This is a genomic window from Bradyrhizobium sp. 190 (genome assembly GCF_023073415.1).
In the GTDB taxonomy this organism is placed as follows: Bacteria; Pseudomonadota; Alphaproteobacteria; order Rhizobiales; family Xanthobacteraceae; genus Bradyrhizobium.
Genome location: NZ_JADPJL010000012.1, coordinates 491451 through 942584 on the forward strand (window position 1 = coordinate 491451; position 451134 = coordinate 942584).

At 62.3% G+C, this 451134-nt stretch carries 438 protein-coding genes, 1 tRNA gene, 14 pseudogenes and 1 riboswitch (2 of these 454 running past the window's edge); of the genes and pseudogenes, 244 read left to right on the forward strand and 209 right to left on the reverse strand.

Annotated elements, in window-relative coordinates:
- Positions 1-236, forward strand: the 3' portion of a protein-coding gene (gene pcaD / locus IVB22_RS11430; protein ID WP_247517418.1) for a 3-oxoadipate enol-lactonase. The gene continues 583 nt to the left of window position 1, outside the view; the window shows 236 of its 819 coding nt (coding positions 584-819); its start codon lies beyond the left edge, outside the window; it ends in the stop codon at positions 234-236.
- A gap of 268 nt (positions 237-504) precedes the next feature.
- A pseudogene (locus IVB22_RS11435) lies at positions 505-642 on the forward strand (branched-chain amino acid ABC transporter permease); the annotation flags it as partial.
- Positions 643-984: 342 nt separating this feature from the next.
- On the opposite strand, the gene IVB22_RS11440 reads toward IVB22_RS11435, so the two are convergent.
- The 10 genes from IVB22_RS11440 to IVB22_RS11485 all read right to left on the reverse strand — a co-directional run bounded on the left by IVB22_RS11440 (position 985) and on the right by IVB22_RS11485 (position 9009).
- The gene (locus IVB22_RS11440) at positions 985-1335 is read right to left on the reverse strand and encodes a TfoX/Sxy family protein (protein WP_247517419.1); all 351 of its coding nucleotides are present in this window, start codon (positions 1333-1335) and stop codon (positions 985-987) included.
- A gap of 40 nt (positions 1336-1375) precedes the next feature.
- A complete protein-coding gene (locus IVB22_RS11445; RefSeq protein ID WP_247517420.1) occupies positions 1376-2368 on the reverse strand; it encodes a zinc-binding dehydrogenase in 993 nt (330 codons plus the stop codon).
- A gap of 239 nt (positions 2369-2607) precedes the next feature.
- Positions 2608-3171: a hypothetical protein gene (locus IVB22_RS11450; RefSeq protein WP_247517421.1), complete on the reverse strand. Its 564-nt coding sequence runs from the start codon at positions 3169-3171 to the stop codon at positions 2608-2610.
- 360 nt (positions 3172-3531) lie between these two features.
- A complete protein-coding gene (locus tag IVB22_RS11455; RefSeq protein ID WP_247517422.1) occupies positions 3532-4095 on the reverse strand; it encodes a MarR family winged helix-turn-helix transcriptional regulator in 564 nt (187 codons plus the stop codon).
- Positions 4096-4214: 119 nt separating this feature from the next.
- Complete coding sequence (locus IVB22_RS11460) at positions 4215-5531, reverse strand: amidase (RefSeq protein WP_247517423.1); 1317 nt, start codon at positions 5529-5531, stop codon at positions 4215-4217.
- Positions 5532-5588: 57 nt separating this feature from the next.
- Positions 5589-6122, reverse strand: a complete 534-nt coding sequence (locus tag IVB22_RS11465) for a flavin reductase family protein (RefSeq protein ID WP_247517424.1) — start codon at positions 6120-6122, stop codon at positions 5589-5591.
- Positions 6123-6130: 8 nt separating this feature from the next.
- The gene (locus tag IVB22_RS11470; protein ID WP_247517425.1) at positions 6131-7063 is read right to left on the reverse strand and encodes an ABC transporter substrate-binding protein; all 933 of its coding nucleotides are present in this window, start codon (positions 7061-7063) and stop codon (positions 6131-6133) included.
- Positions 7063-7911 carry an SDR family NAD(P)-dependent oxidoreductase gene (locus tag IVB22_RS11475; protein ID WP_247517426.1) on the reverse strand — a complete coding sequence of 283 codons (849 nt, stop codon included), beginning with the start codon at positions 7909-7911 and terminating at the stop codon, positions 7063-7065. The genes IVB22_RS11470 and IVB22_RS11475 overlap by 1 nt, the downstream gene beginning before the upstream one ends.
- 18 nt (positions 7912-7929) lie before the next feature.
- The gene (locus IVB22_RS11480; RefSeq protein WP_247517427.1) at positions 7930-8310 is read right to left on the reverse strand and encodes a cupin domain-containing protein; all 381 of its coding nucleotides are present in this window, start codon (positions 8308-8310) and stop codon (positions 7930-7932) included.
- A gap of 6 nt (positions 8311-8316) precedes the next feature.
- Positions 8317-9009: a DUF2848 domain-containing protein gene (locus IVB22_RS11485; protein WP_308200381.1), complete on the reverse strand. Its 693-nt coding sequence runs from the start codon at positions 9007-9009 to the stop codon at positions 8317-8319.
- A gap of 158 nt (positions 9010-9167) precedes the next feature.
- Between IVB22_RS11485 and IVB22_RS11490 the strand changes: the two genes are divergently transcribed.
- Entirely contained in the window at positions 9168-10655 is a 1488-nt protein-coding gene (locus tag IVB22_RS11490) for a 4-hydroxyphenylacetate 3-hydroxylase family protein (RefSeq protein WP_247517428.1), read from the forward strand.
- A gap of 52 nt (positions 10656-10707) precedes the next feature.
- On the opposite strand, the gene IVB22_RS11495 is transcribed toward IVB22_RS11490, so the two are convergent.
- Positions 10708-11478, reverse strand: a complete 771-nt coding sequence (locus tag IVB22_RS11495) for a dienelactone hydrolase family protein (RefSeq protein ID WP_247517429.1) — start codon at positions 11476-11478, stop codon at positions 10708-10710.
- Positions 11479-11545: 67 nt separating this feature from the next.
- Between IVB22_RS11495 and IVB22_RS11500 the strand changes: the two genes are divergently transcribed.
- The 18 genes and pseudogenes from IVB22_RS11500 (at position 11546) to IVB22_RS11580 (ending at position 28075) form a co-directional block, all read left to right on the forward strand.
- The gene (locus IVB22_RS11500) at positions 11546-12727 is read left to right on the forward strand and encodes a CaiB/BaiF CoA-transferase family protein (RefSeq protein WP_247517430.1); all 1182 of its coding nucleotides are present in this window, start codon (positions 11546-11548) and stop codon (positions 12725-12727) included.
- A 5-nt stretch (positions 12728-12732) separates the two neighbouring features.
- Complete coding sequence (locus tag IVB22_RS11505) at positions 12733-13530, forward strand: citryl-CoA lyase (protein ID WP_249805177.1); 798 nt, start codon at positions 12733-12735, stop codon at positions 13528-13530.
- A gap of 161 nt (positions 13531-13691) precedes the next feature.
- Positions 13692-14873: an ABC transporter substrate-binding protein gene (locus tag IVB22_RS11510; RefSeq protein WP_247517431.1), complete on the forward strand. Its 1182-nt coding sequence runs from the start codon at positions 13692-13694 to the stop codon at positions 14871-14873.
- 50 nt (positions 14874-14923) lie between these two features.
- Positions 14924-15793, forward strand: coding sequence for a branched-chain amino acid ABC transporter permease (locus IVB22_RS11515; RefSeq protein WP_247517432.1), 870 nt, complete (start codon positions 14924-14926; stop codon positions 15791-15793).
- Positions 15793-16758 carry a branched-chain amino acid ABC transporter permease gene (locus tag IVB22_RS11520; protein WP_247517433.1) on the forward strand — a complete coding sequence of 322 codons (966 nt, stop codon included), beginning with the start codon at positions 15793-15795 and terminating at the stop codon, positions 16756-16758. The genes IVB22_RS11515 and IVB22_RS11520 overlap by 1 nt, the downstream gene beginning before the upstream one ends.
- The gene (locus IVB22_RS11525; protein WP_247517434.1) at positions 16745-17503 is read left to right on the forward strand and encodes an ABC transporter ATP-binding protein; all 759 of its coding nucleotides are present in this window, start codon (positions 16745-16747) and stop codon (positions 17501-17503) included. Before IVB22_RS11520 ends, IVB22_RS11525 begins: the two co-directional genes overlap by 14 nt.
- A complete protein-coding gene (locus IVB22_RS11530) occupies positions 17490-18185 on the forward strand; it encodes an ABC transporter ATP-binding protein (protein ID WP_247517435.1) in 696 nt (231 codons plus the stop codon). Before IVB22_RS11525 ends, IVB22_RS11530 begins: the two co-directional genes overlap by 14 nt.
- 37 nt (positions 18186-18222) lie before the next feature.
- Positions 18223-18993: an SDR family NAD(P)-dependent oxidoreductase gene (locus tag IVB22_RS11535; RefSeq protein WP_247517436.1), complete on the forward strand. Its 771-nt coding sequence runs from the start codon at positions 18223-18225 to the stop codon at positions 18991-18993.
- A gap of 23 nt (positions 18994-19016) precedes the next feature.
- Positions 19017-20330 carry a Rieske 2Fe-2S domain-containing protein gene (locus IVB22_RS11540; protein WP_247517437.1) on the forward strand — a complete coding sequence of 438 codons (1314 nt, stop codon included), beginning with the start codon at positions 19017-19019 and terminating at the stop codon, positions 20328-20330.
- 39 nt (positions 20331-20369) lie between these two features.
- The gene (locus IVB22_RS11545; RefSeq protein WP_247517438.1) at positions 20370-20675 is read left to right on the forward strand and encodes a non-heme iron oxygenase ferredoxin subunit; all 306 of its coding nucleotides are present in this window, start codon (positions 20370-20372) and stop codon (positions 20673-20675) included.
- 10 nt (positions 20676-20685) lie between these two features.
- Positions 20686-21897 carry an NAD(P)/FAD-dependent oxidoreductase gene (locus IVB22_RS11550; protein WP_247517439.1) on the forward strand — a complete coding sequence of 404 codons (1212 nt, stop codon included), beginning with the start codon at positions 20686-20688 and terminating at the stop codon, positions 21895-21897.
- A gap of 245 nt (positions 21898-22142) precedes the next feature.
- Entirely contained in the window at positions 22143-23243 is a 1101-nt protein-coding gene (locus IVB22_RS11555) for a zinc-binding dehydrogenase (RefSeq protein ID WP_247517440.1), read from the forward strand.
- A gap of 276 nt (positions 23244-23519) precedes the next feature.
- Entirely contained in the window at positions 23520-24497 is a 978-nt protein-coding gene (locus tag IVB22_RS11560; protein WP_247517441.1) for a tripartite tricarboxylate transporter substrate binding protein, read from the forward strand.
- 287 nt (positions 24498-24784) lie between these two features.
- Positions 24785-25132: pseudogene (locus IVB22_RS41355) on the forward strand (PAS domain-containing protein); the annotation flags it as partial.
- 24 nt (positions 25133-25156) lie between these two features.
- Positions 25157-26221: an ATP-binding protein gene (locus IVB22_RS11565; RefSeq protein WP_256467412.1), complete on the forward strand. Its 1065-nt coding sequence runs from the start codon at positions 25157-25159 to the stop codon at positions 26219-26221.
- Between the two features lie 270 nt (positions 26222-26491).
- Positions 26492-26689 (forward strand): hypothetical protein, encoded by a 198-nt coding sequence (locus IVB22_RS11570; RefSeq protein ID WP_247517443.1) that lies wholly within the window; start codon positions 26492-26494, stop codon positions 26687-26689.
- 113 nt (positions 26690-26802) lie between these two features.
- On the forward strand, positions 26803-27315 hold the full coding sequence (locus IVB22_RS11575) for a MarR family transcriptional regulator (RefSeq protein WP_247517444.1): 513 nt from the start codon (positions 26803-26805) through the stop codon (positions 27313-27315).
- Between the two features lie 571 nt (positions 27316-27886).
- On the forward strand, positions 27887-28075 hold the full coding sequence (locus tag IVB22_RS11580; RefSeq protein WP_247517445.1) for a DUF3606 domain-containing protein: 189 nt from the start codon (positions 27887-27889) through the stop codon (positions 28073-28075).
- 131 nt (positions 28076-28206) lie between these two features.
- On the opposite strand, the gene IVB22_RS41880 is transcribed toward IVB22_RS11580, so the two are convergent.
- Positions 28207-28659: a P63C domain-containing protein gene (locus IVB22_RS41880; RefSeq protein WP_374207522.1), complete on the reverse strand. Its 453-nt coding sequence runs from the start codon at positions 28657-28659 to the stop codon at positions 28207-28209.
- 735 nt (positions 28660-29394) lie between these two features.
- On the opposite strand from IVB22_RS41880, the gene IVB22_RS41885 reads away from it, so the two are divergent.
- The 13 genes and pseudogenes from IVB22_RS41885 (at position 29395) to IVB22_RS11635 (ending at position 42111) form a co-directional block, all read left to right on the forward strand.
- Positions 29395-29562 (forward strand): hypothetical protein, encoded by a 168-nt coding sequence (locus tag IVB22_RS41885; RefSeq protein WP_374207523.1) that lies wholly within the window; start codon positions 29395-29397, stop codon positions 29560-29562.
- The gene (locus tag IVB22_RS41360; protein ID WP_374207524.1) at positions 29511-29672 is read left to right on the forward strand and encodes a hypothetical protein; all 162 of its coding nucleotides are present in this window, start codon (positions 29511-29513) and stop codon (positions 29670-29672) included. Before IVB22_RS41885 ends, IVB22_RS41360 begins: the two co-directional genes overlap by 52 nt.
- Positions 29673-29986: 314 nt before the next feature.
- Positions 29987-30697 carry an enoyl-CoA hydratase-related protein gene (locus tag IVB22_RS11585; RefSeq protein ID WP_247517446.1) on the forward strand — a complete coding sequence of 237 codons (711 nt, stop codon included), beginning with the start codon at positions 29987-29989 and terminating at the stop codon, positions 30695-30697.
- 227 nt (positions 30698-30924) lie between these two features.
- Positions 30925-31116: pseudogene (locus IVB22_RS11590) on the forward strand (ectoine/hydroxyectoine ABC transporter ATP-binding protein EhuA); the annotation flags it as partial.
- Between the two features lie 407 nt (positions 31117-31523).
- A complete protein-coding gene (locus IVB22_RS11595) occupies positions 31524-32432 on the forward strand; it encodes a branched-chain amino acid ABC transporter permease (RefSeq protein ID WP_247517447.1) in 909 nt (302 codons plus the stop codon).
- 13 nt (positions 32433-32445) lie between these two features.
- The gene (locus IVB22_RS11600; protein ID WP_247517448.1) at positions 32446-34344 is read left to right on the forward strand and encodes an ATP-binding cassette domain-containing protein; all 1899 of its coding nucleotides are present in this window, start codon (positions 32446-32448) and stop codon (positions 34342-34344) included.
- A complete protein-coding gene (locus IVB22_RS11605; protein WP_247517449.1) occupies positions 34341-35057 on the forward strand; it encodes an ABC transporter ATP-binding protein in 717 nt (238 codons plus the stop codon). Before IVB22_RS11600 ends, IVB22_RS11605 begins: the two co-directional genes overlap by 4 nt.
- Before the next feature lie 20 nt (positions 35058-35077).
- Positions 35078-36301 carry an ABC transporter substrate-binding protein gene (locus IVB22_RS11610; protein WP_247517450.1) on the forward strand — a complete coding sequence of 408 codons (1224 nt, stop codon included), beginning with the start codon at positions 35078-35080 and terminating at the stop codon, positions 36299-36301.
- Positions 36302-36316: 15 nt separating this feature from the next.
- The gene (locus IVB22_RS11615; protein WP_247517451.1) at positions 36317-37309 is read left to right on the forward strand and encodes a phosphotriesterase; all 993 of its coding nucleotides are present in this window, start codon (positions 36317-36319) and stop codon (positions 37307-37309) included.
- A 180-nt stretch (positions 37310-37489) separates the two neighbouring features.
- Positions 37490-38260: a TetR/AcrR family transcriptional regulator gene (locus IVB22_RS11620; RefSeq protein ID WP_247517452.1), complete on the forward strand. Its 771-nt coding sequence runs from the start codon at positions 37490-37492 to the stop codon at positions 38258-38260.
- 181 nt (positions 38261-38441) lie between these two features.
- Entirely contained in the window at positions 38442-39590 is a 1149-nt protein-coding gene (locus tag IVB22_RS11625) for an acyl-CoA dehydrogenase family protein (protein WP_247517453.1), read from the forward strand.
- Between the two features lie 129 nt (positions 39591-39719).
- Positions 39720-40493, forward strand: a complete 774-nt coding sequence (locus tag IVB22_RS11630) for an enoyl-CoA hydratase/isomerase family protein (protein ID WP_247517454.1) — start codon at positions 39720-39722, stop codon at positions 40491-40493.
- Between the two features lie 418 nt (positions 40494-40911).
- Positions 40912-42111: a CaiB/BaiF CoA-transferase family protein gene (locus tag IVB22_RS11635; RefSeq protein WP_247517455.1), complete on the forward strand. Its 1200-nt coding sequence runs from the start codon at positions 40912-40914 to the stop codon at positions 42109-42111.
- A gap of 703 nt (positions 42112-42814) precedes the next feature.
- Here the strand turns inward: IVB22_RS11635 and IVB22_RS11640 are convergent.
- Positions 42815-43954 (reverse strand): acyl-CoA dehydrogenase family protein, encoded by a 1140-nt coding sequence (locus tag IVB22_RS11640; RefSeq protein ID WP_247517456.1) that lies wholly within the window; start codon positions 43952-43954, stop codon positions 42815-42817.
- Positions 43955-44156: 202 nt separating this feature from the next.
- Between IVB22_RS11640 and IVB22_RS11645 the strand changes: the two genes are divergently transcribed.
- The 17 genes from IVB22_RS11645 to IVB22_RS41890 all read left to right on the forward strand — a co-directional run bounded on the left by IVB22_RS11645 (position 44157) and on the right by IVB22_RS41890 (position 58629).
- The gene (locus IVB22_RS11645; RefSeq protein ID WP_247517457.1) at positions 44157-45287 is read left to right on the forward strand and encodes a CaiB/BaiF CoA-transferase family protein; all 1131 of its coding nucleotides are present in this window, start codon (positions 44157-44159) and stop codon (positions 45285-45287) included.
- Positions 45288-45332: 45 nt separating this feature from the next.
- Entirely contained in the window at positions 45333-45605 is a 273-nt protein-coding gene (locus IVB22_RS11650; RefSeq protein WP_247517458.1) for a tripartite tricarboxylate transporter substrate-binding protein, read from the forward strand.
- A 182-nt stretch (positions 45606-45787) separates the two neighbouring features.
- The gene (locus IVB22_RS11655; protein WP_247517459.1) at positions 45788-46015 is read left to right on the forward strand and encodes a hypothetical protein; all 228 of its coding nucleotides are present in this window, start codon (positions 45788-45790) and stop codon (positions 46013-46015) included.
- Positions 46016-46105: 90 nt separating this feature from the next.
- Positions 46106-46900, forward strand: a complete 795-nt coding sequence (locus IVB22_RS11660; RefSeq protein ID WP_247517460.1) for a citryl-CoA lyase — start codon at positions 46106-46108, stop codon at positions 46898-46900.
- 75 nt (positions 46901-46975) lie between these two features.
- Complete coding sequence (locus tag IVB22_RS11665) at positions 46976-48154, forward strand: thiolase family protein (protein WP_247517461.1); 1179 nt, start codon at positions 46976-46978, stop codon at positions 48152-48154.
- 52 nt (positions 48155-48206) lie between these two features.
- Positions 48207-49121, forward strand: coding sequence for an SDR family NAD(P)-dependent oxidoreductase (locus tag IVB22_RS11670; protein WP_247517462.1), 915 nt, complete (start codon positions 48207-48209; stop codon positions 49119-49121).
- A gap of 108 nt (positions 49122-49229) precedes the next feature.
- The gene (locus IVB22_RS11675) at positions 49230-50303 is read left to right on the forward strand and encodes an acyl-CoA dehydrogenase family protein (protein WP_247517463.1); all 1074 of its coding nucleotides are present in this window, start codon (positions 49230-49232) and stop codon (positions 50301-50303) included.
- Positions 50300-51439, forward strand: coding sequence for an acyl-CoA dehydrogenase family protein (locus IVB22_RS11680; RefSeq protein ID WP_247517464.1), 1140 nt, complete (start codon positions 50300-50302; stop codon positions 51437-51439). Before IVB22_RS11675 ends, IVB22_RS11680 begins: the two co-directional genes overlap by 4 nt.
- Positions 51440-51503: 64 nt before the next feature.
- Positions 51504-52277 (forward strand): enoyl-CoA hydratase/isomerase family protein, encoded by a 774-nt coding sequence (locus IVB22_RS11685; RefSeq protein WP_247517465.1) that lies wholly within the window; start codon positions 51504-51506, stop codon positions 52275-52277.
- A gap of 39 nt (positions 52278-52316) precedes the next feature.
- Positions 52317-53324 (forward strand): tripartite tricarboxylate transporter substrate binding protein, encoded by a 1008-nt coding sequence (locus tag IVB22_RS11690; protein ID WP_247517466.1) that lies wholly within the window; start codon positions 52317-52319, stop codon positions 53322-53324.
- An 18-nt stretch (positions 53325-53342) separates the two neighbouring features.
- Complete coding sequence (locus tag IVB22_RS11695) at positions 53343-54593, forward strand: CaiB/BaiF CoA-transferase family protein (RefSeq protein ID WP_247517867.1); 1251 nt, start codon at positions 53343-53345, stop codon at positions 54591-54593.
- A gap of 8 nt (positions 54594-54601) precedes the next feature.
- Positions 54602-55321 (forward strand): nitroreductase, encoded by a 720-nt coding sequence (locus IVB22_RS11700; protein ID WP_247517467.1) that lies wholly within the window; start codon positions 54602-54604, stop codon positions 55319-55321.
- An 82-nt stretch (positions 55322-55403) separates the two neighbouring features.
- Positions 55404-55901 (forward strand): enoyl-CoA hydratase/isomerase family protein, encoded by a 498-nt coding sequence (locus tag IVB22_RS41365; RefSeq protein WP_256467403.1) that lies wholly within the window; start codon positions 55404-55406, stop codon positions 55899-55901.
- Positions 55835-56353: an enoyl-CoA hydratase/isomerase family protein gene (locus IVB22_RS41370; protein WP_256467404.1), complete on the forward strand. Its 519-nt coding sequence runs from the start codon at positions 55835-55837 to the stop codon at positions 56351-56353. Before IVB22_RS41365 ends, IVB22_RS41370 begins: the two co-directional genes overlap by 67 nt.
- On the forward strand, positions 56323-57261 hold the full coding sequence (locus IVB22_RS11710) for a nitronate monooxygenase family protein (RefSeq protein WP_247517468.1): 939 nt from the start codon (positions 56323-56325) through the stop codon (positions 57259-57261). The genes IVB22_RS41370 and IVB22_RS11710 overlap by 31 nt, the downstream gene beginning before the upstream one ends.
- 1 nt (position 57262) lies before the next feature.
- Complete coding sequence (locus IVB22_RS11715; RefSeq protein WP_247517469.1) at positions 57263-58402, forward strand: acyl-CoA dehydrogenase family protein; 1140 nt, start codon at positions 57263-57265, stop codon at positions 58400-58402.
- A 98-nt stretch (positions 58403-58500) separates the two neighbouring features.
- Complete coding sequence (locus IVB22_RS41890) at positions 58501-58629, forward strand: twin-arginine translocation signal domain-containing protein (protein ID WP_374207504.1); 129 nt, start codon at positions 58501-58503, stop codon at positions 58627-58629.
- On the opposite strand, the gene IVB22_RS11720 is transcribed toward IVB22_RS41890, so the two are convergent.
- Positions 58623-59483, reverse strand: a complete 861-nt coding sequence (locus tag IVB22_RS11720; RefSeq protein ID WP_247517470.1) for an amidohydrolase — start codon at positions 59481-59483, stop codon at positions 58623-58625. The genes IVB22_RS41890 and IVB22_RS11720 overlap by 7 nt on opposite strands.
- Positions 59484-59793: 310 nt before the next feature.
- Between IVB22_RS11720 and IVB22_RS11725 the strand changes: the two genes are divergently transcribed.
- The 7 genes and pseudogenes from IVB22_RS11725 (at position 59794) to IVB22_RS11750 (ending at position 66640) form a co-directional block, all read left to right on the forward strand.
- Positions 59794-60807 carry a TRAP transporter substrate-binding protein gene (locus IVB22_RS11725; RefSeq protein WP_247517471.1) on the forward strand — a complete coding sequence of 338 codons (1014 nt, stop codon included), beginning with the start codon at positions 59794-59796 and terminating at the stop codon, positions 60805-60807.
- A gap of 271 nt (positions 60808-61078) precedes the next feature.
- Positions 61079-61456, forward strand: coding sequence for a TRAP transporter small permease subunit (locus IVB22_RS41895; protein ID WP_374207525.1), 378 nt, complete (start codon positions 61079-61081; stop codon positions 61454-61456).
- A 68-nt stretch (positions 61457-61524) separates the two neighbouring features.
- Positions 61525-61913: pseudogene (locus tag IVB22_RS11730) on the forward strand (TRAP transporter large permease subunit); the annotation flags it as partial.
- 350 nt (positions 61914-62263) lie between these two features.
- On the forward strand, positions 62264-63061 hold the full coding sequence (locus tag IVB22_RS11735; RefSeq protein ID WP_247517473.1) for a TetR/AcrR family transcriptional regulator: 798 nt from the start codon (positions 62264-62266) through the stop codon (positions 63059-63061).
- Positions 63058-63432, forward strand: a complete 375-nt coding sequence (locus IVB22_RS11740; RefSeq protein ID WP_247517474.1) for a hypothetical protein — start codon at positions 63058-63060, stop codon at positions 63430-63432. Before IVB22_RS11735 ends, IVB22_RS11740 begins: the two co-directional genes overlap by 4 nt.
- A 1418-nt stretch (positions 63433-64850) precedes the next feature.
- The gene (locus IVB22_RS11745; protein ID WP_247517475.1) at positions 64851-65447 is read left to right on the forward strand and encodes an ATP-binding cassette domain-containing protein; all 597 of its coding nucleotides are present in this window, start codon (positions 64851-64853) and stop codon (positions 65445-65447) included.
- Complete coding sequence (locus IVB22_RS11750; protein ID WP_247517476.1) at positions 65444-66640, forward strand: S9 family peptidase; 1197 nt, start codon at positions 65444-65446, stop codon at positions 66638-66640. The genes IVB22_RS11745 and IVB22_RS11750 overlap by 4 nt, the downstream gene beginning before the upstream one ends.
- A gap of 865 nt (positions 66641-67505) precedes the next feature.
- Here IVB22_RS11750 and IVB22_RS11755 read toward each other — a convergent pair.
- Positions 67506-68060, reverse strand: a complete 555-nt coding sequence (locus IVB22_RS11755) for a MarR family winged helix-turn-helix transcriptional regulator (RefSeq protein ID WP_247517477.1) — start codon at positions 68058-68060, stop codon at positions 67506-67508.
- A gap of 619 nt (positions 68061-68679) precedes the next feature.
- Between IVB22_RS11755 and IVB22_RS11760 the strand changes: the two genes are divergently transcribed.
- On the forward strand, positions 68680-70314 hold the full coding sequence (locus IVB22_RS11760) for a porin (protein ID WP_247517478.1): 1635 nt from the start codon (positions 68680-68682) through the stop codon (positions 70312-70314).
- An 832-nt stretch (positions 70315-71146) separates the two neighbouring features.
- Here IVB22_RS11760 and IVB22_RS41515 read toward each other — a convergent pair.
- From IVB22_RS41515 to IVB22_RS11785, 6 genes are all read right to left on the reverse strand, one after another.
- Positions 71147-71236, reverse strand: a complete 90-nt coding sequence (locus tag IVB22_RS41515) for a limonene-1,2-epoxide hydrolase family protein (RefSeq protein WP_276576911.1) — start codon at positions 71234-71236, stop codon at positions 71147-71149.
- Positions 71237-71356: 120 nt separating this feature from the next.
- Positions 71357-71746, reverse strand: a complete 390-nt coding sequence (locus IVB22_RS11765) for a limonene-1,2-epoxide hydrolase (protein ID WP_247517479.1) — start codon at positions 71744-71746, stop codon at positions 71357-71359.
- A 136-nt stretch (positions 71747-71882) separates the two neighbouring features.
- The gene (locus IVB22_RS11770) at positions 71883-72308 is read right to left on the reverse strand and encodes a limonene-1,2-epoxide hydrolase family protein (RefSeq protein WP_247517480.1); all 426 of its coding nucleotides are present in this window, start codon (positions 72306-72308) and stop codon (positions 71883-71885) included.
- A 43-nt stretch (positions 72309-72351) separates the two neighbouring features.
- Positions 72352-73026, reverse strand: a complete 675-nt coding sequence (locus IVB22_RS11775) for a glutathione S-transferase family protein (protein WP_247517481.1) — start codon at positions 73024-73026, stop codon at positions 72352-72354.
- A 119-nt stretch (positions 73027-73145) separates the two neighbouring features.
- Positions 73146-73526: a limonene-1,2-epoxide hydrolase family protein gene (locus IVB22_RS11780; RefSeq protein ID WP_247517482.1), complete on the reverse strand. Its 381-nt coding sequence runs from the start codon at positions 73524-73526 to the stop codon at positions 73146-73148.
- Between the two features lie 139 nt (positions 73527-73665).
- The gene (locus IVB22_RS11785) at positions 73666-74424 is read right to left on the reverse strand and encodes an SDR family NAD(P)-dependent oxidoreductase (protein ID WP_247517483.1); all 759 of its coding nucleotides are present in this window, start codon (positions 74422-74424) and stop codon (positions 73666-73668) included.
- A 169-nt stretch (positions 74425-74593) separates the two neighbouring features.
- On the opposite strand from IVB22_RS11785, the gene IVB22_RS11790 reads away from it, so the two are divergent.
- On the forward strand, positions 74594-75493 hold the full coding sequence (locus IVB22_RS11790; protein WP_247517484.1) for an AraC family transcriptional regulator: 900 nt from the start codon (positions 74594-74596) through the stop codon (positions 75491-75493).
- A gap of 85 nt (positions 75494-75578) precedes the next feature.
- Here IVB22_RS11790 and IVB22_RS11795 read toward each other — a convergent pair.
- From IVB22_RS11795 to IVB22_RS11825, 7 genes and pseudogenes are all read right to left on the reverse strand, one after another.
- Positions 75579-75748, reverse strand: a pseudogene (locus IVB22_RS11795) (IS3 family transposase); the annotation flags it as partial.
- A gap of 123 nt (positions 75749-75871) precedes the next feature.
- Positions 75872-77296, reverse strand: coding sequence for a carboxylesterase family protein (locus tag IVB22_RS11800; RefSeq protein WP_247517485.1), 1425 nt, complete (start codon positions 77294-77296; stop codon positions 75872-75874).
- Positions 77297-77805: 509 nt separating this feature from the next.
- Entirely contained in the window at positions 77806-79686 is a 1881-nt protein-coding gene (locus IVB22_RS11805; RefSeq protein WP_247517486.1) for a TRAP transporter large permease subunit, read from the reverse strand.
- Positions 79687-79725: 39 nt separating this feature from the next.
- Positions 79726-80745, reverse strand: a complete 1020-nt coding sequence (locus IVB22_RS11810) for a TRAP transporter substrate-binding protein (protein WP_247517487.1) — start codon at positions 80743-80745, stop codon at positions 79726-79728.
- Positions 80746-81088: 343 nt separating this feature from the next.
- The gene (locus IVB22_RS11815) at positions 81089-82249 is read right to left on the reverse strand and encodes an alpha/beta fold hydrolase (RefSeq protein WP_247517488.1); all 1161 of its coding nucleotides are present in this window, start codon (positions 82247-82249) and stop codon (positions 81089-81091) included.
- A 303-nt stretch (positions 82250-82552) separates the two neighbouring features.
- Complete coding sequence (locus IVB22_RS11820; protein WP_247517489.1) at positions 82553-83797, reverse strand: site-specific integrase; 1245 nt, start codon at positions 83795-83797, stop codon at positions 82553-82555.
- 549 nt (positions 83798-84346) lie between these two features.
- Positions 84347-84745 carry a RidA family protein gene (locus IVB22_RS11825; protein ID WP_247517490.1) on the reverse strand — a complete coding sequence of 133 codons (399 nt, stop codon included), beginning with the start codon at positions 84743-84745 and terminating at the stop codon, positions 84347-84349.
- Positions 84746-84908: 163 nt separating this feature from the next.
- Between IVB22_RS11825 and IVB22_RS11830 the strand changes: the two genes are divergently transcribed.
- Positions 84909-85523, forward strand: a complete 615-nt coding sequence (locus IVB22_RS11830; RefSeq protein WP_247517491.1) for a TetR/AcrR family transcriptional regulator — start codon at positions 84909-84911, stop codon at positions 85521-85523.
- Positions 85524-85953: 430 nt separating this feature from the next.
- Entirely contained in the window at positions 85954-86085 is a 132-nt protein-coding gene (locus tag IVB22_RS11835; RefSeq protein WP_374207505.1) for a hypothetical protein, read from the forward strand.
- A gap of 60 nt (positions 86086-86145) precedes the next feature.
- On the opposite strand, the gene IVB22_RS11840 is transcribed toward IVB22_RS11835, so the two are convergent.
- Both IVB22_RS11840 and IVB22_RS11845 read right to left on the reverse strand, forming a co-directional pair.
- Positions 86146-86853 (reverse strand): LysR substrate-binding domain-containing protein, encoded by a 708-nt coding sequence (locus IVB22_RS11840; RefSeq protein ID WP_247517868.1) that lies wholly within the window; start codon positions 86851-86853, stop codon positions 86146-86148.
- A gap of 60 nt (positions 86854-86913) precedes the next feature.
- A pseudogene (locus tag IVB22_RS11845) lies at positions 86914-87045 on the reverse strand (LysR family transcriptional regulator); the annotation flags it as partial.
- Between the two features lie 344 nt (positions 87046-87389).
- Here IVB22_RS11845 and IVB22_RS11850 point away from each other — a divergent pair.
- The 4 genes from IVB22_RS11850 to IVB22_RS11865 all read left to right on the forward strand — a co-directional run bounded on the left by IVB22_RS11850 (position 87390) and on the right by IVB22_RS11865 (position 90813).
- The gene (locus IVB22_RS11850; protein ID WP_247517869.1) at positions 87390-88259 is read left to right on the forward strand and encodes a tripartite tricarboxylate transporter substrate binding protein; all 870 of its coding nucleotides are present in this window, start codon (positions 87390-87392) and stop codon (positions 88257-88259) included.
- A 73-nt stretch (positions 88260-88332) separates the two neighbouring features.
- Complete coding sequence (locus IVB22_RS11855) at positions 88333-89433, forward strand: amidohydrolase family protein (protein ID WP_247517492.1); 1101 nt, start codon at positions 88333-88335, stop codon at positions 89431-89433.
- Positions 89434-89460: 27 nt separating this feature from the next.
- Positions 89461-89823 carry a Rieske (2Fe-2S) protein gene (locus IVB22_RS11860; protein ID WP_247517493.1) on the forward strand — a complete coding sequence of 121 codons (363 nt, stop codon included), beginning with the start codon at positions 89461-89463 and terminating at the stop codon, positions 89821-89823.
- A 75-nt stretch (positions 89824-89898) separates the two neighbouring features.
- Positions 89899-90813, forward strand: a complete 915-nt coding sequence (locus IVB22_RS11865; protein ID WP_247517494.1) for an NAD(P)-dependent oxidoreductase — start codon at positions 89899-89901, stop codon at positions 90811-90813.
- A 77-nt stretch (positions 90814-90890) separates the two neighbouring features.
- On the opposite strand, the gene IVB22_RS11870 is transcribed toward IVB22_RS11865, so the two are convergent.
- The gene (locus IVB22_RS11870; protein WP_256467405.1) at positions 90891-91952 is read right to left on the reverse strand and encodes an AraC family transcriptional regulator; all 1062 of its coding nucleotides are present in this window, start codon (positions 91950-91952) and stop codon (positions 90891-90893) included.
- Between the two features lie 112 nt (positions 91953-92064).
- On the opposite strand from IVB22_RS11870, the gene IVB22_RS11875 reads away from it, so the two are divergent.
- The 4 genes from IVB22_RS11875 (at position 92065) to IVB22_RS11890 (ending at position 98154) form a co-directional block, all read left to right on the forward strand.
- Positions 92065-93135 carry a PAS domain-containing protein gene (locus IVB22_RS11875; RefSeq protein WP_247517496.1) on the forward strand — a complete coding sequence of 357 codons (1071 nt, stop codon included), beginning with the start codon at positions 92065-92067 and terminating at the stop codon, positions 93133-93135.
- A 316-nt stretch (positions 93136-93451) separates the two neighbouring features.
- A complete protein-coding gene (locus IVB22_RS11880; RefSeq protein ID WP_247517497.1) occupies positions 93452-95119 on the forward strand; it encodes a PAS domain-containing methyl-accepting chemotaxis protein in 1668 nt (555 codons plus the stop codon).
- A gap of 41 nt (positions 95120-95160) precedes the next feature.
- The gene (locus IVB22_RS11885) at positions 95161-96885 is read left to right on the forward strand and encodes an EAL domain-containing protein (RefSeq protein ID WP_247517498.1); all 1725 of its coding nucleotides are present in this window, start codon (positions 95161-95163) and stop codon (positions 96883-96885) included.
- A 447-nt stretch (positions 96886-97332) separates the two neighbouring features.
- A complete protein-coding gene (locus IVB22_RS11890) occupies positions 97333-98154 on the forward strand; it encodes a class I SAM-dependent methyltransferase (protein WP_247517499.1) in 822 nt (273 codons plus the stop codon).
- A gap of 25 nt (positions 98155-98179) precedes the next feature.
- On the opposite strand, the gene IVB22_RS11895 is transcribed toward IVB22_RS11890, so the two are convergent.
- The 4 genes from IVB22_RS11895 to IVB22_RS11910 are packed head-to-tail and all read right to left on the reverse strand — an operon-like array spanning position 98180 to position 101850.
- A complete protein-coding gene (locus IVB22_RS11895) occupies positions 98180-98593 on the reverse strand; it encodes a hypothetical protein (protein ID WP_247517500.1) in 414 nt (137 codons plus the stop codon).
- A complete protein-coding gene (locus IVB22_RS11900; RefSeq protein ID WP_247517501.1) occupies positions 98590-99819 on the reverse strand; it encodes a glycosyltransferase family 4 protein in 1230 nt (409 codons plus the stop codon). Before IVB22_RS11900 ends, IVB22_RS11895 begins: the two co-directional genes overlap by 4 nt.
- Positions 99782-101059, reverse strand: a complete 1278-nt coding sequence (locus tag IVB22_RS11905; RefSeq protein ID WP_247517502.1) for a glycosyltransferase family 4 protein — start codon at positions 101057-101059, stop codon at positions 99782-99784. Before IVB22_RS11905 ends, IVB22_RS11900 begins: the two co-directional genes overlap by 38 nt.
- On the reverse strand, positions 101056-101850 hold the full coding sequence (locus IVB22_RS11910; RefSeq protein WP_247517503.1) for a WecB/TagA/CpsF family glycosyltransferase: 795 nt from the start codon (positions 101848-101850) through the stop codon (positions 101056-101058). The genes IVB22_RS11905 and IVB22_RS11910 overlap by 4 nt, the downstream gene beginning before the upstream one ends.
- A gap of 204 nt (positions 101851-102054) precedes the next feature.
- On the opposite strand from IVB22_RS11910, the gene IVB22_RS11915 reads away from it, so the two are divergent.
- Positions 102055-103155 carry an endo-1,4-beta-xylanase gene (locus IVB22_RS11915; RefSeq protein ID WP_247517504.1) on the forward strand — a complete coding sequence of 367 codons (1101 nt, stop codon included), beginning with the start codon at positions 102055-102057 and terminating at the stop codon, positions 103153-103155.
- Positions 103156-103171: 16 nt separating this feature from the next.
- On the opposite strand, the gene IVB22_RS11920 is transcribed toward IVB22_RS11915, so the two are convergent.
- The 10 genes from IVB22_RS11920 to IVB22_RS11965 form a co-directional block, all read right to left on the reverse strand.
- Positions 103172-104611 (reverse strand): lipopolysaccharide biosynthesis protein, encoded by a 1440-nt coding sequence (locus IVB22_RS11920; protein ID WP_247517505.1) that lies wholly within the window; start codon positions 104609-104611, stop codon positions 103172-103174.
- A 4-nt stretch (positions 104612-104615) separates the two neighbouring features.
- Positions 104616-105671: an acyltransferase gene (locus IVB22_RS11925; RefSeq protein ID WP_247517506.1), complete on the reverse strand. Its 1056-nt coding sequence runs from the start codon at positions 105669-105671 to the stop codon at positions 104616-104618.
- On the reverse strand, positions 105668-106774 hold the full coding sequence (locus tag IVB22_RS11930; protein WP_247517507.1) for an acyltransferase: 1107 nt from the start codon (positions 106772-106774) through the stop codon (positions 105668-105670). Before IVB22_RS11930 ends, IVB22_RS11925 begins: the two co-directional genes overlap by 4 nt.
- A 41-nt stretch (positions 106775-106815) precedes the next feature.
- The gene (locus IVB22_RS11935) at positions 106816-107850 is read right to left on the reverse strand and encodes a glycosyltransferase family 4 protein (protein WP_247517508.1); all 1035 of its coding nucleotides are present in this window, start codon (positions 107848-107850) and stop codon (positions 106816-106818) included.
- An 18-nt stretch (positions 107851-107868) separates the two neighbouring features.
- Positions 107869-109263, reverse strand: coding sequence for a VpsF family polysaccharide biosynthesis protein (locus IVB22_RS11940; RefSeq protein ID WP_247517509.1), 1395 nt, complete (start codon positions 109261-109263; stop codon positions 107869-107871).
- Between the two features lie 2 nt (positions 109264-109265).
- A complete protein-coding gene (locus IVB22_RS11945; RefSeq protein WP_247517510.1) occupies positions 109266-111584 on the reverse strand; it encodes an AAA family ATPase in 2319 nt (772 codons plus the stop codon).
- A complete protein-coding gene (locus tag IVB22_RS11950; protein ID WP_247517511.1) occupies positions 111565-112992 on the reverse strand; it encodes an outer membrane beta-barrel protein in 1428 nt (475 codons plus the stop codon). The genes IVB22_RS11945 and IVB22_RS11950 overlap by 20 nt, the downstream gene beginning before the upstream one ends.
- Positions 112993-113287: 295 nt before the next feature.
- On the reverse strand, positions 113288-113875 hold the full coding sequence (locus tag IVB22_RS11955; protein WP_247517512.1) for a polysaccharide biosynthesis/export family protein: 588 nt from the start codon (positions 113873-113875) through the stop codon (positions 113288-113290).
- 126 nt (positions 113876-114001) lie between these two features.
- The gene (locus IVB22_RS11960) at positions 114002-114736 is read right to left on the reverse strand and encodes a metallophosphoesterase family protein (RefSeq protein WP_308200382.1); all 735 of its coding nucleotides are present in this window, start codon (positions 114734-114736) and stop codon (positions 114002-114004) included.
- 68 nt (positions 114737-114804) lie between these two features.
- Entirely contained in the window at positions 114805-115059 is a 255-nt protein-coding gene (locus IVB22_RS11965) for a hypothetical protein (protein WP_247517514.1), read from the reverse strand.
- Positions 115060-115493: 434 nt separating this feature from the next.
- Between IVB22_RS11965 and IVB22_RS11970 the strand changes: the two genes are divergently transcribed.
- The 5 genes from IVB22_RS11970 to IVB22_RS11990 all read left to right on the forward strand — a co-directional run bounded on the left by IVB22_RS11970 (position 115494) and on the right by IVB22_RS11990 (position 121051).
- The gene (locus tag IVB22_RS11970) at positions 115494-116258 is read left to right on the forward strand and encodes a sugar transferase (RefSeq protein ID WP_247517515.1); all 765 of its coding nucleotides are present in this window, start codon (positions 115494-115496) and stop codon (positions 116256-116258) included.
- Positions 116259-116293: 35 nt separating this feature from the next.
- Positions 116294-117727: a mannose-1-phosphate guanylyltransferase/mannose-6-phosphate isomerase gene (locus IVB22_RS11975; RefSeq protein WP_247517870.1), complete on the forward strand. Its 1434-nt coding sequence runs from the start codon at positions 116294-116296 to the stop codon at positions 117725-117727.
- 78 nt (positions 117728-117805) lie between these two features.
- Entirely contained in the window at positions 117806-118594 is a 789-nt protein-coding gene (locus tag IVB22_RS11980) for an FkbM family methyltransferase (protein ID WP_247517516.1), read from the forward strand.
- Between the two features lie 71 nt (positions 118595-118665).
- Positions 118666-119985 carry a UDP-glucose/GDP-mannose dehydrogenase family protein gene (locus tag IVB22_RS11985; RefSeq protein ID WP_247517517.1) on the forward strand — a complete coding sequence of 440 codons (1320 nt, stop codon included), beginning with the start codon at positions 118666-118668 and terminating at the stop codon, positions 119983-119985.
- Positions 119986-120034: 49 nt separating this feature from the next.
- Positions 120035-121051 carry an NAD-dependent epimerase gene (locus IVB22_RS11990; protein WP_247517518.1) on the forward strand — a complete coding sequence of 339 codons (1017 nt, stop codon included), beginning with the start codon at positions 120035-120037 and terminating at the stop codon, positions 121049-121051.
- Positions 121052-121073: 22 nt separating this feature from the next.
- On the opposite strand, the gene IVB22_RS11995 is transcribed toward IVB22_RS11990, so the two are convergent.
- Both IVB22_RS11995 and IVB22_RS12000 read right to left on the reverse strand, forming a co-directional pair.
- Positions 121074-121739: a GntR family transcriptional regulator gene (locus IVB22_RS11995; protein ID WP_247517519.1), complete on the reverse strand. Its 666-nt coding sequence runs from the start codon at positions 121737-121739 to the stop codon at positions 121074-121076.
- A gap of 48 nt (positions 121740-121787) precedes the next feature.
- Positions 121788-123197: an FAD-binding oxidoreductase gene (locus IVB22_RS12000; RefSeq protein WP_247517520.1), complete on the reverse strand. Its 1410-nt coding sequence runs from the start codon at positions 123195-123197 to the stop codon at positions 121788-121790.
- Positions 123198-123364: 167 nt separating this feature from the next.
- On the opposite strand from IVB22_RS12000, the pseudogene IVB22_RS41215 reads away from it, so the two are divergent.
- A pseudogene (locus IVB22_RS41215) lies at positions 123365-124242 on the forward strand (dihydrodipicolinate synthase family protein).
- 15 nt (positions 124243-124257) lie between these two features.
- On the opposite strand, the gene IVB22_RS12010 reads toward IVB22_RS41215, so the two are convergent.
- Positions 124258-125193 (reverse strand): helix-turn-helix domain-containing protein, encoded by a 936-nt coding sequence (locus tag IVB22_RS12010; protein WP_247517521.1) that lies wholly within the window; start codon positions 125191-125193, stop codon positions 124258-124260.
- 158 nt (positions 125194-125351) lie between these two features.
- Here IVB22_RS12010 and IVB22_RS12015 point away from each other — a divergent pair, with 158 nt between their 5' ends.
- Together IVB22_RS12015 and ggt are read left to right on the forward strand one after the other, a co-directional pair.
- Positions 125352-127328, forward strand: coding sequence for a primary-amine oxidase (locus IVB22_RS12015; protein ID WP_247517522.1), 1977 nt, complete (start codon positions 125352-125354; stop codon positions 127326-127328).
- A 323-nt stretch (positions 127329-127651) separates the two neighbouring features.
- Positions 127652-129274, forward strand: coding sequence for a gamma-glutamyltransferase (gene ggt, locus IVB22_RS12020; RefSeq protein ID WP_247517523.1), 1623 nt, complete (start codon positions 127652-127654; stop codon positions 129272-129274).
- A gap of 46 nt (positions 129275-129320) precedes the next feature.
- Here ggt and IVB22_RS12025 read toward each other — a convergent pair.
- A pseudogene (locus tag IVB22_RS12025) lies at positions 129321-129623 on the reverse strand (adenylate/guanylate cyclase domain-containing protein); the annotation flags it as partial.
- 288 nt (positions 129624-129911) lie between these two features.
- On the opposite strand from IVB22_RS12025, the gene IVB22_RS12030 reads away from it, so the two are divergent.
- Together IVB22_RS12030 and IVB22_RS12035 are read left to right on the forward strand one after the other, a co-directional pair.
- Positions 129912-130718: an MBL fold metallo-hydrolase gene (locus IVB22_RS12030; protein ID WP_247517524.1), complete on the forward strand. Its 807-nt coding sequence runs from the start codon at positions 129912-129914 to the stop codon at positions 130716-130718.
- 22 nt (positions 130719-130740) lie between these two features.
- A complete protein-coding gene (locus IVB22_RS12035; protein WP_247517525.1) occupies positions 130741-131205 on the forward strand; it encodes a glutathione S-transferase N-terminal domain-containing protein in 465 nt (154 codons plus the stop codon).
- Positions 131206-131210: 5 nt separating this feature from the next.
- Here IVB22_RS12035 and IVB22_RS12040 read toward each other — a convergent pair whose 3' ends face one another.
- The 3 genes from IVB22_RS12040 to IVB22_RS12050 all read right to left on the reverse strand — a co-directional run bounded on the left by IVB22_RS12040 (position 131211) and on the right by IVB22_RS12050 (position 135525).
- Positions 131211-132299 (reverse strand): 2Fe-2S iron-sulfur cluster-binding protein, encoded by a 1089-nt coding sequence (locus tag IVB22_RS12040; protein ID WP_247517526.1) that lies wholly within the window; start codon positions 132297-132299, stop codon positions 131211-131213.
- On the reverse strand, positions 132300-134183 hold the full coding sequence (locus IVB22_RS41585) for an ethylbenzene dehydrogenase-related protein (protein WP_247517527.1): 1884 nt from the start codon (positions 134181-134183) through the stop codon (positions 132300-132302). It lies immediately after the preceding gene.
- Positions 134184-134445: 262 nt separating this feature from the next.
- Positions 134446-135525, reverse strand: a complete 1080-nt coding sequence (locus tag IVB22_RS12050; RefSeq protein ID WP_247517528.1) for a hypothetical protein — start codon at positions 135523-135525, stop codon at positions 134446-134448.
- A gap of 584 nt (positions 135526-136109) precedes the next feature.
- On the opposite strand from IVB22_RS12050, the gene IVB22_RS12055 reads away from it, so the two are divergent.
- From IVB22_RS12055 to IVB22_RS12070, 4 genes are all read left to right on the forward strand, one after another.
- Entirely contained in the window at positions 136110-137825 is a 1716-nt protein-coding gene (locus IVB22_RS12055) for a type I secretion system permease/ATPase (protein WP_247517871.1), read from the forward strand.
- Positions 137822-139834 carry an HlyD family type I secretion periplasmic adaptor subunit gene (locus IVB22_RS12060; protein ID WP_247517529.1) on the forward strand — a complete coding sequence of 671 codons (2013 nt, stop codon included), beginning with the start codon at positions 137822-137824 and terminating at the stop codon, positions 139832-139834. The genes IVB22_RS12055 and IVB22_RS12060 overlap by 4 nt, the downstream gene beginning before the upstream one ends.
- Positions 139835-139933: 99 nt before the next feature.
- Positions 139934-141814 carry a molecular chaperone HtpG gene (gene htpG / locus IVB22_RS12065; RefSeq protein ID WP_247517530.1) on the forward strand — a complete coding sequence of 627 codons (1881 nt, stop codon included), beginning with the start codon at positions 139934-139936 and terminating at the stop codon, positions 141812-141814.
- Between the two features lie 78 nt (positions 141815-141892).
- The gene (locus tag IVB22_RS12070) at positions 141893-143047 is read left to right on the forward strand and encodes a DUF3095 domain-containing protein (protein ID WP_247517531.1); all 1155 of its coding nucleotides are present in this window, start codon (positions 141893-141895) and stop codon (positions 143045-143047) included.
- Positions 143048-143157: 110 nt separating this feature from the next.
- Here the strand turns inward: IVB22_RS12070 and IVB22_RS12075 are convergent, their stop codons facing one another.
- The 3 genes from IVB22_RS12075 to IVB22_RS12085 all read right to left on the reverse strand — a co-directional run bounded on the left by IVB22_RS12075 (position 143158) and on the right by IVB22_RS12085 (position 145687).
- Positions 143158-143601, reverse strand: a complete 444-nt coding sequence (locus IVB22_RS12075; RefSeq protein ID WP_247517532.1) for a DUF2147 domain-containing protein — start codon at positions 143599-143601, stop codon at positions 143158-143160.
- Positions 143602-143676: 75 nt separating this feature from the next.
- The gene (locus IVB22_RS12080) at positions 143677-145062 is read right to left on the reverse strand and encodes an MATE family efflux transporter (protein ID WP_247517533.1); all 1386 of its coding nucleotides are present in this window, start codon (positions 145060-145062) and stop codon (positions 143677-143679) included.
- An 85-nt stretch (positions 145063-145147) separates the two neighbouring features.
- Positions 145148-145687, reverse strand: a complete 540-nt coding sequence (locus tag IVB22_RS12085) for a GNAT family N-acetyltransferase (RefSeq protein ID WP_247517534.1) — start codon at positions 145685-145687, stop codon at positions 145148-145150.
- A 180-nt stretch (positions 145688-145867) separates the two neighbouring features.
- Between IVB22_RS12085 and IVB22_RS12090 the strand changes: the two genes are divergently transcribed.
- The 23 genes from IVB22_RS12090 (at position 145868) to IVB22_RS12200 (ending at position 163667) form a co-directional block, all read left to right on the forward strand.
- Positions 145868-146467 (forward strand): superoxide dismutase, encoded by a 600-nt coding sequence (locus IVB22_RS12090; RefSeq protein ID WP_247517535.1) that lies wholly within the window; start codon positions 145868-145870, stop codon positions 146465-146467.
- A gap of 194 nt (positions 146468-146661) precedes the next feature.
- Positions 146662-147036: a fluoride efflux transporter CrcB gene (gene crcB / locus IVB22_RS12095; protein ID WP_247517536.1), complete on the forward strand. Its 375-nt coding sequence runs from the start codon at positions 146662-146664 to the stop codon at positions 147034-147036.
- A 137-nt stretch (positions 147037-147173) separates the two neighbouring features.
- Complete coding sequence (locus IVB22_RS12100; RefSeq protein WP_247517537.1) at positions 147174-147776, forward strand: permease; 603 nt, start codon at positions 147174-147176, stop codon at positions 147774-147776.
- Positions 147773-148276 carry a permease gene (locus IVB22_RS12105; protein WP_247517538.1) on the forward strand — a complete coding sequence of 168 codons (504 nt, stop codon included), beginning with the start codon at positions 147773-147775 and terminating at the stop codon, positions 148274-148276. Before IVB22_RS12100 ends, IVB22_RS12105 begins: the two co-directional genes overlap by 4 nt.
- A 58-nt stretch (positions 148277-148334) precedes the next feature.
- Complete coding sequence (locus IVB22_RS12110; protein ID WP_108520958.1) at positions 148335-148562, forward strand: hypothetical protein; 228 nt, start codon at positions 148335-148337, stop codon at positions 148560-148562.
- Positions 148559-148828 (forward strand): type II toxin-antitoxin system RelE/ParE family toxin, encoded by a 270-nt coding sequence (locus IVB22_RS12115; RefSeq protein ID WP_247517539.1) that lies wholly within the window; start codon positions 148559-148561, stop codon positions 148826-148828. The genes IVB22_RS12110 and IVB22_RS12115 overlap by 4 nt, the downstream gene beginning before the upstream one ends.
- 162 nt (positions 148829-148990) lie before the next feature.
- Complete coding sequence (locus IVB22_RS12120) at positions 148991-149200, forward strand: GDCCVxC domain-containing (seleno)protein (protein WP_247517540.1); 210 nt, start codon at positions 148991-148993, stop codon at positions 149198-149200.
- Between the two features lie 36 nt (positions 149201-149236).
- Positions 149237-149875: a cation transporter gene (locus IVB22_RS12125; protein ID WP_247517872.1), complete on the forward strand. Its 639-nt coding sequence runs from the start codon at positions 149237-149239 to the stop codon at positions 149873-149875.
- A 161-nt stretch (positions 149876-150036) separates the two neighbouring features.
- Positions 150037-150375, forward strand: a complete 339-nt coding sequence (locus IVB22_RS12130; RefSeq protein WP_247517541.1) for a hypothetical protein — start codon at positions 150037-150039, stop codon at positions 150373-150375.
- Between the two features lie 1338 nt (positions 150376-151713).
- Positions 151714-151905: a hypothetical protein gene (locus IVB22_RS12135; RefSeq protein ID WP_247517542.1), complete on the forward strand. Its 192-nt coding sequence runs from the start codon at positions 151714-151716 to the stop codon at positions 151903-151905.
- 2 nt (positions 151906-151907) lie between these two features.
- Complete coding sequence (locus IVB22_RS12140; protein ID WP_247517543.1) at positions 151908-152663, forward strand: metal ABC transporter ATP-binding protein; 756 nt, start codon at positions 151908-151910, stop codon at positions 152661-152663.
- Positions 152663-153532, forward strand: coding sequence for a metal ABC transporter permease (locus tag IVB22_RS12145; protein ID WP_247517544.1), 870 nt, complete (start codon positions 152663-152665; stop codon positions 153530-153532). Before IVB22_RS12140 ends, IVB22_RS12145 begins: the two co-directional genes overlap by 1 nt.
- Before the next feature lies 1 nt (position 153533).
- Entirely contained in the window at positions 153534-154421 is an 888-nt protein-coding gene (locus IVB22_RS12150; RefSeq protein ID WP_247517545.1) for a metal ABC transporter substrate-binding protein, read from the forward strand.
- A gap of 17 nt (positions 154422-154438) precedes the next feature.
- Positions 154439-155497, forward strand: coding sequence for a GTP-binding protein (locus tag IVB22_RS12155; RefSeq protein WP_247517546.1), 1059 nt, complete (start codon positions 154439-154441; stop codon positions 155495-155497).
- Positions 155497-156513: a WD40 repeat domain-containing protein gene (locus IVB22_RS12160; RefSeq protein WP_247517547.1), complete on the forward strand. Its 1017-nt coding sequence runs from the start codon at positions 155497-155499 to the stop codon at positions 156511-156513. The genes IVB22_RS12155 and IVB22_RS12160 overlap by 1 nt, the downstream gene beginning before the upstream one ends.
- An 86-nt stretch (positions 156514-156599) precedes the next feature.
- The gene (locus tag IVB22_RS12165) at positions 156600-156935 is read left to right on the forward strand and encodes a hypothetical protein (protein ID WP_247517548.1); all 336 of its coding nucleotides are present in this window, start codon (positions 156600-156602) and stop codon (positions 156933-156935) included.
- A 238-nt stretch (positions 156936-157173) separates the two neighbouring features.
- Positions 157174-158115, forward strand: coding sequence for a dioxygenase (locus IVB22_RS12170; RefSeq protein WP_247517549.1), 942 nt, complete (start codon positions 157174-157176; stop codon positions 158113-158115).
- Positions 158116-158204: 89 nt separating this feature from the next.
- The gene (locus IVB22_RS12175) at positions 158205-159449 is read left to right on the forward strand and encodes an amino acid ABC transporter substrate-binding protein (RefSeq protein WP_247517550.1); all 1245 of its coding nucleotides are present in this window, start codon (positions 158205-158207) and stop codon (positions 159447-159449) included.
- Positions 159450-159500: 51 nt separating this feature from the next.
- The gene (locus IVB22_RS12180; protein WP_247517873.1) at positions 159501-160367 is read left to right on the forward strand and encodes a branched-chain amino acid ABC transporter permease; all 867 of its coding nucleotides are present in this window, start codon (positions 159501-159503) and stop codon (positions 160365-160367) included.
- Positions 160364-161329 (forward strand): branched-chain amino acid ABC transporter permease, encoded by a 966-nt coding sequence (locus IVB22_RS12185; RefSeq protein WP_247517551.1) that lies wholly within the window; start codon positions 160364-160366, stop codon positions 161327-161329. The genes IVB22_RS12180 and IVB22_RS12185 overlap by 4 nt, the downstream gene beginning before the upstream one ends.
- Positions 161326-162063: an ABC transporter ATP-binding protein gene (locus IVB22_RS12190; RefSeq protein WP_247517552.1), complete on the forward strand. Its 738-nt coding sequence runs from the start codon at positions 161326-161328 to the stop codon at positions 162061-162063. The genes IVB22_RS12185 and IVB22_RS12190 overlap by 4 nt, the downstream gene beginning before the upstream one ends.
- Entirely contained in the window at positions 162053-162790 is a 738-nt protein-coding gene (locus IVB22_RS12195) for an ABC transporter ATP-binding protein (RefSeq protein WP_247517553.1), read from the forward strand. Before IVB22_RS12190 ends, IVB22_RS12195 begins: the two co-directional genes overlap by 11 nt.
- A 136-nt stretch (positions 162791-162926) precedes the next feature.
- Positions 162927-163667, forward strand: coding sequence for an acetoacetate decarboxylase (locus IVB22_RS12200; protein WP_247517554.1), 741 nt, complete (start codon positions 162927-162929; stop codon positions 163665-163667).
- Positions 163668-163674: 7 nt separating this feature from the next.
- Here the strand turns inward: IVB22_RS12200 and IVB22_RS12205 are convergent, their stop codons facing one another.
- The 7 genes from IVB22_RS12205 to IVB22_RS12235 form a co-directional block, all read right to left on the reverse strand.
- Positions 163675-163896 (reverse strand): hypothetical protein, encoded by a 222-nt coding sequence (locus IVB22_RS12205; RefSeq protein ID WP_247517555.1) that lies wholly within the window; start codon positions 163894-163896, stop codon positions 163675-163677.
- A gap of 280 nt (positions 163897-164176) precedes the next feature.
- A complete protein-coding gene (locus IVB22_RS12210; RefSeq protein ID WP_247517556.1) occupies positions 164177-165619 on the reverse strand; it encodes a homospermidine synthase in 1443 nt (480 codons plus the stop codon).
- A 46-nt stretch (positions 165620-165665) separates the two neighbouring features.
- Complete coding sequence (locus tag IVB22_RS12215) at positions 165666-166055, reverse strand: RidA family protein (protein ID WP_247517557.1); 390 nt, start codon at positions 166053-166055, stop codon at positions 165666-165668.
- A 91-nt stretch (positions 166056-166146) separates the two neighbouring features.
- A complete protein-coding gene (locus IVB22_RS12220) occupies positions 166147-166317 on the reverse strand; it encodes a hypothetical protein (RefSeq protein WP_247517558.1) in 171 nt (56 codons plus the stop codon).
- Positions 166318-166321: 4 nt separating this feature from the next.
- Complete coding sequence (locus IVB22_RS12225) at positions 166322-166921, reverse strand: GNAT family N-acetyltransferase (RefSeq protein WP_247517559.1); 600 nt, start codon at positions 166919-166921, stop codon at positions 166322-166324.
- Positions 166922-167041: 120 nt separating this feature from the next.
- The gene (locus tag IVB22_RS12230; protein ID WP_247517560.1) at positions 167042-168184 is read right to left on the reverse strand and encodes a type III PLP-dependent enzyme; all 1143 of its coding nucleotides are present in this window, start codon (positions 168182-168184) and stop codon (positions 167042-167044) included.
- Between the two features lie 653 nt (positions 168185-168837).
- The gene (locus IVB22_RS12235; protein ID WP_247517561.1) at positions 168838-169098 is read right to left on the reverse strand and encodes a hypothetical protein; all 261 of its coding nucleotides are present in this window, start codon (positions 169096-169098) and stop codon (positions 168838-168840) included.
- A 129-nt stretch (positions 169099-169227) separates the two neighbouring features.
- Here IVB22_RS12235 and IVB22_RS12240 point away from each other — a divergent pair, with 129 nt between their 5' ends.
- The 4 genes from IVB22_RS12240 (at position 169228) to IVB22_RS12255 (ending at position 173651) form a co-directional block, all read left to right on the forward strand.
- The gene (locus IVB22_RS12240) at positions 169228-171318 is read left to right on the forward strand and encodes a M3 family metallopeptidase (protein WP_247517562.1); all 2091 of its coding nucleotides are present in this window, start codon (positions 169228-169230) and stop codon (positions 171316-171318) included.
- 13 nt (positions 171319-171331) lie between these two features.
- The gene (locus tag IVB22_RS12245; RefSeq protein WP_247517563.1) at positions 171332-171967 is read left to right on the forward strand and encodes a DUF1007 family protein; all 636 of its coding nucleotides are present in this window, start codon (positions 171332-171334) and stop codon (positions 171965-171967) included.
- Between the two features lie 32 nt (positions 171968-171999).
- Positions 172000-173043 (forward strand): nickel/cobalt transporter, encoded by a 1044-nt coding sequence (locus tag IVB22_RS12250; protein WP_247517564.1) that lies wholly within the window; start codon positions 172000-172002, stop codon positions 173041-173043.
- 170 nt (positions 173044-173213) lie between these two features.
- A complete protein-coding gene (locus IVB22_RS12255; protein ID WP_247517565.1) occupies positions 173214-173651 on the forward strand; it encodes a thioesterase family protein in 438 nt (145 codons plus the stop codon).
- Positions 173652-173676: 25 nt separating this feature from the next.
- Here the strand turns inward: IVB22_RS12255 and IVB22_RS12260 are convergent, their stop codons facing one another.
- The 4 genes from IVB22_RS12260 to IVB22_RS12275 all read right to left on the reverse strand — a co-directional run bounded on the left by IVB22_RS12260 (position 173677) and on the right by IVB22_RS12275 (position 179869).
- Complete coding sequence (locus tag IVB22_RS12260) at positions 173677-174042, reverse strand: hypothetical protein (protein ID WP_247517566.1); 366 nt, start codon at positions 174040-174042, stop codon at positions 173677-173679.
- Positions 174043-174071: 29 nt separating this feature from the next.
- Complete coding sequence (locus IVB22_RS12265) at positions 174072-177200, reverse strand: efflux RND transporter permease subunit (RefSeq protein ID WP_247517567.1); 3129 nt, start codon at positions 177198-177200, stop codon at positions 174072-174074.
- A 12-nt stretch (positions 177201-177212) separates the two neighbouring features.
- Positions 177213-178874 (reverse strand): efflux RND transporter periplasmic adaptor subunit, encoded by a 1662-nt coding sequence (locus IVB22_RS12270; protein ID WP_247517568.1) that lies wholly within the window; start codon positions 178872-178874, stop codon positions 177213-177215.
- A gap of 596 nt (positions 178875-179470) precedes the next feature.
- On the reverse strand, positions 179471-179869 hold the full coding sequence (locus IVB22_RS12275) for an MAPEG family protein (RefSeq protein WP_247517569.1): 399 nt from the start codon (positions 179867-179869) through the stop codon (positions 179471-179473).
- Between the two features lie 89 nt (positions 179870-179958).
- Between IVB22_RS12275 and hemH the strand changes: the two genes are divergently transcribed.
- The 3 genes from hemH to IVB22_RS12290 all read left to right on the forward strand — a co-directional run bounded on the left by hemH (position 179959) and on the right by IVB22_RS12290 (position 182664).
- Positions 179959-180996, forward strand: a complete 1038-nt coding sequence (hemH, locus tag IVB22_RS12280; RefSeq protein WP_247517570.1) for a ferrochelatase — start codon at positions 179959-179961, stop codon at positions 180994-180996.
- 175 nt (positions 180997-181171) lie between these two features.
- Entirely contained in the window at positions 181172-182173 is a 1002-nt protein-coding gene (locus IVB22_RS12285; protein ID WP_247517571.1) for an SPFH domain-containing protein, read from the forward strand.
- Between the two features lie 44 nt (positions 182174-182217).
- Positions 182218-182664, forward strand: a complete 447-nt coding sequence (locus IVB22_RS12290; protein WP_247517572.1) for an NfeD family protein — start codon at positions 182218-182220, stop codon at positions 182662-182664.
- Here IVB22_RS12290 and IVB22_RS12295 read toward each other — a convergent pair.
- Positions 182661-183002: a helix-turn-helix domain-containing protein gene (locus tag IVB22_RS12295; RefSeq protein ID WP_247517573.1), complete on the reverse strand. Its 342-nt coding sequence runs from the start codon at positions 183000-183002 to the stop codon at positions 182661-182663. The two genes, IVB22_RS12290 and IVB22_RS12295, sit on opposite strands and share 4 nt — an antisense overlap.
- Before the next feature lie 73 nt (positions 183003-183075).
- Between IVB22_RS12295 and IVB22_RS12300 the strand changes: the two genes are divergently transcribed.
- Positions 183076-183627: a carboxymuconolactone decarboxylase family protein gene (locus tag IVB22_RS12300; protein ID WP_247517574.1), complete on the forward strand. Its 552-nt coding sequence runs from the start codon at positions 183076-183078 to the stop codon at positions 183625-183627.
- A gap of 114 nt (positions 183628-183741) precedes the next feature.
- Here IVB22_RS12300 and IVB22_RS12305 read toward each other — a convergent pair whose 3' ends face one another.
- A complete protein-coding gene (locus tag IVB22_RS12305) occupies positions 183742-184755 on the reverse strand; it encodes an SIS domain-containing protein (RefSeq protein ID WP_247517575.1) in 1014 nt (337 codons plus the stop codon).
- Between the two features lie 145 nt (positions 184756-184900).
- Here IVB22_RS12305 and IVB22_RS12310 point away from each other — a divergent pair, with 145 nt between their 5' ends.
- Positions 184901-186652, forward strand: coding sequence for an outer membrane beta-barrel protein (locus IVB22_RS12310; protein ID WP_247517576.1), 1752 nt, complete (start codon positions 184901-184903; stop codon positions 186650-186652).
- Between the two features lie 115 nt (positions 186653-186767).
- Here IVB22_RS12310 and IVB22_RS12315 read toward each other — a convergent pair whose 3' ends face one another.
- The 3 genes from IVB22_RS12315 to gltB all read right to left on the reverse strand — a co-directional run bounded on the left by IVB22_RS12315 (position 186768) and on the right by gltB (position 193726).
- Positions 186768-187154, reverse strand: a complete 387-nt coding sequence (locus tag IVB22_RS12315; protein WP_247517577.1) for a BA14K family protein — start codon at positions 187152-187154, stop codon at positions 186768-186770.
- Positions 187155-187371: 217 nt separating this feature from the next.
- The gene (locus IVB22_RS12320) at positions 187372-188829 is read right to left on the reverse strand and encodes a glutamate synthase subunit beta (protein ID WP_247517578.1); all 1458 of its coding nucleotides are present in this window, start codon (positions 188827-188829) and stop codon (positions 187372-187374) included.
- A 148-nt stretch (positions 188830-188977) separates the two neighbouring features.
- Positions 188978-193726 (reverse strand): glutamate synthase large subunit, encoded by a 4749-nt coding sequence (gene gltB / locus IVB22_RS12325; protein WP_247517579.1) that lies wholly within the window; start codon positions 193724-193726, stop codon positions 188978-188980.
- Between the two features lie 491 nt (positions 193727-194217).
- Between gltB and IVB22_RS12330 the strand changes: the two genes are divergently transcribed.
- A complete protein-coding gene (locus IVB22_RS12330) occupies positions 194218-194931 on the forward strand; it encodes a hypothetical protein (RefSeq protein WP_247517580.1) in 714 nt (237 codons plus the stop codon).
- Between the two features lie 174 nt (positions 194932-195105).
- Here IVB22_RS12330 and IVB22_RS12335 read toward each other — a convergent pair whose 3' ends face one another.
- A complete protein-coding gene (locus IVB22_RS12335; RefSeq protein ID WP_247517581.1) occupies positions 195106-195879 on the reverse strand; it encodes an alpha/beta fold hydrolase in 774 nt (257 codons plus the stop codon).
- Positions 195880-196189: 310 nt separating this feature from the next.
- Entirely contained in the window at positions 196190-196657 is a 468-nt protein-coding gene (locus tag IVB22_RS12340) for an Hsp20 family protein (RefSeq protein ID WP_247517582.1), read from the reverse strand.
- A 220-nt stretch (positions 196658-196877) separates the two neighbouring features.
- Here IVB22_RS12340 and IVB22_RS12345 point away from each other — a divergent pair, with 220 nt between their 5' ends.
- Positions 196878-197825 (forward strand): alpha/beta fold hydrolase, encoded by a 948-nt coding sequence (locus tag IVB22_RS12345; RefSeq protein WP_247517583.1) that lies wholly within the window; start codon positions 196878-196880, stop codon positions 197823-197825.
- A gap of 75 nt (positions 197826-197900) precedes the next feature.
- Positions 197901-198311: a GFA family protein gene (locus IVB22_RS12350; RefSeq protein WP_247517584.1), complete on the forward strand. Its 411-nt coding sequence runs from the start codon at positions 197901-197903 to the stop codon at positions 198309-198311.
- A gap of 46 nt (positions 198312-198357) precedes the next feature.
- Here the strand turns inward: IVB22_RS12350 and IVB22_RS12355 are convergent.
- Together IVB22_RS12355 and IVB22_RS12360 are read right to left on the reverse strand one after the other, a co-directional pair.
- A pseudogene (locus IVB22_RS12355) lies at positions 198358-199017 on the reverse strand (cytochrome C); the annotation flags it as partial.
- Positions 199018-199173: 156 nt separating this feature from the next.
- Positions 199174-200988: an adenylate/guanylate cyclase domain-containing protein gene (locus IVB22_RS12360; RefSeq protein WP_247517586.1), complete on the reverse strand. Its 1815-nt coding sequence runs from the start codon at positions 200986-200988 to the stop codon at positions 199174-199176.
- Positions 200989-201180: 192 nt separating this feature from the next.
- Between IVB22_RS12360 and IVB22_RS12365 the strand changes: the two genes are divergently transcribed.
- Positions 201181-201822 carry a LysE family translocator gene (locus IVB22_RS12365; RefSeq protein ID WP_247517587.1) on the forward strand — a complete coding sequence of 214 codons (642 nt, stop codon included), beginning with the start codon at positions 201181-201183 and terminating at the stop codon, positions 201820-201822.
- A 3-nt stretch (positions 201823-201825) separates the two neighbouring features.
- Here IVB22_RS12365 and IVB22_RS12370 read toward each other — a convergent pair whose 3' ends face one another.
- On the reverse strand, positions 201826-202575 hold the full coding sequence (locus IVB22_RS12370) for a sulfite exporter TauE/SafE family protein (RefSeq protein ID WP_247517588.1): 750 nt from the start codon (positions 202573-202575) through the stop codon (positions 201826-201828).
- A 97-nt stretch (positions 202576-202672) separates the two neighbouring features.
- On the opposite strand from IVB22_RS12370, the gene IVB22_RS12375 reads away from it, so the two are divergent.
- Positions 202673-203566 carry a LysR substrate-binding domain-containing protein gene (locus IVB22_RS12375; RefSeq protein ID WP_247517874.1) on the forward strand — a complete coding sequence of 298 codons (894 nt, stop codon included), beginning with the start codon at positions 202673-202675 and terminating at the stop codon, positions 203564-203566.
- An 83-nt stretch (positions 203567-203649) separates the two neighbouring features.
- On the opposite strand, the gene IVB22_RS12380 is transcribed toward IVB22_RS12375, so the two are convergent.
- The 4 genes from IVB22_RS12380 to IVB22_RS12400 all read right to left on the reverse strand — a co-directional run bounded on the left by IVB22_RS12380 (position 203650) and on the right by IVB22_RS12400 (position 207762).
- Complete coding sequence (locus IVB22_RS12380) at positions 203650-204120, reverse strand: VOC family protein (RefSeq protein WP_247517875.1); 471 nt, start codon at positions 204118-204120, stop codon at positions 203650-203652.
- Between the two features lie 194 nt (positions 204121-204314).
- Positions 204315-205310 carry a tripartite tricarboxylate transporter substrate binding protein gene (locus tag IVB22_RS12390; RefSeq protein WP_247517589.1) on the reverse strand — a complete coding sequence of 332 codons (996 nt, stop codon included), beginning with the start codon at positions 205308-205310 and terminating at the stop codon, positions 204315-204317.
- Positions 205311-205542: 232 nt separating this feature from the next.
- A complete protein-coding gene (gene hisN / locus IVB22_RS12395) occupies positions 205543-206322 on the reverse strand; it encodes a histidinol-phosphatase (RefSeq protein WP_247517590.1) in 780 nt (259 codons plus the stop codon).
- A gap of 552 nt (positions 206323-206874) precedes the next feature.
- Positions 206875-207762, reverse strand: a complete 888-nt coding sequence (locus tag IVB22_RS12400) for an N-formylglutamate amidohydrolase (protein WP_247517591.1) — start codon at positions 207760-207762, stop codon at positions 206875-206877.
- A 322-nt stretch (positions 207763-208084) separates the two neighbouring features.
- Between IVB22_RS12400 and cpdR the strand changes: the two genes are divergently transcribed.
- Positions 208085-208444: a cell cycle two-component system response regulator CpdR gene (cpdR, locus tag IVB22_RS12405; protein ID WP_027539837.1), complete on the forward strand. Its 360-nt coding sequence runs from the start codon at positions 208085-208087 to the stop codon at positions 208442-208444.
- A gap of 135 nt (positions 208445-208579) precedes the next feature.
- Positions 208580-208654: transfer RNA gene (locus tag IVB22_RS12410), tRNA-Val, on the forward strand.
- A gap of 132 nt (positions 208655-208786) precedes the next feature.
- Here the strand turns inward: IVB22_RS12410 and IVB22_RS12415 are convergent.
- The 5 genes from IVB22_RS12415 to IVB22_RS12435 form a co-directional block, all read right to left on the reverse strand.
- Positions 208787-210439 carry an FAD-dependent oxidoreductase gene (locus tag IVB22_RS12415; protein WP_247517592.1) on the reverse strand — a complete coding sequence of 551 codons (1653 nt, stop codon included), beginning with the start codon at positions 210437-210439 and terminating at the stop codon, positions 208787-208789.
- A gap of 15 nt (positions 210440-210454) precedes the next feature.
- Positions 210455-211426, reverse strand: a complete 972-nt coding sequence (locus IVB22_RS12420) for a tripartite tricarboxylate transporter substrate binding protein (RefSeq protein ID WP_247517593.1) — start codon at positions 211424-211426, stop codon at positions 210455-210457.
- A 66-nt stretch (positions 211427-211492) separates the two neighbouring features.
- Positions 211493-213226 (reverse strand): thiamine pyrophosphate-requiring protein, encoded by a 1734-nt coding sequence (locus tag IVB22_RS12425; protein WP_247517594.1) that lies wholly within the window; start codon positions 213224-213226, stop codon positions 211493-211495.
- A 71-nt stretch (positions 213227-213297) separates the two neighbouring features.
- On the reverse strand, positions 213298-214899 hold the full coding sequence (locus tag IVB22_RS12430) for an FAD-dependent monooxygenase (RefSeq protein WP_247517595.1): 1602 nt from the start codon (positions 214897-214899) through the stop codon (positions 213298-213300).
- A 98-nt stretch (positions 214900-214997) separates the two neighbouring features.
- Positions 214998-215756, reverse strand: a complete 759-nt coding sequence (locus tag IVB22_RS12435) for an IclR family transcriptional regulator (protein ID WP_247517596.1) — start codon at positions 215754-215756, stop codon at positions 214998-215000.
- 208 nt (positions 215757-215964) lie between these two features.
- On the opposite strand from IVB22_RS12435, the gene IVB22_RS12440 reads away from it, so the two are divergent.
- Entirely contained in the window at positions 215965-216957 is a 993-nt protein-coding gene (locus IVB22_RS12440) for a tripartite tricarboxylate transporter substrate binding protein (RefSeq protein ID WP_247517597.1), read from the forward strand.
- 113 nt (positions 216958-217070) lie between these two features.
- Here IVB22_RS12440 and IVB22_RS12445 read toward each other — a convergent pair whose 3' ends face one another.
- From IVB22_RS12445 to IVB22_RS12470, 7 genes are all read right to left on the reverse strand, one after another.
- The gene (locus IVB22_RS12445) at positions 217071-218837 is read right to left on the reverse strand and encodes an adenylate/guanylate cyclase domain-containing protein (protein WP_247517598.1); all 1767 of its coding nucleotides are present in this window, start codon (positions 218835-218837) and stop codon (positions 217071-217073) included.
- A 131-nt stretch (positions 218838-218968) separates the two neighbouring features.
- Positions 218969-221110, reverse strand: coding sequence for a glucans biosynthesis glucosyltransferase MdoH (gene mdoH / locus IVB22_RS12450; protein ID WP_256467406.1), 2142 nt, complete (start codon positions 221108-221110; stop codon positions 218969-218971).
- On the reverse strand, positions 221098-222606 hold the full coding sequence (locus IVB22_RS12455; protein ID WP_247517599.1) for a glucan biosynthesis protein G: 1509 nt from the start codon (positions 222604-222606) through the stop codon (positions 221098-221100). Before IVB22_RS12455 ends, mdoH begins: the two co-directional genes overlap by 13 nt.
- 122 nt (positions 222607-222728) lie before the next feature.
- Positions 222729-223196, reverse strand: a complete 468-nt coding sequence (locus IVB22_RS12460) for a hypothetical protein (protein ID WP_247517600.1) — start codon at positions 223194-223196, stop codon at positions 222729-222731.
- 66 nt (positions 223197-223262) lie between these two features.
- Positions 223263-224975: an FAD-dependent oxidoreductase gene (locus tag IVB22_RS12465; RefSeq protein WP_308200388.1), complete on the reverse strand. Its 1713-nt coding sequence runs from the start codon at positions 224973-224975 to the stop codon at positions 223263-223265.
- A 227-nt stretch (positions 224976-225202) separates the two neighbouring features.
- Entirely contained in the window at positions 225203-225340 is a 138-nt protein-coding gene (locus tag IVB22_RS41590) for a hypothetical protein (RefSeq protein WP_308200389.1), read from the reverse strand.
- Positions 225341-225367: 27 nt separating this feature from the next.
- Positions 225368-225694 carry a hypothetical protein gene (locus IVB22_RS12470; protein WP_308200390.1) on the reverse strand — a complete coding sequence of 109 codons (327 nt, stop codon included), beginning with the start codon at positions 225692-225694 and terminating at the stop codon, positions 225368-225370.
- A 342-nt stretch (positions 225695-226036) separates the two neighbouring features.
- On the opposite strand from IVB22_RS12470, the gene IVB22_RS12475 reads away from it, so the two are divergent.
- From IVB22_RS12475 to IVB22_RS12485, 3 genes are read left to right on the forward strand one after another with little or no spacing between them, the layout of a single operon-like run.
- On the forward strand, positions 226037-227098 hold the full coding sequence (locus IVB22_RS12475; protein ID WP_247517601.1) for an amidohydrolase family protein: 1062 nt from the start codon (positions 226037-226039) through the stop codon (positions 227096-227098).
- A 25-nt stretch (positions 227099-227123) separates the two neighbouring features.
- The gene (locus tag IVB22_RS12480; protein WP_247517602.1) at positions 227124-228236 is read left to right on the forward strand and encodes an amidohydrolase family protein; all 1113 of its coding nucleotides are present in this window, start codon (positions 227124-227126) and stop codon (positions 228234-228236) included.
- Positions 228237-228253: 17 nt separating this feature from the next.
- Complete coding sequence (locus IVB22_RS12485) at positions 228254-228667, forward strand: Rieske (2Fe-2S) protein (RefSeq protein WP_247517603.1); 414 nt, start codon at positions 228254-228256, stop codon at positions 228665-228667.
- Between the two features lie 95 nt (positions 228668-228762).
- Here the strand turns inward: IVB22_RS12485 and IVB22_RS12490 are convergent, their stop codons facing one another.
- The gene (locus tag IVB22_RS12490; protein WP_247517604.1) at positions 228763-229383 is read right to left on the reverse strand and encodes a TetR/AcrR family transcriptional regulator; all 621 of its coding nucleotides are present in this window, start codon (positions 229381-229383) and stop codon (positions 228763-228765) included.
- A 104-nt stretch (positions 229384-229487) separates the two neighbouring features.
- Here IVB22_RS12490 and IVB22_RS12495 point away from each other — a divergent pair, with 104 nt between their 5' ends.
- From IVB22_RS12495 to IVB22_RS12520, 6 genes are all read left to right on the forward strand, one after another.
- Complete coding sequence (locus tag IVB22_RS12495; RefSeq protein ID WP_247517605.1) at positions 229488-230183, forward strand: PspA/IM30 family protein; 696 nt, start codon at positions 229488-229490, stop codon at positions 230181-230183.
- 44 nt (positions 230184-230227) lie between these two features.
- Entirely contained in the window at positions 230228-230503 is a 276-nt protein-coding gene (locus IVB22_RS12500; RefSeq protein ID WP_247517606.1) for a YiaA/YiaB family inner membrane protein, read from the forward strand.
- 103 nt (positions 230504-230606) lie between these two features.
- Entirely contained in the window at positions 230607-231089 is a 483-nt protein-coding gene (locus IVB22_RS12505) for a hypothetical protein (protein WP_247517607.1), read from the forward strand.
- 497 nt (positions 231090-231586) lie between these two features.
- Positions 231587-232636, forward strand: a complete 1050-nt coding sequence (locus IVB22_RS12510; RefSeq protein ID WP_247517608.1) for a hypothetical protein — start codon at positions 231587-231589, stop codon at positions 232634-232636.
- Positions 232633-233832 (forward strand): hypothetical protein, encoded by a 1200-nt coding sequence (locus IVB22_RS12515; protein ID WP_247517609.1) that lies wholly within the window; start codon positions 232633-232635, stop codon positions 233830-233832. Before IVB22_RS12510 ends, IVB22_RS12515 begins: the two co-directional genes overlap by 4 nt.
- 93 nt (positions 233833-233925) lie before the next feature.
- Complete coding sequence (locus IVB22_RS12520; protein WP_108519872.1) at positions 233926-234132, forward strand: hypothetical protein; 207 nt, start codon at positions 233926-233928, stop codon at positions 234130-234132.
- A 104-nt stretch (positions 234133-234236) separates the two neighbouring features.
- On the opposite strand, the gene IVB22_RS12525 is transcribed toward IVB22_RS12520, so the two are convergent.
- Together IVB22_RS12525 and IVB22_RS12530 are read right to left on the reverse strand one after the other, a co-directional pair.
- Complete coding sequence (locus tag IVB22_RS12525) at positions 234237-235088, reverse strand: SDR family oxidoreductase (RefSeq protein ID WP_247517610.1); 852 nt, start codon at positions 235086-235088, stop codon at positions 234237-234239.
- Between the two features lie 64 nt (positions 235089-235152).
- Positions 235153-235533, reverse strand: a complete 381-nt coding sequence (locus IVB22_RS12530; RefSeq protein ID WP_247517611.1) for a winged helix-turn-helix domain-containing protein — start codon at positions 235531-235533, stop codon at positions 235153-235155.
- Between the two features lie 106 nt (positions 235534-235639).
- On the opposite strand from IVB22_RS12530, the gene IVB22_RS12535 reads away from it, so the two are divergent.
- The 4 genes from IVB22_RS12535 (at position 235640) to IVB22_RS12550 (ending at position 240469) form a co-directional block, all read left to right on the forward strand.
- The gene (locus IVB22_RS12535; RefSeq protein WP_247517612.1) at positions 235640-236764 is read left to right on the forward strand and encodes an alkene reductase; all 1125 of its coding nucleotides are present in this window, start codon (positions 235640-235642) and stop codon (positions 236762-236764) included.
- Between the two features lie 107 nt (positions 236765-236871).
- The gene (locus IVB22_RS12540; RefSeq protein ID WP_247517613.1) at positions 236872-237384 is read left to right on the forward strand and encodes a GFA family protein; all 513 of its coding nucleotides are present in this window, start codon (positions 236872-236874) and stop codon (positions 237382-237384) included.
- 274 nt (positions 237385-237658) lie between these two features.
- Positions 237659-239323 carry a thiamine pyrophosphate-binding protein gene (locus IVB22_RS12545; protein ID WP_247517614.1) on the forward strand — a complete coding sequence of 555 codons (1665 nt, stop codon included), beginning with the start codon at positions 237659-237661 and terminating at the stop codon, positions 239321-239323.
- A gap of 12 nt (positions 239324-239335) precedes the next feature.
- On the forward strand, positions 239336-240469 hold the full coding sequence (locus tag IVB22_RS12550) for a mandelate racemase/muconate lactonizing enzyme family protein (RefSeq protein WP_247517615.1): 1134 nt from the start codon (positions 239336-239338) through the stop codon (positions 240467-240469).
- A 97-nt stretch (positions 240470-240566) separates the two neighbouring features.
- Here IVB22_RS12550 and IVB22_RS12555 read toward each other — a convergent pair whose 3' ends face one another.
- On the reverse strand, positions 240567-241955 hold the full coding sequence (locus IVB22_RS12555) for an LLM class flavin-dependent oxidoreductase (protein ID WP_247517616.1): 1389 nt from the start codon (positions 241953-241955) through the stop codon (positions 240567-240569).
- 185 nt (positions 241956-242140) lie between these two features.
- Between IVB22_RS12555 and IVB22_RS12560 the strand changes: the two genes are divergently transcribed.
- Entirely contained in the window at positions 242141-243526 is a 1386-nt protein-coding gene (locus IVB22_RS12560) for a M20 family metallopeptidase (RefSeq protein WP_247517617.1), read from the forward strand.
- A gap of 7 nt (positions 243527-243533) precedes the next feature.
- Here the strand turns inward: IVB22_RS12560 and IVB22_RS12565 are convergent, their stop codons facing one another.
- The 4 genes from IVB22_RS12565 to IVB22_RS41900 form a co-directional block, all read right to left on the reverse strand.
- A complete protein-coding gene (locus IVB22_RS12565; RefSeq protein ID WP_247517618.1) occupies positions 243534-245042 on the reverse strand; it encodes a tripartite tricarboxylate transporter permease in 1509 nt (502 codons plus the stop codon).
- A gap of 7 nt (positions 245043-245049) precedes the next feature.
- Complete coding sequence (locus IVB22_RS12570) at positions 245050-245535, reverse strand: tripartite tricarboxylate transporter TctB family protein (RefSeq protein WP_247517619.1); 486 nt, start codon at positions 245533-245535, stop codon at positions 245050-245052.
- A gap of 143 nt (positions 245536-245678) precedes the next feature.
- Complete coding sequence (locus IVB22_RS12575; protein ID WP_247517620.1) at positions 245679-246650, reverse strand: tripartite tricarboxylate transporter substrate binding protein; 972 nt, start codon at positions 246648-246650, stop codon at positions 245679-245681.
- A gap of 263 nt (positions 246651-246913) precedes the next feature.
- Positions 246914-247222: an FAD-dependent oxidoreductase gene (locus IVB22_RS41900; protein WP_374207506.1), complete on the reverse strand. Its 309-nt coding sequence runs from the start codon at positions 247220-247222 to the stop codon at positions 246914-246916.
- A gap of 670 nt (positions 247223-247892) precedes the next feature.
- On the opposite strand from IVB22_RS41900, the gene IVB22_RS12585 reads away from it, so the two are divergent.
- From IVB22_RS12585 to IVB22_RS12605, 5 genes are all read left to right on the forward strand, one after another.
- Complete coding sequence (locus tag IVB22_RS12585) at positions 247893-248777, forward strand: amino acid ABC transporter substrate-binding protein (protein WP_247517878.1); 885 nt, start codon at positions 247893-247895, stop codon at positions 248775-248777.
- A gap of 78 nt (positions 248778-248855) precedes the next feature.
- Positions 248856-249587: an amino acid ABC transporter permease gene (locus IVB22_RS12590; protein WP_247517621.1), complete on the forward strand. Its 732-nt coding sequence runs from the start codon at positions 248856-248858 to the stop codon at positions 249585-249587.
- Positions 249588-249589: 2 nt separating this feature from the next.
- Positions 249590-250282 (forward strand): amino acid ABC transporter permease, encoded by a 693-nt coding sequence (locus IVB22_RS12595; RefSeq protein WP_247517622.1) that lies wholly within the window; start codon positions 249590-249592, stop codon positions 250280-250282.
- Positions 250283-250288: 6 nt separating this feature from the next.
- A complete protein-coding gene (locus IVB22_RS12600) occupies positions 250289-251020 on the forward strand; it encodes an amino acid ABC transporter ATP-binding protein (RefSeq protein ID WP_247517623.1) in 732 nt (243 codons plus the stop codon).
- A gap of 57 nt (positions 251021-251077) precedes the next feature.
- Positions 251078-251935 (forward strand): D-amino-acid transaminase, encoded by an 858-nt coding sequence (locus tag IVB22_RS12605; protein ID WP_247517624.1) that lies wholly within the window; start codon positions 251078-251080, stop codon positions 251933-251935.
- A gap of 154 nt (positions 251936-252089) precedes the next feature.
- On the opposite strand, the gene IVB22_RS12610 is transcribed toward IVB22_RS12605, so the two are convergent.
- Positions 252090-252503, reverse strand: a complete 414-nt coding sequence (locus tag IVB22_RS12610) for a cupin domain-containing protein (protein ID WP_247517625.1) — start codon at positions 252501-252503, stop codon at positions 252090-252092.
- Positions 252504-252518: 15 nt separating this feature from the next.
- Complete coding sequence (locus IVB22_RS12615) at positions 252519-252977, reverse strand: carboxymuconolactone decarboxylase family protein (RefSeq protein WP_247517626.1); 459 nt, start codon at positions 252975-252977, stop codon at positions 252519-252521.
- 186 nt (positions 252978-253163) lie between these two features.
- Between IVB22_RS12615 and IVB22_RS12620 the strand changes: the two genes are divergently transcribed.
- Both IVB22_RS12620 and IVB22_RS41595 read left to right on the forward strand, forming a co-directional pair.
- Entirely contained in the window at positions 253164-254144 is a 981-nt protein-coding gene (locus IVB22_RS12620) for a tripartite tricarboxylate transporter substrate binding protein (protein WP_247517627.1), read from the forward strand.
- A gap of 64 nt (positions 254145-254208) precedes the next feature.
- Positions 254209-254937, forward strand: a complete 729-nt coding sequence (locus tag IVB22_RS41595) for a LuxR C-terminal-related transcriptional regulator (RefSeq protein ID WP_247517628.1) — start codon at positions 254209-254211, stop codon at positions 254935-254937.
- A gap of 9 nt (positions 254938-254946) precedes the next feature.
- On the opposite strand, the pseudogene iaaH reads toward IVB22_RS41595, so the two are convergent.
- The 4 genes and pseudogenes from iaaH to IVB22_RS12650 all read right to left on the reverse strand — a co-directional run bounded on the left by iaaH (position 254947) and on the right by IVB22_RS12650 (position 259783).
- A pseudogene (iaaH, locus tag IVB22_RS12630) lies at positions 254947-256369 on the reverse strand (indoleacetamide hydrolase).
- Positions 256370-256537: 168 nt separating this feature from the next.
- On the reverse strand, positions 256538-257323 hold the full coding sequence (locus tag IVB22_RS12640) for a fumarylacetoacetate hydrolase family protein (RefSeq protein ID WP_247517631.1): 786 nt from the start codon (positions 257321-257323) through the stop codon (positions 256538-256540).
- Positions 257324-257337: 14 nt separating this feature from the next.
- On the reverse strand, positions 257338-258705 hold the full coding sequence (locus IVB22_RS12645) for an LLM class flavin-dependent oxidoreductase (protein ID WP_247517632.1): 1368 nt from the start codon (positions 258703-258705) through the stop codon (positions 257338-257340).
- Between the two features lie 25 nt (positions 258706-258730).
- On the reverse strand, positions 258731-259783 hold the full coding sequence (locus IVB22_RS12650) for an Ldh family oxidoreductase (RefSeq protein WP_247517633.1): 1053 nt from the start codon (positions 259781-259783) through the stop codon (positions 258731-258733).
- A gap of 386 nt (positions 259784-260169) precedes the next feature.
- Between IVB22_RS12650 and IVB22_RS12655 the strand changes: the two genes are divergently transcribed.
- Complete coding sequence (locus IVB22_RS12655; RefSeq protein ID WP_247517634.1) at positions 260170-264258, forward strand: GAF domain-containing protein; 4089 nt, start codon at positions 260170-260172, stop codon at positions 264256-264258.
- Here the strand turns inward: IVB22_RS12655 and IVB22_RS12660 are convergent.
- The 3 genes from IVB22_RS12660 to IVB22_RS12670 all read right to left on the reverse strand — a co-directional run bounded on the left by IVB22_RS12660 (position 264232) and on the right by IVB22_RS12670 (position 265436).
- Positions 264232-264573, reverse strand: coding sequence for a hypothetical protein (locus IVB22_RS12660; protein ID WP_247517635.1), 342 nt, complete (start codon positions 264571-264573; stop codon positions 264232-264234). The two genes, IVB22_RS12655 and IVB22_RS12660, sit on opposite strands and share 27 nt — an antisense overlap.
- Positions 264574-264632: 59 nt before the next feature.
- Positions 264633-264872, reverse strand: coding sequence for a DUF2171 domain-containing protein (locus IVB22_RS12665; RefSeq protein ID WP_247517636.1), 240 nt, complete (start codon positions 264870-264872; stop codon positions 264633-264635).
- 96 nt (positions 264873-264968) lie between these two features.
- Complete coding sequence (locus IVB22_RS12670) at positions 264969-265436, reverse strand: cupin domain-containing protein (protein ID WP_247517637.1); 468 nt, start codon at positions 265434-265436, stop codon at positions 264969-264971.
- A gap of 226 nt (positions 265437-265662) precedes the next feature.
- Here IVB22_RS12670 and IVB22_RS12675 point away from each other — a divergent pair, with 226 nt between their 5' ends.
- Positions 265663-266265, forward strand: a complete 603-nt coding sequence (locus IVB22_RS12675; protein WP_247517638.1) for a DUF1080 domain-containing protein — start codon at positions 265663-265665, stop codon at positions 266263-266265.
- A 32-nt stretch (positions 266266-266297) separates the two neighbouring features.
- Here IVB22_RS12675 and galE read toward each other — a convergent pair whose 3' ends face one another.
- The 7 genes from galE to IVB22_RS12710 form a co-directional block, all read right to left on the reverse strand.
- Entirely contained in the window at positions 266298-267308 is a 1011-nt protein-coding gene (galE, locus tag IVB22_RS12680; RefSeq protein ID WP_247517639.1) for a UDP-glucose 4-epimerase GalE, read from the reverse strand.
- Complete coding sequence (locus IVB22_RS12685; protein WP_247517640.1) at positions 267305-268129, reverse strand: WecB/TagA/CpsF family glycosyltransferase; 825 nt, start codon at positions 268127-268129, stop codon at positions 267305-267307. The genes galE and IVB22_RS12685 overlap by 4 nt, the downstream gene beginning before the upstream one ends.
- Positions 268111-270417, reverse strand: a complete 2307-nt coding sequence (locus tag IVB22_RS12690; protein ID WP_247517641.1) for an exopolysaccharide transport family protein — start codon at positions 270415-270417, stop codon at positions 268111-268113. Before IVB22_RS12690 ends, IVB22_RS12685 begins: the two co-directional genes overlap by 19 nt.
- A 156-nt stretch (positions 270418-270573) precedes the next feature.
- Positions 270574-270756, reverse strand: a complete 183-nt coding sequence (locus IVB22_RS12695) for a hypothetical protein (RefSeq protein ID WP_247517642.1) — start codon at positions 270754-270756, stop codon at positions 270574-270576.
- Between the two features lie 49 nt (positions 270757-270805).
- Positions 270806-271630 (reverse strand): bifunctional 2-polyprenyl-6-hydroxyphenol methylase/3-demethylubiquinol 3-O-methyltransferase UbiG, encoded by an 825-nt coding sequence (locus tag IVB22_RS12700; RefSeq protein ID WP_247517643.1) that lies wholly within the window; start codon positions 271628-271630, stop codon positions 270806-270808.
- A gap of 1 nt (position 271631) precedes the next feature.
- Positions 271632-272843: a hypothetical protein gene (locus tag IVB22_RS12705; RefSeq protein WP_247517644.1), complete on the reverse strand. Its 1212-nt coding sequence runs from the start codon at positions 272841-272843 to the stop codon at positions 271632-271634.
- Entirely contained in the window at positions 272843-274318 is a 1476-nt protein-coding gene (locus IVB22_RS12710; RefSeq protein ID WP_247517645.1) for a lipopolysaccharide biosynthesis protein, read from the reverse strand. The genes IVB22_RS12705 and IVB22_RS12710 overlap by 1 nt, the downstream gene beginning before the upstream one ends.
- 545 nt (positions 274319-274863) lie before the next feature.
- Here IVB22_RS12710 and IVB22_RS12715 point away from each other — a divergent pair.
- The 3 genes from IVB22_RS12715 (at position 274864) to IVB22_RS12725 (ending at position 278424) form a co-directional block, all read left to right on the forward strand.
- Entirely contained in the window at positions 274864-275850 is a 987-nt protein-coding gene (locus IVB22_RS12715; RefSeq protein WP_247517646.1) for a glycoside hydrolase family 26 protein, read from the forward strand.
- Positions 275851-276112: 262 nt separating this feature from the next.
- A complete protein-coding gene (locus IVB22_RS12720; protein ID WP_247517879.1) occupies positions 276113-277114 on the forward strand; it encodes a glycosyltransferase family 2 protein in 1002 nt (333 codons plus the stop codon).
- Entirely contained in the window at positions 277111-278424 is a 1314-nt protein-coding gene (locus IVB22_RS12725) for an O-antigen ligase (RefSeq protein WP_247517647.1), read from the forward strand. Before IVB22_RS12720 ends, IVB22_RS12725 begins: the two co-directional genes overlap by 4 nt.
- A 3-nt stretch (positions 278425-278427) precedes the next feature.
- On the opposite strand, the gene IVB22_RS12730 is transcribed toward IVB22_RS12725, so the two are convergent.
- Positions 278428-279519 (reverse strand): hypothetical protein, encoded by a 1092-nt coding sequence (locus IVB22_RS12730; protein ID WP_247517648.1) that lies wholly within the window; start codon positions 279517-279519, stop codon positions 278428-278430.
- Between the two features lie 224 nt (positions 279520-279743).
- On the opposite strand from IVB22_RS12730, the gene IVB22_RS12735 reads away from it, so the two are divergent.
- From IVB22_RS12735 to IVB22_RS12745, 3 genes are all read left to right on the forward strand, one after another.
- Complete coding sequence (locus IVB22_RS12735) at positions 279744-280676, forward strand: cupin-like domain-containing protein (RefSeq protein WP_247517649.1); 933 nt, start codon at positions 279744-279746, stop codon at positions 280674-280676.
- Positions 280677-280689: 13 nt separating this feature from the next.
- The gene (locus tag IVB22_RS12740; RefSeq protein WP_247517650.1) at positions 280690-281877 is read left to right on the forward strand and encodes a GNAT family N-acetyltransferase; all 1188 of its coding nucleotides are present in this window, start codon (positions 280690-280692) and stop codon (positions 281875-281877) included.
- Between the two features lie 178 nt (positions 281878-282055).
- Positions 282056-282247: a hypothetical protein gene (locus IVB22_RS12745; protein WP_247517651.1), complete on the forward strand. Its 192-nt coding sequence runs from the start codon at positions 282056-282058 to the stop codon at positions 282245-282247.
- 110 nt (positions 282248-282357) lie between these two features.
- On the opposite strand, the gene IVB22_RS12750 is transcribed toward IVB22_RS12745, so the two are convergent.
- The 3 genes from IVB22_RS12750 to IVB22_RS12760 all read right to left on the reverse strand — a co-directional run bounded on the left by IVB22_RS12750 (position 282358) and on the right by IVB22_RS12760 (position 285041).
- Entirely contained in the window at positions 282358-283305 is a 948-nt protein-coding gene (locus tag IVB22_RS12750; RefSeq protein WP_247517652.1) for a DUF5996 family protein, read from the reverse strand.
- A gap of 278 nt (positions 283306-283583) precedes the next feature.
- Positions 283584-284183, reverse strand: a complete 600-nt coding sequence (gene wrbA, locus IVB22_RS12755) for an NAD(P)H:quinone oxidoreductase (RefSeq protein ID WP_247517653.1) — start codon at positions 284181-284183, stop codon at positions 283584-283586.
- Positions 284184-284342: 159 nt separating this feature from the next.
- Positions 284343-285041 (reverse strand): pirin family protein, encoded by a 699-nt coding sequence (locus IVB22_RS12760; RefSeq protein WP_247517654.1) that lies wholly within the window; start codon positions 285039-285041, stop codon positions 284343-284345.
- A gap of 116 nt (positions 285042-285157) precedes the next feature.
- Between IVB22_RS12760 and IVB22_RS12765 the strand changes: the two genes are divergently transcribed.
- From IVB22_RS12765 to IVB22_RS12775, 3 genes are all read left to right on the forward strand, one after another.
- Positions 285158-286069, forward strand: a complete 912-nt coding sequence (locus IVB22_RS12765) for a LysR family transcriptional regulator (RefSeq protein ID WP_247517655.1) — start codon at positions 285158-285160, stop codon at positions 286067-286069.
- Between the two features lie 260 nt (positions 286070-286329).
- Positions 286330-287319, forward strand: a complete 990-nt coding sequence (locus IVB22_RS12770) for a tripartite tricarboxylate transporter substrate binding protein (protein WP_247517656.1) — start codon at positions 286330-286332, stop codon at positions 287317-287319.
- Between the two features lie 124 nt (positions 287320-287443).
- Positions 287444-287824 (forward strand): hypothetical protein, encoded by a 381-nt coding sequence (locus IVB22_RS12775; RefSeq protein WP_247517657.1) that lies wholly within the window; start codon positions 287444-287446, stop codon positions 287822-287824.
- Here IVB22_RS12775 and IVB22_RS12780 read toward each other — a convergent pair.
- From IVB22_RS12780 to IVB22_RS12795, 4 genes are read right to left on the reverse strand one after another with little or no spacing between them, the layout of a single operon-like run.
- Positions 287821-288306 (reverse strand): YbaK/EbsC family protein, encoded by a 486-nt coding sequence (locus IVB22_RS12780; protein WP_247517658.1) that lies wholly within the window; start codon positions 288304-288306, stop codon positions 287821-287823. The two genes, IVB22_RS12775 and IVB22_RS12780, sit on opposite strands and share 4 nt — an antisense overlap.
- 1 nt (position 288307) lies before the next feature.
- Positions 288308-289054, reverse strand: coding sequence for a haloacid dehalogenase type II (locus IVB22_RS12785; protein WP_247517659.1), 747 nt, complete (start codon positions 289052-289054; stop codon positions 288308-288310).
- Positions 289051-289893 (reverse strand): dienelactone hydrolase family protein, encoded by an 843-nt coding sequence (locus IVB22_RS12790; protein WP_247517660.1) that lies wholly within the window; start codon positions 289891-289893, stop codon positions 289051-289053. The genes IVB22_RS12785 and IVB22_RS12790 overlap by 4 nt, the downstream gene beginning before the upstream one ends.
- 36 nt (positions 289894-289929) lie before the next feature.
- Positions 289930-290814: an amidohydrolase family protein gene (locus IVB22_RS12795; protein WP_247517661.1), complete on the reverse strand. Its 885-nt coding sequence runs from the start codon at positions 290812-290814 to the stop codon at positions 289930-289932.
- Between the two features lie 106 nt (positions 290815-290920).
- Between IVB22_RS12795 and IVB22_RS12800 the strand changes: the two genes are divergently transcribed.
- The 5 genes from IVB22_RS12800 to IVB22_RS12820 all read left to right on the forward strand — a co-directional run bounded on the left by IVB22_RS12800 (position 290921) and on the right by IVB22_RS12820 (position 293410).
- The gene (locus tag IVB22_RS12800; protein ID WP_247517662.1) at positions 290921-291397 is read left to right on the forward strand and encodes a MaoC family dehydratase N-terminal domain-containing protein; all 477 of its coding nucleotides are present in this window, start codon (positions 290921-290923) and stop codon (positions 291395-291397) included.
- A 14-nt stretch (positions 291398-291411) separates the two neighbouring features.
- Positions 291412-291861 (forward strand): MaoC family dehydratase, encoded by a 450-nt coding sequence (locus tag IVB22_RS12805; RefSeq protein ID WP_247517663.1) that lies wholly within the window; start codon positions 291412-291414, stop codon positions 291859-291861.
- A gap of 233 nt (positions 291862-292094) precedes the next feature.
- Positions 292095-292220 (forward strand): type B 50S ribosomal protein L36, encoded by a 126-nt coding sequence (ykgO, locus tag IVB22_RS12810; RefSeq protein WP_002718645.1) that lies wholly within the window; start codon positions 292095-292097, stop codon positions 292218-292220.
- A gap of 150 nt (positions 292221-292370) precedes the next feature.
- Positions 292371-292970 (forward strand): tetratricopeptide repeat protein, encoded by a 600-nt coding sequence (locus IVB22_RS12815; protein ID WP_374207507.1) that lies wholly within the window; start codon positions 292371-292373, stop codon positions 292968-292970.
- Between the two features lie 158 nt (positions 292971-293128).
- A complete protein-coding gene (locus IVB22_RS12820; protein WP_247517665.1) occupies positions 293129-293410 on the forward strand; it encodes a hypothetical protein in 282 nt (93 codons plus the stop codon).
- Positions 293411-293461: 51 nt separating this feature from the next.
- Here IVB22_RS12820 and IVB22_RS12825 read toward each other — a convergent pair whose 3' ends face one another.
- Positions 293462-293641, reverse strand: a complete 180-nt coding sequence (locus tag IVB22_RS12825) for a hypothetical protein (RefSeq protein WP_212417885.1) — start codon at positions 293639-293641, stop codon at positions 293462-293464.
- Between the two features lie 264 nt (positions 293642-293905).
- On the opposite strand from IVB22_RS12825, the gene IVB22_RS12830 reads away from it, so the two are divergent.
- Complete coding sequence (locus IVB22_RS12830; RefSeq protein ID WP_247517880.1) at positions 293906-294871, forward strand: alpha/beta fold hydrolase; 966 nt, start codon at positions 293906-293908, stop codon at positions 294869-294871.
- A gap of 273 nt (positions 294872-295144) precedes the next feature.
- Entirely contained in the window at positions 295145-295438 is a 294-nt protein-coding gene (locus IVB22_RS12835; protein WP_247517666.1) for an antibiotic biosynthesis monooxygenase, read from the forward strand.
- Between the two features lie 238 nt (positions 295439-295676).
- Here the strand turns inward: IVB22_RS12835 and cycA are convergent, their stop codons facing one another.
- Positions 295677-296069 carry a cytochrome c-550 CycA gene (gene cycA / locus IVB22_RS12840; protein ID WP_247517667.1) on the reverse strand — a complete coding sequence of 131 codons (393 nt, stop codon included), beginning with the start codon at positions 296067-296069 and terminating at the stop codon, positions 295677-295679.
- A gap of 228 nt (positions 296070-296297) precedes the next feature.
- Here cycA and IVB22_RS12845 point away from each other — a divergent pair, with 228 nt between their 5' ends.
- From IVB22_RS12845 to IVB22_RS12870, 6 genes are all read left to right on the forward strand, one after another.
- Positions 296298-297791 carry an FAD-linked oxidase C-terminal domain-containing protein gene (locus IVB22_RS12845; protein ID WP_247517668.1) on the forward strand — a complete coding sequence of 498 codons (1494 nt, stop codon included), beginning with the start codon at positions 296298-296300 and terminating at the stop codon, positions 297789-297791.
- A gap of 166 nt (positions 297792-297957) precedes the next feature.
- Positions 297958-299196: an FAD-binding protein gene (locus IVB22_RS12850; RefSeq protein ID WP_247517669.1), complete on the forward strand. Its 1239-nt coding sequence runs from the start codon at positions 297958-297960 to the stop codon at positions 299194-299196.
- Positions 299193-300518, forward strand: a complete 1326-nt coding sequence (gene glcF, locus IVB22_RS12855) for a glycolate oxidase subunit GlcF (RefSeq protein WP_247517670.1) — start codon at positions 299193-299195, stop codon at positions 300516-300518. Before IVB22_RS12850 ends, glcF begins: the two co-directional genes overlap by 4 nt.
- A gap of 218 nt (positions 300519-300736) precedes the next feature.
- Positions 300737-301114: a histone gene (locus IVB22_RS12860; protein ID WP_247517671.1), complete on the forward strand. Its 378-nt coding sequence runs from the start codon at positions 300737-300739 to the stop codon at positions 301112-301114.
- A 416-nt stretch (positions 301115-301530) separates the two neighbouring features.
- Positions 301531-302544, forward strand: coding sequence for a TorF family putative porin (locus IVB22_RS12865; RefSeq protein WP_247517672.1), 1014 nt, complete (start codon positions 301531-301533; stop codon positions 302542-302544).
- A gap of 67 nt (positions 302545-302611) precedes the next feature.
- The gene (locus IVB22_RS12870; RefSeq protein ID WP_247517673.1) at positions 302612-303124 is read left to right on the forward strand and encodes an HPP family protein; all 513 of its coding nucleotides are present in this window, start codon (positions 302612-302614) and stop codon (positions 303122-303124) included.
- A 100-nt stretch (positions 303125-303224) separates the two neighbouring features.
- Here the strand turns inward: IVB22_RS12870 and IVB22_RS12875 are convergent, their stop codons facing one another.
- Complete coding sequence (locus IVB22_RS12875) at positions 303225-304970, reverse strand: ABC transporter ATP-binding protein/permease (RefSeq protein ID WP_247517674.1); 1746 nt, start codon at positions 304968-304970, stop codon at positions 303225-303227.
- A gap of 295 nt (positions 304971-305265) precedes the next feature.
- Between IVB22_RS12875 and IVB22_RS12880 the strand changes: the two genes are divergently transcribed.
- On the forward strand, positions 305266-306930 hold the full coding sequence (locus IVB22_RS12880) for an L-lactate permease (protein WP_247517675.1): 1665 nt from the start codon (positions 305266-305268) through the stop codon (positions 306928-306930).
- Positions 306931-307101: 171 nt separating this feature from the next.
- On the opposite strand, the gene IVB22_RS12885 is transcribed toward IVB22_RS12880, so the two are convergent.
- Both IVB22_RS12885 and IVB22_RS12890 read right to left on the reverse strand, forming a co-directional pair.
- On the reverse strand, positions 307102-308556 hold the full coding sequence (locus IVB22_RS12885; RefSeq protein ID WP_247517676.1) for an acetamidase/formamidase family protein: 1455 nt from the start codon (positions 308554-308556) through the stop codon (positions 307102-307104).
- A 206-nt stretch (positions 308557-308762) separates the two neighbouring features.
- Complete coding sequence (locus IVB22_RS12890; protein WP_247517677.1) at positions 308763-309272, reverse strand: hypothetical protein; 510 nt, start codon at positions 309270-309272, stop codon at positions 308763-308765.
- A gap of 196 nt (positions 309273-309468) precedes the next feature.
- Here IVB22_RS12890 and IVB22_RS12895 point away from each other — a divergent pair, with 196 nt between their 5' ends.
- Both IVB22_RS12895 and IVB22_RS12900 read left to right on the forward strand, forming a co-directional pair.
- Positions 309469-309885, forward strand: coding sequence for an META domain-containing protein (locus IVB22_RS12895; protein ID WP_247517678.1), 417 nt, complete (start codon positions 309469-309471; stop codon positions 309883-309885).
- Positions 309886-309913: 28 nt separating this feature from the next.
- Positions 309914-310383: pseudogene (locus IVB22_RS12900) on the forward strand (GNAT family N-acetyltransferase).
- Positions 310384-310413: 30 nt separating this feature from the next.
- Here the strand turns inward: IVB22_RS12900 and IVB22_RS12905 are convergent.
- The 4 genes from IVB22_RS12905 to groES all read right to left on the reverse strand — a co-directional run bounded on the left by IVB22_RS12905 (position 310414) and on the right by groES (position 314748).
- Positions 310414-311106 (reverse strand): hypothetical protein, encoded by a 693-nt coding sequence (locus IVB22_RS12905; RefSeq protein WP_247517679.1) that lies wholly within the window; start codon positions 311104-311106, stop codon positions 310414-310416.
- Positions 311107-311265: 159 nt separating this feature from the next.
- Positions 311266-312465: a hypothetical protein gene (locus IVB22_RS12910; RefSeq protein ID WP_247517680.1), complete on the reverse strand. Its 1200-nt coding sequence runs from the start codon at positions 312463-312465 to the stop codon at positions 311266-311268.
- Positions 312466-312637: 172 nt separating this feature from the next.
- Positions 312638-314284: a chaperonin GroEL gene (groL, locus tag IVB22_RS12915; RefSeq protein ID WP_247517681.1), complete on the reverse strand. Its 1647-nt coding sequence runs from the start codon at positions 314282-314284 to the stop codon at positions 312638-312640.
- 167 nt (positions 314285-314451) lie between these two features.
- Positions 314452-314748, reverse strand: a complete 297-nt coding sequence (gene groES, locus IVB22_RS12920) for a co-chaperone GroES (protein ID WP_247517682.1) — start codon at positions 314746-314748, stop codon at positions 314452-314454.
- A 336-nt stretch (positions 314749-315084) separates the two neighbouring features.
- Here groES and IVB22_RS12925 point away from each other — a divergent pair, with 336 nt between their 5' ends.
- A complete protein-coding gene (locus IVB22_RS12925) occupies positions 315085-315600 on the forward strand; it encodes a hypothetical protein (protein ID WP_247517683.1) in 516 nt (171 codons plus the stop codon).
- A 240-nt stretch (positions 315601-315840) separates the two neighbouring features.
- On the opposite strand, the gene IVB22_RS12930 is transcribed toward IVB22_RS12925, so the two are convergent.
- Positions 315841-316617: a protein phosphatase CheZ gene (locus tag IVB22_RS12930; RefSeq protein WP_247517684.1), complete on the reverse strand. Its 777-nt coding sequence runs from the start codon at positions 316615-316617 to the stop codon at positions 315841-315843.
- A gap of 302 nt (positions 316618-316919) precedes the next feature.
- Between IVB22_RS12930 and IVB22_RS12935 the strand changes: the two genes are divergently transcribed.
- Positions 316920-317717, forward strand: coding sequence for a L,D-transpeptidase (locus IVB22_RS12935; protein WP_247517685.1), 798 nt, complete (start codon positions 316920-316922; stop codon positions 317715-317717).
- Positions 317718-317929: 212 nt separating this feature from the next.
- Here the strand turns inward: IVB22_RS12935 and IVB22_RS12940 are convergent, their stop codons facing one another.
- The 6 genes from IVB22_RS12940 to IVB22_RS12965 all read right to left on the reverse strand — a co-directional run bounded on the left by IVB22_RS12940 (position 317930) and on the right by IVB22_RS12965 (position 323951).
- Complete coding sequence (locus tag IVB22_RS12940; RefSeq protein ID WP_247517686.1) at positions 317930-318769, reverse strand: DUF2076 domain-containing protein; 840 nt, start codon at positions 318767-318769, stop codon at positions 317930-317932.
- 129 nt (positions 318770-318898) lie between these two features.
- Complete coding sequence (locus tag IVB22_RS12945; RefSeq protein ID WP_247517687.1) at positions 318899-319741, reverse strand: ChbG/HpnK family deacetylase; 843 nt, start codon at positions 319739-319741, stop codon at positions 318899-318901.
- Positions 319738-320784, reverse strand: coding sequence for a glycosyltransferase family 2 protein (locus tag IVB22_RS12950; protein WP_247517688.1), 1047 nt, complete (start codon positions 320782-320784; stop codon positions 319738-319740). The genes IVB22_RS12945 and IVB22_RS12950 overlap by 4 nt, the downstream gene beginning before the upstream one ends.
- A gap of 75 nt (positions 320785-320859) precedes the next feature.
- Positions 320860-321837 carry an ATP phosphoribosyltransferase gene (gene hisG / locus IVB22_RS12955; RefSeq protein ID WP_247517689.1) on the reverse strand — a complete coding sequence of 326 codons (978 nt, stop codon included), beginning with the start codon at positions 321835-321837 and terminating at the stop codon, positions 320860-320862.
- Entirely contained in the window at positions 321834-323018 is a 1185-nt protein-coding gene (locus IVB22_RS12960) for an ATP phosphoribosyltransferase regulatory subunit (protein WP_247517690.1), read from the reverse strand. Before IVB22_RS12960 ends, hisG begins: the two co-directional genes overlap by 4 nt.
- 180 nt (positions 323019-323198) lie before the next feature.
- The gene (locus IVB22_RS12965; RefSeq protein ID WP_247517691.1) at positions 323199-323951 is read right to left on the reverse strand and encodes a 16S rRNA (uracil(1498)-N(3))-methyltransferase; all 753 of its coding nucleotides are present in this window, start codon (positions 323949-323951) and stop codon (positions 323199-323201) included.
- Between the two features lie 204 nt (positions 323952-324155).
- On the opposite strand from IVB22_RS12965, the gene IVB22_RS12970 reads away from it, so the two are divergent.
- Complete coding sequence (locus tag IVB22_RS12970; protein ID WP_247517692.1) at positions 324156-324809, forward strand: hypothetical protein; 654 nt, start codon at positions 324156-324158, stop codon at positions 324807-324809.
- Between the two features lie 10 nt (positions 324810-324819).
- Positions 324820-325746 carry a 4-hydroxybenzoate octaprenyltransferase gene (ubiA, locus tag IVB22_RS12975; RefSeq protein ID WP_247517693.1) on the forward strand — a complete coding sequence of 309 codons (927 nt, stop codon included), beginning with the start codon at positions 324820-324822 and terminating at the stop codon, positions 325744-325746.
- Between the two features lie 747 nt (positions 325747-326493).
- On the opposite strand, the gene IVB22_RS12980 is transcribed toward ubiA, so the two are convergent.
- A complete protein-coding gene (locus IVB22_RS12980) occupies positions 326494-327018 on the reverse strand; it encodes a DUF6101 family protein (RefSeq protein WP_247517694.1) in 525 nt (174 codons plus the stop codon).
- A 286-nt stretch (positions 327019-327304) separates the two neighbouring features.
- Here IVB22_RS12980 and IVB22_RS12985 point away from each other — a divergent pair, with 286 nt between their 5' ends.
- From IVB22_RS12985 to lpxK, 6 genes are all read left to right on the forward strand, one after another.
- On the forward strand, positions 327305-328705 hold the full coding sequence (locus IVB22_RS12985; RefSeq protein WP_247517695.1) for a TldD/PmbA family protein: 1401 nt from the start codon (positions 327305-327307) through the stop codon (positions 328703-328705).
- Positions 328692-329501, forward strand: a complete 810-nt coding sequence (locus IVB22_RS12990; protein WP_247517696.1) for a 3'(2'),5'-bisphosphate nucleotidase CysQ — start codon at positions 328692-328694, stop codon at positions 329499-329501. Before IVB22_RS12985 ends, IVB22_RS12990 begins: the two co-directional genes overlap by 14 nt.
- Before the next feature lie 93 nt (positions 329502-329594).
- Entirely contained in the window at positions 329595-329843 is a 249-nt protein-coding gene (locus tag IVB22_RS12995) for a DUF4170 domain-containing protein (RefSeq protein WP_247517697.1), read from the forward strand.
- Positions 329844-329855: 12 nt separating this feature from the next.
- On the forward strand, positions 329856-330569 hold the full coding sequence (locus tag IVB22_RS13000; protein WP_247517698.1) for a lysophospholipid acyltransferase family protein: 714 nt from the start codon (positions 329856-329858) through the stop codon (positions 330567-330569).
- Positions 330532-331866, forward strand: a complete 1335-nt coding sequence (locus IVB22_RS13005) for a 3-deoxy-D-manno-octulosonic acid transferase (RefSeq protein ID WP_247517699.1) — start codon at positions 330532-330534, stop codon at positions 331864-331866. The genes IVB22_RS13000 and IVB22_RS13005 overlap by 38 nt, the downstream gene beginning before the upstream one ends.
- Positions 331859-332860, forward strand: coding sequence for a tetraacyldisaccharide 4'-kinase (lpxK, locus tag IVB22_RS13010; RefSeq protein WP_247517700.1), 1002 nt, complete (start codon positions 331859-331861; stop codon positions 332858-332860). Before IVB22_RS13005 ends, lpxK begins: the two co-directional genes overlap by 8 nt.
- Before the next feature lie 97 nt (positions 332861-332957).
- Here lpxK and IVB22_RS13015 read toward each other — a convergent pair whose 3' ends face one another.
- A complete protein-coding gene (locus IVB22_RS13015) occupies positions 332958-333185 on the reverse strand; it encodes a DUF2093 domain-containing protein (protein WP_057850006.1) in 228 nt (75 codons plus the stop codon).
- A gap of 185 nt (positions 333186-333370) precedes the next feature.
- On the opposite strand from IVB22_RS13015, the gene IVB22_RS13020 reads away from it, so the two are divergent.
- Positions 333371-334204, forward strand: a complete 834-nt coding sequence (locus IVB22_RS13020; RefSeq protein WP_247517701.1) for a dienelactone hydrolase family protein — start codon at positions 333371-333373, stop codon at positions 334202-334204.
- Here IVB22_RS13020 and xseA read toward each other — a convergent pair.
- On the reverse strand, positions 334201-335820 hold the full coding sequence (gene xseA / locus IVB22_RS13025; RefSeq protein WP_247517702.1) for an exodeoxyribonuclease VII large subunit: 1620 nt from the start codon (positions 335818-335820) through the stop codon (positions 334201-334203). The genes IVB22_RS13020 and xseA overlap by 4 nt on opposite strands.
- Positions 335821-335988: 168 nt before the next feature.
- Here xseA and purD point away from each other — a divergent pair, with 168 nt between their 5' ends.
- On the forward strand, positions 335989-337272 hold the full coding sequence (gene purD, locus IVB22_RS13030; RefSeq protein WP_247517703.1) for a phosphoribosylamine--glycine ligase: 1284 nt from the start codon (positions 335989-335991) through the stop codon (positions 337270-337272).
- Positions 337273-337375: 103 nt separating this feature from the next.
- Here purD and IVB22_RS13035 read toward each other — a convergent pair whose 3' ends face one another.
- Entirely contained in the window at positions 337376-338608 is a 1233-nt protein-coding gene (locus IVB22_RS13035; RefSeq protein WP_247517704.1) for an acyl-CoA dehydrogenase family protein, read from the reverse strand.
- 126 nt (positions 338609-338734) lie between these two features.
- Between IVB22_RS13035 and IVB22_RS13040 the strand changes: the two genes are divergently transcribed.
- Positions 338735-339640 carry an alpha/beta fold hydrolase gene (locus IVB22_RS13040; RefSeq protein WP_247517705.1) on the forward strand — a complete coding sequence of 302 codons (906 nt, stop codon included), beginning with the start codon at positions 338735-338737 and terminating at the stop codon, positions 339638-339640.
- Between the two features lie 91 nt (positions 339641-339731).
- On the opposite strand, the gene IVB22_RS13045 is transcribed toward IVB22_RS13040, so the two are convergent.
- Positions 339732-340178 (reverse strand): nucleoside deaminase, encoded by a 447-nt coding sequence (locus IVB22_RS13045; protein ID WP_247517706.1) that lies wholly within the window; start codon positions 340176-340178, stop codon positions 339732-339734.
- 165 nt (positions 340179-340343) lie between these two features.
- Between IVB22_RS13045 and IVB22_RS13050 the strand changes: the two genes are divergently transcribed.
- Positions 340344-342431, forward strand: coding sequence for a pseudouridine synthase (locus IVB22_RS13050; protein ID WP_247517707.1), 2088 nt, complete (start codon positions 340344-340346; stop codon positions 342429-342431).
- 7 nt (positions 342432-342438) lie between these two features.
- Positions 342439-342993, forward strand: a complete 555-nt coding sequence (gene rsmD, locus IVB22_RS13055; RefSeq protein WP_247517708.1) for a 16S rRNA (guanine(966)-N(2))-methyltransferase RsmD — start codon at positions 342439-342441, stop codon at positions 342991-342993.
- A 96-nt stretch (positions 342994-343089) separates the two neighbouring features.
- Here rsmD and mutL read toward each other — a convergent pair whose 3' ends face one another.
- A complete protein-coding gene (gene mutL, locus IVB22_RS13060; protein WP_247517709.1) occupies positions 343090-344895 on the reverse strand; it encodes a DNA mismatch repair endonuclease MutL in 1806 nt (601 codons plus the stop codon).
- A 228-nt stretch (positions 344896-345123) separates the two neighbouring features.
- Here mutL and IVB22_RS13065 point away from each other — a divergent pair, with 228 nt between their 5' ends.
- Positions 345124-345441: a ribbon-helix-helix domain-containing protein gene (locus IVB22_RS13065; RefSeq protein ID WP_247517710.1), complete on the forward strand. Its 318-nt coding sequence runs from the start codon at positions 345124-345126 to the stop codon at positions 345439-345441.
- A gap of 67 nt (positions 345442-345508) precedes the next feature.
- Here the strand turns inward: IVB22_RS13065 and IVB22_RS13070 are convergent, their stop codons facing one another.
- Genes IVB22_RS13070 through IVB22_RS13085 form a run of 4 tightly spaced genes read right to left on the reverse strand, consistent with a single transcriptional unit; the run spans position 345509 to position 348429 of the window.
- Entirely contained in the window at positions 345509-347077 is a 1569-nt protein-coding gene (locus IVB22_RS13070) for a GMC family oxidoreductase (RefSeq protein ID WP_247517711.1), read from the reverse strand.
- A 38-nt stretch (positions 347078-347115) separates the two neighbouring features.
- Positions 347116-347664, reverse strand: a complete 549-nt coding sequence (locus IVB22_RS13075; protein WP_247517712.1) for a gluconate 2-dehydrogenase subunit 3 family protein — start codon at positions 347662-347664, stop codon at positions 347116-347118.
- A 33-nt stretch (positions 347665-347697) separates the two neighbouring features.
- Complete coding sequence (locus IVB22_RS13080) at positions 347698-348093, reverse strand: VOC family protein (protein ID WP_247517713.1); 396 nt, start codon at positions 348091-348093, stop codon at positions 347698-347700.
- Positions 348094-348429, reverse strand: a complete 336-nt coding sequence (locus tag IVB22_RS13085) for a cytochrome c family protein (RefSeq protein ID WP_374207526.1) — start codon at positions 348427-348429, stop codon at positions 348094-348096.
- Between the two features lie 460 nt (positions 348430-348889).
- Between IVB22_RS13085 and IVB22_RS13090 the strand changes: the two genes are divergently transcribed.
- The 3 genes from IVB22_RS13090 to IVB22_RS13100 all read left to right on the forward strand — a co-directional run bounded on the left by IVB22_RS13090 (position 348890) and on the right by IVB22_RS13100 (position 350112).
- Positions 348890-349174 carry a hypothetical protein gene (locus IVB22_RS13090; protein ID WP_247517715.1) on the forward strand — a complete coding sequence of 95 codons (285 nt, stop codon included), beginning with the start codon at positions 348890-348892 and terminating at the stop codon, positions 349172-349174.
- Positions 349175-349360: 186 nt separating this feature from the next.
- Positions 349361-349585, forward strand: a complete 225-nt coding sequence (locus IVB22_RS13095; RefSeq protein ID WP_247517716.1) for a DUF2892 domain-containing protein — start codon at positions 349361-349363, stop codon at positions 349583-349585.
- A complete protein-coding gene (locus IVB22_RS13100) occupies positions 349582-350112 on the forward strand; it encodes an RNA polymerase sigma factor (protein WP_247517717.1) in 531 nt (176 codons plus the stop codon). The genes IVB22_RS13095 and IVB22_RS13100 overlap by 4 nt, the downstream gene beginning before the upstream one ends.
- Positions 350113-350176: 64 nt before the next feature.
- Here the strand turns inward: IVB22_RS13100 and arfB are convergent, their stop codons facing one another.
- Both arfB and IVB22_RS13110 read right to left on the reverse strand, forming a co-directional pair.
- Positions 350177-350596: an alternative ribosome rescue aminoacyl-tRNA hydrolase ArfB gene (gene arfB, locus IVB22_RS13105; protein ID WP_214487842.1), complete on the reverse strand. Its 420-nt coding sequence runs from the start codon at positions 350594-350596 to the stop codon at positions 350177-350179.
- Positions 350597-350650: 54 nt separating this feature from the next.
- A complete protein-coding gene (locus IVB22_RS13110; RefSeq protein WP_247517718.1) occupies positions 350651-351172 on the reverse strand; it encodes a MarR family winged helix-turn-helix transcriptional regulator in 522 nt (173 codons plus the stop codon).
- 140 nt (positions 351173-351312) lie between these two features.
- On the opposite strand from IVB22_RS13110, the gene IVB22_RS13115 reads away from it, so the two are divergent.
- Together IVB22_RS13115 and IVB22_RS13120 are read left to right on the forward strand one after the other, a co-directional pair.
- Positions 351313-352230, forward strand: coding sequence for an alpha/beta fold hydrolase (locus tag IVB22_RS13115; protein WP_247517719.1), 918 nt, complete (start codon positions 351313-351315; stop codon positions 352228-352230).
- A gap of 40 nt (positions 352231-352270) precedes the next feature.
- The gene (locus IVB22_RS13120; protein ID WP_247517720.1) at positions 352271-353485 is read left to right on the forward strand and encodes an ABC transporter substrate-binding protein; all 1215 of its coding nucleotides are present in this window, start codon (positions 352271-352273) and stop codon (positions 353483-353485) included.
- Between the two features lie 14 nt (positions 353486-353499).
- Here the strand turns inward: IVB22_RS13120 and IVB22_RS13125 are convergent, their stop codons facing one another.
- From IVB22_RS13125 to IVB22_RS13155, 7 genes and pseudogenes are all read right to left on the reverse strand, one after another.
- Entirely contained in the window at positions 353500-354870 is a 1371-nt protein-coding gene (locus IVB22_RS13125) for a M16 family metallopeptidase (RefSeq protein ID WP_374207508.1), read from the reverse strand.
- Positions 354867-356258 carry a M16 family metallopeptidase gene (locus IVB22_RS13130; RefSeq protein WP_374207509.1) on the reverse strand — a complete coding sequence of 464 codons (1392 nt, stop codon included), beginning with the start codon at positions 356256-356258 and terminating at the stop codon, positions 354867-354869. Before IVB22_RS13130 ends, IVB22_RS13125 begins: the two co-directional genes overlap by 4 nt.
- A gap of 178 nt (positions 356259-356436) precedes the next feature.
- Positions 356437-357150: a hypothetical protein gene (locus IVB22_RS13135; RefSeq protein WP_247517722.1), complete on the reverse strand. Its 714-nt coding sequence runs from the start codon at positions 357148-357150 to the stop codon at positions 356437-356439.
- 81 nt (positions 357151-357231) lie between these two features.
- Positions 357232-357729, reverse strand: a complete 498-nt coding sequence (gene lspA, locus IVB22_RS13140) for a signal peptidase II (RefSeq protein ID WP_247517723.1) — start codon at positions 357727-357729, stop codon at positions 357232-357234.
- Positions 357730-358293: 564 nt separating this feature from the next.
- Positions 358294-361278, reverse strand: a pseudogene (gene ileS, locus IVB22_RS13145) (isoleucine--tRNA ligase); the annotation flags it as partial.
- Between the two features lie 193 nt (positions 361279-361471).
- Positions 361472-362026, reverse strand: coding sequence for a sugar O-acetyltransferase (locus tag IVB22_RS13150; RefSeq protein WP_247517724.1), 555 nt, complete (start codon positions 362024-362026; stop codon positions 361472-361474).
- Positions 362023-363006 (reverse strand): bifunctional riboflavin kinase/FAD synthetase, encoded by a 984-nt coding sequence (locus IVB22_RS13155; protein WP_247517725.1) that lies wholly within the window; start codon positions 363004-363006, stop codon positions 362023-362025. Before IVB22_RS13155 ends, IVB22_RS13150 begins: the two co-directional genes overlap by 4 nt.
- A 231-nt stretch (positions 363007-363237) precedes the next feature.
- On the opposite strand from IVB22_RS13155, the gene IVB22_RS13160 reads away from it, so the two are divergent.
- Complete coding sequence (locus tag IVB22_RS13160) at positions 363238-363633, forward strand: response regulator (protein WP_057835874.1); 396 nt, start codon at positions 363238-363240, stop codon at positions 363631-363633.
- Between the two features lie 167 nt (positions 363634-363800).
- Here the strand turns inward: IVB22_RS13160 and IVB22_RS13165 are convergent, their stop codons facing one another.
- From IVB22_RS13165 to uvrC, 10 genes are all read right to left on the reverse strand, one after another.
- Positions 363801-364655, reverse strand: coding sequence for a TIGR01459 family HAD-type hydrolase (locus IVB22_RS13165; RefSeq protein WP_247517726.1), 855 nt, complete (start codon positions 364653-364655; stop codon positions 363801-363803).
- Between the two features lie 15 nt (positions 364656-364670).
- Positions 364671-366137: an EAL domain-containing protein gene (locus IVB22_RS13170; protein ID WP_247517727.1), complete on the reverse strand. Its 1467-nt coding sequence runs from the start codon at positions 366135-366137 to the stop codon at positions 364671-364673.
- A 282-nt stretch (positions 366138-366419) separates the two neighbouring features.
- On the reverse strand, positions 366420-367499 hold the full coding sequence (locus tag IVB22_RS13175; protein WP_247517728.1) for a YihY/virulence factor BrkB family protein: 1080 nt from the start codon (positions 367497-367499) through the stop codon (positions 366420-366422).
- Positions 367499-368083 (reverse strand): phage holin family protein, encoded by a 585-nt coding sequence (locus IVB22_RS13180; RefSeq protein WP_247517729.1) that lies wholly within the window; start codon positions 368081-368083, stop codon positions 367499-367501. Before IVB22_RS13180 ends, IVB22_RS13175 begins: the two co-directional genes overlap by 1 nt.
- A gap of 84 nt (positions 368084-368167) precedes the next feature.
- Positions 368168-369514 (reverse strand): aspartate aminotransferase family protein, encoded by a 1347-nt coding sequence (locus IVB22_RS13185; protein WP_247517730.1) that lies wholly within the window; start codon positions 369512-369514, stop codon positions 368168-368170.
- A gap of 109 nt (positions 369515-369623) precedes the next feature.
- The gene (gene prmB / locus IVB22_RS13190; RefSeq protein WP_247517731.1) at positions 369624-370589 is read right to left on the reverse strand and encodes a 50S ribosomal protein L3 N(5)-glutamine methyltransferase; all 966 of its coding nucleotides are present in this window, start codon (positions 370587-370589) and stop codon (positions 369624-369626) included.
- Positions 370589-371056, reverse strand: coding sequence for a molybdenum cofactor biosynthesis protein MoaE (locus IVB22_RS13195; protein WP_247517732.1), 468 nt, complete (start codon positions 371054-371056; stop codon positions 370589-370591). The genes prmB and IVB22_RS13195 overlap by 1 nt, the downstream gene beginning before the upstream one ends.
- Before the next feature lie 8 nt (positions 371057-371064).
- Positions 371065-371316, reverse strand: coding sequence for a molybdopterin converting factor subunit 1 (gene moaD, locus IVB22_RS13200; RefSeq protein ID WP_247517733.1), 252 nt, complete (start codon positions 371314-371316; stop codon positions 371065-371067).
- Positions 371313-371927, reverse strand: coding sequence for a CDP-diacylglycerol--glycerol-3-phosphate 3-phosphatidyltransferase (gene pgsA / locus IVB22_RS13205; protein WP_247517734.1), 615 nt, complete (start codon positions 371925-371927; stop codon positions 371313-371315). Before pgsA ends, moaD begins: the two co-directional genes overlap by 4 nt.
- A gap of 101 nt (positions 371928-372028) precedes the next feature.
- Positions 372029-374095, reverse strand: coding sequence for an excinuclease ABC subunit UvrC (gene uvrC, locus IVB22_RS13210; protein WP_247517735.1), 2067 nt, complete (start codon positions 374093-374095; stop codon positions 372029-372031).
- A gap of 227 nt (positions 374096-374322) precedes the next feature.
- Here uvrC and IVB22_RS13215 point away from each other — a divergent pair, with 227 nt between their 5' ends.
- Positions 374323-374940 carry an outer membrane protein gene (locus IVB22_RS13215; protein WP_247517736.1) on the forward strand — a complete coding sequence of 206 codons (618 nt, stop codon included), beginning with the start codon at positions 374323-374325 and terminating at the stop codon, positions 374938-374940.
- A 177-nt stretch (positions 374941-375117) separates the two neighbouring features.
- On the opposite strand, the gene IVB22_RS13220 is transcribed toward IVB22_RS13215, so the two are convergent.
- The 5 genes from IVB22_RS13220 to IVB22_RS13240 all read right to left on the reverse strand — a co-directional run bounded on the left by IVB22_RS13220 (position 375118) and on the right by IVB22_RS13240 (position 378556).
- The gene (locus IVB22_RS13220) at positions 375118-375333 is read right to left on the reverse strand and encodes a cold-shock protein (protein WP_028350729.1); all 216 of its coding nucleotides are present in this window, start codon (positions 375331-375333) and stop codon (positions 375118-375120) included.
- Positions 375334-375595: 262 nt separating this feature from the next.
- A complete protein-coding gene (locus IVB22_RS13225) occupies positions 375596-376456 on the reverse strand; it encodes a 23S rRNA (adenine(2030)-N(6))-methyltransferase RlmJ (RefSeq protein ID WP_247517737.1) in 861 nt (286 codons plus the stop codon).
- A 271-nt stretch (positions 376457-376727) separates the two neighbouring features.
- A complete protein-coding gene (locus IVB22_RS13230) occupies positions 376728-377066 on the reverse strand; it encodes a hypothetical protein (protein ID WP_247517738.1) in 339 nt (112 codons plus the stop codon).
- Between the two features lie 215 nt (positions 377067-377281).
- Complete coding sequence (locus IVB22_RS13235) at positions 377282-377962, reverse strand: ribonuclease T2 (protein ID WP_247517739.1); 681 nt, start codon at positions 377960-377962, stop codon at positions 377282-377284.
- Between the two features lie 120 nt (positions 377963-378082).
- A complete protein-coding gene (locus IVB22_RS13240) occupies positions 378083-378556 on the reverse strand; it encodes a hypothetical protein (protein WP_247517740.1) in 474 nt (157 codons plus the stop codon).
- Between the two features lie 166 nt (positions 378557-378722).
- Here IVB22_RS13240 and IVB22_RS13245 point away from each other — a divergent pair, with 166 nt between their 5' ends.
- Together IVB22_RS13245 and IVB22_RS13250 are read left to right on the forward strand one after the other, a co-directional pair.
- A complete protein-coding gene (locus IVB22_RS13245) occupies positions 378723-379028 on the forward strand; it encodes a hypothetical protein (RefSeq protein ID WP_247517741.1) in 306 nt (101 codons plus the stop codon).
- 98 nt (positions 379029-379126) lie between these two features.
- Entirely contained in the window at positions 379127-379669 is a 543-nt protein-coding gene (locus IVB22_RS13250) for a DUF3617 family protein (protein ID WP_247517742.1), read from the forward strand.
- 259 nt (positions 379670-379928) lie between these two features.
- Here IVB22_RS13250 and IVB22_RS13255 read toward each other — a convergent pair whose 3' ends face one another.
- Genes IVB22_RS13255 through IVB22_RS13265 form a run of 3 tightly spaced genes read right to left on the reverse strand, consistent with a single transcriptional unit; the run spans position 379929 to position 382614 of the window.
- Positions 379929-381314 carry an ATP-binding protein gene (locus IVB22_RS13255; protein ID WP_247517743.1) on the reverse strand — a complete coding sequence of 462 codons (1386 nt, stop codon included), beginning with the start codon at positions 381312-381314 and terminating at the stop codon, positions 379929-379931.
- An 8-nt stretch (positions 381315-381322) separates the two neighbouring features.
- Positions 381323-382006, reverse strand: a complete 684-nt coding sequence (locus tag IVB22_RS13260; RefSeq protein WP_247517882.1) for a response regulator — start codon at positions 382004-382006, stop codon at positions 381323-381325.
- A 53-nt stretch (positions 382007-382059) separates the two neighbouring features.
- The gene (locus IVB22_RS13265; protein ID WP_247517744.1) at positions 382060-382614 is read right to left on the reverse strand and encodes a MarR family winged helix-turn-helix transcriptional regulator; all 555 of its coding nucleotides are present in this window, start codon (positions 382612-382614) and stop codon (positions 382060-382062) included.
- A gap of 287 nt (positions 382615-382901) precedes the next feature.
- Between IVB22_RS13265 and IVB22_RS13270 the strand changes: the two genes are divergently transcribed.
- The 3 genes from IVB22_RS13270 (at position 382902) to IVB22_RS13280 (ending at position 385511) form a co-directional block, all read left to right on the forward strand.
- A complete protein-coding gene (locus IVB22_RS13270) occupies positions 382902-383978 on the forward strand; it encodes a branched-chain amino acid aminotransferase (protein WP_247517745.1) in 1077 nt (358 codons plus the stop codon).
- Between the two features lie 128 nt (positions 383979-384106).
- Complete coding sequence (locus tag IVB22_RS13275; protein WP_247517746.1) at positions 384107-384994, forward strand: branched-chain amino acid aminotransferase; 888 nt, start codon at positions 384107-384109, stop codon at positions 384992-384994.
- Between the two features lie 328 nt (positions 384995-385322).
- Positions 385323-385511, forward strand: coding sequence for a hypothetical protein (locus IVB22_RS13280; protein WP_247517747.1), 189 nt, complete (start codon positions 385323-385325; stop codon positions 385509-385511).
- A gap of 25 nt (positions 385512-385536) precedes the next feature.
- Here the strand turns inward: IVB22_RS13280 and IVB22_RS13285 are convergent, their stop codons facing one another.
- Positions 385537-385755 (reverse strand): hypothetical protein, encoded by a 219-nt coding sequence (locus tag IVB22_RS13285; protein ID WP_247517748.1) that lies wholly within the window; start codon positions 385753-385755, stop codon positions 385537-385539.
- 239 nt (positions 385756-385994) lie between these two features.
- Here IVB22_RS13285 and IVB22_RS13290 point away from each other — a divergent pair, with 239 nt between their 5' ends.
- The 4 genes from IVB22_RS13290 (at position 385995) to IVB22_RS13305 (ending at position 389076) form a co-directional block, all read left to right on the forward strand.
- Positions 385995-386513: a YegJ family protein gene (locus IVB22_RS13290; protein WP_374207510.1), complete on the forward strand. Its 519-nt coding sequence runs from the start codon at positions 385995-385997 to the stop codon at positions 386511-386513.
- A 140-nt stretch (positions 386514-386653) separates the two neighbouring features.
- Positions 386654-388162, forward strand: a complete 1509-nt coding sequence (gene hisS, locus IVB22_RS13295) for a histidine--tRNA ligase (protein ID WP_247517750.1) — start codon at positions 386654-386656, stop codon at positions 388160-388162.
- Between the two features lie 124 nt (positions 388163-388286).
- Complete coding sequence (locus IVB22_RS13300) at positions 388287-388490, forward strand: tautomerase family protein (protein WP_025590867.1); 204 nt, start codon at positions 388287-388289, stop codon at positions 388488-388490.
- A gap of 190 nt (positions 388491-388680) precedes the next feature.
- Entirely contained in the window at positions 388681-389076 is a 396-nt protein-coding gene (locus IVB22_RS13305) for a thioesterase family protein (protein ID WP_247517751.1), read from the forward strand.
- A 117-nt stretch (positions 389077-389193) separates the two neighbouring features.
- Here the strand turns inward: IVB22_RS13305 and proC are convergent, their stop codons facing one another.
- The 3 genes from proC to IVB22_RS13320 all read right to left on the reverse strand — a co-directional run bounded on the left by proC (position 389194) and on the right by IVB22_RS13320 (position 392285).
- Positions 389194-390060: a pyrroline-5-carboxylate reductase gene (gene proC, locus IVB22_RS13310; protein ID WP_247517883.1), complete on the reverse strand. Its 867-nt coding sequence runs from the start codon at positions 390058-390060 to the stop codon at positions 389194-389196.
- A gap of 123 nt (positions 390061-390183) precedes the next feature.
- The gene (locus tag IVB22_RS13315; RefSeq protein ID WP_247517752.1) at positions 390184-390684 is read right to left on the reverse strand and encodes a YbjN domain-containing protein; all 501 of its coding nucleotides are present in this window, start codon (positions 390682-390684) and stop codon (positions 390184-390186) included.
- A 620-nt stretch (positions 390685-391304) separates the two neighbouring features.
- Positions 391305-392285 carry a tripartite tricarboxylate transporter substrate binding protein gene (locus tag IVB22_RS13320; RefSeq protein WP_247517753.1) on the reverse strand — a complete coding sequence of 327 codons (981 nt, stop codon included), beginning with the start codon at positions 392283-392285 and terminating at the stop codon, positions 391305-391307.
- A gap of 187 nt (positions 392286-392472) precedes the next feature.
- A riboswitch (FMN riboswitch) is annotated at positions 392473-392626 on the forward strand.
- Positions 392627-392704: 78 nt separating this feature from the next.
- Here IVB22_RS13320 and IVB22_RS13325 point away from each other — a divergent pair.
- The 10 genes from IVB22_RS13325 to IVB22_RS13370 all read left to right on the forward strand — a co-directional run bounded on the left by IVB22_RS13325 (position 392705) and on the right by IVB22_RS13370 (position 402845).
- The gene (locus tag IVB22_RS13325) at positions 392705-393289 is read left to right on the forward strand and encodes a 6,7-dimethyl-8-ribityllumazine synthase (protein ID WP_247517754.1); all 585 of its coding nucleotides are present in this window, start codon (positions 392705-392707) and stop codon (positions 393287-393289) included.
- Between the two features lie 97 nt (positions 393290-393386).
- Positions 393387-394616 (forward strand): MHYT domain-containing protein, encoded by a 1230-nt coding sequence (locus tag IVB22_RS13330; protein WP_247517755.1) that lies wholly within the window; start codon positions 393387-393389, stop codon positions 394614-394616.
- A gap of 160 nt (positions 394617-394776) precedes the next feature.
- Positions 394777-395640 carry a xanthine dehydrogenase family protein subunit M gene (locus tag IVB22_RS13335; RefSeq protein ID WP_247517756.1) on the forward strand — a complete coding sequence of 288 codons (864 nt, stop codon included), beginning with the start codon at positions 394777-394779 and terminating at the stop codon, positions 395638-395640.
- 14 nt (positions 395641-395654) lie between these two features.
- Positions 395655-396155, forward strand: a complete 501-nt coding sequence (locus tag IVB22_RS13340) for a (2Fe-2S)-binding protein (protein ID WP_247517757.1) — start codon at positions 395655-395657, stop codon at positions 396153-396155.
- On the forward strand, positions 396152-398572 hold the full coding sequence (locus IVB22_RS13345; protein WP_247517758.1) for an aerobic carbon-monoxide dehydrogenase large subunit: 2421 nt from the start codon (positions 396152-396154) through the stop codon (positions 398570-398572). Before IVB22_RS13340 ends, IVB22_RS13345 begins: the two co-directional genes overlap by 4 nt.
- 3 nt (positions 398573-398575) lie before the next feature.
- Positions 398576-399448, forward strand: a complete 873-nt coding sequence (locus IVB22_RS13350) for a MoxR family ATPase (protein ID WP_247517759.1) — start codon at positions 398576-398578, stop codon at positions 399446-399448.
- Positions 399445-400647 (forward strand): VWA domain-containing protein, encoded by a 1203-nt coding sequence (locus IVB22_RS13355; RefSeq protein ID WP_247517760.1) that lies wholly within the window; start codon positions 399445-399447, stop codon positions 400645-400647. The genes IVB22_RS13350 and IVB22_RS13355 overlap by 4 nt, the downstream gene beginning before the upstream one ends.
- An 11-nt stretch (positions 400648-400658) precedes the next feature.
- Positions 400659-401498 (forward strand): XdhC family protein, encoded by an 840-nt coding sequence (locus tag IVB22_RS13360; protein WP_247517761.1) that lies wholly within the window; start codon positions 400659-400661, stop codon positions 401496-401498.
- Between the two features lie 2 nt (positions 401499-401500).
- The gene (locus tag IVB22_RS13365) at positions 401501-401962 is read left to right on the forward strand and encodes a carbon monoxide dehydrogenase subunit G (RefSeq protein WP_247517762.1); all 462 of its coding nucleotides are present in this window, start codon (positions 401501-401503) and stop codon (positions 401960-401962) included.
- Positions 401963-402044: 82 nt separating this feature from the next.
- Positions 402045-402845: an SDR family NAD(P)-dependent oxidoreductase gene (locus IVB22_RS13370; RefSeq protein ID WP_247517763.1), complete on the forward strand. Its 801-nt coding sequence runs from the start codon at positions 402045-402047 to the stop codon at positions 402843-402845.
- A 109-nt stretch (positions 402846-402954) separates the two neighbouring features.
- Here the strand turns inward: IVB22_RS13370 and IVB22_RS13375 are convergent, their stop codons facing one another.
- The 7 genes from IVB22_RS13375 to IVB22_RS13405 form a co-directional block, all read right to left on the reverse strand.
- Positions 402955-403908, reverse strand: coding sequence for a ribose-phosphate pyrophosphokinase (locus tag IVB22_RS13375; RefSeq protein WP_247517764.1), 954 nt, complete (start codon positions 403906-403908; stop codon positions 402955-402957).
- 171 nt (positions 403909-404079) lie between these two features.
- Positions 404080-404703, reverse strand: a complete 624-nt coding sequence (locus IVB22_RS13380; RefSeq protein WP_247517765.1) for a hypothetical protein — start codon at positions 404701-404703, stop codon at positions 404080-404082.
- Positions 404704-404993: 290 nt separating this feature from the next.
- Positions 404994-405758 (reverse strand): peptidoglycan editing factor PgeF, encoded by a 765-nt coding sequence (gene pgeF / locus IVB22_RS13385; protein ID WP_247517766.1) that lies wholly within the window; start codon positions 405756-405758, stop codon positions 404994-404996.
- Positions 405755-406882 carry a class I SAM-dependent methyltransferase gene (locus tag IVB22_RS13390; protein WP_374207511.1) on the reverse strand — a complete coding sequence of 376 codons (1128 nt, stop codon included), beginning with the start codon at positions 406880-406882 and terminating at the stop codon, positions 405755-405757. The genes pgeF and IVB22_RS13390 overlap by 4 nt, the downstream gene beginning before the upstream one ends.
- Positions 406883-406890: 8 nt before the next feature.
- On the reverse strand, positions 406891-407733 hold the full coding sequence (gene lgt, locus IVB22_RS13395) for a prolipoprotein diacylglyceryl transferase (protein WP_247517767.1): 843 nt from the start codon (positions 407731-407733) through the stop codon (positions 406891-406893).
- Positions 407734-407738: 5 nt separating this feature from the next.
- Positions 407739-408230, reverse strand: a complete 492-nt coding sequence (locus IVB22_RS13400; RefSeq protein ID WP_247517768.1) for a GNAT family N-acetyltransferase — start codon at positions 408228-408230, stop codon at positions 407739-407741.
- Positions 408231-408249: 19 nt separating this feature from the next.
- Positions 408250-408981 (reverse strand): dienelactone hydrolase family protein, encoded by a 732-nt coding sequence (locus tag IVB22_RS13405; protein ID WP_247517769.1) that lies wholly within the window; start codon positions 408979-408981, stop codon positions 408250-408252.
- Between the two features lie 185 nt (positions 408982-409166).
- Between IVB22_RS13405 and IVB22_RS13410 the strand changes: the two genes are divergently transcribed.
- The 4 genes from IVB22_RS13410 (at position 409167) to ychF (ending at position 412330) form a co-directional block, all read left to right on the forward strand.
- Positions 409167-409448 (forward strand): accessory factor UbiK family protein, encoded by a 282-nt coding sequence (locus tag IVB22_RS13410; protein WP_247517770.1) that lies wholly within the window; start codon positions 409167-409169, stop codon positions 409446-409448.
- Positions 409449-409713: 265 nt separating this feature from the next.
- On the forward strand, positions 409714-410436 hold the full coding sequence (locus IVB22_RS13415) for a 50S ribosomal protein L25/general stress protein Ctc (RefSeq protein ID WP_247517771.1): 723 nt from the start codon (positions 409714-409716) through the stop codon (positions 410434-410436).
- Positions 410437-410457: 21 nt separating this feature from the next.
- Positions 410458-411069, forward strand: coding sequence for an aminoacyl-tRNA hydrolase (gene pth / locus IVB22_RS13420; RefSeq protein WP_247517772.1), 612 nt, complete (start codon positions 410458-410460; stop codon positions 411067-411069).
- A 163-nt stretch (positions 411070-411232) separates the two neighbouring features.
- The gene (ychF, locus tag IVB22_RS13425) at positions 411233-412330 is read left to right on the forward strand and encodes a redox-regulated ATPase YchF (protein ID WP_247517773.1); all 1098 of its coding nucleotides are present in this window, start codon (positions 411233-411235) and stop codon (positions 412328-412330) included.
- A gap of 132 nt (positions 412331-412462) precedes the next feature.
- Here ychF and IVB22_RS13430 read toward each other — a convergent pair whose 3' ends face one another.
- Positions 412463-412756, reverse strand: a complete 294-nt coding sequence (locus IVB22_RS13430; protein WP_025590606.1) for a DUF4282 domain-containing protein — start codon at positions 412754-412756, stop codon at positions 412463-412465.
- A gap of 205 nt (positions 412757-412961) precedes the next feature.
- Between IVB22_RS13430 and IVB22_RS13435 the strand changes: the two genes are divergently transcribed.
- The 3 genes from IVB22_RS13435 to IVB22_RS13445 all read left to right on the forward strand — a co-directional run bounded on the left by IVB22_RS13435 (position 412962) and on the right by IVB22_RS13445 (position 414304).
- On the forward strand, positions 412962-413423 hold the full coding sequence (locus tag IVB22_RS13435) for a MaoC family dehydratase (RefSeq protein ID WP_247517774.1): 462 nt from the start codon (positions 412962-412964) through the stop codon (positions 413421-413423).
- Positions 413424-413425: 2 nt separating this feature from the next.
- Positions 413426-413905, forward strand: a complete 480-nt coding sequence (locus IVB22_RS13440) for a MaoC family dehydratase (RefSeq protein ID WP_247517775.1) — start codon at positions 413426-413428, stop codon at positions 413903-413905.
- A gap of 255 nt (positions 413906-414160) precedes the next feature.
- Complete coding sequence (locus IVB22_RS13445) at positions 414161-414304, forward strand: hypothetical protein (protein ID WP_212420990.1); 144 nt, start codon at positions 414161-414163, stop codon at positions 414302-414304.
- 49 nt (positions 414305-414353) lie between these two features.
- Here the strand turns inward: IVB22_RS13445 and IVB22_RS13450 are convergent, their stop codons facing one another.
- The 6 genes from IVB22_RS13450 to IVB22_RS13475 form a co-directional block, all read right to left on the reverse strand.
- Positions 414354-414491 (reverse strand): hypothetical protein, encoded by a 138-nt coding sequence (locus tag IVB22_RS13450; RefSeq protein WP_247517776.1) that lies wholly within the window; start codon positions 414489-414491, stop codon positions 414354-414356.
- A gap of 150 nt (positions 414492-414641) precedes the next feature.
- Positions 414642-415058 (reverse strand): hypothetical protein, encoded by a 417-nt coding sequence (locus IVB22_RS13455; protein ID WP_247517777.1) that lies wholly within the window; start codon positions 415056-415058, stop codon positions 414642-414644.
- A 181-nt stretch (positions 415059-415239) separates the two neighbouring features.
- Positions 415240-416139 carry a hypothetical protein gene (locus tag IVB22_RS13460; protein ID WP_247517778.1) on the reverse strand — a complete coding sequence of 300 codons (900 nt, stop codon included), beginning with the start codon at positions 416137-416139 and terminating at the stop codon, positions 415240-415242.
- Positions 416140-416229: 90 nt separating this feature from the next.
- Positions 416230-416664: a nuclear transport factor 2 family protein gene (locus IVB22_RS13465; RefSeq protein ID WP_247517885.1), complete on the reverse strand. Its 435-nt coding sequence runs from the start codon at positions 416662-416664 to the stop codon at positions 416230-416232.
- Between the two features lie 173 nt (positions 416665-416837).
- Positions 416838-417104 carry a hypothetical protein gene (locus tag IVB22_RS13470; protein WP_247517779.1) on the reverse strand — a complete coding sequence of 89 codons (267 nt, stop codon included), beginning with the start codon at positions 417102-417104 and terminating at the stop codon, positions 416838-416840.
- Positions 417105-417259: 155 nt separating this feature from the next.
- Positions 417260-417709: a nuclear transport factor 2 family protein gene (locus IVB22_RS13475; protein WP_247517780.1), complete on the reverse strand. Its 450-nt coding sequence runs from the start codon at positions 417707-417709 to the stop codon at positions 417260-417262.
- Positions 417710-418127: 418 nt separating this feature from the next.
- Here IVB22_RS13475 and IVB22_RS13480 point away from each other — a divergent pair, with 418 nt between their 5' ends.
- The 4 genes and pseudogenes from IVB22_RS13480 (at position 418128) to IVB22_RS13495 (ending at position 420484) form a co-directional block, all read left to right on the forward strand.
- Positions 418128-418307 carry a hypothetical protein gene (locus IVB22_RS13480; protein WP_247517781.1) on the forward strand — a complete coding sequence of 60 codons (180 nt, stop codon included), beginning with the start codon at positions 418128-418130 and terminating at the stop codon, positions 418305-418307.
- Between the two features lie 1086 nt (positions 418308-419393).
- Positions 419394-419768, forward strand: a complete 375-nt coding sequence (locus tag IVB22_RS13485; RefSeq protein ID WP_247517782.1) for a hypothetical protein — start codon at positions 419394-419396, stop codon at positions 419766-419768.
- 122 nt (positions 419769-419890) lie between these two features.
- Positions 419891-420186, forward strand: a pseudogene (locus IVB22_RS13490) (type II toxin-antitoxin system RelE/ParE family toxin).
- Position 420187: 1 nt separating this feature from the next.
- Complete coding sequence (locus IVB22_RS13495; RefSeq protein WP_214487775.1) at positions 420188-420484, forward strand: addiction module antidote protein; 297 nt, start codon at positions 420188-420190, stop codon at positions 420482-420484.
- A gap of 191 nt (positions 420485-420675) precedes the next feature.
- Here IVB22_RS13495 and uvrB read toward each other — a convergent pair whose 3' ends face one another.
- The 5 genes from uvrB to IVB22_RS13520 form a co-directional block, all read right to left on the reverse strand.
- The gene (gene uvrB / locus IVB22_RS13500) at positions 420676-423651 is read right to left on the reverse strand and encodes an excinuclease ABC subunit UvrB (protein ID WP_247517783.1); all 2976 of its coding nucleotides are present in this window, start codon (positions 423649-423651) and stop codon (positions 420676-420678) included.
- Between the two features lie 113 nt (positions 423652-423764).
- Positions 423765-423917 (reverse strand): hypothetical protein, encoded by a 153-nt coding sequence (locus IVB22_RS13505; RefSeq protein WP_374207512.1) that lies wholly within the window; start codon positions 423915-423917, stop codon positions 423765-423767.
- Between the two features lie 50 nt (positions 423918-423967).
- Positions 423968-424213: a hypothetical protein gene (locus IVB22_RS13510; protein ID WP_247517784.1), complete on the reverse strand. Its 246-nt coding sequence runs from the start codon at positions 424211-424213 to the stop codon at positions 423968-423970.
- Positions 424214-424451: 238 nt separating this feature from the next.
- Positions 424452-425672, reverse strand: coding sequence for an NAD(P)-binding domain-containing protein (locus tag IVB22_RS13515; RefSeq protein WP_247517785.1), 1221 nt, complete (start codon positions 425670-425672; stop codon positions 424452-424454).
- Positions 425662-426567 carry a LysR substrate-binding domain-containing protein gene (locus tag IVB22_RS13520; protein WP_247517786.1) on the reverse strand — a complete coding sequence of 302 codons (906 nt, stop codon included), beginning with the start codon at positions 426565-426567 and terminating at the stop codon, positions 425662-425664. The genes IVB22_RS13515 and IVB22_RS13520 overlap by 11 nt, the downstream gene beginning before the upstream one ends.
- Before the next feature lie 88 nt (positions 426568-426655).
- On the opposite strand from IVB22_RS13520, the gene IVB22_RS13525 reads away from it, so the two are divergent.
- Together IVB22_RS13525 and IVB22_RS13530 are read left to right on the forward strand one after the other, a co-directional pair.
- Entirely contained in the window at positions 426656-427417 is a 762-nt protein-coding gene (locus IVB22_RS13525) for a sulfite exporter TauE/SafE family protein (protein WP_247517787.1), read from the forward strand.
- A gap of 28 nt (positions 427418-427445) precedes the next feature.
- Positions 427446-427670 (forward strand): annotated as a pseudogene (locus IVB22_RS13530) (hypothetical protein); the annotation flags it as partial.
- 8 nt (positions 427671-427678) lie between these two features.
- On the opposite strand, the gene IVB22_RS13535 reads toward IVB22_RS13530, so the two are convergent.
- Positions 427679-428299, reverse strand: a complete 621-nt coding sequence (locus IVB22_RS13535) for an SCO family protein (protein WP_374207513.1) — start codon at positions 428297-428299, stop codon at positions 427679-427681.
- Positions 428296-429411: an MBL fold metallo-hydrolase gene (locus IVB22_RS13540; protein WP_247517788.1), complete on the reverse strand. Its 1116-nt coding sequence runs from the start codon at positions 429409-429411 to the stop codon at positions 428296-428298. Before IVB22_RS13540 ends, IVB22_RS13535 begins: the two co-directional genes overlap by 4 nt.
- A gap of 214 nt (positions 429412-429625) precedes the next feature.
- On the opposite strand from IVB22_RS13540, the gene IVB22_RS13545 reads away from it, so the two are divergent.
- The 13 genes from IVB22_RS13545 to IVB22_RS13605 all read left to right on the forward strand — a co-directional run bounded on the left by IVB22_RS13545 (position 429626) and on the right by IVB22_RS13605 (position 442080).
- Positions 429626-430333, forward strand: a complete 708-nt coding sequence (locus tag IVB22_RS13545) for a glutathione binding-like protein (RefSeq protein ID WP_247517789.1) — start codon at positions 429626-429628, stop codon at positions 430331-430333.
- Between the two features lie 888 nt (positions 430334-431221).
- Positions 431222-432883, forward strand: a complete 1662-nt coding sequence (gene ccoN / locus IVB22_RS13550; RefSeq protein ID WP_247517790.1) for a cytochrome-c oxidase, cbb3-type subunit I — start codon at positions 431222-431224, stop codon at positions 432881-432883.
- 6 nt (positions 432884-432889) lie between these two features.
- Positions 432890-433615, forward strand: coding sequence for a cytochrome-c oxidase, cbb3-type subunit II (gene ccoO / locus IVB22_RS13555; protein ID WP_247517791.1), 726 nt, complete (start codon positions 432890-432892; stop codon positions 433613-433615).
- Positions 433616-433617: 2 nt separating this feature from the next.
- The gene (locus IVB22_RS13560; protein WP_374207514.1) at positions 433618-433827 is read left to right on the forward strand and encodes a cbb3-type cytochrome oxidase subunit 3; all 210 of its coding nucleotides are present in this window, start codon (positions 433618-433620) and stop codon (positions 433825-433827) included.
- Complete coding sequence (ccoP, locus tag IVB22_RS13565) at positions 433818-434699, forward strand: cytochrome-c oxidase, cbb3-type subunit III (protein WP_247517793.1); 882 nt, start codon at positions 433818-433820, stop codon at positions 434697-434699. Before IVB22_RS13560 ends, ccoP begins: the two co-directional genes overlap by 10 nt.
- Positions 434696-434914 carry a hypothetical protein gene (locus IVB22_RS13570; protein WP_247517794.1) on the forward strand — a complete coding sequence of 73 codons (219 nt, stop codon included), beginning with the start codon at positions 434696-434698 and terminating at the stop codon, positions 434912-434914. The genes ccoP and IVB22_RS13570 overlap by 4 nt, the downstream gene beginning before the upstream one ends.
- Positions 434915-434933: 19 nt before the next feature.
- The gene (locus IVB22_RS13575) at positions 434934-435725 is read left to right on the forward strand and encodes a DUF2189 domain-containing protein (protein ID WP_247517795.1); all 792 of its coding nucleotides are present in this window, start codon (positions 434934-434936) and stop codon (positions 435723-435725) included.
- Positions 435726-435750: 25 nt separating this feature from the next.
- The gene (locus IVB22_RS13580; RefSeq protein WP_374207515.1) at positions 435751-438018 is read left to right on the forward strand and encodes a cation-translocating P-type ATPase; all 2268 of its coding nucleotides are present in this window, start codon (positions 435751-435753) and stop codon (positions 438016-438018) included.
- Positions 438015-438188 (forward strand): cbb3-type cytochrome oxidase assembly protein CcoS, encoded by a 174-nt coding sequence (ccoS, locus tag IVB22_RS13585; protein ID WP_247517797.1) that lies wholly within the window; start codon positions 438015-438017, stop codon positions 438186-438188. Before IVB22_RS13580 ends, ccoS begins: the two co-directional genes overlap by 4 nt.
- Before the next feature lie 266 nt (positions 438189-438454).
- Positions 438455-438733, forward strand: coding sequence for a hypothetical protein (locus IVB22_RS13590; protein ID WP_247517798.1), 279 nt, complete (start codon positions 438455-438457; stop codon positions 438731-438733).
- 312 nt (positions 438734-439045) lie between these two features.
- Complete coding sequence (locus IVB22_RS13595) at positions 439046-440590, forward strand: heme peroxidase family protein (RefSeq protein WP_247517799.1); 1545 nt, start codon at positions 439046-439048, stop codon at positions 440588-440590.
- A gap of 406 nt (positions 440591-440996) precedes the next feature.
- Positions 440997-441173 (forward strand): hypothetical protein, encoded by a 177-nt coding sequence (locus IVB22_RS13600; protein ID WP_247517800.1) that lies wholly within the window; start codon positions 440997-440999, stop codon positions 441171-441173.
- A 259-nt stretch (positions 441174-441432) separates the two neighbouring features.
- On the forward strand, positions 441433-442080 hold the full coding sequence (locus IVB22_RS13605; RefSeq protein ID WP_247517888.1) for a VOC family protein: 648 nt from the start codon (positions 441433-441435) through the stop codon (positions 442078-442080).
- On the opposite strand, the gene IVB22_RS13610 is transcribed toward IVB22_RS13605, so the two are convergent.
- Positions 442057-442749, reverse strand: coding sequence for an HAD family phosphatase (locus tag IVB22_RS13610; RefSeq protein ID WP_247517801.1), 693 nt, complete (start codon positions 442747-442749; stop codon positions 442057-442059). The two genes, IVB22_RS13605 and IVB22_RS13610, sit on opposite strands and share 24 nt — an antisense overlap.
- Before the next feature lie 302 nt (positions 442750-443051).
- On the opposite strand from IVB22_RS13610, the gene IVB22_RS13620 reads away from it, so the two are divergent.
- Both IVB22_RS13620 and IVB22_RS13625 read left to right on the forward strand, forming a co-directional pair.
- Positions 443052-444599, forward strand: a complete 1548-nt coding sequence (locus IVB22_RS13620) for a DUF1800 domain-containing protein (RefSeq protein ID WP_247517803.1) — start codon at positions 443052-443054, stop codon at positions 444597-444599.
- Between the two features lie 5 nt (positions 444600-444604).
- A complete protein-coding gene (locus IVB22_RS13625; RefSeq protein ID WP_374207516.1) occupies positions 444605-445840 on the forward strand; it encodes a DUF1501 domain-containing protein in 1236 nt (411 codons plus the stop codon).
- A 195-nt stretch (positions 445841-446035) separates the two neighbouring features.
- Here the strand turns inward: IVB22_RS13625 and IVB22_RS13630 are convergent, their stop codons facing one another.
- From IVB22_RS13630 to IVB22_RS13640, 3 genes are all read right to left on the reverse strand, one after another.
- Entirely contained in the window at positions 446036-446974 is a 939-nt protein-coding gene (locus tag IVB22_RS13630; protein ID WP_247517805.1) for an aldo/keto reductase, read from the reverse strand.
- Positions 446975-447263: 289 nt separating this feature from the next.
- Complete coding sequence (locus IVB22_RS13635; protein ID WP_247517806.1) at positions 447264-447725, reverse strand: GNAT family N-acetyltransferase; 462 nt, start codon at positions 447723-447725, stop codon at positions 447264-447266.
- Between the two features lie 113 nt (positions 447726-447838).
- On the reverse strand, positions 447839-448651 hold the full coding sequence (locus IVB22_RS13640; RefSeq protein ID WP_247517807.1) for a PAS-domain containing protein: 813 nt from the start codon (positions 448649-448651) through the stop codon (positions 447839-447841).
- Positions 448652-448851: 200 nt separating this feature from the next.
- Here IVB22_RS13640 and IVB22_RS13645 point away from each other — a divergent pair, with 200 nt between their 5' ends.
- On the forward strand, positions 448852-449205 hold the full coding sequence (locus tag IVB22_RS13645) for a DMT family protein (RefSeq protein ID WP_247517808.1): 354 nt from the start codon (positions 448852-448854) through the stop codon (positions 449203-449205).
- Between the two features lie 26 nt (positions 449206-449231).
- Here IVB22_RS13645 and IVB22_RS13650 read toward each other — a convergent pair whose 3' ends face one another.
- The 3 genes from IVB22_RS13650 to IVB22_RS13660 all read right to left on the reverse strand — a co-directional run.
- On the reverse strand, positions 449232-450392 hold the full coding sequence (locus tag IVB22_RS13650) for a PQQ-dependent sugar dehydrogenase (RefSeq protein WP_247517809.1): 1161 nt from the start codon (positions 450390-450392) through the stop codon (positions 449232-449234).
- Positions 450393-450461: 69 nt separating this feature from the next.
- On the reverse strand, positions 450462-450635 hold the full coding sequence (locus tag IVB22_RS13655) for a hypothetical protein (RefSeq protein WP_247517810.1): 174 nt from the start codon (positions 450633-450635) through the stop codon (positions 450462-450464).
- 205 nt (positions 450636-450840) lie between these two features.
- Positions 450841-451134: the 3' end of a glutathione S-transferase family protein gene (locus tag IVB22_RS13660; RefSeq protein WP_247517811.1), read on the reverse strand. The gene runs 360 nt beyond the window's last position; 294 of the gene's 654 nt are visible here — the last part of the coding sequence; its start codon lies beyond the right edge, outside the window; its stop codon occupies positions 450841-450843.

Genomic DNA, 451134 nt, shown 5'->3' on the forward strand with positions numbered 1-451134 from the left:
TGGGCTGCTGTGCGGCCATTGCCGCGATGGATTTTCGCAAGAGCAATGAGTCGATAACCGCTCCGACAATGGTTATTGTCGGTCTCAGGGACATTGCGACGCCTCCGGAGCAGGGACATGAGATCGCGACATCCATCCGCGGTGCTACCGTTACAGAGATCAATAGCGGTCACGTCGCAAATATCGAGCAGCCGAAGCAATATACGGATGCTGTATCGAGCTTTCTCCTGTCATGAACGCCGCAAGGCTACACGCGTCTTTATAGCTGCGGACCACGACGCAAGCGGCCGGCCGCAACGGCCCGCCGGGGACAATCTTGTGCGTCATTCCATTTTATGCATGACCGCCGTCGCGGCAGCGCAAGCCGTTGCGCTACGCGTGTTCGTGCACGAATGCGATCTCAGACGACGCAGCTTACTAGCGTAATGCGCAAGAGCGAAGCCGATGCAGACGTTGTTTGGCATCGTGACGGCGTGGCCTGGGTCTGGAATAGGAATCGACGCGATGCTCTACCTTTTCGAACAGGCTCTCAACGGAATCCAACTCGGCATGCTGCTATTCTTGCTTGCAGGTCTCACTTTGATCTTCGGCACAATGGGTCTCGTCAACTTGGCGCACGGTTCGCCCTATATGCTGGGCGCGTAATTCGCGGCGACGTTCGTGGGCTACACCGGAAACTTCTATTGCGGGATGGCGGGCGACCGAAGCGGATCGAAGCTCCCCCTAAGTCAGCATTGTTCTTTAGATGCATACAAAGGCTGGTTAGGCTTGGTCGGAATGGAATCGGTTCGAGGACTGATAAGGAAATTACACAAAGTGTATCAGTCGACCGGCGCGTTCCATAACGTTCGATGGACGATCGCTTTAGAGGAAAAGCCGATCATTGCATCGCTTTGATGCCCTCCACGAGGTAGATCCTATGCGCGGTCCGAAAATCGATCGAGCGCGGTGATCTTCAGTTGCGCCAGGACCGTTGCCCTGCGATCAAGTCTTTGTATTCTTCAGCGCCGCCTCGTAGGCCTTTTCGGCCCATTCATGCAGCTTCTCACGATTCTCGACGACATCAGCCGGGACTTCCCAGTAGGACTTAAGCGCGTGGTCCTCGCCCCTGCTCACATAGCCGAGCGCACTGGAGCCAGCGGCTTCGTATTTCCCTCTCGAGTGGTTATCGACCTTGAAGTAAAGCGCGCCATGCCAAGCCATGGCGAAGACATGGCCATTTCGATAGAGCGCCACGGCGCCGAACAGGGGCCGTGTTGTGATCTTCGCCCAGTCCGACAGTTGATCGACGTAATGATCGGCAAGGTGCTGGGTTTGTTTGGATTGTTCCGGCATCTGTTGTCTTTTCCAAATGATAAGTAATGCTGATGGTTCGTCAGTCGAGCACAACCACATGCTTGCCCGGCGTGGCCCGGACCTCGAGGTCGGTCTGCGCGTTCCGGACCTGTTCGAGCCCGTGGTAAACCTTCGCAATAGAGACCTTGAGACGGCCTGCTGCGATTGCGTTAAGCTGTCGGTTGAAAACGTCGGCAGGCAGATCGGTAGCTTGGCCGCCGTAGGCCGTCAGCCTTACGCCAAACGGGATGTAGCCTAGCGGGCTGAAATCGGGGATCACCCAATCGTCCGACAGACCGCCCGTGAAGCAAACGGTCCCGTGGGCCCGGGTCGCCTGGAGCGTATCCTGCAGTGTCTTGCCCCCCACCAGTTCCAGCGCGGCATCGATCCCACCGGGGAAAAGGCGCCGGACGGTCTTCGCGATCTTGCCATCGTCGATAATCGGTTGATCGACACCGAGATCGCGCAATAGCTTCAGTCGTTCGGAGCGCCGCGTGGTGGAGATCACCACCGCACCTATCTCCTTGGCCAGTGTCGCCGCTGAGAGGCCAACGGTCGAGGTACCTCCGCGGATCAGGAGAGACTGGCCACGGCGCAGATCAAGCCCTTTGGTCAGCGAGCCATAGGCCGTCTGGAACATCTCGGGAAGTGCGCCGACGACCTCCCAGGGCAAGCTCGTTTCAAACGGAATAACTTGGGACATTGGAACAACGGTGTATTCGGCATAGGAGCCGTCGATTGAACGCCCCATTCCGCCCATCATGGTAGCCACCTTCTGGCCAGGCCTCAAACTACTATCCGTCGGTGCTTCGTCGATGACGCCAACACATTCAATGCCGAGCACGCGGGGCACTGTGAAATCCGGACTGGACCGGCCCTTGCGGCTCGTGATTTCGGATTCGTTGACCCCGAACGCCTTCACGCGAATGCGTACCCAGTCCGGCTGCAGCTTGGGCAACGGCACATCCTTGATGACGAGCTTGTCGACGCCACCGAATTGCGAGAGCACGACGGCTCGCATAGTCTTGGTCATATGATACTCCAATAATCGTGCACTGGTAATCGATCTTTATGCTTCGCTGGACATCGAAGTCAGCCACTCGCGCTCGGCCAGATCGGTCGTGCGTCGCAGTTTCTGTCCTTCGGTTCGACCGGGCCGATCGATCGGATAAGCACGCCGCGGCCAAGGCATGCGCACTCGTTCGACCTCGTCAAGCGGGTCCATTCTCTGAATGCCATCCAAAATCAGGCCCCAGTAAGCGTCGGTTGCATTTAGAACGTGGTTATCCGCGAGCACTCGGAAAAAGGCGCGGGTCGAAAAGATTTCGATGTCGGGCTCTTCCGCAAGCGCCCGGCGCGCATTGCGCTCGTCGACCAGAATAACGGCTTTTCGATTATCCCCTCGTCTTCCTTCGAGTGACGTGACAAGGTCCAATACCGCGGCCTCTCCCAGATGAATGCTGTGTGGTCGTCTACCGGGTCGATCCCGCCAGCCACCCAAGCGGCGAACTGCTGCCGACGGTCGTAGTCCGGATCGGTGCGGACGATCGACACCGATCCCGAGACCACATTGCGCTCGATCCAATCGCTGATCGCGCGCGCCCCCGGCAGGTCCGGCCTCTGCCTGGTCTCTTCGGCCGCACGGTCGGGGATCTGCACCGGAATGCCGGCAAGCAAGAGCCAGTCAAGACCTTGGACCACTGACAGGGCTGATAGCGTCCCCACATCGGGCAACAGCAACGCGAGTTTCTGATCATGTGCCAAACGGAGACGTAGCACCGCGGTCTCCCGCTCCACCGCAGCACCATTTAAACCTGCGAGATCATCCTTCGCCATTGCGCGGAGACGCTCGAGCACACTCCTCGATATCCAAGCAGGGCAGTTGAGCGCCGGAATATCCCGAACACGACTTTGTCTCCTCTGCACGCGTTCTCTCGCAGAAGATACGCATGACCCAACGAAAGACTGCTTTATCGTCCCACGTTATTCGGAAAGTGAGAGAGTCTTCGACTTCGGCTGGCAAGGGGAAGCGCCCTCATTGGCACCGAAGGGAGAGCGACTTCACCAGTATGAGGCTGGATGCTCGGAGTCACTTCGGGCGGGCAGCTGCCGAATTATCTGCGGGCTCCTTGGGATTAGGGTCGACGCATTGCGATGGGAACCCTCAGTAGTAGGCGGCTTACTCCACCATCCCAGCTAAAACTTTGCGCCAACATAGAACATAAGAATCGAAAGCGCACTTTCACGTTCGCTCGACGTTAGCTGGCTCGCAAAGTAGTCGACGTGGAACTGCACCTTCTCGTCTATTGCATGCAGTAGTTCTCTTCCGGAATCCGTGACCGCGACATACGTGACTCTCTGATCTTGATCGTCGCGTCTTCGCTCGGCCAAGCCTTTCTCAACCAGCGTGCGGGCCAGAGTGGACGCGAATGCCGCGGGGATATCCAGCCGGTTGGCAATCTGATTTACCTGCAGCTGCATTTCAGAGCTCCCGTAGATCTGAATGAGGGCTTGATGGGCCAGGGGGTCGATTCCATAGGCCTTCGCCTGATCCTCCACGATCCTAAAGGCCTTGCGCAGTACATACCGTGCCTCAGCTACTCCGATGAAGTAGGTGTGCTTGTTATCGGCCTCACGCGACTTCTTGGCGGCATTTCGCTTGCGCCTCAAGCTCTGCAGATCCAGCGTCTGCGGAGCGAACGTGGCCGAAGGTCCCACTTCTCGGACACTCTCCTCAGCGCGTTTGGTCTTGATAGCCATGATGCCCGATCCGTTCAACTTGCTGTTTGTTTTAGCGACTCAGCCGCCTTTCTAGACAACTAACATACTTGACTAATGTGACAAAGCTAATCTGCGTACATATTGTGCATGGCGCCATGTCAATTGACATGCCGTCTGAGGCGCCCGGTGAGGCTCTCGGCCAGGGCGAGCAACTGCCAATCCCGGCCGTGGGCACCGACCAACATGAGACCCACAGGGGCGGTGCCGGGTTCGTGACAGGGCAGGGTGACCGCACAACCATCGAGCGCGTTAACAGTGGTCGGATTGCGAAGCAGGAGCAGATTCGCTTGCGAGTATGCCTCATCGCTACTCTCAAGATCTTGAATAGGCGGTGCGGCAATAGGCACGGTCGGCATAATGACCGCGTCAACATCGTCTATCTCGGTCTCCCAGTCGACGATGAGCCTGGATCTGACAAGCCCGCGACGGATATGGTCCACAGCTCGTTGTTGAGATCCGCGCAGGATTCTAGATCGCACGCGGGGGTCGTAAAAAGAGCTCTTCCTCTGCAAGAGTCCTTCGTGCCAGCCAAATGCTTCGGCCGCGACTATTCCTCCATCTTCAAGTATTGCGGGTAATTCGGAGATGGTTTTGCTGTGGCTCTCGATCAGTTCGCATCCGAGTTCAGAGAGACGAGCTTTAACGGCTTCATAGGTTTGTCCTACGTGCGCATCCAGTCCTTCCAACACGTAGTTTTTAAGAGCCATGAGCCGCGGCTGTCGCGATCGTTGCCAGGGTGGGAACTCCGGTTGGCCCGATAAAGCCGCGTAGAGTTTGATGCATTGCCGAACGTCGTTCGCAATCGGACCTATCGAATCGAACGCAGGAGAAAGCGGCAGGGTCCCTTGTAGCGGCACGCTCCCGGCGGTCGGTTTGAAGCCTACCAACCCGCAAAGAGCCGCTGGGATTCTGACGGACCCTCCCGTGTCCGTCCCTATGGCTCCGTCGGCCATCCGGTCGGTAACGGAAATTGCAGCTCCGGAGGAGGACCCCCCGGGTATGCGCCGCTCCTCACGACGCCAAGGGTTGGCGGGGGTTCCGTAGTGGGGATTGAGACCAAGGCCGCTGAAGGCGAATTCGGTCATGTTGGTCCGTCCGATTATGATCGCGCCCGCACTCCGAAGACGTCGGACAACCTCGGCGTCCCGGACCGCCGGGGCTTCGGTTTCCATGACGCGGGATCCTGCTGTCGTCACTTCGCCGCGAACGTCGAAGAGATCTTTGATGGAAACGACGGTGCCCGCCAGAGGCGCTGCCTCAATTCCCAGCGCTCGGCTCCTCTCGAAATGGTTGGCTGCGCTGATGGCCGCTTCTGTATATGCGCGCGTAAACGTGCGGGAGCCTTCGCCTTCTGGATTTCTAATGTTGTGAACGTATTCCTCCACTTTGGCGGGAACGGAATTCGGTGTCGCCATGTAGGAGCTCCAATGTCTAGAGGAGTTAGTCGTCGAGAACGGCTATTGTTTAGGCCGTCACCAGCCGTGCAAGGCGAAGTCGATCTCGGGCGAGGTCGGTACCGATGAGCCGCGGTCGAGGGCAGCGTATCGACCGCGGAAGAACACGAGCGGTCCTTCAGCGCCTTTCCGAGTTTCGAATCGCGACACACGACAGACGAAGATGTCATGGTCGCCGCCATCGTAGTTGGCGTAGGGCTCACATTCGAAATACGCGAGCCAATCGGGGAGCAGGGGAGATCCGTTATTCATGCGCTGGACGGGCAGGTCCGACCACTTGTCGCCTCCGGATCGCGCGAATTTGTTCGACATGTCACTCTGGTCGTCCGGCAAGATCACGACCCCGTAGTGGGCCGCTGCTCTCCAGTGCGTGATCCCGAATGCGCTCCGGGCCAAGCTAAAAAGAATGAGAGGTGGATCTAGTGAAACCGAATTGAAGGAGCTTACGGTGGCGCCTATGCGGCCCTGAGCGGTTTCCGAGGTGATGATCGCGACGCCGGTTGCGAATGATCCGAGAGCGTCACGAAAGGCTCGCGAGTCGAAACCTGCCATGCTGCGGCCTATCTGTCGCTCGAGTGCCAGAGGGATGTGAAGTGCGGATCTACGACGTCGCTATAGGAGGGGGTCCCGACGAGAATACCTACGTCACGGCAGAAGGCATTCATCCCTTGGACCGAAGCTTCCGAGATTCGGGCATTGAAATAGGGCGTGTCACGCCGAATTAGTTCGGCAATCAACGCTGCCTCTGACGTGGGGAAAACCTTTGAGCCAACCTCGCTCGCTTTTCTCGGGTCCCGCTTCAACATCTCCTGGGTGCGAACGATCGCTCGTACCGCTGCTTCCACGGCTTTGATATCGCTTTTGATCTTTTGGTCAGTGGTAGCGATGGATGCCATTGTGTAGTCAAAACATCCTGGCGGACCATCGCCTCTGCGGACATCTACTACGACTGAACCTGCTCCGGAACGCACCGCGATTTCCGTACCCATTCCGTTTGCCCAGAAACCGTCGATAACGCCCTTTTCAAGCGCTTGCGCCGCGGTAAGGCCGAAATTCACGGTTGATCCAACGGCGCCCGGGACCGGAGCAATTTGGACTTCGTCCCGCACGAGATCGATTCCGGCGGCGGCGAGCAGCCGCTTAAGTCCCAGATCGACCCACGGTGCCGCTCCGATTTTGCGCCCCTTCACGATTGAAAGGTCGTTTCGTTGCGGATTGAGATCGCGGCGCATGACAAGGAACCAATACATTCCCTGTCCCTGCGCGCAGAGCAGTTTTGCCCCGTTCCACTCGGGAAACGCGCTGAGAGCTGAATGGGCAGAGCCTGCGACAAAGTCGACCTCTCCGCTGCGTAAAGCCGCATAGGCGCGATCTACTGGGAAAATGAGCTCGATCTCTGCCTTCAATCCTTCGTCCTTGAAGACACCAAGCTCCACTGCCGCCACTGCAGGGAAGTAGGAATTGGAGATCAGATCTGGGACCGCTATTTTCATCACGCTACCGGATTATCGGGTTTGGGAAAGACCGATTGGGAACCTAGCTGGGGCCACGCTGTTGGCGCGCTTGCCATTGCGAGACGGCGCTCCGATGGTAGGGTAGGATCCCATCGTTGAGCGATCATCCGCAAACCATTGACACCATCGGAATCGTTGGAGCAGAGCCAAATCAGAGGTGCGCGCATTTGCTCTGGCTGAATTAGCTTGTCTGCAGGAAGCCCGCTCTCGGCAGGCACCATTCGGGTATTCACGGGCCCACCAGGCACCAGGACATTTGCCGTTACGCCCGTACCCTCGAGATCGATCGCCATTATCCTTGATGCGGCCTCCAGAGCGGCCTTGCAGGGTCCGTAACCGCCCACACCCGGTCGGTACATAGTGTCCAGGCTTGTGGTGATGTTTACGATACGCCCCCATTTTTTTTCCAGCATCCCCGGCACAAAGGTGCGAGACATCAGCTGAGCTCCGAATACATTGACGCGAAGCATCGCAAGCCACAGTTCGTCGCTGACTTCCCAGAATTTCGCTTTTTCAGCGAGGTAGCGTGGAGATATCTTTTCGGGGCCGATGGCCGCATTGTTCACGAGGGCGTCGACACATCCAAATTCCAGCTTCGCTTGTGCTTGCAGAGCTTCAGCCGCGCCTGCATCCGTGACGTCCATGACCCTCGATAGGACGCGGCCACCATGCACGTTGATCTGCAAGGCGGTTTCGCGCAAGGCTTCGCCGTCGATATCGACGACAATCAGATTGGCGCCCGCTTCGGCGAGTCCTATCGCCAGCGACTGGCCAATTCCTTGCCCAGCCCCTGTGATCAGTATTGTTTTACCCGACAGCGAAGTCATTTCAAAAATTAGCCCCGGTCATTTTTCGGCGAAATAGTGGAGCTCGAACAGCATGCATCCTTCCTTCGACTTGAAAGGGCCGTGATAGGCACCAGGAGGACGACAGGCGTAGGTACCGGGGCCGTACGACGTTCCGCCGTTGCCAGAACGGTCGTTTCCGACGGTCAAATCGCCGGAGAGCAGGTACACTTCCTCCCAATACTCGTGCACGAACGGATCCGTCGTGTAGACGCCTGGATCGAAACGAAGTAGGCGGCTCCTGCCACCCACCTTGCCTGGCTCGTCGAAATCGCTTGCCAGAATTTTCTGCTTTATGCCCTGCGGATAGCCCGGCGGAGTTTCCCAGCCTGACAGAAGGTCGAGTGTGTGAAATTCGAGATGAGGTTTACCGGTTGACATGGCTGATCACTCCGTTGGCAAGGTTTTCACTGAGTACTGATGGTGGATCTTTCGCCCGAGGACGGGGTCGAGTATTTCGAGCTCGTAATGATCAGCATGCTCGATCTCTCCATGCACGGGCAGGGTGCCGCAGAACATGGCTGAGCCAACCGGAAGTTCGCGCTTCTCATCGAAGCACAGCGCCATCAGCTCCGTCGGATGCCGCATGACTTTAAGGAACCCGCTCTGATAGAGGCGCCGCACGCCTTTCCGCACTGCGAATGAGCGAATCTCGAGTTCATCCCAATGGCCCTCGACCTCCGAGAAGGGCCACCAACTCCGACCGATCGGTTTCGGGCACAGCTGCTTGGAGACCGTGATTCCGATCGCCTCGACTTTGCGATCAGTATGATCGGAGCCAACTCCAAGGCAAAGTCCATCCGGCATCCGGATAAGGACAGGCTCGACTTCCCCGCTGGAATTCCCGCCCACCACTTCGACTTCCGATTCGACCGTCAGCAACGAAGAGGCGACCCGATAGAAAACCGGGGTCGTCTTCGGCGGAGGAACGCCAAGCTTCTCGAGTTCGACGATATGCGCGCGCAGGGCTGCAGCGTCGCGGCCGGTCCAACCCGCGATGATCAGATTGTCAACGGTCGTCTTTGCGTTGGCGGACGAGCCCGTCCGGCCCGACACGATCGTTGCGTCGAAGTTTACCACTTTTGCACCTCCGCAAAGCCTCAGGCCCTTGTCGCCCCGGGGAGAAATGTCGTTTTCACGGCATTTCTCTTTTTCCGTTGAAATCGAACGCTAAGTAGAATACCTATGTTGAGTGACCTATGTCAAAACATTTCTACAGATACCAAATGGAGCAGCCCGTGAAAGTTCAACCTGCAAGCGTTCCTGCCGTCGATGGCCTGCGTACAGGTCGCGACTATTTGCAATCGCTGAATGATGGACGTCAGGTCTTCCTGGACGGGGAACTCGTCAAGGACGTCACGAAGCATCCCGCGCTGTCGCGTGCAGCGGATTCGATTGCGCACCTCTTCGATCTTGCAGCTGAACCGTCGCTGCGCGACCGAATGACCTTTGCGAGCCCGAAGACCGGCCAGCCTGTCCTCCGCGCCTATCAAATTCCGGAAACGGCGCAGGATCTGAAGGCTCGTCGCTTGTTCTCGGAGGTGTGGGCCGAGGCGACCTTCGGTCTCATGGGCCGCACGCCGGATCACGTGGCCGGCTTCTTTTGCGGTTTTGCGGCTGCACCGGAAGTGTTCGCAGCGGGCGGCGCGCAATTCGCGAAGAACGTCGTCGATTTCTACGAAAAGATGCGCGACAATCACCTCTACGCCAGTTATGCGATTGTTCCACCGCAAATTGACCGCAGCAAGCCGGCCCACAAGCAGGCCGACCCGACGCTCTATGCGGGGATCGTTGCGGAGAAGGATAGCGGCATCATTTTGAAGGGAGCCCAGCAGCTCGCCACAGGGGGGCTGTATTCCGACTACATCTATCTTAGCTGCATTCATCCCCTGCAGCCCGGGGATGAGAATTACGCAAATGGAGTGGTGATCCCCGCCAATGCGCCTGGTCTGAAGCTCTATCCTCGTCGTCCGTTTGGCGCCGTCGCATCGAACTCGTTCGATTATCCCTTGTCGGGTCGGTTCGACGAACTCGACTGTTTCGTTGTCCTGGACAACGTATTCGTGCCGTGGGAACAGGTTTTCATTCACCGAAATACCAACGTTTGCCGCGATCAATGGTGGAAGACTCCGGCACATGCTTACGGAAACTGCCAAGCTCAAACTCGATACGCCGTGAAGTTGCGCTTCATGATTGGTCTTGCGAAGCGGATCAACGAGTTGTCCGGCAACGACAGCAATCCGGCCGTGCAGGTGCAGATGGGCGAACTGGCATCGTTAGTCTCGATCATCGAGAACATGCTTCTGGCTCAGGAGGCGGTCGCCGCAAAGGATTCTGACGGTGTGCTTTGGCCGTCGAAGACAGCGCTTTACTCGGTTATGGCTCTGCAGTCCGAACTCAATTCCCGCATGTTGGAGATCATTCGGGAGTTGAGCGGAGCTGCAATGATCACTTTGCCGTCGTCTGCCGCGGATTTCGACAATCCCGACATGATGGCCGACATCAATCGATACATGCAGTCTGGCTCCTCGGATGCGAAGACGCGTATCGCCGTTATGCGCATGGCCTGGGACTTCATCGGATCGGAGTTCGGCAGCCGCCAGCAGCAATACGAGAAATTCTACGGAGGCGCTTCATTCCTCGTGAAGCACAACATGTACCGCAATTTCGATTTCGCAGGAGCGACCAGCCTCGTGGACAGGGCGCTCAAACTCCCGGCGTTCTGACGTTACGGCAGGGGATGAGCCCGATTGCGGCCTCGGTCCTCATCCCCTCCGCCTAGCCTGCTGTCGCAGCAAGATTACGAAGCAGGAAGTCCAAGACACGCGATCTGGCTAGTTTATGTGCCTTTTCGTCGAACCGATCGGTCCGAAACCTATTGTAGAATGCGTGCTCTGCTTCGGGATAGGTGAAAAACTCATCGACAGATAATCTTCTCTTGTCGACCATCTCCCTAACCTTGTTGATGGTGGACATGGGATTATGATTGTCGTTCTCGCCGAAGTGGAATTGCATCGGACATTTCGCTCGCCTGATTTGCTCGCCCATCGTTTCGAGCTTCACTCCGTACATTGAAACCATGCAGGCGGGATTTGCCGCCGACGCCACTCGGACTGCGAGGCGACCGCCGAGACAGAAGCCGATGATGCCGGGCTTTCCTTTCAAGCTTGAGCAATCGGCTAGCCAGTCCAGACTTGCGACAAGATCGTTCGTCCCGAGCCCTTCGTCGAAGCGATTAGAGAATTCGACGGCGAGCTGCCTCTGCGTGGGATCCTCACCGTTGCCAAGGTCGAGGTCGCGCTGCATTCGCCAGTAAATATCCGGCACCAGGGCGACAAAGCCCTCAGCGGCAAAATCGTCGGCGATCGCGCGCATAGCGGGCGTCACGCCGAAAATCTCCTGCATGACGATCAGCCCGCCCCGGGGCTTTTCCGAAGGAACGGCGAGGTATCCGCCCATGTAGGAGTTGCCGATTTCGATTCTTGCAAGCTGAGGTCGGATTTGCATTTCATCTCCCGCTGTTTCACCCAAAAGAATATATGTAGACAAAGGTAGTTTTCCAATATAATGTTTCAGCTGCAAACCCCCAAGAGTGAAATGGGCAGGCGAGCCGATCATGGACAAGAAAGTGCGAAGCCCTCTTACAGGTATTAGGATCGTCGAGCTGACCGCTATGATTACCGGCCCCCTTGCGGGGACGATGCTTGCGGATCTCGGAGCGGAAGTCGTTAAGGTCGAGAACCCACCCGAGGGAGATCCTTTTCGATCATTCAGGGGTGGCAACTACAGTCCCTATTTCTGCACTTACAATCGTAACAAAAAGAGCGTTGCCCTCAATCTGAAGAGCGAAGGGGGGCGGGCCGCCTTCCTGAAACTCGTCGCGACGGCCGACGTTCTCATCGAAAACTTCCGAGCGGGCGTGATGGATCGACTAGGCCTTGGCGTAAGCCGGCTTAAAGAGGCGAATCCCAATCTCATCATATGTTCGATAACAGGCTTCGGCGAAACAGGCCCGTACGCAGAACGGCCATCCTATGATGCGGTCGGTCAGGCGCTCAGTGGGATCTCCGGCTTGATGCTTGGACCGGAAGCGCAGATCACCGGGCCGTCGGTCGTCGACAATCTGACCGGGATGTATGCGAGCTACGCAATCCTGGGCGCGCTGTTCGACCGCGAAAGGACCGGCGAGGCCCGAACCATACAACTGAATATGCTCGAATCGGCTATCGCGTTCATTAGCGATCCCTTCGCAAACTACACCATGGCGGGAGTGGCCCCCGACCCGCTGATGCGCGTAAGAGCATCGCAATCCTATGCGTTGCGATGTGCCGATGGAGCACTGTTGGCGATCCACATGTCTTCTCCGACAAAGTTCTGGATTGGAGTTCAGAAAGCTTTTGACAGGCCGGATTTGGGCTCTGACCCGAGGTTCGAAGATCGCACCGGGCGCTTGAACAATTACGAAGAGCTTGCGCAGGAACTGAGTAAGACGGCGAAGACCCGGGACCGACCCTTTTGGATGGATCGTCTGGTCGAGAACGATGTTCCGCATGCGCCGATATTGACTTTGCAGGAGGTGATGGACGATCCGCAAGTGCGCTATCTCGAGACATTTGCCGAGATTGAGCACCCCGTACATGGACGACAGATTACGATCCGGCGCCCCGTCCGATATGACGGAGCGCGGGCCGATCAACCGTTGAATGCGGCGCCGGATCTCGGCGAGCACTCCAAAGAAGTTTTCGGTCCGCTCGGATACACGGACGCGGCGATAGCCGCTCTGCGGCGCGGCGTATAGCCGGCCTGCCTTTAACAATCTCGCGATTCCAGCGCTCACAGAGGAAAGCAACGATGGCGACCACGAGGATCGGCACCCACATGAACGATACGAGCCGGCTCCGGATGAGAGGACGAGACACGTTGTCTGAGGTCGTCGGGGAGATGACCTTCACGGAGGGTTTCTACTTCATTGTGACGGGTCGTCGTCCGACCGATGTTCAAACCAGGATACTCGATGCTGCATTGCTGATCCTGATGGATCACGGGTTGACGCCGGGCGCGCTGGTTGCCCGTCTGGTGTCGGACTCCAATCCCGATGACGTTCAGATTCCGTTGGCCGCGGGCATACTGATGGTAGGCAATCGTTTCGCCGGCACTATGAGCGGTGCGGGCCGTGTACTGCGCGATGGAATGGCCTTTCAGGGCGACAAGCGGGTTTGGGCCGAACATCTCGTCAAGGACTTCAAAGCCTCGAAGCGGCGCATTCCTGGCTTTGGCCATCAGCAATATACCGTGGAAGATCCGCGCGCCGAACGGCTCTTCAGCATCGCTCGCGATGCGGGCGTCAAAGGAGATTACATTGGCCTCATCAAGATCTTGAGTTCTGCTATCGATGACGACGCCAAGCGGCATGTTACGCTAAACGTTACGGGAGCTCTCGGTGCGGTTCTTCACGAGATCGACTTTCCGGTCGACGCGATGCGCGCGGTGGCCGCGGTCGGTCGTTGCGCGGGTTTGGTCGGCCATATCCAGGAAGAGCGTGAGAACCCGATCACACCTGCGCTCATGGCCGTAGGCGAAACCGTTTCCTACCAGGAATAGCCGGCTGTCGTTCGATGGTAACTACAACGACATTGCGGTTTCTTTTTTGACTACTTGAATAGGTGTGTTGACTAATATACTGGACGAACCTATAATGCCGCTACGTGCGGGGAATGCATCTTAGGGGAGGTTTGCCAATGTCAGTTACTCGAAGATCTCTTTTGACCAACGCCGCAATGATTTCTGCCGGTGCGGTGCTTCCGTCGCTGGCGAACCCCGCGAAGGCTCAGGCCAATGCGATCCGGATCGGCGTGCCGACGGGTATTACGGGAAACTGGGCGGCCCTGGGCCAGCAAATACAGCGTGCCTGTCGTCTTTACGCCAAGACGATAAATGCCAAGGGCGGCATCGATGGGCATTCCGTCGAATTCGTTTACGAGGATACGCAAGGGGATCCCGCCGCTTGCATGCGCAAGACAACCGATCTGATCGAGCGCGGAGGCATCAACCTGATCACGGGCATCATTTCCAGTCCCGAATCGCTGGCCGTCATGCCGCGCCTCAATGATTGGAATGCCCTCTACCTGGCCACCATCAGCGGCGCCGGATCGCTGACCGCGGCCAATTTCGTGCCTAATGTGTTCCGCACATGCACTTCCGGACCTATGCGAGCCAAAACCATTGCCGATTGGATTGCCGACTCTTCCAAGAAACGCTTCTTTTCGATCGCGCAGGACTACGCTTGGGGGAAGAGCAGCGTCGCAACTTTCGAGAAGTTGATCACCGATCTGAAGAAGGAGCCTGTGGGCCAGGTCCTTTCTCCGCTCGGCACCAAGGACTATTCCAGCTACATCGCGCGCATTCGAGAGACCAATCCGGAGGTTCTCTACATCGCGATGGCCGGCGATGATGCTACGGCGTTCCTCAAGCAGGCCGCCCAGTATCGGCTCGCGGACCGAATGCAGTTGGTGACCGAAGTGTTGGATATAGTGAACATTAAGCCGCTCGCGGATGCCTCGGTCGGACTTTATGGCGTAAGCCAATACAACTTCGCCTACGATGCGCCGGGCAACGCCGAGTTCGTTCGTCTGTTCAAGGCTGAGTACAACGAGATACCCGACACCTTCGAGGGCGAGCAATGGCAGGCTCTCGAATTTCTCGCCGAGGCAATTCGTCGGGCCAAGTCCACCGATACGGCGGCGGTCCGTGGGGCTCTGGAAGGTATGGAAATCGACAGCGTCAAGGGCAGGGTGAAGATGCGCGCTTGCGATCACCAGGCCGAGCAGCAGGTCTTTGTTGCGCAGGTGGGAAAGACCGAAGGTGTGCCATACCCGGTGCCCAAGATCATCAAGGCCTATCCAGCCGAGGCGGTCGTCCCGGGATGTCGCAAAGACTCTTACTGAGGCGCGGAGTCCGTCACCGTAGACGGGCGGGGTTTTCCAAGGATGCGTAGATGGGCTCCTCACAGGTCTGGCTAAATCTTACCTTGAACACCCTCGCCCTGGCATCGCTACTCGCGATGCTCACGATCGGGCTCACTCTCATTTTCGGCATCATGCGCATCATGAACTTCGCGCACGGTGCGCTCTACATGCTTGGAGCATATTCGGGCATTGCGGCCGCGCAACTGCTTGGTAATTTCTGGATTGGACTGCTGGCGGCGCCATTGGCTGCGGCCGCTTTCGGCAGCATCTTCGAGTATACGCTGTTACGGCGCCTGTACCGTCGTGACGGCGGCAGTTTTTTGTTGGTTACGTTCGGCCTGAGCCTGGTTCTTACCGAGGCGATTCGGCTTATCTTCGGGCCCAACACCCGGGACGTGGACCTTCCATCCGTTCTGTCCGGGGTGGTGTGGTTCGGCGATGAGCCGTATCCGGCGTACCGTATTTTCCTGATTGCGCTCGGTATCGTCGTCCTGGCGTCTCTGGCCTTCGTGTTCTTGCGCACACGACTGGGCCTGTTGATCCGGGCAATCGCGCAAAATGCGGAAATGACGCACGCATTGGGAATCGACGTGCAGCTCATCCGGTCGTTGACTTTTGCTGTCGGCTGCGCATTCGCCGGGTTGGGGGGGTACCTCGCGGTGCCTCTGATCACCGGCTACATCGGGATGGGTGGCGCGGCGATTATCGACGCCTTTGTCATCGTCATGATCGGCGGCATGGGCAGCTTCTTCGGGTCCGCCGCGGGTAGTCTGCTGGTCGCGCTGACGCAGACATTCGGCAACTACTACCTGCCGGATTTTGCTCTCGTCGCAACCTATCTGTTGATGATCTGCGTCCTACTATGCCGGCCTGGCGGTCTATTCGGGGAGCAAGAGTGATGAAGTATGCGTTCCCGCTTTTCTCGGTTTTGGCCTTGGCGCCGCTAGTCCTGCCGGGCTTTCACGTCACGCTACTAACAGAGATATTGATCTTCGCTCTGTTTGCGATGAGCCTTGATGTTCAGGTAGGCTATGCCCGCATGTTCTCGTTCGGGCACGCGGCGCCCTACGGGGTCGGGGCATACGTAGCTGCGTTCGCTCTCTCGAGCGGAAACTTGCCCCTGCCGGGCGCCGTGCTGGTAGCTGTCATTGCCGTTTTCATCCTGGCCATCCCGATCGGTTGGCTATGCACACGAGCGAGCGGTGTTGCGTTCGCGATGCTTACGCTCGCTTTTGCTCAGCTGGCGCACGCAGTCATCTTCAAATGGAACGGTCTGACCGGTGGGTCCGATGGCATATCGGGTCTGCTTAGGAATCATGGTCCTTGGGGTTTTGCGGGACTTGAATCTCGCCAAGGCTATTATTGGTTCACCCTAGCCATCGTCGTCGGGTCGGCCTTTTTGGCAAGCAAGTTTGTTCGGTCCCCGATGGGAACTGCCATCGTTGCCGTCCGGGAAAATGAGAAGCGCGCAGTGGCCATCGGCTATGAGCCGAGAAGGCTTCGGCTGGCGGCTTTCGTGATCTCGAACACTTGGGCGGGCTTGGCAGGCGCGCTGCACGCCGGGTTTCTGCTGTTTGTCTCACCGGAACTTCTGCATTGGACGTTGTCCGGCTACGTGATTGTCGCGGTGGTCCTGGGCGGCGCTGGGACTCTCATCGGACCGATGATCGGCGCGACCCTGATGGTGGTGGGCGGCCATCAATTGAGCGCCGTAGCAGACAGTTGGCCGCTGTTTATGGGCTTGTTGTTCATTGTCGTGGTTGTTGCCGCTCCAAACGGATTGTGGGGGATCAAGTCATCGATCGCGAATGCCATTGCCGTGCGAAAAGCCGGTCGCTTGGAGGTGGACCATGTCGCTTCTTGAATGCCGAGGATTGACCAAGAAGTGGGGCGCTCTGGTTGCCGTAAGCAAGGTTGATATTGCCGTTAGTGCTGGAGAAGTCGTCGCACTGATCGGACCAAACGGAGCAGGCAAGTCGACTGTATTCGACCTGATTGCCGGCACCACGCAGAAGACTTCTGGCACCGTTGCTTTCCGCAACGAACATGTGGAGGGCTTGTCCGCTGCTGCATTAACGCGGCGCGGGATGGGTCGAACGTATCAGATCACGTCGCTCTTTCCCAGCCTGACGGTTCTCGAAAATGTCCGACTGGCGGTGCAGTCTTGCGAGCCCCGCCGCGCCTACCCGTTGTTTTCCCGTCTTCTTTTGGAGCGCACGACCGAGGAAGCATTGAAGTGGCTCCATCGCGTGAGATTGCGAGAGCACGCCAACACTTTGGCTGGCCTACTTTCGCATGGAGATCAAAGGCTCACCGAGATCGCCGTGGCACTCGCAATGAACCCGAAGCTGCTCCTTCTGGATGAGCCCACGCAAGGAATGTCAGTAGAGGAAACCCGAGGTACGGTCGAATTGCTCAAATCGCTGCTGAAGGACACCGACATGGCGGTGCTCTTGGTTGAGCACGATCTGGAGGTGGTGTTTGGGTTGGCCCATCGCATCGTGGTGCTCGATAGGGGAAGAAAGATCGCGGACGGGCTTCCCGCGGCCGTAAGGGCTGATCCCGGGGTGCAGCAAGCATATCTTGGAGCGGGACATGTTGCACATTGACGGCGTCGAGGCCGGTTATGGGACCGGCAAAGTCCTTTTGGGTGTCAATTTGGAAGCTCCGAGCGGGCAGGTGACCGCTGTCATCGGGCGCAACGGTGTGGGCAAGACCACCACCTTGAAGGCCATTTTGGGAATTCTGCCCTTGGCGGCGGGCAAGGTTTCGCTGGACAATATGGATCTGAGCCACAAGCAGGTGCATGAAATCGTTCGCTCCGGAATCGGCTACGTTCCCGAGGGTCGTCAGATATTTCCTACCTTGACGGTGCTGGAAAATTTGCGCGTCGGCCAACGGCGCCCTCCGCGGATCTGGACTGAAGATCGTCTGCTCGAATTGTTTCCAAATCTACGTGAGCGCGCCAGCAATCTTGGTCGGGCGTTGTCCGGTGGCGAACAACAGATGCTCGCCATTGCCCGCGCATTGGTAACGGACGTCAAGGTCTTGATGCTCGACGAGCCGACCCAGGGACTCGCTCCGAAAGTGGTAGATCAAATTGGAGATGTTATCCGACGTTTGAAGGCCGAGGGCGTCGCGGTATTGCTAGTCGAACAAAATCTGAACCTTACGGAGAACGTGGCTGATCGAGTGCTTGTGATGTCCAAGGGAAAAATTGTCGAGACTGTCGGCATCGAGAGCTTCCGGAGCAACGGAGAAGAGATTCGCCATCGGTGGCTGACGATCTGAACCGTACTCATCACTCAAGCTAGGGACGGGACGAACGATGCATTTGGACGGTAAACCACTCTTGAGCGGACAGACGGCCGTGGTCACCGGCGCCGGTCAGGGCATGGGCAAGGAAATTGCGTTTGCGCTGGCGAAAGCCGGCGCGCGCGTCATCGTTGCCGACATCAATGCCGAGACGATCGCGGCGACTGCCGATGAGATCCAAGCACGCGGAGGCATAGCCTGGTCCGTCGTATGGGATGTCTCCAATGAAGCGGAAGCCGCACGGGTGGCGTCAAGGGTAAAGGAGCTAGCCGGCGACATATCCATTCTGGTTAATAATGCCGGAATACATCGGAGAGGCCTCGTAGGAGCGCCCAACCACGTTCAAACTTGGCGAGACATCATGTCGGTCAATCTGGACGGTGTCTTGTACGGCATTACCGCGTTTCTGGATCAACTGAAGCAGACCCGTGGTTGCATAATCAATCTTGGATCGATTCAATCCTTCACAGCGGCGCCGAACGACACAACTGCGTATACGACCAGCAAAGGCGCGGTTCTTATGCTGACCAAGGCCTTGGCCGTTGAGTTCGCCCGTTACGGAATTCGGGTCAACGGAGTGGCCCCTGGCTTCATCGAAACGCCTCAGACGGAGGCATCCCGCGCCAACCCCGATCGCGTAGCGTTTGTTCTGGCCCATACACCGATGAACAGGATTGGACGAGCCGAGGAAATCGCCGGCCCGGTCGTTTTCCTGGCCTCGCCGTTAGCAAGCTTTGTGAACGGTGCGATGCTGCCAGTCGACGGTGGCTTCCTCACACTTTGATAGCCTCGAGAGGAGACTTAACAATGGCACGTACGAACCAACTGGATACTCTTTCCCAGGTCGGGCCTGGCACCAAGATCGGAGCGCTCTTCCGCTCGGTGTGGTTGCCGGGTTTGCTGTCGGCTCAGCTTCCCCGCCCGGGGTGTGCGCCCGTACGCCTGAAGCTTCTGGGGGAGGAACTGGTCGCCTTCCGCAACGGAAAGGGTGAACTCGGAGTTGTCCAGGCGAACTGCGCCCATCGGCTGGCACCGCTCTTTTACGGACGCGTCGAGGATAGCGGAATCCGTTGCGCATACCATGGATGGCTGTACGACAAGACCGGTCAATGCCTCGAAATGCAAAACGAGCCGGACAAGTCGGTCTGCGCGAAGGTCAAGATAAAGGCCTACAAGGCCGTCGAGAAGGCGGATATCGTTTGGGTTTATATGGGAGAGGGCGAGCCGCCGGCGTTGCCGAAATTTCCATGGATGGGTCTCCCAAAGTCCCAACGGAATGCGACGGTCTGGATCCAGGAATCGAGTTGGCTTCAGGGAATGGAGGGCGAGCTCGATAGTTCGCATGTTTCCATCCTCCACACGAATCCTGCGACAATGGCGACGTCGCCGGTCCATCAGCAATATTCCGCGACTGACCTTTCGCCGAAGCTTTATGCCAGGAATACTCCGATCGGCATTCTTGCGATCGCTCGGCGCAACGCGGAGCAGAGCTTTTACTGGCGGGTTTCGCAGTTCATGGTTCCGGCGTTCAGCTCCATTCCGAGCGCGAACTTCCCGGTCGGCGGACGCGCCTACGTCCCGATAGACGATTACAACGCCTACACCTGGGACTTTAACTATTACACGAAGGGTGATCTGCCGCAGGCGTTCCTGGACTACGTGGGCAAAGGCTTGGCCTTTCCACCCGAAAGTACTTACCAATCCTACAAGCTGAATACCGGCTCGATCATCGACACATATGTTCCCGTTCGCACGGCCGAGAACAACTATCTGATAGATCGAGAGGGGCAAAGCCTTTCAAGTCCGACCGGGATTCATGGTCTCAACGATCAGGACCGAGCGATGCAGGAAGGCATGCAATCCGTTCAGGACAGCCAAGGCCGCATAGTCGATCGCAACAAGGAATTTCTTGTTGCGGCGGATATTGCGATCGTGCGAGCGCGCCGTCGATTGCTTGAAATCGTAAAGGATGATGCGAGTCTCGCAGAATTTCAGCGGACTATCAAAGATGGCACCGCCTATGCAGTCAAGCCACTCGACGTCGTCTCCGAATTCGGTGAGCTCGACGATTTCGTGACGGAGCACGCGGAGCAACTTTCACCTCAGCGCGAATTCGCCTGAAACGAAATGCAACGCAGCATTATCAGCGGAACACAATAGATGGCTTGGCAGCGTGTGACGACCTGCGACAAGGTTTCGCCCAGTACGCCGTTTGCTTTCACGATCGGCGAAAGGAACCTTGCTATCTTTCAGGTGGATCAGTCCTACTACGCGCTGGACAACATTTGCCCACACGCGTTCGCGTTGATGTCGGACGGATTTGTCGAGGGCGAAGAAGTCGAGTGTCCCTTGCACGGAGCGATCTTTCACATACCGACCGGCCGATGTCTTGCACCTCCAGCGGATGCCGATTTGAAATCCTATCCGGTTCGGGTGGAAGACGAACATATCTTCGTCGAAGTGTGAGCGCGGGCCGATGCAGACTGCAAGACGTCAATTCGTTATCGTAGGCGGTGGGCAGGCGGGCGGATGGGCTGCGAGGACGCTGCGAGAGAGAGGCTTTTCTGGCCGGATCGTCCTGGTCGGGCAAGAGGCCCACCCTCCCTACGAGCGTCCGCCGCTTTCGAAGGAACTTCTAGTTTCGGGGAAGCCCTCTTCAAGTAGCTACCTTTGGTCGTCTGAAAAGCTGAAGGACCTCGAAATAGACTTCCACTGCGCGTCCTCTGCCGCAGCGATAGACCGGTCGAGACATGAGCTCCGCCTTCAGGATGGCCGTAGGATCCCATATGACCGGCTGCTCCTTGCTACAGGCGCGCGGCCGCGAAGACTGGCTCTTCCCGGCACCGATCTCCCTGGCATTCACTATCTCCGTACCATTGAGGATTGTCTGACCATCCGCCAGGCCCTGGCGTCGGCGGAGCGCTTGCTGGTGGTGGGCGGCGGCTGGATCGGACTTGAGGTGGCGGCTGCCGCGGTCACCTTAGGTGTACCGGTCACTCTCGTCGAGGCCACTGATCAGTTGTGTGGTCGGTCGTTGCCCAAGCAGTCCGCGACGTATTTCCTGGACTTGCATACGGCTCGCGGCGTGGATGTGAGGCTTGGTGCGAAGCTTGTTTCTCTGAAGGGTCCCGAGGTCGTCGAACGCGCTGTCTTTGCTGACGGCAGCTCTCTTCGGGTTTCGAACGTTGTAGTAGGAATAGGCGTAGAACCGAACGTAGAGTTGGCCGTGGAATGCGGGCTAAGTGTGGACAACGGCATTGTTGTCGACGAAACTACGCGCACTTCTGATCCGGATATTTTTGCGGCGGGAGATGTAGCTAGCCAGCCGGTGGATGTGGTCGGTCCGCGACACCGTCTCGAATCTTGGCAAAACGCCCAGAATCAGGGAATTGCCGCTGCCAAGGCAATGCTCGACGAAGAGTCGAGGCATCGCGAGCTTCCATGGTTTTGGTCCGATCAGTTCGATCTCAATTTTCAGCTCTTGGGAATTCCTGACAGATCGGACAGGATCTTCGTCAAGGGCGACCCTTGCACAGGCCGCTTTGTTCAGTTTTTCGTCGCGAACCAGCGCATCAACGCGGTCGCAGCTTTCAACAGTCCTCGAGAGTTACGCGAGGCAAAGCGACTCATGCTTGGAAAGCTACCTTTCGACGCATCGTCGCTCTCAACTTCGGCGGTTGTGCAATGAACCGACCCAAAGCGAGCTGGTGCATAGAGACGTGGTACTACGATAGCGTCGGCGAGGGCTGCTGGGTTCCATGCGGATGCTCCGTCGGAGAAGGGAGCCCCGTGATCTTGACCTGGTTCGTTCTCGTATGGGGGTGGTTGAGGAACGCTTTGCTCGCCACGAGTGAAAACACCTGAGACGCGTTCGTCCGGCTCCGCGGCGCGGGTTCTGTTGATCTGCAACTCCTATCTAGTCCGAGGTTATCAATGGCAGAAGCGCTCGCGGCGGTACTCGAAGCTCCGAAAAACTTTCAGTTCCGTGCATTTCCAATTCCCGACGTCGGCGAAGATGATGCGGTGCTGCGCGTAGAGGCGTGCGGCCTCTGCGGTACCGACTACGACCAATGGCTCGGACATCTGAAAGATTGGGGCGGCGGTATGCCCATTATTCCTGGACACGAGGTGATGGGGCTCATCGATCGGATTGGCCCCAAAGCGTCCAAGCTCTGGAATGTGAAGGAAGGCGATCGCGTCGCCATCGAACCGATCATCCCATGTGGACATTGTGAAGATTGCGTTAGCGGTGCCTACACCCGCTGCCAATCCGACTTGGGCTATGGCCTCTATCAGAGCACGGACGTTGCGCCGTCGTTGTGGGGTGGTTACGCGACGCATGTTTATCTCCATCCGCGCACGATGGTGCATAAGCTACCGTCAACCATTCCGACGGACCTCATGACCCTCGTCAATCCTCTATCGAATGCCATTCGCTGGATCTACGAAGTTGGCGGAGTTGGCTTGGGATCCACGGTGGTGATCGAAGGGCCCGGACAGCGGGGATTGCTCGCCGTTGCTACTGCAAAGAGGGTCGGGGCCGCCAACATCATCGTCACTGGCACGCGCGCCGATGCCGCTCGCCTGGAGCTCGCTTCACGCCTCGGAGCAACGGCAACGATAAACGTCGACGAGCAAGATCCGGTGGCCAGCGTAGTTGAGCTGACCAAGGGCAAACTGGCGGATGTCGTGCTCGATGTGTCGTCTGGCGCCATGGCGCCCATACTGCAAGCGATCGATATGGTGAAGCGCGGTGGTCGCGTCGTACTTGCCGGCCTCAAGAGCAATAACAAGTTGAACGGTCTGCCGATCGATAATGTCGTACTTCGCGAGATTGAACTCGTCGGCGTGCTGAGCGCCGGGTGGCAATCGACGGAAATGGCGATCGACATGATTGAGAAAGAGGGTAATTCCCTTCAAATGCTCTGTTCGCATTCTTTCTCGCTCGAAAATGTGACCGACGCTGTGCGAACACTTGGTCGAGAAAATCCCGACAGCGGAGACGCGGTGCACGTTACCCTAACTCCATCGTAGAAAGACACCACCTACTATGTGCAGCATATGTCTCATGCGCGCATCAGGCCAGGCTCGCGCCAAGTCGAATGTCTTTGAAGGCAGATGTCTCGTGAGCGTTAGCGAGGCGGAGTTCGTCGAAGTCTTAAGAATTTCTGCGCCGCCTGATGCACCCTTTCCAAAATCTGGACATCCTCCGTCGGATGGCGGACATCATCTTCAGCTGAGGGGATGCAGCAGCCATCACGGGCTGGAGCCACAGACAAAATGTGCTATCGGACTTGGTAAGGGTTTACGATGACGAAGGTGATTGCTGCGGTAGTGGGTCTGTTCGCCATCGGGATTACCTACAATACGTCGGCCCCTGCTGCAGAATACCCGACTGCACCGATAAAGTTGCTGGTGCCATTTCCAGCCGGCGGCCTGGTCGATACGGTCATGCGGATTGTGGTGGGGCGTCTTACGAATGAGCTGCACCAGCCTATCGTAATCGAAAACAGAGCTGGAGCGGCTGGCTCCATCGCGACCGCAGTCGCAGCTCGCTCGCCGGCCGATGGTTATACAATAGTAGCTGTAACCGACAGTCACGCAACTAACCCGCTGGCTATAAAAAACCTTTCGTATGACGCTGTCTTAGACTTCTCGCCAATTGCGTTGATCGGCAGTACTCCCCTTATCCTAACCGTGGGCAAGGACATCCCAGTGAACTCGGTATCGGAGTTCGTTGCGCTCGCAAAGACAAGAAAATCCGATCCTCTTTCGTGCGGCTCCCTCGGTTCCGGAAGCGCCGCACACCTGGCGAGCGAACTATTCAAGTCCCTGACTGGAACAGAGCTGAACCATATTCCGTATAAAGGGGGCGCACCGGCTATCAACGATCTCCTTGCCGGCCACATAGACTCGATGTTTCTGAGCGTTACGGTTTCGAAACAACACTACGATGTGGGGGCGCTTAAACCTCTTGCGATCGCCGCAACGTCGCGAATTCAAATGTTGCCGAATGTGCCTACAATGAAAGAGGTTGGTATCCCGATGAAAGCGGGATATTGGATCGGACTCCTGGCTCCGGCCAAGACTCCGTCTAACATCATCGAAGCCCTGAGTCGCGCCCTGGAGAAAACTATCTCAGATCCTACAACTCATAGACGTCTCGCCGACTTGGGCTTCGTAATAGATTTTAAGAACCCGCTCGAGTTTCAGGAGTTTATGCGCGACGAGATCAAGTTCTGGGAAACGTTCGTCAAAGATAACAACATTCATTTGGGCGTCCAATGAAAGCCAGTCGGCCACACCGATTAGCCGAGGTGCTCCTCGGCAGGCGTTCTTCTGACTTCGTCGTCTGGGCAGACGTGCTTGAATCAACCGCCCGGCGGGTCCCTGTGACTACTCCAAGCCGGTTGCTACGATTCCGGAAGGGCCGTATGATCGACTACCTATAAGAAACCCTCTTCTTAATCCGCGATGGTGTGGAGGGTACACTCATGTTGTGGCACCGACTAATCCGTCCAGCTGCTGCGCGCCGCCTCAAAGAGGTACCGCATGAGCTACGGCGGAGGGTAGGGATGCTCGAAGAAGCGCAACGTGTTGCCCATGTCGGCCATTGGGAGCGCGACCTCAGAACAAAACGGATCATCTTTTCAGACGAAGCGTGTCGCATTTTTAGCCTCGCGCCGCGAGAAGGCGCCGTAGCGATTGAGGAAGTCGCCGAGCGGATTCACCCCGAGGATCGGGCAATGTGGGGCTCGGCGGTAGCGGAGGCGCTACGCGGCGGTGCCCGCTACGACGTAAATTACCGCATAGTGAGGCCGGACGGTGAGGTGCGCTTTGTCCGCAGTCAAGGTGAACTCATGAGGGACGCGTCTGGTCGACCTCTCAGCGTGTTCGGTGCGGTCCAGGATATTACTGATCTCAGACGGGCCGAGCATTTAACGCAGCTGGTTTTTGAGCGTTCACCGGACGGAATCTGCATCATCGGGCGCGACTACCGATACCAACGCGTTAATCCGGGCTTCGAACGTATCTCAGGGAGATCGGCGAAGGAGCTTGTTGGAATGCACGTGGCTGAAGCCTTAGGAGCCGAGGTCTTTGAGCAGACGATCAAGCCGAAACACGACCGATGTTTCGAGGGGGAAGAAGTCTCGTATGTCGGCTGGTTTACGTACCCTGACACCCGACGGTATATTTCGGTAAGCCATTCGCCTTTGCGCTCCAAGTCGGACCAAGTAGAAGCGATCCTAACGACTTTTCGCGACCTTACGGACTATGCATTGGCATCGGAAGCTTTGCGATCGGCCCAGGCGGAGCTCGCGCACGCCAATCGCGTCGCAACTATGGGGCAACTCACGGCCTCGATTGCCCACGAGGTCAACCAGCCAATTTCTGCGGCGGTAACGAATGCGCAGGCGGCTTTGCGCTGGCTCAGCGCGGACCCGCCCAATCTTCAGGAGGTCCGTCAGTCCCTAGGTCTGATCGTTGACGATGCAGCACGGGCAGGAGAGGTCATTGGGCGAATTCGTGGTCTTGTGAACAAGGCACCGCTTCGCAGAGAGAGCATCGACATCAACAACGCTGTCCTTGATGTCATCGCCCTGATCCGGAGCGAAGTGCTAAAGCACGGTCTCTCCCTGCAGACAGACCTCGCGACGTGTTTACCGCTCGTCGAAGGCGATCGCGTGCAGCTGCAACAGGTGCTTCTGAACCTTATCATGAACGCCCGGGACGCGATGAGTTGTCTGGTCGAGGAGACGGGGGAGCTCTCTATTAGCACTTCGAGTGAAGTCTCTGACTGCGTGCTCGTATCTGTGCGGGATACGGGAGCGGGCGTGCACCCGAACATGGTGGATCGCCTCTTCGAGGCTTTTTACACCACCAAGCCCGAGGGAATGGGAATGGGCTTGGCCATCTGTCGTTCGATTATCGAGGCGCATGGAGGGCGGCTATGGGTCACCGCGAATAAGCCGCGGGGGGCCGCGTTCCAGTTTAGCCTGCCGGCAAAATAGGACGATGTTTCAAGCGATGTCCTCGGCCGATGATGGGAGGTTGGCGTCGGGTGGGGTGCCGCACAACCAAGAGCGTTCGGCGTGGCGGAGCGGAGCTTCATTGGTTCAACTAAAAACAAAGACGTAATGCCGACGGGCTTTATCCGATCGAGCCTCCGGGGATGTTTAGAACATATATTAGTTTAGTGACCTTGTCAGAAAACTATGTTAGTTAAGTGACATCGCAATTACTCCCGAAGATCGGAGGGAAGGTTGGAGAGGTATCTGAAGATGATAGAACAACCAGATTCGAACGAACTCAGTGCTCAGGCGCTTTTTGCATTTGGCATATCCGAGGTGTCGCTTGCGACCAAGCCATCCGACAGAATCGCCCTTGCAATCGATGCCGAACATTACACGGCCGCCGGGATCATTATTTCCTCCGCTGCCGTGTTGGTATTGCTGTTTACTGGTTTGCTCTCTTCGTAGGCGCAGTTTTGCCGCACGTCGGGCGCGAAGACTTGCCCGAACAATCGTCTTCACCGCAAAGGCAACGACAATCAGGAACAGTGAAGCTGCTAACGGCGTGAGGAAGGGAAGCTGTGTCAGCGATGAGGAAGAACAAGATACGACAACGCGAGATCGAAAATTTGGACATCATCAAGCGCTTCACGTTACAGATTTCCTCCATTAACTGTCGCCTTGGGGAGGTCCGCCAGATCTGGGCCAAGACCCTTGGCATCAGCGGTCCGCAATGGATGATCCTGATTGCCATCTCCGATCTCGAAAAGGACGGCGGCGTGCCGGTCAAGGTGGTGTCGAAGCTGCTTCACGTCGATCCGTCGTTCGTCACCACCCAGTCCAAGCGTCTGGAGCAGAAAGGCCTGCTACGCCGCCTGTCATCGCCTATCGATGGCAGGGTGGTTCAGATGTCGCTGACCGAAAAGACGCGGAAGAATCTCGCAAGCCTTGACGCACAGTACGGCGCGATCAAAGAATTCGTTTTTAAAGAGTTCGACGAGAAGGAACTGATCGTGTTCAGTACGAAACTCGCCACGCTTGACAATCGTCTTGAGAAGGCTTGCCTGAAACTCGCGTCGGATTTCGATTTTTGAGAAAGGCCCGATCAGACGTTGCGGATCGCCAACGGACTGCAGGCGACAAAAAGCAAATGCGGCGATTAGGTTCGCGTCGTCGTGACGGAGCCAGGATGCGTACCGAGGCGCCGAGCGGCGGGATACAAATATCCTCAGAAAGGTGTGGATGCCGCGGAAGTTGTCGCCGACAGCGGAGCGTGTGATGTTGACGGCATCGCCGGCGCGGCCTTTGAGGTAGCAGTGATCGAGGCGGTCTTCTACAGGCCATAAACGAGCTTAAGCAACAACAACCCGATCATCCGGGTCTCGATCGAAGAGCTGAAATCGGTGCTCACTCTACTGCCAGAGTTCTTACAGCGTAGCTGGGTAGAGGCTTCTGCGGAGGATCAGATCTTTCAACTCAAGTTCGTTAATGCGGTATTATGACGCAAACGCCACAAGACAATTGAGCGAAGCGGCCCCACTTTTCGGTACTGGCCTGTACCCCTAGTGGCCTAGTTTAAGATAGACAGTGGCCTAGTTTGATTTGGGAACCGCAGGAACGGTTTACCGAACAGGGTTAGATATCCTTCAAGAGAAGGAACAGCCAGTGCCAACCAGCTTAGGTAATAAGGGCGAAGCGATCCCCGCTCGCGACGAACCGGTAGATACGGAGAAGCCGGATCGGGTCCAATATTGGACGGATCGCTTTGGCTGCACCGAGGAGCAATTGAAGGCGGCTATCGCCGCAGTTGGTCCGATGGCGAGCAAGGTTGAGGTTTACGTGAAAGGGCAGTGAACGAGGCTGCCTCAGTTGGCGGCCTCTTTCATTTTAAAGACCGCTTCATTTTAAAGACCGCGCCGTTGTCTTTTTCCGGTTCGTCGTCGAATGGCAATTGATACTGCTCACCATAGCGGGGCGAAGCTGAGCTAGCTTCCTAATACAATCGAGTAGTCACTGCTTGCAGACATGTAGGCTACGATCGCACCAAGGTGTTCTCCAAGTTTCTGATAGCCGATATTATGCGTCAGCCCTTGTGACAAAGCCCCTTTACATCGGCCACTCTCCGTTTTGAGAGTAACCTCCTTTAATTCATTCAAAACGCCGGGAGCTAGCCGCTTGTATGCGATGTCGTTTGTGAGCGTGCCAAAGTATTGAGGCCGCTTGACGGATTCGGCCGAATAATCGAGGCCGCGCAACCGGAACAATCCAGCGTAGTAATTGTCAGGAAAAGCCTTCAACCAAGGCTGCAATTCTTTAGCAACGAACGCTTCTAGAATTCGAGCGAGAGAATTTCGTGTTCGGTCGTATTGATATCCGGAAGATCGGCCGGCACAAAGTAGGCGGTTACCCGCGCACGTTCGGCGGATGCTGCTAAGCAGTCAACGTTCCAGTCAATCTGATAGATATGTTAGGTGAACTATTTAGATAAGCATTACTTGCAACGTAACTGGGGATTTGATAAAGATCATTGGGCGGTAGCAGGCGTGTCGTTCGCTTCAACGCTTTCTTGTTTCTCCTCCCGGAGACGGCGATGACGAGCATTGTCGCTGATGCTGGGCCGGCACCTCGGTGCCGGCCCCTTTTCTTGGAATGAGGACAGGGTGGCTGCCGCCCGGATCATCGGATACGTCAATTCGGCCGAATTCTCTTACTGCAAGGTGCAGGCGTTGCTCTCACATATTCCCTCTTGCGAGAGTGACGGACGCGTCCGAACGCTTCAACGAGAACTCAACGGGCCATTCAAGTGTGCGTGATCCCGCAATCCATGGTGAGTGTCAGATGTGCAACTTATGTTTGACGCGCCTCAGGCGTCGCGTGGGAATTGACGCGAACCTATCGTCTGGATCGGCTCGGACAGAAGGATCGGAAAGTGATTCGGAAACGGCTCCTATTGTGGCTCCAAGGTCGGCGCCGCCTGCTCGCCATACGCGTACGCGTGATCTTGCGCACAGTTCGAAAATTCGATGATGCAATGGAACGTGTGTGGGATCTGAAGTGACTTCGGTACCTTGCAGTTCGAGGACCGCAAGCGAGCCGGGCGCAGCGGCTTGGCCTGCTACGATATCGTTGTAATGATACGAGTATCCGCTGAAGTCGAAGCGGTGATCGACGAGATGCCGTCTGTTCGGGAGACCGTCGTCGTGCGCAGACCACATGCCGACTTCGGCGAGTGCGTCGTCGCCTTCGTCATCCCGGCTGACACGAACCGGCCGCCCGCCGTCAAGACGTCATTCAAAGGGTCAAGAGCAGCCTTGCGAACTACAAGGTTCCCAAACAGGTGATCGTGGTCGACGATCTGCCCCGCAACACCATGGGCAAGGTGCTGAAGAATGAAATGCTGGCGTCGCTGCCGGCCGCGTCGAGCCGCACCTACGCGACGCGTGGGAACTGATGACGAAGTCAGAACCGCGGCCACTCGCACCGGCATCCCGACTAATCGCGCGGCACTGCCAAAGCTGCTCTTAAATTACTTGATTGGTGACCCGCAAAATTGCTAGATAGCCGACCAGCAAGTGCTTATCGCGGAGCGTGGATAAATGACGCAGTATCACTTGTTGGAGTTGCCTCTCCAGCTGCCTCGTACCTGACCAGATACCGCTGGAAAACTGCACTCACTTATCCGCAGCACGCGAGGAATGCCTTCGATTGATCAAGTCGTGTTCGGAGCGATTTAACTCGAGCCGAACAGCGTTTGCAGGAGGTCACATGGGTAGCGGCCGGGTCATCATTTATACTGTTGAGGAGCGGGTCGCGACGATCGTGTTGAATCGGCCCGAAAGGCTGAATGCGTGGACGCCCATCATGGCTCGTGAGTTGAGAGAGACTTTATACGATGCCGGTGAGCGTGAGGACGTCAGTGTCATCGTCCTGACAGGGGCAGGGCGCAGCTTCTGCGCCGGCGCCGATTTGAGGCTGCTCGATGGCACTCTTGAGGCGCCAGGCCACACTTCGAGCGCATTGAACGATCCTCTAGGCGAATGCTCATTCATTCGCTCAGTGGCCAAACCCATCATCGGAGCTATCAACGGATCAGCCGCGGGGCTCGGCCTGGCTCTGGCGTTATACTGCGACATAAGATTTGCCGCGGAAAATGCCGTCTTCATTACCTCCTTCGGCCCACGAGGCCAAATTGCAGAGCATGGGATAGCCCGGCTACTTCGCCGCCTGATGGGATCTGCGTGTGCGTCTGGTGCTTCGTTCTCGTCGCCTTGCATCTCCGCCGCTCAAGCGCTTCAATGCGGTTTGGTCACTCGTGTTTGCGAGCCCGACAAGCTGCTTCAAGAGGCGAAGTCATTCGCGTTGAGTTTGGCCCAAAATGCATCTCCCAGGTCGCTGGAGGCCATAAAGAGGCAAATCTACGTTAGCGCGGATCAATCGTTGGAAGAAGCTCTCGGGATAGCGGATATGAGGGAATGAGAATGTTCACTACCGACGATTTCCAAGAGAGGTGCCCCAATTCAAGGAACTGACTACCGCGACTTACGGGCGATAAGTTGGCAATTTGGTAGTCAAGACGGATAGCAGCCTGCTTCAAGGCATCATTAGAGACTGGAGGGGGGCGCGTTAGGAAGCCCCGTTTTTGGAAGACCGATTCCATGTTCGACAGACATCGAACGCCCAGTAGCGCTCGGTCCCGAAAGTAGGTGCTGGCCACGATGCGCGATCTGGCTGGTCAGGGGCTGACCATGATCGTGGTCACGTACGAAATTGGCTTTGCGCGGGCAACTGCCGACCGGGTTGTGTTCGTGGACGAGGGGATCGTGGTCGAGCAAGGCCCGCCCGATGAGATGCTGGTCAATCCAAAGCACGCCCGTACCCAGGCGTTCCTTGGCCGAATATGTTCGGGTCAAGACTTGACCGCTAAATGCAGCACGCTGTGCAGATCGCAGCCGCCATGCCGAAGATTTCAGCGGTAGGCCAGCTCCTAATATAGAGCGGCAGATATTTGCGGGTGACGAGGTGCCATTGGCCAATCAGGGTGCGCCGGATGACTCGCGAGCTTGAAAAGGCGCGCTGTCCCGCGCTCAGGTTCCTGAACGGTCTTGATTAAAAAACTTGACATACGACCAACAAGTGACAGAATTGGGGGAAGAGAGCCCTGATCATGGGCCAAAGGAGACAATGTGACAGGGAGAGACAACTGGAGGCGGAGACTGCCATTTGCATTGACCCGCCTTGGGGCGCGCGCTCATGCGGTCCGGCCATGCGCATTCGCTGTCACTCTTTGGATGCGGGGGCGTGCATGACGTTTACCGCACTGATGCTCGGCGTCGTCACTGGGTTGGCTTTCGCCAGCATGTTCGTCCTCATCTCGACCAGTCTGACCCTCGTAGTTGCGGCGAGCGGAGTGTTCAACTTCGCGCAGGGCACTCTGGTGATGGCTGGCGCCGTCCTGGCTTACCTGCTTGGCGTGAACCTTGGCTGGCCGATCCTCGCCGTTGTCGCCGCACTTGTGGGCATCGGGGTATTGGGCGGCCTGATCACGTACTTCGTAGCCGTCTGGCCTGCGATGGGCCGGTCACGCTCATTCGCACACACGGCGATCCTGACGACGATTGGTCTGGGGACGGCTGCGAATGCGCTGGTTGCACTCGTATTCGGCGGCGAAGCCTGGGTGGTGCCTTCGTATGTGACGGACACGCCCGTCCATGCGGGTTCCGTGCCGATCAGGCCCATTTACATCGTGATGATCGTTGCAGGTGCTGGCCTGACGATCCTGGTGGACCGCATCATTCGGCGCACTGCGTTGGGCAACATATTTCGGGCGACGCTAGAGGATCCCGAAGGTGCATTGCTGATGGGAATTGACACCCGGAAGGTGGTCACATTGTCATTCGCGGTAGCCGGCGGGTTGTCAGCGTTGGCCGGATTCCTGATGGCGCCCGTGATTAATGCCTCCGCGTACTCCGCTCAAGAACTCGGCTTTCTCGGATTTGCCGGAATGGCTATTGGCGGCTTTGGGAGCTTTCCGGGTGCGCTGGCCGGCGGGGTGATCGTCGGGCTCTTCTACGGCATAGTTCCGGTATTCCTGGATCCGCATCTGGCAGTCCCGATTCTTTGGGCGGTGGTCATCGCGGTTCTTATGTTGCGACCCATGGGCCTCCTTGGGACGGCGGGCCTGTTCGGATCCGCTCGATCGCGCGAGATCTGATGACGGATAGAACATGAACTTGCAGAGCCAAGAAGCTTCATCCGCCCTCGATTTCGACGTGCCTTTAAGCAGTGCTTCGGGCAGGCTGGCGGGCTTGCGCATGAGCGTAGCCAATTCTCGTCGCCTGGGGACTATTCTCGCAGTGTGTCTCCTTTGCGCGCTCGCGACCGCACCACTGCTGACTAGCAGCTCGTTTGGACTGGCCCGCTTCGTCGTGGTCGTCGCCTACCTCCTTGCAGCTATCGCCCTCAACTTGGTGATGGGATATGCGGGGGAGTTCGTCCTGGCCCACCCTGTGATTATGGGCGTGGCGGCCTACGCCGCAGGCATCCTTGATACGGTCTTCGGCTGGCCGGCGGCATTCGCCCTTCCGTCCGCGGTGTTGGTGGGAACTGCTGCAGGTCTCTTGGTGATGTTGCCAGGATTGCGCGTGCGAGGCTGGTACTACGCATTGATCACGATGTTCGCCGTTCTTGTGCTGCCGCCGATCGTGGTGATAGGCGCGGCTTGGACCGGGGGAGAAGACGGTTTAAGTGGGATCCGGCCGCTAACCCTATTTGGTACCGCCCTACCTGATTGGGCGCTGTTCGAGATGGCTCTAGGGATGTTAGCCCTCGTATGGTGGAGTCTGGATAACTTCACGCGTTCCGGATGGGGGTATCGGCTGCGCGCCTTGCGCGACGCACGTCAAGCCGCGGAGGCTACAGGAATCAACCTGACGGAAACCCGTTTGGTCGTCTATGTGCTGACAGCCATCCCGGCTGCAATGGCTGGCGTGATTCTGACCTACAGTAGCCGCTTCGTAGGGATCGACGCGTTCGGTATCAACCTGATGCTCATGCTGTTGACCGGCGTGGTCTTGGGTGGCCCGGGGACGCGCTGGGGCCCTGTCGTAGGCATGGCGCCTCTGCTGGCGCTAAGTTTCTGGGTGGGTCCCTTCAGTCCGTACAACGCCGTTGGCCTGGGCGTGGGCCTTTTAGTAGGAGCGATAGTTTTTCCGGACGGCATCATGGCAGCTCTCCAGCGCCGCCTTCTCCGGCCAAATGTAGCTCCGATCGAGAGCAGGCCAGACTTACTGGAGCTGTCGGAGGTGGCCGATGGTCTGCGCGCCGCCAGCGACTCTGCCACGTCCCCTCACATCCTGCGCGTTTCAGGCGTGAGCAAGCAGTTTGGCGGCCATCACGTGCTGAAGGGCGTTGAGTTCGAAATGCGGCGGGGCGCCGTGGTCGGTCTTGTTGGTCCGAACGGGTCGGGCAAGTCGACGCTGCTGAATGTGTTGTCCAGCTTCCTGCGTCCGGACGCAGGTTTCGTCGAGATTAACGGTGCGGATACCCGCGGCCTGCCGGTATTCAAGCTGGCACGCACGGGAGTCGGCCGTACCTTCCAGGTACCGCAATTGGTCGAGGAGTTCAGCACGATCGAAAATATCGAACTCGGACTGGTTGCCGCAGAGCCGCGCGCCATCCTTTCGGCGCTGGCTTCAGGCAAGGGCGAGCGGCGGCGGGCTCGCCGGCGGCACAAGCAGGCGCTGTCGACATTCCGTCTGATCGGACTGCCTGAGTCCGTGCGTAACTTGCCTGTTGAAACGCTGTCGCTTGGCCTGAAGCGAGTGGTAGAGGTCGGGCGTGCCATCGTTGGCAACCCCCACCTGATTCTTCTCGATGAACCGTGTGCTGGTCTTAACGACGAAGAACGGCATCGATTGGGCAAATTGCTTAAGACATTGCAGGGCATGGGCATCTCGGTCCTGGTCGTTGAGCACAACATGTCGTTCCTGCTCAGCATCTGTGAGGAGCTTGTGCTGCTGGAGTCCGGCAAGGTCACGTGCACGGCGCGCGTCGACGAGCCAATGCCCGAACCACTCGTCGCGTACCTGAACTTGCGCGCGCCGAACGAGGAGGCGCGGCCATGAGTCTTAACGTCGCGAACCTATCGGCGTACTACGGGCAATCGCGCGTACTTTGGGATCTGTCGCTGACGGCCCCTAGGGGCGGCGTCGTCGGAGTGCTCGGACGCAATGGTGCCGGAAAGACTACGCTGCTTCGCTCTATCGCCGGACTTCACCGGCATGTCACCGGAAGCGTCATCGCAAATGACGTCCAAATCTGCGGCTGGCGGGCAGATCAAGTCGCGCGGCAAGGCGTCACGCTCTCGCGCGAAGGCGGCCGCTTGCCCGGTTCACTGACCGTGTACGACAACCTCATGTTGGGTCGCCGCCTTGCATTGGGCCGGGGCAAGCCGCCGCGCGACCTCGCGGACGTGTGGAAGTGGTTTCCGCTGCTTGAGCCCTTGGCAGGCCGCGCGGCCGCGCTGCTGAGCGGCGGGCAGCGACAGGCACTGGTCCTCGCCGTCGCCTTCATCTCGAATCCCACGGTGTTGTTGCTTGATGAGCCGTCGGCGGGGCTGGCACCGCCTGTGGCGCGCGATCTCTTCAGCACGATCCGCGAACTCGCGAACCACGGTCTTACGGTGCTCGTGGTGGAACAGGCTCCTGCTTGGCTCGTCGGTGTCGCGGACGATTGCTATCTGCTCGAAGTGGGAAAAGTTGTTGATCACGGGTCACTGGAGCGGCTGATGCACGGCATCGAGCACGATATCAACAAGGCTCGTCCTGTCGTTAGTTGAACCTTCAAAAGGAGAAGCGGATGAAATTCTCACGTAGCAGGCGGCTGATCACCTTGGGTGTGATGCTGGGCGCAAACGCACTTCTTCATCAGACCGCTCAAGCGCAAGGCAATCCCCTCGTTTTTGGGGTGATCTTGCCCCAATCTGGCGCCGCTTCCCAGTACGCCGGTCCGATCCAAACCGGCTTGGAGGTCGCACAGAAGCAGATCAATGATGCAGGCGGAATTGCTGGTCGGAAGCTTGAAATCGTCTATCGCGACAGCGGCTCGACCGCGCAACGCGCTTTGCTCGCTGCACGCGAGTTGGTTGAGGAGCGGAAGGTCGACATCCTCTATCCAGAGGCCATAAGTGGCCTGACACTCGCCGTCTTGCCATACACCAGCGAAAAAAAGATCCTGACGATTACACAGGGCACGGCTCCGAAGATTGGCGATGCCAAGGAGTTCCCTTACAGCTTTCAGATGGGGGACGTCGCCTTGAAGCGTGCCCCGGCCATCGCCGCCGGGCTCCGGAAGGTGGGAGGCAAAAAGGTCGGTATCCTAGTCTCGACCAATCCGAGCAACCTCGCAAACGGCGAGCAACTAAAAAGTGAAATTCCAGCGAAGGGGATGGAAGTTGTCGGCATGAAGACTTTCTCGCCGGACGCAAAGGACCTCGGTGCGAATCTGCAATCGTTGCGCGACGCCGGCGCAGACAGCATCGCCTTCGATTCGACGTCGCGCGAAAGCATCCGGGCCTTGATGGTCGGCCTCCAGACACTCAGTTGGAAAGCGCCCGTGGTGAGCGGCAACGCCGCCCTGTCCGGCGATCTCACGAGCGTCGTGCCTACGCCGGTGAGCGGCCAGTTCCACGCCATCTTCTACCGCGCCGGCACCCGGATGGGTGGTTCGCCGAATCCTGATCTACAGATTTTCGTGTCCGAACTGCGCAAGCTTGGACCTATCCCCAACTTCGGCTTCAGCCTAGGCGCCCGGGACTTGGTGTATACGATCAAGTGGGGCGTCGAAAAAGCGGCCAAGATGCCGGGCGGTATCAACTCGGACAACATCAAGGCCGCCTTCGAGTCGATCGGAACCGCAACCGATTATTCTGCGACAAACTCGCTTGCTCTGGGCAATCCGGCCTGGACGAAAGCAGATCACACTTCGTCAAACGCCGACTACTCAAAATTCTGGGGACTGGTTCGCACGAGCGCGGCAGTGGACGGAATGTACGAAGGCGAAGAGCTGAACTTCAAGGATTGAAAGGACGTAAAGTTCATGATGATTCAAACCGTCACGGGGCCCGTCGACGTTAACGATTTGGGGCGTACCCTTGTGCATGAGCACCTCTATGTTTCCTTTCCCGGCGCGGAACTTGACCCGAAGGCGACATTCGATCGACCGGCCTTTGTCGCGGAAGCAGTAAGACGGCTGACGCAATTGCGCGTCGAGCACGGTGTCCGCACATTCGTCGATCCATGCCCGATGGAAATGGGTCGCGATGTTCGGCTCATGGCCGAAGTTTCCGAGAAGGCACAGATGAACATCGTCTGTTGCACAGGGTTCTATACGGAAGCGCGAGGGTTACCGTCGTACTGGCGAAATTCGACGGTCGAGCAGATCGCCGAGCTGTACATCCACGAGCTTGAGCGAGGTGTGGGCGACACGGGCATTCGCGCGGGGGCCATCAAGTGTGCTAGTGAGGGGCAGCCGACCATGACTGAAGGAGAGGCGAAGTGCTTCGCCGCGGCATCCATAGCGCAGCAGGCTACCGGCGTTTCCATCATCACCCACACGCATGCAGGGCTTGGCGGGCCGGAGCAGCAGGATGTATTTGAGCGGCATGGCGTGCCGCTGCATCGCGCGCTCATCGGTCATTGTTGCGGGAGCTCCGATCGTGCATATCATCGAAGCATCGCCGGGCGGGGCTCGTACGTTGGATTTGATCGTATCGGGCTCACCCACTTTCAGAAAGATGAGGTCCGCGCGGACTGCCTTGTTGACTTGTTTCGCGCTGGGCACTCGCATCGAATTCTAATGAGTCAGGACCATTGGTGCGCCTTGCGTGGCCGCCATGGAAGTCCATCGGATGAGGCGGCAATCAAGGCTGCCGCGACACAAGCCAACAACCCTTGGGGGCCTGGTTTCACGCACCTCTTTACCACCTTTGTTCCAATGTTGCTGGAGCGAGGCTTAAAGCAGGAGGAGATCTTTGCGCTGCTGGACGAAAACCCCCGCCGCTTTTTCGCGGGGGGGCCATCTGGTGCGTAAGCGGACCTTGCCGCAACTGATCAGCACGCAGCTCGTCCATTAGGCTCAGCAGCATCGGAATGATGACGCCGTTTCGGTTGGCGAGTCTCAGGTATGGCGACTCCAACACCTACTTGACGGGCAACTCGCACAAAACATGCATTGCCGAAGGGATGATTGAGCAACCTAAGGAGTTCGACCGTGGGAAAAGGGCGAGCGGCGCAAGACGCCGCGCAGGCAGCGCTGCGCGAAATTGGCGAAGATAACACTGTCTCTCTCGCGAAATTAGTTTCCGAGGCGCGCGTACGCGCCGCACCGAAGAAATCAAGTGCACCGCGGCGGCGGCGGACCCAGGAAGAGCGTCGATCCGAATCGGAAGAGCGACTTCTCGCCGCGGCAATCGACTTACTCTCGCGCAAAGGTTGGGTGGGAATGACGCTGGCGGAGATCGGCGAGGCAGCCGGGTACAGCCGCGGCCAGGCGACGCATCAGTTCGGCAATAAGGGTGCCTTACTGCGCGCTTTGGTGTCACGCATGTATCAATCGTTCACGGAAAAAATACAAGAGGCGCCGCCATCGACTAGGGGACTGCATGCGGTGTTGAGCTACGTACGCGTGTACTTCGGACGCACCGACGCGGAGTGGGTAAATACCCGCGCAAATCTGCTGTTGCTCGCTGAGACATTGCTGGATGACTCCGAGACCCTCGATATTGTTCACGAAAGCAGCCGTCCGATTGTTGCTTGGCTGGAGGATAACTTGCGCATAGGCCTTGCGAAGGGCGAGGTGCGACCGGATGTGGATATCAAGCTAGGCGCCGAATTCGTAGTTGGTGTCACACGTGGTCTGGCTCAAATGCGCCTTGCGCAAGGTCGCATGACCGACTTACGCAAAAACAAAGAGCAGGTGGTTTCAGTGGTCGAACAAGCATTCGCGACACCAAGCGGCCGCGATGGAGCTAGGAGTTCGTGATGAGCGACGGCATGAGAGACATACTCCACGATGCTGCACGTCGCAACTTTGAAGATCAACCGTCTTACTTGTGGGCAGTTCTGCAAGAAGCTGGGTTCGATGGAGCACTGCTGCCAGAGGGCAAGAGCGGAGCCGGCTCGAGCTGGGCAGTCGCATACAGCCTGGTCACGGGGGTGGAGCGATGAACAATGTGTCTTTCCCTCGCCCACGGCAATCCGACGTCGGCGAGAAGCTGCGAGTTGAGGTTCGCGAGTTCCTCAATGACTGGCGCGGCGCACGACACGACCAGCACGCGGCCACCATCTTCGGCGGCTTCGATCCACAGTTCAGCGAAGCGCTGGGTGCGCGAGGCTGGATCGGCATGGGCTTCCCCAAGCGCTACGGCGGTGGCGGGTACGGACTCGTGGAACGCTATGTTGTCCTCGAGGAATTGCTGGGGGCCCGGGCTCCGATCACCGCGCATGCGGTGGCCGACCGGCAGAGTGGCCCTTTGCTGCTGAGATACGGCAGCGAACGGCAACGCGAGGAAATCCTGCCACGGATCGCGGCGGGCAAATGCACTTTCAGCATCGGGATGAGTGAGCCGGATTCCGGGTCGGACCTGGCCTCGGTGCGCACACGCGCCACGAAAGTGGATGGAGGTTGGCTCGTAAACGGCGCGAAGATCTGGACGACGAATGCGCACCGCAGCCACTACATGATCCTGCTGTGTCGCACGTCGCCAGCGAGTCAAACGCGTCATGAGGGACTAAGTCAGTTCCTGGTAGACATGAAGAAGTCCGGGATTGTCTGTCGCCCCATTGTCAACATTGCCGGTGACCAGGACTTCAACGAAGTGCACTTCCAAGACGTCTTGCTCCCAGCCGACGCCCTTATTGGTGCTGAAGGCGACGGCTGGCGACAGGTCACGAGCGAACTGGCGTTCGAGCGAAGCGGACCGGAACGTTTCCTTTCACACCTGGGTGTGCTGGAAGAGCTTGCTACCGCTCTGAAGCGACAACGATCGCCTGAGGGCGTTAAAGCGCTCGGGCGGCTGGTAGCCCACCTCGCGACGCTGCGGCGCATGTCGCGATCTGTAGCTACATTGATCGCGGACGAGCAGGATCCCGCGCTACATGCCGCCCTGGTAAAGGATCTCGGCACAGTCTTCGAGCAAGAGATCCCAGAGGTGGCCCGACTGGTGCTGCGGACTGAGCCCGATCCCACTGCCTCTGACAGCTATAGCGTGGCTCTGGCCCATGTCATTCTCAATGCGCCGTCCTCCACGATCCGCGGCGGTACCAAGGAAGTCTTGCGCGGCATCGTCGCAAAGTCGCTCGGTCTACGTTGAGGCGTATGACCGTAGGACAGGGCTGGCGTCCGATAACATGCTTGTTATTCAACAATCAAATTATTAGAAGATGAAGCACTCGCCTATCCCGATCGCGCAGAAAGGCATCACATGCAACCAGGAGCGAACATGGAAGAACTCCTACTAGAGCAGAGCGAGGGTGTGTTGTGGCTCAAGCTGAATCGGCCGCAGGCCCTGAATGCGCTCACGGCCTCGCTCGTTGACGCCCTGACAGCGGCAATTGAAGGTGCTCAGAGGGATCCGGAGGTGCGAGTAATCGTGCTGACCGGCGAAGGCCGAGCATTTTGCGCCGGTGCTGATCTGAAGGACAGCGCAAAGCGCGGGCCCGACGCCGGCTTTGCCTTCGTCAAAGCCATCGGCGCATTGACCGAACTGATGGAGGCTTGCACCAAGCCGGTCGTCGCGGCCATCAACGGCATCGCCGTCGCCGGCGGACTGGAGCTTGTACTCGCATGTGATCTTGTCTTCGCAGCAGAGTCTTCTGTTCTTGGGGATGCACACTCGAACTACGCCCTATTCCCGGGTGGCGGCGCGACGGTGCGTCTTCCGAGAAAAATCGGCGTCAACAACGCAAAGCATGTCATGTTCAGCGGGGAATCGCTTCCCGCCAGTGAATGGAAGGCTCTAGGCCTGGTGAGCCGGGTCGTTCCTAATGCAGGTTTCATCGACGCCGTCGCTATGTCGGCTAAGAAGCTTGCTACCAAGAGTCCCTTGGTACTGGCCAGAATGAAGCAAGCACTCAATGACTCAATTGATCAGCCGGCGCCCATTGCCCTGCGTTATGAACGTGTGCTGAGCAACTTGCACAATTTTTCTGCTGACCGTGCAGAGGGGCTGGCCGCCTTTAAGGAAAAGCGCGCTCCACAGTTCCAAGGGAAATAGTTGCGGAAGCTCTTGGAATGTCGCTGACAAAATAGTTCGTCGGCGCCTTGTTATCAACTGCTCTGCGTCCTGCAGCACTTTTGAGGAGACTTTAGTGAAGGTTCACCGCAGGAATGACTGGTGCGGCGCCTCGAAAGCGTTCTGTAACCGGGTCATCGTCGAGAACCGGCCGCCGGGGAGCGAACGGGCGGTTGAACTGATGGACGCTCTGACAAGACGCCGCCTCGCACCGAACATCGCTGCGCTGCCCTCACCTCTGCGTCTGCCCGGCGGTAAGGGATACGCCTCTGCCCCCGGAACTGCGCTCCCAAACATTGCAGGCGCGGAGCGGCGATAGGGACCAAAAATTTTTGGCAGACGGCCGGCGTCAAAACCTGCCATTCAACTCAGAAAATTGGCCAACCAAGGGACGGAAACCATGGAACAAAGAGACAAAGGGCCGCTTTCTGGTGTGCGGGTGATCGACCTCGGAACGATGGTGGCGGGGCCCGTCGCCGCGACATTACTTTCGGACTTCGGCGCGGAGGTCATCAAGGTTGAACAGCCAGGCCGGGGAGACACGCTACGCCACATCGGCCCGTACGCAGATGGCGAGAGTCTCTGGTGGAATGTCGAGGGGCGAAACAAGAAGTCCATCACGCTCGACTTGCACCATCCGGAAGCACAGCGGATCCTCAAGGAATTGGTGAAACATGCCGACGTTGTTGTTGAAAATTTTCGTCCGGGCACTTTGGAGAAGTGGAATCTGTCGTGGCAGGAACTGGAGAAGATCAATCCACGGCTTGTGATGCTCAGCGTCTCCGGCTACGGCCAGACCGGGCCCTACGCATCGCGCGCGGGCTACGACCGCATGGGCCTGGCCATGGGCGGGGTGCTGAACATCACGGGATATCCCGACCGTGCGCCGGTGCGGCCCGGCACGGCTATGGCCGATTATCAAACAGCGCTTTTTGGCGCGTTCGGGACGATGGTGGCGCTGTACAACCGCGACGCGCGAGGCGGAAAGGGTCAGCAAGTCGATCTCTCGCTGTTTGAAGCGGTATTTCGCTTCACCGATGTCATGGTGACCGCGTATGAGAAGCTTGGCCTCAAGCGCGAACGTACTGGAAACGTGCACTTCGCCGCTGCTCCCGGCGATCATTTCCAAACGATCGATGGCCGCTACATCGTGCTCACCGTATCGTCGGACCGTATGTTCGCGCGCTTGTGCGAAATTATTCCGGAATTCATCGGCGACGAGCGGTTCCAAACGCACGCCAAGCGCCTCGCCAATGTGGAAGCGGCCAATCGGATGGTGGCCGCGTGGATGAAGTCACTACCTGTGCCGGAAGTCTGCCGCGTTCTTGACGCGAAGGGCCTTGCCTACTCGCTCATCTATTCCGTCGAGGACATTGTTGCGGACCCTCAGTACGACGCGCGCGAGGCCATCGTCACTGTCGAGCACCCGAGGCTCGGAGCGTTAAAGATGCCAGCGGTGCAGCCGAGGTTCAGCCAGACGCCGGCACCCAAAGTGCACGCGGCCCCCGACTTGGGTGCGCACACGGAGGAAGTCCTGCAGGAACTCGCAGGTGTCTCGGTTGAGAAGCTGGCCGAGCTGAGGAAGGCCGGAATCGTCTAGCCGCGCAATGGGCACAGTGCGACGGCGGGTCGAAAACGATTAGCGGGGGAAAAATGAGAATAAAGCAGTCGATGCGATTTCGAAGACCCCTGCATAACCGACGAATGCCTTCGGCGCGCCTCCCGGACAATCTCGGGATTGTGCTGGTGGCAATGCGATGACTACGTCCCCGGTCAAGACCGAACCCCTCGGGAAACCGTGGAGAGTTTCACCCGGTGGGTCTGACCGACGTAGATTTCGCCGGCTCGATCGTTGTCTTTGACTGAACAGCATCGTTTAGCCGCGGGCTCTACTCAAGGTGGGACGGCTGGCCGCTTACGGTAGTGCTGCCGCTCATAGGCTGCGCTGCGCCGCGCGCGCCATTCCACCCGCCAGGTAGTGCGAGCCGAAGCAACTCTCGGTACCGATACGTGCCCCCGGAGTACCACGACAAAGCACCTTGCCGGTTGTTTTCAGTGGCTCGTTCAAACCCAGCTACCGCTCTCCGCGGCACTCACGCAGGTTGGTTTGCAGCGAGCATTCCTCCTTGCCTCGCCGTAGCGTCGGGTGCTGACGTGGCAAAACCTTGCTCGCGCCGACGACGCTGAACGCCGTGGAGACATACTCGCTGCGATCCTCATTCGGGCTGACGCCCACGGGCGGCGTCGTTTTGCATCCGGACCGCGCGCCACCTGTGCGCACTCGTGGCATCGGCGCCGTCTTGCTAACCGTTCAGCAACTGCTTCGCGATCATGTTCCGCTGGATCTCGTTGGCGCCCTCGAAGATCCTGGTAACACGCAGATCGCGGTACACCCGCTCCACTATCATGCCCCTGATGTAGCCCGCGCCGCCAAAAATCTGCAACGCCTTATCAGCGACACGACTGGCAGCCTCTGTGCAGAATACCTTGGCGTAGGAGCACTTCAGGCGCACGTCATCGCCGTTTTGCAGGCCCGATGCCGCATCCAGCAACAGCAAGCGGGCGGCATGCTGATCCATGGCCATGTCGGCCAGCATATGTTGCACCGCCTGGTGACTGGACAGAGGCTCGCCGAAGGTCAGGCGGTCTTTCGAGTATTGAAGCGCGTGTTCGAACGCGATCTGGCTGCTTCCCAGCGCTTGACAGGCCACATTGATGCGACCTTCATTCAGCCCCTCCAGTGCATAGTAGAACCCGCGGTTCTCCTCGCCGAGCAGATTCTCGGCTGGCACCTCGCAATTTTCGAACGTGAGTCCAAAAACGCCGTCGTTCATCCACCCCATGGTGGGAATCGGCTTGCTGATGCCGAATCCGGGATTTTGAGGCTCCACGAGGAAGCAGGAAACGCCGTCGCGGCCTTTGCTCTTGTCCGTCCTGGCAAACACCAGGATCACACCGGCCTTGTTTGCGTTAGAAATGAGCATCTTTGACCCGTTGAGAACCCACTTGTCGCCCTTTCTTACGGCAGTGGTCTTCATTGCGGCAACGTCGGATCCGGCGTCCGGTTCGGTCAGTGCAAAGGAGCCCGCCTTCGTACCCGCCGCAATCTGAGGGAGCCATTGTTCCTTCTGCTTTGCCGTGCCGTGGCGGAGGAGAGCGTGGGGGATCGGCCCCATGGAGGGGCGAACCAGCGGCCAGAACTGAGGCGGCATGCGCGCGAGCTCCAGCGAGATCAGAGCCAAAGTCACTTTGTCGACATTGGTCCCGCCGAATTCCTCGGGGATGGCAAGCCCGTAGTAGCCCGCCTTGCGCAAGGTCGCGTCCACCACGTCGGGCACCTCGTTTGTTTCGTGGAAGTGCGCCTCGTGCTTGAGCAGGTCGTTGACCATCTTGTGCGTCATTTCCTGCATCGCGCGCGCATCGTCGGAAAGCTTGAAGTCCATGGGGGACCCTTGGGTATCTCGGAATGAATGCCTCCATTATTTCGAGGAGCCACCGTGTGGTCAATAAAAACTTGTTGGTCGACACACAATAATCGCTTTACAATCAGCCCGGGGTGCATGGGTTTCGAACAACGCTGACCCTGGAAGATTGGCCACGTGGCGTGCGACAGGACCCGCGCTGACAAGAAAGGTGAGTAATCCTATGGGCCCTCTGGAAGGCATCAAGGTCGTCGAACTTGCCGGCATCGGACCAGGCCCGTTCGCCGCAACGCTGCTTGCGGATCTCGGCGCTACGGTGCTTCGCATTGACCGCACCGAGCCTGCCGACATCGGCATCAAGCGACCCGCCCGCTACGACCTGTTGCTGCGCAACCGGCCGAGGCTGGCGCTGGATCTGAAGCAGCCGGAGGCGGTGGAACAGGTGCTTCGCCTGGTCGACAGCGCAGACGTCCTGATCGAAGGCTTTCGGCCTGGTGTCACGGAGCGCATGGGTTTGGGGCCGGATGTTTGCTTTGCGCGTAATCCTCGTCTGGTGTACGGGCGCATCACGGGGTGGGGCCAGAGCGGCCCGCTCGCGCACGCCGCGGGGCACGATGTGAACTACATCGCATTGACCGGAGTTTTGGCAGCCATAGGGCGCAAAGGCGGAGCTCCGGCGATCCCCTTGGCCCTGGCAGGAGACTTCTCCGGCGGAGCGCTGTACTTGGTGATCGGCGTTCTCTCGGCATTGCTGGAGGCGCGGCAATCGGGGCGTGGACAGGTGATCGACGCCGCGATCGTGGACGGGACGGCATCAATGGCAATGCCATTTTACGGTCAGCACGCGGGTGGGCTTTGGCAGCCCGAGCGCGGCAGCAACGTGCTGGATTCAGGCGCGCCGTTCTACGACGTTTACGAGTGCCAAGACGGGCTCTGGATCTCAATTGGGCCGGTGGAGGCGCGCTTTTACGCGCAATTGCTGGATCGTCTAGGCATGCACGCTGCGCAGCTGGGTGAACAGTACGATCGTGCCAATTGGGCGGCCGCGAAGGTGACGCTCGCGGGGATTTTCCGCAGCCGCACCCGCCAAGCTTGGTGCGATCTCCTGGAAGGAACCGACGTCTGCTTTGCGCCGGTGCTGTCCTTTGACGAGGCGCCGCGGCATCCGCATCTCCAGGCCCGCGGCACTTTCATCGACATCGACGGTGTGGTCCAACCCGCTCCGGCTCCTCGCTTCAGCCGCAGCGTGCCCGACACCCCGAAGCCACCTCAGGCCGAGCCCGGCCGGGACTTCGAGGCGGCGCTTTCGGCTTGGGAGTCGGTGCCCCGATTTGCGCATGGAGAGCGCAAATGACACAAAGCGCGCGGAGCAGGAAGAGCGCTGTCATTCGATGGAGCGATGCGGCGCTGGCGCTCGCCATCACATATTCGTCTCATCGTACCGTTCACGTCGGGCGGCCCAACTGACCAAGTCGCACGCCGACTTGCCGAATCGCTGGCTGTCGAGCTTGGTCAGCCGGTGGTCGTTGAGAACCTAGCCGGTGCCTCTGGCGCGATTGGAGTAGCCCGCGTCGCGCGGGCACCAACCGATGGCTATGGGCTGACGGCCAGTCGGCTTGGCGATGACCTTAACCGAGAACGAGTTTTGAAATACATCGTTAAAAAAACTTGACATACAACCAACAAGTGACAAAATTGGGACGAGAGCCCTGACCATGGGCCAAACGAGACAAATGTGACAGGGAGAGACAATTGGGGGCGGAGACTGCCGTTTGCATTGATACCCCTGTGGGCACGCGCTCACGCGGTCCGGCCATGCGCATTCGCTGGCACTCTTGCGATGCGGGGGCGTGCATGACGTTTACCGCCCCGATGCTCGGCGTGGTCACTGGGCTGGCATTTGCAAACATGTTCGTCCTCATCTCGACCAGTCTGCCCCTCTTAGTTGCCACGAGCGAAGCGTTCAAGTTCGCGCAGGGCACTCTGGTGATGGCCGGCGCCGTTCTGGGTTACCTGCTTGGTGTGAACCTTGGTTGGCCTACCTCGCCGTTGTCGCCGTACTTGTGGGCATCGGGGTGTTAGGCGGCCTGATCACTTATTTCGTAGCTGTCTGGCCTGCGATGGGCCGGTCGCGCTCATGGGCTATTAACCACTGACCTCCGGAGAATCATGATGACGAAGACTTCTGATCGAAAGTATTGGCGCACCTCTATCGCTGATGTGACTGACGAGGGAACGGTGGTCAGAGGATACGACGTGCTCAAAGACCTTGTCGGAAAAATCGATTTCGGAGCCCTGGTGTACCTGCTCTACAAGGGTGAGCTGCCCAAGGGCAACGAGTCCAAGATCATCAATGCGATGTTCATCTCAGTAGCCGACCATGGCATCTCGCCCTCCTCGACGGTAACCCGATTTGTGCAAGCTGCGGGCGTACCGATTCAATGCTCAGTCGCGGCAGGCGCCATGATGTTTGGCGACGTGCACGGGGGCGCAGGCGAAGAGTTCGCGCGCTACATCCAGGAGCTTGTGTCGGAGGCAGCTTCCAGCGGTCGTAGCTATGAGGACTTGGCGACTGAATATGTCAGCAACCACAAGCGGCTGGATGGCTTCGGGCACCCACAACATCCGGAAGGCGATCCTCGGGGAAAGGTGCTCTTCGCCCTCGCCGAAGAGTACGGGCTCGCAGGCAACCATATCAGGATGACCCGCGAACTGGAAAAGGCGCTGATCAAGAAGAAGAACCGGCCTCTGTTGGCGAACATCGACGCCGCGGTCGGAGCAATCATCTCGGATCTCGGCATCGACTGGCGTCTGGCTCGCGCCTTCATCGTCGTGCCGCGCACAGCGGGCTTGTTCGCCCACGCATTCGAAGAGTCGGTGCGTGAGCCCGGCTGGCGCCAGATCACTCTGGACCAAGTCGAGTACGACGGGCCCGCCCGCCGGACCTATGATAGCTCTGCGATCTGACCGATCGCTTTGCCGAAGGCTGCCGCGACCTAGCTGCGGCGTTCCTACTTAAATGATCATGAACTGGAGAGACTGATGACCGGCCGCGTTGCAATCGTTGGAATCGGAATGACATCCTTTGGCAAGTTTCTGGACCGCTCGGTCAGAAGTCTTTCGGAAGAAGCCGTACGGACTGCACTGGAAGATGCCGGCATTACAAGCGAGCGCATCGAACGGATCTACTTCGGCAACGCTGCGTCCGGCATCATCACAGGGCAGGAGATGGTGCGTGCCCAAGCGGCGCTGAGAAACACCGGGCTCATGGGCAAACCGATGATCAACATCGAGAACGCTTGTGCTACAGGTAGCACCGCGTTTCATCTGGCTTGGCAGTGCGTGGAAGCCGGGCAGGCTGACGTTGTACTGGTCGTTGGGTCTGAAAAGCTGACTCACGCCGACAAAGCGGTTTCCTTCGGGGCGTTCGGAGGAGCGGTAGACAAGGAAGAAAAGCTGCCAGAGCACGTTGGGACGGGGAGCGGCTCCATTTTCATGGACATCTACGCCGAGAGAACCCGTCGGTACATGGAGGCAACGGGAACGACGTCTGCTGACATAGCCCAGGTGGTTGTCAAAAGCCGACGGGCGGCGTCTCTCAATCCCTTTGCCCAATTCCGTAAGAAGACAACGGTAGAGGAAGTGTTGGCCGCTCGGATGATCAGCAACCCGTTGACGCTTCCCATGTGCTCTTCGATCGGTGACGGTGCTGCGGCAATCGTTCTGTGCTCTAGTCGAGTTGCGGCGCAATTGACTGGAGCCAGACCGGTATGGGTGGCCACATCAGCTCTTGTTTCCGGCTTAGCGGATCCGACAGGGCCGAACGCTACAGCGAGGGCTGCGAAGGCGGCTTATGAAGCGGCGTCCATCGATCCGAGCGAAGTGCATGTTGTCGAAGTCCACGATGCGTCTGCGCCAGGCGAACTGATCAATTGCGAGACGCTGCGCCTTTGCGCACCCGGAGAGGCCGTCCAGATGTTGCGAAGCGGTGCCACAGATCTCGGCGGAAGGATCTCGGTCAATCCGAGTGGCGGATTGCTTAGCCGGGGCCACCCCATTGGGGCTACTGGAACGGCTCAGATATTCGAGCTGGTTCAGCAGTTGCGCGGGGAAGCAGGCGAGCGTCAACGCAAGGCGGCAAAGGTCGGCTTGGCGCAAAACTCCGGCGGGCAAGTTGGTGGTGACTCTGCAGCAGCGGTGGTCTCCATTCTCGTGGCATGACGGACTTTGCCGTTCACCTCCGCACAAGTGATCGAAATATCTGGAGCACGAGATGACCGAGAGACTGCAGGGAAAAGTGATCGTGGTGACCGGCGCGGGCGCCGGCGTTGGGAAAGAGATTGCGCTTGAAGCCGCGCGCCAAGGCGCCCGTGTCATCGTGAACGACTTGGGCGTGAGCATGGACGGCGCGGGCGGCAGTGCCGGGCCGGCACAGGAAACCGTCGAAAAGATCCGCGCCGCCGGCGGCGATGCCTGCGCCAACACCGATAGCGTGGCTGAGTGGAGCTCGGCACAGCGCATCGTGCAGCAAGCGCTCGACGTCTACGGGCGAATCGACGGACTGGTCAACAACGCCGGCAACCTGCGTGACGGCATCTTCCACAAGATGCCCGAGGAAGACTTCGACGCGGTCGTAAAGGTTCACCTCAAGGGCTGCTTCAACACGGCGCGAGCGGTCGCCCCTCATTTCAAGAGCCAGGCGTCCGGCGTCATGGTGCACATGACATCGACCTCGGGTTTGATCGGCAACGTCGCGCAAGCCAACTATGCGTCGGCCAAGATGGGTATCGTCGGCCTGTCGAAATCGATTGCGCTCGACATGGAGCGCTTCGGCGTGCGATCGAATTGCATCGCGCCATTTGCATTCACCCGCATGGTGAGCTCGATCCCTACCAACACCGCGGAAGGGCTGGCCCGCACCAAGGTCAACGAGCGGATGCAGGTTGCGAAGATCGCGCCGTTCACCTGCGCGCTGCTCACCGACGAAGCCCGTGACGTAACCGGCCAGATCTTCGGTGTTCGCAGCAACGAAATCTACCTGTTCTCCCAACCTCGCCCGATTCGCACCGCGCACCGTGGCGAGGGATGGACGGTCGATGCCTGTCTCGAAGTTGCACTCCCCATGATGAAGCCGTCGTTCTTCCCGCTCGACAAGTCGCGCGACATCTTCACGTGGGACCCGGTCTGAGGCCGCAAAGGCCTACTTAAGTCATCACCCGAATCAAGGAGCAGATCGTGAGCGATCGAACAAGGGTTGCAGTCCCAGCGGCCGCGGACCGAACGCAAAGAGACCGCGATGAGTGACGACATGCGGGACATGCTGCACGAATCGGCCCTTCGCATCTTTGCGGACAACCCACCCGACCTTTGGGCCGTCCTGCAAGGCGCGGGTTTCGACAAAGCCCTCTTGGCCGAAAGCAAGGGCGGCGCTGGCGTGAGCTGGGCAGACGCGTGTGGGCTCCTGGGGCTTGCCGGCGAGCACGCAGCGGCCGTTCCACTGGCGGAAGCGATGGTCGGACATTGGCTTGCGGAGCGCGCTGGCGTGGAGGACGCCACATTGCCCACGATCGCGTTCTCGACGCATCCGGAGCAGATACGACTCGCCCGCGCCCGCGACGGCTGGCGCGTGGACGGAACGCTCCCGCGTGTGCCATGGGGCCGCACATGCACGCATGTGGCGTTCATCCTCGGGCCTGGCACCACTGCCCAACTGGTCGTCCTCGCACGTGATGCGGCGGGCGTCTCGGTCACACCGGGCCACAATCTCGCCGGCGAGCCGCGCGATACGCTGCTGCTCGATGGAGTCGTCCCGCAGGCAGTGGTGCCAGCCCCGTTTGATGCGGGCGCGCTGCTCGCCGTGGGGGCGATCGTTCGCAGCGCCCTCATGGCGGGGGCGATCGAGCGAGCCCTCGGCCTGGCCGTGGAGTACGCCAACTTGCGCGTGCAGTTCGGCCGGCCGATTGGCAAGTTCCAAGCCGTCCAACAGAACATCGCCGTCCTTGCGACGCAGGCCGCAGCCGCGCGTGTTGCCGCCGAAGCTGGCACCGAAGCGATCGATGACTGGTTGGCCGGAAAAGGCGAGCCCCTGACGCAAAGCATTGCTGCGGCCAGCGCAAAGATCCGGACTGGCGAAGCGGCGGGTCAAGCCTGCGCCATCTCGCACCAGGTCTTCGGGGCGATCGGCTTCACCGAGGAGCACGACCTCCATCGCTTCACCAAGCGCCTATGGTCCTGGCGGGACGAGTGCGGCAACGAGGCGTACTGGTCTCTCGCGCTTGGAGAACGCATCTTGGCCGGTGATACCAAGCAGACCCTCTGGCGCACGCTGGCGCCGGCGGCAAGTGGCGCAGCCACGGGAGTGGCGAAATGAACAACTTCGTCTTTCCTCGTCCGCGCCAGTCCGAACTCGGAGAACAGCTGCGCGCCGAGGTGCGCGAGTTCCTCGACGGTTGGCACGGCGATCGGCATGCGGCCGCCGCGTTCGGTGGTTTTGATCCGGAGTTCAGCAAGGCGCTTGGTGCACGTGGCTGGATCGGCATGGGCTTCCCGAAGCGCTACGGCGGGGGCGGGTACGGGCTTCTAGAACGTTATGTCGTGCTGGAGGAACTGCTCGCAGCGCGCGCACCGATCTTTGCGCACTCCGTGGCTGACCGCCAGAGCGGCCCGCTGCTGTTGAAGTTCGGCAACGAACGGCAACGAGACGACATCCTGCCGCGCATCGCCGCAGGCGAGTGCTACTTCTGCATCGGGATGAGCGAGCCAGACTCCGGGTCCGACCTGGCGTCCGTCCGCACCCGCGCCACGAAAGTGGATGGAGGCTGGCTCGTCAACGGCGCGAAGATCTGGACGTCAAGCGCACACCGCAGCCACTACATGATCTTGCTGTGTCGCACCGCGCCTGTTGCTGAAGCGCGACATGCAGGCTTGAGCCAGTTCCTGGTTGACATGAAGACGCGGGGCATCACGTGCCGGCCTATCGTGAATATCGCCGGCGATCATGACTTCAATGAAGTGCACCTGCAAGACGTCTTCCTCCCGGCCGATGCACTCATTGGGGTGGAAGGCGAAGGTTGGCAACAGGTCACAAGCGAGCTGGCGCTCGAACGCAGCGGGCCCGAACGCTTCATGTCCCACCAGGGAGCCGTGGAGGAATTCGCCGTGGCCCTCAAGCAGCAGCGATCGGCTGAGGGCGCCAGGACGCTGGGGCGGCTCGTTGCCCATCTCTCGATCCTGCGGCGCATGTCGCGCTCGATCGCCACGATGATCGCCGACGGTCAGGAGCCCGCGTTGCATGCCGCCCTGGTCAAGGATCTCGGTACCTGTTTCGAGCAGGACATCCCCGAGACCCTCAGGCTCGTACTGCAAACCGAGCCGGAGGCGGGCGCTTCCGAGGCGTATAGCGCGGCGCTCGCCAACGTCATCCTGCACGCACCGTCCTGCACGATCCGGGGCGGGACGAAGGAAGTGCTGCGCGGCATCGTCGCGAAGTCCCTCGGTCTTCGCTAGGCAATCTCTCATTCAACTCGCAAACAGAGTCCCCGAAAGGCCACAAGTGGAAACAGCAACGAACATGGAAGAACTTCACCAGCAGCAGCGCGACGCCGTGTTGTGGCTCAAATTGAATCGACCGCAGGCGCTCAATGCGTTGACGGCATCGCTCGTTGATGCATTGACGCGTGCGATCGAGAATGCACAGCGCGACTCCGGCGTGCGCGTCATTGTTCTGACGGGCGAGGGCCGAGCGTTTTGCGCTGGCGCCGATTTGAAGGACCCCGCCAGGGGCAGCCCCGAAGCGGGCGCCGATTTCGTGAAGGCGATCGGGGCGCTGACGGAGGTGATCGAAGCTTCCGCCAAGCCCGTCATCGCCGCGATCAACGGCATTGCGGTCGCCGGCGGATTGGAGCTTGTGCTTGCCTGTGACCTCGTCATTGCCGCCGAGTCGGCTCGCCTTGGCGATGCCCATTCGAACTATGCCTTGTTCCCGGGTGCTGGCGCCACAGTGCGCCTGCCGAGAAAGGTCGGGCTGAACAACGCAAAGCATCTCATGTTCACGGGTGACATGCGACCGGCCAGCGCGTGGATGGCTCTCGGACTGGTGAGCGAGGTGGTGGCCGATGACGGGTTCATTGACGCGGTTTCGGCGCTCGCCGCAAAACTGGCGGCCAAGAGCCCGCTCGTGCTGGCGAGGATGAAGCAGGCCCTTAATGACGCGCTGGACCAGCCTGCACCGATAGCGCTGCGCTATGAGCGGGCCCTGAGCAACCTGCACCACTTCTCTGCGGATCGTGTCGAAGGGCTTTCCGCTTTCAAGGAAAAACGCGCTCCCAAGTTCCAGGGCAAATAGCTCCTGCCATCTCATGCATTCAACATAGAAGGAGCAACCTTGGACAAATACTCGAGGAACGGCCGGCGCGGCGCGATGAATTTGATGGCGCTCGTTCTGTGCGCGATGACTTTCGTGCCGACGCCTGCAAGCGCGCAGAACAAGGATGCCTATCCAACCAGGCTCATCACTCTTGTCGTTCCGTCCGAGGCGGGGGGGGCTGTGGACATCACGGCACGCTCGCTCGCGCAGCATCTGTCCAAGACGCTCGGCAAGTCGGTCATCGTCGAGAACCGGTCTGGAGCGAGTGGTGCCATTGGTGCGACCTACGTTGCCAGGTCGGCACCCGATGGCTACACGCTACTTGTAGGTCCCGGGACCGTCATGGTCGTGAACCCGATGGTCTCGAAGACGCAATACGACGCAACGCGCGATTTCCGCGCGGCGGGGCTCCTCGTCAGTGCCGAACTGGTCTTCGTTACCAGCCCGGCGACGGGCTTCAAGACCTTGGACGACGTCATCCAGTATGCCAAGAAAAATCCGGGAAAGCTCACTTACGCGTCTAACGGGCCAGGCAGTTCCTTCCATCTCGCGACCGAGCTTCTGCTGAATATGGTGGGAATCGACCTCCTGCACGTCCCTTACAGGGGTGGCGCGTCGACGGCGACGGCCATGCTCGCGGGCGATATCGGGATCATGCTTGCCAACACCGCTTACGTTCTTCCTTACATTCGTTCCGGGAGCATGGTTGCGCTGGCGATTGCAAGTCCCGGGCAGTCCAGTGAGCTCCCCGACGTTCCCGCAGCGTCCAAGACTGTGCCCGGCTATGAGGCCAACACATGGATCGGCCTCTATGCGCCGGCGGGGACCAGCGATGAAGTCATCGCCAAACTCAATGCGGAGATGAACACATACCTGCGCGACCCGAAGGGGGCGGCGGAGATGCGTGCCAAAGGACTCGAGCCACTCTCGGGCTCCCCAGAGGACGCGGTCCGTTTCCAAAGCCAGGAGCAAGAAAAGTGGGGCCGGGTTGTCTCCCTGGTGCGGGCGAAAGGCCAGCTGAATTGAGGAACGAGTTTGGTGACCATGCCGGTTTCCGGCCAATCGCCCGATACCAACGATAAAGGAATTCAAACTATGGAACACAAGAATAAAGGGGCGTTGGCCGGCATCCGGGTGATCGACATCGGCACGATGGTTGCAGGCCCGGTCGCCGCAACCTTGCTTGCAGACTACGGCGCAGAGGTGATCAAGATCGAGCAGCCTGGCCGCGGAGATGCTTTGCGTCATATCGGGCCGTCGTTGGAAGGCGAGAGCCTTTGGTGGAACGTTGAAGGCCGAAACAAGAAATCCGTAACGCTCGATTTGCACCATCCCGAAGGGCAGCGGGTACTGAAGGAGCTATTGAAAAGCGCCGATGTGCTCGTAGAGAACTTCCGCCCTGGCATCCTGGATAAATGGAATCTCTCTTGGAAATACCTGCAAAAGGTGAATCCGAGGCTTGTCATGCTCAGTGTTTCGGGATACGGCCAGACAGGGCCGTACTCAAGTCGTGCAGGATACGACCGTATTGCGCTTGCGATGGGCGGAACCTTGAATGCGACGGGCTATGCGGATCGCGCTCCAGTAAAGCTCGGCACCGCAATGGCCGACTACTCGACGGCGGTGCTTGGTGCGCTCGGGACGATGGTGGCACTCCACCATCGTGATGCGAACGGCGGTACCGGTCAGCAGATCGATCTCTCTCTTTACGAAACAGTGTTTCGCTTCACCGACGTGATGGTCACCGCTTACGAGAAGCTGGGTATCACACGGGAGCGGACGGGCAACATTCACTTCGCAGCCGCGCCCGGCGATCATTTCGAAACCTGCGATGGACGTTACATAGTTCTGACGGTGTCCAACGACCGCATGTTTGGGCGACTATGCGAAGCTATTCCGGTGCTTGCGGGCGACGAGCGCTTTTCTACCCACGCGAAACGCATCACAGGCATTGAGGCAGTCAACAAGATTGTCGCCGATTGGATCAAGTCACTACCTGTCCTGGAGGTCTGCAAAATCTTCGAAGAAAAGGGCTTGGCCTATTCGTTGATCTACTCGATCGAGGACATTGTTGCCGATCCCCACTACCAGGCTCGGGGCAGCATAGCTACCGTCGAGCATCCGCAAATCGGCGCGCTGAAGATGTCCGCCGTGCAGCCTCAATTCAGCGGGACGCCATCACCGCAGATCAGGCCTGCGCCCGCGCTTGGCGCACACACTGACGAGGTCCTTCGCGGAATCGCAGGGCTCTCAGTCGGACAAATTGCAGAACTTCGTAAGGCTGGCACGGTCTGAGGTGCTGAATGTCGCAATCCAATTCACCCATCCCGGATCCGGCGAGTGTGGTGGCTGCCATAGAAAGCCGCTTTTCGTGCCGTGCGTTCAACCATAGCAAGCCAGTCGCACGCCACCAAGTCGAGGACATTTTGCGAATAGCTAGTTGCTCGGCGTCGAGCACGAACACTCAGCCATGGAAGGTGTATGTGCTGCAAGGGGAACGCCGCGATGCACTCGTTGCGGAAGTATGTGCTGCGCACGACGCAGCCGCAGCAGAACCTTCACTTGCCGCCAAGTACGCCGAAGTCGACGGCTACTACCCATCAAGGTGGATCTCACCCTATATCGACAGGCGGCGTCATAACGGTTGGAGCCTATACGGTCTTCTCGGAATTGGAAAAGGTGAGAAAGACAAGATGCACGCACAGGTACAGCGGAATTACCGGTTCTTCGACGCTCCGGTCGGTCTCATGTTCACCATCGATCGCGTTATGGGCCGCGGTTCACTGATCGACTACGGAATGTTCCTGCAGACCGTGATGTTGGCCGCGCGCGCGCTTGATCTGCACACCTGCCCCCAGGCGGCCTGGAACAACTTCGCAAAAATTGTGATGCCATTTGTCGGCGCGGGCTCCGATGAGATGCTGGTTTGCGGCATGTCGCTTGGTTACGCGGAGGAATCGGCACCAGTGAATGCCTACAGGACGCCGCGAGAGACGGTGGAGAGTTTTACGCGTTGGGTATGATATGACTGGCATGCATTCGCCCACATCGCACCATTGCCTGTGCGACGCCTGTGGAGTTTTTAGTCACACCCTGGGTATGTGAATGATCTATGAAGCAATCGATTTTGCTGTCGACGACGGCGTTGCCTTTCTCCACTTGAACCGTCCGGAGGCCAAGAATGCGCTCGACGACGCCATGCGGGTGGAGATCGCTGACGTCATCAGGCGCTTGCGCATGGGCATCGACCATAAGGAACTCGACGTAAGAGCGCTGGTGATTGGCGGGCGGAGCGGCGCCTTCTGCGGCGGTGGTGACGTAAAGGGAATGGTCACCAAGAAGACCGGCCTAATGATGCACAGCCGAATGACGGACATCCAGGACTGGTTCCGCGACCTCCTCAAGCTCGAGATGCCCGTCATCGCGGCGGTTGACGGGCCTGCTTTCGGGGCTGGATTCAGCATTGCGCTGGCGGCCGACTTCATCATCGCGACGCCAAAGTCGAGTTTTGCGCAGCTTTCGGCCGCATGGGGTTGGTGCCGGACACGTCCATCCTCTTCATGCTGCCTCGCATCGTGGGGTTGCAGCGCGCCAAGGAGTTAATTTTCTCGGCGCGGGTGCTGGGTGCCGAAGAGGCCAAAGCCATGGGCATCGTCTACGACTTGGTGCCCGAAGGCGAAGCTATCGAAGCGGCCACCGAACTCGCACACAAGATGAGGCTGGCCTCCGTTGCCGCAGTGGGACTCACAAAGCAGTTGCTCAACCAGACCTCTGAGTCGAGCCAGGCCGCGATGGCGCAGGCGGAGGCACTCGCCCAGGCCATCGCCATTGGCACCGAATACCACGCTGATGCTGTCCAACGTTTCGTCGGGAAGTCCGCTGTTGTTCAAAGGTTTCAGCGGGCAGAACTGGCGCAAGCCGAAGGCGTCGCCATAGCCAACTGCCCTGAAGTTCCTACTTGCTCAAAGCTAGATCAGCCATGTTTAACCGCTCCGAGCTCTCACTTCCCGTTATCTGCGCACCCATGTTCCTCGTCACCGGCCCTGAACTGGTAACGGAGGCTTGTCTCGCGGGGCTCGTGGGCGTGCTGCCGCGACACAATGCCAGAACTCTCGAGCAGTTCGACGGCTGGCTTGAGACTATCCATTCCGCTCGCAAGGAAGCGCTGGCCCGTTCCATCAAGGTGGGCCCGCTTGTAGTGAACGTTTCCGCAAAGTTGCCAGCGGCTGACCTTGAAGACACTTTGCAGCTTGCAGCCGGTTACGGCGTGGATACTGTCATCAGTGTCGGCGGCGGGCCGCGCGAAATCGTGCGCGTCGCGCATTCGAAGAGCATGGGGGTGCTCCACGACGTCATTAGCTTGGAATTTGCCAAGAAGGCGATTGGCCAAGGGGTCGACGGCCTTATCGCAATCGGTTCGGGAGGCGGCGGCCACTCCGGACGTTTGTCGCATCTGACGTTGATCGAGAAAATTCGGGCGACATTTCAGGGCCCCCTGGTGATGGCGGGGGGGATCTCGACGGGCGCAGGTGTACGGGCCGCAGAAGTTTTGGGCGCTAACTATGCGTACATGGGAACTCGTTTCATTGCCACTACAGAGGCGAATGCTCCTGCCGAATACAAGCAGATGCTTGTTGAATCGACCTCGGAGGACCTGGTGTACACGCCCAACATCACCGGTGTGTCTGCGAACTGGCTGAAGCCATCGCTAAAGCGCTGCGGTATCAACATCGAGACGCTCCAGAGGCCCGGCGCCGGACGCTTCGACCATCTGCCGACCGACATCCGGCCGTGGCGGGACATCTGGAGTGGTGGGCAAGGTATCGATCTCATTGAGGACATCCCCGACGTCGCCGTGCTGGCTGCGCGGCTCGTCTGCGAATACCAGGCTGCTTGCGCACGCCGAGAGATTCAAGTGCCGGGTGCTTACCTTTCGCTAATTACGACACACGCAAAGGACTAACATGGACTTCAAGATTTCGGACGACTCGCTCGCCTTGCAGGCGTCTACCCGGGAAGTGGTCGACGACATCCTCAAGCATGAGCCGCACTTTCACGAGACCAATGTGGTGCCGCAAGAGGTGGACGCGACGCTGCGGGCGCTGGGGTACTACGGGCTGTCGATCCCTGAGGAATTCGGTGGCACCAAAGTCGACAAGGTCAGTTTGGCGCTGATTCAACTGGAGCTCGGGCGCATGCCTCCCCAGTTCTGGCCCTCGATTCGTCAGGCATTGGGGCCCATCCCCCAATTGCTGCTCCTGCACGGCACCCCGAAGCAAAGGAACCAGTGGCTGCCGCGGATCGTGGCCGGCGCGACGGTCTGCTTCGCACTCACCGAACCCGACGCCGGATCGGACGTGGCAGCGATGAGGACGACTGCCGTGAAGAAAGGCGACCGATGGGTGCTGAACGGCTTCAAGACATACATCTCGAATGCCGAACGCGGCGATGTGTTCCTGGTGTTGGCCAAGACCGACAAGAGCAAGGGGCGCGACGGTGTATCGGCCTTTCTCGTAGAGCCGCAAACTCCCGGATTCAGCATGAGCAAGCCCATTCGCACGATGGGCTTCATGACCAATGGCGTTTACGGGCTCACGTTCGACAACTGCGAAATCCCTGCGGAAAACCTGCTCGGCGAAGAGAATCGCGGCTTTTATTACGCAGTTTCGGGGCTGAATGAAGCCCGCGTCAATGTCGGCTGCCAAGCCCTGGGGGGCAGCCAGATTGCCTACGAGCACGCGCTGCAGTATTCTAAGGATCGCGTGACCTTTGGCCAGCCGCTGTCAAGCCATCAAGTTCTGCAGCACATGCTGGCGGATATGGCCATGGAGCAGCATGCGGCGCGGCTGCTGTTGCTGGAAGCCGCTTGGTGCCTGGAAAACGGTGTGGACGTGCGCTTGAAGTCCTCCTTTGCCAAGGTGTTCTGCACGGAAGCTGCCAATCGCATTGCGGACAAGGCCCTGCAAATCTTCGGGGGCGCCGGCTATATCAGGGGCATGGTGGTTGAACGCGTGTACCGCGACTTGAGGGTCATGCGGATTTTCGAGGGTGCGAACGAAATCCAGCGCAACATGATTGCGAAGCAGTTGCTGCCGAAGGCCTAGTTCTCACAACGGCCGAATGCAGGCACATCGCAATTTGGCGTAGTGCCTGCCCCAGATGTTCTTACTGTTCTATTCGATCTGGAGACTAAAGTGAAAAAGTGACTACTCGCCGTACGTTTCTCAAGCATTCACTCGTTTTCGCGGCCGCAGCGTCCGCATTCGGTCCTGCGTTCGGGCAGCCAGGGAGGACGATCAAGTTCGTCATTCGTCTGCAGGATACCTACTGATCCTTTGTCGGCGACCAGCCATAGACCTTGGAGCACGCACCGCCCATCAACATCGCCCGCTCGCTCTCGCTCAGGCGCGCTGTCTGGCGGAAGGGGACGACGGCCTGTTCATAGTTGACCACCGCGAAGGCACGCGTCCAGTCGGTGCCCCATAGGCAACGGTCGAAACCCCACGCCTCGAAGATCCGGGCGAGCGGATCCCAGATGTCCGGGAAAGGATATGGTTGACTGGACAGTGTGCAGGCACCGGTCACCTTGATCACCGCATTGGGGCGCTTGGCGAGCTCCAGCACCTTGAGCAGGTCGGCCCAAGGCTCAGGTGGGGCGGGGGGTGTAAGCGGCTGTGGAATTCCCAAATGGTCGATAACGAATCGCGTGTTGGGATGACGATCGATCAGTTCCACAGCTGCATCCAGGTTACGCCAGCAGAAGAAATTAACCGGCAGGTCCTGCCGGGCTGCTTCGCGCAGAATTCGGTCTATCCCGGCGGGGTTCGGAACACCTGCGGGTTCGATTCCCATCAGGACGCGGATCCCGACCGCCCCCGGCGTCTTCTTCCAGTCGGCGATGGCATCGGCCACGGTCGGGTCGTGCGAATCGACCGGCTTGACCAACGCAAACCGGCCAGGATGGGCTCTTTGCACCTCGACCGCATAGCTGGCGTCGTATTGGTACAGGGATATCGGAGAGACGATCACGGCGCCGTCGACGCCGACCTTGTCCATCGCAGCCACCATCTCGTCGCCCGTAACGTGATCGTGCCAATTGAACGTGGGCGCGTTAGGCGTGCGGTGCCAAGGCCGTCTCGGCGTGTTCGCCTCATAGGTATGGACCTGGGAATCGATGATCGGCATCTAACAAGCTCCCTGAAAGTGGAGTTAAACGACATGGCCAGGCCGGTCATCGGCGCCTGGAAGGGGAGGGGCCAGCGCATTTCGTCCCGGTCTCGCCCGTGTGTGAACCATACCTAGATCAACTAACGTCAAGCGCAGGTCTACCACAACCTTGACATTCTCTGGCTGATTACTCGTTGCGGTCTTTGTTAAAAATTTGACATACAACCAACAAGTGACAGAATTGGATCTGTTTTGACCTGGTGCATCTATTTTGCACTGGTGATTTCGGCCGTCGCTAACTGAAAAAATCAGCTGGGAGGAGACAGACATGAACGACGTCAGCCGCCGGACGGTGGTGAGGGGCATTGCCGCGACGGCGGGCTCAACCTTGGGCTTCCCCGCACTGGCGCAACGTGAGGGGATCAAGTTCAAGTTAGGCACGGACGTGCCGGAAACCTTCCCTACCGTCGTATACGCGCGCAAGGCGGCGGAGAAGATCGCCAGCGAAAGCAATGGGCGTCTGCGCATTGAGATATTTCCCGCGAACCAGCTTGGCTCCAGTACCGATCTGCTGTCGCAAGTCCGCTCCGGCGCAGTGGAGATGGTCGCTCTGCAGGGTACGACCTTGTCCACGTTGGCCCCGGTTGCGGGAATCAATACCGTGACATTTGCTTTCAAGGAATACGCGACCGTATGGGATGCAATGGATGGCGATGTGGGAACCCTCGTTCGCAAGTCCCTGGCACCCTTAGGCCTGCATGTGGCTACGAAGATGTGGGACGGTGGCTTTCGACAGGTCTTCACCGCATCCAAGCGGATCTCTTCCCCCGACGACTTGAAGGGTCTCAAGATTCGGGTTCCGGTCAGTCCCATCTTTGTGTCGACGTTCCGCGCATTGGGCAGCTCACCGGCGGCGATCAACGTCGCCGAGCTGTACTCGGCGCTGCAGGCAGGCATCGCAGACGGATGCGAGCTACCGTTGACTGGCATCGACTCGCTGAAGCTCTATGAGGTTCAGAAGCAGTGCTCGATGACCAATCACCTCTGGGATGGACCGTGGCAGGTCGTCAACGCCAAGGTATGGAGCCGCCTGCCATCGGATTTGCAGGACATCTTCATCCGCAATTTCGATGCCGTCGCTGAGGAGCAGCGCAGGTTCACCCAGCAGCAAGCGACGGACCTGGTGCCGGAACTCGAAAAGAAGGGGATGGTCTTCACCCGGCCGGACCCTGCACCGTTCCGCAAGGTACTGGCTGCATCCGGCTTCTATGGTGAATGGCAGAGTAAATTTGGTTCGGAAGCATGGGCGGTTCTCGAACGGTACACGGGAAAACTGAGCTGATGGAGGGCCCGGGTGATGATGCAGTCCGCGCCAAAGACCAGTCTGTTCAATCCTTCGTGTAGCCCGCGACGGCAGGCGGCCACATCACAGCTTTGCCAACCACTGCGGAGCCGACGCGCCCGTCGCCTGCGAGCTAGCGCCGCATGGCTTGCGGCGAGGCGCTGGCAGTCATCGAGTTCGCATCCGCGCGATCATCGTCGGTCAAACCGGCCTGCTCTTGCTGAGTGTGCTGTCGCGTTATGTCGACGAGGTTGCCATAGTGTCCTGGCTCGTGATTGGCTCGAGCATGGCCCCGGCGCGCGACGGACACATGCGGCTCTCCACCGTCGTGGACCGCTTCCCCGCGTCTGTCCGGTGGATGCTCAGAGCCTTCGCCATCTTGATTCCCCTAATCTTCCTGCTCATAGTTGCGCACCTCGCACTCGAGTACGCGCGTGACGAGAGAGCCATCACGACCCCAGCACTGGGAATTTCCAATTTTTGGCGAGCCGTGGCGATGTTTTCGGGGTTTCGTCCTCATGATTCCGATTGCTGCCTAGCAGTTGCTCTCACGATGCAGGCTCCGGGACGTCGTCGCGGCGTCATTGGTGCTTTGCGCCTTCACCGGCCTCATCTGCTGAATACAATCAAAGATTGTTTCGACTGGTAATTACAGCGTTCTACTCTTCACCTGATCGTGGGTTGCTGACGGCGTCCGCGATGGGATTGGGCGCCTAGCAATCCGGCCTGTCGCGAGACCTGGTGTCCATCATTCGATCCCTGCCAGGCAGAGCGCCGGTCTCCATGTTGGCGTCGATCGTCGCCTTCATCATTCTGGGGAGCCTGCTTGAGGGATTCCAGCGATGGTGCTTTTCGGACCCATGCTGTTCCCCGTCGCCCGCGCACTTGGTGTTCATGAAGTGCAGTACGCGATAGTCGCGATCCTCGCGATGGGCTTCGGCCTGTTCTCGCCCTCGTTCGGTATCGGCTTCCACAGCGCTTGCGCGATCGGAAAGGTGGATCCCGCGGACGCCTCGAAGGTGATATGGCCGCATATGGCTGCGCTCGGTGCTGGACTTCTCATTGTCGCCGGAGTCCCGTGGATATCGACAGTCTTCGTCAAGTAGGCCAGCGCGATGCGGGGAATCAGGGCGCGATGTCCCAATGGCGGCGCATCGGCAGCGCGGACAGTATCAATACCGGAGATTAGCTGTGAATATTCTGGTCCCCGTCAAGCGGGCTTCCAGTTCTCGCAATGGTGTTTGTCGACGTACTTCTCTCATTGCCATCGGGCCGCAAGCGGAAAAGGGGGCCGAAGATCAGGCGCTGGGGCGCTCCCGAGGCGGACCGACCACCAAAACTCTTGACCGCCACGCTCGCGATGTCAGCTGCCGTCGATTCAGTCGATTCCGTGTAGCGACTTGAGGGGCAACTCGCAAAAAAAGCATGCATTGCCGAAGGGTTGAGCATAAAATGATTGAGCAACTTAAGGAGTTTGACGGTGGGAAAAGGGCGAGCGGCGCAAGACGCAGCGCAGGCAGTGCTGCGCGAAATTGGCGAAGATAAAACTGTCTCTTTCGCGAAATTAGGTTCTGGGGCACGCGTACGCGCCGCACCGAAGAAATCAAGCGCACCGCTGCGGCGACGGACCCAGGAAGAGCGTCGATCCGAATCGGAAGAGCGGCTTCTCGCCGCGGCAATCGACTTACTCTCGCGGAAAGGCTGGGTGGGAATGACGCTGGCGGAGATCGGCGAGGCAGCCGGGTACAGCCGGGGCCAGGCGACGCATCAATTCGGCAATAAGGCCGGCTTACTGCGCGCTTTGGTATTGCGCTTACATCAATCGTTCACAGAAAAAATACAAGAGGCGCCGCCCTCGACTCCGGGACTACAGGCGGTGTTGGGCTACGTACGCGTGTACTTCGGACGCACCGACGCGGAGTGGGTAAATACCCGCGCAAATCTGCTGTTGTTAGCTGAGACATTGCTTGAGGAGTCCGAGACCCTCGATATTGTTCACGAAAGCAGCCGTCCGATCGTTGCTTGGCTAGAGGAAAATTTGCGCATAGGCATTGCGAAGGGCGAGGTGCGACCAGATGTGGATATCAAGCTAGGCGTCGAATTCGTAGTTGGTGTCCTACGTGGTCTGGCTCAACAGCGCCTAGCGCAAGGTCGCATTACCAACTTGCGCAAAAACAAGGAGCAGGTGGTTTCAATGGTCGAACAAGCATTTGCGGCACGAAGCAGTCGCGATGGAGGTAGGAGCTCGCGATGAGCGATGGCATGAGAGACATAATCTACGTTGCTGCACTTCGCATCTTTGAAGATCAACCGTCCAGTACGACGCGTGGCGAGGCCATCGTCACTGTGGAGCACCCGAGGCTCGCGGCGTTGCAGATGCCAGCGGAGCAGCCGAGGTTCAGCCGGACGCCGGCACCCAAGGTGCACGCGGGCCCCGACTTGGGTGCGCACACGAAGGAAGTCCTGCGGGAACTCGCAGGTGTCTCGGCTGAGAAGCTGGCCGAGCTGAGGAAGACCGGAACCGTCCAGCCGCCCGATGGGCAGTGCGCCGGCCGGGTCTCGAAACGATTTGCAGGGGAAAGTGAGAATAATGCAGCCGAAGCGATTTCGAGGCCGCCTGCATAACCGACGGATGCCTTCGGCGCGCCTCCCGGACAATCTCGGGACTGTGCTGGTGGCAATGCGATGACTGCGTCCCCAGTCAAGACCGTCGTGCAAGACCCCGCAAGTGTGCATGTCGCAATCGAGAGCAGCTTCTCATGCCGCGCGTTCTTTCGTGACAAGCCCGTTGCGCGCAGCGACATCGAAGAGATCCTGCGGGTCTCGAACCGGGCCGCGTCCGGCACGAATACGCAACCCTGAAAGGTGTATGTGCTGCAAGACGATCGGCGCGACCCTCGTCGCTCAGGTTTGCTCCGTGCACGACGCCGTCTATGCCGATCCGACTCGGGCCGCAGAGTACCGGTACGACTACTACCCGAAAGACTGGGTCTCGCCTTACATCGACCGACGGCGTCATGACGGCTGGAGCCTGTATGGCCTTCTCGGCATCCGTAAGGCGAGAAGGACAAGATGCACGCGCAGGCACAACGCAATTACCGCTTCTTTGACGCGCCCGTGCCGACGAGATGCTGGTTTGCGGAATGTCGCTCGGCTATGCGGACGAATCCGCGCTGGTGAACACCCTCGATACCGCGCGGGAAACCGTGGAGGGTTTCACCTGGTGGGTCTGACCAAAGGGATTTCTGGGTGTCTCGGTGGAATGAAGCCTCCATTATTTCGAAGGGCCACCTTGCGGTCAATCAAAAACTTGTTGGTTAACACACAATAGAAAGTTTACAATCAGCCCGGGTGCGTGGGTTCGAACAATGCTGACCCGGAAGCACCGCCCGCGTGGCGTGTGACACGATCCACGCTGACAAGAAAGGTGAGTAATCTCATCGGCCCTCTGGAAGGCATCAAGGTCGTTGGCATCGGACCAGGCCCGTTCGCGGCAACGCAATCGGCCGAAGCTTGAAATCGAATTTAAGTAGACTACCTGTGTTGACTAAGCTATATAAAAACATTTCTTGCTCGAACGAACGGAGTCGTTTGTGGACATTCAGCTGTCAGAATTCCAAATTCATCGGCGGAGTGCTCGCTTTCCGAGCCATGATATGGACCCCGCGGAAGCGCGCCGGAAATCACCAAGGAGGTGACCCGTGTTCCTGTCCCATCGCGCCCTCGTCTCAGGAGTGTCCATCGCGATTGCAGCAGGCGCTGTCGATACGACCGTTGTTGCCCGCGGACCTCAGCCGAATTCTCCTACAGCGACAACCTCCCGGGTACCGCAGCCTCGTGCGGTTCGATATCGGAGCATCCATAATCTGTAGCGCAGCTTTGGTCAGACCAGAATACCGAGGCTAGACTGCAAATATCGAGGCTAGACCGCAACAGTGCGGAGACTAGTCCCGATAGCTGTGGCGACATCAGACGAAGCCTCGAAGATACGGGGCACACATCAAGAAGACAATTGGAGGATGATCTAACTGGAGGAGGGGAAGATGCTTGCGCAGATCGGCAGAGGACTATCTGAAAAGACAATAGGAATTCAAACCGATGTGATTTTCCAACGCCGTTGTCACCGACCAGTGCAACAATCTCGTCGCGCCCCGCGTCGCGGCCCTCATCTTAATACCCCGGACGGCATCAGCTACGTACCGGAAGATCGGCGCATCTTCTCCGGCGTGACCCTCTGGGAAGATCTTGACGTCGCCTACTTGCCGCTGCGCATGGGCGGACGAGGCTTGGACAAAGAGTGGGCCTACGAACTCGTTCCGGATCTTGCGTGGTTCAGCGAACGAAAGGGCGGCTTGCTCAGCGCCGGCCAACAACTGAACTTGACCATCGCGCGGACGCTAACATCGAGCGCTGATTTATTGCTATTGGATGAGCCATCCAAAGATTTCGCTCCGCTCATCGTCGTAAATATATTCGAAAAACATCCGAACGTTGAAAGAAGTTGGACTGTCCGTCGTGCTGGCGGAACGGAGTCTGCAATTGGTTCTGTCTCTCAGAGACCGGTGCTACATCCTGGAAAAAAGAGACGTCGTCTATTGCGGAACAGCGGCAGAGCTTTGAGACAATGGCGCCGTCCATGACAAATGTCTCCGCTTTTGATTGCGCTCTGACAGGAAAGTGCGTCGCTATGTATAAGTGTCAGTGCGGGACATCCACGGCACGATATGAACCCGCTGGCTGGACGCACTGGCCAGGTCATGAGGATTATAGCTTCCAGTTCATGCGGCTGCTTGGAAGCGCCCAGGAAGGTGCCAGCACCATTTCCGAGTGCTTCTCGACGGCAGCGCGCATCAATGTCGGCGATGGCGAAAGCTGGTATCGAGAATGGAGAAGAATCGGCGAGGTCAACAAGAAACGCGGCGACGAAGCGCTTCGGCAAGGTTTTATCGAAACTGCCAGGAGCAACTGGCTGCGGGCGTCGAACTATTACCGGTCGGCGCAATATTTTTTAAGGCCCCAGGACGAAAGGTATCTGGCCATCTTTGATCAGATCGAGATGTGCTCCCGCTTGTATCTGAAGCACCTCACGCCACCAGGCGAGATTGTGCAAATCCCCTTCGAGGGCGATCAATTTCTGCCCGGGTACCTTCTGCGAGCGCCGAATGCACCGGCCAAAGCACCGGCGGTCCTATGCTTTGGAGGACCGGACGCATGTAAAGACGAGCAACTCTATAAGATTCCGCGTCATGCGTTTGCGAGGAGTTTGTCCCTTCTCGTGGTTGACCTTCCCGGGCAAGGAGCAGCGGTCAGGCAGAATAAGCTAACCGGACGTCATGATCAGGAAGTAGCGATCAGCCGTTGCGTGGACTATTTGCTGACCCGAGACGATGTCGATCACAAGCGGCTTGTTTTATATGGGGATGGTATTGGCGGATCATACGCGTCTCGCGCCGCCAGTTCTGACGATCGATTCGTGGCCGCGGTATGTGATGGCGGTTTGTGGGACCAAAACGAACGCATCTTCTTGTCAAATTGGCTGTTCGGCGCAGACGATGACGATCAGCCTGGCAACAGCGCCAAAATAATGGATTGTGGCTTTGCCGGCAATATTAACTGTCCGTACCTGGTCACGGTGGGAGAACATGACTTTATCGACGCGAAAACAGCGACCGATCTGTATAAGCGTCGACGGACGGGCGGTGCTAACATCGACTTGAGGGTCTTTTCTGCCGAAGACACCGGCGCTTCCCATGGTCAAGCCGACAACCCAACCCTCGGCAAAGAATTCATTTTTGACTGGATAGTGTCGAAGATTGGCATCGTTCGTCCCTAGAGCCCTTCGTGATTGGTCATGGTATTCGGAATGGGCGCGAGAGCTTGTCTAAGCTCTGCAAGAATGTCAGCACAAGTTTGTCAGGTTCAACATGCCGGTAGTCCTGCGGCTGGTTGATGCGCTGGTCGGCATCATTCGCGCGTCCTTGTCCGTATGTTGTTCGATGGGGCTTCGCCGTTCAAACGACCCTTCGCGGGACCATCACCGCTAACTCATCGAGGACATTCAGAAACGGCCGCAAGACCGACGGGCGAAGAACGGAAGTTTCCTCCTCACAACTAAATCAGTGCTCGGAATTTTGTTGGCTTTTGGGCGTCTTCGCGCTGTACGGGAGCGTGAATGGACTGTGGACAAAAGTGACCCGGCCTGAAGCCGACGAAATTTGAGTCGAGGCCGTGCCGAACTCAAACACGCATTGCAGCGCCTGTGCAGACGCTTCTATCAATCGAGAACTGGTGCTTAATAGTGGAGTGTAGGCGAGAAAACCACCCGCGCCAACACAACGAGGGGACCACGGTTATCGTGTACTTCGCACTTTGCATGGAATGCCTGTCGCCGCTCGCGAATGTGGGGTGTTGGTGGCATGATCTGCCGATAGCGGTCGCACCGCACTTCTATACGGAGCACGTCAGCGCCAATATGGTTGGGATCTAATTTATCGGGCGAGCCACGCGATAGCCGAACGGTCCGCGTAGAGATCTTGCGACCCGAGCGGGGGACTTCACCCGTAGTGGCCAGTCATAGGTCAGCGAAAGTGCAGCAGACGGCCGGCCCCAATCACCATGAAAGATAGCCATATCACACTTGCGGTACGCACTTCCGAACGGCAGCTCGAGCGACCAGGAAATCTCTTGCGTGTCTAACGCTAGATTCTTGCGTTATCGAGATCGAGCTGAAGCGCGGCCTTTTCGATTCGACGCCTCATCAGCGTCATCGTTTCGGTCATTTCTTTCAAAGTGCGATCAGTCATATCTGCAAAAATATTGTCTCTGAGGTTAGTCCGCAGAAGGGAGAGCTTCGCGATCTCTGTGCGAGATTTTTCGGTGAGAGACATGAGGACCACGCGCGCATCGTTCGGAGAAACTGCACGAGCCAAAAATCCGGAATTCTCGAGACTCTTCGATTGCATGGCGACGAATGTCGAAGAAGCATGAATTTTCGTGGATACTTGACCAACCGAGATGCCTGCGCCGGTATCCAAATCGCTAATCGCCATCAAGATGAGCCACTGCGGCCCACTCACGCCCAACGCGCTCGCCCATATTCGGCGAATGTCTTCGAGGTAGACGTTTATCGCAACTAGATTCCACGTGAATTCGCTTAGAAGCTTATCTTTTTGGTCCATATCGGGTTGTTTTGCTTTGCTCGAAACCGGAGAGTCCTTTGATGATGAGAGGCGCGGCCTCTTTCGGGTTGCCATCCGCGAGCTCCAATCTTCTGAATTGAATCGTCCGCCCGGGCATATAACTGGGTCGTCCCCCCGAATACAAGCAACAGAAGCGCACACCCCGCACCGCCAGTGGGCCGGTCACTTTTCCGTGCGCGGAGTGGCTCAACCCCATCCGGCGCCCTGAGAGACAGGAACGATCAAACGAGATTCCAACCCGTGCCATAGCGCTTGGGAATGAAGCCCCGCAGGCCGGTGCTCACTCGCCAGTTCTGAAGCTTCTGCTGGAAGTCTGAAGGTTCCGCTGAAGACAGTGGCGGTCGCGGCCGTTGCGTAGCAGCCGAAAGCTAGATCCATCGAGGTGCAGGTCAGCCGAAGCGATGTTGCTAAAGGGCAACATGTTGACGAAGAATATTGACGAACTAAGTTCGCATCTTTAGTTTGCGAATTAAGTTCTGTACCTTGCTCTGGTGACGAAGGGGGTCCTCTCAGTCGTCCCGTTCCAGACGGTTTGCTCAGGTCCCTCGCGTTCACGCGGGAGTGTCTGAAGGCGGAAATGGCTGGGCGTTTTCAAGGGACAAGGAAACGAACCTCAGGGTGCATCACCCAGCGGCTCCGGAACCTTCCCTCAGAGCAACTTGGAGGTTTAGACATGAAGACAATTAAGAGCCTTATCCTTGGCTCAGCGGCGGGTCTGCTTGCCGTCAGTGGGGCACAGGCTGCCGATCTCCCCGTCAAGGCCAAAGCGGTCGAGTACGTGAGGATCTGCTCCCTGTACGGCGCTGGTTTCTGGTACATTCCCGGCACCGACACCTGCATAAAGCTGGGCGGTTATCTGCGCGCTGAGACTAATTTCAACGCCGGCGGCTCCACAGTAGCCCCCGCTTGGTCAGGCGATCCCGGTCAGGGTAATCGCTATCGCGACTACTTTGCGACCCGCTCGCGTATGGCGCTCACTGTTGATACCCGCACCGCCACCGAATATGGCGTTGTCCGCACTTTCGGTCAGGCTGACTTTACCTTTGACACGCTGGGTGGCGCGACGTTCAGTCCGAACTCGATCAACGCGACCTTGCCTGTGGCCGGCACTTCCGGCTTGCTCCACACCCCGGGCGGCGGCTATGTCGCGGTTGAGTACCTGTTCATCCAGTTCGCTGGCTTCACCTTCGGCAAGTCAGCGTCGGCCTACGCGACGCCCTGGCATGGTTTTCCGGGCAACAACACCGCGTTCTTGCTCGGCGGTCATGACACCGTTACTGGTGTCAACAATATTCAGTACACCGCCCAGTTCGGAAATGGCGTCTCCGCCACTATCGGTCTCGATGACCCGACGGTCTACAACCGCACTTCGGTTTACAATTTGGCCTACGGCCTTGGCTTTGCGGGCACAGCCGGCAACGCCTACGCTGGCGTGCGTGCCCCCGACGTCGTCGGCAACATCCGCGTCGATCAGGCATGGGGCCTGTTCCAGATTTCCGCGGCAGCGCATGAGGTCAGCGGTTCCTACGACTTCCTGAACGGTGTGGCGGCTCCCGCCGGCGCAGTTGGTCTCCCACCAGCAGCTCCGACGAATCTATCGGAAATCGGCGGTCACCCAGATACCAAATGGGGCGGAGCCGTAATGGCAGCCTTGCAGATCAAGAACATTCCGACCGGTGCTAACGATGATTTCAAGATCGACGTGAGCTACTCAAAGGGTAATACCAAGAACGTGATCTCTTCGGCCGCAGCCTCGCCGAGTTTTGCGATGTTCGGTGGCACTAGCCGAGCAGGTGCGTATCAGAGCATCGGATTCGGCGCGACGACGGACGCTGTTTGGCTTCCGAACCGCGCCACCACTGGCGCTGTTGGGTTCTTGGGTGACGGTCAGTTGAAGCTGACGGAAGCGTACGGAATCCGAGGTGCGTTCAATCATAACTGGGATCCCTTCTGGTCATCGAGCTTGTTTGGCAGCTATTCGGCCGTCCGCTACGGAGGCAATGTTGGCGATCTGACCACTGCGAAGGGCGCGTATTGTGCAGCCTACGGAGTCGGAAAGGCGTTCTCTGCCGACTACGCCTGCAACCCGGATTTCAATGTCGGGCAGCTCGGCATGGTTACTCGTTGGACCCCCGTCAAGAACTTGACGTTCTCGGCGGAAGCCATCTGGTCCCATCTCGATCAGAAGTACGTCGGTACTGTAACGACGGCCGCCGGACCCGGCGCTCCGAAGCCCGGTGGCGTGGCCTACGAGTTCAAGGACCAAGACACGTACACGCTTACCCTTCGCGCTCAACGTAACTTCTAATCAGTCACGACGAGAGGAGCAAACAAGCCACATCTTCATTACCTCCGAAGCCTCCGGCATGCCCGCCGGAGGCTTTTCGGTGTTTGTGGCTCAACAAAACCGTTCCGCCGCCTCGTTTTACGGCACCGCTGCAGGTCTGGAATGTCCTGCACCTGCACGCGCGCCTTGGATTGGCTTTTGAAAGGACCTGTTGTCGACCTCGAAGGTCTGTCCGAAGATGAGGTGAAAGGGCCTGGACCCTGAGCTACATCTATCCCAGGCCATCCCGCCGGCGCGACGGTCCGGCCGCAAGAAGAACGAGCCCCTGCATGAACGACACGCGTGACGATCATCAGGACTTCAATCTCGAACGGCATCGTCGCACGGGGCGCGATTTCCAATAGATACAAGTCGTCCTCCGCGGCGATGCTAGACAATGCCTTCCGGATCGCATCCGCCGCAATTACTATGTGCTCTCTGGCGTCATCGCGAATGCAGTAGCGCGCTCATCAAATCCACGGAGGTGAGCCAAGCCAGCGAATTCGCGCCAAGGCGCGCGAGGTCCAAGAATTTATTGACACTCTAAATGACGTTATAGCGACTCACGATCGTTGCTCCCGCCATGACGATAGCGCCGACACCGCCATCCCCATACCCTCGGCCGTCAGTGAGAAAAATTCATAGAATTCCTTGTGGGCTTCATCTATCCGGCTCGGGCAGCCTCAGGAGGCGGGGGATTAGGCGCAGGAAAACGCCAAATTTCGACACGCTAATGCGGCTCGACCCGCGGCGAGATCAGATCACGGACGCGATTGGCCTAACTCGGCCTTGAGCGCAGTCGGGGCGATTGCGCTCAACCGTTGGCGATTTTCCGGATGAGGCTGACGTCGAAGTAATCAGGCCACGCGACGATGCGATCGCCGTCCAGCTCAAGGATGCCCATCACCTTCGCCGCTCCGATCTCGCTGCCGTCCAGCGCGCTCGAACCGATCCAGTCGTTCGGTAAGCACGGGGTTCCGCCTTTGGGTTTCTACCTGGTGTATTTAAGCCGCTACGGAGCCTATCACTTATCTTTCGATATTTTTTTGGCGAAGTTGACGTCGAAGTAGTCACGCCACGCGACGATGCAATCGCCTTCTACCTCAAAGATGCCCATCAACTTCACCGCCGCGACCTCGCTCCCATCAGCGCGTACAAAACGGTCCAGTCGCTCAGTCAACACACGATTTCCGTGCGCAGCAATAGCAAGCATGTCAAAATGTACTGCCGCGATGTCCGGAGATCTGCCAGGCCGCTCAAGAAAAGCTATCGCCTCTTCGATGCCAGTGGTAGTCGACACGCCTTCATTGACCCAGACCGTCTTGGGGGTAAACCATCGCCGAATTGCGGCTTTCCCATTATCCTCAGGGATAGCAGCGCAAAAGGCGGTGACGATTTCGATTGGTGTTGGCATCTTACTATCTCTCCTGTTGCTGAGCGTGTCGCACGTCTGAGACCAGGCGCCCGTCGAAAACATTATGGCGGCTATTGCTACAAGCGCATGTTTCATCTGAACAATCTTTGTGTAGTCTTGAATTGAAATCCTGACCCTAGCTGATCGCCCATTTCTCGGCGTTCCTGACGTCGTAGTAATCACGCCACGCTATGATGCGGTTGCCTTCGACCTCGAAAATGCCCATCACCATTGCCGCACCGATCTCGCTACCGTCGGCACGCTTGAGCCGATCCAGTCGTTCGGTAAGTACGCGGTTCCCGTCAGCTGCGATTGCAAGCATCTCGAAATGGGCATCCTTGATCCCGACCGCCTTTTCCACCGCTTCAAGCGCTACGAGCGCTTCATCGATGCCGGTCGTGACCGAGATACCTTCATTCACCCAGATGGTGTCCGGTGTGAACCATTGGCGGACGGCACTCTTGCCGTGATCCTTGGAAAACGCTGCGCAGAAGGCAGTTGCTGTCTCGATTGGGGTAGGCATTACGAAGTTTTCTATTCGAATAATCGGTTTGTGGTGCATGGGTAGACAGACTAGCAAATTTTTAGAGTTTCTTGATCAGCTTTCAGTCCGCGAGAAGCGCCTGATGCTGACGGAGGTGCTGCCGGAATCGCTCGGCATAGTCTCCTGCCACTGCGGCAATGACGCTCTGCCGTGCCGCCAGCGCCGCCCGCCACGCTGAGACGCGGGGAAGGTTCTCGAAGATTGGCTGCGACACCGTCGGATCGAGGATGTCGAAATAGCGGAAGAGGGGCGCGAACACTGCATCGACCATGCCGAAGGCGGCACCGCCGAAATAAGGTCCTGCCGCGAGCACCGCCTCCAGTCGCTGGAGCCTGTCCCGGAACGCCGCCTGCTTGGCGTCAGCGGTCGCGCGATCCTTGGCGTTGAGAAACTGCCAGGCATCGGCAAGCGTCGCCGTGCCAAACTCAATCCAGGCCCGCTGTTGCGCGCGGGATAGCGCGTCGGCGGGATAGAGGCTGGCACCGTCCTGCGTTTCGTCGAGATATTCGCAGATCACCATGCTCTCGAAAAGGATCGCGTCCGTCCCATCCGTCTGCCCCACCTTGAGCAATGGCACCTTGCCTGTTGGCGAAAGGGCCAGGAACCAGCCGGGCTTGGTTGCGAGATCGACGTCGATCCTGTCGAAGGACACGCCTTTTTCGAGAAGGACGATCGCCGCCCGTTGCACGAATGGGCAAAGGGCATGGCTGATTAGCGTGAAGCTGGTAGCGGGCATAACGGTCTCTCGAGCAGGCGGCAAGAAAGGGGCAAAGGGGTGTGTTCGCCCAACCTATGTCGTCGGACAGGATGGCGGCGACGTTACAGCCGACATAGTCGGGGAGGCGCCCAAGCGGCCTATTGCTGATTTTTAGATATTCTTTTGGCGAAGTTGACGTCGAAGTAGTCGCGCCACGCAACGATGCAATCGCCTTCTACTTCGAAGATGCCCATCACCATCAATGCAGCGATCTCGCTCCCATCAGCGCGAACAAAGCGGTCCAGTCGCTCGGTGAGCACGCGATTTCCGTCCGCAGCGATCGTGAGCATGTCAAAATGGACCGCCGCAACGTCCGGCGATCTGGGCCGCCTTATCGCCTCTTCTATACCAGTGGTGATCGACAATCCTTCATTGACCCATACTGTTTTGGAGGTAAACCATCGCCGGATCGCGGTTTCCCCGTGATTTTCAGCGAAAGCAGCGCTGAAGGCACTGACCGTTTCAATTGGTGTTGGCATCTTACTATTTCCTATCTTGCTGGACGTGTCACGTCTGAGACCACGCCCCCGTGGAGAACATTAAGGCGGCCATTGCTACGAGCGCATACTTCATCTGAAACCACCTTGGTGGATTGCACCGAAATGCCAATGCTTGGAGCTATAACAACTGTCCGCCTGAGATGTCGAAGGTCGTACCGTTCGCCCAACCCATATCATCGGACAGGATAGCGGCGACCGCACCGCCGATATCGTCCGGTAAGCCCACGCGACCCAGCGCGATGCCCTGCGCCACGTACGCGTTCACATCCCCGTTGTCGCGCACCGCGCCGCCCCCAAAGTCGGTCGCAATGGCTCCGGGGGCGATCGCATTCACCCGAATCTTGCGTGGACCAAACTCCACCGCCATAAAACGGGTCAGGACCTCGACTGCGGCCTTCATCGCCGCATAGATGCTGTACCCCGGCAAAGTGAAACGCACGAAGCCGGACGAAACGTTCAGGATACGACCACCGTCCTCGATCAGCGGCAGCAGCTTCTGGGTGAGGAAGATCGGTCCGCGAAGGTGCGTGGTGACCAGCGAGTCAAACTGGTCTTCGGTCGCATCGACGAAGTTCGCAGCGATGCCGTTGCCGGCATTGTTGACGAGGAAGTCGAACCGTTCGCGGCCGAAGCCGGCCTTCAGCGTATCAGTTACCGCGCTGGCAAAAGCTTGGAAGCTCTTGGTATTTGTGACGTCGAGCGCCAGCATCGTAGCCTTTCCGCCCTGCGCTTCGATCTCCTGCTTCAACGCCTCGGCTTCTGCGGCGCCGCTGCGATAGGTGCCGATGATGTGCACACCGCGTTTGGTGAGATGCAGCGCCATATTGCGGCCAAGGCCGCGGCTGGCGCCGGTGATGAGTGCGATCTGGTTGGTCATGGTCTGCCTTTGTCGGAGAGTCTGTGCCGGGGAAGGGGGCCTTCCGGCGCTTCCTTGGTATCCCCGAGATAGGCGATACCGGGATCGCAAACCCGCCCGATACGCTCAATTTTTTGCCCAATCGTCTCAACCTCTTTGCTTGCCGACGCGGTGGTGCCATACTCTGCCCATGACCGACGATCTTGCACCGCATCTCGACATTGCCCTGCGCCATGCGCCGCGGGGGTTGACCGTCCAGCCGATCCCGCGCCTCGAACTGTGCGTGGGGCAGGCCTCTATAGGCAACTCGCCATGCCTGTATCGCTCGATGATCTGTTTCATCCTGCAAGGATCAAAGCGTGTCACGATTAACGACAATCTTCTTAGCTATGATAGCGCACAATATCTCATTAGCGCCCTCGATCTGCCGCTAATCGGCCAGATCCTGGATGCTGGTGCTGGGCAACCCTATGTTGCGGTATCGCTGGTCTTGGAACCCGCCTTGCTGGCGGAACTGGCGGCTACCATGCCTCCGGAACGCGAGAGCGATCCCAAGGGCATTGGCATCGCGATCAATCCGATGACGGGTCCGCTTCGCGACACATTGCTTCGCCTATTGTCGTTGCTGGACAACCCCGCCGATATCCCCGTTCTTGCCCCCATGGTCGAACGGGAATTGCTCTATCGTCTCCTGCAAGGTCCGCAGGGACGGCTGTTGCGCCAGATCGCCCAGCCCGAGGGCCCGCTGGGTCGCATCCGACGGGCCGTTGGGTGGATCAGGGACAATCACAACACTCAATTGCGCATCGAGGCTTTATGCGATGCAAGCGGCATGAGCCGGGCAAGCCTGCATCGCCACTTCCTGGCTATGACCGGCCTCAGCCCCCTCCAATATCAAAAACAACTCCGGTTGCAGGAGGCGCGCCAACTTTTGCTTGCCGGCGAGCATAGCGCGTCCGACGTAGCGTTCGCGGTCGGCTATGAAAGCGCGTCACAATTTAGCCGAGAGTACCTTCGGCAATTCGGCGCACCGCCGGCGCGCGACGCTCGCCAGATACGGCAGGCGATCGCCGTTCCAGCGATGACGTAAAGTGCCTTAAGGCACTGAACTTGTCGGCAGAAGCAGGTAACGGCCTTGAACTGCCAAGAGTTCGCCGGACGCCATTTGGTTTAAGTTATGCTGCCATGGTCGGCCGTTCCAGCATGGCTAGTAGCGTTGCTCGGCTTCGGATGGCGGTATGTTGCCGATGGGCTCCAAGAGCCGGCGGTTGTTGAACCAGTCGGCCCATTCCAGCGTGGCGAACTCGACGGCATCGAAGTTGCGCCATGGGCAGCGCCGATGGACGCGCCAAGCGCCTTTTACGCTGATTGAGCAGAAACGCAGCCTGGCAGACGAGACCTCGCTCGCCGCCGCGCGGAAGGAATCTGCCGCCGCCGCCTCGCACGCTTTGTGTCCCTTTCGAGTAGGTTAGGTCCGTTCGATGCCTGCGAAGGTGCGCAGGACTTCCGCCGCATGAGCCGTGGGGTCGGTATGGTGGGTGCCGATGCCGTGTGAGGTGGGTTCCGTGGTCACGGCTTTCCAAAGCCGGTTATGATTGCCCCCAGCGAAGTCTAAGAGGGTGTCGCGGACGAAGGTGTCTCGGCTGGTTTGCGCGCCGCTTTGTCCGGGGCGTTGCTGGCCGACGATGCCGTACATCTCAGTGCCGTGCACGGCTGGCGCACCCTCGACAGGGCCCACGGTGAGCAGGTGGGCATTACCACCTGCTGCGGCGTGTGCGAGTGCTGCACGCGCGGCGGGTAGGGTGAAGAAGTAGTCGGTGAAGAGCGCCCCGCGGACCTCGACCGGAGCGCGTCCGTTGACGTCGTAGGCGGCGACGACGCTCCGGGCACGGCTTCGGGGGATGCGCGACTTCACTACGAGCTCATTAACTAGGTTGTCGATGCTGCCCGGGTCGAACTTCTTGGTCGCGTTGATGACCCACCAGTCCGCCTCGTTCGTCGCCGTGCTGAAGAGAATATCGATGTCGCGGTGAGACCCGGCTGTGAGGACACGCAGCGGCGTGTCTGCGAGGACGGCCCCTGGCTGAGAGTGGTCGTCCACAATCCCGATAGTCGTGTTATCGATGCCATGTCGATCGCCGATGTCACGCGGACTGACCTTGATGAGCACCTCAGCGAGGAGCTTCGCATCCAAAGTGAGCAGTCGTTCGGGATGGTCCGCGATGCCGAGTGCGGCAAGAAACTTAATCGCGAGTTCTTCGGCCCACCACGCCGGAACAATCCGGGATGCGCCCCCGGAAAATGCAGCGAGGCGCCGGTAGAGGCCGGTCGCGGCCGGGGCGGCGAGGAGCCCGATTGTGGAGTACGCCCCGGCGCTGTGGCCGGTGACAGTGACGTTCTTAGGGTCGCCGCCGAAGCGGGCGATGTTCTCCTGCACCCATTTGAGCCCGGTGATGATGTCCTGCAGACCAAGGTTTGTGGCTTCCGCGAACACGCCCTCGTACTGAGAAAGTGAGAGCCAGCCGAACGGGCCGAGCCGGTAATTCAGGGACACCCCGATGGCGCGGCCGGTCCCGGCAAGACCTGATGCGTTCGAGGTGGTCTGGGTGTTCGCGCCGACTTCGAACCCGCCGCCGAAGATATAGACGATTACGGGAAGCGCTTCTTCGCCGGCGTCTTTGGGGGCCCAGACGTTTAGGTTCAGGCAGTCCTCACTAAGTCCGCTGTCGGCTTCGAGCCAGTTGGTGTCGCCGGCTTGCAGCGGCGCGGGTCCCTTCTGGTCGTAGGGCTGATCCGGGTTGAACGGCAGCAAGACCGACCGGCGGAAGCGTTCTGCGGTGGCGTAAGGGATGCCCAGCCAGGAGCGGATCGAGTGGGCAGCGGCATCAGTCATTTGTTCGGTCCTTCTGTTGACGGCGGGGCGTAGCGCCACGGCAGGCGGCGGGGTTCCGCGGTGGAGCTGCGGGTGAAGCACCGCACCGCCTGAAATTGCAGCCGCACTGACCAAAAGGGATCTTCTGCTTATCGACACCGAAACTCTGCCCTAAAGAACACGAGCGATCGCACCGGTACCGTCTTTTACATTATTAAACTAGGATTGTTTGGTATGTTAGTCAACGAACCTATCGTAGTAAGGAATATCCTTAACCTCAATCTTCGACATATGCGACCGTCTCGCCAAAACCGATGGCGGTGCGATTGCCGCGTCTTGGCTGTGTCGGCCGGCAGGATTGCCGAATTGGGTCTTCAGGGTATCGCCACGCCGTCAATATCGACGAAGGTGCCGGTCGCGCGGAACCGCAGGCGTCAGCGGCGCGAAATTGGCCGGCGTCTTGTCCAGCCCGACGCTGTATTGATTCTGGTTGCCACCCATCGGCGACCTCGTTGTTCGCAAAACCGGGACTACAGGAACCCGATCGATATCCACGGGAATAAAGCGACGATGATCAGGCCCGCCAGCAGGGCCAGCATGTAGCCCCAGATCGGCCGGACACCCTCGGACGGATCGACCCGGCCGATCGCGCAGGCCGCATAATAGCCGACGCCGAACGGCGGCGCGAACAGGCCGATGCCCATCGCGAGGATAACGATCATGGCGTAGTGGACCTCGTGCACGCCGACCTGCTTGGCGATCGGAAACAGCAAAGGACCGAACAGCACGATCGCCGGAATCCCCTCGAGCACGCTGCCGAGCACCATGAAGGCCACGATCGATACCGCGATGAAGGTTGCCGCCCCACCGGGCAGGCCGGTCATCGCCGTCGCCAGCCCGCGTGAGAAGCCGGACTGGGTCAATCCCCAGGCCATCCCGGTCGCCGTGCCGATGATCAGCAGGATCGCGCCCGACAGGCATGCGGTGTCGATCAGCATCGGCGTCAGCCGCCGCCAGTCGAACTGACGATAGATCAACAGGCCGACCACAATGCTGTAGAAAATGCCGATCGTGGACACTTCGGTCGCGGTGGCGATACCCTCGACCACGGCGGCGCGGATCACGAATGGCAGCGCCAGCGCGGGCAGGGCGATCACAAAGGTCCTGGCAATCTCACCGCCGCCGGCTTTCTTGACGTGGCTGAGATCCTCGGCCCGGTAGCGCCACCACACCAGCGTCGCCAGCGTAATCGCGCACACCACGCCTGGCAGCAGGCCGCCGGTGAACAGCGCCGCGATCGACACGCCCGTCACCGAGCCGATGGTAATCAGCACGAGGCTCGGCGGGATGGTTTCGGTCTGCGCGCCTGTGGCCGCGAGCAGCGCCACCAGATCGCCGGGCTTGGCGCCCCGCGCTTTCATTTCAGGAAACAGCACCGGCGCCACCGCGGCCATGTCGGCGGCCTTCGAACCTGAAATGCCCGACACCAGATACATCGCGCCGAGCAGCACGTAGTGCAGGCCGCCACGGACATGACCGAGCAGGCTGGCCAGGAACGCGACCATCACGCGCGCCATGCCGGTCATTTCGATCAGCAGGCCCAAAAACACGAACAGCGGCACCGCCAGCAGGATGAGGTGGCTCATGCCCTCGTCCATGCGGTTAACCAGCACGATCAGCGGCGTATGTGTCGTCAGCGCCAGATGGCCGAATACCGCGAGCCCGAATCCGAACGCGATGGGCACACCGGCAAACACACAGAAGCCGGCCACGCCGACAAAGAAGATGATCAGATTGAGATTGCCGAGCGGACGCAGCCAGGGTTGCGCCAGCCAGAAAATTCCGATCACGGCCACGACCGAAATGATTGCCGCCAGCGTGGTCCGCAGATCGCCGGAACGCAGCAGCCGCAGCACCGCAAACATGGCCATCAGGCAAATGCCGACCGGCAGCGCCGCGGCGCGCCAGGTATTGGAAATTTGCAGGGCCGGCGTGGTGATGAAGCTTTCTTCGTAAGCGTAGTCGCATGCGGGCCAGACGATCAGCAGCAGAAACGCCAGCGCAGCGGAGGTCGCGACCACGTCGAGATAGGCCCACATCCGCGGGCCCGCGCTGGCGACCACGGCGGTCATTCGCATATGTTCGGCGCGGCGAAACGCCACCACTGAGCCCAGCATCGCCAGCCACAGGAACAGGATCGACGCCAATTCATCCGTCCAGATCAATGGCTGGTGCATGACGTAGCGCGAGATCACGCCGGCGAACAGGATCACGATCTCGGCGACAACCAGCATGGCCGCCGGGATCTCGACCAGCATGCCCAGCACAGCTTCGATCGATCCGGCGATGGAACGGCGGCGAGGGGACGTCGCCTCGCCGGCCGTCGTTGACGTGAATTCAATCTGAACCATCCCGGGTTCCCTCAGGTGATGTTGTTTAAGGCAGCGTGTTTAAGACAGCTTGCCGACGGCTTTTTCCAACAGCTCCCAGGCGTGCTCGCCGTATTTGCCCTTCCACTCGGCATAGAAGCCGGCCGAGCGGAGTTTTTCCCGGAACGGCGCAGCGTCGGGCTGATTGAAGATCAGGCCCTTGCCCTCGAGTTCCTGCATCACGCTGTCATTGAGCTTTTCGGTGTCCTCACGGTCCTTGACCGCCGCGGCGTTGGCGTTCCTGCTGACGATGGCCTTGACGTCGTCAGGCAGAGCGGCCCATGCGCGGCGGTTCATCGTGATCCAGATGCCATCCCACATGTGATTGGTCATCGAGCAATATTTCTGCACCTCGTACAGCTTTGCCGCAGAGATCAATGCCAGCGCATTTTCCTGACCTACGACGATCTTGGTCTGCAACGCCGAATAGAGCTCGCTGAAATTGATCGAGGTGGGCGAGGCATCGAGCGCCTTGAACATTGAAGTCCACAGCGGAGATACCGGTACGCGGATTTTGAACCCTTTAAAATCGTCCGGCCCGTTGATCAGCTTGGTGGATGACGTGGTCTGGCGGAAGCCGTTGTCCCAGATCTTGTCCATCACCTCGAGACCGGCCTTGTTGATTTCACCACGGACGAAAGTGCCGAGATCTCCGTCCATGGCTTTCCAGACTGTCGGGTAATCCGGGAACGCGTAGCCGACACCGGAGATCGAGGCCGCCGGCACCAGGATCGCCAAGATCACGGGGGACTGCGCCATAAACTCGACGCCGCCGGAACGGAGCTGGCTCAGCACGTCGGTAGTAGAACCAAGCTGGCTGTTCGGGAAAACCTGCATATCGAACCGACCATTGGTCTCGGTCTTGATCGCCGCCGCCATTTCGCGGGTGCGTGTCACGGACGGGTGCAACTCTGGCAGAGAGGTGGAGAATTTGTAGGTCCATTCAGCAGCTTGCGCGCGTGCGATATAGGGCGCGCCGACGCCGCCAGTGACCGCCGATGCCGCGGTCGCCTTGAGCAGTGTGCGTCGTGAAAAGCTCATCTGGTTTTCTCCCTTACCATGTCACATTGTCTCCTTTGGCCCATGGTCAGGGCTCTTGTCCCAATTGTGTCACTTGTTGGTTGTATGTCAAGTTTTCTTAGCGAAGCCATTCAGCTCGGTGTCATTGGTGGCGCGGGGGGCGTGTTTAATCTGGTCTAGCAGTCTGCTGAAAAATCACAGCTTGTGCATCCACGCATCTACACACTTCGATACCCGTGAGGAATCCGCCATCCGTTTGTGACTAAACCATGGGGATACCTCCCATCGGATAGGCACGACGTGATCTATAGAATGACGGGCGAGCTGCTGCTCGTAAACCCTGCCCAGGAAACACTTTGGCTGCCTACCCTGGGCAACGATCCGCGCGGGTCCAGTGGCGCGGGAAGCGAGGTCCGCTAAATCCCGGACGCTTGTCAACGATCCGCTTCAGAAGGTCTTTAACCTCTGCCGCAATCAACGCGATGCTGGCCGGTTCGGCATAACCCGAGTGCCCGCTGATGTGGTCGAGATCGACAATTTTGGCATTGGGTGCATGGGCCGCGACCTCCATGGCTCCGCTCTCACCGGGTGGGTGGAGCTGGTCGTAGCAGTTCGGCATCAGCAGGAGACGTGCCTTGATGGAGCGAGCGGCTGCACGCAGATCGCCGTTGAAGGGCGGCATCTTGGCAATGTCGTGGTCAGTGATGGCCCAGGTACGGTAGACCCAGTCGCGCGCCTCAGTCGCAGCCCCAATTTGCTCTGTGGTAGAGGCGAAAAAGTTATCGACCTCGGCGCGGTCCTTGAACTTTTCCCCGAATATCTCGGCCGAGTAGGCGAACGCACCCTGGATATTCAGGCCGATGCCGGTGCCGCGCCGCGGTCGATCGTCGGCCGAATATTCTCCGCCGCGCCACTTGGGATCGAGCATGATTGCTTGCCGTGATGCTTCATAGATGAAGTTCCCCTGCCTAGTGGCGTGGGCCTGCGGCACGATAGGGATAACCGCATCCATGAAATCGGGGAAACTCACCGCCCACTGCATTGCGCCGATGCCGCCCATCGAGATACCGGTCACTGCAATGAGATGCTGGATGCCGAGGCACTCTGTGAGCATCCGATGCTCGGCTTTGACCATGTCGCGGATGGTGAAGCGAGGGAACTTCATGTTCATGCCCGACCGGCTCGGTGAGGTCGTAGCGTTCGGATCCAATGAGGCGACGCCGAGCGTGTCAGGCTGGACGACGAAGTAGGTGCTTGTGTCGAACGCTTTGCCCGGACCAGCTAGTAAGCTCTGCGAGTCGCGAGTGCCCCGCAGTCCATGGAGCGAGAGGATCGCATTGCCCTTGTCGGCTCCTAGCGTGCCGTGTGTGATATACGTCATCCGGAAGTTCGGAACGACAGCGCCACTTTCGAGCGCCAGGTCCCCGAGCTGGCAAGTCTGCACAGGTGGTGACTGGGCAGCGGCACCCACGCTGGCGAATGCCAGCCCAGCGACGACGCCGAGCATCAGTGCGGTAAACGTCATGCACGCCCCCCGCATCCAAAGAGTGCCAGCGAATGCGCATGGCCGGACCGCGTGAGCGCGCGCCCGTAGGCGTGTCAATGCAAATGGCAGTCTTCGCCTCCAGCTGTCTCTCCCTGTCACATTGTCACCTTTGGCCTATGGTCAGAGATCTCGTCACAATTTTTTGAGACTTGTTGGTGGTATGTCAAGTTTTTTATGTTAAGGCTACATCGAGAGTGTTTGCCACCCAACGGAGGATGATGTTTCGATCCGGCAAGCGGAGCTGCGAAATAGAATCTTCCAAAGGGCGCGGAGCGCGACGAGTCAAGCTGCTTCAGCATCGCCTCCGTCATTGCCAACTAATGGGTGAGGGTGCTGCGTTTTCCTGTTTGGCTGGTCAACCGCACCAAACAATGCCGACGCAAGACGATCTGAAATCTTTGTCGCTGCTTGCTTGACCGGATCAGACGCAAGATGCGCATACCTCGCTGTTGTCTGAACCTGTGTGTGTCCAAGCAATTTGCCGATCATCGCCAGCCCTTCGCCGACGAGCAATCCGCCAGACGCGAACGTGTGGCGGAGATCATGAATGCGTACATCGCTCAGGCCCGCTGCTTTCCGGATGCGACGCCACGGATGCTGAAGATCGGTTAGGTGCGCTTTCTCCTTCTTACCCACAATAACGTACGGATTGCTCTTTACGCGAGGCATCGCCTTTAACAGTGCGACTGCGGCCTCGCCAAGATGGACGGTCTTTGCGCCGGTTTTGCTGTCGGGCAATCGCAGTTCTTTCTGCTCTAGATCCACGTAGCGCCATTCAAGGCGTTGAATTTCGGACAGACGGCACCCTGTCAGGAGCAGAATGCGGAAAGCAGCAACGGCATATTTGGTTTCCGTCTCATTTACCTCCGCAGCCGTCAACGCCTGTCCAAGACGTTGCAGTTCCTTTGGAGACAAAAACCTCTCGCGCTTGCGTTCTGGATAGCGTTCGACGTCCTCGCAGGGGTTGCTGTGCTTGTGCCGTATCCCCCAAGTCTCAGCAAGGTTCATCATTTTCGACAGGACGCCGAGAGTACGGTTCGCCTGATAGGGGATGTGGGACAAGGAGCCGTGCAATTCTGCGACGTCAGCCGTGGTCACAGAGCGAACGTGCTGCTTGGCGAAAAACGGATCGAGGAATAGGTCGACCGAGCGCCGATATTCTGCCTGCGTTGAGGGCTTGCAGCGAACGGGGACATACTGGTCAAGAAAACGTCGTCCAAGTTCTTTCATCGTTGTTGACTGTCGGTCCGCATCGCGCAACGCCGCTGGATCGCCATCGGCGCCCCGTACGCTGCCGAGTTTGATCGTTGCTTCGCGTCGGGCCAACTCCGCAGTGACGATCCCAAATTGCCCAATCATCACCCGTCGCGTCCGCCCGTGACGCCGGTATTGCACCAGGAAGAATCGCTTGCCGCTCGGCATCACGCGAACGCCGAAGCCGGGAAGGTCGGTATCGAAGGCGATGTAGTCTTTGGCCGCGACCTTGAGCGCCTCGACCGTCCTCTTGGTGATCTTGATCTTCGCCATGCCATACCCGTTCGCGTAACGTTCCGACCCTCAGGTTTCTGGCCGGCTTATGTTTCGTGGAAGCGTCGTGGAAGCGGCGCGACGAAAGTCGTGGCGTAACGCTTCGCAGATAAGGTAGGAGCGACCGCGAGAATAAATCAAGCCTGCTCAATGAGTTGTCGTGGAGTGGCGTGGACAGTGCGGCGCACTCGTAGAGTGGCGAAAACCGCTTTTATAAAACTCATAACCTGAAGGTCATAGGTTCAAATCCTATCCCCGCAACCAAACTACAATGCAAAACCCCAGCCTTGCGGCTGGGGTTTTCGTTTTGAGAGAGACTGCCAGGATTGCAGCCAGATCGCTTCGGACGTCGATCTCAGTTCGCCGTCCCCGGGTGTGAGGATGGATCTCCTTCACGAGAGAACGCAGGACCTCTCAGCTTTCAGCCGGGTTGCTTCAGGGGACCGCGCTCGAAGCCTTCAGCGAACTGCAAGGTCGCCTGCATCGGATGCGGGAGCCGATCGACGCGAGCGGCCGGCGTCCGTCGAAGGCCGTCTCTGCCGCGGCAGGCTACGCAAGGTCAGGAATGCGGGCGATGACTTTGATTTCGAAGTCGAAGCCGGCAAGCCAATTTACACCGATCGCGGTCCAGTTCGGATAAGGCGCTCGCGGAAATACTTCGGTCTTCACCGCCATGATGGTCCTAAACTGATTTTCGGGATCAGTGTGGAAAGTGGTCACATCGACGATGTCATCGAAGGTGCATCCGCCAGCCGCGAGGGTTGCTTTGAGATTGTCGAAGGCCAGCCGGACCTGACCAGCAAAGTCCGGTTCCGGCGAGCCGTCGGGCCGGCTGCCCACCTGACCGGAAACAAATAGCAGATCGCCGGAGCGAATAGCGGCTGAATAGCCATGTGCCTCATAGAGAGCATGGCGGTTTGCGGGGAAGACAGCATCGCGCTGCGTCATGTCATGATCCTTTCGATTGTCCCATACCGAGCTGGTCTCGGCCATCCGCGGCTGGGACTTCACAAGCCGCGATTGAATTTATATACGTCGCGTATGTGAGATAATTCATAAACGCCCCGTATGTCAAATCAGATACGCGCCGTATCCGAGATGGAGGTAGCCTATGGCCGCGAAGCGCCGCGCCGAAACGATGGAGGAGAACCGTACCAAGCTGATCTCGGCGGCGCGTAAGGCCTTTGCAGAAAAGGGGTTTTCAGAAGCCTCAATGGACGAACTGACCGCCGATGTCGGTCTTACACGCGGGGCGCTCTATCACAACTTCGGCGACAAGAAGGGGTTGCTGGCGGCCGTGGTAGCTCAGATTGATGGCGAGATGGCAAAGCGTGCTCAGGATGCCGGGGCCAGAAAACGGAGCGTTTGGGAGGGGCTACTTGCCGAGGGGACGGCCTATATCGAGATGGCGCTCGACCCCGAGGTACGGCGGATCGTCTTGTTGGACGGGCCTGCGTTCCTTGGCGATCCATCGCAATGGCCAAGCCAGAATACTTGTCTGCAAGTGACAAAGAAGGCGATCACAAGGCTGATCTCGGAAGGTATCCTCCAGCCCGTTGACGTCGAAGCTGCAGCCCGTCTTCTCAACGGTGCTGCGCTGAATGCAGCCTTGTGGGTCGCGGCGAGCGAAGAACCGCAAAGGGTTTTGCCAAAAGCCATTGAGGTGTTTCAACTCCTGGCGACAGGCTTGCTGGCGAAGCCAATCAAACGCGCCAAGGCTCATTGAATCATCGTGAACAAACCGCGGCGGAAACCCCTGCCACTGCTAGAAGTATCAATGATTTAGGCGTTGGGGACGCAGGAGCCGTCCACTTCAGACGGCCGCCACCAGCCAATGTCGGTATCGGTGGTTGCGCCTCCGCGCAACCAACTACAACGCAAAACCCCAGCCTCGCGGCTGGGGTTTTCGTTTTGCGGCAACCCGTCAAATCGCTAGCGCGTGATGCCGACGGGCGTCAGCGAGCGTCGTGCAGCAAACGTCGGCGACTTCCGGGATCGGAAGGTCATCCGAGTTTGTTCGTAGCGACGTTATATCGCTTGGGACACAACCGCTTCACCACAGCGCCTCATCCTCACCATCATTCACATCAATGTCGTTCGGCCGCGCGTCATTCAAATGAACACTGCATTCCGACATTCTGTGGGTGGGTCGCATCATGATGGACGGCCCGGCCAAGGCCCTGGCTGATAACAAGGACGTCAAGGAGTTCTATCTTGGAATGTCGTCGGAGGGGCGCAAGAGCTTCCGTGACATGAAGTCGTATCGTCGCCGCAAGCGCTGGGTTTGACGGGGCTTGCCGTTCGACCACAACGATATGGCTTGGTTTGCCGGTTTGAATCACTCCCATCTACGTTTGCCGTTTGAGACATTTCCGGATTGCGTCTGTCAGCGCGCGGCCGGCAGGCGATAGGGACTGGCCGTTCAAGGTCACGATGGACACGGTACGGATCAATGCCGGGTTGGCGATGGGGGCCGCGCGCAAATCCTTCGTGAGCGGCGTCGGTAAAGCGATCTTCGGCAAGATGCCCACACCCATACCCGCCGCCGCTAGCGCGATCAGGGTATGCGTGTGAACCACCTCGAACTTGATATCCATGTGCAGATCGCGGACCGCCAGGGCCCGGTCAATCATGATGCGCAAGGCCGCTGACCTGGAGTTGAGCAGTACCGGATAGGCGCAGAGGTCGGCCAGGTTGACCGACGCGCGCCGGCGAAACCGAAAGGCTTCTGTCGCGATCGCATAGATCGGATCGTCGAATAGCCCGTCAAACCGGAATTCAGTCGAGCGCTCCATCTCGATTCCAATTCCAAAGTCGACCTCCCTGCGGCGAATGCATTCGAGCAGGTCCGCCGCGGCAAGTTCGCGGAGCCGAATGCTTATTCCGGGATAATTCGCCTGGAAGGCCCGGAGTGCGCGCGGCAATATCGTCGCTGCAATGGTGGGGATGCACGCGAACGTCAGCGTTCCCCGCTGGATGTCGACGGCTTCCCGAATTTCCCGAAGGCCATTCTCCCATTCACCCAATGCGCGCCGCGCGAACGTCAGCAGCTTCAACCCCTCGGCGGTGAGTTCGACCCGGCGCGTTGTTCGGTGAAACAGCGCCGCACCGATCTGGTCCTCGAGTTGCTTGATCTGCATGCTGACCGCGGATTGAGATCGGTTCAGCTTTTCCGACGCCTGCCGAAAGCTCCTGTTGTCGGCGATGGCGATAAAGATATGAAGAAGTTTGAAATTGATGTCCGGCATTTACGCTGTTCCCCGATGCCTGAGACATAAATCACAAATATTGAATAATCCATCAGATAATCGCGCTAGGCTGATCACCCGCCCGTCTCTATGATTTCGCGAGGTCGCATTTTCGCCGCCGTCGCACGCAGTCATGTATTCCGTGCAGCCGGCAGATGGACGATCCTTTCCGGAAGACGAGAAACATCGTGCTCCGGCAATAAAGCGGGCGGCTCGATCCGACCGCAACTGGAGGAAACGTGAGCATCGTTCGGTCGCTTATCGCAGGACTTGTCGCCACATTGGCCGCCTGGCCGTCATGCGTTCAGGCGGAAGACTACCCAGCAAGAGCAGTCCGCATCATCGTGCCGCAATCCGCCGGAGGTGCAACGGACACCTTTGCACGCGCGATCGGACAGAAGCTCAGCGAGCGCTGGAAGCATCCGGTCGTCATCGAGAATCGCGCCGGCGCAGCGGGCGTGATCGGCACCGAGGCGGTCGCGAAGGCTCCAGCGGATGGATACACCTTGCTGGTCACCTACGAAGGTTCTCAGGCAATCAACCCCAGTCTTTACGAGAAGCTGCCGTTCGATTCCGTCAGGGATTTCGAGCCGATCGCCACCATTGCGGTGACGCCGTTTCTATTGATTGTCGGCCCGCAAACAAAAGCCAATACACTTGCCGAATTTCTTGCGCTGGCGCGGGCCAATCCCGACAAGCTGAACTACGGCTCGGCGGGAAACGGTTCTGTGAATCACCTGCTGGGCGAGATGCTGAAAGTCGAGGCCGAAATCCGCATCACGCATGTGCCCTACAAGGGGGCTCCGCAAGCCATTTCCGATGTGATCGGCGGTCACCTGGATTCGGCATTTGCAAGTGCTCCATCGGTCATCGCCTCGGTTCAACAGGGACTAGTGCGTGCACTGGCCGTCAGCAGTGGTCAACGCGTTGCGATTGCTCCGGATACGCCGACAATCGCCGAGGGCGGGGTCAAGAATTTCGACGTCAATCCCTGGTGGGGAATCTTCGCCCCGGCGGGGCTCAGTCCGTCGATCGTCAGCAAGATAAATTCAGACGTTGCCGAGATTCTGCAGGAGCCAGACTTCCAGGAATTGCTCGCTAAACAGGGAGCGGCGCCGCTTGCCAGCTCGCCGGTGCAATTTCGTGCGTTGCTCGCGAAGGATATCGCGAAATGGGCAAAGGCGGTCAAGGCGGCAGGAATCAAGATGAACTAGCCCCCTCACGGCGTCGCTGCACGCGCCTGCGCGCGGTCGGACGCAAGTGAGCGCGATCTGATGGAGATTTCAAATGTCCGAAACGCTTACAAGAGCGGACGTCCGCGCGCGCGCGAAAATCATCGACGCCGACGTGCATCCCTGGATCAACGGCGACATCAAGGGATTGAAGAAGTATCTGTCGCGCGACTGGTGGGCGCATTTTGACGGCCGGTATGTCTTGCCAAACCACTGGCTGCGTCCGCCGCTCGCAAGGGCTTCATCCAACCGCATCGACGCCATGACGCCCTCGGGAGGAGAGCCCGGTTCTGATCCGGTGTTCATGAAGGAGGAGCACCTCGACAAGCACAATATCAGTCATGCGATCCTGTCATCGATTCAGGCAGGCAAGCTTGCGGCTATTCCTACCGCGAACGAAGCCGTAGCTCTTGCGACCGCCTTCAACGAATATTTTCTCAACGAGTTCATCACGGTCGATGACCGTTACAAGCTCGCAATGGTCGTCGCCGCGCATGATCCGCGCGCTGCTGCCGCGGAAATCCGCCGTATCGGCCATCTGCCGAACGTGGTCGCGGTGTTTATGCCGCTGCTCAACATCCTGATGGGGCAGAGGCATTACTATCCGATCTATGAGGCGGCCGAGAGCCTTGGCCTTCCGATCCTGATCCATCCGACCGGGACCGAGGGCGGTTTTCCAACCGCGGTGGCCTTCGCAGGAGGAACGCCAACCACCTATATCGAGCGGCACACGAACTTCCCGGAAATCGGGATGTCCAGCATCAACAGCATGATCTTCGAAGGTGTGTTCTATCGATTTCCAGGTCTGAAGCTGCTGGCAGCGGAGTTTGGCTTCAGTTGGCTCCCTCACTTCCTTTGGCGGATGGATCAGAACTGGCAGCAGTTTCGCAAAGAGGTGCCGTGGGTGAAGGTGAAGCCGAGTGAAACGGTGCTGAACCACGTGCGGTTCACGTCGCAACCGATGGAGGAGCCGGAGAAGCCGGAATACCTCGCCAGCATTCTCGAGATGATCCATGCCGATCGCACGCTGCTGTTCAGTACCGACTACCCTCATTGGGATAATGATTTTCCCAATCTCACCTTGCCGGGAATTCCAGCGGCGCTGCGGCAGAGGATATTTTTCCAGAACGCCGCTGACCTCTTCAATCTGGCTTGAGACGAAGGCTCGTCGACGGAGGGTATCGTGAGTTTACATCTGGTGGCGCAGCTGGATCAGTTGGAGGACGCAACTCCAAAAGTCTTCTCGGTGGCTGGACGGTCGATCGGCCTCATCAAGTCCAACGGCAGGGTTCATGCGGTGCGCAATGTCTGCCCTCACAAGGGCGCGCCGGTATGCAGAGGCACGTTCAGGGGAACGATGCTGCCGAGCGAACCGGATAATTTCGTCTTCGGCATGGATGATAGGATTCTGCAGTGTCCATGGCACGGATGGGAGTTTGATCTGAACACCGGCCGGACGTTGTGCGGTCACGGCAACAAGAAGCTCATCCTGTATCCGGTCACGGTCAAGGAGGGCGCGGTCTACGTCGATCTGGGACGTGACTGAGCGCTGGCTCGATATTCCACCGGGCGCTCCCTGCCATCCGCAGGCGGTGCGCCGAAACGCAAATCAGGAGCGATGATGACCGAGTTGAGATTGGGCTTTGCCGGTGTCGGCAAGATGGGCGGGCTTATGGCCGCGCGTTTGATCAAGGCCGGTCATCCCCTGACCGTGTTCGATGCGAATGATCTGGCCGCGGAGCCCCTGGTCAAGGCCGGCGCCAAGCGCGCCAATACCTTGCGTGATCTTGCCGGGCATGCGGAAATTATATTCGCCAGCCTGCCGACGCCTGACGTGGTGCGAGAAGTTGCGCTCGGGACAGGCGGCATTGCGGAGAGCGGCACCACGAAACTGTTTGTCGATCTGTCCACGACCGGACCCAGGGTCGCCCGGATGGTAGCCGAAGGCCTCGCAGCCAAAGGTATTACGGCCGTGGATTGCCCGGTGAGCGGTGGCTTGGCCGGCGCTCGCAACGGCACGCTCGCACTGATGGTGTCCTGCCCGGCTGCTGCTTACGACCAGCTGCAGGAAGTGCTTGAGGTGTTCGGCAAGCCAATCTTCGTCAGCGAAATCCCGGGTGCCGCGCAAACGATGAAGCTTGCCAACAACCTGCTCGCAGCGTGTGCGATTGCGATTTCATCGGAAGCATTTGTATTCGGCGTCAAAGGCGGGCTGGATCCAGCGACGATGTGCGAAGTGTTCAACGCGAGCAGCGGCAGAAATACCGCAACACTGGACAAGTTCCCGCGGTCCGTGCTGCCAGGCACGTTCGATTTCGGCTTTTCGACGGCCCTGGCTTTCAAGGATGTGAAACTGTGCCTGGATGAAGCGGAAGCGCTTGGAGTGCCGACGCCTGTCGGCAATGCCGTTCGGCAGATTCTTGGGCTCACGCAGGCGATGTTCGGTCCTGAATCCGATTTCACCAGCATGGTGCGTCCGTTCGAACAATGGGCCGGCGTGGAGGTACGCTCTCCGCCGAAGTCTGAACGGGCTTGAAGTCCTCAGCGCGGAATAGACAGCCTTGTAGGCACGGCGCGCCAGCGCTTTCGACGAAAGCGCAAATCTGCAGGGCCTCACGCTTGCCGCACTGCGCGCGAATCGGACGGCTTGCCGGCGCGGAATTCCCGCGGAGTTGTTCCTGCCCAGCGCTTGAAAGCGTGTGTGAATGTGCTGACTTCCCGGTACCCCAGCAGCCATGCGATCTGTGAAATCGCCAGGTCGCCGTGCGCTAGATATGCCTTGGCGAGCTCCGCGCGATATTGATCCAACAGGACCGAGAAGGTCAGTCCCTCGGCTGCAAGCGCACGCGCAAGTGTGCGCCGGCTCATGCCAAGTTCTCGGGCAATTGCCGCGATACGTGCCTTGCCGTGAGGAACGCGCGGTGCAATTGCTTTCTGGACCCTTGAACGCACAGTCGCCCGATCTGGCGTTTTGGTGGCGAGTGCTTGCTCCGCGTATTTCACGAGGAGCTCGTGAAGATGACAATCGGCGCTCACGATCGGAAGCGAGCTCACGAATCCCGGGAAAATGATCTCGTTGGAATCCGACGCAAACTCGACCTCGCATCCCAGGAAGGTTCGGAATTCGGGAGGCGCCGCGTGGCGAAAGTGCCTGACCTTCAGTTGGCGCGGTGCCAATCGGGTGTCGGTGAGCTGCCGGCACATGCGAACCAGCGCAAACAGCCAAAACTCCATTTGATGCCGGTCCGATTCCGGTTCAACCCCAATGTAGTCGAGCGCGATTGCAGTTGCGCGGTTCAGATCGATGCGGAGCTTGATGCCGTCGTTGACGATCCGCGTATACCTTTCGGCATCGCTCAGGGCGTCGGCAAGAGTGTTGGAAGATGACGGTATGTAATAGGGCAGACCAATTTGTCGAAGTTCGAAATCCTGCGCCATTCGAAATCCGAAAAGATCATCCTTGAGTTGTTCGGCGGCGATTTCGAGAAGCTGGACCTGAGCCCTGACCTCAATGCGAGCCGTTGGATCATCAATCTGTTCGGCCTTCAGTCCTGCTTTCGACAACAGAGGAGCGAGTGGAAGCCCGGCTGCAAGCAGCCTCGCGCAAGCAAGTCTTGCGACCGCTCCAGTCGTACTCGGAATCGAATGTAATGGCGAAAGCCCGGGCGCGCCCATAGGAGGATACCTCGTAATGCCATCCGCGGATGGCGGTTTGTCGAGGCCGTCTGGCACCAAATCGCAAATCGTTGGCACAACATAGCAAGATATTGCGGGCGCTGTCCCCTAAATGCTCCCGAAGCCGCGTCAATTTCTCTCCCCGACCCGAAGGCCGGGCGTCAACAGCAGGACCGTCGTCACCAAGGTGGCTGAGCAATTTATCGATCATCTCCGCTTTCTGGAGCAGAACTTGCACATCGGCCTCTGTCGGGTGGATCTTTCCGACAAGCGGATGGTCTGGTCTGACGGCATCTACGACCTGTTTGATCATGACCGCAACGTTCAGCCTTCGCGCGACGCCTTTCATCAAAGGATGCACCTCGCAGATCGGCGGGATCGGGAGCTGGTCAATGTTGCATTGCAGAGACGGACATCTTTCGACGACAAGTTTCGTATCATTCTCAGGGATCGACGCATCCGCTGGATGCGTGCCCGCGGCGAATTCCTGTTCAATGAGAACGGTCATCCCGATGTGCTTCTCGTTCTGATGGCGGATATAACGGCTGAACAAACCCACCGGGACCTGCTGCATACCAAAACGAAGCATCTGGAAGCCGTTGCAAAGCTGTCCGGGGCTACCGTAACAACGGCTGCGCCCAGCGGCAGGGTTACCAATGTGATCTACCGGCAGCCGTTCAGCAAAGATGCGAAAATGCTCGGAACGCGCTGGATAGAATGGGCGCAACCGGAAGATCGGGCTGAGCTTCTGAATCGCTGGCGGGAGAATTCCCAGCGGGGCGAAGAGTTCGAGTCCGACGTAAGGGTCTGCTTTCCTGATGGTTCACGGAGCTGGCGGAAAGCCAAAGCGGCGCCCATACGTTCTCTGGAGGGCGAGATCGTGGAATGGCTCGCGTTGAGCTTTGACATAGACGACGATCGAACCAGTCGGACACTGCTGGATCTGGATCGGCCGGCGACGGGAGCGCAGTTTCGGGCGGCGCGTGGCCTCTTAAGAATATCGGTGCAGAGACTGAGCGAGTTAACGGGTGTATCGATCGCCGTAATCCGCAGGCTCGAAGAACTTGACGGGGTATGCATGAACGGAATTGAAGAGCGTCGGCGTCTGCGTGCCGAACTTGAAAAGCAGGGCGTTGCGTTCCTCTTTCCAAGGGGGCTGAAGCCCACGGTCACGCTCCGATAGTATTATTTTCTCCTCCCGTTGTTTCCGAAATCTCTGCGAGATGGTGGCCAGCGGCAAATTCTGTGCGCGGAACGAAATATTCCCCGGCAGGGGCGCAAATTTTGCGGCGGTGATGGCGCCGCGCACAGCGCGAGCAGCGAATTTTGCGGATCAATCCGCAATTGGATGAAGATTTCAAGCAAAAGCGCTTAATTCTTTACAGAGTTTGCCGCGATCTAATCATCTGCAAGTCGGCATTCGAAATTTCCTTGTTCGGCGTGACAGTCAACCGACGACGTTCTGGTGACTTCATATCGCTTTGAGCGGGGAAAATTTCATGTTTGGACGCAATAGCAAGAATCTTTTTGAAAATGCCTTGGCTCAGGCGCAGGCGATCCGCAGGTCGCAGGCCGTCATCGAGTTCAATCTCGATGGCACGATCATAACCGCCAACGAAAACTTTCTGAAAGCGCTTGGTTACTCGCTGGATGAAGTTCAGGGCAAGCATCACAGCCTGTTTCTGCCGTCGGGTGAGCGGAATCTCGCTCCGTATCGGGAGTTCTGGGCGGCGTTGAACCGAGGCGAGTTTCAAGCCGCTCAGTACAAGCGAATCCGAAAAGACGGCACCCCGATCTGGATTCAGGCCTCCTACAACCCTGTGCTGGATCGTGCTGGCAAGCCCAGCAAGGTGATCAAATTTGCCACCGACATTACCTCCCAGAAGGCGACGGCCCTGGAGGATGCGGGCAAGATAGCGGCGATCGACCGGGCGCAGGCGGTCATTGAGTTCAACCTGGATGGCACGATCGTCACAGCGAACGATAACTTTCTGAAGACAATGGGATACTCGCTGGAGGAGATCAAAGGCAGGCATCACAGCATGTTCGTTGAAGCTGAAGTCCGAGGCAGCCCTGCCTATCAGGACTCGTGGGCAAGGCTCAACCGGGGCGAACTGCTTTCCGGAGAGTTCAAGCGTCTCGGCAAGAACGGCAAGGAAATCTGGATACTGGCATCCTATAACCCGATCCTGGACGACACTGGACGGCCGTTCAAGGTCGTCAAGTTTGCGTCCGATGTCACGGAACGGAAGCTGCTGGCTGCCGATACCAAGGGCCAGATCGACGCGATCAAGAAATCGCAGGCGGTGATCGAGTTCCAGATGGACGGAACGATCAAGTGGGCCAATCCCAACTTCCTGGGCGCGGTTGGCTACACGCTTGGCGAGATAGAAGGCAAGCACCACAGTATGTTCGTCGAAGCGCTCGAGCGTGCGTCGCCCCAATACGTTCAGTTCTGGCAAGCTCTCAACCGCGGCGAATATCAGGCCGGTGAGTACAAGCGGCTGGCAAAGGGCAGTCGCGAGATCTGGATAGAAGCATCCTACAACCCGATCCTCGACCCGAACGGGAAGCCATTCAAGGTCGTCAAGTACGCGGCCGACGTCACGGCGAAAGCCGTCGCCAGGATGAAAGCCGAAGAGGCCCGGGCGCTAATTGAGTCAGTCGCCGCTGGTAGCGAAGAGATGAGCGCTTCGATTCGCGAGATTTCGCAAACGATGGTCAAGTCCCGGGAGGTCGTCGTTGCCGCCGTGGACCAGGTCGGGTCCGCCGGCGCGCAGGCCACCCGCCTCAGCGCTGCAGCGGATTCGATGAGCGGAATCATCGAGCTGATAGGCAACATCACGAGTCAGATCAATCTGCTCGCCCTCAACGCGACGATCGAATCGGCCAGAGCGGGAGAGGCCGGCAGAGGATTTGCGGTCGTGGCGTCCGAGGTGAAGAGCCTGGCCAACCAGGCGAAGCAAGCAACCGACAGGATTACATCGGAGATCGACGCGCTCAACGGCGTGTCTGCGGATGTGGTGGGTGCGCTCGGAGCAATCAGATCGGCGATCAGCCATGTCAGCGAGTACGTCACGAGTACCGCGGCTGCCGTCGACGAACAGAGCACCGTGACGAACGACATGTCCACCAATATGCAGCGTGCGGCAGCCGCCTTGGCTTGATAGCGCGAGGTCGGCATAGCACGCTTGATTGAGTATGTCAGATGCGTTGGTTAAAGCAGTATTTCCACTATCGATTGTTAAGGCTCGTTTCTCCGTTCATAGCGGTCGTTTTGCTTCAAGCGTTTGTTGCTGGACTTAGTCTTGATGTTCTATCGGCGGTCAGAGGGTATGTTGCGGGAGAGGCGCACTGGTCCAGGGCTCAAAAGAACGCCGTCTATTTCCTGAATCTTTATTTGCATTCGGGCAAGCAGCCGTTCTTCGAGCAATACCAGGCTGCCCTGGCTGTTCCGCTCGGGGATCAAGCTGCGCGGCTGGCGTTGGAGCAAGATCAGCCTGTCGTCGAAATTGCAGAGGCCGGGTTTCTTCAGGGAAAGAATCATCCCGACGACATCCCGGGCATGATATGGCTGTTTCGCCATTTCAGGCAGATCAAGTATCTGGACGTCGCCATACAGCAATGGGCGGCGACCGACGCGATGCTGCTGGAGCTGGCAATATTCGGAGAAGCGATAAAGTCCGAAATGGAGCGGGATCTCCCGGCGGACAAGGCTCGCATTCAATTCCTTTCGTCGCGGCTCTACGAATTGAACGGCCAGCTCACCGAGCGTGCCAATACGTTCTCGGAGGTTCTTGGCGAAGGAGCCAGAGCTGTTAAGAACCTCCTGACTATCGTCAATCTGACCACCGCGACCGTTCTGGTATTGCTTATCGTATGGCATACGCGTCGGTTGGTGCTTCAGCGCGAGTCGTTTGAAGCGGCATTGCACGACGAGAAGCGGTGGCTTGCCTGGCAAGCCGCGCATGATCCCCTGACCGAGCTCGCGAACAGGCGGGAGTTTGAAGCCAGGCTTGAGGAGGCACTCCGATGTTTCAAGGTCGACGATGCACCTCACGCGCTCATCTTTCTGGATCTTGACCAGTTCAAGATTGTCAACGACACCTGCGGTCATCTCGCCGGTGACCGGCTGTTGCGGGAGATATCAAGCATTCTAAGTCGGGAGATTCGCCCGGGCGATGTGCTTGCCCGACTGGGTGGCGACGAGTTTGGCCTCTTGCTACCCGGTCGCCATTTCGAACTATTGGTCCGGCTCAAGGAAGCCTCCGGAAATGTCATCCTGCCGGCTGAGTTCATTCCGCCTGCCGAGCGATATGGCCTGATGCCCTTGATTGATCGTTGGGTCGTGCGCCGCGCCTTCAAGGAGCTTGCGGTACAACTGGCCAGGCCTGACGCCATTCCGATTGCGCGATGCTGTATCAACCTCTGCGGCCAGACATTCAGCGACGACGCCTTTATCGAATTCGTGAGGACGCAACTGGATCTCCACAAGATTCCGGGAGCCATGATCTGCTTCGAGATAACGGAGACGAGCGCGATTTCCAATCTGCAAGGCGCGCGACATTTCATTATGGCGTTGCGGGAGTCCGGTTGTCGATTTGCATTGGATGACTTTGGGAGCGGCATGTCCTCGTTCAACTATCTCAAGAATCTACCGGTCGATTACCTCAAGATAGACGGTTCTTTCGTGAAAGATATGCTCGCGAACCCGGTCGATCGCGCCATCGTGGAAATGATCAACCGGATCGGCAAGGTCATGAAAATGAGAACGGTTGCCGAATTCGTCGGGAGCCCGGCGCTCATCGAGGCGGTGCGCGAAATCGGCATCGACTACGCGCAGGGCTACGCGGTCAGCGAGCCAAGACCATTCCATTCCACTCATTCGTATCGGTCGCCACACAGTGTCCTGGCCGTGGGGGCGGCCGAATAAGCCTCGCTTTCTGAGGCCGAGGTCACGAGCCGGCTCGCTACGCGAGGCAGGCGGGCAAAGCGCTTCGAGAAATCCTAAATTTTGTTCGAAACAACGGGGCGGGTTCGTGCGTTGCCTTCCAACATGCCCTCCCGGTAACACCGGGCCGCAGCTTCCCGCGACATCCAGATTGCGACCATCCGAATTGTTCCCGGTCCCCGCATTGTTGCGCTGTCTGTGCATTCGAAATAGCATCGATCGCGAACCAGGTGCGGGCAGGGCAGAAGAAATGACATACGAGGCCCCTCTTTGCAGCTTTCTGCCGTCGACCGCTCGGTAGCGAATACGGAACCTACGCACTGGAAAAAGCGTCTTCGCTGCCCTCGCTGTTCGTCGGCGCTGCGGAACACGTGGTCACAGCCGTCCTGTTCGAATCGGACCTGCGATTATAGCAGGACGGGGTTTCCCATGGTCGGCGCGCAACCGGTGCTGATCGATTTTGCCGCCAGCATCTTTGAGCGCCGAATGTACGACGCCGAGAACGGCTCGGTGCTGCGGCGGGACGTCAGCCGCCGTTCCATCGGCTCGCGACTGCATCGTCTTACCTTCGGGGGTAACCCGGTGGCGGTCTCCAACAGCACGAAATTCATCGATCTGTTGAAGCAGGAGTCGCGACGACCGGTTGTGTTGGTGGTCGGTGGCGGGACGATCGGTTTGGGCGCCGACGAACTTTATCGGGATGATTCCATCGAACTCGTCGGCACCGATGTCTACGCCTCGCCGCACACCGTGCTGGTGGCCGACGCCCACAGACTGCCGTTCGAAGACGGCGTGTTCGACGGTGTCTGGGTGCAGGCCGTGCTGGAACACGTGTTGGAACCCGCAACCGTCGTTGCCGAGCTGCATCGCGTGCTTCGACAGGAAGGCCTGGTCTATGCCGAGACGCCGTTCATGCAGCAGGTGCACGAGCGGGCCTATGACTTCTCGCGCTTTACGCAGAGCGGTCACCGCTGGCTGTTCAGGCGATTTTCCGAGATCAGCGCCGGGCCGGTCGGCGGCGCCGGCGTGGCGCTGGCATGGTCGATCCGCTATTTCTCGCGCGCGCTCGGTGCGGGCGACAAGCTGTCACGCCTGATCGTGCTGCCGTTCTTCTGGATCAGGTATCTCGATGCCTTCGGCCGCGGCCGGGCCGCAGCAGACGCCGCCAGCGGCTTCTTCTTTCTCGGCCGCAGGGCCGAACAGGCGATGGATCCGCACGCCATGCCGGAATACTACAACCGGCAAAAGTGAGGTTTCGACACGCGGCGCGCGGGCCTTAAGAAAGGCCCTTGATCTTCTTGCATGGCGTCGACGAGGTCGACGACATCCGGGCGACGTCGGTTACGGAGCGGATGGAAAGTTTTTCCTTAGCCGTGATGAAGCGCAGCACGCCATGCGGATGAGCGTCGCAGAACTGCGCCAGCGTGGCGGCCGTTGCCGGAATGCTGTCCTGTTTGGGGATGACGGCGATGCCGCCATCCCTCAGCATGTACGCATCCTTCACGTTGGGCATGGATGATGTCGCGATGCAGACCTTGAACAGGTCGTTATAGGCCTGCGGTGTCAGGGCCAGATCGCCGCCGGGAGTGCCCAGGAGATATTCGCGACTCCTGCGGCAGTTCTCGCTATCCGCCCGCGCCGCACCGGTCGCGAGCGCCAGCAGCATCGCAGTCGCGACCAACAGCTTCATGCCACTGTTCCGATAGCGCGGGCCGCGGATGTACGCTTGCCGGCATAGGCCAGGCCATAGGTGGTCGCCGCGCAGCGTTCCCATGAAAGGGCGCGGGCATGGGCGGAGGCGCCGGCTGCGAGAATGGCGCGCAGGCCGCGATCTGCGGCGAGCTCTGCGATCGCCTGCGAGATGCTCTCCACCGACGGCGGCACGAGAATTCCGGTCTCATCGGCGAGCACGGCGTCAGGCACGCCGCCGACCTCGGTCGCGACGCTCGGCAGGCCGGCGGCTCCAGCCTCAAGATAGACCAGTCCAAATCCCTCCACCCGGCCGGTCGTGTCAGGCAGTCCGGTCAGGCAGAAGAAATCCGAAGCCGCGTAGAGATCGCGGATTGCCTCGTTCGGCTGCGGGCCGAGGAAGCGAATGTCGCAGGCCACCTGACCGGCAGCCTTTCGGAGTTCGCCGACATAATCGGCTTCCCCATCCGGTCCGATCACGAGCCATGCGATGCGACGGCGCAGATCGTCCGGAAGCCGCGACAATGCGGCGAGCGTCAGATGATGCCCCTTGCGGCGCGTGATACGCGCGACCGTGATCATCACCAGCCGGTCTTCCGGCAGACGATAGGCCAGGCGAATCTCGCGGCGTTTCCGTTGCGCGCCGAACCAGAATTCCGATACGCCGAGATTGATCGCGCTGATCCTGCGCGGGTCGACGGCAAACCGCTCGCGAAACAGCGTCTCGGTGAAACGGCTGTTGGCGACGACCTCCGTGCGCGGCCCGAACACGCCGGCGCCGCGGATCGCCATGCGTTTCAGCCGCGTCTGCGTTTCGTTGATCTCGGTGCCATGCACCGTCATCAATACCCGCGCCGGCGTTCGCCATCTGGAAAGCGCGAGCGGAATGAAGAACGGCCAATCGGCGGCATGGACCACATCGTATCGATCGCCGCGGACGCCGCGGCGCGCCAGCATGATCTTGGCCGGCATGTCGCGCATCGAATGGAGACCGCCGTGAAACCGAACGACTTCGAAGGGCAGGGCCCGGTCGTCGTCATCCGTCTGCCGCGCGTAATCGGGCGCCACCACCGTGACCTTTGCGCCGAGCCGGCTGGCGGCCGCCGCGATTTCGCGGGCGTAGGTCCCAATTCCTCCCATCGCGGGAGCGAACTCACTGGTCAACAGAAGGATGTTCAACCCGGCGCCCTCAATAGGTCGGCGCCGCGGCGGCAAGTCCGCGCGCATCCTGAATTTCCTGATGATAGCGGAACACCCGCGCGAGCTGGGTGCCCGGGGTGAACGACCTGATGCTGTCGGCGATCTGTACCGGATTCACCACGCCCGCCTCGATGGCAGTTTTGATATCGACGAACCGTTGGACGAGCGCATCCGCCATGTCGTCCGGACTGCCGTCCCGTGCTACCAGGTAGCCGCTGACGCCGGGGCGGATCACGGGTTCGAGCTGCGGCAGGTGCATGGCGACGACAGGACGGCCGACCGCCAGGGTCTCGAGCACGCAACGCGGCATGCCTTCGAACTCGGAGGTCAGGATGCCGGCATGTGCGCTTGCCAGCGTCTCCGCCATGCCAGCGGCATCCTTGAAGCCGTGGCGCACGGTGATGTCCTCTATGGCGGCGAATTCCTCGAACCGGTGTGGGTCGCTGGTGCCGATGTAGTGAAACCTGACATCGCCGTTCAATCGCCGCCGCAGGCGATCGATGGTGCGAAACATCAGCGGCGGATCCTTGAACTCGTCGAGCCGACCTGCGAACACGATCTGGAATGGTGACGAGTTCAGCGGCCAGAGCTGCGGTTTGAAGATATCCGTATTGACCCATGTCCAGAGCGTGTCGATCTTGTCCTTGCGGCGCGGATAGGTCTGTTGCAGCCGCTCGGTGATGAACGGATTGACGCAAAGAAACTTCTCGCTCATGGCGACGGCAAACCGCTCGCCGGTGTTGTGGACGAAGGCGTATTTCCGCAGCAGCGAATCCATCTGCAATTTCGGCGCGCCCTCGCCGTGAAGCATCTGCACGAATGGAAGCCGCAGGATCGCCGGCAGCCACGAAAATTCAACCCGCCGCAGATCGACCGAGCATCGCCTGGCGCGGATCAGCCTTGCGATCGGGCCGAAGTGGCGGAGCAACGCCATGAAGAATTGGCCGGTGAGAGATGAGCGGATCGTGCGGGCCGCTTCGCGCGCCTGCTGGTCCGAATAATGCAGGATGGGCAGGAAGTCGAAGCCGCGGCCGCGGAATGTCTGCCGGTGAAGCTTTCCCAGCTCCAGCTCACCCGTCGAGTCCACGCCGATGAAGAGGATATCGGTGTCGGTCGGATGGAAGGTAATGAAGTCGCGGATGTAGGTTTCGAGGCCGCCGACCTTCTCGCCGCGCGGGTCGAACGGATGAATCAGGCAGATCTGATAGCGCGGCTTGATACGGCTGGTGTTTCGCGCCCGTAGCGCCAAGGTCAATGTTGAAGTCATGCCGCTTTCCTCATGCGTGCCTGGACAATTTGCGGAATGGTTCGCGCAACAAGGCGCGGAACCACACTCATGCATCTGACATAGCGGGGGCCGAGCCGCCGCGGCTCGCGCAGCATGCGCCACGCCCATTCCAGCCCGGTTCTGCGCGCGATGGATGGCGCGCGACTCTGCGTGCCGGCAATGAAATCGAGCGCGGCTCCGATGCATAACACGCCGGTACCGTTCAGCTCGTCGAGGCATCGCGCCGCGAACAGTTCCTGCCGTGGTGCGCCCAGCGCGACGAAGCAGAGCCTGGCGCCCGAGGCACGAATGCTTTCGATCGCCGCATCAGCTTCACTGGAATAAGGATCGAACCCCGGTCCCGGTGCAAGGCATCCCGCGATCTGCAATCCCTTGAATCGTTCCGACAAACGCCGCGCCGTCGCGTTCAGCGTGAGCTCGTTCGCGCCCAGCAAAAAGACCGAGAGGCCTTTCTTTCGCGCCTCCGCGCACACCGGTTCAACGAGATCGGCGCCGGCCGTCCGCTCGATTCGCGTCCCCATGAGACGGCTCAGCACAACGATCGGGAACCCGTCGGCTGTGACAAATCGGGCACGGCGATAGGCGGCGCGAAAGCCGGCGTGTTGCTGCAGCTGAACAACGTGATCGAGATTGAGTGTGCAGACGCTGAAGTTGTCGCCGCGTTGCGCAGCCGACACGATCGACGACACCGCTTCCGGAAGCGATGGAACATTGATGGTGATGCCATCGACACTGAGGCTGGGCTGCAACGATATCGGCGGTTCCGCCATGTCGACCTCCTGACGATGATTTGATTGAGAGACGCGTTCACGCTGGACGATCGACATGCCCGTTGCTTCGCAGTGGGAACTGCCAGCCGAAAAATTCTCGATCGGCATCGTCACGAAATCGAACTAATGCGACGCAACGATGGCGATGTCGCAGCGTGAACGACAACATGCGGCGACGAATCATTCACATGATGGAGATCAGCTATGCAGGAGTGGTCGAGGCGAAATGCGCTCGCTCTCATCGCAGGTGCAAGCGTTGCGTCGTACGGGAAGAAGGCGTTCGCCGCGCAGCCTGCGCAGAGTCTGGGTGCCATCGCGGCACGCAACGGGATTGTGTTTGGCGCGGCCGCAGGTCCTGTCATCGACAAGGACCGTGCCTATCGCGAGCTCTATCAGACGCAGACGCGGATCGTTACGACAGACATTGCGATGAAGATGGGAACCATCGCGCCGCAGCCGGGGCCGAAGCGATTCGAGAGCGCGGACCGTCTGCTGCAATTCTGTGCAAGCAACAACATTCCGATGCGGGGCCATTGCCTGATCTGGAACGAATGGGTTCCGCAATGGGTCAGGAACATGAGCGGCGCCGAGCGCGAAAAATTCTTCGATTCCTATATCGAGGAAGTAGCTGCCCGCTATGTAGGCAAGCTGCACTCTTGGGATGTCGTCAACGAGCCGTTCTGGCCCGGGCACAAGGCGCCCGGCGGTTACAGGCTCGGTCCATGGTACGACACGTTCGGCACGGGGTATGTTCGCCGCGCCTTCGAGCGTGTGGCGATGGTCGACCGCAAGACCAAACTGGTTCTCAACGAAGCACAGAGCGAACGCGACGATGACGTCGGCCTCGCGGTTCGCCGCGGCTTGCTGCAACTGGTTGATGAATTGAAGCAGGCCGGTGTGCCGCTGCATGCCGTCGGATTACAAAGTCACCTGCAGCCGCGGTATCCGCACGACCCCGGACGTTTTTCCGAGTTCCTTCACGCGCTCGCCGGACGTGGCGTCGATATCTATCTGACCGAGTTCGACGTGCGCGACGATACGTTTCCGGATGACATCGCGGCCCGCGATGCCATGATCGCCGAGACGGCCGAGAAGTATCTGAAAAACGCGCTGCGCGTTCCTGCGGTCAAGATGGTGATTGCCTGGGAACTTGCCGATAACTACTCGTTCTATACCGATGCGGCAAAAAAGAAGGATCCTCTCGCGCAACGGCTGCCCCGGCCGCTGCCGTTCGATTCGTCGATGCAGAAGAAGCCGCTCTGGTTTGCGATGGCGCGCGCCTTCGAGAACGCCAGAAAGTCTTAGGCACGAATCGTATCGCTCATGCCCCCGAATGCTGGGGGCGTGGGCGGAGCATCCGCACCAGCGTTGGCGCGTAGAGCAGGGCGAGCGCTCCGAAATAGACGGCGGCGCCTGCCGCGACATGTGCCGCCAGCACAGCAATGGTGCGGGCTTCCGGGAAGATCCGCAACAGTGCCGCCATCGCAATCGTGGCCAGCGCGATGCGCACGAGATGGCCGACCGGAAGGCGCAGGCCAAACCGTGTAATCCCGATCGAGAAACTGACGCTTGCCGCGGCCAGCGCCGCCAGCACGGTGGCGCCGGCAACGCCGGTGAGGCCCCAACGCGGCAGGAACAGGGCGCTCAGCACCACGGTCGTCAATGCGTCGATCGCTGCAATGGCCATCATCCAGCGCGTGCGGTTCTGCAGCAGAAATACCTGGTCGCCGAAATGGGCGCGCAGATTGCGGATCGCGCCGGCGAGGGTGGAGAGCGGCAGGACCGCGAGCGTTACCGCTTGAAACGGCGCTGCGATCAAGAGGTGGACGATCTCCGTTCTCAGCATGAATATGCCGGCGAGGCTCGGCGCCAGTATCGCGACCAGGAGCGCGCTGTTGGCGGCAAGCTGGCGCATGCCGGCCTGGCTGCCCTCCTGTTCCATGCTCTTGACCGCAAGCGGGAACGCGGCGGCGGTCACCAGCATGGCCGCGACCGCCGCGGCGCGTTGGCCGAGGCCGTAACCGACCGCGAACAGTCCGGCTGCCGCAACGCCGGACATTTCGTTGACGATGAAGCGCGACGCATTGAGGCCGACCCAGCCGAGCGCGCCGCCAACGATCAGTGGAATGCCGTAGCGCAGCGCCTGCACGACGATCTCGCGGTCGATTGGCCAGAGCCGGTAGCCGTTGCGGAGTGTGGGCATCACGATCAGCGCCGCGGTCAGTTGCGCCGCGGCGTACCCCGCAAGCGGCCACTCCGCCGATTGGCCGAACAATCTGATCAACAGCAGGCCGGCGACAAATCCGACCGACGGCCCGAATACCTGCTGGATCGTGTAGACCCTGATCTGCTGCTGCGCGCGGGCGCGCTCGCCGATGTAGAGGTTGAGGGACCGGGTCATCACATAGGCGATGGCGGCAAGGAGAAGGCCCGTTCTGGCGTCGGGCGCAATGACCAGAAGCAGGATTCCGACGACGGCCGCGCTCTGCAACGCAATAGATACCAGCAACACCGCGTTTTCGGTGCGATAGAAGCGCGGCGCGTCGTTGGCGTCTTGATACCGTCCGAGGAAGCGCAGCGCATATTGCGACCACCATGCGAGAAAGCCGATTTGCAGCAGTTCGTGCGTGGCGGTGATCAGCGTGATGACGCCGAGCGTGTGTTCGTCGACGACATGCGTCCATACAATCATCGCCAGAAGCTGGAACAGCGGTCCGACGAATTGCGCGGGCAGATAGAGCAGGGTGTGTTTCAGGAGCATCTGTTCAGGCCCCCAGCCAGCGGCAGAGTCGGGGAGAGGCCAGTTGCCGGACGGCCAGCAGCGCGGCGGTAGAGAGGAGGGCGGTCAAGCCGCAGCAAACGGCAAAGCTGGCGACGTCGCCGAGCTGGCGCAGCGGGGTGTGATCGCGCAGCGCCATGACGATGAAGATGTGCCAGAGATAGATGAAATAGCTACCCGAGCCGAACCATCCAAGCAGCGGCGAGTTTGGCTCGATGGCGAACAGCGCAACGCAGAACAGAGCTGCATAGAGAAAGAATGCCATCGAATCGTAGGTGGCGGCATCGCCAAGGCCGAGAATGCGCACGGAGGCATAGAGCATGTAGGCCGCCAGCATGGCGCCAAGCAGCGCGCGGCGCATGCCCTGGTCGCTCAGGTCCGCGAACATCGCGGTCAGCGCGCCGAGCGCGACAAAGGAGAACCAGAACGGAATGTCGCGCGTGCGGACTTCGTCGAGCAATGCGTCCGAGGCGCCGAGTCGGGATATAGCCGGGTCGAGATAACTGCCGGCAAGCAAGCCGCAGCCGATCGAGAGGATCAGCAGAGACGCGATCCGCTTTCTTGAATCCGGCTGTCCGGCACCGCCAACCGCAAAAACGAACCATAGGCCGAGCGTGCAGCAGACATAGACGAAGACGTAATAGTAGACGAAGACGTATCCGAGAGCGAACCGGGCGAACGCCGTGCCAATGCGATGATCCATCGCCGGGTTGTGCAGCGCCATGTAGGCATAGGCAGCGGCGAACGCGATTGCGTAGGGAATCAAGGCTGCCTTCAACCGCTTCGCGAGCGGTACGCGGCCGGAAAGCGCCGTCAGATATCCTGATACGAACAGGAATACCGGCACGCAGGGCCGCAGTGCCGCGTCGAGGGACTTCGCCCAGACAGCATCGAGCGGCTGCGGCAGCGAGTGGATTCCGATCACCATCAGGATGGCGATGCCGCGCATGGCGTCGATGACGCCATCGCGGCTTCTCGCCGACGCCTGCGCGACGCTCAGGGATCGCGGATGTTCCGATATGCGCTCCACGACCGTCATCATGTGCTCTCCTGCCGCGAGATGACGGGAGACGGTGCGGGCCTGATGGCGCGACGATCGTAAGCCTCGGTCAGATAGCGCCGCAGCGGCGTTTCGAACGTGCGCAGCGAGACGACGCTCGCGAATGCAAGAACGATGATCGCCACCGGCGCAAGGATCAGCCGTTCATTGGGCGACAGGGAAAGGAGGCGGGATCCAAAGGTGATGATGACGGTCGCCACCGGAATATGCAGCATGTAACAGGAGTAGGTCAGCGGCGACCATCGATCGAAGCGGAACCGCGACAGCAGTGTCTCGCGTTCCGCGCAATCCACCTGAACGGCAAGCATTGCGATGGCGTAGATCGCGATCAGGGCAGTCATCGTCGGCAGCCACGAGCCGAGCACGATGAACGCCACGAGCGATGCGGCCAGTGCGCCGGGAATTACGGGCCAACGCGCGATCCGGTCGCGAAACAGATAGCAGGCCATGCCGAGGTGGAAGGCAGGCAGCGCCCTGAAGGCGCCGCCCTGGTTGATCCAGTCGGCCCACGGCGTCGTTCCTGCCGCCCATGCCCAAAGCGAGTTGGCGAGCGCGGCGACGACCACGACCGCAATGACCGCCTCCTTGCGGCGCTGCGCGATCAGCGCGACAGCAGGGAAAAGCAGATAGCAGAACATCTCCGCCGATAGCGACCAGCTCGGGAAGTTGAACGTCAGGCGCTCGCCGATGAAGGCGTGAAGCAGCAAAAACTGCGCGGGCAGGTCCGAAAGCGGGTAGCGGGCGGGATTATCGGTTCGGGCGGCGCCGAAATGAAGCGCGCCGGCAAGCGCCACATAAAAAGCCAGCGTGGCGAGATGCAGCGGATAGATGCGGGCGAGGCGACGCCAGAGGAAGCGGCCGATCGATGCGGCATCGTTGACGCGGCCGAAATATTGACGGGCGATGACAAAGCCGGAGACCACAAAGAACAGATCGACGAACAGATTGAAATGCCAGGTGCGAGCGACCATGAAACGGCCGGTGGGTACGTCCTTGAAGTAATCGGAATAGTGAAGGATCACCACGGCACCGGCCGCAATGATCCGCAACCCATCCTGATGCCTTGTGGTGCTGGTGTCATGCAAGGCTGCGGTACTCCGGACTCGGATTTCCTGGAACGTGCTTGTCAGTTGGCAAGACGGGCGATCAGGCTGATGACCGCTTCGCGGTCGCCGCTTGCCAGATCGTTCCAACGCTCCAGATTTTGCTCCGCCAGCATCACGTATTGGGTGCGCCAGTTCGCGTTCGATAGCGCAGCCGCGATCCGTGCGGCCGCGCGGGCGGGATCGGCGGCATCGATATGGATGCCGGACTCACCGAGCACCTCGCGGAAGATGGCGGCATCGGGGGCGATGATCGGCAGGCCGGCGTATTGCGCCTCCAGCAGCGGCAATCCCAGGCCTTCGTCATGCGAGGTGCAGATGAACAGGTCGGCGGCGTCAAGCAATTGATTGACCCGCTCAGTGGACTGATATCCGTGCAGCGTAACGCCCGGTTGGCACTCAAGCGCTTGCCAGTCGTCGCCCCATCCCGGTCTGCCGACGATGTCCAACGTCGCTTCCGGAAATCCCTTCATGCGCAACGCGTCGAGGATTTTCGCCGCCGCTATGAAATTCTTGCGCGGCTCCACCGTACCCAGCGCGATCAACCGAAGCGGTTTGGGCTGCCCGCTGCGTTCGCCGCGTTGTCCGGGGTCGAGGCCAAACACGTTGCGGACCGAAGGCCGATAGAGCGTCACCTCCGCGTCGGGCCGGCAATGCGCGGCAAGCTTGCGCCTTGTATCGCCGGAATTTGCAAGAAAACGCGGATAGTGGCGCAACGCGAGCTTGAAGGGCCCGGCCATGTAAAGTCGCGCCCGCATATTGAGCTCGGCGCGCCGCGTGATCAGAAAGTCATCGTGGATATAGGGCAGCACCCGCGATGCGAACGGCCGCAACAGCGGGCTTGGCGGAAAGCCCGGACACAGCAGGATCGAGGACGACGCCGCAAGCCGCATCGGCAAACCCAGGGTCTGCGTTGTCAGCATCTGGCGAAGACCCTGCGCCTTCACCGGCACGACATCGAGCGGCGCAAGCGCGGCCTCGGAGAACAGCTCCAGCGTGATGCGTTCGAGGCCGGTGACGTGACGTCCGAGATGGGTGTTGTCGACATAGATGGTCATGCGAAAGGGAATCCCGAGTTAAGCCGGAACGTGCCGGTAGCTGATAGGCATGCGGACTTGCTGGGGCGCGGCAACGCGCCGCGGCTCGCGCGGCAGCAAGACCGAAATGAGGATCACGAACTGCGCGAGCTGAATGTTCTTCGACGAGAAGCTCACCGAACTGGCGGCGATGATGACGATCAGCACCACGATGGCCCACGCCGCCCCGTTTGAGCGGCGCAGCAATTCGATGAAGAAGCAGACCAGCCCGACCGTCAGCACGATGGTGTGGACGAGGCCGAACTGAACGACGGAGGCAATCCAGAAGTTCTCGATGCCGTAGTTGAGGCCGAGTTGGGACTGCAGCGCATTCACCCGAGCCGGGTTGGGGCCGAGGATCAGTTCATGCCAATCGAAGTGCGAGAGCAGGCTGAAGGTGGCGTAACGCGCCAGCGTGCTGCCCTTGTCGGACGAGAAGCGCAGCAGCATCTTGTCGAAAATGCCGAGGTCGAGCGCGGCGAATACGATGGCGCCTGCTGCAAACAGCACGCAGATGGCGAGAATTGCCGCGGGAAGCGGCATTCGTCTTCCCCGCATCAGGCGGAACGCCTCGAACAGCCCGACCAGTCCGATCATCGCCAGCACCGTGACCAGCGACGTTCGGCCGCCGAAGGCCATCAGCGATCCCAGGGAGAATGCGATCAGCGGCAACCGCACCAGCAGCGGCGGACAAATCGCCGGACGGAGCACCAGCGCCAGCACATAGGCGCCCACGATGCCCGATGCCGTGAGCGGGTGGCCCAGCAGCGCCGCGGAACGCCATTCTCCCATCACCACGACGTCCCCGAGCGTCAACGGGATCAGCCGATGGCCGGAGAAGTACTCATAGTATCCGATCACCACGTTCAGCAGGATCGTGAAATGAATGGCCCAGGCCAGCGGGCGTTTTTGCGACGGTGACAACTGCCACATCACCATTGCAATCAGGATCGGCAGTAGGAACGTGTCGATGATGACCGTGAACGGGCGTTCGAGCACGACCACCTGGATCAAGAGAAACAGCCAGCAGAGCAGATAGGCCAGCAGCAGCTTCGATTCGGAGAACATCCGGTTGATCTCGCCGACCGGGCCGCGGCTGCGTATCAACAGAAGAGAGAATGCGAGCAACGTGAAATAGGTCGCCGGGTGCAGCTTTTCGTAGAAATTTCCGCCCGCCGTCATGTAATGGATTTTGAAGTTGGTCAGCACGGACGATGAAGCCGTGAACGTTGCCATCACGGCCAGCAGCATCAAGCCGGCCGCGATCCGTTTGATGAAGGCGTCGGCATTCGCAGCGCGCCCATGCACATAGGAAGCTGGCCGCGGCGCGGGCGATGCAAGAGGGAGACGATGCACCCGTGCCACGCCGGCTGGTCCGTTCAACGGTCCGCGCATTCTCACCGCGCCGCTCCGGCATGCAGGCGCGCGGCGCCGTACGGCTTGAGATAGGCCGAGCTGCGGTAATAGTCATAGAACTGCAGGCGGCTGAGATCGACGCGGGTCAACACCGTGCCCATGACCCGGTCGCGTACCGGGGACAGCAGGTCCATGGCATGGGACAACACCTCACCCGGAGTCTGGTCCCAGGCCAGCGCCAGAATGATGCGATCGGCCAGTTCAGCGAGCGCGCGGCCATCGACCAGCGGCACCAGCGGCGGCGAGTCGATCACGATCAATTCGTAGCGGTGGCGGAAGTAATCGAGCACGTCGACGATCCGGTCGGAGAACATCAGCTCCGTGATGAATTCGACCTCCTTGATGGGGGTGGACGGCAGAATCGAAAGCCCGGTGCTGGGATCCACCAGAATGGCGCGCTCCGGCGCGACGTGGCCGATCGCGACTTCCAGCAGCCCGGCATCGGCGCGCGGACAGAGCGCGCGGGTCACTTGCGGGTTACGAAGATCGCCGTCGATGAGGAGGGTTCGGATGCCGAGCATGGCCAGCGACTGCGCCAGGTTGATCGCGAGCGTAGTCTTACCCTCGCTGTCGAGCGCGGAGGTAACCTGCACGACCTTAACAGGCTGCGATCGCATCGTCCGTTGCAGCGAAAGGCGAACGGCGCGGATGGCCTCGGCGAAAAACGTGCCGGGCTCGTCGATCGCGTAGCGCGTCAGGGGCGGCTGCAGCGCCGGTGGCAACAGCCCTGTCGCCTTCGGATCATAGCGGCCGAGTTCGCTGCGTCCACGCCGCGCGAGACGAGCCAACTCGCGCGCGCCAATCAACGGAACCGCGGCAAGGGCGGGCACGCCCGCAATGGCTTCGGCCTGTTCGATCGTCTTGACGCGGCCGTCGAGATAGTCGGTGAGGAACGCCAGCACGCAACCGGCGCCAAGGCCGAGCATCACGGCAAGGCCCAGGATCAGCATCGACTTCGGCGATGACGGCCTGATCGGAATGCTGGCCTTGGTCACGATCCGGGAATCCGGCATCTCCAGGCTCTCTTGCGCCGTCGTTTCCTTGGAGCGTGCCAGATAGGATTCATACTGCGTGCGGTTGGCCTCGGCCTCGCGCTGCAGTTCGCGCAAGCGCACCTGCGCCTGGCCGGAGGACGTGGACACGCCCTGGAGCTGATCGAGGCTTTGCTGCAGCGACGTCTCGCGGGAGCGGGCCACGTCGTAATCGTGCTTCGTGCTCTCCAGGATTCGCCGGATTTCCTCGTTGATCAGCCTCTGGGTATCGCGCCGCTGCGCGCGGACATTGGCGACGAGGGGGTGACGCGCGCCGTATTTGCTCGACAGGTCGGCTTCATTCTTGGCGATGTCGGCATACTGGGTGCGCAGTTTCGTGATCATTTCCGAGGAAATGGCCGCGTTGATGCCGCCGGGATCGCCGCCCGATTTCGCGATGTCCTGGACCTGCTCGTACTTGGCCCGCGCCTCCGCCGTTTGCACGCGCGCGGCGATCAGCTTGTTGTTGAGATCGGTGAGCTGTTGGTCGTTCAGCGTTACGCCCTGCGACACCATCAGATTATTGGCGGAACGATAATCCTCGACCGCCTTTTCGGAGGCGACGACCCTCGACTTCAATTCGTCGATCTGGCCGTTGAGCCAATTGGCGGCAATGCGCGTGGCGTCGTATTTGGCGCGAACCTGTTCGTCGAAATACGCGTCCGCAACCGCGTTGGCGATGGTCGCGGCTTTCTGCGGCGATTCCGAATTGACGGCGATGTCGACCAGGAAAGTGGTGCCCTGCCGCGTCACCTTCATCCGTCTCTGCAGGATCTCAACCGATCGCGCCCTCGCGGCGTCTTCGGGGCTCGCCCTGTCGCTCGGCCCGCTGCTGCTGCTGCTGAACAGCCGCTTGATCGGATCGAGAAGGCCGGGCTTTGGCTTGAATTCCGCATCTTCCGTCAGCTTCAGCTTGCCGACGACGCGTACCAGTATCGCAACCGACTGGATCAGAAGCGCCTGGCTTTCGATGGTCGCATCGTCGGTGCCGAAATTCGACAGTACCGACTGGTTGGTCTCGACGACATTGGCGCGGCGCGGATCGACCAGCACGGTCGACGTCGCCGTATAGAGGGTGGTGGCGAACAGCAGGTGGGTCACCGCGAGCCCGAGCAGGACCAGGGCCGGCAGCACCGCCATCTTGTAGCGGCGGCGCAGAATGCGGCCCATCTCGCGCAAATCGACGGTCGGATACTGCCAGCTTTCGGCCGGCCGGCCCGGAGACTCGTCGGGTATCACATAGGGCAGGTCAGAATTGCGCTGTAACATTCATTCCTACCAGGTGTTTGTCGTAGCTGTAGACGGGAATGTCGCTGTCGCGCTTGGTGTAGCGGTAGTAGGCGGAAACGGCGGAGAAGCGATTGACGAGGTATTTGACGCGCGTGTCCGATGTGAGCACGTTGTCCTTGCGGAGCTGACCGAAGAACTTGTCGTTCTCGTAGCCGCCCCCGAGCGACACGATGACGTTGCGCCGCAGTTCGTAGTCGAGCCCGAGCTGCACTGCGTTGGCGAGCACGCCGGTGGCACTGGTGTCCGTGGTCTGCGTGATGAGCTGCTCGGCATTGAAGTGCACGTCGAGCAGGCGCGTTGGCCGCCATGTCAGCCGCGCACGGTAGGAGGGGCCTTCGATGGTGCCGATCGACGGATCGTCAAAACGCTGCTGGACATAGCCGGCCCCGAATTCGCCGGTCACCAGATTGCTTAAGCCGACCGTGATGCCGGACAGTGCGCGATAACCTTGCGAGTCCAGGGTATGGCCCGGCGTTCCCCTGATGTCGCGCTGATTGCCTTCCACGCCGCCGAACCAGCCGAGGGTGGACGAGATCGCATAGTCGATCCGGCTATGAAGCGCGTAGATCTGCCCGTCGCGGGCGTCCTGGTTGATGACGCTGCCGTCCTGCGCGCGCGTCGACCCGAAATCGTAGGAATCCGTGCGGAAGCCAACCGATGTCGTCAGTTTGTTGAACTCCTTGCGCAGCGTGACGTCGCCGGACATCAGATTATAGGGCGTCGGCGATATGGCGTTGGCGGGGGAATTGAGCGTGCCGACGCCTTCGTTCAGATGCGCGATCTGAAAGCTGCCGAGCAGCATCGTGTCTTTCGTGATGTCCAGCCAGCCATTGCCCTTCAGGCTGGCATTGTTCTGGTTCAGGCTCGAATTCTGGTTATAGACCGTCGACTGCGCATCGAGCTTCAGATCGACGCCATGCCGTCCCCATAACGAGTGCGCGCGCAGCGTCGGCTCAATCACGGCCGCGATATCGGAACGTTTCGTGCTGTTCGACGCAAAGACGTTGCTGTCGTAAAAAGTGCCGGCGGTCAGTGACGGGTTGAACATCCAGGAGCCGGAGCGAATCCCGACGGGTTCATAGCCAGGCTGTTGTCGCTTCTTCACCGGCATATCCTCGGGCGGTATCTCTTCGCGGTTTTCGGGATCGGTCCGATCCGGCAGCGATGATGGTTCAAAGATCTTCTGTGCGTTCCAGGGCGATGCGAATTCTCCGCTGGTCCATGGAATGGCCTGTGCGTTCGCCGACGAGCCAAGACCGAGCAGGATTGCAGCCGCCGGCGCGGGCAAGAGGTTGAAACGGCATCGGGCGGGCACGCGTATGAAGCGGTATCGCTCTCCGCTTCGTCCAGACGCGTTCCACCATGCAAGTGCAAACTCGAATCCCATCACCCATCCCTTGCGGGAACTCGAAGGCGACGAACACTTAACGGGCGAAGCCCATCGCTCAGAAAATGATCGTCGACTGCGCATAAGAAAGGCATGCCTCATACTCGGTACGCGGGCGCAAGATTTTGAGTTGTGTGATTGAAGTGATGCGCTCGCCTGCAACGCGCCTTGCCGGAAAAAGTTTTCCTCGCGTCGCAAAATATTTCGCATCGCAAAACGATTGATGTGACGACAACGCAACACACGCCGTCATCCGCTCGCGCGCGGCATGCACCTCATCTGCGGTTCCGCGGCGCTAGAAGTAGCGCTCCGGAATCCGAATGTTGTCTCCGGGAAAAACGGGAACAGGAGCATTGAGAGGCAGGATCTCTTCTGCACCGGCGCCTGCCCGGCGCAGATAGACCTTGTTCTCGTTGGCGCGATACGTGAATCCGCCGGCGCTTGCGACCGCGTCCAGGACCGTCAACCCATTGCGGTACGGGTATTCGCCGCTCTTCTTGACTTCGCCGAGGATGTAATACGGACGATACTGCGCGATCTCGACGTTCACGCGCGGATCGCGCACGATTCCCTTTGCTAGCGCGGACGCGATCGATTTTTCGAGCTGCCGCGTCGTAGTGCCGGCAGCCTTTATATGGCCCGCGAGTGGAATCGATACCTGACCGCCGTTGTCGATTTCATACTCGCCGGTGATGTCGGCCTCGCCGTAGACCTTCAGCCTGATTCGGTCGTTCGGGCCAAGGATGTAACTTTCCGCAGACGATGCGGATGGAGGCGTTTGTGCTGAAGCTTGAAACGAAAGACCGGCACTGATGCCGGCGATCGCAAGGACGAAAAGAAGAAAGTGAAGCGTCAGGCCGGCGCTGGTCGACCGTTGCTGCATGGCTGCATCTCCATGAATGCACGTACAGCCGCCGATCATAGCGAAGAAAAAACGGCGAAAGAATGTGATGCGCGAGTTCCATCTGCTCAAGATGCGCGCACGCAGTCACAAGTCGTTGCATGCGTGTCACAAGAAGAGAACCGTCGATCCTTCAATCGCAATGCAGGTGAGGGCTCCCGTTCGCCACGCACAAGTGTCGATGTTGATTCGGTTGTGACGAATATCCGGATGCGGCACCGGCGTATGACCATGCACGATGAATCTTTCGTGATCGCGCGTGGAGTCGAGGAACTCGTTCCGAATCCAGATCAGATCGTTAACATCCTGTTGCGCGATCGGGATGTCGGGGCGAATGCCGGCGTGCACGAACAAGAAATCGCCGCAACTGAACTGATTGCGCAAGCACTGCAGGAACAATTCGTGTGCACGTGGAAACGTGTCGAGAAAGCGGCGGTGCAGATCGAGAGCCGTCTCATTGTCGGCGTGCAGCTCAATGCCATAGGATGCAAGCGTCTGCATGCCGCCCAATGGCAGCCAGTACTGAAGAATTGCAGGATCCTGAAAGAACCCTTCCATCACAGCTTCGTGGTTGCCACGCAGACACACCGCGCGATTGGCGACGAGCCGGACTGTGAGCAAATCGATCACCTTCCTGGAGTGCGGTCCGCGATCGATGTAGTCGCCAAGATAGACTTCGACCGCATGTGCGATCGGTCGGCGCCGGATGTCGTCGTCGATGCGCGCAGTGATCTCACTCAGCAGGTCGGCCCGGCCGTGGATGTCACCGACCGCATAGATGCGTGTATCGGCTGGCGCTGAAGCGTTAACGGAGCGCGAAGGTGCCGCGGACATTTGTTGCATGGTGCGCGATGTCGATCATGGAACCATGTGGCGGTCAATCCATCACGCAACACGCCGACGTGAAGTGTCTAGAAAAAGAGCAGATCGATCAGGATAACGATCGCCACCCACGCCACCACGTTTCCAATGATGATTCGGTTCCTGAGCCTGCGGTCTGGCAGCAATCTGCTGTGTTGCACCAGCGCGCGGCTGTGCAGACGTTCGGCCATCATGAGCGCCTCCCCGGAATTGTTCCGTGAAGTGGACGGCTCGCGAATCGCTGCCGTCTCTGTTTTCGTTCCGAAGCCAAGCGACAACAGCATCAGCTCGAGCGCGTTAACCACTGTCCGTCATCAAGTCGTGGCGTATCGCTTGGCGTTCGATGAGCAATCTCGTTCGAAACAACGCTGTGACGGCCATTTGTTGCCCGTGCAGCGACGCTGAGTGTCTCAGTTGAACGCTGAGAATCGAACAATGGATTTTGTTCCGCGGTTTTCGAATATGCATAGCAGCGTCGAGTCACACGCAGCCCGTTAACCGGGCAAATCGAAACTAAGCGCCTCCGAACAAACCAGAATATCGCGTCGCACAATCGCGTGCGCGATTCAGTTCCGGCGTTACGCGAGACCTATTTCACTTTCGCGCCAAATTTCGCTCAAGATTTTGGAAATCTTTGCGACCGAGAAAGTGCTGACATTCGCTGCTGCGAAATCGTCACGCGCGTGCCGGGCAATTCGACGTGCTCGGTGACAGTCCGGTTCCAGCAGAGAGGAGAGTCATGGCCTCGATCGTGACAGCCAACTTCGATCGGAACAACGTCACGCCGATTCGGAGAGAGCGGACCCAGATATCGGTCCGTCCTGTCGAGTTTGCCGGCGGCGGTACGCATCGTGCGTATCGAGGCCGCCGGCGTTCGCGTCGTGTTGCGCGGACTGAGCCGTCGTCGTCGATCGCAAAGCGCATCTTCGACATCACCGCAGCAAGCGCCGCGTTGCTGTTTTTTGCTCCTCTGCTGATCGGAATTGCAATCGCGATAAAGGCGACATCGCCGGGCCCGGTGCTGTTCTTTCAATACCGCTATGGCTATCGAAACCGCCGCTTCAAGATCTACAAGTTCCGCACCATGCGTAACGATGCCGGCGATGTGCGCGGCGTAAGGCAGACGGTGCAGGGCGACGCCCGCGTGACGCCGGTGGGGCGAATTCTGCGAAAGACCAGCCTCGACGAAATTCCGCAACTTTTCAACGTGATCAAGGGCGACATGTCGCTGGTCGGGCCGAGGCCGCACGTTCCTGGAATGCTGGCGGCGGATCTGCCCTACGAGGACCTCGTGCCATACTATTTTCAGCGCCATACGGCGCGGCCGGGCATCACCGGGCTCGCGCAGGTCAGCGGCTGCAGGGGAAGCACCGCCGAGTCCGAGCCGGCGATTTCGCGGATCGATTACGATCTCGATTACATCGAGAGGTGGTCGCTGCGCATGGACGTCATGATCATCATCCGCACGATCCGCAAGGAATTCCTGTCGGGAAGCGGATTCTGACCAACGTCAATACATCGAAGGACCATGCCATGGCGATGATCGAGCCGCACGGCCGTATCGTACCCGTTCTCCTGTCGGGCGGGGCCGGCTCGCGGCTGTGGCCGCTGTCGCGCGAAACCTACCCCAAGCAGCTGCTCTCGCTGCTGGGTGAAAGCACCCTGCTGCAGCAGACGGCGCTACGGGTCGACGATCGCACGCTGTTTACCGAGCCGATGGTGATCGCCAACGCCGAGCACCGCTTCGCGATCGGCGAGCAGTTGCGAGCCGTCGGCGTCGATCGCCCGACCATCGTGCTCGAACCGTTTGGAAGAAATACCGCGCCTGCGGTTGCGGTTGCAGCGCTGCTCGCCAGCGAGAACGATCCCGACGCCGTGATACTGGCGATGCCGGTGGATCACTGGGTGCACGATCACGCCGCGTTTCGCGTCGCCATATCGATGGGCGTCACCGCGGCGCGATACGGTCGATTCGTCCTGTTCGGCGTTCGGCCTTCATCGGCGGCGACCGGGTTCGGCTATATCCGGATGGGCGACGAATTGGAGGCCGCGTCGCCCATTCGCAGCGTTGCCAGCTTCGTCGAGAAGCCGGATCTGGTGACGGTGGAGCGCCTGCTGGCGTGCGACCAGCATGTCTGGAACAGCGGGATATTTCTGCTGCCGGCGCGCCAGTTCATCGACGAACTGGCGCAACGGGCGCCGGAGGTTCTGGCCGCGTGCCGCAAGGCATTGACCGGCGCAACCCGCGATCTGGATTTCCTTCGCTTGGAGGAACGCGCGTTCGAAGGATGTCCGTCGATCTCGATGGACTACGCCATCATGGAGAAGACCGACAATGCCGTGGTCGTTCCCGCCACGTTCGACTGGAGCGATGTCGGAAGCTGGTCGGCCTTGTGGTCGATGGCGGAAAAGGATCCGTCAGGCAATGTGGTGATTGGCGATGCGGTAATGGAAGACACCTCGGGCTGCTATGTCCGCGGTGACGGGCAACTGGTCGCGGCGCTCGGGGTCGAGGATCTCGTCATCGCGACGTCGCCCGATGTGGTGCTGGTCACCAGCCGCAAGCGCGACCAGGATGTCGGAAAGCTGGTCGAGCGTCTGAAGGCAAGCGGGCATCGGTCGGCGACCCAAACCCACAGCGTCCATCGCCCCTGGGGCTACTATCAGTCGATCCATGCCGGCGAGCGGTTTCAGGTCAAGCGGATTACCGTCAATCCCGGCGCCAAGCTGTCTTTGCAGAAACATTATCACCGCGCCGAACATTGGGTGGTGGTGAACGGCACGGCGATCGTCACGCGCGACGACGAAGAAATCCTGCTGCGCGAAAACGAGTCGATCTTCGTACCCTTGGGATGCATGCATCGCCTGGAGAATCCCGGGAAGGTCCCGCTCAATCTGATCGAGGTCCAGTCGGGCTCCTATCTCGGGGAAGACGATATCGTTCGCGTGCAGGATATCTATGACCGCGTCTGAGGCGCGGCCGGGTGGGAGGCAGCATCCGCATCGAGGGCGACGCAGCGACACTTGCGTGCGACACGAAGGGAGGCGGCAATGAGTGCAAAGCAACAGGTCAAGGAATTAGTGAAGGATGCGTTTCCCTCGATATGGCTGCAATGGCATTTCATGAAGCGCCCCAAATCGGCGGAGCGGGAACTGTCCTATCTCGAGAAGGTGATACCCGATGACGCGGTGACGGTCGACGTCGGCGCCAATTGCGGCCTGTACACGCGGCGGCTGGCGCGCCTTTCCAGGCAGGTTCATGCCTTCGAGCCCTCGCAGCAGATGGCAAGGCTGCTGCGCCGAACCTCGGCGCGGAATGTGAGCATCCACGAGATAGCGCTGTCGGATCATGACGGCGATGCCGAGCTGTTCATCCCGCAGGGCGATGACGGCCTGGTCTATGGACTTGCCTCGCTGGAGGCGCGAAACGATTCATCGGCCAAGATAGTCTCGGCCCATGTGCCGATCGCTCGGCTCGACGCTGTCATCGACCAGGACGTGGCGTTCGTGAAAATCGACGTCGAAGGCCACGAGTTGAATGTCCTGAACGGTGCGGTCGAGCTTCTGGAGCGTTGCCAGCCGGTGTTTCTGGTGGAGGCGGAAGACCGCCATCGCGCTGAAGCGACACGCCTGGTGTTCGAGTTCTTCCGGGATAAATCCTATCGGGGCTTCTTCCTGAAAGACAACGAGGTGATCGGCGTGGAGCAGTTCGATTCCCGCAGGCTCCAGGATGCCGGCGCGCTGCGGCCGGATGGTGGCCGCAAGGACGGACGGTTCTACGTCAACAACTTCTTTTTCTTTCCGCGTCATCTCGACGGTGAATCGATATTGAGCAGCTAGCTCATCGTCTCACCGCCATCTTTTTGTCGGCGCGGCCAACGCCGCGCGCGGCTTTTCAGACAGGAATCGTAATGCATATAGCGATGATTGGCGCCGGCTATGTCGGGCTGGTGTCAGGGGCGTGTTTTTCCGATTTCGGGCATCAGGTCGTCTGTATCGATAGCAACGCGGAGAAGGTTGCAAGCCTCAACAACGGAGAGATGCCGATTCACGAGCCTGGATTGGCCGAACTGGTGGCGCGAAATGTCGGCCAAGGCCGTCTGTCATTTGCGAGCGATCTGAAATCGGCAGTAAGCGAAGCGGAAGTGGTGTTCATCGCGGTCGGCACGCCGTCGCGCCGCGGTGACGGCCATGCCGATCTGTCCTATGTCTATGCGGCGGCGCGCGAGATCGCTACCGTGCTTCCGGAGCGGGCGGTGGTGGTCACCAAGTCGACAGTTCCGGTCGGCACCGGCGACGAGGTAGAGCGCATCATCCGCGAAGAGAATCCGAGCGCCACGGCTGCCGTCGTCTCGAATCCCGAGTTCCTGCGCGAAGGCGCCGCGATCCGCGACTTCAAGCATCCGGATCGGATCGTGATCGGAACGGATGACGCGCGCGCCCGCGGCGTGATGGCCGAGGTGTACCGGCCGCTTCACCTCAATGCATCGCCGATCCTCTATACCGACCGCCGCACCGCGGAGCTGACGAAATACGCCGCCAACTCCTTCCTTGCCACCAAGATCGCCTTCATCAACGAGATCGCGGACCTAGCCGAAAAGGTCGGCGCCAATGTGCAGCAAGTCGCGCGCGGGATCGGCCTCGACAACCGGATCGGCCAGAAATTCCTGCACGCAGGGCCGGGCTTTGGCGGCTCCTGCTTTCCGAAGGATGCGATGGCGCTGATCAAGACCGGTCAGGACCATGAATCGCCGGTGCGAATCGTGGAAACGGTGGTTGCCGTCAACGACCAGCGCAAGCGGGCGATGGCGCGCAAAGTCGCGAATGCGTTCGGCGGCAATATCCGCGGAAAATGGATTGCGGTGCTCGGCGTAACCTTCAAGCCCGATACCGACGATATGCGCGACGCGCCGTCCATTCCGCTGATCACTGCGCTGCAGGACATGGGCGCCGAGGTTCGCGTTTTCGATCCCGTCGGCATGGAGCAGGCGAAGAAGGTGTTCGAGAACGTCACCTTCTGCGAGAACGCCTACCGTTGCGCCAAAGGATGCCACGCGCTCGTCATCGTCACCGAATGGGAGCAGTTTCGCGCGCTCGATCTGAAGGAATTGTCCGGCATCATGGCCTGCCCGGTCATCGTCGATCTGCGCAACATCTACTCTCCGGAGGAGGTGGAGCGGAACGGCTTTCTGTACTGCGGCGTTGGTCGACCGAAATCGGTGGCGTACTGACACACATGCGCCGCCGTGACATCGGCAGGTTAAGGATGCACGGATGATAATGTCGGATCAGCCAATTCTGGTAACGGGGGCCGCAGGCTTCATCGGATTCCACGTGGTGCAGCGCTTGCTGCAGTCCGGCCATCGCGTCGTCGGGATCGATAATCTCAATACATATTATGATCCGCGGCTGAAGGCGGCCCGGCTCGATATCCTGCGCAACGACCCGCGCTTTCAGTTCGAAGAATTGGACGTGGCGGATCGCGTGGCGATGCCGGCGCTGTTCGCGCGCTATCGGTTTCCGGTCGTCATCCATCTGGCCGCGCAGGCGGGCGTGCGATATTCGCTCAGAGATCCGCATGCCTATGTCGACGCCAATCTGGTCGGCTTCACCAATATTCTGGAGGGATGTCGGCACAATGGCTGCCGTCATCTGTTGTTCGCGTCCTCGTCGTCCGTTTACGGGGCCAACCGGAAGCTGCCGTTCTCGGTGCATGACAACGTGGACCATCCGATCAGCCTCTATGCCGCGAGCAAGAAGGCCAACGAGTTGATGGCCCATTCGTACAGCCATCTCTACGGGATACCCTGCACCGGCTTGCGGTTCTTCACGGTGTACGGCCCGTGGTATCGGCCCGACATGGCGCTGTTCGTGTTCGCGGACGCGATCGTCCGCGGCGATCCGGTCAAGTTGTTCAACGGCGGCCGGATGCTTCGCGATTTCACCTATGTTGACGATGTGACCGAAGCGCTGGTCCGCCTGATCGATCGTGCGCCGCAAGGCGGGCAGCCCGCGCTGGGCGGAGCTCCAGACCCGGGATCGAGCACCGCCCCCTGGCGGATCTACAATGTCGGCAACAACAAGCCGCAGGAATTGCTGCTTGTGCTCGATATCCTCGAGCAGGAGCTGGGGCGCAAGGCGAACAAGGAAATGCTGCCGATGCAGCCGGGAGACGTGCCGACAACCTATGCCGATGTCGATGACCTCGTGCGTGACGTAGGCTTCCGCCCGGCAACCCCGATCGAGGACGGCATCCACAAGTTCGCGAGCTGGTATCGCGGCTACTGTGAGGCTTAGCCGGGAAGGCGGCGGGTGCGGATCACGCCACTTCCAGCGCACGCGCATAGGCGTGGCCGGAATTGGTGATGTGCAGGGTCATCAGTTTCGTAAAGCCTTCGAACTTCCCGCGCTCGAAAAGATCAAGCAACTCGCGGTGCTGATCGAATGACGCCGGCGTCCGGACGTCGATCGGCGAACTCAAATTGGTGCGCAGCGCGGCGATCCGCCCAGCGATGAGCTGATAGGACTGCATCAAATAATGATTGCCGCAATGGACAAACAGGGCGTCGTGGAACGCGGTGTCCGCCGCACCATAGGCGAGCGTGTCCTTTGCCGCCACCGCCTGCTTCATGTCCGCGACCGCCACCGTCAGCACTTTCAGCGTGCCGTCGCGGTCATGGCCATAAGCGAGTTCGGCTGCGTTGGGCTCGATCAGGATACGGAAGTTGCAGAGTTCGACAATGTCGGCGGCGCTGGGTGTGAAGACGAAGCTGCCGACCTGGGGCTTCACCACGACCAGCCCCTGCGCCTGCAGCAAGCTCATGGCCTCGCGAACCGGCGTGCGGCTGACGCCGAAGGACTGCGCCAGCATTTCCTCGGCAATGACGGCACCGAGTTTCAGTTCGCCTTCGATAATCGCCTGGCGCAGCCGGAGCATCACCTTCTGTGACAGCGATTTGGGCGTATCGAGCTTGAACGACTTCATTGCGTAATCGCTCTCATTCCCTCATTGCACGCTGGCAGCGCCGGCAGATCAGATCACCTTACCTGGATTCAGCAGGCCGTCGGGATCGAGCGCGGCCTTCAGGGTGCGCATCAGCGCGATCTCGGCTTCACTGCGGGCATGCCCGAGCCACTTCTTCTTTAGCGTTCCGATGCCGTGCTCGGCCGAGACGCTGCCGCCCATCTCGCGGACCAGGCCGTAGACGATCCGGTCCATTTCTTCTTTCGGCTGTTGATCGACGGAGAGCCCCGGCACCCACGAAACCAGGTGCAGATTGCCGTCGCCGATATGCCCGTAATAGACGCTGTCGCAACCGGGAATCCCGGATGCCAGCGCAGCCTTGCATCGCCGGACGAACTCGTCCATGCCGGCGACGGCGAGGCCTAAATCGTAGGGAATGTGCGGACCGAGCACCTTGCTGAATTCCGAGCAGATGTCGCGCACCGCCCAGAAGGCCCGGGTCTGCGCGAGCGATTGTGACACCGCCGCGTCGCTCAGCATCCCGCGTTCCATGAGATCCGCTAGCCAGGCTTCGAACCGCGGCGGGTCGGTTGCCTCGTCGGTGCCCTGCGCCTCGACCAGCACATAGAGGCCATGACCGGTGCCGACCGGCGAGCGGACGCCCGCTCGCGTCGTGATCACATCCCAGTAGTCGGGCCACATCACTTCGAAAGCGGATAGCAGCGGACCGAGCCCGCTGCGCGCTTCGTTCAGGAGCGCAAGCACCGCCGCATAATCCGGAACGGCGCAGAGTGCGGCCATCGTCGAGCGCGGCTTTGGAAACAGCTTGAGCACCACGCGGGTGATGATGCCGAGCGTGCCCTCCGACCCGATGAAGAGATGCTTCAGATCGTAACCGGCGTTGTTCTTGATGAGCTTGTTGAGGCTGGTCATGATGGTGCCGTCGGGCAATACCACTTCGAGACCGAGCACGAGTTCGCGCGTCATGCCGTATCGAATGACGCGATTGCCGCCGGCATTGGTGGAAAGATTGCCGCCGATCGCGCAAGATCCTCGCGAACCCAAATCGAGCGGAAAAAACATGCCGCGTTCGTCGGCCGCCTTCTGAATGGTCTCGAGCGACGTCCCTGCGCGCACCGTCATGGTGGCGCTCGCCGGATCGATTTCCTCGATGCCAACCATACGCTCCAGCGATATCGCAACCCAGGCGGCCTCCGGCGCAGCGCCGCGGCACAGACCAGTCAGTCCACCCTGTGGCACGTAACACAGTCCGGCCTTTCGGCAGGCGAGAACCGCGTCAGATACGCCGGCGGCATCGACCGGCCGCACGACGGCGAGCGGGGTCTGCGGCAGGCTTGCGCTCCAGTCGTTGCCATTGCGTGCCGGGACCTCGTTGCCGAGCAGAACGGCCTGGGCGCCGAGCTTTCGCTGCAACTGGCTGAGCGCTTCCCGGCTTTCGTCGCGTTTCATGGCGTGCATGGCGTGCCCGTTCTCCCGGGGTCAGTTGTGTAGCGCGGCGGAGCCGGAAAGCGGCATTTCGGCCGCGCAAATCCCTTGATGCCATCTTGTATGTAAGATACAACATAAGTCAACAGAGTGGCGGACGCGGGGCCGGGGAACCGATGGCGACCACGAGGGAGCAACTGATGGCCGATCCGATCCGCGGGTTTTGGGTAGCAACGCCGACACCGCTGTCGGCGGACGGCTCGGTGGATCATGTCCGGCTTACGCACCATGTGCTCCAGCTGTTTGCCAAGAGCGTCGACGGCGTGGTGCTGTTTGGGACTACCGGCGAGGGGACTTCGTTCAGTGCGTCCGAGCGGCTTGCAACCGTCGAAGCCCTCCTGAAAGCAGGCATTGCCGAGTCGCGCATAGGCTTGGGCAGCGGTTTTCCGGCCGTGACCGCAGCATCGCGCTGACCCGTTCGGCGCTGGCGCTGGGGCTGCGACACGTGTTGCTGTTGCCGCCCTGTTTCTATCGGGACGTGACGGCAGAAGGAATTGAGGACGCATTCGCCGCAATTTTGGATGGCGTCGCCGACGATCGGCTGCGGGCCACGCTCTACCATATCCCGCAGACCTCAGGCGTTGGCGTGCCTGCACCGGTGGCGGCCCGTCTGCGCGCGCGCTATGGCGCGGTTGTCGCCGGCCTCAAGGATAGCAGCGCTGACTTCAAACAGTTTCGGGCGTTCCGTGCCGCTGCGCCGGATCTGGCGATCACCGTAGGCAACGAAGTAGATATCGCCCGTGCGGTGGCCCAAGGCGGCGTCGGCACGATCTGCGGCCTTGGCAATATCGTCCCCCATCTGATCCGGGCCATGCTCGACATCGGCGCCGAACCGCAGATGCGCGCGGTCCAGTCTGTTTTCGCCGATGAACCATTTACGCCGGCGCTGAAGGCCGTCCTTGCCGCACGAACCGGCCATGCCGGCTGGCTGCGGGTGCGTGCGCCGCTGCGTGCAGCATCCAACGGTGCCGCGCTCGCGGCAAAGCTGGATTCGCTGTTGCGGCCTGTCGCCGCCTGATCCAGAGGCAAGGCGCTACGCCCCGCGCGCGCGGAAGTCCCGTGGCGTGGCGCCAAATCGGTTCTTGAATGTGCGGGTCGCGTGAGCGGCATCGGCGAAGCCGCATTGATGCGCAAGTCTCGCGATCGGAACGGTTGCCAGCGAAGGCTGCCGCAACAGGTCTTTGAACAATTCGACGCGCAGATGCAGGACATGGCGTTCGAACGTGGTCGCGCGGTCGGCGAAGATGCGATGAAAGGTCCGTTCGGAGACGCCGAATTCGGCGGCAAGCGCCGGCGCAGGTCGGGCACTGGTGATATCTGCCCTTAGATGGATGTCGATCAGACCAAACAGGCCGGGACGGGTGAGTTGATGGTCACCGCCGACTGCAAGGCGCAGCAGGGCCGATAGATAGGCCGCAATATCAGGCTCGTCCTGTTTTGCCGGCGCGGATGAACTGGAGATTACGTCGCGGACCAGGGCGGCAATCGAGCGGGCCACCGTTCCGGACAAGGGGATGGGTTTTGCACAAAGCCGCTCCGCCTCGGGAACGGATTGCAACAGGGACGCAGCGGGCACGGTTGCGATCAGCACTTCGGCGCGTTGTTCGGGGCCGAACAGCCGGTCCTCGAACGGACGCCGCGCGTCATAGAGCACGCCGTATCCCGGACCGATCGTGCCTTCGTTGCCGGCTTGCGCCATTGCGCTTCGCCCACGGCGCTGGAAATCGAACATGAATTCGTCGGAGCCGGCCCGGCTCACGAGCCTGGCGTCACGGGTGTAGCATTGCGGGCTGCTGTCGAAGCGGACAAGCTTGGCGTTGCCGATCTCGACGAACTCGAAGTGGCCACTGACGATCGCAGAGCCGAGCGGCCTGGTCTCGACATTGGCGAATGACCGGCAGATGGCCTCGGTCCAATAGGCGGTCCGCTCGGTCGGGCGGATCGGGTCGGTGGAGACGCTGATGGGCATCGTGCGAACAAGATCCGGTTTGTGGTCCTCCAGCGTCGCCCAGGATTGGTGGCTCTGGCAAGGGCTGAACCGGCCGGATGTGGCAGGTTCATTCAAGACGCGGCGCCTCGGGCCGCCGTAGGCTGTGGCCAGAAACCCCCTAAGGAATTCGGTCCGATATGGTACGTACAAAGCCATCCGCCGGCGTAGATACCGGTCATCCGCTCGACCCGCTCAGCGAGACCGAAGTCGCGCTGGCGTCCGAAATACTGAGGGCAGAAAAGAGGCTCGGCCCGCATGCGCGATTTACGCATGTGCAACTGGAAGAGCCGGCCAAATCCGACGTGCTCGAATGGAAGCCGGCTGCCGCACTTCCACGGCGGGCAGCCGTCACCCTGTTCGACAGCAAGACCGGTGCAACGCATGTCGCAACGGTAGATCTCGATTCGAGGCGCGTGACGGAATGGCTGGAGTATTCGACCAAGGCCCATCCTTACGGCCAGCCGCCGATCACGATCGAGGAAGTCTTCAAGGTCGGCGACATCGTCAAGGCCGACGCGGACTGGCGGCGTGCGATGAAGCGGCGCGGCCTTGATGACAAGGAAATCGAACTGGTCCAGGTCGACCCGTTTTCAGCCGGCTATTTCGACCGCGAGGTGGAGAAGGGCCGCAGGCTGGTCAGTGCCGTGTCCTACTGGCGCAAGGATCTCAAGGACAATGGCTACGCGCACCCGATCGAAGGCGTGGTGGCGCTCGTTGACCTGATCGAGGACAGGATCGTCCACCTCGTTGACGAGCCCGAAATCATTCCGATCCCGAAGCAATCGCGCAACTACGACCGCGCCTCGATCCCGCAAACGCGCAAGGACGTGAAGCCGCTGGATGTCGTGCAGAAGGACGGCCCGAGCTTTACGGTCGAGGGATGGAAGGTCGGTTGGCAGAACTGGTCATTCCGCGTCGGGTGGACGGCGCGCGAGGGCCTGGTCCTGCACCAGATCTCCTTTCGCGATGGTGCGCGCGAGCGGCCGATCATCTACCGGGCCAGTGTCACCGACATGATCGTTCCCTACGCCGATCCGACCGCCAACCATTTCTGGAAATGCGCGTTTGACGCCGGGGAGTATGGACTGGGCAAGCTCGCCAACGCGCTCGAACTCGGCTGCGACTGCCTCGGCCATATCCACTATTTCGACGTGCCGGTCGCCGACGATTACGGCAAGCCGGCCATCATGAAGAATGCGATCTGCCTGCACGAGGAGGATTACGGGATCCTCTGGAAGCATTACGAATTCCGCAACGAGACCTTCGAGGTGCGGCGGTCACGCCGCCTCGTCATCTCCTTCTTCACGACGGTTGGAAATTACGACTACGGCTTCTTCTGGTACTTCTACCAGGACGGCACCATTCAGCTCGAAGTCAAGCTGACCGGCATCATCCAGACGGCGGCGATCGCGCCGGGCAAGCCGTATCCGTGGGGCGGCATGGTCGCTGAAGACCTCGGCGGTCCGACCCACCAGCACTTCTTCAATGCCCGCCTGCACATGATGCTGGACGGCGAGGGCAATACCGTCACCGAGCACGAGTTTCGGGCGCGGCCGTGGGGGACAGACAATCCCTACGGCAACGTGTTCGACACCACGACGCGTGTGCTGTCGCGTGAGCGCGACGCGGTCCGCGAGGCCGACGGGCGGACGGGACGCTACTGGAAGATCACCAATCCCAATCGAAAGAACAGCGTCGGCGGCCCGACGGCCTACAAGCTACTGGCGCACAGCGCGCCGGTGATGCTCGCGCAGCAGGGCTGCTACATGACCGAGCGTGGCGGCTTTGCGACCAAGCACATCTGGGTGACGCGCTATGCGCCCGACGAGCGATATGCGAGCGGCGAGTTTCCGAACCAGCATGCCGGCGGCGACGGCCTGCCGAAATACGTTGCGAAAAACCGACCAATCGAAAACCAGGATATCGTCGTCTGGCACAGTTTCGGCGCGACGCATGTCTGCCGTCCCGAAGACTTTCCGGTGATGCCGGTCGAATATGTCGGCTTCGCGCTGAAGCCGAACGGATTCTTTGCCGAGAATCCGGCGATGGACCTGCCGCCCGACCGAAACAGTGCGAGCCGTGACAACCGCGACGACAATTCATGCTGCGGCTGACGGCGTGCGGCCGTTCTTTTTCCGGGACCGAACAAGGAGACTGGCCATGAACCGCAGAAAACTCCTCAAGGCAGCCGGTGCTGCTGTCGCCTCTACCGCCGTTGCCGCGCCCGCCATCGCGCAATGACCGACATGCTGGATGCGTCGTTCAAGGCGACGAACGAGCTCTTCTGAGGTCTCAGCAAAGAACGCAAAATTCAAGGCGCTGTATGAATCGACCATCGCGTTCCGGAACGAGCAGTACCAATGGCATCAGGTCTGCGAGGCCACCTACGACAATTACATGATCAGGCGGATCCGCGCCTGAGAGTTGGAGGCTTGAATTGGACATTCGAACCGGCCGGCCCGTCACGCTTGCCTCAAGCGGCATGGTGACGTCGCCGCATTCGCTCGCATCCGCGGCTGGAGTGGATGTGCTTCGTGCCGGCGGCTCTGCCGTCGATGCCGCGATTGCGACCAGCGCGGTGCTGTCGGTCGTCTATCCGCACATGACCGGTCTCGGCGGCGACGCGTTCTGGCTCATTCATGACAGCGCGAGCGGGGAAGTGCGTTACCTCAATGGCGGTGGCAAGGCTGCGGCCGGCGCCACGCTATCGTCCTTCGAGAAGAGGGGACTGAACGAAATCCCGCTTCGGGGCATCGTGCCGGCGACCCTGACGGTGCCGGGCGCGGTGGCGAGCTGGATCGAGGCGCACGACAGATATGGGCGGCTGCATCTCCGTCGCGTGCTGGAAAGCGCCATCGACTACGCCAGCGACGGATTTCCGGTCACCGGCCGCCTTGCAAGCTTCATCGAGATGACGCGCGACGATCTGGTGCGGGATCAAGAGGCCGCAGCGCTTCTCTTTCCCGATGGGGCGGCAGCGCAGCCTGGCACGAAGCTTGCCAACTCAAATCTAGCGCGCACGCTGCAATCGATCGCGAATGACGGGTGGTCCGGCTTTTATGAAGGGCCGGTCGCCGCCGCGATGGCGCGCTTCTCGGAAGCCGCGGGCGGCCTGTTTCGCCTTGCCGATTTCGGCAGGCAAAGGGCCGTCTGGGGTGAGCCCCTTGTCGGCTGCTACCGCGACGTCACGGTCTTCAACACGCCGCCGCCGACGCAGGGTTTTACCGTGCTCGAAATGCTCAACCTCGTCGAGCCTCACGAACTGCACCGAAAGGATTTCCTCGGACTCGACCATGTCCATCTGCTGGTGCAGGCCAAGCAGATCGCCTACCACGACCGCGACCAGGTGCTCGCCGATCCCGCGTTTGCAGATGTGCCGGTCGAGCGGCTGATATCGAAGCAATACGCGGCCGAGCGGGGTCGGCTGATCGACGGAAGGTCGGCGTTGAAATGGGACATGGTGCCGTCCTTCGGCAGCCTGTCCGGCGATACCGTCTATATCGCCGCCGTCGATCGCGACGGCAATGCGGCGTCGCTGATTCAAAGCCTGTATGGTGCCTTCGGCTCCTGCGTGGTTGCGGGAAAGACCGGCGTCATCCTGCAAAACCGCGGTGCGTATTTCTCGCTGGATCGCAACCATTCCAATCGGCTCGAACCGGGCAAGATCCCGCTGCATACGCTGATCGCCTCGATGGCCAAACGGGACGGCAAGCTCTGGAGCGTGCTCGGCTGCATGGGCGCGGATGGCCAGCCGCAAATCCAGATGCAGCTCTATTGCGCGATGATCGATTTCGGCCTCGACATCCAGGAAGCGATCGAGACGCCGCGGTTCCTGTCTGGCCGCTTCGCCCTCGGCGAGGCACGCGACACGCTGCATATCGAGAGCCGCTTTCCCGAAGCTGCGATCGACGCGCTCGCGCAACGCGGCCACGCGATCAACCGCTGGGGCGCATGGAACGAAATGGCCGGCCACGCGCACGGCATCACGATCGACCGGCGGAGCGGCATGTTGAGCGGTGGGTCCGACCCGCGCAGCGATGGGGCGGCGATCGGGTACTAGTCACTGCTCGGTCGCGGTCGAAGTCGGGCACCGGAGTGGCGGTCGCCTGGGGCGCCCCATAAGCGCGGCCATCGTCCCACGTCGCCACGATATAGGCATGAACTGGCGCCGGAATATTCTTCACCTTCCGCGCGCCGATGTCGATAAATCGCGCGGATAGCTTGCCGGTCACCTGCTCATGCACCGCGCGTGAAATACAGATGCCGCCAACTTCGGCCAGGCCTTCGAGGCGCGCGGCGATATTGACGCCATCGCCGAGCAGATCGCCCTCGCGCTCGACCACGTCGCCGATGCCAATGCCGATGCGGTAGCTCATCTGCCGGCTGGCCGGATAAGCGAGGTTCCGCGTGCAGAATTGCGGCGATCTTGCGCCTCATGAAGATGGTATCCCGCACAAATCGGTCGCAGCAAAATGCTCCCAGGTTAGGACAACCAGGACGATCACGGCGGGGCTATCCGCGCAACTTCGCGGAACCCGTCCATCCGGTCGGCGTCAAGCGAAGCCTATCCGCCGTCCCTCCAGGCCGCCATACCCAAACTTCCCGTAACGTGCCAGAATCCTTGGCGTTTGGACCGATTGGTTGTGCGGCGGCGAGTTCGGTCGCAGCCCCACCATGCCTCGAACAGGAGCAACGCCATGCCGGTGTGGACCTGCGAACAATGCGGTGCCCAGTTTCCCGAAAGCGCCGAGCCGCCACAGGCCTGCCCGGTCTGCGAAGACGAGCGGCAATATGTGAACTGGAAGGGCCAGGCATGGCTCACGCGTGAGGAATTGGCGAAACGTTACAGGCTCATCTGGCGCGACGATCTCGACATTCCCGGCATCAGCATGCAGCCGGGTTTCGCGATCGGGCAGCGCGCGCTCTTGGTGCCGGAGGCCGATGGCTGCGTGATGTGGGATTGCGTGCCGCTGGCCACCCGCGAAGCCATCGACTACGTCCGCTCTCTCGGCGGCCTGAAGGCGATTGCCGTCTCGCATCCGCATTACTATGGCGCAGTCGCCGACTGGAGCGAGGCGTTCGGCGGCGTGCCGGTCTATCTGCACGGCGACGATCGCGCCTTCGTCACGCGGCCGCATCCCGCCATCGTGCCGTGGACTGGCGACAGCCACAGGCTCTCCGACGACATCCTTCTGATGCGGGCCGGCGGTCATTTCGCCGGCGGCACGGTGATGCACTGGCGCGTGGGCGCGCAAGGGCGGGGCGCATTGCTCACCGGCGATGTCGCGATGGTGGCGATGGATCGCCGTTCGCTCAGCTTCATGTACAGTTTTCCGAACTACATTCCGCTCAACGCTGCTGCGGTGCGCCGGATCTGGGCTGCGGTCGAGCCGCTGGCGTTCGATCGCATCTACGGCGCATGGTGGGGCCGCAACATCGCCGACAATGCCAAGGCGGCGTTCGAAACGTCCGTCCGCCGGTATATCGCAGCGATCTCCGACTGAAACAATAGCGTTTTCGAGCGAAGTGGGTACCGGTTCGCGTGAAGAAAACGCGTCAAACAAGAATCTAGAGCTTCGTTTTGATTCAATCAGAATCGAAGCTCTAATCGCCCCCATCTTTATGGGGCTTCTCCATCCGTCTCATTGTGGGCAATATATGATTGCCAAACAAGAAACGGGGGAAGCATCATGTCGTCGTCGCCTTATTCTATTGGGGGCGTCCGGTTCGCCCTATACGCGCAAGATGCTCGCGGCGTTGCGCTACCGCCGCATTCCCTACCGTCTGCTGGTCGGCTCGCACCGCACGCCGACTGATCTGCCCAAGCCGAAGCCGCAACTGCTTCCAACCTTCTATTTCACCAAACAAGTGGATCGGCGAGGAATACGCCAAGCTCGACGGCGCCGCGCGGCAAGCGGTGTCGTCGGTCATCGCTGGCACCGGATGCGAGAGGTTGCTGGCTCCCGCAGCATGACCACGGATAACCTGTAGCCGGCTTAGCGGTTGCCGGCGCCAACCGCGGCTACGCCTCGCGGCATCGGCGCCGGCTTTCGCGCCGGCTGCTGTGGGATAGTCCCGCTTTTGGGCTCGTTGAGCCAGCCGGTGAGGCGCGACATCAACCCTGATTGTTCGGCCGTCCGCGGTTCCTGCACGAAGGGGTCGGTGTAGCATCGCGCGCCCGCGGCCTTTGCAATCCGCGCCACGGCGTCCGTCATCGCCGGCGCGCCCGCGGTATAGACCACGTCGTCCGGCGACAGCTTTGGCAGATGATCGGTCGGCCTGCCGCTCTGAATCGCGTGCGAGATTTGCTGCGGCTCCGACACCATCGGGATCAGCGTGACGTTGGGAAACAGCGCCAGCCGGCACAGCGCGGCATGCATGTAGAGCGAGCGGATGCTGCGGGCCTGCACGATGAAGACCATTTCGCGCTGCGGCTGCTCCATGATCGCGGCGACCGCGACCGACCACATCGGGGCGAAACCGGTGCCGCTGGCGACGAGAACGATGCGGCCGGCATGGCCTTTCCTGAAAAAGGCGCGGCCGTACGGTCCCGTCAGCTTGACGCGGTGTCCGGCGCGAACTTCGTGGCCGAGCGCCGAGGATACCAGCCCGTCCGTAACCTTTCGGATGTGAAAGTGCAGCACGCGATCGTCGGGAGCGCCTTCCAGCGGAAAGGTCGGGCTATAGGGTCTTGCCGGGAATCCCTGAAACTGCAGCTTGCAATACTGGCCGGGAAGATAGTTAAGCGGTTTCGGCAACTCGATGTCGACGCCCATCACGTCGGGCGCGAGCTGAACGGTCTGCGCCACTTCCGCCGACAGCGCCACCGGCTCGGGAGCGGCCTCGATCGCAATCTCCAGATCGGAGACGATTCGGGCCTGGCAGGCATGGATCATGTCGTCGCCCCGGCTGTGGCCGCCGAACACCGTGCCGTCGACGAGCCGCACGCGGCAGGCGCCGCAGATTCCGGAGCGGCAATCGTGCGGAAGATCGACGCCGTTCATCAACGCCCAGTCAAGCAGAAGCTCGCCGCGATTCGCCAGAAACGGCTCGTCGTTGATCGTGACTTTGCAAATCTTTGACATTTATTCCACCTCGATACGAATCGGCCGAACGTGCCGTGTATGTCTGATCTGGCTGTGGTCGAAAGCGGCGACCCGCATGAAGACGCCGGTCTTGATCGGCACGTCGAATTGGCTTGTTGTGTCGAGCCGGCGTTTCACCTCGAGCGCCCAAAGGCCGGAGGCCCAGCGGGCCGCACTTCGAACGTCGGCGCGGTCGCCTGAAAATTCGCCGCCCACGATGACGCCCGGGATCACGGTCCCCGTCGGGATGCGGGCGTCGGCATCGGTCGAATAGGGAGCCGAATCCTTCTCGGTCATGAACCAGCGCGCGCCGTCGCTCTCGCCGTGGTTGGGATCGAGGTCGATATCGCCAAGCGCGTCCGTCGTGGCGGCGACGACTTTGGGCAGGCGCAGCGGGGCGACCAGGCGGCTGCGACGCGGACCGCCCGACGTGTCGGCCTCGACGGTGAAATTGTCCCGGTAGTTTGCCGCTCCCGGGTCAGGCGCGAAGCCGCCTTTGTACGGAACGACGTTGGCCGCCTGCATCGGGGTCGGATTCAACGGAGGCCCGAAATGGGCGTCGTCCATCCATCCGGTCGCGCCGCTCGTCGCCTTCCACTGCCAGACATCGGCATAGCCGGAGTCCGTGTAATGCAGTCCGCGGCCGCTCATGGTGGCAGGCGCGCCGGCGACCGGCTGCGGCCCCGGATGAAAGGTTCGGCCGCCGGCCAGCGTGACATCGGAGGTGGTCAGCAGCACCGAAAACTTGTCTTCGTTGTATCGATGCTCGTCGCCGAGCTGAAAGCCGGAATGAAGCAGATGCCATCCATCGGCTTCCTTGACGAGCGGCAGGTGCTTCAGCGAGCGCGTCGAATCCTGCCAGGTGAAGAGGAAGTACGCATAGGTGCCGTCGTGCACCGCGCGGACCTCGATTCTGGCTTCCCCTTTGCCGTCGAAATTTCCGCCTTCTCCGGTCAGCAGTGAAAACGGCTTGACGCCACGCCAGGCCCGATCGGACGTGTCGCCGTCGAGGATCGGTGCGTCGGCGGCGTTGATGCGGCGAATCTGCACACTGTCCACCGCCAGCCGGTCGGTAGCTACGATGAGCGAGGCGCCAGTGATCGCGGCGGCGACCGCGACCACGAACGCATTGGCCTGCAGGGTCGGGTTTCGCGATCGCGCAGGCCCGGCCGGGGGGTGGGGCGCCGGATCCGGCTCAGCCGTTCGATCGCGGCGCATCTCGGCGCGCGGCTGCAGCGGGTGGGACGAGGCATCGGGCGGCGCGTCCAGGTTTTCGGATCCTTGCGAACGCGCCGACTGCTCAGCCAGGAGGCCCAATAGTTCGACAGCATCCAGCCGCGGTGGCGGCGCCGGCAGCGGAGCGGGACGAAAGATGCGCAGCAGTTGCGCAGCGCCGCCGCTTTTGAATTGGGTCAAGACATGCAGGACGACGAAAGCAAGGATCACCCAGGTCCCGACCCAGTGCAGCATCGCGACGTCATAGCCGGAGTAGAAGCCGAAATAGAGTGCGCCGCCGCTGACCAGCAGCCCGAACATCGTGACAAAGAAAATCCAGTACATCAAGGCGATCACGGCGCTCAACCTCGACTGCCCGCGGCCGAACAACCCGCGCAGGCGAACCCTGTCGAGCTGGACGCGGCGTCCGAGACCGGAGCGGAGCATGTAGACGATGTAGCCGATCGCGACTGCGACCAGGATGATCGCGGCCTGCATATGGGCGATCCATACGCCGTCGCGCGGCAATACGGCATCGAACCAGTTGATCCAGGTTCGGTCGGGTGTTTCAGTCGCAATGCGTAAACCAGTGACGAGCGCAACGGCGAATGCCGCGACGAACGTCCAGTGTAGAATGATGGTCCCATAGTCCGTCTTACGCTGCCTCACGCATACGCCCCGCTACTTCACTTCCGAGGCAGTAACCGCGCCGATTTCCCCCAACCGCCGATGTCGCTGCCGTACCAATGATGGTCCCCAAAGCCGTCGTTGAGGCCATCGTCTAAAGAGAGTCCTTTGCGGCGCAGGCCGGCTAAAACCTGTTCTCTGCGCCCGCTGCGTGAGCCGGATCGGCGAACGCGTTCTTTGCTCGATGTATCGGCCTCCAGCATCCCCGGGACATGGAGACGGCTGGAGGCCGCGCCGCGCGCCGCTATCCCCAAGTGTGATGTAAATGATGTGTCAATTCGGGCATGCCCGAATCGCTGTGATCGACGACGACCGTGGAGGCTTCCGTCGTAACCATCGTGACCGGCACATCGCCGGTCGCGACGGTGGAAACTGGCGGCGAGGCCTGGGTTTCGCTGGCGCCGACGATGTTGACGGCCTGCTCTCCAGGCGAGTTCGGCGGGCCTTGCGCAGTCATGCTTGCCAGATCGATATCGCCCGTAACAATATCGGTGATATCGCCACTGCTGTCTTGTGCCGCACCAGGAGGGACCTCCCCCTTGTTGATATGGCTGAGTTCGAGCTGGATCTGCTGCACGATCTCGTCGGCATCGTCGACGGTCAACCCAACGAACAGGTCAGGGTTTGCAGCTATCAACGCTTCCATCTCTGCTATCGCAGCATCGAGGTTCTCGTCGATCTGCGCCGTATTCTCGGCGTTGCCGGCCCCCGCCAGATCGGTGGTCTCCGCCGAATGGGCATCCGGCTCGGTGGCCGCCGTCTTGTCAGCAGGGACAGCCTCGCGCGTCGCGATTGGTTCGGTTACCCCGTTCTGCGCCGCCGGATTCGCCAGCACGGGATCGGTATTGACGGCGTTGAGAATACTGAGATGGCTGGCGCGGAGCGCTTGTTCTGCGCCGGGCATGCCTCCACCACTCACCGAGGCGTTGGCTGCCGAGATGGCGGTGGTGATGTCGGACAAGATCGCCTGAACATGGCCGAGCGCGGCGCCGGAAAACTGCCCCGCATTGATCCCGGCCAACAATCCGCTGTGTGCCGCCGCGAGATCGTTCGCATGGGGCGTCACGCTTCCGGATACCTTGCCGCCCTCCTCAGGGCCGTTCTGCCAGACGTCGCCGACCAGCGACCGCGTCGAGCCGTTGAAGGTCGTGCCGAGGTCGAGAAGGTTCGGAGGGGTTGAGGAGCCGGGCGCATGCCTGGCAGGCGGCGTTTCGTCGGGAGGGGGCACGGCGGACGGCGATTCCGGGGCGGCATGCGGACTCGCGACCTCATCGATCGGCAGATCGACGTCTCGAAGATACTCCTTGTCAGCGAAGCCCGCCATCATTCGTCCCCTGCTATTCACTCTGTTACATGACGTATGGGCGCAATCCTCCGCGAGGGAGCAGGATGTGCGCACGATGAAGAATCACGGAGCTTCGTGGCGTCATTCGGCCGACACAGCGACCATTGAGCGCCGAAGCAAGGTTATAGACGGACGAATCCATGACGCGCGCCGCGCCGAAAAACGGCGAATTAGATGCGCTCGAAAGAGGGATATCGCAGCCCGTGTCGGCGCCCGTCGCGCGAATCCGAGACGCTGTCCCTCCCGTGCCGAAATTTTGCTCGGCCGCGCGCACACCGGATAAGCGACAACGAAGCCTTTGCCACCGTTCTACCCACGAGCGAACTTGAACAATCGGCATTCGTCGCATTCTTGCCGAAAATTGGTCTGCATCGCGCGTCAAGGAGACTTGCAGGGAGACCCGACGCTCGATCGGGTCGAAGGGCAGTTCAATGAGTATCGCTCAGGGTCAGGCACACGGCCGAGCGCGGGCAGCACCGACGCCCCGCGCAATTTCCGGCCTGATGTCGACGCTGGGCGCCGACGATCCCGTCGCGACCGCGATGCGCGCGAGCGCGCGCCGCATGATCGGCGTTGCCGTCTTCAGCGGCGTCATCAACATCCTGATGCTGTCGGGGTCCCTTTATATGTTGCAGGTGTACGATCGGGTGATTCCGAGCCGTAACCTCGCGACCCTGTTCGGCCTGTCCTTGATGGTGCTGATCGCCTACCTGGTGCAGGGATATTTCGATGCGATGCGGTCGCGGATGCTTTGCCGGATCGCAACGCTGTTCGACGGCGCGCTCCAGGGGTCGATCCATTCGGCGCTCGCCACCTTGCCGCTGCGCGGGGTGAAGCCGGTCTTGATGCAGCAGCCGCTGCGCGATCTCGATCAGGTGCGCACCTTCATGTCGGGCATGGGACCGACGGCGTTCCTGGACATGCCGTGGATTCCGGTCTTTCTGATCGGGCTGTTTCTGTTTCATCCGCTGATCGGCTTCACGGCGCTGCTTGGCACCGCGGCGATCATTGCCATGACATTGGTGACCGAGCGGATCTCGCGCGGCGCGACCAAGGCGGCGATGGACTTGAACGCGCAGCGGCAGGTGCTGGCGGATGCGACCCAGCGCAATGCGGAAATCGTGCGCGCCCTCGGCATGACGGACCGGTTGACGGCGCGCTGGTCGCAAGCAAACGAGCGGTACCTGCAGGAAAACATCCGCGCGACCGACGTCTATGCCAATCTCGGCTCAGCCGCGAAGGTGCTGCGCTACATCCTGCAATCGGGAATGCTGGGCATAGGCGCCTATCTCGTCATCGCCGACAAGGCGTCGGGCGGCATCATGATCGCGTCCTCGATCCTGATGGGCCGCGCGCTCGCGCCCGTCGAAATCGCGCTTGGCACCTGGAAGCAACTGGCCGCCGCCCGCCAGGGCCTCACGCGCTTGCGCGACATCTGCAAGGCGACCGCGCCGCCGCCAGCGCCGCCGGTCATGTTGCCGCGCCCCTGCCACGAACTGTCCGTGCAGAATCTCGCGGTGGCAGCACCAGGTTTCGACATGCCGATCGTGTCGGGTGTCACGTTTTCGCTCAAGGCCGGCTCGGGGCTGGCGCTATTGGGCGCGAGCGCGTCGGGCAAGACCTCGCTTTCGAAGGCGCTGGTTGGAATCTGGCCGGCGCATCGGGGCGCCGTACGGCTCGACGGCGCGGCGCTCGATCAATGGCGCAACGAAGATCTCGGCCGGCATATCGGCTATCTCCCGCAGGATGTCGGCCTGTTCGACGGCACCGTGGCGGAGAACATCTGCCGCTTCGACGAACACGCGACCTCCGACGCCATCCTGAAGGCCGCGCAGATCGCAGGTGTCCACGACATCATCCTGCGCCTGCCGGAGGGCTACGCGACACGAATAGGGCAGGGCGGCATGTCGCTGTCGGCTGGCCAGAAGCAGCGGGTTGGCCTGGCGCGGGCGGTGTTCGGCGACCCGTTCCTGCTCGTGCTCGATGAGCCTAACGCTAATCTGGATGCCGACGGCGAGAACGCCTTGACGCGCGCCATCGGGATCATGCGCCAGAACAAATCCATCGTCGTCGTCATCTCGCATCGGCCGAGCGCGCTCTCCGCGCTTGATATGACGATGGTGCTCTACGAAGGCAAGGCGATCGCGTTCGGCCCGAGCGCAGAAGTGTTCGCGCGCGTCCGCAACGCTGGCGGCAAGGGGCCGCCGGGGTCGCCGCAGCCCCCGCCGCAGGCCAAGGCAGAACAGCGCGCATCACTTGCCGAGAGTGTTTCATCATGAAGAGTTTTGATCACGTGCATGCCGATGAAAGAGTTGCGCGCCACCGGATCGGCGGGACGGATGAGGACGTCGCGGCACCGCAAGGCCAGGCGCTGATCCTCGAACTGCAGCGACTGCGGCAGGCTTTCGAGCACGACAATCTGCAGGACCAGCGGCCGCCGCTTCGCCGCCCGGCGAATGACGAGTCAGGTCCGGGCGCGCGGCGTTCGCGCCAGGCCCGGCCGAAGCGGTCGAAAAAGAAAGGCAAGATGGGTCGGGTGCTGGATTGGCTCGGCCCCTTCGGATCCCAGTCCGACGGCTTCGAGGCCGAGCCTCCGGCGCCGCGCCGCGGACGCAGTGCGCGTGAGCCGCAGTTCATGGCCCCGCCACCGGCGGGCAGCGCGCGTGGCCTGGCAGGCAATGCTCCGGCAAACAACGCTCCCTCAAGCAATTCTTGGCGGAATGAACGGCAGGCACGCGGTCCGATCATCGCGCCCGACGATCCGTCGCTCATGAACATGCCGAGGTCGCGGCCGGAGGTCTTGTCGATCGACGACACACGGCTGCCGCCTCGCATCGAGGCTCCCCAATTGGCGCCGCCGAGCCCGGCGGGACCGGTGCCGCGCGAGCGCTCCGTGACGGGAGTCGTCCGCAACGGCCTGACCGCTGGCGTCGCATTCCTTGCCAACCGTGATGCATCGGCGGATGTGGCGGGAGCGCCCGGCGAAAGCATCGTGCTGCGGGCGGCGCGCGCCTTTGAGGGCGAATTGCGCACCGGGCTGCGGGCGCTGCTCCTTGTCGGCGGGTTGGCAGGCGGCTGGATGGCGCTGGTGCCGTTGTCGGGCGCCGTCGTGGTGCCGGGCAATCTGGTGGTGCAGTCCAACGTCAAGGCCATCCAGCATCCGACCGGCGGCGTAGTCGCGCAGATCCCTGTCCATAACGGCTTGCGGGTCAACGCCGGCGACCTGCTGCTGCGGCTGGACTCGACGCAGGCGCAGGCCAGCCTTCAGGTGGTCAGCAAGCAACTCGACGAAGTGCGGGCGAAGATCGCGCGGCTGGTCGCCGAGCGCGACGGTCTGCCCCGGCCGACGATCCCGCCGGAAATGTCGGCTCGGCTGGAGGACAACAATGTTAAGACGCTGCTTGCTTCGGAGGCGTCGCTGTTCAGGGCGCGGGTGACGGCACGCGAGAGTCAGAAAGAGCTGCTCAAGAGCAAGGTATCGCAGCTTGGCGAGGAGATCGTGGGCCTGGAGGCGCAGGTCGCCTCCAAGGCCAAGCAACTGGAATTGATCACCGGCGAGCTCACGGGCGTGCAGGAGCTCTTCGACAAGCGTCTCGTGCCGATCGCGCGGCTCACGGCCTTGCAGCGCGAGAGCGCCAGGATAGAAGGTGAACGCGGCCAGTTGATCTCCACCATCGCCGAGACCAAAACCAAGGTCGACGAGGCGAAGCTTCAGATCGTCAGGCTCGACCAGGATGTACGGACGGAAGTCGTCAAGGAGCTCGGCGAGGCGCAGGGCAAGGAAGCCGAACTCAGCGAACGAAGCGTCGCGGCGCGCGACGTCCTCGAGCGCATCGAGATGCGCTCGCCGGCGTCGGGTGTGATCCATCAGTTGAACGCACACACCATCGGCGGCGTCATTCGCGCCGGCGACACCGTCATGGAGGTGGTGCCGGATTCCGACGATCTGCAGATCGAGGCCAAGTTGCAGCCGAACGACATCGACCAGGTGCGCAAAGGCCAGCAGGCTTTTGTCCGATTCTCGGCCTTCAACCAGCGCGTGACGCCGCAGTTGATCGGCCAGGTGTCGTATGTCTCGCCCGACACCACCAGCGACAAGCAGACCAACATGTCCTATTTCACGGTCCGGATCATGCTGCCGGAAGAAGAGCGCCGGCGGCTGGCCGGGCTGCAGCTCTCCTCGGGCATGCCCGCGGAAGTGTTCATGCAGACCGGCAGCCGGACCATGCTCAGCTATCTGTTCAAGCCGATCCTGGATCAGTTCCAGCGCGCTTTTGTCGAGCGGTGAGGGGCGCGATAGCGGGTTGCAGCGAGGCTAAAACTTGCCACTCCAGATGGTATCGCTATATCAGGGCTTTGTTTTGGCCCTGTTCCCTGCGAGCCCCGTATGACCACTACGACTGCCCCCGAATCCCAGCCGTTTCAGGCCGAGGTCGCCGAACTTCTGAATCTGATGGTGCACTCGGTCTATTCGGAGACCGACATCTTCCTGCGCGAGCTGATTTCGAACGCATCGGATGCCTGCGACAAGCTGCGCTATGAGGCGATATCGGCGCCCGAACTGATCGCCGACGGCGCGCCGCCCAGGATCCGCATCGTGCCGAACAAGGCGGCCGATACGCTTGCCGTCGTCGACAGCGGCATCGGCATGGACCGGCAGGAGCTGATCGACAATCTCGGCACCGTCGCACGCTCCGGCACGAAATCCTTTCTCTCCCGCCTCACCGAGGCCAAGGACGGCACCAATCTGATCGGCCAGTTCGGGGTCGGCTTCTATGCCGCGTTCATGGTTGCCGATCGCATCGTGGTCACCAGCCGCCGCGCCGGTTCGGATGAGGTGTTTGTCTGGTCGTCCTCGGGCGGCAGCGGATTTGAAATTGCGCCCGCCAGCGAGGAGGACGCGGCCCGCGTCACGCGCGGCACCGAGATCGTCCTGCACCTGAAGAAGGACGCCGCGAAATATCTCGAAGCTCACGAGATCGAGCGCATCGTCCGCGCCTGGTCCGACAACATCCAGTTCCCGATCGAGCTGGTGCCGGAGGAGGGCGAGCCGCGCCAGATCAATTCGGCCAGCGCGCTATGGCAGCGGCCGAAATCGGAGCTCTCGGGCGAGGACTACAAGCAGGCCTACCAGCAGATTGCCGGCGCGTTCGACGAGCCTGCGATGACGCTGCATTATCGCGCCGAGGGCCGGCAGTCCTATGCGGTGCTGCTGTTCGCGCCGTCGACCAAGCCGTTCGACCTGTTCGACCAGGCGCGCAAGGGCAAGGTCAAGCTCTATGTCCGCCGCGTCTTCATCGCCGACGACGCAGATGTCCTGCCGGCCTACTTGCGCTTTATCCGCGGCGTGATCGACAGCGAGGATTTGCCGCTCAACATCTCCAGAGAGATGCTGCAGAACAATCCGCAGCTCGTGCAGATTCGCAAAGCCGTGACCGGCCGCGTGATCTCCGAGCTGGAAAGCCTCGGCGAGAAGGAGCCGGAGGCGTTCGCAAAAATCTGGGACGCGTTCGGCCCGGTGATCAAGGAAGGCATCTGGGAGGACTTTGAGCGCCGCGAGAAATTGTTGGGCTTGTCGCGCTTCACCACGACCAAGGGCGAGAAGCGCTCGCTCAAGCAATATGTCGACGATCTCAAGCCGAACCAGACCGACATCTATTACCTGACCGGCGACAGCATCGAGCGGCTGAAGGCGAACCCGAAGCTGGAATCCGCAACTGCACGCGGCATCGAGGTGCTGCTGCTCACCGATCCGGTCGATGCGTTCTGGACTTCGGCGCCGCTCGATTTCGGCGGCAAGCCGCTGAAGTCGCTGAGCCAGGGCGATATCGATTTCGCCCTGATCCCGCCGCTGGAGGACAAGGCCGAGGACAAAAAGGACGAGGCCGGCGCCGACGAGGCCACGACGATCGCGCTGATCAAGGACGCGCTCGGCGAGCGCGTCTCCGACGTGCGCGCCTCGCAGCGGCTGACCTCGAGCGCGTCATGCCTGGTCGCCGGCGGCGACGCGCATGACCGCATGCTCGAGCGGCTCCTGGCGATGCAGAACAAGGCGCCCACCACCAAGCCGATCCTGGAGATCAACATGCGCCATCCCCTGGTCGCGGCGATTGCCGGCGACAAGGATGCGGCCAAGGACCTGTCAAGGGACCTGTCGTTCCTGCTGCTGGAGCAGGCGCAGATTCTCGACGGCGAGTTGCCGGAAGATCCGGCCGCGTTTGCCAACCGGCTCAATCAGCTGGTGTTGCGCGGGATCGCGAAGGGGTAGGACGTTTAGCCGCGCCAACCGATTTCAGATTTGGCCGTATCTGCTAGAGAGGTTTGAGAACCGGGGGCCCTCATCGCCATGACGACGCCTGACGGCACCGACATTTTCTACGGCTCGATCCCGGTCTTTCGCGGCTTTGGCAGCCTGATGGACCCGGCGATGTATTCGCCGTTGCCTGATGATTGGACCGTCGGCGTCGCCGACATCGTGGAATCGACCAAGGCGATCGCGAACCAGCGCTACAAGGCGGTCAACATGGCGGGTGCGGCCGTGATCGCCGCCGTCACCAACGCGCTTGACGGGCGCGAATTTCCGTTCGTGTTCGGCGGCGATGGCGCGAGCTTTGCGGTGTCGCCCGGCGATCTCGCGCGTGCCCGCGACGCGCTGGCGGCGACGGCGGCATGGGTCAGCCAAGATCTCGATCTGGTGATGCGGGTGGCGCTGGTGCCGGTCAGGGACATCCGCGCGCAGGGCCTCGATATCAAGGTTGCCCGCTTCGGCCCGTCGGCCAATCTGTCCTACGCGATGTTTTCCGGCGGGGGCGTGGGGTGGGCGGATGCTGCGATGAAGCGGGGCGAATTCGCGGTGCCGGCGGCAGCGCCGGGCACGCAGCCCGATCTGTCCGGCCTATCATGCCGGTTCGAGGAAATTCCCTCTGCCCGCGGGATCATTTTGTCTGTGCTCGTGGTGCCTGCAAAAGGCGCCGATCCGCTTGCCTTCCGCAAGGTGATTGAGGACATCATCAGGCTGGTCGAACAGTCACCGGACGCCGGGCGGCCGGTGCCGCCGGGCGGGCCGCCGCTGCGCTGGCCGCCGGCCGGCGTGGAGTTTGAAGCGCGCGCGGCGCGCGGCGGGCCGCTGTTGAGGCGGCGCACCGTCGTGCTCGCGGTGACGCTGTGGGCCTATGTCGTGATGCGCTTCGGCATCAAGGTCGGCAATTTCGTGCCGAAGAATTACGTGCAGCAGGTGGTGGAGAATTCCGACTTCCGCAAATATGACGACGGCCTGCGGATGATCCTCGATTGCAAGGAGGAACTGGAGCAAGCGCTGGCGCAGCTTCTGGCGAAGGCGGCTTCAGAGCGGATCGTGCGCTATGGCCTGCACCGGCAGGACGCGGCGATGATGACCTGCTTCACGCCGTCGGTGATGCGCAGCGATCACGTCCACTTCATCGACGGCGCCCGCGGCGGGTATGCCTCGGCGGCATCAGCGCTGAAGGCGATGGCGGCGTAGTGCGGTGCCGTAGGGTGGGCAAAGCGTAGCGTGCCCACCGTCTCTCCGGACCATTGCTTGAAATGGTGGGCACGCTACGCTTTGCCCACCCTACGCAGCCCGCGAAATCGCTACCGCCCCACGCGCGTCCAATTTTCGCCGCCGCAGAGCGCGCCGACGCAGCCTTCGACCTTGAGCGTATCCGTCCCCGCCACCGAGACACTGCTCGCATAAGTACCGCCGTCATCGGCGTTGTAGATCTGGCCCGACCATTTGTTGGGACCCACAGCCTGCATGCCGCTGAACAGCGGCAGGCCGATCATCGGCCGCGTCTTCAGCGCCGGATTGGGATTCTTGTCATCGACTTGAGGCTTGCCGGTTGATGGATCGACCGGGTCTTTCAACCCAACGATCACGCCGCAGATGCCGCCACCACATTTGCTGACTTTCACCCGCGCGTCGCCGGCCTGGGTCTGCCAGACGCCGGTCGGCTCGCCGGCGCCTTGCGCGCGGGCGGATGGCGCAGCCAGCAATGCCGCCGAGATCGCGATGATGAAAGTCGTTCTGCAAGCCATGAATCATTTCCCCAAAAAAGCAGGCCTGCATAGCAACAAATCAGATTTGTGCAACGTCGGATTGCGCGAAGGCGATCATTTGCTCCAGCGGGTGAGGCGAATCGACAACGCCGTCCCGAGCCCGTACACGACCATCGCCGCGCCGACCAGTGCGAACAGTGTCCACGCCGGCGCGCCTGCCGAGGCCAGCCACCAGCCGCCGCCGCCGACGATCAGCAACCTTGCGGTGCCGGCTATCACGGGGCCCCCGACCTTCGCTGCCCCCTGCGAAGAGAAATAGAGGCAGACGCCCATCCCGAAAAAGGCGAACGCCGGTCCTGCCCAGACGAGATAGGAAGAAGCCGCGGCGGTGACGCCGGGATCGCTGGTGAACAGCGAAACCCAGAGCGTCGGCATCACTGCAACGATCAGTCCGATGGCGCCCACCGTGATGCCGGCCGCGATGCCCGCGGTCCACGCCACCTGCCGCGCGCGCGTCACCAGCCCTGCGCCCATGGCCATGCCGACCATCGGCACCGAGGCGACGCCGAAGGCGAATGCGATCGGCGTCAGCAAGAATTCCAGCCGCGAGCCCATGCCATAGCCGGCCAGCGTCTCGGTGCCATAGCCGGCCAGGATTTTGGTGAAGATCAGCACCGTCAGCACGGTCTGCAGCGGCGACAGGCAGGCCACCGCACCGACCCTGAGAATGTCGAAAAACATGTCGCGCTGGAATTTGAAGCCTGCGAAATTCAACGCCAGCCGGCTGCGGCCGCTGACGAGGTACCAGGCCAGGAACACCGCCCCCAGCGTGAAGGCCACAAGCTGGCCCGCGGCGACGCCGCTCATGCCGAATTTCGGCAGGCCGAACAGCCCAAAGCCGAGCGCGCCGCCAACCGCGATCTGCACCAGCGCGGTGCCAATCAGGGTCACCGATGGAATCCGCATGTCGCCGGTGCCACGCACCACCGAGGCCAGCGTGTTGACCAGCCAGATCGCGATCGCGCCGGAGAACAGCACGTGCGAATATTGCATGGCCTGATCGAGCACGCCGCCGCGCCCGCCGAGCAGCGTGTAGAACGCGCGGCCGAAAATCAGCATCATCGCGGTGAAAAAAATTCCGGCGCAGGCGCCGATCAACGCGGCATGCAGCGCCAGATCAGCCGCGCGGTCGCGATCATTGGCGCCGATCGCCCGGCTGATCGCAGAGGACACGCCGCCGCCCATCGCGCCGGCCGACATCATCTGCGTCAGCATGACGAAGGGAAACACCAGCGCGATACCGGCGAGTGGCTCGGTGCCGAGCCGGCCGATATAGGAGGTCTCGGCGACGGCAACCAGCGTCGTGCCGGCCATGGCGATCGCATTGGGCAGCGTGAGCTTCAACAGCGTCGGCAGGATCGGCGAGGTGAGCAGGCCGTTGGCCGGCGCTGATGGAACCGCGGCAGTGGGGCGCATGTCGAGCGGGGCGTCCATGGTCATGCGTCACCGGTCATCCAAATGAATAGATTATGGATGACATATTATCCGGCCGGGCGAACACAAGCCACCGCGCCCGGTGCAGGGGTCACCACGGCAGGCCGCATAGGTCGATGACGCCGTCGCGCGGCTTGCGGGTAAAATCGAATACGAACGGCGCCATCGCCTCGAAGCGAACCCGTCCCTCCGGCTGTTCGGCATAGACCTCGCCCTGGAAGCGATGCCAGCCGCGCGCTTCATAGAATGGTTCATTGTGCGGCTCGCAGAACAGCATCGCGAACCGCACGGCCTCGTGGTCGCGCATGGTCCTGATCGCGGCGTTCAGCGCCAGCGAGGCATAACCGCGTCCCCGGCAATCCGCCCGCGTCGAAACGCCGCCAATGCCGCCGATATGAACCTTGCGTCCATCCCAAATGGCATCACGGAAGTAGATGCCGACATGGCAGGCGAGACCCGGTGGGGCCACCTCCTCGGGGGCGTCGATGAGCACGCGCAGATCGGCGTGCGCCCATTTGACGTGACCCCATGAAAGCTTTTCCACCACATGCGCCGGCCAGACCGCCTGCATCAGCGGTTCGGCCCGTGGCCATGATGCGTCCCCGTTCAGGACGTCGATCTCGATGCTCATTTCGTTCCCTCATCGCGCCAAAACCGCGTCGGCGTCATATCCGTCATACGCTGGACGCGGAGGGGCGTTACCCAGAACCTAGCGCGTTCTTGCCAAATTGCGGTGTTTATGCGCAATGGAACCTTCTATAACGGTTCCCGTTAGACCAGATCACGTCTCCCATCAGTTCGGACATCACCCATGACCTTCACGCTGCCCAATCTCCCCTATTCCCACGACGCCCTTGCACCCCACATGTCCAAGGAAACGCTGGAATACCACCACGACAAGCATCACCAGGCTTACGTGACCAACGGAAACAACGCGATCAAGGGGACCGAATTCGAAGGCAAGTCCCTGGAGGAAATCGTCAAGGGTTCGTTCGGCAAGAATCCGGCCGTTTTCAACAATGCCGGCCAGCACTACAACCATCTGCATTTCTGGAACTGGATGAAGCCGAATGGCGGCGGCAGCAAGCTGCCCGGCCGTCTGGAAAAGAAGATCACCGAGGACCTCGGCGGTCTCGACAAGTTCAAGACCGATTTCGCCGCCGCCGGCGTCGGTCAGTTCGGCTCCGGCTGGTGCTGGCTGTCGGTCAAAAACGGCAAGCTCGAAATCTCCAAGACCGCGAACGGCGAGAGCCCGCTGGTCCATGGCGCCACGCCCATTCTCGGCTGCGACGTCTGGGAGCACTCCTACTACATCGACTATCGCAACCGCCGTCCCGACTATCTGAAGGCGTTTTGCGATAATCTGATCAACTGGGACTATGTCGACGAGCTGTTCGGCAAGGCTTCCTGACGATTCCGTCATTCCCCGATGCACAATTGCGCATCGTAGTTCGCCCCGGAATGACAGCGGAGCAAAGTTCGAAAGGGCGGTAGCTGCGGCTGCCGCCCTTTTTCGTTGTGGCGCCGTCCCGATCCTTGCGGGGACCGCGCCGGTGCGGCACAAGCGGCATGCCGGGTGCTTTTGCTGACGTGGAAAATGCTGCGATGAGCTATTTGCTGGTCTTTGTCGGTGGCGGCCTTGGCGCGACGCTGCGCCATCTGATCAACGTGACCTGCGCCCGCTGCCTTGGCAGCGGATTTCCCTGGGGCACCTTCATCATCAACATCACGGGCTCGACCGTGATGGGGCTGATCGCGGGCTATCTCGCCTTCAAGGGCGAGGCATCGCAGCCCTGGCGGCTGTTTTTGATGACGGGCATCCTCGGCGGCTACACCACGTTCTCGGCCTACTCGCTCGATGCGGCGCTGCTCTACGAGCGCGGCGAGCTTGGGCTGGCGGCGCTTTATGTGGTCGGCTCGGTCGTGCTCTCGATTGCCGGGCTGTTCGGCGGCCTTGCGCTGGTCCGCCAGTTCACCTGAACGAATGGCCCGCGGCGGGCAGGGCCGTGTGACGTCCTCGCATGGGCATGCCTGAGATGCGCATGGCTATCGTTGCGTCGCCACCATGGCGGGACTAAGCAGGGACGGAATAGCATCACCCTCCAAACCCATCGCCCTTGTCAGAACATCAGATAAAAGACCCGGCGCCTGCCGATGACGCCGAGCCGAAGCCCCGGCGCGCCCGCAAGCCGGTGGGCTGGTCGATGATCGTGATCGGCGCGCTGGTCGCAGTTTGCGCAGGCCTGGTCTGGCGGCGCGACGGCATCGATGGCGTGCTCAGGATCCTCACGCATGATCTGTGGCTGTTCGGAGAAATCATGCCGCGCGTGCTGGCCGGCTGCCTGCTCGGCGGCTTCATCGCGGAAATCCTGCCGCACGACAAAGTATCGCGAGCGTTGGGGCCGAACTCGGGCCTGAAGGGACTTTTGATCGGAACGGCGTTCGGCGCGATCCTGCCCGGCGGTCCCTTCACCGCCTATCCGGTGGCGGCGGCGCTGCTCACGGTCGGTGCCGATTTCGGCGCCACCATCGCCATGGTGGTGAGCTGGACGCTGATCGGCTACGGCCGCGCGGTCGCCTGGGAGCTGCCGATCCTCGGCACGGAATTCACGCTGTGGCGGATTGTGATCTCGCTGCCGATCCCGGTTCTGGCAGGCGCACTCGGCCGCTTCGTCTTTGTGCGGATGTATCCGAAGGGCGAGCCGGAGCCGCCGGCATGACCCTTTCCGCGCTGATCATCGACATCACTCTGTGGGGCTCGGTCGCCGTGCTCGGCTTCATGGCCTGGCAGCGCGGGCGCGTCGTGCTGGTGTCGTCGGTGCGCGAAGGCAGCATGGACTTCATCAACATCGTGCCGCGCATTGCGCTCGGCGTGATCGGCTCGGGCTACATCGCCGCCGTCATCCCGCCGGAAGTCATCACCGGCTGGCTCGGCCCTGATAGCGGATGGTTCGGCGTCTTGACCGCGGTCATCGCGGGCGCGGCGACCCCCGGCGGCCCGGTGGTCGGTTTCTCGATCGGCGCGGTAGCGCTGAAAGTCGGCGGCGGCACGCCGCAGGTGATCGCCTATGTCGTCGCCTGGGCGCTGTTCGCCTTCCAGCGCATGATCCTGTGGGAGATCCCGTTCATGCCGGCCCGGTTCGTCTGGTTTCGTGCGGCAATGTCGCTGCCGTTTCCGTTCCTGGCGGCAGCGATCGCGATGGTGATCGGGAAGCCGTGAGCCGAGAGACCGTCCACAGAGGCTTCCTAAGAGATGCTGGAACCACTATATTTGCGCCATGACCCGCTTGCTCGAACAGGCCGTGGAAGCCGTCTCCGCTTTGCCCGATGAGGCGCAGGACGATCTCGCGCGAATTCTGCTGCAGCTCGCAGGCGTGGACCAACCGCCCTATGAGCTCACGCCTGAGGAAGCCGCCGACCTCGATGCTTCGCTGGCCGAAGCCGCGAAAGGTGAGTTCGCGACGGACGAAGAGGTCCGCGCCGTCTGGGCGAAGCATGGGCTGTGAAGGTCCGCTACACACGTCGGGCGCTCCGGCAGTTGGCCGCAATCCTCGACTACATTGATGCTCGTTCGCCGCAGGGTGACAACGTCAAGCAGCGACTCCAAGCCGTGATTAGCCTGCTCGCAGATCATCCGAATTCCGGGCGGCTTACCAACAAGGGGTATATCCCGCCGCGCTGTGGTGCGGCCATATCCCTATGTGATTTTCTACCGACCGGACGCGACGGGAATATCCTCGGGGTTCGGCACGCCGCACGCCGGCCACTTTAGAGCTAGCGGTTTGTAGACTCCCGTTTTGGCGTTTTGACCGCCTTGATCGCAACTCCGCGCCCCCGGGGGCGAGGCTAATCATGCCAGAGGTTGGTACGGCGTCCTCATAAAAATCAGCACTGTCCGCATTGAATTTGGGCGTGCCCTCATTCAGTCTAGGCCATGCAGCTTGAATCAACACTGACCTGTCCCTCGTGCGGGCATCAAGCCACCGAGACGATGCCGACAGACGCCTGCCAGTTCTTCTACGACTGCCAGCGCTGCAGGGCCCGGCTCAAGCCGAAGCCGGGCGATTGCTGCGTTTACTGCTCGTACGGAACCATGCCGTGCCCGCCTATCCAGACAGACGGCAAGGGAATGTGTTGCACGTGATTGTGTAACGTTACCGCCCGCGACTATCTTCCAGTCATGGCGGATCACTGCTGCGCACCACCACCCCTAAACCTCGGCCCGCGCCAGGACGTGAGCACATTCCGGCGCGTCTTGTGGGCCGTGCTCGGCATCAATGCTGCGATGTTCCTGGTTGAAATCGGCGCGGGCTTGGCTGCGGGCTCTGCCGCGCTTCAAGCCGACGCGCTCGACTTTCTCGGCGATGCCGCGAACTACGCGATCAGCCTGTTCGTGGTCGGCATGGCCTTGCGCTATCGGGCCAGCGCCGCGCTTGCCAAGGGCGTCACGATGGGCGTTTTCGGACTATGGGTTGTCGGCATCACCGGCTGGCATGCCCTGCACGGTACGCTGCCGCATTCTATCACCATGGGCAGCGTCGGCTTTGCCGCCCTGGTCGCCAACGCGCTATCCTTTTATCTGCTGTGGCGGCACCGCACGGGTGACGCCAACATGCGGTCGGCCTGGATTTGCACGCGCAATGACGTGTTAGGCAATCTGGCCGTGTTGCTGGCTGCGCTTGGCGTGTTCGGTACCGGCACCGGCTGGCCCGACATTATCGTCGCAGCGATTATGGCAGTGCTCGCGCTGCAAGGCTCGGTGACCGTCGTGCGGCACGCCCTGGCCGAATTGAAGCAGCCGGCCGCAGCAACGGCTTAGGCCGCGGCTTCGCATCGTGCCGCGAATTGCGCAACGCTACCTCCCAGCACCCGCAGCCATAGCCCAAAACCGAACGACCAGGGCGCTTGATCTAGGTCAAAGGGTACTCCACCGGGCAAAAGCACGATTTGAGCCGCGGGAACCTACCAATGGAGGACTGCATGAAAATGACCTTGAGAACGGTGGCAGTTGCTGCAGCGACGTTCGCATGTGCGGCATTGCTTTCGCCTGGCTGGTCCGAGCAAGGCGGCGTATCGCTGTCCGTCAATAAAGCTGAGGCGCAGCAGCGGGTCTTTATCACACGTGGTTACGCCGCGAGGGCGGCCTATGTCGAGCCGGGCTCCTGGTACGCCGTGAGGGCCTACTACTTCGGTGGCCCCTGGAGTGGTCTTGGGTACAGCTACACCGGCTGGCCTGACTACGCAGCGCGCAATGGCATTGGCTGTACGCCTGGTACTGCGATCAAGGGCGGCGACAGCATAATGTACGTCTGTCAGTAGGAATTATTTTATTGAAAACGTGGGGCCAGGTCGCGGCTATTGGCGAGCTGGCCCAACACCCATGTTGTTCAGCCGTCGCCAAAGCGCCGGTGACCGCGGCCATGTCTGTTGCAAGGCCAACCCGCACGACTGATCCGTCTCACTGCCTCATCTCGACCTATCGGTACCCGGCCCGTCCCGGTGACAACCACGTTATCGCAACGCAGGACGAGGATCGTGAGAAGCCTATCGACGATTGCCGCATTATTGCTTTTGGTGGGATGTTCTCGTTTCGACGAGGCAACAGAACGTGAGGCATGCCAGAAAGCACACCCGAACGACCAGGTCGCGGCGGATAAATGTCTCGACACCTCTGCGCTTGAATGGGAAAAAGCCCATGCGTGGCATGCTCGGATCACTCATCGGCGATCCCCGACGCCCTAGGGGGCCGGCGGCACCGCAGGGGCGATCGCGGCCCCGGAACGTTTGCCGTATCCTCATCGTTAATAATTTATGAAAACCGTTGCCGCCGCCTTTGTTGCTGTGTTCGTTTTGTGGGTCGTTGACGTCAACTTCAACGGCGGCCGTTACACCGACGCTGCCTTGCGGATGATCCGATCTGCGGCCTCATCGATTGGCGCTCGAATTTAAGGCCGCCTTAATAGGCGGCCCCGTTCAAGCGGCGCGCGTCAGGCTGTCGCCCACCGACCCTACCAGTGCGTGTATTGCCTGTCAGGCAAATCACCCCAGCGGTTGGTCCAGTATCAGTAGCGAAGATATTCCCCTTTTGTTCTCACGCAAATCAGTTCATCCCTGTGCCGTCCCACCCGGCAAGAGGGGCGGCTCGCGATCGTCACGAACGTGCGGTGGGATGCGGTGGACGCGAATGGCGCGCATGACGTACGCGCCTGACGCGTACGGCGAAGTCGTGTGGTTCTGGCGCCGCGGTGCTGGCGTCAAGTTCTCGAGAAGCGAGCTTCTTGAGGGCGACGGTGGCAAGAGAGCCGTTCACCGGGAAGAGCACGAAGTAAGCCGTAAAGCCATTGCGCAGGGAAGGCCGGATGCCTCCGCTGGACCTGTATGCTCGTGTGCATTTTCTTAGCGCAAATCGCACGCGAGACCGCGGGTGCAGCGTGCACCCGGTCTTCCCTGCGCCCTCTCAGTTTCAGGGGGTGAAATCGAAGCAAACCTCGGGCGAACGCGTCGCGAGAACGCGAAGGCGTGTCTATCGTAGGATGGGTAGAGCGGAGCGAAACCCATCGTCACGCGCACCGGCTTTGATGGGTTCGCTCCGCTCTACCCATCCTACGGACAGCCACCGCGTGGACTCCCGTAATGTTATAATATAACGTCCGCCCTATGCCTCACGCCCGTTCCCACGACCACGCGCATCATCACCACGGCCACGCCCATTCCCACGGCCCGGCGACGCCGCATCCGGCGCAGGCCGCTCCCTGGTCGATCCTGCGGATGACCGTGGCAGCCCGCCTTGCTGCGGCGCTCGTGGTCAGCGCTGGCCTGTGGGCGGTTGTGCTGGTGGCGATGAGGTGAGCATGGCGGCGCAGCTCAAATTCCACAACGTCACGCTCGGCTACGATCGCCATCCGGCGGTGCACCACCTCAACGGCGAGGTTGCCGCTGGCGCGCTGGTGGCCGTGATCGGGCCGAACGGCGCCGGCAAGTCGACGCTGTTTCGCGGGCTCGCCGGTATCCTCAAGCCGCTCTCGGGATCGATCGATCTCGGCGGGCTCGACATCCGCGACATCGCCTATCTGCCGCAGACCGTCGACATCGACCGCAGCTTTCCGATTTCGGTATTCGATCTGGTCGGCACCGGCCTGTGGCGTTCGACCGGATTTTTCGGCGGGATGGGCAAGGCGGAGCGGGACAAGATCACCAAGGCGCTCGCCGCCGTCGGCCTCAACGGATTTGAGAACCGCAGCATAGGCACGCTGTCCGGCGGCCAGATGCAGCGCATGCTGTTCGCGCGCGTGCTGCTGCAGGATGCGCGCCTGATCGTGCTCGACGAGCCGTTCAACGCCATCGACACCAAAACCTCGGCCGACCTGCTGGCGCTGGTCAAGCGCTGGCACAGCGAGGGACGCACCGTGCTGGCGGCCCTGCACGACATGGAATTGGTGCGCGATCATTTCCCGGAAACCTTGCTGCTGGCGCGCGGGCCCGTGGCCTGGGGGGCGACCGCAGAGGTGCTGACCGCGGAAAACCTGATGGTCGCCTTGCGGATGTGCGAGGCGTTCGACGACACCGCCGCCGCCTGCGCGGACGACATGCCATCGCGGGCCGCCTGATGCTGTACGACGCGCTGATCGCGCCCTTCACTGAATTCGAGTTCATGCGCCGCGCATTGGCCGCCGTGATCGCGCTCGCGCTCGGCGCCGCGCCGATCGGCGTGTTCCTGATGCTGCGGCGGATGAGCCTCGTCGGCGATGCCATGGCGCATGCGATCCTGCCGGGCGCGGCGATAGGCTTCCTCGTCTCCGGGTTAAATTTGTTCGCGATGACGACCGGCGGATTGATCGCGGGCTTTACGGTCGCGCTGCTCGCCGGCCTCGTCGCGCGCAATACCGAGCTGAAGGAGGACGCGTCGCTTGCGACCTTCTATCTGGTGTCGCTTGCGCTCGGCGTCACCATCGTTTCCGTCAAGGGCACCAATATCGATCTCTTGCATGTGCTGTTCGGCAACATCCTGGCGATGGACGACCAGACGCTGCTCGTGATCGCGTTCAACGCCACCGTCACGCTTTTGGTAATGGCGATCATCTACCGGCCGCTGGTGATCGAATGCGTCGATCCGGTGTTCCTGCGTACCGTCTCTCGCGCCGGCGCACCCGCGCATCTGGCATTCCTGGCGCTGGTCGTGATCAACCTCGTCAACGGCTTTCACGCGCTCGGCACGCTGCTCGGCGTCGGCCTGATGATCCTGCCCGCCGGCATCGCGCGGTTCTGGTCGCGCGATATCACCGGCATGATCTGTATCGCGGTCGCCAGCGCCATCGTATCGGGCTATGCCGGGCTGGTGCTGTCGTTCCAGACTCGGATTCCCTCGGGGCCGGCGATCATACTCATCGCGGCGGGGCTGTATATCGTCTCGCTGTTGTTCGGCCCTGTCAGCGGCCTGGTCCGGCAGATGTTTCCCGGCCGTCACCTCGAGGCATAGTATGATCCGGCTCTGGCTTATCGCCCTCACTTTGATAGCGGCTGTTGGCCCGGCCTGCGCCGCGGATCGGCTCAACGTCGTCGCCAGTTTCTCGATCCTCGGCGATTTCGTCCGCAATGTCGGCGGCGACCGCGTCAATGTCACCACCCTGGTCGGCCCTAACAGCGATGCGCATGTCTATGTGCCGACGCCGGCGGATGCGAAAAAGGTGGCGGATGCGAAGCTCGTCTTCGTCAACGGCCTCGGGTTCGAGGGCTGGATGCAGCGGCTGGTGCAATCATCCGGCAGCAAGGCAACGGTTGTTGTGGCAAGCACCAACATTACACCGCTCAAGCTCGGCTCCAGTACCGACCCGCATGCCTGGCAAACAGTCACCAATGCCAAAACATACGTCTACAATATTCGTAATGCGCTCAGCGCGGCAGCTCCGGCAGATGCCGCGCTTTTCGAGGCCAATGCCGAAGCCTATCGGGTGAAGCTCGAGGCCCTTGAGGGCGAGATAAGCCCGTGGGTCGGGTCAATTCCGCCGGAGCATCGCAAGGTGATCTCGACCCATACTGCCTTTGGCTATTTCGCCAAAGCCTACGGTATCGAGTTCATCGCACCACGCGGCGTCTCAACCGAGTCCGAGCCGAGTGCCCGGGATATTGCCGGGATCATCACCCAAATCAAAACCAAGAAAATTCCGGCGGTTTTTCTGGAAAATATCAGCGATCCGCGCCTGATCGAGCGGATCTCCGCGGAGACCGGCGCCAGGATTGGTGGCACCCTTTACTCGGACAGTTTGACTGACGAAAAGGGCGACGCCCCCACTTACATTGATATGGTAAGGCACAATATAAGGACCCTGAGGAACGGGATTGGGTATAGTCCTGGCCCAATACGTTGAATATCTCCGGAGCCGTTATGTCTGAACCTTCGTCCCAGAAAATTCCAGTGACCGTGCTGACGGGCTATCTCGGCGCCGGCAAGACCACGCTGCTCAACCGTATCCTGTCGGAAAATCACGGCAAGAAGTACGCCGTCATCGTCAACGAATTCGGCGAGATCGGCATCGACAACGACCTCATCATCGGCGCCGATGAAGAAGTGTTCGAGATGAACAATGGCTGCGTCTGCTGCACCGTGCGCGGCGACCTCGTCCGCATCATGGACGGGTTGATAAAGCGCAAGGGCAAGTTCGACGCCATCATCGTCGAGACGACGGGTTTGGCCGATCCAGCTCCGGTGGCGCAGACCTTCTTCGTCGACGAGGACGTCCAGAAGAACGCGCGGCTCGACGCGGTGGTGACGGTCGCCGACGCGAAGTGGCTGAGCGACCGTCTCAAGGACGCGCCCGAAGCCAAGAACCAGATCGCGTTCGCCGACGTCATCGTGCTGAACAAGACCGATCTCGTCTCCAAGCCGGAGCTGGCCGAAGTCGAGGCGCGCATCCGCGGCATCAATCCGTATGCAAAACTGCACCGCACCGAGCGCTGCAAGGTGGCGCTGTCTGACGTGCTGGAGCGCGGGGCGTTCGATCTGGATCGCATCCTCGAGATCGAGCCGGAATTCCTCGACGCTGGCGACGGTCACGATCATCACCATGACCACGATCATCATCACGGCCATGGCCATCACCACGATCACGGCCACAGCCATGGCGGGTTGAAGCATTACCACGACGAGGAGATGCAATCGCTGTCGCTGCGGTCGGACAAACCGCTCGACCCGACCCTATTCATGCCGTGGCTGCAGAACCTCGTCGCCACCGAGGGTCAGAAGATCCTCCGTTCGAAAGGCATCCTCTCCTTCACCGACGACGACGATCGCTACGTGTTCCAGGGCGTGCACATGATGCTGGAAGGCGATCACCAGCGGAAGTGGAAGGAAGGCGAGCCGCGCGAAAGCCGCGTCGTCTTCATCGGCCGCGAATTGCCGGAGCAAATGATCCGCGACGGCTTTGAAAGCTGTATCGTCACGTGATGACACAGTTCGATCCGGGCGAAACGCCCTCCATCGCTTCCGTCACCGACCAGGTGCGGGCGCTGCCGGTCAGCATGCCCGCAACCTCGCTGTATTTTCTCGGCGATATCGCCGTGTTCGTCGGCGCCGAGGAAAACGCTGTCATGGTGAACGAGGCCGGTGAAGTCTCGACCGCAGCCATCCACGGCGGCGCTGTGCTGTGCGCGGCGTCCGACGGCAAGCGTATCGTCACCGGCGGCGACGATGGCAAGCTCGTCGCGCTGAACGCAAAGGGCGAGACGTCGGTACTGGCGACCGATGCAAAACGGCGCTGGATCGACAATGTCGCGCTGCATCCCGATGGCGCGGTGGCGTGGTCGGCGGGCAAGACGGCGTTCGTCCGCAGCGGCAAGGGCGATGAGAAAAGCTTCGATGCGCCGTCGACCGTCGGCGGGCTGGCGTTCGCGCCAAAGGGCCTGCGCGTGGCGGTCGCCCATTACAACGGCGTGACGCTGTGGTTTCCCAACATGGCGGCGAAGCCGGAGTTTCTGGAATGGGCCGGCTCGCATCTCGCCGTCACCTTCAGCCCCGACAACAAATTCCTGGTCACCGCCATGCACGAGCCGGCGCTGCACGGCTGGCGGCTTGCCGACAACAGGCACATGCGGATGAGCGGCTATCCCGGCCGCGTCCGCTCGATGTCGTGGAGCACGGGCGGCAAGGGGCTCGCCACCTCGGGCGCCGACACTGTGATCATCTGGCCGTTCACCAGCAAGGATGGTCCGATGGGCAAGGAGCCGGCGATGCTGGCGCCGCTGCAGGCGCGCGTCTCCATGGTCGCCTGTCATCCGAAGCAGGACATCATGGCGACAGGCTATAGCAACGGCACCGTACTGATCGTGCGGCTCGAGGACGGCGCGGAAATTCTAGTGCGCCGCAATGGCGGCGAGCCGGTCTCGGCGCTGGCCTGGAACGCCAAGGGCACATTGCTGGCTTTCGGCACCGAGGACGGCGACGCCGGGATCCTCGAATTTTAGGTGTTTCGGACAGGCACTGGTTCCCCGCGGAACCATGCGCCCCGCCGGCCGTTGATCTCGCGAACAATTTCGTGGGGTTGAACGACATGCCTGCCGATGACCGCCAACGCGAATACCGACGGGAAATGCTGCTCGCGTCCACGCTGATCGCGGCCGGGCTGGCCATCTCAGCGATTGCGCTGACCGCGCTCACCGCGCGCGATCCTCAGCAAATCGCGCAGGCGACGCCGCCTACGCAATCGACGCCGGGTGCGGAAACGAAGCCGCCCGCGCCGTCTGAGCCGGCCACGACCGGCCAAAGGCCCTCAGACGTACCGCCGCAGCCGGCCCGTCCCGACGCGGACGCGCAGAAGGCGGGCGCTCAGCCCGCGCTGCCGCCGGCGCCGGCCGAGAAGGTTGCGCCGCCGATCCGCGAGAAATGATCCCACTTTCGCCGCTTCGATTGTGCAATCGCAAAATTCGTGGGCTGCAGAAGCCTGCGGTGCGCGCTCTGACGCGCCATTGTGCAGCCATGCGAGCCACGTCCGCTCGTATCAATTCGTAGAAGGGGGCGCAGGTGTCGCCTCCGAACGCCTTGTGTTGGTCCCCAACAAGCGGTTAGGCTTGCTGCAATAACAGCCGGCAGGTCGAATAACGGCCGCCAGGTTCAGGGAGTGATGCATGCGTGAGTTAACGCCTGAAACGATCACGGACGCCGTGCTCGACCAGATGGCGACAACGCCGGACCCGCGCCTGAAGACGATCATGGCATCGGCGGTCAAGCACCTCCATGCCTTCGCCCGCGAGGTCAATCTGACGCCGGCGGAATGGATCAAGGGCATCGAATTCATGACCGCCGCCGGCAAGATGTGTTCGCCGGAACGGCAGGAGTTCATCCTGCTGTCCGACACCCTCGGCCTCTCCGCGCTCGTCAACGGCCTGCACGACGCCACCGCCCTCGAGGAAGCCACCCATACCAGCCTGCTCGGCCCATTTTACCGCGAGGCCACGCCGACGCTGGCCGCCGGCAGCTCGATCGCCAAAAATCCGAAGCCGGAGAGCGAATGCGTGCTTTATGGCCGCGTCACCGATGCCACCGGCAAGCCGGTCGCCAACGCCACCGTCTCGATCTGGCAGACCGGCGCCGACGGCCTCTATGACATTCAGGCCAGCGCGACATCGGTCGATTATCGCGGCGTGTTCGCAACCGATGCCGATGGCCGCTATGTGCTTCGCACCGTGAAACCACTCGGATATTCGATCCCGATGGATGGGCCGGTCGGCGCCATGGTGAAGGCGCAGGCACGGCATGGCATGCGGCCAGCGCATATTCATTTCCTGGTCGGTGCGCCCGGGTATCGTGAACTGGTCACCGCGCTCTATCTGCGCGACGATCCGCATCTGGCTGACGATGTCGTATTCGGCTCGTCGGGCGATCTCGCCGTCGACGTGGCGGCAAACGATCCGGACTGCCCGATCAAGGGGATGCCGAGCATCCGCTTCGACATGCGGGTTTCGCGCGAAAGCGAGGCCGACAAGACCAGCGGGCGCGTCGGCGCCGATCCGTCGGCGATCATGAAAAAATCGGCCAAAAATGAACCCGCGCCGGTGGGAGCCAAATAGTCTCGGTCTGACCTAACCATTCGCAGCGACCGGACGTAGATCCGGCGGAATCGAAATGACTGATAACAACGACAAATGAGGGGGATTCAATGAAGCGCAGGACGTTCCTTGGCGGCGCGATGGCCGTCGCGGTGGTTGGGCAGGGCTCGCGCGCGCTGGCGCAGCAGTCGCCCATCAAGATCGGCATGTCGATGCCGCAAACCGGCGGTCTCGCCGGCGGCGGCAAGGCTTCGCTGCTCGGCATCGAGATCTGGCGCGACGACATCAATGCGAAGGGCGGCCTGCTCGGCCGCAAGGTCGAACTGGTCGTCTATGACGACAAGTCGAGCGCATCAGAGACGCCGGCGATCTACGCCAAGCTGGTCGACGTCGACAAGGTCGATCTCCTGTTCGCGCCCTATGCAACGGTGCCTACCGCGCCAATCATGCCGTTCGTCAAGCAGCGCGGCTTGCTGCTGATGGGGAATTTCTCGTTCCAGGTGAACAGCAAGGTCGGCCACGACATGTGGTTCAACAATGCGCCCTGGGGGCCGGCCGATAGCTGGGCGGCCTCGTTCCTCGATCTGGCGCAGAAGGCCGGCGGCAAGAGCATGGCGCTGCTCACGGCGGATCAGGAATTCGCCCAGAACCTCGCGTTGACCGCACGCGACGTCGCCAAGAAGCGCAACATCCCGGTTGTCTTCGACCAATCCTATCCGCCGAACACGGTGGAATTCGCTTCCATCATCCGCGCGCTCAAGGCCGCCAAGCCCGATATCGTCTATGTCGCGTCATATCCGCCCGACTCGGCCGGCATCCTGCGCGCCGTGAACGAGATCGGGATCGGCGACGACGTCAAGATTTTCGGCGGCGGCATGGTCGGCCTGCAGTTCGCAGCCGTGATGTCCAATCTGGGTTCGCTGCTCAACGGCGTCGTCAACTACAACACCTGGCTGCCGGAACCGAGCATGTATTTCGACGGCACCAAGGCGTTTTTCGACACCTATACCAAGCGCGCCATCGAGGCCAAGGTCGACCCGCTCGGCTATTATCTGGCGCCGTTCGGCTATGCGATGGGCCAGATGATCGACGCGGCGGTCGGTGCGACCAAGTCGCTCGACCAGAAGGGCATCGCCAAATATCTGCGCGAGAACGAGCACAAGACCATCGTCGGGCCGATCGCGTTTTCGGCGGATGGCGAGCGCAAGGAAACGGCGACGCTACAGGCGCAATTCCGGGGCGTGAAGGACAAGGACATCGAACAGTTCCGCTCCTCCGGCAGGCAGGTGATCCTGTTCCCGGACAAACTGAAGACTGGAAATCTCATCAGTCCCTTCGAGGCGGCCCGAAAATAAGCCTCGTGGCTTTTCCGGCTCGGAGCCAAGGGGGAACCTGACGTGTTTTCGATGGACCTGCTGCTTGGAGCAGTGGTGCTTGGGGTGCTGCTCGGCTGCTTCTATGCAGCCGTCAGTGTCGGGCTATCCGTCTCGTTCGGATTGCTCGACGTTCCTCATGTTGCGCATCCGGCATTCCTGGTGCTCGCGTCCTACGGCGTGTACCAGCTAAACGAAAGCTACGACATCGATCCGCTGGTGGCCGGGCTCGCGATCACACCGCTGTTTTTCCTGTTCGGCCTGCTCGCCTACCGCGTCTATTACGAGACCTTCGAGAAGCGCGGCAGCGACGCAGGCGTCCGCGGCATCGCGTTTTTCTTCGGCATCGCCTTCATCATCGAGGTGTTGATCATCCTGCAATTCGGCGTCGACCAGCGCTCGGTCTCGGCGACCTATATCGGCAAGTCCTGGCGGTTCGGCGAGTTTCGGATACCGATCCGGCAGCTCGTCGCGTTCGCGGTGGCGCTGGGGCTGACGGTGCTGCTGGCTGTGTATCTGTCGAAAACCTTCATGGGGCGTGCGATCCGAGCGGTTGCGCAGGACGAAGAAGCGCTGCGGCTGATGGGCGCTAATCCGGTCCGCATCAAGCAGTTTGCCTTCGGCATTGCCACCGCCGTGCTCGGAATCGCCGGCGCGCTCCTGATCATCGTGGCTCCGATCGAGCCGACGCTCGACCGGGCCTATATCGGCCGGACATTCTGTGTCGTGGTCATGGCCGGACTCGGGAGCATCAGCGGCACGCTGATCGCAGCCATCATCCTCGGCGTCGCCGAAACCATCGTGCTGACCATGTTTGGCGCCTCCTGGGCGCCGGCGATCTCGTTCGCGATGCTGCTCGCCGTGCTTGCCGTCCGGCCACAAGGTTTGCTTGGCCGATGACGAAGCATCGCAACAGCATCGCATTCTGGGCCGGCGTGGCCATCTTCCTCGTCGCCGTACTGTCGATGACGCAAATCGTGCGCAACGAATATCCGTTTTTCGCCGGTTACGTCATCCTGCAATTCATCGCGCTCGCGGTCGCCTGGAGCATCCTCGGCGGCTATGCCGGCTACGTCAATTTCGGCACCAACGCCTTTTTCGGCGTCGGCGTCTACACGGCGGTCGCCTTGTTCAAGGCGACGGGGGCGCCGCTGGTGGTGCAGATCGCCGCCGCCGCCGCCGTCGGCATGACGCTCGGCTTTGGCGTTGGCCTGTTGACCTTACGGATGCGCGGCATCTTCTTCTCGATCGCGACGATTGCGCTTGCGATCATCATCGAGACCTTCGTGATGAACTGGCGGTTCGTCGGCGGGGCGGCCGGCATCCAGCTACAGCGGCCGCCGGTGATGGCGCCGTTCGATAGTTACGTGAAGATGCTGTTTTTTGTGCAGGCTGTGCTGGTCGTCATCGCGGTCGGGATCGCGCGCTACATCCAGAACTCCCGGATCGGCCGCGGCCTGCAGGCGCTCAGGGACGACGAACTCGCCGCCGAATGCACGGGTGTGCCGACATTGAAGCTCAAGCTGGTGGCCTGCATGATCTCGGGCGCACTGATGTCGGCCGTCGGAGCGCCGGCCGCAATGTACCTGCAGTACGCCGACCCGTCCTCCGCATTCAATCTCACTTATTCCGTCTCGGCGCTCGCCATGTCGCTGATCGGCGGCACCGCGCACTGGATCGGCCCGGTGCTCGGCGCCATCCTGCTAGGCTCGACGCAGCAGTTCCTTGCGGTGACCATCTCCTCGGAAATCAATGTGCTGGTGCTCGGCATCATGCTGGTGCTGTTCGTGGTCGCCGCACCCAAGGGCATCATCGGGCTGCTGCGGCCGCGCTATCGTCTGCGCGCGGGAGGCAAGCCATGACGGTAACGACCGCTCCGGATGCGCCCCTGCTGCAGGTCGGGACCCTTACCAAGACCTTCGGCGGCTTCACCGCGCTCGACAATATCAGCGTTGACATCCGGAAAGGCGAACGGTTCGGCCTGATCGGCCCGAACGGCTCGGGCAAGACGACGCTGATCAACTGCATTTCGGGCGCGCTGCGTCCGCAGACCGGCAGCGTGGTGTTCTGCGGCGAGGACATCACCCAATTGCCGCCGCATCTGCGGGCGCGCCGCGGCATCGCCCGCAGCTTCCAGATTCCACGGCCGTTCAAGAGCATGACGGTGCTCGAGAATCTCATGGTCGGGCTCGACTTTGCTACCGTCGGCTCGAGCCTTCCGGAGGAAGACGTCGCGATGTCGATCCTGACGCGGATGGGCCTGGCCGCCAAGGCTGGCGCGCCGACCGATACGCTGAGCCAGGTAGAATTGCGCAAGATGGAGCTTGCGCGCGCGATGGCGGTGCGGCCGAAACTCTTGATTTCGGACGAGGCCATGGCCGGGCTTTCCTCTTCCGAGGTCGACGAGGTGCTGGATCTCCTGATCAGCCTCGGCGAGGAGGACATCACCATCATCATGATCGAGCACATCATGCAGGCGGTGATGCGCTTTTCCGAACGGGTGATGTGCCTCGACGCGGGAAAAATCATTGCGATCGGCGCGCCGGCCGAGGTGATGGCCAACAAGCGGGTGCAGGAGGCCTATCTTGGCACTTAGCCTTGCCATCGAGGGCCTCGATGCCGGCTACGGCGCCGTCAAGGCGCTGCGCGGCGTGGCGCTCCATGTCGAGGCCGGCGAGACCGTTGCCTTGCTCGGCACCAACGGCAACGGCAAGAGCACGCTGATGAAGTGCATCATGGGCCTGGTCCGCCCGGACCGTGGCCGTCTGTCGCTGACGATCGACGGGCAGGTGCACGATCTGACCAAACTCTCGCCCGAGATGATCGTCGATCTCGGCGTGGCGCTGGTGCCGGAGGGACGGCGGCTGTTTCCCAAGCTGACGGTGACGGAAAACCTGATGCTAGGCGCTTTCCGCAAATTGGCTCGCGGCGCCATCCGGCAAAATCTCGCGCTGGCGTTCGAGACTTTTCCGGCCCTGAAGGAGCGCCGCAACCAGCTCGCCGGCACCATGTCCGGCGGACAGCAGCAGATGCTCGCGATTGCGCGCGCGCTGATGTCGTCGCCGCGGCTGCTATTGATCGACGAGCCGTCGGTCGGGCTGTCGCCGCTTCTGGTGTCGCAGACCATCGCCAAGATCGGTGAACTCAAAGAGCGCGTCGGCCTCACGGTCTTGATGGCCGAGCAGAACTTCAACCAGGCGATCCGGATCGCTGACCGCGGCTACATCATCGTCCATGGCGAGATCGCGGTCGCCGCGCAGTCGGTCGACGAGTTGAAGGCCAACGACATCGTCAAGCGGCTCTATCTCGGCGGCGTTGCCTGACGGATGTGACGGCCATCGCGCTCCTTGTCTGAAGCCTTGCCGATGTTTTGATCGCCTGCCGATTTTACGGTCTCGCTTGTCATTGTCTGCTGTCCCATAATCCCTCAATCGTGCGCAACGACACATGAGGGCAGTCATGAAAATCGACGACGTCAGGCGAACCGCCTATTCGATGCCGCTGACCAACCCGTCGTTTCCGCCGGGACCGTATCGTTTCTTCAACCGCGAATATTTCATCATCACCTATCGCACCGATCCCGACGCGCTTGCCGCCGTGGTGCCCGAGCCGCTCGAAGTCACTGAGGCGGTCGTCAAATACGAATTCATCCGCATGCCCGATTCAACTGGCTTTGGCGATTACACCGAGACAGGCCAGGTGATTCCGGTCCGCTTCAAGGGCGAGGAGGGCGTCTACGTTCATTCGATGTATCTGGACGACGAGGGACCGATCGCCGGTGGCCGCGAACTCTGGGGCTTTCCGAAGAAACTGGCTTCGCCGAAAATCGCCGTCGAGAGCGACGTGCTGGTCGGCACGCTGCACTACGGTTCGGTGCTGTGCGTTTCCGCCACCATGGGCTACAAACACCGCCCGGTCGACCACGACGCGGTGCTGAAGGCAATGAAGGCGCCGAACTTCATGCTCAAGATCATCCCGCATGTCGACGGCAGCCCGCGGATCTGCGAACTGGTGCGCTATTATCTCGAAGACATCGCGCTGAAAGAGGCGTGGACCGGCCCGGCGGCGCTCGGGCTGTTCCCGCACGCGCTCGCCGACGTGGCGCGCCTGCCGGTGCGCGAGGTGGTCTCCGCGCTGCACTTCAAGGCGGACCTGACGCTGGGGCTCGGGACGGTGGCGTTCGATTACAAGGCGAAGTGAAGCGGGATTACTGCGCGCCCCTCAGCGTGCAGGCGGTCGAGCAGGTCGTGGTCACGCCGCGCTCGCAGGCGATGCAGACCGCGACGCACTGTTTTTTGTCCTTGGGATTGTACTGGCTGTAAAGCTTGCGCGCGCAAGTGTCGACCGAACCGGTGACGTCGTTGTTGCTCTCGGGCGTGCACGCAGCCAGTGCCGCGGCCGCCAGGACGATGGCAAGAATGACGCGCATGTTGGTCGCTCCAACCGGGAGCCCTCGCTCAAAGGCTGGGCGAAGGCCTTCGGCCCTCGCAGAAAATTACCCCTCAGGGTCGCGCGATTGAATTAATCGAGTGTTACGAGAGGGCCGGGTTCCCGTGCGTAGTTCTGCCGGGAATCGAGCCGCACACTGTGCATTGCAGCGGGAACCGCCCGCGCGGCCACCGCTTCACGCGGCGGCGCGTATCAGCCTCACCTCGATTTCGACAAATGGCCGGCGCATCGCCGCTCCGGCCTGTGCCGTGCCGGCGCTCCTACCGCACCAGCACATTCCTGAACTGCCAGGGATCCGACGTGTCGATGTCTTCCGGAAACAGGCCCGGCCGGTCGGTGAGCGGCGTCCAGTCGGTGTAATAGCCTTTCACCGGGCCGAGATAGGGCATCTGGATTTCCAGCAGACGATCGAAATCCATCTCGTCGGCTTCGACGATGCCTTCGTTCGGGTTTTCCAGCGCCCATACCATGCCGCCGAGCACGGCGGAGGTCACTTGCAGGCCGGTGGCGTTCTGATAGGGCGCGAGTTTGCGGGTCTCTTCGATCGAGAGCTGCGAGCCGTACCAGTAGGCATTGTTGTCATGGCCGAACAGCAGCACGCCGAGTTCGTCGATGCCATCGACGATTTCGTTCTCATCGAGGATGTGGTGCTTTTCCTGCATCTTCGCTGCGCGGCCGAACATTTCATGCAGCGATAGCACGGCGGCGTCAGCCGGATGATAGGCATAGTGGCAGGTCGGCCGATAGATCGCCGTGCCCGATGCGTCGCGCACCGTGAAGTAATCGGAGATCGAGATCGACTCGTTGTGGGTGACCAGGAAGCCATACTGCGCGCCGCGGGTCGGGCACCAGGTGCGCACGCGCGTGTTGGCGCCGGGCTGCATCAGATAGATGGCGGCGCCGCAGCCGGCTTCGTGGGTATGCGCATTCTCGGGCATCCATTTTTCATGGGTACCCCAACCGAGTTCGGACGGCTGCACGCCTTCCGACAGGAAACCTTCCACCGACCAGGTGTTGACGAAGACATCCGGCTCTTTCGGCGTCTTGGAGCGCTGGGTGTCGCGTTCGGCGATGTGGATGCCCTTGACACCGGCCTGCCGCATCAAGTCCGCCCATTCGGCTTTGGTCTTCGGCTTGGGGGCATTGAGCTTCAGGTCGGCGGCGACATTGAGTAGCGCCTGCTTGACGAAAAAGGAGACCATGCCGGGATTGGCGCCACAGCAGGAGACGGCCGTCGTCGAGCCCGCGGGGCGCGCCTTCTTGGCGGCCAGCGTCGCTTCGCGAAGTGCGTAGTTGGAGCGCGCTTCCGGGCCCTTCGAAGAATCGAAATAGAAGCCGAGCCAGGGCTCGTTGACGGTGTCGATATAAAGAGCGCCAAGTTCGTTGCAGAGCTCCATGATGTCGGTAGAGCCGGTATCGACCGAGAGATTGACGCAAAAACCCTGGCCGCCGCCTTCAGTGAGCAGCGGGGTCAGCAATTCGCGATAATTGTCCCTGGTCACGCCCTGCTGGATGAATCTGACATTGTGCTTCTCGCAATGTGCCTTGCGGCCCTCGTCCTTGGGATCGATCACGGTGATGCGCGACTTGTCGTAGTCGAGATGCCGCTCGATCATCGGCAACGTGCCTTTGCCGATGGAGCCGAAGCCGACCATGACGATGGGGCCAGTAATCTTCGCGTAAATCTGCGAGGCGGGGCTCATGGGATGGTTTCTCCGGGAAGTGCTGGCGGACAAATGATGAGGGGAATCAGGGGGTGCGGCGCTTCGCGGTCACTTCGATCTCGATCTTCATCTCGGGCTTGTAGAGCCCTGCGACGACGAGGAGTGTTGTAGCCGGGCGGATCTCGCCGAACGTTTCGCCGCAGACCGCGAAGAAAGCGTCCGCATCCGCGAGGTCGGTGATGTAATAGGTCGCGCGGACGATATCGGCCATCGCGAAGCCGCCTTCCTTCAGCGCAGCCTCGATGCTCTTAAAGCAATTACGTGCCTGGCTTGTGACATCTGCTGGTATGACCATGGTCGTGTAGTCGTAGCCGGTGGTGCCGGCGACGAAGGCGAAATCGCCGTCGATGACGGCGCGGCTGTAGCCGGCGATCTTTTCGAAAGGCGAGCCGGTGGAGATCAGGCGACGGGGCATCGGAACCTCGATCGTGGAAGGAATGGGCATGATCCGGGGCGGGTTTGGCGCGGTTTAAGGGCTTTTAGGCTGTACGCGCAACCCCTCACGGCTACCGGGATGGCCGGACAACGTCGGAGGCTGGGAGCGCGGAGCCGCCCCAGCGGCGCACGAGGATGTCCCGCACGATCATGACCGAGATCATGATCAGGAGCACCGTGGTGACGGCGCTGCGGAAGCGCGGGCGCACGCCGGCGCCCGGCTCGGGAAGGTTCTCCGGCATGGCATCAAGCCGCACGCGGCACGAGCAGCGGCTTCCTGGCGCGGCTTGCCTTGGATTTAGGCATCGGCGCGCCGGTCGGCGCGATCATGCCCCAGGCGCCGTCGAGCGCGCCTTCGCTAAGTTCGAGGCCCAGCAGCCGGTCGCGCTCGAACGCAGCCGGCAGCGACAGTTCGCGGGTCTTGGCGGCCGAGAAGCCGAAGCGGGCGTAATAGGGCGCATCGCCCAGCAGGATTACCGCGCGGTGGCCACGCGCCTTCGCCGCCGCGAGCGCGTGGTCCATCAGCGCAGCCCCGACGCCAAGCTGGCGGGAGGATGCCTCCACCGCCAGCGGGCCGAGCATGAGCGCCGGGATGCCCCCGGCGCTGACGTGCCACAACCGCACGGACCCGACCAGGCGGCCTTGGCGCACGGCCGACAAGGCAAGGCCTTCGGCGGGCGCGCGTCCGTCGCGCAGGCGCTGGCAGGTGCGCGTATGGCGGTTGTCGCCAAAGCAGGCATCCAGTAGCGCTTCACGCGCAACGACGTCCGAGGCCCGCTCCGCACGGATCGCGAACGGAGCGGCATCGGAGATGAGGGCAGCAGTGGTCTTCCGCAAAGCAGTCATGGCACGTCAGTCCCCGCTCGCAACGGCAAGCAGCCGCGCAAAGCGTTGTCTTGAATTTGCATAGGAAGGGGGAGGGAGCCGGCGCACCGGCTCCCGATTTATCGAGCCTCTAACGAGGCGTCAGATGTGGTAGGTCCGCAGCGGCGGGATGCCGTTGAACGCCACCGACGAATAGGTCGACGTATAGGCCCCGGTGCCTTCGATCAGCAGCTTGTCGCCGATCTCGAGCGTCACCGGAAGCGGATACGGCAGCTTCTCGTACAGCACGTCGGCGCTATCGCAGGTAGGACCTGCGAGCACGCACGGCGTCATGTCCGCGCCGTCATGCGGCGTGCGGATGGCGTAGCGGATCGACTCGTCCATCGTCTCGGCGAGACCGCCGAACTTGCCGATGTCGAGATACACCCAGCGCACCTCGTCCTCGTCGCTCTTCTTCGAGATCAGAACGACTTCGGTCTCGATGATGCCGGCATTGCCGACCATGCCGCGTCCCGGCTCGATGATGGTCTCCGGGATCTGGTTGCCGAAATGCTTGCGCAGCGCACGGAAGATCGACCGGCCGTATTGCACGACCGGAGGAACGTCCTTGAGGTACCTGGTCGGGAAGCCGCCGCCCATGTTGACCATGGACAGGCTGATCCCGCGCTCCGCGCAGTCACGGAACACCGTCGAGGCCATCGCCAGCGCGCGGTCCCACGCCTTCACCTTGCGCTGCTGCGAGCCGACATGGAACGAGATGCCGCACGGCTCCAGGCCCAGGCGCTTGGCGAGGTCGAGCACCTCGACCGCCATCTCCGGATCGCAGCCGAACTTGCGCGACAGCGGCCACTCGGCGCCTGCGCAGTCATAGAGAATGCGGCAGAACACTTTTGCGCCGGGGGCGGCACGAGCGATCTTTTCGACCTCTGCAGCGCAGTCGACCGCGAACAGGCGAATGCCGAGCGCGAAGGCGCGCGCGATGTCGCGCTCCTTCTTGATCGTATTGCCATAGGAGATGCGGTCCGGGGTCGCACCGGCAGCCAGCGCCATTTCGATCTCGGCGACGGTGGCCGTGTCGAAGCACGAGCCCATCGAGGCCAAAAGCGACAGCACTTCCGGCGCAGGATTAGCCTTCACCGCGTAGAACACGCGGCTGTCCGGCAAGGCCTTCGCGAAGGTCTGATAGTTGTCGCGCACGACTTCGAGGTCGACCACGAGGCACGGCTCGGTGTCCTGGCCCTCGCTGCGACGGTTGCGCAGGAATTCCTGAATACGTTCGGTCATAGCACCCTCCAAACGGCCCAGCGACGGGACCCGTTCAAATGTGATCTCGGACATGGGTGCTTTGGCGTTGCCGCACGATGGAGACGCGACAAAGCCTCGAACTCAAGCCGAATAGTGCTGCCGTGGATTGGTTGGGAATGCTCCCGCCCGCACACCTGGCAATGAAGGACAAGCCTTTTCAGTAGCCCGCGCCGGCGTTGGAATGCCGGTAGAGACCAAAAAAGCCCGATCCGTCGTTGCTTTAAGTCGCGTCCCCCGTTGAGAGCGGGGTGCGCCGGTTCGCCTCCGGCTGCCAGTCACGGTTGCAAAGGATGGAGAGACCTTCAACGGCATCTCTTGAGAGAGATGCTGGCCGCTTGTGGAGCGACCCTCGGTTCTTCCACCCCTTGGCGGCTGTCCGGCCTCTTGTCCGGATACCTACCGACTGACACACGACCACAGGCACGTGCGAAATTGGGCAAGGCTGGAAATAAGACTTTTGATTTCGCTTCGCAACAATTTTTTTTTGCTGGGGAGAAATTTCTCCGACGTGTGCTTACAAATTGGTTCTCGGTGCGCGCGGCCGATGACCAAACATGAACGAGCGTTAAGATTTCTGCCAGATGCGTGAGCGCTTCAGCGCCTGTGCCGCAGCGCTTTCTCGAACGCGCGCGTCAGGCGCGCTTGAAGAACGGCTCGATGCGTTGCGCTGCGCGGATGAACGCCACCATGATCAGCACGCCGATCCCGAACAGCACCGCCTGGAGGATATGTGCGGAGGTGTCGTCGAGGCCGAACAGGATCGCGAGCGCCCAGCCGCCGGCAAACGCGGCGCCAAACACTTCTGCGCCGATCAGGATCGCCGCCGAGATGACGGTGACGACGCTCGGCCAGACGATCGCGCGGGAGGAGGTGGAAGCGGGCTGTGGGCTCATGGAAAAGATCCTGTTCAAGGGGCGCAATCTCTCCGAAAAGGGCCCATCTATCAAGCGTAAAAGGCCCAAAAATGCCGCATCGCGTGATATAGATTGCCGCATGTTTTCAAGGAAAAGACGGGAATTGTGATGTCAGAAACCCTGCAGACGGCGGCCGCTCCGGAAGCTGGAGCAAATCCGCTGCTCAAGCCGTGGCAGGCGCCGTTCGAGACGCCGCCTTTCGCCGAGATCGAGCCGGAGCACTTCCTGCCCGCCTTCGAGCAGGCCTTTGCCGACCATGCCGGCGAGATCGCGGCGATCACCCATGATCCCACCCTCCCGGACTTCGCCAACACCATCACGGCGCTGGAGCGCTCCGGCAAGCTGCTCTCCAAGGTCGCAGCCGTGTTCTACGACCTGGTCTCGGCGCACTCCAATCCGGCGATTCTCGAGATCGACAAGGAAGTCTCCTTGCGGATGGCGCGGCACTGGAACCCGATCATGATGAACGCGGTGCTGTTCGGCCGCATCGCGATGCTGCACGAGAAGCGCGCCATGCTCGGCCTGACGGCTGAGCAGACGCGGCTGCTGGAGCGCACCTACACCAACTTCTACCGCGCCGGCGCGGGCCTCGACGAGGTCGCCAAGAAGCGCCGGGCCGAGATCAACGAGCGGCTGGCGCAGCTCGGCACCTCGTTCAGCCACCATCTGCTCGGCGACGAGCAGGACTGGTTCATGGAGCTCGGCGAGGACGACACCGCCGGCCTTCCCGAGGCCTTCGTCGCCGCGGCCAGGGCGACTGCGGAAGAGCGGGGCATGTCCGGCAAGGCGATCGTGACGCTGTCGCGCTCCTCGGTCGAGCCGTTCCTGAAGAGCTCCTCCCGCCGCGACCTGCGCGAGAAGGTCTTCAAGGCCTTCACCGCGCGCGGCGACAATGGCAACGCCAACGACAACAACGCCACCATCGTGGAGATCCTTGCCCTCCGCGAGGAGGCCGCCAAGATCATGGGCTTTCCGACCTACGCCGCCTACCGGCTGGAGGACTCCATGGCCAAGACGCCAGAGGCGGTGCGCAGTCTGCTGGAGCGGGTCTGGAAGCCGGCCCGGGCGCGGGCGCTCGCCGACCGCGACGCCCTGCAGGAGCTGATCACAGAGGAGGGTGGCAATTTCAGCCTCGCCCCTTGGGACTGGCGCTACTACGCCGAGAAGCTCCGCCAGCGCCGCGCCGATTTCGACGACGCCGCCATAAAACCCTATCTCGTCCTCGACCACATGATCGAGGCTGCCTTCGACTGTGCCACCCGCCTGTTCGGGATCACCTTCTCGGAGCGGAAGGACATCCCGGTCTGGCATCCGGACGTCCGGGTCTGGGAGGTCAAGGATGCCGACGGTAAGCACAAGGCGCTGTTCTATGGCGATTACTTCGCCAGGCCCTCGAAGCGCTCTGGCGCCTGGATGACCTCGCTGCGCGACCAGCAGAAGCTCGACGGCGAGATCGCCCCGCTCGTCATCAATGTCTGCAACTTCGCCAAGGGCGCCAATGGCGAGCCGTCGCTGCTGTCGCCGGACGATGCCCGTACCCTGTTTCATGAATTCGGCCACGGCCTGCACGGCATGCTGTCCAACGTGACCTATCCCTCGCTGTCGGGGACCTCAGTTTTTACCGACTTCGTCGAGCTGCCTTCGCAGCTTTACGAGCACTGGCAGGAACAGCCGCAGGTGCTGCGGCAGTTCGCAAAACACTACCAGACCGGCGAGCCACTGCCGGACGACCTGCTGGCCCGCTTCCTCGCCGCCCGCAAGTTCAACCAGGGCTTTGCCACCGTCGAGTTCGTCTCCTCGGCGCTGATCGACCTCGAATTCCACACCCAGCCGGCCGAGGCCAGCCGGGATGTCGGCGCGTTCGAGAAGGCGGAGCTGGAAAAAATCGGCATGCCCGCGGAAATCGCGCTGCGGCACCGGCCCACGCAGTTCGGCCATATCTTTTCCGGCGATCATTATGCGTCCGGCTACTACAGCTACATGTGGTCCGAAGTAATGGACGCCGACGCGTTCGGCGCCTTCGAGGAGGCCGGCGACATCTTCGATCCCGCCACCGCCAAGCGCCTGCATGACGACATCTATTCGTCGGGCGGCTCGCGCGAGCCGGAGGAGGCCTATGTCGCGTTCCGCGGCCGCGAGCCGGAGGCGGACGCGCTGTTGCGGCGTCGGGGCCTGCTCGAAACAACGCCGGCGGCCTGAGATGATATCAACGATGCACCGATTACTCGGTTTGCTCCTCCTTGCGGCCGGCATCGTGCTCGGCACGGCCGCCGCCGAGGCGCATCCGCACGTCTGGATCACGGCCAAGAGCGAGGTGGTCTACGCGCCCGATGGCTCGATCACGGGCGTCCGCCACGCCTGGACCTTTGACGAAATGTTCACCACCTACGCGCTGCAGGGTCTCGCGACCAAGACCAAGGGGGTCTACACCCGCGAAGAGCTGGCGCCGCTGGCGCAGACCAATGTCGAGTCGCTGAAGGAGTTTAACTTCTTCACCTTCGCCAAGGCCGATGGCAAGAAGGAGAAGTTTGTCGAGCCGGTGGATTATTTCCTCGAATACAAGGACAACGAGCTGACGCTGCATTTCACGCTGCCGGTCAAGGCGCCGTTCAAGGCGAAGCAGACGGCGCTTGAAGTCTTCGACCCGTCCTACTTCATCGACTTCAAGTTCGACGACAAGGATCCGATCAAGCTCAACGGCGCACCCGCCGCCTGCAAGATGCAATTCCAGCGGCCGAATGACGGCACCGCCAATGCCCAACGCCTCAACGAAAACAATTTCATGAACGGCGACAATTCCAACTATGGCGCGATGTTCGCCAACAAGATCATGGTTGATTGCCCGTGAGACGGTCGCCGGCACGCCTTGCGCAAGGCATAATGGTAGCACTTGCCGCGTTTGCGGCTGTCATGGTGTTTGATGCGGCGGTGCACGCCTTGATGGCGCAAAATCCGTTCGGCGGCCCGCGGCCGCCAGCCGAGCCGCAGGCCGGCGGCATCATCGGATGGATCCTCGCCAAGCAATCCGAATTCTATCGCGAGATGTCGGCGACGATACGCGCCGCGAAATCGGACGGCAGCGCGGTCTGGACGCTGCTTGGGATTTCCTTTGCCTACGGCATCTTTCACGCCGCCGGCCCCGGCCACGGCAAGGCAGTGATCTCGTCTTATTTGGTCGCCAATGAGGAAACCGCGCGGCGCGGCATCGTGCTGTCGTTCGCCTCGGCGCTGTTGCAGGCGCTGGTGGCGGTGGCGCTGGTGGCGGTACTCGCCTGGCTGCTCTCCTCTACCGCCAAGACGATGTGCTCCGCAGAGAAAGCGATCGAGATCGCAAGCTATGCCCTGATTGCGGCCTTCGGCGCCCGGCTGGTCTGGACCAAGGGCGGCGGTTTTATTCGCGCGCTGCAGGCGAAGCCAGCCCCGGCGGTGGCGCATCATGATCACCGCCACGATCATGGCCATGACCATGGTCATCACCACCATGAACATCATCACGGTCATGATCATTCTCATGACCACAAGCACGTTCATGATGAGCACTGCGGCCATTCGCACGGGCCGACGCCGGATCAACTTGCCGGCCCCGGCGGCTGGCGGCGCGGCTTGGGCACGATCTTCGCCGTCGGCATGCGGCCCTGTTCGGGCGCTATCCTGGTGCTGGTGTTTTCGCTGGCGCAGGGCCTGTTCCTGGCCGGCATCGCCGCGACCTTCGTGATGGGGCTAGGGACCGCGATCACGGTCGCGACCATCGCCGTGATCGCCGTATCGGCAAAGGGCCTGGCCCGGCGGCTCAGCGCAGGAAGCGAGGGCCGCGGCGCGCTCATCATGCGGGGCATCGAATTCGGCGCGGCAGGTCTGGTGCTGCTGTTCGGCCTTGGCCTCCTGTTCGGCTATCTCGCCGCCGAACGCGCGACGTGTTTGTAAGTGCATAGCCGTAGCCCGGGTGGAGCCAACGGGTCGCGCGAATGCGCGCCCGATGACAGGCTCCGCGCAACCCGGGGCCGTAGAGCCCGCGAACCCACCAGTCCCGGATGGCGCTGCGCTCCATCCGGGCTACGGAAATTCAAACACGCCGAGGCGCAATCGGGAATCCCATGTCACGCGAACAATTCTGGTTCTTCCATCCCTTTCGAGTGCGCTATTCCGAGATCGACGGTCAGGGCGTCGTCTTCAACGCGCACTACCTGACCTATTTCGACACCACCATCACCGAATATTTTCGCGCGCTCGGCTACGACCAATATGCCGACGCCAAGCAGACGGGCGAGGATTTCCACGTCGTCAAATCGGTCATTGAATACAAGGCGCCGGTCCGGTTCGACTGGGAGCTGGACGTCGGTGCGCGCGTGGCGCGGATCGGCAACTCAAGCCTCACCTTCGAACTCGCGATCTTCTTGAAAGGCGGCAACGAGGCGCTCGTGACTGGCGAGATCGTCTGGGTCAATACCAACCAGCAAACGCACCGTCCGGTCCCGATCCCGAAATCGATCCGGGAGCGGATCGCGGCGCGGGAACATCATCTCGGAGCATGATCCTGCGGTTGATTCGCCGGCAGCGCTAGTCAAATCGCGCCGTTGCCGTCTTGCCATCCGGCGCTGTGAGTTGAACCGCCCCTTTGAGCTTGGCCGGCAGGGCCGTGGGCGCTGTTCCGTTCAGTGTGTTCTTTTCCGAAGGAGCGAGCATTATGCGTTCGGCCTTTCCTCCCAGATTGAAGATAGCGACGCCCTTGAAGCCCTTCGGATCGAGCGGCTTGTCGTTTTCGTCGATGAGGAAGATTTCTATCGCGGTGTCTTTCGCGACGAGTTCCACATGGTAAGGACCGGCGTCGGCGAGAAGCCCGCCATGGGAAGCTTTCGGCTCGTGTGCGTAGGCGGGCAGGGTGGCCAGCAGGGCAACACCGAGCGTGAGGTATCCGAGCTTCATGCGTAGTCTCCTTTGGAAGATGTGAACGATTAATAGGAATGCGAGGCGGCATGATCCTCGAGACGCTCCTCGGATTGCCGTTGCATCAGTCGCATCAGCGGCTTCCTGCCGAACGTGAGGAACAGCACAGGCGTGATCAGGGCATCGAGCAATGTCGCGCTGACAAGTCCGCCGAAGATCGTCACGGCGACCGGGTGCAATATCTCCTTGCCCGGCTCGTCGGCCGCGATCAGCAGCGGCAGCAGTGCCAGCCCCGCGGACAGCGCGGTCATCAGGACGGGTGTCATGCGCTCGAGGCTTCCGCGGATGACAAGCTCCCGCCCGAACTCCATCTGCTCGCGCAGAGCGAGATTGATGTAGTGGCTTATCTTGAGAATGCCGTTGCGGGTCGCGATCCCCGCCAGCGTGATGAAGCCAACCATGCTGGCGACGGACAGCGGCTGACCGGTTAGCGCCAGCGCCGCGACCGAGCCGATCAGCGCCAGCGGCACTCCGCCCATGATGATCAAGGCCAGCACGGCGGAGCGGTAGCGGCTGTAGAGGATCGCAAAGATCAGCGCGAGCGAAACGACCGAAAGGATACCTATCCTGCGGCTGGCTTCCTCCTGGGCCTGGAATGTGCCTTCAAGGCTCGCGGTGACGCCCTGCGGCAGGCTCGCCGCATCCAGTTCTGCGCGAATGCGGCGCACGATCTCCGCCATGTCGGTCCTGCCGTCCGAGTTCGCGAGTATGACGATGCGCCTGCGGCCGTTCTCTCTCAGGATCTGGTTTGGCCCATCGGTCTCCTTCACGTCAGCGATCTGACGCGCCGGGATCCATCCCGATGGGGTCTTGATCAGGAGGTCGCCGAGCTTCTCGGTCGTGCGAAGCCGGTCGGGCAGCCTCATGACGACGTCGTAGCGCTTGTAGCCGTCGACCACGCGCGAGATGACGCGTCCGCTCGACAGGCGCGATAACTGATCGGTCACGGCGCCCGGCTGCACGCCGTACAATGCGGCTCGCGTATAATCGACGCGGATTTCGAGTTGCGGGATACGAACCTGCTTTTCGACCTGCAGGTCCTGGATACCTTCGATCTTCGAAAGCCGCTGACGGAGTTCTTCCGCACTGTTTCGCAGCGTGTCGAGGTCGTCGCCGAACAGTTTTAGGGCGAGCTCGGCTCGGACGCCCGAGAGCAGATGATCGAGCCGGTGCGAGATCGGCTGCCCGAGATTGACCGAGAGCGGCAGCACCGAAAGCCGGGAGCGTATGTCCGCGACGATCTCGGGCTTCGGCCGCTGCGAGGGCTTGAGATCGACTTCGAGGTCGGACGAATGGATGCCTTCCGCGTGCTCGTCCAGTTCCGCGCGCCCCGTGCGCCTTCCGACGCTGATCACCTCAGGCACATCGAGCAGAAGGCGTTCGGCGATCGAGCCCACTCGCGTGGATTCGGAAAGCGAAACGCCGGGGTTGAACGCAATATTGATCGTGAACGTACCTTCGTTGAAGGCTGGAAGAAACGCGCGTTTCAGGCCGAGCGCGCCGGCCCCAGCGCCCAGCACCGCCAGCGCCGTCACGCCGAGCAGCAATCCTCTGTGAGCGAAAGCAAACCCGAGCGCCGCATGGTTCGCAGACTTGAGCTTGCGGACCAGCCAGCTCTCCCGCTCCGCGAGGCGTTTCATCCCCGGCAGCAGGTAATAGGCCATCACGGGGGTAAGCGTGATCGAAACGAACAGGCTTGCGAGGATCGAGATGATGTAGGCGTGACCGAGCGGTGCGAACAGCCGTCCCTCGATGCCCGACAGCGCAAACAGCGGCACGAATACGAGGACGATGATCATCGTGGCGTAGACGATGCCCGATCGCACTTCGTTGGATGCCGAAACCACCACGTCGAACACGGACCGGGGATTGCCTTGCTCCCTGTTCTCGCGCAGCCGGCGGAAGATGTTCTCGACATCGACGACGGCGTCGTCGACCAGCTCGCCGATGGCGATCGCGAGGCCGCCCAGCGTCATCGTATTGATCGATAGACCAAGCAGCTTGAAGATGATGGCCGTGGTCAGGATCGAGACCGGGATCGCGGTGAGCGAAATGGCCGTCGTGCGCCAGTTGAGAAGAAACGCGAACAGGATGACGGCCACGACAAGGGCTGCTTCGAACAGCACCCGCTCGACGTTCTGGATCGAGTTTTCGATGAAACTCGCCTGCCTGAATATGATCTCGTTGGCCTTTACGCCGGACGGCAGGCTGGGCTCCAGCTCTGCGAGCACCTGGGTGATCTGTTGCGTCAGTTTCACCGTGTCGACATTGGGCTGCTTCTCGACCGAGACGATCACGGCGGGCTTGCTCATATAGCCGGCGTCGCCGCGCTTGACCTTGGGCGCAAAGTCGACGTTCGCTACCTGCCGCAGCAGGATGGGGCGTCCCTCGATGGTGGTAACGACGATGTTGCGCAGGTCTTCCAGGCTCGTCGTGCGTCCGATATTCCGGATCAGGAATTCGCGGGCATTCTGATCGGTGAAGCCGCCGCCGGTGTTGGTGCCGAACTGCCTTAGCGCCAGTTCCATCTGCTCATAGCTTACGCCGAGCGCGCGCAAGGCGGATGGCAGCGGGGCAATCCGGTACTGACGGACCTCGCCGCCAATCGGGATCACTTGCGCGACACCCGGCACCGCGAGTAGCCGGGGCCTGATGGTGAAGTCGGCGATCTCGCGGACCTCCATCGGCGATGCCGTCTTCGACGTCACCGCGATCAGGAGAATCTGGCCCATGATCGAACTGATGGGGCCGATTTGAGGTGTGACGTTCAGAGGCAGCTGGCTCTGCACTTGCGCGAGACGTTCCGCGACCAGCTGACGGTTGCGGAAGATATCGGTCCCCCAATCGAACTCCACGTAGACGATCGAGAGCCCGATGCCCGAGACCGATCGCACCCGGCTGACGCCGGGCACGCCGTTCATCTGGGTTTCGATCGGGAAGCTGACGAGCTGCTCGACTTCCGGCGGGGCATAGCCTTCGGATTCCGTCATGATGGTAACGGTCGGACGGTTGAGGTCCGGGAACACATCGACGGGCAACTGGCGCGCGGTATAGGCGCCCAGAAGAACGAGGATGCCCGCTATCGCAAGTACAAAGAGGCGATTGCGGAGCGAGGCGCTGACCAGGAATGTGAACATGAGCGTGGCTCCTCAGCGTACGTGATCGAGAAGGTCCGCGCCTTGCGACACGATCCGCTTGCCGGGAGTGAAGCCGGACACGATCAGCACACGATCGCCGTCGAGCGGCTCGGTGCGCACGCTCCTTGCCATGAACCGCTCGGGGGCTGTGTGCTCGTACACGAAATCCTGGCCGTTTGAGCCGCGAACGACGCTGCTGCGCGGCACCGCAAGGCCTTCCTTCGTATCGTCGGTCGTGACGAGCACGGTCAGGAACTGGCCGGCCCTGAGGCCTGCCGTGTCGCCCGTCACGGCAAAATGCACCGGCACCGATTGGCTGCGATCGGCGAAGCCGGTGCCTTGATAGGTGAGGTCGTAATTCCTGCCCGTATATGTCGACGCTCGCGCGCCGCGGGACGGTTCGAGGCTCTCGAAGCTCAGCGCCTCGACCCACAGCCGCGAAGGATCGATGATGTTGAAGACGATGGAGCTCGGCTGAACGATCTGGCCCGCCACGGCGCTGCCCTCGGCGATCACGCCAGCAACCGGCGCGATCAGGGCTTCAGGCTCACGACGTGATTTATCGATCGATGCGCGCCGCTCGCGCAGCCCTTCCAGCTCCAGCCGTGTGTCCTCGAGTTGGGTCCGCGATATCGCGCCCGACGGCGCGAGCTGCTCGTAGCGGGCGAACCTGCGTTCGACGATCGAGATCTGCTGATCCAGTTCGCCCTGGCGCTGCCGCATGTCGGAAACATCGATCGCCGCAATGGGTGGCGTGACATAGCCCAGGATGTCGCCTTGCTTCACCCGTGTGCCCAATCGCGGAAAGCCGCCCGGCGGCGCTGAAAGACGGCCGCCGACGGCGGATTGCACATAGCCGCTGGCGTTGGGATCGGGGATGATCCTCCCCGGAAGTTCAGTGATCTTCTTGTGCTCGGCGTTTTCGGTGACCAGCGTGCGCACCGCAAATATCCGCTGCACCGTCTTGGGTACAAAAACCGCGCCATCCGGAAGGCGCTGGGCGCGCTCGCCTGAGACGGTGCTGATGGCGATTTGCGCCTTTTCCTCCTCATGGCCATGGCCTTCATGCATTGCCGGCTCGCGCGCGCCCATGAGTAGAGGAAGGATCGCAACAAGGGCTGCCGCCCTGCGCCGACCGCGTAGTGCGATGGCAGAGAGCAGCGCCCCCATGAGCGCGCCGCCCAGGACGAGAAGAACCGAACCCTTGCTGATGTACCCGCCGGCAGCCGCTTCCTGTTGTGCTACGCTTTGCGCTGCCCCGGGCGCTGACTGAATCGTCAGCGGCAAGATCTCGGTGGTGTCTCCGACTGTAACCGTGAAAATCAGGTCCGCACGTCCGTTCTTTGCGAGCCACGGCGCGGCCACCCGGTATGTGCCGTCGGCAGCCGCCGCAGCTTTTACGGGACCACCAGGAGATTCGACTTCAAGCGTTGCGCCGGTTACCGGCTCATTCGTGGCGAACCGGTCGAGGTAAATCTCGAGATTTTCGCCGCGGACAATCGCAACGATCTCGAACGCGTCGGAATCGGCCTCGCCGCGTGGCAGCGCGCCTGCCGACACCGGCGGCTGTTCGCCGTGGTCATGGCCCTCGTGGGCGGAAGCCGGTGCGATCGCAGCGCATAGAGCCGCGGTCACCGCGAGAGCACGCAGGGCACGCCCGAAATGGGAAAGCATACTGCTAGTCCTTCAATCTGAATTGCCGTCGCTTGCGGGCGGCACACGGCATGCCTCGCAAACTCACTGTTCGGTTGGATTCAGATGAAGTATTTTGGAGGGCGCCTGAGTGACTCAGGCTCGAGGTCTGGCCACATCTGCGACGGGGCAAACGCAACACGCGTCATCGCACGGGGAAACGCGACGAACTCCACGGGGCTCGGCAACCCGGCCGCGCAGCAGGCGGCACATGCGGACAAGCAGCAGTCGCCGGTGCAATTCCGGTCCGAAGCCGGGGGCATCCCGGTCTGCTTCCACTGAGCCTGCTGCAACGATTCGGGCGTGGCCGGCCGTTCGGATTCATGAGATGCGACTTGAGAGGCCGCCTGGCCCCGGCCGTCATGAACGGACGCCGGGTGCTGATGGCTGATATGGGCCTGGGCAACTGACGGCGCGAACGAAAGCACGATCAGGACGATCGCCGCTCCCAGAATTCGCATGATCTGTTGCTTTGGCATGACGGCTCTATTGTAGCACAAGTATCCCATAGATATCGCGGGGGAACCGGGAATTCAAGGTCCCCGAGAGCGCCCGATCCGCGCCGTCATATGACAATCTTACGCCGGCAGATAAGCTCTGATCGCCGGCAGGAAGAAAATCGCGATGTTGATCGCGAACCCGATGCTCCAGAGAATCGAGCGCAGCGTCGGGCGGTTGCCGAGATAGGTGAAGACATAGGCGATCCGCACAATGAGAAATAGAACCGCGAGCTCGTCGATCAGGTGCTGTGGCCCCAGACGGAATTCCGCCAGCAGGACGGCGACCGCAAAGAACGGAAACGCCTCGATGCCGTTCTGGTGGGCGCCGAGCGCGCGGGCGCGGATCGCGTCCTCGTAGAACGCGGGATCGCGCGGTCTGGCATTGTCGAAATGGCGATGCCCGGCCCATTTGACCGAGGCGATCGTCAGCAGATAGAGCATCAGCGTTCCGAAAACGCACCATTCGGCGATCGTCATGGTTCCTCCCGCCCGGAGCAATATGCGAACCGTATCGAACCGGCCATTATCTTGACAAGGATGGTGCAACGCGCGAAGCCATCGAAATCATGACCGCGGTCGCCCCCCTTGGACATCCAAAGCCGGCATCGGCAGCCGAGCCGCAACGCGTCGGCGTGCTGCTGGTCAATCTCGGCACCCCCGATACATCAGATGCCCGGGGCGTGCGGGTTTACCTCAAGGAATTTCTCTCCGACCCGCGCGTGATCGAAGATCAGGGGCTGCGCTGGAAGCTGATCCTCAACGGCATCATTCTGCGCGTGCGTCCTGGCCGCAAGGCGCGCGACTACCGGAAGATCTGGAACACCGAGAGAGACGAATCCCCGCTCAAGACGATCACCCGCGGGCAGGCCGAGAAGCTCGCCGACGCCATCGCCGATCACGACCACGTCGTGGTCGATTGGGCGATGCGCTACGGCAACCCGTCGATCCGCTCGCGGATCGACGCGCTGACCGCGCAGGGCTGCGACCGCCTGCTGGTGGTGCCGCTCTATCCGCAATATTCCGCGGCGACCTCGGCGACGGTCAGCGACGAAGTGTTTCGGGTGCTGGCCGGGATGCGCGCGCAGCCGACGCTGCGGGTGACGCCGCCTTACTACGACGATCCTGATTATATCGAGGCGCTCGCCGTCTCGATCAATGCGCATCTCGCGACGTTGCCATTTCAGCCCGAACTGATCGTGGCGTCATTTCACGGCATGCCGCAGAAATATGTCGACAAGGGCGATCCCTATTACGCTCAGTGCGTTGCAACAACCGACGCGCTGCGCCAGCGCATGGGCCTTGATGCCTCCAAGCTGATCCTTACATTTCAATCGCGCTTCGGCTTCGACGAGTGGCTGCAGCCCTATACGGACAAGACCATCGAAAAACTTGCGAAAGATGGTGTGAAACGCATTGCCGTCGTGACCCCCGGCTTCTCCGCCGATTGCCTGGAGACGCTGGAAGAGATCGCGCAGGAGAATGCGGAGATATTCAAGCACAATGGTGGCGAGCAATTTTCCGCCATTCCCTGCCTCAACGACAGCGATCCCGGCATGGACGTCATCCGCCAGCTCGTTTTGCGCGAGCTCCAAGGCTGGATTTAACCACCCTGCAGAACAAGGCGGCCATTCGGATCGAATTCATCTGGTGGTCGCCAAACAATTCCCCAGCTATATAACCATAACTTGAGAACGGCCGGGCCGAACCGGCGCCGCGGCGTTGCTGACAAAATGAGAGACCGCGCCCGGCAGCGCACCTTGCCGGCTTTGGAGGAATTTTATGAGTGGCTTCGACATTTTCGCGATCGCGTTTGTTCTGCTTGTCATTGTCACGCTGTTTGCGGGCGTCAAGACGGTGCCGCAGGGATATGACTGGACCATCGAGCGGTTCGGCAAATACACCCGCACGTTGTCGCCGGGGCTCAACATCATCGTACCCTATTTCGACCGCGTCGGCCGCAAGATGAACATGATGGAGCAGGTGATCAACATTCCCGAGCAGGAAGTGATCACCAAGGACAACGCCACCGTAACGGTGGACGGGGTCGCGTTCTTCCAGGTGTTCGACGCGGCGAAAGCAAGCTACGAGGTCGCCCATCTCGAACAGGCAATCATCGTCCTGACCATGACCAACATCCGCTCGGTGATGGGTGCGATGGACCTCGACCAGGTGCTGTCGCATCGCGACGAGATCAACGAGCGGTTGCTGCGCGTGGTCGACGCAGCGGTGTCGCCGTGGGGGCTGAAGGTCAACCGCATCGAGATCAAGGACATCGTGCCGCCGGCCGATCTGGTGGAGGCGATGGGCCGGCAGATGAAGGCCGAACGCGTCAAGCGCGCCGACATTCTGCAGGCGGAAGGCCAGCGCCAGTCGGAAATCCTGCGCGCGGAAGGCGCCAAGCAGGGCCAGATTTTGCAGGCCGAAGGTCGCAAGGAAGCCGCGTTCCGCGACGCCGAGGCGCGCGAGCGCTCCGCCGAAGCCGAGGCCAAGGCGACCCAGATGGTCTCCGAGGCCATCGCCAAGGGCGACGTCGCCGCCTTGAACTACTTTATTGCCGACAAGTACATCAAGGCGTTCGGGCAGCTTGCGGATTCGCCGAACCAGAAGATCGTCATGCTGCCGATCGAAGCAATGAGCATTTTGGGATCGCTTGCCGGCATCGGCGAGATCGCCAAGGCCACCTTCGGCGAAAGTGCGGCCTCCGCGGCAGCCGCCGCACGGCGGACGTCCTCGGTGCCGAACACCGGTCCCACCCCGCCACCGGTCGCGCCGCAGCGGTGAGTATCGATCCGGAAGACCATTCTTGTTGATTAAAGGTTCGTGTCATGGCCGAGATTTTTACTACCCTGGGCACCTGGAACTGGCTGATCTTGGGCTTCATCCTGATGGCTCTGGAGCTGCTCGCGCCGGGCATTTTCTTGTTCTGGCTCGGGCTCGCCGCGCTCCTGGTCGGGCTGTTGTCGTTTGCGATCAACCCGTCCTGGCAGACGCAGCTCCTGATGTTTGCCGTGCTCGCGGTCGCCGCCGTGCCGGCGTGGCGGCACTTTGCGCGCAGCGAGGGCAGCCGCAGCCAGAGCAACCCGTTTCTCAACAAGCGGACCGAGGCGTTGATCGGCCGCGAATTCACCCTGGAAAAGCCGATCGTCGACGGCACTGGCACGGTGCGGATCGACGACACGATCTGGCGCGTCGCCGGCCCCGATGCGCCGGCCGGCAGCCGCGTCAAGGTCGTGCAGGCCGATGGCGCAAGCCTGACGGTGGCGGCGGCTTAGCTTGCCATTCGCTTGCTCCACCGCTCGGCAAAGTGATGCAGCGGCAGGAAGCTTTCCATTAGCTCCCTGCCCAGTGGTGTGAGGCGATAACCGTCGCCGGGCAGGAGCTCGACGAGGCCAGCCTCGCGCAGCTCCGACAGCCGCGCCTGCATCACGGTCGGCGAGGCGTCGTCGCAGGCAGTGCGTAGCGCGCGCGAGGTCAGCGGGCCGTCGCGCAGTTCCCAGACGATCCGCAAGGTCCAGCGGCGGCCCAATAGATCGAGCAGGGCCATGACCGGCCGGCCGGTTCTGGAGCCGCGAACAACAGTTTTTTTTGTGACGGCGGCCGGTTTCGGCATCGAAAGCCCTCTTGCATACCGCTACAGATAATGTAGCGTATCGCTACGTTATTTGTAGCACGGGAGCTCGCCGATGTCACAGACCGCGCCACGCATCGCGCCGCTGCAGCCGCCTTATGCACCGGACATTGCCGAGCAGTTCGACCGCATCATGCGCGGCGCGCCGCCGTTGGTGCTGTTTCGCGTCATGGCCGGCAACACCCGCGCCTGGGAGAAATTCCGCGCCGGCAGCCTCCTGGATCGCGGGCCGCTCTCCTTGCGAGAGCGCGAGATCGTCATCGACCGTACCTGCGCCCGAACAGGGTGCGAGTACGAATGGGGCGTACATGTCACGGCGTTCGCCGCTGCCGCCCACCTGACGGAAGAACAGGTCCGCGCCACCGTGCACGGCGCTGTCGCCGAGGCCTGCTGGTCGGAGGCCGAGCAGGCGCTGATCGCCGCCGTCGATGCCCTGCACGATCGCGCGACGCTCGGCGACGCCGAATTCGCGGCGCTGTCGGCGCATTATGACGAGGCGAAGATATTCGAGATCATCCTGCTGTGCGGGTTCTATCGCACGGTGTCGTATCTCGCGAATGGACTGGCGCTGCCGCTGGAGGAGAAGGCGGCGAGATTTCCGAAGTGACGGAATTGTAGGGACCGTAGGGTGGGCAAAGCGAAGCGTGCCCACCATTCTAGCGTGGATAGATGGTGGGCACGGCGCTATCGCGCCTTTGCCCACCCTACGAGGCCTACGAACCTACGCCACGCCCGCGCGCAGGAAATCGTGCAGATGCACGATGCCGACCGGCTTGCCGGCGTCGGTGACGATCAGCGTCGTGATCTTCGAGGAATTGAGGATCTCCAGTGCCTCGCCGGCCAGCACATCGCCATCGATCGTCTTCGGATTCCTCGTCATCACCTCGTCGACGGTGGCCGTCATCAGATCGGGCCCCATGTGGCGGCGCAAATCGCCATCGGTGACGATGCCGGCGAGGTGTCCGCGCGCATCGACGATGCCGACGCAGCCAAAACCTTTCGACGTCATCTCGACCAGCGCATCGGACATCTTGGTGCCGAGCGGCTTCAGCGGCACTGCGTCGCCGGAATGCATGAGGTCGCGGGTATATTTCAGCAGCGCGCCGAGCTTGCCGCCCGGATGCAGCACGCTGAAATCGACCGACGTAAAGCCGCGGCCTTCCAGCAGCGCGATCGCGAGCGCATCGCCGAGCGCCAGCATCATCAGCGAGGAGGTAGTGGGCGCGAGGTTGTGCGGACAGGCCTCGCGCGCTTTTGGGAGCGTCAGCGCGACATCGGCGGCCTTGGCCAGTGTGGATTCCCGCTCCGCGGTCATCGCGATCACCGGAATGCGGAAGCGCTTGGCATAGGTGACGAGGTTCTTCATCTCCGGCTGCTCGCCGGACCAGGACAGCGCCAGGATGACGTCCTCGCCCGTGATCATGCCGAGGTCGCCATGGCTCGCTTCGGCCGCATGAACGAAGAACGCCGGCGTGCCGGTGGAGGCAAAGGTCGCGGCGATCTTGCGGCCGATATGGCCTGACTTGCCGAGCCCGGTGACGATCAGGCGTCCCTTGGCATTCCGGATCAGGTCAGTGGCGGCAACAAACGGCGCCCGCAGATCGGATTGCAGTGCTGCTGACAGCGCGGCGATCCCGCCGCCCTCTGCATCGAGCGTGCGCAGGGCCGATTGGACGGCGGCGTCAGCGGTATCGGTGCCGGATGATTTTGCCATCAGCGGGTTCGGATTGGCCATGTATGTTCCAGGAGGAGGGCGCTACGCGCCAAAGCCGTCCATAGCATGGCCGGTCCGGCGATGCGACGTGCGCGACGCGGCCCTCAACGCCTCATTAACCATATTTGTTTTAACTCCATTAACGACGTGCTCTCGCGAGCGCTCGATGCGTATCAAGCAAGTATCTGTTTTTGTTGGGGTATTTCTTTTCGTGAGGGTGGGGCCAGCAACCGGCCGGAACAGCCGCGCGCGCGTCTTTCGCGCGGCCTTGCCGTGCCTTGCGCTGATCGCCCTGACGGGAACTGCAGCGCAAGCGCAAACCGTCACGCCGGACCTGTTCAGCTCGAGGCGCACCAGCCAGATGACGTCGCCGGATTCGCCGCTGCGCCGGACCGCGGCCGAGGCGAACGATCCGCTCAACAGTCCGAAGCTGCAGGAGCGTGACACGCCCGCGCCGTCGCGGATTGGGCAGATCCCGCAGTACGGCCTGCCGGCCGCGAACGGCGCCGCCGATACGGGATACGACTCGCTCAACCGCAAGCGCAAGAAACCGAAATACTATCCGGGGCAGGCGAAGCCGAAGCCGCCGGTCGGTCCCGGCAGTCCACCGCCGCCGATTGCGGCGAACACGCGGCTGCGGCTTTCGATCCCGCCTTCGGAATCCGCCAACAAGACGCGCATCCCGCCCGCCATGGCGGGCACGGTGGTGGGACAGCCGCCGCGCAAACGCCTCAGGATCGACGACGATCCGTTCGGTGCGGTCGGCGACTACGCCGGCAGTTTCCTGATCAAATCCGCCGTCGAATTCTCCGGCGGCTACGATACCAATCCCGGCCGGCTCGCAGCAGCACAAGCCAAGCCGTTCTACGTGATCGCGCCGGAATTCTTGGCGGTGTCCGACTGGGAGCGCCACGCGCTGGTCGCTGATCTGCGCGGCTCCTTCACCGGCTACGGCAGCAACCTCACGCCGAACCCCGACGGCACGCCGCTGTCGGCGCCGCTCGATATCGATCGTCCCAGCTTCATCGGCCATGTCGACGGCCGGCTCGATGTCAGCCGCGACACGAGGCTGACCGGGCAAGGGCGGCTGTTCGTCTCGACCGACAATCCCGGCAGCCCGAACGTGCAGGCGGGTCTTGCCAGATATCCGATCTACACCACGGTAGGTACTACCGTCGGCGTCGACCAGAATTTCAACCGGCTGCAGGTTTCCGCCGGCGCCACCGTCGATCGCACCGACTACACCAATTCAAAACTTACCGACGGCACGTCGACCACCAACGACGATCGCAACTTCACCCAGTACGGCGGCGTCGGCCGCGCCAGCTATGATTTGAGGCCCGGCCTGAAGCCGTTCGTGGAAATGCAGGGCGACAGCCGCGTGCATGACGTCAAGCTCGACCGCGCCGGCTATGCGCGCGATTCCGCGGGCGGTTACGTCAAGGGCGGCACCAGCTTTGAATTCTCGCGGCTGTTGACCGGCGAAATCGGCGTCGGCTACGCCGCGCGCGATTATGTTGATCCCAGGCTAGATCGGCTGGAAGGCCTGCTGGTCTCGTCCTCGCTGGTCTGGACCGCGACGCCGCTGACCACGGCGAAGTTCTATTCGGACACCACGATCACGGAGACCACGCTGCCCGGTACGTCGGGCGTGCTGACGCACATCTACACCGTCGAAGTCGACCACGACTTCCGCCGCTGGCTGACCGCGATCGGCAAGTTCACCTGGGGCACGCTCGACTATCAGGGCAATCCCAGGCGCGACAAGATCTACACGGTGTCGGGTGAGGCCATCTACAAGATGAACCGCAACGTCTGGCTCAGGGGCACGCTGCGGCGCGACTGGCTGGATTCGAACCTACCGGGGAATAGCACGGCGTCGACGGTCGTGATGCTGGGGGTGAGGCTGCAGAATTGAGGACGCATGATCCCCGCCGATTGCGGGAAAGGCGATTCTTTGGCCCGCGGCGATACAAACAAAAACCCCGGCACTTCGGCCGGGGTCCTGAAATATTGTGACAGGCAGTCGTTCTCTACGGGCAGGAACGGCGGAGGCCGTCGCGGCCGAGATAGGTCTGGCTATTGGGATCGTACGAACGATAGCGCTGCATGCAATAGCTGACGGCGTCCCGCCGCTGCTGCTCGGCGGCGCTCGCCGCAATCGCGCCGCCGATGATGGCCGCGCCGACCCCGATGCCGATTGCCGCGCCGACACCGTCACCCCGACCCCGACCTCGGCCCCAACCGCCGCCCCGGCCTCGACCCCGGCCGCGCTGTGCGAAGGCCGGAGAGACGCCCGCTGCAACAAAGGCGCCGGTCGTGGCAACCATGCCGAACGCGTACATGAATAGCAGGGCACCGGCCGCCAATACGCGTGTAATGCGCTGGCGCAGGGAATTGCTCGTTCCTTGAGTTTTCATATTGCCGCCTTTCTCTATGATTCCAGATAGTGATGCCCACCTGAGGAGAGGTGGACGTTGATCCGGATCCAGCGAGGTTGCGGGCAATCCGATGAGGTGTCCAGACATATCGCCGCATATGTGGGCTGACCACATCCATCAACCTTCGCGGGATTCCCGTTCGAGGTTCGTGCGAAGAAGGCCATCACTGCCGGGCTGAGCCCGGCGATGCCGGCCGTTACCGTGGCAGCGTCGTCGACCCCATCAGATACTGGTCGATCGCCCGCGCGCACAACCGGCCCTCGCGGATCGCCCACACCACCAGCGACTGCCCGCGCCGCATATCCCCCGCGGAGAACACGTTCGGCAGCGACGTCTTGTAGTCGGACATATTGGCGCGGACGTTGCCGCGCTGGTCGAGGTCGACGCCGAGCGTCTTCAGCATCCCCTCGTGCACCGGATGCACGAAGCCCATAGCGAGCAGCACCAGCTGCGCGTCGAGTTCGAATTCGGTGCCTGCGATCGGTTTGAACTTGTCGTCGACCTGGACGCAGTGCAGCTTTTGCACCTTGCCGTCGACGCCCGAGAATTTCTGCGTCAGCACCGCGAATTCGCGCTTGGCGCCTTCGGCCTGGCTCGACGAGGTCCGCATCTTCAGGGGCCAGTTCGGCCAGGTCACGCCCTTGTTCTCGTGCTCAGGCGGCGCCGGCATGATTTCGAGCTGGGTGACGGATTTTGCACCCTGCCGGAACGAGGTGCCGATGCAGTCCGAACCGGTGTCGCCACCGCCGATCACGACGACATGCCTGCCCTCGGCGAGAATGTCCTTGGTGTCGCCGAGCGGCTCGGAGGAGACGCGGCGATTTTGTTGCGGCAGGAAATCCATCGCAAAGTGGATGCCGTCGAGGTCACGGCCGGGGATCGGCAGATCACGGCCGGCTTCGGCGCCGCCGGTTAGCGCCACTGCGTCATACAGGTTGAGCAGTTCGCGCGGATCGATCGCGCCTTGCGAGGTGCCGCCGACATGGACGCCGTAATGGAACGTCACGCCCTCGGCTTCCATCTGCGCCACGCGGCGGTCGATGATGTGTTTTTCCATCTTGAAGTCGGGGATGCCGTACCGGAGCAAGCCGCCGGCCTTGGCGAATTTCTCGTAGACATGGACGTCGTGGCCGGCGCGCGCGAGCTGCTGCGCCGCCGCCAGTCCCGCCGGTCCGGAACCGATGATCGCGACCTTCTTGCCGGTTTTGGCGGGCGCAATCTCCGGCTTCAGCCAGCCATTGTCCCAGGCGCGATCCACAATGGCGCATTCGATGGTCTTGATGGTGACCGGGTTGTCGTCGATGTTGAGCGTGCAGGACGCCTCGCACGGCGCGGGGCAGATGCGGCCGGTGAACTCGGGGAAATTGTTGGTCGAGTGCAGGTTGCGCGAGGCTTCTTCCCAGTTGCTCTGGTAGACGAGGTCATTGAAATCGGGGATCTGGTTGTTGACCGGGCAGCCCGGCGTGCCCGGCGCCACCGAGCCGGTGCCGTGGCAATAGGGGATGCCGCAATTCATGCAGCGCGCGGCTTGGTCGCGGGTGTCCTTCTCGCTCAGGGGAATGACGAATTCGCGATAATGCTTCAAACGCTCGGCGACCGGCGCATACTTGCGTTCGTTGCGGTCGATCTCGAGAAAACCTGTGATCTTGCCCATAAACCTGATGCCCCTGCATCTCTCGTTCGTATCTGTCTGTCTCAGTCGCCCTCCGTCATTGCGAGGAGCGTGACCCGCGAAGCAATCCATGGTCGGCTTGTGGCGCGATGGATTGCTTCGCTGCGCTCGCAATGACGGGCTTTTGTAACTAAGCCCCGATCGCGATTTTCGGCTCGGCGTCGGCGTTCGCCTTCATTTCCTTCAGGGCGCGGCGGTATTCCACCGGCATCACCTTGCGGAATTTCAGGAGCCACGTCTTCCAATCGGCGAGGATCTCGGCCGCTTTCTTCGAGCCGGTCAGCTTGGCATGGCGCGTGATCAGGATGTGCAGCCGCTCGATATCGGACTCCAGCAGATTGGCGAACACGTCGACCCGGCCATGCGCCTCGAGATCGCCGGAGTGATTGTAGGTGCCGGCGTTGATCAGCTCTTCCGACAAAACCGGCTCGAGCTCGACCATCGAAAGGTTGCAGAGCTTTTCGAAGTCGCCAGCCTCGTCCAGCACATAGGCGATGCCGCCCGACATGCCGGCCGCGAAGTTGCGCCCGGTCTTGCCCAGCACCACGACGATGCCGCCGGTCATGTACTCGCAGCAGTGATCGCCGGCGCCTTCGACGACCGCGATCGCGCCGGAGTTACGCACCGCAAAGCGCTCGCCGGCGATGCCGCGGAAATAGCATTCGCCTTCGATCGCACCGTACATCACCGTGTTGCCGACGATGATGGATTCTTCCGGCACGATGCCGGAATTCCGCGGCGGCTTGACGATGATGCGGCCGCCCGACAGGCCCTTGCCGACATAGTCGTTGCCTTCACCTTCGAGATCGAAGGTGACGCCGCGCGCCAGCCACGCACCGAACGCCTGGCCCGCGGTGCCCTTCAGGCTGACCTGAATGGTGTCATGCGGCAGTCCGGCATGGCCGTAGATCTTCGCAACGGCTCCGGACAGCATCGCGCCGGCGGAACGGTCGGTGTTGTTGATCTCTTCGTCGATCTTGATGGGCGCGCCGCGGTCGAGCGCAGCCTGCGCCTTCTCGATCAGGCGGCGGTCGAGCACCTTCTCCAGATGATGGTTCTGGGCCTCGGCGTGATAGATCTTCTGGCCGGGCAGTTCCTTCTGGCGCACGAACAGCTTTGAGAAGTCGAGCCCCTTGGCCTTCCAGTGTGCCACGAGGGTCGACTGGTCGAGCATCTGGGTCTGGCCGACCATTTCGTCGAACTTCTTGTAGCCGAGCTGCGCCATGATCTCGCGCACTTCCTCGGCGACGAAGAAGAAATAGTTGATGACGTGCTCGGGCTGGCCGGTGAAACGCTTGCGCAGCACGGGATCCTGCGTTGCGACGCCGACCGGGCAGGTGTTGAGATGGCACTTGCGCATCATGATGCAGCCGGCCGCGATCAGGGGCGCGGTGGCGAAGCCGAATTCATCGGCGCCGAGCAGCGCGCCGATCACGACGTCGCGTCCGGTGCGGAAGCCGCCGTCGACCTGGACCACGATGCGGCTGCGCAGCCGCTCGCGCACCAGCGTCTGGTGGGTTTCGGCAAGGCCGATTTCCCACGGGGAGCCTGCGTGCTTGATCGAGGTGAGGGGGGACGCGCCGGTGCCGCCCTCGAAACCTGCGATGGTGACGTGGTCGGCGCGCGCTTTCGCGACGCCCGCGGCCACCGTGCCGACGCCGATTTCGGAAACCAGCTTGACCGAGACCTGGCCGTCCGGATTGACGTTCTTGAGGTCGTAGATCAGCTGCGCCAGATCCTCGATCGAATAGATGTCGTGATGCGGCGGCGGCGAAATGAGACCGACGCCGGGCGTCGAGTGCCGCACGCGCGCAATCGTCGCGTCGACCTTGTGGCCGGGCAACTGGCCGCCTTCGCCGGGCTTGGCGCCCTGTGCCATCTTGATCTGCATCATGTCGGAGTTGACGAGATACTCCGTCGTCACGCCGAAACGGCCCGAGGCGACCTGCTTGATCGCCGAGCGCATGCTGTCGCCGTTCGGCAGCGGCTTGAAGCGATCGGCCTCTTCGCCGCCTTCACCGGTGTTCGACTTGCCGCCGATCCGGTTCATCGCGATCGCGAGCGTGGTGTGCGCCTCGCGCGAGATCGAGCCGAAGCTCATCGCCCCCGTGGCGAAGCGCTTGACGATTTCGCTGGCAGGCTCGACCTGGTCGAGCTTCACGGGCTTGCGCTTCTCGTCGTCGGCGGTCTTGATCCGGAACAGGCCGCGCAGCGTCAACAGCCGCTCGGACTGCTCGTTGAGGATCTTTGCGAAGGCCCGGTAGCGTTCGTGCGAGTTGCCGCGCACAGCGTGCTGCAGCGTCGATACGGATTCGGCCGTCCAGGCATGATCCTCGCCGCGGGTGCGGTAGGCATATTCGCCGCCGACATCGAGCGCGGTCTTGTAGACCTGCGCGTCGCCGAAAGCGTCCGTGTGGCGGCGGGCGGTTTCCTCGGCAATTTCGCCCAGCCCTACGCCCTCGATTCGGGTGTGGGTGCCGGCGAAATACTTCGCGACAAAGTCGGCCTTCAACCCGACGGCATCAAAAATCTGCGCGCCGCAATAGGATTGATAAGTCGAGATGCCCATCTTGGACATCACCTTCAACAGGCCCTTGCCGATCGACTTGATGTAGCGCTTGACGATCTCGTAGTCGTCGAGCGCGCCGGGCAGGCGGTCCTTCATCGCGATGATGGTTTCGAACGCCAGATAGGGATTGATCGCTTCGGCGCCGTAGCCGGCGAGACAGGCGAAATGGTGCACCTCGCGCGGTTCGCCCGACTCGACGACGATGCCGACCGAGGTGCGCAATCCCGTGCGGATCAGATGATGATGCACGGCGGCGCAGGCCAGCAGCGAGGGAATCGGAATCCGGTCCGAGCCGGCCATGCGGTCGGACAGGATGATGATGTTGACGCCTTCGCGCACGGCGCCTTCGGCACGCGCGCAGAGTTCATCGAGCACCTGCTCCATCCCCGCCGCGCCGAAGCCGGCATGGAAGGTGGTGTCGAGCGTGCGCGACTTGAAATGGGTGTCCGCGACATCGGAGATCGAGCGGATCTTTTCCAGATCCGCGTCGGTCAGGATCGGCTGGCGCACTTCGAGCCGCTTGGTCGAGGCCATGCCCTGCAGGTCGAACAGGTTTGGGCGCGGTCCGATGATCGAGACGAGGCTCATCACCAGCTCCTCGCGGATCGGATCGATCGGCGGGTTGGTGACCTGCGCAAAATTCTGCTTGAAGTAGGTGAAGAGCGGCTTCGGACGATCCGACAGCGCCGAGATCGGCGTGTCGTTGCCCATCGAGCCCGCGGCTTCTTCGCCGGTGGCCGCCATCGGCGTCATCAGGATGCTGATGTCTTCCTGGCTGTAGCCGAACGCCTGCTGCCGGTCGAGCAGCGGCAGGTTCGAGCGCATGCCCTTGACGGGCGCGTCAGGCAATTCCTCCAGCACGAGCTGGGTGCGATGCAGCCAGTCGCTGTAGGGATGGCTCTTGGCCAGCGTCGCCTTGATCTCGTCGTCGGGAATCAGGCGTCCCTGTTCGAGGTCGACCAGCAGCATCTTGCCGGGCTGCAGCCGCCACTTGGTGACGATCTGGTCCTCGGGTATCTTCAGCACGCCCATTTCGGACGCCATCACGATGCGGTCGTCCTTGGTGACGAGATAGCGCGCCGGACGAAGCCCGTTGCGGTCGAGCGTGGCGCCGATCTGTCGGCCGTCGGTAAAGGCGATCGCGGCGGGGCCGTCCCACGGCTCCATCAGGGCTGCGTGATATTCGTAGAAGGCGCGGCGTTGCTCATCCATCAGGGGATTGCCGGCCCACGCTTCCGGAATCATCATCATCACCGCGTGCGGCAGCGAGTAGCCACCCTGCACCAGGAATTCGAGCGCGTTGTCGAAGCAGGCGGTGTCGCTCTGGCCTTCATAGGAGATCGGCCACAGCCGGCTAATGTCCTTGCCATAGAGCGCCGAATGCACGGAGGCCTGGCGCGCGGCCATCCAGTTGACGTTGCCGCGCAGCGTGTTGATTTCGCCGTTGTGGGCGATCATCCGGTACGGATGCGCCAGCGACCAGGTCGGGAAGGTGTTGGTCGAGAAGCGCTGATGCACCAGCGCCAGCGCGCTCTCGAAATCCGCTTCGTGCAAATCGGGATAGTACTTGCCAAGCTGGTCGGCGAGGAACATGCCCTTGTAGATCACGGTGCGGCACGACAGCGAGACCGGGTAGTAGCCGGCCAGACCGCGATCACGGCGCTGATAGATCGCCTGCGATATCGACTTGCGCAGGATGTAGAGCCTGCGCTCGAACTCGTCCTCGGTCTTCGCCGTGCCGTTGCGGCCGATGAACACCTGCATGTGGTAGGGCTCGGTCGGCTTGACGGTTTCGCCGAGCGAGGAGTTGTCGGACGGCACGTCGCGCCAGCCGAGCAGCACGAGGCCCTCTTCCTTGATCTGTTCGGCGATGATGCTCTGGATCACCTTTCGCCACGCCGTCTCCTTTGGCATGAACAGTGAGCCGATGGCGTATTGGCCGGGCGCCGGCAGCTTGAAGCCGAGTGCCGCTGCCTTGCGCGCGAAGAAGGCGTGCGGGATCTGCACCAGAATGCCGGCGCCGTCGCCGGCGCGCGGATCGGCGCCGACCGCGCCGCGATGTTCGAGGTTGCAGAGAATGCTGATCGCGTCGGAGACGATCTGATGCGACTTCTTGCCCTTGATGTTGGCGATGAAGCCGACGCCGCAGGAATCCTTCTCCATGCTGAGGTCGTACATACCCTCGGCCGGCGGGCGCCAGCTGTGCTCGCGCGCAGGATCTTCAAGCAGAGTGTCGACCGGTTTCGAAGCCGCGGTCGTGGACAGTGTTTCTGCCACGATGTTTTCGCGCTCGAATTCCGACCCGCTCATCTCATTCCTCTCAAAAAAGGCTAAGGGCCTCACCGCATCGTCGGCGCACCTTGGACGCTTGCGGCACCCACCGGGCCACCGCTCGTCCTCCGCGAGCCGCAATTTCTTAAATTCAGGCCTGGGCGTTCAACGTCCCTGAGGAACGGCCTTGCCTGCACTGCCCTGGAGCTCGTGGCGCCACGGTTTCGTTGCAATCCCTGTGCCGGGACCGCCCCGCAATTGAGACAGTGATACTGTCCTAACTCCGACCATGCCAAATTTTTGTCTATCACACAAGCGCGTGAAAGTCCTCGCCCGCATGCTCATCCGCGCATTCTGGCGGGGAAAAACCGCCAGCCAAGGGCAAGCCGGGGTTTGCGGCAATCTGCGCCCCGATCCGGCCCAAGGACCGCCGGATTTCGCAATGAAATATTGGCCCGGGCCGGCAGGCGAGGGCGCGAAAATGCTCCCGCTCGGGCCGGCGGCTGTGGGGCTTACAGGAGCTTTCGGTGATGAAGTTTTTCACGGGATCTTTGGCGGCGGGACTGGTCCTTCTGGCGGGCGGCGCGCAGGCGCAGGTGCCCGGGCCATACACGGCGGCATCGGATTTCGACGCCCCCTATGCAGTGGCGCCGCGCATGGTTCCCGGGCCGCAGTACGTACCCGGTCCACACTACGCACCCGGGCCACAGCACGGATACGGCCCCGGCCCCAGCTTGTTGCCGTCGACGGAAGTCTACTCCGTGCTGCGCGACAATGGATTCTCGCCGCTTGGCATCCCCAGGCTGCGCGGCTTCGTGTACACGATTGCGGTGATCGACCGCGGCGGCGAGGATGGCCGGCTGGTGATCGACGCGCGCAACGGCCGGATTATCCGTTTCATGCCGGCCCGCGGGATGGGCGACAATTACTACGAGGATCAGAGCGCCCTCGGTGGACCCTCTGCGGCTCCACCGCCGCAGGCCCGTGCGCCGACCCATGTCGAGGCCGCGCCGCGGCCGTCACAGCCAGCCCCTCAAGTTGCGAGCCGCACCGTGCCGGTGCCGAAGGCAAAGCCGCTTGCGGCCAAACCCGTGCCAGCGCCGATTCAGCAGGCGGCAGCGCCTGCTCCGAAGCCGGCCGAGGTGCAGGCGGCCGCCCCGGTGACAACCGGTTCGGTCCCAGCCAAGCCCGCGCCGCAGATTGCACCTACCCAGGACATGCCCACGATGCAGGGGCTGGAGTAATCTCTGCCGTCGTCCCTGCGAAAGCAGGGACCCATAGCCACCGGCGGCTATTGGGTGAAAGGCATCTGCCATCGTGCCATGATCGATGGATCACGCGGTATGGGTCCCTGCTTTCGCAGGGACGACAACCAAAAAAACGCCCCGGTCTTCCCGGGGCGTTTCCATTGGGGCGAGCTATTCGCGCTGGCCTGCGGCGGCCAGAATCAGGTCGGCGACCTTGTCGGGCTGCGAGACCAGCGACAGGTGGCCGGCCTCCAGTTCGACCGTTGTCGCGTTCATGCGCTTGGCCAGAAACCGCTCGAGGTCGGGATTGATGGTGTAGTCCTGCTTCGACACCGCGTACCAGCTCGGCTTGCTGCGCCAGGCGGCCGCGGTGGTGCGGCCGGCGAAGATTGAAGCCGCGGTCGGCCACTGCACGGCATAGAGGACTTTCGCGGTCGTCGTATCGACGCCGTTGGCGAAATATTTCAGGAACGCGTCCTCGGATAATTTGGTGAAGCCGTCATGTTCCTGGACGCCGGCTCGCGCGGGGCCTGCCGGAAACTTCTGCGAAAGCGCCACGAAATCCTCGCCCGCGTCAGGCGCGCGCGCCGCCACATAGACCAGCCCTGTGACCTTCGGGTCGGTGCCGACTTCGCTGATGACGGTGCCGCCCCAGGAATGCGCAACCAGCACCGTCGGGCCGTCTTGTTGTGCCAAAACGCGGCGTGTCTCGGCAGCGGAATCTTCCAGCGAGGTGAGTGGATTCTGTACGGCAGTTACATGAAGGCCCGCCGCTTGAAGTTTTGGAATGACCTTCGCCCAGCTTGATCCGTCGGCCCACGCGCCGTGCACCAGTACGACATTCTTCGCCTTGACGGGGCCAGCGGCCAGCGCCGGCGCGGCTTGCACGCCGAGCGATCCCGCAAGGACGCCGGCAACGATTGTCAGTGTTCGTAAGATGCTCATCGGTCTGCTCCATGATCGGCCTGATAGCGGCTCGCCCGCTTCAGTTCGAAATTCGAGGGGAGCGGCGGCATCGTTACGGGCGTCACGACGACGTGATTGTTGCGAGAGCAGCGTAGCCCGGATGGAGCGTAGCGAAATCCGGGGGTCCCTCGCGAGCGGACAAAGTCGTCCCGGATTGCGCGGAGCCTGTCATCGGGCGCGCATTCGCGCGACCCGTTGGCTCCATCCGGGCTACGAACCCACAAAAAAACGCCCCGGTTTCCCGGGGCGTTTCGCATTCAGCCAATATCGGCCGAAGACTTGATCTGCGTTACGCAGCGACCGAGGCGTCGACCACCTGCGGGGCCTTCGCACCGGAGTTGATCGGAATGCTGCGGGGCTTCTTGGCCTCGGGAATCTCGCGGACGAGATCGACGTGGAGCAGGCCGTTCTCGAGCGAGGCGTCCTTCACCTGCACGAAATCGGCAAGCTGGAAGATGCGCTCGAAGGCACGCGCGGCGATGCCGCGGTAGAGCACTTCGGCATTGTCCTTGCCGTTCTCGTTGGCTGACTTCTCACCCTTGATCGTCAGCGTGTTCTCCTTCGCGACGATCGAAAGCTCGCCTTGCGAGAAGCCGGAGACCGCAACGCTGATGCGGTAGGCGTTCTCGCCGGTGCGCTCGATATTGTAGGGGGGATAACCGGGGCTGCCGTCTGACGTCGCCTGGTCGAGCAGGTTGAAGAAGCGGTCGAAGCCGACGGTGGAACGATAAAACGGAGTGAGATCGTAGGTACGCATAGGGTAGTCCTCCATTGAGCGACTGTTTCAGTAACCCGCCCGCCATCGGGCCGGGCTGTAGTCCCGTGCAGCCTCAGGGTTTCGGTTCCGAAACGCTGGTAGCGGCCTGCACAGAAATGATATGGGAGGGGTGAAACGACGTTCAAGAGGGACGAAACCAGCCCCTTTTTGGCGTCCCCGCCTTGATTTCAAGCCCTTTTCACCTAGCCGGTTCCTCCTCATGACGCTTGTCTCGATCCCTGCCAACCCGGTTCCGGAGGACGTCGTCTCAGGTACCATCAAGACGCCCGACGGCGCGGAATTGCGGTTCGCGCGCTGGGCGCCGCCGGCGGGGCGCAAGGGCACGGTCTGCGTCTTCACCGGGCGCAGCGAGCAGATCGAAAAATATTTCGAGACGGTGCGGGACTTGCGCGATCGCGGATTTGCGGTGGCGATGATCGACTGGCGCGGCCAGGGGCATTCCTCACGCCGCCTGCGCGATCCGCGCAAGGGCTATGTCCGCGATTTCTCCGATTTCGAGGTCGACGTCGAAACTTTCGTGCAGCAGGTGGTGCTGCCGGATTGCCCGCCGCCCTTTTTCGCGCTGGCGCATTCGATGGGCGGGGCGGTCATGCTGCGGGTGGCGCGTGCGGGAAAACGCTGGTTCGACCGCATGGTGCTGTCGGCGCCGATGATCGACCTGCCGGGGCGCAGGACCGCGCTTCCGTCGCGGGCGTTGCTGCGGGTCATGCGGCTGATGGGGCAGGGCGGCCGCTACGTGCCCGGCGGCAGCGACGCGCTGACCGGAACGGAATCCTTCATCAACAACCCCTTCACCAGCGATCCCGTGCGCTACGCCCGCAACGCCGCGATCCTGGAAGAAGATCCGACGCTGGGCATCGGCTCGCCGACGGTCGCCTGGGCCGATACCGCGTTCAGGGCGATGCATACCTTTCGTGGCGTGAACTACCCGTCCGAAATCCGCCAGCCGATCCTGATGCTGGCCGCCAGCAACGACACTATTGTTTCCACGGCCGCGATCGAGGAATTCGCCTATCATCTGCGCGCCGGCTCGCATCTGGTAATCGCGGGCTCCAGGCACGAGATCCTGCAGGAGCAGGACCGCTACCGCTCGCAATTCTGGGCGGCGTTCGATGCTTTCGTGCCGGGCACGCCGCTGTTTAAATAGTTGCTTGCCGGGTTTGAGCCGGTTGATTCGGACGCGGGCCGCGCCGGCGATACCTCGGGCCTGGGGAGTGCAACTATGATTCGTGGAAGCTGCCTGTGCGGCGCGGTCCGGTTTGAAGTCGACAAGATCCGATCGCTTACACACTGCCATTGTGCCAATTGCCGCAAGCTTACCGGTGCAGCATTCGCAACATACGCTCACGTCGAAGTTGACAAGTTCCGATTTTCGGCAGGCGAGGACATGACCGTGCGCTATGAATCTGCATCCGGCAGTTTCCGCTATCGTTGCAAGATCTGCGGCTGTCTGACTCCAGGCAAGGCAAGTTATCTGGAGACGGTCAGCATCCCCGCCGGTTTGTTCGACGACGATCCAAAGGTTCGGCCGCGCCTGCACGTATTTACGTCGTCGCGCGCGCCCTGGTGGACGATTCAGGATGATTTGCCCCAGCATGAAAAATGGGTTCCGGGCTACGAGCCGAAGCCGTAGCGAATGCGTGGCCGGACGCACCAGCCTTCGGCAGTTATCTTCCAGCCGAAGGCTTCGGCAGCCGCGCCGTAATCCGCTCGGGCAGTCGCTTCTCGACGAACAGCCTCCTGACTTCGGCGACGCTGAGGTACCGCTCGTCGCCTTCGCCCTTGCCGAGGATCTTCAGCAGCACAGGCCATTCGCCCTTCATCAGGAGAGGGTAGTACCAGTGCGCCGCATCGCCGTCGCGCTTGATATTGGCCTTCATGAACGCGTCGATCTCTTTCGCCGTCAGGCCGCGCTCGATGCCCCCTGAAGGATCCTTGTAGTCCTTGCCGAACCCGGCGAGCCGGGCAATTTCGTCTTCATGGACCTTCGCATCGACGTCGAGAATGCGCGAGCCGCCGCCGTGCTTGTCGAGAGGGCCATCGCGCAGTTCGTCGAGCACCGCGCCGGAGGTTGCGCTCTTCAACACGCGCAGCGGCCCGAGACCGTTCGCAATGACGGCGACCAGCCAGGTTGCCAGCCGCACCTTTTTCTTGCCGGGACCGGTTTGCCCGCTCGCGTCCCCAACGATTTCGGACAGTTTCGAAAGCGGTACGACGTGGCCGCCGACATAACCATTGGCGACCAGCGCGCGCAAAAACGGGCAGGGATTGTTGGGTGAAACGGAGATCTGCCCGGCAGCTGTGGCGCCCGGAGCGATACCGACGCGGTCGTCAGGCATGGGTTAAATCCTCAAAGGCATCGAATATGAAAAAAGCATCCGCTCCCACCGGAAGCGAAAACGGGTCAAAAAGGAATTCAGGGGCGCGCTACTTCAGCGTGTAGGGCAAGTTTTGGCGGAATTCAACGCCGTGTCAACCGACCGGCTCACACACGCTCAGGAATCTGCGGCGAGTTTCGGCGAGGATTCGACGAGGGTCAATTTACCGAAGGGGAGGCCGGCCTTCACAAGGCCGTCGCGGAAATGGGCAATGTCGGCCGGGAGCCTCCAATGAAAATTCCGCAAGTACCGTTCGACGGTCAGGGTTGGGTAGTTGCTCAACACAACGCCGGCCGCATTTGCCGCCTCGTCGGCTCGTCCCAATTGGGCGAGCGCTGCGGTCCGTATCGTGAGCGCCTGCAGATGATTGGGATTGGCGTACAGAGCCTCGCGCGCCCATGACAGCGAGGCGTCATATTGGCCGAGGAGGTAATGGCTGAACGCATTGAACGCTGCAAATTGGTATCGGGGATCGCTGTTGCCGCGCTGCGCAGCCATCGTAAACAATTCGACGGCGGGACGGTGCTCGCCGTTATAGAGATGACACGCGCCAAGCACGCCGCGGGCGCCCATGTCGTAGGGGTTGAGCGCGACCGCCCGTTTGGCGGCATCCATCGCCGCCTCGTAATGTCCTTCCAGCGCGTGCAGATAGGCCAGAATCTGAAACGCAAAGGACGAACGGGGATCGAGCCGGACGCTGCTCTCCGCGAGACTCATCGCGGTATCCCACTCTTCGCGCGTGCCCTGGATCCACCCGAAATGAATGGCCTGGGTCACGATGGTGGCGAGATAGGCACGCGCGATCGACAGCGTCGGATCGAGCGCGATGGCTTCCTTGAACAGGCCGATCGCGGTTTCGAAATCCGCCTTGGTCTGCAGGTAATAGTAGGACAGCCCTTTCAGGAACCGATCCCATGCGGTGATGTCGTTCGACGAGGAGCGAGGCGGGGCGGACGCTTCCGCTCGGTAGATCTCGGCAGCGATCGCCGCGGACAGGCTGGTGGTGAGTTCGTCCTGCATCGCGAACAGGTCGCCGATGTCGCGGTCGAACCGGCCGGTCCACAACTGCTCGCCGGTCTCGGGCGCGATCAGCTCGGCGGTGACGCGAATCTTGGTCGCGGCGCGCCGAACCGAGCCCTGGATCAGGTAGCTCGCATCGATCTCGCGCGCGATCAGGCGCGTGCTCACATTCCTGCCTTTGAAGGAGAATGTCGAGTTGCGGCTCAGCACCCGATAGAAGGATTGCAGTGAAAGCGCGTGGATCAGGTCCTCGGTCAGCCCGTCGGAAAAATACTCGTCCGCGCTTTCGCTCAGATTCGCAAACGGCAGCACGCCGACGATCGCCGTTCGATACTGGGCCGGAAGATTGGCGACCGATGTTTCGGTCGAGGCTTTGGGCGCAGGGCCGCTGGCGTCGGAGCCAGCGGGCTGCCAGGTCCAGACGTGGATCGGCTCGTCGATGTTCTTGAATCGGTGGGGGCCAGCATCGGCCAGCGGGACGCTGAGACGCTTGCCCGCTTCATGACAAGCCTTGCCCGAAACCGCCACGCCGCCGGGGGCGGCGACCGATTCGAGGCGGACGGCGATGTTGACGTCGTCGCCGAACACCTCGTCCTCGTCGGCCATCACATCGCCCATGTGGATGCCCATGCGGAACTGCATGGATCGATCGGCAGGGAGGTGCTCGTTGCGCTCGGCCATCACCATCTGCATCGCGGTCGCGGCCTCGATGGCGCCGACGATAGAGGGAAATTCAAGGAGAAAGCCGTCGCCGGTGTTCTTCACCAGGCGGCCGCCATGATTGAGGATGATAGGGTAGATCGCGGTGCGATGGGCCTTGAACGTGGCGTGCGTCCCCGCCTCGTCGGCCCCCATCATGCGGGAATAGCCGGCGACGTCAGCACAGACGATGGCTGCCAAGCGTCTTTCCATGTCCCCCACTATATCCCCAATGGCGCCGGAATGGGCGGGATAACCACTACGTGGTCGGCCGACCGATTCCAATGTTTATAAAATATGCGCAATCTGGTGGAAGCCCGATTTGCTCATGATAGTACTGCATCCCTCAGGGATTAGCATGCGCGCAAATTAGGCTGAGGGCCGCCAAGGGAACCGGACAAAACGATGACAGAGGCGCTCGGCATTCACGAACTCTGGCTCTTTATCCTCTCTGGGCTCCTGCTCAACATCACCCCGGGGCCGGATACGGCCTATATTATCGGCCGCAGCATCCAGTTGGGCTGGCGCGGCGGTGCGGCGGCGGCGATCGGCATCTGCTGCGGCTGTCTTGTCCATGTATTCGGCGCCGCCATCGGCCTGTCGGCGCTGTTGATGGCGTCATCTACCGCCTTCACGGTCCTGAAATGGGCCGGCGCGGCCTATCTCCTGTTCACGGGCATCCAAATGCTGTTGTCGCGCCCGCGTCCGCCGGCGGAGGCGACGGCAAGCGCCGAAACCTCGCTCTCCCGCGTGTTCTGGCAGGGCGCCCTGACCAACGTGCTCAATCCGAAGGTGGCGCTGTTCTTCCTGGCCTTCCTGCCGCAATTCGTGGCGGCGGACTCAGGCCACAAGACGCTGGCCTTTCTGGCGCTGGGCATGATCTTCATCTTCAACGGCACGCTCTGGTGCCTCGGGGTTGCTGCTTTCGCGGCAAGGGCGGCCCGTCGCATCAGGCAATCGGCTGACGTGATGGCCTGGATCAACCGCGTACTCGGTGGGCTGTTCGTCTATCTCGGCATCCGCGTCGCGATGCTGGAGGCGCGATAAACGCTAAACCAGCTTCGCGAGCGCATTGCCGGCAAGATAGAGGCCCAGGGCAATCATGCCGATTTGGAACCAGTAGCGGAACGTTTCCGGTTGCAATCGCGAGCGTGCCGCCTGCCCGACGAACATGCCGATGAACGAGCATGCCAGCGCAACCGCGCCCGGCAGCGCGCTTGCCGCCGTCAGCAGCCCGGCACTGGTGACATTGAAGCCAAGCGCCAGGGTCGCGACCGTGAAGAACACGCCCAGCGCCTGAATCAACTCGTCCTTCTCCATGCCGATCGCCTGCAGGAATGGCACCGAGGGAATCACCTGCACGCCGGTAGCGGCGGAAACCATGCCGGTGATAACGCCGACAATGCCGCCCACCCATTTTTCGTTCTGGCGATCGATGCTGAGATTCAATTTGTTCAGGCCAATGACGGCATTGAGAACCAGCAGCAGGCCGAGCGCGATTGTGGTGTAGCGTGCATAGGGGCCGGTCAGCGAACCGGCGTTCAGCCAGATGCCAGCGGCGGTCCCGATCAGCAACGGCCATAGCCGCCGGATGATGTCGCGCAAATAAGGTCCGCCGAAAGTCTGCCAGACGTTGGTGACGATCGCGGGGACGATGACGATGGCAATCGCCTGGGCCGGCGGCATCGATACCGCGAGCAGGCCCATCGCCACCGTGGGCAGGCCCAGTCCCAGGGCACCCTTGACGAAGCCGGCCAGCAGCAGAGCGGTGGCGATGAAAGGCAGCGTGGAATCGAACATGCTGAACACATTGACCGATCGTGATTATCGGCACAATCTGGAGATTACGGAGATAGCCTTCGTTCATGCCGAAGGCTGGGAGACATTCGGAATGTCCATGCGCTTCGATCTGGTCGATCTTCAGCTCTTCATCGCGGTAGCCGAGACGCGCAGCATCACTAACGGCGCTGAGCGGATTCATCTGGCTTTGGCCTCGGCGAGCGCACGGATCAAGGGACTGGAAGAGGCGCTTGGCGTTTCGCTGCTGACGCGCGGCCGTCGCGGCGTCGAACTGACGCCGGCCGGCGAAAGCCTGCTCGATCATGCGAGAATCGTGCTCCACAACGTCGAGGCGATGCGTGGCGATCTGGCCGCCTTTGCCCGTGGCGCGAAGGCCACCGTCCGCTTCCTCGCCAACACGTCGGGGCTTTCGGAATATCTGCCGAAGGCCCTGGCTGCCTTCCTGGCCGCACATCCTAACATTTCGATCGACGTCGAGGAGCGCGAAAGCGCCGAAATCGCGCGCGCCATCGTAACTGGCGCTGCGGACCTCGGGCTCGCCGCCGAGCATGCGCTTGCAGAAAATATCGAACGGAGCCCGTTCAGCAAAGACCGTCTGGTGCTGGTCGCCGCGCGGGATGACGAACTGGCGAACCGGCGGCAGGTCGATTTCAGCGAAGTTGTGGAACGCGAATTCGTCGGCCTGATCGGTTCGATCGCGCTGCATGCCCATATTAGCGGACATGCGGCCCGTCTCGGCGCGCGCCTGCGCTTTCGTGCGCGGCTGAACAGTTTCGATGCGATCGGCCAGATGGTCGCCGCCGGCATCGGGATTGGCGTGATGCCTGAGGTCGCTGCAAAACGATGCGCGCGATCGATGAAGATCAATGTCGTCAGGATCAGGGATAGCTGGGCCAACCGCCGGCTCGTGATCTGCGCGCGGAGCTTTCGGGCGCTACCCAAGCCCGCGCAGCAATTGGCGGAGCACTTGCGCAAATCTGCGCCACGTTGAACGCAAGCTCAGATCACACTCCCCACGCAGTGGCGTACATTAGCCCGATGCGGACCTTCGCGTCTGGATGCTCTGACCGGTTGTTAATCTGGCCAAATCTCCCGCTTGCGTTCATCAAAGCGGAGCACGCGTTTGCTATCGGTCCACCGCGCGACCTCGCCCTCCATTCCATCCGGATCCCTGAAGGTAACGAGACGGATGGCGCCGAAATCCGTGATGGTCCCATCCGACGCGCCAGCCTTCACCAGACGTCGTCTGATTTCTTGTAAGCGCACTTCATCGTCTACCTTCAGCGCGAGATGATCTATGTGACCTCTCTTCCCCATCTGCATCGAGCCGTCTTCATACCCCGTTGGATCTGGCATTTGGAACGGATGGAGGGCGAAGCCTCCTCCAAGGTCGATAAGCGAGTGACGAAAAGTGCCGCCACCGGGACCGGGCTCGGAGAGATCGAACTTGGTCTCTGCATCGAAGACTTCTTCGTAGAAGCGAATGAAACGGTCCATGTTGCGTGTGAACACCGTGAGATGGTGTGCACCGGCGGTTACAGGCATACCGGGCCTCCCTTGCCGAAACGCAGAGCATAGCAAATCGCACTGAACCGGGCGACCTCGCCTCGCTCTTGGCGCGCTCCGGTTGGCGGTGGTCGGCACGTCAGGTGAGGTGGGCGTGCGTTTGGGGGCGCCGAGCGCAATCGGGCGCAGGGTGCCGGCCTTGATATGTGGCAGCAGCACCGGCGCCGTGATGCTCACTTCGTCGTCACGACCCCCGCGTCCTTGATCACCTTTGCCCATTTCTTGATTTCGCTGTCGATGAAGCCGCGGAAATGTTCCGGCGTGTCGCCGACCAGCGTCGCGCCCTGGGCTGCGAGCTTTTCCTTCACGGTCGGATCGGCCATCGCTTCGGTCGTGATCTTGTGCAAGGCCGCGACGATCGCCGACGGGGTGGCGGCGGGTGCCACCATGCCGTACCAGTTCTCGATGATCATGCCGGGCATTCCAGCCTCGGCTGTGGTCGGCACCTCCATCGCGGTCGGCGCCCGCTCAGGCGCGCCGACTGCGATCGGCCGCAGGGTGCCGGCCTTGATCTGCGGCAACAGCACCGGCAGATCGAGAAACGTCATCTGCACCTGCTGGCCAATCAAATCGTTCACCGCCGGCGCGGCGCCGCGGTAGGGGACGTGCACGATGTCGATATTGGCCGTCAGCTTGAGCAGTTCGCCCGCCAGATGCGGCAGGCTGCCGGGACCGGACGAAGCGAAATTCAGTTTCCCCGGCTGCGCCTTGGCGAGCGCGATCAGTTCTTTCATGTCCTTGGCGGGGACGTTGGTCGCAACCACCAGCATCTCGGGCACGGTTGCGACCAGCGTCACCGGCGCGAAATCCTTGAGCGTATCGTAGGCGACCCTTTCCATGCTCGGGCTGATGGCGAGGGCGCCCGCGCTCGAGATCGCGATGGTGTAGCCGTCGGGGGTGGCCTTTGCGACCGCGTCGGTGCCGAGCACGCCGCCCTGGCCGCCGCGATTGTCGATCAGCACCGGCTGCTTCGTAATCTCGGACATGCGCTGGCCGATCACGCGCGCGATGATGTCATTGGGGCCGCCGGCCGGGAACGGCACGACCAGCCTGATCGGTTTTACGGGGAAATCCTGCGCCGAGGCCAAGGCTGGCAACAATATGGCTGGCAACAATACAGGCAATGACAGCAGCGTCAGTCCAGCAAGCAGCTTGCTCAGCAGTCTCATGAATGCTCCCCAATCCCGCATCTATCGTGCGTTGGTGGGCATCGTACGCGATGAACTGCTCGATGCAAGGTCCCGCCGGTTGCGGCGGGAGCTAGGCCTCGTCAAAGCAGGAGTTCGTCCGCACGCGCGAGCCTGACCGATCGCTGCGTGATCAGATTGCTCCAGACCCAGTTGTGGTGACACTGACCGCGATGACGATCAATGCATCCATCGGGTTCTGCGAGGCTGTGCCCTAGCTGTTCAGCAATTTCATCGCCGCTTCGTGCACCCGTGGATCGCCCGCGGCGATGATACGGCCGCCGCTCTGGGCGGGCTTGCCTTCCCAGTTGGTGACGATGCCGCCGGCGCCGGTGACGATCGGGATCAATGCCGCGATGTCATAGGCCTTGAGTTCGGTCTCGACCACGAGGTCGAGATGGCCGGCCGCCAGCATGCAGTAGGAATAGCAGTCGCCGCCATAGCGCGACAGCTTTACCGCACTTTCGACCCGGCCGAAGATCTCGCGGTCGGCGGCATTCATCAACAGCGGACTGGTGGTGAACGAAGTCGCTTCCTTCAGCGACGCGCAGCGCCGTACGGTGAGCCGCCGCTCGCCGGATGGCCCGGAATACTGCGCCGAGCCGCTATCGCCGGAAAAGCGCTCGCCGATATAAGGCTGATGCATCATGCCGAACACCGGAGTGCCCTTGTGCAACAGCGCGATCAGCGTGCCCCAGATCGGAAATCCCGCGATGAAGGATTTGGTGCCGTCGATCGGATCCAGCACCCAGACATATTCGGCGTCCTCGCGCTCGTTGCCGAACTCCTCGCCGACGATGCCGTGCTGCGGAAAGTTGGCCTTGATCAGGCGGCGCATCACCGCTTCGGCGGCGCGGTCGGCCTCGGTGACCGGATCGAAATCGCTCGCGCTCTTGTTGTCGATCGAGAGCGAGGTCCGGAAGAACGGTAGAATGGTTTCGCCGGACGCGGTCGCGAGGCGGCCGATGAAGGCTGTGAAATCGATGACCGTCACGGCTGTCCCTTACCGGAATTGAAATGTCGCCTCTTGCCTAGCCCAATCTGCATCGCCGCGCACCGCCAACGGCGCGTTATTCCCATTCGTATTGCGAACCCGCTTTCGAATCGGCTTTCGAACATGCTTCGTTTAGGCGTGGATTTTTGGTTAGCTCTGCCATCACGAAGTTGCGAGTTTTGGCATACCAGCACTGCAGTGAACACGGAACTGATCGGGCCTTGACCTTAAGAGATTGATATTATTGGAATAAATTCCAGCTTTTGGCTGTGTTGCCGATTCGCCAGCCTGTTCCACTTTGGGCGGGAACCGAGCCAAAAACCCTTGCGTTTTGTGCAGCGCGGCCGCATATTGTTGCGGTGCGGTAGGGCCTGGCCCTATCGCTGCCCTCCTTGGGCGTTTCCTCCCTAGACTTGGGCCGCTTGTTCATTCAAGCGGCCCTTTTTTCTTTTGGGCCGTCTTTGATTTTGACGCGCCATCCGAGGCACACGTCTTCGCATGAACTTTCGAGATTCCGGATCGCCGCAGCGCGACGTCCGGAATGACGAAAAGCTACTCCGCCGCTGCCTGGAACGGCCCGAGATCCCCGAGCGGGACCTGCGCCAGCGCTTCGGCCAGCGCGGCGAAATCGGCGGCCACCTGGGCAAAGCGGGGCCCGCGCTCGCGCTGCCGCTCATCCATATAGACCGCGCGGTTGAGCTCGAGCTGCACGGTGTGCAATCCGCTGGCCGGGTTGCCGTAATGCTCGGTAATGAAGCCGCCGGCATAGGGTTTGTTGCGACCGATCGAATAGCCGAGCCCGCTCATGATTTCCTCGACGACATCGGGCAGCAGGCTGGCGCAACTGGTGCCGTAGCGGTCGCCGATCACGATATCGGGTCGCCGCGGCTCGTCGCGCGACACCCCGACCGACGGCATCGAATGGCAATCCACCAGGATCACGGTTCCGAACGCCTGATGGGCCTTGTTGATCAGCCGCCGCAGCGCCCGGTGATACGGCTTGTAGAGCGCCTCGATCCGCCCCAGCGCGTCGTCCACGGAAAGCCGCTCGCGATAGATTTCCTGCCCGTCGCCAACCACGCGCGGGATGGTGCCGAGGCCGCCGGCAACCCGCATCGAACGGGTATTGGCGAAGCTCGGCAGGCGTCCGGTGAACATCCGCGGATCGAGCTCATAAGGCTCGCGGTTCACGTCGACATAAGAGCGGGGGAAATTGACCCGGACCGTCGGAAAGCCCCGTTCGCTCAGGTCTGCGATCAATTCGTCCATGAACGAATCCTCGGAGCGGCGCAGCGCGGCGAGGTCGATCCGGGACGCGTTGAGAAATTCGAGCGGATAGACCGAGCCGGAATGGGGCGAGTTGAAGATGATCGGAGCCCGCCAATGCGCCGGCTCCACGATCTCGAACGGGGGCGACAGCTCGCCATCAAACTGGGTCATCGTGGGGCGTCGTCCCTTGAATGTCCGCATTCCCTTCTGCAGCGATCGATCATGCGACCGATTCTGCCGGCGAAGGGCAGGGCTTGTAAGGATGTATTGTCCGTAATCGTAATCATTCTGCCAAGGGAAAAAAGCCGCCGTCCTTCCTGGAAGTTGTCGCAAACGCCTGAAAAGCGCCGCCTTGATCGATCTTGGTACATTCCGCTGCGGAAATAGCACCGCTCGCCGCTGCCAAGAAGCCGTTACCTTTCACCCGAAATTTACCCTCTGGGGCGCTTAGTGTGCCAATGATCCTCCAAGCCGGATGCGACGACTGACCGCCATGCACAAGATCCTCCTCGCCGAAGACGACAACGACATGCGCCGCTTCCTGGTTAAGGCGCTGGAAAACGCGGGGTTTCAGGTTTCGCCCCACGACAATGGCATGTCGGCCTATCAGCGGCTGCGCGAGGAGCCGTTCGAGATGCTGCTGACCGATATCGTGATGCCCGAAATGGACGGCATCGAGCTGGCACGCCGCGCCTCGGAACTCGACCCCGACATCAAGATCATGTTCATCACCGGCTTTGCTGCGGTCGCGCTGAATTCCGATTCGGAAGCGCCCAAGAACGCCAAGGTGCTCGCCAAGCCGGTTCACCTCCGCGAACTGGTCAGCGAAGTGAACAAGATGCTGGCGGCCTGATTCGGCGTCAATTTCGCTCGAAATCACTCCAGAAATTACGTCCAAGCATCCTTGCCGGGGCGCTTTGGAGCCGATATACGGACCCCACCCAATACGAATAAAGCTGGAGCGGGACGATCGGTCGTCCCATTTCCAGGGCGCGTAGCTCAGCGGGAGAGCACTACCTTGACATGGTAGGGGTCACAGGTTCGATCCCTGTCGCGCCCACCAGCCTTCGCTTGCTTCGCAAGCTACGGCTCGGCAAGCCAAACTCAGTTCTATCGTAGCGAAGCAAGCGAAGGCTGCCGCGGCGTAGCCGCTAGGCGAAGGCGGGCTCGGCAAGCGATTCCCCCGGCAGCGCATTCAGCTCGCACGGCGCCCGGAAATCAAATCGAGCAGTTCCCGCGGATCCTTTGGAGGGAGATTGCCTCGCCAGGCTACGTGCTGATCAGGTCGTGCCAAGACCAGCGAACGATCGTAGATGCTGGCACTTTCGTTGGATGTGACATCCAGCAGCTTGATTGGCACCCGCGCGCGAGCCGCTTCCGACATCAAGTCCGAAACATCGACCGCGGTATCGAAGCGCAGGAGCGTGTAATCCGGACCAAGCGCGTCATAGAGCGAGCGTCCATCGTTCAACCAGATGTGCGGGACGCGACAACCCGGCACTGTAGAGGGAGTGAAGTCCGCCATGCCGTAGGTCGGCGGCTTTCCTTCGTCATACGCGATGATCGGCGATTTGTCGTAATAGTATCCAAAATTCAGCCCGCCGCAGCAGTACTGCTGAACATTCAGATCATAAGCCCTTTTGCCCAGCGCAATCCTTGCCTGCTCACCTGCCTCATCGTCGGCATCGATATTGTCAGAGACTTCGCTTCTCTGACGCGAAAGCGACAGGGCGTGGTTCATTGCAAACACGGATACCTGCTCGGTAATGGGCAAGCGTTCCGCCTCATGCGCGTCGAGGATGCCTGTCGGAGCCCAGCCCGACAGATGAGCTGCCAACAGCCAGGCCAGGTTGGCCGCATCGGCGATGCCGGCATTCATGCCGTATCCCGCCATCGGCACCCACAGATGGGCTGCGTCCCCGCAAATGAACGCCCGGCCTTCACGAAATTTATCCGCAACCAGTCGGCGGCCGATCCAGTCTTCCTTGCGAATAATCTCGTATGAAAAATCCGCGCCGACACCAAGGATCTTCCGCAGAGCCCAATCCCGGTCTACCGAATCAAACTCGTGCTCACCTGGCTTCAGATAGTTATGCACGAGCCATGTTTCGCGGCCGTCGATTGCATAGACGTTCCCGGAACGGACGGGGTTGAGAGAAAACGTGGCCCAGGCCGGCTTAAGATTGCTCATGGAGAGAAGCGAGGGAGCGCGGATATAGGTCGATTGAACGCGCTGAACCTCGGCTGTGCCGGATAGCGTGGCACCTATCGTCCTGCGAATGGCCGATCGTCCGCCATCGCACCCGACAAGGAAGTCGGCGCGTATCGTGATCGGCTGACTGCTATCAAGTTGGGTGCCTTGCGCGGTCACGCCCTCAGGCGTTTGTTCAAAGGAATTGATCTCAACGCGATTGAGCAGTGTGAGGCCGGCGATCGTCTCGGCGTGCGCGGATAGCGTCGGTTCGAGGTAGATTTGGTTGACCCGATGCGGGGGCTCGGCTGTCGGCCACCAGGTGTCTGGACCTCCATGAGCCGTATACCGTTCGCGTCGGCACGGAATAGGGATGCGTGACAGCTCCCTGCCAGCAAAGCTGACCCGATACGAAACGTCATTGGGGTAGTCGGCAGGCAGGCCGGCCTCCCGGATCGCCTTTGCGACGCCGAGACGCCTGAAAATTTCCATGGACCTCGCCGAGACGTGATTGCATTTCACGCTTGGAGGCTCGCCCTTGTGCCGCAGCTCGGCAACGACTGTTCGGATTCCGCGGCTGGCAAGATCCATCGCGAGGGTCAGTCCGACCGGACCTCCGCCAACGACAAGAACTTGAGTCTCAACCGGATCAGTCATGAGGCGCACCCCTCACTACTGGGCTATCTTGATGTTGCCGTCGCGTGCGACTGCCTTCCAGCGTTCAAGATCGGCCGCGATGATGCGCGAAAACGCTTCCGAGGAATTGCCGACCGAATCGATGTTGAGCAATTTGAGGCGGGAGACAACGTCTGGCAGCCGCGCAATGCGGATGAATTCGGCCTCCAGCTTGGCGACGATTTCGGGCGGTGTCGCAGCCGGCACGAAAATGCCGCTCCACAGCACCGCTTCGACGTCGGCGCCGGCTTCCTTCATGGTCGGCACATCCGGCAGACTCTCCACCCGCTTCGGCGCAGCAACCGCGAGCGCGCGGGCAAGGCCGCCGTTGACCTGGCTGGTCACCGGCCCGGCATCGGCGATGGTCGCGGTCACTTCTCCCGAGATGACAGCGGTAACGGAATCGTTGGCCCCCTTGTAGGGGATCATCTGCATCGGCACGCCGGTCTTCTGCTTGAACAGCTCGGTCGCGAGCTGGAAGGCCGCGGAGGAGCTTGAGTAGTTCGCCTTGTCGGGATTGGCTTTGGCGTAGGCGACAAGATCGGCCAGTGATTTAAACGTAGATTTCGCATTGACGATCAGGATCAGCGGAAACGATCCGAGCTCGGACACTGGCTTGAAATCCCGCATCGTGTCGTAGTTCAGCTTCTCGTAGACGGCGGGATTGATCACCATGGCGCCGCTGGCGCCGACCAGCAGCGTGTAGCCGTCGGGCGCCGATCGCGCGACGTATTCGGTGGCCAGGATCGCACCTGCGCCGGGCTTGTTCTCGATGATGACCGGCTGGCCGAGACTTTCCGACAGTTTTTGCCCGAAGACACGCGCGATGATGTCGTTGCCGCCGCCCGGCGTGAAACCGACGACGATATGAATTGCCCGCGTCGGGTATTGGGCCTGGGCGAGAGCAGGCACGCGACCGAAGAAGCTCAAACAGAGGGTGGCGAGCGCCACGCGGCAAAGGGTCTTCATTTTGTTTCCTCCTGGGCAATTATTTCGTTAGTGCTCTTGGCGGCACCGCGGACAAAATTTGGGCCGCTACAGCGGCGTGATCTGGACATGCAGGACGGCAGCGATTCCGCCGTCGACAGCGGCGAGGCAGCGATCGACGGCCGCGGCGAGGTCATCCGGCTCGTTGACGAATTCAGCGTGCGCGCCGAACGCGCGGCCAATATCGGAGAAGTTTCGCTGCTCGCCCTGCCGGCCCGAGCGCAGTTGCGATTGAAACGAATTGGTCTCGGCGGCGATGCCCTTCGGATAGACCCGCTGCACCGACGACTTGACCGCCTGCCAGCCGCCATTGTCGAGGACGACCGTCAGAATCGGAATCTGATATTGCTGGGCGACGGCGAATACCGAATCCGGCGAGGAAAAATGAAAGCCGCCGTCACCGATGATCTGCACGATGCGTCGCTCCGGCTGCGCCAGCTTCAGGCCCAGCGCCATGCCGCCGCTGAAGCCAAGCCCTCCGCCGGCGAGGCCGACATAGCTGTGCGGCCGCGTGCGGCGGATATGCTCCTGCACCAGCGGTGCATTGCGGATCGCTTCGTTGACGACGATATCGTCCTGCGAGATCGCACGGTTCAAGGTCGCGAACAGGTAGGCCGCGCTGATCGCTCCAGGCGCGCCCTTGTTCGTTGCGGCGGCTACCCGCCGCTTGTCCGCTGCCTCGCGGGCACCGCTCCAGCCAGCAATGCGGTCGACGACGCGCTTGCGATAGCCGTCATCCGCGCGCGCCGCGACCACCTCGAGCACCTGCCGCAGCACCGTCGCGCAATCGCCCTGCACCCTGATGTCGGTCGGGAATCCCCACATCGGGAAATCCGACTTCAACGGATCGATGTCGATCTGGATCCAGTCGATCTCTTCGACGCGCTTGGCGTATTGCGGCACAAAGGGCACGTCGGTATCGAGCAGCAGTCCGACATCGGCCTGTTCCAACAGCGGCGACGGATCGAAACCGGCGAAGCACGGCGAATCCTGCGAAACATTGAGGTCGATCGAATTGAACTCCGCGATCCGGATGCCGCAGGCAAGCGCGAGGCGCTCCAGCGCCGCGACCGCGTCGGCATTCCGCCCGAGATAGGCCGTCAGCGCGATTGGATTTTCCGCCGTCATCAATCGTGTGGCGATGGCATCGACGCGAGCAGGATCGATGCCACCGGCGACCACGCCGCCATAGCGGGCGGAGTTGTACGCCGGCATCTGCGTTTCGTCCCATTCCTCGGCCAGCGTCTCGCGCGGCAGCATCATGTAGACCGGCCCGGGTGGATCGCTGTGCATGAAGGCGCCGGCGCGGGCGAGCGCTTCCTTCACGACGACGCCGGAGGGCAGCGAATACTCCCATTTGACATAGGGCCGCACGATGCTGGCGATGTCGAAGGGTTCCTGCACGAAGTGTACATAGGTGTCGCGCGATCCCGTCAATTCGCCATGCAGCGTGAAGGGTGCGCGTCCAGCAAACAGCATCACCGGCAGCCGGTACCGAAACAGGTTCTGTATAGCCATGCAGGCATTGGCAGTCCCGGCGTCGACATGCACGAACACCGCCTGTCCCTTGCCGGTCGCCAGCGCGTAGCCGCCGGCCATGTGAACGGCGACGATCTCGTGCGGGCAGAGGATGACTTCCGGATGCTTGCGGCCTTCGCGGTCCCAGCGCGCGATCTCCTCGATCAGCGAGACATGATCGGTGCCGAGATTGGCGAAGATATAGTCGACGCCGAGGTCGACGAGACCTTCGAGGAAATAATGCGCGGCACTGTGGCGGCTCATGGCCTTTTCCTTGTGTTCCCTTGTCGGCCTTCGGCCTGTTCTTGGTTCGACGACGGATCTGGCGTGATCTGTCAGGGGTGGCCGCCGACCACGCGACGGATGATGCCAGCGGCGTCGGTAACATCGCCATCCGAATCCCAGGCGACAAACTGATCGGGCCGGACCAGTACGAGCGCCGCCTCGTAGAATTCCCGCGCTTCCACGGTGTCGTCCCTGACCAGCTTCAGTGGTACGCCGCTGGTCTGGGCGGCGCGCCTGATCGAGGCGGTGGCGGCTTCCGGCGCGCCAAAATCGAGCAGCGTAAATCCTTCGCCCAGTTCCTCGAAGACATTGCGGCCTGACGTGAGCTGGCGCGGCGTCAGATGATGGCCGGCGCGCGCCGCGAATTGATGTGACCCGATCGCACTGCAGGCGGCGCCAGGCGTACCTGCGACGACCGAGGAGCCCTCGTAATTCGGCTCGAACGAATTCACTTCCGAATGCGCACCGGACGAGCGCGCCTGCCATTCGGCTTCGAACGCATCCTTGTCGGCCGCAGGATCGAACTTGGCTAAGAATTTCCGGTCGCTTTCGATCGCCTTCTCGATGAAATCCTGCGCGGTGGACGCGAATACCGGGCGCCGTTCCTCGCCGTAGGAATCCAGCAGGTGCGCTCCGGCCCAACCTTGCAGCGCCGCCGCAAGTTTCCAGCCGAGATTGGCGGCGTCTTCGAGGCCGGTGTTGATGCCGTAACCGCCATAGGGCGGATGACTGTGCGCGGCATCGCCGGCAATGAAAACTCGCTCCATGCGATATTGATCCGCGATCGCGACGCGCAGGTCCCAAAAGCCGATGTGCTCGAACTCGACGTCGAACTCATCGCCGACCGCTCCATGCAGGAGGCCGCGGAAATCGAAATTGTCTTTTGTCGTACCGAGCGGCACCGGCGCATGAAAGAACCAGGTGGTGCCGAGATCGACGCGGCCGAAGAACTTCCAGTAGCCCTTCAGGTCGGGATGCAGCACATTATAGAAAGACTTGTTGGGAAAGCGCTCCAGCAATCTGTGCAGGCCAGTCGAGCGGAACACCAGCAGCACCATCAGCCGGTCGTGGTCGGTCAGAGTCTGGGTGATGCCGGCAGCCTGGCGCACCAGCGAGCGGCTGCCGTCACAGCCGACCACATAGTCTGCCCGCAGCGTGCGTTGCCGATCGCTGTTGCGCTCGGCAATCGTCACCTGCCCGCCCTCGGCGTCCTGCGTGATGCCGGAAGCGCTCCAGCCGTAAATTGTTTCGACGTTCTGCAACTGACTCAAGCGGTGCCGCAGCACGGCCTCGGTGGCGTATTGCGGCAGCCGTTCGTTATCCGTGAAGTAATAGGGCCGCACCAACTCGCGCTGGAGCCAGTCATACCGGTATCCGCTCAGCAGCGTGCCATAGGACGTCATGCCGCCGATGCCGTAGTTGGGCGGGATCGTCCGCGCCGCCCGAAGCTCCGCCTCCGCGCCCCAGAAGTAAAAGTGCTCAAGGGTGCGCTGGGTCAGGTTTTGCCCCTTCGGGATCGGCTGCGGGCTGACGTAGCGCTCGACCAGAACGCAGCTGACGCCGCGCTGGCCGAGGTCGATCGCAAGACCCAGACCAACCGGTCCGCCTCCGACAATGACGACTTGCGTGGTTGATTCGGTGGGCTTGCTCATTTTTGCTTCTTGCGATCGGCGTGACTGGCGCGCAGGCGGCGGAAAATGAGAGCAGGTTAGGCCCAAGTCAAGCATAATCTCATAATATAAGATTTTGCTTAGGGTTTCCCGCTCGCCTGATCGGCTGAAATCTGGGACGCCACGCGCCGGACCTCGGCCCCGATTTGATCGATCTGCGCGCCTGTTACGAGATTGCCGGCAATGGTGACGCAGACGCTGGCAACCGGATAATCGCGATCGTCGACAACAGGCGCGGCGATGCCTACGGCGCCGGGCGTAACCTCGCCATAGGCGACGCAAAAGCCGGCTTTGCGGACCTTCCTCAGGCTTTTCAGGACATCATCGGCGGTGTCGCCGAGACCAACCGCGCGCAGATCGGCGAGATTGCGCTCGATCAGCGGCACCAAACGCGGCCGCGGCAGCAGCGCCAGGATCGAGCGCGCGATCGCGCCGCGCCCGAGCGGCATCGGCCGGCCGCGTGGATAGGAACTGATCGGGTTCCTGGTGGAGGATTCAGAGGCAACGCAAAGAATCTTGCTGCCGTACCAGCGCAAGACCATGGCGGTGCAGGAATAGGCAGCCGTTAGCTGCTTCAGGTAAGGCACGCCGAGCAGCACCAGCGGGTCGGAGCGGCGCGTCAGATAATCCATCTCGACGACCTTCGGTCCCAGCGTGACGCCGGAGTTGCGGGTCGACATCAGGAAGCCGGCGTCTTTCAGGGTCTTCAGATAGCGGTAGAGCGTCGGCCGGCTGTAGCCGAGCTCGCGCATCAAGTCCTCGGGCGTCCATTCCAGCCGCTCCTCGGAAAACACCTCGAGTACCGCAAGCACCCGTTCCAGGCTGTTCTTCGGCTTCATGCTTCAAGCCGCATGGTCTGACTTCGCTCCAGTTTCGGCGTGCGGCCCGCGTTGGTCCTGCTTTGGACCAGATACTTTTTCCGATCCGGCAGAATCAATCTTGAACTGGCGCCGATAGGCGCATATACATCATAATCTCATATTAAGAGATTTTTATAAAGAAAGGTCCGCGGGGCGATCAGCAGCGGGCAAAGTATGGGAGGATATTGTGGCGATCGATTCCGCAAGCGGCCTGCATTCGCGCCGTACGGTGCTGGGGATTCTCGTCGCGGCCTTTGCCCCTCTGATGCCCGGCCTGGTTTACGGGCAGTCGCAGCAACCAATCCGGCTCAACGTCCCCTTCTCGCCGGGCACAGGGCCAGACCTGCTCGCGCGCATCCTCAGCGAGGAACTGCGGCAGCGCTGGAATCACCCCGTGATCGTTGAGAACAAACCCGGCGCCAGCGGCAACATCGGCACGCAGGCCGCAGCGCGCACTGCGCCTGATGGCCAGAACCTGCTGGTGACCGTCAATACGTTCGTGATGAATGCGAGCCTTTATCCGACAATGCCCTACGATCCTGAGAAGGATTTCGTACCGATCGCCGAGATCGCAACGGGTGCTTTGGCGCTCGTTGTTCATCCTTCGCTCAACGTCAACACACTTGCGGAACTGATCGCACTCGCCCGCAGCAAACCGGGCGAGATCAACTATGCTTCTCCCGGCCGCGGCACACCACAACATCTCGCCATGGAGCTGTTCAAGCTCACGGCGCAGATCAACCTGACGCACATTCCTTATTCAGGGTCGGCCGGCGCGGTGAAGGATCTTGCGGGCGGACACGTCTCGGCCATGTTCCTGCCGGTCCATACCGCGCTTCCACTCGCAGAAACCGGACAAATCCGTATCCTCGCTGTGGGCAGCCAAAAACGGACGCCGCAGGCGGCGAACGTGCCAACGCTCGCAGAACTAGGTGTCACCGACTTCGATGTCGATTTGTGGTACGGCGTTCTTGCTCCAGCCAATACGCCGAAAGAGATCGTCGACCGCTACAATGCGGTGTTCAACGAGATACTCGCGGAGCCGAACGTTCGAGCGCTTCTCGGCAAGCAAGGCTTGATCGCGCAGGGCGGCCCGCCTCAACGCCTGGCAGAACTGATCGCCAAGGATCGCCCGCGCTGGGCCAAAGTCGTCAAGGACGCGCAGATCACTGCAGAGTAGCGTGAAAGAGTCCAACAAGGCGCGCGTCGAAGAGCGCGTCAGGCGAAAGGTTTCCGGCGTCGATTGAATGATGCGAAAGCGTAGACGGACTGTCTCTCAAGAATGACGCAACCTCACGCCGGTAACCCGGCCTTTAGAAGGCCGGTCTCATGGCGCCGGCGATCGGCCTCCTGCTTGTAGTGCTGGGTGGCGAGATAGGTGGCCACCGAGAAACCCGGCTCGAGCTTCACGACCTCGGCAGCATGCGCGGCGGCTGCCACCGCGTTGCCCATTTGCGCGAAGGTTGCAGCGAGGAACGCGTGATGCGTGTAGTCGGGCCGCGTGATCCGCGCGAACGCCTCGGCGGCTTCGGCGAATTTCTCGGCGCAATAGCACGCGCGACCCAGGTGATTCCAGAACCGTTCCGGGTGGTACGGGTTGAGGCGCATCGCCTTCCTGATCCAGTCGATCCCCTCTTCCGGCCGTCCCAGCCAGGTCAGAAACTCGCCCTGCTGCACCACGACGATATCGTAGTTGGGATTGAGTGCGAGTGCCCGCTCCTGATGGTAGGCCGCCCGGTCATGATCGTCGCGCGTCAAGTTCACGGCGGCCAGGATGCGGTGAACGTCGCTGTCGTTGTCATCGAGCGCCAGCGCGATCTGCAACTCGTCAGCCACCTGCTGAAAGGTGGCGTCGCGATCCGCGCACCATCCATAGACCCAGGTCTGGCCCAGCACGCAGGCCTTCCAGGCGTGCGCGTGCGCGTAATTCGGATCGAGCGCGATGGCGCGGTTGAGGAGAGACTGCGCCTCCGCATTGTCTTCCCGTCGCGAGCGGTGGTGCAGCACTTTGGCGGCGAGCACGCATTCATAGGCCGCCATGTTGTCGGTTCGCTGGCGCTTCGCGCGTTCCTGCGTAGCGGCCTCGACGCGGCCGGGAAGCGTGCTGACGATCGCCCGGGTCACCTCGTCCTGGATCGCGAAGATATCCTCGAGCTTGCGGTCGTAGCGTTCGGCCCAGACATGCCGGTCGGTTTGCGCGTCGATGAGCTGCACGGTGATGCGGACGCGATCGCCGACCTTGCGCACGCTCCCCTCGAGGACGTATTCGACGTCGAGCTCGCGCGCGACCTCCTGCACCTTCACGGCTTTGCCCTTGTGCACGAAGGTCGAGTTGCGCGAGATGACGAGAAGGTCGCGGAAGCGCGACAGCTCGGTGATAATGTCCTCGGTGAGGCCGTCCGCAAAAAATTCCTGCTCCGGATCGCCGCTCATGTTGACCAGCGGCAGCACGGCGATGGACGGCTTCCTCGTCGTGATTGTCGCCGTCGCGCCGTCCTTGCCGCTCTCCGGCGCCGCAGCGGCATCCGGCTCGAGTCGTACCCGAAAGACGTGGATCGGGCGGGTGATGTTCTTGACGTTCTGCTCGCCGATATCCTCAAAGGCGATGTCATCGAGCCGGTGGTTGACTTGATCGCGCACGGCGCCCGAGACGCAGATGCCGCCGGGCTCGGCGAGCACCTCGAGACGCGCCGCGACGTTGACGCCATCGCCGAAAATATCGTTGTCCTCGATGATCACGTCGCCCAGATTGATGCCGATGCGGAACTGGATCCATCGCGCCGGGGACACATCGGCATTGCGCAGCGCCATCCGGCGCTGGACTTCGGCAGCGCACGACACCGCATCAACGACACTGCGAAACTCCACCAGCATGCCGTCACCGGTCGTCTTGATGATGCGGCCGCGGTTCTTGGCAATGGAGGGATCAATGAGCTCAAGCCGGTGGGTCTTGAGGCGCGCAAGCGTCCCCGCCTCGTCGACCTCCATCAGCCGGCTGTAACCGACCATGTCGGCGGCAAGGACCGCTGCGAGCCTTCGCTCGGGTCCGGGCGCTTCCATTTTCCGCCTCGCTGAGCGGCAGTCTAGCAGATTTGCCGCATGGGCCAAGGATGCATCCGGGATGCAAGTATGCATCCGGGATGACGGCAGCCGCAGTTCAATCTCAAGCAGCAGGAAGGTGGGTCCTGCAATTACGCCGGATCTGGCCGGGCGAGTAGGACGGCGAGAACCGCGGGCGACTTGAGCACCGCGAACTTCTCTCGCGCGCTGAGAAAGCCCGCCGCCTCCTCGAAGGTTTCAGCATCGTCGATTTTTGCGCGTGCAATCGCGAGATGCGGATCGACCTCGCCGCGCTTTCGTGGCCGTTGCCCGGAAAGATTGTTCAGATGCGCGTTGAGCAGCGCGGCATCGCGCCGTAATTCGTGCAGCGGGCAGGCGAGCGGCGAATGCGGCGCGCTGGCCAGTTCATTGGCCCTTGCCAGTACCGGTGGCGGCGCGGTCTGCTCCGGGGTTTTGAACAACCTGGACCTGCGGTTCGGGCCCGACGATGATGACAATATTGCGATCGGTATGGAAAGCAGCAGGCCGAGGATCACCGGCGTCATCCAGAGCAGCAATGGCAGCGAGACCGCATAGGCGGCGACCGCCATGGCGATCCCGACCAAAGTCGGCACCGAATAGGTACTGACCGTGTCACGGTGCGAGACCGCGCCATCGTCGCGGCGCTGAACCTGCCAACCGGCATCGCGCCCGAACAGGATTTCACCGACGGCGGACGACTGGAAGATCATCATGACCGGTGCGGTCAGGCCCGAAAGAATGGTTTCGGCAATGATGCCGGCAAGCACGAGCAGACCGCCGCCGAATTTCCTCCGCATGTCGGCATCGGTCAGCAGCACGGCGAAGGCCAGCAGCTTCGGCGCGATCAGCATGCCCATCGTGCCTGCGAACACCCATGCCGCCAGGACCGGATCCTGTGCCGGCCATTGCGGGAACAGCGAATATCCTTTCGGGAAATATTCGGGCCGGACGAACTGCGCCTGCAGCGAGACCAGGATTCCGAATACGAGAAAAATCAGCCAGAGCGGCGCGGTGAGGTACGATCCGATTCCCGTTAGCAGATGAAGCCGCGATACCCAGTGAAAGCCGCGGGTCGGCAGCAGCGCCAGATGCTGCAGATTGCCCTGGCACCAACGTCGGTCGCGGGCGGCGAAATCCGATAGCGTGGGCGGAGATTCCTCGTAGCTTCCGCGAAGCGTAGGCGCCATGTGGATCGCCCAGCCGCCGCGCCGCATCAATGCCGCCTCGATGAAGTCGTGACTCATAATATGCCCGCCGAACGGCTTGCGTCCCCTGAGTTCGGGCAGCCCCGCATATTGCGCAAAGGCGCGGACGCGAATGATGGCGTTGTGTCCCCAGTAGTTGCCTTCCGAGCCGTGCCACCACGCGATTCCCGCCGCCAGCATGGGTCCGTATAATCGCCCGGCGAATTGCTGCCAGCGCGCGAACAGCGATTTCGCATTGACGATGACAGGCAGGGTCTGAATCAGCGCAGCTTTCGGGTGCGTTTCCATGGCGGCTACGAGGCGAATGATGCTGTCGCCGGTCATCAGACTGTCGGCGTCCAGAATCAGCATGCACTCATATTTGGAGCCGAACCGCCGGACCCACTCCTCGATATTGCCCGACTTGCGCGCGGTGTTCTCGGGGCGGTGGCGATAGAAGATCGCGGCCGCGCTGCCGACGTCCTGTCGCAGCTTCAGAAAGCATTTTTCCTCGGCGATCCAGGTCGCGGGATCGGTGGTGTCGCTCAGCACGTACCAGTCGAACCGCGCGCGGTGTCCGGTCTCCTCGACCGATTCATAAGTTGCGCGCAATCTCGCCAGCACACGATAAGGGTCCTCGTTGTAGGTCGGCAGCAGCATCGCGGTGCGGCTGTAGATCGCGGGCAGGGGAGCCTTGGGGTCGATGCCGAGCTCATCCTTCTTCCTGGTTAGCAGGACGAAGAAACCGGCAAGCGCCGACATGAAGGAGAAGGCGATCCATGCAAACAGCAGCACGAACAGCACGAGGATGATCGACTCCAGGACCGTGACACCGCCGACCTGAAGCACTCGGTACATCTCATAACAGCCCGCCGCGGTCAGGATCGCAGTGCCGGTTAGCACGAAGGCGCGGCGGACCCACAGCGGCGCAAAGTTGGGCGCCGGTGGCGGCTCGAATCGCCGCAACGCCTGCACCGCCATATCCGTTGGCGATTCCGGGGGAAGGAAATCGTTCAGCGGAATATCGGCAGCGCCGGTCGTTCCGCGGGCTTTCGCTACGGTGTCCATCGATAAACCCAGACCTCCGATACCGGCTCGCTCTCCTGCATGAGCGATGCGCGGATTTCGACGGGGGTCTTTTCCTTCAACAGCTCGAAGCTCAATCGCCAGCCGCCGGTCGCCGGGTTTGGCTGGGTGACGATGTTCTGGATCTTTGCCTTCTCGGCCGTCACAACGCCGCGCAGAATTTTCGGATCTACCGATTTTAGCCTCTCGCCGGTCACGTCGAGCACGAAGATCGTGGCGTTGTCGCCTCTTGCGCCGACTCCGGTACGGGAAAATCGCGCGAGCGAAGTGGGCTTCGGCGTATCCGGTCCCCAGTGCAAACGATAGGTGTAGGTGTGCTCGCCCTTGGCGGCCAAGGCGGCCTTGGGAAGCCAGAACGAGGCAATGTTGTCGTGAATCTCTTCCTTGGTGGGGATTTCGAGCAGCTTCACCGCGCCTTCGCCCCAATCGCCGATCGGCTCCGCCCACAGGCTCGGCCGGCGCTCGAAATTCGATTCCAGGTCCTGGTAGGCGGCAAAATCCTTCTGACGCTGCATCAGGCCGAAGCCCCGCGGGTTGAGATCGGCAAACGAGGATACTTGCAGATCCGTCGGATTATGCAGCGGCCGCCAAAGCTCCTCGCCGCGGCCGTTGAAGATCGTAAGCCCATCCGAATCATGGACCGAGGGACGGAAGTCCTCGACGTCCTTGCGGTCGTTCGGTCCGAAGAAGAACATGCTGGTCATCGGGGCCAGGCCGGCATGAGTGAGATCCACGCGCGGATAGATCGCCATCTCGACATCGAACACGGTGGTGTCGCCGGGCCGAATGGTGAAACGATAAGCCGCGGCCGCGCTCTCGCTGTCGAGCAGCGCATGCACGACGATGGAATTGGCGCCTGCTGCCGGCTTCTCGATCCAGAACGTCTTGAAGAACGGAAATTCTTCGCCCTTGGCTTCGCCGGTGTTGATCGAGAGGCCACGTGCCGAGAGTCCGTAGAGTTGGCCCTTGGCCACGGCGCGGAAATAGCTCGCGCCGAGAAACACGCAGACTTCGTCATAATAGTCGGGCTTGTTGATCGGCGCATGCAGCCGAAAGCCGGCAAAGCCGAGGTCTACGGCCGGGCCCGGCGGCGTCGTATCACCAAACGAAAACAGGTCGGGCTGGTAGGCGATTTTTGATGCCTGCCCGTCCTTCACTTCGAAGATGTCGACCCGGTTCTTGTAGAAGAACCCCCGATGGAAGAACTGCGCCTCGAAGGGAAGTTTTTCGCCGCGCCAGAGCGCGCGCTCGGGCAAGAAGCGGATCGCCCGATAATGGTCGTAATCGATGTTAGCGAGATTGTCGGGCAGCTTCTCGCTCGGAGCCTTGTACGGCTTGCTTGCGAGGTCGCGCGCTATTTGCCGCACGATGGATCGGTCGAATGGCGCCGGCTGGGCACGGGCGAGGGACAAAAGCCCCGGCGCCACCCCAGATACCAACGGCAACGCGGAAGCAGCGAGGAAATCCCTGCGATTCACGAAACAACCTCGCGGTTACTAACGGCGACCCTCGGCAACGCAGTGCACGCGCGGCAGTTCCGCGCTTCGGAACAGACCTGCCGGTTTTTCCCGATGCCTAAAATCCGGTCAGGCGGGCCGTGCTAGCTTCGCAGCGTGTTGCTTATCCGCGTAACCACACTGTCCCACTGGCGCTTTTCCGCGGCGGGATAGTTGATCAGTACGCAGTTCATGGTGCCGTTGGCACGGTTGCAGCGATTGTACCAGATCCGGTCTTTGCGAATGCTGGACACGACAAAGAAATCAGACGTGATCCGCTTGTAGATGATGCCGGCAGGCGGCCGCTGCTTGGCCAGGAACGTGGCCGGCGAATCGTTCTCGGGATTGGGAACGGACTGCACCGTCAGGTCGGCGCGGCGGTCTTCTGTGAAAAACCGTCGCCCGGTTCCACCCTCGGGCGGTCCGGCGTCGCTGGTGAAGATCGAGACCGGCATGTCGACGCTGGTCCCGGAACTCGGGATCTCATACCGCCGCCATTCGGCGTCGCCGGCAAAGGCAAGCGCGGGAGCGAAGATCAAAATGCTGACGATGAACAAGCGCGGCGTACGCATGGAACGATCTCCGGTTCGATTCGAGATAATCGAATCGATCGAGGTTCGTTCCAGCTCCGGACATTTCTAGGGCGCAGCCTCGCCCGCGATATGTTTCCCCGCGATGTAGCCGAATGTCAGCGCGGGCCCGAGCGTGATGCCGGCGCCGGGATAGTTGCCGCCCATGATGCTCGCCATGTCGTTGCCGGCGGCATAAAGGCCTGCGATCGGCTGGCCGTGTTCGTCCAGCGCACGGGCGTGTGCGTCGGTCCTGATGCCGGCATAGGTGCCGAGATCGCCGATCACCATCTTGATCGCATAAAACGGTCCGTCCTTGATCGGCGCGACGCAGGGGTTCGGGCCGTGCAGCGCATCGCCCTGGTAGCGGTTATAGGCGCGCGAGCCCTTGCCGAAGGCGGGATCGCGGCCTTCCGCGGCGGATGCGTTGAACTCGGCGATCGTCGCCTCGAGCCCTTGTCGATCGATGCCGGTGCGGTCGGCGAGTTCGGCGAGCGTCGTACCGCGCTTGAGATAGCCGGTCGCGAGATGATGGCGCAGCGGCATCGGAAACGGCGGCACGCATCCAAGGCCATATTTTCGCAGCGCGCGGTGATCGCACAGGAGAAACGCCGTGATCTCCTCGCCGGGCTTGGCCGCCTTCACCATCGCCTGCACGAAGTCGTGGTACGAATTGCCCTCATTGGCGAAGCGCCTGCCATCGCGCATTACGGCGATGACGCCGGGTTTGGCGCGGTCGATGAAATGCGGCATCACGCCCTTGCTGCCGTCCTTGCGCTCGGTGATCGAGACCGGCACCCAGGCCGCCGCGTTCGGCAAATTGTCCTCGATGCGGCCGCCGGCAGTCTCCGCCAACCGCAATCCATCGCCGGTATTGCCGGGCGGGCCGGGCGAGAAATGTTCGGTGCCCTCGGGGGCATGCGGGAATTTCACCTTGCGCCTTGCGACATCATGCGGAAAGCCGCCGCACGCCAGCACGACGCCACGCTTTGCATTGACGCGGACCAGCTTTCCATGGCGTTCGACGACCGCGCCGCGCACCGCGCCGTCCTCGACGATCAGTTCGTGCACCGGCGACGACAGCCACAGCGGTATCTTCAGGTCGAACGCCGATTTGGCGAGGCGGCCTGCGAGCGCATTGCCGTTGGTCAGCGTCATGCCGCGGCCGTGGCGCAGCACGTCCATCGCATGCTTCGACAGGCGCTTCGTCACATAGATCGCCGAGGTGAGCGATTTGGTCGCGCGCATGAAGTGGACGATGTCCTTGCCCGATCCCAGCATCATGCCGAACACCGTGAGTTCGGGGAGGGGATTGCCGAGGGTCTTGACGTGCTCGCCCAGTTCGCGGCCGTCGAACGGTCGCGTCACCATCGAGCGGCCACCCTGCGTCCCGCCGGGCGCTTCCGCATGATAATCCGGAAAGGTCAGCGGCATGTCGAAGCGCACCGCCGTCTTGCTGGTGAAAAAATCCACCGCTTCGGGACCGGCGGAGAGAAACGCATCGACGCGCGCAGCATCGAAACTGTTGCCGGCCTCATGCCGCAGATAGGTCCGCGCCTGGTCGGGCGCTTCGACAATGCCCCAGTCTCGCGCCAGCGAGGTGCCGGGAATCCAGAGCCAGCCGCCGGAGCGGGCTGTGGTGCCGCCGAAGCGCGGTTCCTTCTCGACGATCAAAACATTGAGTCCGTGATGCCCCGCGGTGACCGCCGCCGACATCCCGGCGCAGCCGGAGCCCACCACCAGCACGTCGCATTCGTAGGTTTCTTGTTCGTTGCCCGCCACGCGATCCGCCTCGTTCTCTTCCCTTGGGTGGTCATTTGGATGGGGATTGAATTATCTGTCAATCGCGCTGCTGCTTCCCTTCTCCCCTTGTGGGAGAAGGTGCCTTGCCGAAGGCAAGGCGGATGAGGGGTTCTCTCCGCGGAGACAGACCCCTCATCCGTCTCGCTGCCGCTGCGCGTCCGCGATCCACCTTCTCCCACAAGGGGAGAAGGGAAGGGCGGGCTGCCTCAATTCCCCGTCTCGAACGAGCAACTGGCGCCGCCGCCCGCCTTCTGCCTGATCTCCGCAGGGTCGAGCGTGCAGTTGAGCTTCGAGAGGCTTTCGAACACCGATCCGGCGGCACCGTCAGGCGGCACGCCGGCCATGGCTTCGGTCGCAAAGATTTCGCTTGCTCACCGGCCGGTGATGGTTTGCTTGTTGCCCTTGAACGTCAGTTCGCAGGAGCGCGCGGTGATGTCGACATTGCTGACCCGGCAAACGATCTTGTCCGCGGTGACCGAAATCTTCTTGGCGTAGCGCACGCCGCTCTGTCCGACGAAAAATGCCGAGACGGCTTCCCGCTCATCCGCGGTCAGCAGCGGGGAATACAGTGCCACGACGCCTGCGAGCGCCAGCGCCGCCGGTCCGTTGGCGGTTGCCGAGGCGGCCGATGCGGTGGATGCAGTTGCCGTGAGAAGCGAGATGGCGAGAACGGCCAGCCTGCCGGATTTCATTTTCATTTCATCCCCCAAATTGACGCGCGCGCGTTGCGCGAACATTTGGAGGAGGTTCGATTTGTCTGTCAATCGAGCTGGCTTCCTCCCTTCTCCCCTTGTGGGAGAAGGTGCCTTGCCGAAGGCAAGGCGGATGAGGGGTTCTCTCCGCGCAGACAGACCCCTCATCCGTCTCGCTGCCGCTTCGCGTCAGCGATCCACCTTCTCCCACAAGGGGAGAAGGGAGCGCGCCGTGCATTCAGGGCAGGGCGGCCCCCCACAGTAAAGCGCTTGCGCCGCTTTGCTATCAGCGGCACATTTGCAAGCGCGACGCCAAGATCGCCGAGACGAAAAGCCTGAGGAAGCTCCATGGCGGCCACGCGGATCGACTGTGATATTCATCCCGCCGTGGGCGGAACCCGCACCACGCTGCTGCCCTATCTCGACGACCATTGGAAAGAGCAGGTGGTCAGCCGCGCCATCGATGGCCTCGACCTTAACTCGTATCCCCCCAACATGCCGTTCTCGGGCCGCGCCGATTGGCGCCCGGCCAATGGCAAGCCGGGCTGCGAACTCGCGATGGTGCAGCGCGGCGCGTTCGACCAACTCGGTTCGAGTCATGCGATCTGCAACGTCGTCTACGGCGCGCAGGCGGTGTTCGATCCCTACATGGCGGCCGGCTTCTGCAAGGCGATCAACGACTGGATCGCCGCCGAATGGCTTTCGAAGGACCCGCGGCTGAGCGCGTCGATCGTCGTGCCGATGCAGGCGCCTGATCTGGCGGTGGAGGAAATCGAGCGCAGAGCCAGCGACAACCGCTTCGTCTCCGTGCTGGTGCTGGCGCAGGGCGAGACGCTGCTCGGACGCCGACATCACTGGCCGGTCTGGCAAGCGGCCGCGAAGCATAAGCTCCCGGTCGCGATCCATGCCGGCAGCGCCTACCGCACCGCGCCGAGTTCGATCGGCTGGCCGTCTTATCGCTACGAATATTATCTCGCCGAAGCGCAGGCGTTTCAGGCCCAGATATTGAGCCTGATCTATGAAGGTGTGTTCGGCAAATTTCCTGATCTCAAGGTCGTGCTGATGGAGTCAGGCGTGAGTTGGCTGCCGGCATTCATGTGGCGCGCCAACAAGACCTGGCGCGGCGTGCGCGTCGAGGTGCCGTGGGTCGAACGCGAGCCGGCGTCGATCATCCGCGATCATATCCGCGTCACCATGCAGCCGTTCGACGGTCCGCCGGATGCCGCAGGTGTCGCCGATGTCATCGAGCAGATCGGCTCCGACAAAATGTTCCTGTTCGCGTCCGACTATCCGCACTGGCAGTTCGACGGCGACGATCCGATGCCGCCGCATCTGCCTGATAGTATCGTGTCGCGCATGTGCGCCGACAACCCGTTAGAGACCTTTCCGCGGCTGAAGCTCGCCGCATAGAATTCGAATACCGAAGGAGGATCGCATGAGTGACGTCATCGACCGCCCCATCCTCGCCGAGGAAGAAGCCGCCAAGAGCCGGCTGCGCATCATCGATTGCGACGTGCATCCGAGCGTCCATGCGCACACCGACCTCGATCAGTTCCTGCCGAAGCGCTGGCAGGAGCACTTGCGCACCTACGGCAGCCATCTGCGCACGCCCTATATCGGCACCACGCCCTATCCGCGCTCCTCGCCGCTGATCGCACGCCGCGACGCCTGGCCGCCGACCGGCGGACCGCCTGGTTCGGATCTCGATTTCATGCGTAAGCAGCATCTCGATCCGCTCGATATCGAGTTCGGCATTTTGCAGGTGCTCGATCTCTTCATCTTCTCCCAGCAGAACCTCGAATTCGGCGCCGCGATCCAGCGCGCCATCAACGACTGGCAGCTCGCGTTCTGGTCCGACCGCGATCCGCGGCTGAAAGCCTCGATCCTTGCCGGTCAGGACGATACGCAGTTCGCGATCGCCGAGATCGAACGCTGCGCCAAGGTCGGCCGCTATGTGCAGATCAACGTCTGCCCGCGCGCCAACGAACCGCTCGGGCGGCGGCGTTACTGGCCGATCTATGAGCGCGCGCAGGAGCTCGGCCTGCCGCTCGGCATTCACGTCGGCGGCTATGGCGGGCATGCGCCGACCGGCGGCGGCTGGCCGTCTTATTATGTCGAGGAGCATCAGTCGAACGCGCACACCATGGCGGCGCAGCTTACGAGCCTCGTGCTCGAAGGCGTGCCGGAGCGCTTCCCGAATCTCAAGATCGTGTTCATCGAAGGCGGCTTTGGCTGGATCCCGTCGGCGACCTGGCGGATGGATAGGCATTTCGAAGCCTTCCGCAGCGAGGTGCCGCATCTCAAGCGTCGGCCTTCGGAGTATGTGAAGGAGCATTTCTGGTTCACGACGCAGCCGATCGACGAGCCCGATGAGGCAAAGCATCTGCGCTCGCTGATCGAATGGGTCGGCGCCGATCGCCTGCTGTTCTCGTCGGATTATCCGCATTGGGATTTCGACGATCCGCGCTTCGCCTTCAAGACGCCGCTCACCGAGGCCGAGCGCCGGAAAATCTTCAACGGCAACGCCCGCGCGCTCTACAAGCTCTGAGCGACGACAAGGACAACATGGCCCGGCACATCGTCGCCCGCACGTCAGATATCCCGCCCGGCGGCAACAAGGTCTTTGGCGTCGAGGGCCGCGACATCGTCGTGTTCCACGTCAACGGCGAATTCTTTGCGCTGCTCAATCGCTGTCCGCATGAAGGCGCGCCGCTGGAGAAGGCCGCCTGCGTTGCGCGGCTGACCTCGCCGGAGCCTGGAATCTATCAGCGCTCCCGCGTCGGCGAACTCTTGCGCTGCCCATGGCACGGCTGGGAATTCGACATGCGCAACGGGCAATCGTATTTCGATCCGAAGCGCGTAAAGGTCCGTTCCTATCGTGTCGCGGTCGAGAGCGGCGAGGAATTGCAGAAGGGCCCTTATGTGGCCGAGACCTTTCCGGTGCACGTCGAAGACAGCTACGTCATCATCGAGGTGTGATGGTCCGTAGGGTGGGCAAAGGCGCGCAAGCGACGTGCCCACCATCTATCCGCGTCATCAGCCGGAAATGGTGGGCACGCGTCGCTTTGCCCACCCTACGACTTGCCCGGGACGACGGGGAGCATCAACCCATCGACCATCGCGCGCACGATGGTTGCAATTTCCTTCCGCAGCGCCTCGACCGGCACCGCGATCAGCTTCTGTTCAAGCCCGAGCAGCACCATGCCGTGAGCGGCCGAGAAAAGACTGCGTGCCGTCACGCCGAGTTCGGGCGGCGTTCGCGCCGGAAACAGTTCGGCGAGCGGACGATAGATATGGCGGAACAGATCCATCTGCTCGCTAATCGCCCATTCCGGAACGGGCTTGCCCGGCGCCATGCGATGTTCGAACAGCGCGCGCCATAGTTCGAGATTTTCCGCGGCGAAATCGCAATAGGCGACCGCGATGCGCACCAGCGTGTCGCGATGAGAGGCGGGGTCCTGCGCTTCTGCGGCGGTGAGGGCAGAATCCAGCCGCGCAAGCGTCCGCGATCCCACCCGCAGGATGAGTTCGTCCATATCCTCGACGAGATTATAGACCGCACCGTTGGCAACGCCGATGTCCCGCGCCAGCTCCCGCGTCTTCAGACCAGCCAATCCGCCCGCGGAGATGCTTCGCTCCGCTGCCAGGATCAGGTCTTCTCGGAGTTTTTCTCGTCTTTCCAATGTCTTGGACATTATTTACCAATTTCTTGAGCGTCGCTCAAAATAATTCTTGAGCAACGCTCACGTTGATGCTACAACTGATTCATGAGCAGTGCTCATAACACAGGGAGCTACCAATGTTCAAAACTGTTTTGACGCTCTTCCGGGGCAGCGTGGCTGCCGCGGGAGAAGAACTGGAAGACCGCTCGGCCCTTCTCATTCTCGACCAGCAGATGCGCGATGCGGCTGCGGCCGTCGAACGTTCCAAGCGCACGCTGGCGCTGGCGATCGCAGGCGACCAGCAGGAGGGTCGCCGGCTCGACGCCACCAACGCCCGGATCGCCGATCTCGAAGTTCGCGCCACCGCAGCACTTGATGGCGGCCGGGAAGATCTCGCCCGCGAGGCGGCGCAATCGATCGCCAATCTCGAGGCCGACCGCGATGCCGCGATGACCGCGCGAACCCTGTTCGCGTCCGAAATCACGCGCATGAAGCGGCAGGTCGCCGGTGCCGAGGCGCGCATCACCGAGCTCGATCGCGGCCGTCGCATCGCCCGCGCGTCGGAAGCGGTTCGCAATCTTCGAAGGGGCGGCGTCGAAGCCGCGCGTCCCTACGAATCCACGCTGCCGGAAGCGGAGAACACGCTGAAGCGCCTGCGCGAACGGCAGATCGAGGCCCAGGCCGCCGCCGACGCCCTGATCGAAATCGATGCCGCCAGCGGACCGCAGGCGACCGCCGAAAAGCTCGCCGAACAGGGCTTTGGCCCACGGCTCAAATCAACCGCGGACGACGTGCTCGCGCGGCTGAACGCCAAACGCACGCAAGCTGCCTGAAACTGAATTTGATCGATTAAACCCATATCAAACAGGAGATTATCATGAACCAGAACGTCCAACCCCACAGCGGTGCCTGGGTTACCTTCACCTATGTTTCATTTTCCGCCTCGGCCTTCATGGTCGCCGTCGGCGTGTTCTTCCTGCCGCTCGATCTCTGGATCAAGGGCTACCTGGCGATGGGCATCGTCATGCTCGTGCAGTCCTGCGTCACCCTGGTCAAGACCGTGCGCGACATGCACGAGAGCGGCAAGATGGTGAACCGCATCGAGGACGCCAAGGCCGAGCGGTTGCTGATGGAAGTTTCCAAAGCTGCTTGATTTCAAGGCCGCGTAGTTTCCAAGGCCGCGTAACCTGTGACGCGGTGCTGGCGAAGGCGGGCGGCGGGTGCGCTCAGCACCCGCCGTCCGTCGGCGGCCAGGCATGATCGAGAAATCGCTGCAGTCCGGTTTCGCGTCGGAAGACTTAAAGGAAGGATCGACTTCAATGAAACGACCCGTGGTGTTTCTTCTGCTGGGACCTTCGCTGGTCGCGCTCGCGGTGTGGATGGTTGCTGCTGCCATCGCGGGCCGGATCGACGATAGCTTCGTTGGCGTATGCGCGATAACGGCCTTTCTGCTCACGTTGCCTGTATCGTCGATTGCCGGGCTCATGGACGGGTATCTTGCACGGGGCTTGCCGACGCTGTTGAGGGCATCCCTGACCGCGGCCTTCGGCATGACGATTGCCATCGGATTGATTCTCGCCCTGTTCGCGATCATTTACTCACCGACGGTGCCGACAGAGGTCATGAACGGCGCACTCTGCGCGGGCTTCTTCCTGCTGCTGCCAATGGGCTTGTGCTCGCTGTTGTCGAATGATGACGGCAACCGGCAACGGCATTCGATTGAACCGGCCTGCGCGTGAAGGCGGGATGTGACGGCCGCGTAACCTGTGACGCGCGGCGCTAGCGAGCGCGGACGGCCGTTTGCTGTCATGAATCATTTGACGCGGCCGCTAAATGCATCGTTTACCCTTTCACAACCTAAAGATGATCGAATCATAGCCCATTAACTGGCGCGGGCGCAGAAATGTCGGGCGGATCAGGTTGCGGCGCGGCTATGACCAAGATAGTTCGCGACGTGCATGAGAGCAGCCGCTTTGTGAACCGCATCGAGGATGCCAAGGCCGAACGGCTGCTGATGGAAGTTTCCAAGGCTTCGTAATTTCCAAGGCCGCGTAACCTGTGACGCGGTGCTGGCGAAGGCAGACGGCGGATGCTTCGGCATCCGCCGTTTTCCTGTCTTACCGGAATGTTTGACGTCACCAACACATCGTTTACCCTCCTGCCACCGTAACGTGTCGCACTCATGGCTCCTTAATGGGCCCGGCGCACAAATCCGGACCGAGTGCGGGCAAGTGGCATGGCGTTTATCTCGAGAGGCAATTCGGCGATCCGTCATGCGTTGGGGCAGGTCCGCTCCGCGGCCGGACGTCTGGGCGGCTATGGCGTGTTCTGGCTGAAGGCGCTGCGTCAGCCGACCATCGATCTTACCATTCGCACCCATGCCGGGCTGATCACGCGCATTGTCGAAACTCCCGGACTATCGCTTTCCGAAGCTGAACTCGGCGAACTGGTCGCGCAATTACGCGTCGTGGCCGCCAAAACGCTGCCTGAGGAAAGCCTCACCTACGGCATATTCTCCGGCGACCGCGAACGGTTGTCACGCGCCATTGTCACGCTGATCTCTGAGGAAGTGACCGGACGGCCGATCGCCTTCAACGCGCTGTCAGTGATGGAGGTCGAACTCGACGGGGAACCTGCGGAAGTCACCCATCTCGGTCTTGTCATGATTGATCCCGACGAGCGTGGGCGGGGGCTGTCCTGGGTCCTCTATGGCCTGACGGCGCTCGTTCTCTTTGCCCGTGACGGGTTGCGTCCGAAATGGATTTCGAACGTCACCCAGGTGCCATCGGTCGTCGGCATGGTCAGCCAGACCTTTTCGGATGTCTTTCCGTCGCCGCATCCGGACTCACGCCAAAGCTTTGCACATCTGCAACTGGCGCGCAGCATCATGTCGCGTCATCGCGCCGTATTCGGCGTGGGTGATGAGGCCGGCTTCGATGAAGCCCGGTTTGTCATCACCAATGCCTATACCGGCGGATCGGACGCATTGAAGAAGACCTTCGAAGTCGCGCCAAAACATCGCGACGAGCAATACAACGCGTTTTGCGCCCGTGAGCTGGACTACGCCAGGGGCGACGATGTCCTGCAACTCGGCCGCATCGACCTTGCGGGCGCGCGACGCTATCTCCTGAGCGAAGTGCCCTCCGGTTCGCTGCCGGCACTGCTCGCAACCGGCACCGCGCTGGCCCTGCAGCGGCTGGTGCTTCCCGCCGTTCACTGGATGGACGATACGCGGCCCTTCGGTATCTTGCGGCCGCGGACGCCGGGAAATGGGAACGGCCCATGACGCCGGGAATGATCGCCGATTCCATCGTCAACCTGTGCGGCGCGATTGGCCTTGGCGTCGCCATGGCCACGCTCTACCGGCGTGATCCCAGGAGCCCGCTGACCCGGCGCCTGCTGGTTGCGCTTGGCATCATCGCGTTGCTGTTCCTTGTGCGGGGGACAGCGTGGTGGAGCGGCAGCGGGGTGCTTGACAACCTGTCGATGATCCCGGCCGCGCTGATCCCGCTCGGCGCCTTGCTCGTCACCGAAGGGATACTGCGGCGTCATGCCCCGCGCCCGGCCAAGATCGCCATTCTGACCGGCGGCATCGCGCTCGGTCTCGCCGGCGCTGTCGGATCGGAGCGTTTTGCTGCGCCTTTTGCCATGCTGCTCGTCTTGTTCCAGCTTGGCGGCTTTGCAATTTGCGCCTGGCTGCTGGCGACGCGCGACCGGACCACGCTGATGGCGTCCGAGAATACGAGCATCGGCCGCCTCGCCGTCGGCGCCGTCCTCGTCATTCCCTTCATCGTCACCGATTTCAGGGTGTTGATGCCGGATATCCCGGTCAGGCTAGGGGCATTGGGGGCGCTGCTGGTTGTTACCGCGATCCTGATCGCGGAACGCGGCGCGGAGACGCAGCGTCAGGCGCTTCTGATGACGGCGTTGCGGCTGTCGAGTTCGGCGCTTCTCGGTATTGCCGCGGCGTTTGTCGCGCCGGATGTCGATGCGGCGCAGGTCATGCGATTTTGCGCCATCGCGATCGCGGGCGTTCTCACCATTGGCTTGATGGTGGACGCGCTGCGCGCCTACTTCGAATCGCAGGTGCCCGGCGTTCTCAATTCCGTTGCGGCGTCGCCGGCCCGAACCCGCGACGCGCTGATCGCGGAACTCGCGCGTCACCCGATCTTCGAAAGCGCCCGGCGCTACCGTGAGGGTGAACTCCAAGCTTACGACCCGCCGCTGCTGCGCGATTTCCTGTCGGCCCGGCGGGTGTTACGCCGCCCCGACGCGCCGTGGGGGCAGGAATTGTCCGATCCTGCCGTCGAGCGCGTCGTGTCGCTGCTGGCCGCCAACAGCGCGACACATCTCATCGTCCTGTCGCATGATCCGATCGACATCATCGCGCTTGCGGTTCCCGTGATTTCGGCCGATCCGGCCACGGAAACGGCGCTGGCGCTGGTGCGGCGCCTGCTGGCGCTGACGCCGGAGACCATCTGACATTTCGTCGCGCAAATTTTCTTGCCCGACTTACGAAATGCATCGTGATTGTGATAAGACCGCCGCCGTAACGGTTTATGACGGGGCAGGTCGATGTCGAAGCAAGCCATGCGCGAGGAGGCCGAGCGCCTGATCCGCGAGACGATGGAAAAGAAGGCCCTCGTCGTCAAGCAGGGCAATACCAGAATCGAGGCGGTCTGCGGCAAGTGCGGCGCGCCGAACCGCGTCCAGGCGGAGAAGGGCGCAACTCGAGTCAAGTACGTCTGCAAGCAATGCGGCGACAAGCAGGTGACGCTGTAAGAATTCGCGGTTTGTAGGGTGGGCAAAGCGAAGCGTGCCCACCATTCCTTGCGGAGTGCGTGATGGTGGGCACGGCGCAAGCGCGCCTTTGCCCACCCTACGAACTACGACTCCTTCACAAACCTCGCGAACGCCTCCGCATAATCCGGATGCCAGCGCGACAGCGCGGGACGATTTTCCACGATATCGCCGGCAGCCCACAGCATGCGCCGTTCGTCGAGTTGCCTCGGCACGTCATTGTCCGGGCACAGGATGTAAAAATCGCCGGCATCGATGCGCGCGATCATGAAGTCGACGGTCTGCTCGGCCGTCCAGGCGCCGGGCGGCTTCTCGGTGCGGCCCCGCGCGGTCAGCGCGGTGAAGACGTGACCGGGGATCATCAGATGCGCAGTGATCCTGCAGCCCGGTATGTTGCGCAATTCGTGCTGCAGCGCCTCCGTCTGCGCCTTCACGCCGGCCTTGGAGACGTTGTAGGCGGGATTGCCGGGCGGCGTCGTGATGCCCTGCTTGGAGCCGGTGTTGATGATGAGGCCGGGCCGTCCGCGTTCGACCATGTGGGCTGCAAACGCCTGCGTGCCGTGAATCACGCCCCACAAATTGACCGCGAGAATGCGCTGCCAGTTCTCCAGCGGGCCAAAACTGTTGCTGTCAGGGCCGATGCCGGCATTGTTCATCAGGATGTCGGTGCCGCCGAACCGCTTTTGCACCGCGGCTTCCAGACCCGCGATCTCATCGAAGCGGCTGACGTCGACCGAGGCCGTCATGATATCGGCAGCGCCGCCCTTCGCGACGGATGCGAGCCTTGCGCCGGCTTCAGCAAGCCGCTCGGTGCCGATGTCGGCGATGCAGACCTTCATGCCGATGGCGGCGAAATGTGTCGCAGCCGCGAGTCCGATACCGGACGCACCTCCAGTGATCACGGCGACATTGTTCGGCGACATGGCGGGATGGGGCATGTAAAGTTTCCTGGACTGCTTGGGACCTCAGTGCGTCCAGTTATCGCATACTTTCCGCCTGTTATCAGCCGGCGCGTTTCTTCGCCCGGCCGATATCGGATCGCAATGCCTGCAATTCCTTGCGCGCCGCGCTTGTGGCGGTGCGCTCGATCTTGCGGTAGCGCGCGACCAGCGAGCGGCCGAACGGCGTCAGCACCGCGCCGCCGCCGTTCTTGCCGCCGGTCTGCCGCTCCACGGCGGCCTGACGGCAGATGCGGTTAATCTCGTCGACCAGATCCCATGCCCGCTTGTAGGACATTTCCATGGCCCGGCCGGCGGCGGAAATCGAGCCACTTCGATGGATCGTTTCGAGCAACTCGATCTTGCCGGGACCGATACGCCCCCCTGCGTCGATATCGATGCGGACGCTGAGCGAAGGATGGGGCTTGCCGTTCGGTTTTTGCATGGAAGATGTGCTCACTCGCTTCGACGCTACACGTTGCGCCCCAAACCTTTTACGAACAAGCTGAAGCGGTTACATATCCGTATCAACACGGGGTTCTGGAATAGACATGAATTATCCATCGCTGTTTTCGCCGCTCAAGGTCGGTCCCTATCAACTCCAGCATCGCCTCGCGTTGGCGCCGTTGACGCGGATGCGGGCGGCAAAACCCTCGCTCGCGCCGCGGCCGCTGAACGCGGAATATTACGCGCAGCGCGCGACGCCGGGCGGGTTGCTGATCGCTGAAGCCTCGCCGGTGACGGAAACGGGCTTCGGCAGCCCCGGCGTGCCCGGAATCTACACCGAGCAGCAGATCGCGGGCTGGCGCGAGGTGGTCGATGCCGTTCACGCCAGGGGCGGAATCATTTTTCTGCAGCTCTGGCATGTCGGACGCGTCTCGCATTCCTCGTTCCAGCCGGGCGGCGTGTTGCCGGTCGCGCCGTCGGCGGTGCCGATTGCGGACTTGAAGACCGGGACCGCGGACGGCAAGGCGGTACCTTATGAGACACCGCGCGCCCTTGAGACGTCGGAAATTCCTCTGGTGGTTGACGCCTATCGGCAGGCGGCGAAGAATGCGCTTGGGGCCGGCTTCGACGGTGTCGAGGTGCACGGCGCCAACGGCTATCTGATCGAGCAGTTCCTGCAGTCACACACCAATTTGCGCACCGACCAATATGGCGGCTCGATTCCGAACCGCGTGCGCTTCCTGATGGAAGTGACGCAGGCGGTGGTGGACGTGTGGGGCGCTGACCGCGTCGGCCTTCGGCTCTCGCCCTATGGCGTTGCCAACGGCAGCGGCGAGCCGGACCCGATGCCGCTCTATACCCACGCGGTCGAACAGCTCAACCCGCTCGGCCTCGCCTACCTGCATTTCATCGAGCCGCGCTCCTCCGGCGCCGGCCGCGCCGAGGTCAACCATCAGAACGTGCCATCGGCGATGGTGCTGTTCCGCCCGATCTGGAAGGGCGTGCTGATCGCCGCCGGCGGCTTCACCGGCGAGACTGCGGATGCCGCGATCCGGGATGGCCATGCCGACGCGGTCGCATTCGGCCGCATCTTCATTTCCAATCCGGACCTGCCGCGCCGCCTGCAACGCGGCTTCCCGCTGACGCCCTATAACCGAGCGACCTTCTACGGCGGCGACGTGGCGGGTTATACGGATTATCCGGAGCATAACGAGCTGGAGCAGGCGTAACTCGATCGTAGCCCGGATGGAGCGAAGCGAAATCCGGGCCAATAGCACCAGCGTTCCCGGATTTCGCTTCGCTCCATCCGGGCTACATGATTGCCGAGGGGCTCGCCATGTTTCCGGAAGAGGAATCGGAGAAAAAGAAAACCAAAGCCGTCGCGCTCGGCAAGCCCGCCGCCGGCCAATGCCTGTGCGGCAAGGTCGCCTTCGAGATCGACGTGCCGGCGCGCTGGGCCTGGCACGATCATTCGCCGTCGAGCCGCCGCGCGCACGGCGCGGCCTACGCGACCTATGTCGGAAGCTGGCGCAAGCGCTTTCGCATTACTAAGGGCAAGACCAGCCTCACGCGCTATGAAGACAAGGCGACCAAGACCGTGCGCAGCTTCTGCTCCAGTTGCGGCACGCCCATTGCCTACGAGCGCCCGCGCTCGCCGCACATGGTCAACATCCCACGTGCGCTGTTCTTGGGCCGCACCGGGCGGCAACCGCTCTATCACATCGCGATCGAGGAATTGCAGGAATGGGCCTACACCGGTGAACCGCTGGTGCCGCTGAAGGGATATCCCGGCGTGGTCTGGCAGCGCTCGAAAAAGAAGAAACGCGCGGACCGGGAAGGGATGGTCTAGAGCAGGATGAGATTGGGTTGGGCCGTGACGACGGACCATCTCGTGCCCCGGACGCAAGCGGCCGGAGTGCTGCGCGCCGGGGCCATTCTACTTTGCATGGGGTTGTTTTCGCGATTTTGTGTCTGGGCCCTGCGGTGTACCGCCGAAGAGTATCTGCGCCACGTCCGGACACAACGCGCAGAGCAGCCATGACCTGCCTCCATTGCGTACAACCTTCAAGTTTGATCATCTGCCTCCATCCCGCAGGCCAACGGACCGGCGGGCGGGAGGACACATGAAGAATAAAATAACCGGCCGCTCCGCATTCCTTGCACTGCTGAAAGACGAGGGCGTCACGCATCTGTTCGGCAATCCCGGCACCACCGAACTGCCGATCATGCATGCGCTGAAGGATCACCCGGACCTCACCTACGTGATGGCGATGCAGGAAAGCCTTGTCGTCGCCATGGCCGACGGTTTCAGCCGCGCCTCGGGCAAGCTCGTCGCCTGCAATGTCCACGTTGCGCCGGGTCTCGGCAACGCGATGGGCTCGCTCTACAACGCAAGCTTCACCGGCACGCCCTTGATCTTGACTGCAGGCCAGCAGGAGCAAGGCCACGGCCTGACGGAGCCGGTGCTTTACGGCCCGCTGGTGCAGATGGCGGAGCCGCTGGTGAAATGGGCCGTCGAGGTGACGCGGCTGGAAGATCTGCCGCGCATCGTGCGCCGCGCCGCCAAGATCGCGACCACGCCGCCGACGGGACCGGTGTTCATATCGCTCCCCGGCGACATCCTCAATGCCGAGGCCGGCATCGAACTCGGCCGCTCGACCCGGGTCGATACCCGCGTCAAACCGGCGGACGAATCGCTGCAGGCGCTGACCGCGCGCATCCTCAAAGCCGAGCGGCCTGTGATCATCGTCGGCGATGAGATCGTCAAGAGCGATGCCTTGCAGGAGGCCGCTCAACTCGCGGAAACGCTGGGTTGTCCGGCGTATCAATCGTCGACCCCGTATGGCGCGCATTTCCTGTCCGAAAGCCCGTGCTTCATGGGCGCGCTGGCGCGCATCCAGAAGATTGCCCGCGAGACGCTCGCGCCCTACGACCTCATCATCGCGCTCGGCGGCGATCCCCTGCGGATGTCGGTCTACAGCGAGACCGACCCGCTGCCGGACGGGCTGTCGATCGTTCAGGTCGGCCTGGTCGATTGGGATCTCGCCAAGAACTACAGCGCCGAGATCGCGCTCAAGGCCGACGTCAAGGAAACCCTGCGCGCGCTGGTACCGGCGCTGAAGGCCGCGGGCGGCAGTGCGCTTCAGGCGCGGGCGAACCGGGGATTGGACGCGCTGGCATCTAAGAACTGGACGGCCCGGCGCAAACCGCTGATCGAGCAGATATCGAAAGCGGGAAAAACCTCGCCGATCGATCCGGACTGGCTGGCGCTGCAGGTGGTCGAGGCGATGCCCGACAACGCGATCCTGGTCGACGAGGGACTGACGTCATCGCGGCAGATCATCGCGCTGCGCCCGCATCGCGATCGTTACGGCTATCACGCGCTGGCCTCGGGCGGCATCGGCTGGGGATTGCCGGCATCCGTCGGCGTCAGTCTCGCCAATCCCGAGCGGCCGGTCGTGTGCTACTCGGGCGACGGCAGTTCGATGTATTCGATCCAGTCGCTATGGACCGCGGCCAACCACAAGCTGCCGCTGACATTCGTGATCGTCAACAATGGTGGCTACCGCATCATCAAGCAGCGGCTGCTCGCCTTCCATGGCGACGATCACTATGTCGGCATGGACTTCATCGATCCGCCGGTGGATTTTACGGGATTGGCGAAATCGCTCGGACTTGAGGCGACACGGGTCACCGATCCCGGCCAGTTGAAGTCCGTATTGTCATCCGCCTTCAGCCGCCCCGGCGCCAAGCTGATCGAAGTTGTCGTGAGCAATTCGGTGAACTGAGCCGGCATACGCATGATCATCACGGCCGTCCGCACGCACATTCTCGAGGCGAAGCTTTCGCAGCCCTTCGCCTATTCCCGGGCCTGGTACGACACCCGCACCGCCATGGTGGTCGAGATCGAAACCGATGCGGGCCTGATCGGCTGGGGCGAGTGCTACGGACCCGCCCGGATGACCGCGGCCGTCGTCCAAAGCGTGGCGCCGTGGCTGATCGACGAGGATCCGCTGCGGACGGATTATTTGTGGCAGATGATCTATGCGCGGCTGCGCGATCACGGGCAGAAGGGCGTCGTGATCGAAGGCTTGAGCGGGATCGATATCGCGCTGTGGGACATCAAGGGAAAGCATTTTTGCGTCCCCGCGCACCGGCTGCTGGGTGGGCCGCTTCGCACTGAGGTGCAGGCCTACGCGACCGGTCTCTACCGGCGCAAATCGGGCGATCCGCTCCGCTATCTCGCAGAGGAAGCAGCCGGATATACCGCGGAAGGTTTCAAGGCCGTGAAGCTGAAGGTCGGCTTCGGCGTGGAAGAAGACGCCGCAGTGACGCGCGCCGTGCGCGAGGCGATCGGGCCCGACGTCGCACTGATGGTCGATGCCAATCACGCCTACGACGCGGTTGCCGCGATCCGGCTCGGCCGGATGATCGAGCCATATGACATCGGATGGTTCGAGGAGCCGGTACCGCCGGAGGATGTAGCAGGTTATCGCGCGGTGAAGGCGGCGCTATCGATCCCGGTCGCGGGCGGAGAATGCGAGTTCACGCGGTTTGGTTTCCGTGACCTGCTGGTGTCGCAGGCGATCGATATCATCCAGCCTGACACTTGCGCGGCGGGCGGTCTGTCTGAGTGCAAGAAGATCGCCGACATGGCCGAGGCATTCGGCGTTCGCTATAACCCGCATGTCTGGGGAACCGGCATCGCGATCGCTGCGTCGCTGCAACTATTGGCCGTTCTGCCGGCCCATACGCCGGTTTCGCTTGCGCCGATCCAGCCGATGCTGGAGTTCGATCGGACCGAACATCCCATTCGTCAATCGCTGCTGGTTCAGCCGATCGAACACACCGGCGGCATCGTTCGTGTGCCTGATGGCCCCGGCCTCGGCATCGAGGTCGATCGGGATGCGCTGGCGCGATTTACGGTTCGATGAAGAAGTAGGGTGGGCAAAGCGAAGCGTGCCCACCATCAGTCGCGCAATCGGAGAGGTGGTGGGCACGGCGCAAGAGCGCCTTTGCCCACCCTACAAGTTACTCCGCTGCTTTCGCTGCGATGTGCGGCCGGTACTGAGCGGCTGGATGCTGTTCCGTCAACCGCGCACGCCCGGCACCGAACAGCTTCTCCCGCAGCGTTCCCTCCGCATACGCGCGCTTGTATCGCCCGCGCCGGGTCAATTCCGGCACCAGCATATCCGCAATATCCTCGAAATCGCCGGGCGAGGTAGCAAACGCAACATTGAGTCCATCGACGTCGGTCTGCTCGAACCAGGCCTCGATATCGTCGGCGACCTTCTCGGGCGTGCCGACCACGACCGGGCCGGCGCCGCCGATGCCGACATGCTCGACGACCTCGCGCACGGTCCAGACCCGGTCAGGATCGGCACGGGTGACGTTATCAAGCGCGGTGCGGCCGGCATCGTTCTGAATGTGGCGCACCTGCTGGTCGAGGTCGTAGCCCGAGAAATCGATACCCATCCAGCCCGACATCAGCGCCAGCGCGCCCTCGGGCGCGATGTGGCGGCGATAATCAGCGTATTTCGCTTTTGCCTCGGCCTCGGTGCGGCCGAGAATGATCGTCATCATGGAGAACATCAGGATTTCGGCTGGATTGCGCCCGATTTCCTTCGCAGCCGCGCGGATCGCTGACACGCGCGGCCCGATGATCTTGGCCGACGGGCCCGACATGAACACGCATTCGGCGTGCTGGGCGGCGAACTGCCGTCCGCGTGGCGAGGTGCCGGCCTGATACAGCACTGGCGTGCGCTGCGGCGACGGCTCGCTGAGATGAATGGCGTTGAGCCGGTAGTTGCTTCCCTCGTGCTCAATGCGATGCACCTTGGAAGGGTCGGCGAAAATGCCGCGTGTGCGGTCGCGCAGCACAGCGTCGTCCTCCCAGCTTCCTTCCCAAAGCTTGTAGACCAGCTCCATATATTCATCCGCGATCTCGTAGCGGTCGTCATGCGCGGTCTGCTTGTCCTTGCCGGCGCCGCGGGCCGCGCTGTCGAGATAGCCGGTCACCACGTTCCAGCCGATCCGGCCTTCGGTCAGGTGATCCAGCGTCGACATCCGTCGCGCAAACGGGTAGGGCGGCTCGAACGAGAGATTGCTGGTGACGCCAAAACCGAGATTTTGCGTCACCGCCGCCATCGCCGGGATCAGCATCAAGGGCTCATTCGCCGGCGTCTGCGCGGCATTGCGCAGCGCGGCGTCAGGGCTATCGCCGAACACATCGTAGACGCCGAGCACGTCGGCGAGAAACAGCCCGTCGAACCGGCCGCGCTCCAGCGTCTTCGCCAGGTCGAGCCAATAGGGCAGGCGGTTGTAGCCGAGCGTGCGGTCGCGCGGATGGGTCCAGAGCCCCGGCGATTGATGCGCCACGCAGTTCATGGCGAAGGCGTTGAGCCGGATTTGTTTTGTCATGACACGGACCTCGGTGCGTGCAGGGTTCCCTGCGCGTTCGCCCGGTTAGACGCCGGGCTGTTGCCTGAAATTGTTGCATCCTCGCTGGTTTTAGCAAGGCCCATTCGGCTCGTCGTGCCACTTCCAGCGGGCGGCTTATCTCGATAGGTTGCGCTCCACAAAATTGGCGAACAAGGAAAAGAAATATGGCTGATAGAGGCGACGCGATTGCGCGGGTACGTGAGCATCTTCATTCCGGCGCGTTTCTCGCCGAGCTCGGCCGCAGGGTCGGTTATCGGACCGAAAGCCAGAATCCCGGCAGCGGCGAGGCGTTGCGCGCCTATCTCGTCGACGACCTTCAGCCCGCCTTCGCCGCGCTCGACTTCTCCACCCGCCTGATCGAATCGCCGACCGGCAAGGGTCCGTATCTGCTGGCGGATTATCGCGAGGATGCGTCGCTGCCGACCGTGCTCACCTATGGCCATGGCGATGTCGTCGACGGCATGGACGGCGAGTGGCGCGACAATCTCGACCCCTGGAAAACCACGACCAAAGGCGAGCGCGTCTATGGACGCGGCACCGCCGATAACAAGGGCCAGCACAGCATCAATCTCGCGGCATTGCGCGCCGTGCGCGAGACCCGCGGCGGCAAGCTCGGCTTCAACGTCAAATTCATCATCGAGACCGGCGAGGAGATCGGCTCGCCCGACCTGCGGCAGGTGTGCGAAGCCCATCGCGAGGAGCTGAAGGCGGATCTGTTCCTGGCCTCCGACGGGCCGCGGCTTTCGGCCGATCGACCGACCATTTTCCTCGGCTGCCGCGGCGGCAACCGCATCCATCTCGATGTCAATCTGCGCGAGGGTGGGAACCATTCCGGCAATTGGGGCGGTGTACTTGCCAACCCCGCTACGATCCTTTGCAACGCCATTGCGAGCCTCGTCGACGGCAAGGGGCGGATGAAGCTCGACGCGCTCAAGCCGCCGCGGATTTCCAACGCCGTCCGCGCAGCGCTCGCAGACGTGAAGATCGAGCCGACCGCAGACGAGCCGGCGCTGGCGCCCGACTGGGGCGAGGAGGGATTGTCGCCGGCCGAGCGGCTGTTTGCCTGGAACACGCTGGAAGTCCTGGCGATGTCGTCCGGCAATGTCGAGAAGCCGGCCAACGCGATTCCGGGGCGCGCCAATGCCGTGCTGCAGCTCCGCTTCGTCGTCGGCACCAAGTATGAAGAGGTCGTCGATGCCGTACGCGCGCATTTGCATGCCAACGGCTTTCCGATGGTGGAGGTCAGCGGCGCGCAGCGTTTCGCGGCCTCGCGCACCGATGTCGACAGCCCCTGGGTGAACTGGACGGCAGACTCGATCCTGAAGACCACCGGCAAGGCGCCTGCGATCCTGCCGAATTTCGGCGGTTCGCTGCCCAACGACGTGTTCGCCGAAGGGCTGGGCCTGCCGACGATCTGGGTGCCGCATTCCTATCCCGGCTGCTCGCAGCATGCGCCGGATGAACACATTCTTCTGCCGGTGACGGAGGAAGCGCTCGCCATCATGGCGGGGCTGTTCTGGGATCTCGGCGAGAAGAAGCGGGCGTTCTAGCTGCGGCTCACACCCCTTCGTCCAGCGCGACCATCTCGCGCTTCTTGCGCAGCGCAGGCAGCAGCGGCGCGACCAGCAGCACGACCGCGAACGCCAGGCAGACGGCCGAGATCGGTCGCTGCACGAAGGTCATGAGATCGCCCTGCGACAGGATCAGCGACTTGCGCAGATTGTTCTCCAGCATCGGCCCCAGCACGAAGGCCAGCACCAGCGGCGCAGGCTCGTAGCCGAGCTTGCGCATGAAATAGCCGATAATGCCGAATGCGATCATCACATAGACGTCGAAGATGTTGTTGCTGGAGCAGTAGACGCCGATGATGGTGAACAGGATGATCAGGGGGAACAGGATGTTGTACGGCAGCTTGAGAAGCTGAACCCACATCCCGATCATCGGCAGGTTCAATACGAGCAGCATCAGGTTGCCGATATACATGCTGGCGACGATGCCCCAGAACAGGCCGGGGTTCTGCGTGATCATCAGCGGGCCGGGCTGCAGGCCGTGAATGACGAAGGCGCCGAGCAATAGCGCCATCACCACATTTGGCGGAATGCCTAGTGTCATCAGCGGAATGAAGGCGCCGCCGGCCGCGGCGTTGTTGGCAGCTTCGGGACCTGCAACACCCTCGATCGCGCCGTTGCCGAAGCGCTCCGGTGTCTTGGACAGCCGCTTCTCCAGCGCATAGGACGCGAACGACGAGATCACCGCGCCGCCGCCAGGCAGGATGCCGAGGAAAAATCCAAGGACCGTTCCGCGCGACATCGGGCCGGCGCTGGCTTTCCAGTCCTCCCTGCTCGGAAACAGGTGCGTGATCTTGGTGTTGATGATGTCGCGCTTGATGACCTGCTCGGTGTTGATCAGCACTTCGGCGATTCCGAACAGGCCCATGACCACCGGAACGAGGCCAATGCCGTCGATCAACTCTATCCGGCCGAAGGTCAGGCGCGGTTGCGCGGTAATGCTGTCGAGCCCGACCACCCCGAGCACGATGCCAACGCAGGCCATCAGCAACGCCTTCGCCATCGAGCCCTGCGTCAGGAAGGTCAGGACCACGAGGCCGAGCACCATCAGGCTGAAATATTCGGCCGGACCGAACGCGATCGCGACGCTGGCGAGCTTGGGCGCCACCAGCATCAGTGCGATCAGCGCGAAGGTGCCGGCGAAGAACGAGCCGAATGCGGAGATGCCGAGCGCAGGTCCCGCGCGGCCCTGCTTGGCCATCTGGTGGCCATCGATGCAGGTGACGACGGAAGCGGCTTCGCCGGGAATGTTGACCAGGATCGAGGTGGTCGAGCCGCCATACATCGAGCCGTAGTAGATGCCGGCCATCATGATGATGCCGGATTCCGGCGTTCCCGACAGCGTGATCGGCAGCAACAGCGACATCGCCGAGATCGGGCCGATGCCCGGCAGCACGCCGACCAGCGTGCCGATGAAGACGCCGATGAAGCAGTAGATCAGGTTGATGGGTTGAAGGGCGACGCCGAAGCCATGGGCGACATTGATGAGTGTGTCCATGATGCGATCAGCCGATTTCGAAGAGGCCCGAAGGCAACTGGATCAGGAGCAGGCGTTTGAGGATCCACCACATGCCAAGCGGTACGAGCACGGCAATCGGAACGGCCAGCGACCAGCGCACGGGATCGACCACGCGCAACAGCAGCAACATCAATGGAATCGAGGACAGCAGAAAGCCGAGCGGGTTGAGAGCGAAGGAAAAAGCGACGAGGCAGACGATCACCAGCAGCGGCTTGGTCCAGCGCGTGTTCACCCAACGCGAGCCAAAGGTCGGCCCGCCCTCGGTCAATGCGGCGATCATGATTGAGGTGGCGAACAGGCACATCAGGATGCCGGTATAGAACAGCACGAACCCGGCGCCGGGGTCGTTGATGGTGCCGAGCTTGAGCTTGAGCCCGGACCAGATCACGAAGCCGCCGAGCGCAAGCCCGATCAGCCCGCCCCACAGTTCGGAGTTGTTGAGGCGGAATTTGACGTCGGTATCGTTACTCATGTGCTCTCTCAGCCGTTCCCCGGACGCTGCGCAGCACGAAGTGATGCGCTGCAGAGCCGGGGCCCATGTGCTTGGGGTGATATGGTCCCGGCTCTGCGGAGCAGCGTGAAGAACGCTGCACCGCGTCCGGGACGCGGCCGAAGCTAATTCGTCTTCTTCGCCAGCCCGAGCTTGTCGACCACCTTGCGTTCGGACTCGGTGACCTCGACGACGAACTTCTTGTAGTCCTCGGTGCTCTTGTAACTGGGCACCATGTCGAATTTGGCTAGCGTGGCGATCACGGCCGGATCGTCCAGCGCCTTCTTGAAGGCGTCATGCAGCTTGGCGACGATCTTCGGGTCCATGTTTTTCGGTCCGGCGATGCCGAACGGGGAGTCATAGACCATAGGGTAGCCGAGTTCCTTTAACGTCGGCACCTCGGGATAGTTCGGCGATCGCGCCGAGGTCCATACCATCAGAAGCCGCAGCTTGCCGGCGTCGACCAACGGTCGCCAGCCGGTCGAGTCCGCCTGCAGCATGGTGTGCTGTCCCAGCACCGCGGCATTGGTTTCCGCGCCGCCCTTGAAGGGCACCTGCGTCAGCTTGATTCCCGCCAGGCTGGCGATCTGCTCCATGCCGATATGCAGCGACGTGCCGGCGCCCGGCGTCGCATAGGTCACCTTGCCGGGGTTCTGCTTCGCGTAGTCGACGACGTCCTTCCAGGTTTTGAATGGCGATTCGGCGCTGGTGGTGACGCCGAACGTGTAGCCGGTGAGGTGGATGATATAGGTGAAGTCCTTGTCCGGATTCCAGGAGACTTCCTGCATCAAGGGCAGGCGGAACACCGTGATCGGGATCTGGGCGATGGTATAGCCGTCGGGCTTGCCGCCCGCTGCCATGGTGGCAGGGCCGACGGTGCCGCTGCCGCCGGCCTTGTTGTCGATGACGATCGGCTGTCCGAGCACCTTGGACGCGCTTTCGGCGATCGCCCGCATCGAGATGTCGGTCGAGCCGCCCGCCGGCCACGGGACGATCAGCGTGATCGGCTTGGTAGGATATTCCTGCGCGCCGGCGGCTGCTGAAATCAGCATGCCGACGGCGGCGACGGCGAACGTCAAACGGCGACCTCTGGACATATCGAACACTCCCCTGCGGCCTCATTGACGGGAGGCGCGTTTATCTTTGTTTTTTCCCAGGTTCGATCTTCCCCGAAATCGACCGAGAAGAAAAGCGTGTTGACCGCGGCGAGCAGCGCTGGGGCCGGTCGCAGCCGGCTGGAAGTGCGATGTGCGACAATTGGTCTGCCGCGGCCTCCCGAGATACGGAATTTATGCCGCGCGGCGCAGGGCAAACGCGCTCACCTCGCTGACCTCCGGTTTGCGATCGATCATATCGGCCGTCAGTCGGCACTGCCGCAGGCGAGCGTCCAGCCGAGCATGCCGTGCCCTGAGTTGACGAACAGGCCATCGAGTGGCGACCAGCCGATGATCGGCCGGCTGTCCGGCGTCGTGGGACGAAGCCCGCACCACGGCTTGACGTCGCCGGCAGCGTCCGTGCCGAGCATCTCCGCAGAAGCGCGGATGTCGACGCGTCCGGTGTCGATCGTCGTGTTGTTGCTTTCGAGATCGGCGATGCCGGCGATCCTTATCGCCATGTGCCCGACAGCCGCATCGAGCTTGGCGGCAAGCCGCTTCGCCGCAACGAACATATCCGCATCGCCTTGCCGTTCGCGATGGCCACCGCACGGCTGCCGCAATGGTGGCAGGCCTGGTCACAGGAGCGGCGGTTGCACAGAATTCCTGCGGCCCTGTGCCAGCGAGGCGCTGGTGGCCAAGGGCGGCGCGTCGCTGCCCGGACGGCCGTCGCATCCGGTGCCGCTCCTGATGTATTCGCCGGCGTCCATTTCGCCCGGCTGGTCGATCTCATCCTGGAGAATGCCCCATTTCCGGCGTGCGGGTCATTGAAAGCGATATGTCCGATGTGCTCTGCGGGATGGCGCTCGGCGGCCGGGGCATCGCCTGGTTGACCGAGGGCACCGTGGGGTGGGGGCTTATGGCGCGGAAGCGGCTGCCCCCGATTGGCGGCGACAAATGGGCGTTGCCCTTGTCTTTAGTCGCATTCAGGGGCCGAATGCATGATGGTCAACGGGCGCTAAATCTGTTTTGGTCCGAATTGTGCAGGTATGGTGCCGGGCACGCCGGGGCGGTCAGGAAAAGATAGGTTGGAGACCCGCCGGCGAAACTACCTGGCAAGTTACTTCGTAAGCTACGTGGCAAGTTGTCAGCTACCTGGCAAATTGTCGAGTTCGAGTGGACGAGCGATCGTCCGCAACCTTTTGAGGGAGAAGTTACGTGAAACATCGTCAAATTATCGGCTATATGCTCGCCGGCGTGCTGTGCACCGGGCCGGCAATGGCGCAGGAACTTACCGGGACGCTGAAGAACATCAAGGACACCGGCGCTATCACGCTCGGCTTCCGCGACTCGTCGATTCCGTTCTCCTATCTTGACGACAACCAGAAGCCGATCGGCTACGCCATGGACATCTGCTACAAGATCGTCGATGCCGTGAAGAAGGAGCTCAAGCTCGACAAGCTCGAGGTCAAGCTCAACCCCGTGACGTCGTCGACCCGTATCCCGCTGCTCGCCAACGGCACGATCGATCTCGAATGCGGCTCGACCACCAACAATGTCGAACGTCAGAAGCAGATCGCCTATACCAACACCCACTTCCTGACCGCGAGCCGCTACGTCACCAAGAAGACGGGCAAGATCAATTCGATCGACGATCTCAAGGGCAAGTCGGTGGTCTCCACTGCCGGCACCACCAACATCAAGCAGCTCACCGAAGCCAATGCGGCGCGCAGCCTCAACATCAACATCATCCCGGCCAAGGACCACGCCGAGGCGTTCCTGATGGTGGAGACCGACCGCGCGGTGGCGTTTGTGATGGATGACATCTTGCTGGCAAGCCTGGTCGCCGGCTCGAAAGCGCCGGCTGACTACGTCATCTCCAAGGACGCGTTCTCCAAGCCCGAGCCCTACGGCATCATGCTGCGCAAGGACGATCCGGCCTTCAAGAAGGTGGTCGATGCCGCGACCGCGGCGCTCTACACCGGCGGCGAGGGCCAGAAGATCTACGACAAGTGGTTCACGCAGAAGATCCCGCCCAAGAACCTGAATCTCAACGTTCCGATCAGCTCCGAGCTGAAGAACGAGTTTGCGAAGCCGTCCGACTCGCCGGATCCGGATTCGTATAAGTAAACGTTCCCGCGCTCATGCAATGGCCCGGCCATTGCATGAGCGTACTGCTGTGGGACGAATGGCGAACGGTGGGGACCCGTGAACTATAACTGGAACTGGCACATCTTTTTCGAGCCGAACCCGACCGGGGCCGGCACGTATCTCGACATGCTGGTGTCGGGACTGTGGCTTACCATCAAGACGGCGCTGCTGGCCTGGGTCATTGCGCTGATCTTCGGCACGATCATCGGCATCCTGCGTAGCTTGCCGTCAAGGACAGCATCCTGGATCGGCTTTGGCTACGTCGAATTCTTCCGCAACATGCCGCTATTGGTGCAGCTGTTCCTCTGGTTCTTCGTGCTGCCGGAACTGTTGCCGCGCGCCGCAGGGCTGTGGATGAAGCAGCTTCCCAACGCGCCGTTCTGGACGGCGGCGATCGGGGTCGGCCTGTTCATGTCGGCGCGCGTCGCCGTGCAGCTTGCGGCCGGCATTGCCTCGCTGCCGCGTGGGCAGAAGCAGGCGGCAACGGCGCTAGGGCTGACGACTGGACAAGGCTATCGCTACGTGCTCCTGCCGATCGCGTTCCGCATCATCCTGCCGCCGCTCACGTCCGAATTCCTCAACACCATCAAGAATACCTCGGTCGCGATCACCATCGGCCTGATCGAACTGACCGGCCAGGCGAGGGCGATGCAGGAATTCTCGTTTCAGGTCTTCGAGGCCTTCACCGCCGCGACCGTGATGTATCTCGCGATCAACATCATCGTCGTCACCGGCATGCGCTTCCTCGAACGCAGCCTGGCGATCCCCGGCTACATCACGGGGAAATGACGATGTTCGACAATCTCGATTTCGATGTCATCCGCCGCTCGCTGCCCTATCTGTTCCTCGACGGCATGGGCTTTACGCTGATGCTGACCGGGCTGTCGGCGCTGGGCGGCCTGGTCTTCGGCACGATGATCGCACTGATGCGCCTGTCGAGCTATAGACTGATGGGCCGTATCGCCGGGCTCTATGTCGACTTCATGCGCTCGCTGCCGCTGGTGCTGGTGATCTTCTGGTTCTATTTCCTGGTGCCCTATATCGGGCAGTGGCTGACGGGCGCATCGCGGCCGATACGCGTCGGCGCGTTCACCTCTTCGCTCGTTACCTTCATCATGTTCGAGGCGGCGTATTTTTCTGAAATCATGCGCGCCGGCATCCAGTCGATCTCCAAGGGACAGCCGGCGGCCGCAAGCGCGCTCGGCCTGACCTATGCTCAGTCCATGCGCTACATCGTGCTGCCGCAGGCGTTCCGGAACATGCTGCCGGTGCTGCTCACGCAGACCATCGTGCTGTTCCAGGATACTTCGCTGGTCTACGTGCTGTCGATTCCGGACTTCCTCGGCGCCGCCAGCAAGGTGGCGCAGCGCGACGGGCGCCTGGTCGAGATGTACCTGTTCGCGGCGCTGGTCTATTTTGTGATTTCCTGTGTCGCGTCCTATGGCGTCCGGCGCCTGCAGGCGCGCATTGCTATTGTTCGGTGAGACCCCATGATCGAAATCAGCCACGTCAATAAATGGTACGGGCCGACCTTCCAGGTGCTGAAGGACTGCACCACCAGCGTCGCCAAGGGCGAGGTCGTGGTGGTGTGCGGGCCGTCAGGTTCGGGCAAGTCGACGCTGATCAAATGCGTCAACGCGCTGGAGCCGTTTCAGGAAGGCCAGATCATCCTCGACGGCATCAAGGTCAACGATCCCAAGACCGACCTGCCAAAACTGCGCGCCCGCGTCGGCATGGTGTTCCAGCATTTCGAATTGTTCCCGCATTTACGCATCATCGAGAACCTGTGCCTGGCGCAGGAGAAGGTGCTAGGCCGCTCGCATGGCGAGGCTATGGCCAAGGGCGAAAAGCTGCTCGAGCGCGTCGGATTGACGGTGCAAGCCAACAAATACCCGGCCGAACTGTCGGGCGGCCAGCAGCAGCGCGTGGCGATCGCGCGGGCGCTCGCGATGGACCCGATCGCGATGCTGTTCGACGAGCCGACCTCGGCGCTCGATCCCGAAATGATCAGCGAGGTGCTCGACGTCATGGTCGATCTCGCCCACGAGGGCATGACCATGATGGTCGTTACCCACGAGATGGGTTTTGCCAGCAAGGTCGCCAATCGCGTGATCTTCATGGACAAGGGCGAGATCGTCGAGGATGCGCTGAAGACCGATTTCTTCGGCAGTCCGCGCAGCGAGCGCGCGCAGCAGTTCTTGTCGAAGATTCTGTCGCATTAACGATTTGGGTACAAATAAACGCGGCGCAATTACTTTGCGCCGACAGGAGACTCTACTTTGGAACAGATCGCTTACGTCAATGGTTCGTTCGTGCCACTTTCAGAGGCGAAGGTCTCGATCCTCGACCGCGGATTCCTGTTTGCCGACGGCATCTATGAGGTTGCCGCCGTACTCGACGGCAAGCTGATCGACAATGCCTCGCATCTGGCGCGGCTGGAGCGCTCGGTCGGCGAGATCGAACTGGCCTTGCCGGAAACCACGGCGCGCATCCAGGAGATCCAGCAGGAATTAGTCAAGCGCAACAATCTCGTCAACGGCATGGTCTATCTGGAAGTGACGCGCGGCGCCGATACCGGGCGTGACTTTGCGTTTCCCAAGGGTGTCAAGCCGACGCTGATCATGTTTACGTCCACGAAGGACATCATCAATGCGCCCTCGGCCAAGACCGGCATCAAGGTGATCACGGTGCCCGATCTGCGCTGGACCCGGCGCGACATCAAGAGCGTCGCGCTGCTGGCGCAGGTGCTGGCAAAGCAGGCTGCTGCAGCAGCCGGCGCCGGCGAGGCCTGGATGATCGAGGACGGCAAGGTGACCGAGGGCGGCTCGTCGTCGTGCTTCATCCTGACCCAGGACGACGTGATCGTGACGCGGCAGAACGGCAGCGAAATCCTGCCCGGCTGCACCCGCAAGGCCGTGGTCGCGCTTGCCGAAGAGCGCCAGCTCCGCGTCGAGGAGCGGGCGTTTTCGGTCGAGGAGGCGCTGGCCGCCAAGGAAGCCTTCGTCACCAGCGCCAGCGTGTTCGTGCAGGCGGTGGTGTCGATCGATGGCAAAACGGTCGCCGACGGCAAGCCCGGCCCGATGACTAACCGGCTGCGCGAGATCTATGTGGAGTTCGCCAAGGCGACGGCGGTGTAGCACCCAGGATGTCGTCGTCCGGCTTGACCGGACGACCCAGTATTCCAGAGACGTCAGTGTGTGAGCCGAGGGGCCGCGGCGTACTGGATGCCCCGCCTGCGCGGGGCATGACAGCGGAGCGTGTGGTGCCTGCAGTGCGCCGCCGCGCCACGTCTTACTTCTTGTCGAACGTCGTCAGTTGCGCGCCGTCATCGGCAACGAAGACCGCCAGCAGGCTCGCAGGCTCCGTCGTGCTCGCATTCTCGCTAACGAGATGCTCGCTGCCGGGTGGCTCGAAAAAGGTTTCGCCCGCCTTGTAGACGCGCGCCGGGCCGGTCGCCGAATTTTCTGACCGGATGCTGCCGGACAGTACATAGACGAACACGCTGCCGGCGTGATGATGGCTGGCGGACTTGCCGCCCGGCGCGTAGTTGACCACGACTGCAGTCAGACTCTTGCCGGGCACGTTGGGAAGTTTCTCCGAACGAACCGGCGTTACCTTGTCGCCTTCGGCGTAAGCCGCGGGTGCGCCGACAATCGCCAGCGCGACCACGGCCATCGCTGCCGCACGACCCATCGCTATTGTCATGTTCACCTCCTCACTCTAAGCCGCTGCCTTCGCCTTCACCGGGTGTACTGCGCGAAAAGCGATCGCCAGCCGGTTCCAGGCATTGATCGCCCCGATCAGCATGGTCAGATTGACGGTCTCCGCTTCCGAGAAGTGGGCGCGCACGTCTTCGTAGAGATCGTCAGGGGCATGCGTTTCGGCAATCAGTGTCAGCGCATCGGTCCAGGCCAGCGCCGCGCGTTCGCGGTCGGTGTAGAGCGGCGACTCGTGCCAGGCGCTCAGCAGATACAGCCGCTGCTCGGTCTCGCCCTGCTTGCGGGCATCCTGGGTGTGCATGTTGATGCAATAGGCGCAGCCGTTGATCTGCGAGGCCCGCGTTTTCACCAGTTCGATCAGTGATTTTTCGAGGCCGGAGCCGGCTATCTGGGCTTCGAGTGCGACGAGCGCTTTGATGGTGTCAGGCGCGGCCTGGTAGTAGTTCATCCGGGGCTTCATGCAATTCTCCTCTCTGGACGTTTTCAATTTGAGGCGAATGTCAGCATATCCTGAGCTGAATGATAATCACCATCTGGATCGATGTTGCCAGATACAATAAAGTGATCCGCAACGGGGAGGACGGCGGATGTTATCGCGGGTTCTGCTACGAAAGACTTCACTTGTAGTAAGAATGATCTGAGCGCCATGCTGTTCGATCGACGCCGCATCGCCTTGCTGTTCGCACTCATTCCGGGCTTGCTGTCTCTTTCAACCTATCAGGCTCTGGCCGGATATCCCGAGCGCGTTATCAAGATCATCGTTCCCTTTGCGCCGGGCGGCGGTACGGACGCCATCACCCGCGTGCTGGCGCAGGAGATGGCAAAGGACCTCGGCGCCAGCATCATCATCGAAAACAAGCCCGGTGCAGGTACCATTATCGGTGCGCAGGCGGTCGCGGCCGCTGAAGGCGATGGCTACACGCTGCTGATGGGGACATTTGCCCATGCCGTCAATCCCAGCCTGAACGCCAAACTGCCGTTCGACCCGAACAAGGATTTTGCGCCCGTAGCACTGGTGGCGCGTTCTCCCAACATCGTCGTCGTCAATCCGAAGTCGTCGCTTCGCTCGATCGCCGATCTGATTGCGGCGGCGAAGGCCGAGCCCGACAAGATCTCCTACGGCACGTTCGGCACCGGCACCTCGGCGCACCTCGCTGGCGAAATGTTCAAGCATATGGCGAAGGTGAACATGACCACGGTCCCGTACAAGGGCTCGGCGCCCGCGATCACCGACCTGATCGGCGGGCAGATCCAGGTGATGTTCACGACGGTCGCCAGCGCGGCCTCCCTGGTCGAAGGCGGTCAATTGCGCGCGCTGGCGGTGACGACGGCGGAGCGCTCGCCTGCCTTTCCGCAGCTGCCGACGGTTGCCGAAACCGGCCTTCCCGGCTTTGAAGCGGAAACCTGGTACGGCCTGTTTGCGCCGGCGAAAACGCCGCCTGAGATCATCGATCGCCTCAACCGGTCGGCGGCGAAGGCCGTGCAGGCCGACGCCTTCAAGAAGCTCAGCGTCAATGAGGGCCTCGTCCTGATTGCAGAGCCGCCGCAAGAATTCTGCCGCTACTACCGCAGCGAGGTGGAGCGCTGGCGCAAGGTGATCGAGGGAGCCGGCATCAAGATCGAGTAGGCGGCAGGGCGGCGCGATCCCGGTTCCCCTGATCGCGGTTCCCGGCTAAAATGACGCCATGTATGTGAGCGCTTCCGAGAGCCGGGTGCTGGCGCGCATCTTCGGGCTGCTGTCCGAAGACCTCAGCGAGCGCGACGTTCGCGAGGCGGTAGGCCACCATTTGCTCGAATTGCTGGAAGCCGATCACTACGCTTCATTCGTTTGGCAGGACGCCACAGGCCGCTTCGAAAAGGCCGTGTACCTGAACATGGATCCGGACAACATCGCGGCCTACGACCGCTATTATCAGCAACACGACCCGATCACCTTAAAGCTTCAGGCCCGCCGCGAGGCGACGCTGGTCACGCAGGTGATGCCGCAACGCGACCTGATGCGGACTGAGTTCTTCAACGACTTCCTCGCCCGCGACGGCCTGCATTGGGGCGTCAATGCCTATAGTTACGTCGGTGGGCGCAATATCGGCGACGTCAGGATCTGGCGTGGCCGGCGTCGCGAGAATTTCGACGGTCATACGCTTGAATTGTTGCGGCTGATCGAGCCGGCTTTCACCGGCGCGCTGGTCCGCGCGGCTGGCGGGGCTGCGGCCATCGCGGCGGACGGCTCACCGATCCTGAAACTCTCGGTGCGCGAGTTCGAGATCGCGCGAATGATATCGGACGATCTCAGCGACAAGGAAATCGCGCACCGCCTGCAGGTCGAGGTATCGACCGTCCGCACCCATATCGAGCGCATGTTTGCCAAGCTCGGCGTCCGCCGCCGCAGCGGCGTCGCGAGCCTGTTTGCACGGCATTAGCCGCGTCGGCTAACGCGACGGCGGCGGCAGCCGGCCGAATATCTTCTCCATCGCCAGGCCGACCGCCAGCAACCGACGATCGCTCCCCGAGGGTCCATCGAGTTCGAGGCCGACCGGGAGCTTGCTCGACGCGCCAAGCGCGATCGGAAGCTGGATGCCGGGAACGCCGGCATTGCTGCCGGGATCGGTGTTCTGGATGAACAGCAGGAAGTTGGCGAGGCTCGACGAGTCAGGATTTGAGGCAATCGCGACCTTCGGCACGGTCGGGAAGGCGATGGCGTCGAGCTTGTTCTTTGCGAACGTATCGCGATAAAGCGCCTGCAGCGCGGGCCGGGCGGTCTTCATGGCGGCGTCATAGGCCGGCTTGGCCTCAGTGACCGTATTGTTCGGTCCCGGCAACTTGCGCGGAAGCACCAGCCCGTCATAGGTGCCCTTCACGTCGGGGCTCGCGATCTCCTTGGCGAGGTTTTCGACGCTGACGCCGCTGCCGCTTTTCTTGAGATAGGCAACCATGTCGTCATAGGCCTCATAGAGCGCGAGCGGAAACCCGACCTGGCCGTTGAGTTCGGCGAGCTTTGGCATCTCGATGTCGACGATCGTCACGCCGCTCGCCTTGAGCTTATCCAGCGCGGCTTTGAATGCGGCTTCGGTATCGCCGTCGAGATTGGCCAGCATGGATTTGTCGATGCCGATCCGTACCTGCTTCAGCTCGGCAGGCGCAATCGCACCGCCTCCGGCGATGACGCGGTCGAGAGCCGCCACGTCGGCCATCGTGGAAGCCATCGGGCCGGCGGTGTCGCGGGTGTGTGAGATCGGTGCAATCCCTTGCTGCGAATAGCGGCCGACGGTCGGACGCAGCGCGGCGCAGCCGTTCAGCGCGCAGGGCACCCGGACCGAGCCGCCGGTGTCGGTACCGAGACCGGCGGTGACGATCCGCGCGCCAACCGCGGCTCCTGTTCCCGATGATGAGCCGCCGGCCATTTTCGTCGGATCATACGCGTTGCGTACCCCGGACTCCCCGCCCGTCTTGAACGCGGCGTTATAACCGGAGATGCCGAAGGCAAGTTCATGCATGTTGGTCTTGCCGATGATGATGGCGCCCGCCGCGCGCAGTTTTGCCGCCACCGGCGCATCCTTCTTCGGGACGAACTTTTTCAGCGCCGGTGTTCCCGCGCTGGAGGGAAGCCCGGCCACTTCGATGTTATCCTTGATGACGATAGGGACGCCGCCGAGCGGCTTGCACGAGCCCTTGGCCGGCGTCAAACGCTTCGGCGGCTTTCATCGCGCCGGCCTCGTCGAGCGTGATGAAAGCGTTGAGTTCGGATTTTGCCTTGGCCCGCGCCAGCGCCGCCGTAGTCAGCGCCTTGCTGGTGATCTTGCCCGCGCAGATATCGGCGGCGGCTTGGGTAGTGGTGAGCTGATCCAGATCGATCGCTGGTTGGGCGGCGGCAGGAGACGCTGAGGTGAGGACAAGGCTCGTAAGCGCCGAGCCGAGCAGGATTGAGCTACGAGCCATGATGATCCTCCGTAGTACTAGATACCCGTCTGGACGAACTTTACCCGCTGCCGGTTCCGGCGCCTGTCCTCATTTCTGAGGACGCTAAACCTTCTCCTTCACAAACCGGTTCCGCAATGTCCCGATTCCCGTGATGTCGATCTCAACGACGTCGCCGTCCCTGAGGTCGGGCGAGGCGCCGTCGGTGCCCATCCAGATCACGTCGCCCGGCGACAGCGTGAAATACTTCGTCAGCTCGACGAGGAACGGCACGATGCCGAAGATCATGTCATTGGTGCGGAAGCGGCCGGTCTCCTTGCCGTTGACCCTGATCGCCGTCTCCATCTTGTCGAGATCGACATCGGTTTCGATCCACGGACCCATCGGCTTGAAGGTGTCGGCGTTCTTGGAGCGCCACAGGCTGCGATCGGCCTTCTGCCAGGTCCGCTCGCTGACGTCGTTGCCGATGGTGTAGCCGAGCACGCAATCCATCGCGTTGGCCTCAGTGAGATGCTTGGCCTCCTTGCCGATGACGACCACCAGTTCGCCCTCATAATGGATTTTTTCGGTCGCGGTCGCCGGGATCACGACATCCTCGTCATGGGCGATCAGCGCGTTCTGGGCGCGATATCCGATCTCGGGTCGGTCAGGCACGTTCGGCACCGTGCCGGCCTTGTCGGCGGCTTCCTTGAGGTGTTTGAGATAGTTGAGCCCGACGCAATAGAAGGTGCGCGGAATCAGCGGCAGCTCGATCTTCACGTCCTTCAGTGAATGCGACTGCGTCCCGCGTTGCCATTCGCCGAAGGGATCGCCATCGACGGCGATCACGCGCTCGCCCTCGACAATGCCCCAGGATGTCTTGCCGGCGGCCGTGAATTTGAGCCAACGCATGAAGTGTCCTCGTGTTATTCGGCTGCGACCTGCGGGCTGGTTTTCCAGGCTCCGGCGGCAGGCCGCGCCAGGCCGAGGTTCTCGCGCAACGTCTTGCCGGCATAATCCTTGTGAAACAGGCCACGGCGCTGCAGTTCCGGCACGATGTGCTGGACGAAATCAGCGTAGGAGCCCGGCACGATGGTGGCTGCGATGACAAAGCCGTCGCAGCCGCGCTCGACAAACATCTCCTCTAGCTTGTCCGCGATCTCCTTCGGGCCGCCGACGATCGCGTCCTGTACCTGGCCGCGGCCGGAGAAGGTGACGAAGTCGCGCGCGCTGGGATTGGTCTTGCCTGAATTCTTGAGCACGCCGTCGCGAATGCCGAGGATCCCCTGCATGCTCTTGAGCTCTTCCGTGGTCAGCGGTTCGTCGAGCGGTTTTGACGCGAAGTCGTAATTCAGCGCTTCCGCAAGCAGCGACAGCGCATCGATCTGCAGCGGCAGCTTGTTGATGAGCGCCATCTTGTCCTCGGCCTCGGCCCTGGTCGCGCCGCAGACGGGGGTGGTGAGGTTGCAGAGGTACATCTGGTCGGGATCGCGGCCGGCTTTCGCCGCCTCGCTGCGGACCGCCGCATAGCCTTCCTTGGCGGCGGCCACGTTGCGCGCGGCGGTGAAGATCACCTCGCCCCATCGCCCCGCAAAGCGCTGGCCGCGGCCAGACGCGCCGGCCTGGATGATGACGGGATGGCCCTGCGCCGAGCGCGGCACGGTGAACGGACCGCGCGACTTGAAGAACTCGCCCTTGTGGTCGAGCCGCTTCACCTTGGCCGGATCGGCGAAGCGGCCGCTCGTCTTGTCCATGATCACCGCGCCGTCTTCCCAAGTGTCCCAATGGCCGAGCACGACTTCCATGAATTCGTCGGCGCGATCGTAGCGGAAATCATGTTCGAGATGGGCGTCCTTGCCCATGTTGTGGGCCTCGCCGTCATTGAGCGAGGTGACGACGTTCCAGCCTGCACGTCCTCCCGACATCAGGTCGAGGGTTGCGAAGCGGCGCGCGACATCGAACGGTTCGTAATAGGTAGTCGAGCAGGTCGACCCCAGTCCCAGCTTGGTGGTGACCATGCCCATTGTGGTCAGCACGATCAGCGGGTCCATCTTCACGCAGCGGATGCCGTATTCGACGGTGTGGGCGTGGTCGTTGCCGTATCGGTCCGGCATCGCCAGCCGGTCGTCGAAGAAGGCCATGTGGAACTTGCCGGCTTCGAGAATCCGGGCGATCTCCTGGTAATAGTCGGCCGCCATCGAATCGTCGCGCGACTCCGGGTGCCGCCACGAGCTTGGCAGATTGGTGCAGTTCTGCGCCTGCAGGAATCCCACCAGCGCCATTTGCCGTGTCATGCGGTTCTCCTTGTGCCGGCGGAATTCATTTCAGGCCGAGTTCGGCGGCGAGCTTGTAGTCGGTGGCCATCGCCTTCAATTTGTCCCAGGTGGCGTCCTCGACCTCGATGCCGTCGCGCCTGCGCGCTTGCTCGCGGATATGTTCGATCTCTCCGGGATAGAACACGCCCGGCGAGCCCTCCGATGGCGGTGTCGATTTCAGATAGCGGGCGAACTCGCCGACTTCCTTCTCAAAGTCCTTCAAGGGGCGGAACGCGGCGACATTGAACACCGCCATAAAGCATCCGTCATTGTGGCGGCCGGTCGGCTCCACGCCAAAGCCTAATCCCGTGAGCAGACCGCACAGCACCTCGACCATCGCGGCGAGGCCACTTCCCTTGTAGCCCTCGCTGCCGCCGAGCGGCAGCAGCGCGCCGCCCTTGCGATACTGCGTGGGATCGGTGGTGTGCCGTCCCTCGGCGTCGATGATCCACCCCTGCGGGATCTGTTCGCCGCGCGCCACCGACAGCGCGATCTTGCCGGCCGCGACCGCCGAGGTCGCCATGTCAAGATAGAACGGTGCTTCCAGATCGGATGGCACGGCAATCGAGATCGGGTTGGTGCCGAGCCTTGCCTCGCGGCCGCCGAACGGCGCGACATGTTTCGGCGAGCGGCCGGAATCGGCGGCGGCGATGCCGATCATGCCCGCCCGCATCGCCATCAACGGATAGGCGGCAAGCCGCCCGACATGGCTCTGGCGGAACACCGTACAGGCCGCCACATTGGCGGTCTTCGCCTTTTCGATCGTCAGCGCCATCGCCTGGGCGTTGACGTGGAAGCCGAACCCCCAATGGCCGTCGATCACGGTCGTGGTCGGCGATTCCTGGACGATGGTCCATTTGGCGCCGGGCACGATATGGCCGGCCTTGATGCGGTCGATATAGGTCGGGATCGCGATCACGCCGTGCGAGTCATGGCCGGCGAGATTGGCGTTGACGCAGCCAATAGCGACCGCATCGGCTTCCTCCTCCGACGCTCCGGCGGCCCTGAGCAGCGCCGCGCCGATATGCGTGAGACGGTCGGCCTGGACCATCGGCATGGGAATTTCCTCACCTTGAGCGCCCGCGCGAACGGCGGGTCTTGCTTGTTGCCGCTAGGCGGCATGCTCTCAAAGCGGTGGCGGCAGGGCAAGCGTGGAAATATCCTGTTAGCCATGTCGCAGGCACGGTCCTCGAGGGCTTCGAATTTCATCCTGCAAAATTCGAGAATTGTGTTCGGCGACCCGTATCCCGGCCGGCGCACGCTGGCGGTATGGCTGACAAATCGTGAAAGAACCGTAGTTCTCCTGAGTGGCGTCGTTTGTCGTTGGTCCGACATTTACTCTGAATTGCAACTCCGGGTCGCCAATAACGAGCATTTAGGCCCCCTGCACGCATAAAATCCGAAGGGGGCAGCCCGGCGCTGCCGGCAGGGAGCTTGGGGACGGTGAAGACCGATATCGCGCGCACATTCGCGGCGTTGAATGCAACCAACGAAGCGATTTTGTACGCCAAATCGCCCGAAGAACTGTACGCGAAGGTCTGCGAAGCCGCGTTCTCGGTCGGCGACTTCCTGGCCGTGGCGGTCTTCTTGCTGGAGCCGGAAACCAACCTCCTGCGCTTCGCCGCGGGCTGTGGCGATGACGTCCCGCGCCTGCGCAGCATCGATATTTCGACCGTGGCCGGTACGCCCGAAGGTTCCGGGGTCTCCGGGCAGGCCTTCCGCGACCGCAAAACATGCGTCAGCAACGATTTCTTGAACGATCGGCGCTCGTTGCCCTGGCGCGAGGGAGCCAAGGCCGGCCAAGTGGGCACGGCGGCAGCGCTGCCGCTGATCTGCAATGGCCAGAGTGTCGGCGTGTTGCTCGTTTCGCGGCGCGAGGCGCACTCGATCGACGGGCAACTCGTCTCGATGCTGGAGCGCGTGTCGGCAAACGTTTCGTTTGCGCTCGACAATTTCGACCATGAGTCCGCGCGCAAGAACGGCGAGCGCGTCATGCGGCGGTTGAACCGGATGTTCGGCGCCATCAGCGCCACCAACGAAGCCATTCTTCGCGCCAAAACCGAACAGGAACTCTATCAGCGCGTTTGCGATGCCGCGGTACACAGCGGCAAATCCGCGGCTACCGTGGTCCTGCTTGCGCAGCCGGACTCGATCTGGTTGAAGCCGGCCGCTGGCACGGGCGCAATCGTCGAACAGATCATGCGGGCGCCGTTCTCGATCGATGCCGGCAACCCATATGGAACGGGCGTCTGCGGCAGGGCATTCCGAACGCAGCAGCCAGCCGTCAATAACGATATCCTGAACTCGACACAGGGGCAGCCCTGGCATCAGGCCGCCCGTGAGACGGGCGTTACCGCCTGCGTCGCGGTTCCGCTGATCAAGGCCGACGAGAGCATCGGCGTATTGATGTTCTTTGTCGGCAAACTGTGGGCGGAGGACGAAGAGATCGTCGCGTTGATGGCGCGGATCGCGGAGAACGTCTCGTTCGCGCTGGACAATTTCGATCGCGCCGGCGAAAAGGCGAGAGCCGATGCCCAGAAGGAACGTCTGGGGCGCATGCTGGCGGCGCTCAGCGCGACCAACGAAGCGATCGTTCGTGCGACGTCGCGGACGGAGCTGTTCGAACTGGTATGCGAAGCTGCCGCGAAGGGCGGACGGTTCAACTCGACCAGCATTCTTCTGGCGCGATCGGACAGCGACTACACCATTATGGTGGCCGCGGCGGGGCCGACGGCCGGCAACATGCGCCGGGTGAAGGTTTCGATCAGCGCCGATCATCCGGAAGGACGCGGGCTGTGTGGCAACGCCTTCCGCTCCCGCCAGGCCAGCATCGCCAACGATTTGCGTGCCGATCCGCGCGGGTCGGCGTTTCACCAGTTCATTCACAGCGACGGCGCGATGTCGGGCGCGGCGTTCCCGCTGCTGGTTTCCGGCCAGGCGGTCGGCGTGATGTTTTTCGTTTCCTCCGAGAAAGATACGTTCACGCCCGAATTCGCCGAACTGCTGCAGCGGCTCACCGACAACGTGTCGTTTGCGATCGGGAACTTCGACCGGGCCGACGAGAAGGCCAGAACCGAAAGTCAGAAAGAGCGTCTGACGCGGATGTTCGCCGCTCTGAGCGCGACCAACGAAGCCATCATGCGGGCCAAATCCCGCAACGAACTGTTTGATCTGGTGTGCGAAGCCGCGGCGAACGGCGGCCGGTTCACCTCGGCCACCATCGCGTTGGCCGATTCCGGCAGCGACCTGCTCAGGATCGTCGCCGCCTCGGGGCCGGCGGCCGAGACGACGCGGCACGTCAGGTTGTCGGTGGATGAATCCCGTCCCGAGGGCCGTGGGCTCAGCGGAACGGCGTTCCGAACCAGACGGCCCTGCATCACCAATGATTATGTGACCGACCAGCGCGTCGCCGCTTTCCAGGCCATCGTCGGCAGCTACGGCGCTCAGTCAGGCGCTGCCTTTCCCCTGCTGGTTCGCGGCGAGCCAGTCGGCGTCATGATTTACATGTCGCTGGACAAAGACACCTTCACGCCCGAATTTTCGGAACTGCTGCAACGGTTGGCCGACAATGTGTCGTTCGCCCTGGAGAATTTCGACCGCGCCGACGACAAGGCACGGACCGAAATCCAGAAGGAGCGCCTGACGCGCATGCTGGCGGCGCTGAGTGCGACCAATGAGGCGATCATCCGCGCGACGTCGCGGGCGGAATTGTTCGAACTGGTGTGCGAAGCCGCGGCCGACGGCGGCAAGTTCACCTTGACCTCCATCACGTTGATGAAACCCGGCTGCGATTATCTCGACGTTGTAGCTGCCGCCGGTCCGACTGGGCTCAGCGCGCGCCTGGCGAAGATATCCATCAATGAGGCACACCCGGAGGGACGCGGGCTATGCGGCCAGGCTGTCCGTTCGCAGCGGGCCTGCATCATCAACGATTACCTCGCTGATCCCGGCCCCGAAGCGTTTCATCATAGAGCGCGCCTTGATGGCACGAATTCCGGCGCCTCATTCCCTCTGTTGGTGCAAGGGCGGGTCGTCGGCGTGATGTCTTTCATGTCGATGGAGAAAGACACATTCACGCCCGAGTTTGCCGAATTGCTGCAGCGGCTCGTCGACAACGTGTCCTTTGCGCTGGAGAATTTCGATCGCGCCGATGAAAAGACGAAGGCCGATGAGCGGATCGAGTATCTGGCGTCGCACGACAGCCTGACCAACCTGCCGAATCGGGAAATGTTCAACGGCATGCTGCGCCGCGCGATCGATGCCGCCGCGCGCTACCAGCGGCAGTTTGCCCTGCTGTTCATCGACCTCGACAGGTTCAAGGTGATCAACGACTCGCTGGGACACGACGCGGGCGACATGCTGCTGGTCGAGATCGGCGGCAGGCTGCGCCGTGCGCTGCGTTCGAGCGATGTCGTGGCGCGGCTCGGCGGCGACGAGTTCGTGGTCATTCTGGAGCAGGCCGCCGAGCGTCACGAGGTCGAGCGAATTTCAGGCGAGCTTCTCTCCGTGCTGAGCCAGCCGCTGCAGCTCAGCGGTCACGAATGCCACACCACCGCCTCGATCGGGATCGCGATGTACCCGTCCGACGGCGCCGACATGCAGACGCTGACCAAGAACGCCGACATGGCGATGTATCTCGCCAAGGAGGACGGCAAGAACGGCTTCCGCTTCTTCACCAAGGAGATCAAGACGCAGTCGATCGAGCGCCTGACGCTGGAAAGCGCCTTGCGCCGCGCGCTGGAGCGCGACCAGTTCTCGCTGCACTATCAGCCCAAGATCGACATGGTGAGCGGCCAGATCACCGGCGTCGAGGCGCTGTTGCGCTGGAATCATCCCGAACTCGGCGCTGTATCGCCGGGGCAATTCATCCCGCTGGCCGAGGAAACCGGACTGATTGTTCCGATCGGCCGCTGGGTACTCAAGGAAGCCTGCGTGCAGAACATGGCCTGGCAGCGCCGCGGCCTGCGGCCGGTGACGATGGCGGTCAACCTGTCGCCGCGGCAATTCGCCGATGCGCATCTGTTGCACGATGTCGACGAGGCGCTGCTGGCAAGCGGCATGTCACCGGTGCTGCTGCAGCTCGAAGTCACGGAAAGCATGGTGATGCGGAATGTGTCGCGCGCGATCAAGGTGCTGGATGCGATCCAGAGCCGCGGCATCCGCCTTGCGATCGACGATTTCGGAACCGGCTACTCGTCGATGTCGCTGATGAAGCAATTCCCGATCGATACCATCAAGATCGACCGCTCCTTCATTCGCGACCTGCCCGTCGATACCGAAGACCAGGCCATTGCGCAGGCGATCATCAGCATGGGCAAGGCGCTTGGCATGACCGTCATTGCGGAGGGCGTCGAGACCGTGGAGCAGGAGACCTTCCTGCGCAACCACGCCTGCGACGAGATGCAGGGTTTTCTGTTCTCCAAGCCGCTGCCCGCCAGGCAAATGGCCGATCTGCTTCGCGCCGAGCCGCAGCTCGCTTCGCCGCCGTTGCAGCCGGAAGCCGGATCAGGGTTGAAAAGCACTGTCGTCTGACGGCTGCGGGTGCAGCTCACGGACCGTCGGATCCGGAATGGCCGTCTTGCGGGGAAAATCATCAGGCCACGGCACAGACGTCTGGCCTGCGAAGGCCCCAAGAAAGATGTCCGCGGCGGAAGCATAAGTCGCGCGGCCTGGTAATCCGAGTTCGGCGCAGCATTCGGCGGGGAGGGGTTGGGAGGAGGCGCGTAACTCCATCGCGGGTCCCCACCACCACGCCGGCGCGGGCGAACGTTCCGTTTCCGGAACGGCACGCCACGTGAGGTATTCGCCGATCATACGTTCAAATTGCAGTACCGCCGCCGGATGCATTTCATCTCCTGAAGCCCGATGATATCCGCATCCGCGCGCGGCGCAATGCATGTTGCCGGTTATTGCCGGCCGTGCTGCCAGTGCGAAGTCACATCGGCGCCTGATTTGTTGAGGTGGACGTGCTGATCGACGTGGTCGACCCACGACAGCGGAATGAAGTGATGATGCTGGCCATCAGGCGAACTCTGTTTGGTCAGCTTGATCTTGTCTGTTCCTTCCATATGGTCGACTTTTCCGACCGTCTTCTTGTCCGACGAGATAACGTCCATGTGTTCCCGGATCTGTGAAGCAGAAGCCATGTTTCATATCCCTGATTTGGTTGAGGACATGAAACGCGCCGCCGCTGAAATGGTTGCCCGGTCGTTGATCTCGAGCCGGTCCCGTTCCGCCAGCGGTTACTTCTCTTCCGCCGCCGTTGACGTCGCCGGGCCTTCTCCCATGATCAGGAGAACGGCGTCTTCATCCTTGGCGCCGTCCCAATGCACCTGCTTGGCGAAATGGGTGACAAAGCTGCCGGCCGGCATCGGCGTCGTGTTGGCCGGATCGAATTTCGATCCCGAGCCGACCCACCACGTGCCCTGCAGCACGACGATGTAGCGATCGTTGGGATGGAAGTGCGGGCGGCTGAAATGATTGCCCTTGGTCCATTTGTTGTAGACCATGTAGAAGCCGGGCTTGGCCGGATCGCCTACGACAACAGCGCTTTGCGCGCCGGCAGCGTTGACTGGGCCCCAGGGAATTTGGTCCGGCAATTTGTAGATGACGGCGGCCGGATTGAGTTCCGCAGCGGAAGAGATGCTCAACGTGCCGGCGAAAACCAGCGGCGTCATGAGGTATCGCCAGGACCGGGGTATCGCCTTCATGGTCGCCTCCCTTGCCGCCTCGTGAGCTGAGATGCACTCATCTCTGTTGCCGCGATGCTAGCCGGCCTCGTTCCCGCGGAGCAAGGCGCGCGGGTGCATGCGTGATCGGCGGCAGCAGCAAGCGAATGTCGCACAACGCACCTGCAGCATGAAAAACGGATTTACGCCGCGCGTTGCGGTGATAGGTTGCGGCCCAACCAAAAGCAGCCATGGGAGGGTTACGTTCATGAAGCGTTTGTCGATACTTGCGGCCGGTCTGTTGATCGGCGCCGCCGCTGTTCAATTCTCCAGCGTGGCGTCCGGCCAAGGCGATGGCTGGGTGACTCTCGTCGACGGCACCAAGATGGGCGACTGGACCGAGGTCGGCAAAGCCAATTGGGCGATGAAGGACGGCGCATTGGTCGCAGACAAGATCACCGAGGGCAAGGATCCGTCCTATCTTGTCAGCAAAAGCTCGTACAAAGACTTCGAGATGAAGGTCGAGTTCTGGGCCGACGATGACGCCAACAGCGGCATCTTCATTCGCTGCGACCAGTCGGCCAAGATCGACGCCAAGATCTGCTACGAAGTCAACATCTTCGACAAGCGGCCCGATCCGACCTACGGCACCGGCGCGATCGTCGACGTGGCCAAGGTCGACCCGATGCCGAAGGCGGGCGGCAAATGGAACACCTACGAGATCACGGCCAAGGGGCCGCATCTCGTCGTCGTGTTCAACGGCCAGAAGACCGTTGATGTTCAGGATTCAAAACACGCCAGCGGCCCGTTCGCGCTGCAATACGGTTCTGGCGTGATCAAGTGGCGCAAGGTGCAGATCAAGCCGCTGTAGGCCGGCGCTCAGGTAGCAGGACGCTCCTGGTCTCAATCGCGAACCAGCGCACCGGTCTTCTGCGGATGCGCCTTCTTGTGCCACGCCCAGGCGGTGCGGATGATGGTGGCCAGATCCGAATGGGCGGGACGGAAGTTCAATGTCGCGCGCGCGGCAGAGGGGTCGGCGACCAGATAGGTCGGATCGCCTGATCGCCGCGGCTTGACGACGTGCGGGACCTGGCGGCCGGTCTCGGCCGCGATCGCGGCGAGGATCTCACGCACCGAGAAGCCGTTGCCGGTGCCGAGATTGAACGCGCCGCCTGAATGTCCCTCGAGCAGCAGCTTGAGCGCCAGCACGTGGGCAGCCGCGAGATCGGTCACATGGATGTAGTCGCGGATCGCCGTCCCGTCGGGCGTGTCGTAATCGTCGCCGAACACCGCGAAATCAGGCACATGCCCCTGCAGCGCCATCATGGCGCGCGGGATCAAGTGTGTCTCCACCTCGCGCAGCTCGCCGATGCCGCCGGCGTGGTCGGCGCCAGCGGCGTTGAAGTAGCGCAGCGCGAACGAGCCGAAGCCATAGGCAGCGCGATAATCCGCCAGCACGCGCTCGATCATCCATTTCGAAGCGCCATAGGGATTGATCGGCGCGCAGGGATAGTCCTCCGGCAGCGCCTTGCTGTCGGCATTGCCATAGACCGCGCCGGTCGACGAAAACACCAGGCGATTACAGCCGGCCTCGCGCATGGCCGCCATAAGCGATAGCGTGCCGGCGAGATTGTTGATGTAGTATTTCTGCGGATCGGCAACGGATTCGCCGACCAGGCTCGACGCCGCGAAATGCATGACGGCCACGATGTCATGTTCGGCGAAGGTCCGCGCCAGAGTGGCCTTGTCGGCGATGTCGCCGACCACCAGCGTGCCCACGGCGAAGCTGCGGTGGCCGGTTGAAAGATTGTCGTAGGTGACGGGCTGGTAACCCGCCGCATCCAGCGCCCTGCAGCAGTGCGAGCCGATATAGCCGGCACCGCCGGTGACGAGAATGGCTGGACGGCTGCTCATCGATCGTGTGTCCCGCCGATGTCAGTCGATCGGCCCCTGTTCAGCAACAGATAGAGCGCGCGCGGATTGGTAGTCAGATAGCGCCAGAACAGACGGCGCGGCTCCAGCCAGATGCGCCAGATCCATTCGAGGCCCACATGCTGCATCCACAGCGGCGCGCGGGCGCGGCTGCCTGACAGGAAATTGAACAGCCCGCCCGACGTCTTGATGACGCCGACATTGCAGAGGGCGGGAGTGAACTCGTCGACGAAGGTCTGTTCATAGGGAACGCCTAGCGCGACCCAGAGATAGTCCGGCGCCAGCGCGTTGATCTCGGCGACCTTGGCACGCAGCGCCTCGCCCCGCAGAAAGCCGTGGCAACGGCCGACGATCTTGAGGTCAGGATATTGCTTGCGAACGCTGGCGACCGCGGCGGCGTTCTCCGCCTCGTCCGCGCCCAGCATGTAGAAGGTGAGACCGGCTGCCTGCGCCTTGCGGGCAACGAGGTGAAACAGGTCGGTGGTCGCGACGCGTTCGGGCAGCGGTGTCTTTGATCTGAACCGCGACGCGGTCACCAGCGGCTGGCCGTCGGCATTGATCAGGTCCGCAGCCCGAAACAGCCGATCGGTCATCGGTTCGGTCGAGCAGCGTGCCAGCACCTCGCCATTGGCCGAGGTCAGATAGAGCGGACGGTCGACGCGGCGTTGCGGGAACACCATTTCGATCATGAAGTTCGCGGTCTGCTCGAGATCCAGCACGGCAAGCCGCAGTCCGCCCAACGTGATGCGAGGCACGCTGGCCGTGGCCGCTCTTCCGACGGGATTTACGCGACGCTCAGGCATGCTGCTTGTCTCGCTGCGGCGGTCGGGTTGACTTCGCTCAGGACGACACCGACGAGCTTGCGCTCGGCCCCGCCGAGGGCTGCGATGATGTCTTCCATGCTGTCGTTGATGTCGAGATGCACCGGGAGGATCGCAACGAGTCCTTCGGCAATGTCGAGCAGCTTACGGTCGGTCGGGCTCCATGGCATGGCCGGCCCGTCGAGAATCACGAGGTCATAGCCGCCGGCGGAACGAGCCTGCGCAACCGTCTTTCGGATGGCGTCACAGGCCTTCGCATCGGTGGCTTTGACGGCCGGCAGGATCGAAATTCCGTTGGCGGTCGAAATCGCGCGAGCGGCCTTGGCGCCGATGCTGAGCCAGCCGAAACGGCTGGGCTCGCTCGTGGTCAGGTGGCTCACCTTGCCCGATAGCGCGCGTTCCCTGAGGTCGGCATCGATCAACAGCACCCTGGCGCCGTCACGCGCCGCGGCGAGCGCGATGTTCAGCGCGGCGATGCTGCGGTCCTGATCCGGGCCGGCGCTGATCACAGCCATCACAGGCGGGGTTTCCCCGCCGGCGCGTCTGGCCAGCGCCGCGCGCATTTCGCGCATGGCATTGAGGACAGTCATCAGCGGAAAGCCCGCGCGCAGCGTCGGCCAGCCCAGCCGCGTGACGTCGGCGGTGCTATCGGTTGCGAGGATGCTGGCGAGCGTGCGCATCACGTCGGCTTCCTGCAGCCGTGCGATCAGTGGCTTTTCGATCAGGCTGACCGCGGGTTGCGGCTGGAGTGGAACGGCGGGTGGCTGCTTCTCGGCCGCAGGAGCGGCCGGTTCCTTCGGAGTTTCTGCCGGCGCTTTGTCCCGCGGCCGAATAGGATTGGTGCCCGGCACCAACTGGTTGGCTGCAATGAACCAGCCGGAGGCAGCGAGCCCGCCAAAGACAAAACCAATCATCGCGAGCAGGCTCATGGCCGGCGGGAAGGTGCGCCGCTGCGGCACAGTGGCGTCGCCGATGATGCGTGCGTTCGAGGTGTTCAGGCTCTCCTGCTCCTCGGTTTCGCGCGATCGCTTCAGGAACGACTGATAGACGTCGCGGCTTGCCTCCACTTCGCGTTCGAGTTCGCGCAGGCGCACCGAGGCCTGGCTCATCTGGACGCTCTGGCGCTTCTGGGTTTCCAGCGCCTTGCCGAGCGAGGCTTCAAAGTCGCGGGCCCGGATCAGGTCGTTCTTCGCGGCCTGCGCGAAGCGCTCGACTTCCTCGTTGATGGCGCGGCGCAGGTCCTGCACCTGCTGCTCCATCTGGCGCAGCGCCGGATGACGCGGCCCCAGTTCGCTCTGCAATTCCGCCTGGCGCTTCCGCGCTTCGGCATGCTGCGCGCGCAGATTGGCGATGGTCTGCGACTGCAGCGCCTCAGGGATAGCGCCGGCGTCGGAGGATGCCTTGCGGCTGGCTACGATCTGGTCGAGTTTGGCCTGCGCGTCCAGCGTCAGCGCGCGGGCGGCGGCGAGCCGCTGGTTGCTGGCGGAGAGCTGCTGGTCGCTGATCTGCGTGTCCTGGGTGCCGACGAAATTGTTCTGCGCCTTGTAAACCGCGAGCGTGTTCTCGGCGTTGCGAAGCCGTTCCTGCAATTCCTTCAACCGACCGGAAAGGTCAGTGGTCGCGCGCCGCGCGGCGGCGGCCTGCGACTGCTTGGATTCGGCGAGATAGGCTTTCGAGATTGCGTTGGCCAGCATCGCCGCCTTGGCTGGTTCATACGACCAGACGTCGATATCGACGATGAAGGTGCGGTCGGTCTTCTTGACGTTGACGTGGCGATTGAGCGCTTCCAGCGCGCCCATCTGGATCTGCTTCTGCTGCTCGGCGCTGGGGCGCAGCTCGACCCCGAACAGGCCGAACAGCGATCCCAGGATGCCCTTGGAATCGCCGACGCCGAACTCCGGATCCCTTTCCAGATGGGTGTCGCGGATCACCTGCAGCAGCACGTTGTTCGAGGTGATCACGCGCGCCTGGCTTTCCACCACCATCGCGAGGCCTGAAATATCCTGGGCGCGCGGCGTCAGTTCGCGATCGACCAACTGCAATTCGCGGGGATCGACATAGAGTTGGGCCGAGGCTGTGTATTTCGGTGTCAGGCTCTTGCCGATCGCAATTGCGACGCAGGCGGAGATCAGCGCCGCGGAGGCGATCGCGACTTTCCGTTGCCACAGGAGCTGGGCCAGATCGAGCACGTTGAAGCCCGCCGGCGCGGCTGCCGCCACGGGGCCGGCCTCGGGCTTCGCCCGCTCTATCGGCTGGTCATAGATAAGCATCGGCCCCAGCTTCCATTCGAACTGCCGCACGCATCGGCTGAGGGGTTATTCTTCGGGTTGCGCCATGGGCGCGGAAAAAAAGCGCTGAACAAACGCAACAGGGAAAATTAACCATACTCACCAAGGGACTATTCCCCGAATTGGCAAACAAAGCGTTTAAGCGCGGGCGCATTGCATCGCCTCCGCCATGGCGAGGGCCGGAATTTTCCGCCGCAATGCCGCTTCCAACGCATGCGCGAGCAAAGCGGGCGAACAGCCATAGGGACTCGGCCGGTCGGTGACGTCGTGGCCGTAGAAAATTAACCATCCGTTATTGGTTTGCGCTTCGTCGATCACCAACCGGTGGCCGACCTTCGCTCTTGCCTCCGACAACATCGCGTTCATGGTTTCAACGCTTTCGCAGGATCACGTGGTAGTCGCCGTGCCTAACGTCGATCTTGCCGGGGAGGAAGAAGTTCATCACCTTCGCGCTAGCATCGACCAGGGCGGCGAACAGAGGCTTGCGCAGCCGCATCTCCGGATAGCGCGGGCTCTCATATTGCTTGCGGTAGATCATTTGCAGGCCGTGCTGCTCGGCGAACGCCTCCAGGTTGGAAAGCGTGACCAGCGGATGGAATAGCGTCGGGAACGGCGCGTGGCCGGGCAGGCCGGCTTTCTTGTCGCCGCGGACATGGCGATAGAACCAGACGTGGAACCAGTGCGGCGAGTACTTGGTGACGACGCCGGACAGCGACCTTGGGTTAGGCGCGCCGATCAGGATCATGCCGTTCGGCTTCAGCGACTCGCAGAAATTCAGCAGGGCTGATTCGACATCGGGCACGTGCTCGATCACGTTGTAGCAGATCACCAGATCGAAGCTGTTGGGCTTGAAGCGATAGGTCTGGATGTCGCCGAGGATAGCCTCCTGCGCGTAGTCATTGCTGCGGATCTGGTCCTCGTCGATGTCGACCACGGTGACGTGGGCGCGATGCAGCACCTTGAGCGGCAGGAAGCTGGTCGAGCCGCCGCCGGCTTCGTAGATCGACAGTTCATCCGCAGGCAGTGTCGCTTCGAGGATGCCGTGAACGGTGAGCAGACTCTGTCGTGCTTCGCCGTGTGCCAGCTCGAGTAGCGCCTGCGGATGCTGCACGGTCTCAGTCGCCTGCCTGTGGTCGATCGTGGCTGCCTGGTTCATCGACTTCATCCATTCTGACGTGGGGCTTGCCTTGTTCATTCTAGTTTTCCCAATCGACGCGCTGAAAAGCGTCCATCAATGCCTGGTCTTCCGTGTGAATCGACGGATCGAACGACACGCGGTTGGTGCGCTGGTATTTCCAGTTGCTGCCGATCTCGCGAAAGTGCCGAAACGAAAAGTCCCTGGTGCAGAAATACGACGCCCACCAGGAGAAGATCGAATGGACGTGCCATTGCGCATGCGTGGGGCATCGGGTGGGAACCACCGTCCATTTCGGCAGGCACTCGTTTGCGTCGCGCCGCATCACGAGCCTTGACAGCTCGTACTTCGGCGGCATGAGGATCGAGAAGTCGGCGTGTCGATGCGGAGCCTTGCTCACGCTGTCGCTGGCACCGTCATCGATGCCGATGATCCATCGCCCGCGATATCGGACGAGCCCGGTCCATGATTGTTCGGCGGCCTCAAACACCGACTTTCCCGTCTTCGACAGCACCAACTCGTCGATGTCGGCGTTCATGGCGCTCCGGGCCTTCTGCAGGAAACGCCATCTGGCGTGCTCCCAGGCCCCTAACTGGCAGAAGTCAGAGTCCCAGTGATCCCAGCTGTTCGCGCCTTGCGGACCGTATTTGAAGGGCCACTCCATCACGACCGAGCTTTGGATGCCGGGGACCGACCGGAGCGCCGCGCTCAATGTCGCGCTGTCGTATGCGCTGGAGCCGTTGTCATAGATGAGAACGGCATCGGCGCCGTGAATGTCGCGATTGAATCTCACCCAATCGAGGATCCATTCGATCGGATTGTCCTTGGACATCGTGAAGATGACGCGGCGATCCCGGAACATTTCCGACTCGTTCGGCGATACCGAGAACGTGAAGCTCCCCAGTTCGCCCAATGCCTGGATCGGGCCGGCTTGCTCGGGAGTATCCAGCCACAATTGGGCGTGGCGGTCGAGGCGTCTTGTCCGTGCCTTGCGGGTCCCGGCGCCGCTGATGAAGTTCGTCGTCGCGACGTCGCGCGCGAGGTTGAAGAATGGCGGCGCAAACAGGGCAACCTTCGATTTGCTCACCTGCACCGCATCGTAGAACAGCGTATTGCTGTCGAAGTCGCGGTCGAAATTCGCGCCCCGGAACGCGAGCGGGCGCGTCGCCTCGCGCCGCTTGTCGGTGAAGTCCGACAGCGAAACTGAATTGGTTCGACAAATGACATGTCGATGGTCGGCTGCAACGACCGGACTTTTGCTCGCTAGCCGCATCATGGTTCTCTTGTCGACATGCTGGGTAGTCCCCTGGAAGGGACGGTGATGGACGGGGCCGGGACGTTGCGCCGCGCGCCATAAGCGATCACGGCCTTCCGCAAGCCGGCGATGTCGAACGCGAAGGCGGCGGCGACGTAGACGAGGCAGCCGGTTGCGGCCAGCACGCCAAACGAGACGATGCCGATCGGAAGCAGTGGTTTCAGTAATGTCAGCACCAGCGCCATGATCGCCGTCGCCGCGACGATGCGCAGGACCTGGAATGCGTTGAAGGGAAGTGGAAATGCCTTCCGCGTGAGATACCAGCCGAAGCCCGCGCCGAAGGCTTCCACGATGACGAGGCTCGCCGCCGCGCCGACCAAGCCAAATCTGGCAAGCAGGACCGGCATGACCAGCAGGTTCGCGATCAGCATCGCGATGCTCTGCGTCGTCATCATGAACGGCGTCTTGGCGAGATGAAAGCTCGCGTGGACGTACGATTGGGAAATCGACTGAAACAGCCAGGCAAAGGCCAGGATCGGCATGATCCGGGCTGCGGTCTCCCTGAACTCGCTGCCAAGGATCACGCCGGCAATATAGCCGCTCGTCAACGCCACGCCGACGACGGCGGGCAACACGGCGGCCAAGAGAATTTCGAGGCTGAATTCCAGATGCGGCCGCGCCTCGCCGGCGCCGCCGTTGGTGTAAGCGCGCACCGCCAGCGGGATCGTTGCGGATGCGATGCTCACCGCCGGGATCAGGATGATCTGCCGCACGAGATCCGCGGATGCGCCGTACTGGCCGGCCGCGTGGTCTCCCATGAAATGAAACACCAGCATCCTGTCGAGCGCGGCGTGGAGCGCAAAGACGATGCCCGACAGCGTGATCGGAATGCCGAAGCCCGCAAACGTCCGCAAATCGGAAATCTTCGGTCCGGCGACAGGGGATCGCAGGATCGTGCTCGCAAACAGCGTCGTCGTGACGAAATAGGTGATGGTCACCATCGCGAGCTGGCACAGTCCGCCGCCGCCCAGGAGCGCCGCCGCCAGACACAGCGTGAACGCGAGGCAGGCGCGAACGATTGATGCCGACATGAACGCGAAGGATTGCAGCCGCGCCTTCAGCAGTTCCTGCCCGAGCTCAAAGAGACCGAGCCCCAGCGCGAAGAAGACTGCCGCGAGATTCCGCTCCAGCGATACCGACGTCGTCAGCGTGGCAACAAGGAGTGCGATCGGCGCGGCGAGGGCGGAGATGAGATAAGCGACGAAGATGGTCTTCCGAACGTCGACCGCGCCGCCTTCCGACTGAAAACGCAGGGCAGAGACGCGAACCCAGGTGAACAGCAGCGCCGAGACGATGCCCGCGGTGCTCAGACCGACGACGTACACGCCATATTCTTCGGGCGAGAGCAGACGCGTGAATACGACCGCGCTCAGCAAGCCGATAACGGCCGACACGACGCTCGCAACCGAATAGTGGAACGTTTGGCTCAGCATTACACTTTCGGCAATGGGTTCAGGGTTAACGACACGTTGCAGTTCATCTCGACAGTCTGCCGGAGGCTCGCCGGTATCAGGCGCAATCCTCCCGTGGTGCCCATGGAGCAAGATCGGTGCCGAACTGGCGCAGCACGTGTTGCGGTGCATCAGCGTGGTTAACTCGCCGGTTTTCCGTATTTTCTTGAGGGGATGGCACCGCCAGCGCGCTGGATCGGACGTTGCAGTACATCCGATCTGTCCACCGTGTCCGCATTTGCGACACGCGGATGCTGCTGCAATTCCGCGGTAACCATGGCGAAAGGCGCCGTTCGGCCGTGTGCCCGTGGTGGACTCGATATTGCAAAGCAGATCACCGCAATCGTCGACGCCGTCGGCGATCGAATTTCCCATGACCATTTGGTTAGAATCTCGACGAAAACTCCTTCTGCAAGAAGCTGGCTCTGAGCCTCCTGTTCGTTTTGGTACAGCCGGCCTGTCCGGCCTGTATCCTTTTGCGACGGGAATGACGGAGGTCGCTCGCAGGCCGTACACGAGGACAGGCAATGTTTCGAACTGATCCAAGGCCGCGCAAAGCATTCAGCGCGAAGCGCTTGGTGCTGTTTCTGGCGGCCTTTGTGGTGACCGTGCTGCTGTTGGCGCATGTCGATAGCAATGCCGCCTCACGCGTCGTCTCCAATCCGTCGAAATTCGCGGGCGCCTTTGTCAATTGGGGTCCCATCGGACGCGAGCATACGCTGCAGGCCTGGGAAAAATGGCTGAAGCAGAAGCCGTCCACGGTGCTGGGCGTCGACTTTTATGGCGGGACGACCTGGGAGGACTTTTCCAAGCTGAGCTGGGTTCCGGGCGTCTGGAATAAGCTCAATCCCGCGCGCAACGTGGTGTGGTCGATCCCGCTGACAATGAAGGGCACGCCTCTCGCCGACGTTGCCGAAGGCTTGCACGATGCCGAGTTCGAAGCTGCGGCGCGTGCGATTTCGGAGGCACATCCGCAGGCGATCATCCGGCTCGGCTGGGAGATGAATCTGTCTGAAATGGCGTGGTTCGCCAAGGGACATGAAGCCGATTACATCAAGGCGTTCCGGCGCGTCGTGGAAATATTTCGACGCCACTCGACGGGCTTCGAGTTCGACTGGTGTCCGGGGTGGGGGCCGCAGGAAATGCCGGCGGATCTCAGTTATCCCGGCGACGACGTTGTCGATTACATCGGCCTAGATGTCTACGACTTCAAGCAAGAAGGCTCCGCCGAGGAGCGGTGGAATGCCTTTTACGTCAAGGCGCCATTCGGTTTGGAATGGCACCGCGACTTTGCGCGTCTGCACGGCAAGCGGATGAGCTACCCCGAATGGGGCGTGGGCAATGCCGGCGACAATCCGTTCTTCATTCAGCAGATGCATGACTGGTTCATGAAGAACGCGGACCAGATCGCCTATGCGGCCTATTTCGATGTGAACGGGGCGTGGCCCACTCAGATCGACAACGGCCAATTTCCGAATTCGCAGCGGCTGTTCCGAAAGCTGTTTGGCCGCTGATCTGCGGATCAGCGTTCGTTCAGCGCCGATTAACCCCGTCCATTAACCGTCGTCGGAATTCGCTGCTTCACGCTTCGCGGCGGGACCAAATATTGCACCGCTGCGCGCGTAATGTTCACCAAGACCGGATCCACCCGGAGTGAACGACCTTATCGAGACGGAACTGTCCCGCGACTACGCGGGCAATCCCGTTTCGGGACGATGAGACATATTCGTGAACGACCTGAGCGTCATGGCAGAGCTTTCGACCAGCGATCTTCGGATGGACGGGCCCGAGCCGTCGGTCAGGGCTCTGCGCGCGCTGGTGGCGATTTCGCCGGCGCTCGATTTCGCGATCGAAACCATCATCTGCATTCCTTGTTTTCGCCGGCCTCAGTACCTGCGCCGGACGCTGGAGTCGCTTGCCGCCCAGCGTACCAGCCGCCGCTTCGCCGTCGTCATGGTGGAGAACGATGCATCGAAGAGCGAGAGCGTTCCGGTTGCCACCGAGTACCTCGCGTCGGGGAAATTCGCAGGGCTATGCGTGATCGAGCCGCGGCAGGGCAATTGCCATGCGATCAACGCAGCTTTCGAGACGGCGCTGCAGATGTTTCCGATGGCAAGCAGCTTCCTGATGATCGACGACGACGAAATCGCGTCGCAGGACTGGCTGGAGCAGATGGTAAGGACCGCCAATGCGACCGGCGCCGACATCGTCGGAGGACCGGTGTTCCCCGAATTCGATGACGAACGGAAGCGCGGGTTGCGGCGCCACCCGGCTTTTGCGCCGGCCTACGACGCCTCGGGGCCGGTGCCGGTGATCTATGGCTGCGGCAATTGCCTGATCCGGCGCTCGGTGTTTGCGCGGTTGGGCATGCCGGTGTTCGATCTCCGTTTCAATTTTCTGGGCGGCGGCGACACTGATTTCTTCTACCGCTGCATGAGGCTCGGTTTGCGCTTTCATTGGGTCAACGAAGCCGTGATCAGCGAGACCGTGCCGCAAAGCCGCACTAGCCTGAAATGGCTGGTAATGCGCGGCCTGCGGATCGGCGCGATCAACTATCACGTCCAGCGCAAGGCAACGCCGACGGCCTGGCTGCGGGCGAGGTTGACTGCCAAACTGCTTGTGGCCTTGCCGCTGTCGCTGGTCTATGCCGTGTGCGCAATCCTGACCGAACGTGAGCGGACCATTGCGATGCATCCCGTCACGGTGGCGATCGGCAGCGCGCTGGCCGCGTTCGGACTCGAACCGCAACCCTACAAGGCGTCGAAGATCGTCTCATGAGCCAGCTCGTCGACGCATCCGAAATCCGCAGCCTTGCCGTCGGCATAGAGCGCCAGCAAGTGATGGATATCGTTCGCGGCGCGACATTTGTCGGAACGTTGCTGCTCGGCTGGATATCGCTGCATCCGTTTGAAAGCCTCGGCGATATGCATATTGGCGAGGCCGGTACCGGAAAGGAGCTGGCGACCTACGCGGTGTTCGGCGCCCTCAGCGTGCTGACGATTGCGCTCGCGATGCGAAATGACGCGCGGGGACTGGCGACGCTGCTGTCGCCGGCGTTTGTCCTGTTCGGCGCCTGGCTCATAGTGACGGTCGTGTTGTCGTTCGATCCGACGACGTCGATCAAGCGTCTTTCCCTGACGATCTGCGTCATCGCGGTGACTGCTGCTCTCATGCTGCTGCCAAGGTCGCAGCAGGAATTGATGCACTGGTTCACGGTCGCAGCGCTCGCATTGCTGGCGATCTGCTATCTCGGAATATTGCTGGCCCCCGATCTTTCGATTCACCTGGCGACCGATCCGCAGGAGCCTGGCCTCGCCGGCAACTGGCGCGGCGCGTTCGGCCACAAGAACCAGGCCGCGTCCATCATGGTGGTGGTGCTGTTTCTCGGCGTCTACGTCATCCGCTCCGGCCTGTGGCTATCCGGTGCCGCCATCATCGTGCTCGCCTCGCTGTTTCTGCTGTATTCGGCCGGAAAGAGCTCGTTGACCCTGTGCTTTGTGGTGCTGCTGCTGACGTCGACAATCCATTTCATCCGCGCGCTCTGGCTTCGCGCGATCATCTTGCTCACACCGCTGGTATTGCTCAACCTGCTGAGCATCGGCGCGGTGATGTCTGAGGGCCTCGCCGGTATTTCCAGGTTGCTGCCGTTCGATTCGACCTTTACCGGCCGCACCGACATCTGGGCATTTGCATTGCAGTCGCTCCGTGCGCGGCTGCTCACCGGCTATGGCTTTGCGTCCTTCTGGGGCAGCAGCGCCATTCAAAATCTGCCGGAAGGCAAGGAATGGGCCGGCTTTGCCGCACACAGCCACAATGGCTATCTCGACACCGCGCTGGGCACGGGCCTGCCCGGACTCGCCTTGCTCATCCTGGTGCTGGTGATCCTTCCTTTAAGGAATTTTCAGCGTGCGGATGAGGGCGGTAACAACGGCCCGCTCGCCATGATGCTGCTGCGGATCTGGCTGTTCGGGCTCTATCTGTCGGCGATGGAAAGCTTCTTCCTCGACCGTTCCGAGCCCTCGTGGTTCACGTTCCTGTTGGCGGTATTCGGCCTGCACTACCTCGCGCGCTTCCGGGCGAAAGCCTGAGGCTCAGAGCTGCGCCCGCACCGCTTCGGCAACATCCTTCCACCAGCCGTCGAAATCGAATGGCAAGTGTACCGGCGGCCGTTTGACCACCGAAGCGATCCGGTCGGCATAGGCCTCGTTATCGGCGCCGCGCGCGACCAGCGCGATGGCACCGCGGCCGATCAATTCCTTGAAGCGCGGATGGTGGTCGAATTCCTCCGGTAGCACAGGGCCGGCGACGATCAGCGGACGGCCGGACTGCACGCAGGTCAGAATGCTGGAGCGCCGCGCCGTGAGCCCTTCATCTAACGGATAGCAGAATGCGTCGATCTCGCTGAACAGGCCGAAGACCTGGTGATCAGAGGCGACGAAGCCGGAGACGATCACGTCATCGGCGATGCCGAGTTCCCTGGCGCGGGCATGAAATTCCTCTTCGACCTTGTCGACGCCGCGAATGAAGGAGCCGATATAGACGATCAGCGGTTTGAGCCCGCGTTGTTTCAGGATGGCGCCGATCTCGAGCAGCGCATTGGGCTGCTTGCCCGGATAGATCGATCCGAAATGACCGATCAGCAGCCGACCATCGCCTTTCGCAGCGATCAGGCGATGCCGCAATTTCGAATCTTCAATTCCGGCCGGGGCCTCGATGTTCGGCGGCAGTGGTGCCAGCACGCTCTTTCTGGCGGTCCAGCCGAGCAGGCGGTCACTGGCCAGCTCGCGCTGCACCAGCGGCGAGAACATGATGATGGTGTCGGCCAGCAGCAGCGCCGGCATGTAGGTGATGCGGCGCAGCCAATGCAGCCCGCTCCATTCGTGCTGAACGAGGACGGCCTTGCGCCGGCGCAGCCGGGCGATCGCCATCGCCGCGAGCGGTGCGAATATCACGCGCTTCCAGGCCACGATCGGGAAGTTGCAGACGACGCTTTGCGCCGTGCCGACCGCGTGCCAGATCTCGGAAAGCGAGCCTTCGCTGCGCGTCAGGGTTAACGTCGCGCTGGTTCCAGGCTCGAGCTTTTCGATCGTCTCCTGCAACAGGCGGGTGAATTGGCCGACGCCGCAATGCATCTGCGGTCCCGCGCCGAGAAACAGCGCCCGATATCGGGTTTCTCCAGTCATCGTGCGGCGGGGTTTCCAGGAACGGTCGGCGTTAGCCATACATGCCAGACATTAGCTTCCGGTAAGCGGCGGCGTTCGCCCGGCACCGTTCTTGCCAATCCGACCGTGAAGATCGTCCGGCCGTCTCATAACGGGACATCGGGCGGCAATGCAATGGCCGCAGGCCGCGATTTCGGGACAGCCGGAATGGGCGGCGGGCAGGCAACGGAAGCAGGAGCGCGGCGATGACGGGCAAGATCTTCAGCACATGGGATGAGACGCATTCCGAGCTTTGGAGCCACCAGCCGATCCGGCTTGAACACCAGATGCACAAATCGCCGGCGTTCTCGATGGACGAACTCGCCCAACTGATCGAGAGCTATCCGCGCGAGCACTACAGCCTGGTGAAGACGGGCGCCAAGGGATCCAGCCGCGTGTGGCGCGAGGGCGATATCGGTAACCTCTCCGGCCGGCAGGTCATGGAAGCGATCTCCCGCGGCGGCCTCTGGCTCAACATGCGCAATGTCGGCGCGGTCGATAGCCGTTACCGCAAGTTGATCGACCGGATGTTCGAGGAGATCGCGGCCAAGGTGCCTAGCTTCGTGGTGCCGAACCACCAGGCCGGCATTCTGATCTCCTCGCCGGACGCGCAGGTCTATTATCATGCCGATTTGCCGGGGCAGGGGCTGATCCAGATCGCCGGCCGCAAACGGGTCTATGTCTATCCAAACACCGCGCCGTTCATCAAGCCGCAACACCTCGAGGACATCGCGCTGTTCGATGTCGAGGTCGATTTGCCCTACGCGCCCTGGTACGACGCGCATGCGCAGGTGTTCGATCTCGAACCCGGCCAGATGTTGAACTGGCCGCTGAACGCGCCGCACCGCGTCGAGAACCTCGGCACCGTCAATATTTCCATGACGGTATCCTACGGCAACGACGATATCCGCCGCGCCCAGATCGTCCACCTCGCCAACGGCTTGCTGCGTCATCGCTTCGGCTACACGCCGAAGACCAGCAATCTGCGCGGGCCCTCCTTCTTTGCCAAGAAGGTGCTGCAGAAGCTCGTGCGCGACAGCAAGTGGGTGAAGCGCGAGCGCAACGCCCGCCGCGCGATCGATTTCCGTCTCGACGCCACTGAGCCCGGCAAGATCGTCGATCTGCCGAAGGCGGCATAAGGGCGCAACGCCGATGACGGTGCTGACGACCAATGCGGGACGACTGGATGCGCGGCCAACGAGCCGCGCGGCCGGATTCCGCGTCGAACTCGTGCACGACTGGAAACAGGCCGTCGCGCGCTGGCATGACATCAGCCCGTCGACACCGTTCCAGCATCCGCAGTGGTATGACGCGTGGTACGGCGCTTTCGCTGGTGCCGAGGGCGTGGCGCCTTTAATCGCTGTTGTCACAGATGCATCGACCCACGAGCCGGCGATGCTGCTGCCGCTGATCCGCCGCCGACAAAACAAGATCACAACGATCGAATTCGCCGATCTCAATCTGACCGACTACAACGCACCGATCTTGGGCAGCGCCGCGCCGCGTGATGCCAAAGCGATGCGCGCGCTGTGGCGCAGCCTGCTGTCGGCGCTGCGCCGCATGCCTGAGGCGGCCGATCTCATCCGCCTTCGCAAGGTGCCAATCGATCTCGATGGCAGGCCCAACCCGCTCGCTTTGCTCGACACCGGCGGTCCGTGCTTGCTCAACGGCAATCTCGTCACCACCGGCGAGGATTACGACGCCTGGCGCTACACACTGCAAAAAGTCGTGCGCACGGAGCTGCAACGGAGCTGGCGCGTCTTCACGCGCGATCCCGCCGCATCCTTTGCGATCGTCACCGATATTAGTGAAGCGTTGCGGATTCTCGCGACCACCGAGGTTCAGCAAGCCGCGCGGATGCAGAGCCTCGGGCGGAACTACGTCCTCAATGACGAGACCTGCGCGGCATTCTACCGCAACCTGGTGCGCAATGGCGTCGGCAATGGCTATGCGCTGGTCTCGGCGCTCACGGTCGGCGATGAGATCGTGGCGACGCTGCTCGGCATCAGGACCGGCTCGCGCTTCGTGATGGTTCGCATCAGCAATGCCGGCGAGAAATGGTCGAACTGTTCGCCGGGCCGGCTGATCATCGAGCGCACCATGGCAGCCCTGCACAGGGACGGCGTGCGCGAGTTCGACTTCAGCGTCGGCAATTACGCCTACAAGCGCCGCTTCGGCGTGACGCGGCTGCCGCTGATCGACATCAGTGCCGCCTTGAGCTGGCGCGGATGGCCCTTTGCCTTACGCGACCGCGCGGTGGGTATGGTACGAAACCGTCCGCAGCTCGATGCAAGGCTGCGACGCGTGTTCGGTAAGCCGTTGTCACACGAAGAGAATTGAGCGTCGTGGCTGGAGTTCCACGGCGGTGCAAATCTGTCACACATGCTGGGATAGTGGGGACGTTCTCGCTGTGTTCGCGAGAGTTCATGATCGCCTGCGGGCCTGAGGCGTATGCTGCGCCTCGGGTCAGGGCCTAGTGGTGAATGCTTTCTTGAATGTCTTCTTGGGGAGAGCCGACATGCCAGCCTACATCCATCATCACGACGATATCGAGCCGGGCTTCGTCATCTGTCCGAGTTGTGTAGGGCTCGAAATGTATGTGCGCGACGTCGAGCCGCATTGGAGCATGGCGAAGATCGACTTCACCTATGAATGCGCCGACTGTGGCGCCGAAGTTCGCCAGACCATCGTGAAGCCGCTGCGGCATTAGCTTGGGGAAGCCGTAGGGGGGCAAGGGCGCATCGCGCCGTGCCCACCTTCCCATCGCAAAATAGACGGGGATGGTGGGCACGCGCGTTGCGCCCACCCTACGCAGCAGCCCTAAACCTGCCGCACCACACCTGGCTTGCCAGGATCACACTCCAGCGCGTCGCGATCCCAATTTGCTGATACTGCCGCGGCCTCATAGGTGCTTTGCAGGAAATCGAGCAGCGCCTTGTCGGGATTATCAGCCGTGCGCACTGCATCGTAGGGCAGGATGAATTCGCCCAGCGCTTCACTGAAGAAGGCCGTATCGGGGCGCACCTTCGCTGCGCGGAAACCCGATGGCTCGGGATAGGCATAGGAATAGAACGCAGGATAATCGATCGCGCCGCCGCCCGGCCAGAAACCGGCGCTGCTGACCTCATGTGAATAGGCTTCATGTGCGACTGCGTCGGGCAAATGCGGCACGCCGCCGGGATGACGCGGCGCGCGACGGCCGGAGAAGCGCGTCACCGCGAGATCGAAGCTGCCCCAGAAGAAATGTACCGGGCTCGCCTTGCCGAGGAATCCGGTGCGGAATTGCTTGAAGACGCGGTCGCAATCCACGAGAATTTGCAGGAAGCGCCTGACGGCGTCGGCATCGTAGGAAGCGTGCGTGGTGTCTTCCGAGAATTTTATCGGATCGGGCAGTTCGTTCGGTATCTCGTCGATGGCAACGGCAATGCCGAGTTCGCTAAGAGCGGCAAGCGTGGCGGTGTAGAAGCTGGCGACGGAATGACCCGGCAGCGCAAAGTGCCGCTGCGTGCCGTCACTGGTCGAGATGCGCAAACGATGATCGATGAGATCGAAATCGATCTGGAACGTTCGCCCGCCGTTGGGCACCGGCGACGTCGTCAATCCGCGCGGTGTGACATACAGCGCCACGTGCCAGGAATGATTGAGCCAGGGCGATTTGGTCAGCCGGATCTTGCCGACGATCTGGGTCCAGAGCTGCAGCGACGCACAGGTGTCACGCCACGCCGCGGTCGGCAATTCCGGCCACGGACCTTGCGAGTTGTTGCTCATGCCAGAACCCTGTGCGTGCTTGCCGGGAAGGCGGAAGGCGTAGCACGAATTCACGCGGCCTTTAAAAACCGCGGCTCACGATTTCGTGCATTCCCGGCAACGCCGTTGCCCGCGCGAGGCGCGGTAAAGGCTCCTGCACCACCAGCGCCGCGCCATTGCCTGCAGCGGCCGGCGTGCCAGTTGAGCGATAAAGAGAATCTCAACCATCACTGAATTCATCGTCTCCTACGGATACAGATATGGCGGCATTCCCGAACGAGAATGCCGCCAATATCGCATCAGCCATGCAGTTTGCTGGCGGTCTCCGCGATCACGCGTCCTTGATAGCGCGCGCCGGCGAGTTCGTTCTCGCTCGGTTGGCGGCTGCCGTCGCCGCCGGTGATCGTGGTGGCGCCATAGGGCGCGCCGCCGGTAACTTCGTCGAGCTTCATCTGGCCGGCGAAGCCGTAGTTCAGGCCGACGATGGTCATGCCGAAGTGCAGCAGGTTGGTGATGATCGAGAACAGCGTGGTTTCCTGCCCGCCGTGCTGGGTCGCGGTTGAGGTAAAGGCACCGCCGACCTTGCCGTGCAGCGCGCCCTTGGCCCAGAGGCCGCCGGCCTGGTCGAGGAAGTTCGCCATCTGCGACGCCATCCGGCCAAAGCGCGTGCCGGTGCCGACGACGATGGCGTCGTAGTTCGCAAGATCCTCGATCGTGGCGATGGGGGCCGCCTGATCGAGCTTGTAATACGAAGCTTTGGCGACTTCTTCGGGCACCAGTTCCGGCACGCGCTTGATGTCGACGGTGGCGCCGGCTTTGCGTGCACCTTCTGCAACGGCATTCGCCATCGCCTCGATGTGACCGTAGGCGGAATAATAGAGCACGAGAACTTTGGCCATGATGGCTTTCCTTTTAGGTTGGGTTGATGTGAAGTGTTCGAGAAAAAATCAGTCGTCATGCCCGGGCTTGGCCCGGGCATCCACGTCTTCCTTCGCGTCAAGTCGTGGATGGCCGGGACAAGCCCGGCCATGACGGCGGTTGGTTACGATCGATAGCCCTTACGCCGCGTCGACCAGCACCAGTTCGGAATCTTCCAGCGCGGTAATCGTCAGCTTCGCCTCGTTGCGGATCGCAGCACCATCGCGGGCGTTGATGCGCACACCGTTGACTTCGATGCTGCCGGCCGCCGGCACCAGATAGAGATGACGCGCCTTGTGCGGTTCGTACTCCGCGCTCTCGCCCGCCTTCAGCGTGGTGGCGAGCACCCGCGCATCGGCCCGGATCGGCAGCGCATCCCTGTCGCCGTCAATGCCGCTGGCGATGGTGACGAGCTTGCCGGAGCGATCCGACTTCGGAAACGGTTTCGCGCCCCAGGTCGGCTGGCCGCCCGTCGTCGTCGGTTCGATCCAGATCTGGAAGATCTTGGTCTTCGAAGGTTCCAGATTGTACTCGGAGTGACGAATGCCGCTTCCGGCGCTCATCACCTGCACGTCGCCGGCTTCAGTCCGGCCCTTGTTGCCGAGCGAGTCCTGGTGCGTGATCGCGCCTTCGCGGACATAGGTGATGATTTCCATATTGGCGTGCGGATGGGCGGGAAAGCCTGAGTTCGGCGCGATCTCGTCATCGTTCCACACCCGCAAGGAGCCATGTCCCATATTGTCGGGATCATAGTGGCTGCCGAACGAGAAGTGGTGCTTCGCTTTCAGCCAGCCGTGATCGGCGCTGCCGAGTTTTGCAAAAGGTCTGAGTTCGATCATGGGATTTCTCCATTGCTTGCATTCCGATGGCCATTGGATATGCCGTGCGGCGTGGTATATAAATAGAAACTATTGAAACTCATTGTTTCCAAAAATGAGCCATAGAGGCGATTCGTATGCCGAAGCTCCCGGATTTCGAGGCGTTCGCGATTTTCGCAAAAGTCGTGGAGTTACGGTCGTTTGCAGCGGCCGCGGCCGAGCTGGCGCTGTCCAAGGCGACGGTGTCCAAGGCGGTGAGCCGGCTGGAGCAGCGGCTCGGCGCGCGGCTGTTCAACCGCACCTCGCGGCGGCTGGCGCTGACCGATGCCGGGCAGAAGCTCGCCGAGCGCGCCGCGCGGCTCCTGGCCGATGGCGAGGACGCCGAGAACGAAGCGTTGTCGCAATCGATGGCACCGCGCGGGTTGGTGCGGCTCGCGGTGCCCATGACATTCGGCGTGAAGGCGGTGGCGCCGATCTTGCCGGAATTTCTCGCGGCGTACCCGGAAGTTTCGATCGACCTGCATCTGAGCGATGCGACGGTCGACTTGATCGGCGAGGGCTTCGATGCCGGCCTGCGCATCGCGCGGCTGCCGGACTCGTCGCTGATCGCGCGGCGACTATGCGCGATGCCGCGCTACACGGTGGCGGCGCCCGCCTATTTGAAGCGCCATGGCAGGCCGACGCATCCGATGCATCTCGCCCAACACAAATGCTTCGGTTACGCCTATCTCTCGACACCCGGCGTCTGGCACTACACCAACGCGGCCGGCGAGCAGGCCAGCGTCCGGCCCGCGGGCCAGCTCCGCGTCAACAATGGCGAGGCGCTGTTGCCGAGCGTCGTCGCAGGCCTCGGCATCGCCGATTTGCCGGACTTCATCGTCGGCGACGCCATCGCATCGGGCGAAGTCGAGGTGATCCTGAAAGGCTGGCATCAGCCGGAAGGCGCAGTGCATCTGGTCACCCCGCCCGGCGGCCCGCGACCTGCGCGCGTGGAAGTGCTGGCGGAGTTTCTGATGAAGCAATTTGCGAAGGGGAAGAAGCGGAAGTAGCGGCGACGGGCGTTTGCTTTCACCCTCCCCTGGAGGGGGAGGGTCGGCTCACATGGAGCGCAGCGAAATGTGAGACGGGGTGGGGTGATCTCTCAACGCGGGCACTGTTGGATGTGGAACGACCGTCACCCCACCCCGCCGCTACGCGGCGACCCTCCCCCTCCAGGGGAGGGTGAAGAGTCCGGCCTATCGCAACGTCCCCAACTTCAGGCTAGGCTGCCTCCAACAACCAAAACAAAATCACCGGGGAGAAACTGCCAATGAACCGCCGCGAACTTCTGAAGGCCGCCGCCGCACTGCCGCTGGCGCACACCGCATTCTCCAACGCCGTCTTTGCCCAAACCCCATACCCCTCCCGCAACGTCACCATGATCGTGCCGTTTCCGCCCGGCGGCCAGGCCGATCTCGCGGCGCGGCCGATCGCGCAGGCGCTGGAGCGGATCCTCGGCAAGCCCGTGATCGTCGACAATCGCGCCGGCGGTGGTGGCGGGTCGGTCGGCAATGCGGCTGCGGCGCGCGCCGAGGCTGATGGCCACACGCTGCTGATGACGCTGTCCTCGCTCGCTGTATTGCCCGAAGCCGACCGGCTGTTCGACCGCCCGGTGGCATATGAAGTCTCGCAGTTCGCGCCGATCGCGCGCGTGCTGGCCGATCCCACGCTATTGGCGGTGCCGGCGTCGGCACCGTGGAAGACGCTGCAGGAATTCGTCGACGATGCGAAAAAACGTCCCGGGCAGATTCCGTACGGCTCGTCCGGTCCCTACGGCACGCTGCATGTGGCGATGGAAATGTTTGCGGCGAGCGCCGGCATCAAATTGCTGCACGTGCCGTTCCGCGGCGCCGGTCCCGCGCTGGCCGCGCTGCTCGGCGGCACCATCCAGGCTGTTGCTTCGGCGCCGGGCACGCTGAAGCAGCAGGTCGATGACGGCAAGATGCGCGTGCTCGCCAATTGGGGCGCCGAGCGCATCAAGAGTTTCCCTGATCTGCCGACCTTCAAGGAGCTCGGCTACAAGGATGTCGAGTTCTACATCTGGGCGGGATTGTTTGCGCAGCGCGCGTTGCCGGCGCCGATCATGACGCGGCTGCGCGAAGCGATGGCGGAAGCGGTGAAGGCGCCCGAGGTGGTCAGGACGTATGAGACCGCCGGCAGCCCGGTCGCCTATCTCGATGCGCCCGACTTCGCAAAATTCGTCGCGGAAGACAGTGCGCGGCTGGTCGCGGCGGTGAAGAAGATCGGCAAGGTGGAGTAGGGAACCCGCTTCACATTTTTTTGTTCGCACCAACGTCGCGTGGCCGCATTCATTCGTCAGGCTGAACGCCGCCGCCGCGCGGAGTTCCGCGCCAACTTGAAATCGAAAAGAAAGGACTTGATCCATGCAAACGCAGCGGATTGTCCTCAGCCTTGCCGTCGCGATCGCCGGCGTCAGCGCTGTCGGCCCCGCATCTGCGCAGGAATATCGCGGAACCTGGGAACAGCAGATGGCTTGCACGCCCGACGTCTGGCGCCTCTGCGGCGACCAGATCCCCGATGTCAGCCGGATCGTGGCCTGCTTGCGGCAGAACACGCCGCAGCTCTCCAGCAATTGCCGTGCGGTATTCGAATCGAGCGCCGAGCAGCAACAGGCCTATCGCGGCCCGGGCCAACGTGGTCCTCAGCAGACCGCGCCACGCGGCCGGGCGCCGCAACAAATGCAGCCGCAGGCCGTGCAGCCGCGGCCGATGCAGCCTCCGCCCTATTATGAGGAAGACGATTAGGCCACAGCTTCGCGCTCGGCCCTGATCTCGCAGACGTCGACCCATTCGGCTCCGGTCAGTTCCGCCATGCGTGCGGGCGTAATCTTCACCGCGCTATGGGTAGAGCCTGCGGCCGGCACCACGATGTCGAACGCCTTCAGCGACACGTCGCAATAGACCGGCAGCGGCGTCTTCAATCCGAACGGACAGACGCCGCCGACTTCGTGCCCGGTGATCTCGGCGACTTCCTCGAGGCCGAGCATTTTCGGTTTCACTCCGAACAGCGCCTTCACCTTCTTGTTGTCCATCCGCGACGTGCCGGCGGCCACGATCAGCACCACGCGATCGCCGATGCGCAAGCTCAGCGTTTTTGCGATCCGCGCCGGCTCGACGCCATAGGCTTCGGCGGCCAACGCGACCGTGGCGGAGCTCATGCTGGATTCGATCACGGAGATATCGGGCGCCTTTTCCGAGAAGAAGGCGCGGACGGACTCAAGACTCATTTCAGGACCTTTGGGCAGACACCAGGGCGGGGAGCTCGGCGAGGCCATGGATGCGATGGTCGGGCGCAACGCCAAGCTTATCCATCTGGGTACGCAACGCCCAAAACATCGTCAATGGCGGCAGCGTCTCGCTTTCGAGGCAGGCCAGCGCCATCGCCTCCGGCGTCACCCGTTCGATCCAGGCGACGTTGAGCCCGAACGCCTTGGCGCCGCAGGCGTCCCATGGATTGGCCGAGATGAACAGCACCTCGGCCGGCGGCACGTGCAGCACTTCCTCGATCAGCATGTAGGCTTCGGGACTTGGCTTGAAGATCTTCTTGGCGTCCACGCTGATGACGGCATCGAGCACCCGGTCGAGCCCGCTGTTGCGCACCAGCGCATCCAGCATATCGGGGCTGCCGTTGGACAGAATCGCGAGCTTGCGGTCCTTCATCGCCGAAAGCGCCGCGCGCGCATCCGGATAGAGATCGAGGTGCAGATACTTGTCGACGATGCGCGCGAAGGTGTCGACGTCATATTCGAGCCCGAGGCTATCAAGCGTGTAGGCCAACGAGTCGCGCGTCACTTCGGAGAAATCCCGGTAGTTGCGCATCAGCGAGCGCAGCCAGGTATATTCGAGCTGCTTGATGCGCCAGACCTGGGTGATGATTTCGCCATAGCCGGGAAACGCGTCCTCGGTGACATCGGCCACCGACTGGACGTCGTAGAGCGTTCCATAGGCGTCGAACACAACGACTTTGATGGTCACGGTTGTTTCTCTTTTCCGCCGATGGTCGCATACAGGAATTTCCGCACGGCGTCGACCGATCGATCCCGCGCCTCCTCGTTGAATTCGAGGTGATGGCCCAGGAGCTTTTGGGGCGTGCGGAAATGCGGCACGTCGAAATCATGATAGGCGCCGGGATAAACCGTAAGTTCGATCGGAATCCCCTGGCCCTTCTCGCGCGAGATACCCCAGTCGTCACGGCTTTCGGCAAGGTTGCGGCACTCGTTCGCCGGCGTCCAGTCGTCGAGCTCGCCGATCAGGATCAGCGTCGGCACCGTCATGTTGCCTTTGAGGCCGAGGCAGGGAGGATAGAAGCCGATCGCCGCGCGGAATTTTTCCTTGGCGCTACGTTCGATCTCGCCGCGCTCGACCGCGAGCAGCGCCAGCATGGCGCCTTGGGAAAATCCCATCACGGCAACACGGCTCGGATCGACCGATGACTGTCCGACGATGAAATTCAGCGCGCGGTAGGCATCATACAGGGTCGGTGGCGGCGGTCCCGTACAGGCGTTCGTGATGCCGCGTGTTCCGAAGGAGTCGACAGTCAGCGTGACATAGCCCCACGCGGCAAGCAGCTTGCCCCAGCGCTCGTCGATCCCCCGCCAGCCGCCGCCGCAGCCGTGCAACAGCACGACCGCAGGCGAAGGGCCGGGGCCATCGGGCAATCGCAGGTAACCCTGCAACGCTTGCGGACCGCCCACCAGCGGGCTTTGGAATTCGACAAGGCGCGGCGGCCTGTCGGCCGCCTGCACAAGCGTAGCGCCCGCACCCCAGATCGGAAGCGCGGCGAGCAGGGTGGCAATTCTGGCGAAGTTCGTCATGAACCACCTCGCAGGTTTGCCACCGATAATACTATCTTAGATGCCCAAAATCTTCCTTGCGTTGGCCTTCAGCACCTTCGGCCGGATCTCCTCCCGGATGTCGAGCTTGGCGAAATCCGCCAGCCAGCGGTCCGGCGTAATCACCGGCCAGTCCGAGCCGAACAGCATCTTGTCCTGCAGAATCGAGTTGATGTAGCGCACCAGAATCGGCGGAAAATATTTCGGCGACCAGCCGGAGAGGTCGATATAGACGTTCGGCTTGTGGGTCGCGACCGACAGCGCCTCTTCCTGCCAGGGGAAAGAAGGATGCGCGAGGATGATCTTGAGGTCGGGAAAATCCGCCGCCACATCGTCCATATACATCGGGTTGGAATATTTCAGCCGCATCCCCATGCCGCCGGGCATGCCCGAGCCGACGCCGGTCTGTCCGGTGTGAAACAGCGCGATCGCGCCGCCGTCGTTGATTGCTTCATAGAGCGGATAGGCCATGCGGTCGTTGGCGTAAAAGCCCTGCATGGTCGGGTGGAATTTGAAGCCGCGGACGCCGTATTCCTCCATCAGCTTCTTCGCCTCGCGCACGCCGAGCTTGCCCTTGTGCGGATCGATCGAGACGAAGGGAATCAGGACGTCGAGATTGTCGGACGCCACTTCCAGCATCTCGTAATTGTTGTAGCGGCGAAAGCCGGTTTCGCGCTCGGCGTCGACCGGGAAGATCACGGCCGCGATGTTCTTGGAGCGGTAATAGGCCGCGGTCTCCGGCACGGTCGGCGGATGCTTGTGCGGCGATTTGAAATATTCCGCCATGCGCTCCTGGAAATCGTCATAGCCGTCGTCGCCATGCATGCCGCAGGGTTCTTCCGCATGGGTATGGATGTCGATCGCGACGACTTTCTCGATATCGGGCAGTTTGAGCTTGGGCATTGGTGTTTCCCGCCGGCTTGATTTTTGGATCTGGAAAATTGATTATACTATATAACAAATTCCGCAAGACGGCAGGAATAAAAGGCGGCAAATAAGGGAGTGTGGCATGGCGCAGGCCGAGGCTTTCGAGACCGATTTCTGGAAAGACGCCAATTTGCGAAAGGTCTGGGACGACATCGTTCCCGGCGAGCCGCGCAAGACCATTCCCTACACGCTGACCAAAGAAGCCATCGAGCTGTACTGCAAATCGGTCGGCGAGGATCATCCGATCTATTTCGACGAGGCCTATGCCAAAACCACCCGCTATGGCGGGCTGATCGCGCCGCCCTCGATCCACATCCTCCTGATGTTCTCCTGCACGCCGGCCGACGACTGGATGCGCTCGCCGGGAACCGTCAATGCCGGACAGTCCTGGAGCTACAACATCCCGGCGCGGCCCAATGACGTGATCACCTTGCAGGCCCGCGCGCTCGACAAGTTCATCAAGCGCGAGCGGCTGTTCGTGGTGCACGACAACGTCTTCTTCAACCAGAACGGCGATGTAATCTGTTCCGGCCGTGGCTGGACGATTCGGCCGCTGTGAGAGGAGGGCGATCAATGACTGCTACGTTCGACAATCTCTCCGCCGGCGACGTCATCGACGGCCCGAAATTCGCGGTCTCACGCGAATCCATCCGCCTGTTCTGCGATGCCTCGCTCGACTACAACCCGCTGCATCTCGACGACGACTACATGAAGGGCAATTTCGGCAAGACCAATTTCGGCGGCATCATCATGCATGGCATGAACAATTTCGGCCTGATCTCACGGATGCTCACCGATTGGGCGTGCCCCGCCGGCGCGGTTCACCGGCGGCTGGAGACGCGGTGGGTCAAGCCGGTTCGGCCCGGCGATACCATCCAGCCGTCGGGAATCATCAAGGCCAAGCAGACGACTGAAAAATCCCGCTGGGTTTTGATCGACGTGGTGGTGAAGAACCAGCGCGAAGAAAAGGTCGCGACGGGCGAGGCCCTGGTCGAATTCCCACGCGACCTGTTTTGCCAGTGATTCCGACGAGTTCTGCGGCAACGGCAGTGTGGCTTGACACCCAGCGTTAGGTCCGGAACGGGACAGATGGGCCCGAAAACGGGCCCATTCGCATTGACATCCGGTCCCGCCATGGCTTAGAAACCGCCCCGTCCCGGGCGGTTGGCCGCTTTCGGGATAAATCCCATTTTGCCACTTTCGGGTAGCTCAGGTTCGGCCTTCAACACGGCCTTTCAAAGCATCAGGATTGTCCCATGAAGGTCCGTAACTCGTTGAAATCGCTGCGTGGTCGCCACCGCAACAACCGCCTGGTCCGCCGCAAGGGCCGGGTGTACGTGATCAACAAGGTGCAGCGCCGCTTCAAGGCCCGCCAAGGCTAAGCCTTAAGGCACTGAGCCGGCTTTTTCTTCGTTTCACAGGTCTTTGACGACGTGCCGCTTTGCGGCGCGATGTTGTGCGTCTAGACTTGGCCCATGGCTTTGAGATTCCCAAGCGCCCGCAACTGCCGGATTGTGGTCCTCGCCGCTGTCATGACAGCCGTGCCGGCGGTCGCTTTTGCCCAGAGCAACACCCAGGTCGTTCCTCCGCCGAAAGCCCAGAAGAAATTGCCGGAAGCGCCGAGTAAGCTTCCCAATGTCGGCGCCGATCGCATCCGCGGGCTGGATTTCCTGTTCGGCGCACTGAAGGCCGCCCCCGATGAAGCCAGCGCCAAGCATGTCGAGGCGCGGATTTGGGCGCTGTGGATGAAAACCCCGAGCGACACGGCTGCGCTGCTGATGCTGCGCGCCAAGGCTGCGATGGAAGCGCAGAAGGTCGATGTCGCGCTGAAACTGCTCGATGCCGTCATCAAGCTGCGTCCCGACTATGTCGAGGCATGGAACCGGCGCGCGACGCTGTATTACCTGAAGAACGACTACACCCATTCGCTGGAGGACATCCGGCAGGTGCTGATCCGCGAGCCCCGGCATTTCGGCGCGCTGGCGGGGCTAGGCATGATCATGCAGGAAATCGGCGACGAAAGGCGCGCGCTGGAAGCGTTCCGCAAGGCGCTCGCCGTCAATCCGCATCTCGAGAAGGTGCCGGAACTGGTCAAGACCCTCACCGAGAAGGTCGAAGGCCGCGATATCTGATTACGAGCATGATCCGGAAAAGTGGATACCGGTTTTCCGATGAGATCATGCTCAATCAAAAAGATCCCGGTTAACCTTGATTCCCGACGAGCCAGTTCAGGCAGGAACGTCGCGCCGCCAAGCGCTATTGTCGGCTGACTGCGTGACAGGAGTGAGCCATGAAATCATTGCTGCTGGCCGGCGCGATGGTTGTCGCGACCGGAACCTGCGCTTTCGCGCAAGGTGGTTATTGGGTGGTCGGCGACCGCGCGACCGGCAAATGCGAGATTGTCACGAGCAATCCCGTCATCAACGCCCAGGTCGGCGGAAATATCTGGTTCGGAACCGGACCGTACAAATCGAACGACGATGCCAAGCTGGCCCGTTCGACTATCCGCAGCTGCCCGGCGGTGGAAGAACCGCCCGCAGAGACGCCGGATAACGAAGACAAATCCAATTAGAGCGCTTTAGAGCCGTTTCGCGTCAGGAAGCCGCGTCGACCCCAAAAGGCTCTAATGTACGGCGTTGCTGCCGCGCGCCATGCCGTCGAGGCCTACCGCCGCGTAGAACTGCGCCAGTTCGGCCTCGAGCTGCTCGTTTACCCGAAGCAGGGCCTTGAGGGCGCCGCGGATGTCGCCATTGCAACTCGCTACGATCTGATCGATGGCGGCTTCGCTTGCGTCGGAAATCATGGGTACTCCCTCCGATTGTACGCTGGAACAATTTGTAGTGAGCGCCCCTGTTCCTGTGGATGTTGGGTACAATGCAGGCGCCCGACTAACCCCCTAATCAGGCACGCGCACACATGGCGAAAGTGTCAGCGTCACTGTACAAATTTGCCGATGACATCAGTATGACCCCGCTATCCACAGGATCGGGCTTCTGTGGACAACCTCCGAACCCGCGCCGATCCGGGCCGTAGCTCGCCGGTGCAGAAAATCAGCCGGAAATCTTCGATGGTGGTGGTGATTTTCGTGGCGGCGCTGGCGGTGCTGGCGTTGGTCACGCAAGCCGGCGTCCTTCTCGCACAGCGCGCCCATCCGGCCCAGGGCAGGATGGTCGAGGTGGCGGGCGGAACCCTGCACATCCTCGATATCGGCCCGCGCGATGCGGCCGGTCCGCCGATCGTGATGCTCCATGGCGCGAGTTCCAATCTCGAGGTGATGCGGCAGCCGGTCGGCGAGCGGCTCGCCAGGAAGCACCGCGTGATTCTGATCGACCGTCCCGGGCATGGCTGGAGCACCCGCGCCCGCCTCGGGGACTCGACGCCCGAAATTCAGGCCCGCATGATCGAGGAGGCGCTGGCAAAGCTCGGCGTCTACAGCGCGATTTTTGTGGTGCATTCCTGGGCCGGCGCGCTGGGGGCGCGTATCGCGCTGGATTACCCGCAAGCCGTCGCTGGTCTCGTGATGTTGGCCCCGGTGGCCTATCCGTGGCCCGGCGGTGTCGGGCGTTACAACAGGCTGATCGCCACGCCGGTGATCGGTCCGCTATTCGCCTACACCATCACGCTGCCGCTCGGCCTCATGCTGGCGGAACCGGGCGCGCGCGGCGTCTTCCTGCCGCAGACGATGCCGGACGGCTTTGTCAAAAACACCGCCACGCCGCTGTTGCTGCGGCCGCGCGAATTCATCGCCAATGCGCGCGATCTGGTGACGCTGAAGGCGGCGGTCGCCGAGCAGGCGCCGCGCTATGCGGAGATCAAGGCGCCGGTCACCATCATCACCGGCGAGGCCGACAAGACGGTGTCGACCAACATCCACTCACGGCCGTTCGCGGCTACCGCGCCGAACGTAAAACTGATCGTGCTGCCGGGCGTCGGCCACATGATCCAGCAGGCCGCGCCCGATCTCGTCTTTGCGGAAGTTGAGGCGATGATATCAGGGACGCCGTCGGGTGCGGAAGCGGCGGCGGCCCATTGAGCTTCTGCCGACGCGCGTTCTTGCGTGATCAAGGACGACGGTGATGCCGCACGTGGCATGACCGCTCCGGATGGGATACGATCGGTCGGCGCGGGATTCCGCTGCTCGTCCCGCCAGGGATGAACCTAGAGCATGATCCGGAAAAGTGGGTACCGATTTTCCGAAAAGATCATGCTCAAATCAAAGAGATAGAGCGGGAATGACGATTCGAAGAAACGTCATCACGCTCTAGGAGTCGCGATATCGGGCAGCCGACCTTCGAGGGAGAGCGCCATGTACGCCGCCATTCGTCAGGGCAAGGCCAAGGCCGGCAAGGCCGAAGAACTCACACGCAGGATCAAGGAAGGCGCGATTCCCGTCATCAGCGGGGTCGACGGTTTCATGGGCTATTATGTGGTCTATGCGCCCGATGACACGGTGATCGCGATCAGCCTATTCAACAACTTCGCGGCGGCCGAGGAATCCAACAAGCGCGCGCTGGCGTGGATCGAGCACGATCTGGCGCCGCTGTTGACCGGGCCTGCCACCGCGATGGCCGGACCCGTGATCGTGCACACGCTGGCTTGAACGGGAGCCCTCTCAAATCAGAGCAGGCGACGTTCTCTTCACCCTCCCCTGGAGGGGGAGGGTCGCCGCGCAGCGGCGGGGTGGGGTGACGGTCTCTCCGCGTCCAACAGTGCCCGAGTGGAGAGATCACCCCACCCCGTCTCACATTTCGCTGCGCTCCATGTGAGCCGACCCACGAGCGAGCTTCGCTCGTCTCGGACCCCTCCAGGGGAGGGTGAACGACGCGCTGACCCCGCTCTCACTTCGTCTTGCCGTCCTTGTCGAACGAGGCGACATAGGCCCAGAGATCGCCGGCCTCTTTCTCGTTCTTGATGCCGGCGAACACCATCTTGGTACCGGGAATCTTCGCCTTCGGTTCCTTGATGTATTCGAGGAACACGTCCTTGTTCCAGGTAATGCCGGAATTCTTGTTGGCATCCGTATAGGAATAGCCCTCGACGGTGCCGGACTTGCGGCCGTCGAGCCCGTTCAGCACCGGACCGACCTTGTTCTTGGCGCCTTCGCCGATTGCGTGGCAGGCTAGGCATTTGTTGAACGAGGTCTTGCCGGCGGCGGCGTCCTGCGCCAGCGCGCCGGATGCTGCGGTCAACGAGGTAACGACAACCAGCGCGCTCAAAGTCGATGTTTTCATGTGGTGCTCTTCGTTTCTTCCCGGGGAGAGAGGCGAATTTCTTGTGGCAGGCCCGCTTGGAATGGACAAGCCACGAAACTTTGACAGTTTTGACCACGGCCGGCTTGTCCCAGAGAGAACTCATCGTTCGGCGGGACGGCAATCCAACTTTCGGATGGCCTACCCAAACCTTGGTAGACGTGCTTGATTTGGCATCACAAATTCATTCGCGAGGCTTTGAGGATACGCATGGCCATCATGATGCCGGCTTCCGATCAGGCGGTCCTGGATCGCCGTGACGCCATCGTCACAGCCCTGCGTGCGATCGTGCCGGGTGAGGGCGTGATCGACAGCGCGGCCGAAATGCTGCCCTACGAGTCCGATGGCCTGATGGCGTACCGCCAGCCGCCGATGGTCGTGGTGCTGCCCGACACCACCGAGCAGGTCTCGCAGGTCCTGAAATACTGCTTCGAGCAGGGCATCAAGGTGGTGCCGCGCGGTTCCGGCACCTCGCTGTCCGGCGGCGCGCTGCCGCTGGCCGACGGCGTGCTGCTGGGGCTCGGCAAGTTCAAGCGCATCCGCGAGATCGATTTCGACAACCGCGTGGTGGTGACCGAGCCCGGCGTCACCAACCTCGCCATCAGCCAGGCGGTGGCGCATGCCGGATTTTACTATGCGCCCGATCCGTCGTCGCAGATCGCCTGCTCGATCGGCGGCAATGTCGCTGAGAATTCCGGCGGGGTGCATTGCCTGAAATACGGCATGACCACCAACAACGTGCTGGGCTGCGAGATCGTGCTGATGTCCGGCGAGATCCTGCGCATCGGCGGCAAGGCCGCGGAGAACTCGGGCTACGACCTGATGGGCATCATAACCGGCTCCGAGGGGCTGCTCGGCGTCATCACCGAAATCACGGTGCGGATCCTGCAGAAGCCGGAGACCGCCCGCGCCCTGATGGTCGGTTTCGCCGAGGTCGAGGCCGCCGGTGAGTGTGTGGCGCGGATCATCGGCAATGGCATCATTCCGGGCGGCATGGAGATGATGGACAAGCCGGCGATCCACGCGGCGGAGGCGTTCGTTCATGCCGGCTATCCGCTCGATGTCGAGGCGCTTTTGATTATCGAACTCGATGGTCCCGCCGTCGAGGTCGATGAGCTGATCAAGCGCGTCGAAGCGATCGCACAGAGTTGCGGCTCGACGACCTGCCAGATTTCGACGTCGGAGGCCGAGCGCAATTTGTTCTGGGCCGGTCGCAAGGCGGCATTCCCGGCGGTGGGCCGGATTTCGCCCGACTATCTCTGCATGGACGGCACCATTCCGCGCGGCGCTCTGCCGAAGGCGCTCGCGCGAATCCGCGACCTCTCGGCCAAATACGATCTGCGCGTCGCCAACGTGTTCCACGCCGGTGACGGCAATCTACATCCTCTGATCCTCTACGATGCCAACCAGCCGGGTGAGATCGAGCGGGCAGAGGCCTTCGGCGCCGACATCCTGCGCTGCTGCGTCGAGCTTGGCGGCGTGCTCACCGGCGAACATGGCGTCGGCATCGAGAAGCGCGACCTGATGGGCGAGATGTTTTCGGAAGTAGACCTCAACCAGCAGCAGCGGCTGAAATGCGCCTTCGACGCGCAAGGCTTGCTCAATCCAGGAAAAGTGTTTCCGACCCTGCACCGCTGCGCCGAACTCGGCCGCATGCATGTGCATGCCGGCAAGCTCGCGTTTCCGGATCTTCCGAGATTTTGATCATGGCCTTCGCCGATTTTTCAATCGTCATACCCCGCGAAGGCGGGGTATCCCGTACGCCGCGTCGCCGATCTTTATCGCCGGCCGCTGCGATTACTGGATCGTCCGCCCCAGTGCGCAATTGCGCACGAGGCGGACGATGACGGCAACGGGCAGGCGTAACGCCGTGGACACCCTAAAAGTACGAGACGCCAGGGACGTCGAAGAGGTGGTGCGCGCGGCGATCGCCAGCGACCAGCCCCTGGAGATCTTTGGCCATGGGACCAAGCGCGCCATCGGCCATCCGATGGCGACCAATGCCGTGCTTGATGTGTCGGCGCTGAATGCCGTCTCCGCCTACGAGCCGAACGAGCTGATCATCACGGTGCAGGCCGGCGCGCCGCTTGCCGACGTGCAGTCGCTGATCGATTCCAAGAACCAGCAATTCGCTTTCGAGCCAATGGACACTTCCGTGCTGCTGGGCGTGTCCGGCAACGGCACCATCGGCGGCATGATCGGCGCGGGGCTCGCCGGTCCCCGCCGCATCAAGGCCGGCGGTGCGCGCGATCACCTGCTCGGCGCGCATGCGGTGTCCGGCTTCGGCGACAGTTTCAAGACCGGCGGCCGGGTGGTGAAGAACGTCACCGGCTACGATCTCTGCAAGCTGCTGGCGGGGTCGTGGGGCACCCTGGCCGTGATGACGGAAGTCACCCTCAAGGTGATGCCTAGACCTGAGAGCGAGCGCACGCTGGTGCTAAGCGGGCTGGACGATGTGAGCGCAAACCGGGCGATGACCGCAGCACTTGGCTCGCCCTACGACGTCTCGGGCGCGGCACACCTGCCGAACTCGGCATTCCGGCCCGCGGCAGGTGAGCACGCGGGTTTTTCGGCGCAGGGGCGGGCGGCCACGCTGCTGCGGCTCGAAGGCATTGCCGCCTCGGTGGCGGATCGCGCCAATTCGCTGGTCAAGACGCTTGCGCCGTTCGGGTCGGTGGACATGCTGCAGGACGGTGTTTCGGCTGCCGCGTGGGGTGCCATCCGTGACGTCGAGCCCTTTGCCGCCAGCGGCGCGCTCGGCGCCTGGCCGGTGTGGCGGATCGTCTGTCCGCCGGCTTCCGGCGGTGCGCTCGGCCAGGCGCTGGCGCGCGACAGCGGGGGTGATGTGATCTACGACTGGGGCGGCGGCCTGATCTGGGCGGCATTGCCGCCCAAGCCGGATGCGCAGGCGGCCCTGGTGCGTCAGCGCGTCGAGGCTGCCGGCGGCCATGCGTCGCTGATCCGGGCGTCCGAAGAGACCAGGCGAAATGTCGACGTCTTCCATCCGCAGGCCGGCGGCCTCGCCGCGCTGAGCCAACGCGTGCGCCACAGCTTCGATCCCAAGATCGTCCTCAACCGCGGCCGGATGCTGCGCGGGACCGCGACATGAAAACCGAATTCTCGCTCACTCAACTCGCCGATCCCGACATCGCCGAAGCCGACAAGATCCTGCGCGCCTGCGTGCATTGCGGCTTCTGCACCGCGACCTGTCCGACCTATGTGCTGCTCGGCGACGAGCTCGATAGCCCGCGCGGGCGCATCTATTTGATCAAGGAGATGCTGGAAAAGGACCGCCCGCCGACCGCCGAGGTGGTCAAGCATATCGACCGCTGCCTCTCCTGCCTCGCCTGCATGACGACCTGTCCGTCGGGCGTGCACTACATGCACCTGGTCGATCAGGCGCGGGTCCGGATCGAACGGGACTATTCGAGGCCGCTCACCGAGCGGGCCTTGCGCGCGGTGCTGGCGCTGGTGCTGCCGCGGCCAAAGCTGTTTCGCGCCAGCATGATCATGGCGCGGCTCGCCCGGCCGTTTGCGGCCCTGCTGCCGGCGCCGAAAGCGGCGGCGACACCCGGTCTGTTGCGGCGGATCAAGGCGATGCTGGCACTCGCGCCGAAGGGCCTTCCGGCGCCAGGACCCTCGGGCGGCAGCGTGTTTGCGGCCACGGGCGAGCGGCGCGGGCGGGTCGCGCTGCTGCAGGGCTGCGCCCAGCAGGTGCTGGCGCCGCGCATCAACCAGGCCGCCATCAACCTGCTGACGCGCCACGGCATCGAGGTCGTCCTGGTCAGGGACGAGCAATGCTGCGGCGCGCTCACCCACCACCTCGGGCAGGACGGCGACGCGCTGGCGCGGGCGCGCGCCAACATCACGGTGTGGAAAAAGGAGGCGGAACAACGCGGCCTCGACGCCATCCTGGTCACGGCATCGGGCTGCGGCACGGTCATCAAGGACTATGGTTTCATGCTGCGTGAGGATCGCGATTTCGCTAGCCCCGCAGCACAAATCTCCGCGCTGGCAAAGGATATCACGGAGTTTCTCGGCGGCATTGAACTCGCGCCAACGACGCAAAAAGGCGACATCACCGTCGCTTATCACTCGGCTTGTTCGCTACAACACGGCCAGAAAATCACAGGCCTTCCGAAAGAATTGCTTTCCAAGAATGGATTCGTGGTGAAAGATGTGCCCGAGAGCCATTTGTGTTGCGGTTCGGCGGGGACCTACAACATTCTCCAGCCTGACATTGCGAGCAGGTTGCGCGATCGAAAGGTCGCCAACATTGCGACAGTCAAACCGGACATGATCGCTGCAGGCAATATTGGATGCATGGTTCAGATTGCCGGCGGTACGTCAGTTCCTGTGGTGCACACGATTGAGCTTCTCGATTGGGCGACAGGAGGTCCAAAGCCTGGATCGATCCCAGGACTGAATTGATCGATCGGCCTACGGGCATGATCCGGAACGTCTGCCCCGCGTGTGGATGGCGGGATCGGCATCCGGTTTCCTCGGGACAGACGCAAGGCGTTTGCCCGGAGATCGCGCCCGGACAAGGGATGGAGCGGGAGGGCACTTCGAAGAAGTGTCGTCCCGATCTGGCCCACGGACTATTCGAAGCGCTCGACGGACATGGACAGCGACAACAGGAGGACCAGATGGCGAAGGCGAAGAAGAGCAAGAAGGGCAAGAAGGCTAAAAAGGCCAAGAAGGCCGTAGTGGCGAAGAAGAAGTCCGCAAAGAAGGCGTCGAAGAAGGCCGCGAAGAAGTCGGCGAAAAAGGCTGCGAAGGGCGCAAAGAAATCCGCCAAGAAGGCCGCCAAGAAGTCAAAGGCCGCCGCGCCGAAGAAAGCTGCAAAGAAGAGCGCGGCGAAGAAAAAGAAGGCGGCTGCCAAGCCCGCCGCTCCCAAGGCGGAGCCCGCGATGACGACGCCCGAGCCGGAACCCGCGCCCGCACCGGCGCCGAGCTGGGCTACCCCGGAGCCGTCCGCACCCTCATGGGGGTCGGGCTCGTCCAACGGCGGCGACCACAACTAGACAGTCGACTGCCGGAAACAATTTTTCGGAAAGGCCGCAGCGTCCACCGCTGCGGCCTTTTTCGTGCGAGCTGTCCTGAGTTCGTGAAGGCTGCCCGAGGTGACCGGAGCCGTGTTTTCACGGGGAGGTTGATTCGCAAAAGGGCGTCTTCCGGCTGTTGCTTCTTCCGGCTCCAGATGCCGTTCGGTGGCAACGAAAACCCCTGGAATTGTTGTGAGAATGCAACACACGCGCAGAACATTTATCGAAACCGCACGAACGCCTAAAAAGGCGGCACATGCTTGCCTTTTTTGCTTCACGATCGTGACGCCGCAGACCACTGTGTGACCACGTTAAGACATTTGGCCGCAGTCGGTTATCGCATGCCCTTGGGGGGCGCCGGAACAGGGCTGTTTTATCTGGTGATGGGGATCGTCATGAAGAAAGTGGCTTTGTTAGCAACGGCGCTGGCAATGGTATCGAGTTCGGCTCTCGCTGCGGATATGCGGGTGAAGGCCGTCAAGGCGCCGCCGCCGGTAGCATTCGATCCCTGGGATATCGCCTTCGGCGCCGGGATCACCAACGATTACATCTTCCGCGGCATCACCCAGTCCAATCACAAGCCCTCGGTCAACGTCTATTTCGAACCGCGCTACAACGTCACCAAGGACTTCCAGCTCTATGTCGGTCTGGGCGGCGCGAGCATCTCGTTCCCCAACCGTGCCGCGGCTGAAGTCGACGTTTACGGCGGCGCCCGCTACACGCTCGGCGCCTTCGCGTTCGACGTCGGCGCTTGGGGCTACATCTATCCGGGTGGAACCTGCCAATACGGTGGCGGCGCTACCACCGATTTCGCCGGCGTTCCGCTCAGCGCCGAATGCCAGGCGAACACTCTGCTCAATCTCAACGTTCTCAAGAAGGACGTCAGCTTCTTCGAAGTCTATGGCAAGGTGAACTACACCTTCAACGACAACTTCTCGATGGGCGGCAACGTTTATTATACGCCGAGCTTCCTCAACAGCGGCGCCGAAGGCACCTATGCCTCGATCGTCGGCAAGGCGATTGCGCCGAGCACCTGGTTCGGCGCCAGCGGCATCGGCATGTATGTGTCGGGTGAGTTCGGCCGTCAGTGGCTGGGCACGTCGGACTCGTTCTACGGGACGGCACTCTTCCCCAACGGCATCAACTACGCCGACTACAACACCTGGAACGTCGGCATCGGCTTCACCTACAAGGTGTTCACGCTGGACTTCCGTTACTCCGACACCAACCTGTCGAAGGGCGATTGCAACGCTTTCACCAGCGACTTCTCGGCCCGCGGCAACCTCACGGTATCGTCGGGTACCTTCGTGACCCCGATCAATCCGTCGGGCGTGGGTTCGAACTGGTGCGGCGCGGCCGGTATCGTCAGGCTGTCGGCCGACCTGACCGCGATGACCAACCTGAAGTAAGATATTTTAGTCGAAGACGAGGGGGCGGCAGAGCGATCTGCCGCCCCTTTTCTTTTGGGTGGAGCAGATGAGACGGGACTGGCGGCGCGGGCTGCGGAAAGCGATCTCCCGCAACGATCACCGCAGCGTCGTGGCGGGCGCGGTCGCGGGCCTCGGCGGCGCGATTGCCATCGGCGCCATGGAGCTGTTCTCGTTCGCCGCGCATTATCCGCTTGCGGCGATTCCGTTCGCCACCTCGATCGTGCTGGTGATCGGATCGCCGGATGTGGAGCCGGCGCAGCCGCGCGCCCTGGTCGGCGGTCATCTGGTATCGGCGCTGGTCGGCCTTGCCGTGCTGAAGCTGACCGGGCCGCAAGCCTGGGCCGCGGCCGCCGCCGTCGGCCTTTCCATTCTGGCGATGTACGTGACCGGGACCTTTCACCCGCCGGCGGGCATCAACCCGCTGCTGGTGGTATCGGGCAATCTGCCATCGACGTTCCTGCTGGCGCCGGTGCTGGCCGGCGCGGTGCTTTTGACCGCGTTCTGCTACGTCTGGCACCGCGGGGTGCGCCGACAGCCATGGCCGCGGCGCTGGCTTTGAGAAGGAGCGTAGCCCGGATGGAGCGAAGCGAAATCCGGGATCAGGTCGCAAGCGGATGGAGCGGCCCCGGATTGCGCTTCGCTCCATCCGGGCTACACGCTCACGACGCAGCGGCGCTCTTTCCCTTCTGCAGCACAAACCGGTCCCCGTCACGCGTGAGTGCGACGTTGCGCTGATGGAAGGCATCGAGCGTCGAGCGGTGTCCGATCGAGACGATAGTGGTTGCCGGCAATTTTTCCTCGAGCAGACGATACATGGCCTTCTCCGAAGGTTCATCCAGCGACGCGGTGGCCTCATCGAGGAACAGGTATTGTGGCGCGTGCAACAGCGCGCGCGCGATTCCAAGCCGCTGCTGTTCGCCGAGCGACAGCGTTCGATTCCAGTGCCCGTGTTGGTCGGGCCGCGAGGCAAGCTTGGGCAACCCCACCGCTTGAAGCGTGTCGGCGATTTGCTTGGCCGTAAACGCACCCTCTTTGGCGGGGTATTCGACCGCCCCTTGTAGCGATCCGACCGGGAAATACGGGCGCTGCGGCAACATCATCAACGTTGCACCCGCGGGGACGGCGATGGAGCCGCCGCCGAATGACCAGATGCCGGCGATCGCGCGGAACAGCGTCGATTTGCCGGAGCCCGAGGGGCCTGTCATCAGCGTGCGCTCGCCTTTGCGGAAGCTGAACCTGTCTGCGTTCACCAGCGGCGTTCCGTTGGGCAGTCGCAGCACCAGATCCTTCAGGCTGATTGCGCCATCGCCCTGCGTCGCGGTGACGTGAATCCGATCGCTGCGAGTTGCGAGTTCTCTTGCCGCTACGATCCCAGCCTCGAACCCGTCGAGACGGTTCACCACGGCCTGCCACTCCGCCAATTGACGATAGATGGTGATGAAGAACGAAAGCGCGCCCTGCACGTTCGAAAACGCCGATGCGGTCTGCATCATGCCGCCGAGCTGGATCTTCTCCGCAAAGTAGGCCGGCGCGACCAGCACATAGGGAAAGATCACCGAAGCCTGATTATAGCTGGCGGTGAACGCCGTTATCTTCTTGGTCCGGTTCATGATGGCGAGCCAGTTTTCGACCACGCGTCCGAAGCGAACCAGAAGGCGCTCGCGCTCGGCCTGCTCGCCCTGCAATAGCGCGATCTGTTCGGAGTTTTCCCGCACGCGCACCAGGTTGAAGCGAAAATCCGCTTCATATTGCTGTTGCCGGAAATCGATGCCGACCAGCGGCCAGCCGATCAGATGGGTCAGGATGGTGCCGAGCACCGAATAGATCAACGCGCCCCATACGAGGTAGCCGGGAATTGCATATTCCTGGCCGAACAGGTGCAGCGGTGCGGCGTTCGAAAGGCCCCACAGGATCGCGACAAAGGACGCTATCGTGACGATCGAGCTCAGCAAGCCGACGCCGATGTTGAGCGTGCGATCGACGAACAGCTTGACGTCGTCGGTCATGCGCTGGTCGGGGTTGTCGGCGGCGTCGCCCTGAAGCTGCATCCGGTAGTGGTTGGCCTGATGCAGCCAGTCACCGAGATAGTGCGCGGTCATCCAGCGCCGCCAGCGGATCTGCAGCCATTGATTGAGGTAGAGCTGGTAGACCGCCAGCACGATAAAGATGGTCGCAAGGACACTGAAATAGATGATCTCGCTGACGAACGTGTCCCAGTTTCGTTCCTGCAGCGCGTTGTAGAAACGCATGTTCCACTGATTGATCAGGACGTTGATGCCGACGATCGCAAGCTCAATGGCGATCACGGCGGCTAGCAGCGCGCGGCCGGCCCATTTGTCCTCGGAGCGGAAGTAGGGGACGGAGATGCGCCACACCGTGGCGAGCGTCGGGCGGATGTTTTTCACAGATTACCGGCTCCGGGGAATCGGGCGTAACGCCCTGAAAGAGTGGAGGAATTAGGTTCTACTACTAAGGTTATGGAATTGGCTGCCTGCGGCGGCTTGTCGCAGCCCCCGGCTAGACCCTAGCATGGCTCTGACGGCGAGGGGCGGCGGCCATCGAACTTCGCGAGGTTGTGAGCGTTGGCGGTGCCAAGGCGGCTCAACCCCGCTTTTCCACGGTTGTTCCCGCGAATCGCTCAACTCGTGCCCGGCCATCCACGCTGGCGGGTGCGCCAATAACAATGTGGGAGAACCGCAAATGTGGGACCAGCACTATAATCCGCTTGGCAACGCCGCGCTGTCGACGATCGCCGCCGCCGTGCCTGTGGTCACGCTGCTGGTGCTGATCGCCAGCGGCAAGGTCAAGGCGCATCTCGCGGCCATCATCGCGCTGATCGTTGCCAATATCATCACCATCGCCATCTTCACCATGCCTGCCAGCATGTCGATGCGGGCCTCGCTGCTGGGCGTCGCGATCGGCTTCTTTCCGATCGGCTGGATCGTGCTCAACGTCATCTTTCTCTACCGCATTACGGTCGAGACCGGGCGGTTCGAACTGCTGCAGCGGGCGATCGGCGGCGTCACCAACGATCGCCGGTTGCAGCTTCTTCTGATTGCGTTCGCATTCGGTGCGTTCTTTGAAGGCGCGTCCGGCTTCGGAACACCGGTCGCGATCACCGGCGCGGTCCTGATCGGGCTCGGCTTCTCGCCGCTGGCAGCCTCCGGCCTTTCGCTGATCGCCAACACCGCGCCGGTGGCCTATGGCGCGCTCGGCACGCCGATCCAGGGGCTGGCGTCCGTGACCGGCCTCGATCCCTATGTGCTCGGCGCGATGGTCGGCCGGCAACTGCCGTTCTTCTCGCTGATCGTGCCGTTCTGGCTGATCTGGGCCTTTGCGGGCTGGCGCGGCATGACGGCGATCTGGCCGGCCATTCTCGTCACCGGCGTCTCGTTCGCAGTTCCGCAATTCGTGATTTCGAACTTCATCAATCCCTGGATCGTCGATATCGGCGCGTCGCTGATCTCGATGGGCTGCCTCATCTTGTTCCTCAAGGTGTGGCAACCCCGCGAACTTTGGCTATCCCCGGCGCTGCGCGGAAAAGATGAATCGGCCGCGACCATGAAGCCCGCCAAGCCATTGGATACGACGAAGCTCAGCCAGGCGCAGCTCTGGAGCGCGCTGCTGCCGTGGATCATCGTCTGCATCGTGATGCTGATATGGGGCACTGGCTCGTTCAAGACCTGGGCGAATTCGATCTTCGTCTGGAAGTATCAGGTGCCCGAACTGCACAACATGATCAACAAGGTGCCGCCGGTGGCCGCGAAGCCGACGCCCGAAGCCGCGCTGTTCGACTTCACATACCTGTCCTTCACCGGGACGGGCATGCTGATCGCCGCGATCATTTCCGGTTTTCTGATGGGCTTCTCGCCGCTGAAGATGGTCGCGGAATATGGCCGCACCATCAGGCTGTGCGCGATCTCGCTGATCACGATCTCGGCGATGCTCGCCATCGGTACGCTAACGCGGCTCTCCGGCGTCGACGCCACGCTCGGCCTCGCCTTCGCCGCCACCGGCGTGCTCTATCCCTTCTTCGGCACGTTGCTCGGCTGGCTCGGCGTGGCGCTGACGGGATCGGACACCGCTTCCAACGTGCTGTTCGGCAATCTGCAAAGGATCACCGCCGAACAGCTCGGCCTGTCGCCGGTGCTGATGGCCGCCGCCAACTCCTCCGGCGGCGTCATGGGCAAGATGATCGACGCGCAATCCATCGTCGTCGCCTCGACCGCGACGAACTGGTACGGCCACGAAGGCTCGATCCTGCGTTACGTCTTCCTGCATTCGATCGTGCTGGCCTGCCTCGTCGGCGTGCTGGTGACGCTGCAGGCCTACGTCCATCCGTTCACGATGATGGTGCTGAAGTAGGACCGCAGATGGAGCGACCCGCCAACGATCCCCGCGGCCGACGCCGCGGGGATTTGTTATCGGTACGGGATTCGTGCTGAGGCCCCGTCTTGCGTGTGGTCTCGCAAAACCGACGGGCGTAATCAAACGCGGCCAAGCTCATGCCGGAACCAACCACCGCGGTGTTTTGGATCAGGTCTCGCCACCGGCGAAGATATCCTTCTTGATGACCGCATGGACGCCCCAATTTCCATCGACTACCTGGGTGATGCCGAAGTCGACGCCAACCGTAATCAAAGAGATTGCCTCATCTTCGGTCAGCTTCTTGGTCGTCATCAGGAATTTGCGCATCTTGCGGAACGCATCGCGCAAAGCCAGGTCAACCGACGATTTCGAGTAAATGTCTGACTGCGCCTTGTCTCCCAATTCGGTGAGATAATTGGCGAAGCTGAAGCCGTGCACCAGCCACTCATCCCTGGTTTCCAGCATCGGATAGTCGAGGGCTTCGAGAGCCGTGCCGACGAGGTCGGCTTTCTTGTGCAGAATGATCTGGAAGGTGCCGTTCAGCGAGCTTTCGATGGCCGTGCCGCAAAGCTCGGAGTCTCCCTGCGAAGCGTGCGGATCGCCAACAGACAGCAGGCCGCCTTCGACCGCGACCGGATAATACATCGTGGCGCCCTTGCCGATCCGCCAATTGTCGATGTTGCCTCCGGTATAGCTCGGCGGAATTGAATCGACGATATCGGCTTCCTTTGGCGCCAGGCCGATGACGCCGAAATGCGGACGTATCGGAATGCGCACATTCTTCAGGATGCCGTGGTTCTCCTTGATCGTGGAGTGATCGACCGGGACGCCGGGGTAGTCGATGGTTTTGTGCACGACGCCCGAAGGATCGGTCTGTGGAGTCCATTGGAAATTGTACACGGCTTTCGCCCAGTTGCGTTCGCCTGACGCGTCGACCTCGTAGATCGTGATCACTTCGCGCGGTTTAGGCTCGGTCAACAAGTCCTTGTAGTGAAACCCCCACCATGCCGCCGCGTTGCTGCCGAAAGCTTTTCCACGATATTGCGGATTGGCGCATGGCCGGGGCGTGACGTCGATAATACGCAACTCGATCACGTCGCCCTCCTGGGCGCCGCGGACGTAGACCGGGCCTGTGCAGATGTGCACGCCAAGGCCCTCGCCGGCGCCACGCCCGAATAGGGAGGCATCTATCGGTCCGGCGCCGCGTCGGTTTACGCCCTTCTTTTCCTTGGTCCACAGGAACACGCTTTCGGCGCCGGGATCGCCCTTCACCATGCGCTCGGCGTCGTCATTGGCATGGTGCGTTAGCGCCTCAATGGTAATGAAGTCGCCAGAATCGATCTCGACCTGCGGTTTCAGTTTCTTGCTGAAATAGCCCCAATGCACTGTGTCAGCACTTGCCGGCAGATGATGATAGGACCGCTTGGCGGGTTGGTTCCTTTCGGCAGCAGCCGCCATCTGCGGCGTCACCAGAGAAATGCCGCCCGCGGTCATCGCTGCGGCGCCTCCGGCCGCGGCGAAGCTGGACCTCAAGAACGATCGGCGTTCGCGATCAAGCGTTTCCTTGAACTTGCGATGGTGCAATTCGAATTCCGGACAGTTCTTGTCATCACCCGCGCACATCGGATCTCTCCCTGATTTGAACGCGCATTCAGGCGCACGCCTGATCCCACCTCAGTTCATCGCAACAGTCAAAGCGTTGCTGCATCACGAAGTGAATGAAAAATAGCTTCTTTGCTTATTGCTTGAGCCTTGCGTGCTCAACTCTTGCTGGACGCACCAAGCAGTCGGCAATCTTGTAATTGCCGCCGGCGCTTCCCACGGAGGTTTCAGAGTTTGCGGCTGTCATAGGCCCAATGCAGCAGTGCCTGCCTTTGACGCTTGCGGCAGAAGAGATCTCCTCGCTCGCAATTCATCTGCAGTTGGCGCACGTGCCTTCGGATCGCGGCCCAGCGTTTGATCTGTCGTGCATCTTCGTCCGGAAGCCGCCGTCCGCAATAATAGCGGCAGTACCATTGAAACCAGCCGCGCGGGTCTTCGGGGTGGATCCAGCCCTTCTTGCGCCACACGGAGAGCGGCTGGCTGGCCGCAACGCCGAAGAAATTCACCTTGGCGTCCGCACGTTCCGGAGAGAGTTTTGCCTTCGCGAACCAACTGGCCGGAAACTCGCTCTTGCAATCGGTCATGTATTTCCCGCCGAAGACGCCGAGGCGCAGCATTTCCGCCGGCCTGAGTTCGGGGCGAAAGTCCGGGTCAAAGTTGCGGCCAACGGGTGCGACGAGAACGTACCGGTAACCTCGCTGCATCCGGTCATTCACGACGACGGTTCGCTGCTTCACCGCGACAGGACCCTTCTTTCGCAAAGCGACGGCTGGATGGCTGCACCAAGGATAGATGGTCGGGGAGGGAACGGAAAGACGGGCGAAGCTGGCTGCAATTTGTCAGCCGGTGGCATCAACGGCCCTAGCCAATCACGTCGCCGTCCAATAGAACGGCGCGCGGCGCGGTAGGGTCCGGTATTTTCGAGAGGGTTGCATGATTTCGTTCGCACGTATGTCCCGAGCAGGCGCCGCTTCGCTCTTGCTGATCGCCACCGCCCTGCATTTCAGCCCCGCGCGGGCCGATGACGGCTTTCCGTTCGGAACGGAAATGCAGCTCGACGTGAACCGCCAGCCGGGATCCAAGCGGGTCCCTAATCTTGAGATCGGCGATGCCGGCGAGGTGGTGCTCGAACTCTGGTGCAAGGGCGGCAAGGGCCAGTTTTCGGTGGCGGGCAACACCGTGATCTTCGTCGCCGGCGCGATGGCAAACCGGCCCTGTCCGCCGGACCGGGCGCAGGCCGATGACGAGTTGATCGCGGCCCTGACCGACGCAGCCACCTGGAAGCGGCAGGGCGATTTCGTGTCGTTCATCGGCGCGAAGACGCTGCGGTTTCGCATCAACACGAACTAGCTAGGCCTAGTCTGCAAAAGGGCCGAAGATGAGTAAGCCTGAGATCAGCGTAGGGCCCGAAGATCCGAGGCAGGCGGACGTGCGGCGTATCTTCGCCGAATCAGGTGCGTATCTGCAGGCGCTGTATCCATCCGAAAGTAATCACGTCGTGGACGTGGATGCACTCGCAGCACCCGACGCGGTCTTTCTCGCCGCGCGCTGTAACGGAGACCTTCTCGGATCGATCGCATTTCGGATCATCGCGCCTGGACATGCCGAAATAAAGCGCATGTTCGTGCGTGCGGAAGCTCGAGGAATTGGTTTGGGTCGACGTTTGCTTTTTGCACTGGAAGATGCCGCGCGCCAGAAGCACGTCAGCCGTATCAGTCTGGAGACGGGCATTAGGCAACCAGAGGCATCGGGCTCTATCGCGCATCTGGTTATCAGGACTGTCCGCCGTTCGGCACCTACACGTCTGACCCGCTTAGCCTGTTCATGACCAAACGCCTGCAGCCTTGATCTGCAGATAACGGTCCACCAGGAGCTCTGTTACTGCGTCGCAATCAATCCGCTGGCGGTGGCAATGACCCAGCGGTTGCCCCAGCGCACGATGGACTCCACGCGTCCTAGTCCGGGAATTGTGTCGCCGCGTGCGGCCATCCGGATTCCGTCAGGACCTTCGAGAACCGCGGTGCCGTCCCGGACATCGACCACCGTCCAACCGGGAATCGTCGCCGGCTTGGTTTCCGGCGCCGCCACCAGGGGCTGCCGCATCGCGATCGCAGCGGCGGAAGGGCCCGCATTTGCCTGGGAGGCCGGGCTCGCAGACGGGCGTGCGCCGGCCGGCAAGAGGGCGGGTGGCTTGGGAATGCTTCCGACAATGGCCGGCGAATCTGACGCCGATGCCGTTTTTCGCGCGCCTTCAATCCTGCCGCTCGATCGCGCTTCGGCAATTCGCGGCGAGGGCGCTTCTTTCTGCGCAACTTCGACAAGACCGAGCTCGCTTGCGAACTGCGGCCAGTTCAGGCCGCCGGCCCATCCCAGTGCAAAGCTTGCTACCACTGCTGCAGTGACCAGCACAGCGGCGCGTGCTTGATCGCCAAATGGCTCCCGCACCACCAATACTTCGTCGCGATCGGATTTAAGGAAATTCCACAGGCTCGCGCGTTGCTCCCGCCACTGGCCGGCAACCACATTCCCCGACCAGATGCTCTCAGAGGTACTCAGCTCGCGGTCTTGCATGGTGTGACCCAGATTTCGGAGAACCGATGATGTTCCTCGAAACTGAATCGAATCTTAACAATCAAAGCCCGAGGACAAGATCATTGCGCATCATACCGCGGCGGGAAGGCATTGATGCGCGCGCAGCCTGACGGTCGCCCTATCGTGCCGGCATGCGGATCATTTCCACACACTCTTGTCCGCGTCCCAGCGCTGGCCCTTGAACTCTTTCGCCAGGGCTTCGACCGAACCGTTGTCGTCCTTCGGCTCGCCGCCTTCCTCGTCGCCGGTGGATTCTTCCGTCAGGTTCAGCTTGGGGCCTGTGCCTTCATCCGCTGTCGTGATTACCGGGCTCGAGATCCACAGCATCAGCCGGTCCGACGCGCCGGGTTTGTCCGGCGAGACCAGCGCGGTGACCTCGACGCTTTCGGTGAGCGCGAGCGGCGGATAGACCGGGCTCGGCCGCTTCAAGGTCAATGTCAGTTTTCCGGTGTTGGCGTCCCAGTCGGCGCCCGCTGCCTTGGCTGCGAGCGTCCTGGAGAGAACGGCTGATATCGCCGATGCGATCTTGTCCTTGTTGATCTTGTCGCCGTCGCGCCATTCGGCGGCAGCAAACCGGATGGCGCGGTCCATCTCGACAGAGCCGCTGGTCCATCCCGCCGCGACCACGCCGGGCATCGATTTGGCCTTCGCGATCAGTGCAGCCGTGCGCTCCGGATCGGCCGTGAGGTTGATAGTCTGCTCGCCGGCGCGCAGCGCGTCGCAGGAAATCGAAAGGCTGGATAGCCCGACCTCGACGGCCTCGCCCTTCAGGCTTTTGAGGAAATCCAGCGCGGCGTCGAGCTTGACCCGCACGCCGAACGCCTCAGGCGAAACGTCGGTAAAATCCTTCGGCGCCGGGGTAATGCCGTCGTCGCTGGTCTGGTTGTCCAGAAATTCCTTCTCGCTGAGATCGGAATTGTCCGTCGAGGTAACCTCGGTAACTGCCTGGCCGATGGTGATCTGGCCGCGGAATTCGAAGGTGTCGCCGACAGGCTTGCGCAGCAATTTGACTGATACCGGCAGCTTGTCACCGACGCTCTGCGTGGTGCCGGTCAGACTCTGGCCGCTAACGGTGAGGTTGGCGACGAAGCGGTCCTTGCGGTCGGAGCCCTTCGCGGCGGGGTAACAGACGTCGAGCACGGCCGCGGTGACGGTCTTGCCCTGCCGGGTTTCCTTCAGGATGACGTCGGCGTTGCCGTCCATCAGGCCGTCGATCGCGGTGAAATAGCGCGTCTCGACCGCGCCCGGCGCCGTCTTGGAGGGGAGTTTCATCTGGGCGAAAGCGAGGCTCGGGAAGACCGTGATCAGACCGAGCAGGAGAAGGAAGCGCGCGCGCATATGAAATTCCCTGAAACGATGGAATAGGCAGGGGTTGTAAGTAGCAAACCTCGGCAGCGTTTTCGAGCCAAGCACGTCCTGAATCGACCGGGCGCGCTTCATCACCAAAGAAGCCAAAAAAGAAGGCCGCCCGGAGGCGGCCTTCGATCTGTTTGCTTGGGAAAGCCGGGTGTTAGAAGCCCATGCCGCCCATTCCACCCATGCCGCCGCCACCGCCGGGCATCGCCGGCGCCGGCTCCCTCGGCAATTCGGCGACCATGGCTTCGGTGGTCACCAGGAGGCCTGCGACCGACGAAGCGTCCTGCAGCGCGGTACGAACCACCTTGGCGGGGTCGATGATGCCCTTGTCGACCATGTCGACATATTCCTCGGTCTGGGCGTCGAAGCCGAAGGTCTCGGACTTGTTTTCGAGGATCTTGCCGACCACGATCGAGCCCTCGACACCGGCGTTCTCCGAGATCTGGCGAACCGGAGCTTCCAGCGCCTTCAGCACGATATTGATACCGGCCTGGACGTCGGAATTGTCGTTGTTGATGCGGCCGACGGCCTTCTTGGCGCGGAGCAGCGCCACGCCGCCGCCCGGCACGATGCCTTCCTGAACGGCCGCACGGGTCGCGTTGAGGGCGTCCTCGACGCGGTCCTTCTTTTCCTTGACCTCGATCTCGGTCGCGCCGCCGACGCGGATCACCGCGACGCCGCCGGCGAGCTTGGCCAGACGCTCCTGCAGCTTCTCGCGGTCGTAGTCCGAGGTGGTTTCCTCGATCTGCGCCTTGATCTGCGTGACGCGGGCTTCGATGTCCTTCTTCTTGCCCGCGCCCTTGACGATCGTGGTGTTTTCCTTGTCGATCACCACCTTACCGGCGCGGCCGAGCATGTTGATGGTGACGCTTTCGAGCTTCATGCCAAGTTCATCCGAGATCAGCTGACCGCCGGTCAGGATCGCGATGTCTTCCAGCATCGCCTTGCGGCGATCGCCGAAGCCCGGCGCCTTGACGGCGGCGACCTTCAGGCCGCCGCGCAGGCGGTTGACCACCAGCGTTGCCAGCGCCTCGCCTTCGACGTCCTCGGCGATGATCAGCAGCGGGCGGCCGGACTGCACCACGGCTTCCAGCACCGGCAGCATCGACTGCAGGCCCGAGAGCTTCTTCTCGTGCAGCAGCACGTAGACGTCCTCGAGCTCGGCCGTCATTTTTTCGGCGTTGGTGATGAAGTAGGGCGACAGGTAGCCGCGGTCGAACTTCATGCCCTCGACGATGTCGACTTCGGTATCGAGCGACTTGTTCTCCTCGACCGTGATGACGCCTTCATTGCCGACCTTCTGCATCGCCTGCGCGATCATCTTGCCGATGGCGGTGTCGCCATTGGCCGAGATGGTGCCGATCTGGGCGACTTCGGACGAAGAGGCAACCGGCTTGGCGCGCTTCTCGATATCCTTGACGACGGCGAGGACCGCGATGTCGATGCCGCGCTTGAGGTCCATCGGGTTCATGCCGGCGGCAACCGCCTTGGCGCCTTCGCGCACGATCGCCTGTGCCAGCACGGTCGCGGTGGTGGTGCCGTCGCCGGCGGTATCGTTGGTCTTGGAGGCGACTTCGCGCAGCATCTGCGCGCCCATGTTCTCGAACTTGTCCTCGAGTTCGATTTCCTTGGCGACGGTGACGCCGTCCTTGGTGATGCGGGGAGCGCCGAAGCTCTTTTCGATCACGACGTTGCGGCCCTTCGGACCGAGCGTAACCTTCACCGCGTTGGCGAGAACGTCGACCCCGCGCAGCATCCGGTCGCGGGCGTCGCCGGAAAATTTAACGTCTTTGGCAGCCATGTTTTGGACTCCTGAATGAATGGATACGTACTCGCCTCGCCCTCTCACTCGTCATGGCCGGGCTTGTCCCGGCCATCCACGTCTTGCTTTGCGGTGCGAAGAACGTGGATGCCCGGCACAGGGCCGGGCATGACGACAGAGAGCGATGTGGCTCTCTTTTGTTGAAGTCAGCTCAGCACGCCCATGATGTCGGACTCCTTCATGATCAGGAGCTCTTCGCCGTCGAGCTTGACCTCGGTGCCCGACCATTTGCCGAACAGAACGCGGTCGCCGACCTTGAGGTCGATCGGAATCAGCTTGCCGGCCTCGTCGCGGCCGCCCGGGCCCACGGCGGTGATTTCGCCCTGCGACGGCTTTTCCTTGGCGCTGTCGGGAATGATGATGCCGCCCTTGGTCTTCTCTTCGGCATCGATGCGCTTGACCACGACGCGGTCGTGCAGCGGACGGAATTTGGATTTGGCCATGACGTCTCCTCTTGAAGTTCCCTGGAAGGCGTGGTTTCAGGTCTGTGCCACGAAAATGGCTGATAATGCCGCGTATTCGACGCCGCCCCGGGCGGGACAGCACGACCCTTAGCAATCGAGGTATTTGAGTGCTAAACGTGGGGCCGGGGAATATGGCTTGGCGCTGATCCTGTCAAGCAAACAAGGGGGTTAAGGCCTTCTTGAGGCCAATATAGGATGGTCCACGGAAACCAAATCGGCGCAGCGGCGTAATTTTAACCGACGTCATTGCTCCGGCAGGCTTTTTGCGGTTGACTGCTTGACGGGAGCGGCCAGGGATTTGCTCGGGGGAATGCGATGATCAGCTCACGTAATGCGCATACGGTTGCCAATCTGGCGATCGCGTCGGCGCTGACGATCTTGCTGGCGGGATGCAGCAGCATGAGCCTGCCGTCGCTGTCGTCCAATCCGCCCCCCGACGCCGAGCCCCCTGTGGCGCCGGAAATGCCGGCGACCATCCGCTCCGACGAGATCGTCGGCCGCTGGGGCCTCGCCTCGTTCCAGAATCCCAACGACCGCGCCCGCACCGAAGCGGCGGCGCGAGGGCAGTGCAAGCAGCCCTATGTGATCGGCGCCGGCCAGAGCGGCGGCGTGGTCATGCATCTGGCCGACCAGGCCACCCCGCAGGAACTGCGCCTCAAGGGCAGCCCGAGCGGCAAGAACTATATCGGCCCGGCCGGTCCCGCCGGCAGCGAGCAGGACCGCGAGATCGTCTCGTTCGACGGCCGCGTGCTCGTGACCCGCTTCATCGAAAAGGATGCCGCGGTCCGTTACGGCAACATGGTCTATGTGCGCTGCGCGCCGCGGGCGTGAGGCTTCCCGTCATGCCCCGCCACCGGGTCTCGCCTTCGGCGAGCCCGATGACAGGCTCCGTCGGGGCATCCAGTACGCCGCGGCTTCTCGGCTGAATCGCTGACGTCTCTGGAATACTGGATCGTCCGCCCCAGTGCGCAATTGCGCACAAGGCGGACGATGACAGTGGAGGGCGGACGAACCAACAAAAACGCCGGCTTTGAGGCCGGCGTTTTGTTCAGTCAGCGTTAACCAGCCCAATCAATCGAACAGCGCGTCGATGTCGTTCTGCGAGGCGTGACCGTCGTCGCCGTCCAGCTTCGGGCCGTTCAACAGCTTGGCGTCGCCTTCGCGGGTATCGACGATCGGGGGGGCGTGCGCCTTGATGGCATCGACGCCGCCCCAGATGTCCATCATCGCATTGATGTGCTGCTCGATGAACTTCATCGTGCTCATCACCTTGCTGATGCGCTGGCCGGTAAGGTCCTGGAAGTTGCAGGCTTCGAAGATCGCGACGACGCGCTCCTGGATCTCCTCGCTTAGCAGCTTCTGCTGGTCGGGCGAGATGTTCTTGGACAATGCGGTGGCGGCCTGGTCGATCGCCTCGACGGCCTCGAGAATCTGCTGGGTGGCCTGTTCGGTGCCGCCGACGACGGCGCCGAGCTCGCCATTGACCTTGGCCATTTCCTGGCCGTCAAAGCTCTTGCCGTGCAGCGTGGCGATTTCGCGCTTGGTGCGGTTGATCGCATCGTGAATCAGGTCAAGCTCGACCTTGAGCTTCGCGCACTGCTCGATCTGGGCGCGATAGGTTTCCAGCAACGCGTGGGCATCGGCGGTCTCGCGCGCGATATCCGTGGTGACAGTCGAACCGTCGCGGGCGTGACCGAAGCCGGCCATCTGTGTGCGGATCGCGCGCAGCTCGGACATGATCTCACGATGCATTGGGCCGATCTCGCCGCCTTCGACGGCAGGCATGACAATTGGCGCGTCGCCCAGAAGGGCTTGTTCGATACGAAAACGTTTGCGATTTACCGACATGAGTTTTTCCCACCCCTTCACTTCGCGTGTGTTGTAAACCAATGCGATTTAACGTGAGGTTCACGCCGGAACATCGCGTGTCGGCGGTTTGCCCGCGGGTGCATACCAACGATTAACCATGTGGGGCGCGTTCACGCAAAATAAACGCTACCGGACAAATCAGCGCGCGATCGCTGACGTGGTGAATCGAAACGCCTGATCTGTTTACCAAACCGATTAGGTTTTGATTTGTATTGATCGCGTGCCGCGGCGTTCGTCGAGCCGCCGCCAACCCGCAATGACGAACAGTACAGAGTACGTCGATGTCCGGAAAAATCTCCCTCGCGCTCCTCACGAGCGCGTCTTGCCTTTGCTTTACCAGTGAGGCTGCAGCGATCGACGCCTCGCCAATTGCTGAACCCACCGTGATCTACGCCCGTGAGCCCGTGCCGCCCGCGCCGGTGCGCATGGCTTCTGCCGAACGCTCCAACATGGGCGGCGGCTTCATCGAATTCCTGTTCGGCGATGCGCCGCAGGGCGGGCGCTATCAGCGAGAGCAGGCCTACCAGACGCAGCCCGATTACGGATATGGCGGGCGGCGCACGCTGCTGCCGCCGATGGATCCGCAGCAGTCGATGCGCCGGGAGGAGGAGTTTGATCCCGCGCTGCGTCCGCTCGATCCGAAATACGAAAAGCAGGTGGTCGAGTATCACGGCAAGGAAAGTCCGGGCACCATCGTGATCGACACCCCGAACAAGTTCCTGTTCCTGGTGCAGGGCGACGGCAAGGCGCTGCGTTATGGCGTCGGCGTCGGCCGCCCCGGCTTCACATGGTCGGGCGTCAAGACGGTCTCCGCGAAGAAGGAATGGCCGGCCTGGACGCCGCCGCCGGAAATGCTGGCGCGGCGCCCTGACCTGCCGCGGCACATGGAGGGCGGTCCGCAAAATCCGCTCGGCGCGCGCGCGATGTATCTGGGTTCGTCGCTCTATCGCATCCATGGCTCCAACGAGCCATGGACCATCGGCACCAACGTGTCGTCCGGCTGCATCCGGATGCGCAATGAAGACGTCATCGATCTCTACGGCCGCGTCGGTGTCGGCGCCAGGGTCGTGGTGATTTGATTTTTCCAGGATGGCCACGAAAACGGTGTCGTCCCTGCGAACGCAGGGACCCATAACCACCGATCTACGTCGTTGAAGAAGGTCGTCGACCAACGCGCTCAACAACTACGGCCGCGGAGTATGGGTCCCTGCGTTCGCAGGGACGACGGCAAGGTGGAAACAAAAACGGCCGCCCGAAGGGGCGGCCGCTGTTGTTTCAACTCTCGCGTCGATCACGCGTAATCGCTGTCGCCGTCGCCATCGTCACCGTCGAAGCCGTCGGAATCATGGTCCGTGTCGTCATCGTCATGCGAGGCCTGATCGAAGAATCCCTGGCGTGAGCCGGAATCATTATCGTTGTTGTCGGCGCGCTGGCTGGACGAGCCGCGCGAACCGATGTCGTTGACCCCGGCGTCGCGCGCCAGATTGCCGCCGGACTGGTCGCTCCATGGCCTGCGGTCTTCAATTCCGCCGCTATGGCCCGCCGTGTCGCCGAAGCTTTGCTGGTTGCCGCCGCCGCCCATCATCGAACGGAGGCTGCCGGCCAGCATCGATCCGCCGACCACGCCGACCGCGGCCGCCGCCGCCGTTCCGAGGAACGAGCCGCCACCACCGCCGAACGCAGAAGGCTGCTGCTGCGCGCCGGGCTGGCCGTAGGCCGGCTGATTATATTGTCCGGGCTGATTGTATTGCCCGGGCGCCTGGTTCTGCTGCAGTACCTGCCCGGTGTTCCAGGCCGGACGTCCGCCGCCAGCCATCTCGGGCGCGCGCACGTTGGGCACCGAACCATGTTGCTGGTTCTGCCCGAAGATCGCGTCGCGCATCGAATCGAGGAAGCCGCCGGATTGAGCTTGCTGACCACCGCCCGCTTCCAACTCCTGGATGCGCATGTCGGCGCGCTTCAGCGCTTCGTCCTGCACCAGCGTCGTTTGCACCAGTGCATAGACCGCATTGGGCGCGTTGCGCAGGCCTTGCATGATCGCCGACATCGCCTCGGGATCGCGCTTCGCGCTTTCCAGCTTGGCAAGCCGGTCGAATAGATCGTCAATCAGTTGGCGTTCTTGCGGTGTCATGGCCCTCTCCCTCGCGTCGGATCGTCGTCAACGCGCCGGGAAGATGTAGGGCGGGCTTTGTGTCGCAAGTAGTGGGCGGCAGAATTAAATTTTGGTATGCGACAAAACGCCAGCTTTTCGCGAGTCTTATCAACTCAATGTAACTTTATTCGCCGCCAGCAATGCCGGGAATCGATCGCCTGCGAGATACGCGTGTTCCGCCTCGCGCTGGGTGGTCAGCGGATCGAGGCTTTCGAGCGTTTGGTCGACGAATCCGGGATGGCACATCACCAGCCCGCCGTCCGGCAGTCCATCGAGGAACTCTCCCATCAGCCCGCCGAAATCGGGCGCTTTCGAAAAATCATAGGCGCCGGCGAAGGCGGGATTGAACGGGATGTCGGCGCGGGCGGCGCGCTTGCGGAATTGCGCGCTGAGAACGTCGAGCACGAGCGCCTTCGGCGCGTTGAGCAGCTTCGCCAGCGGCTGGAGGCGTCCACCCTGGCGGACCCAGGCGCCAGGGGCAGCTTCCTTCACCGCGCGCAGGAAGGCGTCGCGCACCTGCGGGAAGAGTTGTGCGTGCTGGTGGCCGTCGACGAAATCGGGCGCACGGCCGAACAGCTCCTTGAAGGCCGCGAGCTGGGCGAGCAGTTCGTCCTCGATCAGTCCCGGATCGAGCCGCCGCAACAGCCCCGATCGCAGCATGGCTGGAAACGGCAGGAACAGACCACCATTGAGCGGCCGAAAGTGCATCGTCAGCGGACGAAACGGCGCGGTGAGCGTCGCGTGCAGCCCAATCGCGCAGCGCGGGCTGTTCGCTGCGACGTCCTGCAACGCGGCGACCTCGGCGCGCCCGATCGAAGGTCCAACCACCATCACCGAGGTGGCATTGAGTCGGCCGCGGGAGATCAAATCGCGAATGGCGCGGTTGACGCCATCGGCCAGCCCGTAATCGTCGGCGCACAGCCAGATCCGGCGCAGCGCAGCCTCGTTCATTCGGCGGCGGTCCGCTCAGTGGCGCTTGCCGCCGTCTCGCCATCCGCACGTTTTTCGGAGTGCTCGGCGACGAAGTAGATCGGACGCGCTTTCAGCTCGGAGAGGATCTTGCCGATATATTCGCCGACGATGCCGATCATGATGAGCTGCACGCCGCCGATCGTCATCATGCCGATCATCAGCGAGGGATAGCCGGGGACCTGTTTGCCGGTGGTCCAGACTTCCCAGAGAATGGTCAGGCCGAACAGGAAGGCGCTGATCGCCAGCAGCACGCCGAGCAGGCTGGCAAAGCGCAGCGGCGCCACCGAGAACGACGTCAATCCCTCAATCGACAGGCCGATCAGCCGGCCAGGGCTGAACGTGGTGACGCCATGCGCGCGCGGCGCCGGCTCATAATCGACGCGGATCTGGCGGAAGCCGATCCAGTTCGACAGGCCCTTGAAGAAGCGGTTGCGCTCGGGAAGCTGGCGCAGCGCCGTGGCCGCGCGCGGCGACAGCAGGCGGAAGTCGCCGGCGTCCTCGGGGATCTTCTGCCGCGCGCCCCAGTTGATGAGCCCGTAGAAGCCGTGCACCGCCTGGCGGCGCAGGAACGATTCATTGTCGCGATTCGCCTTCGCCGTATAGACGACGTCGTAGCCGTCATCGATCCAGTGCGAGACGAGTTTTTCGACCAGATCAGGCGGATGCTGGCCGTCGCCGTCCATGAACAGCATTGCGCCGAGGCGGGCGTGGTCCAGCCCCGCCATCAGCGCAGCCTCCTTGCCGAAATTGCGCGACAGCGATACCACCTGGATGTCGAGCGCGTCGGCCGTAAGTGCGCGCGCGATTGCCAGCGTATTGTCGGCGCTGCCGTCGTCGACATAAACCACTTCGCATCCGAGGCCGTAACGTTCCTTTAGCGTGCGGGCGAGGCCGACCAGCCGCTCGTGCAGCAGTGCGAGCCCTGCCGCCTCGTTATACAGCGGCACGACAATCGACAGGCCGCGCGCCGCGGCGCTGGCTGCGGTCGTCGACAGGCGGGAAACGTCAGAGCCGAGTGTCATCGATCAGGTCCCAGATTATTCAACCGTATATGTTACCTGTGCGAAGCTGTCGCAACGATGAACGAAACGGCAGCCTCATTGCCGCAAGAACGCCTCGAGCCTGGCAAATAACGGGTTTTCCCGGTCGAGCACATAATCGAGCGAAGCGATCGAAACCGTGTCGGCGCCGTGTTCGCGCAGGAAGCTGCCGAGCGCGTAAAGCTGCATCGGCGGGCAGTGCAGCGTCAGCATGCCCGACGAGGTCGGCCCGCCAAACGGCGTCACCACGCCAAAACGATTATGCGCTTCATTAAGCAACGCATCGTTGCAGCCGGCGAAACGCGTTCGCACCTCACGGTATTTGCTGGCGCGGGCGCGCGCGGCGATGTGGTCGAGGATGACGCGTGCGGTCTCGCGGGCGTCGGTCGACCAGTCGGCATCGCGGGACGCCACGAGGTTGGCCTGGCTGCGCAGGATCACGCCGTCGTCCAGCACCTTGAGACCATTGGCGGCGAGCGTCGCGCCGGTCGTCGTGATGTCGACAATCATCTCGGCAGTGCCGACCGCAGGCGCGCCTTCGGTGGCGCCGGCGCTTTCGACGATGCGGTAATCAACCACGCCGTGGGCGGCGAAGAAGTTGCGCGTCAGGTTGATGTATTTGGTCGCGACCCGCATCCGCCGGTTATGCTGGGCGCGGAAGCCGGTGGTGACGTCGTCGAGGTCGGCCATGGTGCGGACGTCGATCCACGCCTGCGGCACCGCGACCACGACATTGGCGCTGCCGAAGCCGAGATTGTCGATCAACAGCACGCGCTCGTCGGCGTCCGCAATGCTTTCGCGCAACAGATCCTCGCCGGTGACGCCGAGATGCACCATGCCGCGCGCCAGTTGCGAAGCGATTTCGCTCGCCGAGAGATAGGCGATCTCGACATTGTCGAGGCCCGTAATGGTGCCGCGATAGTCGCGCGCGCCGCGCGGTTTCGCCAGCGAAAGCCCTGCGCGCGTGAAAAACGCCTCAGTGTTTTCCTGCAGGCGGCCCTTGGAAGGAACGGCGAGAACGAAGGGGGCGGTCATGCGGCGCTCCCTAGCTGCGTCAGGGCTTCGATCCAGACCGAGAAGCCGACTGCCGGGATCGGCGTGGGCGAACCGAGTTGCGTCATCAGGCCATCATAGCGCCCGCCCGCCACCAGCGGTTCGACGCCGTTACCCTTGCTGTCGCCCTTGGCATTTCCCTTGGTATTTCCTTTGGGATGCAACTCGAATTCGAAGCCGGTGTAATAATCGAGCCCGCGGCCGAACGATGTGGAAAACCGCGCGAGCTTCGTGTCGATGCCGCGCGCGGCCATGAAGCCGACGCGGCTTTCGAGTTGATCGATGGCGGCTGCGAGATCGAGCTTGGCATCGGCGGCCAGCGCACGCAGTTGCGCCACCGATTCATCCGGGTCGCCTGATATGGCGAGGAAACGCTTGATGATCGCAAGCGCGTCGCGCGGCAGCGCGCCGCCTTTCAAGGTCGATTGTTCGAGGAAGCGGTCGGCGATTTCGGCAACCGTGCGTCCCCCGACATTGGTGGTGCCGGCGATCGACATCAGGTCGGTGACCAGCGCCAGCGCCGCCTTGCGGTCGGAGCCGGCAAGTGCGGCCAGCACGCCCTCATATTCGTTGCGGCCGGGCGCGGTCGAAAGCGTCAGCCGCTCGATATCCTCGGCGAGGCTGATCTTGCGGTTGAAATCCTTGATCAGCCGCCGCCGCCAGACCGGATAGAGATTAAGCGCGTCGATCAGCGCGGTGAACAGGGCGACGTCGCCGGTGCGGATGTCGACGTCCTTCAGTCCGAACGCAGCCGTAGCTTCCAGCGCCAGCGCCAGCATTTCCGCATCCGCCGCGGCGCGGTCCTGGCGGCCAAAGGATTCGATGCCGGCCTGCAGGAATTCGCTGGGCTGGCCGCCGCGATAGCGGAACACCGGCCCGAGATAGCTGAAGCCCGCGGGCTTTCCGGCGCTGGCAGAGGCGAGATAGTCACGCGCTACCGGAATGGTGAGGTCGGGGCGCAGGCAGAGCTCCTCGCCTGATGCGTCGGTGGTCAGGTAAAGGCTCTTGCGGATGTCCTCGCCGGAAAGGTCGAGGAACGGCTCGGCCGGCTGCAGGATGCCGGGGTGCGCCTGGACGTAGCCGCCTTGTGCAAACGACAATAGCAGCGCATCCGCCCAGGCGGCGGATCCGGCAGCACCTCTGATGGCGGCGGTCGCGGTCATTTCACGTCCAAATGCCCGGAAAAACCGGGTTCCAAGGTTCGTTTGGAGTTCCACGGAGTTCCGGGGCGCTCGTTGGCGCAGGCCTTAGCATGGCCGGGGCGGCGTTTCGACAGGGATTGGCCAACTGACTTAATGGGCGGTGGCTTGATGGGCGGGCTTGGCCGGTTAGTCCTCCACCGTCTACCCCGGCCCCTGCCAGTCCCCCAGCGCGGCCTGCACCAGCGCCAGCGCGGCGACGCCGGCGGTATCCGCACGCAGGATGCGGGGGCCCAAAGACAGCCGCAGCGTCCTGGGCTGCCGCAGCAGCAGCGCCCGTTCTTCCTCGGCAAATCCGCCTTCGGGACCGATCAGGATGTCGATGCCGCTAACCGCGGTTAACCCGTTTTGCAGGGCCTGCAATGGCGAGGTGGTTTCCGCCGCCTCGTCGCAGAAAACCAGCAGGCGCTCCGGCTGGCGCTGGGTCAGAAACCGATCGAGCGGCATCGGCTCGGCAACATCGGCGAGGCTGAGGATGCCGCATTGCTCGGCCGCCTCGATGACATTGGCGCGCATCCGCTCGCTGTTGACCCGCGAAACCTGGGTGAATCGCGTTAACACCGGCTGCAGCTTTGCGGCTCCCATCTCGACGGCCTTCTGCACCATGTAGTCGAGGCGAGCGTGCTTCAGCGGCGCAAAGACATAGGCGATGTCGGGCAGGCGATCCTGCGGCCGCGTCCGCGCGATGATGCTCAGGCTGTCGGGCCGCTTGCGGCCCTCGATCGCGGCCTGCCATTCGCCGTCGCGGCCGTTGAACACCAGGATGCTTTCGCCGGCAGAAAGTCGCAACACGTTGCCGAGATAATTGCTCTGGTTGCGCTCCAGCGCGATTCTCTCGCCCTCGCGCAAGAGGGCATCAACGAACAGGCGAGGGGCGCGAAAATCGAGTTCAGGCATCGGTAAAGGTTCCGTTACCGGGCGCTTTTAGCCTAAAGCGCTAGAATCCGGAGGCTATTTTTGGCTTTCCGGCGACACCGCGCCGCGCTGCTGCCCCAATCAGCGGGTTGTTAAGCGTCGGCAGGAATCGTAAAAAGCCTTTTCGCAAATCGCTTCGCTCGGACACGTTGGGGCTTGCCTGACCTTGCCGGAGAACAACCCTTGATGATCCGCCGCCTGATTGTGCTGCTGACCGCTGCCGTCGTGACCATTCACGCCGGGCAAGTGCTTGCGCAAGGTGCGTTTCCGGCGCCATTGCCCAACCAGAGCGCGGCACCCGCGAATGCTTCGCCGTTTCCGCCGGTGAATGGCGCTGCGCCGTCGGCCTCGGTCGGCGCGCCGTCGGCGTTCCCGTCGCAAGGTGCCGCCCCGGTTTCCAGCGGCTTCAGTGGGCCGCCGCCACAGGCCAGCGGTTCGGCAGACGCCTGCATGAAGGGGTTCGTTCCCCTGCGCGAGGAAGCCGAGCGGCGCGGCAAGATGATCAAAGCCGCGAGCGACCGCAAGGCGCCGCCGGATGAGGCCTGCAAGCTGATCAAAAACTTCGGCCAGGCCGAAGTGAAGATGATCAAATATGTCGAGACCAACTCGGCCAAATGCGGAATTCCGCCGCAGATCGCCGACCAGCTCAAGAACGGCCACAAGAACACCGAGAAGATGCAGAATCAGGTCTGTGCCGTCGCGCAGCAGGCGCAGACGCGCGGACCGGCCGGCCCGAGCCTGAGCGAAGTGCTCGGCTCGGCGGCGCTCCCCGAAGCGCAGGCCGTCAAGAAGGGCGGCAGCACCTTCGATACGCTGAACGGCAACGTTCTCGCGCGATGACCGCGCTCCGATGAGCGACGCGACCACCCGCGTTGCCGATGCCACCGGCAACTGGGTTGATACGCGTGCGCCGTCCTGGTCGCGGCCCTATCTGCGTCTTTCCCGTTTCGACCGTCCGATCGGATCGTGGCTGTTGCTGATGCCGTGCTGGTGGTCGGCGGCGCTGGCCGCCGGCATTGCCCGCGACGTCTCGCAATTGCCGCTCGTGATCGTGCTGTTCTTCATCGGCGCCTTTGTCATGCGCGGGGCAGGGTGCACCTGGAACGACATCACCGACCGCGATCTCGACGCGCGCGTCGAGCGGACGCGGTCGCGGCCATTGCCCGCCGGCCAGGTCAGCGTGGCGCAGGCATTTGCCTTCCTGGTCCTGCAGGCGCTGATCGGACTTCTGGTGCTGCTGCAGTTCAACCGTTTTGCGATCATGACCGGCATCGCCTCGCTCGTCATCGTCGCCGTCTATCCCTTCATGAAGCGCATCACCTGGTGGCCGCAGGTCGTGCTGGGCCTGGCGTTCTCATGGGGCGCGCTGATGGGGTTCGCCGTCACGCTCGGGCGGATCGATATCACCGCGCTCATGCTCTATGCCGGCTCGATCGCCTGGGTGATCGGCTACGACACGATTTACGCCCATCAGGACACCGAGGACGACGCGCTGATCGGCATCAAGTCGACCGCACGCCTGTTCGGCGAACGCACCCATCGCGCGCTCGCGGTGTTTTACTCGCTCGCGGTGGTGCTGATCGGCGTGGCGCTCGCGCTGGGCGGCGCGCGCTGGCCGGCATGGATCGGGCTCGTGGCTTTTGCCGCGCATCTGGCCTGGCAGATCAGGCGATTGGACATCAGCGATCCCGCGCTGTGCCTGGGCTTGTTCAAATCCAATCGCGATGCAGGCCTGTTGCTGTTTGCGGGTCTCTTGGTTGACGCGGTGATGCGTTGATCTCGTAGGGTGGGCAAAGGAGCGTCAGCGACGTGCCCACCATCTATCACCGATTGCGCTTCGAAATGGTGGGCACGCTGTCGCTTTGCCCACCCTACGCACTGCGAACTGATTTGCTTTGCGCGCAAGCGCAATCTCGACGCGTTGCTGCGACAAAACAACACGACGGGCAAATCAGCAAAAGTCTGTCCAGTCCTTCGCGAAAAAATATTCCGCTTAACTTGTAGAGCAAATCACGCGCATAACTCCGCTTGTCTCACGGCAGATGAGGGGCGTTGGCCATCGTCACGAACGCGCGGTGAGATGCGATGGACGCGAGAGCTGCGACTGACGTGTGTGGCTCAAGCGTACGGCGAAGTCGTGTGGTCCTGACGCCGCGGTGCTGGCGCTAAGTTTCACGAGTTGTTTCGTGGAGCGACGGTGGCAAGAAAGCCGTTCACCGGGGAGAGCTCGAAGTAAGCCGTAAAGCCATTGCGCAGGGAAGGCCGGGATGCTCCCGCTGAACCTGTATGCTCGTGTGCGTCTTCTTACGCGCAAATTGCACACGAGACCGCGGGTGCAGCGCGCACCCGGTCTTCCCTGCGCCCTCTCATAAAAGGGCGGGAATTTGATAGCAAACCTCGGACGCAATGCGTCGCGAGAAGGCGAAGGTATGTCAACCGTCATTGCGAGCGCAGCGAAGCAATCCATCTATCCCCTTGTCGAGGCATGGATTGCTTCGCTGCGCTCGCAATGACGAGTGTGACCTCAATCCCGCGCGATGATCTCGCGCTCGTCCCGGTGAACGGTCTCGGCATTGATCAGGTTACCACCCCGGCGGCGCACCAGAAATTTCGGGCGGCGGGCGCGGATCGCGTTGTGGCGGCGGCGGCGGGCGGCCGGTTCGCTGTGGTCATCTTCCGCCAATAGCGGCAGCGCCAGGATGTCGCTCCACATCTGCCAGGCGGTGGCGATCTCGTCGTGGTCGGAGCTCACGCACAAGGGAATGTTCAGCGAGGGATCGCGATGCGCCAGCACCAGCATCTGTGCGTCGTCGAGACCGCGCAGCGCCACGCCGAGAAAGTCGCTGACGCGGACGTTGATCGCCATCCGCATGCCCTTGACAGCACGGTGCAGCACGACACGCTCGCGATGGAGTTCTATCCTCCGCACGCCGCCGTCTGCGCGGGTGTCGTGCGCATGGAAGCTGAGCGGCAGAGAAAGAGGGTCGAGCCGCATGACACGGCTCGACCCGGCGGGATTGATCCCGCTTGTTGCTGTTTGATGCCTCACGGCTCTCATCTCCCCGCCGGGATTATGTTCCCGGTCGATACGCGAGACCTTAGCCGAGCGATTTCCGTTTCGCCTTAAAAAGCCTGGTTAAGGAGAGGTCACCCGCCCTGGATCTCCCGGCATGATTGACAAGACCTTGGCACGCATGATTGACGAGACCTTGCGCAAATGCCGAAAATGTTTGGCATTCGGTGGCGCAAAATGCTTGAAATCCCTGTGAATCAGGCACATCTGGTGGGTCTGCCGCTTTGCGCCCAAGCCCCTTCAATTGTCAGGGATTTTGTTTGTGAACTCTTCACCATCCACCGCTTCGCCGCTTTCGCAGGCTCCCGCAACCTCCGACCTGTTCGATCAATCGGCGCTCTCGACGCTGGCGCAGCGACTGGTCGAGGCCGCCAAGCGCGCGGGCGCGGACGCCGCCGACGCGGTTGCGATGCGCGGCGTCTCGCAAGGCGTCGAAGTGCGTGATGGCCGGGTCGAGGAATCCGAGCGCTCCGAAGGCGACGATGTCGGATTGCGCGTATTGGTCGGACAACGCCAGGCCGTGGTCTCGACCAACGATATTTCCGGCGATGGCATTGGAAAGCTCGCCGAGCGGGCGGTCGCGATGGCCCGTGTCGCGCCCGACGACAAATATGTCGGTCTCGCCGATCCCTCGCTGCTGGCGCGCGACTTCGCCGATCTCGATCTGCTCGATCGCGAAGTTCCCTCGACGTCCGAACTCGAACGCCGCGCCTGCGAAGCGGAAGCCGCGGGCCTTGCGGTCAAGGGCGTGACCAAATCAGGCAGCGCATCCGCCTCGAGCGGCATCGGCGGCATGGTGCTGGTGACCTCGACCGGCTTCCACGGCTCATATTTGCGCTCCAGCCATGGCATCTCGATGACCGCGATATCGGGCGAAGGCACGAGCATGGAGCGCGATTACGATTTCACCTCGGCCCCGCACGCCTCCGACCTGGCTACGCCTGAAAGCGTTGGCCGGAAGGCGGGCGAGCGCACCGTGGCGCGGTCCAATCCACGCAAGGTCGAAACCTGCAAGGTGCCGGTCGTGTACGATCCCCGGGTGTCGGGATCGCTGGTCGGCCATCTCGTCGGCGCCATCAACGGCGCCTCGATCGCGCGCAAGACCAGCTTTTTGAAAGACCGGATGGGCGAGCAGCTGTTCGCGAAGAACATCCGCATCATCGACGATCCCTTGCGGGTGCGCGGCCTACGGTCGCAGACCTTCGACGCCGAAGGCGTCAAGGTGAAGAAGACCGCGTTGATCGACGAGGGGGTGTTGACCACCTGGCTGCTCGATTGTGCGACCGCGCGCGAACTCGGGCTGGTCACGACCGGACATGCCCATCGCGGCGTCTCGTCCTCGCCGTCGCCGGGATCGTATAATCTGCATCTCGAGCCCGGCGAGATGACGCCGAAGGAGCTGATCTCCGACATCAAGCAGGGATTTTACGTCACTGACCTGATCGGTTCCGGCGTCAACGGCGTGACCGGTGACTACAGCCGCGGCGCCTCCGGCTTCTGGATCGAGAACGGCGAGATTACTTACCCCGTCAGCGAAGTGACGATCGCAGGCCATCTATTGCCGATGTTCAAATCGCTGGTTCCCGCTAACGACCTGGAATTCCGCTACGGCGTCAACGCGCCGACGCTGCGCATCGAGGGCCTGACGCTTGGCGGACGCTGATATCGCCGAAGCGATCTGGGCGCGCGACGCCGCGCTGTTGCGGGGCACCGTGCGCGAGGCTGGCGCGCTGGCCTTGTCGCTATTTCGCACCGAGCTGAAGAACTGGACCAAGGGCGCCTCGTCGCCGGTCTCCGAGGCCGACATCGCCGTCAACGACCTCGTCGAAAGCCGGCTGCGTGCGGCGACGCCGGATTATGGCTGGCTGTCGGAAGAGAGCGTCGACGACGATACGCGTCTCGGCAAGGAGCTGGTCTGGATCGTCGATCCGATCGACGGCACCCGTGCCTATCTCGCCGGCCGCGAAGACTGGTGTGTCAGCGTGGCGCTGGTCGCAGGCGCCACGCCGGTACTGGCGGCGGTGTTCGCACCCGCGACCGACGAATTCTTCTTCGCGATCCGCGGTCAGGGCACCACGCGCAACCAAAGGCCGGTTTATGCCACTGAGGGCACCGAGCTCGATTTTTCCCGCATGGCCGGCCCGAAGCCGCTGGTGCAGCGGCTGAGTTCGTCACCGGATGAGATCACGCTGCATCCGCGAATCGGATCGCTGGCGCTTCGGCTGTGCCGGGTCGCCGACGGTAGCCTCGATGCCGCTTTTGCAGGCGGCCAAAGCCGCGACTGGGATCTTGCGGCGGCGAATTTGATCGTGCAGGAAGCGAATGGTAGAATGACTGCGCTCTCGGGGGATGCGATTGAGTATAATCGCCGGGAGGTGGTGCACGGGGTGCTGGTGGCGGCGGGACAGGATCGACATGCGCGCATTGTCGAGCATTTCCGAAATCGTCCGCTGCCCTGAATCGGTCGAAATCCGTGCCACAATTCATTCCGTCCACATCGCGATATCAGCTATCGCTTCTGCTTGCCGGGCACCTCGTTAGGAAAGACCAACATGCCAGATAGTGCCCCGCAACAATTGCTGCATCTCGTCATCGGCGGCGAGCTGACCGATCTCGAACACGTCACATTCAAGGACCTCGACCAGGTCGACATCGTCGGCGTATATCCCAATTACGCATCCGCTCACGCGGCCTGGAAGGCGAAGGCGCAGCAGACCGTGGACAACGCCCACATGCGCTACTTCGTGGTTCACCTCCACCGGTTGCTCGATCCAGGTCAAGACACGAAGTCCTCTGGTTAAGAAGTCCTGCAGTTGAAACGATTCCTTCGCGATTTGCTGCGCAGCACCTGGGTTCAGCGCGCGCTGGGTGTGCTCGCGGCCGAATATCTGCGGCTGGTCTGGCTGACCAACCGCTTCAGCTATGATCCGGCCGACGTCTATGAGCGGGTCGAGCCGGAGATGCCGGCGATCTTCGCGTTCTGGCACGGCCAGCATTTCATGACGCCGTTCATCAAGACCAAGGACAGCCACCGTGCCAAGGTGCTGATCTCACGGCATCGCGACGGCGAATTCAACGCCATCGCCGCCGAGCGGCTCGGCATCGGAACCATCAGAGGTTCCGGCGATCATGGCGGCGCCTTTCACCGCAAGGGCGGCGTAGGCGCGTTCCGGGAGATGCTGCAGGCGCTGGAAGACAAGTGGAACGTCGCCACGACCGCCGACGTGCCGAAGCGTGCGCGGGTGGTGGGACTCGGCATCATCATGCTGGCGCGAGAGTCCGGCCGGCCGATCATGCCGTTTGCAATGGTGACCTCCAGGTTCATCCGGTTGAAGAATTGGGATTCTTCAACCATCAATTTGCCATTCGGGCGCGGTGCGGTGGTCGGCATTGAACATGTATACGTGCCGCCGGATGCCGATGCCGAGACTATGGAAAAGCTGCGTCTTCAGGTAGAAGCTTATCTGAACGAAGCGACCCGTCGCGCCTATGCGGCCGTCGGGCGTCCGGAGGCCGCTCTTGGCTAATTCGCTGCCGATGACGCTGCGCGTCTACCGGAAACTGTCGTCCGCGATGGTGCCGCTGTCGCCAGCGTTGATCAGCCGGCGGTTGAAGCTCGGCAAGGAAGACCCGGCGCGGGTCGGCGAACGCCGCGGTCTGAGCGTCGATATCCGGCCCACCGGGCCGCTGGTGTGGATTCACGGCGCCAGCGTCGGCGAAGTGCTGGCGGCGGCGGCGCTGATCGAGCGGCTGCGGGCCTTGAACCTGCGCATCCTCGTGACCTCGGGCACAGTGACCTCGGCCGCGATCGTCGCCAAGCGGTTCCCATCTGACGTCATCCACCAGTATGTGCCGTATGATTCGCCGCGTTACGTCGCGCGATTTCTCGATCACTGGCGGCCCTCGCTGGCGCTGTTCATCGAATCCGACCTGTGGCCGAACCTGATCCTGTCGAGCGCCGCGCGGCGGCTGCCGATGGTGCTGATCAACGGACGGATGTCGCAGCGCTCGTTTCCGCGCTGGCAGCGGGTCCAAGGGACCATCTCGGCGTTGCTCGACAAGTTCGACGTCTGCCTGGCGCAGTCGCAGACCGATGCGGATCGCTTTGCGACGCTGGGCAGCCGCAACGTCATGGTCACGGGAAACCTCAAGCTCGACGTTCCCGCCCCGCCGGCCGATGGCAACAAGCTGGATGTGCTGATGTCGATGACGCGCGGCCGCCCCGTGGTGGTCGCGGCCTCCACGCATCCCGGTGAAGAAGAAATCCTGACGGAAACACACCGGACGCTTGCCGGCTATTTTCCAAAGCTGTTGACCGTGATCGTGCCCCGGCATCCCGATCGCGGCGAGGCCATTGCGCGCATGATCGCAGCTTCCGGCCTCAATCCGACCCTGCGCTCGCACGAGGACTTGCCCACCGCCACAACCGACATCTATGTCGCCGACACCATGGGCGAACTGGGGTTGTTCTACCGGCTTGCGCCGATCGTGTTCATGGGCGGATCGCTGGTCAAGCATGGCGGGCAGAATCCGATCGAGGCGATCAAGCTCGGTGCGTCGGTCATTCACGGCCCCCACGTCTTCAATTTCACCGACGTCTATGAAGCCCTCGATTCCGCCGGCGGCGCGCGGCAGGCCGATACGCAGGAAGCGCTGGTCAAGCATTTCGGGCAGATGCTCGCCGATCCCAAGGCGCGCGAAGCGGTGCTCACCGCGTCCGAGCGCGTGGTCGGCCAGCTCGGCGGCGCGCTGGAGCGCACGCTCAGCTCGCTCGAGCCGTATTTGCTGCAATTGCGGATCGAGATGGGAGCCGCCAATGCGTGAGCCGGGCTTCTGGCACGGCCCGGCCTCGCTCAACGCGCATCTCCTGAAACCGCTCGCCGCCCTCTATGGCGCCATCGCTGCAAAGCGCCTGCAGCGCAAGGGATTGAATGCCGGCATTCCGGTGCTCTGCGTCGGCAATTATCACGTCGGCGGCGCTGGCAAGACGCCGACCGTTCTGGCGCTGGCCAAACTGCTGCGCGAACTCGGTGAGACGCCGGTGGTGCTCAGCCGCGGCTATGGCGGGAAGTTAGGTGGCCCGGTCAGGGTCGATCCCATCAGGCACGCGGCTTCCGATGTCGGCGACGAGCCCTTGATGCTGGCAAGCGCGCTCCCGGTGGTGGTGTCGCGCAAGCGGGCGGAGGGCGTGCCGCTGGCGCGCGCGCAAGGCGCGACCGTAATCCTGATGGACGACGGTTTTCAGAGCCCGGCGGTCGTCAAGGATGCATCCCTGATCGTGATCGACAGCGAGCGCGGGCTCGGCAACGGGCAGGTGTTTCCCGCCGGCCCCCTGCGTGCGCCGTTGCGGCCGCAACTGGCGCGCACCGACGCGCTCATCATCGTCGGCAACGGCAGTGCTGCTGCTTCGGTGGCGACGGAGATCGCGGCGCAAGGCAAGCCGGTGCTAGCAGCACATCTGAAGCCGGATGCGGCGCAGGTCGCACAGCTTCGGGGCAAGCGCGTGCTGGCGTTTGCCGGCATCGGCGATCCCACGCGATTCTTCAACACGCTGCGCGCCAGCGGCATCGAAGTGGCCGGGCAGCGCGCCTTCGCCGATCATCATGCGTATTCGCAAGCCGAGATCGAAAGCCTGATCGCCGAGGCCAAACGCGATGGCCTGACACTGGTGACGACGGAAAAGGATCTGGCGCGCTTAAGGGATTGGTCGCAGCAAATCGTGCCGTTCCCTGTGACGCTGGAGTTCAGCGATCCCGTGCAGTTGCGGAAGTTCGTCGCCGACCGGTTATTCAAAGCGCGAGAGAGGAAAGAACCGTAGGGTGGGCAAAGCGAAGCGTGCCCACCATTCACGGACGACTGTGCAAGACATGGTGGGCACGCTTCGCTTTGCCCACCCTACGAAACTACAATAACGCTCAGCCCTGCGACTTCAGCGCGCCGGGAAAGTGCCGCTGCAGCACGGCGGTCGGAACCGAATAGGCCTCCTGCAGGTCGACGCTCCAGTACTTCAATTCGTCGAGCGGGATCCGCACGTCGGTGATGGCGCAGCGCACATAGGTTCCGGGCGAGATCACGCGGAAATCGCCGTCCAGATATTGCACCTGCGCTTCGCCATGGCCCGAGGGCCCGAATTTATTAAGCACCGTCAAACTCTCCGATTGGCCGCGCGCGGGCTGGTCCTAAGTATATTTTCCAATATTCGATCTATCATAAATAGGTCGTACTGTCCGCCCCGGAAACTGACCTACTTGTGATGATTTTGTGCCGACCTGCATGATAGCGTGAATTTTACCGTGCCCGCAGCGTGATACCGATCCGACAGAGACCGATGCGCCTGTTGTCAGCAACGCTATTCCTGACGCTGCTTGCTGCGGCCTGCACCGCCGGTGCCGCGCCGTTGCCGGCACCGCGCCAGGTCGATATCCCGGCGACCGGTCTGACCCTGCATGCCCAGCTCTACAAGCCGGATGGCGACGGTCCGTTTCCCACCGTGATCGCGCTGCATGGTTGCGGCGGATTGGGCGGGCAGTCCGAGCCGGTGCAGCCGCGCTACCGCGACTGGGCTGAACAGCTATTGAAGACCGGCCACGCGGTGCTGCTGCCGGACAGTTACGGTTCGCGGGAGCTCGGTCCGCAATGCCGCGACAAGGAGCGCCGTGTGCTCGCCCGCCGCGAGCGGGTGGCCGATGTCAATGCATCGCGGAAATGGCTGTTGCAGCAACCCTGGGCCGCGCGTGATCGGATCAGCCTGATCGGTTGGGCGAACGGTGCCAGCACGGTGCTGTGGGCGGTGCGCCCGCAATCGTCCGCGCGCGGTATCGAGCCGGATTTCCGCTCGGCCATCGCATTCTATCCGGATTGCCGGATCTCCTCCGGCCTCGGCTGGAGCACGCGGGTGCCGACGCTGCTGCTGATCGGCGCGCAGGACGACGTCAGTTCGCCGTCAGCCTGCCGCCAGGTGGTGGAGGGCGCCCGCGGCCGCAGCGCGCTGGCGCAGATCGTGGTCTATCCTGGCGCATCCCACGATTTCGACCTCGCCAACCTGCCGCTGCGGGCGATCGCAGGCTCCGACGCCGCGTTGCCCGAACGCGGTCATATCGGCACGGATGCGGACGCGCGCAGGGACGCGCAACGGCGCGTCACGGAGTGGCTGGCGCGCTAGAACAGGCTTCCCTGATCAACCGGCTTGGCCACGCGCTTCGGCGCCGCCGGCTTCTCCTCGCGCGGCGCCGCTTTCGGCGTACTCGCGGCGGGAGCCGTTGCCTGCGGCCGATCAGCATCCGCGGTAGCGCCGACGCGGCCGTCGGCGAATTCGATCGTCAGACGCGCGTTCGGCCCGATCGCGGCGGCCGCGTGCACGGCGTGGCCATGCTCGTCGCGCACCAGGGCAAAGCCGCGCGCGAGCACGCCGCGGTAGGACAGCGCCGACAACAATTGGCCGCTATGGGCGACGCGCGCGTCGAGACGCTGCAAAGCGGTCTCAATCGCGCGGCGGGCGCGCTCGGCCAGCCGTTGCGTGCGTTCGCGGTCTCGCGCGATGGCATTGCGCTGCGCCTGAGCGTTGGAGAGCTTTGAGGCCTTGAGCCTAACCTCGAGCCCGGCAAAGCGTTCGCGCCGGTTGCGCAGCAGGGCGCGGGCAGACAGCCTGATGCGTTCGCCCGATACCGTGAGGCGGTGATTGGCTTGGGCTACCTGTCCGCGCAAAACCTTCAGCGTCAGGCCGGCGCTGAGATGAGAAAAGCGGCGGTGATGGGCGTGCGTATTGGCCTTCAAGCCGCGGGGCAGGGCGGCGCTGAGATGATCCAGCCGCTGCCTCGGGATCGCGAGCAGTTCGCTCAAACCCGGCAGCGCGCGAGCGGCGGCGCGCAATTCATTGCGGCGGCTCTCCTGGCCGCGCTGCCAGCACACCATCGTGCGCCGCGCCAGGCTTTCGACCTCGACGAACAATTCGCTGCGCACTGGGACCGCCATTTCGGCGGCGGCCGTCGGCGTCGGGGCGCGCTTGTCGGCCGCGAAATCGATCAGCGTGATATCGGTCTCGTGGCCGACGGCCGAGATCAGCGGAATCATGCTGTCGGCGGCGGCGCGGACCACGATCTCCTCGTTGAACGACCACAGATCCTCCAGCGAGCCGCCGCCGCGCGCGACGATCAGCAAATCCGGCCGCGGAATCCGCCCCGCTTCGGGCAGCGCATTGAAGCCGCGGATAGCCGCCGCTACCTGTTCGGCCGAGCCTTCCCCCTGCACCTTCACCGGCCACACCAGCACGCGGCGGGGAAAGCGATCCTCCAGCCGGTGCAAGATATCTCGAATGACCGCCCCCGTCGGCGAGGTGATCACGCCGATCACCTCCGGCAGCCAGGGCAGCAGTTGCTTGCGCGCCTCCTCGAACAGGCCTTCGGCCGCGAGCTTCCGCTTGCGCTCCTCCATCAGCGCCATCAGCGCACCAATGCCGGCGGGCTCCAGCGCTTCGATGACGATCTGGTATTTCGACGAGCCCGGGTAGGTCGTGAGCTTGCCGGTGGCGATGACCTCGAGCCCCTCCTGCGGCTTGAACCGCATCCGGGCGTGAGCGAACTTCCAGATCACCGCCTCGATCTTGGCGCTCTCGTCCTTCAGCGCGAAATAGCAGTGGCCGGAAGAGTGCGGCCCGCGGAAGCCGGAGATTTCGCCGCGGACGCGGACATGGCCGTAGGCGTCCTCCACCGTCCGTTTCAGGGCGGAGGACAGTTCCGAGACGGTGAATTCGGGCGCGTTGATCAGGTTCTCAGCAGGCATATCAGGGCTTAGAATCGGCCTTTTCCGGCGCTTCCGCAAGGTGCTGAGGCCGTGACGGGGGGGTCGGGGCACATATCCACACAGGAATAGACACGTTGTTGCGGCTCGCTCCTGTCGTGCTAAACCGTCGCGCAATAGCCGGCAACCCTCCATTTGGCTGCACTCCCCATGAACATCCTCCTGCTCGGTTCCGGCGGCCGCGAACACGCTCTCGCATGGAAGATCGCCGCTTCCCCGCTGCTCACCAAGCTGTGGTGTGCGCCCGGCAATGCCGGGATCGCCAGGGAGGCGGAATGCATCGCGCTTGATATTGCCAATCATTCCGCGGTGATCGAGTTCTGCAAAAGCAACGCTGTCGATCTTGTGGTGGTCGGCCCGGAAACGCCACTGGCGGCCGGGATCGTCGACGAGCTCGCGGCGGCCGGCATCAAGGCGTTCGGACCGGGCAAGCAGGCGGCGCAGCTCGAGGGATCCAAGGGGTTTACCAAGGCGCTCTGCACCGAATTCAACATTCCGACCGGCGCCTATGGCCGCTTCACGACGGCTGATGATGCGCTGGCTTATGTCCGCAAGCAGGGCGCGCCGATCGTGGTCAAGGCTGACGGCCTTGCCGCCGGCAAGGGCGTCGTCGTTGCGAAAACACTGGCCGAGGCGGAAGCCGCCATCGCCATGATGTTCGACGGCGCGTTCGGTTCGGCCGGCACTGAAGTCGTGATTGAGGAATTCCTCTCTGGCCGCGAGATCAGCTTCTTCGCGCTGTGCGACGGCGAAACCGCGATCCCGCTTGCCTCCGCCCAAGACCACAAGCGCGTGTTCGATCACGACGAGGGACCGAACACCGGCGGCATGGGCGCCTATTCGCCGACGCCGTTCGTGACTTCAGAAATTCACGACCAGATCATGGCGCGGATCATCCTGCCGACGGTTACGGGCATGAAGCAGCGCGGCACGCCGTTCCGCGGCGTGCTTTATGCGGGCGTGATGCTGACCGAGCAGGGGCCGAAGCTTTTCGAATACAATGTCCGTTTCGGTGATCCCGAGTGCCAGGTGCTGATGCTGCGGATGATGTCCGACATCGTGCCGGCGTTTCTGGCGGCCTGCGACGGAGAACTGAAGCATTTCGACCTGCGCTGGTTCCCCGATCCGGCACTGACGGTGGTGATGGCGGCGAAGGGTTATCCCGGCGATTACAAGAAGGGCACGCGCATCGAGGGCCTCGATGACGCGGCCAAGATCGAGGGCGTCGAGATCTTCCACGCCGGCACGGTGGCGAAGGACGGCGCCATTCTCGCCAATGGCGGGCGCGTGCTGAATGTCTGCGCAATGGGAAAGACGGTGCTGGAGGCGCAGCAGCTAGCCTATCAGGCAGTTGATTGCATCCAATGGCCTGATGGTTTCTGCCGCCGTGATATCGCCTGGCAAGCGGTGGAGCAGGAGAGGGCGAGGGGCTAGGGCAGTCGCGTAGGGTGGGCAAAGCGAAGCGTGCCCACCACAACGATCTCGGTCCGCAATGGTGGGCACGGCGCTTCGCGCCTTTTCCCACCCTACGTAGTCGTCAGAGCAAATCGCCGCCCACCGCGCTCGCCGTCGTGCCGTGCTCGCGGAACGCCTTGATGACGTTCTTGCCGATCTTCCACTTGTGCACCTCGTCCGGGCCGTCGACCAGTCGCTGTGCGCGCACCTGCGTGTACCATTTGGCGAGCGGCGTATCCTGGCTGAAGCCGAGCGCGCCGTGGAGCTGTATCGCGGTGTCGATTACCTTGTGCACCATGTGTGCGTGGAAGATCTTGGCGATCGAGTTTTCCTGCCGGATATCGAGGCCCTTTTCCGCCTTGTAGGCGATGTGCAGCAGCATCAGGCGGCCGATGTAGAGCTGCTCGGCACAGTCTGCGAGCATGAACTGGACGGCTTGCCGGTCGGAGAGCAACTGGCCGAAGGTCGAGCGCTTGGTGATGTGGGCGACCGCCATGTCGAGCGCGCGTTGCGCCTTGGCGACGTTGTGCATGCCGTGGCGGAGGCGGCCATAGGCGAGGCGGTGCTGACCCATCGCAAAGCCGTTGCCTTCGCCGCCGACGAGATTGTCGGCCGGCACCTTCAGGTCCCTGATCTCGATTTCGGAGTGACCGCCGTGGATCACCTCGTCATGCGGTCCCTCGATTGCCATGTTGGCGACGTTGCGCTTGATCTTGTAGCCGGGGTTCGGCAACTCGACGAGGAAGGTGGAATATTGCTTGTGCCGCGGCGCGTTCGGATCGGTCTTGGCCATCACCAGCGCCATATCGGCCACGCTGGCGGAGGAGGAAAACCACTTCTCGCCGTTCAGGACGTAATTCTCGTTGCCGTCCTTCACCGCCGTGGTCTGCATGCCGGTGGCGTCGGCGCCGGCCGCTTTCTCGGTCATCGAGAAGCAGATCCGTTTGTCGCCGTTGAGCAGGGGTTTAAGGAACTTCTCCTTCTGATATTCCGTGCCGTGGGCGAGGATTGTCATCATCGAGGCGTCGTCGGGCCCCTGCGTGTTCATCGAGAGCGCGCCGAGCATGCTCTCGCCGAGCTCCATCTGCACCAGCGCGTTCGCCAGCGGACCGAGGCCCATGCCGCCATATTCCTTCGGCACCCACGGGCACCACAGGCCGCGCGCGCGGGCCTTGGCCCGCAGCGGACCCAGCACTTCGGCGAGCGGCTTGGTATCGAGTTCCTTCTCCGCGGGGATGCATTCGTCGTGCACCCATTGGCGGACTTTTTCGCGGATCGCCTTGGCTTCGGCCGGGATTTCGAAATCGATCGACATCTGACGGTTTCCTCGGTTCTTGTTCCTGTTGGTCGGGCTTGAGGAATGGCATAAACCTGCGGCCTGCCAGCGGCAACGGCAAACAAAGTTTGAAGCAATAGAAGCAGCCCACGAGGGAGCGCGCCCATGCCCGATCTTGCCGATCTGTTTCCCGGATACGCCTCCGAATGGATCAATACCTCGTCGGGCCGCATCTTTGCCCGCGTTGGCGGCAAGGGTCCGCCGCTGTTGCTGCTGCACGGATTCTCGTCCACGCATGTGATGTGGCACCCGGTTGCGCCGCAACTGGCGGACAGATTCACGCTGATCATCGCCGACCTGCCGGGCTATGGCTGGTCTGACATGCCGCGCAGCGACGGGAACCACACGCCCTACACCAAGCGCGCGATGGCGAAGGTCATGGTGGAGGCGATGGAGCAACTCGGCCATGTGCATTTCGCGCTCGCCGGTCACGACCGTGGCGGGCGGGTGTCGTATCGGCTGGCGCTCGATCATCCCGGCCGGTTGTCGAAGCTAGCCGTGCTGGATATCGCGCCGACCTATGATTATTGGGAAAAGCTGAACCGGCTCTCCGCGTTGAAGATCTACCATTGGGCGTTTCTGGCGCAGCCTTATCCGTTGCCGGAGACGCTCGTCGCAAGCAATGGAGAGTTCTTTCTCAAGTGGAAGATGGCGAGCCAGACCAAATCGAAGACGCTCGACGCCATCGATCCGCGCGCGCTGGAACATTATCTGGCGCCATTCCGCGATCCCGCCCGCGTGCATGCGATGTGCGAGGATTACCGCGCCGGCGCCTATGCCGATTACGAGATCGACAAGGCGGATTTCGATGCCGGTAAAAAGATCACGATCCCGATGCTGGCGCTGTGGGGCGATGCCGGTGTTGCAAGCGCTGCTGCGACGCCGCTCGATACGTGGAAGAAATGGGCGACGAATGTCAGGGGAGCGCCGGTGGATTCCGGGCATTTTCTCACCGAGGAGAATCCGGATGTGACGGCGAAGTTGTTGCGGGAGTTTTTTACCGCAGAGTGATTTCGTAACCCGGATGGAGCGAAGCGCAATCCGGGACAGTGTCCACGATATTCCCCGGATTGCGCTGCGCTCCATCCGGGCTACAGGCCGATCACCGCCGCACCTTGAAAAACTCCTTGAGCAGCGTCGCCGCCTCTGTCTCCCCGACCGCCGAATAAACCTCCGGCACGTGGTGGCAGGTCGGCTGCGCAAAGAACCGCACGCCGGAATCCACCGCGCCGCCCTTGGGATCGGCCGCGCCGTAATAGAGCCGCCGGATCCGGGCGAACGAAATCGCGCCGGCGCACATGGTGCAAGGCTCCAGGGTGACGTAGAGGTCGCAATCGACCAGCCGCTCGGTCCCGATGGCCTCCGCCGCCTGCCGGATCGCCAGGATTTCGGCATGGGCGGTTGGATCGCGGTCGGTCAGCGTCCGGTTGCCGGCGGTAGCGATCACCTCGTAACCCCTCACGATCACGCATCCGATCGGAACTTCCCCGGCTTTTCCGGCGTTTTCGGCCGTTTTCAGTGCCAAATCCATGAAAGAAGGGACAGTCATGCCTCGTATCATCGGAAGAAACCTGCTACTAGCTGCGCCTTCAGCAAACGTGGATGCCGGTTTTGCGTGAGAATGCGCCTTGAGCGAAGCGCGCGCGCGTTACCGCTTTGACAGCCCATCCGCATCCGCCTGATAGCCATTTTACCTGCACCCGAGAGACCATTCATGCCCCGCGATAACGACAAAAACAACGATTCCCGCGGCCGGCGTGACCGGCCCGGCAGCGGCAAGGGCCGCTCCGGGGCGGCGAGGGGGCCTGAGAAGAAGTTCGCCAAGCGCGGTTTTGCCGGCAAGGGTGAAGGCGACGGCGAGCGGCGTCCCTATGCCGGGAAGTCCGACGGCACGAAGTCGTTTGGCAAGAAGCCTTATTCCGGCGGTGGAAAACCTTACGCCGGCAAGCGCGATGGCGATGATCGTCCGCCGCGCCGGGACTTTGTCGACCGGCCGCAGCGCTTCAGCCGCGATGACCGTCCGCGTGGCGATTTCGGAGATCGCAAGCGCGACTCCGGGGATCGCGGACCGCGTAAGGATTTTCGCCCGCGCGATGACGGCGGCGAGAAGCGTTCATTCAAGCCGCGCGGTGACCGTCCGAATTTCAATCGCGACGACCGTCCGCCACGCCGGGATCGCGACGATGCACGTCCGGCTGGACGTTTTTCCGACAGGAAATTTGGCGACAAGAAGCCCTACACCCCGCGAGGTGGCGGCGAGAAGCGGCCTTACACACCGCGTGGCGAAGGTTTTCGCAAAGACGGCGACCGTCCGCGTGGCGATCGTCCCTTCAGCGCGCGGCCGTCGCGCGATGGCGATCGTCCCCGCGGCGATCGTCCGGAGCGAAAGTTTGGCGGTGACAAGAAGTTCTCGCGCGGTGCGCCTGATCGCGGACCTCGCAAGAGTTTTGGCGCCGACCGCGGCGATTCAAAGCCGTGGCAGAAGCGCGAGGATCGCGGCGGCGAGGAGCGTCCGCGCTTTTCGCGTTCGCGCGAGGATCGCCCGGCGGGTGATCGTCCATTTCGTGAGCGGCCGAAATTCGATCGACCCCGCGAGGATCGCCCGAAATTCGATCGTCCTCGCCAAAGGCCGGAAGGTCGCACCGACTGGCAGGAGCATCCGCGCAGTGAAGCGGGAGACGATCGGCCGCGCCGCGAGAACGAGGACGACAGCAAGATTTTTGCAAAACGTCCGGCGTTCGGCGGCCGTGGCGCTTATCGCGAGCGCCCACCTGAATTCGACAGGCGCGCGCCGCAGCCGCCGCGCGTCAAGAAATCCGGTGAACGCATCGCCAAGGTGGTTTCCCGCGCTGGCCTCGCCTCGCGCCGCGATGCCGAGGAATGGATCACGCAGGGCCGCGTCACCGTCAACGGCCGCGTGATCAATTCACCCGCGCTCGACGTCACCGCCAATGACACCATCGCCGTCGACGGCAAGGTGCTGCCGCCGCGCGAGCGCACGCGGCTGTTCATGTATCACAAGCCGCGCGGCCTGATGACCACGCATGCCGACCCCGAGGGGCGGCCGACAGTATTCGACAATCTGCCGGAAGGCCTGCCGCGGCTGATCTCGATCGGCCGGCTCGATTTCAATACCGAGGGGCTATTACTGCTGACCAATGACGGCGGGCTGGCACGCGCGCTCGAACTGCCCGACACCGGCTGGCTGCGGCGCTATCGCGTCCGCGCCCATGGCGAGGTCACGCAGGCGCAACTCGACGAACTCAAGAAGGGCGTCGAGGTCGACGGCGTCAAATACGGTTCGATCGATGCGACGCTGGAGCGCGACCAGGGCGCCAATGTCTGGCTGGTGTTTGCAATCCGCGAAGGCAAGAACCGTGAGGTCCGCAACGTCATGGCGCATCTCGGGCTCGAGGTGAACCGGCTGATCCGCGTGTCCTACGGGCCGTTCCAGCTTGGCGAACTCGCCGAGGGACAGGTCGAGGAGGTCAAGACCCGCGTGCTGCGCGAGCAGCTCGGCGAGAAGATCGCAACGCTCGCCGGTGCCGATTTCAACCGGCCGATGCCGGGCGAAAAGTCCGACGACGAAGAGACTGACGCGCCGCGCGGCAAGAAGCCGTTCAAGCCGGCAGGGAAAAGCGCGCTGATCGCCGACCGCAAAGGCCGCCGCGTGCTGGTGCAGCGCACCGGCAGCGAGGAGGCCCGCGCCCGCAACGAGGACGAGGCCAGCGGCTACGGCCCGCCACGCCGCCCCCGGCGCGGCTACCACGGCAAGCGCGATCTGAAGCCGCAGGACGAGTAGTTGGGCGATGCGTGTCGTCGGCGGACGATTGAAGGGTCGTAATCTGGCCGCGCCGTCCTCGCAGGCGATCCGCCCGACGGCGGATCGGTTGCGGGAGTCCGTGTTCAACATCCTGATCCATGCCTATGACCACCCGATCGAAGGCGCGCGCGTGCTCGACTTGTTCGCCGGTACCGGCGCGCTCGGCATAGAAGCGGTATCGCGCGGCGCCGGCTTCACGCTGTTCGTCGACAATGGCGCCGAGGCGCGCGCGCTGTTGCGCAACAATGTCGAGGCGCTGGGCCTGGGCGGCGTGACAAAGGTTTATCGCCGCGATGCCACCAATCTCGGTCCGGCACATCCGATGGAGCCGTTCTCGCTGGCCTTTCTCGATCCGCCTTACGGCAAGGGTCTGGCCGACAAGGCGCTGGCCTCGTTGCGCGATGGGGGCTGGCTGACGCCGGGGGCGCTGCTGGTGGTGGAGGAGGCGAAGGCTGCGGCGTTTGCGGCGCCCGATGGTTTCGAGGAGCTGGAGCGGCGCGCGTATGACGATACGGAGTTCGTGTTTTTGCGAGGTCTGTAGGGTGGGCAAAGCGAAGCGTGCCCACCATTCTCACCAAGTATTTCCGAGGAGATGGTGGGCACGTCGCTAACGCTCCTTTGCCCACCCTACGATTCGTTACCGCCGCCCGAACAGCTTCTCGATATCGCTCAGCTTCAATTCCACATAGGTCGGCCGGCCGTGGTTGCACTGGCCGGAATTCGGTGTGTCTTCCATCTCGCGCAGAAGCGCGTTCATCTCCTCCGGCTTGAGGCGGCGGCCGGCGCGGACTGAGCCGTGGCAGGCCATGGTGGCCGCGACATGCATCAAACGCCGCTCCAGAGGCAGCGCCTCGTCCCATTCAGCCATGTGCTCGGCGAGATCGCGGAGCAGCGCCGCCGCATTGGTCTTGCCGAGCAGCGACGGCGTCTCGCGCACCGCCACTGCGCCGGGGCCAAAGGATTCGATCGCCAATCCAAACGATGCCAGTTCGTCGGCGCGCGAGAGCAGTCTTTCGACAGTCGCCTCATCGAGTTCGACGATCTCGGGGATCAGCAGGATCTGCCGCTGCACGCCATTCTTCGCCAGCGACGCCTTCAGCTTCTCATAGACGATGCGCTCATGGGCGGCGTGCTGGTCCACGACGATGAGGCCGTCGCGGGTCTGCGAGACGATATAGGTCTCGTGGATCTGCGTGCGAGCCGCACCGAGCGGGCGGTCGAGCAGATCGGGCGAGGGATGCACTTCGAAGCGCACGTCGGCAGTAGGTGTGCCGACGTCGAACGCGGCCTGTCCCACCTCGGCAAAAGCCGGAGCGGCGGCGCCTTCGAACGAAGGCCTGACCGGATATGCGGGCGAACTCCGCCAGTCCCAGTTGGTCGGGCGCGGCGTAAAGGACGGGCGGAATGCCGACAGCGCCGCGCCGTCGGTATTGGCGGCGGTGCGCCGGCCTTCGCGGGCGAGACCGTCCTTCAACGCGTGCACGATCAGCGCGCGGACGAGGCCGGCGTTGCGGAAGCGCACCTCGGTCTTGGCGGGATGCACGTTGGCGTCCACCTCCTGCGGCTCCAGTGTCACGAACAGCGCTACGACAGGATGACGGTCGCGCGGCAGGTAATCGGAATAAGCGGCGCGGACCGCGCCGAGGATGAGCTTGTCGCGCACCGGACGGCCGTTGACGAAGAGATATTGTCCGAGCGCGTTGGCCCGCGTCAGCGAGGGGGCTGCGGCAAAACCCTCGACCATGACGCCTTCGCGCTCAGCGCGCACTTCGATCGCGCTTGAACGGAAATCGCTGCCCAGGATATCGCCGAGCCGCGTCAGCCGGCCCGCCGCGCCGGGCAGTGCCGCGGCCCAGGTCACCGGCGCGCGCTCCTCGCCGGCGAGCGTGAAGGCGATATCGGGCCGCGCCATCGCCAGCCGCCGCACCACTTCGCGGATCGCTTCGGCTTCGGTACGGTCGGTCTTGAGGAATTTCAACCGGGCCGGCGTTGCGTAAAAGAGATCGCTGACTTCGACGCGGGTGCCTTGCGACAGCGCCGCCGGCATGATCTGCGATTTTGCGCCGCCTTCGACCGACAGCGACCAGGCGTGCGGCTCGCTGCCGCGGCGCGTGGTGATGCCGAGCTTCGCCACCGCGCCGATCGAGGGCAGGGCCTCGCCGCGAAAGCCCAGCGTGCGAATGAGCAACAAATCCTCGTCGTCGAGCTTGGAGGTGGCGTGGCGATCGACGGCGAGCGCTAGGTCGCCATGGGTCATGCCGCTGCCATCGTCGGTGATGCCGATCCGCCGCCGGCCGCCGCCATCGGTGAAGATGTCGACCCGGCTGGCGCCGGCGTCGATGGCATTTTCGACCAGTTCCTTGACCACGCTCGCGGGACGTTCGACCACCTCGCCGGCGGCGATGCGGTTGACGACCTGTTCGGGGAGCTGGCGTACGGGCATGGGGACGGGGGGCTTGAGCGTCGATTCGAGGCTGAACCGCCATTGTAGGCGCTAGGGGTGGCAAATGCATGGGAAGAAGCCGAAACACTGCCCGGCTGGGGATGAAAATGGACTATGGCCTTGAAGATGCTGAGTTTCGTCGCGGCGGGCCGCCGCGAGTTGGGATTGTGAGGTCGCGTGGTCAGGTATATCGTTTAGAAAAGTTATAATCTGACGGGGAGGAACGCCATGTGCCATCTGTTCGCGCACCAGCCTCAACGCGACTATGAATCGCAGACCCGGTCGCTGCGGATGGGCGGCCATTCCACCTCGATCCGGCTGGAAATATCGTTCTGGGACACGCTGGAGGAGATCGCGGCGAAAGAGGGGATGAGCCTTGCAAAGTTCCTTACCACGCTGCACGACGAGGTCCTCGACCACCACGGCGAGGTCAAAAATTTTGCGTCGCTGTTGCGCTGCTCCTGCCTGATCTATCGCGCCAAGAGCGCTGTTGTCGTGCCGGAATTTCGTGGCAGTGTTCCTGCCATTCTCGATGCAGCCGAATAGTTTCCGTCCGATCTAAAGGAAAAGCGGCTCGGTCCATCCCGGACCGAGCCGCTTCCGTTTGCGGGAATTAGATTTCCTTGCGCTGCATCGCACCGGCGATGTGGTCCGCCTGCCGGATTGCCAGCGAGACGATCGTCAGCGTCGGATTGCAGGCAGCGCCGCTGGTGAACTGGCTGCCGTCGGAGATGAACAGGTTCTTGACGTCGTGGGTCTGGCCGAACTTGTTCACCACGCCATCCCCAGGCTTTTCGCTCATCCTGTTAGTGCCGAGGTTGTGCGTGCTCGGGTAGGGCGGCGTCGGATAGGTCACGGTGGCGCCCACGGCCTCGTAGACGGCGGCCCCCTGCTTGTAGGCGTGATTGCGCATCGCGACGTCGTTGGGATGATCGTCGAAATGCACGCTCGCGACCGGCATGCCGAACTTGTCCTTGGCCTTCGGATCCAGCGTGATGCGGTTGGTTTCCTGCGGCATGTCCTCGCCGACCAGCCACATGCCGGCCATGCGCGGATAGGACTCCATCGCTGACGTGAAGGAGCGTCCCCACGCGCCGGGGTTCAGGAACGCCGCCATGAAGGGGACGCCGATCGACAGCGTCTCCATCTCATAGCCGCCGACGAAGCCGCGTTTGGGATCGTTCTTGGCTTCGTCTTTGATAATGCCGGCCATGGTGGTGCCGCGATACATGTGCACCGACTTCTCGAACGCGGCGTACACGCTGCCGGTCATGTGCCGCATGTAGTTGCGGCCGACCTGCCCGGACGAGTTGGCAAGGCCGTCCGGGAACACGGTCGAGGCGCTGTTGAGCAATAGCCGCGGGCTCTCGATCGAGTTGCCCGCGACCGCCACCACGCGCGCCTTCTGGCGCTGCATCGCGCCGCTCTGGTCGGCATAGACCACGCCGGTCACCTTGCCGGACGCGTCGTGCTCGATCTTGATCACCATGCTGTTGGGGCGCACTTCGAGATTTCCGGTCGCCTCGCCCCTGGGGATCTCTGTATAGAGCGTCGACCATTTCGCACCCGACTTGCAGCCCTGGAAGCAGAAGCCGATCTGCTGGCAGGCCGCGCGCCCGTCGCGTGCGTCGCTGTTGATCGCCATGTTGCCCGTGTGCACGGTCTTGTAGCCGAGCTTCTTCGCGCCGGCTTCCATCACCTTGAAATTGTTGTTGCCGGGCAGCCCCGCAATGCCGTTGGTTCGGGTCACGCCCATCTTGTCTTCGGCCTTGGCGTACCACGGCTCCATCTCGGCGAGCGTGATCGGCCAGTCCTGCAGATTGGCGCCCGGGATACTGCCGTAGGTGGTCTTGGCCTTGAACTCGTGCTCGTCGAAGCGCAGCGACGCGCCGGCCCAGTGCGTCGTCGAGCCGCCGACCGCCTTGACGATCCAGGCCGGCAGATTGGCGAAGTCCTTGGCGACACGCCAGCTTCCGGATGTCGTGCGCATGTCCGACCAGGCGAGCTGCGTAAAGCTCTCCCACTCATCGTTGACGAAATCCTGCATTTCGATGCGCGCGCCGGCTTCAAGGATCACGACCTTGACGCCCTTCTGCGCAAGCTCATTGCCGAGCGTTCCGCCGCCGGCGCCCGAGCCCACGATCACGACCACACCGCTGTCATTCAGATCGAATTTTGCCATGTTGAATTCCTCCCTGACTATTCGTTGCCTGTGGCGCTTTAAGCCTTCGGGAGCCAGTCGATGTCGGCGAAGCCGCGCTTGATGTAGCCGCCGTGCTCGGCGGAGGAGCCCTCGTAGCCGAACTTCGGCCAGAGCTCTTTCTGATTGTAGAGGGAGACGACGAGGTCACCGCGAACCTTCTGGAAGAAGGCGGTCGGCTCGATGCGCTGCAACAGCGCCACGCGGTCGGTTTCCCACTGTACTTGCGCATAGGGAACCTTGTGGCGATCGTTGGCATCCTGATCCAGGCGCGCGACGCCGTCATTGATCAGCGCCTTGGTGGCCGGATCTTTCGCCGCCTTGCCGTCCCACGGTTTGATGGCGGCGATGTAGTAGCTGTCGCCCAGGAAGTCGTGCGGATAGATGTCGCGCGCGACCTTCACCAGCGTCTTCAGCGTCGCCGGCGTCAACGTGGTGGCGTCGTCGGCCCAGGCGTCGCTGACAGTAAGGCCCGCGCTGGTCGCGATCGCGACGGCCGGCACCGCCGTGGCCGCGCCCTTCAGGAAGACGCGACGGTCATATTTGCTTCGACGATCGACTTCTCTCATTTGTGTCCTCCATTAAATGCTTGTTGATTGCGATTAACCGAAGCGGCCACCTCGTTGAATCACTTCGATCTTGTAGCCATCGGGATCGGCGACGAAGAAGAAGCGCGCGAGTGTCCTGCCGTCATGCTTGAAGTCGCGCAGCGGCCCGGGCGACAGTCTCTCGCGTTCGAACCTCGAATGTTCGGCGTCGACATCGTCGACGACGACGGCAAGATGGCCGTAGCCGTCGCCCAGCGAGTAGGGCTCCTTGCGATCGAAATTGACGGTCAGTTCGACTTCGAACGGCGAGGACGGATGACGCAGATAGATCAACGCGAAATCCGCAAACTTGAGATGGTCGGCTACCTCGAGCCCGAAGGCACGTGCGTAGAAGTCCAGCGATTTCGCCTCGTCGAACACGCGGATCATCGAGTGAACGGGCTTTGCCATTCAGTTCAGCTCCTTCAGATAGGCGATGATGGCGGTGCGGGTCTCCGCTCTGGGCTGGCGGTAGGCCATGTTGGAGCCCGGGACCATCGCCTGCGGATTGGCGAGATAGGCATCAAGCTTGGCGTCGTCCCAGACGAAGTTGGCCTCGGCGAAGCCGGCGGAATAGCGAAAGCCGTCCGCCTTGCCCGCCGGCTTGCCGACGATCTTGAACAGCGACGGCCCCTGGCGGGTCGGGTCAGACAGGTTGGTGGTATGGCAAGTCGCGCATTGCTGCTTGAACAGCGCCGTCCCATCCGGTGGCTTGGCGGCCGGCAGCGGCATCTGTGCGCCGGCCATCGTCACGACAAGCAGCGCGGCGCAAAATCCCGGCCCGGTTGCCCCTATCGTGCGCAGCTTCGTCATGTGCTTCACCGTTGGCGTGCGAAGACTGTAGGTCGCGGAAAATAGGCGGTGGTAGTAGCGGGCTGTTTCACGACAGAACAAAAGCGGCTGGGCTCCAGGCGGGACGGGCCGCTGACCGGCCGCGAACTGACTGGCGTGGTCGGGGGACATGCGGGTCAAAATATTTTTTACGGAACTTTTCGGGTGCTGCCGAAGCGCCGCACATGCGGTTCGCATGTGGCCAAGGATTCGCAAAATGACCCTGAAATCCCTGCACGATCACCACATCGCGCGGCTTGCATGGCGGGCGCGCCGTTCGCGGATAACGACTGATCCGGCGATGGGCATGTTCGGGTTGTGAACGGTGTCTGACGAAGCCGAACTGTTCGTCGTCAACAAAAACCTGGAGAATTGGATGAAGCTAGTGAAAACCTCGGCGATCGCGGTTGCAATCTCGGCCCTGCTTGCCGGTCCGGTACTGGCGCAAGGCGCCTCATCCGACACGCAGATCCGCGGCGGTGCAAAGGGCACCACCCAGATGCAGGGGGGCGCGTCGGGCGGCATCGACGAGGACACCACCGGCCAAAAGGCCGGCGCGAAGACCGGCATGAAGGGCACGGTCGGAGCCGGCAGCGGCGCGCCTCACGGAGCTGCCAAGACCACGGGCGGGGCGGCTACCCCTCCAGCAACCAGCCGATAAGCGCCAGGAGAACACCCGTCTCCTCCGCCGGGTTGCTCTCCAAACTCCGGTCGCCATGGGCGGCCGGAGTTTTTTTATGCAGTTTTTTTTGCCTTGGCCCAAACTCCGCGAACCGAAAGGCCGGCTGGATGGCTCTATGGGATGAGAACGCGGTGAAGTTCTCTCGCTGAATCAAAGGGAGCTGTTATGTTTTATCGCAAGAATTTGCCGGGCTGGGAGCGGGCGATGCGGACGATCGGGGGCGTTGTGATGATCGCTTATGGGCTTTTCGGCATGCCCGGGCTGCTTAGCATGCCCGGCACGATGGCCGGCTATCTGATCGCAGGCACCGGCACGGTCGCGATTCTGACCGGCTTCTTCGGCTTTTGCCCGATGTGCGCCATGGTCGGCCGAAGGCTTCCTTCGCCATGACCGCGCTGGCGAGACGCTGCGATCCCTTGCTGATCGAGGCCGCACGGGGCGGCGACGCCAATGCGCTGGTGTCGCTGATCGCGGCGGCCCAGCCGGACATCCGCCGCTATGCCGCGCGCAATTGCCGGGCGGCTGACATCGACGATGCGGTTCAGGAAACGCTGTTGCTGCTGTACCGGCGGGTCGGAACGCTGCGCGCGGTGACGTCGTTCTCGGCGTGGCTGTTTGCGGTGGCCCGCCGCGCCTGCCTCCGCCTGCTGCATCGTTCGGCTGGAATGGCGGATACTTCGGCTGACGATGCGGAAATGCGTCTGGTGCATCTCGCGCCCGAAGACATTCGCATCGATCTTTCCCGCGCCATCCAGTCCTTGCCCGATCATTATCGCGAGGTGATCCTGCTGCGCGATATCGAGGAGCTGTCGATCGACGAGATCACCAAAGTTCTCGCCCTGACGCGCGAAAGCGTCAAGGCGCGCATTCACCGCGCGCGATTGATGATCCGGGAATATCTGATCCGGGACTCATAGCGTTTTTCAGCGAAGTGGATTCCAGTTCGCGTCTAGAAAACGCGTCAAAATATAAATCTGATCCTCAATCGTCGAAGCGCGCGGTGTTGCGCTTCGCCTTGACGTCGCTGCGGCGCTTCTTGCCTTCGAGCCTTCGCTGCTTCGAGCCGAAGGTCGGCTTGGTGGCGCGCCGCGGTATCGGCCTTACCATGGCTTCGCGCAGCATTTCGAGCAGGCGGTCGATGGCGTCGGCGCGGTTGCGTTCCTGGGTGCGGAAGCGTTGGGCATGGATCACGATCACGCCATCCTTGGTCATGCGCTGGCCGGCAATCCGGTTCAGCCGCAGGGCTGCGTCCTCCGGCAGCGTGATCTTCCGCGTGTCGAAACGGAGCTGGGCTGCGGTAGCGAGCTTGTTGACGTTCTGCCCGCCCGGGCCGGAGGCGCGGACGAAGCCGATCTCGATGTCGTTTTCGTCAATCGTGAGGTCGCGGGAAACCCGCAGCATGGCGTTCACCGGGAAGGGAGAATCGGCAGCACCATAGCGGTTTTGCGTGGGACGTCACAGTTCGTCGAGGGCCGCCCAGTGCGGTACATGGTCTGCAAGCTTGTCCAGGAGGCGTTCGAACTCCTTGCGCTCGGTTCGCGTCAGGCAGGCCAGCATCGCCTGCTCTCGCTCGCGGAGCGCCGGAATGTATTTCGCGTAAAGCGCCCGGCCGGCGGGCGTCATGAACAATTGCTGCCGACGATTGTCGGTACTGTCGGTATCGCGGCGCAACAGCTTCTTCTTCTCCAGCGCAATGATCCCGCGGCTGATATTGGCCTTGAGGTGACCCGAGAACTCGCAGATGTCGCTCGCGGTTACGCCCTCGCGGAAATTCAGGAAAATCAGGGTGACGATCTCCGGCCGCGTGAGGCCAAGCTCCATCTCGATCTTCCGAAACGACGGCTCCCGGTAGAAGTTCAGCACATAGCCCATCTTGTAGGCGATCTTGATCTCGGTGCCGCCGCGTACGGCTGCGATCCCGTTCGCCTCCCGTTCCTGCGCCATTCGCGCGGACGCGCCGTTCTTGGATAGTCTCATTTGTGACTTTAATGGTCTCATATGTGACTTTCTAATTGCTTTTCCGGTTGGGGTCATCTTAAATCGCGGCCGATCCACAGGGACGGCCGACGCCGGCCATGGACGATCGGGTAGATAGAGTGCGGGCTCGGCGGAAGATCATGGACGCGTTGGATAGACAGGAATCCCGATGCTTCTACTCGGGTACGAAAACGCATCCGATCTATGTCGATCATGTGCGGTCGCCTCGCCGGGCGCCGGGCAAGCTTCCGATCGTGGCGGTGCACGGCGCGGCCCACACAGGCAGCTGCTATCTGGCAACGCCTGATCTGAGGGCCGGATGGGCCGTACGCTTCGCGGCCGCGGGCCGGGACGTGTTCGTGCCGGACTGGCCGGGCCATGGCCGCTCGCCGCAGCGGCCGGACTTCCCGCGGCTTGGAACGGCTGATGTCGCCACGTCGCTGCTCGCGCTGCTCGAGGAGATCGGCCCGGCCGTGCTCGTCGTACATTCCGCTGGTGGCCCCATGGCCTGGTGGATGACGGAGCGGCGGCCCGATCTTGTCAGCGCGGTTGTCGGTATCGCACCCGGCCCGCCGGGCAATCTGCTGAAGGATCTGCCCGAGGATCCGGCCGCCATCCTCGCGCTGCAAGACGATGCAAGCGCCGGCCGCCCGGTCTATGCGGCGGAGGACAGGCCGGTATGGCTGAGCGCCGATTTTGCAGCCGCCTCCTGGGCTAACGCGCCGCGTTTCCCAGGCGGCGCATTCGAACGCTATTATTCTTCGATCGCGCCGGAGAGCCCCCGCATCCTGAATGAACGTTTCAACATCGGCGGTCGCGGGCTCAAGATCGGCGATCCGAAGAACCTGCGCGGCAAGCCTATCCTGATCATGACAGGGGAGTGCGATCCGCGCCATCCGCGCGAGGTCGACGAGAGCACCGCCGCCTATCTCGGCGCCGAATTCGTCTGGCTGCCGGACCGCGGTATCAACGGCAACGGCCACATGATGATGATCGAAGACAACAGCGATGATCTCGCCGCAATCATCCTTGCCTGGCTCGATGCGGTCAGGTGCTGACGCCATCGCGCGATGCGCACGCAATTGGAGGAAACAAGCAATGAGATGGAATGTCCTCGGCAGTGTGCTTCTCGCCCTGATACTTCCGGTCGCAGCTCAGGCCCAGATCAGTGGCGATGTCGTCAGGGTCGGCGTCCTGACCGACATGGCGGGCGTTACCGCCGACATCACCGGCAAGGGGTCACTGGTCGCCGCCGAGATGGCCGTGCGGGAGATCGATGGCAAGGTCCTCGGCAAGCCGGTGGAGGTCATCTCGGCGGATCACCAGCACAAGGCAGATATCGGCACGGCGATCGCCCGACGCTGGTTCGATGTCGAAGGTGTCGATACGATCGTGGACGTGCCGAATTCGGGTGTCGCGCTCGCGATCCAGGGCCTTGCGCGCGAGAAGAAGCGGATCGTTCTCTATTCCGGCGCCGGTGCGACCGCATTGACCAATGAGCAGTGCTCGCCATACGGCTTCCACTGGACCTATGACACCTATGCGGTGTCGCACGGGACCGCCTCCGCGGTCGTCAAGAACGGGGGCGCGTCCTGGTTCTTTCTGGCTTCGGACTACGCATTCGGGCATCAGCTCCAGAACGATGCGACCGGGGTGATCACCGCGGCCGGCGGCAAGGTGCTGGGCGCCGCGCGCCATCCGCTCAACACATCGGACTTCTCGTCATTCCTGCTAAGCGCGCAAGCCTCGGGCGCAAAGGTCGTTGGCCTCGCCAATGCTGGCAACGACACCGTCACCGCGATGCGGCAAGCGGGCGAGTTCGGGCTCGTGCAGGGCGGGCAAAGTCTCGCTGCACTGATCCTGTTTCTCCAGGACGTGCACGCGCTCGGGCTCAAGGATGCGCAAGGCACATACCTGACGACGTCATCCTACTGGGACATGAATGATGCGACGCGCGCATGGTCGAAGCAGTTCATGACCAGGACCGGCATGATGCCTTCGATGCTGCATGCCGGCGTCTACGGAGCGGTGCGCCACTATCTCAAGGCCGTCGCCCGCGCCGGCACCGACGATGCCGAACAGGTCGCGGCCGCGATGCGGACCATTCCGATTGAGGACGTTTTCTCCGAAAACGCTGTTATCCGCGAGGACGGCCGCATCACGCGCACAATGTATCTCGTCCGGGTGAAGAAGCCTTCCGACTCGAAGTATCCCTGGGACTACTTCGAGGTCCTCCGCAGCATCCCTCCCGAGGAGACCGTGTGGCCTCTCTCAGCGAGCAAATGTCCTCTTGTCGGGAGCGCGAAGCGTTAACCCTCGTCCGCGCTCTAGTTCGCCTTTGGCGGCGCCGCGGCGGGCTGGGCGGCGGCCTGCGGGGCGCGGCCGACGATGACGGTGAGCAGGCCCTGGCCCCACAGCTTCTGCGCGGCCTTTTTGGCATCGTCGAGCGTCACGGCGTCGACGATGGCGTTGCGCTTTTCGATGTAGTCGATCGGTAGCTTGTCGAGCTGGTATTGCAGCAGCGCCTGGGCGAGCTTCGAGGAGGTATCGAGCGCCAGCATCTGCGAGCCCTTGAGGTATGACTTGGCCTCGTCCAGCTCCTTCTGGGTCGGACCTTCCTCGGCAATTCGCTGGATTTCCTTTTCGATGGCGTCGACCGTCTCGCCGGCGCGATCGGCACGGGTGCCGGTGTTGCCGATGAACAAAGCGGAGCGATCCATCCAGAGCAGGGATTCATAGACCGAATAGGCCAGGCCGCGCTTTTCGCGCACTTCCTTGTAGAGCCGCGACGACAATCCGCCGCCGCCGAGGATGTGGTTCACGACATAGGCGGCCATGAAATTCGGATCGTGGCGGCGAATGCCGGGGCCGCCGAACGTCACGACGGTCTGCGGCACGTCGAGCGGCACGAATGCGCGCTGCGGCGGTTTGGTGGCCTCGACCTCGGGCACCGGCGTCAGGCTGGCCTTGGCCGGCAATCCGCCGAACGTCTTGTCCAGGAGCTTGCCGAGCGTGTCGGCATCGACATCGCCGACCACGGCGATCCGAAGCGTATCCTTGGCGATCACGCGGCGGACGTAGTCCTTCATATCGGCGATGTCGATCTTCGGCACGCTGTCGAGTGTGCCGTTGCCCTGCCGGCCATAGGGATGGTCGCCGAAGGCGACCTCGAGGAATTTGCGGCTCGCCAGCGAGGTCGGGTTGGTGGTGTCGCGGCGCAATCCGGAGAGCACCTGTGCGCGAATGCGCTCGACATCGCTGGTGTCGAAACGCGGCGAGGTCAGCGCCAGATGCAGCAGGCCGAAAGCCTCGTCCTTGTTATCCTTGAGCATGCGCAGCGAGCCGCGGAAGTAATCGCGGGTTGACGAGAAGCTCAACTCGATGGCGCGACGCTCGAGGCGCTCGTGAAACGTTTTCGAATCGAGTTCGCCGGAACCCTCGTCGAGCAGGCCGGCGACCAAATTGCCGACGCCGGATTTGCCTGATGGGTCCTGGCCGGCGCCACCGCTGAAGGCATATTCCATCGCAATCAGCGGCACGGTGGCGTCCTGCACGAACCAGGCCTCGATGCCTCCGGGCGAGACCAGCCGCTGGATCTTTGCTGCGGCATGCGACGGCGTTGCCGCCAGCAACACCAGCACAGCGCAGGCGATCAGGCCGGATGCGAGGCGCTGCGCGCCAATCGAAAAACGGATCACGAGCGCTTCTCCTCGCGTTTGGTCGTCGTATCCTTGATGAGATAGCCGGTCACCGAGCGGTTCTTGTCGAGCCATTTCTGCGCGGCGTCACGGACCTGTTCGGTGGTGACGGCGCGAATCCGGTCCGGCCAGCTCCTGATATCGTCGATCGAAAGCCCGGTCGTCAGTGCGCCGCCATACCAGCGCGCCAGCGTGGCCTGATTGTCCTGGGCGTAGATCGCCTCCGCAATCAACTGATTCTTGACCCGCTCGAGATCCTCGGCGCGGGCGGGATTCTGGATGACGTCCGCAATCACGCCGTCGATCGCCTGCTCGATCTGCGAAAACTCCACGCCGGGCTTTGGCGAAACCGAGATCGAGAACTGCGAGGGATCGAGCGAAGTGCCCTGGTATCCGGCGCCGGCGCTGATCGCGAGCGGACGGTCGATCACCAGCGCGCGGTAGAGATAGGAATTGGAGCCGCCGCCCATCAGTTGCGCGAGCACGTCGAGCGCGGGGCCTTCGCCCGCCGCAGCCGTCGCGGAGGAGGGGACGAGATAATAGCGCCGCAGGCTGGTCTGTTCGACGCGCGGATCGGACAGCGTCACCGTGCGCGGCGCGGCGGGCACCGGCTCCTGCGGACGGATGCGATGCGCTGATATCGCCGGCTGGGCGGGAATACCGCCATAGGCCTTTTCCACCATCGGGCGGACTTCCTTGGCGTCGACGTCGCCCGCGATCACCAGGATCGCGTTGTTCGGCGCGTAGAAGCGCTTGTAGAACGCCAGCGCATCCTCGCGGTCGAGCTTCTCGATCTCCTGGCGCCAGCCGATGATCGGGCGGCCATAGGGATGGTTGAGATACAGCGCCGCCATGATCTGTTCGGTCAGCCGCGCGTCCGGATTGTTGGCGACGCGCATGTTGAACTCTTCCAGCACGACGTCGCGCTCGGGCAGCACGTTCTCATCCTTGAGGATGAGCCCGGTCATGCGGTCGGCCTCGAACTCCATCATTTTCGCCAGCTGCTCGCGCGGCACGCGCTGGAAATAGCCGGTGTAGTCGAGCGAGGTGAAGGCGTTTTCGTTGCCGCCGATCCGCAGCACGGTCTGGGAAAATTCACCGGCGGGATGTTTGGCCGTCCCCTTGAACATCAGATGTTCGAGGAAGTGCGCCAGTCCCGATTTGCCCGGTGTCTCGTCGGCGGAGCCGACCTTGTACCAGATCATCTGCGTGACGACGGGCGTGCGGTGATCCGGGATCACCACCACCTGCAGGCCGTTGTCGAGGGTGAAGCTGGCGGGACGTTCCGACGTAACCGTGGTCTGGGCGAATGCGCTGCCGGCAGAGAAAGCGAACGTCGAGATGAAGGCTGCAACGAGAGAGGCGGCAAAACGGTGTGAAGGCATCATGACCTATCTGGCGCTTGTTCCGCAAAACGGGTTACCGGTCCTGCGGCGGGAATTCGCGCAAATGTTAGAAGTAACCCGACAAGATCGTTCGGGATCAAGCCGCGGCATCGTACACCGCGCCGGTAACCGGCCATCGTCACGAAGGCGAGAGATCAGCTTAACTATTCGCCATGCTTAACTAATCGCCATACTTGCCCTTGGACGGGTTGTATTCCTTGTTGAGCGATTCCTTCGGTCCGGTGCCGTAGGCAAAGTTCGACGACGGCGTCTGGTAGCCGGGCGGAGGCTGGGTCAGCGAATCCCGCGTCGGCTCGCCCTTGAATGGGGCCGTCTCGGTCTTGCTGCCGCCGAACAGGCCGCTGAAGCCACCGCTGTAGCCGAGCTGCGACGGGCTCAGGATCGGATTGTTGTTCGAGGTGCCGGGCTGCACCGGGTCGTTGTCTTTGCGCGAGGGTGCCGCGGTCTTGCCCACCGCGAGTTCGGCCGGCGTCAGGATGCGGGCCGCTTCGCGCGGGTCCTTGTTCTCTTTCTTGCGCGCCGCGATGGCTGCCTTGCGGCGCTGCTCGTCGGGATCCTTTGGCCAGTTCGGCGCCTTCGCGTCAGCCGCGGTCGCGGCCGGCGGCGGCAAATCGAGCTTGGGGGGAACCACCAAGGGCGAACGCTCGCGGTACTCGATGCCGCGGTTTTCCATGTTGGTGCCGCCGATGCCGCGCATGATGCCTTCGATGATCTTTTCCTCGAAGGTCTTGTCGTCTTCGTCCTCGTCGTCAGCCGCGCGCACGGGTCCGGCGGCCATCACGAGGCCTATGCCGAGGGCAATGGCGGCAAACCGCAGGGCCCGGCTCAGCGAGCTGGTCTGCAGCATCCAGAAGCGGGCTTCGGTCTCGCGCATCGCGCTGTTCCCATTCATAATTTCTGCAACACGCGTGGGCCGGCTTGAGGGGCGCATGGCTCCATGCCGTATCGGCCGGGATCAGGGCGCTTTTGCGGCGGGTACCCCCAGGAACGAGTCATACAATAGGCCCGCTACCCCGGCAACAATGGCCACATCTGCCAGGTTGAACACGTACCAATTGAAGGTTTTTCCCCCGATCTCGAAGTGGAACAGGGCGAAATCCACCACCGCGCCGTGCAGGAAGCGGTCGATACCGTTACCAACAGCGCCGCCGATGATCAGGCCGAGCGCCAGCGTCGCCAGGAGGGTGCTGGAGCGCGCCATCCAGATTCCCAGCACGATCACGGCGATCGCCTTGATCGCCATCAGGGCTACCTGGGCGAGCTGGTTGTCGGTCTGGAACCAGCCAAAGCTGATCCCGACATTCCAGGCCAGCACCAAGTCGAAGAACGGCGTGACCCTGACCGCACCGCGATGGGCGAGGTCGAACACGTAGAGCAGCCAGAGTTTCGAGGCCTGGTCGATCACCAGCGTGACGATCGCGGCAATGACGCCGGCGCGGAGGTGAGGGGTCACGGAGCGCTCCTTGCCGGACACTTATCTGGCCTTCGCTTTCTTCTTTTTTGCCTTGGTCGCTGGCGGCTTTCTTGCCGCCTTCTTGGTCGTTTTTTCCTTGCTTGCCTTCCTGGCCGCCGTCTTTGTAGCCGCCTTCTTGGCCCCCTTCGTTGCCGAAGCTTTCTTGGATTTGGCAGCCGTCTTGGCCTTGGCTTTCTTGGCTACGGCTTTCTTTGCCGTGGCTTTCTTGGCGGTGGCCTTCTTAGCGGTGGCCTTCTTAGTCTTGGCCTTTTTGGCATTGGGCTTCTTGGCTTCGGCCTCAACGGCCTTCTCGGCTTCAACAGCCCTCTTGGCCGCTGCGACCTTCCTGGCTTTGACCGGTCTCTCGGTTTCCTCAGCCTCCGTGCCTTCCGAAGTCTTCTTGGCCCGGACCTTCTTGTCGAGCTTGGCAGCCGTCACGTTTCCCGAACCGGCTTGCTCGGGCGTTTCTTCTGATTGCTGCGCTTGTTCGACGTATTGTGTCTCGATCAACCCGACGGGCTCGGTGGGCGCTTCGACGGCATCGACCGGCTTCTCGCCTTCGGTAAGCGCCTTCCACTCGCGCAAGGCCTGCGCGTCGCGCGGGGAGACGTCGGGATACTCGGCGTCTTCACCGACGGTCGGCAGGATCTTCCACGACCGCGCGCATTTGGTGCCCACGGCCTTCTCGACCACGACGGCGACACCGGGCACATCGGGGAGGGTGAACGCGCCGGCCGGCGCGTCGTCGTTGGTCGCCATCGCGTTCGAGGTGATGCAGACCTCGGCGAGGTCGACGTCGAACAGTGTGTTGAAAATGTTCGTGTCCGACACATAGACCAAAGGCGAAGCCTCCAGCGAGGAGCCGATGTTCTTGGCGGCGCGTTCGAGCTCCAGTGCGCCGGTGACGACACGGCGGACGTCGCGGATGGTTTCCCACTTGGCGGCGAGCGCATCGTCGCGGAATTGGTCAAAGCCTTCCGGGAACAGCGTCAGATGCACCGACGGCTCGGCGTCCGGCCTGTACATCCGCCACGCCTCTTCGCAGGTGAAGCTGAGCACCGGCGCCAGCCAGCGCAGGATCGCATCGCAGATGGTGTCGATCGCGGTCAGCGCCGCCTTGCGCGTGACCGACGACGGCGGATCGCAATAGAGCGCGTCCTTGCGGATATCAAAATAGAATGCGGACAATTCGGTGTTCATGAACGCCGCAAGCGTCGCGACCACCGTCTTGTAGTCGAACTCGGCATAGGCCTGGCGCACGATGGAGGCGCGTTTCGCCAGCTCGTGCAGCATCAAGCGTTCCAGCTCGGGCATGTCGGCATGCGCGACTGCATCGGCAGGATCGAAATGATGCAGCGTGCCGAGCATCCAGCGGATCGAGTTGCGCAGCTTGCGGTAGGTCTCGATAGTGTTCTTGAGGATCTCCGGCCCGATGCGCTGGTCGTCGGCATAGTCGGTGGCGCAGACCCAGAGGCGGAGGATGTCCGCGCCCGAATCCTTCATCACCTTCTGCGGCTCGACGGTGTTGCCGAGCGATTTCGACATCTTGCGGCCGTTCTCGTCCAGCGTGAAGCCGTGGGTGAGCACCACGTCATACGGCGCGCGGCCGCGGGTGCCGGCGCTTTCCAGGAGCGAGGAATGAAACCAGCCGCGATGCTGGTCGCTGCCTTCGAGATACATCACGGTATCCTCGCCGCCATCGATCTTGCGGACGATGTTGCCAAGGCCCGGAAAATTCTGGCGGTCCTCCAGCACGAAGGCGTGCGTCGAGCCGGAATCGAACCAGACGTCGCAGATGTCGTCGACTTTCTTCCATTCCTCAGCCGCGCGTGCCCCGAGAAAGCGTTCGCGCGCGCCGTCCATGTACCAGGCGTCGGCGCCTTCCTCCATGAAGGCTTCGACGATGCGCTGATTGACGAATTCGTCCTGCAGGATCTCGGCGGAGCCGTCGCCCTTCTCGCGCACGAACACGGCGATCGGCACGCCCCAGGCGCGCTGGCGCGAGATCACCCAGTCGGGGCGTCCGTCGATCATGCCGTTGATGCGGTTCTGTCCTGCCGGCGGCACCCATTGCGTCACCGAGATTGCATGCAGCGCGCGGGCGCGCAGCGTGTCGCCGGGCTTCGCCTTGCCGTCAACGGCGATGTCCTTGTCCATCGCAATGAACCATTGCGGCGTGTTGCGGAAGATCACCGGCTTCTTCGAGCGCCAGGAATGCGGGTATTGATGCTTGAGCCGGCCGCGCGCCAGAAGCCTGCCGGCCTCGACCAGCGCCTTGATCACGGCATCGTTGGCGTCGCCCTTCTCGCCCTTGTCGTTGATCACGCGTTTTCCCGTGAAGCCGGGGGCGTGATCGGTGTAGGCGCCGTTTTCGTCGACAGTATAGGGGATGGCTGTGTTGATGCCGCGAGCATCCAGCTCGCGCGCGTTTGCCATCCAGGCGTCGAAGTCCTCGCGGCCGTGGCCCGGTGCGGTATGCACGAACCCGGTACCGGTGTCGTCGGTGACGTGGTCGCCGGGCAATAGCGGCACCGTGAATTCGTATCCGCCGCTGAAGCCTCTCAACGGATGGGCGCATTCGACCGCGTCGAGCGTGTCGCCCGGCAGGTCGCGCACCTTCTCATAGGCGGTAACGCGCGCCTGTTTGAACACTTCTCCGGCGAGCGCATCGGCGAGGATCAGGAGATCGCCGGTCTTCGCCCAATTGTCTGATGGCGCATCGGTGACCTTGAAGAGGCCATAGGCGATCTTCGGCGAGAACGAGATGGCGCGGTTGCCGGGCAGCGTCCACGGCGTCGTGGTCCAGATCACCACGGATGCCTCGGCCAGCGCGCCATGCGCCGGCGAGGTGACCGGAAATTTCACCCACACCATGTCCGAGGTGTAATCCTCGTATTCGACCTCGGCTTCGGCCAGCGCGGTCTTCTCGACCACGCTCCACATCACCGGCTTGGAGCCGCGATAGAGCGTGCCGTTGGCCGCGAACTTCATCAGCTCGCGCGCGATCTGCGCTTCGGCCGGATAGCTCATGGTGGCGTAGGGATGATCCCAGTCGCCGATGATGCCGAGCCGCTTGAACTCCTCGCGCTGCACGTTCAGCCAGTGCGTCGCATAGGCGCGACATTCTTTTCGGAACGCCACCATCGCGGTGGAGTCGCGGAAGTCAGGCTTCGGCTTGCCCTTGGAGCGGTAGTTCTCTTCCTCGATCTTCCATTCGATCGGCAGGCCGTGACAGTCCCAGCCCGGCACGTAGTTGGAATCGAAGCCCAGCATCTGCTGGCTCCTGGTCACCACGTCCTTGAGGATCTTGTTCAGGGCGTGGCCGATATGGATGTTGCCGTTAGCGTAGGGCGGGCCGTCATGCAGCACGAATTTGGCGCGGCCGCGGGCCTCTTCGCGCAGCTTTCCGTAGAGGTCGATCTCGTTCCAGTATTTGAGGATTTCCGGCTCGCGCTGCGGCAGGCCGGCGCGCATCGGGAATTCCGTCTGCGGCAGGAACAGGGTCTTGGAATAGTCGGTGACGTCGGACTTTTGCGGATTTTGGGACATGAATGCTCTGGTTTGGCTCGCAGACGGCGCTGAAAAGCGGATATTGCGGGTGAAGCACGGAAATCCCGGTCTTGCGCCGAGCCAAAGCTCAGGCGGAAGCCGGGCCGCTAATGCTGATGGTGCGCCGCGCAAACATGGGGGCTTTCCATAGCAGCCAACCGGGAAATCGCAAAGCCCCGGGGCGGCCGTCCCGTTAGGCCCGACGCGGTCGGGCCGGGTTTCCGGCGACTATCTGATTGGCGGCAACATCCCGCGTGACCACGCTGCCGGCGCCGATCACTGCGCCGTCGCCGATGGTGACCCCAGGCAGGATGATGGCGCCGCCGCCGATCCAGACGTCGCTACCGATTCGCACGGGGCGGCCGAATTCGAGGCCGGTCCGCCGTGTCTCGGCGTCGCGCGGGTGGTCGGCTGCATAGATTTGCGTCGCGGGCCCGATCTGGGTTCGGTCGCCGATGACAACTTCGACCACGTCGAGGATGACGCAGTTGAAGTTGAGAAACACCTCGTCACCGAGCCGGATGTTATAGCCGTAATCGCAAAAGAACGGCGGGCGGATCACGGCGCCGGTGCCGACACGGCCGAAATGGGCCGACAGCAGCGCGTGGCGCTCAGCCACGGGCGCTGCGAGCGCCGCATTGTAGCGTGCAAGCCAGGCCTTGTTCGCGACGGCATCCGCCTGCAGTTCGGGATCGCCGGGGCGATAGAGTTCGCCGGCCAGCATTTTTTCTTTTTCTGTCTTGTTCAACCAATCGCTCCGAGCCTGGGAAAGGCGTCCGGCGCCGCGGCCAGTGCCGCGCGCGCCCTGGCGCTGTCGTCATCCATCTGGCGTATCAACGCTTCGATGGTGTCGAATTTCAGCTCGTCACGGATGAAACCGATGAAGGCGACGTCGAGGACAGTGCCATAGAGGTCGCCCTTGAAATCGAACAGGAACACTTCGAGCAGCGGCGCGCCATTGTCGAAGGTCGGGCGGCGGCCGAAACTTGCCACCGCGTCAAAGCGCACTTGGTCATTTCCCTGGCCGCGGCCGACCCGTACCGCATAGATGCCGTGCTTGAGGCTGCAATTCTTGTCGAGGCGGATATTGGCGGTGGGGTAGCCAAGATCGCGGCCGCGCTTCTCGCCATGGATCACCTCGCCGCTCACGAACCACGGCCCGCCCAGCATGGCGGTGGCTTCGTCGATCTGGCCCTCCGCCAGCGCCATGCGGATCGCGCTGGAGGACACCGGCCGCTCCTCGATATCGACATGGGCCTGGACGTCGACCTCGATGCCGAGCCGCGGCCCTTCGCTGACCAGCAGGCTCGGCGAGCCGACGCGGCCCTTGCCGAAATGAAAATCGTAGCCGACCGCAATGCCGCTGACGCCGAGGCGCGCGATCAGGTCATGGTGAATGAAATCTTGCGCCGAGGTTCCGGCGCGGGTCTTGTCGAAGGTCATCACGACCGCACCGTCCAGGCCCGTCCCGGCCAGCAGCCGCAGCTTGCTGGCCTCGTCGGAGAGACGAAATTGCGGGCTGTTCGGGCTGAAAAAGGTGCGGGGATGCGGCTCGAAGGTGAGGGCGAAAGCCGGCTTGCCGTGGGCGCGGCCCATCCGGAGCGCCGCGTCGATCACGGCCCGGTGCCCCAGATGGACGCCGTCGAAATTGCCCATGGCGACCACGGCCCCGCGGGGGATCTTGGCGGCAGGGGTGGTGTCTCGGATAACGGTAAAACCAGTTGTCATTTCAGGGATTCTGCACGGATTCTTCAGGGATTCTGGGTCTCGGTGAGCGCGGCCGGACCGTGACGCGGTGGCCCCGTCGAAGTCAAGCGGGGCGGGTCGGATCAAAACGGATGCAATCCGGCGCCGCCCGGTTAACTGGCTGTTTAACGCCTGATGCTAGTGCTGGGGGGAGGACTGCGGGTCGCGCAGGCCTGCCGATAATTTGTGGCGTAAGCATTGAGTGGGGGAAAGATGGCGGTTGATTTGTCCATGCCGGTTCTGGTGGTTGATGACTACAGCACCATGATCCGCATCATCCGAAATCTTTTGAAGCAGCTCGGCTTCGACAATATCGACGATGCCAGCGACGGCTCGGCGGCGCTGAACAAGATGCGCGGCAAGAAATACGGGCTCGTGATCTCCGACTGGAACATGGAGCCGATGACCGGCTACGACCTGCTCAAGGAAGTCCGTGCCGATCCCAATCTGGCCACCACGCCCTTCATCATGATCACGGCGGAATCCAAGACCGAGAACGTGATCGCCGCCAAGAAGGCCGGCGTGAACAATTACATCGTCAAGCCGTTCAACGCGGCGACGCTGAAGACCAAGATCGAGGCGGTCTTCCCGGATATGGCGACGGCGTAAGGTTTCGTGTCCCGGACGCGGTGCAGCGCCACTTTGGCGATGCGCCGCAGAGCCGGGACCTATTGCTCCCGCACGATGGACCCCGGCTCAGCAGCGCACCACCATAGCGCGTCGAAGACGCGCGTGAACGCGCTTATGGTGCTGCGCTGCGTCCGGGGAACGAGCAGCTACCACCGCAGCTCCCGCATCAGCGCGCGGGGTGGATGGCCGAACAGCTCTTTCACCGAGGCCGGGTCGAGCTGGTCGATGCCCTCGAATTCCTCGGAATGGATGCCGCGGGTGAGGAAAAGACAATCGATTCCGAAACCGAGCGCGCCGGTGAGATCGGTCCGCACCGAATCTCCGATCGCCAGCACACGGTCGAGCGAGGTCGGCTGGCCGCGGCGTTCGGCGGCAAGCGCCATGGCGCGTTCATAGATCGGCCGGTGCGGCTTGCCGTAGAAGATCGCCTCGCCGCCGAGTTCGCGATAGAGCTCGGCGATGGCGCCCGCGCAATAGATCAGCCGGTCGCCGCGTTCGACGACGATGTCGGGGTTGGCGCAAATCAGCGGCAGCTTGTGCTCGCGCGCCTGCAGCATCATGGCGCGATAGTCTTCCGCCGATTCGGTCTCGTCGTCGAACAGGCCGGTGCAGATGATGTAGTCGGCCTGCTCCAGCGGCACCATCACGGCATCCAGCCCGCGGTGGATCGAAGAATCCCGCTCCGGACCGATCCAGAAGATCTTCTTGCCGGGATGGTCGGCGACGAAATTCCGGGTCAGGTCGCCGGAACTGACGATGGCGTCGTAGGTTTCGTCGGCGACGCCGAGCTTGCGCAACTGGCGCTGCACGGAATCGGCCGGCCGCGGCGCGTTGGTGATCAGGATGACGGTGCCGCCGCGCTGGCGATAGGTGTGCAGTGCCTCGCAGGCTTCGGGAAACGACTCGAGCCCGTTATGCACCACGCCCCAGATGTCGGAGAGGATGACTTCCACGCCGTCCACGAGGTCGCTCAGCCGCTCCACGAAACGCAATGAGGTCATGAGTTCGGAAGCCTGTTAGCCCGGTCCCGCGGCACGGCGCGCCAATGCGGCGTTGCCGGTCGCCCGCATCGGGGCCTCTGCGGCCGGGCCGGCGATGGGAATGCTGCTGGAGCCATTGGGAGTGCCGGATTCCTTGTTCGCTGTCGCCCCGCCGGTAGCAGATGCCCCCTCGGGCCGCAACGGCCGCGGCGGCGCAAACAGGAAGCCCTGTCCAAACCGCACGTCATAGTCGAGCAGGTCCACCACTGCGCGCTCGCCCTCGATCTTTTCGGCGATCAGGTCGATGCCGAAGCGGCCAAGCAGGTCGGAAAGGTCGGAAGGGTGGATGTCCGAGGTCGAGCTCTGCTTGGGATCGAGCAACAATGCCGCCGGCACCTTGATGAAACGGACGCCGCGGTCGGCGAGGTCGCGCGGCTCGATCCGCAAGTCGGTGACGTGATCGATCGAGAAGCGGTAACCGCGCTGCGACAGGGCGGCGAGATTCTCGATTTCGGTCGGGCCGAGGTGGCGGAACGCCGCCTGCTTGAATTCGAGCACGAAGGACGGCGCCAGCGCCCGATTGGCCTCGAGGAAGTCGAGGCATTGCGCGAAATTGACGGGATTGCCGAGCGTCGCTGCCGAGACGTTGCAGAACACGCCGACGTCCTTGTTGCGAACCATCAGGCGGCGCAACACCTGGATACAGCGCAGCATCACCATGTGATCGATCTTGCCGATCAGCCCGCCAGCTTCGGCGGTGGCGATGAAATCGTCGGCGGCGAGTATCTGATCCTTGTCGTCGCGCAGCCGCGTCACCGCCTCGTAGAAGCGCACCTTGCGCTGCGGCAGCGTCACCATCGGCTGCAGGTAGATATCGAGCCGGCTTTCCTCGACCGCATTTTTCACCGCGGCAAGCAGTTGCGGCTGGCTGCGCGAGGCCGAAGCGGCTTCCGCGGCAACCGCTGAAGGTGCCGGCTTCGCCGCTGCAACCGGCGCCGGCCTGACGGTAGGCGCCGCTTGTTCCGGAGCGATCGCCGGCTGTTCCGGCGGTTCGGAATGCGGCCGGTCCGACGGCGCGGGGGGCGCGGCCGCCGCGCCCGAGGCCAGCAGATCCTCATGGCTCGCCACCGAGATGGCCAGTTGCTTGACCAGGCCGCCGAGTTCGTTGATCTCGCCGAGGACAGCCTGGATGCGGTCGGAGCTTGCAGAGCTCGCCGACACCACGCGTCCCTCGACCGCGGCGAGCCGGCGGCCGAATTCGGCGACCTGGCGGGCGAGGTCGGCGGTGCCCCGGGAAAGATCGGCGATCTGGCCGCCGACGTCGGAGCGGTCGCGCAGCCGCATCGACACGGCGTTGTAGAGGATCAGGAAGGTCAGCGCGGTGAGCGCCACGATCGCGGATTCGGTGCCGCTGAAGCCGGCCACCGCATGCAGGACGAGGCCGAGGGAGGCTGCAACCAGCACCATGCAGATGGCGATGAAAATCGTCGAAATGCGAATCATGTCGCGCGCTACGCCCTCAGGTCCGAACTGTATTCACCCGGGAAAATACGGAAGTTTCAGCCATGGTCCGCCTTGCGCTCCCCGAGCGGCGCAACCTTAGCATCAATGTTGATTCGCAGAGCTAGTGTTCTTTGGGCACGGCCGGAACTGGAAATGCGGCGCCGGTCATTCGCGTGTCCCGGCCCTTATGCGCAATTGCGCATCAGGAGCCGGGACCCATGCCGAGGATCAGGACTGAGGGGAGATGAGCCCCGGCTCAAGGCCGGGGCACGAGAGCAATGGCTACGCTGTGGCGCGCGACGGCTGTCCTGGCAATTGGGAGCGTGCGCCGTCGGCCGCGGTCTGGCGCTCGATCTCCGAGTTCAGCTCCGCTCCGAACAGCACGATCGTTGCCGATATCCACATCCACATCATCAGGCCGATCGCGGCGCCAAGCGAGCCGTAGGTTGCGTTGTAGTTGCCGAAATTCGAGAGGTACCAGGACAGCGCGGCCGAGCCGGCGATCCAGAGCAGCGCCGCAGCCAGCGTCCCCGCGCCCAGCCACTCCCACCGCGCCGCGCGTCGGCTGGGTCCAAATCGGTAGAGCAGGCTCAGCGCCACCAGCAGAACCACCAATAGCAACGGCCAACGCGCCAGGCCGAAGATAAACCCGCTCTCGGGCGGCAGGCCGAGATGATTGAACATTAGCGGAAACGCCACGACCGCGCCGACCATCAGCAGCAGGGCCACGATCCCGCCGGTCGTGAAGGCGAGCGAAAGCAGGTTTAGTTTCAGGAAGTTGCGCGTTTCCCGCACCTCGTAGACGACGTTGAGCGCGTCGATGATCGCCTTGACACCGGCGTTGGCGCTCCACAGAGCAAGGGCGAGGCCAAACAGAAACGTCCCGCCGAGCGCGGCGTTGCCCTTTTCGAGCACGCGGGCAATCTGGTCCTCCACGATCTGGAACGAACCTTCGGGTAGCATCATCGCCAGCGTTTGCAGATTGGCGCCGACGGTTCTGGGGTCGGCGAACAGGCCGTAGGACGAGACCAGCGCCGTCACCGCCGGAAATATCGCGAGCAGTCCGAAGAACACCACGCCGGCGGCGGTGGCGAGCAAACGGTCATCATTGGTGCGTTCGTAAATGCGCCACAGGATGTGTTTCCAGACCGCCCAGGGAATTGCGATCCAATTGATCATAGCCGCTCGGGCGGCGGGTTCCTGAGCCTGTTCGCGCGCGGGCGAGGCGGGTTGCGCGATCAATTTTCCGGAAGAACCGGCTTTTGCTCTGGGTTGAAAAAAACGCTGCGCGGTCAGAACGAGAATGGCGGTCGCCGCGATCAAGCGCAGATTGTTGTCGGGGCCGGATCGCGCGCGGGGCATCAGACGTCCGTTCGTCGCGCTTGCCACCGACGTCGCGTTGCCGCCAAGCCCAGCAAGGTCGCCATCAGGATCAGGCCGGCCTTCATATTTCTGTTGTCGCGCCCCGTCCGGGATCGCCGTCTGCGACGGGCGCCGGCCGGAGGCGCCGAAGGCGCCAACAGAACCGACGCGGCGGTGTCCCGTGCGGCTTCGAGTTGGTCCGGCTGGAGCGGATTGGCCTTGATCGCCACGCGAAGGCGGCTGGTGAGCGAGGGAAAATGCGGCGATGGTTTTTTGAGTTTGGCCGCGGCTAGCCCGGCGCAGATCGCGGCGATCGCGAGCAGCAACGCGCCGATGGCGCCGAACGCCCAGAACTGCCCGTAATGGATTTCGATCCAGCGAAACAGCGCCGTGGCGCCGACGAGGCAGGCGGCGATGAGGAAGACGCCGGCTGCGCCGAGCAACCCGGCGGCGACGGCATAGGACGTGATGGTCCCGCTCGCCTGGTTTGTCCGGTCGCGCAGATACGATCGCGTCGCCAGCTTGATCTGGTTGAGCTTCAGGCCGATCCCGGCGCGCAGCAGGTCGCTCGAAGGCGCGAGCATCTCTGCAATACCTCCACCGGCGGTGACATGATCGTTTCCGCCGGTGAATGAACGCGGGGTCTTTTCGAATGTTCCTATCGCGGCTCAAGCCGTCGCGCGGATCACCTTGGCGACCTTTTCGATGATCTCGCCGATCTGGTCTTCGGTCATGATCAAGGGCGGGGTCAGCACCAGCGTGTCGCCGGCAACCCGCAGCATCAAATCATTGTCGTGGAAGGCGCTGTTGAGCCCGGCGAAGCCGCGCTTGCCCGGCGCGTCGGCGATCGACGCGAGGTCGATGCCGGCGGTCAGGCCGACGGTGCGGATATCCACGACGCCAGGCTCGTTCCGCAGCGACATCACAGCTTCGGCGAATTTCGGCTCCAGTTTATTCGCGCGCTCGAACAGCTTTTCGTCGCGGTAGATGTCGAGCGTGGCGAGACCCGCCGCGCAGGCCAGCGGATGGGCCGAGTAGGTGTAGCCATGGGCCAGTTCGGTCACATGTTCCGGGCCGCTCATGAAGGCGTCATGGATGGTGTCGCGCACCAGCACGCCGCCCATCGGCGCCGCGCCATTGGTGACGCCCTTGGCGAAGGTCAGCATGTCAGGCACCACGCCGTAGCGTTCGGCGGCGAAGGCAAAGCCGAGCCGGCCAAATCCGGTGATGACCTCGTCGAAGATCAGGAGAATGCCGTGCTTCTGGGTGATCTCGCGCAGCCGCTTGAGATAGCCCTTCGGCGCCGGCAGCACGCCGGTCGATCCCGCCATCGGCTCGACGATCACGGCCGCGACGGTGTTGGCGCCGTGCAGGTTGACGACGCGTTCGAGCTCGTCGGCAAAATGCGCGCCATATTCAGGCTCGCCCGTGCTGAAGGCCTGCTTCTCGCGGTCATAGGTCGCCGGCAGATGGTCGACGCCCGTCAGCAGCGAGCCAAACATTTTTCGGTTGCCGACGATGCCTCCGACGGAGGTGCCGCCAAAACCGACGCCGTGATAGCCGCGCTCACGGCCGATCAGGCGGATGCGGCTGCCCTGGCCGTTGATCTGGTGATAGGCGAGCGCGATCTTGAGCGCGGTATCGGCCGCTTCCGAGCCGGAATTGCAGAAGAACACATGGTCGAGCCCGGCGGGCGCCAGTTCCGCAATGCGGCTCGCAAGTTCGAAGGCCTGCGGGATGCCGAACTGGAACGGCGGCGCGTAGTCCAGTGCCTCGGCCTGCTTGGCGATCGCCGACGAAATCTGGGTGCGGCCGTGACCGGCATTGGTGCACCACATGCCCGAGGCGCCGTCGAGGATCTTGCGGCCGTCGACGGTGAAGTAGTGCATGTCCTTGGCGCCGGCGAGCAGCCGCGGGTTCTTCTTGAACGCCCGATTCGCGGTGAACGGCATCCAGTGCGCGGCGAGGTCGTTCGGAACCGCGACGGGCGTGGCACGGGGGCTCTTGTCCAGCATGGGCGGCCTCTTTTCTTTCTGTTTGGCGGTGGGCTGACGCCAAACTATCAGTTTCGCCGCGGAACTGGAACGCCAGCACGCCGTGATATTTCCGCGCAAATATGCCGGATCAAAGATCGGCGGCGGCGATCCAGAACACTTCGCCCTCGGAATCCTCGGTATCGAGCCAGAGCAGCGGCAGTTGCGGATAGGCGGCCTCGAGTTGCGGACGGCAGCGGCCGATCTCGCATAACAGCCCGCCCTGCGGCGTCAGGTGCGCTTCTGCTTCGTCCATGATGCGGCGGACAATGTCGATCCCGTCCGCGCCGCCGTCGAAGGCGAGTTTCGGCTCGGCGCGGCATTCGCGCGGCAGATCGGCCATACCCTGCGCGTCCACATAGGGCGGATTGGAAATGATGAGATCGTAACGTTTGCCGCCCAGCGGCTTGAACAGATCGCCGCGGTACAGCGTGAGCCTGTTCTCCAGCCCGTAATCCCGGACATTGCGCGCGGCGACTTCGAGCGCATCCTTTGAAATATCTACCGCGTCAATTTCGGCGTTCGGAAAATTCCGGCTGGCCAGAATGGCAAGGCAGCCCGAGCCGGTGCAGAGGTCGAGCACGCTTTCGACCGCGTCTGCGTCCGAGATCAGCGAGCCGGCCTCCTCATCGCCGTCGCCGCCGAAATGCTGCTCCAGCAATTCGCCGATGAACGAGCGCGGCACGATGGTGCGCTCGTCGACATAGAACGGCAGGCCGCGCATGTAGATCTTGTTGACGAGATAGGCTGTGGGTTTTCGCGTCGTGACGCGGCGCGCGATCAGATCGAGGATCTTTCGGCCTTCGGCGGCGGTGACGCGCGCGGTAGCGAACGCCTCGAACCGGTCGGGGTGCAGATGCAACGCCTCGCAGACCAGGAAGGCCGCCTCGGCAACCGGATCGGTGGTGCCATGCGCAAATACCAGCCCGGCCTCGGTGAAGCGGCTGACGGCGTAGCGGACGAAATCGAGCAGCGTCAGCAATTCGCCTGCACTGACCTTGGGGAATTTCGATGGGCCAGCGCCGCGCTTCGCCGCCGATTTTGCGCGTTTGGCCATCAGGGCTTGGTCCAGCGCGCAGCGGCTGCATCATCATGGTCGCGCGCCTCGACCCAACTGGTGCCCTTTTCGCTTTCCTCGCGCTTCCAGAACGGCGCGTTGGTCTTCAGGTAATCCATCAGGAATTCCGCCGCTTCGAAGGCTGCCTGGCGATGCGGCGACGCCGCCGCCACCAGCACGATGTTCTCGCCCGGCGCGATGCGGCCGAACCGGTGAATGATAGTGAGGCCCTGCAACGGCCAGCGCGACAGCGCCTCGTCGGCATGGCGCCCGATCTCGGCCTCTGCCATGCCGGGATAATGCTCGAGCGTCAGCGCGGCGATCGGCTCGCCATTCTCGCTGCCGCGGCAGATGCCGCTGAACGTGACGACTGCACCCACATCGGTGCGGCCTTTGCTCAGCGCCGCGATTTCCTGCGCGACGTCGAAATCCGCTTCCTGGATGCGAATGGTCGCCGTGACAGACATGGATGAGCTCAACCGCCGGTCATCGGCGGGAAGAATGCAATCTCGCGCGCGCCAGCGATCACAGCGTCCGGCTTGACATGGGCCTGGTCAATCGCAGCGCGGATCACCTTCGGCTTTTCGAAGGCGTAGGCATAAGCCTCACCCCGGCTGGACAGCCAGCCGATCAGATCGTTCACCGTGCGTACATCGGCCGGCGGCTCGACGGTTTCCTCTGCCACGCCGACCCGTTCGCGTACCCAGGCGAAGTATTTCACCCTCATCCCTCATCCTCCTTGATGAGGTGATGGATGCCGGCACGGAAATAGTCCCAGCCGGTGTAGATCGTGAAGATCGCCGACATCCACAGCAGCACGATTCCGATCAGGGTGGTCGCGGGCAGCAGCTGCTCGCCCGCTTCGCCGGCGATCAGGAAGCCGATCGCGACCAGCTGGATCGTGGTCTTCCATTTCGCAAGCTTGGTCACGGGCACGCTGACCCGCAGCGCCGCGAGATATTCCCGCAAGCCCGAGACCAGGATCTCGCGGCACAGGATCACGATGGCGGCCCACAATGTCCAGCCGTGGATGCTGCTATCGGCTGCCAGCATCAAGAGACAGGACGCCACCAGCAGCTTGTCGGCGATCGGGTCGAGCATGCGACCAAAGGCGGACTGCTGGTCCCAAATTCGCGCATAGTAGCCATCGAGGTAGTCGGTCACCGCGGCGGCGATAAAGACGGCCAGCGCCACCCAGCGCAGCCACAGCGGGCCGTCCAGGATGGCATGGGCGAAAACGCAGCCGACCACCACCGGAATGGCGGCAATGCGGGCGTAGGTCAGGATATTCGGCAGTGACAGGGTTTTGCCCTGTCCCCTGGTTGTTGCGATGTTCATCCGTCTTACCAATACCGCTGGAGCGTGAAGGTCAACCGTGCGGACCTAGATCATCTGTCGCAGGCGACGCCCAAATGACATGCCTTCGACTCGAAGTCCCCTTAGCCCGGCTGTGCATGAAAAAACTCGAAAATCTTGCGGGCGCTTTCGGCGCTAACGCCCGGAACCTTGCCGAGGTCCGCGATCGAGGCCCGCTCGATCTCCTTCAGCGTTCCGAAGTGATGCAGCAAGGCACGTTTGCGTGACGGGCCGATGCCCGGGATTTCCTGCAGGCCGGCTTCCCTGATGTCTTTTTTCCGCAGTTTGCGGTGCGAACCGATCACGAAGCGATGCGCCTCGTCGCGCAGCCGCTGGATGAAATACAGCACCGGATCGCGCGGTTCGAGCTTGATGGCCTCGCGGTCCGGCATGAACAGGGTTTCGCGCCCGGCATCGCGGTCCGGGCCCTTTGCCACGGCCATCAGCGAGACCTGGGTCAGTCCGAGACCCTCGAAGATCTCCCGGACGGCGTTGAGCTGGCCGCGGCCGCCGTCGATGATGACGAGGTCGGGCCATTGCGGAAACGAATCATCGTCGGCCTTCGCCTTGACGGCGTCGCCCTCCGGCGGCTTCAGGAGCCGCTTGAAGCGCCGTTCCAGCACCTCGCGCATCATCGCGTAGTCGTCGCCGGGCGTCAGTCCCTCGGACTTGATGTTGAACTTGCGGTACTGGTTTTTGATAAAGCCATCCGGCCCCGCTACGATCATCGCGCCGACGGCGTTGGTGCCCTGGATGTGGCTGTTGTCGTAGACCTCGATGCGCTTCGGCACCTGCGGCAGTGCGAGCGTGGCAGCCATCCCTTCCAGCAGCCGGCTCTGCGTCGCCGTATCGGCGAGCTTGCGGCCGAGCGCCTCGCGCGCGTTGGTCAGCGCATGCGTGACCAATTCCTTTTTCTCGCCGCGCTTCGGCACCGAGACTTCGACTTTGTAGCCAGCCTTCACGCAAAGGGCGTCGGCAAGCAGCGCGCTTTCCTCTATCTCATGCGACAGCAGGATGAGTCTCGGCGGCGGCTTGTCGTCGTAGAATTGCGCGAGGAACGAGGCCAGCACTTCTTCCGGTGTGAACGACTTCTCCGCGCGCGGGAAATAAGCGCGGTTGCCCCAGTTCTGGCCGGTGCGGAAGAAGAACACTTCGACGCATGAATAGCCGCCTTCCTGATGGATGGCGAACACGTCGGCTTCTTCCACGGTGCGCGGATTGATGCCCTGCTGCGACTGGATCGCCGACAGCGCGGCGAGGCGGTCGCGGTAGAGCGCCGCGGTCTCGAACTCGAGTTCAATGGACGCCTTCTCCATCTCGGCGGCCAATTGCTGCTTCACCAGATGGCTGCGGCCGGACAGGAAGTCGTTCGCTTCGCGCACCAGTTCGGAATAGCCGGGGAAGTCGATCTCGCGGGTGCATGGGCCCGAGCAGCGGCGTATCTGATAGAGCAGGCAGGGGCGGGTGCGGCTCTCGAAGAAGCCGTCGGTGCAGGAGCGGATCAGGAACGCGCGCTGCAGCGCCGTGATGGTGCGGTTGACGGCGCCGGCGGATGCGAACGGCCCGAAATACCGGCCGGGCCTGCTTTGCGCGCCGCGATGTTTGAGGATCTGTGGCGCCCAATGGTCGCCTGATATCAGGATGTAGGGAAACGACTTGTCGTCGCGCAGTTGCACGTTGAAGCGCGGCCGCAGCTGCTTGATCAGGTTGGCTTCCAGCAGCAGTGCTTCGGTCTCGGTCGTGGTGGAGACGATCTCGACCGTCACGGTCGCGGCGATCATGCGCAGGATGCGCGCCGGCAGCGGTGCGTTGACGCGGGCGTAGGAAGCAAGCCGCTTGCGGACGTTTTTCGCCTTGCCGACGTACAGCACGTCGCTTCCGGCATTGAGCATGCGGTAGACGCCGGGAGAGGTCGGCGCCAGCCGCACCGCGTTTTCGATGGCCGCGTGGCCGACCGCCAGTGGGCCTTCGGCAATCGCCTCGGCAGGTTCCTCGGGGGCTTCCGGCAGGCGAGCCTCGTCGTCCTCCTCCGCGGCAGACGTCGCGGGATCGACGTCGGCGGCGATCAGGTCCTGTGGCGGCAGATCCGGCTGGGAACCCCGCCGCGCCTTGCGCGGGGGCTCCGGATGGTCGGTAGAATCGTGATCCATGGGCCTAAATTAAGCGCTGCAAGGCAGCATCGCCAGCACTCGCGGTGCGCTTTGCCAGGGGAAAGGCGCCGGTAACGCTTCATTAAGAATGATGAGCGGGGCGGTAACGCGGCTTAACAACCCTTTAACTTAAAACTCTCGATAAATCTTACTGGAAAAAACTGGAGTTCCGTAACCAGGCCGGTCTCTCGCCCGGCGTGGTCGCGGTAGTTGCGTGGAGTTGCGTGATGGGCAGGTTTGTGTGGGGCGCGCTGGCGCTGATCGCGGCTGGCTGGACCACGTCCGCCCGGGCGGCCGACCTCTACGGCGCACCCAATACCATCAAGCAGTCGCTGCTCCGTCACGATAGCTGGGCTGGTCCCTATCTCGGCGGCAACCTCGGCTATGCCTGGGGCTCGGTCGCAAACAATCCGACCAAGCCGTCCGGTTTCGTGGGCGGCGTCCAGGCCGGCTACAATTGGCGGAACGGGACGTGGGTGTTAGGCATCGAAGGCGACATTCAGGCGACCGGCGCCGAAGATACTTTCGCACCGTGGAAATTCTCCAATCCATGGTTCGGTACGGTTCGCGGCCGCGCCGGTTTCGCGTTCAACAACGTGCTGTTCTTCGGCACAGGCGGTCTCGCCTTCGGCGAGCTGCGCGCCACCACCTTCGGGCTGACCGAGTCCCATACCAACGCAGGCTGGACGCTCGGCGTCGGCGCCGAGATGGAATTCGCCGAGAACTGGAGCGCCAAGGTCGAATATCTCTATGTCGATCTGGCCAACAGCAACTTCGTCATTACAGGCGCGTCGAACGGTTACCGGTTCGGCTTGATACGGGCCGGCGTGAACTATCACTTCTGAGAACAAAGAAACTGTCGGCTACAACCTCCCGGCGGCAGTAAGTCGCCGGGATTTTTTTATCTTCAGGGAAGGGCTATGTGTGCAAAGGCCGCAAGCCTGAGCGCTCTGGGCGGCGTTGACGGGCCCAGCGCAATTTTCGCAGCAGGAATCCAGTCCGCTTCCACCGCGAGCTTCAGCTCACGATGAAATTACCAGGTTGACCGCCTTGGGGCCTTTGCCCTTCTTGTCCGGTTCGACCTCGAATGTAATGCGCTGTCCTTCTGTCAGATCCTTCAATCCGGCCCGCTCGACAGCGGTGATGTGCACGAACACATCGCGGCCGCCATCATCGGGCTTGATGAAGCCGTAGCCGCGTTCTCCATTGAAGAACTTGACTGTTCCAGTCATGGCCATCGGGAAACTCCTCCCCCGTATTGCTCTGCCGCTACGCGCACCTCGCGTATCGGCCGACCGGACATTCGCTGCCGGATGCTTGGCCACCTGAGCCGATCGGGTTCATGCTGCCGACCGACCTGGATTTTATTTGGCCTTGATCACTCCGCCGCAACCATTCGCGGAAGCGGAACGTAAAGCCAGTCCCAAAACGGCCTGAGCATAATACGGTTTCGCGTAAATTGCCTACGGCCCAATCGCACTTTTCAGAGGTAGTACCTCTTCAGGGCTTGGGCGTCTCGAGCCTGAAACGGCCGGCGCCACCCTGGCCGAGCGGTTTTTCGAGTTCGGGTAGAATTGTCTTCAACTCGCCCGCCAGCGTCCACGGCGGATTGACGATCAAAAGACCGGTCGAGGTGAGGGGCCCGCCCGGCGCCTGCGGCGCGACGCTGAATTCAAGCCGCAGGCATTTCCCGGCCGGCTTGCTGGCGGCGGCAGCGCTCGCGACAAGCCGCGCCAGGGTGTCGGTGGCCCGCCGGCTCTTCACCGGATACCAGATCAGATAGCTGCCGGTCGGCCATTTCGCGTAGGCTTCGGCGAAACCGTCGGCCAGCCTCTCGAATTCGTCCTTTTGCTCGAAAGAAGGGTCGATCAGCACCAGGCCGCGCCGCTCGTTGGGCGGCACGAAGGCCGGCAAGGCCATCCAGCCGTCGAGATCGACCACCCGCGCCTGGCTGTCGCGGCGCAGCGCATCGATCAGTTGCCTGCGGGCGCCAGACTCGATTTCGCAGGCCGTGAGACGGTCCTGCGGCCGCAGCAGCGCGCGGGCGATCAGGGGCGATCCGGGGTAGGCCTCAAGCTTGCCCGGGGCGTTGAAAGCCCTGATGATGTCGAGATAGGGGGTCACCAGCGGCAGCGTGTTTTCCGAAAACCGCGCCTGCAGTACCCGCGCAATGCCGGTCAGCCATTCGCCGCCGCGGCGCGCTTCCTCACCTGTGAGATCGTAGCGCCCGGCACCGGCATGGGTGTCGATGACGCGAAACGGGGCCTGCTTTTCCTGCAGATAGGTCAGCATGCGCACCAGCACGATGTGCTTGATGACATCGGCAAAGCCGCCGGCGTGAAAGGCGTGTCGGTAGTTCATGGGGGAGGGGTTACGACATCGGGGCGCGGAAAGTAACCCATATCGTCGAAGATGCGCGGCGGATGACATTTCAAGTTGGCGATGCACCCGTTTCATCGCGAGATGATTTAACCGGCCATCCATAGAAACGGCCAGTGGCGGCGCGGGCAACGACAAACTTAGCGCCTACGATCAGGCCAATCTGAGCGGCGGCGCGGGCAATGATCGGATCGACGCTTATGGAAATGCGGTTGTCGACGCCGGTACCGGCAACGACAGCGTCACCACATACTCACATGCAAATGTTTCCGCTGGCGACGGCGATGACTATGTGCTGACCAATGATTATTCCGTCGTCGACGGTGGCGCTGGTAACGACACGATCCAGGTCGGCGGTTCTTCGACGGTGACGGGCGGTGCCGGTAACGATCACATCAGGGTAACGCGTGATAATCCCACGATCAATTTTGCCAAGGGTGACGGCAACGATGTCGTTTAGGTCGACAACGGCAGCGACAGCGTCGATTTCTCGATCAGTGGCTATTCGTAGAACGATGTTACCATCACCCGGCCGTACGGTAAGACCGTTGTGAACTTCAAAGGCTCCGACGATTCCCTTGTTTTCGATCACGGCAGCAATGGATCGTTACGACTGAGCTTCGCCGATCACACCAGCGTGGATATTCGTGCCTGACGCAGCTTTGGCGTAGAGGGGTCCCGGCCATCCACGTGCCTTGCAGACGACAATAAAGTCGTGGATGACCGGGAACGCAGACAACTCTGGGCAGTCTGCGCAGGGCGGGCCGCCATGCCTTGGTATTGCCTTGGCATGACGGAAGAGGATCTTCAGCCGCCCCGCACCGGCGGCATCACGACCTCGTCACGCCGGCAGGTGCGGCGGTCGATTTCCTCGCAGGCGCGGAATTGCATGTCCTTGCTCAGGCAGATCCGCACCTCGCTCAGGCGCCGGCTCGAGCAGATCACCGAAATCGCCGAACTGTTCAGGCCCGGATTGATCTTGATGAAGGCAGCTTCGAGATCGCCGGGGGCGATGGTCTTCTGCTCCGACAATTGCAGGAATTCCTCGGGGATCTTCACCGCCGCGCGCGCCTTGCGGACACTCTCGAAATAGGCCCGCGCGCCAAGGCCCGAACAGGTGCCGTGCTTGTCCCACTCGTTGAAGATCAAACCGGGCGCCGGCATCAGGTCCAGCATCGAGGTCATGATGTTGCGATCGAGCCGCGGCGAGGGCCGCTGGCAATATTCGGGAAAGCCGCGCTCATATTGCGGCCACAGGCCGTGGACCACGAAGGAATAGGGCCGTTCGCACTGGACCTGTGAGCGCCCGCTATTGCCGCGCTCAGCCGCCGCCTCGCAGAACGAGGGTGACCACGAAAGGGCCAGGACATAAAAATCGAACTCGCCCGGGGCGTTCTGCCGGCGGTCCTGCGCGCACGCCATCCCGGCGGAGACGACAACAAACGCCAGCGAAATCAGAAGTCGCGAAATAATGATGGATCGGTGCATCGAACGCCCCTCTACTCGACTACCGGGAGCCTAAGCGGGGAACTGGAACATTTCAAGAACAAAATTGGGTGCCGCTAACGTCAGCCGCGGAGGCTGTCCAATCCGGCGCGGATCAGGGAATCAGGGCCGGGCAGCCCGGCAGCCAGGGCTGTAGGCCCAGTTGCGGTCAAGGCCGGTCACGCACCATTCGACGCCCTGGCCGAAGCCGGCAAAGCCGCCATCCTCGATGATCGAGTAGTGCACGGTGCGCATCTTGCCGTCGCTCAGCATCACGTCACCGCTGCAAAAGCGGCGCGGAATGTTGTCGGACTGCCAGGGCCGGAACGCGGTTTCGTGGATTCGGCCGAAGCCGGTGATCGTAAGCGCCGAATTCCAGAACTTGCCTTCCTTCTCCCGGAATTGCGACGTGATCGTCGTCAGCGCCCGCTCGCATTCGGCGACGCGGCCGTCATAGCGGGGGCCGAACAGGCCAAAATTCAGCTCCAATGGATTGGCGGCTTGGGCGGCCGGGCTGGAGGCCAGCAGGGCAAGCGCAGCCACCGGGCCAAGTGCTCTGGGGCCGAGTGCTCTCAAGGACATGAACAAGTTGCGCATGGGGAATCCGCCGGTAAGCCAACGCGCGAGACGGTGCCGCGAAGCCCTGACAACGTCAAGTGCAGCGCGGCAACACCTGGCAGCCAAGTCCGCCTCGTGCCTCGACTATTCTTTTCACGGCCATCGGCGCACACTATGGTGGGCTTCGAGCGAAATGGAGTCTGCGATGCGAAGAATTGTGGCCGCGTGCCTGATTGCCATGGGCGGGATGCTGGCGGGGGCGCCGGCGCAGGCGCAGTGGTGGGACATCGACACGGTGCCGCCGTTCAAGGGCAACGACACCGGCGGCATCATCGCCTATACGCTCGCGACGCAGGCCGATGCCCGCCAGCTCGCGGTCGATCACTGCGCCCGCTACGGCAAGGTGGTGAAATTCCTCGGCGTGCAGCCCAATTACGGCGGCTACGTTTCCTTTGCCTGCCGCTGGGTGCCTTATGGCGCCGCTGAGCGGCCGCTGCGCACGCTTTACTGAGCGACCTCTTCGGTTTTCCGCCTGGACATGTTTTTGCCATGCGAGGCGTTCACTTCGCGCGCGCACGATGTCGTGGAAGAATTCAGGGGAGTGCGCGCATGAGACGACTGCTTCTTGTGTCTTGTTCGGCCGTTGGTCTGCTTGCGCTGTTGCCGGTGAGCGGCGCCGTTGCCGTGGAGTTGCCGGTGCGCAAGGCCGGACTATGGGAGATGAAGGTACTGAGCGGCGGGTCCGTGCCCGAGATGACCATGCAGCAATGCACCGACGCGACCACGGACAAGGACATGGCCACCGCCATGTCGCCGGTGGCCAAGGATATCTGCTCCAAGCAGGACATCCAGAAAACCGCGACTGGCTATGCTACCGATTCCGTCTGCGGCGTCGCCGGCATGACGATCAAATCAAAGGCCGAGATCACCGGTGATTTCAATTCCGCCTACACCGTGAAATCGACTTCGCACACCGAGGGTGGGATGGCCGGCGGCCCGCGCGACAGCACCTCGACGATCGAGGCGAAGTGGCTCGGCGCCTGCAAGGCCGACCAGAAGCCCGGCGACATCATGATGCCCGGCGGCATGAAGATGAACGTCAAGGACATGCAAAAGCTGAAGGCGCTGATCCCGAAGCAGCCGGGGAAGTAGCGAGGCCGCAGAATCTGTCGCGGTGTATTGTCGTCCCTGCGAACGCAGGGACCCATACGCCGTGCCGTAAATTTTGAGAGCCGCTGTTCGATGGCTTTTGTTTAACAACCAAGCCCTGTGGTTATGGGTCCCTGCGTTCGCAGGACGACAGTTCGTAGGCCGGATGGAGCGCAGCGAAATCCGGGGCCGTGTTTAATCGGAGTGAGCGGCCCCGGATTGCGCTTCGCTCCATCCGGGCTACTGGTTCAATCCATTTTACCTACACCGGCACCCTTACAGTCGCCCTCAATCCGCCCATCGGGCTGTCGCCGAGCGTAATGTCACCGCCATGCGAGCGGGCGATGTCGCGGGCGATGGCGAGGCCCAAGCCCGTGCCGCCCTCGTCCTGGTTGCGGGCATCGTCGAGCCGCAGGAACGGCTTGAACACTTCCTCGCGCATATTGGCGGGAATGCCCGGCCCGTCGTCGTCGATCGTCACCGTCAGATAGCGGTGATCGCGGTGGCCGGTGATCGAAACCGTATTGGCGTGGCGCGCGGCGTTAGACACGAGGTTGGCGATGCAGCGCTTGAACGAGGCCGGTTTCACCGTCACGACGGGCAGGCCACGGAACACCACCGTTGCGGTATGGCCGTGGCGTTCTGCATCGTTGCGCAACTCTTCCAGCGCCATCGCCATGTCGGTCGGTTGCGCAACCTCGCCGCTGTCGCCGCGCGCGAACGAGAGATAGGCCTCCAGCATGCCGGCCATTTCGTCGACATCCTTGCGCATGCCGTCGACTTCAGGGCTGTCGCCGATCAAAGCGAGTTCGAGCTTGAAGCGGGTCAGGATGGTGCGCAGGTCGTGCGAGACGCCGGCCAGCATCGCCGTGCGCTGCTCGATCGAGCGCTCGACGCGCGCCTTCATTTCCAGGAACGCCTGCGCCGCCTGCCGCACTTCCCGTGCGCCGCGGGGACGGAAGTTCGGCGCCTCGCGGCCCTTGCCGAAGCTTTCGGCGGCTTCCGCCAGCCGCAGGATCGGCCTGATCTGGTTGCGCAGGAACAGCACCGCGACGATCAAGAGGATCGAGGAGGTGCCGAGCATCCAGAAGATGAAAATTTCCGAATTGGAGGCGTAGGCCGCGCTTCGCTCCGCGAACACGCGCATCACGGCGTCATCGAGCTGGATGCGTATTTCAACCAGATTGGACCTGCCGACGGTATCGATCCAGAACGGGCGGCGGATCTGGCGGCCGATCTGCGACGACAGGGTCTGGTCGAGCAGCGAGAAGAACGGCTTCGGCCCCGGCTGCGGCATGTCGCCGACCGGGAGAAAATCGACCACGAGCTGCAGCCGCTGCCCGACGAGGCGCAATTGCGCGCGCTCCTTGTCCTGCGGATAGAACTTGTAGACGTCGATCAGGCTGGCAATGTCCCGCACCACGGATGCCGACAGGCGCCGCGTCACCGTATTCCAGTGCCGCTCCATGAACACGAACGCCACGACCGTTTGCAGGATCACCATCGGCACGATCATGATCAGGAGCGCCCGGGCGTAGAGGCCGGTCGGCATCCAGCTCTTGAACGCGTTGCCCATCCAGCCATTGGCCCTGGAGACGCGTTGCGACGCATTGCGGATGAACGTCAGGCCGGTGTCGAGCGTGCTCATGAGCTGGCTCAGGGCGACGCGACCAGGCGATAGCCGATGCCGCGCACCGCCTGCAGGAACAGCGGATTGGCGGGGTCGCGCTCGATCTTGCGCCGCAGGCGGTTGATCTGCACGTCGACCGCGCGCTCGTTCACCGTGCCGCCGCCGGTCAGCGCCGCGCGCGGCACGGTTTCGCCGGGGCTGGCGGCCAGAATGCGCAGCATTTCGCGCTCGCGGTCGGTCAGATGGATGATCTCCTCGCCCTGGCGCAGTTCGCCGCGGTCGAGATGATAGACGTAAGGTCCGAACGCTATCTGTTCCAGCGCCTCCACCGGCGGCGGCGCGGAGCGCTTGAGGATATTGCCGATCCGCAAGATCAGTTCGCGCGGCTCGAATGGCTTGGCGACATAATCGTCGGCGCCGATCTGCAGGCCCTCGATCCGCGCCTCCGCCTCGTGGCGCGCCGTCAGCATGATGATCGGCACCGAGGACGAGGTGCGAATGAAGCGGGCCAGATCGAATCCGGTTTCGCCGGGCATCATGACGTCGAGGATCAGGAGATCGAAATGCAGGCCGAGCAGCTTTGCGCGCGCGTCGTTCGCGCTCGACGCGGTGGTGACGCGATAACCCTCGCCGGACAGAAACCGCGACAAAAGATCGCGGATACGGCGGTCGTCGTCGACCAGGAGGAGATGCGGGGCGTCGTCGGCCATTTGCCGCGGCGCGCGCGCGGTGGTTGCAGCGATGGTTACTCCTTGCGCCACGGTCACTCCCTTGGCTTCTTGCTGCCGGTCCCGAAGATCGCCTCTAACACCTTGTCGGGGTCGTCGCGATCGATCATCGCGCGCAGGAACTGGCTGATGACAGCGACGCCTTCGGGATTGATATCCCGGAGCGCGCTTGTGATGCGATCGGTCTGCAGCCCTGCGAGCTTTGCCACCAAGGCTTCGCCCTTGGGGGTGGCGTAAAGAAGGCGCTGTCGGCGGTCGTTATTGCCGGTCTTCTGGATGATGTAGCCCTCGTCGAGCAACTGCTTGAGCACCCGGCCAAGCGACTGCTTGGTGATGCGCAGGACGTCCAGGAGGTCGGCGACCTTGAGGCCGGGGTAGCGGTAGACGAAATGCATCACCCGGTGATGGGCGCGGCCGAACCCGAAAGCCTCGAGCTCATGGTCGGCGTCGCCCACGAAGTCGCGATAGGCGAAGAACAAAAGCTCGATGATGTCCCAGCGCATTTCACCGGCCCGCGGGCCGGGGGACGTGCCGGCGGCGGCTTGCGAATCGGGGTCGGCCGGGCCCCGTGAGAAATTTATGTCAGTCATGTTGACATATCTTGGGTTCAATGTTACAAAACTGCCAGCCACGACGAAACTTTAAGTCGTTTCGAGCTTGGTGACGTGTCAGGCAGCCGGAAAAAGCCAGCAATGGCGGCAACGGCCGCAAATGAACTACCGTGCGATTGTCGAGCGGCATATCGGCAAACATACTGGACTTCGGCATTCCGCAAAAGCATGTCGTCAGTCCAGACCTATTAAGCAAGCAGGCCAGTAGAGGCAGGCCGGCGCCAGAAATCGCGCCGATTCCGACAGCAAGGGCGGGAAGCAAGGGGATGAGTTTGAAATTCGAAATCCAGCCTGCGGCGAATCCGACTCCCGAGAACGAGCGCACGGCAAAGCTCGCCGACCCGGGCTTCGGCCGGATTTTCACCGATCACATGGCGATCGTGCGTTACAACCAGGCCAAGGGCTGGCACGACGCGCGCGTCGAAGCCCGCGCGAATTTCTCGCTCGATCCGGCCACAGCCATCCTGCACTACGCGCAGGAGATTTTCGAAGGCCTCAAGGCCTACAAGCGCGACAACGGCGTCAACCTGTTCCGCCCCGAAGCCAATGCAAGGCGCTTCCGGAACTCGGCTGAGCGCATGGCCATGGCGCCGGTGCCCGAGTCTCTGTTCATCGAAGCGGTCGAGCAGCTCGTGCGCATCGACAGCGCCTGGATCCCGGGCGGCGAGGGCAGTCTCTATTTGCGGCCCTTCATGATCGCGAACGAGGTCTTCCTCGGCGTGAAGCCATCGGCGGAATACATCTTCGCCGTCATCGCCTCGCCGGTCGGCTCCTATTTCAAGGGCGGACCTGCGCCGGTGTCGATCTGGGTGTCGGAAAACTACACGCGCGCCGCGATCGGCGGCACCGGCGCCGTCAAGTGCGGCGGCAATTATGCCGCGAGCCTGCGCGCGCAAGCCGAGGCCATCGAGCACGGCTGCGACCAGGTGGTTTTCCTCGATGCGGTCGAGCGCCGCTACATCGAGGAACTCGGCGGCATGAACGTCTTCTTCGTGTTCGACGACGGCTCGCTGCTGACGCCGCCGCTCGGCACGATCCTGCCGGGCATCACCCGCGATTCGATCATTGCGCTGGCAAAGGATTCCGGCACGCGCGTGCGCGAGGAGGCCTACACCATTGACCAGTGGCGCGCTGACGCCGCCAGCGGAAAGCTGAAGGAGGCCTTCGCCTGCGGCACGGCGGCCGTCATCTCGCCGATCGGCAAGGTGTGTTCCGCGGGCGGCGAGTTTCTGATCAGCGGCGGCGCGGCCGGCCCGGTCGCCATGGGGCTGCGCAAGAAGCTGGTCGACATCCAGTACGGACGCGCTGAAGACCCGCACGACTGGATCAGAAAGGTCCTGTGACCGGCGGCGGAATTATCCCGCCGCTTCCGTAGACAGATCACTTGAGCGCTGGGGTGCGTGCGTCTCGTTGAGCCGCGCGACGGCTGATGCGTGGCCAATTGAAGCAGTGTCAATCCGGGAGAGAGACCATGGGAGTTTCGTTCGACAAGATCGATGGCGTCATCTGGTACGACGGAAAGCTGGTGCCGTGGGCCGACGCCAACGTGCACGTTCTCACCCATGGCCTGCATTATGCGAGTTGCGTGTTCGAGGGCGAGCGCGCCTATGGCGGCAAGGTCTTCAAGAGCACCGCGCATTCCGAGCGGCTGAAGAACTCCGCCAACATTCTCGATTTCGAGATTCCGTATTCGGTGGTCGAGATCGACGCCGCAAAACAGCTCGTGATCGACAAGAACAATCTGCCGGATGCCTATCTCCGCCCGATCGCCTGGCGCGGTTCGGAAATGATGGGCGTCTCGGCGCAGACCAACACCATCCACCTCGCCATCGCTGCCTGGGACTGGCCGAGCTATTTCGATCCGGCCGAGAAATTGAAGGGCATCCGGATCGGCATGGCCGAATACCGCCGGCCCGATCCGGCAACGATTCCGGCGATGGCGAAGGCGTCCGGTCTCTACATGATCTGCACCATCAGTAAGCACAAGGCGGAGCGCCAAGGTTATGCCGACGCCATGATGCTGGACTGGCAGGGCCGCGTCGCCGAATGCACCGGCGCCAACATCTTCTTCATCCAGGACGGCAACATCCACACCCCGATCGCCGACTGCTTCCTCGCCGGCATCACCCGCGCCACCGCGATCGACCTCGCCAGGCGCCGCGGCATCGAGGTGATCGAACGACGCATCATGCCGGAGGAACTCGACGGCTTCTCCGAGTGCTTCATTACCGGCACCGCCGCGGAAGTAACCCCGGTGTCCGAGATTGCGAATTGGAAGTTCACGCCGGGCAAGATCTCCGAGCAGTTGATGGCGGACTATACCGCCGAAGTGCAGCCCAAGAAGGCCGCGGCGGCTTGAGGCCCCGGCTTCTTCCCTCGGCGGATCTCTTGATCTCCGGGTTCCGCTCCGGCCGCACGGTTCAACTGCGCCGATCACGGTGAGGTGCGGGGTCAGGGCTTCGTCGTCTGTCATGGTTGTTGAACTGGATAGAGGAACTCGGCTCATCGGAGCCGCGTTGGTGATGCCGAAGATTGACGAAGCATTCTCAGCCGGCAGCAGCATCCGCGACACCGCGCTGTGCAACCTGATCGGAGCGAACTGATTTTCAGGCGAAATGCGAAGCCATCATGGCCACGATCTTGGAGCGCTCAGGAAACGGGGCGGACAAGAGCAACACGGAGGGCACATGAGAAACATCGTGAACGAAGACGGCGAGATCATCGCCAAGGCAACGAAAGACGGTACACTGGTCGGCGGCCACCACCGCATCATAGTGGCGGGCAGCCTCAGTCAAAAACTGTTCTGGCAAGATACCGGCGAACCTGTGAAACTTGATGCCTTAATGCATCTAGTTTCTCATCGACATATAGCTTGATGCGTTCGCCGCGTTATTGAACGGCTTACTTCTTCTCGTCCTTCGGGGCCGGTGCACCGTCCTTGTCCCTTTTGATATTGCCCTTGGTTGCGCTCATGCCGGTGGTGTCCATCGAACCATCTGGCTTGGCGCCGTTCGTCGTTCCGGGCTTCTCCATGCCGGTCTGCGGAGCGGGGCCGGTATTCTGGGCAAAGGCCGAGCCGCACAGGAGCGTAAGAGCGGTGACGGTGATAAGCTTCTTCATAGATCTCTCCTTTGGAGACCTACAAATAATTCGGCGCGCAAAGTGTGGTTCCTGAATTGGCGGCTGCGGCGCGTCCCTTTTGCACCTCAAAGGCCAACACGCAGCAGTGAGACATCAAAAAGTCGCGGAGTAGCACTCCTCTTTGCCCTCTTCCCGTGCGGGAGTCGTGAACTCTTCAGCGTCTTTGTGCGACCAACTCCCCGAATTGCGGATAGAATTCGGTGCGTGAAATGGCAATAATGACTTCAGCCCTCTCAATATGCTCCAAATGCGTCATGGCGGCTGCCGTCTGGGCGGCCCTCGCGGTTCTCGACTCTCCCACGGCCGACCTCAGGGCCCAGGACCGTTCCCCGGTGATCGACCTTAGCTCCGGCAACGCGGAGATGAATGCTGCGATCGCAAAGGGGCGTGCCACCCTGCCGACGTTCTGGGCCTCCTACGACGCGCCAAAGCCGTCGGAGACCGGCCACTCCCTCAAGGTGCGTTTTCCGAATCCGAGGAATAATGGCGAGCACATCTGGATCGCCGAGGTGAAGAAGATCGCGGACGGCCGCTATTCGGGAAGGTTCGCCAACGCACCGCGCGATCTGCCCGGCAAGAAGGCAGGCGACGTGACCGAGTTCAAGGAGGCGGACATCTCGGACTGGATGTTCATGCGGAACGGCAAGATCGTCGGTGGCGAAACCATCAAACCGCTGCTGAAAGCAATGCCGAAGGCCGACGCCGACGCGCTTCGTGCGAGGATGGAATCCCCGTAAGGCCGGCCCAAGGGCAAGGCGGCGGCGTAAGGAACGCTATGGTCCAGATTGCAATCCGTCATGCCCGGCCATGACGAGGTCTAGTGTTGGCCGTGCGACATGGTTGCCCGACCGCGTCTTGGCTGGTACCAACGCCGCCCATGGCTGAAAAACCCAAAAAACCCCAGAAACTCCGCGCCCGCCTGCCGCGCGGGCTGGAAGATCGTGGCCCGGCGGCGATTGCCGCCACGCGCCAGATGGTCGAGAAAATCCGCGAGGTCTACGAGCGCTACGGTTTCGAGCCGGTCGAAACCCCGGCGATGGAGTTCACCGACGCGCTCGGCAAATTCCTGCCCGACCAGGACCGGCCGAACGAGGGCGTGTTCTCGTTCCAGGACGACGACGAGCAGTGGATCTCGCTGCGCTACGATTTGACTGCGCCGCTGGCGCGGTATGTGGCGGAAAATTTCGACGCGCTGCCGAAGCCATATCGCAGCTACCGCGCCGGCTACGTCTATCGCAACGAAAAACCTGGCCCCGGCCGCTTCCGCCAGTTCATGCAGTTCGACGCCGACACCGTGGGCTCCGCTTCGCCCGCAGCCGACGCCGAGATGTGCATGATGGCGGCGGATACGATGGAAGCGCTGGGTATTCCCCGCGGCAGTTATGTGGTGAAGGTGAATAATCGCAAGGTGCTGGATGGCATCATGCAGACTATCAATCTTGGCGGAGATGAACACGCGGGACGCCGGCTGACAGTGCTAAGAGCAATCGACAAGTACGATCGGCTAGGCTCTGATGGCGTCCGGCAACTACTTGGTGAAGGACGCAAGGACGAAAGTGGAGATTTTACCAAGGGCGCGGGCCTGGAAGACGGGGAAGCGCAGTCCCTAATTGACTATCTCTTCTTGCACTCTACCGCTCCGCAAGGAGGGTTGGTCGAATTGCTCTTGGAGAGATTTGGAGGCAATGCAACCGCTCGCGAGGGCATCGACGAGCTAGCCATGATCGAGCGGTTGGTGCTGGCAGGTGGATATGATGCTGATCGCATTTCCATCGACTCCTCCGTCGTCCGCGGACTCGAATATTACACCGGTGCAGTTTACGAGGTCGAACTCACGCTCGAAACCAGGGACGAAAAGGGTCGCCCCGTTCGCTTCGGTTCGGTCGGCGGCGGTGGCCGCTACGACGGGCTCGTCTCGCGGTTCCGCGGCGAGCCGGTGCCGGCAACTGGTTTTTCCATCGGTGTGTCGCGCCTGCAGGCCGCGCTGACGATGCTTGGAAAGGTCGACACGAGGCCGGCATTTGGTCCGGTAGTCGTCACGGTGTTCGGAGGAGAAATCGCTGACTATCAAAAGATGGTCGCGACGCTACGCAACGCGAATATCCGCGCCGAGCTGTATCTCGGAAATCCAAAACACGGCATTGGCCAGCAGATGAAATATGCCGACAGACGAAACGCGCCCTGCGCGATCGTCCAGGGGTCGGACGAAAGGGCGAACGGCAAGATCCAGATCAAGGATCTAATCCTTGGTGCGGGCCTTACCGAGATCAAGGACCGCGAAGAGTATTTGAAGAAGCAGGCCGAGGCTCAATACGAGGTCGACCAAGGCAAGCTCGTCGATGCCGTGCGCGAAGTGCTGGCACGCCATGACGTGAAGTGGGGATAGCTATTCATTCCAGGCGTCGTGCCCGGCCTTGTGCCGGGCATCCACGTCTTGTTTGATGGGGAGGATCGCGGACGGTCGGGGAGGGCTCGGCTATCGCGAGAAGAAAAGCAACGAGGAGACGAGAATGCCTGAGATTACCGTGAGCATGGCCGCCGGCCGCACCGACGAACAGAAGGCCGGCATGATGCGCGACATTACCCAGGCGCTGGTGAAGAACCTCGGCGTCGATGCCGATGCGGTGGTGATCCAGATCAACGAAGCGCCGCTGGCCCACAAGATGAAGGGCGGCAAGACATTTGTGGAGCGCGCGGCGGCGGCGAAGAAGTAGTGCAGCCTCTTTTCCTTCTCCCCTTGTGGGAGAAGGTGGCGGACGCAGTCCGCCGGATGAGGGGTTCTATCGGCGAATACGAATGCGAGAGATTCGCTCGCGGAGAGAGACCCCTCACCCGTCTCAATCGCGCGTTTCGCGCGATTGATCCACCCTCTCCCACAAGGGGAGAGGGGAAGGGAAGCAACCCATGGACGCACGCGACTTCATCAAGATCGGCATGAGTGCGGAGCGGACGCTGGTTGTGCCGGTCGAGCGCACGGTCGGGCATTTTGTGCCCGGCATGCCGATGGTCTATGCGACGCCGATGATGATCCTGGAAATGGAGATCGCCTCCAGCGACGCCATCAAGGATCATCTTCAGCCGGGTTGGATCACGGTCGGAACCGAGGTCGATATCCGCCATCTCGGCGCGTCGCTGGTCGGCGCGACGGTGCGGGCCACGGCTAAAGTCGTCGCAGTGGAGCGCCGCGTGATCCGCTTCGAGGTCGAAGCCTTCGAGGGCGAGCGCAAGATCGGCGACGGCCGCCACGCCCGCGGCCTCGTCAATGTCGAGATGTTTACCAAGCGGTTTGGGAGGAAATAGCCGCTTGCTCGGAGCCGTAGGGTGGGCAAAGCGTAGCGTGCCCACCATCAAGATCGGTGCTCGGTGATGGGTGGTGGGCACGGCGCAAGTGCGCCTTTGCCCACCCTACGATTTCATCTACTTCGCCAGTTCCTTCGACCGCTTCGTCGCCGCGGCGATGGCGCGGATCATCAGCGGCTGCATTCCGTTCTTGCCCATGAGCACTTCCAGCGCGGCCGCCGTGGTGCCGCCGGGCGAGGTGACGTTCTGGCGCAGCGTCGCGGAATCCTGTTCGGAGCGGTGCAGCAGTTCGCCGGAGCCGGCGACGGTTTCACGCGCGAGCTTGGTTGCGAGTTCCGCCGGCAGGCCGGCCTCGACACCGGCGCGCGCCAGTTCTTCGGCGAGCAGGAACACATAGGCCGGACCGGAGCCGGACACGGCGGTCACCGCATCCATCAGGCTTTCATCGTCGACCCATTCGACCGAGCCGGTGGCGCGCAGCAGCGCATCGGCGGTGGCGCGCTGCGCGGCACTGACATTCTTCGCCGCGACCGCAACCGTGATGCCGCGGCCGATCGCGGCCGGCGTGTTCGGCATGGCGCGAACCACCATGCCGCCGCAGACCTGTTCCAGCACAGCTATGGGCGTGCCCGCCATGATCGAGACGACCAGCGTGCTCGGTCCGACGAGCTGCTTTAGCGCCGGACCCGCTTCGCGGAACATCTGCGGCTTCACGGCGACCACCAGCGTATCGGCCGTGCCGGCGTCTTTCGGATTGAGACGGACGCCGTTAGCGGCGAGCGCCTTGATGTCGTCGGACGGGAACGGCTCGATCACCACGACGCGCTTGGCGTCGAGGCCGCCGGCCAGCCATCCGGTCAGCATCGCGCCGCCCATCTTGCCGGCGCCGGCGAGCGCGATGGTGCCGTGGAGGTTTTGAAGTGCGTTGGTGTTCAAGGCGTCACCACAAATGCTGCCGTCGTCCCTGCGAACGCAGGGACCCATAACCACAGGCGTTTTTAGTGAAGCGAAGACCGAGCGACAAGCATTTTACCCGAACACTGGCGCCGCGGCGTATGGGTCCCTGCTTTCGCAGGGACGAACCCGCGTGTGTGGAAGCAGCGACCCCTACGCCTCGCCCTCGGTATCGAACATCGCCGCGCTCATCGCCTCCGGGGCGGTCTTCCCGGCCCAGATCACGAACTGGAACGCGGGGTAATAGCGCTCGCAGGCGTGGATGGCGCCGGCCAGCATAACCTCGCACTGTGCGGCCGAGGCGGTCAGCCCGCCCGGCAGCACCAGCGCCTGCCGGTACATGATCATGCCGGTGTGGGTCCAGATGTCGAAATGGCCGACCCATAATTGCTCGTTGATCGCCGCGATCAGCCGCTGCACTTCGGCGCGGCGCGCCGGCGGAATCTTCATGTCGAAGGCGGAGGCCAGGTGCAGCGCCTCTATCTCGGCCATCCAGGTGAAGGAGAGCTGATAGTCGGTCCAGTTGCCCTTGGAGACGATGGTGACTTCGTCTTCGCCGGAGCGTTCGAACGCCCAATTGTTCTCGGCGGCAATGTCCTCGACCGCCGCGAGTGGGTTGTTCCGGGAATCGATAATGCCTTCGAGGAGGGACATGCCGTCTCGACCTTATTTTTGAATTCTTCTGATACGCACGCGGAGCACGGCGCGTTGAACTGATGCGTCGGCGCCGACTGCAATTCCCCGATCGCTGATCATCCCGGGGCCTGCCGAGGCTCAAGTGATGTGATTTGCGGAATCCGCGCAACTGACCCCTGAGTCCGTCCACAGGCCAAAGCGGCGTCGTCCACAGCAGATCGCGGCCACAGTTATTAATTTGAGAACAAACCGGAATCGGATTCGAGCGTCGCGGAGTCCGGCGGCCGGAGAAATCGGGCCGGTCAGCCACAATGGTTAATAGATCGCTAAATGGTTAATAGATCGCTAATTTCCTTTGAATGGTCTTATTTCGCCTCCCGCCGCCGATACGCTCATGCTGAGGGCAGAGGCCGGTTCCCGTCCGTAGTGCGCGCCAAGCCGGAAAGAGACACGCGAGACGCATGCTGCAACGCGCGGCTTTGAAGATCGCCCTTCATCGATCAGGTGGCTTGACGTACCGGCGGATACGCCCCGGGCTACTTCTCGCGCGCAACCGTGAATGTATCGCCCTGCTTCTGATCTCGCAGAGACCCCTTCGCAAATTGTGCGTTAACACCGGTCCGCTAGCGGCGGCCGCCTTACTCCGGCTTGAGGCTGCCGGTGCGAACCACCTTGCCCCATTTCTCGGTTTCGTCTGCGATCAGCCTGCCGAAATCGGCCGGTGAGCCCGGCATCGGCTCGCCGCCGATCGCGGCAAGCCGGGCCTTCATGCCGCCATCGGCGATGGCCGCATTGATTTCCTTGTTGAGCTTTTCGACAATTTGGGCCGGGGTGTTTTTCGGCGCGGCGAAGCCGTACCACTGGCTCGCTTCATAGCCCGGCACGGAATCCGCCACGGTCGGAACCTCCGGCAGATCCCGCATGCGCGCAGCTGTCGTCACCGCGAGCGCGCGCAGCTTGCCGGTCTTGATATGATCGGCGGTGCCGGGCGCAGCCGCAAACAGGATCTGCACCTGGCCGCCGAGCAGATCCGTCAGCGCCGGGCCCTGGCCGCGATAGGGGACGTGGACCATGTCGACGCCGGTCATCATCTTGAACAACTCGCCCGCCATGTGCGGCGCGCTGCCGCTGCCGGCCGATGCCATGTTGACCTTTCCCGGATTGGCTTTGGCGTAAGCGATGAATTCGGCCAGCGTCTGCGCGGGCACCGAGGGGTGGACCAGCACCACCATCGGCACGCGGATGACGCCTGCGACCGGTGCGATATCGCGGACAAAGTTGAAGTTCAGTTTCTCGTAGAGCGAGGCGTTGACCGCATTCGGGACCGTTGCCAGCAGCAGCGTGTAGCCGTCGGGTGCGGCGTTCACGACCGCCTCGGTGCCGATATTGCCGCCCGCGCCGGTGCGGTTCTCGACCACGAAGGGCTGCCCGAGATGGTCGGCCAGCCACTGACCGATCAGGCGCGCGGTGATGTCAACGCCGCCACCGGCGGCGAAGCCGGCGACGATTTTCGTCGGCCGCGTCGGATAATCGAGCGCGAATGCCAGTCGCGGCAAGGCGGGTGCAGCGATGAGCGCGCCGGCGAGTTTGAGGAAATTCCGGCGAGGAAGAAATTTCATGCTGAGCGCCCCCTGTTGGCAGCAAGCCTATCCCAATTGCCGCGGCCCGAGTAACGGCCATCAGCGGATCACGCGTGTGCGCCCTGTTCCGGCGGCATGCAGACATGCCGATTCCCCATGCCAAAGGTGCTTGCTGACGCCCGGGCGTTGGTCATATCCTTGGGGCAGGTCGTCCATTCCGGGCGGCCGATGTTCTCAGGGCGGGGTGAAAATCCCCACCGGCGGTAAGGGTGACGTAGCCCAAGCCCGCGAGCGCCTTCCTCTCCCTGCGGGAAGAAGGGTCAGCAGATTCGGTGCGATTCCGAAGCCGACGGTTACAGTCCGGATGAAAGAGAACGGTTTGCGGCGGCCTTCGCACGTTTTCGCGTGGGCCGGCGTCGTTCCGTATGCCCTGATTCTGGTCCTGAAAGAGGAAAGCCATGAATCAGATGTTGCAAGAGCCTGAAGTCCAATCCCAACCCCAAACGATCGAAGCGAGCCACGTCCCTGACGTGCCCGAGCGTCCGCCGGCGCCGGTGCATCCGCGCTTCGTCAAGCCGCAGCGCGTCGCCTTCGTGCAGTCGTCGTGGCACCGCGACGTGGTCGAGGAATGCCGCATCGCGTTCCTCGAAGAGATCGAGGCGCGCCATATCTCGCGCGCGCAGGTCGATCTGTTCGAGGTGCCGGGTTCGTTCGAAATACCCTTGCATGCACAACTGCTCGCCAAGACGCGGCGCTACACCGCGATCGTGGCCGCGGGCCTCGTCGTCGACGGCGGCATCTATCGCCACGAATTCGTCGCCGACACCGTGATCAAGGCGCTGATGGACGTGCAGCTCAAGACCGAGGTGCCGATATTCTCCGCGGTGCTGACGCCGCAGCAATTCCACGACAGCGCGGTGCATCACGACTTCTTCCGCAAGCATTTCGTCATCAAGGGCATCGAGGTCGCGGAAGCCTGCGCTGACACGCTGCACAGCCTGGAACGGCTGCGTGGCCAGGTGGCGGCTGGGATCGTGGCGTAAGCCCCTCACGATCAGCCAATTGTCATTCCCGCCGCCGGACCTATAAACTCGGCGGCGGGAGGAGGCACGCCCGTGGAGACGGGCGGCCGAGACGATCATGTTCGAAGGACACGATCCCTATCTCGTCGCGCTCTCGGTGGTGATCGCGATTCTGGGAGGATACACCGGCTTCGGCCTCGCCGCGCGCATCCGCGGGACGCCGGATGCCAGTCATCGCCTGTTGCTCGCAGGCGCCGCATTCTTTCTCGCCATCGGCATCTGGACCATGCATTTCGTCGGCATGCTGGCGGCGCCGCTGCCGGCGGGTGCCGTCTATCTGGTGTTGCCGACCATCGTGTCGTTCCTGATCTGCGCGCTGGTCGTGGGGATTTCCCTGTTCTTCGTCAGCGTCGGCGAGCCTTCGATGCTGCGCGTGGTTTCCTCGGCGGCGCTGCTCGGAGTGGGGATCGCCAGTATGCACTATGTCGGCATGCATGGATTGTCGGGCAATTTTACCATGACGCATGACGCCGCCATGGTCGTGCTGTCGGTCCTGATTGCGATCGCCACCGCTTATGGCGGCCTGCGTGCATTCCTGGCGCGGCAGGGCGGCGTGCAGCTCGCGCTGAGCGCGGTCGCTTACGGCTTCGCGGTGTCGGGCATGCACTACACCGCGATGGCCGGCATGCATCTGGTTCCGGCGCCGCAAGGATCGCATCACCACGTCGAAGGGTTGACCGCGTCGTCGCAAATGCTGTCGCTGGTCGTGGCGCTGCTGTGCTTTGTGATTGCGGCGGGCTTCCTGTTGTCGCTGGTGCCGGACCCACGCAAGAAGGCCGCCGCGACGATAGATGTGGTCGCCGCCATTCCCGGCGCAGTCGTCCCCGAGGCCGCCGTCCTCGTTGCAACTATCCCGCCGGCGGACTCCAGCGCCGCCTCGACCAGCCCGCGGCTCCGGCCGACGCCGCTCGGTGGCATCGGCCAACCGCCCCGCGCCGCACCCGCGCCACGGTTGCCGGTCGAGGGCGCCGACGGCACCCATTTCATCGATACCGCCGACGTCAGGAGCGTCCGGGCCGACGCTCACTATACAAAGGTCCACGACGGCACCCGGGAGCGGATGTGTCCGTGGTCGATCTCGGAGGCCGAAGCCCAGCTCGACCCTGGACTGTTCGTCCGGGTGCACCGCAGCCACATCGTGGCGATGGCCCACGTCACTTTCGTCCGAAAGGAAGGCGATGGCGCGATCATCGAACTCGACGGCCCATCGCCGCACCGGGTGCCGGTGAGCCGGGCCAAGATCGCCGAGGTGAAGGCCCGCCTTGGTCTCGCGCGACGCCACGCATAGCGCCTCATTGATCCGTTAGGTCGTAGAGCCTGACGCATTTCGTGCGCGGTTACCCGCATTTCGTGCGATTTTCCCGACCTGGTGCCCCCACGATTGCGCTTTAGAACGGCTCCAATCAGCTTCGCCTCCAACGTCCGAAAAGGGCGAGTGGAGGAGACACATGATTCCTGGCCCATTCAGCTATCACCGGCCGGCGACCGTGGCCGATGCGGTGAAACTGCTCTCGACCCTGGGTGATGAGGCCCGTCCGCTGGCCGGCGGCCACAGCCTGGTTCCCATGATGAAGCTCAGGCTCGCGAGCCCTGAGCACCTGGTCGATCTGCACGGCGTCGCCGGGCTCAAGGGCATCCGCCGCGACGGCAACACAATTGTGATCGGCGCGATGACCACCCAGCACGAATTGCTGGCGTCCGACGAGATCGGCAAGTCCTTGCCCATTCTGGACGAAACCGCGCTTCTGATCGCCGATCCCCAGGTTCGCTACCGCGGCACCATCGGCGGCAATGTCGCCAATGGCGATCCCGGCAACGACATGCCGGCGCTGATGATGACGTTGGGGGGGAGCTACCGGCTTGAAGGCAATGCCGGCGGCCGCGACGTCGCAGCATCGGAGTTCTATCAGGGCGCCTACTTCACCGCGCTCGAGCCTGGCGAACTCCTGACCGCGATCTCCATCCCGGTCCCGCCGGTCGGTCACGGCTATGCTTACGAAAAACTCAAGCGCAAGGTGGGCGACTATGCCACGGCCGCCGCCGCCGTGGTGCTGACGATGGCAGGCGGCAAGGTCGCCACCTGCCAGATCGGCCTGACCAACCTTGCCGAAACGCCGCTGCTCGCCGAAGACGCTGCGAAAGCGGTGATCGGCACCAGCCTAGATCCGGCCACGCTGAAGAAGGCTGCCGCCGCCGCGGAAGCGATCATGTCGCCGGCCGCGGACGCCCGCGGCCCCGTCGAATACCGCAAGCATGTCGGCGGCATCATGGTGATGCGCGCGCTGCAGCGCGCCGCCGGCCGCGCAAGCTGAGAGGGGATCACAAAATGGCAAAAACCCATATCACCATGAAGGTGAACGGCGCCGAGGTCGAAGGCCTCGCCGAACCGCGCACGCTGCTGGTGCATTTCATCCGCGAAAATCTCTCGCTCACCGGCACCCATATCGGCTGCGAGACCACCCATTGTGGCGCCTGCACCATCGATATCGACGGTATGTCGGTGAAGTCCTGCACCATGTTCGCGGTGCAGGCAGAGGGTTCCGACATCACCACCATCGAAGGCATGGCCAGTGCCGACGGTTCGCTGTCGGCGCTGCAGGAAGGTTTTCGGATGATGCACGGCCTGCAATGCGGCTTCTGCACGCCCGGCATGATTTTGCGCGCGCACCGGCTGCTCCAGGAGAATCCGTCTCCGAGCGAAGAAGAAATCCGGATGGGCATTTCAGGCAATATCTGCCGCTGCACCGGCTACCAGAACATCGTCAGGGCCATTCAATATGCCGCTGCCAAGATCAACGGCGTCGAATTCAGGGAGGCTGCGGAATGAACGACATGACTCCCACGCGGGAACAACGCGAAGCCAAACTCGAAGGCATGGGCTGCAAGCGCAAGCGGGTCGAGGACATCCGCTTCACGCAAGGCAAGGGCAGTTACGTCGACGACCTGAAGCTGCCGGGCATGCTGCACGGCGATTTTGTCAGATCGCCGCACGCCCACGCCCGCGTCAAGAAGATCGACGACACCGAGGCGCTGAAAGTGCCGGGCGTGCTCGCGGTCATCACCGCCGAGACGCTGAAAACCGTCAACCTCGCCTGGATGCCGACGCTTGCCGGCGACGTGCAGATGGTGCTGGCCGACGGCAAGGTACTGTTCCAGAACCAGGAGGTCGCCTTCGTGGTCGCGACCGATCGCTACGCGGCCGATGACGGCATCAATAAGGTCGTGGTCGAATACGAGCCGCTGCCGGTCGTGATCGACCCGTTCAAGGCCATGGACGCCGACGCCCCGGTGCTGCGCGAAGACCTCGCCGGCAAGACCACGGGCGCGCATGGCCCGCGCAAGCACCACAACCACGTCTTCGAGTGGACCGTCGGCGACAAGGACCTGACGGACGCCGCCTTCCGCAAGGCGGAGGTGACGATCAAGGAAATGATCTCCTATCACCGTACCCATCCGTCTCCGCTGGAGACCTGCCAGTGCGTCTGCTCGTTCGACAAGATCAGGGGGGAGCTGTCGATCTGGGGCACCTTCCAGGCTCCGCATGTGATCCGCACGGTCGTAGCGCTGATCGCCAAAATTCCGGAACACAAGATCCATGTGATCTCGCCCGACATCGGCGGCGGTTTCGGCAACAAGGTCGGCGCCTATCCCGGCTATATCTGCGCGGCGGTCGCTTCGATTGTGACGGGCAAACCCGTCAAGTGGGTCGAGGATCGCATCGAGAACCTGACCGCGACATCGTTCGCGCGCGACTACCACATGACGACCGAGATCGCCTCCACGAAGGAGGGCAAGGTGACGGGCCTGCGCGTTCACGTGCTGGCCGATCACGGTGCGTTCGACGCCTGCGCCGATCCCTCGAAATGGCCGGCCGGTTTCTTCAACATCGTTACGGGATCGTATGATTTCCCGACCGCGCATCTTTCGGTCGACGGCATCTACACCAACAAGGCGCCGGGCGGCGTCGCCTATCGCTGTTCGTTCCGCGTCACCGAAGCAGCGTACTGTATCGAGCGCGCGATGGATATTCTGGCGCAGAAGCTCGGCATGGATCCGGCGGAGTTGCGTCTGAAGAATTTCATCAAGGCGGAGCAGTTCCCGTATCACTCTGCACTCGGTTGGGAATACGATTCCGGCGATTACCACACCGCCATGCGCAAGATGATGGAATCGGTCGACTACGCCGGTCTGCGAAGGGAGCAGGCGGCGCAGCGCGCGGCGTTCAAGCGCGGCGAGACCCGCGAGATCATGGGCCTCGGCGTGTCGTTCTTCACCGAGATCGTCGGCGCCGGCCCGTCGAAGAATTGCGACATCCTGGGGATTGCGATGTTCGATTCCTGCGAAATCCGCATGCATCCCACCGGTGCGGGCATCGCCCGCGTCGGCTCCAAGAGCCAGGGCCAGGGTCACGAGACAACCTGGGCCCAGATCATCGCGACCGAAATCGGCATTCCCGCCGACGACATTATGGTCGAGGAGGGCAATACCGATACCGCGCCTTACGGGCTCGGCACCTACGGATCGCGTTCGACGCCGGTGGCGGGCGCCGCGATCGCCATGGCCGCGCGAAAAATCCGGGCCAAGGCGCAGATGATCGCGGCCTACAAGCTCGAGGTGCATGAGGACGACCTCGAATGGGATATCGACGGCTTCCGCGTCAAGGGTCTGCCGGAGAAGACGATGTCGATGAAGGACATCTGCTGGGCGGCCTATAATTCGGTGCCGCCGGGCATGGAGCCGGGGCTGGAGGCGGTGAGCTACTACGATCCGCCCAACATGACCTATCCGTTCGGCGCCTATATCTGCGTGATGAACATCGACGTCGATACCGGGGTCTACAAGGTCAGGCGCTTCTATGCGCTCGACGATTGCGGCACCCGCATCAACCCGATGATCATCGAGGGGCAGGTGCATGGCGGATTGACCGAAGCCTTCGCGATCGCGATGGGCCAGGAGATCCGCTACGACGACGAAGGCAATGTGGTCACCGGCTCGTTCATGGATTTCTTCATGCCGACCGCCGTCGAGACGCCGCATTGGGAGACCGACTTCACCGTCACGCCGTCGCCGCATCATCCGATCGGCGCCAAGGGCGTCGGCGAGAGCCCGAATGTCGGCGGCGTGCCGGCGTTCTCCAACGCCGTCAATGATGCCTTCTCGTTCCTGGGGAGCACCCACATCCAGATGCCGCATGACTACTGGCGCAACTGGAAGGCGGCGAAGAATCTGGGAGTGTTTGCCTAAGCAATGAGGAATCGTGACGAGATCGCGCAAGCGCTGGCGATATCAGGCTATATCGCCGACGGCGAACTCGCGACTGCGATCTCGCTGATGCAATTGTTGCGACGCCCGCTGCTGCTGGAAGGCGAGGCGGGCGTCGGCAAGACCGAAGTGGCGAAAGCGCTGGCTTCCGTGCACGCGACCGAGCTGATCCGCCTGCAATGCTACGAGGGGCTCGATCAATCGGCTGCGCTGTACGAGTGGAACTACCAGCGGCAATTGCTGTCGATCCAGGCGCATCGCGGCGATAACCCCGATGATGTCGAGCACCAGATCTTCTCGGAAAAGTACCTGCTGGAACGGCCGTTGCTCGCGGCGATCCGCCGCGACAAGCCGCCGGTGCTGCTGATCGACGAAATCGATCGCGCCGACGACGAGTTCGAGGCGTTCCTGCTCGAACTATTGTCGGACTTCCAGGTCTCGATCCCCGAACTCGGTACGATCAAGGCAACCGCGATTCCGCATGTGGTGCTGACCTCGAACGGGACGCGCGAACTCTCCGACGCGCTGCGCCGCCGCTGCCTCTATCACTATGTCGACTATCCCGATGTCGACCGCGAGGCGCGCATCATCATGGCGCGGATCGATGGCGCCAGCGCATCGCTGTCGCTGCAGATCGCGCGGATGGTCGAAGGCATCCGGAAAGAGGAGCTGCGCAAGGTGCCGGGTGTCGCGGAGACGCTGGACTGGGCGGCAGCCCTGGTCGGCCTCGACGTCCGCGATTTGCACGACGCGCCCGAGACGGTGCACGAGACGCTGATGTGCCTGCTCAAGACCCATGAAGACAAGTCGCGGGTCACGCGCGAGGTCAGCGAACGCCTGTTGGGGAGGGTCGCATGAGCTGTTGCGGCACCAGTCCCGGTTACGAAGAGCTTGACGAGGTCTCGCGCCTTGTCTCGTCAAGGCTCGCCGCGTTTCTCAAGACCCTGCGCGACAGCGGATTCGCCGTGGGCCTTGCCGAAGGCCAGGACGCGGCGGAACTGATGACGGCCGGCTACGCGGCCAAATCGGGTCTGTTGCGTTCGGCGTTCAAGCATCTGTTCTCGGCGCGCAAATCCGACTGGGAAAAATTCGACGGCATCTTCGACGCGTTCTGGCTCGGCAAGCGCGTGCGGTCGCGGTCGATCACATCTGGCTCGTCGAAGGCCGCGAACAATCCGTCGCTCAAGACTCTGGCTGACAGCCGGCGCTCCAGCGGCGAAACGGCGATGGATCAGGCTCCATCCACCGACGATGCCGGTGCCGATCGCGCCGGCGAAGGCCGCATGGAAGGGGCCTCACGTGCCGACAATCTGGCCGAGGTGGATTTCCGTAAACTGGCCGATCCCGCGCAAATCGAGCAGGCGCATGAAGCGGCCGCGCGGCTGGCGCGGGCGATGCGCACCCGGCTGACCCGGCGCGACCTGGCGCGGCGCCGCGGCTACCGACTCGATCTGCGCCGGACCATTCACGGCAATATCAGCCATGGCGGCGTCCCGATCGACCTCGTCAATAGGCAGCGCAGGGATAAGCCGTTGCGGCTGGTCATCCTGCTCGATGCCTCCGGCTCGATGAGCATGTACACCGGCGTGTTCCTGCGTTTCATCCGCGGCATCCTCGATGAGTTTCGCGAGGCCGAGGCATTCCTGTTCCACACGCGGCTGGCGCACGTGTCAGATGCGATGAAGGAAAAGGACGCTGCGCGCGCACTCGATCGGCTCTCGATCATGGCGCAGGGCGCCGGCGGCGGCACGAGGATAGGCGAGAGCCTGCAGACATTCAACCGCTGGCACGCCGCGCGGGTGATCCATTCGCGCACCGTCGTGATGATCGTGTCCGACGGCTACGAGACCGGCGACGCCGCGCTATTAGGCCGCGAGATGGCGGCGCTCGGCCGCCGCTGCCGTCGCATCGTCTGGCTCAACCCGATGATGGCGTGGGAAGGTTATGCGCCTGTTGCCGCCGGCATCAAGGCGGCGCTTCCGCATGTCGATCTCTATGCGCCGGCCAATACGCTGAAAAGCTTGACCGCGCTCGAACCCTATCTGGCAAAGCTTTGATGGAGCGATCGATGACGGCGCATGTTGAAGTGATGGATCTGGTCGCGCAGATGAAATCCGCCGAGCAGCCGTTCGTGCTGGCGACCGTAGTGCGCACTGTGTCGGTGACGGCGGCGAAACCCGGCGCGAAGGCGATCATTCGCCCGGACGGCGCCATCGTCGCAGGCTGGATCGGCGGCGGCTGCGCGCGGGGCGCGGTGCTCAAAGCCGCGCGCGAAGCGCTGCTGGACGGGGAGCCGCGCATGGTGTCGGTGCAGCCCGAAAATCTCCTCGCCGAACTCGGCGTCAAGCCGGGCGATAATCGCGAGGGCATCCGCTTCGCCAGCAACATGTGTCCGAGCAAGGGCACCATGGATATCTTCGTCGAGCCGGTGCTGCCGCATCCCTCGCTGGTGATCTTCGGCGCAAGCCCGGTTGCGATGTCGCTGGCCGCGCAGGCCCGCCAGCTCGGCTATCACGTCACGCTGGCTGCGCCGGCTGCGGATATCGCCGCCGAGCCAGATGCCCATGTCATCGTCGACGGCTTCGCGCCCCGTTACCTCAACGAAGCCCGGCGTTTCGTCGTGGTCTCGACCCAGGGCAAGGGCGATGAGGCCGCCTTGCGCGCGGCGCTCGCCATCAAGGCCGAATATCACGCCTTCGTCGGCAGCCGCCGCAAGATGGCGGCGCTGCGCGAAAAGCTCGTGGCCGGCGGATCGGAGGCGGCCGCGATCGATCGCGTCAAGGCGCCGGCCGGGCTCGATCTCGGTGCGATCACGCCGGAGGAGATCGCAATGTCGATCCTCGCCGAAATCACCATCGAGCGCCGGCGCGGCCAGCGCGCGACCAATCCCGCAGCGAGTAAGGACTGACCATGCAGATGAACGACAGCCAGCGCATCCCGGCTTCGAAGGAAGCGGTCTGGGCGGCGCTCAACGATCCCGAGATTTTGAAGCAATGCATCCCCGGCTGTCAGTCTCTCGACATGTCTTCACCCACCGAGATGACCGCAACCGTCGTGTTCAAGGTCGGACCCGTGAAGGCGACGTTCGGCGGCAAGGTGACGCTGTCCGATCTCGATCCGCCCAACAGCTACCAGATTTCAGGCGAGGGTTCCGGCGGCGTCGCCGGCTTTGCAAAAGGCGGCGCCGCGGTGCGCCTCGAAGCGGAAGGACCCGACGTGACGGTGCTGCACTACGACGTCGACGTGCAGATCGGCGGCAAGCTCGCCCAGCTCGGCGCGCGGCTGATCGATTCCACGGCCAGAAAACTGGCGGGGGAATTCTTCAAGTCGTTCGGCGAGGTGGTTGGAAAGACCGTCGCAGCCGGCGTCTAGCGCCGGGAATCATCTCCCGATTCGGACCGGCTTTCGCTATGCTGGCGCCAGTCGTGTCATTGGATGGGAGCGCGCGGACGTCATGGCCGAACAGAAATCTTCCGATTGGCTCGGCCTATCCGGCCGTGTTTGCGTGGTGACGGGTGGCGGTGGCGGGATCGGTCGCGCCACTGCTCTCAGTTTCGCCAAGGCCGGCGCGCGTGTCGCCGCCATCGATCTCGATGAACGCGGTCTCGAGGTGACGCGCGCCGAACTCGGCGCCGACCATGTCATAGCCCGCTGCGATACGACTGATGTCGAGAGCGTCACCGCCGCGTCCGCGACGATCGAAAAATCGCTGGGGCCGTGCCAGGTGCTAGTCAACACCGCCGCCGTGTTGCGTCCCGGCGCGCTCGACACCCTGTCGCTTGCCGAATGGAACGCCGTTCTCTCCGTCAACCTGACCGGCTACTTCGTCTGCGCGCAGGTCTTCGGCCGGCAGATGCGTACGCTGGGCCGCGGCAGCCTGGTTCACGTGGCGTCGATCGCGGGCAGCAACGCGCAGGGGCAGAGCGGCGCCTACAGCGTCAGTAAGGCAGGCGTGATCATGCTTTCGCGCCAGCTTGCGAATGAGTGGGGCCCGCACGGCATCCGCAGCAACGTCGTCAGCCCCGGCATGGTGATCACGCCGATGAGCCAGTCATTTTACGATACGCCCGGTGTCACCGAGCGGCGCGCCGCGGTGGTGCCGATGCGGCGGGTCGGCATGCCGCAGGATATGGCTGACGCGATCCTGTTCCTCGCCAGCGACCGCGCGTCCTATGTCAATGGTGACGAGATCACCGTCGACGGCGGCTACGCCAATATGCTGATGAATTTGGTGCCGCGGCCGGGATTTGAGTGAGGTGCTGTAGTGCCGTAGGGTGGGCAAAGCGAAGCGTGCCCACCATCTATCCCGGAGCATCATCGTGAATGGTGGGCACGCTGCGCTTTGCCCACCCTACAAGCCTGCCTTAATCGAACAGGCTCGACACCGATTCTTCCGACGCGGTGCGGCTGATCGCTTCCGCGATCAGCGGCGCGATCGACAGCGTGCGGATGTTGGCGGCATTGGTGACCGCCTCGGTCGGCAGGATGGAGTCGGTGATGACGAGTTCCTTCAGCCGCGAGCCGGCGATGCGCGCCGCTGCGCCGCCGGACAGCACACCATGGGAGATATAGGCGTAGACTTCCTTGGCGCCGTTGGCGATCAGCGCGTCGGCGGCATTCACCAGCGTGCCACCGGAATCCACGATGTCGTCGACCAGGATGCAGGTGTAGCCGGCGACCTCGCCGATCACGTTCATGACTTCGGATTCGCCGGCGCGTTCGCGGCGCTTGTCGATGATCGCGAGCGGGGCGTTGATGCGCTTGGCGAGGCCGCGGGCGCGTGCCACGCCGCCGACATCGGGCGACACCACCATGAGGCTGGTGAGGTCGGAGCGTTCCTTGATATCCCGCACCATCACCGGCGAGGCATAGAGGTTGTCGGTCGGAATATCGAAGAAACCCTGGATCTGTTCGGCGTGCAGATCGAGCGTCATCACCCGGTCGACGCCGGCGCGGCTGATCAGATTGGCCACCAGCTTCGCCGAGATCGGCGAGCGCGAACCGACTTTGCGGTCCTGCCGGGCGTAGCCGAAATAAGGGACCACCGCGGTGATACGGCGCGCCGACGCCCGGCGCAGCGCATCGGTGATGATCAGCAATTCCATCAGATGGTCGTTGGCGGGAAACGACGTCGACTGGATGATGAAAACGTCGGAGCCGCGGACGTTTTCCTGGATCTGGACAAAGATTTCCATGTCGGCGAAACGCCGCACCACGGCCTTGGTCAGCGGTAGGCGAAGCCAATTGGCGATTTCCTGCGCCAGGGCAGGATTGGAATTGCCGGCGACCAGCTTGATCGAGCCGTTTTTGGCCGCCATCAACGCTTCTCCTCGCGCCTTGCTGGATACGACGTTCAGCATATCGAGAAACCCTCGGGAACCAGCGTGTTTTGGTGAGCGAGGAGATATCAGGCGGGTGGCTCGGCTGGCAACCCGTAGACGTCGTTTTCCCGGTCAAAAATCGGCCAATACGGGACTTTACGGGGCCGATTATTGGGCGCTGAAACTGAGCGCGGCTACGCCCGGTGCATCCTGGGCGGGCACCGCCGCCTCCGCACTCGCCACCGCGGGACCGCGGCGGTCGGGGGCAGGTGCAGGTGCCGCATCCGGGCTCCCATTGACCATGCCCGAGAGACCGCTGAGGCCGGCCTGCGCGATTTTCCTTAAGACGAGGTCGTCGGCCGCCGCCCAGGCGTCGCGTCCGGCCTTGCCGGCCGCTTCTTCGCCGGAAAGCCGCAGTGCACGCTGCTGGTTGTTGTCGTAGACGTCCCACACCCAGGCGATCACGGTTTTGCCACGAACCACCTGCGCCGACAGATAGCTGCGCACGCGGTAGGAAGCCCCGCCTTCGCGCGAGACGATCGACAGGTTGCGCAGCTTCGATTCGCTGTCGAGCACGCCGACCATCCGGTCGAACACCTGCGGCGGCGGACCGTCGATCGATTCGAACGCCACGGTGGCGCTGCCACCAGCGCTCGGTGCCATCGCGTACGAGCCACTGCCCGTTGCACCTCCGCCGGCGCAGCCGCCAAGCGCCGAGGCGACGACAAGCAGCAGGGCTGCGATCATGGCGCGCGGCGCTTTCAGGCACGAAGCTATCAAGGTGTCCCTCATTGCTCCCTGCGATATCGTTAAAATGTGTTAAGGTCTAGGGCAGCGGGTGTACCGGCTCGCCAAAAAGATTGCGTCGAGCTCGCCCCCGTTCACCTTGTTGTTGCCAGAATTCCTCAACCCGGCAGGATGATCGATGCGGGCCTTTGGTCTCGACGGCTATGGCGCGATCGCCGATCATATGCCGCTTAGCCGCGACGCCTGCCCGATCGTGTAGGTTCGGTGTGTCATGCGGGCGTTGTGCAGCCTCCACCGGGTGGAGAGTCAAGGCCGCAAAGCGACGGAATACGAAATCAGCTTTCCAGCGCAATCGCGTGGACGTGGCGGCCGTAGTCCGGCTCTTTCCGGTGCACCGAGCGTCGGTAGCTGTAGAACCGCTCGTCGGAATAGGTGTCGACGCCGATGTCGTCGATCATCAGCACGCCGGCATTCTCCAGCCGCATCCGGATGAAACCGGCGAGGTCGAACATCGCATGGCCCGCGCGAGTTGAGGGGATGAAGAACGCGCCATTCTCGGCGTCGGCATCCAGAAATCGCTCGACGAATTCGCTGCCGACTTCATAGGAATGCTGGCGGATCAGCGGGCCGATGGCGGCGACGATGCCGGAGCGGTCGGCGCCAAGTTTCTCCATCGCGTCGATGGTAGATTCCAGCACGCCGGTCAGCGCGCCCTTCCAGCCGGCATGGGCGGCGCCGATCACGCGCGCGCTTGCGTCGGCAAACAGGATTGGGCCGCAATCCGCGGCGGTGACGCCGATGGCGATGCCTTCGGTGCTTGTGACGAGCGCGTCGGCGCGCGGCTTGTCGCCCTGCCATGGTCCGGTCGCCACCACGACGTCGGGTGAATGGATCTGGTGCGCGCTGAGCAAGCGCTCGGGCGCAACGCCCATCTGCTCAGCCATCCGGCGGCGGTTTTCCGCGACACAGGCCGGATCGTCGTTCGAGCCGAGGCCGCCATTGAGGCCTTCGTAGACTCCGCTGGACACCCCGCCCTCGCGGGTGAAGAAGGCGTGGCGCAGCCCGGGAATGGCTGCGAGCAGCGACGATCCGAACGTCATTCTGTTTCGTCTCCAGGCGCCGGCGGTTCGTCGCTGAGGCCCGCGACCATGGTAAGATTGGGTTCGGTGACCGCAAGCACCTTGAACATCGATCCCATGCCGCCGCGGCCGCTGTCGGTCAAGCGCTTCAGCGCGGCGGAAATATCGGCGGAAACTTCCGCTGTGGTTTTTCCCATCAGCGTGACGGCCCGCGTCTCGATGCCGAGCCGCTTGAGGAACTCGCCCTGCGTCACCGGGCCGTGAACGCGCGCGCCGACGTCTTCCGCCGCGCGCGCCAGCGCCTGGAAATCGACATGGGCGGTGACGTCGGCCTGGCCTGGATTCTTCAGGGGATCGGCAAAGCTGTGGCGGGCGATCGCCTGGAAGGTGTCGCCGGCGTCGCTGCGCAGATGGCCGTAATCGATGATCAGCGCCGCGCCATCCTGGTCGCGCACCCGCGACGCGATCTTCATCATCTCGTTGTCCGGCCGCCATTCGAACACTGCGCCGACAGGGGCCGCGCGCACCAGCGGCGGCAGCAACACCTCGAAGCGCGGCATCGGCTCGTCCGAGGCCGCGAATACCAGCTTGCCATCGGCGTCGAGATTGACCACGCGCTCGTGCCAGCCGGTCTCGCGTTTGACCACCTGATGGATCGGCAGCACGTCGAAATATTCGTTGGCGAGAATGACCGCGGGCCCCTCCGGCACGTCGTCGATGCTGTCATGCCAGGTAATGTTGCGGGCGCCGGACAGCGTCGCCCGCTGCTTCTCGCGCAGAACAGGATTGATCTCGACGAGATGGACGTTGAGCGATTGATAGAGCGGCGGCAGCACCCGAACCGCGCGGAGCGCATCCGCCATCATGGTGCCGCGGCCGGGGCCGAGTTCGACCAGCCGCAGCATCGGCGGCGACCCGATCGCCTTCCACACCGAAGCCGTCCATAGACCGAGCAGTTCGCCGAACATCTGGCTGACCTCGGGCGCGGTGGTGAAATCGCCCTCGCGGCCCAATGGATCGCGCGAAACGTAATAGCCGTGCTCGGGATGTATCAGGCACAGCTCCATGTATCGCCAGACCGGCATCGGTCCTGACGATCTGATCAGCTTGTGGATCTCCGCCTGCAACGGTGAAAATTCGGTCACGGCCTGCCTTAAATCGACTTCTGTATATGCTCCGACGCCTTGCGGCGCCATGCCACCATGATCAGGACGCCCCCGGCAATGATCATCGGTACCGACAAAAGCATACCCATCGTCAGCCCGCCCCACAAAAATCCGAGCTGGGGATCGGGTTCGCGGAAGAATTCGCCGGTGATACGCGCAAGACCATAGATGGCGATGAAGCTGCCGAGGATCAGGCCCGGCCGCTTCAGGGCGCCCATTCGAATCATCACCGCCAGGATTGCAAACAGCACGATGCCCTCGAGGCCGGCCTCATAGAGCTGGCTGGGGTGCCGCGGATCCGGCCCACCATTGGGGAATACCATCGCCCAAGGCACGCTGGCATCCGCCGTCCGGCCCCACAACTCGCTGTTGATGAAATTGGCGAGCCGCCCGAGGAACAGCCCGATCGGTCCGACCGCGGTGGTGATGTCGCCGAGCGAGAGGATCGAGATGTCATTCTTGCGGGCAAACAGCATCACGGCCGCGACGCAGCCAAGAAAGCCGCCGTGAAATGACATGCCGCCATTCCACAACTGGAATATTTCCGCCGGGTGCTGGATGAAGAAGGCGGGATTGTAGAACAGCACGTAACCGGTGCGGCCGCCGACGATGATGCCGATGGTGACCCAAAGAATAAAATCGTCGAGCTGCACCAGCGTGATCGGCACCGGTCCGCCCCACAACCGCTGCTTCTTGACCAGCGAACGGGCGTAGATCCATCCCAGCACGATGCCGCCGATATAGGCCAGCGCATACCAGCGGATCACGAACCATCCGATCGAGAACGCGACGGGATCGAATACCGGAAAGGTGATGGTGAGAAACGGCATCGGGATCAGAGCGCTTTCGTATAGACGGCATAGGGCACGCCGTGAATTGGCGGGGCATCATACGCTTTGGTGAAGCCCATCTTGAGATACATGGGCAAGGCGATCGTCATGATCGGACTCGTATGAAGCGCGATGATCGGGGATCGATCGCGCTTCGCTCTGGCTATGCACTCGGCCGTCAAGGCATGCCCGAGTCCCCTACCTCTGTCGACAGGGTCGACGGTCAACATGCGAATGATGGGCCACGCCGGATTGAAAAACGCAGCTTTCTCAACAGCCGGTCCAAAATAAGCGACTGCGCCCGCGAGACGGTCGTGATACGCGGCGACAATGACCTCTCCCGTGGCACTGAGCGAGGAGGTTCTCGACAGGCCGGCAAGCATCGCCGGCCAGTCCTGATATTGGTCGCGAAATTGGCCAAAGGCGGCGACTGCAATCCGGTTCACGTCGTCAGCATCTGAACTCCGGTAGTCTCGAATTCGAACGCTATCCACCATCGGCGTTCTTCACGCGCCGCTAGACGAGGTTGCGGCGATAGAGCGCCAGCAGCCGTTCCCAATGCCGCTCGGCGGCGTCGCGGTGGTAGACCGGCCGCTTCGGGAAGGCAAAACCGTGATGGGTGCCGGGGTAGATCTCGACCTCGTTGTTCGATCCCTTCATGCCGGCTGCGACCTTGTCGATAATCTCCTGCGGCGCATAGATGTCGGTCTCGGCGCAGGCGAAATACAATTCGGCCTTGGTCTTCGACGCGGCCAGATGCGGGCTGTCGGGCTGGTCGGTCGCGAGATGCGTGCCGTAGATCGAAGCCGCCGCCTTCACGCGATCCGGAAAATGCGTTGCCGCGTTAACCGCGTAGCGGCCGCTCATGCAGTAACCGACGGTGCCGACGATTTTCGTGTTCGCTGCTTCTTGCGTCTCGGCATAGGCAAGCAGCGCCTTGGTGTCCTCCATCACCATGGGAATGTTGATGGAGTTCATGAAGCCGAACATCCGCTTGCGCTCGGGCGCTTCCGGGTCCGGCGGGATCGGTCCCAGCTCCATGACGCCGGAGCGGTAATACATATTGGGCAGCATCACGTAATAGCCCGAGGTGCCGAGCCGCCGCGCCATGTCGCGCAGTTCCTCGCGGATCGCCGGCGCATCCATGTAGAAGATGATGACCGGAAAGGGCCCGCCGCGTTCGGGATGGGTGATGAAGGTCGTGGTCTTGCCGTCCTTGGTCGGAATATCGATCTGCTGGTCGATCATGGGCGTTTCTTTTTGCTTTGCGATTCTGGTTTCGGGCTAGACGTTCGATACGATTGCAAGGAAACCGCAGCATGACAAGGCGAACGGCAGTCCGTTGGGCTTGAACGGCGCACTTGAACCTTGCCTTTGGGATCGCCATTGTCTTGCCGGTGACGATCAATTTGCAGCGACCGGAGCGTTTTCAGATGACCCAGACCAACAATCGGTTTTTCGACGAGATCGGCCGTTTGATGAACGACGCCGCCGGCGCTGCCCAGGGCGTCAAGCGCGAGGTCGATACAGTCATGCGCAACCAGGCCGAACGCATCCTGCGCGACCTCGACCTCGTCAAGCGCGAGGAGTTCGACGCGGTCAAGGACATGGCCCGCCTGGCGCGGGAGGAGAACGAGGCGCTCAAGGGCCGGATCGCGGCGCTGGAAGCCAAGCTCGGCATTTCGCCGGCCGCGCCGGATGTCGGCGCGGTTTGAAGACGGACGGGTAGGGGGTGCCCGTAGCCCGGATGGAGCGCAGCGCAATCCGGGACAGTTTCACAGTGGATAGGGTGTTCCCGGATTTCGCCCCGGGCCACGGGGACCCAACCGCAGAAAAATCCCTTCATTTCCTTGTCATTTTGCCCCTTTGGGGCTAAAAGCCCGCCACGTCCGCAGCCCCCGCACCCCTGGAGGCTTGCTGTTGGACGCCAACGGGCCGCGATGCGGCCTTTAACTTTTTAGAAAACAAGGACTTAACACGATGGCGACCGTCAAGGAATTGAAGGCGACCGCGCGTCCGCAGAGCGGCAAGGGGGCCGCCCGGGCAGAGCGTCGCGCCGGGAGAGTGCCCGGAGTGATCTACGGCAACAACCAGCCCCCCGTGACCATTTCGGTCGATGACAAGGAACTGCGCCAGCGCATCCTGGCCGGCCGCTTCTTGACCACGATTTACGACATCGATCTCGAGGGCAAGAAGCACCGCGTGATTCCGCGCGACTTTCACCTCGATCCGGTGCGTGACTTCCCGCTGCATGTCGATTTCATGCGGCTCGGCGAAGGCGCGACCATCCGCGTCAGCGTGCCTCTGCACGTCGTGAACGGCGAAACCTCGCCCGGCGTCAAGCGCGGCGGCACCGTCAACATCGTCACCCACACCATCGATCTCGAATGCTCGGTCGAAAACATTCCGCAGTACATCGACGCTGACGTCGGCGCGCTGGAAATCAGCCACTCGCTGCATCTGTCCGAGATCAAGCTGCCGGCCGGCGTGAAGTCGCTGTCGCGTGAGGACGCGACGCTGGTGACCATCGTGCCGCCGTCCGGCTACGCCGAAGAACAGAAGGCTGCGGCGGCTGCTGCGGCTGCAGGAACGGGCGCTCCGGCGGCGGGTGCCGCTGCGGCGCCGGCTGCTGCCCCTGCGGCGGGTGCTGCGGCCCCGGCGGCTGGCGCGAAAGCGCCGGCTGGTGGCGACAAGAAGAAGTAAGAAGCGGCAGGATGCCGCATCATGCGCCTGTTTGTCGGTCTCGGTAACCCCGGTTCGAAATACGCGAACAACCGGCACAACATCGGCTTCATGGCCGTCGATGAGATCGCGCGGCGTCACGGTTTCGCACCGTGGCGCCGCCGTTTTCAGGGCGAGACTTCCGAAGGCACGCTCGATCGCGAGCGCGTCGTCCTGCTTCGGCCGACCACTTACATGAACGAGTCCGGGCGCTCGGTTCAGGAAGCTGCCAACTTCTTCAAGCTGTCCGCCGGAGACATCACTGTTTTTCAGGACGAGCTCGAACTGCCGGCGGCGAAGGTGCGCGTCAAGATCGGCGGCGGCGTTGCCGGCCATAACGGGCTGCGCTCGATCTCTTCGCATATCGGCAACGACTATCGCCGGGTGCGGCTCGGGATCGGTCATCCCGGCATCAAGGCGCTGGTGCACAGCCACGTGCTGTCGGACTTTGCGAAGAGCGATCGGCCGTGGGTCGAGGCACTGTGCGAGGCGGTTGCCGACAATGCCGGGCTGCTCGCGACGGGCAAGGACTCGACGTTCCAGAACAAGGTGCATCTGACGCTGCAGGCCAAGGGATTTTTCGAAAAGGAAGAGGGCGGCGACAAGCTGGCCTGATCTATTCACCGTCATGCCCGGCCTTGTGCCGGGCATCCACGTCTTTCTTTCAAGTCGCGAGAGCGAAGACGTGGATGGCCGGGGAGCGCAGACAAGTTTACGTAGTCTGCGTAAAGCAGACCACTATGCCCGGCCATGACGAGCAAACGGTATCGAGGACGAAATGGGATTCAAATGCGGTATCGTTGGCCTGCCCAATGTCGGCAAGTCGACGCTGTTCAATGCGCTGACCGAGACGGCAGCGGCGCAGGCGGCGAACTATCCGTTCTGCACCATCGAGCCGAATGTCGGCGAGGTCGCCGTGCCTGATCCCAGGCTCGACAAGCTGTCTGATATCGCCAAGTCCGCGCAGATCATCCCGACGCGGTTGACCTTTGTCGATATCGCAGGCCTGGTACGCGGCGCCTCGAAGGGTGAAGGCCTCGGCAACCAGTTCCTCGCCACCATCCGCGAGGTCGACGCGGTCGCGCATGTGGTCCGGTGTTTTGAAGATTCCGACATCACCCATGTCGAAGGCAAGATCGCGCCGCTGGCCGACATCGAGACCATCGAAACCGAGCTGATGCTCGCCGATCTCGACAGCCTGGAGAAGCGCGTCGATAACCTCGCCAAGAAGGCCAAGGGCAACGACAAGGACGCCAAGGAGCAACTCGACCTCGTCAACCGCGCATTGGTGCTGCTGCGCGACGGCAAGCCGGCGCGGTTTCTGGAGCGCAAGCCGGAGGAAGAGCGTGCCTTCGGCATGCTCGGCCTGCTGACGTCGAAGCCGGTGCTTTACGTCTGCAACGTCGAGGAAGGCTCGGCCAGGGACGGCAACAGCTTCTCAAAACAGGTGTTCGAGCACGCCAAGAAGGAAGGCGCGGTCGCGGTGGTGATCTCGGCCAAGATCGAATCCGAGATCGCGACCCTGTCACGCGAGGAGCGCGCCGAGTTTCTCGAGACGCTCGGCTTGGAGGAGGCGGGCCTCGACCGTCTGATCCGCGCCGGCTACCAGCTGCTCGACCTCATCACCTATTTCACCGTGGGTCCGAAGGAAGCCCGCGCCTGGACCATCCATCGCGGCACCAAGGCGCCCGCGTCGGCCGGCGTGATCCATACCGATTTCGAAAAGGGCTTTATCCGGGCTGAGACCATCGCCTATGCCGACTACGTCGCGCTCAACGGCGAAGCCGGCGCCCGCGACGCCGGCAAACTCAGGCTGGAAGGCAAGGAATATGTCGTCGCCGACGGCGACGTGATGCATTTCAGGTTTAATAACTGAGATATTGGCTGCCGCGGATGCGGACCCCGTAGGGTGGGCAAAGGCGCATCGCGCCGTGCCCACCATCTTTCCATCAGCACGAGCGAAATGGTGGGCACGCTACGCTTTGCCCACCCTATGACGCCGGCGTGATTACCGCATCTGCCCCTGATCGCGGATCGCGCCGAGATGCTCGTTGATGCGGAAGACGATCAGGATGAATTCCGCGGCGATGCGCGAAAACACCACGCCGACCACGACACCGGCGATCGAGGACAGCAGCAGGATGAATCCGCCGAACGGGCTGATCGCCATCGCGGCAAGTGCCGAGAAGATCCCGGACAGGCCGAACAGGACGATCAAGCCGATGACCAGCCAGTAGAAGGTCTTGATGATCGTGGGCGTGATGAAGCGGTCCCACTGAAACAGATCCTGAAAATCGAGCATCGATGGTTCTCCGGCGAGTCAAAAACCTGGTCCCAGACGGCACAGGGCTAGCCCCGAAAATTGCTTCGGGCAAGTCAGGGGCGAGCGCCGGGAGCGGTACTCGCCTCTGGCGAACGAGCCATGCGGGTGGACGGGTTGAGATTGCCGCAAATAACGGCCACATTCAGGCTTCCTCGCCGTAATCCTCAATCCAAATCGTCGATAGATGACAACGCTGACCTTCGAAGACTTCGCGCCCGGCCATTTCGGCACGTTCGGACCACGCCACGTCACGCGCGAGGAGATTTTGGCCTTTGCCGCCGAATTCGACCCGCAGCCGATGCATCTGGACGAGGCGGCCGCCAATGCGTCGATGCTGAAGGGACTGTCCGGTTCGGGCTGGCATCTCGGCTCGATCATGATGCGGATGCTGTTTGACGGCTTTATCGGCCGCACGGCGTCAATGGGTTCGCCCGGCGTCAACGAGATGCGCTGGCTGGCGCCGCTGCGGCCGGGCGACGACCTGACGCTGGATGTTGACGTCGCGGAGGCCAGGATTTCGAAGAGTCGTCCTGAAACCGGCATCGTGACCTTCAAGGGCACGATCCGCAACGCGGCTGGCGTGGTGCTGTGCGAGATGGAGTCGCCGATCATGGTGCGCCGGCGCACTGAGGTGGGGGCGAAGTAGCGATGCGTTTCTTCGAGGACATCGAGATCGGCGCGCAGCGCGCGTTCGGCTCGTTCACCTTCACTGCCGACGACATCAAGAAGTTTGCCACGCAGTTCGATCCGCAGCGCTTTCATCTCGATGAGGAGGCGGGCCGCAAATCCCTGTTCGGCGGGCTGGCTGCATCGGGCTGGCACGTCGCCGCGGTATGCATGAAGCTCCTGGTCGCCGACGGCAAGCGTTTGACGACGGAGGCTGTCGCGCGCGGCGAGAAGGTCGCGGTGTGGGGGCCGTCGCCCGGCTTTCGTGAATTGCGCTGGATCAAGCCGGTGCTGGCCGGCGATACCATCAGTTTTTCCAACCAGGTCGAAACCAAGCGGACTTCGGAGAAGCGCCCCGAATGGGGCATCCTGCAGGCCCGCAATACCGGCACCAACCAGCGTGGCGAGATGGTGTTCTCGTTCCTCGCGACCGCCTTTGTGCCGCGGCGGAATGTGGGTTGAGGAAAGCCTGCTCTCACCAGATCATGCTCGGCTTTCGGGCTTTATGCCGGGCATCCATGTCTTAACAGCAGCAAAAGCAAGTCGTGGATGGCCGGGTCACCCGGCCATGGGTGCGGCGGCCGGAACATGGTTAGCGATTTGTGCCGTTAGCACCTCGTAATCCATGACTCTACGGAACGGATTTTTTGCTAACGCATTTTGAACTTTCTGCCTGCCAAATGCGTCTCAGGGGAAGTACCGAGGGGATGATTGATTATGGCAGATCGCAGCAGCCTGAAATTCGTCGGCTTTGTCTTCGCAACCGTCACGCTGGCAGTGATGCTCACCGCCGGAATGGTGGTGAAGTCCTATGCCGACGGTGTCTACACGATCGAGGACACCGCGTTCGTCCGCCAGTAGTTGCGGATCGGATAGCCATGAGCGCTGAAGAAAGTTCAGCGGCTCCAGATCAGCGGCTCCAGATCAGCGTCATTGCCACGACCGCAAGCGTCAGCAGTCCGACGAAGCGGATCACGATCGTCCCCACGCTATGCGACGATTGCCGCAACGGCATTGAATTCATGTTATCTGGCTGAACGTTTTGCATCGTGTCCCCAAAAGGTGCCTGTCGCCACGTGACGACATCCGTCCTTGGACGCGACCGTGCTTATAAAGTTCAGATCGAACCCTGCCAAACGAAACCGCCGCGCTCCCGTACGGAACGCGGCGGAGTGTTAGATTTTTGCAACGATCGGGATCAGCTGTTGCGCAGGCCGTCGGCAGCGCGCTTCCATTGCGTGACGTTGTCGGAGATCATGCGCGTCGACTTCATCGCGGCCTGGCTGAGCTGGGCATAGCCCGAGATCTCGCGCTGGACGCGCTGGCCTTCGGCATGCAGGAGGTCGCGGAGGCTTTCGAGTTCGGAAATCAGCTTCTCGATTTCCGCCAGCGAGGTACCGGCGACCCGCTGGATCAGCGAATTGACGTTGTTGACGGTGGCTTCCGCGTTCGGATCGAGCGGCGCGGTGTCCGGAGCCACCGCGGGGCGGCGCAGGTAGGCGATGTCGTTGCGAACGAAATCGCGGATGCCAGCCTCGACTTCGGATACGGCGGCGAGATCGTTGTCGACCTCCGGAGTTTCATCAATCTGTTCGGGGCGAATGGTGGCGTTCATCGGCAATTCCTCTGTTTCGCTTTCACGCGAGCGCGGACGTCCCCCGCACGACGAAGTGGAGCGTTCCCATCTGTGCTGCCGATTTTGGCCGCATCTTGGCCAATCTGCGGCAATGGTGGATCATTCTCAGGCGTTAACCATATGGGGCTCAAAAGCCCCGCCAAATCGGGGGATTTTGCCCCTACCAGCTCCGCCTGAAGCCCGCGCTGAGGCTCTTGTTGGCGGCGCCTGACGGCGTTTCGCCGATCGAGCCGGAGATGGTGACGCCGTCGAACAGCTTCTGCTCGGCGCCGACCTTGCGCAGCCATTTGTCGTCCGAGGTCGACAGGGTCTGGCCGGCGATCAGGCTGGTGCCGGTGTCGGCGATGCTGAGCCTCGCCGACTGGTCGGTCTCATAGCTGCGCGCCGGATGGCTGACGATGCCGGGCACCGGCACGATGCCCTGCTGGATCAGGTTGTAGTCGTTCTTCAGGGTCAGCGAATACTCCTCGTTGAGCGGCAGCGATTTGCTTAAGGAGGTGCCGAGCCTGCTCTGCTCGGATCCGGGATCGACGCGGGCTTCGACCGAGGTCTTGTCCCAAATCGAGGCGACGCCGGGGGCCGTGATCGCAGCCCAAGCCGTGCCGGACGATTGCGGCAGGCTGCCGCCATTGGCGAGTTTTTCCGAGAGCAGTTCGGACGTCGTCGCCGTGCCTTGCCTTGCGACCCTCATGTCGGCGCCTATGCGCGTATCCCAGAACGGCGAGATCGACTGCTTGACCGACACCGCGGAGGTGCCGTTCGAATTTGCATTCGACGACCACGCGGTTTCGGCGGCGCTTGCGCCTTTCGGCCCGCCGCTTCCCTTCGCCAGCGCCGGCAACGTCGACGCATCGACATTGAGCTGGCTCCAGTCGAGCTTGTCGACGTCGATGTCCTTCATGATGTCGACGTCGTTGACGCTGGGAGCCGTTTCGGTCTCTTCCGCCGCAGGCGTCTCCGGATCGTCGTCCGCCGGCGGCGTTTGTGCCGCTGCCGCCAGCATCGAAGCCAAAGTGATGCCGGCCGCCAGCATTGGCAGCCGTGCCCGGCCAAATCGCATTTTGGGAATCATTGCCCGCCCGCATTCCAAGTCCCGCCCAGAATGCGTTCGCTCTGTTGCGAAATTATGGCGGGTGTTATGATGACGCGCCTAAACTGCCATCCGCGGCAGGTGAATCGGATAGCCCACGGTCTGCTCGACCAGGTCGAAGGTGTCGACCAGCACGCGGAGGTTGGTCAGGCGGCCGGCCCTGAACTGAGCGAAGTGGGCGATCCGCAGGCTGATCGGCTTGTTCGAATCGAGCGCAGTCAGCGAATAGCGCATCATCGAGGCGGCCGAATCCACCCCCAGCATGATCGATTCGCGGTCGAAGCGGTGGACGCGGAAGTTGTCGGCAATCTGCCTGATCACATCGATCACGGCCGCCTTGCCGCGGCGCGAACCGAAGAACGGATACATGTCGATCGGTCCATAGATCGCCCATTCGACGTCCTCGTCGAGCAGGGCTTCGAGATCGGCGGGCTGGCGTTCATTGATCGCGCGATGCAACGCGCGCGAAAAACGCCAGAGACTGTGCTCTGTCATTTTGGTCTGGTCCTTGAAACTGGATTGAATAAGCGGCAGTCGCGCCCAAAGGGGCGTCTTCATCGACGCCGGGCTGAAATGCCGAACTTCACTGTTGCAGCCAGAAATAGAGCAGTTTGGCCGAAATACAATTGCCGTTTTTGCATTGCACAAATGCGGCGATTCCGCCCCATTTAGCGGTCATGACGGCGCACCGGCCCGCGCTCGATGGCTATTTCGGCGTCGCGAATGGCGATGATGCCGAACAGCAGGGCGCCGCCGATGCCGCCTATCGCGGCCCCCAGCGGCATGAAGGTGAAGAACACCAGCATCCCGTTATGGCCTTCAAAACTCGTGGTTTTGAAGACTTCCACCCAGGCGAGGCCCGCCCCGATGCCCAGTGCCGCGCCTCCCAGCGCCCCCAGCGCCAAGCCAAGCAAGGCCAGCAATGCGATCTTCATACGTTCTTCGTGTCCGGAAACAGCCTTGTGGTGTGTCACGGCCGGCGCAATGAGGTTCAATGGTGCGCGGAAAATAAGCGGCACGTTGGCGTGCACCTCAGAGGTGCAATTGCGCAGCGAAGGTTCTGCATTCCGGAATGAAGGTTCGGCGAATGCTAGATCGGGTCCGGCCGCCGGCCGGTCAGGATCGCGGCGATATCGCGTTCGAGCAGTTGCTGGACCAGGTCGAAGGTGTCGATGATTTCCCTGATATGGCTGATCTTGCCGTCGCGCAGCGTGTAGAAGCCGGCGATGTCGAACTGCACCATGCGCTGGTTGATGGTCTTGCGGAAGAACACGCGGATGAAGGCGGCCGCCTTGTCGTGCTCGGTGACCAGCATCGGCACCTCGCAGCGCAGCTCGGAATAGCGGGCGCGGACGGCATTCCACATCTCGCGCATTTCGGCCTTGCCGCGGCGATGGCCCATATGCGGCAGGAGATCGATCGGGGCGTTGGCAAGGAATTCGACGTCGTCGGTGCAGCGCTCCAGCGCGGCTTCGACGTCGCCGGAATACAGGACGTTGAGGAAATCCAGCACGTGCTGGCGATTTGATCCCTCGGTCATTCGCCCACCTACCTGTGTTCGACCCGGCTCTTGCGGCCGTCCCCGTTGTGAACGGAACGGCAGAGGTATCAATCCGCAAGAGGACTTACAGTATGTGACACGGTGGTTTCCAAAAGGTTCACCGCCGCGACATGCGGCCGCGATGCAGCAAGAGCGGTAATTATTGCTTGCCGAACTCCGCTTCCGGTACGGCCTTGCTGGTGGTGAGGTCGATCACGAACCTTGCCTTCTCGTGGCCTGGCAGCACATAGGCCTCGCCGTCGGCCCAGCAGGATCGCCTTCAAGAGGGTCTCGATTTGTCGCCGCCGTATCGGCACTAAGCCGCTTTTTGCGGCCGCCGACAATGCACGTCCCCGTCGCTGGGGAACGATTGCGCCGCGGCAGGCGTTGCTCCTTTCCGTTGATAACGGAGATCATGATGACGAAACCTGTTCCGCCTATCCCCCAGGAAAACCAGAGCCACAAGGGTCCCGGCAGCGCGCCCAGCGTTCCCCTCGACACCACCAAGGGCCATCGCGACGACGAGAAGAACAACATCCGCGAACAGGCCGAGCACGGCAACATGACGCAGAACACCAGCAACCGCCGATCGGGGTGAGGGGTGGGGCGGCGCTGCATTCTCGCTGTCGTCCCTGCGAACGCAGGGACCCATAACCACCGGCGGAAGTTTTGCGAAAGGCGTCTGCCATACTGCCTTATCGACAGATCACGCGGTATGGGTCCCTGCGTTTGCAGGGACGACAGCGAGTGTGCTGCGCGCTCGATTTCGAATTTCAAACAGCGGTCACCCGCGAAGGTGATTCAGAGCCGTAGGATGGGTGGAGCGAAGCGATACCCATCGGTTCGCTCTCGATGATGGGTTTCGCTTCCGCCTTCGCTCGTTGAGCTACGGCGGACAAGTCGCTCTACCCATCCTACAAGACACGGCTTCGCATTCTCGCGGCGCGAAGCGCCCGAAGTGATGCGTTCTGCGATGCCCTCGAAATCGAAGAGGGCGCAGGGAAAGCCGGGTGCCCTCAGCACCCGCAGTCGTGCGCACAAAATGCACACGGGTGACTGCAAGGTGCGCCGGAACACCCGGCCCTCCCTGCGCAATGGTTTTAACGGCTTATATCGCGCTCTCCTCGGAGACGAATTCGTCTTGCCTCCGTCGCTGACGATTACCGATCCATCGAAGCCCGGTTGAGCCCAATGAATCTCCATCAGCTTGACACCAGCAACGGGTGCCAGGACCACACGGCTTTGCCGTCCGCGGCTTCCTCGGGCCATGCGCCTCGACCGGCTCATGTGCTGCCGGAAGAAGTTTTGGCCGAGGCGTTTAAGCGCCGTTCGTCTGCGCGCCGCTCGATCGCTCACAGGCCAAAGCCCGCCCTGCGATCACGTCGCGCGCCCGACGCTGCCGCGTCCATCGCATCCCGCACCCAACGTCCGTGACGATCGCGATACGCCCCTCTAGCGGGTGCGGGATGGCGGGAGTTGTAGAACTGATTTGGGGCAATCACGAAGGGGAATATTTTTTCGGACAGGACTGGACAGGATTTTACTGATTTGCCCGACAGGCAATTTTTGCACAGCTTCCCGCATCGATCCTGTCGTCCGCGGTCGCTTTGTGACGCCGGTCACGGCGCCCGCGCCAGAGCCGAACGAGATTGACGGCGTCGTCCTCGCAACGGGAAACGCCGCCGTGAACGCCGCAACAGCGCCGAAATCGCGTTCGCAAAACCGGCTCGAAGGTTTTGCGCTGACAGTCCTCCTGCAGGGCTTCCCGACCTTCGCCGGCGCAGCCTTGCTGTTGAAACTCGCCCATCACGAGATCGCCGGCGGCGTGGTGGTGTTCGTCGCGATGGCCTCGATCTTCCATGGCCTGCTCACGCCCTGGCTCGCGCCAAGGTTTCCAAAATTCCTTGAGCATAGCTACGAGCCGCTGTTCTTCGATGCGAGCCTGTCGTTTGTCGAGAAGATCGAGAAGTGGCGCGCCCAGCCCACGACATCGCTTCAACTGGTGACGAACGTGCTGTTGCTGTCGCTGCTGGCGGTGGGCGTGATGAGTATGGGGTGATCCGTGCGGCCGTCATTTCGCGATGCGCCGCATCTGGGGGTGCCGCGAAAGCGGCGCGCCCGGAATCCATCAGCGTGAAGGCCTCTCGTTGACAAAATTGGTCTGTAGCGTATACGCTACAGATGCTGACGATCAAGAGAACGGATGAATTCTCGAACTGGCTCAGAGACCTGCGAGACATTCGAGCCCGTGCGAAGGTGCTGGCCAGGATCGATCGTCTCAGCCTCGGCAATCCCGGCGACGTTGCCCCGGTTGGCGATGGGATTAGCGAGATGAGGATACATTACGGCCCGGGGTACAGGGTTACTACGTTCAGCGCGGTGAGGAGATCGTCGTTCTCCTTTGTGGCGGAGACAAGAGTTCACAGGTTTCGGATATCAGGGCGGCCAAGAAGTTGGCGAGTGAGTTGGAGGACTGAAATGGCCAAAGCAAAACCGTTCGATGCAGCCGAATATCTCGACAGTCCCGAGATGATCGCAGCCTACATCAACGAAGCGCTCGAATCCGAAGACGCATCTGCCATCGCTGTTGCCATCGGCACGGTTGCCCGCGCGCGCGGCATGAGCGCGGTGGCGGAAAAGGCCGGGCTCTCGCGCGAGAATTTGTACCGGGCCCTGGGCGGAGAGGCGAGGCCGGAATTCGGCACCGTCATCAAGGTGCTTCATGCGCTCGGCATCGATCTGGTTGCCCAACCTCAGGGATCGAAGGCGGCGTAGGAAGACAGCATCGGTGCGGTTCGGACGACGAACTTTGCATCCCGCCAGAACTCAACGTTGCGTCATTGCGAGGAGCGCAGCGACCGAAGCAATCCATTCTTTCTGTTTCGCGGAGAGATGGATTTCTTCGCTTCGCTCGCAAATGATGGCTCACGGCCGTCAATTCGTTTGCGCTCGCGCAGCCTGAAGCTCTACCTCTTCTTCCACCCCCCGCGATGTCCTGGCGCGCCACCGCTCGATCGTGGGGCGGGGCCGAACTCGGGGCCGGACTGGCGGGAGTCGGTGGGCTGGAAAATTTTGCTGCCGCTGTCGGGCGAGGGTTTGCGCGGGGTAGTGCGGTCGGGGCGATAGGGCAGGGATTCCGGGCCGTGCATTTCGTCGAGATGGGGTTTGTGAACGCGCGAGGTCGAGGGACCGCCGCTGCCGAGAGATTTCACCCCGCCCCGCGCACCTGCGGCGCGCGACCCTCCCCCTCCAGGGGAGGGTGAGGAAGAGGCTCCACCGCGCTTCTTCATGGAGTTGGCCGGCAAATTCGCCGCGTCGCCGTATTTCCTGGTGCCCGCATAAGCACCCGCTTTGGCGGCGACGCCGCGCTGCTTGATGGTGGGGTCGTCGACGACCGCCATCTCCGTCGCGCGCAATCGTTTGACTTCGTCGCGTAATCTCGCGGCTTCCTCGAAGTTCAAGTCGGCGGCGGCTTCGCGCATTCTTGTTTCGAGATCGTTCAGCACGGCCTCGAAATTGTGGCCGATGCTGATGACGTCGTCGGCCATGCCGCCGTCGCCGATCTCGACCAGCACGTGGTCGCGTTCGTAGACGCTGTTCATGATGTCGCCGATGGACTTCTTCACGCTCTCCGGCGTGATGCCATGTTCGGTATTGTACTCGACCTGCTTTTCGCGGCGGCGGTTGGTTTCGGCGATGGCGCGCTCCATCGAGCCGGTCATCTGGTCGGCATAGAGGATCACCTTGCCGTCGACGTTGCGCGCGGCGCGGCCGATGGTCTGGATCAGCGAGGTCTCGCTGCGCAGAAAACCTTCCTTGTCGGCGTCGAGGATCGCCACCAGCGCGCATTCGGGAATGTCGAGGCCCTCGCGCAACAGGTTGATGCCGACCAGCGCGTCGAACGCGCCGAGGCGAAGATCCCTGATGATCTCGATGCGCTCGATCGTGTCGATATCGCTGTGCATGTAGCGCACGCGAATGCCCTGCTCGTGCAGATATTCGGTGAGGTCTTCCGCCATGCGTTTTGTGAGTACCGTGATCAGGCTGCGATAGCCGGCCTGCGCGGTGGCGCGGACTTCGCCGACCAGGTCGTCCACTTGCGTGCGCGCGGGGCGAATGTGGACGGGCGGATCGATCAGGCCCGTGGGGCGGATCACCTGCTCGACGAACACGCCGCCGGACTCGTTCAATTCCCAGCCGCTCGGCGTCGCCGACACCGCGACCGACTGCGGGCGCATCATGTCCCATTCCTCGAACCGCAGCGGACGGTTGTCCATGCAGGAGGGCAGGCGAAAACCGTATTCGGCGAGCGTCGCCTTGCGGCGGAAGTCGCCTTTGAACATGCCGCCGATCTGCGGCACGGTGACGTGGCTCTCGTCGGCGAACACCAGCGCATTATCAGGCACGTATTCGAACAGCGTCGGCGGCGGCTCGCCGGGTCGGCGTCCCGTGAGGTAGCGCGAATAGTTTTCGATGCCGGCGCAGCTTCCGGTCGCTTCCATCATTTCCAGATCGAAGGTGGTGCGCTGCTCCAGCCGCTGCGCTTCCAGCAGGCGGCCGTGGTTGTTGAGCTCGTCGAGCCGCAGCTTCAGCTCGGACTTGATCGACTTGATCGCCTGCACCAGCGTGGGGCGCGGCGTCACATAGTGCGAGTTGGCGTAGATCTTGATGAATTCGAGATCGTCCTGCTTGTGGCCGGTGAGGGGATCGAACTCCTCGATATTCTCCACGGTGTCGCCGAACAGGTTCACGCGCCAGGCGCGGTCTTCATAGTGCGCCGGGAAGATGTCGATGACGTCGCCGCGGACGCGAAACGTGCCGCGGGTGAAATCGGCCTGGGTGCGCTTGTACTGCAGCGCCACGAGATCGGCGATCAATTGCCGCTGGTCGATGCGCTCGCCCTTCTTCAAGGCAAACGTCATCGCGGTGTAGGTCTCGACCGAGCCGATACCGTAGATGCAGGAGACCGAGGCGACGATGATGACGTCGTCGCGTTCGAGCAGCGCGCGCGTCGCCGAATGGCGCATGCGGTCGATCTGCTCGTTAATGGAAGAGTCTTTTTCTATGTAGGTGTCGGTGCGCGGCACATAGGCTTCGGGCTGGTAGTAGTCGTAATAGCTGACGAAATACTCCACCGCGTTGTCGGGGAAGAAGCTCTTGAACTCGCCATAGAGCTGGGCCGCCAGCGTCTTGTTCGGCGCCAGGATGATGGCGGGGCGCTGCGTGGCCTCGATCACCTTGGCCATGGTGTAGGTCTTGCCGCTTCCGGTGACGCCGAGCAGCACCTGCGTGCGGTCGTTGCGGTCGATGCCTTCGACCAATTCCTTGATCGCGGTCGGCTGGTCGCCCTTCGGCTCGTACTCGGACTTGATGACAAAGGGCACGCCGCCTTCGGATTTCTCCGGGCGCGGCGGCCGGTGTGGCGTCCAGACTTTTACCTGGCCGTCGCCGCCCTTGAATTCCGGGCGGCCGTCGCGGATCAGATTTTCGAGCGCGTCGGCGGTGGCCTTGACGCCGAGCGCTTCCATCTTGTTGCGCGGCGGACGGGCCAGCGCCTCGTCGTCGTCTTCCGCCGTCGGCAGGCCGAGCTGCCGCGCGAGTTCAGGGTCGAGCGTCGGGATGGTCGCCGAGGTGCCGTAATTGGCTTGCGGGGCTTCTTCGAGGCCTTGGCTCGACGCGTCGCGTTTGGCGACGTCATCGCTTGTTCCCTTGGTCGAGGCGCGCGCCCGATGCGCCGCGGCCTCGCCGCCGGCGCGGCGATCCCAGGAATTGTCCGGCGGCGGCTGCAGGCCAGTGCCCGAGCCCATGCCGGCATCGCCGCGGTTGAGCGCGGGGTTGAGCAACTCGGCCAGCGCCGGCCCGATCGGTTGCACGTCTGGCCGATGCGCTTTCGATTTGGGGGATTTGCCTGATTTTTTGGGGGTGTCGGGTTTCTTCGCCATCCGGCGAATATGGGATGAGTCAGCCAGCGAGAAAAGGGCAAACGGCCTCGCGGGCGATGCTGCACATCGTCATGTCAGCAGATGTCAGCAAGCCGATTCGGAACCGCCGCGCCTTACGCCGTCGGGGCGGTCGAGGGATTGACGATATCCAGATGGATCCCGCCGCAACGGGTGCATCGCATGGTCCAGTATTCGGCGCCGGCACGGCCGGGGATGATGCGCAGGACCGCGAGCGAGGCGGTGCAATCCGGACAATTCGAGAGCACCGGTGTCGCCTGCAGGATCTGTTCGGGAAGGGGTACGGAGATTCGGCCGGTCAGCGGCCGGCCGCCAGTTCCACCAGTAACGCTTGCGGATTCGCGAATCGCGGCTTGAAACGGTCGATGTGGGCTTTCGCGTCCGCGATCGCCGCTTCCGGATCCGACCACGCGAAACCGACTTCGAGGGTCGGAAACGCCATTCCATCGATCACCACCGGCTCCTGGTCTGCCCGTTGAATCCTGGCGTGCCATAGCCCTCTCCCTGCTTCGAACGGCTGAATTTCAAAGCCGCCATAGATCATGGCGTGTCCCCCGGATTGTCCCATGGGGCGACAGAAGCACGGCCAAGTCAGGGACTTTGTGAACGGGTTCACATTTGCGCAGTTTTTCAGCGGCGTTCCCCGGATGCGGCGCAGTGCGCCGCCCTTGCGGCGTGATGCGCTGCTGTTCCGGGGTCCATCGACTCGGGCGAGAGATCGTGGGTCCCGGCTCTGCGGAGCAGCGTTACACGCTGCACCGCGTCCGGGACACGCGAGCATTTCACCGCCGCGCCAAAATATGATCGGCGAGCACCGCGGCGTCGTCGCCGACGCCGGACAGGAACGAGGAATTCATCTTCGACAGCCATTGCAGGCCGAGGAAATACAGGCCCGGCACGGCGGATATGCCGTTGCGGTGGACTGCCTCGCCTTTGGCGTCGGTGACCGGGAGATCAATCCAGCCGAAATCGACGCCGTAGCCGGTGGCCCAGATCACCGCGGAGATGCCTTCCGCGGCGAGATCGAGGCGCGTGAGCGGCGCGGTGACGCAAGGCGGGTCGGCGAACGTCGCGCGGGCGTCGGGGTCTTCGGGCAGCTCCATGCGGCGCCGTTTCACATACGCGTCCACCGTATCGAGAAAGGTGGTGTAGACGAGGTCGGCGTCGGCCATGCTTTCGGCAAGACCCGGCGCAATCTCGATCACGCCGCCATGTGCGGCCTCGATGCGTCCCACCAGGATCATGCCGTCGGCGGCGAAGTTGCGGAAATCGACGGTGCGGCCGCCATAGGCGCCCGAAATGACAGGGCCCAGGCGTGCGGGCCCACGCTCTTCCGGCGTGACTTGATCGAGGCGCATCTCGGCAAGCCACCAGATCAGGTCGCGGCCGCGGTAGCGGCGCGGCAGGCGGCGGTGCCTTCCGACCGAGAGGTAGACGCGGCGGCCGGCCTGCAGCAATTCCTCGGCAATCTGCGCGCCCGACGCGCCGGCGCCGGCGACCAGCACCGCGCCCGGCGGAAGCTGTCCGGGATTCTTGTAGTCAGCGGCATGGACCTGGAACACGGGATGATCGTGCAGCAGGTCCGGGACGAGGTTGCGCTGATAGGGGCCGGTGGCGACGACCACATTATCCGCCGCGATCGTGCCGTCAGTGGTCTCGGCGATGAAACCTGTGCCGTCACGCTGCGACAGCCGCGTCACCGCGACGCCGCAGCGGATCGGCGGGCTGACGAAACCGGCATAGGCCTCGATGTATCTGATGATGTCGTCCGTGTTTGAAAAGGCATCCGGATCGTTGTGCGGAAACGGAAAGTCCGGCAACCGCACCGACCAGTTGGGAAACTGGAATTTCAGCCCGTCCCAGCGTTCGCTGCGCCAGCGCTCGGCGATCCGGTGGCGCTCGAGCACGAGGTGCGAAAGCCCGCGCTCCTTCAGCCGGTGGCTCATCACCAGCCCGGCCTGGCCGCCGCCGATCACGAGCGTTTCGATTTTTTCATCCGGCATGTCTCTGGCCCCTGCGGCGCATGGCGGGTTCTGCCGCCGCGCGGATAATCCAGCGCCGGAACGCGGCGAAATCGCGCTGCCCCGTGCTGAAGCCGCGATACACCAGATACCAGCGCATGCCTTTCGGCACGCTTAACGCAAACGGCGCGACCAGCCGGCCGGCGGCGAGGTCGTCGTCGATATAGGGGCGGATGCCCATGGCGATGCCGAGGCCGTCGACGGCGGCCTGCAGCGCCTGGCCGTAAAATTCGAACTCCGGTCCGCGGGCGGTGATGCGGGCCGTGCCGGCGGCCTCGAGCCATGACGGCCAGTCGTCGGGCGAATGTGCCACCCGGAGCAGCGTCGGCCCCTTCAGATCGGTGGGGCGTTTGAGCGCGTTCGCAAGGCGCGGCGCGCACACCGGCAGCAGGTCAGCGGCGAATAGCGGCTCGGCGATCAGGCCGGGCCATTCGCCGCCGCCGAGCTTGATGCCGCAGCTCCAGTCCTCGCCGAACGGCACCGCGGCGCCGCCGGTGGTGATGCGGACGTCGATATCCGGCTCCTGTTTGCGGAAATCCGCCAGCCGCGGGATCAGCCATTTCATCGCAAAGGTGGGACCGACGCCGATGGTCAGCACGCGCACGCTGGAGGGGGCGGTGACCTGCGCGGTCAGGCTCGCCAGCGCATCGAAGATCGGGGTCAGCCCGCTTTGATAGGCGCGGCCCGCCGCCGTGGTGGCGAGGCGGTTGGCCTTGCGCTCGAACAGCGCCACCCCGAGCCGCTCTTCCAGGAGATGCACCATTCGGCTGACCGCGGCGGCGGATACGTTGAGCTCGACGCCGGCGGCGGCAAAGCTGCCGGTCCTGGCCGCGGCCTCGAATGCCTTGATACCGTTGAGAAAGAGCAGCCGCCGCACGTAACCCTCAGGAAAACTGATGCCAGAGCAAGATAACTCAGTTTGCGTGCGCCGTCCAAGCGCGGCAGAAACGTATCTGGAGATTCCAATGACCTCGCTGATGATCGCAGCCCTCGGCGCCTTGATGGTCGCGACCGCCTTCCTGTCGGGCCTGTTCGGCATGGCCGGCGGGATGATCCTGATCGGCGTGCTGTTGATGCTGATGCCGCTGCCCACCGCGATGGTGCTGCATGCGATCACGCAGATGGCCTCGAACGGCTGGCGCGCCTTTCTGTGGCGGGCGCATATCCGCTGGCGGCCGGTGTTCGTCTATCTGATCGGCTGTGGTCTGGCGCTCGGCGTCTGGTCGATCGCCCGTTACGTGCCGGACAAGCCGATTGCATTGCTATTGCTCGGGGTGACGCCGTTCCTGGCGCGGCTGATGCCGAAGAACCTGAAACCCAATCCCGACAGTATCGCGCAGGGCTCGTTCTACGGCTTCATCTGCATGGGCCTGATGCTGATGACCGGCGTCTCCGGGCCGCTGATGGACACGTTCTTTCTCGGCGGCAATTTCGGCCGGCGCGAGGTGGTGGCCACCAAGGCCACCTGCCAGGTCGCCAGCCATCTCACAAAACTGATCTATTTCGGCGGCATCGTCGACCAGGCGGCAACGCTCGATCCGGTGCTGGCGGCGGTCGCCATCGCCGCCTCGATGCTCGGCACCACGCTGGCGCGGCGCATCCTAGAAGCGATGAGCGACGCGCAGTTCCGCACCTGGGCGAACCGGCTGATCACCACGGTCGCGGGCTACTACATCCTCTACGGAGGCTGGTTGTTGTTCACGCGCACGAGCGCGATGGCGTTTTGAGTTAACCGCTTTTCGAGCGGAGGACCCGATGACCGGGACAACGGACGCGCTGGTGCTCGATCTCGTCGAATGGGTCGCGCGCGAGCCGAGACTCTATTCCGACGTGATCGAGACGTGGCGAACCTCGTGCCCGCGCCTGACGATCTGGGAGGACGCGGTCGACCGCGGCTACGTCGCGCGCCGACCGACGGTCGAGGGATTGCGGGTGACGGTGACCGAGGGCGGCGAGCAATTTCTGCGCGCGCATGGCCGCTTTGAATTTCATCGTGCCGGCTCGGCGAGCCGTGGATGGATGATCTCCACCATGCGCTCGGCGGACGTGCCCGGCGGGAAGAAGCCGAGATAGTTTCCGTCGCGATCCATTAGATAGATGAAAGCGGTGTGATCGACCGTGTAATCTGAAGCATCCTGGCGTGCGGGAACCTTGGCGTAATAGACCTTGTAGGCATCGGCGGCCTTGCGGATCGCTTCCGTGCTGCCGGTCAACCCGATCAGGCGGGGGTGGAACATCGGCACATATTCGGCGAGACGTTCTGGAGTGTCGCGTTCGGGATCAACGGTGACGAACAGCGGCTGCACGCCGTCGCCATCCCTGCCCAGTTTGTCGAGCGCCAGGCCGATCGCCTGCAGGTCGGTCGGGCATACGTCGGGACAATAGGTAAAGCCGAAATACACCAGCATCAGGTGGCCGCGAGAATCGCGCTCGGTGCGGGTGTGCCCGGTGTGGTCGATCAATTCGAACGGGCCGCCGACCGGCTCTCGATTCCACATCAGGATGTCCATGATCTCGGCCGGCGAGCGTGCCGGCGTCTCAGTGGCGCATGCCGGCGCCAGCATCAGCCAGAAACTGAGGCAGGCGCAGCAGGCGGTGCGGACGATCATGTGCCGAAGGAAAGGCGGCTGCCGGTCGTGGTGACCAGCACCTTGTCGCCCATCTGCGCGGTCGCCTCCTGGACGAAGTTCAGCCCGCTGCAATGCATGGGGATCACCGCGTCCGGCTCGAGCGCCTTGATCTCGCCGACGACCTGCTTGAGGTAATCCGCCGGCGCCGGCCCGAGATGGAAGCCGCCGACGACGGCGTGCACCTTCTGAATACCCGAGACCTCCTGCGCTTGCTTCACCGAATTGACGAGGCCGACATGGCCGCAGGAGCTGATCACGACGAGGCCCATATTCTTGATGTTGAAGCAGGTCGCGTGCTCGTGGATGTGTTCGTCGGGAACGATCTTGCCTTCCATCTCCGCTGGCAGATAGTGGCCGGAATTGCAGCCGAGGCCATCCTTGATGCCGAACTCGACCCAGGTCTGCGGCAGAATGCGTTCGCCGCTGCGGCGCGTGATCTTGCCGGTGGTGAAGGCGTGGCCCGCGATCACGGTCGGCGTTTCGCATAGCACCGTTGTTACCCTTTGCGCGGCGAGTTGGCGGCGGTCGAGCGTGCCGAAATCGGTGAATTGGCCCTTTGTCGGCGTCGGACTGACGCGATGACAGAAATTGTCCTCGCCGCCGGCGTAGAGTTTGATGTCGGCGGGAAGCTTGCTGCGGAATTTGTCGAGGAAGCCGAGCAGGCCGCCGAAATGATCGTAGTGGCCGTGACTGACGATCAACGCATCGAGTTTTGCGGGATCGACACCGACCAGTTCCATGTTGTTGAGGAGCACCTCAGGCGTATAGCCGTAGTCCAGCATTATCGTGCGCGTATTGCCACCCGCCTGCGATTCCAGCCATAGCGACAGGCCCCATTCATTGTGCAACGTCTTGCGGAAATCGGCGCCGCGCGCCGCCGGCACGATCGATACGCCGTTGGCCTGCTTGGGGCGCAGGAACAGATCGTAACTGCTGTCGACGAGGACGCGGATCGAGAGCTTGTCCACCGCCGGCACCTCGATCGGTGCGGCGCTGGCGATCTCGACGCACGAAAACGCGTTGGCGGCGGCGGCGCTGGCGAAGGCTGCGGAAGCTTTCAGAAAATCGCGACGGGCTAAATCCTTGGTCATTGGTATTCTCCCAAGAACCTTGGTTATGAATGTCGCTGGTCATCCGCCAAGATTAGGCGCAATCGCACGCCCGCTCAATGCAGGGAACGCGCGGTCCGCTCATCACTTTCGCGCGCGGCGGCAACTGCGCCATTGACTCGGCCGTCCGGCCTGCCAAATTCATGCAATCGCATCCACTTTGCGATGCCCCGGTTTCATCACAGCAGGATCGCCCATGATCGACCTTCACTACTGGACCACACCGAATGGCCACAAGATCACGATGTTCCTCGAAGAGACCGGGCTTGCCTACAAGATCTTTCCGGTCAACATCGGCAAGGGCGAGCAGTTCAAGCCGGAGTTTCTGGCGATCGCGCCCAACAACCGCATTCCTGCGATGGTCGATCACGAACCGAAGGGCGGCGGAAAGCCAGTCTCGATCTTCGAGTCCGGCGCGATGCTGCTGTATCTCGCCGAAAAGACCGGAAAGTTTTTGCCGTCGGATCTCTACGGCCGCTACGACGCGATCCAGTGGACGTTCTGGCAGATGGGCGGGCTCGGCCCGATGGCCGGCCAGAACCACCACTTCAGAAATTACGCGGTAGAAAAAATCAAATACGCCATCGACCGCTATGTGAACGAGACCAACCGGCTCTATGGCGTGCTCAACAAGCGCCTCGCCGATCGCGAATTCATCGCCGGCGACTATTCGATCGCAGACATGGCGAGCTATCCCTGGGTCGTGCCCTACAAGAACCAGGACCAGAATATCGACGACTTCCCGCATCTGAAGCGCTGGCTGGAAACCATCCGCGCCCGGCCGGCGACCGAGCGCGCCTATGCCAAGGCCAAGGAGGTCAATCCGAACTTCGGCCAGCCCGTCAACCGCACCGAGGAGGAGCGCAGGATCCTGTTCGGCCAGACCGCGGCGGTGGTGCGGTAGGCCGAGCCAGGATCGCAATCGCGTCATACGCGGGCTTGACCCGCGTATCTCACTTTCGGCTCGTGCTGGACCGTCGAGCGCGCCCACATATCCTGACGTTTCCAGATTTTGCTTGCCGCCGCCGCATTGGCCTCGCTGACGGGAACGAGGCTCCACAATTTGTCCAGATCGGTCTCGGCATGACGTCGCCGAATCCGGTGATCTGTGGAAGCCGGCTACAAAAAACTGGGCGCTTAGCTGAGCGCCAGGGCGAGCAAACCAGAACCCAGCAGGAAAACGCTCGCGATGGTCACTGCCAGAAATGTATTGGAGGTAAATTCTTCACGCATGGCGATTGTCCGACGAGCGCACGACGAAACCGGTCAGGCGCTCCTTGTGAAATTGTATTTGCGGATTTCAGCCACCCGTGCCCAGCAATGCCAGCGGTAAAGCCGGCAATATTCGCGGTAAAGCAAGGTGAGAGGTTTCCACATGATCGCACCCGATTGTTTGATCGGGGACTGAATATCAGGCCATCGTTTCGGGGTGTCTTCACGGCGCCAAAAAATGGTTTCGTGGCCCGCAGCACTGTTTCGTGCGCGGCCCCCGACGACACAGCTTCACGCAATGGAGAGCGCGGGTGGCTCGACAACCGGGACGCCGACGCGGTCAAGCGCGGCAAGTCGCCGTTCCGAAGATTTGCCTCGGAAGTCCCTTTGCGTCTGCCACCGGTCGTTGCAAAGCGCACCAGTCATTACAAAGCGGATGCGTGAATGTGCTGACGCGACGGACGTTGCCTCTGGATTGTATTGCTGCGTTGGGAATAATTTGCGGTTCGTTGATGTGGATCAAGCGGCTTTCAGGGATTGGTAGAAACTGCTGGCACCCCCCTTCGCCGGGAGTTCCAGGATGGTCGCGCAGCTCACAAAAAACGAACGACAGATTGCGCTGATCATTCTACTCGCGATGTCCGTATGTGGGCTCGCGATGGGGGTCGTCGGGCACGGCGACCCGCTAGGCATCCATGGCGCCATCGTGCTGCTTGCCGGCATCGCCGGCATGTTCGGTGTCATTTCCGGCTACTACGCACCGGAGCCTGGCGAAGACCGCCTCGACCGATACTTCGACGATCCCAGCCGAATGGGCATTATCCTGGCAATGGCCTGGGTCGTGGCTGGACTGTTCGTCGGCGACTGGATCGCCTGGCAGCTCGTCAATCCGAACCTGACATTCGACGCCGCCTGGTCGAGCTTCGGCCGCCTCCGTCCGGTACACACCTCCGGCGTGATCTTCGGCTTCGGTGGCAATGCGCTGATCGCCACGTCCCTCTATGTGGTGCAACGAACCTCGCGCGCGCGCCTGCCGGACCAGTTGACCCCGTGGTTCGTCCTGCTTGGCTACAACCTGTTCTGCGTCATCGCCGCAACCGGTTACCTGATGGGCGTCACGCAGTCGAAGGAATATGCCGAGCCGGAATGGTATGCCGATATCTGGCTGGACATCGTGTGGGTGACCTACCTCATTCTCTATCTGCGCACATTAGCTCGCCGCAAGGAGCCGCATATCTACGTGTCGAACTGGTACTACTTGGCCTTCATCGTGGTCGTGGCGATCCTCCACATCGTCAACAGCCTCGCCATCCCGGTTTCGATCGGTCATGCCAAGAGCTATTCGGCATTTTCCGGTGTGCAGGATGCAATGACGCAGTGGTGGTACGGGCATAACGCGGTCGCGTTCTTCCTGACCGCCGGCTTCCTCGGCATGATGTACTATTACCTGCCGGTGCGCGCCGGTCGCCCGATCTTCTCCTACCGGCTGTCGATCATCAGCTTTTGGGGCATCACTTTCATGTACATGTGGGCGGGTTCGCACCACCTGCATTACACCGCGCTTCCACATTGGGTGCAGACGCTCGGCATGACGTTTTCGGTCATGCTGCTGGTTCCGTCGTGGGCGTCGGCCGGTAACGCACTGCTCACGCTGAATGGCGCCTGGCACAAGGTGCGCGACGACGCCACGCTGCGCTTCATGATGGTCGCCGCAGTATTCTACGGCATCGTCACGTTCGAAGGCTCGTTCATGGCCATTCGCTCCGTAAACTCGCTGTCGCACTATACCGACTGGACCGTCGGTCACGTGCACGTCGGCGCGCTCGGCTGGGTCGCCATGATCACTTTCGGCGCGATCTATGCTTCGGTGCCGTGGCTCTGGAAGCGCGAGCGGATGTATTCGGGCAGGCTGGTGGAGGTGCACTTCTGGCTCGCGCTTGCCGGCACGGTGATCTACGTCTTCGCGATGTGGAATTCCGGCATCATCCAGGGGCTGATGTGGCGGACCTTCAATGAAAGCGGAACGCTCGCCTATTCCTTCGTCGACACGCTGGTCGCGATGCATCCCTATTATATCGCGCGCGCGATTGGCGGCCTGCTGTTCCTGCTCGGCGCACTGGTTGCGTGCTACAATATCTGGATGACGATACGAACGGCCGATCAGCCGGCCGACGAGCGAGTTGCCGATCGTCCCGTGGTTCCCGCGCTCACAGGCGTTTCGGCGCCTCAACCGGCGGAGTGAACCGGCATGTTCAACCTGCATTACCAGCTCGAGCGCAAAACCATCGGCTTGGTGCTAGGCATCATCGGCGTCGCTGCCATCGGCGGTGCGGTCGAGATCATACCTTTGTTCACGATCCAACAGACCGTCGAAGACGCCCCGGGCATGCGGGTTTACACGCCGCTTGAGATCGCAGGCCGCAATATCTACATCCGCGAAGGCTGCTACGCCTGCCATTCGCAGATGATCCGGACGTTGCGCGACGAAGTGGAGCGCTACGGCCCTTACTCGCTCGCCGTCGAATCCAAATACGATCATCCGATGCTGTGGGGGTCGAAGCGGACCGGGCCGGACATCGCGCGCATGGGCAACAAATATTCGGACGAATGGCATGTCCGGCACCTCAACAACCCCCGGGACGTCGTTCCGGAATCGGTGATGCCGCATTATTCGTGGCTCGGACGCACCGAACTGCGTTATGACGATCTCGGCTCGCATCTGGCGGCGCTTCGCAAGGTCGGCGTGCCCTACACCGATGACATGATCGCCAACGCGAAGTCCGATGCCTACGGACAGGCGACGCCCGATACACCGTTCGCCGAAGGCGTTACCAAGCGTTACGGCGCGGCGACGAATGTGCGCGCCTTCGACGGCAAGCCGGGCCAACTGACCGAGATGGATGCCCTGGTGGCTTACCTGCAAATTCTCGGCAAGCTGACCGACGCTGCGCACAAACACGCCGCGGGAGGTTGATCATGGACCATGATTTTACAGTCTGGTTCTCGAAGTCGTTCGGTCTGTTCTATCTGATCGCACTTTCGGTCATCATCGTCGCCTACGCGTTCTGGCCGTCCAACAAGAAGCGGTTCGACGAGGCGGCGCAATCCATACTCGGGGACGAGGACAAGCCGCACAGGGATCAGCCAGATAGAGATCAGCCATCTAGGGATAAGTCATGGCGGTAGAGGAACGCGATCCCCATTCCGGCTACATGACGACCGGTCACGAATGGAACGGTATCAAGGAATTGAACACGCCGGTACCCCGGCCGGTCTATTTCTTCCTGATCGCAACGGCCTTGTTCTCCGTCGTCTACTGGGTGCTGTATCCCGCATGGCCGCTGGGAGTGACCTATACGAAGGGACTGCTCGGCATCGATCAGCGTACCACCGTCAGCGAAAGCCTGGCGCAGGCGGCGCTTGAACGCAGCGGCTGGTCCAAACGCATCGAGGCTGAGAGCTTCAAGCAGATCCAGGCCGACCCCCGTTTGATGGAAAATGTCCGGCAGACCGGTCGGACGCTGTTCGGTGACAATTGTGCGCCATGTCATGGATCGAACGGGCAGGGCGGCAAGGCGTTTCCCAATCTGACGACGGCGTCGTGGCTTTGGGGCGGCGATCCCGAAAGCATTGCCGAGACGATCCGCGTCGGCATCAATTCGGCGCATCCGCAAAGCCGGACCTCGCAAATGATGGCGTTCGGGCGCGATCAGATGCTCAAGAAGGGCGAGATCGACGACGTCGTGGCTTACGTGCGCAGTCTTTCCGATCCCACTGTCTTGAGAGATGTGCCCGCGGCGAAAATCGAGGCCGGCAAGGCCGTCTTCGCCGCCAATTGCGTCAGCTGCCATGGTGACAACGCCAAGGGTAACGCCGAGCTCGGTGCACCTGATCTGACGGACCGATCCTGGATCTACGGCGGCGACGCCGAGTCGATCTACGATACCGTGTGGGGCGGCCGGCAAGGCCACATGCCAAGCTGGGACGGCAGGCTCTCGCCGCTCGACCGCAAAATTCTGGCGCTCTATCTGTTCGACCTCCGCCGGAGCGAACGATGATCGCGACCGGCACAGCGACGAGGCAGATTCGGACGAGGGCCGTCGTTTGGCTTTCGATCGGCGCCGGGCTGTTGCTGCTGCTGATCGCCAATTCGCATCTCGTCTATGTAGCCATCATGTCGCAACCGGAATGCGTCGCGCATCTGCGCCAGGGCGAGGGCTCCGGCAGGGACGGAAAGTTCAGCGCGGCACGATCGTCATGCGCGCCGCGATGAGGAAGCAGGGAGATCGATGATGGCGCCGATACCGGCCGTTGTTCCGCCTCTGCCGCGCGCGCGGAGCTGGAAGCGAGACGTTGCCCCCGCTGCCGCTTTCGATTGGCTCGCGGCCGGTTGGCGCGACTTCACCACCGATCCGGCAGCCAGCATCAGTTACGGACTCCTGGTGTTTTTGGTCTCCGTCATCACCACCGTCGGCCTGTTCGCACTTCGCCTCGACTACATCCTGCTCCCGGCGTTTGCCGGCTTCATGGTCGTCGGCCCGATCATCGGAATCGGACTGTACGAAAAGAGCCGGCGCATCGCCGAACTCAGGTCCGTCAGCGTGTGGCAGATGATCTTCGTCAGGCCGGAGTCTGGTGGCCAGGTTCTGTTCGCAGGCGTGCTGCTTTTTCTGTTGACGCTGTTGTGGATGCGCGCCGCTGTCATCCTGTATGCGCTGTTTTTTGGCCTGCGGCCTTTTCCCGGTCTCGACCGCATCATTCCCATGCTGTTCACGACAGAGGTCGGCTGGGCGATGCTGCTGATCGGCAGCGCCGTCGGGGGCCTGTTTGCGGCGTTTGCATTTGCCATCAGTGCCTTCTCCATCCCGATGCTGCTGGCGGAGCGCACGGACGCCTTGACCGCCATGGGCACCAGCATGGCGCTGGTCTGGCACAATCTACCCGTCATGCTGACCTGGGCGGCAATCATGCTGGTGCTGATTGTCATCGGCATCGCGACCGGACTGCTGGGAATGATCGTCATTTTTCCGGTGCTGGGACATGGAAGCTGGCACGCTTACCGGGCAATACGACCTCAGGTTTAGCGCGAGGCATTTGGAGTTCTCTCCGATGGGTTGTTGCGGTCCGGGAGCGGAGTTGACGGCGATGCCGCCAGGTGCGCGCGCAAGCGACGAAGAGGTTCTGCTCGCGAGCCGCATCGTAGCCGATGGCATTCGCCAGACCGACCTCGCCGTGCCGACGATTCATTGTGGCGCATGCGTCCGGACGATCGAGAGGGCGCTCGGCGGGCTTGCGGGCGTCGAAAGCGTGCGGGCCAACCTGTCGACCAAACGCGTGTCGGTCAGGTGGCAATCAAACGGCGGCCCGCCGCCGTTCGTCGAGACCTTGAAGCGGGCCGGCTTCGAGGCTCACTTGTTCGACGTCGAGTCGGACAAGGATGACGGCACGCTGTCCGAACTGATACGGGCGCTAGCCGTCGCGGGCTTTGCCTCCAGCAATATCATGTTGCTTTCGGTGTCGATCTGGTCGGGCGCCGAAGCCGAAACCCGGGACCTGTTCCACTGGTTGTCCATGATCATTGCGCTGCCGGCGCTGGCCTATTCCGGCCGGATATTTTTCCGGTCGGGTTGGCGAGCCCTCAGGCACGGGCGGACCAACATGGACGTTCCGATCTCGCTGGGTGTGCTGCTCGCCTTCGGCATGAGCGTTTACGAGACGGTGCAACATGGCCCGCACGCCTATTTCGATGCCGCGATCTCGCTGCTGTTCTTTTTGCTGATCGGGCGCACGCTAGATCATATGATGCGAGAACGGGCCCGGCTGGCCGTCAGAAGTCTGGCCCGGCTCGCGGCACGAGGTGCCTTCGTGGTGCAGGCGGATGGCACGCAAGTCTATCTTCCTGTCGAAGACATCGAACCCGGCATGCGCGTTTCGCTTGGCGCCGGTGAACGTGTGCCCGTCGATGCGACCGTGAGCAAGGGTGATTCCGAGCTTGACGTTTCGCTGGTCTCCGGTGAGAGCGTGCCGCTGCGTGCGACTGTGGGATCGACGGTGCGTGCGGGGACGCTGAACCTCACCGGCCCGCTGACGCTGATCGCGACGGCGAGGGCCGGCCATTCATTCCTCGCTGAAATGATACGGATGATGGAAGCGGCCGAGCATGGTCGGTCCGGCTATCGGCGTATCGCTGACCGCGCAGCGGCGCTCTACGCGCCAGTCGTGCATGTCGCGGCATTTCTTACGTTCATTGGCTGGATGGTCGCAACCGGCGATCTACACAACGCCATCACCATCGCCGTCGCTGTCCTCATCATCACGTGCCCTTGCGCGCTCGGACTTGCGGTGCCGATCGTGCAGGTGATAGCCGCACAACGGCTGTTCAAGGACGGCATCATGGTCAAGGACGGCTCCTCGATTGAGCGCCTCGCAGAGATTGACCGGGTCATATTTGACAAGACGGGAACGCTGACGTCGGCCGCGCCGCGCCTGGTCTCGGCCGAACACATTGACCGGGCGCCCTTGAGTCTCGCGGCCGCTCTTGCCTTGCATTCCCGGCATCCCTATTCGCAGGCGCTCGTCGAAGCTGCCGCCGGCCTTGCGCCGTCGCCAATCGTGTTCGACGACATCACCGAACAGGCGGGCTTCGGGTTGCAGGCGCAATCAGGCGCGACAGTCTATCGGTTGGGGAAACCGTCGTGGGCGCTGGCTAGCCGGGAATCGATGGTCGGAACCGTGTCGGTTATTCTGACACGCAATGGTCAGTGGATGTCAGGTTTCTACTTTGAAGACACGCTGCGGACGGACGCGGCCGTTGCCGTCGCAAAGCTGAAGCAGAGCGGCCTTCGAGTGGAGATCGTTTCCGGCGATCGCAAGGAACCGGTCGGACTTGTCGCCGAGGCGCTTGGCGTTCCATATCGCAGCAGCGTGACGCCCAGCGAAAAGGTGGCACGTATCAAGTCGCTCTCTGCGGCCGGTCAAAAGGTTCTTATGGTCGGCGACGGACTTAACGACACGCCCGCGCTCGGCGCTGCCCATGCGTCCATGGCCCCGGCCTCCGCTTCGGACGTCGGACGTTGCGCGGCGGACTTTGTCTTCCTGCGAGAAAGCCTGCTTGCAGCGCCGGTCGCGGTGTCCGTCGCACGCGAGGCCAGACGTTTGATCAGGCAAAATTTTGCGCTCGCGGTTGTCTACAACGTCGTGGCGGTGCCGATCGCAATCATGGGCCTGGTGACACCTCTGATTGCCGCCATCGCGATGTCGGGATCATCAATTCTGGTGGTTGCCAACGCACTTCGCTTGAAGGGCGGGGAAGGGAGCCCAGCCAGTGCCGCCCCGGACACCATTTCGGCGGCAGCCATTCTGGAGGCCGCCGAATGAAGGACTACTTTTATTTGATACCGATTGCATTAGGTCTCGGCCTCACGGCTCTCGCTGCGTTCATGTGGTCGCTCAAGGCCGGACAGTACGACGATCTTGACGGGGCTGCCGAACGCATCCTCCATGAAGAGACGGACGCGCCTATCCGGACGACCCAACCGGGTCGGTGATGCCGGCGGCTATGCACCGCAAAACCATATATGTAGCTTAATACCTCACCAGGGGGACGGCAGGCGATGTCCCGTTGGCCCGAAGAGAAAGCGGCCATAAGCCAACAGGCTTCCTTTAGTCTTCCTATAAACTAGCCTCGGAACCCTATCCCAAAGACGCATATGCAATATAAGCGAATCGCGGCGAGAATTGCCGGATGACGCCCAACTTTTGCCCATCCTGGGCGTTGTCCAGAGCAGCAGGGATCATTGCTTCGGAGACGATCGTGGATAGCACACTGAAGTTGAGGCCTCGTCCAAGCAACGTGGCATTGATTGCCTGGCAGTTTACCGGGCAACCGCTGCACGAATGGCCGAGCTGGGTACAATCCAGTTGCTCGCTGCAGCGAAGCGAGGACGGGCACCTCGAGCTTCGACATGAGCGGCAAAGCGGGACACAGATCGTGTATCTGGAGGAGTGGCTGGTGCGCGATCTCGATGGCGGCGTTTGCTTCTACACCGATGCCGAACTGCGCAAAGAGTTCGACATCGCCCCTAGAGCGTGATGACTTTTCTTCGAATCGTCACCTCGTTCTATCTCTTTGATTTGAGCATGATCTCCGCGCAAACGCGTTCCGCGTTTTTCGCGAGGGAAAACCGGTACCCACTTTTCCGAATCATGCTCTGTCAGTGAAGCTGGTCACACAAATCGAAAAATAAACCGCTGGCACCGCGCTCCGATTGGCCACAATCTGGGGATGGGTTTTGCTGACTGAACCCTTTCGAGGGGTATCGATCGGATTTTTCTGAACCTTTAACGACCTGACATTGCGACACGCCGGTACCCCTCTTCTCCCAACATCCGATTGGAGGAAGTGATGGCAACACGAGTGAATGTCCAGCCTGGCCATGGCAAAGGTGGACGCCAACCGACCCGACAATTTCTGGATTCGCTTTCCGGGCACGACGATCCCGGAATGTTCGGGCGAATGTTTCCGAACCTCGAACCGCTCGCCGTCGACGACGCTCCGCTGCAAGAGCTCGCCGACGCGATGAAGGACGCCAATCCGGGCGACGCCGCCGGCAACAACACCAATATCCCCGCAGGGTTCACCTATCTCGGGCAGTTCGTTGATCACGATATCACGCTCGATCTCACCTCGTTCGGCGACAAGGAGGCCGACCCGATCGCGGTCGAGAATTTCCGTACGCCGGCGCTCGATCTCGACAGTGTCTACGGCCTCGGTCCCGACGGCAGCCGGCAACTTTACGCGCGCAATCCCGGCGATGCCGACGGCAAGGCGCCCGGTCCGAAACTCTTGATCGGCAAGACCATCAGCGTCGACGATGTAATTATCACGCCGCGCAACGACCTGCCGCGCAATCCGGAAGGCTTCGCGCTGATCGGCGATCATCGTAACGACGAAAATCTCGTCGTGGCGCAGACGCATCTGGCGATGCTGAAGTTTCACAACAAGGTCTGCGACCATCTCGCAGCATCCGGGGTGCCGGCCGGCGAGATATTTACGCAGGCGCGCCAGATGGTGACCTGGCATTACCAGTGGATGGTGCTGCACGATTTCGTCGAGCGCATCACCGAGAAGGGGATCGTCGCCAAGATCCTCGACCAGGGACGCCGCTTCTATCGCTTCAAGAAGACGCCCTACATGCCGGTCGAGTTCTCTGCGGCGGCGTACCGGTTCGGCCACAGCATGGTGCGCGAAGTGTACAGCCACAATCGCAAGTTCACGCCGGGCGGCGGCATTCCGGCCACGCTCAATCTGCTGTTCAAGTTCACCGGCCTGTCGGGCGGAATCATCGGAGACCTCGCGCCCGATCCGGTGCAGCCGCCGCTGCCGATTCCGGTGCTCTCCAGCAACTGGATCATCGACTGGCGCCGCTACTACGAAGTGCTCGCGGCCAATCCGCCCAGTGTACGGCTCAATCCCTCCCGGAAGATCGATCCGTTCCTGATACCGCAGTTGCACGAGCTGCCGGGCGGGGGCGGCAGCCTTCCATTCCGCAACCTCAAGCGCGGCGTCTTGCTGGGCCTGCCATCGGGACAGGATGTCGCCAAGGCGATGAAGATCAAGAATCCGCTTACGCCAGCCGAGATCGCGAAAGGAACGGACGGCGCGGTGGCCAAGAAGCACGGCCTGCATGAGCACACGCCGCTCTGGTACTACATCCTCAAGGAGGCCGAGCAGCGTGGCGGCGGCGAAAAGCTTGGACCGGTCGGTGCCACGATCATCGCGGAAGTGTTCGTCGGCCTCGTGCACGGCGACCAACAATCGTATCTGTGGCTGAAGGGCAAGAACTGGAAGCCGACGCTGCCCTCCAAGACTCCGGGCGAGTTTACCATGGCCGATCTGCTGAGGTTCGTCGGCGACATCAGCCCGATCGACGGGATTTCCACGGTCTAGGCGCTTTCGGCGCCTGCATCGTCTGGGATGCGATTGCGCGGCGCCAAGGCCGCGCAATCGCAATGACGTCTCAAGCCTATTTTGCTCTGCAATTTCCATCGTCATTGCGAGCGAAAGCGAAGCAATCCATCGGGCGGCGAAGCAAGAATGGCTGCGCACCTCGCGGACGGTGTTTGTGTGATCGCCGCTGTTCGCGCAAAAGTGCCGCCGGCCGGCACCATAGCGGCGGCGTTTTGGTCGGCAGCAATGACGACGTTCGCTGACGCAAATTGGCGGGCAATGATTGCGCGACTGTCCGGACTATCGCCGAGGCTGTAAATTAGTTCTATCCGATAACGATGTTAGCTGTGACGTAAAATGAAGGCGTAGTCTTATCTCCTTGCTAGCCGTTAGGGGGAGGCGCGTCATGACCGACCTTGAAGCCAAATTGGAACGGTTTGAAACTCTTGCTGCCGAATGCGATTTGATTGGCAAGTTGACGACGGATGGGGCAAAGCGCGAGCTGTACCTGCGCCTCGCTTTTCATTACCGCGAACTGGTGGACGACCTGCGGACGGTGATTGCGACCAATGACGCCGCGTAGCCCACCAAACCGCAGCGTGATTTTCGCCTGGCGTCGGCGACCGCGATAGATTGCGGCGTCGCCGATCCCTGCGGCGATGCCTTCGCCGGCAGCCCGATCTCCATTCCTGACGGGCGCAGCGCTAGCGCAGGCAACACACGCGGCGCCGATTGACAGCCGCGGGACGGCCCGGCATCCTGATGCCGCTGCATGTAGGGCGCATCGGCTTTCGGCCGAAGGGGCAATGCCCACCTACGCGACGTCAACCGTAGCTGCGCCCATGCCGAATATCGAAAACTTTCGCAAACAGGCCAAGCTCATCCTGCGCTGGCATCGTGACCGTTACTATCCGGTCGCCGCCCAGATCAGGTCGGGCTTGCCCCGCTTCAGCCAGATGACCGATCCTGACATCCTCGCGCACAGTTTTCGCCTGAGCGATGCGCAGGAGCTGGTCGCACGGCAGCATGGTTTCGAAAGCTGGCAGGCGCTCAAGACAGGATTTTCGACCATGTCGGACCATGCAGACACCACTTCGACCGCAGCCGTCATCACCGCCGCCGAGCCGCAACTCTTCATCGACGATATCAAGGCGTCCTGTGATTTCTTCACAGGCAAGCTCGGCTTCACCGTGGTCTTTACCTATGGCGAGCCGCCATTCTACGCGCAGGTTGCGCGCGATGCGGCTCGGATCAACCTGCGCTGCGTCGCTGAGCCATTGATCGATCCTGACCTGCGCGACCGTGAACAGTTGCTCGCCGCCTCGCTCACCGTGGCGACCGCAGAAGAGATCAAGCAGCTTTTCCTCGCGTATCAGTCGGCGGGCGTCACCTTCTTCCAGACGCTGAGGCGGGAGCCCTGGGGCGCACGCAATTTCATCGTGAAAGATCCGGATGGCAATTTGCTGCTATTCGCTGGTCCCGCGGAGTAACGACGACCGCTCCCGCAACATCTGCAGCACCGCGCCAAGATCGGGCAGCACGGAAGCGCATCGCGCGCGCGACTCGTCCGTCGGCGCTACCATATCAGGCACCATGATGGTGATGGCGCCAGCGGCGTGGGCGGCGGTCACGCCGTGATTGGAATCCTCCACCGCCACGCAAGCCTCCGGCTTCAGGCCGAACCGTGCGGCAGCCAGAAGATAGAGGTCGGGGCTCGGCTTTCCACGCGCGACGTCGTCGCGGGTCAGGAGCGTCTCAAAACGGTGGCGAATGCCTGCAAGCCGCAGATGTGCGTCGGCCGTGCGCAGCGACGAGGAGGTGACGATTGCCATCGGGCATTCGGCCGCCTGCAGCGCATCCAGGAGTTCGACCGCGCCGCTTTTCAGCGGCAGGCCCGCGCTTAAGATTTCATCGCGGTTGCTGACGAAAGCCCGGCTGATCTCCGCAAGCGGAAAGCTCTCCCCATAGCGCGCGTGCAGCAAGGCCTCGCATTCCGGACCGGGGAGGCCGACCATCGCCTGACACAGCGTCATGGTGTCGTCGGTGTAGCCATGCGTCTTCAACGCCGCGACCAGACTGTCGAGATAGACGCGCTCGGTGTCGAGCAGCGTGCCGTCCATGTCGAGGAGGACGGCGCTGACATTCCATTTGCCGGTCACGTCGCGCCAGCGCCTGCGCGCTGTTCTGCGAGTTTGCGCAGGCAGGCCGGACAGAGACAATCGCTGCCGTCCACCGGCATCGGTAGGCGGAACGCTTCGTCGGAACACCAGCACGGCCCCGACAAGCTGCAATTGAATTCAGCGCCGCAGCTGGCGCAGGCGAGGCGGCGGGAAGGCTGATTTTCTAACCGATTTGTCATGAATCGGGCGGCATCCCCTAAGTGGAATTAATCTCAGGTTCACGGCGAAGCGCGGTATAATCAGCGGCAATATACGCCCGCGAAAGATCCAAGGGAAATCCGATGGCCCGCGATTCGCAAGCAGCCCTTGTTGCGCTCAATCGCTTCGGACTGGGTGCGCGCGGCGGGGCCTCCGGCGATTTTCTCAATGCGGCCTCCGATCCGCGCGGCTTCGTCAAGGCGGAACTCGCCCGTCCCAACGGTGTGCTGCTCGAAGTGCCGGGATTGCAGTCGACGCCGGCGCTCGGCAAGGCCGTGTTCGACTATCAGTTCGGGATTCAGCAGGCCCGCGACGCAGCCGCCAAACAACTCACGCCGGCACCCGCGACCGAGGGGCAACCCCCGCCGGATGCGAAGGCGCAGCGGCGGAACCTTTCGCTCAACAGCATCGCCATGGAGATGGCGCCCAAGGAGCCAGCGAAACCGCCGGACAATGCGGCGATGGCGCCCGCCGAGGCGATGCGGCCCAGTGCGCCAAAACCGCCGCCGCAACCGCTCAACATCATCCAGAAAACCTTTCGTGCCGAGGCGCTGGCGCGGCTGCAGCGGGCCGTCATCGCCGATTGCGGATTCACCGAGCGGCTGGTGGTGTTCTGGTCCAATCATTTCTGCATCTCCGCCAACAAGGGCGGCCCGGCGCGGATGTGGGCCGGCTCATTCGAGCGGGAGGCGATCCGGCCGCATGTGCTCGGCCGTTTCGGCGACATGCTGAGGGCGGTCGAGCAGCATCCGGCGATGCTGTTTTTTCTCGACAACCAGCAATCGCTGGGTCCGGATTCGCGCGCCGGGAAGAACCGCAACCGCGGACTGAACGAAAACCTCGCCCGCGAAATTTTGGAACTGCATACGCTTGGCGTCGGAGGCGGCTATTCGCAGGAGGATGTGACGTCGCTGGCGAAAATCATCACGGGCTGGACCTATGCGGGGAGGCTGGGCCAGTTGGGGGCGCCCGGCTCCTTCGTGTTCAACGCCAATGCACATCAGCCGGGCGCGCAGCGGGTGATGGGAAAAATCTACGACGCGTCAGATGTAACGCAGGGCGAGGCGGTGCTGGCGGATCTCGCGCGCCATCCATCGACCGCGAAATTCATTGCGGCTAAGTTCGCGCGTCACTTCGTGGCCGACGATCCGCCACCGGCTCTGGTGGCGCGGCTCGTCGATGTCTTCACGCGAACCGACGGCGATCTGAAGGCGCTGGCGACGGCGCTGGTGGATTCCGACGACGCCTGGAAGGCGCCGCTCTCAAAGATGCGCTCGCCTTACGAGTTTCTGGTCGCGGCCGGAAGATTGCTCGCGCAGATCCCGAACGATCCCGGCCGCTATCTCGGCGGCCTCAATGCGTTGGGCCAGCCGCTGTGGGCGCCCGCCGGGCCGAACGGTTTTCCCGATAGCAACGCGGCCTGGGCAGCGCCGGAAGGCGTCAAGCTGCGGCTCGATATATCAGCGCAGATTGCGTCAAGGCTCGCCGACGGCGCCGATCCGCGCGACCTGCTCGAACTGGTTGCCGCGGACGCGGCGTCATCAGAGACACGACGAACCATCGAGCGCGCGGAATCGCGGCAGCAGGCGCTGGCGCTGTTGTTGATGTCGCCGGAATTCCAGAGGAGATGACGTCCATGGCAACGACAATGGATTGCTGCGAGGGGCTGAATCCATCGGTCGTTTCGCGACGCGCGCTATTGCTCGGCGGCGCTTCCTTTGCGGCATGGGCCTACTTGCCGAAATTCGCGCGCGCCGCCGACGGCCGCGATCCGCGGCTGGTGGTCGTCATCCTGCGCGGCGCGCTGGATGGGCTCGCCACCGTCGCACCGATTGGCGATCCTGATTATGCCGGCCTGCATGGTTCGATCGCCTTGTCGTCGAACGGGCCGAACGCGGCTGTGGGGCTCGACAATTTCTTTTCGCTGCATCCGGCGATGCCGGAATTTGCGCGGATGTATCGCGAGAAGAAGGCGGCCGTGATTCACGCGGTGGCGACGTCGTATCGCGACCGTTCGCATTTCGACGGGCAGGACGTGCTCGAAAGCGGCTTTGCAGGTCCAGGCCGGGTGCAGTCCGGCTGGCTCAACCGCGCACTGGAAGGCCTGCCGAAAGGCGAGCGGGTAATGAGCGCGCTCGCGGTCGGCCCGACCACGCCGCTGGTGCTGCGCGGTGCGGCGCCGACGGTCGGCTGGGCGCCAGTCGCGGTGCCGCAGGCTGCCGAGGATACCGCGATGCGGCTCGTCGAGCTCTATCAACACCGCGACCCGGCGCTGGCGAGCGCGTTGAAGCAGGGCCTCGCGCTCGACAAAGCCGCGCAAGGCGACAACATGAAGCCGAAGCCCGGCACCAACGGCGTGGCCGCGATGCGGCTGGCGGCGCGCGGCGCCGCAAAGCTGATGGCGGCCGATGACGGCCCGCGGATCGGCGCGCTCGCCTTCGATGGTTGGGACACGCATGCCAATGAAGGCGGACCTGTAGGGCGGCTGGCGCAATTGCTCGGCGGCCTCGACGGCGCGCTGGCGGAATTCGAAACCGGGCTAGGGCCGCGCTGGCGCGATACCGCGATCGTGGTCGCCACCGAATTCGGCCGCACCGCGCGCATCAACGGCACGCAAGGCACCGACCACGGCACCGGCACCATCGCGCTGCTCGCCGGCGGCGCGGTGAAGGGCGGTCGGGTGATTTCGGATTGGCCGGGGCTGAAGCCCGCCAATCTCTATCAGGGCCGCGATCTCGCGCCGACCACCGATTTGCGCGCGGTCATGAAGGGCGTGCTGAAGGATCAGTTCGGGCTGGCCGAGAAAGTGCTGGCGGAGAGCGTGTTTCCGGACAGCAGCGCCGTGAAGCCGATGCAGGGATTGGTGGGGTGAGCGGCTAGTCCCACCCACGGTGTCGTCCCGGCCCATATGCGCAATTGCGCATCAGGAGCCGGGACCCATAACCACCGCAGATAATTGTTGGAACGCGCTGGAGCTCCAGCGCGGCATCACCACAGACATTCGTGGTTATGGGTCCCTGCGCCCGTGCGCAATTGCGCACTAGGCAGGGACGACGCCGAGCAAGATCTATTTCGTAATCCCATTCACTTCCGCCATCTCCTCTGCGCTCAGTGTCCAGCCGATCGCTTTCACGTTCTGCTCGACCTGCTCGACGCGGGTGGCGCCGGCGATGACGCTCGACACTTGCGGGTGCGACGCCAGCCAGGAGAACGCGAGCTCCAGCATGGTGTGGCCGCGGGCTTGCGCGAACGCCTGCAGTTTTTCGACGATGTCTTCATTGCGCGCCGTGACGTAGCGGTCCTTCAGCGCCGGCGCCTTGGCGAAGCGGGTGTCGTCGGGGACGGCGGCGCCGCGCTTGTATTTTCCGGTGAGGAGGCCGCTCGCCAGCGGGAAGAACGGCAGCAGGCCGAGTTTGTATTCCGTTGCTGCCGGCAACAGATCCTTTTCGATGCCGCGCACGACGAGGCTGTATTCGTCCTGGCAGGAGACGAAGCGGCTGACGTTCATCTGCCGCGCCATCATTTCCGCTTCCGCGATGCGCCACGCCGGAAAATTCGAATTGCCGATGTAGCGGACCTTGCCCTGGCGGACGAGGTCGTCGAGCGCGCGCAAGGTCTCTTCCATCGGCGTCAAGGGATCGTAATCATGCTGCTGGTAGAGATCGATGTAGTCGGTCTTCAGCCGCGTCAGGCTCGCCTCGACGGCGGACATGATGTAGCGGCGCGAGGCGCCCTGCCTGGTGCCGTCGGTTGCCATCGGTTTGGAATATTTCGTCGCCAGCACGATGTCCTTGCGGCGGTCGCCGAGAACGGTGCCCAGCACGGTCTCGGAACCGCCCATGCCGGCATAGATGTCGGCGGTGTCGAACAGGGTGATGCCGAGGTCGATCGCCTTGTGGATCACCTTGCGCGAGGTCTCCAGATCGGTGCGCTGGCCAAAGTTGTTGCAGCCGAGGCCGACGGCGGAAACGCGCAGGCCGGAGCCGCCGAGGTTGCGAATTTGCATGGATTGATCCTGTGGGAAGCACGCGAGAAAAGAGGGGCCGGCATTGTGGCCCGCGCGGCTTGGCGCCGCAAGCAGCTGTAATGTCGGCCTTTGCGCTTGGCAGCCATGCGGCAGAAAAAGATGCGGCCCCGGTCAGACGCGGCGACTGACGGGGGCCGCTTGGGGGCGCGTGATCTGAGACGGGGGGCCTGATCAGACGCAGGCGCAGGCTAGCCGCGCTTTGTTACGCCGCCGTGACATCAGGACTTATCCACAGCCGGCCTGACGGGACCGTCTTCACGAAACCGTGTCAGAACAGCTTGCGGTACACGACGAAGCCGGAACGCTCCGCCACCTTGTCGTAAAGCTGCATCGCGGTGTGGTTGGTCTCGTGCGTCTGCCAATAGACGCGGGAAGATCCCGCAAGCTTCGCCCGTTCGTACACGCCGTTGATCAAGGCGCGGCCGACGCCCTTGCCGCGTACTGCGGCGCTGGTGAACAGATCCTGCAGATAACAATTCGGCTCGATCATGGTCGTAGAGCGGTGAAACAGATAATGCGTCAGCCCAAGCAGCTCGCCGCCGCGCTCGGCGACCAGCGCATGCACCGGCTCGTAGGCGTCGAAGAAGCGCGCCCACGTCATCGCGGTAATCTCGGGCGCAAGCGCGGTCGGGCCCGAGCGGCCGTAGAAGGCGTTGTAGCCATCCCACAGCGGAAGCCATTGCGCATAGTCCTGACGGGTGACGAAGCGGATGGTGAGGTCGCCGGACATTGAGCGTTTCCGTCTTGCTGGGAGGTGACGCTGGGACGCGCAGGAGGATGCCGTTCATTACTACAGACACGGCAGGCGGGGATCAATGTCGCAAGGAGGTTGCGGTGCAGCCGCTATTCGGCGGCGCCGAGGTGTCGGGCAAGGCTGCGATGGCTGTCGCGCAACGTGCGATAATAGTCGGCGCTGCCGGGATCGTCGGTGTGGCGGACGAGGTCGGTGACCGGCGTATAGCTCAGCATGCGTCCGCCATCGGGCAGCGCCGTGCAGATGAAACGCAGCACCTGCCCGTCGGCGAGATTGATGTTGATCGGCGTGGAATCGCCGGTCCGGATCATTTTGGTGCGCTTGGCGATGAAGGCGCTCAACTCGTCCTCCGGCAGTTGCCAGGCGCCGGTGTCACGGCCATGATACATCAGCGCGATGAAGGGCGGCTTGCTGTCGGCCTGCTCGTCGGACAGCTTGAAGTAATCGCGGAACGCGCCGTTGATGAACTCGGCGCGGGTATCGGAATCGAGCAGCACGATGCCGATATCGACCTGATCGAGCGCAGCCGATAGGCGTTCCGCGGTGGCGTGATGCTTCTTCTGCCACGCGAATGCATCGACCCATTTCTTCCGCAGGAGGCCGGTGATCAGCGCGGTGCCGCCGGCGGTCACCGCCAGCAGCAGCATGCGCGCCAGGTCCGACATGTCGTAACCGGGCGTGGCGCGGTGGTTGAGGAAGAACAGCGCCGAAGACGCCACCGCAATGACAGCGCTGGCCATGCCGGAGACGATGCCGCTGACGGAAGCGGCAAGCGCGACGATGCAGACGAACAGCGGCGCGGGATTGGGGACGGGAACGAAATGCCGGTCGACCAGGAAGGCAATCAGCGCCGTCGCTGTCGTAAGAAACGGACCGGAGATTGCGCGCCAGTTTAACTGCATGCCCGTTCTCGCCACTTGCCGGGAATAAGACGCAAGCATGCCTGATTGTTGCGATTGTGCACGGCTTTCTGCCCTCAGTCTTAAGAGAGCGTTGCAGGAATGCGGCGGGCTTTCGCATTTTTGAAATCAAATGATATCGAGTTGGGGAACGGGGTACCGGCCCCGCCGATTAGCGCATGACATTTTGCAAGAGGACATCAATGCCCACTGTTTCCCCGACACTGCTGCCGATCCTGATGCTGTTCGCATCCAACGTCTTCATGACCTTTGCCTGGTACGGCCATCTGAAATTCAAGCAGAGCCCGCTGGCGCTAGTCGTGCTGGCAAGCTGGAGTATCGCTTTCGTCGAATACTGGCTGGCGGTGCCGGCCAACCGATGGGGCAGCGCGGTCTATTCGGCGGCGGAGCTCAAGACCATGCAGGAGGTGATCACGCTGGTGGTGTTTGCCTGCTTCTCGGTGCTCTATCTCAAGGAGCCGCTGGGATGGAATCACGCGCTCGGTTTTCTCTTCATCGCGATCGGCGCGTTTCTGATCTTTCACAAATGGGCGTGAGCTTCGTCATGCCTTGGGGCGGATCGTCACTTCGCGGCCGGCGTCACCCGCAATATCCGTCCGTTCGAACTATCCGTGAGCAGCCACAGCGCGTCGTCCGGCCCTTGGCGAACGTCCCTGATGCGCTCGTGCAGGTTCTCCAGCAGGCGTTCCTCCGACGTCACTGCGTTGCCGTTCAGCGTCAGCCGCACCAGCATCGCGCCGCGCAGCGCGCCGGTGAACAGGCTGCCGTTCCATTTCGGAAACAGCTTTCCAGTGTAGAAGGCCATGCCTGACGGCGCGATCGACGGCACCCAGTATTTGAGCGGCTGCTCCATGCCGTCCTTGGCCGCAGCGTCGTGGATCTTGGCACCGGAGTAATCGATGCCGTAGCCGATCACCGGCCAGCCGTAATTCTTGCCCTTGCCGACCAGATTGAGCTCGTCGCCGCCGCGCGGGCCGTGCTCGATTTCCCAGGGGTCGCCGGAAGCCGGATTGAGCGCGAGCGCCTGCACGTTGCGGTGCCCGTAACTCCAGATCTCTGGCTTGGCGTCAGTGCGACCCGCGAACGGATTGCCTGATGGCACCGAACCATCGGGCGCGATCCGGATCAGTTTGCCGAGATGGTTGCCGAGATTCTGCGCCTGGTCGCGGTGAGTGAAATGATCGCCCAGCGCCACGAACAGATTGCCGTCCTCGGCCTGCGCGATGCGGCAACCGTAATGATTGCCTGATGACAGCGGCCCTTGCTGACGGAAGATGATTTTGACGTCGTCGAGGCGGCCGTTGCCGTCGTTGAGTTTTGCGCGGGCGACCGTGGTGCGCCCGCCACCGTCGGTTCGTTCGGCAAAGCAGAAATAGATGGTTTTGTTCTGCGCAAAGGATTTGTCGACGACGACATCGAGCAGGCCGCCCTGGCCGGACGCCCAGACCTCGGGAACGCCCTTCAGCGGCGGCGAGATCTGTCCTTCGGCCGTAACGATGCGCATGCGGCCCGGACGCTCGGTCACCAGCATCTTGCCGTCGGGCAGGAACGCCAGCGCCCAGGGATTGGCCAGACCTCTGGCGATGGTCCGGACTTCGAGTTCGCCCGCCGACGAACCAAATGCCTGCTCCTGGCCGCGGGTGCCGGTGGCGATCAGGAACGATACGGCGAGCAGGATCGCTACCGCCAGCGCGGCGGTCACAAGGCCGACAGGTGTTTTCATCCTGGTCGTCCAGTCGCGATGCCGATCATCGCGCGTTCGCTAATGATGCTAACAAAAAAGCCGCAACTGTCACGGAATGGGCATTGCGACGGTGGCCTTGATCGACAGCACCGTCAGGGTGACCATGACGCAAAGCGATAGCGTGCCGATCGCGAGCGAGGTGGCGATGGCGCCAATCAATCGGGAAGAAGCGACGGGCGCGCGGCTGCTCTCGAAGCCGACCGCGCCGGGGGACCGCACCATTGGCCTAAATCCTTGTAACGCGGGACGAATCACCCGCGACTCACTCGTCATCAGGAAAACCTTGCAATGATCGCCGGCAATATTGCGGCGGTCGCCGGCTGAAAATGGCAGAATAACGGCAAAGGTTAAAGTTGTTCCCGCTATTGTTAACCTTTGGTGGCGTGCTCGCGCGAAAGTGAGAAGGCCGGCTACAGGCGTGGCGGTGCTATGCGCCGGCGGCGATGCCAGCCTGGTCGTCGACCTCGACTTCCGGCTGCCAGTCCATGGTGACGAAGCTGGGGGTCTGCTCGACCCGCCGCAGCCAGGTGCGGATGGCGGGGAAGGTCGCGAGATCGTAATCGCAGCGGTCGGCGACATGGGTGTACCCGTACAGCGCGATATCGGCGACTGTCAGTTGCCCCGCGGCGAAATAAGCGCGGGTCTTGAGATGGTTTTCCATCACCTGCAGCGCGGCATAACCGCGCTCCATCCAGTCCTCCAGCGCATGCGTCTGCAGGTC

What these genes read in the sequence shown, in the direction of transcription:
- IVB22_RS11440 (WP_247517419.1), bottom strand. Translation starts at nt 1,335, where the DNA reads ATGCCGGAACAATCCAAACAAACCCAGCACCTTGCCGATCATTACGTC.
- IVB22_RS11445 (WP_247517420.1), bottom strand. Translation starts at nt 2,368, where the DNA reads ATGACCAAGACTATGCGAGCCGTCGTGCTCTCGCAATTCGGTGGCGTC.
- IVB22_RS11450 (WP_247517421.1), bottom strand. Translation starts at nt 3,171, where the DNA reads ATGGCGAAGGATGATCTCGCAGGTTTAAATGGTGCTGCGGTGGAGCGG.
- IVB22_RS11455 (WP_247517422.1), bottom strand. Translation starts at nt 4,095, where the DNA reads ATGGCTATCAAGACCAAACGCGCTGAGGAGAGTGTCCGAGAAGTGGGA.
- IVB22_RS11460 (WP_247517423.1), bottom strand. Translation starts at nt 5,531, where the DNA reads ATGGCGACACCGAATTCCGTTCCCGCCAAAGTGGAGGAATACGTTCAC.
- IVB22_RS11465 (WP_247517424.1), bottom strand. Translation starts at nt 6,122, where the DNA reads ATGGCAGGTTTCGACTCGCGAGCCTTTCGTGACGCTCTCGGATCATTC.
- IVB22_RS11470 (WP_247517425.1), bottom strand. Translation starts at nt 7,063, where the DNA reads ATGAAAATAGCGGTCCCAGATCTGATCTCCAATTCCTACTTCCCTGCA.
- IVB22_RS11475 (WP_247517426.1), bottom strand. Translation starts at nt 7,911, where the DNA reads ATGACTTCGCTGTCGGGTAAAACAATACTGATCACAGGGGCTGGGCAA.
- IVB22_RS11480 (WP_247517427.1), bottom strand. Translation starts at nt 8,310, where the DNA reads ATGTCAACCGGTAAACCTCATCTCGAATTTCACACACTCGACCTTCTG.
- IVB22_RS11500 (WP_247517430.1), top strand. Translation starts at nt 11,546, where the DNA reads ATGGACAAGAAAGTGCGAAGCCCTCTTACAGGTATTAGGATCGTCGAG.
- IVB22_RS11515 (WP_247517432.1), top strand. Translation starts at nt 14,924, where the DNA reads ATGGGCTCCTCACAGGTCTGGCTAAATCTTACCTTGAACACCCTCGCC.
- IVB22_RS11520 (WP_247517433.1), top strand. Translation starts at nt 15,793, where the DNA reads ATGAAGTATGCGTTCCCGCTTTTCTCGGTTTTGGCCTTGGCGCCGCTA.
- IVB22_RS11525 (WP_247517434.1), top strand. Translation starts at nt 16,745, where the DNA reads ATGTCGCTTCTTGAATGCCGAGGATTGACCAAGAAGTGGGGCGCTCTG.
- IVB22_RS11530 (WP_247517435.1), top strand. Translation starts at nt 17,490, where the DNA reads ATGTTGCACATTGACGGCGTCGAGGCCGGTTATGGGACCGGCAAAGTC.
- IVB22_RS11535 (WP_247517436.1), top strand. Translation starts at nt 18,223, where the DNA reads ATGCATTTGGACGGTAAACCACTCTTGAGCGGACAGACGGCCGTGGTC.
- IVB22_RS11540 (WP_247517437.1), top strand. Translation starts at nt 19,017, where the DNA reads ATGGCACGTACGAACCAACTGGATACTCTTTCCCAGGTCGGGCCTGGC.
- IVB22_RS11545 (WP_247517438.1), top strand. Translation starts at nt 20,370, where the DNA reads ATGGCTTGGCAGCGTGTGACGACCTGCGACAAGGTTTCGCCCAGTACG.
- IVB22_RS11550 (WP_247517439.1), top strand. Translation starts at nt 20,686, where the DNA reads ATGCAGACTGCAAGACGTCAATTCGTTATCGTAGGCGGTGGGCAGGCG.
- IVB22_RS11555 (WP_247517440.1), top strand. Translation starts at nt 22,143, where the DNA reads ATGGCAGAAGCGCTCGCGGCGGTACTCGAAGCTCCGAAAAACTTTCAG.
- IVB22_RS11560 (WP_247517441.1), top strand. Translation starts at nt 23,520, where the DNA reads ATGACGAAGGTGATTGCTGCGGTAGTGGGTCTGTTCGCCATCGGGATT.
- IVB22_RS11570 (WP_247517443.1), top strand. Translation starts at nt 26,492, where the DNA reads ATGATAGAACAACCAGATTCGAACGAACTCAGTGCTCAGGCGCTTTTT.
- IVB22_RS41885 (WP_374207523.1), top strand. Translation starts at nt 29,395, where the DNA reads ATGCCGTCTGTTCGGGAGACCGTCGTCGTGCGCAGACCACATGCCGAC.
- IVB22_RS11585 (WP_247517446.1), top strand. Translation starts at nt 29,987, where the DNA reads ATGGGTAGCGGCCGGGTCATCATTTATACTGTTGAGGAGCGGGTCGCG.
- IVB22_RS11595 (WP_247517447.1), top strand. Translation starts at nt 31,524, where the DNA reads ATGACGTTTACCGCACTGATGCTCGGCGTCGTCACTGGGTTGGCTTTC.
- IVB22_RS11600 (WP_247517448.1), top strand. Translation starts at nt 32,446, where the DNA reads ATGAACTTGCAGAGCCAAGAAGCTTCATCCGCCCTCGATTTCGACGTG.
- IVB22_RS11605 (WP_247517449.1), top strand. Translation starts at nt 34,341, where the DNA reads ATGAGTCTTAACGTCGCGAACCTATCGGCGTACTACGGGCAATCGCGC.
- IVB22_RS11610 (WP_247517450.1), top strand. Translation starts at nt 35,078, where the DNA reads ATGAAATTCTCACGTAGCAGGCGGCTGATCACCTTGGGTGTGATGCTG.
- IVB22_RS11615 (WP_247517451.1), top strand. Translation starts at nt 36,317, where the DNA reads ATGATGATTCAAACCGTCACGGGGCCCGTCGACGTTAACGATTTGGGG.
- IVB22_RS11625 (WP_247517453.1), top strand. Translation starts at nt 38,442, where the DNA reads ATGAACAATGTGTCTTTCCCTCGCCCACGGCAATCCGACGTCGGCGAG.
- IVB22_RS11630 (WP_247517454.1), top strand. Translation starts at nt 39,720, where the DNA reads ATGGAAGAACTCCTACTAGAGCAGAGCGAGGGTGTGTTGTGGCTCAAG.
- IVB22_RS11635 (WP_247517455.1), top strand. Translation starts at nt 40,912, where the DNA reads ATGGAACAAAGAGACAAAGGGCCGCTTTCTGGTGTGCGGGTGATCGAC.
- IVB22_RS11640 (WP_247517456.1), bottom strand. Translation starts at nt 43,954, where the DNA reads ATGGACTTCAAGCTTTCCGACGATGCGCGCGCGATGCAGGAAATGACG.
- IVB22_RS11645 (WP_247517457.1), top strand. Translation starts at nt 44,157, where the DNA reads ATGGGCCCTCTGGAAGGCATCAAGGTCGTCGAACTTGCCGGCATCGGA.
- IVB22_RS11650 (WP_247517458.1), top strand. Translation starts at nt 45,333, where the DNA reads ATGCGGCGCTGGCGCTCGCCATCACATATTCGTCTCATCGTACCGTTC.
- IVB22_RS11655 (WP_247517459.1), top strand. Translation starts at nt 45,788, where the DNA reads ATGACGTTTACCGCCCCGATGCTCGGCGTGGTCACTGGGCTGGCATTT.
- IVB22_RS11660 (WP_247517460.1), top strand. Translation starts at nt 46,106, where the DNA reads ATGACGAAGACTTCTGATCGAAAGTATTGGCGCACCTCTATCGCTGAT.
- IVB22_RS11665 (WP_247517461.1), top strand. Translation starts at nt 46,976, where the DNA reads ATGACCGGCCGCGTTGCAATCGTTGGAATCGGAATGACATCCTTTGGC.
- IVB22_RS11670 (WP_247517462.1), top strand. Translation starts at nt 48,207, where the DNA reads ATGACCGAGAGACTGCAGGGAAAAGTGATCGTGGTGACCGGCGCGGGC.
- IVB22_RS11675 (WP_247517463.1), top strand. Translation starts at nt 49,230, where the DNA reads ATGAGTGACGACATGCGGGACATGCTGCACGAATCGGCCCTTCGCATC.
- IVB22_RS11680 (WP_247517464.1), top strand. Translation starts at nt 50,300, where the DNA reads ATGAACAACTTCGTCTTTCCTCGTCCGCGCCAGTCCGAACTCGGAGAA.
- IVB22_RS11685 (WP_247517465.1), top strand. Translation starts at nt 51,504, where the DNA reads ATGGAAGAACTTCACCAGCAGCAGCGCGACGCCGTGTTGTGGCTCAAA.
- IVB22_RS11695 (WP_247517867.1), top strand. Translation starts at nt 53,343, where the DNA reads ATGCCGGTTTCCGGCCAATCGCCCGATACCAACGATAAAGGAATTCAA.
- IVB22_RS11700 (WP_247517467.1), top strand. Translation starts at nt 54,602, where the DNA reads ATGTCGCAATCCAATTCACCCATCCCGGATCCGGCGAGTGTGGTGGCT.
- IVB22_RS41365 (WP_256467403.1), top strand. Translation starts at nt 55,404, where the DNA reads ATGATCTATGAAGCAATCGATTTTGCTGTCGACGACGGCGTTGCCTTT.
- IVB22_RS11710 (WP_247517468.1), top strand. Translation starts at nt 56,323, where the DNA reads ATGTTCCTCGTCACCGGCCCTGAACTGGTAACGGAGGCTTGTCTCGCG.
- IVB22_RS11715 (WP_247517469.1), top strand. Translation starts at nt 57,263, where the DNA reads ATGGACTTCAAGATTTCGGACGACTCGCTCGCCTTGCAGGCGTCTACC.
- IVB22_RS11720 (WP_247517470.1), bottom strand. Translation starts at nt 59,483, where the DNA reads ATGCCGATCATCGATTCCCAGGTCCATACCTATGAGGCGAACACGCCG.
- IVB22_RS11725 (WP_247517471.1), top strand. Translation starts at nt 59,794, where the DNA reads ATGAACGACGTCAGCCGCCGGACGGTGGTGAGGGGCATTGCCGCGACG.
- IVB22_RS11740 (WP_247517474.1), top strand. Translation starts at nt 63,058, where the DNA reads ATGAGCGATGGCATGAGAGACATAATCTACGTTGCTGCACTTCGCATC.
- IVB22_RS11745 (WP_247517475.1), top strand. Translation starts at nt 64,851, where the DNA reads ATGCTTGCGCAGATCGGCAGAGGACTATCTGAAAAGACAATAGGAATT.
- IVB22_RS11750 (WP_247517476.1), top strand. Translation starts at nt 65,444, where the DNA reads ATGACAAATGTCTCCGCTTTTGATTGCGCTCTGACAGGAAAGTGCGTC.
- IVB22_RS11755 (WP_247517477.1), bottom strand. Translation starts at nt 68,060, where the DNA reads ATGGCAACCCGAAAGAGGCCGCGCCTCTCATCATCAAAGGACTCTCCG.
- IVB22_RS11760 (WP_247517478.1), top strand. Translation starts at nt 68,680, where the DNA reads ATGAAGACAATTAAGAGCCTTATCCTTGGCTCAGCGGCGGGTCTGCTT.
- IVB22_RS41515 (WP_276576911.1), bottom strand. Translation starts at nt 71,236, where the DNA reads ATGGGCATCCTTGAGCTGGACGGCGATCGCATCGTCGCGTGGCCTGAT.
- IVB22_RS11765 (WP_247517479.1), bottom strand. Translation starts at nt 71,746, where the DNA reads ATGCCAACACCAATCGAAATCGTCACCGCCTTTTGCGCTGCTATCCCT.
- IVB22_RS11770 (WP_247517480.1), bottom strand. Translation starts at nt 72,308, where the DNA reads ATGCACCACAAACCGATTATTCGAATAGAAAACTTCGTAATGCCTACC.
- IVB22_RS11775 (WP_247517481.1), bottom strand. Translation starts at nt 73,026, where the DNA reads ATGCCCGCTACCAGCTTCACGCTAATCAGCCATGCCCTTTGCCCATTC.
- IVB22_RS11780 (WP_247517482.1), bottom strand. Translation starts at nt 73,526, where the DNA reads ATGCCAACACCAATTGAAACGGTCAGTGCCTTCAGCGCTGCTTTCGCT.
- IVB22_RS11785 (WP_247517483.1), bottom strand. Translation starts at nt 74,424, where the DNA reads ATGACCAACCAGATCGCACTCATCACCGGCGCCAGCCGCGGCCTTGGC.
- IVB22_RS11790 (WP_247517484.1), top strand. Translation starts at nt 74,594, where the DNA reads ATGACCGACGATCTTGCACCGCATCTCGACATTGCCCTGCGCCATGCG.
- IVB22_RS11800 (WP_247517485.1), bottom strand. Translation starts at nt 77,296, where the DNA reads ATGACTGATGCCGCTGCCCACTCGATCCGCTCCTGGCTGGGCATCCCT.
- IVB22_RS11805 (WP_247517486.1), bottom strand. Translation starts at nt 79,686, where the DNA reads ATGGTTCAGATTGAATTCACGTCAACGACGGCCGGCGAGGCGACGTCC.
- IVB22_RS11810 (WP_247517487.1), bottom strand. Translation starts at nt 80,745, where the DNA reads ATGAGCTTTTCACGACGCACACTGCTCAAGGCGACCGCGGCATCGGCG.
- IVB22_RS11815 (WP_247517488.1), bottom strand. Translation starts at nt 82,249, where the DNA reads ATGACGTTTACCGCACTGATGCTCGGCGTCGTCGCTGGGCTGGCATTC.
- IVB22_RS11820 (WP_247517489.1), bottom strand. Translation starts at nt 83,797, where the DNA reads ATGGCGAAGATCAAGATCACCAAGAGGACGGTCGAGGCGCTCAAGGTC.
- IVB22_RS11825 (WP_247517490.1), bottom strand. Translation starts at nt 84,745, where the DNA reads ATGACGCAGCGCGATGCTGTCTTCCCCGCAAACCGCCATGCTCTCTAT.
- IVB22_RS11830 (WP_247517491.1), top strand. Translation starts at nt 84,909, where the DNA reads ATGGCCGCGAAGCGCCGCGCCGAAACGATGGAGGAGAACCGTACCAAG.
- IVB22_RS11835 (WP_374207505.1), top strand. Translation starts at nt 85,954, where the DNA reads ATGATGGACGGCCCGGCCAAGGCCCTGGCTGATAACAAGGACGTCAAG.
- IVB22_RS11855 (WP_247517492.1), top strand. Translation starts at nt 88,333, where the DNA reads ATGTCCGAAACGCTTACAAGAGCGGACGTCCGCGCGCGCGCGAAAATC.
- IVB22_RS11865 (WP_247517494.1), top strand. Translation starts at nt 89,899, where the DNA reads ATGACCGAGTTGAGATTGGGCTTTGCCGGTGTCGGCAAGATGGGCGGG.
- IVB22_RS11870 (WP_256467405.1), bottom strand. Translation starts at nt 91,952, where the DNA reads ATGGGCGCGCCCGGGCTTTCGCCATTACATTCGATTCCGAGTACGACT.
- IVB22_RS11875 (WP_247517496.1), top strand. Translation starts at nt 92,065, where the DNA reads ATGCTCCCGAAGCCGCGTCAATTTCTCTCCCCGACCCGAAGGCCGGGC.
- IVB22_RS11880 (WP_247517497.1), top strand. Translation starts at nt 93,452, where the DNA reads ATGTTTGGACGCAATAGCAAGAATCTTTTTGAAAATGCCTTGGCTCAG.
- IVB22_RS11885 (WP_247517498.1), top strand. Translation starts at nt 95,161, where the DNA reads ATGCGTTGGTTAAAGCAGTATTTCCACTATCGATTGTTAAGGCTCGTT.
- IVB22_RS11890 (WP_247517499.1), top strand. Translation starts at nt 97,333, where the DNA reads ATGGTCGGCGCGCAACCGGTGCTGATCGATTTTGCCGCCAGCATCTTT.
- IVB22_RS11895 (WP_247517500.1), bottom strand. Translation starts at nt 98,593, where the DNA reads ATGAAGCTGTTGGTCGCGACTGCGATGCTGCTGGCGCTCGCGACCGGT.
- IVB22_RS11900 (WP_247517501.1), bottom strand. Translation starts at nt 99,819, where the DNA reads ATGCGCGCGGACTTGCCGCCGCGGCGCCGACCTATTGAGGGCGCCGGG.
- IVB22_RS11905 (WP_247517502.1), bottom strand. Translation starts at nt 101,059, where the DNA reads ATGACTTCAACATTGACCTTGGCGCTACGGGCGCGAAACACCAGCCGT.
- IVB22_RS11910 (WP_247517503.1), bottom strand. Translation starts at nt 101,850, where the DNA reads ATGGCGGAACCGCCGATATCGTTGCAGCCCAGCCTCAGTGTCGATGGC.
- IVB22_RS11915 (WP_247517504.1), top strand. Translation starts at nt 102,055, where the DNA reads ATGCAGGAGTGGTCGAGGCGAAATGCGCTCGCTCTCATCGCAGGTGCA.
- IVB22_RS11920 (WP_247517505.1), bottom strand. Translation starts at nt 104,611, where the DNA reads ATGCTCCTGAAACACACCCTGCTCTATCTGCCCGCGCAATTCGTCGGA.
- IVB22_RS11925 (WP_247517506.1), bottom strand. Translation starts at nt 105,671, where the DNA reads ATGATGACGGTCGTGGAGCGCATATCGGAACATCCGCGATCCCTGAGC.
- IVB22_RS11935 (WP_247517508.1), bottom strand. Translation starts at nt 107,850, where the DNA reads ATGACCATCTATGTCGACAACACCCATCTCGGACGTCACGTCACCGGC.
- IVB22_RS11940 (WP_247517509.1), bottom strand. Translation starts at nt 109,263, where the DNA reads ATGCGCGGACCGTTGAACGGACCAGCCGGCGTGGCACGGGTGCATCGT.
- IVB22_RS11945 (WP_247517510.1), bottom strand. Translation starts at nt 111,584, where the DNA reads ATGTTACAGCGCAATTCTGACCTGCCCTATGTGATACCCGACGAGTCT.
- IVB22_RS11950 (WP_247517511.1), bottom strand. Translation starts at nt 112,992, where the DNA reads ATGGGATTCGAGTTTGCACTTGCATGGTGGAACGCGTCTGGACGAAGC.
- IVB22_RS11955 (WP_247517512.1), bottom strand. Translation starts at nt 113,875, where the DNA reads ATGCAGCAACGGTCGACCAGCGCCGGCCTGACGCTTCACTTTCTTCTT.
- IVB22_RS11960 (WP_308200382.1), bottom strand. Translation starts at nt 114,736, where the DNA reads ATGCAACAAATGTCCGCGGCACCTTCGCGCTCCGTTAACGCTTCAGCG.
- IVB22_RS11970 (WP_247517515.1), top strand. Translation starts at nt 115,494, where the DNA reads ATGGCCTCGATCGTGACAGCCAACTTCGATCGGAACAACGTCACGCCG.
- IVB22_RS11975 (WP_247517870.1), top strand. Translation starts at nt 116,294, where the DNA reads ATGATCGAGCCGCACGGCCGTATCGTACCCGTTCTCCTGTCGGGCGGG.
- IVB22_RS11980 (WP_247517516.1), top strand. Translation starts at nt 117,806, where the DNA reads ATGAGTGCAAAGCAACAGGTCAAGGAATTAGTGAAGGATGCGTTTCCC.
- IVB22_RS11985 (WP_247517517.1), top strand. Translation starts at nt 118,666, where the DNA reads ATGCATATAGCGATGATTGGCGCCGGCTATGTCGGGCTGGTGTCAGGG.
- IVB22_RS11990 (WP_247517518.1), top strand. Translation starts at nt 120,035, where the DNA reads ATGTCGGATCAGCCAATTCTGGTAACGGGGGCCGCAGGCTTCATCGGA.
- IVB22_RS11995 (WP_247517519.1), bottom strand. Translation starts at nt 121,739, where the DNA reads ATGAAGTCGTTCAAGCTCGATACGCCCAAATCGCTGTCACAGAAGGTG.
- IVB22_RS12000 (WP_247517520.1), bottom strand. Translation starts at nt 123,197, where the DNA reads ATGCACGCCATGAAACGCGACGAAAGCCGGGAAGCGCTCAGCCAGTTG.
- IVB22_RS12010 (WP_247517521.1), bottom strand. Translation starts at nt 125,193, where the DNA reads ATGCCCATCAGCGTCTCCACCGACCCGATCCGCCCGACCGAGCGGACC.
- IVB22_RS12015 (WP_247517522.1), top strand. Translation starts at nt 125,352, where the DNA reads ATGGTACGTACAAAGCCATCCGCCGGCGTAGATACCGGTCATCCGCTC.
- IVB22_RS12030 (WP_247517524.1), top strand. Translation starts at nt 129,912, where the DNA reads ATGCCGGTGTGGACCTGCGAACAATGCGGTGCCCAGTTTCCCGAAAGC.
- IVB22_RS12040 (WP_247517526.1), bottom strand. Translation starts at nt 132,299, where the DNA reads ATGTCAAAGATTTGCAAAGTCACGATCAACGACGAGCCGTTTCTGGCG.
- IVB22_RS12050 (WP_247517528.1), bottom strand. Translation starts at nt 135,525, where the DNA reads ATGGCGGGCTTCGCTGACAAGGAGTATCTTCGAGACGTCGATCTGCCG.
- IVB22_RS12055 (WP_247517871.1), top strand. Translation starts at nt 136,110, where the DNA reads ATGATCGGCGTTGCCGTCTTCAGCGGCGTCATCAACATCCTGATGCTG.
- IVB22_RS12060 (WP_247517529.1), top strand. Translation starts at nt 137,822, where the DNA reads ATGAAGAGTTTTGATCACGTGCATGCCGATGAAAGAGTTGCGCGCCAC.
- htpG (WP_247517530.1), top strand. Translation starts at nt 139,934, where the DNA reads ATGACCACTACGACTGCCCCCGAATCCCAGCCGTTTCAGGCCGAGGTC.
- IVB22_RS12070 (WP_247517531.1), top strand. Translation starts at nt 141,893, where the DNA reads ATGACGACGCCTGACGGCACCGACATTTTCTACGGCTCGATCCCGGTC.
- IVB22_RS12075 (WP_247517532.1), bottom strand. Translation starts at nt 143,601, where the DNA reads ATGGCTTGCAGAACGACTTTCATCATCGCGATCTCGGCGGCATTGCTG.
- IVB22_RS12080 (WP_247517533.1), bottom strand. Translation starts at nt 145,062, where the DNA reads ATGACCATGGACGCCCCGCTCGACATGCGCCCCACTGCCGCGGTTCCA.
- IVB22_RS12085 (WP_247517534.1), bottom strand. Translation starts at nt 145,687, where the DNA reads ATGAGCATCGAGATCGACGTCCTGAACGGGGACGCATCATGGCCACGG.
- IVB22_RS12090 (WP_247517535.1), top strand. Translation starts at nt 145,868, where the DNA reads ATGACCTTCACGCTGCCCAATCTCCCCTATTCCCACGACGCCCTTGCA.
- crcB (WP_247517536.1), top strand. Translation starts at nt 146,662, where the DNA reads ATGAGCTATTTGCTGGTCTTTGTCGGTGGCGGCCTTGGCGCGACGCTG.
- IVB22_RS12105 (WP_247517538.1), top strand. Translation starts at nt 147,773, where the DNA reads ATGACCCTTTCCGCGCTGATCATCGACATCACTCTGTGGGGCTCGGTC.
- IVB22_RS12110 (WP_108520958.1), top strand. Translation starts at nt 148,335, where the DNA reads ATGACCCGCTTGCTCGAACAGGCCGTGGAAGCCGTCTCCGCTTTGCCC.
- IVB22_RS12120 (WP_247517540.1), top strand. Translation starts at nt 148,991, where the DNA reads ATGCAGCTTGAATCAACACTGACCTGTCCCTCGTGCGGGCATCAAGCC.
- IVB22_RS12125 (WP_247517872.1), top strand. Translation starts at nt 149,237, where the DNA reads ATGGCGGATCACTGCTGCGCACCACCACCCCTAAACCTCGGCCCGCGC.
- IVB22_RS12130 (WP_247517541.1), top strand. Translation starts at nt 150,037, where the DNA reads ATGAAAATGACCTTGAGAACGGTGGCAGTTGCTGCAGCGACGTTCGCA.
- IVB22_RS12135 (WP_247517542.1), top strand. Translation starts at nt 151,714, where the DNA reads ATGCCTCACGCCCGTTCCCACGACCACGCGCATCATCACCACGGCCAC.
- IVB22_RS12140 (WP_247517543.1), top strand. Translation starts at nt 151,908, where the DNA reads ATGGCGGCGCAGCTCAAATTCCACAACGTCACGCTCGGCTACGATCGC.
- IVB22_RS12145 (WP_247517544.1), top strand. Translation starts at nt 152,663, where the DNA reads ATGCTGTACGACGCGCTGATCGCGCCCTTCACTGAATTCGAGTTCATG.
- IVB22_RS12150 (WP_247517545.1), top strand. Translation starts at nt 153,534, where the DNA reads ATGATCCGGCTCTGGCTTATCGCCCTCACTTTGATAGCGGCTGTTGGC.
- IVB22_RS12155 (WP_247517546.1), top strand. Translation starts at nt 154,439, where the DNA reads ATGTCTGAACCTTCGTCCCAGAAAATTCCAGTGACCGTGCTGACGGGC.
- IVB22_RS12160 (WP_247517547.1), top strand. Translation starts at nt 155,497, where the DNA reads ATGACACAGTTCGATCCGGGCGAAACGCCCTCCATCGCTTCCGTCACC.
- IVB22_RS12165 (WP_247517548.1), top strand. Translation starts at nt 156,600, where the DNA reads ATGCCTGCCGATGACCGCCAACGCGAATACCGACGGGAAATGCTGCTC.
- IVB22_RS12170 (WP_247517549.1), top strand. Translation starts at nt 157,174, where the DNA reads ATGCGTGAGTTAACGCCTGAAACGATCACGGACGCCGTGCTCGACCAG.
- IVB22_RS12175 (WP_247517550.1), top strand. Translation starts at nt 158,205, where the DNA reads ATGAAGCGCAGGACGTTCCTTGGCGGCGCGATGGCCGTCGCGGTGGTT.
- IVB22_RS12180 (WP_247517873.1), top strand. Translation starts at nt 159,501, where the DNA reads ATGGACCTGCTGCTTGGAGCAGTGGTGCTTGGGGTGCTGCTCGGCTGC.
- IVB22_RS12185 (WP_247517551.1), top strand. Translation starts at nt 160,364, where the DNA reads ATGACGAAGCATCGCAACAGCATCGCATTCTGGGCCGGCGTGGCCATC.
- IVB22_RS12190 (WP_247517552.1), top strand. Translation starts at nt 161,326, where the DNA reads ATGACGGTAACGACCGCTCCGGATGCGCCCCTGCTGCAGGTCGGGACC.
- IVB22_RS12200 (WP_247517554.1), top strand. Translation starts at nt 162,927, where the DNA reads ATGAAAATCGACGACGTCAGGCGAACCGCCTATTCGATGCCGCTGACC.
- IVB22_RS12205 (WP_247517555.1), bottom strand. Translation starts at nt 163,896, where the DNA reads ATGCGCGTCATTCTTGCCATCGTCCTGGCGGCCGCGGCACTGGCTGCG.
- IVB22_RS12210 (WP_247517556.1), bottom strand. Translation starts at nt 165,619, where the DNA reads ATGAGCCCCGCCTCGCAGATTTACGCGAAGATTACTGGCCCCATCGTC.
- IVB22_RS12215 (WP_247517557.1), bottom strand. Translation starts at nt 166,055, where the DNA reads ATGCCCCGTCGCCTGATCTCCACCGGCTCGCCTTTCGAAAAGATCGCC.
- IVB22_RS12220 (WP_247517558.1), bottom strand. Translation starts at nt 166,317, where the DNA reads ATGCCGGAGAACCTTCCCGAGCCGGGCGCCGGCGTGCGCCCGCGCTTC.
- IVB22_RS12225 (WP_247517559.1), bottom strand. Translation starts at nt 166,921, where the DNA reads ATGACTGCTTTGCGGAAGACCACTGCTGCCCTCATCTCCGATGCCGCT.
- IVB22_RS12230 (WP_247517560.1), bottom strand. Translation starts at nt 168,184, where the DNA reads ATGACCGAACGTATTCAGGAATTCCTGCGCAACCGTCGCAGCGAGGGC.
- IVB22_RS12235 (WP_247517561.1), bottom strand. Translation starts at nt 169,098, where the DNA reads ATGAGCCCACAGCCCGCTTCCACCTCCTCCCGCGCGATCGTCTGGCCG.
- IVB22_RS12240 (WP_247517562.1), top strand. Translation starts at nt 169,228, where the DNA reads ATGTCAGAAACCCTGCAGACGGCGGCCGCTCCGGAAGCTGGAGCAAAT.
- IVB22_RS12245 (WP_247517563.1), top strand. Translation starts at nt 171,332, where the DNA reads ATGCACCGATTACTCGGTTTGCTCCTCCTTGCGGCCGGCATCGTGCTC.
- IVB22_RS12250 (WP_247517564.1), top strand. Translation starts at nt 172,000, where the DNA reads ATGGTAGCACTTGCCGCGTTTGCGGCTGTCATGGTGTTTGATGCGGCG.
- IVB22_RS12255 (WP_247517565.1), top strand. Translation starts at nt 173,214, where the DNA reads ATGTCACGCGAACAATTCTGGTTCTTCCATCCCTTTCGAGTGCGCTAT.
- IVB22_RS12260 (WP_247517566.1), bottom strand. Translation starts at nt 174,042, where the DNA reads ATGAAGCTCGGATACCTCACGCTCGGTGTTGCCCTGCTGGCCACCCTG.
- IVB22_RS12265 (WP_247517567.1), bottom strand. Translation starts at nt 177,200, where the DNA reads ATGTTCACATTCCTGGTCAGCGCCTCGCTCCGCAATCGCCTCTTTGTA.
- IVB22_RS12270 (WP_247517568.1), bottom strand. Translation starts at nt 178,874, where the DNA reads ATGCTTTCCCATTTCGGGCGTGCCCTGCGTGCTCTCGCGGTGACCGCG.
- IVB22_RS12275 (WP_247517569.1), bottom strand. Translation starts at nt 179,869, where the DNA reads ATGACGATCGCCGAATGGTGCGTTTTCGGAACGCTGATGCTCTATCTG.
- hemH (WP_247517570.1), top strand. Translation starts at nt 179,959, where the DNA reads ATGACCGCGGTCGCCCCCCTTGGACATCCAAAGCCGGCATCGGCAGCC.
- IVB22_RS12285 (WP_247517571.1), top strand. Translation starts at nt 181,172, where the DNA reads ATGAGTGGCTTCGACATTTTCGCGATCGCGTTTGTTCTGCTTGTCATT.
- IVB22_RS12290 (WP_247517572.1), top strand. Translation starts at nt 182,218, where the DNA reads ATGGCCGAGATTTTTACTACCCTGGGCACCTGGAACTGGCTGATCTTG.
- IVB22_RS12295 (WP_247517573.1), bottom strand. Translation starts at nt 183,002, where the DNA reads ATGCCGAAACCGGCCGCCGTCACAAAAAAAACTGTTGTTCGCGGCTCC.
- IVB22_RS12300 (WP_247517574.1), top strand. Translation starts at nt 183,076, where the DNA reads ATGTCACAGACCGCGCCACGCATCGCGCCGCTGCAGCCGCCTTATGCA.
- IVB22_RS12305 (WP_247517575.1), bottom strand. Translation starts at nt 184,755, where the DNA reads ATGGCCAATCCGAACCCGCTGATGGCAAAATCATCCGGCACCGATACC.
- IVB22_RS12310 (WP_247517576.1), top strand. Translation starts at nt 184,901, where the DNA reads ATGCGTATCAAGCAAGTATCTGTTTTTGTTGGGGTATTTCTTTTCGTG.
- IVB22_RS12315 (WP_247517577.1), bottom strand. Translation starts at nt 187,154, where the DNA reads ATGAAAACTCAAGGAACGAGCAATTCCCTGCGCCAGCGCATTACACGC.
- IVB22_RS12320 (WP_247517578.1), bottom strand. Translation starts at nt 188,829, where the DNA reads ATGGGCAAGATCACAGGTTTTCTCGAGATCGACCGCAACGAACGCAAG.
- gltB (WP_247517579.1), bottom strand. Translation starts at nt 193,726, where the DNA reads ATGAGCGGGTCGGAATTCGAGCGCGAAAACATCGTGGCAGAAACACTG.
- IVB22_RS12330 (WP_247517580.1), top strand. Translation starts at nt 194,218, where the DNA reads ATGAAGTTTTTCACGGGATCTTTGGCGGCGGGACTGGTCCTTCTGGCG.
- IVB22_RS12335 (WP_247517581.1), bottom strand. Translation starts at nt 195,879, where the DNA reads ATGAGCATCTTACGAACACTGACAATCGTTGCCGGCGTCCTTGCGGGA.
- IVB22_RS12340 (WP_247517582.1), bottom strand. Translation starts at nt 196,657, where the DNA reads ATGCGTACCTACGATCTCACTCCGTTTTATCGTTCCACCGTCGGCTTC.
- IVB22_RS12345 (WP_247517583.1), top strand. Translation starts at nt 196,878, where the DNA reads ATGACGCTTGTCTCGATCCCTGCCAACCCGGTTCCGGAGGACGTCGTC.
- IVB22_RS12350 (WP_247517584.1), top strand. Translation starts at nt 197,901, where the DNA reads ATGATTCGTGGAAGCTGCCTGTGCGGCGCGGTCCGGTTTGAAGTCGAC.
- IVB22_RS12360 (WP_247517586.1), bottom strand. Translation starts at nt 200,988, where the DNA reads ATGGAAAGACGCTTGGCAGCCATCGTCTGTGCTGACGTCGCCGGCTAT.
- IVB22_RS12365 (WP_247517587.1), top strand. Translation starts at nt 201,181, where the DNA reads ATGACAGAGGCGCTCGGCATTCACGAACTCTGGCTCTTTATCCTCTCT.
- IVB22_RS12370 (WP_247517588.1), bottom strand. Translation starts at nt 202,575, where the DNA reads ATGTTCGATTCCACGCTGCCTTTCATCGCCACCGCTCTGCTGCTGGCC.
- IVB22_RS12375 (WP_247517874.1), top strand. Translation starts at nt 202,673, where the DNA reads ATGCGCTTCGATCTGGTCGATCTTCAGCTCTTCATCGCGGTAGCCGAG.
- IVB22_RS12380 (WP_247517875.1), bottom strand. Translation starts at nt 204,120, where the DNA reads ATGCCTGTAACCGCCGGTGCACACCATCTCACGGTGTTCACACGCAAC.
- IVB22_RS12390 (WP_247517589.1), bottom strand. Translation starts at nt 205,310, where the DNA reads ATGAGACTGCTGAGCAAGCTGCTTGCTGGACTGACGCTGCTGTCATTG.
- IVB22_RS12400 (WP_247517591.1), bottom strand. Translation starts at nt 207,762, where the DNA reads ATGACCCAGTTTGATGGCGAGCTGTCGCCCCCGTTCGAGATCGTGGAG.
- cpdR (WP_027539837.1), top strand. Translation starts at nt 208,085, where the DNA reads ATGCACAAGATCCTCCTCGCCGAAGACGACAACGACATGCGCCGCTTC.
- IVB22_RS12415 (WP_247517592.1), bottom strand. Translation starts at nt 210,439, where the DNA reads ATGACTGATCCGGTTGAGACTCAAGTTCTTGTCGTTGGCGGAGGTCCG.
- IVB22_RS12420 (WP_247517593.1), bottom strand. Translation starts at nt 211,426, where the DNA reads ATGAAGACCCTTTGCCGCGTGGCGCTCGCCACCCTCTGTTTGAGCTTC.
- IVB22_RS12425 (WP_247517594.1), bottom strand. Translation starts at nt 213,226, where the DNA reads ATGAGCCGCCACAGTGCCGCGCATTATTTCCTCGAAGGTCTCGTCGAC.
- IVB22_RS12430 (WP_247517595.1), bottom strand. Translation starts at nt 214,899, where the DNA reads ATGAGCAAGCCCACCGAATCAACCACGCAAGTCGTCATTGTCGGAGGC.
- IVB22_RS12435 (WP_247517596.1), bottom strand. Translation starts at nt 215,756, where the DNA reads ATGAAGCCGAAGAACAGCCTGGAACGGGTGCTTGCGGTACTCGAGGTG.
- IVB22_RS12445 (WP_247517598.1), bottom strand. Translation starts at nt 218,837, where the DNA reads ATGGAAGCGCCCGGACCCGAGCGAAGGCTCGCAGCGGTCCTTGCCGCC.
- mdoH (WP_256467406.1), bottom strand. Translation starts at nt 221,110, where the DNA reads ATGGACACCGTAGCGAAAGCCCGCGGAACGACCGGCGCTGCCGATATT.
- IVB22_RS12460 (WP_247517600.1), bottom strand. Translation starts at nt 223,196, where the DNA reads ATGCGTACGCCGCGCTTGTTCATCGTCAGCATTTTGATCTTCGCTCCC.
- IVB22_RS41590 (WP_308200389.1), bottom strand. Translation starts at nt 225,340, where the DNA reads ATGGCCGGCGTGCCGCCTGACGGTGCCGCCGGATCGGTGTTCGAAAGC.
- IVB22_RS12470 (WP_308200390.1), bottom strand. Translation starts at nt 225,694, where the DNA reads ATGAAAATGAAATCCGGCAGGCTGGCCGTTCTCGCCATCTCGCTTCTC.
- IVB22_RS12475 (WP_247517601.1), top strand. Translation starts at nt 226,037, where the DNA reads ATGGCGGCCACGCGGATCGACTGTGATATTCATCCCGCCGTGGGCGGA.
- IVB22_RS12480 (WP_247517602.1), top strand. Translation starts at nt 227,124, where the DNA reads ATGAGTGACGTCATCGACCGCCCCATCCTCGCCGAGGAAGAAGCCGCC.
- IVB22_RS12485 (WP_247517603.1), top strand. Translation starts at nt 228,254, where the DNA reads ATGGCCCGGCACATCGTCGCCCGCACGTCAGATATCCCGCCCGGCGGC.
- IVB22_RS12490 (WP_247517604.1), bottom strand. Translation starts at nt 229,383, where the DNA reads ATGTCCAAGACATTGGAAAGACGAGAAAAACTCCGAGAAGACCTGATC.
- IVB22_RS12495 (WP_247517605.1), top strand. Translation starts at nt 229,488, where the DNA reads ATGTTCAAAACTGTTTTGACGCTCTTCCGGGGCAGCGTGGCTGCCGCG.
- IVB22_RS12500 (WP_247517606.1), top strand. Translation starts at nt 230,228, where the DNA reads ATGAACCAGAACGTCCAACCCCACAGCGGTGCCTGGGTTACCTTCACC.
- IVB22_RS12505 (WP_247517607.1), top strand. Translation starts at nt 230,607, where the DNA reads ATGATCGAGAAATCGCTGCAGTCCGGTTTCGCGTCGGAAGACTTAAAG.
- IVB22_RS12510 (WP_247517608.1), top strand. Translation starts at nt 231,587, where the DNA reads ATGGCGTTTATCTCGAGAGGCAATTCGGCGATCCGTCATGCGTTGGGG.
- IVB22_RS12515 (WP_247517609.1), top strand. Translation starts at nt 232,633, where the DNA reads ATGACGCCGGGAATGATCGCCGATTCCATCGTCAACCTGTGCGGCGCG.
- IVB22_RS12520 (WP_108519872.1), top strand. Translation starts at nt 233,926, where the DNA reads ATGTCGAAGCAAGCCATGCGCGAGGAGGCCGAGCGCCTGATCCGCGAG.
- IVB22_RS12525 (WP_247517610.1), bottom strand. Translation starts at nt 235,088, where the DNA reads ATGCCCCATCCCGCCATGTCGCCGAACAATGTCGCCGTGATCACTGGA.
- IVB22_RS12530 (WP_247517611.1), bottom strand. Translation starts at nt 235,533, where the DNA reads ATGCAAAAACCGAACGGCAAGCCCCATCCTTCGCTCAGCGTCCGCATC.
- IVB22_RS12535 (WP_247517612.1), top strand. Translation starts at nt 235,640, where the DNA reads ATGAATTATCCATCGCTGTTTTCGCCGCTCAAGGTCGGTCCCTATCAA.
- IVB22_RS12540 (WP_247517613.1), top strand. Translation starts at nt 236,872, where the DNA reads ATGTTTCCGGAAGAGGAATCGGAGAAAAAGAAAACCAAAGCCGTCGCG.
- IVB22_RS12545 (WP_247517614.1), top strand. Translation starts at nt 237,659, where the DNA reads ATGAAGAATAAAATAACCGGCCGCTCCGCATTCCTTGCACTGCTGAAA.
- IVB22_RS12550 (WP_247517615.1), top strand. Translation starts at nt 239,336, where the DNA reads ATGATCATCACGGCCGTCCGCACGCACATTCTCGAGGCGAAGCTTTCG.
- IVB22_RS12555 (WP_247517616.1), bottom strand. Translation starts at nt 241,955, where the DNA reads ATGACAAAACAAATCCGGCTCAACGCCTTCGCCATGAACTGCGTGGCG.
- IVB22_RS12560 (WP_247517617.1), top strand. Translation starts at nt 242,141, where the DNA reads ATGGCTGATAGAGGCGACGCGATTGCGCGGGTACGTGAGCATCTTCAT.
- IVB22_RS12565 (WP_247517618.1), bottom strand. Translation starts at nt 245,042, where the DNA reads ATGGACACACTCATCAATGTCGCCCATGGCTTCGGCGTCGCCCTTCAA.
- IVB22_RS12570 (WP_247517619.1), bottom strand. Translation starts at nt 245,535, where the DNA reads ATGAGTAACGATACCGACGTCAAATTCCGCCTCAACAACTCCGAACTG.
- IVB22_RS12575 (WP_247517620.1), bottom strand. Translation starts at nt 246,650, where the DNA reads ATGTCCAGAGGTCGCCGTTTGACGTTCGCCGTCGCCGCCGTCGGCATG.
- IVB22_RS41900 (WP_374207506.1), bottom strand. Translation starts at nt 247,222, where the DNA reads ATGTTCGTTGCGGCGAAGCGGCTTGCCGCCAAGCTCGATGCGGCTGTC.
- IVB22_RS12585 (WP_247517878.1), top strand. Translation starts at nt 247,893, where the DNA reads ATGCTCGCCGGCGTGCTGTGCACCGGGCCGGCAATGGCGCAGGAACTT.
- IVB22_RS12595 (WP_247517622.1), top strand. Translation starts at nt 249,590, where the DNA reads ATGTTCGACAATCTCGATTTCGATGTCATCCGCCGCTCGCTGCCCTAT.
- IVB22_RS12600 (WP_247517623.1), top strand. Translation starts at nt 250,289, where the DNA reads ATGATCGAAATCAGCCACGTCAATAAATGGTACGGGCCGACCTTCCAG.
- IVB22_RS12610 (WP_247517625.1), bottom strand. Translation starts at nt 252,503, where the DNA reads ATGACAATAGCGATGGGTCGTGCGGCAGCGATGGCCGTGGTCGCGCTG.
- IVB22_RS12615 (WP_247517626.1), bottom strand. Translation starts at nt 252,977, where the DNA reads ATGAAGCCCCGGATGAACTACTACCAGGCCGCGCCTGACACCATCAAA.
- IVB22_RS12620 (WP_247517627.1), top strand. Translation starts at nt 253,164, where the DNA reads ATGCTGTTCGATCGACGCCGCATCGCCTTGCTGTTCGCACTCATTCCG.
- IVB22_RS12640 (WP_247517631.1), bottom strand. Translation starts at nt 257,323, where the DNA reads ATGCGTTGGCTCAAATTCACGGCCGCCGGCAAGACATCCTGGGGCATT.
- IVB22_RS12645 (WP_247517632.1), bottom strand. Translation starts at nt 258,705, where the DNA reads ATGACACGGCAAATGGCGCTGGTGGGATTCCTGCAGGCGCAGAACTGC.
- IVB22_RS12650 (WP_247517633.1), bottom strand. Translation starts at nt 259,783, where the DNA reads ATGCCGATGGTCCAGGCCGACCGTCTCACGCATATCGGCGCGGCGCTG.
- IVB22_RS12660 (WP_247517635.1), bottom strand. Translation starts at nt 264,573, where the DNA reads ATGCATCCGGCGGCGGTACTGCAATTTGAACGTATGATCGGCGAATAC.
- IVB22_RS12665 (WP_247517636.1), bottom strand. Translation starts at nt 264,872, where the DNA reads ATGGCTTCTGCTTCACAGATCCGGGAACACATGGACGTTATCTCGTCG.
- IVB22_RS12670 (WP_247517637.1), bottom strand. Translation starts at nt 265,436, where the DNA reads ATGAAGGCGATACCCCGGTCCTGGCGATACCTCATGACGCCGCTGGTT.
- IVB22_RS12675 (WP_247517638.1), top strand. Translation starts at nt 265,663, where the DNA reads ATGAAGCGTTTGTCGATACTTGCGGCCGGTCTGTTGATCGGCGCCGCC.
- galE (WP_247517639.1), bottom strand. Translation starts at nt 267,308, where the DNA reads ATGAGCAGCCGTCCAGCCATTCTCGTCACCGGCGGTGCCGGCTATATC.
- IVB22_RS12685 (WP_247517640.1), bottom strand. Translation starts at nt 268,129, where the DNA reads ATGCCTGAGCGTCGCGTAAATCCCGTCGGAAGAGCGGCCACGGCCAGC.
- IVB22_RS12690 (WP_247517641.1), bottom strand. Translation starts at nt 270,417, where the DNA reads ATGCTTATCTATGACCAGCCGATAGAGCGGGCGAAGCCCGAGGCCGGC.
- IVB22_RS12700 (WP_247517643.1), bottom strand. Translation starts at nt 271,630, where the DNA reads ATGAACAAGGCAAGCCCCACGTCAGAATGGATGAAGTCGATGAACCAG.
- IVB22_RS12705 (WP_247517644.1), bottom strand. Translation starts at nt 272,843, where the DNA reads ATGCGGCTAGCGAGCAAAAGTCCGGTCGTTGCAGCCGACCATCGACAT.
- IVB22_RS12710 (WP_247517645.1), bottom strand. Translation starts at nt 274,318, where the DNA reads ATGCTGAGCCAAACGTTCCACTATTCGGTTGCGAGCGTCGTGTCGGCC.
- IVB22_RS12715 (WP_247517646.1), top strand. Translation starts at nt 274,864, where the DNA reads ATGTTTCGAACTGATCCAAGGCCGCGCAAAGCATTCAGCGCGAAGCGC.
- IVB22_RS12720 (WP_247517879.1), top strand. Translation starts at nt 276,113, where the DNA reads ATGGACGGGCCCGAGCCGTCGGTCAGGGCTCTGCGCGCGCTGGTGGCG.
- IVB22_RS12725 (WP_247517647.1), top strand. Translation starts at nt 277,111, where the DNA reads ATGAGCCAGCTCGTCGACGCATCCGAAATCCGCAGCCTTGCCGTCGGC.
- IVB22_RS12730 (WP_247517648.1), bottom strand. Translation starts at nt 279,519, where the DNA reads ATGACTGGAGAAACCCGATATCGGGCGCTGTTTCTCGGCGCGGGACCG.
- IVB22_RS12735 (WP_247517649.1), top strand. Translation starts at nt 279,744, where the DNA reads ATGACGGGCAAGATCTTCAGCACATGGGATGAGACGCATTCCGAGCTT.
- IVB22_RS12740 (WP_247517650.1), top strand. Translation starts at nt 280,690, where the DNA reads ATGACGGTGCTGACGACCAATGCGGGACGACTGGATGCGCGGCCAACG.
- IVB22_RS12745 (WP_247517651.1), top strand. Translation starts at nt 282,056, where the DNA reads ATGCCAGCCTACATCCATCATCACGACGATATCGAGCCGGGCTTCGTC.
- IVB22_RS12750 (WP_247517652.1), bottom strand. Translation starts at nt 283,305, where the DNA reads ATGAGCAACAACTCGCAAGGTCCGTGGCCGGAATTGCCGACCGCGGCG.
- wrbA (WP_247517653.1), bottom strand. Translation starts at nt 284,183, where the DNA reads ATGGCCAAAGTTCTCGTGCTCTATTATTCCGCCTACGGTCACATCGAG.
- IVB22_RS12760 (WP_247517654.1), bottom strand. Translation starts at nt 285,041, where the DNA reads ATGATCGAACTCAGACCTTTTGCAAAACTCGGCAGCGCCGATCACGGC.
- IVB22_RS12765 (WP_247517655.1), top strand. Translation starts at nt 285,158, where the DNA reads ATGCCGAAGCTCCCGGATTTCGAGGCGTTCGCGATTTTCGCAAAAGTC.
- IVB22_RS12770 (WP_247517656.1), top strand. Translation starts at nt 286,330, where the DNA reads ATGAACCGCCGCGAACTTCTGAAGGCCGCCGCCGCACTGCCGCTGGCG.
- IVB22_RS12775 (WP_247517657.1), top strand. Translation starts at nt 287,444, where the DNA reads ATGCAAACGCAGCGGATTGTCCTCAGCCTTGCCGTCGCGATCGCCGGC.
- IVB22_RS12780 (WP_247517658.1), bottom strand. Translation starts at nt 288,306, where the DNA reads ATGAGTCTTGAGTCCGTCCGCGCCTTCTTCTCGGAAAAGGCGCCCGAT.
- IVB22_RS12790 (WP_247517660.1), bottom strand. Translation starts at nt 289,893, where the DNA reads ATGACGAACTTCGCCAGAATTGCCACCCTGCTCGCCGCGCTTCCGATC.
- IVB22_RS12795 (WP_247517661.1), bottom strand. Translation starts at nt 290,814, where the DNA reads ATGCCCAAGCTCAAACTGCCCGATATCGAGAAAGTCGTCGCGATCGAC.
- IVB22_RS12800 (WP_247517662.1), top strand. Translation starts at nt 290,921, where the DNA reads ATGGCGCAGGCCGAGGCTTTCGAGACCGATTTCTGGAAAGACGCCAAT.
- IVB22_RS12805 (WP_247517663.1), top strand. Translation starts at nt 291,412, where the DNA reads ATGACTGCTACGTTCGACAATCTCTCCGCCGGCGACGTCATCGACGGC.
- ykgO (WP_002718645.1), top strand. Translation starts at nt 292,095, where the DNA reads ATGAAGGTCCGTAACTCGTTGAAATCGCTGCGTGGTCGCCACCGCAAC.
- IVB22_RS12815 (WP_374207507.1), top strand. Translation starts at nt 292,371, where the DNA reads ATGACAGCCGTGCCGGCGGTCGCTTTTGCCCAGAGCAACACCCAGGTC.
- IVB22_RS12820 (WP_247517665.1), top strand. Translation starts at nt 293,129, where the DNA reads ATGAAATCATTGCTGCTGGCCGGCGCGATGGTTGTCGCGACCGGAACC.
- IVB22_RS12825 (WP_212417885.1), bottom strand. Translation starts at nt 293,641, where the DNA reads ATGATTTCCGACGCAAGCGAAGCCGCCATCGATCAGATCGTAGCGAGT.
- IVB22_RS12830 (WP_247517880.1), top strand. Translation starts at nt 293,906, where the DNA reads ATGGTGGTGGTGATTTTCGTGGCGGCGCTGGCGGTGCTGGCGTTGGTC.
- IVB22_RS12835 (WP_247517666.1), top strand. Translation starts at nt 295,145, where the DNA reads ATGTACGCCGCCATTCGTCAGGGCAAGGCCAAGGCCGGCAAGGCCGAA.
- cycA (WP_247517667.1), bottom strand. Translation starts at nt 296,069, where the DNA reads ATGAAAACATCGACTTTGAGCGCGCTGGTTGTCGTTACCTCGTTGACC.
- IVB22_RS12845 (WP_247517668.1), top strand. Translation starts at nt 296,298, where the DNA reads ATGGCCATCATGATGCCGGCTTCCGATCAGGCGGTCCTGGATCGCCGT.
- glcF (WP_247517670.1), top strand. Translation starts at nt 299,193, where the DNA reads ATGAAAACCGAATTCTCGCTCACTCAACTCGCCGATCCCGACATCGCC.
- IVB22_RS12860 (WP_247517671.1), top strand. Translation starts at nt 300,737, where the DNA reads ATGGCGAAGGCGAAGAAGAGCAAGAAGGGCAAGAAGGCTAAAAAGGCC.
- IVB22_RS12865 (WP_247517672.1), top strand. Translation starts at nt 301,531, where the DNA reads ATGAAGAAAGTGGCTTTGTTAGCAACGGCGCTGGCAATGGTATCGAGT.
- IVB22_RS12870 (WP_247517673.1), top strand. Translation starts at nt 302,612, where the DNA reads ATGAGACGGGACTGGCGGCGCGGGCTGCGGAAAGCGATCTCCCGCAAC.
- IVB22_RS12880 (WP_247517675.1), top strand. Translation starts at nt 305,266, where the DNA reads ATGTGGGACCAGCACTATAATCCGCTTGGCAACGCCGCGCTGTCGACG.
- IVB22_RS12885 (WP_247517676.1), bottom strand. Translation starts at nt 308,556, where the DNA reads ATGTGCGCGGGTGATGACAAGAACTGTCCGGAATTCGAATTGCACCAT.
- IVB22_RS12895 (WP_247517678.1), top strand. Translation starts at nt 309,469, where the DNA reads ATGATTTCGTTCGCACGTATGTCCCGAGCAGGCGCCGCTTCGCTCTTG.
- IVB22_RS12905 (WP_247517679.1), bottom strand. Translation starts at nt 311,106, where the DNA reads ATGCAAGACCGCGAGCTGAGTACCTCTGAGAGCATCTGGTCGGGGAAT.
- IVB22_RS12910 (WP_247517680.1), bottom strand. Translation starts at nt 312,465, where the DNA reads ATGCGCGCGCGCTTCCTTCTCCTGCTCGGTCTGATCACGGTCTTCCCG.
- groL (WP_247517681.1), bottom strand. Translation starts at nt 314,284, where the DNA reads ATGGCTGCCAAAGACGTTAAATTTTCCGGCGACGCCCGCGACCGGATG.
- groES (WP_247517682.1), bottom strand. Translation starts at nt 314,748, where the DNA reads ATGGCCAAATCCAAATTCCGTCCGCTGCACGACCGCGTCGTGGTCAAG.
- IVB22_RS12925 (WP_247517683.1), top strand. Translation starts at nt 315,085, where the DNA reads ATGATCAGCTCACGTAATGCGCATACGGTTGCCAATCTGGCGATCGCG.
- IVB22_RS12930 (WP_247517684.1), bottom strand. Translation starts at nt 316,617, where the DNA reads ATGTCGGTAAATCGCAAACGTTTTCGTATCGAACAAGCCCTTCTGGGC.
- IVB22_RS12935 (WP_247517685.1), top strand. Translation starts at nt 316,920, where the DNA reads ATGTCCGGAAAAATCTCCCTCGCGCTCCTCACGAGCGCGTCTTGCCTT.
- IVB22_RS12940 (WP_247517686.1), bottom strand. Translation starts at nt 318,769, where the DNA reads ATGACACCGCAAGAACGCCAACTGATTGACGATCTATTCGACCGGCTT.
- IVB22_RS12945 (WP_247517687.1), bottom strand. Translation starts at nt 319,741, where the DNA reads ATGAACGAGGCTGCGCTGCGCCGGATCTGGCTGTGCGCCGACGATTAC.
- IVB22_RS12950 (WP_247517688.1), bottom strand. Translation starts at nt 320,784, where the DNA reads ATGACACTCGGCTCTGACGTTTCCCGCCTGTCGACGACCGCAGCCAGC.
- hisG (WP_247517689.1), bottom strand. Translation starts at nt 321,837, where the DNA reads ATGACCGCCCCCTTCGTTCTCGCCGTTCCTTCCAAGGGCCGCCTGCAG.
- IVB22_RS12960 (WP_247517690.1), bottom strand. Translation starts at nt 323,018, where the DNA reads ATGACCGCGACCGCCGCCATCAGAGGTGCTGCCGGATCCGCCGCCTGG.
- IVB22_RS12965 (WP_247517691.1), bottom strand. Translation starts at nt 323,951, where the DNA reads ATGCCTGAACTCGATTTTCGCGCCCCTCGCCTGTTCGTTGATGCCCTC.
- IVB22_RS12970 (WP_247517692.1), top strand. Translation starts at nt 324,156, where the DNA reads ATGATCCGCCGCCTGATTGTGCTGCTGACCGCTGCCGTCGTGACCATT.
- ubiA (WP_247517693.1), top strand. Translation starts at nt 324,820, where the DNA reads ATGAGCGACGCGACCACCCGCGTTGCCGATGCCACCGGCAACTGGGTT.
- IVB22_RS12995 (WP_247517697.1), top strand. Translation starts at nt 329,595, where the DNA reads ATGCCAGATAGTGCCCCGCAACAATTGCTGCATCTCGTCATCGGCGGC.
- IVB22_RS13005 (WP_247517699.1), top strand. Translation starts at nt 330,532, where the DNA reads ATGCGGCCGTCGGGCGTCCGGAGGCCGCTCTTGGCTAATTCGCTGCCG.
- lpxK (WP_247517700.1), top strand. Translation starts at nt 331,859, where the DNA reads ATGCGTGAGCCGGGCTTCTGGCACGGCCCGGCCTCGCTCAACGCGCAT.
- IVB22_RS13020 (WP_247517701.1), top strand. Translation starts at nt 333,371, where the DNA reads ATGCGCCTGTTGTCAGCAACGCTATTCCTGACGCTGCTTGCTGCGGCC.
- xseA (WP_247517702.1), bottom strand. Translation starts at nt 335,820, where the DNA reads ATGCCTGCTGAGAACCTGATCAACGCGCCCGAATTCACCGTCTCGGAA.
- purD (WP_247517703.1), top strand. Translation starts at nt 335,989, where the DNA reads ATGAACATCCTCCTGCTCGGTTCCGGCGGCCGCGAACACGCTCTCGCA.
- IVB22_RS13035 (WP_247517704.1), bottom strand. Translation starts at nt 338,608, where the DNA reads ATGTCGATCGATTTCGAAATCCCGGCCGAAGCCAAGGCGATCCGCGAA.
- IVB22_RS13040 (WP_247517705.1), top strand. Translation starts at nt 338,735, where the DNA reads ATGCCCGATCTTGCCGATCTGTTTCCCGGATACGCCTCCGAATGGATC.
- IVB22_RS13045 (WP_247517706.1), bottom strand. Translation starts at nt 340,178, where the DNA reads ATGACTGTCCCTTCTTTCATGGATTTGGCACTGAAAACGGCCGAAAAC.
- IVB22_RS13050 (WP_247517707.1), top strand. Translation starts at nt 340,344, where the DNA reads ATGCCCCGCGATAACGACAAAAACAACGATTCCCGCGGCCGGCGTGAC.
- rsmD (WP_247517708.1), top strand. Translation starts at nt 342,439, where the DNA reads ATGCGTGTCGTCGGCGGACGATTGAAGGGTCGTAATCTGGCCGCGCCG.
- mutL (WP_247517709.1), bottom strand. Translation starts at nt 344,895, where the DNA reads ATGCCCGTACGCCAGCTCCCCGAACAGGTCGTCAACCGCATCGCCGCC.
- IVB22_RS13065 (WP_247517710.1), top strand. Translation starts at nt 345,124, where the DNA reads ATGTGCCATCTGTTCGCGCACCAGCCTCAACGCGACTATGAATCGCAG.
- IVB22_RS13070 (WP_247517711.1), bottom strand. Translation starts at nt 347,077, where the DNA reads ATGGCAAAATTCGATCTGAATGACAGCGGTGTGGTCGTGATCGTGGGC.
- IVB22_RS13075 (WP_247517712.1), bottom strand. Translation starts at nt 347,664, where the DNA reads ATGAGAGAAGTCGATCGTCGAAGCAAATATGACCGTCGCGTCTTCCTG.
- IVB22_RS13080 (WP_247517713.1), bottom strand. Translation starts at nt 348,093, where the DNA reads ATGGCAAAGCCCGTTCACTCGATGATCCGCGTGTTCGACGAGGCGAAA.
- IVB22_RS13085 (WP_374207526.1), bottom strand. Translation starts at nt 348,429, where the DNA reads ATGGCCGGCGCACAGATGCCGCTGCCGGCCGCCAAGCCACCGGATGGG.
- IVB22_RS13090 (WP_247517715.1), top strand. Translation starts at nt 348,890, where the DNA reads ATGAAGCTAGTGAAAACCTCGGCGATCGCGGTTGCAATCTCGGCCCTG.
- IVB22_RS13095 (WP_247517716.1), top strand. Translation starts at nt 349,361, where the DNA reads ATGTTTTATCGCAAGAATTTGCCGGGCTGGGAGCGGGCGATGCGGACG.
- IVB22_RS13100 (WP_247517717.1), top strand. Translation starts at nt 349,582, where the DNA reads ATGACCGCGCTGGCGAGACGCTGCGATCCCTTGCTGATCGAGGCCGCA.
- arfB (WP_214487842.1), bottom strand. Translation starts at nt 350,596, where the DNA reads ATGCTGCGGGTTTCCCGCGACCTCACGATTGACGAAAACGACATCGAG.
- IVB22_RS13110 (WP_247517718.1), bottom strand. Translation starts at nt 351,172, where the DNA reads ATGAGACTATCCAAGAACGGCGCGTCCGCGCGAATGGCGCAGGAACGG.
- IVB22_RS13115 (WP_247517719.1), top strand. Translation starts at nt 351,313, where the DNA reads ATGGACGCGTTGGATAGACAGGAATCCCGATGCTTCTACTCGGGTACG.
- IVB22_RS13120 (WP_247517720.1), top strand. Translation starts at nt 352,271, where the DNA reads ATGAGATGGAATGTCCTCGGCAGTGTGCTTCTCGCCCTGATACTTCCG.
- IVB22_RS13130 (WP_374207509.1), bottom strand. Translation starts at nt 356,258, where the DNA reads ATGATGCCTTCACACCGTTTTGCCGCCTCTCTCGTTGCAGCCTTCATC.
- IVB22_RS13135 (WP_247517722.1), bottom strand. Translation starts at nt 357,150, where the DNA reads ATGCGCGAGACCGAAGCCCGCTTCTGGATGCTGCAGACCAGCTCGCTG.
- IVB22_RS13155 (WP_247517725.1), bottom strand. Translation starts at nt 363,006, where the DNA reads ATGACAACTGGTTTTACCGTTATCCGAGACACCACCCCTGCCGCCAAG.
- IVB22_RS13160 (WP_057835874.1), top strand. Translation starts at nt 363,238, where the DNA reads ATGGCGGTTGATTTGTCCATGCCGGTTCTGGTGGTTGATGACTACAGC.
- IVB22_RS13165 (WP_247517726.1), bottom strand. Translation starts at nt 364,655, where the DNA reads ATGACCTCATTGCGTTTCGTGGAGCGGCTGAGCGACCTCGTGGACGGC.
- IVB22_RS13170 (WP_247517727.1), bottom strand. Translation starts at nt 366,137, where the DNA reads ATGATTCGCATTTCGACGATTTTCATCGCCATCTGCATGGTGCTGGTT.
- IVB22_RS13175 (WP_247517728.1), bottom strand. Translation starts at nt 367,499, where the DNA reads ATGCCCCGCGCGCGATCCGGCCCCGACAACAATCTGCGCTTGATCGCG.
- IVB22_RS13180 (WP_247517729.1), bottom strand. Translation starts at nt 368,083, where the DNA reads ATGCTCGCGCCTTCGAGCGACCTGCTGCGCGCCGGGATCGGCCTGAAG.
- IVB22_RS13185 (WP_247517730.1), bottom strand. Translation starts at nt 369,514, where the DNA reads ATGCTGGACAAGAGCCCCCGTGCCACGCCCGTCGCGGTTCCGAACGAC.
- prmB (WP_247517731.1), bottom strand. Translation starts at nt 370,589, where the DNA reads ATGGCCAAACGCGCAAAATCGGCGGCGAAGCGCGGCGCTGGCCCATCG.
- IVB22_RS13195 (WP_247517732.1), bottom strand. Translation starts at nt 371,056, where the DNA reads ATGTCTGTCACGGCGACCATTCGCATCCAGGAAGCGGATTTCGACGTC.
- moaD (WP_247517733.1), bottom strand. Translation starts at nt 371,316, where the DNA reads ATGAGGGTGAAATACTTCGCCTGGGTACGCGAACGGGTCGGCGTGGCA.
- pgsA (WP_247517734.1), bottom strand. Translation starts at nt 371,927, where the DNA reads ATGAACATCGCAACAACCAGGGGACAGGGCAAAACCCTGTCACTGCCG.
- uvrC (WP_247517735.1), bottom strand. Translation starts at nt 374,095, where the DNA reads ATGGATCACGATTCTACCGACCATCCGGAGCCCCCGCGCAAGGCGCGG.
- IVB22_RS13215 (WP_247517736.1), top strand. Translation starts at nt 374,323, where the DNA reads ATGGGCAGGTTTGTGTGGGGCGCGCTGGCGCTGATCGCGGCTGGCTGG.
- IVB22_RS13220 (WP_028350729.1), bottom strand. Translation starts at nt 375,333, where the DNA reads ATGGCCATGACTGGAACAGTCAAGTTCTTCAATGGAGAACGCGGCTAC.
- IVB22_RS13225 (WP_247517737.1), bottom strand. Translation starts at nt 376,456, where the DNA reads ATGAACTACCGACACGCCTTTCACGCCGGCGGCTTTGCCGATGTCATC.
- IVB22_RS13235 (WP_247517739.1), bottom strand. Translation starts at nt 377,962, where the DNA reads ATGCACCGATCCATCATTATTTCGCGACTTCTGATTTCGCTGGCGTTT.
- IVB22_RS13240 (WP_247517740.1), bottom strand. Translation starts at nt 378,556, where the DNA reads ATGCGCAACTTGTTCATGTCCTTGAGAGCACTCGGCCCCAGAGCACTT.
- IVB22_RS13245 (WP_247517741.1), top strand. Translation starts at nt 378,723, where the DNA reads ATGCGAAGAATTGTGGCCGCGTGCCTGATTGCCATGGGCGGGATGCTG.
- IVB22_RS13250 (WP_247517742.1), top strand. Translation starts at nt 379,127, where the DNA reads ATGAGACGACTGCTTCTTGTGTCTTGTTCGGCCGTTGGTCTGCTTGCG.
- IVB22_RS13255 (WP_247517743.1), bottom strand. Translation starts at nt 381,314, where the DNA reads ATGAGCACGCTCGACACCGGCCTGACGTTCATCCGCAATGCGTCGCAA.
- IVB22_RS13260 (WP_247517882.1), bottom strand. Translation starts at nt 382,006, where the DNA reads ATGGCCGACGACGCCCCGCATCTCCTCCTGGTCGACGACGACCGCCGT.
- IVB22_RS13265 (WP_247517744.1), bottom strand. Translation starts at nt 382,614, where the DNA reads ATGACTGACATAAATTTCTCACGGGGCCCGGCCGACCCCGATTCGCAA.
- IVB22_RS13270 (WP_247517745.1), top strand. Translation starts at nt 382,902, where the DNA reads ATGAGTTTGAAATTCGAAATCCAGCCTGCGGCGAATCCGACTCCCGAG.
- IVB22_RS13275 (WP_247517746.1), top strand. Translation starts at nt 384,107, where the DNA reads ATGGGAGTTTCGTTCGACAAGATCGATGGCGTCATCTGGTACGACGGA.
- IVB22_RS13280 (WP_247517747.1), top strand. Translation starts at nt 385,323, where the DNA reads ATGAGAAACATCGTGAACGAAGACGGCGAGATCATCGCCAAGGCAACG.
- IVB22_RS13285 (WP_247517748.1), bottom strand. Translation starts at nt 385,755, where the DNA reads ATGAAGAAGCTTATCACCGTCACCGCTCTTACGCTCCTGTGCGGCTCG.
- IVB22_RS13290 (WP_374207510.1), top strand. Translation starts at nt 385,995, where the DNA reads ATGACTTCAGCCCTCTCAATATGCTCCAAATGCGTCATGGCGGCTGCC.
- hisS (WP_247517750.1), top strand. Translation starts at nt 386,654, where the DNA reads ATGGCTGAAAAACCCAAAAAACCCCAGAAACTCCGCGCCCGCCTGCCG.
- IVB22_RS13300 (WP_025590867.1), top strand. Translation starts at nt 388,287, where the DNA reads ATGCCTGAGATTACCGTGAGCATGGCCGCCGGCCGCACCGACGAACAG.
- IVB22_RS13305 (WP_247517751.1), top strand. Translation starts at nt 388,681, where the DNA reads ATGGACGCACGCGACTTCATCAAGATCGGCATGAGTGCGGAGCGGACG.
- proC (WP_247517883.1), bottom strand. Translation starts at nt 390,060, where the DNA reads ATGGGTCCCTGCGTTCGCAGGGACGACGGCAGCATTTGTGGTGACGCC.
- IVB22_RS13315 (WP_247517752.1), bottom strand. Translation starts at nt 390,684, where the DNA reads ATGTCCCTCCTCGAAGGCATTATCGATTCCCGGAACAACCCACTCGCG.
- IVB22_RS13320 (WP_247517753.1), bottom strand. Translation starts at nt 392,285, where the DNA reads ATGAAATTTCTTCCTCGCCGGAATTTCCTCAAACTCGCCGGCGCGCTC.
- IVB22_RS13325 (WP_247517754.1), top strand. Translation starts at nt 392,705, where the DNA reads ATGAATCAGATGTTGCAAGAGCCTGAAGTCCAATCCCAACCCCAAACG.
- IVB22_RS13330 (WP_247517755.1), top strand. Translation starts at nt 393,387, where the DNA reads ATGTTCGAAGGACACGATCCCTATCTCGTCGCGCTCTCGGTGGTGATC.
- IVB22_RS13335 (WP_247517756.1), top strand. Translation starts at nt 394,777, where the DNA reads ATGATTCCTGGCCCATTCAGCTATCACCGGCCGGCGACCGTGGCCGAT.
- IVB22_RS13340 (WP_247517757.1), top strand. Translation starts at nt 395,655, where the DNA reads ATGGCAAAAACCCATATCACCATGAAGGTGAACGGCGCCGAGGTCGAA.
- IVB22_RS13345 (WP_247517758.1), top strand. Translation starts at nt 396,152, where the DNA reads ATGAACGACATGACTCCCACGCGGGAACAACGCGAAGCCAAACTCGAA.
- IVB22_RS13350 (WP_247517759.1), top strand. Translation starts at nt 398,576, where the DNA reads ATGAGGAATCGTGACGAGATCGCGCAAGCGCTGGCGATATCAGGCTAT.
- IVB22_RS13355 (WP_247517760.1), top strand. Translation starts at nt 399,445, where the DNA reads ATGAGCTGTTGCGGCACCAGTCCCGGTTACGAAGAGCTTGACGAGGTC.
- IVB22_RS13360 (WP_247517761.1), top strand. Translation starts at nt 400,659, where the DNA reads ATGACGGCGCATGTTGAAGTGATGGATCTGGTCGCGCAGATGAAATCC.
- IVB22_RS13365 (WP_247517762.1), top strand. Translation starts at nt 401,501, where the DNA reads ATGCAGATGAACGACAGCCAGCGCATCCCGGCTTCGAAGGAAGCGGTC.
- IVB22_RS13370 (WP_247517763.1), top strand. Translation starts at nt 402,045, where the DNA reads ATGGCCGAACAGAAATCTTCCGATTGGCTCGGCCTATCCGGCCGTGTT.
- IVB22_RS13375 (WP_247517764.1), bottom strand. Translation starts at nt 403,908, where the DNA reads ATGGCGGCCAAAAACGGCTCGATCAAGCTGGTCGCCGGCAATTCCAAT.
- IVB22_RS13380 (WP_247517765.1), bottom strand. Translation starts at nt 404,703, where the DNA reads ATGAGGGACACCTTGATAGCTTCGTGCCTGAAAGCGCCGCGCGCCATG.
- pgeF (WP_247517766.1), bottom strand. Translation starts at nt 405,758, where the DNA reads ATGACGTTCGGATCGTCGCTGCTCGCAGCCATTCCCGGGCTGCGCCAC.
- lgt (WP_247517767.1), bottom strand. Translation starts at nt 407,733, where the DNA reads ATGCCGTTTCTCACCATCACCTTTCCGGTATTCGATCCCGTCGCGTTC.
- IVB22_RS13400 (WP_247517768.1), bottom strand. Translation starts at nt 408,230, where the DNA reads ATGGTGGATAGCGTTCGAATTCGAGACTACCGGAGTTCAGATGCTGAC.
- IVB22_RS13405 (WP_247517769.1), bottom strand. Translation starts at nt 408,981, where the DNA reads ATGATCGACCAGCAGATCGATATTCCGACCAAGGACGGCAAGACCACG.
- IVB22_RS13410 (WP_247517770.1), top strand. Translation starts at nt 409,167, where the DNA reads ATGACCCAGACCAACAATCGGTTTTTCGACGAGATCGGCCGTTTGATG.
- IVB22_RS13415 (WP_247517771.1), top strand. Translation starts at nt 409,714, where the DNA reads ATGGCGACCGTCAAGGAATTGAAGGCGACCGCGCGTCCGCAGAGCGGC.
- pth (WP_247517772.1), top strand. Translation starts at nt 410,458, where the DNA reads ATGCGCCTGTTTGTCGGTCTCGGTAACCCCGGTTCGAAATACGCGAAC.
- ychF (WP_247517773.1), top strand. Translation starts at nt 411,233, where the DNA reads ATGGGATTCAAATGCGGTATCGTTGGCCTGCCCAATGTCGGCAAGTCG.
- IVB22_RS13430 (WP_025590606.1), bottom strand. Translation starts at nt 412,756, where the DNA reads ATGCTCGATTTTCAGGATCTGTTTCAGTGGGACCGCTTCATCACGCCC.
- IVB22_RS13435 (WP_247517774.1), top strand. Translation starts at nt 412,962, where the DNA reads ATGACAACGCTGACCTTCGAAGACTTCGCGCCCGGCCATTTCGGCACG.
- IVB22_RS13440 (WP_247517775.1), top strand. Translation starts at nt 413,426, where the DNA reads ATGCGTTTCTTCGAGGACATCGAGATCGGCGCGCAGCGCGCGTTCGGC.
- IVB22_RS13445 (WP_212420990.1), top strand. Translation starts at nt 414,161, where the DNA reads ATGGCAGATCGCAGCAGCCTGAAATTCGTCGGCTTTGTCTTCGCAACC.
- IVB22_RS13450 (WP_247517776.1), bottom strand. Translation starts at nt 414,491, where the DNA reads ATGCAAAACGTTCAGCCAGATAACATGAATTCAATGCCGTTGCGGCAA.
- IVB22_RS13455 (WP_247517777.1), bottom strand. Translation starts at nt 415,058, where the DNA reads ATGAACGCCACCATTCGCCCCGAACAGATTGATGAAACTCCGGAGGTC.
- IVB22_RS13460 (WP_247517778.1), bottom strand. Translation starts at nt 416,139, where the DNA reads ATGCGATTTGGCCGGGCACGGCTGCCAATGCTGGCGGCCGGCATCACT.
- IVB22_RS13465 (WP_247517885.1), bottom strand. Translation starts at nt 416,664, where the DNA reads ATGACAGAGCACAGTCTCTGGCGTTTTTCGCGCGCGTTGCATCGCGCG.
- IVB22_RS13470 (WP_247517779.1), bottom strand. Translation starts at nt 417,104, where the DNA reads ATGAAGATCGCATTGCTGGCCTTGCTTGGCTTGGCGCTGGGGGCGCTG.
- IVB22_RS13475 (WP_247517780.1), bottom strand. Translation starts at nt 417,709, where the DNA reads ATGACCGAGGGATCAAATCGCCAGCACGTGCTGGATTTCCTCAACGTC.
- IVB22_RS13480 (WP_247517781.1), top strand. Translation starts at nt 418,128, where the DNA reads ATGACGAAACCTGTTCCGCCTATCCCCCAGGAAAACCAGAGCCACAAG.
- IVB22_RS13495 (WP_214487775.1), top strand. Translation starts at nt 420,188, where the DNA reads ATGGCCAAAGCAAAACCGTTCGATGCAGCCGAATATCTCGACAGTCCC.
- uvrB (WP_247517783.1), bottom strand. Translation starts at nt 423,651, where the DNA reads ATGGCGAAGAAACCCGACACCCCCAAAAAATCAGGCAAATCCCCCAAA.
- IVB22_RS13510 (WP_247517784.1), bottom strand. Translation starts at nt 424,213, where the DNA reads ATGATCTATGGCGGCTTTGAAATTCAGCCGTTCGAAGCAGGGAGAGGG.
- IVB22_RS13515 (WP_247517785.1), bottom strand. Translation starts at nt 425,672, where the DNA reads ATGCCGGATGAAAAAATCGAAACGCTCGTGATCGGCGGCGGCCAGGCC.
- IVB22_RS13525 (WP_247517787.1), top strand. Translation starts at nt 426,656, where the DNA reads ATGACCTCGCTGATGATCGCAGCCCTCGGCGCCTTGATGGTCGCGACC.
- IVB22_RS13535 (WP_374207513.1), bottom strand. Translation starts at nt 428,299, where the DNA reads ATGATCGTCCGCACCGCCTGCTGCGCCTGCCTCAGTTTCTGGCTGATG.
- IVB22_RS13540 (WP_247517788.1), bottom strand. Translation starts at nt 429,411, where the DNA reads ATGACCAAGGATTTAGCCCGTCGCGATTTTCTGAAAGCTTCCGCAGCC.
- IVB22_RS13545 (WP_247517789.1), top strand. Translation starts at nt 429,626, where the DNA reads ATGATCGACCTTCACTACTGGACCACACCGAATGGCCACAAGATCACG.
- ccoN (WP_247517790.1), top strand. Translation starts at nt 431,222, where the DNA reads ATGGTCGCGCAGCTCACAAAAAACGAACGACAGATTGCGCTGATCATT.
- ccoO (WP_247517791.1), top strand. Translation starts at nt 432,890, where the DNA reads ATGTTCAACCTGCATTACCAGCTCGAGCGCAAAACCATCGGCTTGGTG.
- IVB22_RS13560 (WP_374207514.1), top strand. Translation starts at nt 433,618, where the DNA reads ATGGACCATGATTTTACAGTCTGGTTCTCGAAGTCGTTCGGTCTGTTC.
- ccoP (WP_247517793.1), top strand. Translation starts at nt 433,818, where the DNA reads ATGGCGGTAGAGGAACGCGATCCCCATTCCGGCTACATGACGACCGGT.
- IVB22_RS13570 (WP_247517794.1), top strand. Translation starts at nt 434,696, where the DNA reads ATGATCGCGACCGGCACAGCGACGAGGCAGATTCGGACGAGGGCCGTC.
- IVB22_RS13575 (WP_247517795.1), top strand. Translation starts at nt 434,934, where the DNA reads ATGGCGCCGATACCGGCCGTTGTTCCGCCTCTGCCGCGCGCGCGGAGC.
- IVB22_RS13580 (WP_374207515.1), top strand. Translation starts at nt 435,751, where the DNA reads ATGGGTTGTTGCGGTCCGGGAGCGGAGTTGACGGCGATGCCGCCAGGT.
- ccoS (WP_247517797.1), top strand. Translation starts at nt 438,015, where the DNA reads ATGAAGGACTACTTTTATTTGATACCGATTGCATTAGGTCTCGGCCTC.
- IVB22_RS13595 (WP_247517799.1), top strand. Translation starts at nt 439,046, where the DNA reads ATGGCAACACGAGTGAATGTCCAGCCTGGCCATGGCAAAGGTGGACGC.
- IVB22_RS13600 (WP_247517800.1), top strand. Translation starts at nt 440,997, where the DNA reads ATGACCGACCTTGAAGCCAAATTGGAACGGTTTGAAACTCTTGCTGCC.
- IVB22_RS13605 (WP_247517888.1), top strand. Translation starts at nt 441,433, where the DNA reads ATGCCGAATATCGAAAACTTTCGCAAACAGGCCAAGCTCATCCTGCGC.
- IVB22_RS13620 (WP_247517803.1), top strand. Translation starts at nt 443,052, where the DNA reads ATGGCCCGCGATTCGCAAGCAGCCCTTGTTGCGCTCAATCGCTTCGGA.
- IVB22_RS13625 (WP_374207516.1), top strand. Translation starts at nt 444,605, where the DNA reads ATGGCAACGACAATGGATTGCTGCGAGGGGCTGAATCCATCGGTCGTT.
- IVB22_RS13630 (WP_247517805.1), bottom strand. Translation starts at nt 446,974, where the DNA reads ATGCAAATTCGCAACCTCGGCGGCTCCGGCCTGCGCGTTTCCGCCGTC.
- IVB22_RS13635 (WP_247517806.1), bottom strand. Translation starts at nt 447,725, where the DNA reads ATGTCCGGCGACCTCACCATCCGCTTCGTCACCCGTCAGGACTATGCG.
- IVB22_RS13640 (WP_247517807.1), bottom strand. Translation starts at nt 448,651, where the DNA reads ATGCAGTTAAACTGGCGCGCAATCTCCGGTCCGTTTCTTACGACAGCG.
- IVB22_RS13645 (WP_247517808.1), top strand. Translation starts at nt 448,852, where the DNA reads ATGCCCACTGTTTCCCCGACACTGCTGCCGATCCTGATGCTGTTCGCA.
- IVB22_RS13650 (WP_247517809.1), bottom strand. Translation starts at nt 450,392, where the DNA reads ATGAAAACACCTGTCGGCCTTGTGACCGCCGCGCTGGCGGTAGCGATC.
- IVB22_RS13655 (WP_247517810.1), bottom strand. Translation starts at nt 450,635, where the DNA reads ATGGTGCGGTCCCCCGGCGCGGTCGGCTTCGAGAGCAGCCGCGCGCCC.